This window comes from Methyloceanibacter sp. wino2 (assembly GCF_003071365.1).
Classification (GTDB): Bacteria; Pseudomonadota; Alphaproteobacteria; order Rhizobiales; family Methyloligellaceae; genus Methyloceanibacter.
In genome coordinates this window covers 2,207,033-2,658,282 of record NZ_CP028960.1, presented here as the reverse complement: position 1 = coordinate 2,658,282, position 451,250 = coordinate 2,207,033, and the positions used below count along the sequence as shown (strand labels likewise).

Annotated in this window: 440 protein-coding genes, 3 tRNA genes, 1 other RNA gene, 9 pseudogenes and 1 riboswitch (1 of these 454 cut by a window edge); of the genes and pseudogenes, 206 read left to right on the top strand and 247 right to left on the bottom strand. The window is 63.2% G+C overall.

Going from position 1 to position 451,250, the window contains the following annotated elements; genetic code table 11:
• Window positions 1-146: 146 nt before the first annotated feature.
• The gene (locus tag DCY11_RS12575) at window positions 147-632 is read left to right on the top strand and encodes a hypothetical protein (protein WP_159079998.1); all 486 of its coding nucleotides are present in this window, start codon (window positions 147-149) and stop codon (window positions 630-632) included.
• Between the two features lie 119 nt (window positions 633-751).
• Here the strand turns inward: DCY11_RS12575 and DCY11_RS12570 are convergent, their stop codons facing one another.
• From DCY11_RS12570 to DCY11_RS12530, 9 genes are all read right to left on the bottom strand, one after another.
• Window positions 752-964 (bottom strand): hypothetical protein, encoded by a 213-nt coding sequence (locus DCY11_RS12570; RefSeq protein ID WP_083241165.1) that lies wholly within the window; start codon window positions 962-964, stop codon window positions 752-754.
• Window positions 965-997: 33 nt separating this feature from the next.
• Complete coding sequence (locus tag DCY11_RS12565) at window positions 998-2,350, bottom strand: ammonium transporter (RefSeq protein WP_108683168.1); 1,353 nt, start codon at window positions 2,348-2,350, stop codon at window positions 998-1,000.
• A gap of 462 nt (window positions 2,351-2,812) precedes the next feature.
• Complete coding sequence (locus DCY11_RS12560) at window positions 2,813-4,420, bottom strand: APC family permease (protein WP_108683167.1); 1,608 nt, start codon at window positions 4,418-4,420, stop codon at window positions 2,813-2,815.
• 166 nt (window positions 4,421-4,586) lie between these two features.
• Window positions 4,587-4,985, bottom strand: a complete 399-nt coding sequence (locus tag DCY11_RS12555) for a hypothetical protein (RefSeq protein ID WP_108683834.1) — start codon at window positions 4,983-4,985, stop codon at window positions 4,587-4,589.
• 8 nt (window positions 4,986-4,993) lie between these two features.
• Window positions 4,994-6,373 carry an FMN-binding glutamate synthase family protein gene (locus tag DCY11_RS12550; RefSeq protein WP_069443360.1) on the bottom strand — a complete coding sequence of 460 codons (1,380 nt, stop codon included), beginning with the start codon at window positions 6,371-6,373 and terminating at the stop codon, window positions 4,994-4,996.
• Between the two features lie 15 nt (window positions 6,374-6,388).
• Window positions 6,389-7,261: a GXGXG motif-containing protein gene (locus tag DCY11_RS12545; RefSeq protein ID WP_108683166.1), complete on the bottom strand. Its 873-nt coding sequence runs from the start codon at window positions 7,259-7,261 to the stop codon at window positions 6,389-6,391.
• Entirely contained in the window at window positions 7,249-8,184 is a 936-nt protein-coding gene (locus DCY11_RS12540) for a glutamine amidotransferase (protein WP_108683165.1), read from the bottom strand. Before DCY11_RS12540 ends, DCY11_RS12545 begins: the two co-directional genes overlap by 13 nt.
• A 71-nt stretch (window positions 8,185-8,255) precedes the next feature.
• Window positions 8,256-9,728 carry a glutamine synthetase family protein gene (locus DCY11_RS12535; RefSeq protein ID WP_108683164.1) on the bottom strand — a complete coding sequence of 491 codons (1,473 nt, stop codon included), beginning with the start codon at window positions 9,726-9,728 and terminating at the stop codon, window positions 8,256-8,258.
• Between the two features lie 16 nt (window positions 9,729-9,744).
• Complete coding sequence (locus tag DCY11_RS12530) at window positions 9,745-11,091, bottom strand: FAD-binding oxidoreductase (protein ID WP_108683163.1); 1,347 nt, start codon at window positions 11,089-11,091, stop codon at window positions 9,745-9,747.
• A gap of 365 nt (window positions 11,092-11,456) precedes the next feature.
• Here DCY11_RS12530 and ribA point away from each other — a divergent pair, with 365 nt between their 5' ends.
• Together ribA and DCY11_RS12520 are read left to right on the top strand one after the other, a co-directional pair.
• Window positions 11,457-12,734, top strand: coding sequence for a GTP cyclohydrolase II (ribA, locus tag DCY11_RS12525; protein ID WP_245409367.1), 1,278 nt, complete (start codon window positions 11,457-11,459; stop codon window positions 12,732-12,734).
• Window positions 12,735-12,823: 89 nt separating this feature from the next.
• Complete coding sequence (locus DCY11_RS12520) at window positions 12,824-13,615, top strand: universal stress protein (RefSeq protein WP_108683162.1); 792 nt, start codon at window positions 12,824-12,826, stop codon at window positions 13,613-13,615.
• Between the two features lie 66 nt (window positions 13,616-13,681).
• On the opposite strand, the gene DCY11_RS12515 is transcribed toward DCY11_RS12520, so the two are convergent.
• Window positions 13,682-14,332, bottom strand: coding sequence for an XRE family transcriptional regulator (locus DCY11_RS12515; protein ID WP_108683161.1), 651 nt, complete (start codon window positions 14,330-14,332; stop codon window positions 13,682-13,684).
• A gap of 254 nt (window positions 14,333-14,586) precedes the next feature.
• Here DCY11_RS12515 and DCY11_RS12510 point away from each other — a divergent pair, with 254 nt between their 5' ends.
• The 3 genes from DCY11_RS12510 (at window position 14,587) to DCY11_RS12500 (ending at window position 18,217) form a co-directional block, all read left to right on the top strand.
• Window positions 14,587-15,780, top strand: a complete 1,194-nt coding sequence (locus DCY11_RS12510; protein WP_108683160.1) for a histidine kinase — start codon at window positions 14,587-14,589, stop codon at window positions 15,778-15,780.
• A gap of 12 nt (window positions 15,781-15,792) precedes the next feature.
• On the top strand, window positions 15,793-16,428 hold the full coding sequence (narL, locus tag DCY11_RS12505; RefSeq protein WP_108683159.1) for a two-component system response regulator NarL: 636 nt from the start codon (window positions 15,793-15,795) through the stop codon (window positions 16,426-16,428).
• Between the two features lie 406 nt (window positions 16,429-16,834).
• The gene (locus tag DCY11_RS12500; protein WP_108683158.1) at window positions 16,835-18,217 is read left to right on the top strand and encodes a PAS domain-containing protein; all 1,383 of its coding nucleotides are present in this window, start codon (window positions 16,835-16,837) and stop codon (window positions 18,215-18,217) included.
• 39 nt (window positions 18,218-18,256) lie between these two features.
• Here DCY11_RS12500 and DCY11_RS12495 read toward each other — a convergent pair whose 3' ends face one another.
• The 5 genes from DCY11_RS12495 to DCY11_RS12475 all read right to left on the bottom strand — a co-directional run bounded on the left by DCY11_RS12495 (window position 18,257) and on the right by DCY11_RS12475 (window position 25,938).
• Complete coding sequence (locus tag DCY11_RS12495) at window positions 18,257-19,219, bottom strand: electron transfer flavoprotein subunit alpha/FixB family protein (protein WP_108683157.1); 963 nt, start codon at window positions 19,217-19,219, stop codon at window positions 18,257-18,259.
• Window positions 19,219-20,010, bottom strand: a complete 792-nt coding sequence (locus tag DCY11_RS12490; protein ID WP_108683156.1) for an electron transfer flavoprotein subunit beta/FixA family protein — start codon at window positions 20,008-20,010, stop codon at window positions 19,219-19,221. Before DCY11_RS12490 ends, DCY11_RS12495 begins: the two co-directional genes overlap by 1 nt.
• Before the next feature lie 40 nt (window positions 20,011-20,050).
• Window positions 20,051-21,394, bottom strand: a complete 1,344-nt coding sequence (locus DCY11_RS12485) for a hypothetical protein (protein ID WP_159079997.1) — start codon at window positions 21,392-21,394, stop codon at window positions 20,051-20,053.
• A 7-nt stretch (window positions 21,395-21,401) separates the two neighbouring features.
• On the bottom strand, window positions 21,402-23,576 hold the full coding sequence (locus DCY11_RS12480) for a (Fe-S)-binding protein (protein WP_245409366.1): 2,175 nt from the start codon (window positions 23,574-23,576) through the stop codon (window positions 21,402-21,404).
• A 166-nt stretch (window positions 23,577-23,742) separates the two neighbouring features.
• Window positions 23,743-25,938, bottom strand: coding sequence for an FAD-dependent oxidoreductase (locus DCY11_RS12475; protein ID WP_108683831.1), 2,196 nt, complete (start codon window positions 25,936-25,938; stop codon window positions 23,743-23,745).
• A gap of 373 nt (window positions 25,939-26,311) precedes the next feature.
• Between DCY11_RS12475 and DCY11_RS12470 the strand changes: the two genes are divergently transcribed.
• Window positions 26,312-27,400 carry an aminomethyltransferase family protein gene (locus DCY11_RS12470; RefSeq protein WP_371515009.1) on the top strand — a complete coding sequence of 363 codons (1,089 nt, stop codon included), beginning with the start codon at window positions 26,312-26,314 and terminating at the stop codon, window positions 27,398-27,400.
• A gap of 116 nt (window positions 27,401-27,516) precedes the next feature.
• On the opposite strand, the gene DCY11_RS12465 is transcribed toward DCY11_RS12470, so the two are convergent.
• Window positions 27,517-29,133 (bottom strand): APC family permease, encoded by a 1,617-nt coding sequence (locus DCY11_RS12465; RefSeq protein ID WP_108683153.1) that lies wholly within the window; start codon window positions 29,131-29,133, stop codon window positions 27,517-27,519.
• 208 nt (window positions 29,134-29,341) lie between these two features.
• Here DCY11_RS12465 and DCY11_RS12460 point away from each other — a divergent pair, with 208 nt between their 5' ends.
• Genes DCY11_RS12460 through DCY11_RS12450 form a run of 3 tightly spaced genes read left to right on the top strand, consistent with a single transcriptional unit; the run spans window position 29,342 to window position 31,407 of the window.
• On the top strand, window positions 29,342-30,124 hold the full coding sequence (locus DCY11_RS12460) for an ABC transporter ATP-binding protein (RefSeq protein WP_245409365.1): 783 nt from the start codon (window positions 29,342-29,344) through the stop codon (window positions 30,122-30,124).
• On the top strand, window positions 30,117-30,821 hold the full coding sequence (locus tag DCY11_RS12455) for an ABC transporter ATP-binding protein (protein ID WP_245409525.1): 705 nt from the start codon (window positions 30,117-30,119) through the stop codon (window positions 30,819-30,821). The genes DCY11_RS12460 and DCY11_RS12455 overlap by 8 nt, the downstream gene beginning before the upstream one ends.
• Window positions 30,787-31,407, top strand: coding sequence for a hypothetical protein (locus tag DCY11_RS12450; protein WP_108683151.1), 621 nt, complete (start codon window positions 30,787-30,789; stop codon window positions 31,405-31,407). The genes DCY11_RS12455 and DCY11_RS12450 overlap by 35 nt, the downstream gene beginning before the upstream one ends.
• 105 nt (window positions 31,408-31,512) lie before the next feature.
• Here the strand turns inward: DCY11_RS12450 and DCY11_RS12445 are convergent, their stop codons facing one another.
• From DCY11_RS12445 to DCY11_RS12435, 3 genes are all read right to left on the bottom strand, one after another.
• A complete protein-coding gene (locus DCY11_RS12445; RefSeq protein WP_208430467.1) occupies window positions 31,513-32,535 on the bottom strand; it encodes a branched-chain amino acid ABC transporter permease in 1,023 nt (340 codons plus the stop codon).
• Window positions 32,528-33,400, bottom strand: a complete 873-nt coding sequence (locus DCY11_RS12440; protein ID WP_069443344.1) for a branched-chain amino acid ABC transporter permease — start codon at window positions 33,398-33,400, stop codon at window positions 32,528-32,530. The genes DCY11_RS12445 and DCY11_RS12440 overlap by 8 nt, the downstream gene beginning before the upstream one ends.
• A gap of 159 nt (window positions 33,401-33,559) precedes the next feature.
• Complete coding sequence (locus DCY11_RS12435) at window positions 33,560-34,852, bottom strand: ABC transporter substrate-binding protein (protein WP_108683149.1); 1,293 nt, start codon at window positions 34,850-34,852, stop codon at window positions 33,560-33,562.
• 350 nt (window positions 34,853-35,202) lie between these two features.
• Here DCY11_RS12435 and DCY11_RS15980 point away from each other — a divergent pair, with 350 nt between their 5' ends.
• Genes DCY11_RS15980 through DCY11_RS12420 form a run of 3 tightly spaced genes read left to right on the top strand, consistent with a single transcriptional unit; the run spans window position 35,203 to window position 37,435 of the window.
• Complete coding sequence (locus DCY11_RS15980) at window positions 35,203-36,207, top strand: molybdopterin-dependent oxidoreductase (RefSeq protein WP_108683148.1); 1,005 nt, start codon at window positions 35,203-35,205, stop codon at window positions 36,205-36,207.
• On the top strand, window positions 36,105-37,232 hold the full coding sequence (locus DCY11_RS16065; protein ID WP_256385637.1) for a molybdopterin-dependent oxidoreductase: 1,128 nt from the start codon (window positions 36,105-36,107) through the stop codon (window positions 37,230-37,232). The genes DCY11_RS15980 and DCY11_RS16065 overlap by 103 nt, the downstream gene beginning before the upstream one ends.
• Before the next feature lie 35 nt (window positions 37,233-37,267).
• Complete coding sequence (locus DCY11_RS12420; protein ID WP_069443340.1) at window positions 37,268-37,435, top strand: twin-arginine translocase TatA/TatE family subunit; 168 nt, start codon at window positions 37,268-37,270, stop codon at window positions 37,433-37,435.
• Window positions 37,436-37,520: 85 nt separating this feature from the next.
• Here DCY11_RS12420 and DCY11_RS12415 read toward each other — a convergent pair whose 3' ends face one another.
• From DCY11_RS12415 to DCY11_RS12410, 3 genes are all read right to left on the bottom strand, one after another.
• On the bottom strand, window positions 37,521-38,159 hold the full coding sequence (locus DCY11_RS12415; RefSeq protein WP_108683146.1) for a class I SAM-dependent methyltransferase: 639 nt from the start codon (window positions 38,157-38,159) through the stop codon (window positions 37,521-37,523).
• Between the two features lie 184 nt (window positions 38,160-38,343).
• Window positions 38,344-38,544: a hypothetical protein gene (locus tag DCY11_RS15610; protein ID WP_159079995.1), complete on the bottom strand. Its 201-nt coding sequence runs from the start codon at window positions 38,542-38,544 to the stop codon at window positions 38,344-38,346.
• Entirely contained in the window at window positions 38,484-39,107 is a 624-nt protein-coding gene (locus DCY11_RS12410) for a TorF family putative porin (RefSeq protein WP_108683145.1), read from the bottom strand. The genes DCY11_RS15610 and DCY11_RS12410 overlap by 61 nt, the downstream gene beginning before the upstream one ends.
• A 463-nt stretch (window positions 39,108-39,570) precedes the next feature.
• Here DCY11_RS12410 and DCY11_RS12405 point away from each other — a divergent pair, with 463 nt between their 5' ends.
• The 5 genes from DCY11_RS12405 to moaE all read left to right on the top strand — a co-directional run bounded on the left by DCY11_RS12405 (window position 39,571) and on the right by moaE (window position 43,822).
• Window positions 39,571-40,326: an SDR family oxidoreductase gene (locus DCY11_RS12405; RefSeq protein ID WP_108683144.1), complete on the top strand. Its 756-nt coding sequence runs from the start codon at window positions 39,571-39,573 to the stop codon at window positions 40,324-40,326.
• 120 nt (window positions 40,327-40,446) lie between these two features.
• Window positions 40,447-42,363, top strand: coding sequence for an excinuclease ABC subunit UvrC (gene uvrC, locus DCY11_RS12400; RefSeq protein WP_108683143.1), 1,917 nt, complete (start codon window positions 40,447-40,449; stop codon window positions 42,361-42,363).
• A gap of 57 nt (window positions 42,364-42,420) precedes the next feature.
• Complete coding sequence (pgsA, locus tag DCY11_RS12395) at window positions 42,421-43,065, top strand: CDP-diacylglycerol--glycerol-3-phosphate 3-phosphatidyltransferase (protein WP_108683829.1); 645 nt, start codon at window positions 42,421-42,423, stop codon at window positions 43,063-43,065.
• Window positions 43,066-43,078: 13 nt separating this feature from the next.
• Entirely contained in the window at window positions 43,079-43,333 is a 255-nt protein-coding gene (gene moaD / locus DCY11_RS12390) for a molybdopterin converting factor subunit 1 (RefSeq protein WP_108683142.1), read from the top strand.
• 18 nt (window positions 43,334-43,351) lie between these two features.
• Window positions 43,352-43,822: a molybdopterin synthase catalytic subunit MoaE gene (gene moaE, locus DCY11_RS12385; protein WP_108683141.1), complete on the top strand. Its 471-nt coding sequence runs from the start codon at window positions 43,352-43,354 to the stop codon at window positions 43,820-43,822.
• 66 nt (window positions 43,823-43,888) lie between these two features.
• Here moaE and DCY11_RS12380 read toward each other — a convergent pair whose 3' ends face one another.
• The 5 genes from DCY11_RS12380 to gcvA form a co-directional block, all read right to left on the bottom strand.
• On the bottom strand, window positions 43,889-44,386 hold the full coding sequence (locus DCY11_RS12380) for a hypothetical protein (RefSeq protein ID WP_108683140.1): 498 nt from the start codon (window positions 44,384-44,386) through the stop codon (window positions 43,889-43,891).
• Window positions 44,387-44,570: 184 nt separating this feature from the next.
• The gene (locus tag DCY11_RS12375; protein WP_208430466.1) at window positions 44,571-45,026 is read right to left on the bottom strand and encodes a transcriptional regulator; all 456 of its coding nucleotides are present in this window, start codon (window positions 45,024-45,026) and stop codon (window positions 44,571-44,573) included.
• Window positions 45,023-45,328 carry a DUF6516 family protein gene (locus DCY11_RS15970; protein WP_245409523.1) on the bottom strand — a complete coding sequence of 102 codons (306 nt, stop codon included), beginning with the start codon at window positions 45,326-45,328 and terminating at the stop codon, window positions 45,023-45,025. Before DCY11_RS15970 ends, DCY11_RS12375 begins: the two co-directional genes overlap by 4 nt.
• A 191-nt stretch (window positions 45,329-45,519) precedes the next feature.
• Window positions 45,520-45,837, bottom strand: a complete 318-nt coding sequence (locus DCY11_RS12365; protein ID WP_108683139.1) for a hypothetical protein — start codon at window positions 45,835-45,837, stop codon at window positions 45,520-45,522.
• A gap of 48 nt (window positions 45,838-45,885) precedes the next feature.
• Window positions 45,886-46,782, bottom strand: a complete 897-nt coding sequence (gene gcvA / locus DCY11_RS12360) for a transcriptional regulator GcvA (RefSeq protein WP_108683138.1) — start codon at window positions 46,780-46,782, stop codon at window positions 45,886-45,888.
• Window positions 46,783-46,883: 101 nt separating this feature from the next.
• Between gcvA and DCY11_RS12355 the strand changes: the two genes are divergently transcribed.
• Entirely contained in the window at window positions 46,884-47,621 is a 738-nt protein-coding gene (locus DCY11_RS12355; RefSeq protein WP_108683137.1) for a type 1 glutamine amidotransferase, read from the top strand.
• 7 nt (window positions 47,622-47,628) lie between these two features.
• On the opposite strand, the gene bluB is transcribed toward DCY11_RS12355, so the two are convergent.
• The gene (bluB, locus tag DCY11_RS12350) at window positions 47,629-48,261 is read right to left on the bottom strand and encodes a 5,6-dimethylbenzimidazole synthase (RefSeq protein ID WP_208430538.1); all 633 of its coding nucleotides are present in this window, start codon (window positions 48,259-48,261) and stop codon (window positions 47,629-47,631) included.
• A 464-nt stretch (window positions 48,262-48,725) separates the two neighbouring features.
• The gene (locus DCY11_RS12345) at window positions 48,726-49,616 is read right to left on the bottom strand and encodes a branched-chain amino acid aminotransferase (RefSeq protein ID WP_108683135.1); all 891 of its coding nucleotides are present in this window, start codon (window positions 49,614-49,616) and stop codon (window positions 48,726-48,728) included.
• Window positions 49,617-49,901: 285 nt separating this feature from the next.
• Between DCY11_RS12345 and DCY11_RS12340 the strand changes: the two genes are divergently transcribed.
• From DCY11_RS12340 to DCY11_RS12320, 5 genes are all read left to right on the top strand, one after another.
• Window positions 49,902-50,495 (top strand): MarR family winged helix-turn-helix transcriptional regulator, encoded by a 594-nt coding sequence (locus tag DCY11_RS12340; RefSeq protein WP_245409364.1) that lies wholly within the window; start codon window positions 49,902-49,904, stop codon window positions 50,493-50,495.
• Window positions 50,492-51,223, top strand: a complete 732-nt coding sequence (locus DCY11_RS12335) for a response regulator (protein ID WP_108683134.1) — start codon at window positions 50,492-50,494, stop codon at window positions 51,221-51,223. The genes DCY11_RS12340 and DCY11_RS12335 overlap by 4 nt, the downstream gene beginning before the upstream one ends.
• A complete protein-coding gene (locus DCY11_RS12330; protein ID WP_108683133.1) occupies window positions 51,223-52,638 on the top strand; it encodes an ATP-binding protein in 1,416 nt (471 codons plus the stop codon). Before DCY11_RS12335 ends, DCY11_RS12330 begins: the two co-directional genes overlap by 1 nt.
• A 22-nt stretch (window positions 52,639-52,660) precedes the next feature.
• Entirely contained in the window at window positions 52,661-53,047 is a 387-nt protein-coding gene (locus DCY11_RS12325) for a hypothetical protein (RefSeq protein ID WP_108683132.1), read from the top strand.
• Between the two features lie 67 nt (window positions 53,048-53,114).
• On the top strand, window positions 53,115-53,597 hold the full coding sequence (locus DCY11_RS12320; RefSeq protein WP_108683131.1) for a four-helix bundle copper-binding protein: 483 nt from the start codon (window positions 53,115-53,117) through the stop codon (window positions 53,595-53,597).
• A gap of 12 nt (window positions 53,598-53,609) precedes the next feature.
• Here the strand turns inward: DCY11_RS12320 and DCY11_RS12315 are convergent, their stop codons facing one another.
• From DCY11_RS12315 to DCY11_RS12300, 4 genes are all read right to left on the bottom strand, one after another.
• Window positions 53,610-54,293 carry a TetR/AcrR family transcriptional regulator gene (locus DCY11_RS12315; protein WP_108683130.1) on the bottom strand — a complete coding sequence of 228 codons (684 nt, stop codon included), beginning with the start codon at window positions 54,291-54,293 and terminating at the stop codon, window positions 53,610-53,612.
• A 116-nt stretch (window positions 54,294-54,409) separates the two neighbouring features.
• A complete protein-coding gene (gene proC, locus DCY11_RS12310; RefSeq protein ID WP_108683129.1) occupies window positions 54,410-55,231 on the bottom strand; it encodes a pyrroline-5-carboxylate reductase in 822 nt (273 codons plus the stop codon).
• 101 nt (window positions 55,232-55,332) lie between these two features.
• On the bottom strand, window positions 55,333-55,830 hold the full coding sequence (locus DCY11_RS12305) for a YbjN domain-containing protein (RefSeq protein WP_108683128.1): 498 nt from the start codon (window positions 55,828-55,830) through the stop codon (window positions 55,333-55,335).
• A gap of 192 nt (window positions 55,831-56,022) precedes the next feature.
• Window positions 56,023-56,286 (bottom strand): accessory factor UbiK family protein, encoded by a 264-nt coding sequence (locus DCY11_RS12300; RefSeq protein ID WP_069443324.1) that lies wholly within the window; start codon window positions 56,284-56,286, stop codon window positions 56,023-56,025.
• A 229-nt stretch (window positions 56,287-56,515) separates the two neighbouring features.
• Between DCY11_RS12300 and lgt the strand changes: the two genes are divergently transcribed.
• The 5 genes from lgt (at window position 56,516) to DCY11_RS12275 (ending at window position 61,595) form a co-directional block, all read left to right on the top strand.
• A complete protein-coding gene (gene lgt, locus DCY11_RS12295; RefSeq protein WP_108683127.1) occupies window positions 56,516-57,343 on the top strand; it encodes a prolipoprotein diacylglyceryl transferase in 828 nt (275 codons plus the stop codon).
• Between the two features lie 20 nt (window positions 57,344-57,363).
• Window positions 57,364-58,482, top strand: coding sequence for a class I SAM-dependent methyltransferase (locus DCY11_RS12290; RefSeq protein ID WP_245409363.1), 1,119 nt, complete (start codon window positions 57,364-57,366; stop codon window positions 58,480-58,482).
• Between the two features lie 18 nt (window positions 58,483-58,500).
• Window positions 58,501-59,286 (top strand): peptidoglycan editing factor PgeF, encoded by a 786-nt coding sequence (gene pgeF, locus DCY11_RS12285; RefSeq protein ID WP_108683126.1) that lies wholly within the window; start codon window positions 58,501-58,503, stop codon window positions 59,284-59,286.
• A 208-nt stretch (window positions 59,287-59,494) separates the two neighbouring features.
• Window positions 59,495-60,496 carry a hypothetical protein gene (locus tag DCY11_RS12280; RefSeq protein WP_159079994.1) on the top strand — a complete coding sequence of 334 codons (1,002 nt, stop codon included), beginning with the start codon at window positions 59,495-59,497 and terminating at the stop codon, window positions 60,494-60,496.
• A 166-nt stretch (window positions 60,497-60,662) separates the two neighbouring features.
• Window positions 60,663-61,595, top strand: a complete 933-nt coding sequence (locus DCY11_RS12275; protein ID WP_108683124.1) for a ribose-phosphate pyrophosphokinase — start codon at window positions 60,663-60,665, stop codon at window positions 61,593-61,595.
• Between the two features lie 18 nt (window positions 61,596-61,613).
• Here the strand turns inward: DCY11_RS12275 and DCY11_RS12270 are convergent, their stop codons facing one another.
• Complete coding sequence (locus DCY11_RS12270; RefSeq protein ID WP_245409362.1) at window positions 61,614-62,798, bottom strand: glutaredoxin family protein; 1,185 nt, start codon at window positions 62,796-62,798, stop codon at window positions 61,614-61,616.
• 213 nt (window positions 62,799-63,011) lie between these two features.
• Between DCY11_RS12270 and DCY11_RS12265 the strand changes: the two genes are divergently transcribed.
• Window positions 63,012-63,446 carry a heme-binding protein gene (locus DCY11_RS12265; RefSeq protein WP_108683123.1) on the top strand — a complete coding sequence of 145 codons (435 nt, stop codon included), beginning with the start codon at window positions 63,012-63,014 and terminating at the stop codon, window positions 63,444-63,446.
• Window positions 63,447-63,450: 4 nt separating this feature from the next.
• Here DCY11_RS12265 and DCY11_RS12260 read toward each other — a convergent pair whose 3' ends face one another.
• Complete coding sequence (locus DCY11_RS12260; RefSeq protein ID WP_208430465.1) at window positions 63,451-64,749, bottom strand: alpha-hydroxy acid oxidase; 1,299 nt, start codon at window positions 64,747-64,749, stop codon at window positions 63,451-63,453.
• A gap of 128 nt (window positions 64,750-64,877) precedes the next feature.
• Here DCY11_RS12260 and DCY11_RS12255 point away from each other — a divergent pair, with 128 nt between their 5' ends.
• The 4 genes from DCY11_RS12255 (at window position 64,878) to ychF (ending at window position 68,508) form a co-directional block, all read left to right on the top strand.
• Window positions 64,878-65,906 (top strand): 2-dehydropantoate 2-reductase, encoded by a 1,029-nt coding sequence (locus DCY11_RS12255; RefSeq protein WP_108683122.1) that lies wholly within the window; start codon window positions 64,878-64,880, stop codon window positions 65,904-65,906.
• Window positions 65,907-66,061: 155 nt separating this feature from the next.
• Complete coding sequence (locus tag DCY11_RS12250; RefSeq protein WP_108683121.1) at window positions 66,062-66,700, top strand: 50S ribosomal protein L25/general stress protein Ctc; 639 nt, start codon at window positions 66,062-66,064, stop codon at window positions 66,698-66,700.
• A 50-nt stretch (window positions 66,701-66,750) separates the two neighbouring features.
• Entirely contained in the window at window positions 66,751-67,365 is a 615-nt protein-coding gene (pth, locus tag DCY11_RS12245; RefSeq protein ID WP_108683120.1) for an aminoacyl-tRNA hydrolase, read from the top strand.
• A gap of 45 nt (window positions 67,366-67,410) precedes the next feature.
• Complete coding sequence (gene ychF / locus DCY11_RS12240) at window positions 67,411-68,508, top strand: redox-regulated ATPase YchF (protein ID WP_108683119.1); 1,098 nt, start codon at window positions 67,411-67,413, stop codon at window positions 68,506-68,508.
• Here the strand turns inward: ychF and DCY11_RS12235 are convergent.
• The 3 genes from DCY11_RS12235 to DCY11_RS12225 form a co-directional block, all read right to left on the bottom strand.
• On the bottom strand, window positions 68,505-69,245 hold the full coding sequence (locus DCY11_RS12235) for a DUF502 domain-containing protein (protein WP_108683118.1): 741 nt from the start codon (window positions 69,243-69,245) through the stop codon (window positions 68,505-68,507). The genes ychF and DCY11_RS12235 overlap by 4 nt on opposite strands.
• A 131-nt stretch (window positions 69,246-69,376) precedes the next feature.
• Entirely contained in the window at window positions 69,377-70,618 is a 1,242-nt protein-coding gene (locus tag DCY11_RS12230) for a methyl-accepting chemotaxis protein (protein WP_108683117.1), read from the bottom strand.
• A 147-nt stretch (window positions 70,619-70,765) separates the two neighbouring features.
• Window positions 70,766-72,811, bottom strand: coding sequence for a bifunctional aldolase/short-chain dehydrogenase (locus DCY11_RS12225; protein ID WP_108683116.1), 2,046 nt, complete (start codon window positions 72,809-72,811; stop codon window positions 70,766-70,768).
• A 198-nt stretch (window positions 72,812-73,009) separates the two neighbouring features.
• On the opposite strand from DCY11_RS12225, the gene DCY11_RS12220 reads away from it, so the two are divergent.
• Both DCY11_RS12220 and DCY11_RS15780 read left to right on the top strand, forming a co-directional pair.
• The gene (locus DCY11_RS12220) at window positions 73,010-73,246 is read left to right on the top strand and encodes a hypothetical protein (RefSeq protein ID WP_069443310.1); all 237 of its coding nucleotides are present in this window, start codon (window positions 73,010-73,012) and stop codon (window positions 73,244-73,246) included.
• 196 nt (window positions 73,247-73,442) lie between these two features.
• Window positions 73,443-73,763, top strand: coding sequence for a hypothetical protein (locus DCY11_RS15780; RefSeq protein WP_108683114.1), 321 nt, complete (start codon window positions 73,443-73,445; stop codon window positions 73,761-73,763).
• An 82-nt stretch (window positions 73,764-73,845) separates the two neighbouring features.
• On the opposite strand, the gene DCY11_RS12210 is transcribed toward DCY11_RS15780, so the two are convergent.
• The 8 genes from DCY11_RS12210 to petA all read right to left on the bottom strand — a co-directional run bounded on the left by DCY11_RS12210 (window position 73,846) and on the right by petA (window position 81,215).
• Window positions 73,846-75,126, bottom strand: a complete 1,281-nt coding sequence (locus DCY11_RS12210; RefSeq protein ID WP_108683113.1) for a DUF4010 domain-containing protein — start codon at window positions 75,124-75,126, stop codon at window positions 73,846-73,848.
• A gap of 63 nt (window positions 75,127-75,189) precedes the next feature.
• A complete protein-coding gene (mtnA, locus tag DCY11_RS12205; protein WP_108683112.1) occupies window positions 75,190-76,269 on the bottom strand; it encodes an S-methyl-5-thioribose-1-phosphate isomerase in 1,080 nt (359 codons plus the stop codon).
• Window positions 76,270-76,340: 71 nt separating this feature from the next.
• Complete coding sequence (locus DCY11_RS12200; protein WP_108683111.1) at window positions 76,341-76,880, bottom strand: adenine phosphoribosyltransferase; 540 nt, start codon at window positions 76,878-76,880, stop codon at window positions 76,341-76,343.
• Between the two features lie 120 nt (window positions 76,881-77,000).
• Complete coding sequence (locus DCY11_RS12195; RefSeq protein WP_108683110.1) at window positions 77,001-77,876, bottom strand: S-methyl-5'-thioadenosine phosphorylase; 876 nt, start codon at window positions 77,874-77,876, stop codon at window positions 77,001-77,003.
• A 73-nt stretch (window positions 77,877-77,949) separates the two neighbouring features.
• Window positions 77,950-78,507, bottom strand: a complete 558-nt coding sequence (locus tag DCY11_RS12190) for a hypothetical protein (protein WP_108683109.1) — start codon at window positions 78,505-78,507, stop codon at window positions 77,950-77,952.
• Window positions 78,508-78,517: 10 nt separating this feature from the next.
• Window positions 78,518-79,330, bottom strand: a complete 813-nt coding sequence (locus tag DCY11_RS12185) for a cytochrome c1 (protein ID WP_245409361.1) — start codon at window positions 79,328-79,330, stop codon at window positions 78,518-78,520.
• Between the two features lie 11 nt (window positions 79,331-79,341).
• Window positions 79,342-80,604, bottom strand: coding sequence for a cytochrome b N-terminal domain-containing protein (locus DCY11_RS12180; protein WP_108683108.1), 1,263 nt, complete (start codon window positions 80,602-80,604; stop codon window positions 79,342-79,344).
• Between the two features lie 8 nt (window positions 80,605-80,612).
• Window positions 80,613-81,215, bottom strand: a complete 603-nt coding sequence (gene petA / locus DCY11_RS12175) for a ubiquinol-cytochrome c reductase iron-sulfur subunit (RefSeq protein ID WP_108683107.1) — start codon at window positions 81,213-81,215, stop codon at window positions 80,613-80,615.
• Window positions 81,216-81,575: 360 nt separating this feature from the next.
• Here petA and hemF point away from each other — a divergent pair, with 360 nt between their 5' ends.
• Window positions 81,576-82,478 carry an oxygen-dependent coproporphyrinogen oxidase gene (hemF, locus tag DCY11_RS12170; protein ID WP_245409522.1) on the top strand — a complete coding sequence of 301 codons (903 nt, stop codon included), beginning with the start codon at window positions 81,576-81,578 and terminating at the stop codon, window positions 82,476-82,478.
• Window positions 82,479-82,485: 7 nt separating this feature from the next.
• On the opposite strand, the gene DCY11_RS15600 is transcribed toward hemF, so the two are convergent.
• Window positions 82,486-82,653: a hypothetical protein gene (locus tag DCY11_RS15600; protein WP_159079993.1), complete on the bottom strand. Its 168-nt coding sequence runs from the start codon at window positions 82,651-82,653 to the stop codon at window positions 82,486-82,488.
• Window positions 82,654-83,060: 407 nt separating this feature from the next.
• Here DCY11_RS15600 and DCY11_RS12165 point away from each other — a divergent pair, with 407 nt between their 5' ends.
• The 3 genes from DCY11_RS12165 to DCY11_RS12155 all read left to right on the top strand — a co-directional run bounded on the left by DCY11_RS12165 (window position 83,061) and on the right by DCY11_RS12155 (window position 85,293).
• Window positions 83,061-83,279 (top strand): cold-shock protein, encoded by a 219-nt coding sequence (locus tag DCY11_RS12165; RefSeq protein ID WP_045368201.1) that lies wholly within the window; start codon window positions 83,061-83,063, stop codon window positions 83,277-83,279.
• A gap of 260 nt (window positions 83,280-83,539) precedes the next feature.
• Window positions 83,540-83,947 (top strand): BA14K family protein, encoded by a 408-nt coding sequence (locus DCY11_RS12160; protein WP_245409360.1) that lies wholly within the window; start codon window positions 83,540-83,542, stop codon window positions 83,945-83,947.
• Window positions 83,948-84,336: 389 nt separating this feature from the next.
• A complete protein-coding gene (locus DCY11_RS12155) occupies window positions 84,337-85,293 on the top strand; it encodes a fatty acid desaturase (RefSeq protein WP_108683105.1) in 957 nt (318 codons plus the stop codon).
• Between the two features lie 90 nt (window positions 85,294-85,383).
• Here DCY11_RS12155 and DCY11_RS12150 read toward each other — a convergent pair whose 3' ends face one another.
• The gene (locus tag DCY11_RS12150; RefSeq protein WP_108683821.1) at window positions 85,384-86,025 is read right to left on the bottom strand and encodes a class I SAM-dependent methyltransferase; all 642 of its coding nucleotides are present in this window, start codon (window positions 86,023-86,025) and stop codon (window positions 85,384-85,386) included.
• A gap of 86 nt (window positions 86,026-86,111) precedes the next feature.
• Here DCY11_RS12150 and DCY11_RS12145 point away from each other — a divergent pair, with 86 nt between their 5' ends.
• A complete protein-coding gene (locus DCY11_RS12145; protein ID WP_069443299.1) occupies window positions 86,112-87,014 on the top strand; it encodes a LysR family transcriptional regulator in 903 nt (300 codons plus the stop codon).
• 174 nt (window positions 87,015-87,188) lie between these two features.
• A complete protein-coding gene (locus tag DCY11_RS12140; protein ID WP_108683104.1) occupies window positions 87,189-87,611 on the top strand; it encodes a cyclic nucleotide-binding/CBS domain-containing protein in 423 nt (140 codons plus the stop codon).
• 91 nt (window positions 87,612-87,702) lie between these two features.
• Here DCY11_RS12140 and DCY11_RS12135 read toward each other — a convergent pair whose 3' ends face one another.
• From DCY11_RS12135 to DCY11_RS12125, 3 genes are all read right to left on the bottom strand, one after another.
• A complete protein-coding gene (locus DCY11_RS12135; protein ID WP_108683103.1) occupies window positions 87,703-88,668 on the bottom strand; it encodes a diguanylate cyclase in 966 nt (321 codons plus the stop codon).
• A gap of 107 nt (window positions 88,669-88,775) precedes the next feature.
• Window positions 88,776-89,267 (bottom strand): DM13 domain-containing protein, encoded by a 492-nt coding sequence (locus DCY11_RS12130; protein ID WP_108683102.1) that lies wholly within the window; start codon window positions 89,265-89,267, stop codon window positions 88,776-88,778.
• Between the two features lie 96 nt (window positions 89,268-89,363).
• Window positions 89,364-89,630, bottom strand: a complete 267-nt coding sequence (locus DCY11_RS12125; RefSeq protein WP_108683101.1) for an usg protein — start codon at window positions 89,628-89,630, stop codon at window positions 89,364-89,366.
• A gap of 254 nt (window positions 89,631-89,884) precedes the next feature.
• Here DCY11_RS12125 and groES point away from each other — a divergent pair, with 254 nt between their 5' ends.
• Window positions 89,885-90,202, top strand: a complete 318-nt coding sequence (groES, locus tag DCY11_RS12120; protein WP_108683100.1) for a co-chaperone GroES — start codon at window positions 89,885-89,887, stop codon at window positions 90,200-90,202.
• Window positions 90,203-90,302: 100 nt separating this feature from the next.
• Complete coding sequence (gene groL, locus DCY11_RS12115; RefSeq protein ID WP_108683099.1) at window positions 90,303-91,952, top strand: chaperonin GroEL; 1,650 nt, start codon at window positions 90,303-90,305, stop codon at window positions 91,950-91,952.
• Window positions 91,953-92,036: 84 nt separating this feature from the next.
• On the opposite strand, the gene DCY11_RS12110 is transcribed toward groL, so the two are convergent.
• The 3 genes from DCY11_RS12110 to DCY11_RS12100 form a co-directional block, all read right to left on the bottom strand.
• Window positions 92,037-93,314, bottom strand: coding sequence for a CCA tRNA nucleotidyltransferase (locus tag DCY11_RS12110; protein WP_108683098.1), 1,278 nt, complete (start codon window positions 93,312-93,314; stop codon window positions 92,037-92,039).
• A gap of 45 nt (window positions 93,315-93,359) precedes the next feature.
• A complete protein-coding gene (locus tag DCY11_RS12105) occupies window positions 93,360-93,620 on the bottom strand; it encodes a DUF6111 family protein (protein ID WP_108683097.1) in 261 nt (86 codons plus the stop codon).
• Window positions 93,621-93,733: 113 nt separating this feature from the next.
• Window positions 93,734-94,207, bottom strand: coding sequence for a DUF1285 domain-containing protein (locus tag DCY11_RS12100; protein WP_245409359.1), 474 nt, complete (start codon window positions 94,205-94,207; stop codon window positions 93,734-93,736).
• Between the two features lie 239 nt (window positions 94,208-94,446).
• Between DCY11_RS12100 and DCY11_RS12095 the strand changes: the two are divergent.
• The 4 genes and pseudogenes from DCY11_RS12095 (at window position 94,447) to DCY11_RS12080 (ending at window position 101,367) form a co-directional block, all read left to right on the top strand.
• Window positions 94,447-95,441: pseudogene (locus DCY11_RS12095) on the top strand (AAA family ATPase).
• 8 nt (window positions 95,442-95,449) lie between these two features.
• Entirely contained in the window at window positions 95,450-96,403 is a 954-nt protein-coding gene (locus DCY11_RS12090; protein WP_245409358.1) for a DUF58 domain-containing protein, read from the top strand.
• Window positions 96,400-99,267: a DUF4159 domain-containing protein gene (locus DCY11_RS12085; protein ID WP_245409357.1), complete on the top strand. Its 2,868-nt coding sequence runs from the start codon at window positions 96,400-96,402 to the stop codon at window positions 99,265-99,267. The genes DCY11_RS12090 and DCY11_RS12085 overlap by 4 nt, the downstream gene beginning before the upstream one ends.
• A 3-nt stretch (window positions 99,268-99,270) precedes the next feature.
• Window positions 99,271-101,367: a hypothetical protein gene (locus tag DCY11_RS12080; RefSeq protein ID WP_108683095.1), complete on the top strand. Its 2,097-nt coding sequence runs from the start codon at window positions 99,271-99,273 to the stop codon at window positions 101,365-101,367.
• Between the two features lie 15 nt (window positions 101,368-101,382).
• Here the strand turns inward: DCY11_RS12080 and DCY11_RS12075 are convergent, their stop codons facing one another.
• Window positions 101,383-101,883, bottom strand: a complete 501-nt coding sequence (locus DCY11_RS12075) for a GNAT family N-acetyltransferase (RefSeq protein WP_108683094.1) — start codon at window positions 101,881-101,883, stop codon at window positions 101,383-101,385.
• A 370-nt stretch (window positions 101,884-102,253) separates the two neighbouring features.
• On the opposite strand from DCY11_RS12075, the gene wrbA reads away from it, so the two are divergent.
• A complete protein-coding gene (gene wrbA / locus DCY11_RS12070; protein WP_069443135.1) occupies window positions 102,254-102,871 on the top strand; it encodes an NAD(P)H:quinone oxidoreductase in 618 nt (205 codons plus the stop codon).
• Window positions 102,872-102,883: 12 nt separating this feature from the next.
• Here the strand turns inward: wrbA and DCY11_RS12065 are convergent, their stop codons facing one another.
• A complete protein-coding gene (locus DCY11_RS12065; RefSeq protein WP_108683093.1) occupies window positions 102,884-103,420 on the bottom strand; it encodes an NUDIX domain-containing protein in 537 nt (178 codons plus the stop codon).
• 101 nt (window positions 103,421-103,521) lie between these two features.
• Between DCY11_RS12065 and DCY11_RS12060 the strand changes: the two genes are divergently transcribed.
• Window positions 103,522-104,364, top strand: a complete 843-nt coding sequence (locus DCY11_RS12060; protein WP_245409356.1) for a metallophosphoesterase — start codon at window positions 103,522-103,524, stop codon at window positions 104,362-104,364.
• Window positions 104,365-104,486: 122 nt separating this feature from the next.
• On the opposite strand, the gene DCY11_RS12055 is transcribed toward DCY11_RS12060, so the two are convergent.
• The 4 genes from DCY11_RS12055 to otsB form a co-directional block, all read right to left on the bottom strand.
• A complete protein-coding gene (locus DCY11_RS12055; protein WP_108683092.1) occupies window positions 104,487-104,981 on the bottom strand; it encodes a hypothetical protein in 495 nt (164 codons plus the stop codon).
• Between the two features lie 48 nt (window positions 104,982-105,029).
• Window positions 105,030-106,442 carry a hypothetical protein gene (locus tag DCY11_RS12050; protein WP_108683091.1) on the bottom strand — a complete coding sequence of 471 codons (1,413 nt, stop codon included), beginning with the start codon at window positions 106,440-106,442 and terminating at the stop codon, window positions 105,030-105,032.
• A 127-nt stretch (window positions 106,443-106,569) separates the two neighbouring features.
• Window positions 106,570-106,725 carry a hypothetical protein gene (locus DCY11_RS12045; protein ID WP_108683090.1) on the bottom strand — a complete coding sequence of 52 codons (156 nt, stop codon included), beginning with the start codon at window positions 106,723-106,725 and terminating at the stop codon, window positions 106,570-106,572.
• Window positions 106,683-107,300 carry a trehalose-phosphatase gene (otsB, locus tag DCY11_RS12040; RefSeq protein WP_108683089.1) on the bottom strand — a complete coding sequence of 206 codons (618 nt, stop codon included), beginning with the start codon at window positions 107,298-107,300 and terminating at the stop codon, window positions 106,683-106,685. The genes DCY11_RS12045 and otsB overlap by 43 nt, the downstream gene beginning before the upstream one ends.
• A gap of 327 nt (window positions 107,301-107,627) precedes the next feature.
• Here otsB and DCY11_RS12035 point away from each other — a divergent pair, with 327 nt between their 5' ends.
• The 6 genes from DCY11_RS12035 to malQ all read left to right on the top strand — a co-directional run bounded on the left by DCY11_RS12035 (window position 107,628) and on the right by malQ (window position 118,292).
• Window positions 107,628-109,058, top strand: coding sequence for a trehalose-6-phosphate synthase (locus DCY11_RS12035; protein WP_108683088.1), 1,431 nt, complete (start codon window positions 107,628-107,630; stop codon window positions 109,056-109,058).
• A gap of 185 nt (window positions 109,059-109,243) precedes the next feature.
• On the top strand, window positions 109,244-112,537 hold the full coding sequence (gene treS, locus DCY11_RS12030; RefSeq protein WP_108683087.1) for a maltose alpha-D-glucosyltransferase: 3,294 nt from the start codon (window positions 109,244-109,246) through the stop codon (window positions 112,535-112,537).
• Window positions 112,538-112,577: 40 nt separating this feature from the next.
• Window positions 112,578-114,653 carry a glycogen debranching protein GlgX gene (gene glgX, locus DCY11_RS12025; protein ID WP_108683086.1) on the top strand — a complete coding sequence of 692 codons (2,076 nt, stop codon included), beginning with the start codon at window positions 112,578-112,580 and terminating at the stop codon, window positions 114,651-114,653.
• Entirely contained in the window at window positions 114,650-115,903 is a 1,254-nt protein-coding gene (locus tag DCY11_RS12020; protein ID WP_208430464.1) for an alpha-amylase family glycosyl hydrolase, read from the top strand. Before glgX ends, DCY11_RS12020 begins: the two co-directional genes overlap by 4 nt.
• Entirely contained in the window at window positions 115,888-116,439 is a 552-nt protein-coding gene (locus tag DCY11_RS15775) for a DUF3459 domain-containing protein (RefSeq protein ID WP_208430463.1), read from the top strand. Before DCY11_RS12020 ends, DCY11_RS15775 begins: the two co-directional genes overlap by 16 nt.
• An 8-nt stretch (window positions 116,440-116,447) precedes the next feature.
• Entirely contained in the window at window positions 116,448-118,292 is a 1,845-nt protein-coding gene (gene malQ / locus DCY11_RS12015) for a 4-alpha-glucanotransferase (RefSeq protein ID WP_108683085.1), read from the top strand.
• A 34-nt stretch (window positions 118,293-118,326) separates the two neighbouring features.
• Here malQ and DCY11_RS12010 read toward each other — a convergent pair whose 3' ends face one another.
• Complete coding sequence (locus tag DCY11_RS12010) at window positions 118,327-118,635, bottom strand: SelT/SelW/SelH family protein (protein WP_108683084.1); 309 nt, start codon at window positions 118,633-118,635, stop codon at window positions 118,327-118,329.
• A 302-nt stretch (window positions 118,636-118,937) separates the two neighbouring features.
• On the opposite strand from DCY11_RS12010, the gene DCY11_RS12005 reads away from it, so the two are divergent.
• From DCY11_RS12005 to DCY11_RS11985, 5 genes are all read left to right on the top strand, one after another.
• Complete coding sequence (locus DCY11_RS12005) at window positions 118,938-119,429, top strand: hypothetical protein (RefSeq protein WP_108683083.1); 492 nt, start codon at window positions 118,938-118,940, stop codon at window positions 119,427-119,429.
• 116 nt (window positions 119,430-119,545) lie between these two features.
• On the top strand, window positions 119,546-120,694 hold the full coding sequence (locus DCY11_RS12000) for an MlaE family lipid ABC transporter permease subunit (protein ID WP_108683082.1): 1,149 nt from the start codon (window positions 119,546-119,548) through the stop codon (window positions 120,692-120,694).
• 7 nt (window positions 120,695-120,701) lie between these two features.
• Window positions 120,702-121,481, top strand: a complete 780-nt coding sequence (locus DCY11_RS11995; protein ID WP_108683081.1) for an ABC transporter ATP-binding protein — start codon at window positions 120,702-120,704, stop codon at window positions 121,479-121,481.
• A 31-nt stretch (window positions 121,482-121,512) separates the two neighbouring features.
• Window positions 121,513-122,781 carry an ABC-type transport auxiliary lipoprotein family protein gene (locus DCY11_RS11990; protein WP_108683080.1) on the top strand — a complete coding sequence of 423 codons (1,269 nt, stop codon included), beginning with the start codon at window positions 121,513-121,515 and terminating at the stop codon, window positions 122,779-122,781.
• Between the two features lie 170 nt (window positions 122,782-122,951).
• Window positions 122,952-125,723, top strand: a complete 2,772-nt coding sequence (locus tag DCY11_RS11985; RefSeq protein WP_245409355.1) for an HAD-IC family P-type ATPase — start codon at window positions 122,952-122,954, stop codon at window positions 125,721-125,723.
• 60 nt (window positions 125,724-125,783) lie between these two features.
• Here the strand turns inward: DCY11_RS11985 and DCY11_RS11980 are convergent, their stop codons facing one another.
• The 5 genes from DCY11_RS11980 to DCY11_RS11960 form a co-directional block, all read right to left on the bottom strand.
• The gene (locus DCY11_RS11980) at window positions 125,784-126,809 is read right to left on the bottom strand and encodes a class I fructose-bisphosphate aldolase (RefSeq protein WP_108683078.1); all 1,026 of its coding nucleotides are present in this window, start codon (window positions 126,807-126,809) and stop codon (window positions 125,784-125,786) included.
• 130 nt (window positions 126,810-126,939) lie between these two features.
• The gene (locus tag DCY11_RS11975) at window positions 126,940-128,157 is read right to left on the bottom strand and encodes a patatin-like phospholipase family protein (RefSeq protein WP_159079992.1); all 1,218 of its coding nucleotides are present in this window, start codon (window positions 128,155-128,157) and stop codon (window positions 126,940-126,942) included.
• Between the two features lie 116 nt (window positions 128,158-128,273).
• The gene (locus tag DCY11_RS11970) at window positions 128,274-128,666 is read right to left on the bottom strand and encodes a hypothetical protein (protein WP_108683076.1); all 393 of its coding nucleotides are present in this window, start codon (window positions 128,664-128,666) and stop codon (window positions 128,274-128,276) included.
• Window positions 128,667-128,691: 25 nt separating this feature from the next.
• Window positions 128,692-129,735, bottom strand: coding sequence for an HAD family phosphatase (locus DCY11_RS11965; protein ID WP_108683075.1), 1,044 nt, complete (start codon window positions 129,733-129,735; stop codon window positions 128,692-128,694).
• A 109-nt stretch (window positions 129,736-129,844) separates the two neighbouring features.
• Window positions 129,845-131,515: an arylsulfatase gene (locus DCY11_RS11960; RefSeq protein ID WP_108683074.1), complete on the bottom strand. Its 1,671-nt coding sequence runs from the start codon at window positions 131,513-131,515 to the stop codon at window positions 129,845-129,847.
• Between the two features lie 181 nt (window positions 131,516-131,696).
• Between DCY11_RS11960 and DCY11_RS11955 the strand changes: the two genes are divergently transcribed.
• From DCY11_RS11955 to DCY11_RS11920, 8 genes are all read left to right on the top strand, one after another.
• Entirely contained in the window at window positions 131,697-132,389 is a 693-nt protein-coding gene (locus tag DCY11_RS11955; RefSeq protein ID WP_108683073.1) for a Crp/Fnr family transcriptional regulator, read from the top strand.
• A 164-nt stretch (window positions 132,390-132,553) separates the two neighbouring features.
• The gene (locus DCY11_RS11950; RefSeq protein ID WP_159079991.1) at window positions 132,554-133,522 is read left to right on the top strand and encodes a transporter; all 969 of its coding nucleotides are present in this window, start codon (window positions 132,554-132,556) and stop codon (window positions 133,520-133,522) included.
• A 103-nt stretch (window positions 133,523-133,625) separates the two neighbouring features.
• A complete protein-coding gene (locus DCY11_RS11945; protein ID WP_108683071.1) occupies window positions 133,626-134,579 on the top strand; it encodes an NAD-dependent epimerase/dehydratase family protein in 954 nt (317 codons plus the stop codon).
• 228 nt (window positions 134,580-134,807) lie between these two features.
• Complete coding sequence (locus DCY11_RS11940) at window positions 134,808-135,020, top strand: hypothetical protein (protein WP_108683818.1); 213 nt, start codon at window positions 134,808-134,810, stop codon at window positions 135,018-135,020.
• Window positions 135,021-135,286: 266 nt separating this feature from the next.
• On the top strand, window positions 135,287-136,324 hold the full coding sequence (locus DCY11_RS11935; RefSeq protein ID WP_108683070.1) for an agmatine deiminase family protein: 1,038 nt from the start codon (window positions 135,287-135,289) through the stop codon (window positions 136,322-136,324).
• A gap of 60 nt (window positions 136,325-136,384) precedes the next feature.
• The gene (gene aguB / locus DCY11_RS11930) at window positions 136,385-137,242 is read left to right on the top strand and encodes an N-carbamoylputrescine amidase (RefSeq protein WP_108683069.1); all 858 of its coding nucleotides are present in this window, start codon (window positions 136,385-136,387) and stop codon (window positions 137,240-137,242) included.
• Window positions 137,239-138,150, top strand: a complete 912-nt coding sequence (locus DCY11_RS11925) for a PhzF family phenazine biosynthesis protein (protein WP_108683068.1) — start codon at window positions 137,239-137,241, stop codon at window positions 138,148-138,150. Before aguB ends, DCY11_RS11925 begins: the two co-directional genes overlap by 4 nt.
• Window positions 138,151-138,175: 25 nt before the next feature.
• Window positions 138,176-139,096 carry an aldose 1-epimerase gene (locus DCY11_RS11920; protein ID WP_108683067.1) on the top strand — a complete coding sequence of 307 codons (921 nt, stop codon included), beginning with the start codon at window positions 138,176-138,178 and terminating at the stop codon, window positions 139,094-139,096.
• Between the two features lie 26 nt (window positions 139,097-139,122).
• Here DCY11_RS11920 and DCY11_RS11915 read toward each other — a convergent pair whose 3' ends face one another.
• Complete coding sequence (locus tag DCY11_RS11915) at window positions 139,123-139,326, bottom strand: molybdopterin-binding protein (protein ID WP_108683066.1); 204 nt, start codon at window positions 139,324-139,326, stop codon at window positions 139,123-139,125.
• A gap of 32 nt (window positions 139,327-139,358) precedes the next feature.
• Between DCY11_RS11915 and DCY11_RS11910 the strand changes: the two genes are divergently transcribed.
• The gene (locus tag DCY11_RS11910) at window positions 139,359-139,868 is read left to right on the top strand and encodes a TOBE domain-containing protein (protein WP_108683065.1); all 510 of its coding nucleotides are present in this window, start codon (window positions 139,359-139,361) and stop codon (window positions 139,866-139,868) included.
• Here DCY11_RS11910 and DCY11_RS11905 read toward each other — a convergent pair.
• From DCY11_RS11905 to DCY11_RS11885, 5 genes are all read right to left on the bottom strand, one after another.
• Window positions 139,768-140,202: a winged helix-turn-helix domain-containing protein gene (locus DCY11_RS11905; protein ID WP_108683064.1), complete on the bottom strand. Its 435-nt coding sequence runs from the start codon at window positions 140,200-140,202 to the stop codon at window positions 139,768-139,770. The two genes, DCY11_RS11910 and DCY11_RS11905, sit on opposite strands and share 101 nt — an antisense overlap.
• Window positions 140,202-140,756: a DUF2478 domain-containing protein gene (locus tag DCY11_RS11900; protein WP_108683063.1), complete on the bottom strand. Its 555-nt coding sequence runs from the start codon at window positions 140,754-140,756 to the stop codon at window positions 140,202-140,204. Before DCY11_RS11900 ends, DCY11_RS11905 begins: the two co-directional genes overlap by 1 nt.
• Entirely contained in the window at window positions 140,756-140,965 is a 210-nt protein-coding gene (locus DCY11_RS15770) for a hypothetical protein (protein WP_108683062.1), read from the bottom strand. Before DCY11_RS15770 ends, DCY11_RS11900 begins: the two co-directional genes overlap by 1 nt.
• Window positions 140,958-141,830, bottom strand: coding sequence for a xanthine dehydrogenase (locus DCY11_RS11890; RefSeq protein WP_108683061.1), 873 nt, complete (start codon window positions 141,828-141,830; stop codon window positions 140,958-140,960). The genes DCY11_RS15770 and DCY11_RS11890 overlap by 8 nt, the downstream gene beginning before the upstream one ends.
• A gap of 325 nt (window positions 141,831-142,155) precedes the next feature.
• Window positions 142,156-142,560, bottom strand: a complete 405-nt coding sequence (locus DCY11_RS11885; protein WP_108683060.1) for an ArsC/Spx/MgsR family protein — start codon at window positions 142,558-142,560, stop codon at window positions 142,156-142,158.
• A gap of 221 nt (window positions 142,561-142,781) precedes the next feature.
• Between DCY11_RS11885 and lpxB the strand changes: the two genes are divergently transcribed.
• Window positions 142,782-143,948 carry a lipid-A-disaccharide synthase gene (gene lpxB, locus DCY11_RS11880; protein ID WP_108683059.1) on the top strand — a complete coding sequence of 389 codons (1,167 nt, stop codon included), beginning with the start codon at window positions 142,782-142,784 and terminating at the stop codon, window positions 143,946-143,948.
• A gap of 11 nt (window positions 143,949-143,959) precedes the next feature.
• On the opposite strand, the gene DCY11_RS11875 is transcribed toward lpxB, so the two are convergent.
• Entirely contained in the window at window positions 143,960-144,961 is a 1,002-nt protein-coding gene (locus tag DCY11_RS11875) for a Gfo/Idh/MocA family protein (RefSeq protein WP_108683058.1), read from the bottom strand.
• A gap of 338 nt (window positions 144,962-145,299) precedes the next feature.
• Between DCY11_RS11875 and DCY11_RS11870 the strand changes: the two genes are divergently transcribed.
• Entirely contained in the window at window positions 145,300-146,457 is a 1,158-nt protein-coding gene (locus DCY11_RS11870; protein WP_108683057.1) for an exo-beta-N-acetylmuramidase NamZ domain-containing protein, read from the top strand.
• A gap of 7 nt (window positions 146,458-146,464) precedes the next feature.
• On the opposite strand, the gene DCY11_RS11865 is transcribed toward DCY11_RS11870, so the two are convergent.
• The 4 genes from DCY11_RS11865 to DCY11_RS11850 form a co-directional block, all read right to left on the bottom strand.
• Window positions 146,465-147,187 carry a VWA domain-containing protein gene (locus DCY11_RS11865; RefSeq protein WP_208430462.1) on the bottom strand — a complete coding sequence of 241 codons (723 nt, stop codon included), beginning with the start codon at window positions 147,185-147,187 and terminating at the stop codon, window positions 146,465-146,467.
• Window positions 147,188-147,261: 74 nt separating this feature from the next.
• Window positions 147,262-148,011 (bottom strand): VWA domain-containing protein, encoded by a 750-nt coding sequence (locus DCY11_RS11860; RefSeq protein ID WP_108683056.1) that lies wholly within the window; start codon window positions 148,009-148,011, stop codon window positions 147,262-147,264.
• 39 nt (window positions 148,012-148,050) lie between these two features.
• Window positions 148,051-148,818, bottom strand: coding sequence for a VWA domain-containing protein (locus DCY11_RS11855; protein ID WP_208430461.1), 768 nt, complete (start codon window positions 148,816-148,818; stop codon window positions 148,051-148,053).
• Between the two features lie 86 nt (window positions 148,819-148,904).
• Window positions 148,905-149,429, bottom strand: coding sequence for an HdeD family acid-resistance protein (locus tag DCY11_RS11850; RefSeq protein WP_159079989.1), 525 nt, complete (start codon window positions 149,427-149,429; stop codon window positions 148,905-148,907).
• Between the two features lie 239 nt (window positions 149,430-149,668).
• Here DCY11_RS11850 and fdhD point away from each other — a divergent pair, with 239 nt between their 5' ends.
• A complete protein-coding gene (gene fdhD / locus DCY11_RS11845) occupies window positions 149,669-150,499 on the top strand; it encodes a formate dehydrogenase accessory sulfurtransferase FdhD (RefSeq protein ID WP_108683053.1) in 831 nt (276 codons plus the stop codon).
• Here the strand turns inward: fdhD and mobA are convergent.
• Window positions 150,496-151,137, bottom strand: a complete 642-nt coding sequence (gene mobA, locus DCY11_RS11840; protein ID WP_108683052.1) for a molybdenum cofactor guanylyltransferase MobA — start codon at window positions 151,135-151,137, stop codon at window positions 150,496-150,498. The genes fdhD and mobA overlap by 4 nt on opposite strands.
• Window positions 151,138-151,312: 175 nt before the next feature.
• On the opposite strand from mobA, the gene DCY11_RS11835 reads away from it, so the two are divergent.
• The 3 genes from DCY11_RS11835 to DCY11_RS11825 all read left to right on the top strand — a co-directional run bounded on the left by DCY11_RS11835 (window position 151,313) and on the right by DCY11_RS11825 (window position 154,028).
• Window positions 151,313-151,867, top strand: coding sequence for a YSC84-related protein (locus tag DCY11_RS11835; RefSeq protein ID WP_108683051.1), 555 nt, complete (start codon window positions 151,313-151,315; stop codon window positions 151,865-151,867).
• A 124-nt stretch (window positions 151,868-151,991) separates the two neighbouring features.
• Window positions 151,992-152,315: a DUF2853 family protein gene (locus tag DCY11_RS11830; RefSeq protein WP_045368278.1), complete on the top strand. Its 324-nt coding sequence runs from the start codon at window positions 151,992-151,994 to the stop codon at window positions 152,313-152,315.
• A gap of 228 nt (window positions 152,316-152,543) precedes the next feature.
• Window positions 152,544-154,028, top strand: a complete 1,485-nt coding sequence (locus DCY11_RS11825; protein WP_108683050.1) for a glutamine synthetase family protein — start codon at window positions 152,544-152,546, stop codon at window positions 154,026-154,028.
• Window positions 154,029-154,046: 18 nt separating this feature from the next.
• On the opposite strand, the gene DCY11_RS11820 is transcribed toward DCY11_RS11825, so the two are convergent.
• The 3 genes from DCY11_RS11820 to aroQ form a co-directional block, all read right to left on the bottom strand.
• Window positions 154,047-154,583, bottom strand: coding sequence for an Lrp/AsnC family transcriptional regulator (locus tag DCY11_RS11820; protein WP_108683049.1), 537 nt, complete (start codon window positions 154,581-154,583; stop codon window positions 154,047-154,049).
• A gap of 119 nt (window positions 154,584-154,702) precedes the next feature.
• Window positions 154,703-154,867: a hypothetical protein gene (locus DCY11_RS11815; RefSeq protein ID WP_159079988.1), complete on the bottom strand. Its 165-nt coding sequence runs from the start codon at window positions 154,865-154,867 to the stop codon at window positions 154,703-154,705.
• A gap of 147 nt (window positions 154,868-155,014) precedes the next feature.
• Window positions 155,015-155,581: a gamma subclass chorismate mutase AroQ gene (gene aroQ, locus DCY11_RS11810; RefSeq protein WP_159079987.1), complete on the bottom strand. Its 567-nt coding sequence runs from the start codon at window positions 155,579-155,581 to the stop codon at window positions 155,015-155,017.
• Between the two features lie 97 nt (window positions 155,582-155,678).
• On the opposite strand from aroQ, the gene ampH reads away from it, so the two are divergent.
• From ampH to DCY11_RS11795, 3 genes are all read left to right on the top strand, one after another.
• Entirely contained in the window at window positions 155,679-156,890 is a 1,212-nt protein-coding gene (gene ampH, locus DCY11_RS11805) for a D-alanyl-D-alanine-carboxypeptidase/endopeptidase AmpH (RefSeq protein WP_108683046.1), read from the top strand.
• Between the two features lie 55 nt (window positions 156,891-156,945).
• Window positions 156,946-157,116 carry a Flp family type IVb pilin gene (locus tag DCY11_RS11800; RefSeq protein WP_108683045.1) on the top strand — a complete coding sequence of 57 codons (171 nt, stop codon included), beginning with the start codon at window positions 156,946-156,948 and terminating at the stop codon, window positions 157,114-157,116.
• A 135-nt stretch (window positions 157,117-157,251) separates the two neighbouring features.
• Entirely contained in the window at window positions 157,252-158,238 is a 987-nt protein-coding gene (locus DCY11_RS11795) for a glutathione S-transferase family protein (RefSeq protein WP_108683044.1), read from the top strand.
• Between the two features lie 34 nt (window positions 158,239-158,272).
• On the opposite strand, the gene DCY11_RS11790 is transcribed toward DCY11_RS11795, so the two are convergent.
• Window positions 158,273-159,025, bottom strand: coding sequence for a DUF1826 domain-containing protein (locus tag DCY11_RS11790; RefSeq protein WP_208430460.1), 753 nt, complete (start codon window positions 159,023-159,025; stop codon window positions 158,273-158,275).
• 300 nt (window positions 159,026-159,325) lie between these two features.
• The gene (locus DCY11_RS11785) at window positions 159,326-159,592 is read right to left on the bottom strand and encodes a GlsB/YeaQ/YmgE family stress response membrane protein (RefSeq protein WP_045368290.1); all 267 of its coding nucleotides are present in this window, start codon (window positions 159,590-159,592) and stop codon (window positions 159,326-159,328) included.
• A 911-nt stretch (window positions 159,593-160,503) separates the two neighbouring features.
• On the opposite strand from DCY11_RS11785, the gene DCY11_RS11780 reads away from it, so the two are divergent.
• From DCY11_RS11780 to DCY11_RS16190, 4 genes and pseudogenes are all read left to right on the top strand, one after another.
• A complete protein-coding gene (locus tag DCY11_RS11780) occupies window positions 160,504-161,400 on the top strand; it encodes a radical SAM protein (RefSeq protein WP_108683042.1) in 897 nt (298 codons plus the stop codon).
• 41 nt (window positions 161,401-161,441) lie between these two features.
• A pseudogene (locus tag DCY11_RS11775) lies at window positions 161,442-162,259 on the top strand (cobalamin-binding protein).
• Window positions 162,260-162,817: a precorrin-6A synthase (deacetylating) gene (gene cobF, locus DCY11_RS11770; RefSeq protein ID WP_371515007.1), complete on the top strand. Its 558-nt coding sequence runs from the start codon at window positions 162,260-162,262 to the stop codon at window positions 162,815-162,817.
• The gene (locus tag DCY11_RS16190) at window positions 162,814-163,023 is read left to right on the top strand and encodes a hypothetical protein (RefSeq protein ID WP_371515006.1); all 210 of its coding nucleotides are present in this window, start codon (window positions 162,814-162,816) and stop codon (window positions 163,021-163,023) included. Before cobF ends, DCY11_RS16190 begins: the two co-directional genes overlap by 4 nt.
• Before the next feature lie 435 nt (window positions 163,024-163,458).
• Here the strand turns inward: DCY11_RS16190 and DCY11_RS11765 are convergent.
• From DCY11_RS11765 to mnmA, 3 genes are all read right to left on the bottom strand, one after another.
• A tRNA-Met gene (locus DCY11_RS11765) sits at window positions 163,459-163,535 on the bottom strand.
• 148 nt (window positions 163,536-163,683) lie between these two features.
• Window positions 163,684-164,487: a class I SAM-dependent methyltransferase gene (locus tag DCY11_RS11760; RefSeq protein WP_245409353.1), complete on the bottom strand. Its 804-nt coding sequence runs from the start codon at window positions 164,485-164,487 to the stop codon at window positions 163,684-163,686.
• Window positions 164,488-164,531: 44 nt separating this feature from the next.
• On the bottom strand, window positions 164,532-165,737 hold the full coding sequence (mnmA, locus tag DCY11_RS11755; protein ID WP_108683040.1) for a tRNA 2-thiouridine(34) synthase MnmA: 1,206 nt from the start codon (window positions 165,735-165,737) through the stop codon (window positions 164,532-164,534).
• 411 nt (window positions 165,738-166,148) lie between these two features.
• Between mnmA and DCY11_RS11750 the strand changes: the two genes are divergently transcribed.
• The gene (locus DCY11_RS11750) at window positions 166,149-166,427 is read left to right on the top strand and encodes a DUF1153 domain-containing protein (protein ID WP_045368324.1); all 279 of its coding nucleotides are present in this window, start codon (window positions 166,149-166,151) and stop codon (window positions 166,425-166,427) included.
• A gap of 103 nt (window positions 166,428-166,530) precedes the next feature.
• On the opposite strand, the gene DCY11_RS11745 is transcribed toward DCY11_RS11750, so the two are convergent.
• From DCY11_RS11745 to DCY11_RS11730, 4 genes are all read right to left on the bottom strand, one after another.
• Window positions 166,531-166,734: a hypothetical protein gene (locus tag DCY11_RS11745; protein WP_108683039.1), complete on the bottom strand. Its 204-nt coding sequence runs from the start codon at window positions 166,732-166,734 to the stop codon at window positions 166,531-166,533.
• Window positions 166,731-167,651: a hypothetical protein gene (locus DCY11_RS11740; RefSeq protein WP_108683038.1), complete on the bottom strand. Its 921-nt coding sequence runs from the start codon at window positions 167,649-167,651 to the stop codon at window positions 166,731-166,733. Before DCY11_RS11740 ends, DCY11_RS11745 begins: the two co-directional genes overlap by 4 nt.
• A gap of 131 nt (window positions 167,652-167,782) precedes the next feature.
• Window positions 167,783-168,268 carry a YajQ family cyclic di-GMP-binding protein gene (locus DCY11_RS11735; RefSeq protein WP_108683037.1) on the bottom strand — a complete coding sequence of 162 codons (486 nt, stop codon included), beginning with the start codon at window positions 168,266-168,268 and terminating at the stop codon, window positions 167,783-167,785.
• A gap of 119 nt (window positions 168,269-168,387) precedes the next feature.
• Window positions 168,388-168,786 (bottom strand): flagellar export protein FliJ, encoded by a 399-nt coding sequence (locus DCY11_RS11730; protein WP_069443192.1) that lies wholly within the window; start codon window positions 168,784-168,786, stop codon window positions 168,388-168,390.
• Window positions 168,787-169,180: 394 nt separating this feature from the next.
• Between DCY11_RS11730 and ctrA the strand changes: the two genes are divergently transcribed.
• Window positions 169,181-169,888 carry a response regulator transcription factor CtrA gene (gene ctrA / locus DCY11_RS11725; protein ID WP_045368334.1) on the top strand — a complete coding sequence of 236 codons (708 nt, stop codon included), beginning with the start codon at window positions 169,181-169,183 and terminating at the stop codon, window positions 169,886-169,888.
• A 91-nt stretch (window positions 169,889-169,979) separates the two neighbouring features.
• Here the strand turns inward: ctrA and DCY11_RS11720 are convergent, their stop codons facing one another.
• The 6 genes from DCY11_RS11720 to chpT form a co-directional block, all read right to left on the bottom strand.
• Window positions 169,980-171,005, bottom strand: coding sequence for a protein-glutamate O-methyltransferase CheR (locus DCY11_RS11720; RefSeq protein WP_108683036.1), 1,026 nt, complete (start codon window positions 171,003-171,005; stop codon window positions 169,980-169,982).
• Entirely contained in the window at window positions 171,002-172,057 is a 1,056-nt protein-coding gene (locus DCY11_RS11715; protein ID WP_245409521.1) for a chemotaxis response regulator protein-glutamate methylesterase, read from the bottom strand. Before DCY11_RS11715 ends, DCY11_RS11720 begins: the two co-directional genes overlap by 4 nt.
• Window positions 172,058-172,166: 109 nt before the next feature.
• Complete coding sequence (locus tag DCY11_RS11710; protein WP_108683034.1) at window positions 172,167-172,532, bottom strand: response regulator; 366 nt, start codon at window positions 172,530-172,532, stop codon at window positions 172,167-172,169.
• A gap of 37 nt (window positions 172,533-172,569) precedes the next feature.
• Window positions 172,570-173,037 (bottom strand): chemotaxis protein CheW, encoded by a 468-nt coding sequence (locus DCY11_RS11705; protein WP_108683033.1) that lies wholly within the window; start codon window positions 173,035-173,037, stop codon window positions 172,570-172,572.
• Window positions 173,034-175,655 carry a chemotaxis protein CheW gene (locus tag DCY11_RS11700; RefSeq protein WP_108683032.1) on the bottom strand — a complete coding sequence of 874 codons (2,622 nt, stop codon included), beginning with the start codon at window positions 175,653-175,655 and terminating at the stop codon, window positions 173,034-173,036. Before DCY11_RS11700 ends, DCY11_RS11705 begins: the two co-directional genes overlap by 4 nt.
• Window positions 175,656-175,813: 158 nt before the next feature.
• Window positions 175,814-176,452 carry a histidine phosphotransferase ChpT gene (chpT, locus tag DCY11_RS11695; protein ID WP_108683816.1) on the bottom strand — a complete coding sequence of 213 codons (639 nt, stop codon included), beginning with the start codon at window positions 176,450-176,452 and terminating at the stop codon, window positions 175,814-175,816.
• A gap of 134 nt (window positions 176,453-176,586) precedes the next feature.
• On the opposite strand from chpT, the gene cysQ reads away from it, so the two are divergent.
• From cysQ to DCY11_RS11680, 3 genes are all read left to right on the top strand, one after another.
• A complete protein-coding gene (gene cysQ, locus DCY11_RS11690; protein WP_159079986.1) occupies window positions 176,587-177,447 on the top strand; it encodes a 3'(2'),5'-bisphosphate nucleotidase CysQ in 861 nt (286 codons plus the stop codon).
• A 104-nt stretch (window positions 177,448-177,551) separates the two neighbouring features.
• Window positions 177,552-178,370 carry a DUF1134 domain-containing protein gene (locus DCY11_RS11685; RefSeq protein ID WP_245409352.1) on the top strand — a complete coding sequence of 273 codons (819 nt, stop codon included), beginning with the start codon at window positions 177,552-177,554 and terminating at the stop codon, window positions 178,368-178,370.
• Window positions 178,371-178,578: 208 nt separating this feature from the next.
• Complete coding sequence (locus tag DCY11_RS11680; RefSeq protein ID WP_108683030.1) at window positions 178,579-179,985, top strand: hypothetical protein; 1,407 nt, start codon at window positions 178,579-178,581, stop codon at window positions 179,983-179,985.
• A 21-nt stretch (window positions 179,986-180,006) separates the two neighbouring features.
• Here DCY11_RS11680 and DCY11_RS11675 read toward each other — a convergent pair whose 3' ends face one another.
• The 4 genes from DCY11_RS11675 to DCY11_RS11660 form a co-directional block, all read right to left on the bottom strand.
• A complete protein-coding gene (locus DCY11_RS11675; RefSeq protein WP_108683029.1) occupies window positions 180,007-180,732 on the bottom strand; it encodes a metallophosphoesterase family protein in 726 nt (241 codons plus the stop codon).
• A 4-nt stretch (window positions 180,733-180,736) separates the two neighbouring features.
• Window positions 180,737-181,174: a hypothetical protein gene (locus DCY11_RS11670; RefSeq protein WP_108683028.1), complete on the bottom strand. Its 438-nt coding sequence runs from the start codon at window positions 181,172-181,174 to the stop codon at window positions 180,737-180,739.
• Window positions 181,175-181,260: 86 nt separating this feature from the next.
• Window positions 181,261-181,665 carry a hypothetical protein gene (locus DCY11_RS11665; RefSeq protein ID WP_108683027.1) on the bottom strand — a complete coding sequence of 135 codons (405 nt, stop codon included), beginning with the start codon at window positions 181,663-181,665 and terminating at the stop codon, window positions 181,261-181,263.
• Window positions 181,666-181,668: 3 nt separating this feature from the next.
• Window positions 181,669-182,046, bottom strand: coding sequence for a hypothetical protein (locus DCY11_RS11660; RefSeq protein ID WP_108683026.1), 378 nt, complete (start codon window positions 182,044-182,046; stop codon window positions 181,669-181,671).
• A gap of 558 nt (window positions 182,047-182,604) precedes the next feature.
• Here DCY11_RS11660 and DCY11_RS11655 point away from each other — a divergent pair.
• Both DCY11_RS11655 and DCY11_RS15765 read left to right on the top strand, forming a co-directional pair.
• Window positions 182,605-183,471: a DUF4396 domain-containing protein gene (locus tag DCY11_RS11655; protein ID WP_208430459.1), complete on the top strand. Its 867-nt coding sequence runs from the start codon at window positions 182,605-182,607 to the stop codon at window positions 183,469-183,471.
• Between the two features lie 120 nt (window positions 183,472-183,591).
• Window positions 183,592-183,969: a DUF6477 family protein gene (locus DCY11_RS15765; protein ID WP_208430458.1), complete on the top strand. Its 378-nt coding sequence runs from the start codon at window positions 183,592-183,594 to the stop codon at window positions 183,967-183,969.
• Here the strand turns inward: DCY11_RS15765 and DCY11_RS11645 are convergent.
• Entirely contained in the window at window positions 183,959-184,354 is a 396-nt protein-coding gene (locus DCY11_RS11645; protein ID WP_108683025.1) for a hypothetical protein, read from the bottom strand. The two genes, DCY11_RS15765 and DCY11_RS11645, sit on opposite strands and share 11 nt — an antisense overlap.
• A 144-nt stretch (window positions 184,355-184,498) precedes the next feature.
• Window positions 184,499-185,257 carry a phosphatase PAP2 family protein gene (locus DCY11_RS11640; protein WP_159079985.1) on the bottom strand — a complete coding sequence of 253 codons (759 nt, stop codon included), beginning with the start codon at window positions 185,255-185,257 and terminating at the stop codon, window positions 184,499-184,501.
• A 738-nt stretch (window positions 185,258-185,995) separates the two neighbouring features.
• Here DCY11_RS11640 and DCY11_RS16060 point away from each other — a divergent pair.
• Both DCY11_RS16060 and DCY11_RS11635 read left to right on the top strand, forming a co-directional pair.
• On the top strand, window positions 185,996-186,130 hold the full coding sequence (locus DCY11_RS16060; protein ID WP_256385621.1) for a hypothetical protein: 135 nt from the start codon (window positions 185,996-185,998) through the stop codon (window positions 186,128-186,130).
• A gap of 227 nt (window positions 186,131-186,357) precedes the next feature.
• Window positions 186,358-187,908 (top strand): bifunctional aminoglycoside phosphotransferase/ATP-binding protein, encoded by a 1,551-nt coding sequence (locus DCY11_RS11635; RefSeq protein WP_159079984.1) that lies wholly within the window; start codon window positions 186,358-186,360, stop codon window positions 187,906-187,908.
• On the opposite strand, the gene DCY11_RS11630 is transcribed toward DCY11_RS11635, so the two are convergent.
• Both DCY11_RS11630 and DCY11_RS11625 read right to left on the bottom strand, forming a co-directional pair.
• Window positions 187,896-187,971 (bottom strand) — tRNA-Glu (locus tag DCY11_RS11630). The two genes, DCY11_RS11635 and DCY11_RS11630, sit on opposite strands and share 13 nt — an antisense overlap.
• A 49-nt stretch (window positions 187,972-188,020) precedes the next feature.
• Window positions 188,021-188,470 (bottom strand): hypothetical protein, encoded by a 450-nt coding sequence (locus DCY11_RS11625; protein WP_108683022.1) that lies wholly within the window; start codon window positions 188,468-188,470, stop codon window positions 188,021-188,023.
• A 20-nt stretch (window positions 188,471-188,490) separates the two neighbouring features.
• Between DCY11_RS11625 and DCY11_RS15595 the strand changes: the two genes are divergently transcribed.
• The 4 genes from DCY11_RS15595 (at window position 188,491) to DCY11_RS11610 (ending at window position 191,515) form a co-directional block, all read left to right on the top strand.
• Window positions 188,491-188,643, top strand: a complete 153-nt coding sequence (locus DCY11_RS15595; RefSeq protein WP_208430457.1) for a hypothetical protein — start codon at window positions 188,491-188,493, stop codon at window positions 188,641-188,643.
• Window positions 188,610-189,587, top strand: coding sequence for an RluA family pseudouridine synthase (locus tag DCY11_RS11620; RefSeq protein ID WP_108683021.1), 978 nt, complete (start codon window positions 188,610-188,612; stop codon window positions 189,585-189,587). Before DCY11_RS15595 ends, DCY11_RS11620 begins: the two co-directional genes overlap by 34 nt.
• 123 nt (window positions 189,588-189,710) lie before the next feature.
• A complete protein-coding gene (rpoH, locus tag DCY11_RS11615; RefSeq protein WP_108683020.1) occupies window positions 189,711-190,610 on the top strand; it encodes an RNA polymerase sigma factor RpoH in 900 nt (299 codons plus the stop codon).
• Between the two features lie 95 nt (window positions 190,611-190,705).
• Window positions 190,706-191,515: an alpha/beta fold hydrolase gene (locus DCY11_RS11610; RefSeq protein WP_159079982.1), complete on the top strand. Its 810-nt coding sequence runs from the start codon at window positions 190,706-190,708 to the stop codon at window positions 191,513-191,515.
• Here DCY11_RS11610 and DCY11_RS11605 read toward each other — a convergent pair.
• Window positions 191,475-193,304, bottom strand: coding sequence for a monovalent cation:proton antiporter-2 (CPA2) family protein (locus tag DCY11_RS11605; protein ID WP_108683018.1), 1,830 nt, complete (start codon window positions 193,302-193,304; stop codon window positions 191,475-191,477). The genes DCY11_RS11610 and DCY11_RS11605 overlap by 41 nt on opposite strands.
• Window positions 193,305-193,422: 118 nt before the next feature.
• Between DCY11_RS11605 and chrA the strand changes: the two genes are divergently transcribed.
• Window positions 193,423-194,757, top strand: coding sequence for a chromate efflux transporter (gene chrA / locus DCY11_RS11600; RefSeq protein ID WP_108683017.1), 1,335 nt, complete (start codon window positions 193,423-193,425; stop codon window positions 194,755-194,757).
• A gap of 138 nt (window positions 194,758-194,895) precedes the next feature.
• Here chrA and DCY11_RS11595 read toward each other — a convergent pair whose 3' ends face one another.
• Window positions 194,896-195,192 (bottom strand): hypothetical protein, encoded by a 297-nt coding sequence (locus tag DCY11_RS11595; protein ID WP_069443212.1) that lies wholly within the window; start codon window positions 195,190-195,192, stop codon window positions 194,896-194,898.
• Between the two features lie 138 nt (window positions 195,193-195,330).
• Window positions 195,331-196,302, bottom strand: a complete 972-nt coding sequence (locus tag DCY11_RS11590; RefSeq protein WP_108683016.1) for a magnesium transporter CorA family protein — start codon at window positions 196,300-196,302, stop codon at window positions 195,331-195,333.
• 155 nt (window positions 196,303-196,457) lie between these two features.
• On the opposite strand from DCY11_RS11590, the gene DCY11_RS11585 reads away from it, so the two are divergent.
• Together DCY11_RS11585 and DCY11_RS11580 are read left to right on the top strand one after the other, a co-directional pair.
• On the top strand, window positions 196,458-196,871 hold the full coding sequence (locus tag DCY11_RS11585) for a hypothetical protein (protein WP_159079981.1): 414 nt from the start codon (window positions 196,458-196,460) through the stop codon (window positions 196,869-196,871).
• Between the two features lie 142 nt (window positions 196,872-197,013).
• Window positions 197,014-198,180 (top strand): transporter, encoded by a 1,167-nt coding sequence (locus tag DCY11_RS11580; RefSeq protein ID WP_108683014.1) that lies wholly within the window; start codon window positions 197,014-197,016, stop codon window positions 198,178-198,180.
• A gap of 6 nt (window positions 198,181-198,186) precedes the next feature.
• Here the strand turns inward: DCY11_RS11580 and DCY11_RS11575 are convergent, their stop codons facing one another.
• Window positions 198,187-199,101 (bottom strand): lytic transglycosylase domain-containing protein, encoded by a 915-nt coding sequence (locus DCY11_RS11575; RefSeq protein WP_108683013.1) that lies wholly within the window; start codon window positions 199,099-199,101, stop codon window positions 198,187-198,189.
• Window positions 199,102-199,183: 82 nt separating this feature from the next.
• The gene (locus DCY11_RS11570; protein ID WP_108683012.1) at window positions 199,184-199,771 is read right to left on the bottom strand and encodes a TetR/AcrR family transcriptional regulator; all 588 of its coding nucleotides are present in this window, start codon (window positions 199,769-199,771) and stop codon (window positions 199,184-199,186) included.
• A 135-nt stretch (window positions 199,772-199,906) separates the two neighbouring features.
• On the opposite strand from DCY11_RS11570, the gene DCY11_RS11565 reads away from it, so the two are divergent.
• Both DCY11_RS11565 and DCY11_RS11560 read left to right on the top strand, forming a co-directional pair.
• Window positions 199,907-200,656: an SDR family NAD(P)-dependent oxidoreductase gene (locus DCY11_RS11565; RefSeq protein WP_108683011.1), complete on the top strand. Its 750-nt coding sequence runs from the start codon at window positions 199,907-199,909 to the stop codon at window positions 200,654-200,656.
• Between the two features lie 28 nt (window positions 200,657-200,684).
• Window positions 200,685-201,383: a pirin family protein gene (locus DCY11_RS11560; protein ID WP_108683010.1), complete on the top strand. Its 699-nt coding sequence runs from the start codon at window positions 200,685-200,687 to the stop codon at window positions 201,381-201,383.
• Between the two features lie 78 nt (window positions 201,384-201,461).
• Here DCY11_RS11560 and DCY11_RS11555 read toward each other — a convergent pair whose 3' ends face one another.
• Entirely contained in the window at window positions 201,462-202,733 is a 1,272-nt protein-coding gene (locus DCY11_RS11555; RefSeq protein WP_108683009.1) for an Nramp family divalent metal transporter, read from the bottom strand.
• Between the two features lie 120 nt (window positions 202,734-202,853).
• On the opposite strand from DCY11_RS11555, the gene DCY11_RS11550 reads away from it, so the two are divergent.
• The gene (locus DCY11_RS11550; RefSeq protein WP_108683008.1) at window positions 202,854-204,488 is read left to right on the top strand and encodes an NAD(P)/FAD-dependent oxidoreductase; all 1,635 of its coding nucleotides are present in this window, start codon (window positions 202,854-202,856) and stop codon (window positions 204,486-204,488) included.
• Here DCY11_RS11550 and DCY11_RS11545 read toward each other — a convergent pair.
• On the bottom strand, window positions 204,460-204,936 hold the full coding sequence (locus tag DCY11_RS11545; protein ID WP_108683813.1) for an SET domain-containing protein: 477 nt from the start codon (window positions 204,934-204,936) through the stop codon (window positions 204,460-204,462). The genes DCY11_RS11550 and DCY11_RS11545 overlap by 29 nt on opposite strands.
• A gap of 270 nt (window positions 204,937-205,206) precedes the next feature.
• On the opposite strand from DCY11_RS11545, the gene DCY11_RS11540 reads away from it, so the two are divergent.
• From DCY11_RS11540 to DCY11_RS11520, 5 genes are all read left to right on the top strand, one after another.
• The gene (locus tag DCY11_RS11540; RefSeq protein WP_108683007.1) at window positions 205,207-206,490 is read left to right on the top strand and encodes a hypothetical protein; all 1,284 of its coding nucleotides are present in this window, start codon (window positions 205,207-205,209) and stop codon (window positions 206,488-206,490) included.
• A 105-nt stretch (window positions 206,491-206,595) separates the two neighbouring features.
• Window positions 206,596-207,648, top strand: coding sequence for an AraC family transcriptional regulator (locus tag DCY11_RS11535; protein WP_108683006.1), 1,053 nt, complete (start codon window positions 206,596-206,598; stop codon window positions 207,646-207,648).
• A 140-nt stretch (window positions 207,649-207,788) separates the two neighbouring features.
• Entirely contained in the window at window positions 207,789-208,805 is a 1,017-nt protein-coding gene (locus DCY11_RS11530; protein ID WP_108683005.1) for an AraC family transcriptional regulator, read from the top strand.
• Between the two features lie 206 nt (window positions 208,806-209,011).
• Window positions 209,012-210,037 carry an AraC family transcriptional regulator gene (locus DCY11_RS11525; RefSeq protein WP_108683004.1) on the top strand — a complete coding sequence of 342 codons (1,026 nt, stop codon included), beginning with the start codon at window positions 209,012-209,014 and terminating at the stop codon, window positions 210,035-210,037.
• A 107-nt stretch (window positions 210,038-210,144) separates the two neighbouring features.
• Window positions 210,145-210,693, top strand: a complete 549-nt coding sequence (locus DCY11_RS11520; protein WP_108683003.1) for a hypothetical protein — start codon at window positions 210,145-210,147, stop codon at window positions 210,691-210,693.
• Window positions 210,694-210,720: 27 nt separating this feature from the next.
• Here DCY11_RS11520 and DCY11_RS11515 read toward each other — a convergent pair whose 3' ends face one another.
• Window positions 210,721-211,764 carry a lyase gene (locus DCY11_RS11515; protein ID WP_159079979.1) on the bottom strand — a complete coding sequence of 348 codons (1,044 nt, stop codon included), beginning with the start codon at window positions 211,762-211,764 and terminating at the stop codon, window positions 210,721-210,723.
• A 181-nt stretch (window positions 211,765-211,945) separates the two neighbouring features.
• On the opposite strand from DCY11_RS11515, the gene DCY11_RS11510 reads away from it, so the two are divergent.
• A complete protein-coding gene (locus DCY11_RS11510) occupies window positions 211,946-212,707 on the top strand; it encodes a VWA domain-containing protein (protein ID WP_108683001.1) in 762 nt (253 codons plus the stop codon).
• 78 nt (window positions 212,708-212,785) lie between these two features.
• Here the strand turns inward: DCY11_RS11510 and DCY11_RS11505 are convergent, their stop codons facing one another.
• Window positions 212,786-213,403: a TetR/AcrR family transcriptional regulator gene (locus tag DCY11_RS11505; protein WP_108683000.1), complete on the bottom strand. Its 618-nt coding sequence runs from the start codon at window positions 213,401-213,403 to the stop codon at window positions 212,786-212,788.
• Window positions 213,404-213,613: 210 nt separating this feature from the next.
• Here DCY11_RS11505 and DCY11_RS11500 point away from each other — a divergent pair, with 210 nt between their 5' ends.
• A complete protein-coding gene (locus DCY11_RS11500; RefSeq protein WP_108682999.1) occupies window positions 213,614-214,561 on the top strand; it encodes a homocysteine S-methyltransferase family protein in 948 nt (315 codons plus the stop codon).
• A 10-nt stretch (window positions 214,562-214,571) separates the two neighbouring features.
• Here DCY11_RS11500 and DCY11_RS11495 read toward each other — a convergent pair whose 3' ends face one another.
• Both DCY11_RS11495 and DCY11_RS11490 read right to left on the bottom strand, forming a co-directional pair.
• Window positions 214,572-215,198, bottom strand: a complete 627-nt coding sequence (locus DCY11_RS11495) for a glutathione S-transferase (protein WP_108683812.1) — start codon at window positions 215,196-215,198, stop codon at window positions 214,572-214,574.
• Between the two features lie 47 nt (window positions 215,199-215,245).
• Window positions 215,246-216,220, bottom strand: coding sequence for an MDR family oxidoreductase (locus tag DCY11_RS11490; RefSeq protein WP_108682998.1), 975 nt, complete (start codon window positions 216,218-216,220; stop codon window positions 215,246-215,248).
• Window positions 216,221-216,504: 284 nt separating this feature from the next.
• On the opposite strand from DCY11_RS11490, the gene DCY11_RS11485 reads away from it, so the two are divergent.
• Window positions 216,505-216,843: an EF-hand domain-containing protein gene (locus DCY11_RS11485; RefSeq protein WP_108682997.1), complete on the top strand. Its 339-nt coding sequence runs from the start codon at window positions 216,505-216,507 to the stop codon at window positions 216,841-216,843.
• A 208-nt stretch (window positions 216,844-217,051) separates the two neighbouring features.
• On the top strand, window positions 217,052-217,666 hold the full coding sequence (locus DCY11_RS11480; protein ID WP_108682996.1) for a TMEM175 family protein: 615 nt from the start codon (window positions 217,052-217,054) through the stop codon (window positions 217,664-217,666).
• 171 nt (window positions 217,667-217,837) lie between these two features.
• Here the strand turns inward: DCY11_RS11480 and DCY11_RS11475 are convergent, their stop codons facing one another.
• Window positions 217,838-218,320: a cupin domain-containing protein gene (locus DCY11_RS11475; protein ID WP_108683811.1), complete on the bottom strand. Its 483-nt coding sequence runs from the start codon at window positions 218,318-218,320 to the stop codon at window positions 217,838-217,840.
• Between the two features lie 55 nt (window positions 218,321-218,375).
• Window positions 218,376-218,690, bottom strand: a complete 315-nt coding sequence (locus tag DCY11_RS11470; RefSeq protein WP_159079978.1) for a nuclear transport factor 2 family protein — start codon at window positions 218,688-218,690, stop codon at window positions 218,376-218,378.
• Window positions 218,691-218,791: 101 nt separating this feature from the next.
• Between DCY11_RS11470 and DCY11_RS11465 the strand changes: the two genes are divergently transcribed.
• Entirely contained in the window at window positions 218,792-219,127 is a 336-nt protein-coding gene (locus DCY11_RS11465; RefSeq protein WP_108682994.1) for a helix-turn-helix domain-containing protein, read from the top strand.
• A 141-nt stretch (window positions 219,128-219,268) separates the two neighbouring features.
• Here DCY11_RS11465 and DCY11_RS11460 read toward each other — a convergent pair whose 3' ends face one another.
• Window positions 219,269-219,550 (bottom strand): hypothetical protein, encoded by a 282-nt coding sequence (locus DCY11_RS11460; RefSeq protein ID WP_108682993.1) that lies wholly within the window; start codon window positions 219,548-219,550, stop codon window positions 219,269-219,271.
• 150 nt (window positions 219,551-219,700) lie between these two features.
• On the opposite strand from DCY11_RS11460, the gene DCY11_RS11455 reads away from it, so the two are divergent.
• Complete coding sequence (locus tag DCY11_RS11455; protein ID WP_108682992.1) at window positions 219,701-220,615, top strand: diguanylate cyclase; 915 nt, start codon at window positions 219,701-219,703, stop codon at window positions 220,613-220,615.
• A 23-nt stretch (window positions 220,616-220,638) separates the two neighbouring features.
• On the opposite strand, the gene thiC is transcribed toward DCY11_RS11455, so the two are convergent.
• Together thiC and DCY11_RS11445 are read right to left on the bottom strand one after the other, a co-directional pair.
• Window positions 220,639-222,477: a phosphomethylpyrimidine synthase ThiC gene (gene thiC / locus DCY11_RS11450; protein WP_108682991.1), complete on the bottom strand. Its 1,839-nt coding sequence runs from the start codon at window positions 222,475-222,477 to the stop codon at window positions 220,639-220,641.
• Between the two features lie 9 nt (window positions 222,478-222,486).
• Window positions 222,487-222,873, bottom strand: coding sequence for a hypothetical protein (locus DCY11_RS11445; protein WP_108683810.1), 387 nt, complete (start codon window positions 222,871-222,873; stop codon window positions 222,487-222,489).
• A riboswitch (TPP riboswitch) is annotated at window positions 222,870-222,978 on the bottom strand. Its footprint overlaps the gene before it by 4 nt.
• A 256-nt stretch (window positions 222,979-223,234) precedes the next feature.
• Between DCY11_RS11445 and DCY11_RS11440 the strand changes: the two genes are divergently transcribed.
• Entirely contained in the window at window positions 223,235-224,389 is a 1,155-nt protein-coding gene (locus DCY11_RS11440; protein ID WP_159079977.1) for an HlyD family secretion protein, read from the top strand.
• Between the two features lie 281 nt (window positions 224,390-224,670).
• Window positions 224,671-226,158 (top strand): DHA2 family efflux MFS transporter permease subunit, encoded by a 1,488-nt coding sequence (locus DCY11_RS11435; protein ID WP_208430456.1) that lies wholly within the window; start codon window positions 224,671-224,673, stop codon window positions 226,156-226,158.
• Window positions 226,159-226,202: 44 nt separating this feature from the next.
• On the opposite strand, the gene DCY11_RS11430 is transcribed toward DCY11_RS11435, so the two are convergent.
• Both DCY11_RS11430 and DCY11_RS11425 read right to left on the bottom strand, forming a co-directional pair.
• Window positions 226,203-226,517, bottom strand: a complete 315-nt coding sequence (locus tag DCY11_RS11430; RefSeq protein WP_159079976.1) for a hypothetical protein — start codon at window positions 226,515-226,517, stop codon at window positions 226,203-226,205.
• Window positions 226,518-226,598: 81 nt separating this feature from the next.
• Complete coding sequence (locus DCY11_RS11425; RefSeq protein ID WP_159079975.1) at window positions 226,599-226,967, bottom strand: hypothetical protein; 369 nt, start codon at window positions 226,965-226,967, stop codon at window positions 226,599-226,601.
• A gap of 187 nt (window positions 226,968-227,154) precedes the next feature.
• Between DCY11_RS11425 and DCY11_RS11420 the strand changes: the two genes are divergently transcribed.
• Window positions 227,155-227,958 carry an SDR family oxidoreductase gene (locus DCY11_RS11420; RefSeq protein ID WP_108682986.1) on the top strand — a complete coding sequence of 268 codons (804 nt, stop codon included), beginning with the start codon at window positions 227,155-227,157 and terminating at the stop codon, window positions 227,956-227,958.
• Here DCY11_RS11420 and DCY11_RS11415 read toward each other — a convergent pair.
• Together DCY11_RS11415 and DCY11_RS11410 are read right to left on the bottom strand one after the other, a co-directional pair.
• Window positions 227,955-229,016, bottom strand: coding sequence for a CorA family divalent cation transporter (locus DCY11_RS11415; RefSeq protein ID WP_108682985.1), 1,062 nt, complete (start codon window positions 229,014-229,016; stop codon window positions 227,955-227,957). The two genes, DCY11_RS11420 and DCY11_RS11415, sit on opposite strands and share 4 nt — an antisense overlap.
• An 88-nt stretch (window positions 229,017-229,104) precedes the next feature.
• The gene (locus DCY11_RS11410; RefSeq protein WP_108682984.1) at window positions 229,105-229,548 is read right to left on the bottom strand and encodes an Rrf2 family transcriptional regulator; all 444 of its coding nucleotides are present in this window, start codon (window positions 229,546-229,548) and stop codon (window positions 229,105-229,107) included.
• Between the two features lie 110 nt (window positions 229,549-229,658).
• On the opposite strand from DCY11_RS11410, the gene DCY11_RS11405 reads away from it, so the two are divergent.
• Entirely contained in the window at window positions 229,659-230,114 is a 456-nt protein-coding gene (locus tag DCY11_RS11405; protein WP_174202150.1) for a group III truncated hemoglobin, read from the top strand.
• Here DCY11_RS11405 and DCY11_RS11400 read toward each other — a convergent pair.
• Window positions 230,111-231,742 (bottom strand): chloride channel protein, encoded by a 1,632-nt coding sequence (locus DCY11_RS11400; RefSeq protein WP_108682983.1) that lies wholly within the window; start codon window positions 231,740-231,742, stop codon window positions 230,111-230,113. The genes DCY11_RS11405 and DCY11_RS11400 overlap by 4 nt on opposite strands.
• 257 nt (window positions 231,743-231,999) lie before the next feature.
• Between DCY11_RS11400 and DCY11_RS11395 the strand changes: the two genes are divergently transcribed.
• Window positions 232,000-232,371, top strand: coding sequence for a phasin family protein (locus tag DCY11_RS11395; RefSeq protein ID WP_245409351.1), 372 nt, complete (start codon window positions 232,000-232,002; stop codon window positions 232,369-232,371).
• Window positions 232,372-232,455: 84 nt separating this feature from the next.
• Here the strand turns inward: DCY11_RS11395 and DCY11_RS11390 are convergent, their stop codons facing one another.
• Complete coding sequence (locus DCY11_RS11390; RefSeq protein WP_159079974.1) at window positions 232,456-233,832, bottom strand: NAD(P)/FAD-dependent oxidoreductase; 1,377 nt, start codon at window positions 233,830-233,832, stop codon at window positions 232,456-232,458.
• 252 nt (window positions 233,833-234,084) lie between these two features.
• On the opposite strand from DCY11_RS11390, the gene DCY11_RS11385 reads away from it, so the two are divergent.
• Both DCY11_RS11385 and DCY11_RS11380 read left to right on the top strand, forming a co-directional pair.
• Window positions 234,085-235,446 (top strand): FAD-binding protein, encoded by a 1,362-nt coding sequence (locus DCY11_RS11385; protein WP_108682981.1) that lies wholly within the window; start codon window positions 234,085-234,087, stop codon window positions 235,444-235,446.
• 38 nt (window positions 235,447-235,484) lie between these two features.
• Window positions 235,485-236,471 carry an aldo/keto reductase gene (locus tag DCY11_RS11380; protein WP_108682980.1) on the top strand — a complete coding sequence of 329 codons (987 nt, stop codon included), beginning with the start codon at window positions 235,485-235,487 and terminating at the stop codon, window positions 236,469-236,471.
• A 3-nt stretch (window positions 236,472-236,474) separates the two neighbouring features.
• Here DCY11_RS11380 and DCY11_RS11375 read toward each other — a convergent pair whose 3' ends face one another.
• From DCY11_RS11375 to DCY11_RS11330, 10 genes are all read right to left on the bottom strand, one after another.
• A complete protein-coding gene (locus DCY11_RS11375) occupies window positions 236,475-237,248 on the bottom strand; it encodes an SDR family oxidoreductase (protein WP_108682979.1) in 774 nt (257 codons plus the stop codon).
• 98 nt (window positions 237,249-237,346) lie between these two features.
• On the bottom strand, window positions 237,347-239,494 hold the full coding sequence (locus DCY11_RS11370) for an adenylate/guanylate cyclase domain-containing protein (protein WP_159079973.1): 2,148 nt from the start codon (window positions 239,492-239,494) through the stop codon (window positions 237,347-237,349).
• A 125-nt stretch (window positions 239,495-239,619) separates the two neighbouring features.
• Entirely contained in the window at window positions 239,620-240,918 is a 1,299-nt protein-coding gene (locus DCY11_RS11365) for an adenylosuccinate synthase (RefSeq protein WP_069443253.1), read from the bottom strand.
• Window positions 240,919-241,028: 110 nt separating this feature from the next.
• Window positions 241,029-242,204 (bottom strand): phosphoserine transaminase, encoded by a 1,176-nt coding sequence (locus DCY11_RS11360; protein WP_108682977.1) that lies wholly within the window; start codon window positions 242,202-242,204, stop codon window positions 241,029-241,031.
• Between the two features lie 196 nt (window positions 242,205-242,400).
• Window positions 242,401-243,255, bottom strand: coding sequence for an outer membrane protein (locus DCY11_RS11355; RefSeq protein WP_108682976.1), 855 nt, complete (start codon window positions 243,253-243,255; stop codon window positions 242,401-242,403).
• 204 nt (window positions 243,256-243,459) lie between these two features.
• Window positions 243,460-244,809, bottom strand: a complete 1,350-nt coding sequence (glmM, locus tag DCY11_RS11350) for a phosphoglucosamine mutase (RefSeq protein WP_069443256.1) — start codon at window positions 244,807-244,809, stop codon at window positions 243,460-243,462.
• Between the two features lie 208 nt (window positions 244,810-245,017).
• On the bottom strand, window positions 245,018-246,085 hold the full coding sequence (folP, locus tag DCY11_RS11345) for a dihydropteroate synthase (RefSeq protein ID WP_108682975.1): 1,068 nt from the start codon (window positions 246,083-246,085) through the stop codon (window positions 245,018-245,020).
• A gap of 103 nt (window positions 246,086-246,188) precedes the next feature.
• Complete coding sequence (gene ftsH, locus DCY11_RS11340) at window positions 246,189-248,117, bottom strand: ATP-dependent zinc metalloprotease FtsH (RefSeq protein ID WP_108682974.1); 1,929 nt, start codon at window positions 248,115-248,117, stop codon at window positions 246,189-246,191.
• A gap of 222 nt (window positions 248,118-248,339) precedes the next feature.
• Window positions 248,340-249,644 (bottom strand): tRNA lysidine(34) synthetase TilS, encoded by a 1,305-nt coding sequence (tilS, locus tag DCY11_RS11335; RefSeq protein WP_108682973.1) that lies wholly within the window; start codon window positions 249,642-249,644, stop codon window positions 248,340-248,342.
• A 62-nt stretch (window positions 249,645-249,706) separates the two neighbouring features.
• On the bottom strand, window positions 249,707-250,264 hold the full coding sequence (locus DCY11_RS11330) for an OmpA family protein (RefSeq protein ID WP_108682972.1): 558 nt from the start codon (window positions 250,262-250,264) through the stop codon (window positions 249,707-249,709).
• 141 nt (window positions 250,265-250,405) lie between these two features.
• Here DCY11_RS11330 and DCY11_RS15590 point away from each other — a divergent pair, with 141 nt between their 5' ends.
• Complete coding sequence (locus tag DCY11_RS15590; RefSeq protein ID WP_159079972.1) at window positions 250,406-250,720, top strand: hypothetical protein; 315 nt, start codon at window positions 250,406-250,408, stop codon at window positions 250,718-250,720.
• A gap of 449 nt (window positions 250,721-251,169) precedes the next feature.
• On the opposite strand, the gene DCY11_RS11325 is transcribed toward DCY11_RS15590, so the two are convergent.
• From DCY11_RS11325 to ruvC, 5 genes are all read right to left on the bottom strand, one after another.
• A complete protein-coding gene (locus tag DCY11_RS11325; RefSeq protein ID WP_108682971.1) occupies window positions 251,170-251,895 on the bottom strand; it encodes a MotA/TolQ/ExbB proton channel family protein in 726 nt (241 codons plus the stop codon).
• A 153-nt stretch (window positions 251,896-252,048) separates the two neighbouring features.
• On the bottom strand, window positions 252,049-252,522 hold the full coding sequence (locus tag DCY11_RS11320; protein WP_108682970.1) for a YbgC/FadM family acyl-CoA thioesterase: 474 nt from the start codon (window positions 252,520-252,522) through the stop codon (window positions 252,049-252,051).
• The gene (gene ruvB / locus DCY11_RS11315) at window positions 252,519-253,556 is read right to left on the bottom strand and encodes a Holliday junction branch migration DNA helicase RuvB (RefSeq protein ID WP_108682969.1); all 1,038 of its coding nucleotides are present in this window, start codon (window positions 253,554-253,556) and stop codon (window positions 252,519-252,521) included. The genes DCY11_RS11320 and ruvB overlap by 4 nt, the downstream gene beginning before the upstream one ends.
• Complete coding sequence (gene ruvA / locus DCY11_RS11310) at window positions 253,553-254,170, bottom strand: Holliday junction branch migration protein RuvA (protein ID WP_108682968.1); 618 nt, start codon at window positions 254,168-254,170, stop codon at window positions 253,553-253,555. Before ruvA ends, ruvB begins: the two co-directional genes overlap by 4 nt.
• Window positions 254,167-254,721 carry a crossover junction endodeoxyribonuclease RuvC gene (ruvC, locus tag DCY11_RS11305; protein WP_108682967.1) on the bottom strand — a complete coding sequence of 185 codons (555 nt, stop codon included), beginning with the start codon at window positions 254,719-254,721 and terminating at the stop codon, window positions 254,167-254,169. The genes ruvA and ruvC overlap by 4 nt, the downstream gene beginning before the upstream one ends.
• A 173-nt stretch (window positions 254,722-254,894) precedes the next feature.
• Between ruvC and DCY11_RS11300 the strand changes: the two genes are divergently transcribed.
• Complete coding sequence (locus DCY11_RS11300) at window positions 254,895-255,944, top strand: hypothetical protein (protein ID WP_159079971.1); 1,050 nt, start codon at window positions 254,895-254,897, stop codon at window positions 255,942-255,944.
• Window positions 255,945-255,965: 21 nt separating this feature from the next.
• Here DCY11_RS11300 and DCY11_RS11295 read toward each other — a convergent pair whose 3' ends face one another.
• The 3 genes from DCY11_RS11295 to DCY11_RS11285 all read right to left on the bottom strand — a co-directional run bounded on the left by DCY11_RS11295 (window position 255,966) and on the right by DCY11_RS11285 (window position 258,422).
• A complete protein-coding gene (locus DCY11_RS11295; RefSeq protein WP_108682965.1) occupies window positions 255,966-256,370 on the bottom strand; it encodes a lysozyme inhibitor LprI family protein in 405 nt (134 codons plus the stop codon).
• A gap of 61 nt (window positions 256,371-256,431) precedes the next feature.
• On the bottom strand, window positions 256,432-257,706 hold the full coding sequence (locus DCY11_RS11290) for an ATP-binding protein (protein ID WP_108682964.1): 1,275 nt from the start codon (window positions 257,704-257,706) through the stop codon (window positions 256,432-256,434).
• A complete protein-coding gene (locus tag DCY11_RS11285) occupies window positions 257,703-258,422 on the bottom strand; it encodes a response regulator (protein WP_108682963.1) in 720 nt (239 codons plus the stop codon). Before DCY11_RS11285 ends, DCY11_RS11290 begins: the two co-directional genes overlap by 4 nt.
• Before the next feature lie 194 nt (window positions 258,423-258,616).
• Between DCY11_RS11285 and DCY11_RS11280 the strand changes: the two genes are divergently transcribed.
• Complete coding sequence (locus DCY11_RS11280) at window positions 258,617-259,273, top strand: Spy/CpxP family protein refolding chaperone (RefSeq protein ID WP_108682962.1); 657 nt, start codon at window positions 258,617-258,619, stop codon at window positions 259,271-259,273.
• A gap of 178 nt (window positions 259,274-259,451) precedes the next feature.
• Here the strand turns inward: DCY11_RS11280 and DCY11_RS11275 are convergent, their stop codons facing one another.
• The 4 genes from DCY11_RS11275 to DCY11_RS11260 form a co-directional block, all read right to left on the bottom strand.
• Window positions 259,452-260,303, bottom strand: coding sequence for a glycosyltransferase family 2 protein (locus DCY11_RS11275; RefSeq protein WP_108682961.1), 852 nt, complete (start codon window positions 260,301-260,303; stop codon window positions 259,452-259,454).
• Between the two features lie 39 nt (window positions 260,304-260,342).
• Window positions 260,343-260,774 carry a diacylglycerol kinase gene (locus tag DCY11_RS11270; protein WP_245409350.1) on the bottom strand — a complete coding sequence of 144 codons (432 nt, stop codon included), beginning with the start codon at window positions 260,772-260,774 and terminating at the stop codon, window positions 260,343-260,345.
• Window positions 260,775-260,790: 16 nt separating this feature from the next.
• Complete coding sequence (locus DCY11_RS11265) at window positions 260,791-261,540, bottom strand: YebC/PmpR family DNA-binding transcriptional regulator (protein ID WP_108682960.1); 750 nt, start codon at window positions 261,538-261,540, stop codon at window positions 260,791-260,793.
• A 168-nt stretch (window positions 261,541-261,708) separates the two neighbouring features.
• Window positions 261,709-263,199, bottom strand: coding sequence for a porin (locus tag DCY11_RS11260; protein ID WP_108682845.1), 1,491 nt, complete (start codon window positions 263,197-263,199; stop codon window positions 261,709-261,711).
• Between the two features lie 329 nt (window positions 263,200-263,528).
• On the opposite strand from DCY11_RS11260, the gene DCY11_RS11255 reads away from it, so the two are divergent.
• Window positions 263,529-263,774, top strand: a complete 246-nt coding sequence (locus DCY11_RS11255; RefSeq protein ID WP_159079970.1) for a hypothetical protein — start codon at window positions 263,529-263,531, stop codon at window positions 263,772-263,774.
• Here DCY11_RS11255 and DCY11_RS11250 read toward each other — a convergent pair.
• The 4 genes from DCY11_RS11250 to DCY11_RS15585 form a co-directional block, all read right to left on the bottom strand.
• The gene (locus DCY11_RS11250; RefSeq protein ID WP_108682958.1) at window positions 263,771-264,601 is read right to left on the bottom strand and encodes a TIGR00282 family metallophosphoesterase; all 831 of its coding nucleotides are present in this window, start codon (window positions 264,599-264,601) and stop codon (window positions 263,771-263,773) included. The two genes, DCY11_RS11255 and DCY11_RS11250, sit on opposite strands and share 4 nt — an antisense overlap.
• Window positions 264,602-264,745: 144 nt before the next feature.
• A non-coding RNA gene (gene ssrS, locus DCY11_RS11245) (6S RNA) lies at window positions 264,746-264,903 on the bottom strand.
• Window positions 264,904-264,974: 71 nt separating this feature from the next.
• Complete coding sequence (locus tag DCY11_RS11240) at window positions 264,975-265,349, bottom strand: cell division protein ZapA (RefSeq protein ID WP_108682957.1); 375 nt, start codon at window positions 265,347-265,349, stop codon at window positions 264,975-264,977.
• 36 nt (window positions 265,350-265,385) lie between these two features.
• Window positions 265,386-265,682: a DUF4164 family protein gene (locus DCY11_RS15585; RefSeq protein WP_158007346.1), complete on the bottom strand. Its 297-nt coding sequence runs from the start codon at window positions 265,680-265,682 to the stop codon at window positions 265,386-265,388.
• A gap of 266 nt (window positions 265,683-265,948) precedes the next feature.
• On the opposite strand from DCY11_RS15585, the gene DCY11_RS11230 reads away from it, so the two are divergent.
• The 6 genes and pseudogenes from DCY11_RS11230 (at window position 265,949) to DCY11_RS11210 (ending at window position 271,384) form a co-directional block, all read left to right on the top strand.
• Window positions 265,949-266,572, top strand: a complete 624-nt coding sequence (locus tag DCY11_RS11230) for a thiamine phosphate synthase (RefSeq protein WP_108682955.1) — start codon at window positions 265,949-265,951, stop codon at window positions 266,570-266,572.
• Window positions 266,569-267,369 (top strand): annotated as a pseudogene (locus DCY11_RS15965) (tetratricopeptide repeat protein); the annotation flags it as partial. The gene DCY11_RS11230 and the pseudogene DCY11_RS15965, both read left to right, overlap by 4 nt.
• 300 nt (window positions 267,370-267,669) lie before the next feature.
• The gene (efp, locus tag DCY11_RS15960; RefSeq protein WP_245409519.1) at window positions 267,670-268,236 is read left to right on the top strand and encodes an elongation factor P; all 567 of its coding nucleotides are present in this window, start codon (window positions 267,670-267,672) and stop codon (window positions 268,234-268,236) included.
• 65 nt (window positions 268,237-268,301) lie between these two features.
• On the top strand, window positions 268,302-269,123 hold the full coding sequence (locus DCY11_RS11220) for an inositol monophosphatase family protein (protein ID WP_108682953.1): 822 nt from the start codon (window positions 268,302-268,304) through the stop codon (window positions 269,121-269,123).
• A 189-nt stretch (window positions 269,124-269,312) separates the two neighbouring features.
• A complete protein-coding gene (locus DCY11_RS11215; protein ID WP_108682952.1) occupies window positions 269,313-270,317 on the top strand; it encodes a flagellar motor protein MotA in 1,005 nt (334 codons plus the stop codon).
• A 38-nt stretch (window positions 270,318-270,355) separates the two neighbouring features.
• Window positions 270,356-271,384, top strand: coding sequence for a peptidoglycan -binding protein (locus DCY11_RS11210; protein WP_108682951.1), 1,029 nt, complete (start codon window positions 270,356-270,358; stop codon window positions 271,382-271,384).
• 3 nt (window positions 271,385-271,387) lie between these two features.
• On the opposite strand, the gene DCY11_RS11205 is transcribed toward DCY11_RS11210, so the two are convergent.
• Both DCY11_RS11205 and DCY11_RS11200 read right to left on the bottom strand, forming a co-directional pair.
• Window positions 271,388-273,169 (bottom strand): ABC transporter transmembrane domain-containing protein, encoded by a 1,782-nt coding sequence (locus DCY11_RS11205; protein ID WP_108683806.1) that lies wholly within the window; start codon window positions 273,167-273,169, stop codon window positions 271,388-271,390.
• A gap of 247 nt (window positions 273,170-273,416) precedes the next feature.
• On the bottom strand, window positions 273,417-274,355 hold the full coding sequence (locus DCY11_RS11200; RefSeq protein ID WP_108682950.1) for a TQO small subunit DoxD: 939 nt from the start codon (window positions 274,353-274,355) through the stop codon (window positions 273,417-273,419).
• 218 nt (window positions 274,356-274,573) lie between these two features.
• Here DCY11_RS11200 and rpmE point away from each other — a divergent pair, with 218 nt between their 5' ends.
• Complete coding sequence (rpmE, locus tag DCY11_RS11195) at window positions 274,574-274,795, top strand: 50S ribosomal protein L31 (RefSeq protein ID WP_069443549.1); 222 nt, start codon at window positions 274,574-274,576, stop codon at window positions 274,793-274,795.
• Between the two features lie 517 nt (window positions 274,796-275,312).
• On the opposite strand, the gene DCY11_RS11190 is transcribed toward rpmE, so the two are convergent.
• Complete coding sequence (locus tag DCY11_RS11190; protein ID WP_245409518.1) at window positions 275,313-276,341, bottom strand: DUF1214 domain-containing protein; 1,029 nt, start codon at window positions 276,339-276,341, stop codon at window positions 275,313-275,315.
• Between the two features lie 237 nt (window positions 276,342-276,578).
• On the opposite strand from DCY11_RS11190, the gene DCY11_RS11185 reads away from it, so the two are divergent.
• Window positions 276,579-277,661 carry a metallophosphoesterase gene (locus DCY11_RS11185; protein ID WP_108682948.1) on the top strand — a complete coding sequence of 361 codons (1,083 nt, stop codon included), beginning with the start codon at window positions 276,579-276,581 and terminating at the stop codon, window positions 277,659-277,661.
• Window positions 277,662-277,880: 219 nt separating this feature from the next.
• On the opposite strand, the gene DCY11_RS11180 is transcribed toward DCY11_RS11185, so the two are convergent.
• The 4 genes from DCY11_RS11180 to DCY11_RS11165 are packed head-to-tail and all read right to left on the bottom strand — an operon-like array spanning window position 277,881 to window position 281,242.
• Window positions 277,881-279,683: an amidohydrolase gene (locus tag DCY11_RS11180; RefSeq protein WP_208430454.1), complete on the bottom strand. Its 1,803-nt coding sequence runs from the start codon at window positions 279,681-279,683 to the stop codon at window positions 277,881-277,883.
• Window positions 279,680-279,889: a hypothetical protein gene (locus tag DCY11_RS11175; RefSeq protein ID WP_208430453.1), complete on the bottom strand. Its 210-nt coding sequence runs from the start codon at window positions 279,887-279,889 to the stop codon at window positions 279,680-279,682. The genes DCY11_RS11180 and DCY11_RS11175 overlap by 4 nt, the downstream gene beginning before the upstream one ends.
• An 18-nt stretch (window positions 279,890-279,907) precedes the next feature.
• Complete coding sequence (locus DCY11_RS11170) at window positions 279,908-280,915, bottom strand: linear amide C-N hydrolase (RefSeq protein WP_108682947.1); 1,008 nt, start codon at window positions 280,913-280,915, stop codon at window positions 279,908-279,910.
• A gap of 18 nt (window positions 280,916-280,933) precedes the next feature.
• Window positions 280,934-281,242, bottom strand: coding sequence for a hypothetical protein (locus tag DCY11_RS11165; RefSeq protein WP_159079969.1), 309 nt, complete (start codon window positions 281,240-281,242; stop codon window positions 280,934-280,936).
• Between the two features lie 359 nt (window positions 281,243-281,601).
• Between DCY11_RS11165 and DCY11_RS11160 the strand changes: the two genes are divergently transcribed.
• The 7 genes from DCY11_RS11160 to DCY11_RS11130 all read left to right on the top strand — a co-directional run bounded on the left by DCY11_RS11160 (window position 281,602) and on the right by DCY11_RS11130 (window position 289,130).
• Window positions 281,602-283,953, top strand: a complete 2,352-nt coding sequence (locus tag DCY11_RS11160) for a TonB-dependent receptor (RefSeq protein WP_159079968.1) — start codon at window positions 281,602-281,604, stop codon at window positions 283,951-283,953.
• Window positions 283,954-283,983: 30 nt separating this feature from the next.
• Window positions 283,984-284,298 (top strand): hypothetical protein, encoded by a 315-nt coding sequence (locus DCY11_RS11155; RefSeq protein ID WP_108682944.1) that lies wholly within the window; start codon window positions 283,984-283,986, stop codon window positions 284,296-284,298.
• A gap of 177 nt (window positions 284,299-284,475) precedes the next feature.
• Entirely contained in the window at window positions 284,476-285,141 is a 666-nt protein-coding gene (locus DCY11_RS11150; protein ID WP_108682943.1) for a potassium channel family protein, read from the top strand.
• 275 nt (window positions 285,142-285,416) lie between these two features.
• Window positions 285,417-285,626 (top strand): cold-shock protein, encoded by a 210-nt coding sequence (locus DCY11_RS11145; protein WP_108682942.1) that lies wholly within the window; start codon window positions 285,417-285,419, stop codon window positions 285,624-285,626.
• A 382-nt stretch (window positions 285,627-286,008) separates the two neighbouring features.
• On the top strand, window positions 286,009-286,179 hold the full coding sequence (locus DCY11_RS15705) for a hypothetical protein (RefSeq protein ID WP_174202149.1): 171 nt from the start codon (window positions 286,009-286,011) through the stop codon (window positions 286,177-286,179).
• A 77-nt stretch (window positions 286,180-286,256) separates the two neighbouring features.
• Window positions 286,257-287,357, top strand: coding sequence for a UDP-3-O-(3-hydroxymyristoyl)glucosamine N-acyltransferase (lpxD, locus tag DCY11_RS11135; protein ID WP_371515005.1), 1,101 nt, complete (start codon window positions 286,257-286,259; stop codon window positions 287,355-287,357).
• A gap of 249 nt (window positions 287,358-287,606) precedes the next feature.
• Window positions 287,607-289,130, top strand: coding sequence for an inorganic phosphate transporter (locus DCY11_RS11130; protein ID WP_108682939.1), 1,524 nt, complete (start codon window positions 287,607-287,609; stop codon window positions 289,128-289,130).
• Between the two features lie 53 nt (window positions 289,131-289,183).
• Here DCY11_RS11130 and DCY11_RS11125 read toward each other — a convergent pair whose 3' ends face one another.
• On the bottom strand, window positions 289,184-289,714 hold the full coding sequence (locus tag DCY11_RS11125; protein ID WP_108682938.1) for a DUF1465 family protein: 531 nt from the start codon (window positions 289,712-289,714) through the stop codon (window positions 289,184-289,186).
• Between the two features lie 289 nt (window positions 289,715-290,003).
• Window positions 290,004-290,192, bottom strand: a complete 189-nt coding sequence (locus DCY11_RS11120) for a DUF1192 domain-containing protein (protein ID WP_108682937.1) — start codon at window positions 290,190-290,192, stop codon at window positions 290,004-290,006.
• Between the two features lie 114 nt (window positions 290,193-290,306).
• Between DCY11_RS11120 and DCY11_RS11115 the strand changes: the two genes are divergently transcribed.
• Window positions 290,307-291,302, top strand: coding sequence for an NAD(P)H-quinone oxidoreductase (locus DCY11_RS11115; RefSeq protein WP_245409349.1), 996 nt, complete (start codon window positions 290,307-290,309; stop codon window positions 291,300-291,302).
• Here DCY11_RS11115 and DCY11_RS11110 read toward each other — a convergent pair.
• Both DCY11_RS11110 and DCY11_RS11105 read right to left on the bottom strand, forming a co-directional pair.
• Entirely contained in the window at window positions 291,299-291,793 is a 495-nt protein-coding gene (locus DCY11_RS11110; protein ID WP_108682936.1) for a hypothetical protein, read from the bottom strand. The genes DCY11_RS11115 and DCY11_RS11110 overlap by 4 nt on opposite strands.
• Window positions 291,794-291,825: 32 nt before the next feature.
• A complete protein-coding gene (locus tag DCY11_RS11105) occupies window positions 291,826-292,395 on the bottom strand; it encodes a hypothetical protein (protein ID WP_159079967.1) in 570 nt (189 codons plus the stop codon).
• A gap of 210 nt (window positions 292,396-292,605) precedes the next feature.
• Here DCY11_RS11105 and DCY11_RS16085 point away from each other — a divergent pair, with 210 nt between their 5' ends.
• The 9 genes and pseudogenes from DCY11_RS16085 (at window position 292,606) to DCY11_RS11055 (ending at window position 300,937) form a co-directional block, all read left to right on the top strand.
• On the top strand, window positions 292,606-293,004 hold the full coding sequence (locus tag DCY11_RS16085; protein WP_108682934.1) for a collagen-like protein: 399 nt from the start codon (window positions 292,606-292,608) through the stop codon (window positions 293,002-293,004).
• A 213-nt stretch (window positions 293,005-293,217) separates the two neighbouring features.
• Complete coding sequence (locus tag DCY11_RS11095) at window positions 293,218-294,114, top strand: DUF1013 domain-containing protein (RefSeq protein ID WP_108682933.1); 897 nt, start codon at window positions 293,218-293,220, stop codon at window positions 294,112-294,114.
• A gap of 392 nt (window positions 294,115-294,506) precedes the next feature.
• Window positions 294,507-296,132 (top strand): acyl-CoA synthetase, encoded by a 1,626-nt coding sequence (locus tag DCY11_RS11090; protein WP_108683803.1) that lies wholly within the window; start codon window positions 294,507-294,509, stop codon window positions 296,130-296,132.
• A gap of 4 nt (window positions 296,133-296,136) precedes the next feature.
• Entirely contained in the window at window positions 296,137-296,526 is a 390-nt protein-coding gene (locus DCY11_RS11085) for a tautomerase family protein (RefSeq protein WP_108682932.1), read from the top strand.
• A gap of 58 nt (window positions 296,527-296,584) precedes the next feature.
• Window positions 296,585-297,007: a DUF1622 domain-containing protein gene (locus DCY11_RS11080; protein WP_208430452.1), complete on the top strand. Its 423-nt coding sequence runs from the start codon at window positions 296,585-296,587 to the stop codon at window positions 297,005-297,007.
• A 207-nt stretch (window positions 297,008-297,214) separates the two neighbouring features.
• Window positions 297,215-299,140, top strand: coding sequence for a radical SAM protein (locus DCY11_RS11075; RefSeq protein ID WP_108682931.1), 1,926 nt, complete (start codon window positions 297,215-297,217; stop codon window positions 299,138-299,140).
• 18 nt (window positions 299,141-299,158) lie between these two features.
• Window positions 299,159-299,557: a TfoX/Sxy family protein gene (locus DCY11_RS11070; protein WP_108682930.1), complete on the top strand. Its 399-nt coding sequence runs from the start codon at window positions 299,159-299,161 to the stop codon at window positions 299,555-299,557.
• Between the two features lie 229 nt (window positions 299,558-299,786).
• Window positions 299,787-300,365 (top strand): annotated as a pseudogene (locus DCY11_RS15580) (glutaminyl-peptide cyclotransferase); the annotation flags it as partial.
• Window positions 300,335-300,937 (top strand): cupin domain-containing protein, encoded by a 603-nt coding sequence (locus DCY11_RS11055; protein ID WP_208430451.1) that lies wholly within the window; start codon window positions 300,335-300,337, stop codon window positions 300,935-300,937. The pseudogene DCY11_RS15580 and the gene DCY11_RS11055, both read left to right, overlap by 31 nt.
• 1 nt (window position 300,938) lies before the next feature.
• Here the strand turns inward: DCY11_RS11055 and DCY11_RS11050 are convergent, their stop codons facing one another.
• Window positions 300,939-302,216, bottom strand: coding sequence for an SH3 domain-containing protein (locus tag DCY11_RS11050; RefSeq protein ID WP_159079966.1), 1,278 nt, complete (start codon window positions 302,214-302,216; stop codon window positions 300,939-300,941).
• A 273-nt stretch (window positions 302,217-302,489) separates the two neighbouring features.
• On the opposite strand from DCY11_RS11050, the gene DCY11_RS11045 reads away from it, so the two are divergent.
• Window positions 302,490-302,867: an STAS/SEC14 domain-containing protein gene (locus DCY11_RS11045; RefSeq protein ID WP_108682925.1), complete on the top strand. Its 378-nt coding sequence runs from the start codon at window positions 302,490-302,492 to the stop codon at window positions 302,865-302,867.
• 44 nt (window positions 302,868-302,911) lie between these two features.
• Here the strand turns inward: DCY11_RS11045 and DCY11_RS11040 are convergent, their stop codons facing one another.
• Window positions 302,912-303,298 (bottom strand): cytochrome c, encoded by a 387-nt coding sequence (locus tag DCY11_RS11040; protein WP_245409348.1) that lies wholly within the window; start codon window positions 303,296-303,298, stop codon window positions 302,912-302,914.
• Window positions 303,299-303,598: 300 nt separating this feature from the next.
• On the bottom strand, window positions 303,599-303,766 hold the full coding sequence (locus DCY11_RS11035) for a YdcH family protein (RefSeq protein ID WP_083241206.1): 168 nt from the start codon (window positions 303,764-303,766) through the stop codon (window positions 303,599-303,601).
• Between the two features lie 198 nt (window positions 303,767-303,964).
• Here DCY11_RS11035 and DCY11_RS11030 point away from each other — a divergent pair, with 198 nt between their 5' ends.
• Window positions 303,965-304,171, top strand: coding sequence for a YdcH family protein (locus DCY11_RS11030; RefSeq protein ID WP_069443571.1), 207 nt, complete (start codon window positions 303,965-303,967; stop codon window positions 304,169-304,171).
• Here DCY11_RS11030 and DCY11_RS11025 read toward each other — a convergent pair.
• Complete coding sequence (locus tag DCY11_RS11025) at window positions 304,161-304,583, bottom strand: DUF4345 domain-containing protein (RefSeq protein WP_159079965.1); 423 nt, start codon at window positions 304,581-304,583, stop codon at window positions 304,161-304,163. The two genes, DCY11_RS11030 and DCY11_RS11025, sit on opposite strands and share 11 nt — an antisense overlap.
• Window positions 304,584-304,803: 220 nt before the next feature.
• Between DCY11_RS11025 and purE the strand changes: the two genes are divergently transcribed.
• The 4 genes from purE (at window position 304,804) to DCY11_RS11005 (ending at window position 307,573) form a co-directional block, all read left to right on the top strand.
• A complete protein-coding gene (gene purE, locus DCY11_RS11020) occupies window positions 304,804-305,301 on the top strand; it encodes a 5-(carboxyamino)imidazole ribonucleotide mutase (protein WP_108683800.1) in 498 nt (165 codons plus the stop codon).
• Window positions 305,294-306,379 (top strand): 5-(carboxyamino)imidazole ribonucleotide synthase, encoded by a 1,086-nt coding sequence (locus tag DCY11_RS11015; protein ID WP_108682923.1) that lies wholly within the window; start codon window positions 305,294-305,296, stop codon window positions 306,377-306,379. The genes purE and DCY11_RS11015 overlap by 8 nt, the downstream gene beginning before the upstream one ends.
• Before the next feature lie 146 nt (window positions 306,380-306,525).
• Complete coding sequence (rpsU, locus tag DCY11_RS11010; protein WP_045368671.1) at window positions 306,526-306,756, top strand: 30S ribosomal protein S21; 231 nt, start codon at window positions 306,526-306,528, stop codon at window positions 306,754-306,756.
• A 226-nt stretch (window positions 306,757-306,982) separates the two neighbouring features.
• Window positions 306,983-307,573, top strand: a complete 591-nt coding sequence (locus DCY11_RS11005; protein ID WP_108682922.1) for a hypothetical protein — start codon at window positions 306,983-306,985, stop codon at window positions 307,571-307,573.
• 25 nt (window positions 307,574-307,598) lie between these two features.
• Here DCY11_RS11005 and DCY11_RS11000 read toward each other — a convergent pair whose 3' ends face one another.
• Both DCY11_RS11000 and DCY11_RS10995 read right to left on the bottom strand, forming a co-directional pair.
• A complete protein-coding gene (locus tag DCY11_RS11000; RefSeq protein WP_245409347.1) occupies window positions 307,599-308,078 on the bottom strand; it encodes a Rieske 2Fe-2S domain-containing protein in 480 nt (159 codons plus the stop codon).
• 135 nt (window positions 308,079-308,213) lie between these two features.
• Window positions 308,214-309,095 (bottom strand): alpha/beta hydrolase, encoded by an 882-nt coding sequence (locus DCY11_RS10995; protein WP_159079964.1) that lies wholly within the window; start codon window positions 309,093-309,095, stop codon window positions 308,214-308,216.
• Window positions 309,096-309,574: 479 nt separating this feature from the next.
• On the opposite strand from DCY11_RS10995, the gene DCY11_RS15575 reads away from it, so the two are divergent.
• On the top strand, window positions 309,575-309,730 hold the full coding sequence (locus tag DCY11_RS15575) for a hypothetical protein (RefSeq protein ID WP_159079963.1): 156 nt from the start codon (window positions 309,575-309,577) through the stop codon (window positions 309,728-309,730).
• 156 nt (window positions 309,731-309,886) lie between these two features.
• Window positions 309,887-310,585, top strand: a complete 699-nt coding sequence (locus DCY11_RS10990) for a Crp/Fnr family transcriptional regulator (RefSeq protein ID WP_108682920.1) — start codon at window positions 309,887-309,889, stop codon at window positions 310,583-310,585.
• 40 nt (window positions 310,586-310,625) lie between these two features.
• Here DCY11_RS10990 and DCY11_RS10985 read toward each other — a convergent pair whose 3' ends face one another.
• From DCY11_RS10985 to DCY11_RS10950, 8 genes are all read right to left on the bottom strand, one after another.
• Window positions 310,626-312,020, bottom strand: coding sequence for an NAD(P)(+) transhydrogenase (Re/Si-specific) subunit beta (locus DCY11_RS10985; RefSeq protein WP_108682919.1), 1,395 nt, complete (start codon window positions 312,018-312,020; stop codon window positions 310,626-310,628).
• A gap of 15 nt (window positions 312,021-312,035) precedes the next feature.
• Entirely contained in the window at window positions 312,036-312,452 is a 417-nt protein-coding gene (locus DCY11_RS10980) for a proton-translocating transhydrogenase family protein (RefSeq protein WP_108682918.1), read from the bottom strand.
• Window positions 312,449-313,591 (bottom strand): Re/Si-specific NAD(P)(+) transhydrogenase subunit alpha, encoded by a 1,143-nt coding sequence (locus tag DCY11_RS10975; protein ID WP_108683798.1) that lies wholly within the window; start codon window positions 313,589-313,591, stop codon window positions 312,449-312,451. Before DCY11_RS10975 ends, DCY11_RS10980 begins: the two co-directional genes overlap by 4 nt.
• 113 nt (window positions 313,592-313,704) lie before the next feature.
• The gene (locus DCY11_RS10970; protein ID WP_245409346.1) at window positions 313,705-313,848 is read right to left on the bottom strand and encodes an aa3-type cytochrome c oxidase subunit IV; all 144 of its coding nucleotides are present in this window, start codon (window positions 313,846-313,848) and stop codon (window positions 313,705-313,707) included.
• Window positions 313,849-313,984: 136 nt separating this feature from the next.
• Window positions 313,985-314,902 (bottom strand): VOC family protein, encoded by a 918-nt coding sequence (locus tag DCY11_RS10965; RefSeq protein WP_108682917.1) that lies wholly within the window; start codon window positions 314,900-314,902, stop codon window positions 313,985-313,987.
• Window positions 314,903-314,914: 12 nt separating this feature from the next.
• Window positions 314,915-315,361 carry a cupin gene (locus tag DCY11_RS10960; RefSeq protein ID WP_108682916.1) on the bottom strand — a complete coding sequence of 149 codons (447 nt, stop codon included), beginning with the start codon at window positions 315,359-315,361 and terminating at the stop codon, window positions 314,915-314,917.
• A 4-nt stretch (window positions 315,362-315,365) separates the two neighbouring features.
• Complete coding sequence (locus DCY11_RS10955) at window positions 315,366-315,845, bottom strand: DoxX family protein (protein WP_108682915.1); 480 nt, start codon at window positions 315,843-315,845, stop codon at window positions 315,366-315,368.
• Window positions 315,846-315,947: 102 nt separating this feature from the next.
• The gene (locus DCY11_RS10950; protein ID WP_108682914.1) at window positions 315,948-317,387 is read right to left on the bottom strand and encodes an AarF/ABC1/UbiB kinase family protein; all 1,440 of its coding nucleotides are present in this window, start codon (window positions 317,385-317,387) and stop codon (window positions 315,948-315,950) included.
• Between the two features lie 107 nt (window positions 317,388-317,494).
• Between DCY11_RS10950 and DCY11_RS10945 the strand changes: the two genes are divergently transcribed.
• Together DCY11_RS10945 and DCY11_RS10940 are read left to right on the top strand one after the other, a co-directional pair.
• The gene (locus tag DCY11_RS10945) at window positions 317,495-318,436 is read left to right on the top strand and encodes an endonuclease/exonuclease/phosphatase family protein (RefSeq protein ID WP_108682913.1); all 942 of its coding nucleotides are present in this window, start codon (window positions 317,495-317,497) and stop codon (window positions 318,434-318,436) included.
• A 42-nt stretch (window positions 318,437-318,478) separates the two neighbouring features.
• Window positions 318,479-318,949 (top strand): DUF411 domain-containing protein, encoded by a 471-nt coding sequence (locus DCY11_RS10940; protein WP_108683796.1) that lies wholly within the window; start codon window positions 318,479-318,481, stop codon window positions 318,947-318,949.
• A gap of 26 nt (window positions 318,950-318,975) precedes the next feature.
• On the opposite strand, the gene DCY11_RS10935 is transcribed toward DCY11_RS10940, so the two are convergent.
• The gene (locus tag DCY11_RS10935) at window positions 318,976-319,569 is read right to left on the bottom strand and encodes a DUF6790 family protein (RefSeq protein ID WP_208430450.1); all 594 of its coding nucleotides are present in this window, start codon (window positions 319,567-319,569) and stop codon (window positions 318,976-318,978) included.
• Window positions 319,570-319,574: 5 nt separating this feature from the next.
• A complete protein-coding gene (locus tag DCY11_RS10930; protein WP_108682912.1) occupies window positions 319,575-321,476 on the bottom strand; it encodes a M3 family oligoendopeptidase in 1,902 nt (633 codons plus the stop codon).
• Window positions 321,477-321,785: 309 nt separating this feature from the next.
• Between DCY11_RS10930 and DCY11_RS10925 the strand changes: the two genes are divergently transcribed.
• The 3 genes from DCY11_RS10925 (at window position 321,786) to DCY11_RS10915 (ending at window position 326,877) form a co-directional block, all read left to right on the top strand.
• Window positions 321,786-323,294, top strand: coding sequence for a sigma-54 dependent transcriptional regulator (locus DCY11_RS10925; RefSeq protein ID WP_108682911.1), 1,509 nt, complete (start codon window positions 321,786-321,788; stop codon window positions 323,292-323,294).
• A 22-nt stretch (window positions 323,295-323,316) separates the two neighbouring features.
• Window positions 323,317-325,218, top strand: coding sequence for a murein L,D-transpeptidase (locus DCY11_RS10920; protein WP_108682910.1), 1,902 nt, complete (start codon window positions 323,317-323,319; stop codon window positions 325,216-325,218).
• Window positions 325,219-325,527: 309 nt separating this feature from the next.
• A complete protein-coding gene (locus DCY11_RS10915) occupies window positions 325,528-326,877 on the top strand; it encodes a DUF882 domain-containing protein (protein ID WP_108682909.1) in 1,350 nt (449 codons plus the stop codon).
• A 50-nt stretch (window positions 326,878-326,927) separates the two neighbouring features.
• Here the strand turns inward: DCY11_RS10915 and DCY11_RS10910 are convergent, their stop codons facing one another.
• From DCY11_RS10910 to DCY11_RS10900, 3 genes are all read right to left on the bottom strand, one after another.
• Window positions 326,928-327,191, bottom strand: coding sequence for a DUF2312 domain-containing protein (locus tag DCY11_RS10910; protein ID WP_108682908.1), 264 nt, complete (start codon window positions 327,189-327,191; stop codon window positions 326,928-326,930).
• A 171-nt stretch (window positions 327,192-327,362) separates the two neighbouring features.
• Window positions 327,363-327,608, bottom strand: coding sequence for a DUF1244 domain-containing protein (locus DCY11_RS10905; protein ID WP_069443507.1), 246 nt, complete (start codon window positions 327,606-327,608; stop codon window positions 327,363-327,365).
• Window positions 327,609-327,622: 14 nt separating this feature from the next.
• Window positions 327,623-328,324: an N-formylglutamate amidohydrolase gene (locus DCY11_RS10900; protein ID WP_245409345.1), complete on the bottom strand. Its 702-nt coding sequence runs from the start codon at window positions 328,322-328,324 to the stop codon at window positions 327,623-327,625.
• A gap of 371 nt (window positions 328,325-328,695) precedes the next feature.
• Between DCY11_RS10900 and DCY11_RS10895 the strand changes: the two are divergent.
• Together DCY11_RS10895 and pyk are read left to right on the top strand one after the other, a co-directional pair.
• Window positions 328,696-329,115, top strand: a pseudogene (locus DCY11_RS10895) (DUF1036 domain-containing protein); the annotation flags it as partial.
• A complete protein-coding gene (gene pyk / locus DCY11_RS10890; RefSeq protein ID WP_108682907.1) occupies window positions 329,115-330,554 on the top strand; it encodes a pyruvate kinase in 1,440 nt (479 codons plus the stop codon). The pseudogene DCY11_RS10895 and the gene pyk, both read left to right, overlap by 1 nt.
• A 51-nt stretch (window positions 330,555-330,605) precedes the next feature.
• Here the strand turns inward: pyk and DCY11_RS10885 are convergent, their stop codons facing one another.
• The 17 genes from DCY11_RS10885 to DCY11_RS10805 form a co-directional block, all read right to left on the bottom strand.
• Window positions 330,606-331,334 carry a tetratricopeptide repeat protein gene (locus tag DCY11_RS10885; RefSeq protein ID WP_159079962.1) on the bottom strand — a complete coding sequence of 243 codons (729 nt, stop codon included), beginning with the start codon at window positions 331,332-331,334 and terminating at the stop codon, window positions 330,606-330,608.
• A 171-nt stretch (window positions 331,335-331,505) separates the two neighbouring features.
• Window positions 331,506-331,631: a type B 50S ribosomal protein L36 gene (gene ykgO / locus DCY11_RS10880; RefSeq protein ID WP_045368701.1), complete on the bottom strand. Its 126-nt coding sequence runs from the start codon at window positions 331,629-331,631 to the stop codon at window positions 331,506-331,508.
• A gap of 185 nt (window positions 331,632-331,816) precedes the next feature.
• A complete protein-coding gene (locus DCY11_RS10875) occupies window positions 331,817-332,074 on the bottom strand; it encodes a PepSY domain-containing protein (protein ID WP_108682905.1) in 258 nt (85 codons plus the stop codon).
• Between the two features lie 210 nt (window positions 332,075-332,284).
• Window positions 332,285-335,080 (bottom strand): AsmA family protein, encoded by a 2,796-nt coding sequence (locus DCY11_RS10870; RefSeq protein ID WP_108682904.1) that lies wholly within the window; start codon window positions 335,078-335,080, stop codon window positions 332,285-332,287.
• Window positions 335,081-335,686: 606 nt separating this feature from the next.
• Window positions 335,687-337,147 carry a DASS family sodium-coupled anion symporter gene (locus DCY11_RS10865; RefSeq protein ID WP_108682903.1) on the bottom strand — a complete coding sequence of 487 codons (1,461 nt, stop codon included), beginning with the start codon at window positions 337,145-337,147 and terminating at the stop codon, window positions 335,687-335,689.
• Between the two features lie 120 nt (window positions 337,148-337,267).
• Window positions 337,268-337,960, bottom strand: a complete 693-nt coding sequence (locus DCY11_RS10860; protein WP_108682902.1) for a pyridoxamine 5'-phosphate oxidase family protein — start codon at window positions 337,958-337,960, stop codon at window positions 337,268-337,270.
• Window positions 337,961-338,187: 227 nt separating this feature from the next.
• On the bottom strand, window positions 338,188-338,820 hold the full coding sequence (locus DCY11_RS10855; RefSeq protein WP_108682901.1) for a hypothetical protein: 633 nt from the start codon (window positions 338,818-338,820) through the stop codon (window positions 338,188-338,190).
• Window positions 338,821-338,853: 33 nt separating this feature from the next.
• A complete protein-coding gene (locus DCY11_RS10850) occupies window positions 338,854-340,305 on the bottom strand; it encodes an OmpA family protein (protein WP_159079961.1) in 1,452 nt (483 codons plus the stop codon).
• A gap of 94 nt (window positions 340,306-340,399) precedes the next feature.
• Window positions 340,400-343,564 (bottom strand): efflux RND transporter permease subunit, encoded by a 3,165-nt coding sequence (locus tag DCY11_RS10845; RefSeq protein ID WP_108682899.1) that lies wholly within the window; start codon window positions 343,562-343,564, stop codon window positions 340,400-340,402.
• A complete protein-coding gene (locus DCY11_RS10840) occupies window positions 343,561-344,817 on the bottom strand; it encodes an efflux RND transporter periplasmic adaptor subunit (RefSeq protein WP_159079960.1) in 1,257 nt (418 codons plus the stop codon). Before DCY11_RS10840 ends, DCY11_RS10845 begins: the two co-directional genes overlap by 4 nt.
• 124 nt (window positions 344,818-344,941) lie before the next feature.
• Window positions 344,942-345,349, bottom strand: coding sequence for a hypothetical protein (locus DCY11_RS10835; protein WP_108682897.1), 408 nt, complete (start codon window positions 345,347-345,349; stop codon window positions 344,942-344,944).
• A 111-nt stretch (window positions 345,350-345,460) separates the two neighbouring features.
• Window positions 345,461-346,000 (bottom strand): isopentenyl-diphosphate Delta-isomerase, encoded by a 540-nt coding sequence (idi, locus tag DCY11_RS10830; RefSeq protein ID WP_108682896.1) that lies wholly within the window; start codon window positions 345,998-346,000, stop codon window positions 345,461-345,463.
• 73 nt (window positions 346,001-346,073) lie between these two features.
• The gene (locus DCY11_RS10825; RefSeq protein WP_159079959.1) at window positions 346,074-347,105 is read right to left on the bottom strand and encodes a phytoene/squalene synthase family protein; all 1,032 of its coding nucleotides are present in this window, start codon (window positions 347,103-347,105) and stop codon (window positions 346,074-346,076) included.
• Between the two features lie 309 nt (window positions 347,106-347,414).
• On the bottom strand, window positions 347,415-347,804 hold the full coding sequence (locus DCY11_RS10820; RefSeq protein WP_108682894.1) for a hypothetical protein: 390 nt from the start codon (window positions 347,802-347,804) through the stop codon (window positions 347,415-347,417).
• 145 nt (window positions 347,805-347,949) lie between these two features.
• Entirely contained in the window at window positions 347,950-350,130 is a 2,181-nt protein-coding gene (locus tag DCY11_RS10815; protein WP_108682893.1) for an RND family transporter, read from the bottom strand.
• Window positions 350,127-352,115, bottom strand: coding sequence for a terpene cyclase/mutase family protein (locus DCY11_RS10810; protein WP_108682892.1), 1,989 nt, complete (start codon window positions 352,113-352,115; stop codon window positions 350,127-350,129). Before DCY11_RS10810 ends, DCY11_RS10815 begins: the two co-directional genes overlap by 4 nt.
• On the bottom strand, window positions 352,112-353,434 hold the full coding sequence (locus tag DCY11_RS10805; RefSeq protein WP_159079958.1) for an NAD(P)/FAD-dependent oxidoreductase: 1,323 nt from the start codon (window positions 353,432-353,434) through the stop codon (window positions 352,112-352,114). Before DCY11_RS10805 ends, DCY11_RS10810 begins: the two co-directional genes overlap by 4 nt.
• 248 nt (window positions 353,435-353,682) lie before the next feature.
• Between DCY11_RS10805 and DCY11_RS10800 the strand changes: the two genes are divergently transcribed.
• On the top strand, window positions 353,683-353,970 hold the full coding sequence (locus tag DCY11_RS10800) for an SH3 domain-containing protein (protein ID WP_108683793.1): 288 nt from the start codon (window positions 353,683-353,685) through the stop codon (window positions 353,968-353,970).
• A gap of 91 nt (window positions 353,971-354,061) precedes the next feature.
• On the opposite strand, the gene DCY11_RS10795 is transcribed toward DCY11_RS10800, so the two are convergent.
• Together DCY11_RS10795 and cpdR are read right to left on the bottom strand one after the other, a co-directional pair.
• A tRNA-Val gene (locus DCY11_RS10795) sits at window positions 354,062-354,136 on the bottom strand.
• A 73-nt stretch (window positions 354,137-354,209) separates the two neighbouring features.
• Window positions 354,210-354,599, bottom strand: coding sequence for a cell cycle two-component system response regulator CpdR (gene cpdR, locus DCY11_RS10790; protein ID WP_069443487.1), 390 nt, complete (start codon window positions 354,597-354,599; stop codon window positions 354,210-354,212).
• A gap of 244 nt (window positions 354,600-354,843) precedes the next feature.
• Between cpdR and DCY11_RS10785 the strand changes: the two genes are divergently transcribed.
• Entirely contained in the window at window positions 354,844-355,743 is a 900-nt protein-coding gene (locus DCY11_RS10785; protein ID WP_108682890.1) for an N-formylglutamate amidohydrolase, read from the top strand.
• A gap of 352 nt (window positions 355,744-356,095) precedes the next feature.
• Window positions 356,096-356,856: pseudogene (hisN, locus tag DCY11_RS10780) on the top strand (histidinol-phosphatase).
• Between the two features lie 12 nt (window positions 356,857-356,868).
• On the opposite strand, the gene DCY11_RS16055 reads toward hisN, so the two are convergent.
• Both DCY11_RS16055 and DCY11_RS16050 read right to left on the bottom strand, forming a co-directional pair.
• Window positions 356,869-357,120: an alpha/beta hydrolase gene (locus DCY11_RS16055; RefSeq protein ID WP_256385620.1), complete on the bottom strand. Its 252-nt coding sequence runs from the start codon at window positions 357,118-357,120 to the stop codon at window positions 356,869-356,871.
• 269 nt (window positions 357,121-357,389) lie between these two features.
• Window positions 357,390-357,824: pseudogene (locus DCY11_RS16050) on the bottom strand (alpha/beta hydrolase); the annotation flags it as partial.
• A gap of 300 nt (window positions 357,825-358,124) precedes the next feature.
• Between DCY11_RS16050 and DCY11_RS10770 the strand changes: the two are divergent.
• Window positions 358,125-358,601 carry an Hsp20 family protein gene (locus tag DCY11_RS10770; protein ID WP_108682889.1) on the top strand — a complete coding sequence of 159 codons (477 nt, stop codon included), beginning with the start codon at window positions 358,125-358,127 and terminating at the stop codon, window positions 358,599-358,601.
• A 173-nt stretch (window positions 358,602-358,774) separates the two neighbouring features.
• Here DCY11_RS10770 and DCY11_RS10765 read toward each other — a convergent pair whose 3' ends face one another.
• Genes DCY11_RS10765 through DCY11_RS10755 form a run of 3 tightly spaced genes read right to left on the bottom strand, consistent with a single transcriptional unit; the run spans window position 358,775 to window position 360,739 of the window.
• Window positions 358,775-359,539 carry a DUF2063 domain-containing protein gene (locus DCY11_RS10765; RefSeq protein WP_108682888.1) on the bottom strand — a complete coding sequence of 255 codons (765 nt, stop codon included), beginning with the start codon at window positions 359,537-359,539 and terminating at the stop codon, window positions 358,775-358,777.
• Complete coding sequence (locus tag DCY11_RS10760) at window positions 359,536-360,426, bottom strand: DUF692 family multinuclear iron-containing protein (RefSeq protein WP_108682887.1); 891 nt, start codon at window positions 360,424-360,426, stop codon at window positions 359,536-359,538. The genes DCY11_RS10765 and DCY11_RS10760 overlap by 4 nt, the downstream gene beginning before the upstream one ends.
• A gap of 4 nt (window positions 360,427-360,430) precedes the next feature.
• Complete coding sequence (locus DCY11_RS10755) at window positions 360,431-360,739, bottom strand: DUF2282 domain-containing protein (protein ID WP_108682886.1); 309 nt, start codon at window positions 360,737-360,739, stop codon at window positions 360,431-360,433.
• A 517-nt stretch (window positions 360,740-361,256) separates the two neighbouring features.
• Between DCY11_RS10755 and gltB the strand changes: the two genes are divergently transcribed.
• A complete protein-coding gene (gltB, locus tag DCY11_RS10745) occupies window positions 361,257-365,966 on the top strand; it encodes a glutamate synthase large subunit (RefSeq protein WP_108683792.1) in 4,710 nt (1,569 codons plus the stop codon).
• A gap of 86 nt (window positions 365,967-366,052) precedes the next feature.
• Window positions 366,053-367,468: a glutamate synthase subunit beta gene (locus DCY11_RS10740; protein WP_108682884.1), complete on the top strand. Its 1,416-nt coding sequence runs from the start codon at window positions 366,053-366,055 to the stop codon at window positions 367,466-367,468.
• 28 nt (window positions 367,469-367,496) lie between these two features.
• Here DCY11_RS10740 and DCY11_RS10735 read toward each other — a convergent pair whose 3' ends face one another.
• The 4 genes from DCY11_RS10735 to galE all read right to left on the bottom strand — a co-directional run bounded on the left by DCY11_RS10735 (window position 367,497) and on the right by galE (window position 372,915).
• Complete coding sequence (locus DCY11_RS10735; RefSeq protein WP_159079957.1) at window positions 367,497-368,681, bottom strand: DUF459 domain-containing protein; 1,185 nt, start codon at window positions 368,679-368,681, stop codon at window positions 367,497-367,499.
• A gap of 48 nt (window positions 368,682-368,729) precedes the next feature.
• Window positions 368,730-370,430, bottom strand: a complete 1,701-nt coding sequence (locus DCY11_RS10730; protein WP_159079956.1) for a lytic murein transglycosylase — start codon at window positions 370,428-370,430, stop codon at window positions 368,730-368,732.
• 84 nt (window positions 370,431-370,514) lie between these two features.
• Complete coding sequence (locus DCY11_RS10725) at window positions 370,515-371,822, bottom strand: lytic transglycosylase domain-containing protein (RefSeq protein WP_159079955.1); 1,308 nt, start codon at window positions 371,820-371,822, stop codon at window positions 370,515-370,517.
• A 100-nt stretch (window positions 371,823-371,922) separates the two neighbouring features.
• Entirely contained in the window at window positions 371,923-372,915 is a 993-nt protein-coding gene (gene galE, locus DCY11_RS10720) for a UDP-glucose 4-epimerase GalE (protein WP_108682880.1), read from the bottom strand.
• A gap of 158 nt (window positions 372,916-373,073) precedes the next feature.
• Between galE and galU the strand changes: the two genes are divergently transcribed.
• Window positions 373,074-373,946: a UTP--glucose-1-phosphate uridylyltransferase GalU gene (gene galU, locus DCY11_RS10715; RefSeq protein ID WP_108682879.1), complete on the top strand. Its 873-nt coding sequence runs from the start codon at window positions 373,074-373,076 to the stop codon at window positions 373,944-373,946.
• Between the two features lie 37 nt (window positions 373,947-373,983).
• On the opposite strand, the gene DCY11_RS10710 is transcribed toward galU, so the two are convergent.
• Window positions 373,984-375,666 carry an outer membrane beta-barrel protein gene (locus DCY11_RS10710; RefSeq protein ID WP_159079954.1) on the bottom strand — a complete coding sequence of 561 codons (1,683 nt, stop codon included), beginning with the start codon at window positions 375,664-375,666 and terminating at the stop codon, window positions 373,984-373,986.
• 259 nt (window positions 375,667-375,925) lie between these two features.
• Here DCY11_RS10710 and DCY11_RS10705 point away from each other — a divergent pair, with 259 nt between their 5' ends.
• A complete protein-coding gene (locus tag DCY11_RS10705; protein ID WP_108683791.1) occupies window positions 375,926-376,933 on the top strand; it encodes an SIS domain-containing protein in 1,008 nt (335 codons plus the stop codon).
• A gap of 44 nt (window positions 376,934-376,977) precedes the next feature.
• Here DCY11_RS10705 and DCY11_RS10700 read toward each other — a convergent pair whose 3' ends face one another.
• A complete protein-coding gene (locus DCY11_RS10700; protein ID WP_108682877.1) occupies window positions 376,978-378,627 on the bottom strand; it encodes a B12-binding domain-containing radical SAM protein in 1,650 nt (549 codons plus the stop codon).
• Between the two features lie 146 nt (window positions 378,628-378,773).
• Between DCY11_RS10700 and glpD the strand changes: the two genes are divergently transcribed.
• The 3 genes from glpD (at window position 378,774) to DCY11_RS10685 (ending at window position 380,882) form a co-directional block, all read left to right on the top strand.
• Window positions 378,774-380,273 (top strand): glycerol-3-phosphate dehydrogenase, encoded by a 1,500-nt coding sequence (gene glpD, locus DCY11_RS10695; RefSeq protein ID WP_108682876.1) that lies wholly within the window; start codon window positions 378,774-378,776, stop codon window positions 380,271-380,273.
• Window positions 380,274-380,311: 38 nt separating this feature from the next.
• Entirely contained in the window at window positions 380,312-380,542 is a 231-nt protein-coding gene (locus DCY11_RS10690; RefSeq protein ID WP_108682875.1) for a hypothetical protein, read from the top strand.
• A gap of 106 nt (window positions 380,543-380,648) precedes the next feature.
• Window positions 380,649-380,882: a hypothetical protein gene (locus DCY11_RS10685; protein WP_108682874.1), complete on the top strand. Its 234-nt coding sequence runs from the start codon at window positions 380,649-380,651 to the stop codon at window positions 380,880-380,882.
• Between the two features lie 11 nt (window positions 380,883-380,893).
• Here DCY11_RS10685 and DCY11_RS10680 read toward each other — a convergent pair whose 3' ends face one another.
• The 11 genes and pseudogenes from DCY11_RS10680 to DCY11_RS10635 all read right to left on the bottom strand — a co-directional run bounded on the left by DCY11_RS10680 (window position 380,894) and on the right by DCY11_RS10635 (window position 388,302).
• A complete protein-coding gene (locus DCY11_RS10680; protein ID WP_108682873.1) occupies window positions 380,894-381,349 on the bottom strand; it encodes an NfeD family protein in 456 nt (151 codons plus the stop codon).
• 26 nt (window positions 381,350-381,375) lie between these two features.
• Window positions 381,376-382,358: pseudogene (locus tag DCY11_RS10675) on the bottom strand (SPFH domain-containing protein).
• 167 nt (window positions 382,359-382,525) lie between these two features.
• Window positions 382,526-382,954, bottom strand: a complete 429-nt coding sequence (locus DCY11_RS10670; protein WP_108682872.1) for a hypothetical protein — start codon at window positions 382,952-382,954, stop codon at window positions 382,526-382,528.
• 17 nt (window positions 382,955-382,971) lie between these two features.
• Window positions 382,972-384,020 (bottom strand): annotated as a pseudogene (gene hemH, locus DCY11_RS10665) (ferrochelatase).
• 73 nt (window positions 384,021-384,093) lie between these two features.
• A complete protein-coding gene (locus tag DCY11_RS15760; RefSeq protein WP_208430449.1) occupies window positions 384,094-384,255 on the bottom strand; it encodes a hypothetical protein in 162 nt (53 codons plus the stop codon).
• A complete protein-coding gene (locus DCY11_RS15755; RefSeq protein WP_208430448.1) occupies window positions 384,252-384,509 on the bottom strand; it encodes an NUDIX hydrolase in 258 nt (85 codons plus the stop codon). The genes DCY11_RS15760 and DCY11_RS15755 overlap by 4 nt, the downstream gene beginning before the upstream one ends.
• 62 nt (window positions 384,510-384,571) lie before the next feature.
• Window positions 384,572-385,696 (bottom strand): nickel/cobalt transporter, encoded by a 1,125-nt coding sequence (locus DCY11_RS10655; RefSeq protein WP_159079953.1) that lies wholly within the window; start codon window positions 385,694-385,696, stop codon window positions 384,572-384,574.
• Between the two features lie 20 nt (window positions 385,697-385,716).
• Window positions 385,717-386,376: a DUF1007 family protein gene (locus DCY11_RS10650; protein WP_108682870.1), complete on the bottom strand. Its 660-nt coding sequence runs from the start codon at window positions 386,374-386,376 to the stop codon at window positions 385,717-385,719.
• Between the two features lie 215 nt (window positions 386,377-386,591).
• A complete protein-coding gene (locus DCY11_RS10645; RefSeq protein WP_108682869.1) occupies window positions 386,592-386,774 on the bottom strand; it encodes a Flp family type IVb pilin in 183 nt (60 codons plus the stop codon).
• A gap of 235 nt (window positions 386,775-387,009) precedes the next feature.
• Window positions 387,010-387,576, bottom strand: coding sequence for a L,D-transpeptidase (locus DCY11_RS10640; protein ID WP_108682868.1), 567 nt, complete (start codon window positions 387,574-387,576; stop codon window positions 387,010-387,012).
• Between the two features lie 96 nt (window positions 387,577-387,672).
• Window positions 387,673-388,302 carry a class I SAM-dependent methyltransferase gene (locus DCY11_RS10635; protein WP_245409344.1) on the bottom strand — a complete coding sequence of 210 codons (630 nt, stop codon included), beginning with the start codon at window positions 388,300-388,302 and terminating at the stop codon, window positions 387,673-387,675.
• A 679-nt stretch (window positions 388,303-388,981) separates the two neighbouring features.
• On the opposite strand from DCY11_RS10635, the gene DCY11_RS15570 reads away from it, so the two are divergent.
• The 10 genes from DCY11_RS15570 to DCY11_RS10590 all read left to right on the top strand — a co-directional run bounded on the left by DCY11_RS15570 (window position 388,982) and on the right by DCY11_RS10590 (window position 400,691).
• The gene (locus tag DCY11_RS15570) at window positions 388,982-389,803 is read left to right on the top strand and encodes a hypothetical protein (RefSeq protein WP_159079952.1); all 822 of its coding nucleotides are present in this window, start codon (window positions 388,982-388,984) and stop codon (window positions 389,801-389,803) included.
• Window positions 389,697-391,286, top strand: coding sequence for a DNA polymerase Y family protein (locus DCY11_RS10630; RefSeq protein WP_159079951.1), 1,590 nt, complete (start codon window positions 389,697-389,699; stop codon window positions 391,284-391,286). Before DCY11_RS15570 ends, DCY11_RS10630 begins: the two co-directional genes overlap by 107 nt.
• Entirely contained in the window at window positions 391,283-394,735 is a 3,453-nt protein-coding gene (locus tag DCY11_RS10625) for an error-prone DNA polymerase (RefSeq protein ID WP_305791431.1), read from the top strand. Before DCY11_RS10630 ends, DCY11_RS10625 begins: the two co-directional genes overlap by 4 nt.
• 47 nt (window positions 394,736-394,782) lie before the next feature.
• Entirely contained in the window at window positions 394,783-396,543 is a 1,761-nt protein-coding gene (gene ggt / locus DCY11_RS10620) for a gamma-glutamyltransferase (protein WP_245409343.1), read from the top strand.
• A 68-nt stretch (window positions 396,544-396,611) separates the two neighbouring features.
• On the top strand, window positions 396,612-397,634 hold the full coding sequence (locus DCY11_RS10615; protein WP_108682866.1) for an FAD-dependent oxidoreductase: 1,023 nt from the start codon (window positions 396,612-396,614) through the stop codon (window positions 397,632-397,634).
• Entirely contained in the window at window positions 397,612-397,809 is a 198-nt protein-coding gene (thiS, locus tag DCY11_RS10610; RefSeq protein ID WP_245409342.1) for a sulfur carrier protein ThiS, read from the top strand. The genes DCY11_RS10615 and thiS overlap by 23 nt, the downstream gene beginning before the upstream one ends.
• Before the next feature lie 41 nt (window positions 397,810-397,850).
• Window positions 397,851-398,639 carry a thiazole synthase gene (locus DCY11_RS10605; protein WP_108682864.1) on the top strand — a complete coding sequence of 263 codons (789 nt, stop codon included), beginning with the start codon at window positions 397,851-397,853 and terminating at the stop codon, window positions 398,637-398,639.
• A gap of 10 nt (window positions 398,640-398,649) precedes the next feature.
• On the top strand, window positions 398,650-399,288 hold the full coding sequence (locus DCY11_RS10600) for a thiamine phosphate synthase (protein WP_108683788.1): 639 nt from the start codon (window positions 398,650-398,652) through the stop codon (window positions 399,286-399,288).
• 64 nt (window positions 399,289-399,352) lie between these two features.
• Window positions 399,353-400,351, top strand: coding sequence for a CHAD domain-containing protein (locus DCY11_RS10595; RefSeq protein ID WP_108682863.1), 999 nt, complete (start codon window positions 399,353-399,355; stop codon window positions 400,349-400,351).
• 73 nt (window positions 400,352-400,424) lie between these two features.
• On the top strand, window positions 400,425-400,691 hold the full coding sequence (locus DCY11_RS10590; RefSeq protein ID WP_108682862.1) for a hypothetical protein: 267 nt from the start codon (window positions 400,425-400,427) through the stop codon (window positions 400,689-400,691).
• A gap of 37 nt (window positions 400,692-400,728) precedes the next feature.
• On the opposite strand, the gene pqqB is transcribed toward DCY11_RS10590, so the two are convergent.
• The 5 genes from pqqB to DCY11_RS10565 form a co-directional block, all read right to left on the bottom strand.
• Complete coding sequence (pqqB, locus tag DCY11_RS10585) at window positions 400,729-401,667, bottom strand: pyrroloquinoline quinone biosynthesis protein PqqB (protein WP_108682861.1); 939 nt, start codon at window positions 401,665-401,667, stop codon at window positions 400,729-400,731.
• Between the two features lie 224 nt (window positions 401,668-401,891).
• Window positions 401,892-402,134, bottom strand: coding sequence for a hypothetical protein (locus DCY11_RS10580; RefSeq protein WP_244505468.1), 243 nt, complete (start codon window positions 402,132-402,134; stop codon window positions 401,892-401,894).
• Window positions 402,135-402,399: 265 nt separating this feature from the next.
• Window positions 402,400-402,888 (bottom strand): hypothetical protein, encoded by a 489-nt coding sequence (locus DCY11_RS10575; protein WP_108682860.1) that lies wholly within the window; start codon window positions 402,886-402,888, stop codon window positions 402,400-402,402.
• A 251-nt stretch (window positions 402,889-403,139) separates the two neighbouring features.
• Window positions 403,140-405,857 carry a TonB-dependent receptor domain-containing protein gene (locus tag DCY11_RS10570; protein ID WP_159079950.1) on the bottom strand — a complete coding sequence of 906 codons (2,718 nt, stop codon included), beginning with the start codon at window positions 405,855-405,857 and terminating at the stop codon, window positions 403,140-403,142.
• 553 nt (window positions 405,858-406,410) lie between these two features.
• Window positions 406,411-408,918: a TonB-dependent receptor plug domain-containing protein gene (locus DCY11_RS10565; RefSeq protein ID WP_159079949.1), complete on the bottom strand. Its 2,508-nt coding sequence runs from the start codon at window positions 408,916-408,918 to the stop codon at window positions 406,411-406,413.
• 698 nt (window positions 408,919-409,616) lie between these two features.
• On the opposite strand from DCY11_RS10565, the gene DCY11_RS10560 reads away from it, so the two are divergent.
• The 4 genes from DCY11_RS10560 (at window position 409,617) to DCY11_RS10545 (ending at window position 412,138) form a co-directional block, all read left to right on the top strand.
• Complete coding sequence (locus DCY11_RS10560; protein ID WP_245409341.1) at window positions 409,617-410,117, top strand: hypothetical protein; 501 nt, start codon at window positions 409,617-409,619, stop codon at window positions 410,115-410,117.
• Between the two features lie 76 nt (window positions 410,118-410,193).
• Window positions 410,194-410,844: a MotA/TolQ/ExbB proton channel family protein gene (locus tag DCY11_RS10555; protein WP_108682857.1), complete on the top strand. Its 651-nt coding sequence runs from the start codon at window positions 410,194-410,196 to the stop codon at window positions 410,842-410,844.
• Window positions 410,844-411,290: a biopolymer transporter ExbD gene (locus DCY11_RS10550; RefSeq protein WP_108682856.1), complete on the top strand. Its 447-nt coding sequence runs from the start codon at window positions 410,844-410,846 to the stop codon at window positions 411,288-411,290. The genes DCY11_RS10555 and DCY11_RS10550 overlap by 1 nt, the downstream gene beginning before the upstream one ends.
• A 20-nt stretch (window positions 411,291-411,310) precedes the next feature.
• On the top strand, window positions 411,311-412,138 hold the full coding sequence (locus DCY11_RS10545) for an energy transducer TonB (protein ID WP_108682855.1): 828 nt from the start codon (window positions 411,311-411,313) through the stop codon (window positions 412,136-412,138).
• 18 nt (window positions 412,139-412,156) lie between these two features.
• On the opposite strand, the gene DCY11_RS10540 is transcribed toward DCY11_RS10545, so the two are convergent.
• Window positions 412,157-413,005, bottom strand: a complete 849-nt coding sequence (locus DCY11_RS10540) for a hypothetical protein (protein ID WP_108682854.1) — start codon at window positions 413,003-413,005, stop codon at window positions 412,157-412,159.
• Complete coding sequence (locus tag DCY11_RS10535; protein ID WP_159079948.1) at window positions 413,005-413,820, bottom strand: hypothetical protein; 816 nt, start codon at window positions 413,818-413,820, stop codon at window positions 413,005-413,007. Before DCY11_RS10535 ends, DCY11_RS10540 begins: the two co-directional genes overlap by 1 nt.
• Before the next feature lie 319 nt (window positions 413,821-414,139).
• Between DCY11_RS10535 and DCY11_RS10530 the strand changes: the two genes are divergently transcribed.
• The 5 genes from DCY11_RS10530 to DCY11_RS10510 all read left to right on the top strand — a co-directional run bounded on the left by DCY11_RS10530 (window position 414,140) and on the right by DCY11_RS10510 (window position 419,218).
• Window positions 414,140-415,735, top strand: a complete 1,596-nt coding sequence (locus DCY11_RS10530) for a cell wall metabolism sensor histidine kinase WalK (protein WP_108682852.1) — start codon at window positions 414,140-414,142, stop codon at window positions 415,733-415,735.
• Complete coding sequence (locus DCY11_RS10525) at window positions 415,732-416,418, top strand: response regulator transcription factor (RefSeq protein WP_108682851.1); 687 nt, start codon at window positions 415,732-415,734, stop codon at window positions 416,416-416,418. The genes DCY11_RS10530 and DCY11_RS10525 overlap by 4 nt, the downstream gene beginning before the upstream one ends.
• 424 nt (window positions 416,419-416,842) lie before the next feature.
• Window positions 416,843-417,712 (top strand): ABC transporter substrate-binding protein, encoded by an 870-nt coding sequence (locus DCY11_RS10520; RefSeq protein WP_108682850.1) that lies wholly within the window; start codon window positions 416,843-416,845, stop codon window positions 417,710-417,712.
• A gap of 59 nt (window positions 417,713-417,771) precedes the next feature.
• Entirely contained in the window at window positions 417,772-418,506 is a 735-nt protein-coding gene (locus tag DCY11_RS10515) for an ABC transporter permease (protein ID WP_108682849.1), read from the top strand.
• Window positions 418,466-419,218, top strand: coding sequence for an ABC transporter ATP-binding protein (locus tag DCY11_RS10510; RefSeq protein ID WP_108682848.1), 753 nt, complete (start codon window positions 418,466-418,468; stop codon window positions 419,216-419,218). The genes DCY11_RS10515 and DCY11_RS10510 overlap by 41 nt, the downstream gene beginning before the upstream one ends.
• Window positions 419,219-419,256: 38 nt before the next feature.
• On the opposite strand, the gene DCY11_RS10505 is transcribed toward DCY11_RS10510, so the two are convergent.
• The 3 genes from DCY11_RS10505 to DCY11_RS10495 form a co-directional block, all read right to left on the bottom strand.
• Window positions 419,257-420,072, bottom strand: coding sequence for an ABC transporter permease (locus DCY11_RS10505; RefSeq protein WP_108682847.1), 816 nt, complete (start codon window positions 420,070-420,072; stop codon window positions 419,257-419,259).
• Entirely contained in the window at window positions 420,069-420,848 is a 780-nt protein-coding gene (locus tag DCY11_RS10500) for an ABC transporter ATP-binding protein (RefSeq protein WP_108682846.1), read from the bottom strand. Before DCY11_RS10500 ends, DCY11_RS10505 begins: the two co-directional genes overlap by 4 nt.
• Window positions 420,849-421,113: 265 nt before the next feature.
• Window positions 421,114-422,604 (bottom strand): porin, encoded by a 1,491-nt coding sequence (locus tag DCY11_RS10495; protein ID WP_108682845.1) that lies wholly within the window; start codon window positions 422,602-422,604, stop codon window positions 421,114-421,116.
• A 719-nt stretch (window positions 422,605-423,323) separates the two neighbouring features.
• Between DCY11_RS10495 and DCY11_RS10490 the strand changes: the two genes are divergently transcribed.
• The 3 genes from DCY11_RS10490 (at window position 423,324) to DCY11_RS10480 (ending at window position 425,507) form a co-directional block, all read left to right on the top strand.
• Window positions 423,324-423,680, top strand: coding sequence for a response regulator (locus DCY11_RS10490; RefSeq protein ID WP_245409340.1), 357 nt, complete (start codon window positions 423,324-423,326; stop codon window positions 423,678-423,680).
• Window positions 423,681-423,981: 301 nt separating this feature from the next.
• On the top strand, window positions 423,982-425,214 hold the full coding sequence (hemA, locus tag DCY11_RS10485; RefSeq protein ID WP_108682843.1) for a 5-aminolevulinate synthase: 1,233 nt from the start codon (window positions 423,982-423,984) through the stop codon (window positions 425,212-425,214).
• A gap of 14 nt (window positions 425,215-425,228) precedes the next feature.
• The gene (locus tag DCY11_RS10480; RefSeq protein ID WP_108682842.1) at window positions 425,229-425,507 is read left to right on the top strand and encodes a hypothetical protein; all 279 of its coding nucleotides are present in this window, start codon (window positions 425,229-425,231) and stop codon (window positions 425,505-425,507) included.
• Window positions 425,508-425,534: 27 nt separating this feature from the next.
• Here the strand turns inward: DCY11_RS10480 and DCY11_RS15700 are convergent, their stop codons facing one another.
• From DCY11_RS15700 to DCY11_RS10465, 4 genes are all read right to left on the bottom strand, one after another.
• A complete protein-coding gene (locus tag DCY11_RS15700; protein WP_174202147.1) occupies window positions 425,535-425,696 on the bottom strand; it encodes a hypothetical protein in 162 nt (53 codons plus the stop codon).
• 64 nt (window positions 425,697-425,760) lie between these two features.
• On the bottom strand, window positions 425,761-426,714 hold the full coding sequence (locus tag DCY11_RS10475) for a DUF4339 domain-containing protein (protein ID WP_108682841.1): 954 nt from the start codon (window positions 426,712-426,714) through the stop codon (window positions 425,761-425,763).
• A 133-nt stretch (window positions 426,715-426,847) separates the two neighbouring features.
• Window positions 426,848-427,171 (bottom strand): GMC family oxidoreductase, encoded by a 324-nt coding sequence (locus DCY11_RS10470; protein ID WP_108682840.1) that lies wholly within the window; start codon window positions 427,169-427,171, stop codon window positions 426,848-426,850.
• Window positions 427,135-428,271 carry an FAD-dependent oxidoreductase gene (locus DCY11_RS10465; RefSeq protein ID WP_108682839.1) on the bottom strand — a complete coding sequence of 379 codons (1,137 nt, stop codon included), beginning with the start codon at window positions 428,269-428,271 and terminating at the stop codon, window positions 427,135-427,137. The genes DCY11_RS10470 and DCY11_RS10465 overlap by 37 nt, the downstream gene beginning before the upstream one ends.
• A 197-nt stretch (window positions 428,272-428,468) precedes the next feature.
• Between DCY11_RS10465 and DCY11_RS10460 the strand changes: the two genes are divergently transcribed.
• From DCY11_RS10460 to DCY11_RS10450, 3 genes are all read left to right on the top strand, one after another.
• The gene (locus DCY11_RS10460; protein ID WP_108682838.1) at window positions 428,469-429,236 is read left to right on the top strand and encodes an SDR family NAD(P)-dependent oxidoreductase; all 768 of its coding nucleotides are present in this window, start codon (window positions 428,469-428,471) and stop codon (window positions 429,234-429,236) included.
• A 12-nt stretch (window positions 429,237-429,248) separates the two neighbouring features.
• Window positions 429,249-431,093, top strand: a complete 1,845-nt coding sequence (locus DCY11_RS10455) for a glycoside hydrolase family 15 protein (protein ID WP_108682837.1) — start codon at window positions 429,249-429,251, stop codon at window positions 431,091-431,093.
• A 65-nt stretch (window positions 431,094-431,158) separates the two neighbouring features.
• Window positions 431,159-433,519, top strand: a complete 2,361-nt coding sequence (locus tag DCY11_RS10450) for a fatty acid cis/trans isomerase (protein WP_159079947.1) — start codon at window positions 431,159-431,161, stop codon at window positions 433,517-433,519.
• A gap of 539 nt (window positions 433,520-434,058) precedes the next feature.
• Here the strand turns inward: DCY11_RS10450 and DCY11_RS10445 are convergent.
• Window positions 434,059-434,628: a TetR/AcrR family transcriptional regulator gene (locus DCY11_RS10445; RefSeq protein WP_108682835.1), complete on the bottom strand. Its 570-nt coding sequence runs from the start codon at window positions 434,626-434,628 to the stop codon at window positions 434,059-434,061.
• A 166-nt stretch (window positions 434,629-434,794) separates the two neighbouring features.
• Here DCY11_RS10445 and DCY11_RS10440 point away from each other — a divergent pair, with 166 nt between their 5' ends.
• The 3 genes from DCY11_RS10440 (at window position 434,795) to DCY11_RS10430 (ending at window position 439,384) form a co-directional block, all read left to right on the top strand.
• Window positions 434,795-435,361: a cytochrome P460 family protein gene (locus DCY11_RS10440; RefSeq protein WP_108682834.1), complete on the top strand. Its 567-nt coding sequence runs from the start codon at window positions 434,795-434,797 to the stop codon at window positions 435,359-435,361.
• Between the two features lie 151 nt (window positions 435,362-435,512).
• Complete coding sequence (locus DCY11_RS10435) at window positions 435,513-437,861, top strand: glycoside hydrolase family 15 protein (RefSeq protein WP_108682833.1); 2,349 nt, start codon at window positions 435,513-435,515, stop codon at window positions 437,859-437,861.
• 158 nt (window positions 437,862-438,019) lie between these two features.
• Window positions 438,020-439,384, top strand: coding sequence for an alpha/beta fold hydrolase (locus tag DCY11_RS10430; RefSeq protein WP_108682832.1), 1,365 nt, complete (start codon window positions 438,020-438,022; stop codon window positions 439,382-439,384).
• On the opposite strand, the gene DCY11_RS10425 is transcribed toward DCY11_RS10430, so the two are convergent.
• The 7 genes from DCY11_RS10425 to DCY11_RS16185 form a co-directional block, all read right to left on the bottom strand.
• Window positions 439,379-439,768: a YidH family protein gene (locus DCY11_RS10425; protein ID WP_108682831.1), complete on the bottom strand. Its 390-nt coding sequence runs from the start codon at window positions 439,766-439,768 to the stop codon at window positions 439,379-439,381. The two genes, DCY11_RS10430 and DCY11_RS10425, sit on opposite strands and share 6 nt — an antisense overlap.
• Window positions 439,769-439,810: 42 nt before the next feature.
• Window positions 439,811-440,272, bottom strand: coding sequence for a MarR family winged helix-turn-helix transcriptional regulator (locus DCY11_RS10420; RefSeq protein WP_159079946.1), 462 nt, complete (start codon window positions 440,270-440,272; stop codon window positions 439,811-439,813).
• Window positions 440,273-440,361: 89 nt separating this feature from the next.
• Window positions 440,362-441,246, bottom strand: coding sequence for a transglutaminase family protein (locus tag DCY11_RS10415; RefSeq protein WP_108682829.1), 885 nt, complete (start codon window positions 441,244-441,246; stop codon window positions 440,362-440,364).
• Complete coding sequence (locus DCY11_RS10410) at window positions 441,243-443,735, bottom strand: circularly permuted type 2 ATP-grasp protein (protein WP_108682828.1); 2,493 nt, start codon at window positions 443,733-443,735, stop codon at window positions 441,243-441,245. The genes DCY11_RS10415 and DCY11_RS10410 overlap by 4 nt, the downstream gene beginning before the upstream one ends.
• 6 nt (window positions 443,736-443,741) lie before the next feature.
• Window positions 443,742-447,053, bottom strand: a complete 3,312-nt coding sequence (locus tag DCY11_RS10405) for a DUF2126 domain-containing protein (RefSeq protein ID WP_108682827.1) — start codon at window positions 447,051-447,053, stop codon at window positions 443,742-443,744.
• Window positions 447,054-447,295: 242 nt separating this feature from the next.
• A complete protein-coding gene (locus DCY11_RS10400) occupies window positions 447,296-447,658 on the bottom strand; it encodes a DUF1428 domain-containing protein (RefSeq protein ID WP_108682826.1) in 363 nt (120 codons plus the stop codon).
• Window positions 447,659-447,669: 11 nt separating this feature from the next.
• Window positions 447,670-448,647: a VOC family protein gene (locus DCY11_RS16185; protein WP_371515004.1), complete on the bottom strand. Its 978-nt coding sequence runs from the start codon at window positions 448,645-448,647 to the stop codon at window positions 447,670-447,672.
• A 105-nt stretch (window positions 448,648-448,752) separates the two neighbouring features.
• Between DCY11_RS16185 and DCY11_RS10385 the strand changes: the two genes are divergently transcribed.
• The 3 genes from DCY11_RS10385 to DCY11_RS10375 all read left to right on the top strand — a co-directional run bounded on the left by DCY11_RS10385 (window position 448,753) and on the right by DCY11_RS10375 (window position 450,570).
• Window positions 448,753-449,064, top strand: a complete 312-nt coding sequence (locus DCY11_RS10385) for a helix-turn-helix transcriptional regulator (protein ID WP_108682825.1) — start codon at window positions 448,753-448,755, stop codon at window positions 449,062-449,064.
• Window positions 449,061-449,525 (top strand): SRPBCC domain-containing protein, encoded by a 465-nt coding sequence (locus tag DCY11_RS10380; protein WP_108682824.1) that lies wholly within the window; start codon window positions 449,061-449,063, stop codon window positions 449,523-449,525. Before DCY11_RS10385 ends, DCY11_RS10380 begins: the two co-directional genes overlap by 4 nt.
• Window positions 449,526-449,640: 115 nt before the next feature.
• The gene (locus tag DCY11_RS10375) at window positions 449,641-450,570 is read left to right on the top strand and encodes a hypothetical protein (RefSeq protein ID WP_159079945.1); all 930 of its coding nucleotides are present in this window, start codon (window positions 449,641-449,643) and stop codon (window positions 450,568-450,570) included.
• Between the two features lie 9 nt (window positions 450,571-450,579).
• On the opposite strand, the gene DCY11_RS10370 is transcribed toward DCY11_RS10375, so the two are convergent.
• Both DCY11_RS10370 and DCY11_RS10365 read right to left on the bottom strand, forming a co-directional pair.
• Window positions 450,580-450,996, bottom strand: a complete 417-nt coding sequence (locus DCY11_RS10370) for an HMA2 domain-containing protein (RefSeq protein WP_108682822.1) — start codon at window positions 450,994-450,996, stop codon at window positions 450,580-450,582.
• 82 nt (window positions 450,997-451,078) lie between these two features.
• Window positions 451,079-451,250, bottom strand: partial view of a heavy metal translocating P-type ATPase gene (locus DCY11_RS10365; RefSeq protein ID WP_108682821.1) — the 3' portion only. It continues 2,081 nt past the right edge of the window; the window shows 172 of its 2,253 coding nt (coding positions 2,082-2,253); the start codon falls outside the window, past its right edge — the gene reads right to left on this strand; the stop codon is at window positions 451,079-451,081.

Sequence of the window (451,250 nt, the reverse complement as noted above, 5' to 3'; positions counted from 1 at the left end):
CGGGACTGATGGTGCGGCCAAGACGCGCTATGGTGACCGCACAACAGTTAGATAAATCAAGGCAGTACATCATCGTGGGCAAGAGCGGGTCGCGAAAGCTGAGAGACCGTTTCCTGGAATGGCAGTGCCAGTTGAGGAAGACGGCAATGCGGGAACAAGGGGGACGGCCGTCAAGCGGCATGTGTCCCCGCGTGTTGAGCGAGTCCGGGGAGGAGCAGCTCTCCGCCCTCACCGTCTTGCTGGCGCCTGAAGAGCCGGAGGAAAGCACCGCCTTCTTCCGCTTTCAGGTTCAGAAATCGGCGGACCCGCGCGAGACCTATGAGAAGGCGCTGCGCTTTCTCCAGTCGGAGTACTATCAAGAGACGAAGCAATTCACCGACCGACTATTGGCGGTACTACCGCCCGACGCGCCGCTCACCGGCACGCTCATCGAGGACGGCCGGTGCATCCTCGATTTTTCTCAAGGACGGCACGCCTTCCGCATCCCCTGCAAGGTCAAGGCTGTGAAGGAAGGCAACGCCAACCACGAGGCGGCGATCTGGCACAACCGCGTGTTCAACCCCGCCCTGCCCGACGGCATGCAGGTGCTGGCATTCAAGCCCGATTGGAAGTCGGTCGAAACGAACTTCTGACTGCGCGGCGCGGAAGCCGGCGCCGGTCTCACGCAATCTCTCACCTAACCCTACCGTGAACGTAGAAGGGCGCCCGCGAACGGCGGGCGCCCCCCTCTGCTGCCGGTCTAAGTGAGGGCTTAGACCGAGTGATCGTCGAGAGCCTTACGGATGGCTTCCTTGCTGCCGTACTTAGCCACATCCTCTTGGAACTCCTCCTTCTCCTCACGGAGTTGGATGATGTGCCAGAGGATCCACGCCGCGACACCGGCGATCACCATGATCAGTTCACTGCCTTGCCAAGGATAGATCGCGCTCACGTTGGCAAGATCGACTGCCCAAGTGCTACCCATAATGGTTTTCCTTTCTATGTCTTGCCGTCATCGTTACACGAGCGCCTTTTCGGCTGCGCGCACGTCTTCCCGTGCCTGCTCTTCGTCGGCCAGGGTCTTGAAGTCCAGACCCATGAGTTCGACTTCGCGCGGCACCCGAAGGAGCCCCATCCCGTTCAGGATCTTGGAAACGATCCAGGCGGGAACAAAGCCGAGAACGAAGAACATGATGACCGCACCGATCGTGTTACCGAGCGGATTGATCGCCGCGTAGCCTTCATAGGGCGAGGACGGGTAACCCCAGAGCATGAACCCTGCGATCACAAGACCGACAAAGCCGGCGTAGCCGTGAACGGCCACCGCACCGACCGCGTCGTCGATCTTGAATGTCCGCTCCACCCAATAGTGCATCTTGTAGGCAATGAACGTACCGATGCCTGCGATGAACATCGCCTGGATCGGATGATACAGATCGTTGCCCGCCGAGGCCGTGATGATGCCCGCAAGGCCACCCGAATACGTCCAGAACGGATCGCCTTTCGAGATGAGGTAGGCCACCATCAGACCGCCCGACAAAGACATCAGGAAGTTGAAGGTGATCGCACCAAGCGTAGTCGGTGTGAGATAGATGGTCGTCGCCGTCCACGTCTCACCGGTGATCAGGCCGCCGATACCTTCCGGCGAGATGATCGGAACGTTACAAGCGGCATAGAAGCCCCAGAAGCCCGTGTAGATCAGGAACAGACCCACCGTCACCAGCCAGGGATTATGCGGTACGAAGTCCCGCGCCGTGCCATCCGCCCGGAAGCGGCCGAGTCTCGGCCCGAGTACGACGAGAACGCCGAGCGCGGTACCGCCGGCAATGGCGTGGATGACGCCGGACGCATACGCATCGTGATAGCCGAGAAGCTTGACCATCCAGCCATTGGCGCTCCAGCCCCAGGCCGCATCGATGATCCAGGTTACGGAACCGATCATGACCGCGATGATCCAGAACGCACCGGAACGGATGCGTTCAATCACCGACCCGGAAACGATCGAGGCCGCTGTCCAAGAGAACAGGAGGAAAGCTGCCCAAAACACGCCGGTAATACGATCGGAAAGGTCGGTCGCCATCGTCGGAGAGGTGGGCAAATTCGCGGCCGCCGTCTCCGTGTCGAGTCCGCCGGTGATGAACGGCCCGTTGGGGAACGCCCAATAAATCCACCAGCCGAAGAAGAAGAACGTGATGGTCACCAACGGGATCAGCATCGTGTTCTTCATGAGGGTATGCATATGATTGCGCCGCCGGCTGACGCCGACCTCGTACATGCAAAACCCAACGTGAATAAGAAACATGAAGACAACCGTTACCCAGTAATAGAACTCGGTAAAGACGGTTGTCAGCGCGTCTAAGTTATTGCCCATATTTGTAACCCCCCTAGGGTTCAGTGGCGGGACTTATATTTAGATCTGTCCCTTTGCCATGTTGGTTGGACGTTATGTTGGTAAGTTGGTCGCTAGCACACCTCCTTCGAAATCCATCGGACCTGCCCCAGGTTATACTTGGGGAACACACCGATTAATCTGGCATGCTAAGCGCCGCCAACGGCTCCGTCAATTATGTGCAAATTTTTTTACCAACAGGAAACATTGCCGCGTCGTGGCGCTGCTCCCAGGGACAATTTGGCCCTGGGAAAACACCTAGTTTCCTGATGTGAAAAGCCCGGATCTGCGCCAGAAATTAGGTCCACGTCCCGGGTCGCACAGCGGGCAAGACACCCTTCATTGCAGCAGAATCAAAAGTGGCCGAGACCCATATCTCAGGATCTCGGCCATCGCTTGAGAAAGGCGCCGCGACGGCGCCTTCCTGTGTTGTCTAGGTACGCGTTACGTCCAGAAAATCACGTAACCGATACCGGCCGACAGGACGCCGCCAACCAAGGCGATGTAGGGCAATGCCCCTGCCTTCGCCTGCGAGATCGTCTTTCCGTCTACTGACAAATCCGACAGCATCTGAGGCGGAAACTGTCCCTTGTCTTGGATGTAGTGCCGGAAAATAAAGACCGGGATGACGAGGCCGATGGCGATTGCGCCGGCGACCAAGGTGCCCGATCCCCAAACCTCCGCGCCCGCGCCCAAGAGGAACGCGTTGACGAAGGCCAGCACCACGCCGATGCCCATGAGGAAGGTCGGCGCCTTCCACGGGCGCTTAACATGCGCATTGTCGATCCGGTGGATCCAGCCTGCGTTCAGGTTCAAGAAGTTGAACACGATGTAGCAGACGTTCGAGACCGCCAGCACGAACAGATAATCGGACATGAGGAGCAGGATTAGATTGAAGGCGAGATCCGTTCCCATACCGCTCGTTGGCGCACCGTGCTTGTTAACGCGGCTGAGGTAGCGCGGAAGCCATCCGTCCACGGAGCCTTGGTAGAGCGTCCGCGAGCTGCCGGCCATGGCCGTCGTAATGGCGAGCATCAAAGCCAGCAACAGCATCACCACGAGCAGATTCGTGATGAAGGCACCGCCACCGACCATGCCGGCCATGGCCTGGGCAACGCCCGAACCATCGACGATGCCCGGAGCGATAACCCCGGCAAGACCGAGCGCGCCCTGGAACGACAGCGGCACCAGCACGTACACGGCAATACACAGAAGCCCCGAATAGAGGATCGCCTTGTAGGTGTCCGTAGCCGGATCGCGAAACTCGCTCGTATAGCAGATAGCCGTTTCGAACGCATAGGCGGACCAGGCGGCGATGAAGAGTCCGCCGAAGAACAATGTCCAGCCTGCCTTGTCCCAAGCCGCCGTTGCCGGGTCCGTGCCGGGCGCGAACGGCTTGAACGCCTCCATCGCCACATCGCCCGTGATCAGCGGCACGATACCGATGATCAGAAGCGGGATCAGGACAGATGCACCCACGATGGTCTGCACCTTGGCGGTCGACAGAATGCCCCGATGCTGAATCGCAAACGAGATCAACATCAGGAGCGCCCCGATGAAGAACGTCGCATCGACGCGAAGGCTGAGCCCCTCCTTGAAGAAGGACAGATCCATGAACTGAATCTCCCAGGCCCGGATCGCCGAGTCCGCGGGGAACAGTGCCGTCAGAATGTAACCGGCCGCGATGCCGCAACCGATCGCCAGCACCGGAGTCCAAGCCAACCAGTTGCACCAGACCGAAAGCGGCGCAATCAACCGGCTGTATCGAACCCAAGCGGCAGCACCATAGACCGACGCCCCACCCGACTTGGTCGGGAAGAGGCCTGCAATTTCCGCATAGGTGAAAGCCTGAATGAATCCGAACAGAACCGAAACCGTCCAAACAAGAACGGACGGTGTTCCGACAGTGGCGGCGATGCCGCCGATTGAAAAGAGCACAAGCGCCGGGACGCCACTAGCGACCCAGAATGCATCCTTCCAACCAATCACACGATGGAGCGTAGACTCCGTGCCCGGGCTTCCGGCAGCGGAAGCCGTGGTTGCATCTGACATTTTGTTCCTCCCTCAAGGAATCGGCCGCACGAGGCGGCTCTGATGTCGCCCTCGCTGTTTTTTTTGTGCTCGGGCGTTTTGCGTTTGCATTGTTCAGTCGTAACTGCGGACACACCTCCTCTGTTGATTGACTCTGGTTTCTTCGACGCGGCGAACCGCAAGTTCGTTAGAACTTGCGGTAAGCCTTGTTCAGGTCGTGAAGCGGATGGTTCGGCGAAGTCTGGAAGCGGATCAGCAGTTCGCGGGCGATCATGTCCCGGTCCTGCTGATTGTTCGGAAGCGCCATTGACTTCGGAATACGGACCCAGCCATTGATGTTGCGATCGAAGATCGCGGGCTGGCCTTCCTCGTAGCCCATGTGGACGTCCTCCAACCAGTTGAGGTCGTCCCAACCCATGAACTCCATGTACTCTTTGAGGAACGGCGTGATCCTGTCGTAGTCGGGCAACAGGTTCACGTCGTAGCGGTAGCCGATGTGCTGACCGATGACCTTCTCGCGCTCGGTGTCGAGACCGGCGGAGTCCTTCAAGTACTTATCGACGTCGTTCTGATCTTTCTTGGACATCGTCTTCCTCACCCCAGCTTGTGATAGTTCTCGACACCGACAGTCATGTCGGTACCCGCCAGCGGCACCTGGGCCATGGCGGAGGCTTCCATTGTCAGCGCCGCAAGGTCTTCCGGCTCCAGGCTGTGGATGTCGGTCTTGCCGCACGCGCGGGCCAGAAGCTGCGCTTCCAAGGTCAGCGTGTGCAGGAAGTTGTAGACCCGCTCCGCCGCCTCTTCCGGATCGAGCCGCTTACGCAGCTCCGGATCCTGCGTCGCCACGCCCACCGGGCAGCGGCCCGTGTGGCAGTGGTAGCAACGGCCGGCAGGTACGCCCATCTCGGCCTCGAAATCCGATTCCGGAATTTCCTTGTTGCAGTTGAGCGCCATCATGACCGAGTGGCCGATGGCAATCGCGTCCGCACCAAGTGCAAGCGCCTTGGCGACGTCGCCGCCGTTACGGATGCCGCCCGCATAGACAAGGCTGACCTTGCCACGCATGCCGAGCTCATCGATGGCCCGGCGTGCCTGACGGATCGCGGCGATACCGGGCACGCCCGTGTCTTCCGTCGCGATGTGCGGACCGGCACCCGTCGAGCCTTCCATGCCGTCGATATAGATGGAGTCCGGACCGCACTTCACGGCCATGCGCACGTCGTCGTAGACACGCGCGGCGCCGAGCTTCAGCTGAATCGGAATTTCCCAGTTGGTCGCTTCACGAATTTCCTCGATCTTCAGCGCCAGATCGTCCGGACCCAGCCAATCGGGATGCCGTGCCGGCGACCGCTGATCGATACCGGCGGGCAAGGAGCGCATCTCGGCGACCTGGTCGGTCACCTTCTGGCCCATCAAGTGGCCGCCGAGGCCGACCTTACAGCCCTGTCCGATAAAGAACTCGCAGCAGTCGGCCAGCCGCAGATGATGCGGATTGAAGCCGTAGCGCGACTGGATGCACTGGTAGAGCCACTTGGACGAATAGCGGCGCTCGTCGGGGATCATACCGCCCTCGCCCGAGCATGTTGCCGTACCCGCCATCGTGGCGCCGCGCGCCAGCGCGATCTTCGCCTCGTAGGACAGCGCACCAAAGCTCATGCCCGTCACGTAGACCGGAATATCCAACTGCAGCGGGCGTTTCGCCTGCGGCCCGATCACCGTCTTGGTATCGCACTTCTCACGATACCCTTCGATGACGAAACGCGTCAGCGTACCCGGCAGGAAGGTGAGGTCATCCCAGTGCGGGATCTTCTTGAAGAGCGAGAAGCCGCGCATACGGTAGCGGCCCAACTCTGCCTTCACGTGGATGTCGTTCATGACCTCCGGTGTGAAGATCTGACTCTTACCCAGCAGAAACCGGCTTTGCTCGGCGGGCTCTTTCGCGCCGTTCGCCTTCTGCTTCTTATCCTTTGCCATCTCAGCAAGCTCCCCTTACAGAACCAGTTTCTTCTCGGTCGGCTCTAGATTGTCGTAGTTCCAGAGCTGCTTACCGGCGACGATTTTGCGGAACGATCCGATGCCGCCTTTCGGCATCACGTCGTACTTCGTGAGTTTTCTTTCGAGCCACTCCCGATCGAGATCGGTCATGTCGCTCCAGACGGCGTCAACGCCAAGGCTTCTCGGTTCCCCACCCAGGAAGATGGTTCCGTCGTACATGGAGTCGCCGAGGTTCTTGCCGGCATTGCCACAGATCACCATGCGGCCGCGCTGCATCATGAAGCCGGTGAACGAACCGGTGTCGCCACCGACGATGATGTTGCCGCCCTTCATGTCGATGCCCGTGCGCGAACCGACATCGCCTTTGCAGACGAGGTCGCCACCGCGCAGCGCGGCGCCGAACTGCGAACCCGCGTTCTTCTCGATGAGAATGGTGCCGCTCATCATGTTTTCGCCGCAGGACCAGCCAACGCGGCCGTTGATGCGGATATTCGGTCCGTCCACCAGGCCGCAGCCGAAATAGCCGAGCGAGCCTTCGATGATGAGATTGAGACGGTTGAGAATACCGACCGCCAAGGAATGCTTGGCAGCGGGATTCTTCAGAACGATCGTCCCGTAGCCCTCGCTCATCATCTCACGGATACGGGCGTTGACATGCTTCGCATCCATATTGGACGCATCGATCTCACCGCGCTTGTTGAAGTCCACGTCGAACGCATCGGGCAGACTGAAGCCGTGATGGGCCTCGTTGAGATCAATATCGAAGAAAACCTGCTGCGAACGACCGGTGAGCTGCTCTGTGTGCATGCCCATTTCATGGGACTTGCGTTCCTGCTCAGACGGCGCAGCTTGGGTTAGCGTTGCCATACCCGCACCTCCTCATCATAGGGATCAGACGTATCGATTTCCCGGGGAACGATGGCGCGGATGGCCACTTCCTCCGAGGCGAGCGCAACGATGTCGTCGCTTTCGTAGAGAACCATCGGCTTCGCGGCCATCGTGTCCTTGGCCATGCCAAGCTCTTTGTCCGTGGCGACGATGTAGGTGAAGACGCCGTCGATCTCCTTGATCGACGCCTTCAGGGAGTCCTCGAGCGTCGCGCCCTGCTCCAGATTGTTGGCCGTGTAAACCGCCAGCAGTTCAGAGTCGCAGTTCGACATGAAGCGATGACCAAGCCGCTCCATTTCACGGCGCATGATCCAGTAGTTCGTGATCTGACCGTTATGTACGACACTGATGTCGTTGTAGGGATAGGCCCAGTAGGGATGCGCCGAACGGATATCGACGTCCGATTCCGTGGCCATACGCGTATGCCCGATGCCGTGCGTACCCTGGAAATCAGCAAGGCCGTACTGCTGGGACACGACCGTGGCGTCACCCAGATCCTTGATCAGCTCAAGGGAGTTACCGAAAGACAGGACTTCGCCGCCGTCGATATGCTCCAGGTCCGAGGCCAGCTGCTTCGTGTCGCCCGAAAAGCGCAGGCGATAACGAAACGCATAAGGCGTCGGCTGCTCGACTTCGATCGTCTGCGCACCGAGTTCGGCCAGCCGATTGTCGACAAGGGCCTGACGGTCGCGGATCTTGTCACGGATGTTGTAATCCGTCTCGAAGTCCTCAGCTTCGGCGAGCTTTAAGCGCATGACGTACTCGTCAGGCTTCGTCACGCCGTAAACGGCAAACCCAGTCGAGTCGGGCCCACGATGCTTCAGACTTTGGAGCATCGCGGTCATCTCTTGACCGACGCCCACCGCTTTACCGCGATGAATGACACCAGCAATCCCGCACATTGTTTTTGTTCCTCCGTTTCACCAAGCGCGCCGCGCAAAGTGCGCGACGCGTTCAACTCGTTGTTCAGCTGCTATGGCAGGCAGTTGAGGTAGGTCTCCACATCCCATTCGGTGACGGTGTGGTTGAAACGCTCCCACTCGTCCCGTTTGTATTCGCTGTAGAGACGGTACATTTCGCCGGGCATGCCACGCTGCACGACCTCGTCGTCCTCCAAAGCCTGGAGCGCCTCGCCGAGATTCATCGGCAGCCGCTTCACGTCCTTGCCGGCCGCGATGGCTTCGTAGATGTTCCGCTCCTCGGGCTGACCCGGATCGAGATTGTTGTCGATGCCGTCGTCGGCGGCCGCCAGGATCGTGGACCCCATCAGATAAGGGTTCACCATCGAGTCCACGGAGCGGTATTCGAACCGGCCAGGCGCCGAAACGCGCAGGCCCGTGGTGCGGTTCTGGAAGCCCCAGTCGGCGAAGATCGGCGCCCAGAAGCCGGTGTCCCAGAGACGGCGATAAGAGTTCACCGTCGAGGAGCCGACCGCGGTCAACGCGCGCAGGTGATGCACGATGCCGCCGATAGCCGCGAGCCCCGCCTTGCCAGGCATTTGCGGGTCGTCGCCGTCGGGCATGAACGTGTTGTCGCCGCCCGAGACGTACATGTAGTTCTCACGCATGCCCGGCAGGTCGTCGGGGTCGTTTCCGGTCCGACGGAACACATCCTCACCGCCGCGCCACAGCGACATGTTGTGGTGACAGCCGCTCGCCGACACGCCCATGAAGGGCTTGGTCATGAAGCAGGCGATGATGTTGAACTCGCGCGCGACCTGCGCACAGATCTGACGGTAGGTGGTCAGTCGGTCTGCGTTCCGCAGCACATCGTCGTACATCCAGTTCAGCTCGAGCTGACCTGGCGCGTCTTCGTGGTCGCCCTGGATCATGTCGAGACCCATCCTGCGGGAATACTCCATCACCTTCATGTAGACGGGACGGAGGCTCTCGAACTGATCAATGTGATAGCAGTAGGGCTCGGAGTAGCCGCCGTTCGGCTTGCCGTCCTCGTCCTTCTTCAGCCACATCATCTCCGGCTCGGTACCGACGCGGAGCTGCAGGCCGTTGTGCTTCTTCTGGAAGTCCTGATGGAGACGGCGAAGGTTGCCGCGGCAATCTGCGGTCAGGAAGCCGCCCGGATTCTCTTTTTCCTCGCGGTTCCGGAACAGCGTGCAGTACATGCGCGCAACGCGTTTGTCCCACGGCAGCTGCATGAAGGTTTCCGGGTCGGGGATGCCGACGAGCTCGGCGGCCTCGGGACCGTAGCCGAAATATTCGCCATGCCTGTTGAGGAACAGATTGACCGTCGCGCCGTAAACGAGCTGGAAGCCCTTCTTCGCAACGCTCTCCCAGTGATCGGCCGGGATGCCCTTGCCCATGATGCGGCCCGTGATCGACACGAACTGCAGGTACAGATACTCAATTCCAAGTTCGTCGATCTTCTTCCGAACTTCTTTGACCAGCTCCTGGCGTTGCGGGTCATCTACATAGGTTTCGATATCCATTGACGTCTCCCTAACATCAACTCCACGGAAATGGGCTGTGGGAGACCGGATGCAGCTCACCCTTCGCAAAGCGCCCGAAGCGGAACGGCTCCAGTAGCTTGCTCTTCTCCCCAACCAGCTCTTGCGCGACGAGCTTACCAACCCCGATCATTTTGTAACCATGGTTGGAGTCGGCAATGACGTAGACATTTTCCCGGAAGGTATCGAACACCGGGAAGTTGTCCGGCGTGAAGCAGCCAAGGCCGCCGGACTTCTCTTTGTGTTTGTAGGCGGAGATTTTGCCTTCGAAACGCTTCTGGCAATGGGCCAGCATCGAACACCACATGTGGATGAAGTCGTCGCCGACGATGAAGTCCGGCGAGTCCGGCCCGTAAGGATCGAGGGCGACCTTGTCGGGGTCTTCGTCCACCTTGTACGGAGAAGCGCCGCCCTGAATGCCACCGAAGTTGAAGTCGGGCTTGTAATAGAGGCCCCACAGCTTGTCGGTGATCAACGACCCGTCGACGTCCGAATAGAGCGGCGCGTCGGTATCCACGTGAATGACCGGCGGCATGCTGCCGTTATTGGTCTTGTGCATGTCGGGATCGACGCCGAGCGTCCCCTCCTCCAGGCACCAGAATTTCCACATCGGCACGTCGTCGTGCATCGCGCCGTCGGGCCCTTTGATGGAGATGGCTTTCGGCAGCTCCAGCATGTCCCAGAACTTCAGCACCCAAGGACCTGCGCCAACGACCACCGCATCACAAGCGATCGTGCCGCGGTTCGTCACGACGCCCGTGACGGCACCGGAGTTGTTGCCGTATTCGAAGCCGAGAACCTCGACACCGGTCGCAATCCGCACGCCCTCTGCCTCGGCCTTGCCGGCCAGACCATAGAGCGAGGCCGTATTGTTGGCGTAGCCGCCGCGTTTCTCGTGCAGGACCGAGGTGATGCCTTGGGCCTGCCAATCGTCGAAGATGCCCAGCATGTATTTGCGGCAGTCGTCGGTCCCCTCGATGAAGGTGGACTCGTAATCGATGGCCTGCTGCTGTTCGTAGATCGTCGCCACATCCGAATGCATGCATTCGGCGCTGATCTGCATGTACCCGACAGGGTGATAGCTGTAGGCCTTGGGATCGCTCTCCCACACCCCGACCGAGTGCGCCATCAACTCGCGCATGGCCGGCTGGAAGTAGTTGTTGCGCACCACGCCGCAGGCAATTCCCGATGCACCGCCGCCGATTGACGCCTTGTCAATGACGAGAATATCCTCGCCGGACCCCTTGCCCGTCGCCTTGAGCTGAAGGGCAAGGTGATACGCTGTACTCAGGCCGTGGATTCCGGCCCCGATAATCACGTATTTCGAGCTGGCTGACTGTTCCATGAGTCCGTCTTCTCGCCTAAACTGCTGATATCGAACAACAAATCCTGTTGTTTCGTGTCAGTCTTCGTATGTTGAACCTGGTTCAACTTACCCATTCACTTCCGTGCAATTCCATACCCATTGGAGGGTAGGTGTCGGAATTGTGTCCGAGCGCCGGCGAGAATTGTCGCACCCATAAATCCTGATCATACGCCAAAAATGCCCCCAAACTCAACGTTTGCGGGGCCGGCTCGAGCCGGCGATCGCGCGGCCTCACTCTGAGGACATACGCCGAATGCCAGATGGCGGCCGGAACGGCCTTCCTCCTGGGGACTATCTCTTCGGGTGTAGTTTCATCAGTTGAAAGCTCAGCTATCGTAATTCACATGATGAAGGATCACTTTTGCTCGGTAGCCGACGCCGTCGACGATTTGCAACAGGGCCGTATGGTCGTCCTGATCGACGACCCGGACCGGGAGAACGAGGGCGACCTCGTGATGCTCGCCGAGCACGCGACGCCCGAAGCCATCAGTTTCATGGCCACGCAAGCACGCGGACTCATTTGTCTTCCGCTCCGGGAGGACGATTGCGATCGGCTCGGGCTAGAGCTGCAGCCGAAACGCCACAGCAACGCCTTCGGCACCGGCTTCACGATTCCCATCGATGCTGCCGACGCCCCGGGGCCCGGCATCAGTGCCCAGGCCCGGGCCCACACGGTCAGGCGTGCCGCGGATCCCGAGGCATCCTCGGTGGATTTCAACCGGCCCGGCCACATCTTTCCCTTACGGGCGAAGAGCGGCGGGGTCTTGGTGCGCCCGGGTCATACGGAAGCCATCGTCGATTTCGCCAAACTCGCCGGTGCGCGGCCTGCGGGCGTGATCTGCGAGATCATGAACGACAATGGCACCATGGCGCGGACACCCGACCTGCACAGATTTGCGCGGAGGTTCGACCTCAAGGTCTGCACGATCGAGAGCCTCGTGGCCTACCGTCAGCAGACCGAGCGGCTGTTCGAACCCGTCGAACTCAACCTCCCGATGCCGACGCGGTATGGGACCTTCATGCTGCATCTCTTCCGCAGCATCCTGGATGGCTCCGAGCATCTTGCCCTGACCCGCGGGATCACCGGGCCAACCGTGATGGGCACCCCACCGGTTCAGAAACCCGTCTTGGTGCGCCTGCACTCGGAGTGCATGACGGGCGACGTCTTCCACTCGCTGCGCTGCGACTGTGGCGAACAACGCGATGCCGCCCTTGAGCGCATCGCGGCGGCGGATTGCGGCGTCCTGCTCTATATGCGCCAGGAAGGACGCGGGATCGGGCTCGCCAACAAGTTGGCCGCCTACAGGCTGCAGGACGAAGGGCTCGATACGGTCGAGGCGAATCTTCATCTCGGCTTCCCGGCCGATAAGCGCGACTACACGATCAGCGCACAAATTCTGAAGTTTCTCGGCCTCCAGCGCATCCGTCTCCTGACGAACAATCCTCGCAAGGTCCACGCGCTCAAGGCAGATGGGCTGCAGGTCGTCGAAAAGGTGCCGCTCCGCATCGAACCCAATGCCGCCAACCAGCGCTATCTGGAAACGAAGCGCGACAAGCTGGGCCATCAATTGCCTCATCTGAACGCGATGAGCGGTGAAATGGATGGAACACAATCGACCTGATAGCGCCTCACCGGCGCGCGTGATCCGGCCATTACGGCTGCCGGAGATGAAGCGCGAAATCCCCTCCAACTCTCTGACTTGAGGACCCCATGGCCATCAAGGACCTGATCATCAGTTTTGACTCCCTCACGGCCCCTGACGCTCAACTGCCCTACGCTATTGAGGTGACCGAGGCGCTGGGTGCGCACGCGATCGGCGTCGCCCATGTGCCGGCGGGCGAGACGGCGCCGCGCGCGGAAACTCAACGGGCGATGGATCGTTTCGCGAGCGCCGGCGACCAGCGCGGCATCAGCTGGGAGACCCGTCTTGCGACATGCGCCACGGGCAAATTCGCAGAACAGCTGTCCGTTCAGGCCCGCCACGTGGACTTAAGCATCATTGGCCAACCGTACCCCGAGGGCGCCAATGGCAAACATCAGACGGCGCTCTACGAGGAACTGCTGTTCCACAGCGGCCGCCCTGTCCTTGTTGTGCCGTGGGCGGGACATCCCAAGCCCACGCCACGCACAGCCATCGTCGCTTGGGATGCGAGCAGCACGGCCGCACGCGCGTTGGCCGATGCCGTGCCCCTTCTGAGCCTCGCCGAAAAGGTGATTGTCCTCGTCGCCACGGACGACAAACAGTCAGACCTCGGCACGGATCCGGGAATCGACATCGCGCACCACCTGGCCCGGCACGACCTCAACGTCGAAGTCCGGCGCATTCCACTTGATTCCGAGACGCCGACCGCGGATCTCCTCTTGTCGCAGAGTGCGGTCCTCGGCGCGGACCTCATGGTCATGGGCGGCTACCACCACAGCCGCATGCGCGAGCTTCTTCTCGGCGGCGTCACCCGCACCGTCATCAAGACCATGACGGTCCCGGTCCTCATGTCTCATTGATCGGATTGCCGGGCGCGGTATCGGCGCCGCGGCAGACGACGCGAGGGGTCGGCCCCAGGGGCCGGCCTAAGATCCGTCCTTGGGACCGGGCTCGACGATGATCGAGAGAAACCGGATCGGCAGCTGTATCAGCTCCACAGGCCCGTGCGCCGTCGTCCCTTCGAAGAAGAGAGAGTCTCCTGGAGACAGCCGGTAGGGCTTGCCTCCATGCTCGTAGACCATTTCCCCGCCGAGCATATGGATGAACTCTACACCCGGGTGTTGAAACAGGGGAAACACTTCCGACGTATCGTTGAGTTCGATCATGTACGGCGACACGGACAGCTCCTTGCCGACGCCATGTCCCAACAGCTGATATTGGTGGCCTACCTTCGACCCCCGGCTCTCGATGAAGAGACCGCCGTCCTTCTTGACGTAGCAGCAGCCCTGCGTCTCCTGGTGCGTCTCGAAGAAGAAGGTCATCGGTACCTGGAAAACTCGGGACAAGGCGTGAAGCGTCGTGAGCGAGGGGAACGCATTGCCGTTCTCGACCTTCGACAGCATTCCTGAAGATAATCCAGTCAGTTGGGCCACTCTGGCCACGGTCATGCCGTGCCGGTTGCGCGCAGCCCGGACCTGAACCCCAATCGATAGAGCCACTTCCCGGCCCAGGCCTTCATCGTAGGTTTCTTCAGTATCGGCCGTCTGGCCGGGGGCGTCAGTCTTATCGAGGGCCATTGCTTAGTGTCCGTTGGTCGCCGCTGTGCTGCAGCGCAACACGCTATGCGAATACCAGCATAGCCGATTACTATTACCCCTGGCCATGAATATTATTCAATGATATTGAACAATGCTGCTGTGCTTGATCAAGGTCAAATGAGGAGGTCCGCCGCACCGAAGAGAGGGCGGCTTTTTTCCTAGGGATCTCCGCGCTGAGATGTCGCGATGGGCAAGGTGACACCAGACACGAAAAATGCCGAGAGGAATGCGGCATGACGGAAGCGCGAGGGACAAAGCTGGCCCCGCGTTCCGCATGGTTCGCCCCCTGCCTGGTCGGCAGCGAGCGAGAGCAAAGCCCGAGCACGACAATAAACCTGCTCAACAAGATTCTGACGCGCCTCCTCTCCGACCCGGACTCCGTAGAGCCCTTCGAGCTCGTTCTTTCTCACATCATGGATATGACCGATGCCCGGTCCGGTGCGATCTTCGTCAGCACCGAAAGCGGCCGGCAGTTGGTTCAGCTCGCGGTTGTCGGAGATGACGATCGGTCCCGCTGGCTCCACATTATCCGGCAGAGCCGTCTGTTTTCCTCCTTGGACACGCCCGAGGGCCCCAAGATCGTCGGCGATGTGACAGACCCGCATTCCTCCGTCGTCGTGCAGAGTTTCTCCCAAGGCATTTCGGGCATCGGCCTTCTCCTCTTACGCGTCGAGAGCAGCGAAATCCCTGTGTCCAGGACAACGCTGGAATCGTTCACCGAGTATCTCTCAGGCGTCATCGAGAGTGCACGATGCGCTCGCATGAAGCTGCGCAGCGCGCAGAGCGAGGAACGTGCCGCGATTGCGCGCGAACTGCACGACTCGCTCGCGCAGTCCATATCGTATCTGAAAGTGAAGGTAAGCCTGCTGCAGGACACGCTGCGCAAGCGTACCGACAGTGTTCCCGATATCGAAAAGACGCTTCAGGAAGTGCGAAGCACGCTCAGCACCGCGGACCTGCAACTGCGCGAGTTGATCACGACCTTCCGTTTGACGATGCGCGGCAGGACGTTTTCGCAAGCACTGGAAGATTCGATCGAAGAGTTCGAGCGCCGTAGCTCCATCGCCTTCGACTTGGACAACCGCTTGAAGGCGGGACGGCTGACGGTCTCCGACGAGATGCAGCTACTGCTTATTCTTCGCGAAGCGCTTTGCAACGTCGTACGCCACTCGCACGCGAGTCTTTGCTGGGTCAGCGTCCGCGTCCGCGACGATGGCGCCATTCTAATGCGGGTCGAGGACAACGGGGTCGGCATGCAACTCGCCCTGCAAGACGGCGAGCACCATCACGGCCTCATCATCATGCAGGAGCGCGCCCGCGCGCTCGGCGGAACGTTCCGCATCGAGGACCGTACGGGTGGTGGCACGCGTCTCAACGTGTATTGCCCCGGCACGGACGATCTGGGCGTCAATGCGATTGTCGACTGAGAAGGTGTTGGTATGGCTGAGTGCTGCAAAGTCTTGTTGGTAGATGATCATCCCCTATTCCGCTCGGGCGTCGCACAGTTGATCTCGTCTCAACCGGACTTCGAGGTCGTCGGCGAAGCCGCCACCTGCGACGACGGCGTGGCCCTTGCTGAATCGCTCGGTCCAGATCTCGTCATCATGGATATGCACATGGGCGAAGGGAGCGGACTCGAAGCGCTCCGGCGCATCAAGGAGGCCGAACTCAGCACCGAAGTCATCATGCTGACGGTGTCGGACGCCGAGACGGATTTTCTTCGCGCCGTACGGGCCGGGGCCAAGGGCTATCTGCTGAAGGGATCCGAGCCGGAAGAGATCCTGAACAAGCTGCGGCTTGCCGCGCGCGGCGAGTCGGTCTTTACCGAGCCACTGATGAATCTTCTGCTGGGCGCCATGCGCGATGGAGCACCGAAGCCCGCGCCCGACGCCGAATGCCTCACAACCCGAGAGAAGCAGATCCTGCAACTGATCGCTGCCGGCAAGAGCAACAAGCACATCGCGCGGGACCTCAACATCAGCGACGGAACCGTCAAGGTTCACGTGAAGAACCTTCTGCGAAAGCTGAATCTGCAGTCGCGGCTTGAGGCGGCTGTCTGGGCATTAACGCCCTGATACAACGTCGTGCCCCCTGGCGCCGATCCGCACCACGCAGAGGCTACTCTTGTTGGTCCGGCAGCCTTCCATAGGCAGATGTCCGAGTATCAACCCGACCCGACCCGACCGTACCTTTGGACTTAGACACCACAAAGCATCCCCGCGCTGAATGGTCCGCCTATTCCTCCAACGAGACAGTTGCGTTTGTCCCATCAGAAACTCTCGCGCTACACCTCGCGCTACACATAGACACTTGGCGAGTTGATCCACGCTCTGTTCGATACCACCAATGTAGTACCCATTAAGATCATCAACACTTTTGCTTGTTGACTAACCGATCTGCCGAGCGAGACTATCTTCAGTACGCCAAGGGCGAAGACCTGAGGATCGGACGCGCCGCACAGTCCAGAAGAGCTTTCGCGAAATGGGAAATACCACAATCAAACAACTGTCGGAGATCCTTGCGCGCGCAGGCTCCTTGTTTGAGACCGGGCCCTCCGGGCTCGTGCCGACCCAACCGCACCTCTTCGAACTGCTTCTGGATGCCGTTGAGACGATCGTGTTCGTGGCCGACACGGACGGTCGGCTCCGCTATGCGAATGCAGCTTGGGAGCGCCTCACAGGATTTAGCCCGGCAGACACGCGCGGGCTTCCGAACGCCTACTACCTCCACCCGCGGGATCAGGACCGCTGGGTGCGCTTCTTGGATGCATCCAAGCGCGACCCTGAAGGACATCCTGTTCTCGTTCTTCGCTTCCTGACGCGTTCGGGCGAAACCGTTTACCTGGAAGCCAGTGCGCAAGGGTTGATTTCCAAAGACAATGTCTGCCGCGGCTTCGTGGGCACGCTGTCGGAAGTCGGCAACCGCGTGCAGCAGGAGAATATCAGGGAAGCCACCCACCGGACCCTCGATATCCTGATCAACAACCTGCCCGGCCTCGTCTACCGTTGCCGCAACAATCGTCAGTGGACGATGGAATATATGAGTAAGGGCTGTGAGGCGTTGACCGGCTACCCGGCGGAGGCCCTGGTCAACAACAAGCAACTTACTTATGCCGACCTCATCCTGCCTCAAGACCGCGAACAAGTCTGGGAACACGTTCAGGCCGCCGTACGCGAGAACCGTCCGTTCGAGCTGATGTATCGTATTCAGACCGCGAGCGGCGATGTGAAGTGGGTCCTCGAGCGGGGACACGGCAACTTCTATACCAGCGGCGAACTTCTCGGCGTCGAGGGCTTCATCACCGACATCACGCGGGAGCGGCACGAACAGCTGAGACTGAGGGGCGACAGCCTCTACGATTCTGCCAGCGAACTTCCGACGCCGGCACTCTTCCTCGATCGCATCAAAATGGCATTGCTGAACGCCACGCCCGGCGAGCACCCAGCCATTCTGGTCGTCCATTTGAACCAGCTACAGAACTGGCATGAGTCGCTCGCACCCGAAGACAGAGAGCGGGCCCTGCTCAACATCGGGCGCCGCATCGAAGGTGCCCTGGACCGGTCGGACTCGTTGTGCCGCTGGACGCGCAATGAATTTGCCATCCTGCGCACGAGGACGCAGTCGGTCGACGACGCCATCAAGCTCGCCGAAAAGGTCCAAAAGGCTCTGCGCGCGCCTATCGGCGACGGCGATGATGCCTTCTTCCTCACGACGAGCATCGGCCTTGCAACCGGCTTCGAGGCCGCCACGACGGACAGCGCCGAAGACGTCCTTGGGATCGCCTCCGGCGCAGCGGCACGTGCGAGCAATCTCGGACTTGGCCGTATCGAGATTGCAAATCTGGACGATGCGCCTGCGGCCTAGCGCACATTCATAGCGAGACAGACGCGTCGCCCCAGTTCGTTAGGAGTCCTGGTCGCGCAATTCCTCGGCGATTTCGAACATGTCTCCAACGATGCCGTACTTCGCGATCGTGAAGATGGATGCTTCAGCGTCCTTGTTGACCGCGATGATGTTCGGCACGTGTTTCATGCCGGCCATGTGCTGGACGGAACCGGAGATACCCAGCGCCAGATAGATCTTGCACTTGGCGACGGTCTTCCCCGACTGACCGACTTGGCGCGACTTCGGCAGCCAGCCATTGTCGGCGATCGGTCGGGAACAGCCCAAGGTGAACCCGAACGCATCGGCGAGTTCCTTGAACTCCTCGACATTGTCTTCCTCGCCGACACCACGCCCGATCGACAGCATGTACTCTGCTTGCGTGATATCGACGTCGCCGGTTTGCTCCGGTTCGACAAAGGTCAGGTGTTCCGTGTGTGCTTCCGCCGAGGGCGCCTCGAACGAGGTCACGGCTGGGCTTCCGTCGTCTTCCAAGGGTTTGAAGACATTCGTCCGGACAGTCAGCAGTACGGTTTCCTTGCCCGGGAAGTCGACTTCCATATGCAGTTTTTCCGCGTAGGCGGCACGGACGGCAACAAGGCCTTCGGCCTCGAAGCGCATCTCGAAGACATCCGTCGCACAGCCGAACTGACCGCGTGCCGCGACTGCCGGTGCATAGCCCCAGGCATCCACGGTGTGCGCGCACATGATGACGGCCGGTTTCCGCGCCTCGGCGAGCGCCAAGACAGCAGCCTCATAGGTATCGCTCTGAAACGAGGCCACCGGGACGGGCACCTTCACGACTTCGTCGACACCGGCCTTCGCTACGAGGCCCGCGAAGTCATCCGGCGATTCCGCGATGACCGCGACGGTCACCTTGTGGCCGGACTCTTCCTTCAACGCGACAGCCGCGGCGATGACTTCCAGCGAGGCCGGGTTGAGTTGCCCCTGGCGATGCTCCGCGATCACAAGGATCTCTCCCATTATGCCGCTCCCTTGAGTTCTTTAATGATTTCCGCAAGGCGCGCGGCCTGCTCGGCCGGCGTACCTTCAATGAGTTCGGCCTGACCCGTCTCCGGCTTGTACATACGCCGAACGCGAAACGAAGCTAGTTCGGCGAGGCTGTCGCCGGATAGACCGAGATGGTCCAGAGACAGTTCCTCGACGGGCTTCTCTTTCGCCTGTTTCAGGCCGCGCAGCGATGCGTAGCGCGGCGTGTTGATGCCAAGCTGGATCGTCAGGACAGCGGGACACTCCACCGAGAGCTTCTCCACAAGTCCGCCCTCGAGCTCGCGAAGGAGCGTGGCCTTCGGGTCGCCCGGCGTCCACTCAATCCCTGTGACGACCGCCACATGCGGCCAGCCGAGAGCGGCCGCAAGGGCGACGCCGGTTTGGGCATAAGACCGGTCGGAAGACAGTGTCCCGGTCAGGATCATGTCCGGCTTTTCGCGCGCTGCGACTCCGGCGAGGACTTGCGCAACGACCGCGGGGTTTGCGTCTTCCAGCGCGTCGTCCCACACCCGAATGCCTCTATCGCCCCCCTTGGCGAGGCAACGGCGCAGAACATCCTCGGCATCGTCCGGACCGACGGTCACAGGAACGACTTCGACACCGTCCGACGCTTCCATAATGTTCAGCGCGGCTTCGTAGGAATAGTCGTCCCACTCATTCGCTTCGAAGTTCAGATAGTCGGGATCGACGTCCTTGCCGTCATCACGAAGCTCGAAGTCCTCGTCCACGACGGCGATCTGCTTGACGGGAACTAGGATTTTCATGGTCTTACCCTCACACCAATATTCCTTTCCGATGTTGTCCTCAGGTCGAATTCGCTCTGTTGATCAACGCGCTTGCAGCCGAGAAGCGCACTTGTGGTTCGGGATCGCTCAGCATCGCGACGAGGTCGGCCTCCGACAGGTTCCGATGCCGGGCCAGAAATGCGCGATTGAGCGGGTACGGATCTTCAAGCAGCAGCACCAGAGCCTCGCGGGGCGCGCCTGAATTGAGGATGACCGACCGGCGGACATCGGCGTCGGCGCTCCCAACGATACGGACGAGAAGATCGAGCTGCGCGCGCGGGTTCCGCCCCAAGGCCGACAGGACATCGGCATCGTCATCCAGTCCGAGCACGCCGATCACGTCGTCCGGAACATCGGCGCGAAGCGCGACCCCTGCCCGCACCCAAGCCACGCTATCCCGCGACAACTGTCGCAGCAGGCCGAGTGGGGTCGACCGATTGCGGCTCACGCTGCGCCGTACATCGGCCTCCTCATCGGCGGCAAGGCGAACGAGGACATCTTCGGGCACCGTCGGATTTCGCGCCAGCCAGCGCCGAACCCACGCGTCGGGATCGTCTGCAAGCTGCCGCGCGACATCTGCGGCCAGCCCGTCTCGACGGGCTTCCGCACGCCGAACCCGTAGACACGGATCCCCGGCGACGGCATCGGGTAGCGCCTCGTCCGGGGCGAACCCACGAATGGCCGCTGCGCGAACCGTTCCGTCCGAGTCTCCCAACAATCTTTCGAGCGATGCGATTCCGGCCGACGGATTGGACGCAAGCTTGCGCCGGACGAGAACCTCTGAATCCGTCAGGGCCGCATCCACGACGTCCTGCGGTGCAGAGGGATGCGCCGCGACCTCGGCGCGCGTGTAGGCATCGCCTCCTTTCCACAGGAGGCCGAGAATCTCCGCCGGCGCGTTCGGGTTTCCGGCCAAAGCCTTCTTGTCCGCGGGCCCTGCCACAGGATAGAGCGCGCGCAGCGTCGCCGCCGGCGTGTTCGGATTGCCGCAAAGTGCATGACGAACCGCAGGCGATGCGGACTGCACAAGCCCTGCCAGCGTGTCAGGGGACACATTCGCGTGCGCGGCGACGGCGACGGCCATCTCTTCGACGGGGCTGCCCTCGACAAGTTTGGCCAAGGCTTGTGGCGAAGCAGCGGGATTTCGCGCCACCCGCAAGCGCACCTTGCCGTCATCGTCTGTTGCCAGACTGTCCAACAGCGAACGCGGAACGTATGGCGCAGCGCCGAACTGACGCCTTGTCTTCGCCGTCCGGAACAGCAGCGCTTCGAGCTTCTGCCGCTGCGGGCGCGGCGCGGCACCGTGGACGGCAGCTGCCAGGTACACGTCTCCGGAGACTAGTGCGCGATCCACGAGGCTCATGATGGTCCTACTGGACACCTTGGACCGCTGCATCGGCCGCGCGCTGTTCCTCAGCCGCAACGACGCCTGCGTCCTCACCGAAATCCATGCATTCCTCGACGAGCTCTATGAGCTCCATGACACGGAAATTATCTTCGTTGCCGGTAGATTTGCGCGCGTCTTCGAACATGTTCATGCATTTGGGGCAGTTTACGACGAGCACATCGAGACCGTCGATCTTGGCCGCTTCGCGGACGCGATTCTCCGACGGCTTCTCCTTGTCGGTTGGATCGGCAATCCAGATGCGTCCCCCGCCAGCACCGCAACAGAAGGAGTTGTCCCGCGACCGCTCCATCTCGACCAGCTCCGCGCCGAGCATCCGGATGGACTCCCGCGGCGGCTCGAACCCCTTGTTCAGACGCCCGAGATGACAGGGGTCGTGATAGGTCACGCGCGCATCGAAGGTCTTCGACGGCTTGAGCTGCCCCGATGCCAGCATCTGCTGAATCATGGCGCTGGCATGCTCGATCTCGTACACGCCTTCGAAGTCCGGGTACTCGTTGCGGATCGTGTTGTAGGAATGCGGATCGGTCGTCACGATGCGGTTGAAGTCGCACCCCTCCAGCGTCTCGATGTTCGATTCCGCGACATGCTGGAAGAGTCCCTCCTCACCGACGCGGCGAACGTCGTTGCCCGCGTTCATCTCCGCTTCGTACAGAATGCCGAAATCGACGCCCGCATGATGCAGCAGGCGCGCGAAGGCCTGCGAGACCCGCTGATAGCGCGGATCGAACGATGCGAAATCGCCGACGAACCAAAGAACGTCGACCGGCTCCTTCCGCGCATCCTTGATCTCGAAGTCGAGCTTCTTGGTCCAGCCGGGCCGCTTGCGCTTGTTCTCGCCAAGCGAGTTGCCCTTGTTGTGGATGTTCTGCAGCGCTTTCTGGAGCGTGGGCTCCATCTCGCTGGCATCCACCAGCGCACGGCGCATCTCGACGATGATCGGCACATGCTGGACGCCCACCGGGCAAATCTCGACACAGGCCGCGCAAGTCCGGCACGACCACAACGTCTCCGGCCGCACCTGATTGACGCCATCGCCGATCGCTGCCAGACGATCCTGCGGTGGAAGGCTGAACCCTTCGAGGGTCGCGTTCGACAATTCGCGCAGTGTCAGGACAAGATCACGCGGCGACAGCGGAAAGCCCGTCGCGTTGGCGGGACACGCCTCGTGGCAACGGCCACATTTCGTACAGGCGTCAAGATTGAGAAGCTGCTCCCATGTGAAGTCAGTGATGGAATCCGCGCCGACCTTCTTCGCGGTGAGGTCGGCTTCCGGAAGATGCGCGGCAGGCTTCGCATCGCGCACCGCGAGCGAGGCCATCGCCGTGAAGATGTGCTTCGCCTTCGTGTAAGGAATGGCCGCGATGAAGGTGAGCGCCAGAAGGCCGTGGAACCACCATAGCCCGATGCGCAGGTCCCCTGCCCCGGCCGGCGTCAGGCCGAGCGCCTTGTAGCCGTAAGCGACAATCGCCCCTACCGGCGACCACCAGCGGTAGTCCCAGACGGTGGGGTCGGCCTGTAGCCAAACCAAGCGCGCGGCCTCGAGCATGAAGCCGGTGATGCCGAGCAGCACCAGGGCCCACAGAAACAGCCAGTCCTCGATCCGGTACCAGTCGCGGCCGTAGTCAGGATCGGAGGGAACACGATCAGGACGCCGGTAATTCAGCTTCGGAAGCGCCAGCCACTTCCGCCGGTACATCATGTACAGGAGGCCGACGACGAAGCCCGCGCCCGCAATGTCGAGTACCAGCGAGAACCAAAGATAGAAAGAGCCGTACCAGAACTTGATGCCGGCGATCGGCTCGAGAATGTCGTACTCGAGCGTAATGGTCGCCGTGCCGATGAAGAGCAAGGCGAAGCCGAAGAAGATCAGCGCATGATTGCGGCCGGCAGCGGCATCGCGGCGGCGGATCGTGCGATGCGTCAGCATCGCCTCGATCATGCCTTTGACGCCGGACCACAGGCCTTCTCCGGTCTGCGCGCGGCCGCGGGCGTATTTCCGGACCTGTGCGTAGCAGCCGTAGACAAAGACGGCGATCGCAAGGATCGCGACGACGTAGAATGACACCAGCATCCACGTCGGGAAATCTTGGAACAGAATTCGGGTGACCTGCTCCGGGTTCTGTCCCGCTTCGATCAACGTCGTCTCCTGACGGGTTGAGGGCGTTTCTTGGAACCCGCGCTCCCTGATCGCGAATCGTGTCGCTCAGGTCGGACCGTTCGGATTCCCTTGTGCCAAAGCCCCAAAGTTCGCTGTTGAAGGATCGTCCCGGGCGGGGGAGAGCACCGCCCGGGACAAAGTCGTTCTACTCTTGGTATTCGATTTCGACCGCACCGCCCGGCATATGCGACGTGCCCCAGACCGCCACTTCGCGGCGGTAAGGCTTCGGATGCTGCGGATCGTCCTCTTCGATCTCGCGGGCGATCCGGTGTCCATCAAAGGTCGCGTCGGCGATGAGCTTGGGAGCCCAGGCATCGCCGATAACATACACACCCTTGATGCCCTTCTCGGCCCACTCGCTCTTCCGCTCCTTCAGACCACGATAGATCTCGTCGTCCGAGGAACGGCCGGTCACGAGTACCAGCGTGTCGAAATCAACCCAGCGCTGGGTCTTGTTCTCATCGCGCGGCAGCTGACCGGGGCCCTTGTACTGCCGCTTCCAGCCGTCGCCGTAGATGTCGTAGATCTCGATACGCCCCTCTTCGGCGCGCGAGGCCCAGACACCATCGATCATCTCGACATGGTTGTTGTGCAGCCAGCGGTGCAGGTTGGGGAGTTCGAGCGTGAACTCCATGTACCGGCCCATCTGCACGCCATTGATGATCGTGACGTCGTGGCCCGCTTCCTTGAGCCGCTGCGCGAGGCTCGGCCCCATGAAATACCAATCGCAGTTGAGCACCACGACCTTCTTGCCGATCTTCTTCTTGCCTTCGAAGATCTGCTCGGGCGTGACGCACCAGTCCTGGCTCGTTGCATCGATACCGGGGATCGGCTCGTGGGTCAGACCGCTCGTGCCGTCCGTGTTCCAATGGGAGCCCGTGGCCACGATGATCTTGTCGGCGCCGTAGTCGAGACAGTCGTCGACCGTCATCGGCTTCACGCCGAGCGCAACTTGCGAGTCCTTGTTCTTCTTCAGAAGCTTGTTGAGCTGGGTCTCGCGGTAGTCGCGGTGATAGCTCCACTCGCCGAGGCCGGGCAGCGTCGCGATCGTGTTGACGCAACCGCCGACCTTGTCAGCCTTGTCGACCAGGTGAACGGTGTAGCCCCGCTCCATGAGGATGCGCGCGGCCTCCGAACCGGACGGGCCGGCGCCGAGCACGAGGATCGAGTCGTCGGACTCGGCCTTCGGGAATTTCTCGGGATGCCATCCGCGGCGATACTCTTCACCAGCCGTCGCGTTCTGCGTGCAGATGAAGGGCGGCCCGCCGATCTCCCACCGGGAGATGCAGACATTGCAGCCGATGCAGGTCCGAATGTCGTCGAACCGGCCTTCCTTGATCTTCTCGGGCAGGAACGGATCGGCGATGCTCGGGCGGGCTGCGCCGATGATGTCGAGTTCACCGGCACGGATGACTTGAACCATCTTCTCGGCATCGGTGAAACGGCCGACGCCAAGCACCGGCTTCTTCGAAACCGCCTTGATGTGCTTCTGCCAGGGGATCTGATGGCCCATGCGATACCAGCGCGAGGGGCCGGCGTCCTCGCCCCATTCGGCGATGTCGCCCACATTGACGTCCCAGACGTCAACCAGCGGATCCGCCAGCTCGACGAACTTGATGCCGTCTTCCTCGACCTCGACGCCGCCATCACCGTAAAGCGTGTCGACAGCGAAACGAGTCGCGATCGCGCAATCCTTGCCGACCGCATTGCGGACCTTCTCCAGCGTCTCAAGCCAGAACCGCGCACGGTTCTCGAGCGAGCCGCCATATTTGTCGGTGCGGCGGTTGTAGTAGGGCGACAGGAACTGAAGCGGCAGATAGGAGTGCGCGCCGTAGACATAGACAATGTCGAAGCCCGCGTCGCGCGCACGAATACCGGCATCCACGTAGTATTGCTGCAGCCGGTTGATGTCGTCCTGATCGGCCTCGTGGCAATAGGTCAGGTTTTCGTATTCCGAGTTGAACTGGCTCGGCCCGTAGGACGTGCAGCGCGTCTCCATGCACGGAGCGTGCGCGGCGCCGTACCACATCTCGACACCGGCCAGCGCGCCGTTGGCGTGAATGTGATCGGTCATCGCGCGCAAGTTACGGATGTCGCCATCATCCCAGATTCGGGCGGACACACGATGGCAATCGTCCGACTCCGGATGAATCGAGCAGTATTCCGTGTTGATGCCAGCCCAGCCACCTTCGGCCTTCAACGAACGGTGCGCAGCCTGGAAACCCGGCTTGTCCGATCCGGCGCCGATACAATGGGGCACCTGATAGAAGCGGTTGCGGAGGGTTTTGGGCCCGATCTTGATGGGCTCGAATAGGATGTCGTATTTCGAGTCACTCGCCATGGAGTGCATCTCCCTTTCTCTGGCGGTGGGGAGATCAGCTCCGCTCAACCGCTATTCTCGACCAGCCAGAGCTCGGAAAAAGTTTCGTCCGGCTTATTGTTATGTGCCGAACCGGCCGCCCAACCCGAGACATCTTGGCCATGCAAGTCTCGGCCAATTCAGCCCAATTCCAATTCCCTTGGATGGATACCCACTTGGGGTTAGCCGCCGCCCGGTGCGCGGCAGGAACCAGGCGCTTATTCAGAATGGGCTACCTCCACGAGAGTAATTGTCATTCGGCGTATTCACTTCGACACTACGGAGAGCCGCCACGATGCGGTTTTGATCGAAATCACGCACACGTTGGGGCGACATGAGCACGCGAAACTCCGCATTGAACAGTCGACACGAAGCTCTGGGATCGAAACTCGACGGCGAGACATGGTGCGATATGCGCGTGCCATGGAGCTATGCCACCGATCCGAACGACGAAGTCGTCTCGGTACGGACCTGCGCCGGGCTCTACGACGTTTCGGCGCTGAATATCGTGCGCGTGACGGGCCCCGACGCCGTTGCCACGCTCAATGGCCTCGTGGCCATCGACGTATCCACGATCGCTCCGGGCACGGCACGGCTGGGCGCGGAAGTCAACGAGAACGGCGCCCTCGTCGACGACATCATGATTATTTGCGATGGACCGGACGAATACCGCGTAACCCACGGCAGCGGCGCCACGCCGGAACATCTCAAGAAGGTCTCCGCGGGCAAGAACGTTTCCGTCGAGTGGGACCGGGATACCCACGTTCTGTCGCTGCAGGGTCCGGCTTCTCTGAAAACGCTGAACCCCCATACGCCCATGGCGCTGGAGACGCTCCCCTTCTTCAATCACGCCAAGACGACCCTGTTCGGCAAGGACGTCATTATCGGCCGCTGCGGATATTCGGGAGAGCGTGGATACGAGGTCTATTGCTCGTCAGCCGATGCCGGTGAGATGTGGGATAACATTCTGGCCGCCGGCAAAGAGTTCGGCGTGGTCCCGGCCTCTTGGACATCGCTCGATCTCATCCGGGTCGAGTCCACGCTTCTGTTCTTCCCCTACGACATGCCCGAAGGCGACACGACTCCGTGGGAAGTCAACATGGGCTGGGGCATCGATGAGGACAAGCAAGCGGACTACATCGGCAAGCAGGCGGTCCTTTCCCTTCGCGGTCGGGAGCGAGTCAAACAAGCCGGCATCGTGTGTGACACCGACGACGCGGTCGAACCCGGCACGCGCATCTTCAAGGACGGCAAAGATATCGGTGTCGTCACCAGTTCGAGTTTCAGCCGGTACCTCATGAAGTCCTTGGCTATGGTTCATCTCCTCCCGGACTATACCGGACTTGGCACGCAGGTGACGTTGGGCGGCGAACCGGGCATTTGCACCGGTACGGTGGTGCGGACCCCGTTCTACGACCCAATGCGCCTGCGTGTTGAGGAATAGTAGCCCCGAGTGCCGCCTGCTACTGGCCGCGGGTGGTACCAAGAGCCGGTTGTGTGCACGTCACGCGGCCGGCTCTTTCCCTTTGCACATTCGGCGGAAACCGTACGCAGAAGCGATCAAGCCGATGCCCAGAGATGGCAGGCTAGCGTGACGGCCACCGCGGCGGCGAGTGCCAGATAAGGCAGCACCCCCCCACGCGTCGCCACGCCAGCCTCCGGGCCGAGATGCATGTCCTCGGCCATGTTCTCCGGATAGACGCCTTTGTCCTGCACATAGTGCCGGTAGATGAAGAACGGCACGGCCAGGAACACGATGACGAAGCCGGTCAGCAAGGTGCCCTGCCCCCATATGTTCGCACCGATCCCGGCCACGGCCATGTTGACGAACGACATCAGGACGCCGGCGATCAGAAGGACCCGCGGGACCCGATAAGGCCGGACCCAGTCGGGGCGATCGAGCCGGTGTATCCAGCCCGCGTTCACGTAGAGAAACGTGAAGACCATGTAGGAGACATTGGTCGCGGCCAGGACGAAGATGTAGTCGGACATCAGCAGAAGGCCGAGATTGAGAACCAGGTCCGTCCACATGGCGTGTGTGGGGGCGCCTGACTTGTTCACGTGGGAGAGGTAGCGCGGCAGCCATCCCTCGACCGAACCCTGATAGGACGTCCGCGCGGCGCCGGACATCGCCGTCATGATGCAGAGCAGGATCGCGAGGATCAGCAGCACCGCGACGATGGTTTCCAGCACCAAGCCGCCGCCGAGAATGTCGGCCAGAACATGACCCACATCCATGCCGCTGCGGATACCCGGCGCGATCATGCCTTCGATCCCGAGCGAGCCTTGAAAGGCTAGCGGCACGAGCGTGAAGACCCCGACGCACAACAGCCCCGACGACATCAGCGCCAGAAACGTATCCCGGGCCGGGTCCTTGAATTCGCGCGTATAGCAGGCGGCCGTCTCGAACCCGTTGGCGGACCACAAGGCAACGAACAAGGCGCCGCTGACAGCGATCCAACCCGCCTTGTCCCAGGTGCCGTCGACCGCTTGACCGGCCGCGTTGTAGGCCAGCGGGACCAGCGGCAAGAAATTCTCGCGCGGCATGTCGCCGGTGAACAGCGGAACGATGCCGATTAGAATGAGCGGCACGAGCGCCGCAATCCCAAGCAGCATGGTCACGCGCGCAGACTGAAGGATGCCGCCCCGCTGGATCGCGAAGCAGCCAAGGAGCAGCGTGGCCGCGACGATGAACGTCGCGTTGATGCGTAAGGTGAGCCCCTCCTTCAGCCATCCGAGATCGGCCAGCACGATTTGCCAACTCGTGATGGCGGCGTCCGGGGCGAAAAACAGGTTGAGAACGTAACCGGCGCCGAGCCCGGCACCGATCGACAGCACCACCGACCACGCCGACCAATTGCACCACACCGCGATCGGGGCGAACAGCTTGCCGTATCGTGACCAGGCGATCGCGCTGTGGATGGCCGCACCACCGGACTTGCCCGGAAAGAGTCCCGCGATTTCCGCGTAGGTGAAGGCCTGGATAAAGGCCACCGTGATGGCCGCGACCCAGACGAGCCAGGAGGCCTTGCCTGAGGTGGCGGCGACACCGCCCATGGTAAAAAGAACCAGGGCCGGGACGCCACTGGCGACCCAGAATGCATCCCGCCAACCAATCTGCCTCTGCAGCGACCGCGGGCTTTCGCCGGCGTCTTGTCCCACGTCTTCTACGGCCACCGGCTTTCGATCGTTCCCCGACTGGGACGGTTCCTAGGCCCCGTCCTGTTGTTTTGTTGTCCGCACGAAGGTCCCGCATCCGCTACGAGCCAGCAATGCTCTGATCGAAGTAACTCCTAAGAGGTACGATCTTGTAAGAATGCAGTGCTCTGTGAAGCTGTGCTAAATCTCGACAAGAATTGATTTTCCGGGGACCACGCACACGCCGATGATGCAGACACAAACGCCCATTCTTGAGGTTCGCGATCTTGGCCGCATCTTTGGCGGCATCGTCGCCATCAACGATCTCAGCCTGACTGTTCGTGAGGGCACAATCCACGGCCTGATCGGTCCCAACGGCGCCGGCAAGACAACGACCTTCAACGTCATCAGCGGCTTCTATCCGCCGTCACGGGGCAAGATTTTGTATTGCGGTGAGGACGTTTCGGGCCGGCCGACCAGCGCGCTTGCCGAGCGCGGCCTGATCCGCACGTTTCAAGGCACCACGCTGTTCCACGAATTCACCGTGATCGAGAACGTTCTGCTGGGATGCCATCGCAGTGCGAAGGCAGGCGTGCTCAGCCGAATCCTCGGAACGGACCGCAACATCGAGGCGGCCGCAAGGGTCAAGGCTTACGAGATCCTCGAGTTCCTCAATCTTGCGCATCTGGCGGACGAGTTGACGGCGAACCTGTCGCACGGCCACCAGCGCGCCCTTGGACTGGCGGTCTCACTTGCCGCCGAACCGCGGCTGCTGCTTCTCGATGAGCCCTTTACCGGGATGAACCCCGAAGAAACACGGCAGATGATCAAACTCGTCCGGCGCATCCGCGAGGAGCAGAGTGTGACCATCATGCTGATCGAACACGACATGCAGGCGGTCATGGGCCTCTGCGATATCATCACGGTACTGAACTTCGGAACGCTCTTGACCGAAGGCACGCCGGAAGAAGTTCGCACCAACCCCGCCGTTATCGAAGCCTATCTGGGAACCGCAATCGATGCTGCTTGAGATCAAGAACGTCAAAGTTCACTACAACAAGGTCGCCGCCCTGAAGGGCGTCAGCATGGCTGTTCCCGACAAGGGCATCGTCACCATCGTCGGCGCAAACGGCGCCGGCAAGAGCACGACCTTGCGCGCAATCTCAGGCCTTGTCCGGATCAGTGACGGCGAGATCATTTTCGACGGCCAGCGCATCGATCGGCTGGCGCCTGAAAAGATTGTCGCACTCGGGATCGCGCATGTGCCCGAAGGCCGGCGTGTTTTCCCGGACCTCACGGTCGAAGAGAATCTCAGAACCGGTGCGTTCCTGCGATCCGACAAGGATGGGATCGAAGCGGACCTACGCGACGTCTTCAAACGCTTCCCGCGCATGGAAGAGCGCCGGGGTCAGTGGGCCCGGTCTCTCTCGGGCGGCGAACAGCAAATGCTGGCAATCGGCCGCGCCCTGATGTCCAGGCCGCGCATGCTGATCCTCGACGAGCCCTCCATGGGCTTGTCGCCGGTCATGGTTCAGGAGATGGCGCGTGCCATTCGCGACATCGTGGATCGCGGCGTTCCCGTCGTTCTCGTCGAACAGAACGCCGAGCTCGCCCTGAAGCTTGCGAATTTCGCCTATGTCCTCGAGACCGGAACAATCGCGCTGGAAGGACCAGCACGGGAGCTGCACGACAATGACCATGTTCGAAAAGCCTACCTCGGCGCCTGAGATCTGGAGTCTGCAGGAACTCGTCAACGCCGGCTGGAGCGAGGACGATCTGGCGTGGGAAGCCACCAGCGAGGAAACGGTCTCGGCCGCATGTGCAGGAGACTTCGAGCGGGCAAAGGACGAGGCGGGCAGCGCCTTGCGGCTCGCGCGTGAGACCTTCGAACCAATTGACCCGCGGCTGGGCACAAGCCTCGCCAATTTCGGAATATGCCTTGCGCTGACCGGCGACAAGAACGACCTCCCCGCTCTGACCACAAAGGCCCTTGAGACCTGGCGCAGTGCCCATCCCTGGATCGCACGCATGCAGGCGCCCAGAGTGGCGCGCAGTTCGATGTTCCACCTCCGCATGGAGGCTCTTCACCGCGATACCTACCGCGCCCTGTGGCAGAAGCGGTGGAACGAAATCGCCCAGGACGCGGCAACGCGCCTTGAGGCTTTGCGGGACGATCCGGGCACGCTTAGCGCGCCCGATGCGGCCGTTTTCACGGCTTGGCGGCGCGAACGGCCGGCCATGTTGAATGACACCCGCAAGCTGCTGGCGGCCGGTCAGCTCTTACTTGCGCCGGCTGCAAATCCTAGCGCCTAGAGTCGCTCTTCCATTCTGCTTGAGAACTTAGTGGCCGTTATTGCGCGCTGCGTGCGGCTGCCGCGCGGGCCCGGCTAAGCGCCGGCCCCGCCGATCCGCCGATCCTCACTCTGCGACTTGAGGTGACGCGAGAGATCCGTTCCCCTCTTTGTCCCGTCCCCGGAACAGTCGCTTGATCTTCGGAACCAGGCTCTCCAGCCCGTTGGGCAGGAACAGGATCGCGATGATCAGGAGCGCGCCGTAGAACATCGGCCGCATCTCCTCAACACCGAGCGACCGCAGCACGATTTCGTTCACGATGGTCAGCACCACGACGCCGATGATGGGTCCGTAGAAGGTCGCTGTCCCGCCGACGATCGCCCAAATCAGAATGTAGACCATCTCCTCCACACTGAACCTGTTGGGCGCGATCGCCCCCACATAGTGGGCGTAGAGCGCACCGGCGAGACCGGCAAAGAACGCGGAGAACACGAAGGCGAGCGTCCGGTAGCGGAACGTGTTGACGCCGACGGATTCGGCCAGCTTGTCCTGCCAGTGAATCGCATGGAACGTCAGTCCGATGCGCGACTTCTCAATGCGATACAGAATGAGAAGGGATATCGCGACGACGACGAGGCAGAGATAGTAGTAGTTCACCGGCTCATAGAAATCGATCGTCAGGAAGTCCGGGAAGGCGGGAATACGCTTGATGCCCTTCGGGCCGCCGAACAGAAACGTCAGGTCGCTCCACTTCCACGAAAGACGAATGACCTCGCCGGCCGCGAAGGACGCAATGAGAAAGTAGAACCCCTTCATCCGGAACAACGGAAAGCTGAGAAGAAACGCGATAAAGCCCGCCATCGAGGCGCCGGCCAGCATGGCAAGCGGGACCGGGACCGATAGCTTCTTTGCCACCAGGGCCGATGTATAGGCCCCCACGCCCATAATGACCGCATGGGCCAGAGACCACTCGCCTGTCAGCGTCAGCAGCCGATAGCTGCAAACAAGCAGTACGTTGATCACGAGCAGAACCAAGACCTCCTGCTGCGAGAACGACAGGAGATGAGGGAGCACGACGAGCACGCCTGCCAGAAGTACGAACCCAAACGCCGCAGCGAGGTTCACGGAATGACTGTCAGGCTTATGCACGTTCTTTCGCTCCAAATAGTCCTGTTGGCCGCACGATGAGGACGCCGAGCATCAGGAGGAGACCAACAATATTCGCCAGGGTGCCGTCGTAGAGCGTCGTCACGAAGGTGTGGACGAACGCGTAGAGGATCGAGACCAGAACAGCCCCTTCCAAAGAACCGAGGCCGCCAACGATAATGATGATGAAGGCGGAAACGACGACCGGGTGCCCCATATAGGGTGTCGGCGAAACCAACGGCGCCGTCAGGGCGCCAGCGACACCGGCAAGCGCCGCGCCAATGAACATCGCCAAACGTGCCGTGTTGTTGATCGACATGCCTTGAAGCACGGCCGCTTCCCGATCTTGGGCACAGGCCCGCAACGCCCAGCCAAACTTGCTCTTGCGCAAGAATACCCAAAGCGCGCCCAGCAGGGCGACGGCAGCCACGATGACGTAGAGTCTCTGGTAGGTCAGAACGACCCCGTCCATGAAGACAATTTTGTCCTGCGTCGAGGGCGGCACGTTCTTCATCCGCACGCCGAATCCGAGAACCGCAATGGTCTGCAGAATGAGGAGAAAACCGATCGAGGCGATCAGGCCGCCCAATGGATTATCGCGTAAGGGCCGGAATAGAGCCAACTCCATCAGAAGTCCGAGCACCCCGACAAAGGCGAGACCAGCCGCGACTGAAAGAAAGAATGGCAATCCTTGGTCGGCATATAGGGCGACGACTGTATAAGCCCCTGCCATATAGAGCTCACCGTGGGCAAAATTGACCACGCCCATCACGCCGAAGATGAGGACGAATCCAACCGCGATGAGCGCCATGTAGCTCGCGGCGTAGGTCGCGTTGACGACTGTCTGAAAGAAAAGTTCTGCTGTCATTCCATATCGCTCCGCCGCGCGCCCGGCCCAGTATGGGGCCGGGTGCCAGCAGTCGTTTGCACAGAAAGAATGGCTCTGGCGGGTCCGCGCCGTTCACGGCACGCGTTGCCGATGTCAATGTTCGCTCCGCGTTTGCGAACCAGCCTGCGCCCAGTCTGTTTAGCCGCGCTGATAGTACATCTGATTGAGCGCCTTCATGTGCTTGATCATCAGGTCGCTATGCTTTTCCCACCAGGCAGGGATGGACTTGAAGTCCTGGATCTTCGCCTTGCCATCCTTGATAGCCACGACGGGCCACTCGCCGACGAGCGCGTTGTCGATGCCAAAGAGCTCCTTGCCCCACCACTTGGCTTCGCCAAACGCCTGGCGCCCGGTACCGCCGACCTTCATGGCCTCGAGCACCTTGACCGGTTCGGTCGTTCCGGCGCGTCCCGCGGCGTCAGCCCACAGATCCATGATCGAGGCGTACTCCCAGGACACGGCGCTCCATTCGCCCTTGCCGTACCGCTTCACGTACTCGGCGTAGAAATCGTTCGGCTTGTTGAAGTTCACGTGCTCGGCATTCATCGCCGGGTCGTCGAAGTCGGGGAACTGGAAGATGAAGCCTTCCATGAACTCCTTGGACGTCTTCTCGACCAGCTTCTCGTAGAAGTCGGCCGTGCAAGAGATCATCTGGCCCTTGAAGCCCTGCTGGAACGCCTGCTCCACCAACGGATGCACATAATCCGCGTAGCACGTGTCCAGGCAAATGATGTCTGGCTTCAGCGCCAGCATCTTGGACATGAGGGGCGCGAAGTCGGTCGTCGCCGGATCGAAGAAGATGGGTTCGTCAAGGACCTCGATGCCCGCGGCCTCGAAGGCGGCGAGGTAGGTCGCCACAGACGGCTTGCCAAGGGAGTCATCCTGCGCGCAGACGACGGCCGTCTTGAGTTCCGGCTTGTTCTCGGCAAGCCACTCGACGCCCGTCACATTGTAAATCGGATGCACCTCACACGGCGCAACCAGGAGCTCCGTCTCGGGGCTCAGGTCGCTCGGCAGGAGGGTCGAGAACAACATGTTCTCTTTCTCTGCGATCGGAGCCGCACCCGGCCACGGATCGCCGCCCAGCATCATGACGAACTTGACGTCGTCTTCCTTGACAAGCTTCACCGCGCCGGTCCGTGCCTTGCTCGGATCGTACTCGTCGTCATAGGCGACAAACTCGACCTTGTACGCCTCATCGCCGATCTTGACGCCGCCATCCGCGTTGACCCAGTCCGCCCAGATCTTGCAGCCGTCCAGACCTGGCTTGCCCCAGGCGGAGACTTCGCCGGTCAAGGGGGCGAGGAAGCCGATCTTGACCACGTTGTCCTTGCCGAAGGCGAATTTCGGCATCGACACGCCGGCCATGGCCGTTACCGCCGCCGTGGTTGCGAGAAAGTCGCGGCGACTAATCGTGAATTTGCTTGTCATTTAGTCCCTCCACGTCAAAAGACGGCACGACCGCGAGTGCGAACGGCCTGCCTGTTACACGCATTTCTGATGGGTGATGAATGGGTGGCGCGGCGCAGTGGACTGTATGAAGCTCAGTTCGGTTATTCATGATGCCCAAGCTTCCAACCGCGAGTTGCGCCACCAGTTTTCCGGCCTCGAAATCGGGCCGATATCGTTCTGATGCTCGGTAGTTTCGGTGTTGAAACGACGGCGGGGCAATCCTCTTGAGTGAGTAACTCCTAGGGGGTACGGGAATACATTAGACTTCCAAAAGATCACTTGGCAGGATTGAGCGATGAAACCTTGAGCAAGTCCTTCGAGGATTCATCGTGCCAAGTGAGACCATCATCAAAACGACATGCGCGCGCGACTGTTACGACGCGTGCGGAATAGCCGTGCATACGCGGGACGGGTCGATCACCAAGGTCATTGGCGATCCGGACCACCCTGTTTCGCGCGGAAAACTCTGCGGTAAATGCGCGATTGCCTACAACGGTGCATGGCGCGACCCGGCACTTCGGCTTTCCTCTCCCTTGCGGCGTGCGGGACCGAAAGGCGAAGGCAAGTTCGTTGCGATCTCCTGGGACGAAGCGCTCGCGGAAATCTCCGAACGCTTCCGGCAACTTGTCGCGCAAGACAACGCACACACTATTCTGCATACGCACTATACGGGCACGGTCGGACTCCTAAACATCGCCTTCCCATTGCGCTTCTTCCACCGTCTGGGCGCGACCGAGGTCGACCCCGACACGGTTTGCAACAAGGCCGGCCATGCCGCTTTGGACCTCACGTTCGGCACATCGGTTGTCGGCTTCGATCCGCGCACGGCGCGGGATTCAAATTGCATTCTCGTCTGGGGCGCCAATCCATCTCACTCGGCCCCCCACCAGGACCAGCGCTTCATAGCTGACGCCGCTGCGGCTGGCACAACGATCATCGTCGTGGATCCGATCGAGCATACTACGGCTTCCGCATCGGACATGTTCCTCAAGCTGCGCCCGGGGACCGACGCCGCCCTGGGATTTGCATTTCTCAACGTGATGCAGTCGAACGGCTTGATCGATTGGGAGTTCGTCGATGCGCATGTTCTCGGTGCCAAGTCGCTCATGGAGACGATCGACCGCACGACCCCGGCCGTGGCGGAAAAGCTATGCGGTGTGCCGGCCGAATTGATCGAGAAAGCGGCCCGCGCCTACGCGGAAGGCCCTCGTTGCTCTGGCTTGGACAGGGTGTGCAGCGCCAAACCTATGGCGGCAACGTCTTTCGGGTTCTCTCGGCGCTGGTCGCCTTCAGCGGAAATGTCGGGAAGCCCGGCGCGGGCTTCCTCTACTTGAACGGTCCCGACCGGCGCGGCATCGACATGGACACGGTCGCGATGCCCGAACTCGCGCACGGCGAGACACCGTCCATTAGTCACATGGACCTGGCGGCGACACTCGAACAGCCTGAGCTGGCGAAGGCACTCGTCACCTGGAACAGCAATCCGGCAGCGTCCTCGCCGGAGCAAAGGCGTCTGCGCAAAGCCTTGACGCGCGACGACCTTTTCCATGTTGCGGTAGAGCTCTTTCATACGGACACGACCTCCTATGCGGATATCGTTCTGCCTGCAGCGAGTTTTCTCGAGTGCAACGATCTGGTCCTGTCCTATTTCGACCTGACGCTGTCGGCCCAGGCGAAGGCTGTCGATCCTCCCGGCGACGCGCTGCCAAACCATGAGATATTCCGGCGATTGGCAGGCGCGATGCGCTATGAGGAGCCTGCTCTGTTCGAGAGCGAAGCCGATCTCATCGAGCGACTGCTCGAGCAAACGCCTTACGCCGGCAGCTTCTCGGACTTGGCGGCGGCCGGGACAGTCACGCTCTACGACGAGCCCCAAATACAGTTCCCGGACCTTTCGTTTCCGACAGAGTCGAAACGCATACAGCTCGCGAACGACGCTGCGGTCGAACTCGGACTTCCGCGCGCGCCCTCGGCCCATGCGGACGAGCGGGCTCAACCCGGTTTTCTGCGGATCGTTTCGCCCGCATCGGCCTGGCTCATGAACTCGAGCTACGGCAACGATTCCGTTATCCAGAAGAAGCTCGGCGCGCCATCGATCATTCTTCACCCCGAAGATGCGGCCGAGTACGGCATATCGGACGGAGATCCGATCGTTCTGGTGAACGACATCGGACGGTTGACGCTAACCGTGACGGTCTCCGAGATCGCACAGCCTGGCATGGGCATTGTCTACAAAGGCCGCTGGCCGGGGACGACGGATGCCGATGCCAATATCAACGCACTGGTCTCTGGCCGCAAAAGCGACCTTGCGGAAAACACGACCGTTCATAGCACCGAGGTTCGGCTCGAGAGGGTCTGACCCCACATGTTCAAAGACGAGAAAGAGGACAATCCATGGGACCGAGTTGGTGGCAAATCGCAGTCGTTATTGCCTTGTTCGTGCTTCTCTTCGGCCGCGGCAAGATATCCGACGTCATGGGAGACGTGGCCAAAGGCATAAAGAGCTTCAAGGAAGGAATTGCCGACGAGGACGTCGACAAGGTCGATCGCCACACCGGTTAGGTCTCCGAACCACTGGAATGCAGTGGGCGACGCCGGCCGGCGTCCGCATAGACCTGTGCTCGCTCCAGGGCCGGGGGCCCCGCCCCTAGCGCGCAGCGAACAACGCGACAAGGCCGCGCTGTTCGACCTTCACACGGGCAAAATGGCGATTCAGACCATCCGTCAACGCGGCTAGGCTGTCCTCGGTATTATTGAAGACGCCCCGCTCGTTGTAGACTTTGAACAATGCTCGGGCGGGCCCGTTGGGCCGCACGCCGTCGCCGAGAATCGTGGCACCGAACAGGCACGCGTCTTGTGCCATGAGAGGCTTGAGGTGATCGAGCACCACGAGCTTCTCCGCCATGGAGCCCGGCAGACAGTGAAGCACGTAGGTCAGCGACACCGACGAGAACGGCGCGAGATCCAATTTCAGCGGCTCCAAGAGATTGGCCTCCCGGCACTCCGGCTCGAACCGCGCCAGCCGCCGCGCCGACACTCTCAGGCAATGCGTGTTGATGTCGAGCAAGACCAGGCGGTCAAACGCCGTGCCGGCACGGTCGAGGAATAGACCCGTGCCGACCGCGGCTTCCAGGTGGTTCGCCGACAGATGACGCTGATAGAGATCCGTGATCGTCGAGGTCGGACAGCGCCACGCGAACCGATTGGAGAGACCGTGAACCGCCAGGTCGTAGAACGACAACGAGGCGGGCGTATAGATGGCGTGAGCCTTTGCGACAGCGTCCATCGTGGCGACGGAATCTGCCCCGGCGCGCGCGACACCGCCCCGCGCTGATTTTGGACAGGGCGTCGGAGCCCCCTCTTCCGATTTCGTCATCGCTTGAACATAAGGGGTGGCTGAAAACGCGCACCAACAAAGAAAAAGGGGCGCCGAAACGGCGCCCCTTTGGAAGGTAGTGTTTGGGTAAGTTTTAGAACGATGCGCTGATCGTACCGACAACGCGGCCGTCGCAGTTGTCGCCGGCACCAGGGGCGCCACCGCAACCAATATCGCTCAGATCGGTATCCCAGTAGCGGATATCGGCGGCCCAGTTGTCCAGGAAGCCGAGGGTCAGACCCGCGTTCCAGTACGTGTAGTCCGTACCGGCATCGGCCCACTGGAAGCCGACCACACCGCTGACGCTGGGGTGAAGAAGTTGAACCACTCATTGGCGAAGGCGTACTCGCCGCCGACTTCAAGAACGTCGTAGTCGGAGTCGGTACCCCAGTAGTTGGTCACGCCGAGAGTGAAGGCATCACCGAAGGTGTACGAACCGCCCGTCTTGATTTCGACGATGTCGATGCCGTTGGCACCCGGGTAGGTGTACCACAGGACGCCGATATCGAGGTCGAAACCGCCAATCGTCGGAGCGATACCACCGTAGTAGTCGATCTCGAGGCTGTCAGCGAAGTCGACGTTCGAGCCCCACATGCCCACATAGAACATGCCGTAGGAAGCATCGAGCGAACCCTGAACGGCCGGGTTCTGGTTGGTCTGAGAAATACCACGGAACACGTAGTCCGTGGTGAAAGCTGTCGTAGCGCTGAGCTCAAGCTGGTTACCAGAGCCACCGCCGAAGGGGCCAAATGCCTGGTCCCCAGGATCTTGCGCCTGTGCTGCAAGGGCGGAACCCGCAACGAGCGCCGCTCCCAAAACTGTAGATTTGAAGATCCCCGCAATATCACGCCGAGCCATTATCCAGTCTCCTGCTTTTCGCCTGTCCCTGACGACTTGATTTCGTTGTTTAGGATGCTGCTGACACGCTGTGTTCGCGGTGCAACGTCCCCCGTGGCTTTGACAATAGTCAGGGCTTTTGGGGAAGCAACGAAAAAGCAAGCTTGGTTCGAAATCTAAGAACCCAGTGTGTCTTATCTGCAATGATTTGCAGTTTTTGATACCGCATTGGGCTTGGGGGTAGCTTTGGTCAGCCTACCTATTCGGCCAAATGCACAGATGATAGGCGTTTTGGGCGCGGAGCCAGGGGACCTTGCCAGAATGACGCAGGTCAACCCGGACGACTCAGTGCGGAATCGCGACCCCGCACCACGTCTTGTTCGGTAGATTTCGCTCCCATAGAGTGCCGATCCCACTTGGTTGGGGCCCGCTTGGCGGGTTTTTTCCGATATTTCCGGCAGCAGCCTACGACTCGAAGGACACTATGGCCGCCAACCCCTTGGAAGCCTGTGCATTGGTGACAGGCGCCGCCCGCCGCTTGGGCCGGGCCATCGCGGAAGACCTGGCGCGCGACGGGTGGCGAGTCGCGGTCCACTTTCAGACCTCCGAGGCGGACGCGCGCAGCCTCGTGGCGGAAATCGAGGCTTTCGGCGGCCGCGCGGCGGCCATCCAGGCCGACCTGTCGGAGATCCAGGCCTTGCCGGGCCTGATCGAGGACAGCGCCAAGGCCCTCGGCCCCGTGACCTGCCTCGTCAACAACGCGGCCTGTTTCTCCTGGGACTGGCCGGACGACTTCGACGAGACCGGCTGGACGCAGCATCACGAGGTGAACCTCCGTGCGCCGGTTTTCCTGACCAAAGCCTTTGCCAAGGCCCTGCCGGACGGGGTCGAGGGCAATGTCATCAATCTGATCGATCAGAAGGTTCATGCGCTGAACCCCCATCACTTTACTTACACAGTCGCCAAATCAGGCCTTTGGACCGCGACTCGCACCCTCGCCCAGGCCCTGGCGCCCCAAATCCGGGTCAACGCCATCGCACCCGGTCCGGTGCTGCCCTTCGCGGGCCAGTCGGACGAGGACTTCGCACGCGAGTGCCGTGACACTTTGCTGAAACGCCCGGTCCCCATGAGTGACATCACGGCGACGGTGCGCTTTCTGCTAGAGACAGGGTCGATCACGGGCCAGATGATCGCGCTGGACGGCGGGCGGCACCTCAATTGGCGCGCCGACGCCGGCTAAGGCGAATACTTGTACTATAAGCCCCGTCGAGGGGCGCCCTTGAAGGTGGCCGGAGCCACCCCCTAGTTTGAATGACAGGTGCGCCCCGCGGAGACGTGGGCGCCAACACAATACGATTCCATGACACCGGAAAGCTCTGATAGCGAAAGCGCAAACCCGCCGCTGCAGCGGGAACAGGACGCGATTCCCGAGACGGGCGCCGCTGTCATCGCGCGCCACGCGAAGCTCGCCCCGCCCGGCCCCGGCGTCTATCGCATGTTCGATTCCGAAGGCCAGGTTCTCTATGTCGGCAAGGCCCGGCACCTGAAGAAGCGCGTCCAGAGCTACGCGCGCGGCACCGGCCACAACAATCGTATCGCCCGCATGATCGCCGACACGGCGGCCATGGAGTTCGTGACCACCAACACCGAGATGGAGGCGCTTCTCCTCGAGGCGAACCTCATCAAGCGGCTGAAGCCCCGCTACAACGTGGTGCTGCGCGACGACAAATCGTTTCCCTTCATTCTGATTGCGCGCGACCACCCGGTGCCGCAGATCCTGAAGCACCGCGGGGCACGCAACCGCAAAGGCGACTATTTCGGCCCCTTCGCATCGGCCGGTGCGGTAGGCCGGACCATCAATACTTTGCAGCGCGCCTTTCTATTGCGCTCGTGCTCCGACGGTTACTACGAGGCCCGTACCCGCCCCTGCCTGCTCTATCAAATCAAGAGATGCAGCGCACCCTGCACCGGCGAGATCTCCGAGGAAGCCTATGGCGAGCTTCTCGACGAAGCCCTCGGTTTCCTGCGCGGCGAGAGCGATGAGGTGAAGCACCGCCTGCGCGCGCTCATGGAAGAGGCGAGCGAGGCCCAGGACTACGAGCGCGCGGCAGGCTTCCGCGACCGGCTGACGGCGCTGAGCCATATCCAGTCGCATCAGGGGATCAACCCGCACACGGTGAAGGACGCCGACGTGTTCGCCGCCCACCAGGAGGCGGGGCAGACCTGCATCCAGGTCTTCTTCTTTAGGGCGGGCAACAATTGGGGCAACCGGGCCTATTTCCCGCGCGCGGACAAGGCCCTCCCCGCGGAGGAGGTCCTCGAAGCCTTTATCGCCCAGTTTTACGACGACAAGCCCCCGCCCCGGCACATCCTTTTGAGCCACGAAATCGCGGGCCAAAGCCTGCTGTCGGCCGCCCTGGAACTGAAGGCCGGACACAAGGTCGAGGTGCTGACGCCCCAACGCGGCGAGAAGCGCGATCTTGTCGAGCACGTGCGGACGAACGCGCAGGAAGCCCTAGGAAGACGCCTCGCCGAACACGCCTCACAGCGCGACATATATAGAAGACTGGCCGAGGCACTCGATCTGGAGGAGCCGCCGGAGCGCGTCGAGGTCTACGACAACAGCCATATTTCAGGGACGAACCCCGTCGGCGCCATGATCGTGGCGGGGCCTGAAGGCTTCCAAAAGGCCCAATACCGCAAGTTCAACATGAAGGGCGACGACCTCACCCCCGGCGACGACTACGCCATGATGCGGCAAATGCTGACCCGCCGCTTCAGCCGTCTTCTGAAAGAGCGCGAGAACGACGAGGAGGACAAATGGTCCATGCCCGACCTCGTGCTGATCGACGGCGGGCCCGGCCAGCTCTCCGCGGCCCACGAGGTCCTGGAGGAGCTCGGCCTGACCGACATCAACCTCGCTGCGGTCGCCAAAGGCCCGGACAGGAACGCCGGGCGCGAGCGCATCTACCGCAAAGGCAAGGAGACTTTGATGCTCGAGCCGCGCGATCCGGTGCTCTATTGCATCCAGACCCTGCGCGACGAGGCCCACCGCTTCGCCATCGGCGCGCATCGTACGAGGCGGAAAAAAGGCATCACCGCCTCGCCCCTCGACGAGGTGCCCGGCATCGGCCCCACCCGCAAGCGGGCCCTGCTCCAGCATTTCGGCTCGGCCAAGGCCGTCAGCCGGGCCGGAATCGCCGATTTGGAGAGCGTTGGCGGCATCAGCGCCCACATGGCGAAAACGATCTACGATTTTTTCCATGAACGCGGTTAGCAGCGCCGCCCATTGCGTTATGTTGGGAGGCACGAACTTCAGTTGAGCGATTACGACATGTCGGAACAAGGATTGGCGGGACGGGGCGTGCCAGGCAGGCACGATGCGGACCGCGGGCACAACGCGGATCGGCGGCATTACAGCAGCCTGCCGAATATCCTGACCTATGGGCGCATCGTCGCCGTTCCGGCCATGGTCGCCTGCTTCTTCATCGAGGCCGATTGGGGCCGCTGGCTCGCCATGTGGATCTTCATCGCCGCGGGCGTCAGCGATTTCCTCGACGGCTATCTCGCCCGCGCCTGGCAGCAGCAAAGCAAGCTCGGCCAGATGCTGGACCCCATCGCCGACAAGCTGATCGTCGCCGCAGCCCTCCTGATGCTGGCCGCGAACGGGACGATCGCCGGCTGGTCGCTCTGGGCCGGCGTCATCATCCTCTCCCGCGAGATCCTGGTCTCGGGCCTGCGCGAATTCCTCGGGGGCCTCAGCGTCAGCGTCCCCGTCACCAATCTCGCCAAGTGGAAAACCGTGGTGCAGATGGTCGCGATCGGCTTCCTGCTGGCCGGCCCCGCCGGCGACAAGGTCTGGTCCTACACGACCAATTTCGGCCTGACGCTTCTTTGGATCGCCGCGATCCTCACGCTTTACACGGGCTACGACTATTTGCGCGCCACGCTGCGCCATCTCATGCCCGACGAGAAATAGGCACAACTGAACAATGACACGCCTCCTCTACTTTGCCTGGGTGAAGGAAAAGACCGGCATCGCGTCCGAAGACGTGGAGTTGCCGGGCGGCATCGGCACGGTCGCCGACGTCATCGCCTGGCTGAAGACGCGCGGTCCCGAATTCGAGAACGCCTTCGCACAAGAAGAGACGATCCGCGCCGCCGTCGACCAGACCCATGCGCGCGCCGATGCCTCCATCGCCGGGGCACGCGAGATCGCCTTCTTCCCGCCCGTCACGGGTGGCTAGGCGGCAAGGAGGCGTGCCGTGATCCGCGTCCAAGAGGGCGACTTCAATATCGGTGAAGAGATCGACGCTTTACGTGCCGGTCGCACCGACATCGGCGCCATCGTCACCTTCACCGGCACCGTGCGCGACGCGCTTCGCGAGTCTGATGGCGACAACGCCAGCGAAGTCACGTCCATGACGCTGGAACACTATCCGGGCATGACCGAGAAGGAACTCGCGCGCATCGAGGAAGAAACGAGATCGCGCTGGCCGCTGCAGGCATCGCTGATCGTACACCGCGTCGGCACGCTCCTCCCCGGCGACAATATCGTGCTCGTCATCACCGCCTCGGCCCATCGCGAAGCCGCCTTCGAAGCGGCGCGCTTCCTCATGGACTATCTCAAGACCTCCGCCCCGTTCTGGAAACGCGAGACGGGCCCGGAAGGCGAGCGCTGGGTGGAGGCGAAAGCGACGGACGACCAAGCCGCCGCGAAGTGGCGCGAGGAGTAGAGCGCCCTCGCATGTCACCCCGCCTTCCCGGGAGCGGTATTCCTAGTTCAGTTGGGCTGAATAAGACTACTGCGGACTCCATTCAGGCTTCATCTCAATGATTACCTCTCGCAACATACGAGGTAGCTCAGTGAGAAAGAATTTGCTGTTGGCATTCTCAGGATCAAACGAATAGCGCAATTCCTCAAATCCGCGAGCGCCTGCAGTGAGCGCCCAATCCAGATCCGCTGGTATGCGCTCACCAAATTGTTTCTCAATCAATTCGCGGGCTCCGGCATTCCGGTCTATGTCCGCGTCCCATTTTTCCTTGATCCGTTTTCGTGTTGCTGGCGAAAGACTGCGGAACAGATTTTTGAGGTTGTGGCCCTTGTCGTACCTGCCACGTTCAATGCACTGAAGACACTTGAAATAGAGTTCCGACGCGAATGCTGAGAGCACAAGCGATGGCCCTGCGAACACCTTGATGTGTGCAGGTGGCATATCGTTGCCGCGCAAGCGAACGTTGGCGAAGTAGAATGCATTCGCTTGAACGAAAATCTTTGCCGGTTCTGCTGAAGACTTCATAGGCAATGCAAGGATTAATACGAGGTCGGAAACGAAGGCTTGGAAGACGCGAAACCAAGCTCTAAACGCACCCTCAGCGCCGGGGCCATACTACACCGACCTGGCCGCGTGGAGGAGGCGTTGCCGAACTACCAACCAAACAGAGACGAGAAGATGCGTCGTCGACAGTAACTTGAAAACCCGGCTAAAACGCCGGGTTTTCGGTGAGTTTTTCCTGTCTACGTCGCGCGTTTTGCGCTGCTTGAAAGGATATAGGAATAGCCGAATTGCTGGCCCCTAGTTCCTGCTCCAGAACTAGCCTGTCATATGGCACTTTCGGCACAACAGCCCGCGCTAGCGTTTCAAGCTGGACTAATTTGTATCGCTGCATTGTCTTAAGCGTTCTGGATAGATTGCTTTCTTTGCGACCGGACAGCTGCGCCAACTCTCTAATAGAGGCGGGACTAGCGCGACGGATTAATTCTAAAAGAAGTGTATTCTTAGAAGAGAGAACCTGAGCCAAGGACTCCATGGATGTAAACCATACCTTAGGCTCGTTCGGCCCTGGTTTATGTTCGCCGCGTGCAATGGCAATCGTTCGCGCCTTCATCTGCTCGCGTGATGCAATCCCAATCCGTAGAATCTTTGCGCGTTTGCTCATGGTGAAATACCTTCGTCTTTCAAAACCCTGTCTACCTCTGCCCAAAAGTCCTCCACGAGCGTTCCTGCGTCAGTGTATGCGTATGGCTTTACGTTTCCCCTTTCGTCGTGCCTGTGATCGTTCGTAGGGCTTTTCTTCTTAGAGGGAGATCGCCCGGTTTTGACTGGATGCGCGTTGTCAAAGCACACTAAGCGATTTCCCTTGGGATCCAACAGACAAAGGCCGTAGTCGATGCCATGTGGCTTAGCCTCGGTCGGCCCCACAATCTTTGCGTGAATCTCCACCCAATAACCGCGCCCCATTTCCATGATCTCTCCATCCAAATCAAGGAGACGATCAAGGGTATGGTCCTTGTCTGCGGACTTAGACTTATCAACAGCTGATAGTTTTGTCAAGGCTAAAGCCAATTTTTCGCTTTAAAATCAATGGAATGAAAGAATGATGCGGGATGATATACGGCTTAAGTGCCCAGAACAAGGCCCACAGGCCTTCGTCACCGTACCCTAACGACCCGCGCGCCTTTGGGCAGCGACGGGAGCGCGGGGCCCCAGCCGCAGACGGTGCGGTAGATGCAGACGCCGTGGGTGCAGATGGGCCGCTTGCGGCAGACCTGGCAGCGATAGACCGGGCGGCAGCCGGCGCAACGCACGATCCTCTGGCAGACCGGCGCAGCCTTCGCGGCTTTGACGGGGACGACCATCGACGTCGGCATCGGCGTGAACTTGGAGACGTCCGCCGTGCTTGCCGGCGCGAGGGTCCCCACCGAAAGCAGAAGCCCTACAATTCCGAGTGCGATGCGCGCATAAGCCATGATCGCTCCTCTCGCAGTATCGGCGACGATGCTACCCGATCGGTCTCTTTAGTTCAGCCCCGCCTCGGCCAGTAGCCATTTGCGAAAGGTCGCGACGCGCGGATCGTCCAGCGCGCGCGGCGGACAGACCAGCCAGTAGCGGATGCCCACCTCATGCGTGATGTCGAACGGCGCGACGAGGCTGCCGGCCTCGAGCTCCGCCTTCACCAGGTGCTGCCGCGCGACGGCGACGCCGAGGCCTTCCGAAGCGGCGCGCAGCAGAAGCTCCGAATAGCCGAAGCTCGGACCGCGATCGATATCGATCCCCTTGAGCCGCGCGGCCTTCAGCCAAAGCGGCCAGTCTTCCGGATGGGCGTCGTTGCGCAACAGAACATGATGGGCGAGATCGGCCGGCTCTTTCAGCGGGCGTGGCCCCTCCAACAGCGCGGGGCTGCAAACCGGAATCAAGCGCTCGGCGATCAGCGGTTCGCAATGAAGCCCCGGCCAATTCCCCTGCCCGTAACGAATGGCCAAATCCACGTCCGATCCCGTGAAGCTCGCCGCCTCCATGCTCGCGTCGAGCCGCACCTCGATCTCGGGATGCTTGCGTTTGAGATCGGCGACGCGCGGGATCATCCATCGCACCGCGAATGTCGGCAGCATACTGATCGTCAGCGGCGCGTTGGGCTTGCGCTCATGCAGATCGGCAATGGCGAGCGAGAGCCGGTCCATCGCCGCCTGAACCTCCGGCAGAAATCGCTGCCCGGCGCCGGTGACCGTCACGCCATGGGACCCGCGCTCGAACAGCCGAATGCGCAACGCCTCTTCCAGGCCGCGGACCTGATGGCTCACCGCCGACGTGGTCACCGACAGCTCCGCCGCCGCCTTGCGGAAGCTCCTGAGGCGCGCCACGGCTTCGAAGGCTCGAAGGCCCGCCATGGTCGGGATCGGAACGTGCGCGGTCATGATGAATTCTTCTCAACACCTGATGAAAACATATCGCTTTTCAGCCGCTTTTCCGATTGTAAGTTCATGAGAAGATTTCACCAACCGCCAAGGCGCGCCCCATGAAGCCCATCCGCATTTTCCGCCACGAGGACTGGATCAATCCCGGCCGTCTCACGCAGTTTCTCGAGGCCCAGACGATTCCCTGGGAATTGGTGCGGATCGACCAGGGCGATCCCGTGCCACAAACGGTCGACGACGTGGCGGGACTCGCTTTTCTCGGCGGCACCATGAGCGTCAACGACGAATTCCCCTGGCAGCTCGACGAGATGGCGCTGATCCGCAAGGCCGCGGCCCAGGACGTGCCCATGCTGGGCCATTGCATGGGCAGCCAGCTCATCGCCAAGGCGCTGGGCGGCGCCGTGGCGCCCATGCCGGACAAGGAGATCGGCTGGTGGCAGGTGACGAAGTGCGACAACCCCGTGGCGCGGGAGTGGCTCGCCGAGACGCCCGATCCGGTCGAGATTCTCATCTGGCACCACGAGGCCTTCACCCTGCCGGCCGGTGCGGCGCCGCTCTATTCGAGCCCGTTCTGTGCCGAGCAGGCCTATGCGTTCGGCAATACGGTGGCGACGGTCGCCCATCCGGAGGTGACGGAGGAACTGCTCGAATGCTGGCTGGACGTTTACGGCTACGACATCGAGCCCACGGCGCCGAGCATCCAGCCGATCGAGAAAATCCGCGAGGACCTGGCCGAACGCTGCGTGGCGATGCATGCGGCCTTCACGGACCGGGTCTACGAGAAATGGCTGGCGCGGATCGTGGCCTATGCGCAGGCCCAAGAACACTCCGCCGCGTGAGGGCGGACTAACGGCGCACGATCACGTCGTCGGTCCCGTGGCGATGCTCCCAGCCCGAGCGCTGCAGCGTCGGCGTGTCGTCTTCCGCCTCCGGATAGCCCACGCAGAGATAGCCGATGAAGATCCACTCCTCCGGCACGTCGAGCGCCGCCGTGACGCCGGCCGGATCGATGATCGACACCCAGCCGACGGCAATGCCTTCGGCGCGCGCGGCGAGCCACAGCGTGTGCACCGCCGTCACCACCGAATAGTCGATGGTCTCGGGCATGGTCATGCGGCCGAGCCCATAGCCCTGCACCGTCTCGCGATCCGCATAGACCGCGATGTGCACCGGCGCCTCGTCCATGCCTTGCAGCTTCAGCCGCGCATAGAGCGCCGCCCTGTCCGGCGATTGCATGGAGAGCGCTTCGGCGTTGCAGGCCTCGAAATTCGCGCGGATCGCGGCGCGGCGTGCAGGATCCTCCACCAGCACGAAGCGCCAGGGTTCGCTCAAGCCCACGGACGGTGCGAGGCAGGCCAGCCCCAGCAGCCGGTCGATCATGCCTTCGGGCAGCGGATCGCGCTTGAAGTGCCGCACGTCCCGCCGCCAGCGCAACAGATCGTAGAGCTTCGCGCGGAACGAGCCGTCGAACTGGGGCACGGGCTCACGCGTGTCGGCGTCGCCCTTTTCGGGCTCACGCGAGCTGCGCTGCTGAAATTGATCGCCAAACGCTTTCATCGCCGCAAATCCTACCATGCTCGCGCGCGAGGCTTGCTCGTTCTTTCGGGCAGCGCTGACGGTACGGTCGGTACGATCGAGCTTTTCGGTCCTTGAGCAAAATGCATCTATTTCCCTGAAAACAACTCACTTCATGCAAGGATAGGAAACCGCTAGAACCTACTCATGACGTTCGGCCGCCCAGCCCGAATGTCAGAAGCGTCCCTGCCCGAGCCTGGGCGCTTCCTCATCTCAGCCTTGCGGCGGTCTCTCGGTTTCGGCCGGAGATCGCCGCATTCTTTTTATGGGCTGCTGATATGCGGCCGGCGCGCGAAGCCGGCCGGCGAAGCAGGGTTCACCGACAAAGCAAGCGTGATCGCTATTTGGGGAGCCTTTGCGGGCGGCCGTTAGCCTGCCGCGGCAATGCTCTTCGCGGGGTGCACGAGCGCGGCGTAATCGGCCATCAGCGTGCGCGTGATCTCGCCGGGCACGAAGTTGTACTCGCCGATGGAACCGACCGGCATGACCTCGGCGGCCGTGCCCGTCACGAAGCATTCGGTGAAATCCGCAAGCTCTTCGGGAAGGATGTGCTTCTCGACCACGTCCCAGCCGCGCTGCTTGGCGAGGCCCATGACGGTGCGCCGCGTGATGCCGTTGAGGAAGCAATCGGCGGTGGGCGTGTAGATCACGCCGTCCTTCACGAAGAAGATGTTGGCGCCCGTGCACTCGGCCACGTAACCACGCCAGTCGAGCATGACCGCGTCGGCGAAGCCTTCGCGCTCGGCGCGGTGCTTCTCAATGGTGCAGATCATGTACAGACCCGCCGCCTTGCTGTGGACCGGCGCCGTCGCCGGATCCGGCCGGCGGTATTTGGCGAATTTGAGCTTCATGCCCTTCTCGATCGCGGCGGGATCGAAATAGGAGCCCCATTCCCACGCGGCGATGGCCACGTTGATCTTCGTCTTCTGGGCCGAGATGCCCATCTGCTCGCTGCCGCGCCAAGCCAGCGGGCGCACATAGGCGTTGGAGAGTTTGTTGGCGGCGATGACCTCGCGCGCGGCCTTGTCGAGCTCTGCGACGGAATACGGCACTTCGAAATCAAGCATCTCGGCGGATTCGCGTAGGCGCTGATTGTGCCCGGTCAGGTCGAAGATCTCACCGTCATAGGCGCGCATGCCTTCGAACACGGCGCTGCCGTAATGCAGGGCATGGGTCAGCAGATGCACCCGCGCATCATCCCACGGGATCATCTCGCCATTGAACCAAATCAAGCCGTCACGCTGATCAAAGCCCGGCATCGGTCTCCTCCAAGAATAGGGGCGCGCCGGTTTTTCCGGATGCGTCTAACCCCTGGGCAATTTCCACCCCAAGTCCAGCCATACGATACCGTGTCAGAGCAATTGCGCACACGTGCGGCGGGGCGTATCAAGGGGTATTAAGTCAACATGGCTGACATAATCCAAGCCAAAATATATGTCAACATGACTGACCTAAATACACCTCTCTCCCGTGGCCGCAAAACTGCGGGAAACAAGCGCGCGGGCACCCGCGCGGACGGAGCGGTTGTGGCCAGCAGCGAGACCATGAGCGAAACACCAGAGGCCCTGACCAAGGCCCCGATGGAGGATGTGGCGGCGGCACCGGCGGAACGTCCGGCCGAGGGGCCGACCGAGGACAATCTCCACTCCTTCGCGGAACTCCTGTTCTTCGCCTATCGCGACTTCACGGGCGATCCGGATGCGATTCTCAAGGATTTCGGCTTTGGCCGCGCCCATCACCGGGTCTTGCACTTCGTCAAACGCCACTCGGGCCTGCGCGTCGCTGACCTCCTGGATATCCTGAACATCACCAAGCAGAGCCTGTCGCGCGTGCTGAAACAGCTGATCGATCAGGGCTACATCACCCAGAAGGCGGGCGCCTCGGACCGCCGGGAGCGGCTGCTCTACCCGACCGAAAGCGGCAAAGCCCTCGCGGCGCGCTTGGCCGCGCCGCAGATGGTGCGGCTTCGCGCGGCGCTGGAGGCTGCGGGCCCCGAGGGGGAGCCAGCAATTCGCCGTTTTCTGGAAACAATGATCAATGCCGAAGATCGGCCCAAAGTGTCGGCCATAACGAATCCCAGTCGGACGCATTCCAATCCGCCCACGGCGGACCGCAAGGACGAAGGCAAACCGAGTTGACCCAAGCGATCCACACCAAACCTCAACAGGGGGCCGGTCCGGAAGACAACGCACAGCACATCCTCATCGTGGATGACGACAGCCGGATTCGGGATCTGCTGGGGCGCTACCTCCAAGACCGCGGCTTCCGGGTGACCATGGCCGTCGATGCGGAGAGCGCCCGTGCCCAGATGCGCAGTCTCGCCTTCGATCTGATCGTGCTCGATGTCATGATGCCGAAGGAATCGGGCATCGACTTCGCCAAGTCGCTGAGGACCGACAACCAGGTGCCCATCCTGATGCTGACGGCGCGCGCCGAGCCCGAGGATCGCATCCAAGGTCTGGAGACGGGCGTCGACGACTATCTCGCAAAACCCTTCGACCCGCGTGAACTGCTCCTGCGCATCGGCAACATCCTGAAGCGTGGCGCCCAGGCCGCCCCGTCGGGTGAGATCCGCATGGGCAACTTTATTTTCCATATCAGCCGCGGCGAGCTGCAGCGCGACGGCGAGACCGTGCGCCTGACCGAACGCGAGCGCGAACTCCTGCGCTACTTCGCGCAGCGGCCGGGAACGCCGGTGTCCCGCCACGAACTCGCCAAGGGGTCCGACAAGGACGCCGACATCGGCGGCGAACGCGCAGTGGACGTGCAGATCAACCGACTAAGACGCAAGATCGAAAACGACCCTGCCAATCCGGTCTATCTTCAGACCGTGCGCGGCAAGGGCTACATACTCTATTCCGAGTGATGAGCGCCGTCTCCGATACCGCCCGCCCGCTCCCCGAGGAGCACGCCAAAGCCGAACGGCAAGGCCCGCTCAAATGGCTGCTGGCGCGTTTCGGCGAGCAAATGCCGAAGGGCCTCTATGCGCGCGCCCTCATCATCATCATCGCCCCGATGGTGCTGCTTCAGTCGGTCCTGACCTTCGTGTTCCTGGAACGTCACTGGCAAACCGTCACCCATCGCCTGTCGACGGGCACGGTGCAGAACATCGCCATGCTGATCGACATGTACGAGGAGCTTCCAAAGAAGCACAACGTGGCGACGCTGACGGGCCTGGCAGCGAAGAACCTGGGCTTGCGCGTGCGGTTCGCCCCCGGCGAGGATCTGCCGCAAGTCCGCTCGAAGCCGTTCTTCGACCTGCTGGACACGACCCTGTCCGATGAGTTGGAGCGGCGGATCGGCCGCCCCTTCTGGATCGACACCGTTGGCCGGTCGGACTTCGTCGACATCCGCATCAAGCTCGATGACGCCGTCATGCATGTGCTGGCGCGGCGCAGCCAGACCTACGCGTCCAACTCCCACATCTTCATCGTCTGGATGCTGGGAACGTCCGTCGTCCTGCTCACCGTGGCCATTCTGTTCTTGCGCAATCAGATCCGGCCGATCCTACGCTTGGCCTATGCGGCCGAAAGTTTCGGCAAGGGACGTCCCATGCCGCAGGACTTCAAACCGCGCGGCGCGCGTGAGGTCCGACAGGCCGCCCACGCCTTTGTCGAAATGCGCGACCGCATCGAACGTCACGTGGAGCAACGCACGCTCATGCTCGCCGGTGTCAGCCACGACCTACGCACCATCCTGACGCGCTTCCGGCTGCAGCTCGCCGTGATGGAAGAAGGATCAGAACTCGACGCCATGCGCGCCGACATCGACGAGATGCAGGCCATGCTCGAGGACTACATGGCCTTTGCGAAGGGCGACTCTGGCGAAGCCATCAGTTACGTGGACATCGGCGAGGTTTTGAACGAGGTCAGCTCGCAAGCTCATGGCGGCAAGGCCGATCTCGAAGGTAAGACCGTGGAAGTCCGCATGAAGAGCGAGCCACTCATCGTGCGCGCCCGCCGCCACGCTTTCAAGCGCGCGGTCTCGAATCTCGTCAACAACGCCGCGCGCTTTGCGGACACCGTGCGCATCACGGCCGCGAAGGCGGATGGTGTCTTGACCATCGAGGTCGAGGACGACGGCCCCGGCATCCCTGAAGACGAACGCGAGCTCGTGTTCCGGCCGTTCTACCGGATCGACCACGCGCGCAACCAGGATTCGGGATCGACGGGCCTGGGGCTCGCCATCGCCCGCGACATCACCCGCATACACGGTGGCGACATCACCCTCGATCAATCTTCTCTCGGCGGACTGAAAGCCGTGCTAAAAGTCCCGGTCTAATTTCTCACTTGGAGGTGCTTCCATGAAACGTGCGTCTATCGGGCTTGCCGCCATCGCGGCCCTGGCGTTGACCGGCCCGGCCTTTGCCCAGAACGAGGCGGAGCCGGACGGCTTCCAGCAAGACGAGATGCCGGGCTCGGAGATTCAGATCGATATCGGCGAAGGTGGTGCGGACGTCCACCGCCAAGACGGCAACAAGATCTTCCCCGCTAACGAAGCGGCCGCCGAGGCCAAAGCGGCCACAAACGCACAAGACGACGCAGAACTGGAGAAAGAATTCCAGGAAGGAGAGGCGCTGGGCGACGACCGGGAAGAGCCCTTAGGCCCGAATGCGATCGATGAAGAACTCCCTGGCGAAGGTCCTGAGAGCCTCTCCGGTCCGGATGACGACGATCCACTCCCGTACTAGCCACGTATCGTAGGAACCGCAAACACCGCCACGGTTCAAGGGACCGACGACATGAGTGAGGCCTGTGATGAAAAAGTCGAGAGCTGAAAACGACAACGACGTCGATGCACCCATCGCAAACCGCCGCGAACTTCTCGCCGGAGCCGCTCTTGCGGGTCTTGCCATGCCGCTTGCCGGAAGCGCCCTGGCGGAATCCGGTCATGAACATCACGGCAGCCACCACAAGGATCTGACAAAGCTAGCTCTGGACTGCGTAGGGTATGGCGAAGCCTGTGTTGCGCACTGCATCAAGGTGCTGGGCACGGGCGACACCTCGCTCACGGACTGCCTCGTCAGCGTCAATGCGATGCTGCCGATGTGTGCAACGCTCGCCCGCTACGCTGTAACCGACGCCAAGCGCCTCAAGGAGCTTGCCCGCGTCTGCATCGATGTGTGCGACGACTGCGCGAAGGAATGCGACAAGCACGCGGCCAAGCACGAAGAGTGCAAGGCCTGCGGTGACGCCTGCAATGCGTGCATCAAAGCCTGCAGGAAGCTGATCGCCGCCTAGCGCATGGAGCCTTTAAGCAGAGGACGGAACCGGTCCGGAATCGGGTGATGGCTTGCCGTCGGGCGTGCCCTTACCTCCGAAGTTCCGCTTCAAGCCGCGCACGAGCCCGCACACGGTCTCGCAGGCCTTCTCGAGGCTTTGCATGCCGCGCTCCCCGTTCGTCAGACCGCGATCGAGCGTCGCCATGGTCTTGTCCAGCGACGGCGAGTCGTCGTCGAGCCAAGTGCTGAACGCCTTGCCGTAGACGGCGGACAGGCCGGCGATGCGCACCAAGGCCGTCGGACCATCGAGCTTCGCGCCAGCATTCGCAAGCGTCCAATACTGCGTCACCATCCGCGAGCACGCGAACATCGAGGCCTCGCCCGGCCGGCAGCGCAGATAGGCCGCAATGCGCTTCAGCGCCTCTTTGTGCGGCGCCATCACCTCGAAGCGCGTCATCAAAGCCTCGAACACCTGATCGCGAACGGTGTCGTCGGGTCCGGCGGGTTTGGTCCGAGCCAGAACCTGAGCATCGACCTCGGTTTGGAACGCGCGCAGGATCTCGTTCTTGCAGACGAACTCCCGGCGCAGGTCCGCGATGGTCAGATTTGCTTCCTTGGCGATATCGTTGAGGCCGACGTCACCCCAATCGCGCTTGGCCGCGAGCGACATGGCCGCCATCACCGCCCGGTTCCGTCTGGAGAATTCCTCGAACATGGCCGTACTCCTCTATGGGACACTCGTTTCGGCGTCTTGTTGAAAGAGACGATAGGCCGATTTCGTGGCCATCGAAAGACGGGAGGCCCGACGTTTCACCACGCGCGGGAGACGCCTCAGGACGACAACTCCCGCGACCGTTTCGCAGCCTGCGCCACCGCGCGCGCCAAAAGCTTCTTCAGCGCGTCCTCTTCCATGAGCACTTCGAGCGCCGCCGCCGTCGTGCCATTGGGCGAGGTCACGTTGGTCCGCAGCGTCGTGGCGTCGTGTTCGGACTGCTTCAGCAGCGCACCGGCGCCCGCCACAGTCGCGCGCGCCAACCGCGCGGCGAGCTCCGGCGGCAGCCCCGCTTCCAGCCCTGCCTGCTCCATGGACTCGACGAGGTGGAAGACATAGGCCGGACCGCTGCCCGAGACGGCCGTCACGGCATCCATCAGCGCTTCCTCGTCGACCCACACCACATCGCCGACGGCTGCGAGCAGCGTCTCGCACATCTGTCTCTGGGGTTCGCTCACATGGGCATTGGCGACGCACACCGTGATCCCCTCGCCGACGGCCGCCGGCGTATTGGGCATGGCGCGCACCACGGCGCAGGTCTCCGGCAGGGGATCGGCAAGACTTTCGAGCGTCCGCCCCGCCGCAATAGACAGGACAACCGTCTCGGCACCGACCGACGGCGCGATGACGCTCAAAACCTCACCGGCAAGGGCAGGCTTCACGGCGAGGACGATGACGGCGGGCGGTTGCGGCAGACGCGGCGCCGCGCCTGCGACGATCCCATGGCCGGCCACCAATTCGCCGATGCTCTCCGGCAGCGCCGGGTCCTGGATAAAGACGGTCTTGGGGTCGAGGCCGCGGGCCAGCCAGCCCTCGAGCAACGCCCCGCCCATCTTGCCCGCGCCCACCAGGAGCAAAGGGCCGTTCAAGGCAATCGTCATGCTTGGTCCTGCCTCATCGGAACACCTGTCGTTCCCGGCCATCTAAGCAGCCGCCCGGTGTCCGGTCACGCCCAAAGCCGATAGTGGCTGACTGTTTCCTGCTAAGCGGTGCCTTGCGTCTCGAGCATCGTGGCCGCGAGCGCCTCTTCGGCGCTCTTCCCAGCCCACAGCACGAACTGGAAACTCTGGTAGTAGCGCTCGCAGGCTTCGAGCGCCGCGGTCAGCAGACCCTCGCATTGCCCGACATGGGTCTTGGCCCCCGCCAGCAACAATCCGTTGCGGTACAGCAGCATGCCGTCCTGCCGCCACAGATCGAAGTGCCCCAGCCAAAGCTGCTCATTGATATTGGCCATGAGCCGGTAGACCTCCGGGATCCTCGCGTGCGTCGCCCGGAAGTCGAAGGCGCATGCAAGATGCAGCGCTTCCAGATCTTCTCGCCAATTCAACGAGACATGGTAGTCGCACCAGGACCCGGCGACTGTCAGGGACAGCTCGTCGGGGGTGCTGCGTTCGAAACTCCAGTCGCGGATGGTGGCAATCTGCTCCACCATGTCCACGGGATTTGTGAAGTGGTCGTAAGTCGCTTCGATCGAAGCCATGCGTATCCTCTCGGCCCGCGTTGAGGGGGTCCGCGCACAAGAAACAGCAACCGCGAATCAGTAGATGAATCAGTTATATCCCGGCGAGTCCGCGCACAAAACGGCACCTGAGTCGCCGAGCGTCGAATTGCTGTGGATGAGCCGAGAAATCTGTGGATTAATCGGAGACTCGACTCGACTCTCCGCCAAGCGTTATCCCGGGTTATCCACAGCTAGCTTGGACTCAAGCACGGCGATACGGGCTTTCAGGGTCTCGTTTTCTTCGCGGGCCTTCTGCGCCATGGCTTTGACGGCCTCGAACTCCTCACGCTGCACCACATCGAGTTCATTCAAGATTCGCTCGGCCTGACCGCGCATCACACCCTCAACCTCCTGCCGCACGCCGTCGGCCGCGCCGACCGCGTCGGTCAGAAGCTTACCCAACTCGTCAAACAAGCGCCCGCTGGTCTGCGTCATGGCACGCAACCTCCGAAAATGTGATGCGAGACCCGCACTTAAGCCGGATCCCCGCTTAGCGAAACTGTCATTTGCGCGGACTATTGCGTAGCGCGCCAACAGAGGCAAGCGGACGAGAGCGCTCCGTCGGCGGCATATCGTCGGGGGCACATCGTTGAGGGCAAAGGGCGCGCTTGACAGGGGTGGACCTGCAGCCGAGGGTCGCCACGACTAATCTACCTGAGGCACCATGCAGCTTTTCGTCATCCCCTTCCCCGTCGTCGATCCCGTGGCCTTCTCGGTCGGACCCGTCTCGGTCCGATGGTACGGCTTGGCCTATCTCGCGGGCATCCTCGCGGGCTGGCTCTACGGGCGCCGGATCGTCTCCCGCGCCGATCTGTGGAACGGCAACCCACCCATGACGGTGCGCCAGGCGGACGACTTCCTGCTCTGGATCACGCTCGGCATCGTGGTGGGCGGACGCCTCGGCTTTGTGTTGTTCTACGAGCCCAGCTTCTTTTGGCAGAACCCGGCGCAAATTCCGGCCATCTGGAACGGCGGTATGTCCTTCCATGGTGGGCTGCTCGGCGTCGTGACCGCCGTCTATCTCTTCGCCAGGGCCCAAGGGATCAACCCGCTCTCGCTCGGCGACATTGCCTCGGCGGCCACGCCCTTCGGCCTGTTCTTCGGGCGCATCGCGAACTTCATCAATTCGGAAGTCTATGGCCGTCCCACCGACGTGCCCTGGGCCATGGTCTTTCCCGGTGTGGACGATCTGCCCCGGCACCCGAGCCAGCTCTACGAGGCCGCACTCGAGGGCGTCGTCCTGTTCATCATCCTGCGGATCGCCACACACTATTATAAGGAACTGAACCGGCCCGGCACCGTGTTCGGCCTTTTTCTCATCTTCTATGGGATATTCCGCTCCGTCATCGAGGAGGTCGCGCGCGAACCGCATCCCGGACATCCTCTCGACATCGGAATTCTCACACCGGGCATGGCCTATTCGATTCCGATGTTTCTCATCGGGGTCTGGCTCATCTGGCGCGCCCGGCGGAAGGCGGCCCTCGCGGCCTGACGGACGGCACCATGGCGCCGATGCGGACACCGACCAGCATGGAGAGCACGCTGCTCAGCGTGCGCCTGAAAGCGCAGATCGCGCGGATCGGTCCGATCAGCGTGGAGCGCTACATGGATGTGTGCCTCGCCGACGCGACGGCCGGCTACTATCCCTCGAAGCAACCGATCGGGGCTGCCGGCGACTTCATCACCGCCCCCGAAGTCAGCCAGCTGTTCGGCGAACTGCTCGGACTGTGGGCCTACGCCGTCTGGCAATCGATGGGCTCGCCTCACCCCGTAGTCCTCGCCGAACTCGGACCGGGACGCGGCACGCTGATGGCCGACGCGTTACGCGCCCTGCGGCGCCTGCCCGGCTTCATGGACACCGTGCATGTCGCCCTCGTCGAGACCAGCCAACCGCTCCGCCGCGCGCAGGAAGAAGCCCTCGCCGGCTCCGGCGTCGAGATCTCGTGGCACGACACCATCGAGACCGTACCGGCGGGCCCGCTCATCGCGCTCGCCAACGAGTTCATCGATGCCCTGCCCATCCGGCAGCTCATCTGGCGGGATGGCGAGTGGCGCGAACGCTGTATACGCATCGCCGCCAATGGCGGGTTCGAGTTTTGCGACGGCCCCACCCTCCCCGTCGAGAGCCTGCGCCGCAACGCCGAGCTGCAGCAGCTACCGGATGGGTCGATCCTCGAAGTGAGGCCCGCGGCCAACGCAGTGGTCGCCGCCCTTGCGGCCAAGGCCGAGGTTGCCCCGCTCGCGGCGCTGATCGTCGACTACGGCCACGAGGCGACCGAATGCGGCGATACGCTCCAGGCCATCTCCCGGCACAAATTCGTCGATCCCCTCGAAGCGCCGGGCGCTGTGGACCTCACGGCCCATGTGGATTTCGGCGCATTGAAGGATGCGGTGCGCGGCGCAGGGCTCGCCGCCTATGGTCCCAAACTGCAACGCGCACTCCTGTTGGAGCTTGGCCTGGAGGCTCGGCTCGAACGCCTGTGCCGGGATGCAACCCCGGAGCAGCGTGAAGCGCTCCTGGCGGGGGCGGAGCGTCTGGTCGACCCTGCGGCTATGGGCGTGCTTTTCAAAGCGCTCGCGATCACGAGTAATGACCTCCCGGCGCCCCCTGCTTTCGAAAACAGTGCATGAGACGTTGAGCACATTCCAATGATCACCGACGACAAACTCAGAATTCAGGCCCGCACTCTCGCCGAGATCGACGGCATCGACCACGGGTTCTTCACGCGGCTCGGAGGGGTCTCGGAAGGTCTCTATGAATCTCTGAACTGCGGCGTGGGCTCGAAAGACGCACCCGACGCCGTCACGGAGAACCGGACACGCGTCGCAAGGCTGCTGGGCGCGACGCCAGACAAGCTCGCGACCGTGTATCAAAAGCATACCAACATCGCCGCCGTGGCCGACGAGACCTGGGCGACCGACACGCGCCCCGAAGCCGACGCGGTGGTCACCGCCACACCGGGCATCGTCGTCGGGATCGTCACGGCGGACTGCGCCCCGGTGCTTCTATGCGACCCAGAAGCGCGTGTTGTCGGCGCGGCCCATGCGGGCTGGCGCGGCGCCTTCACCGGGATCGTCGAGGCCACGGTCCAGGCCATGACGGGGCTCGGCGCCGCACCGGACCGGATCGTCGCCGCGATTGGCCCCGCCATCAGCCAGGGAGCCTATGAGGTGGGCGAGGACTACAAGGCCCGCTTCCTCGAAACCGAGCCCGATGCCGAGGCCTTCTTCGCCAATGACGAAGGCACCGGGGAACCGCATTTCGACCTGCCCGCCTATGTCGCCGACCGGCTGGACCGGGCCGGCGTAAGCAATATCTACGATCTCGGGATTTGCACCTATTACGACGAAACCCGCCTTTACAGCTATCGCCGGTCGCAACATCACGGCGAGGCAGATTATGGCCGCCAAATTTCCGCCATCGTGCTTACCTGATTAGGATTCACCATAGACTGATCCGTCGGCTCCGGGACGGGCGGGGCGTCTGGACGCCCTCGGGGCCTGCCAAGTATGGTTGGCCGGAATTATCAATCTGGCCGGCTTGAGACGTTGGCCCCGCCAAAAGAACACTGGTTGGAAACGACGTTGGGAGCGCACGCGCGCAGCGCGCAAAACCGTGTGCAGCCAACGAGGGAGCGAGCGGTTGGCCGCTAAGCGATACAGAACGACACACGCCCTGGGCTTCGTCCTGACGGCAGCCGCGCTACTCGCGGCCGCGCTGTCTCTGACAGGCTGCGGCGGCGGTTCGGGCATGGGCAACATCATGCAGGGCGCCGGCGGCTTGTTCGCCAGTTCCCCGAAGATCGCCATGGGCCCCGTTGTCGGTCCGCCCAAGAACGTGACAAGCCAGCTGACCCAGGCGCTTCAAACTGCCGGGGCCGATCGCAATCTCACCATCCTCCCCAGCGGTTCCGCCGAGGCGGAATACACGCTTCGGGGCTACCTCCTGACGGCCGCCGAAGGCAGCCGCTCCAGGATCTCTTATGTGTGGGACGTGGACGACGCGGCGGGCAAGCGCGTCACCCGGGTCTCAGGCGAGGAGGTCGTGTCCGGGGGATCCAGCGCCAATCCCTGGCGCGGGTTGAACTCCACGGCCATGGCCAACATCGCCAACAGCACGGCCTCGCAATTGGCTGCGAACCTGCCGGGCGGACGTGGGGGCGGTGCTGCGAAGCCCACCGCCAGCTCCTCCTCTTCGCCGTCTTCCTCCTCCTTTACGGGCCGCACCGCGGCGGCGACCGGAGCCGCAGCCGCCACGGGGGCAGCGGCCGCGTCGAACTCCCGCACGGCTTCCGGCCCGAAACCCTCGGGCGTCAAAATCGGGTCCGTCTCGGGCGCCCCGGGCGATGGCAGCCGCAGTCTGGCCTCGGCCCTTCAGAAGAAGCTCCGCAGCTCCGGGGTCAAAGTCGTGACCCGGGGCTCGAACGTCTACACGGTCAACGGCACGGTGAAGCTGACCACCGCTGGGCTTTCGAAGGAAAAAATCCGCATCGATTGGCGCGTTCTGGAGCCGAGCGGCAAGGTCAAAGGCACCGTGACCCAGGAGAACGTCATCCCGAAAGGCTCGCTGAACGGTCCGTGGGGCTCGATTGCCGACGCCGCGGCCGGCGCCGCCGTGCCCGGCATCAAGAAGCTGGTTCAATGACGCCCAAGGGTCTCCGGCGCCCCTGCCGCCCGGCCCGCGACCATAACAACTGGGCATGGATAACTTCGAACGTTTACAGAGGTGCCACACGCTTGTTAAAAGCGGCCCGGGTGTGTCGGAGGCCCTCGGCTGACGTCACATTGGCTGGGTTTCGGGGAACAAGAGCATGAAACTGGTTGCAGGCAACAGCAACCGCCCTCTCGCTGAGGCAATCTCCAACTATCTCGATACGCCACTTGCGCGCTGCGTTGTCCGACGGTTTGCGGACAAGGAGATATTCGTCGAAGTCCAGGAGAACGTCCGGGGCGAGGATGTCTTCATCATCCAGTCGACCTCGGCGCCGGCCAACGATCACCTCATGGAACTCCTGATCCTGTGCGATGCGCTGAAGCGGGCGTCCGCGCGGCGCATCACGGCGGTCATCCCCTATTTCGGCTACGCGCGGCAGGACCGGAAACCGGGGCCCCGGACGCCCATCTCCGCGAAGCTCGTCGCGAACATGATCGTTCGCGCCGGCGCCGATCGCGTTCTGACGCTCGACCTTCACGCGGGCCAGATCCAGGGCTTCTTCGACATTCCGACCGACAATTTGTTCGCCGCGCCCGTGCTGGTCGGTGACATCAAGGAGGTCATGGGGAACGATGACCTCATGGTGGTCTCGCCGGATGTCGGCGGCGTGGTTCGCGCCCGCGGCCTTGCGAAGCGCATCGATGCGCCGCTCGCCATTGTCGACAAGCGCCGCGAGCGGCCTGGCGAGTCCGAGGTGATGAATGTCATCGGCGACGTATCCGGACGCAGCTGCATCCTGATGGACGACATCGTCGATTCGGGTGGCACGCTGGTGAACGCGGCCGAAGCGCTTCTGAAACAGGGCGCCAAGCAGGTCACCGGCTACATCACCCACGGCGTCCTGTCCGGCGGCGCCATCGCCCGCGTCATGGCCTCGCAGTTGAAGGAGCTGGTGATCACCGATTCGATCATGCCCAGCGACTCGGTGATCAACGCGCACAACATCCGCGTCCTGTCGATCGCCCCGCTGCTCGGCGAAGCCATTGCGCGCACGGCGGAAGAGAAGTCGGTCTCCAGCCTCTTCTACTAGGCGTCTCTGACAGGCGCCCTAGCGCATCAGCATCCAGAAACCGAGGCCGATCAGAACCAGGCCGCCGGCGAACCGGCTGAACACCGCATAGCGCGTGTCGACGAAGCTCTGTACGGCGAAGGCCGCCAAGCCGAAGATGATCAAATCATCCAGCATGAAGAAGACGACGTAGAGCGCGATATAGGCGTAGTAGCCGAACGTGGAGACGTCGCTTAGCGCCAGCACGTGCGTGAAGATGGCCGGCAGCGCGGCCGAGCAGACGAACTCGATGGCGTTCACCGCGAAAGCCAGCCCGACGATCAGCACCAGACTGACGATACCGACAGGGGCCGCCACCACATCGCGGATGCGCGACATGGTCCGCTGCCGCTGCGCGACGTCACCGACCTCGCATTCGATCACGCCGCGCGTCCATGCCAGCTCATAGAGATGGCTGATGCCGAACCCGATGGCGAGGAGCGCGACGAACTCGGTGAGCGGCCGCACATATCCGACCACGAGGAACACGTTGAGCCAGGCGGTCATCAGCAGGAAATAAAGAATGCCCGAGGTGAGCACGAAGGTCCCTACCAGCCACCAGATCTTCGCGCGGTCCTTCAGTCCCGCGATCAGCGAGATCAAATAGATCAACACCCACATGGCGCACGGGTTGAAGCCGTCGGCCAGCCCCATGATCACCGCCAAGCCGGCCAATGAATACCGGTCTGGATCGATCGTGCCGATGATCGGCAAATCGATATGGCCTGCTGACTGCGTGTTCTCCTGCACGTCGCCGCGCACCATCGCCAACAGCTCCACGCCCGTCGTTTCAGGACGGTCGAAGCCGAGCATGTGCTGGTCGCCGAAAATGAAAAGCGGGACGCCGAGGTCCCGTTCGGAAAGGCCATAGTCTCGTGCCACCGCACGGAACAACCGTTCGTTCGCCGGTGTTGAAACGTCATGAATGTCGAAGTCGATCTCAGGATGATCCCGGAGGAACGCGCGCGCGTCATGGCAATGCGGGCAGTCCGGATGCACGAAGACGTGGAGCCGCCCATCGTCCCGCCAAGCCAGGACGTCACCGGATGCGGGCTCCTCCCCCAGCCGCAGCTGCATCAGCACGAAGACGCCGAGCAGCAAAATCGCGAGCGCGATGCGTACCCGTGCGGGCGTCGCGCTTTGGCTGATCTTTGAGGGAAAGGGTTGAGGCGAGTCGTTCGTCATACGGGAGTTTGAACTTCAATAAAGGCCAGAAGTAGAAACGCTACGTGCCGCAAGGACGTAGCGTGCTGCGTCTTGAGCATCTGGTACCCTGGTCAATCGCGTGACATGCTAACCGCCTACCGTCAGGTGCCAAACACTTCACAAGAACGGCTGACACAAAATCCCCAGGCTTGCCGATGGACGCGGCCTGACCCACCGAGGAGGAGATGAGGAATGCACGTCAATCTCGAGAATGCCGAACAAGTCATCGAAGCAGCCCGCAAGAAGGCCGTCGAACTGGACACGCAGATGTGCATCGCCGTGGTCGACTCCGGTGCCAATCTGAAGGCCTTCATGCGCATGGACGACGCTTGGGTCGGCTCCATCGACATCGCCATCAAGAAAGCGACGACCGCCTGCTTCTTCGGCATGGCGACCGGCGCGCTCGGCCAGCTCTCACAACCCGGCAAACCGCTCTACGGGATCGAGCACTCCAACGACGGCCTGATTACGTTTCCGGGCGGCCTGCCGATCGTCGACGAGGACGGCGTCCTGGTCGGCGCAATCGGCGTGAGCGGCAGCACGGTCGACAACGATCATGAAGTCGCGGCCGCCGGTGTCGCCGTTCTCGGCGTGTCCGAGATGCCGGCGCATCCCTGGCGCACCTAACCCCTCAAGGGCCGAAAACCAGATTCTCGGGCAAGGCGTTGACGTCGGCCGTTCCGGTCAGCGTCATCGCCTCGTCGAGTTCCTGCGCAACCAGGTACAGCGCGGCCGCCACGCCGCGCTCGCCATAGGGCGCGAGACCGTAGATGTAGGCCCGTCCCAAGAGGCAGCCATCCGCGCCGCGCCCGAGCGACTTCAACACGTCGAAGCCGGAACGGACGCCACTGTCGAGGACCAGCTCCACCGAATCTCCGACAGCATCGCGTATGCGCGGCAGCATCTCTATCGAGCTCGCGGCACTGTCGAGCTGCCGCCCGCCGTGGTTCGACACCACGACGCTGTCCGCGCCGAGATCGGCGGCAATCTTCGCATCCTCGGGGTCGAGAACCCCTTTCACGATCAGCTTGCCGGACCAGTTGTTCCGGAGCCATTCGAGATCGTCCCGGGTGACCGCGCCTTTGAACCGCGGCTCGGCCCAGGCGGAGACCGAAGGAAGGTCCCGCCCATCCGGGCAATAGGCTGCGAGGTTGCCGAGCGAAGGCTTGTTGCGCAGATAGCGCCAGACCCATCTCGGCCGGCGCACGATGTCCAACAACTGCCAGATCCGCAAATTCAACGGAATGCTCACACCGTTGTCGAGATCGCGGTTGCGGCGTCCCTGCACGGCCGTGTCGACATTGACCATCAGCGCGGGGCACTTGGCTTGCTCCGCCCGCTGCAGGAGCGATGCATTGATGTCGCGATCTTTCATCAAATAGAGCTGGAACACGAATGGCGTCTCGACGGCGGCGGCGACCTCCTCGATCGAGCACGAGGCCAACGAACTCAGGCAATAGGGCACGCCGAAGGCCGAGGCCGCGCGCGCGGCATGAATTTCCCCGTGCGGATGAAATGCGCCCCCCATGCCGATGGGGGCCAAAGCGACGGGCATCGACGCGACCTGCCCGAAAAGCGTGGTGCGCGTGGTCCGGATGACGGGATGGTCGAACACGCGCTGGCGAAGGCGCACGGCATCGAAGTCCGCCCGGTTCCGCCGCATGGTGATTTCGTCGTGGGAACCGCCTTCGAGAAAATCGAAGACGATTGCGGGGAGATGCCGCTTGGCCTTGTCGCGAAGGTCGTGCGGATGATTGGCCAAGGTCGATGGCCGGATCATTGCGCCGCCGCGCGGGTTCTCCCTGTCGGCACCGGTCACCCCTTTCGCGGGCACGCCGGATATAAGGCCGTCGAACTCTTCATACATGACGTGCGCAGTCCCCGTTTTGCGCAGATCGGCAGCCTTCGGCTGCGCCCATTCGTGCAACACCCATCCCAAGCCAGATAGATTACTATAGCCTGCCCGAGGCCGTACCGTCGAATTCTGGGCCCATCCATAAAGCGGCCATCACACCACGATATGGGCTCATTTCCTTCCATCGGGCCGGGCCGGCTTTCATGACCGAAACGAACGACCTTCCCATCACGGTTGCCGGTGCCGGCAGCGTGGGCTGCTATGTCGGCGCGCGTCTCGCCGCAGCCGGGCGCAGCGTCACGTTGCTGACCCGGCCCGCGCTCGCCGCCGAGATTTCCCGGCACGGTCTCCATTGCTCCGACTTGGAGGGGCACGACATCGACCTCGGCCCGGATCGGTTGAAGCTCAGCTCGGCCCCGTCCGAGGCCCTCGCCGGTGCAAAGCTCATCCTCGTCGCCGTCAAGTCCCACGATACCGACGCAATGGCCGCCCTGATCGCGGAGCACGCCGGCCACGATGCCGTCGCCGTGAGCCTGCAGAACGGCGTCTCCAACGCGGGCATTCTGCGGGAGCACCTCGGACCCGAGCGCGTGGTCGACGCGATGGTCCCGTTCAATGTGGTTCAGAACCGCCCGGCCGATGCCCCGCCGCGCTTTCACCGCGCGAGCGGCGGTGTGATCCAGGTCGAGACGACGACGACCGGGCTGCGGTCCGTGCTCGACGTTCAACACATGCCGGTCGCCGAGCGAGACGACATCGAAGCGGTGTTGTGGGGCAAACTGCTGGTCAATCTGAACAATGGGCTCAATGCCCTGTCCGGCCTGCCGATCGTCGAGCAGTTCGGCGACCGGCGCTGGCGGGCGCTCGTGGCCCGGCAGCTCGGCGAGGGTTTGGCGGTCCTGAATGCCGCCGGGATCCGGTACGCACCCTATGAAGGCGTGCCGCAGCGGGTCTTGGCGCTGGCCCTGCGACTCCCTGACGCCCTGTTCCGGGTCGCCGCCAAGCGGATGCTCTCCATGGACAAGAACGCCCGCTCGTCCATGTGGGAGGACCTGCAGGCCGGCCGGCACACCGAAATCGACTATCTCCAAGGGGAAATCATCCGGCTGGCGGATCAGGTCGGGCATCCCACCCCGCTGAACCGGCGGGTCCTGGCGCTCGTCAAAGAGGCCGAAACGGCCAAGAAGGGGTCGCCGGGCCTCTCACCGGAGGCGGTCTCGGGCGCGCTTTAGGGCCGAAAAACAGCGCCGATAGGCGATTGTCTTCTTAGGTGTCCTTAGGCTATAAGCCTCTCAAATTCCGTCGCGGCGACCACGATCAGAGCGCCGCGCCCGATTCTGGGGGCCGGTTTCCGGCCCCTCACTATTTCAGACGTTCGGAGGATCAAATGGCTGAGGCGATCGAGCTCAAGGCGTGGTCGCGAGGGCGCACCGGAACCGGTGGCGCGCGCGCAATTCGCCGTGAAGGGCGCATTCCCGGCATCGTTTACGGCGGCAGCGACGAGCCGCTCAACATCGCTCTGGAGACGAAGGAAGTTTCCAAGCAGATTCAAACCGGTCACTTCCAGAGCACGGTTTACATGCTCGACATGGACGGCACGAAGATCCGGGCCATCCCGCGCGACGTGCAGGTCGACCCGGTGCGCGACTTCCCGATCCATGTGGATTTCCTGCGGCTCGCGAAGAACGCCGAGATCGACGTGGACGTGCCGGTGCACTTCCTCAACGAAGGCGCCTCCCCGGGCCTGAAGCGTGGCGGCGTACTCAACGTGGTCCGCCACGAGATTTCCCTGCGCTGCCCGGCCGACAAAATTCCCGAAGCGATCGAGATCGATCTGGCGGGAATGGAGATCGGCGACTCCATCCACATCTCGGCCGTGACGCTGCCTGAGGGCGCTGTCCCCACGATCACCGACCGCGACTTCACCGTCGCGACCATCGCCGGCCGTGGTGGCGACGATGCGGGCGAGGAGGAAGAAGGCGCCGAAGAGGAAGCGACCGAAGAAGCCGAGGAGACGAAGGAGTAGTCTTCTCCTTCGTCTGACGGGCCGTTCGGGCCGCGAGACGGGACGACGCGATGAAGCTCTTTGTCGGCCTCGGCAATCCGGGGGCGCAATACGCCTTCAACCGTCACAATGTCGGCTTCATGGCTGTGGACGTCATGGCCGCCGCACATGGATTCGCCGCTTGGCGCAAGCGCTTCCAGGGGTTGACCTGCGAAGGGCGGCTGGGCGGCGAACAGGTGCTTCTCCTCAAGCCACAGACCTTCATGAACGAGTCGGGGCGCTCGGTGGGAGAAGCCGCGCGCTTCTACAAGATTCCCGTCAGCGATGTGGTCGCCTTCCACGACGAGTTGGATCTTGCGCCCGGCAAGGTGCGCGTGAAGATCGGCGGCGGCGTCGCCGGTCACAACGGGCTCAAGTCGCTCACGGCACATCTGGGCAACGAGTATATGCGCGTGCGGATCGGTATCGGTCACCCCGGCCACCGCGAACGTGTCATCGGTCACGTCATGCGCGACTTCGCCAAGGCGGACATGGAGTGGCTCGAGCCGGTGCTTGCGGCGATGTCGGACGCGGCCCCCATCCTTGCCAAAGGCGAGAAGGACAAGTTTCAGACCCAGGTCGCCCATGAGACGCGGGACCTCATGCGGGCCGACACCGGAAACGAAACGCAAGGCGAAACGGACTAGCCCGGACAAGACGACGGGGCGGCGCGACAGGAGCCAAAGCAGGATATGGGATTCAAATGCGGCATCGTGGGACTGCCGAATGTCGGCAAGTCCACCCTCTTCAACGCTCTTACCGAGAGCGCCGCGGCGCAGGCCGCGAACTACCCCTTCTGTACGATCGAGCCGAACGTGGGGGACGTGCCGGTCCCCGACCCGCGCCTCGCCAAGCTTTCGGAGATCGCAGGTTCCGCGCAGACCATCCCGACCCGCCTGACCTTCGTCGACATCGCCGGTCTCGTCCGCGGTGCCTCCCAAGGCGAAGGCTTGGGGAACCAGTTCCTCGCCCATATTCGCGAGGTCGACGCCATCGCTTACGTGCTGCGCTGCTTCGAGGATTCCGATGTGGTCCACGTCGACGGCAAGGTCGACCCCCTCGCCGATGCGGAGACCATCGAAACGGAATTGATGCTGGCCGATCTCGAGAGCCTCGAGCGGCGCGTGCCCGCGCTCGAAAAGAAGATTCGCGGCCAGGACAAGGAAGCCAAGGAGACCTTGGCGCTGTTGGAACGGGCGCTGGTCGTGCTGCGCGAAGGCAGGCCCGCGCGCTACGCCGCCGTGGATCACGAAGACCGCAAAGCATTCCATTCACTCGGCCTCTTGACCTCGAAGCCCGTTCTTTATGTCTGCAACGTGGACGAGGCCTCGGCCGGAACTGGCAATGCGCTCTCGGAAGCGGTTCTGGCGCGCGCCACCAAGGAAGATGTCGGCTGCGTCGTGATCTCGGCCAAGATCGAATCCGAGCTGGTGGAGCTCGACACCGAAGAGCGACGGTCCTATCTCGCCGATCTGGGCCTCGAGGAGCCGGGCCTCAACCGGCTGATCCAGGAAGGCTACAAGTTGCTCGACCTCCTCACCTATTTCACGGTGGGGCCTAAGGAAGCGCGCGCCTGGACCATCGAGCGCGGCACCCGCGCACCGCAAGCGGCCGGCGTGATCCACACCGATTTCGAGAAAGGCTTCATCCGGGCCGAGACGATCGCCTTCAACGACTATGTCGATCTAGGTGGCGAGGCCGGCGCGCGCGATGCGGGCAAGCTACGCCTCGAAGGCAAGGAGTATGTGGTTAAGGACGGCGACGTCCTGCACTTCCGCTTCGCGAACTAGGCCTTGCTCTCGTCCTGCGCCTTGGTCTTCGCGGGGCGCTTGGGCTGAGCGGCCTTTGCGGCCCCGGCAGCCGCTTCCGCAGTCTCGCCGTCCAAGATCACACCTTCCGGCGGGATGCCCTTGGGCGGGGTCACGCCCATGGACAGGTAGACATTCACAAGCCTCTCGACGCCGCCATCGGCCGGCTTGACCCACTCTTCGGGCACATAGACGAGCGCCCCGCCGAAGGGCACCGGCGCAAACGGCACCAGCACGGGCACATAGGTCCGCTCCCCGATGACCACCGGTTCGTGCGAGGGCATGAGCGCCAGGGTCGCCGCGCTCCCCTCGCCGCCATAGAAGCACCAGACGGGGCTCATGCCTTTCAGGCTGTCCTCGTCGTCGCCGCGATCCATCATCGCAACGAAGCGCTTCGAGATGTCGTAGACATTCGACACCAGCGGAATGCGCATCATGAACCAGTCGAAACTGTTGGAGATCCAGTTTCGCAGGCCCGATTCCACCGCAAGGCCCAGCAGGAAGATCAGCCCCAGAATGATGCCGAGCCCTATGAAATAGGCCACGTGCGACGAGCCCGACAGGTTCAGCCCGAGATGGGTGATGAGATTGCCGAGGAAACTTCCAGGCCCCGCATAGGTGGCCACCAGCGACCCCAGCCACGCGGTGACCAGGATCGTGACCATGATCGGCAGCAGCGCGAGGGCGCCGGACAGGAAAACTCGGAAGATGCGGCCCACGGGGAAACCTCCACTTTGAAACCGGACGCTAGCCCATCCAGGACATCAGGGCCAAACGCAAAAGCCGCCGGGACAAAAAGCCCCGGCGGCTCTACGCGGTACTGGAAACTGTGTGCTGCGCCGCGCGGGCGTCAGCTGGCGTTTTTCAGCGCATCGGCGGCCGCAACGCGGCGCAGGAAGTTTTCGACCGTGTGACGGAGCTGCTCGCCATGGCGCGAGAGATCCTTACTGACCTGCAGCATCTGCGCCGCGGACTGGTTCGTCTCATCCACGGCCTTGGTGACGTCCGGCATATGCGAGGCCACGTCCTCGGTGCCGCGCGCCGCCTGACGGACGCTGTGGGAAATCTCGGAGGTCGCCGCCGATTGCTGCTGAACGGCCCCGGCGATCTCTTGCGTGTTCTGGTTCACGTCGCCCATCGTGGTCACGATGGATTGCATGGCCTCGACCGCGCTGTGCGTTGAAGAGCGGATCGCATCGATCTGTTTCTTGATGTCGTCGGTCGCCTTGGCCGTCTGATCGGCCAGCGTCTTGACCTCGCCCGCGACGACGGCAAACCCGCGTCCGGCCTCACCGGCACGCGCGGCCTCGATCGTGGCGTTCAGCGCCAGGAGATTGGACTGAGCGGCAACATCCTGGATGAGATCGACCACGTCACCGATCCGCTCCGCCGCTTCGGTGAGGCTTTGAACCTTGTGGTTGGCCATGCGCGCGTTTTCGGTCACCTGGTCGACGATCTTGCTGGCGGTGGAAACACGTGTGCCGATATCGCTGAAGGAGACGGCCAGTTCCTCGGCCGTCGCCGCCACGGACTGGACATTCGCCGAGGCCTCGTCGGACGCCGAAGCCACGACGGTGACGCGGTCGTTCGTGTCGATGGCAACGCTCGACAGGAGCCGTGCGGTATCGTCCATCTGCCGTGCGCTGTCGGCGAACGCGCCGAGCAAGCCGGCGATGGAGCCGCGAAACTGGTGGATGAGTTCTTCGGTCCGCCGCTGCGAGGCAAGCCGCCCCTCGATCTGGCTGTCCTGCTCGCTCTGGTGGGATTCGCTCCAACTCGTGGCATCGGCCTGAAATGTCTTGAGCGCATTGGCCATGACGCCGATCTCGTCGCGGCGCGCCGTATGGGGCACATCTCCGGCCGTGTCCCACTTGGTCAGACGCTCGATCACGGTATGGAGATCCCGAAGCGCACGGGAAAGCGATCGCCCGCACAAATAACCGGCGCCGGCGCCCAGTAGCGTGGCAACACACAGCGCGAGCAGTATGGCTCCGCCGACACCGGGGACGACCATCTGCAAGGTGATCGTCACGATAACAGCGACCAAGGCCGTGGCGCCGAAGTAAAGAGAAAATTTCTTGCTGAGATCCATTTGAAAGCTCAAATCCACTACCGCCAAATAAGCCGATCGCGTGCGACCGGGACCCACCCGCGCAGGATTGCCCCGACACACCCCGTGGTGATCGCAGCTTCGACTGTTGTGGTTAATAGTCCCTTTAGGGGGTACAGAGATTTTTGGCTAACGCAGCGCCGCCGCGATGTTGCCGCCATCCACGGTCTCCACATGGCCGGTCGTCTTGCGCGCTTTGGCAAGGGCCAGGAACGCCTGGGCGACATCGTCGGCCGTCACCTCGGCGTGGAGCAGATTGCCGGCCATATAGTCCGTCTCCGTGACGCCTCTCGCCTTCGACCGCGTGGCAATCATCTCGTCCGTCAGAAGCCCGCTTCTGATCCGGTCCGCGTTGACGCCGTTCGAGCGAATACCTTCCGCGCCATAGTCCAGCGCATACTGGCGCATCAGCAGCATGGTGGCCGCCTTGGGGAGGCCGTAGGGACCGAAATTCTGTCCCGGATTGACGGCCTGCTTGGAGATGTTGAACAGAAGCGCACCGCCCGTGCCCTGCTTCTGCATGATGGCCACCGCCTCGCGCGCCACGGTCTGGTGCGCGAAGAAGTTCAACTCGAAGCTCTTGCGCAGGACCTCGTCGGGAACATCGCCGATGCGTCCCTGCCAGGCTGCACCCGCATTCGACACGAGGATATCGACCCCGCCAAAGCGCGCGCAGACAGCCTCGAAGGCGCGGGCCACATCGTCCGGCTTTGTCACGTCGCAAGCGATGCCGATGCCCTTGACCGCCCGCGCGGCCTCGGCGGCAGCGTCGCCATCCACATCGAGGACGGCAACCGCGGCCCCATCGCCGGCAAGCGCCTTGGCCGTCGCCGTGCCGATGGCACCGGCGCCCGTCACCACGGCCACCTGGCCCGTGAGGGGCTTGACCACTTGTTTGGCAAGCTTGGCCTGCTCCAGGCTCCAATATTCGAGGGCGAACAGATCGCTCTCGGGCAGCGGCTCGTAACGGCCGATGGCCTCGGCGTCGGTGATGACGCGAACCGTGTTCTCGGCGAGATCCCCGGCGATAGCCGCGTCTTTCGCCGAGCGGCCGAGCCCGAACAGACCGACCCCCGGCACGAGGATGACGCGTGGCATGGGATCAAGCTTGGTCTTGGTGCCGCCGACGGCCTCGTTCTCCCGCGCGAAGTACAGGTCGTACTCCGCCACATAAGTCTCGACGGCGGCTTCAACGAACTGGGTAAACGCGTCGAGTTTTCCGGACTCGGGCGCCGGCACGACAAGCGGCTTGTTCTTGGTCCGAATGATGTGGTCGGGCGTCACCACGCCGCGCTGACTGTAGGAGGTGAGTTCGGCTCCGTTCACGTAGTCGAGGATGGCAGGGCTCGACCGGAACTCGGCGATGAAGCGCGTCGGCTCTTGCCCCGGACGGTGGATGGCGCAGGCCCCGCGCAGGATCGGCGCGATCTCCGCGGCGCTCGCCGGCGCCTCTGGAATATGGGCGCCCTGGAAGACGACGGGCCGGCCCTGGCGCAGGCGGCTCTCCGCGAGCGAGACCATCTCGATCATGCGCTCATAAGCGTCCTGCGCCGTGTCGCCGAACGTGAAGATCCCGTGCTTGTGCAGGATCATCCCTTCCACATCGGGCTTCTCGTCGAAGACATCGGCCGCCGCTTTGGCGAGGTCGAAGCCGGGCGCGATGTAGGGGACGATCCCCATGCGCCCGTTATAGACCTCGCGGGCCAAAGCCACGCCGTCGGGCTGGTCGACGAGCGACAGGACCGCCGCCGCATGGGCGTGGTCTACGAATTTGTGCGGCAGAAAAGCGTGCAGCAGCGTTTCGACGGACGGGTTGGGCGCGGAGGCATTGAGAAGGTTGAGCCGCTGGGTGTTGACCATGGCCTCGTCGGAGAGCGCATCGAGCGCGCGCATCTCCCGCAAGGGACCGAGCTTCACGGTAGGAAGCCCCCAAGGCTCGATTTCCGCCATGTCGGCGCCGGAGCCCTTTACCGCGATGACGTCGTGCTCCTGGCCGAGATCGTCGACCGCGCGGGTCTTCACGGACGTGTTGCCGCCGCCATGCAGAACCAGCAGCGGGTCGCGGCCGATTAGGCGGGTGGTGTAGACGCGAAGGGCGATGTCCTCATTGACGCCGTCGGCGCCATAGACCTCGACTGCGCGCTTCGCTTCGTCGTCATTCCATTGGCTCTTCATGGCGCGGGTTGTGGCAAGTTTCCGCCATCCCGGCAAGACGAGAACTCAAATTTCCCGACCCCCGGCCGATGCCCTGGCCGAAATGGACCGGCTGGACGCGAGAATCCTCATTTTCGCCCCAGGACGATACGGATTCGAAACAAATTCGGCTGGATAATCAGACCATAAGGGGCGCTTAGGGATGAGGGAGACATCGTCGTGGGGAGATTCCTGGACGCATACAAGCCGGAGCGGCACTACATGCGCGGGCCTGGGCCGAAATGGCACGCCAAGCATTCTGCCTCGCTCTTGACGGCCGCCAGTGCTCAGCCCGCCGGAAACCATGGTGCGGCGCTGAAAGAGCTTCGGGCGGCAGAGTTTCAATTGCTGGGCTGGATGGCGCCGATGGCCGCCGCGGTCACGCTTGGCTTCATGGCCGTAATGGTGCTGGCATAGCCTGAAACCGGCCTGAGCCGACGCAGGTTTTGCGATGGGTTTCCACGCGCGCGGACTCGCGCCCAGACGCGTCTGAGACAGCCCCGCAATTTCAAAAGATTCGTAAAATTCAACGCTTTGGGCTTCCCTTTTGGGTCATGGAGGCCCACGTTAGAGGTCTACGAGGAAGGGTCACCAAGATCGCGAGGTATATCTCATGCGTTCCGTTCTCTTCACGACCCTAGCGGGGCTTCTTGCCATATTCGTTGTGGCTAGCCCCAAACCCGCATCGGCTACGCCGGCCGCTGCGGTACTGAAATACAGCCCAGCGACTGCATCGGAAGTCGTGCCGGTCCGGCGGTGGTATAAGCGGCGGTACTATTACCGGCGTCCCCACTACCGGCCTTACCGATATTCCCGGCGCCCCTACTATCGGCCTTATCGCTATTATGGCCGTCCCTATTACGGACCCCGCTACCCCTACTATGGCCGGCGCTACTGGCGCGGGCCCCGTGTCGGAGTCTATGTGGGTATCTAGAAGGACCGCCGCATAGGAGTGTGGTTTCGAAGAAGCGCGGTGCCTTTTGAGGCGCCGCGTTTTTTGTTGCCCACGCCGCCGGTCAGATCAGCAGCACGCTTGCAAGACCGGCGACCAGCATCGCGCCGATGGCCAAGAGAAGCGGCTTGCCGAGCGCGACGCCGCCGAGCACGAAGGCGATCCCGCATTTGACCGCCGTGTTGACCAACGACGCGATGACGATGGCGATCACGGCAACATGCGCACTTCCCGTCTTGGCAAGCTCGGCCATGGAGAGGGTGATGGCATCCACATCGGTCAGCCCCGCGAGCGCCGCCACGGCGTAAACGCCGCTGTCGGAGAAGTTCTCCTGCGCGATCTTGACCGCGACCAGCACCACCGCAAAGAACGCCGCAAACTTTGCCGCCGACGTGACACTGAAGGGGTTGGTCACGCGCAAGTCTTCCCGGGCGCTAACGTCCTTTCCATTCCGATGCCGGCGCAGATAGATCAGGCCTGCGCTCCCCGCCGCCACCAAGGCCATCGCCGCGAACGGTACGAAGATCGGTCCGAGGAGCGCGCGGTTGACGACCGCCACGACCACGAGAACGCGCACGAACATGACCGCCCACGCCACCAAGATCCCGCTGGCGAAGGCCATTGTATTGGCGGGGTTGGTCCGCGCCTCGCGGGCGAACGATACGGTCACCGCGGTGGACGCTACGAGACCGCCGGCAAACCCGGTCAGCAGCGCGCCCTTTCCGGGACCAAGCCAGCGCGTCATCGCGTAGCCGACCAGCGACAGGCCGGAGATCAGGATGACCAGGAGCCAGAGCTCGTACGGGTTGAGCGCGCCCCAAGGATCGATCGGCTTATCGGGGAGGAGCGGCAAGGCGATAAAGGTCGCGATCAGCAGCTGCAGTCCGGAATAGACATCGTCCCAGCCGAGCTGCTTCACGAACCCATGCATCGGATCCTTGTAGGCAAGGACCGCCGTGGTGATGACGGCCAACGCGATGGCGATTTCGGTGCCGCCCAGCATGTCGATCGCGCCCAGCACGAAGACGATGACGGCAGCTACCTCGGTGGTAAGGCCCACGGCCTCCTGCTGCCCGCGCGTCGTCGCGATGTAGCCTGCCACCACAAAAGCGCCCGTGATCAGAAGACCCGCCGCCACGATCCAATAAGAGTCGAAGAGCCGGGCCAGCCACGCCGTGCAGGCGCCGAGGAGCGCGAACAGGATGAAGGTCCGCAAGCCCGCCGTCTGCTCGGTCTTCGATTTGCGCTCGCGGCGATGCTTCTCGCGCTCGATACCGACAAGGGCACCAAGCAGTACGGCGATCCCGAAATGGATCGCGTCGGCCATGAGATCGTGCGGCTCCATCTGCGCCCTCCTCGCGGCGGACTACCGGCCCTCAACGGGCCACGACGACGGCGCCTCCTGCCTCTACGAATATAATAGAGACAGCCCCTCACGCGAGGCCGGCGTCACGCCGCGCTCGGTGATGAAGCCCGTGACGAGCCGCGCCGGTGTGACATCGAAGGCGTAGTTGGCGGCGGCCGATCCTGGCGGAGCGATCGCGACAGTCGCGACCTGACCGTCGGGCAATTGCCCGGTCATGTGGGTGACCTCGCTGGCATCGCGCTGCTCGATGGGAATCTCGCGTCCGTCGTCGAGCGTCCAGTCGATCGTCGAGTGCGGCAGGGCGACGAAGAACTGAACCCCGTTGTCCTTGGCGGCGAGTGCCTTCAGGTAAGTTCCGATCTTGTTGGCCACGTCGCCATTGGCCGTGGTGCGGTCCGTGCCCACGATGCACAGATCCACGAGACCCGCCTGCATCAGGTGGCCGCCGGTGTTGTCGGCGACGATCGTGTGCGGCACGCCATGCGCGCCCAGCTCGAACGCCGTCAGGGACGCGCCTTGATTGCGCGGCCGGGTCTCGTCCACCCAGACATGGACGGAAATCCCCTTGTCGAACGCTTGGTAGATCGGCGCGAGCGCCGTTCCCCAATCCACGGTGGCGAGCCAGCCGGCGTTGCAATGGGTGAGGATGTTGACCGTCTTGCCCTTCTTCCGCTCGGCGTGCGCCTCGATCAGCCCCATCCCATGCTCGCCGATCTTACGGCAGGTCTCGACGTCCTGATCGCAGATCTCCGCCGCCCGCGCGAACGCACCGGCAACGCGGGCACCTTCGGGCAATGGCTGAAGCTCTGCCACCATTTCATCGAGCGCCCAGCGCAGATTGACGGCCGTCGGCCTCGTGGCGGCCAGCACGTCGCAGGCCTTCGCAAGGCCCGCATCGGAGGCATCCTCCCGCATGGCCAGCGCCACACCATAGGCTGCCGTCGCACCGATCAGCGGCGCGCCCCGCACCTGCATGCTGGAGATGGCGTGGGCAGCCTCCTCGAGCGTGCGCAGCGTGACGATCTCGAGCGCGAAAGGAAGTTTGGTCTGGTCGATGATCTCCGCGGAGATGCCATCGCTCCCGAGCCAGATGGTGCGATACGGTTTGCCTTCGATATTCATGGAACCGCCTTAGCACACCTGCCGAGGTCCGTAGAGCCCCAAGTGGTCCTTGGCCCCGGTCGTCCGTAGCGTTAGTCGCCCTCGAACGCCATCAGCGTGTGGCATGGCACGCCGAGTTCGGTGAGACGTGCACTGCCGCCGAGATCCGGCAGATCGATGACGAACGCGGCGCCAACGACTTCGGCCTTGAGCTGACGCAGCAGCTCCACGGCCGCGACGGCCGTTCCGCCCGTGGCGATCAGGTCATCCACCAGCAGCACCGGTTCGCCGGGGCTCAGCGCGTCTTCATGGATCTCGATGACATCGACACCGTATTCGAGTTCGTATTCCTGACCGATCGCCTTGGCCGGCAGCTTGCCCTTCTTACGGATGGGCACGAAGCCGCAATGCATACGGTCCGCCGCGGCCCCGCCCAGAATGAACCCGCGTGCCTCGATGCCCGCAACGGACTCGACCCGCTGATCCTGGAACGGCGCCACCAACTGTTCGACGGAGGCCCGGAAACCGGACGGATGACCGAACAGCGTGGTCACGTCGCGAAACATGATGCCGGGCTTCGGGTAATCCGGGATCGTCCGCACAAGGGACTTGATGTCGATTTCGGTGGTCATCGGGCAACGGTCTCCAATTCAGGAAGGCCAACGGTCGGGAAAGCCAACAGGCAGGCGAAACGCCTTGATAGCGGAAGGTGCACCGGCTGACTAGAACGAGCCTGGCCAGGACAGGGGCATCTAGCCGTTCAGCACGCGCCCCGCGACGGCATCGAGCTTCTTCAGCAGCTCGGGGTCGCGCGCTTCAGGCGCCGTGATGATGGCGGTGTCGAGCGCACGGTCGGAGCCGGCGGGACAAGACTCGTGCTCGCGCGGGAAGTCGCGGGCGAGCCGACCCACGAGGCGCGCGGCCTTCTCCGCATTGGCCGTGAGCACGCGGATGATGTCCTGCACCGTCACCGCGTCGTGGTCCGGATGCCAGCAATCGAAATCGGTGACCATGGCCACGGTCGCGTAGCAGAGCTCCGCCTCGCGGGCGAGCTTCGCCTCAGGCAGATTGGTCATGCCGACTACAGAATACCCCAGCCCCTTGTAGGTGAGGCTCTCGGCCAGCGTGGAGAACTGGGGACCCTCCATGCACACATAGGTGCCGTCGCGCACGAACGGGATGGACTCGGCCTCCGCCGCCTCCGCGATGCGCATGCGTAAGCGCGGTGAGGTGGGATGGGCCATGGACACATGGGCGACGCAGCCCGTGCCGAAGAACGATGTGGCGCGGTTGTGGGTGCGGTCCACGAACTGGTCGACGATGACGAACGTGCCCGGCGGCAGATCCTCCTTGTAGGAGCCGCAGGCCGACAGCGAAATGAGGTCGGTGACCCCTGCCCGCTTCATGACGTCGATATTCGCACGATAGTTGATGTCGGTGGGCGACAGGCGATGCCCCTTGTCGTGGCGCGGCAGGAAGACGATCGGCAGCCCGGCGATATCGCCGAACCGAAGCGCGCCCGACGGATCGCCCCAAGGGCTCTCGATGCGCTCCTCACGCACGTTCTCAAGTCCCGGCAGGTCATAGAGACCCGACCCGCCGATAATGCCGAGCACTGCTTTTGTCATACGTTCCTCTCGGTGAATGAAGATGCGGCGGCGTCTTGCCCTGCCCCTTGCCCTGCCCTAGGTCCGGCCAAACTCAGTCGCCTACATGCATGTAGACCAAGGCCCAGACATGGCTGCCACGGTTGTCTTCTCCGACTGTTTCGCCCTCTTGGCGCGTGTTCATGAGCCAGAGCGGCCCCTGGCTGTTCAGGCCGAGGGGCTTCCCGTCGGCCTCGAGCGCGAGAATATAGTCCGATCCGTCTATGTCCTCAGGCAAGAGATAGCCGCTGTAGCCGTCCGTCGCCACGAAACGTGTCTTGACCTTGGCCGCCTCGATCGCGACCAGCACGTCCTGCAGAAACGGTCCCTTGAAGACCGCCTCGCTCCCAAGCTCCGGGGTGACGGCCGTGACCGTCCCTTGCGGCAGGGCGAGCAGCATCTCCCGGTCGAAGGCATACGCGTTCTTGAAATCGACCTTCAGCTTGGCGAGCGCGCTGTCTCGGTTCTTATCGAACCCCCCGCGATTGGTCTTGCCCACCAGTCCGCCGACGGTGAGCAGCACCATGCCGTCGGGCGCGGGCTCACCATCTTCTTGAGCGACGGCCGCGAAGCTGACGAGCGCGATCCAGATAAAGACGAGCGCTCGCAGCATCGATCGCGTCCTACGTATCGGTCTTGGCTGCGTGCTGGGCCGCGTGGTCGCGTCTGTGGATCGGAGCCCAGACCGCCCTCTTTGCGAGGAACATGATCACCGCGAAGACGATCAGGAAGATCATGATCCGCGCGCCGGTCTTGTAGCGCTGCTCCAGCGTGGGCTCCGCCGCCCACATCAGGAAAGCGGACACGTCCTTCGCGTAGTTTTTGACGGTGGGCTCGGTGCCGTCCGTGTACTCCACGACGCCGTCCGACAGCGGCTTCGGCATGGCGATCTGATGTCCGGGGAAGGCAGCGTTGTAGTGCATGCCCTTGGACATCTTCATGTCGTGCGGCGCCTCTTCGTAGCCGGTCATCAGCGCATAGAGATAGTCCGGGCCGCCCGGACGCGCCTTGGCCATCACGGAGAGGTCCGGCGGATAGGCCCCGCCATTGGCGTTGCGAGCGGCCTGCTCGTTGGCGTACGGCGCCTTGAAGCGGTCGGACGGCTTGGCCGGACGCAGGAACATCTCGCCCTTGTCGTTGGGGCCATCCGAAATCTGGGCCTGGGCCGCGAGCGCCTTGACCGCCGCTTCCGAGAACTGAGGACCGCCCGGCTGCCCGAGATTGCGGTAGGAGAGGAGGTCCATCGAGTGGCAGTTCGCGCAGACGAACTGGTAGACCTTGTAGCCGCGCTGCAGCTGCGCGCGGTCGAAGTGACCGAAGGGCGGCCCGAATGACCACTCCTGCGCTTCGATCGCCGTGCCATGGCCGTCATCCGCGGCATGGGTGATGCCGGGAAGCGCGATGGCGAGAGCCGCAACGGCGGCAAACAGTTTCATGACGTTCCGCATCACGCAGTCCCCCCGCTGGCGCTCGTATCCTTCTTTCCGAGCACCGACTCGGTGATGCTGCCCGGCAGCCTCTTCGGTTTCTCGATCAGTCCCACGACGGGCATGATGATCAGGAAGAAGGCGAAGTAGTAGAAGGTGCAGATGCGCCCCCAAAGAAGCTTCCAGCCTTCCGGTGCCTGGGAGCCGAAATAACCCAGCGCCAGGCAGCAGATCACGAACAGCCAGAAGAACCACTTGAAGATGGGCCGGTAGCTGACGGAGCGGATACGCGACGTATCGAGCCACGGAATGAAGAACAGCACCACGATGGCGCCGATCAGACCCATGACGCCGAGCAGCTTGTCGGGAATGGCCCGCAGGATCGCGTAGAACGGCAGGAAGTACCATTCGGGCACGATGTGCGGCGGCGTCTGCAGCGGGTTGGCCGGGATGTAGTTGTCCGTGTGGCCGAGATAGTTCGGCGCGTAGAACAGGAACACGCCGAACAGAAGGCAGAACAGCACGACTGCGAAGCCATCCTTGATGGTGAAATAAGGATGGAAAGGCAGCGTGTCGGACTTCGTCTTGACGTCCACGCCCGTGGGATTGTTGCTGCCCGGAATATGCAGCGCCCAAATGTGCAGAACCACGACGCCCGCGATGATGAACGGGAACAGATAGTGGAGCGCGAAGAGCCGGTTCAGCGTGGGCTCGCCCACCGAGAACCCGCCCCAGATCCACTGCACCAGCGTCGTGCCGAGCCCCGGGATCAGGGTGTCGAGCGAGGTGAACAGGTTGGTGATCACCGTCACCGCCCAGAAGCTCATCTGGCCCCAGACCAGCGAGTAGCCCATGAAGGCCGTCGCGATCATCAGGAACAGGATCAGCACGCCGAGCATCCACAGGATCTCGCGCGGCGCCTTGTAGGACCCGTAATAGAGCCCGCGGAACGTATGGACGAAGGCCGCGAAGAAGAACATGGAGGCGCCGACGGCGTGGGTGTAGCGCAGCAGCCAGCCCCAGTTCACGTCGCGCATGATTTTCTCGACGGACTCGAAGGCACCGTCCGTGGTCGGCACATAATGCATGGCGAGCACGATGCCCGTCACGATCTGCACCGCCAGCATGAAGCTCAGGATCGCGCCGAACGTCCACCAGTAGTTGACGTTGCGCGGCATCGGGAAGACCCCGAACTGGTCGTACATCATCCGCGGAACGGGCAGACGCGTGTCGAGCCAGCGCTCAATGCCGGTCGAGGGCTTGTAAGTCGATTCGTGCGCCATGATCCGCCCTATCCGATCTTGATTTTGGTGTCAGAGGTGAAGGCGTAAGGCGGGATATACATGTTCTCCGGCGCCGGACCTTTGCGAATACGGCCCGCCGTGTCGTACTGCGAACCATGGCAGGGGCAGTACCAGCCGCCATACTCGCCCTTGTACGAGCCGACCGACTGGCCCTGCGGGATGCAGCCGAGATGGGTGCAGATGCCGATCATGACGAGCCAGGGCTCTTTGTCGGTCGCGGCCCGGTTCGTGTCGGTCGCGAGCGCCGTGTCCGCCAGATTGGCGTTGCGCGCCAGCTGATCGGGCAAGTCGCTCAGCTTCACGTCCTTGGCCGCCTCGACTTCCTCGGCCGTGCGATGGCGGATGAAGATCGGCTTGCCGCGCCACATGACCGTGATGGCCTGGCCTTCTTCGACAGGCGCAAGGTCCACGTCGATCGAGGCAAGCGACAGGGTCGAGGCATCGGGGTTCATCTGATCGAGCAAGGGCCACAATACGGCCGCGCCGCCAATGGCCGCAAAGGCCCCGGCGCCGATCAGGATCACGTCGCGCCGGGACGGATCGTCGTCATCTACAAAGGAAGGATCGGTGGAACTGTCTGAATTGGCCATGAAGCCAAACGCTCCTAATTTGATGGAGCCGAAGAGAGCAAAAGCCCAGCCTCTCGGCTCTCTTAGTTAAGGCACGGTGCGTGCCGAAACTCTGTTGTTGCCCAACAAAAGGGCACCCAGCGTGCCGCGGATTTGTTATTGCCCAGCCGCGCGCTGCGGTGCAACGCGATTCATGGCGGTTTTCTGTCATTGCGGTGGGATGTTGTCCAGCAGACACAGTGGTCAAATTGGCGCAGGTAATTACTGATGAAGATCAAGGGGGCGCCAATGGTGGCAACGACATGATGCATCCATGTGACGGATACGAGCCGGTAAGGTAGATGGATCATGCAAGAAGAAAACGTCATCGAACGGGAAGTCATGGACGCGCAAGGATCGGAAAACCCTAAGTCGAAGAACAACTTCGAAGCCAATAAGGACCGGGCGAGCCGCTGGTTCGAGGAGCTGCGCGACCGCATGCTGGCTGCGCTCGAAGCCGTCGAGGATGCCGCCGAAGGGGCACCCGGCTGCGAGGGCAAGCAAGCCGGCCGCTTCACCCGCACCCCGTGGGACCGCGAGGAAGGCGGCGGCGGGGTCATGTCCCTGATGTCGGGCCGCGTGTTCGAGAAGGTCGGCTGCCACACATCCACCGTCTACGGAGAGTTCCCGAAGGAGTTCGCGGGCCAGATCCCAGGTGCGGCCGAGGACCCCCGCTTCTGGGCGAGCGGCATGTCCTTCATTGCCCATCCGACCAACCCCAGCGCCCCCACGGGCCACATGAACACCCGCATGGTGGTCACCTCGAAGGGCTGGTTCGGCGGCGGCGGCGACCTCACCCCCGTGCTCAACCGGCGGCGCGTCCAGGAGGACGCTGACTCGCAGGATTTCCACGCGGCCATGAAGGCCTCTTGCGAGGGCCAGCCGTCGGCTGACTATCCGCGCTTCAAGGACTGGTGCGACGAGTATTTCTACCTCAAGCACCGGAAGGAGCCGCGCGGCATCGGCGGCATTTTCTACGACTATCTGGATACGGGCGACTGGGAGGCGGACTTCGCCTTCACTCAGGAAGTCGGCAAGGCCTTCGTCGGCATTTATCCGGAGCTGGTGGCCCGCAATATCGGTACGCCCTGGACCGAGGAAGACCGCACCGAGCAGCTTATCCGGCGCGGACGCTATGTGGAGTACAACCTGCTCTACGACCGGGGCACGATCTTCGGCCTGAAGACCGGCGGCAATGTGGACGCGATCCTGTCCTCCATGCCACCCCTGGTCATGTGGCCTTAGCGGCGCCCTACCCCCGGATACCGGCGTACATCAGCGGGGTGTTGTCGGCGAACTGGCTGGCGGTCTGGGCGTCGGCGAGGATGCCGGCGGCGATCGCGAGGGCTGCGAGAGCGACAAACGCCAGCGCGAAACCTGCGATCTTCTTCCCCGTGATGTTCCCCGCGATCTTCCCCATGACCTGTTCCCTTCCTTGGCACCGGCGCGCGTCCTTCCCGCGCGTCGTAGGAACAGGTTTAGTGAGGGGCGGCTGAACCCAATCTGAGAGGGCCGTTCATCTGCCGTACAGGTTTTGGTTAACGCCCCGGAAACCCTTTGCCCGCAAGGGTCAGCGGCCTGGGAGCGGCTCAAAAACGCTTGCCAAAAGTGCCAGAATGCCGCATGTTTAGGGGCACCGGGCGCCCGCTGTTGGGCGTGGACGAAGACGACGGTAAGCGACGAACGTAGCCAAGAGCACGACCCTTTCCTGACATCTGAAGACGCCATGGGCTTCTTCCTTGGGGGACTCCTTAGAGAACGCCTCAAGCGAAGGGGTCATGTGGCCCGTTATTTTAAAACTAGCGAACGGGAAAGGACTCCCCCGAAATGTCTCGTGTCAATGGCACCGTCAAATTCTTCAACCACACTCGCGGCTTCGGCTTCATCGAGCCGGAAGACGGCGGCAAGGACGTGTTCGTTCATGCTTCCGCTGTGGAGCGCGCTGGCATGCCGCCCCTGAACGAAGGCGACAAAGTCTCCTTCGAGATCGAGGACGACCGCCGCGGCCGCGGCAAGCAGGCAGCGAACATCCAGGCTGCGCAATAGCGCCTAGGACTGCCCAACTGTATATCGCCGCGCGCTTCCAAGAAGCGCCAGCAGGCTTTAGAGAACCGCCGGCCCCACACGGGGTCCGGCGGTTTTTTCATGATCGCAGGGGAACTTAGCCGACGCGCCAACGTTCAGGACAGGTTCATGTGGCCGCCCCTAGAGTGCCATGAACGGGGGGCAGATTGCCCCACGGATCTGGGGGGTCTTTCAACCTTCACGGCGCCCGGAGGCAACGGCGCCACATCCGAGGAACAGACATGATGGGTCGGAAATCGTATTTTGCATTTGTCGCTGCGCTCGTCGCAGTCTTCGCTCTCGTGGCGGCGGCTCCGGCGGAAGCCGGACGCGGCCATGGCAAGGGCAAGGGCTGGCGGGGCGGCCCGGGCGGTCCCTACGTCCAGAACAACTATTACGGCCGCCGTGGCGGCGGCAGCAATATCAATGCGCTCGGCGCCGGTCTTGTCGGCCTTGCCGCCGGCGCGGTGATCGGCAGCGCGCTTACCCCCAAGGAGGTCTACGTGACCCCGCCGGCGCGGCCCGTGGGCTACCGTCCGGAGCCCTGGACGCAGGATTGGTATGCCTACTGCTCGTCCCGCTACCGGAGCTTCAACCCGCGGTCGGGAACCTTTGTCGGCTACGACGGCTACGAGCATTTCTGCCGCTAGACCCGTCGATTGAACCGATGTCGTTCAATGCAGCACAGCCCGCCGGTCCACAGCCGGCGGGCTGTTGCATGCACGCCACATAGGTTTCATGCGGGTTTACACGCGGCACGGCACGCGGCCGCCGGCATCGCACTAACCGGCTGATTTCCGCTGCTGGCTGCTTTTCATCAATGCTTAATTACACCGACATTCATTGCGTCTTGAACGCGATGCCGACACAGCCCAAAATTGCGAGCGTTTTCGAACGCGTTTAGCGTGGCTTGCCATATTTTGTTGCCAGCCGCCGTGTTTTGTTGTCTTGACGCAAAGTCGTAGCGCAACGCCGCGACTACCGTCTTGACGGTGTTAGAAAAAATCGAAGCTCAAGAATCCGAGGACTGTTGCAGCCCATGTCCGTTTCCGTTGTCGCCGAACCCGCGATCACTGAAATCTCCCGCGACCAGCCAAACGCCCCAGCAGACCGAGAAGCCCTGAAGAAGATCCGGCCCTATCAGGGCATGGTGGCTTGGCCGACCGTGTTCCTGGCGATCGGCATCGTGACGTCTTTCGTGACCGTGTGCACGCTGGGAACGCTCGGGATCATCCCCCTCTGGCTCGGACTGATCCTCAACAGCCTCATTCTCTACGCGGATCAGACGCCGCTGCACGAGGCCTGCCACGGCAATATCGCCGGCAAGCACTCTCGCTATCTATGGCTGAACCATCTCGTCGGCTATGTGTGCGGCACGATCCTGCTGCACGAATACAAAGCCTTCCGCTACATGCATCTGGCGCATCACCGGGAGACCAACGACCCGGAGCTCGATCCAGACCATTGGGTCGCGGTGAACAACCCGTTCCTGCTTGTTTGGCGTTGTCTGACGATCGTGTTCGTCTACCACAACTATTTCTGGCGCCACATCGCCTTTCATCCGCATGTCCCGGGCATGCGCAGTCTCTCGATCCAGATCGCCCTGATGAACGGCCTCTACTACGCGGTCATCATCGGGCTCTGCGTGATCGGCTATTGGCGCGAAGTTCTGATGCTGTGGGTCCTGCCGCACATTTTCGCGTCGGCGCTCATCATCTACTTCTTCGCCTATCTGCCCCACAAGCCGCACAAGGTGCGCGAACGCTATCGCGACACGAACGTCTTCTGGGTGCACGGCAAGATCATCGAGCCGGTCGTGGACTGGCTCTACCTGTTCCAGAACTTCCACCTGATCCACCACCTGTTCCCGCGCATCCCCTTCTACAAATACAAGGATGCGTTCGCGGATCTGCGGCCGGTCCTGGAGAAGGAACACGCCCACATCTACGAATACGATTTCGGCCCGCACCGCGAAGCCGCAACCGAAGCGCGCTAGCGGCGCACATGCCTCATCGCGAATATGAAAATAGCCGGGCCTCAAGCCCGGCTATTTTTTTTGCCGTAACGAGACTGGGCTCAGTCGGGATCAGGCGATCTTGCGCGCGACGATGAAGGGCACGGAGACATCGGTCACGAAGTGCCGCGTCTCGAGGATCTCGAACCCGTGCGCCTCTATCTGCTCCCTGAGTTCCGCCTCGCGTTGGAATCGGACATAGGGAGCCTTTCCCAGAGCCTGCAGGATCGGAAGGGCGATCTTCATCAGCCGCCACTTCAGCGGCGCCTTGGGGCCGAGACCGCAAAAGGTCTTGGAGATGAATAGGCCACCGGGCTTCAGCACGGATGCGATCCGTTTCAAGTCCTCGTCGAGCGTCGGCAGCAGGTGCAAGAGGTTGAAGCCGAGAACCGCGTCGAACGGCGTGTTCTTGTCGGCGATCTCACCGACGGCCGCGGTCTTGAAGGCGACATTGCGCGCGCCCTTTTCGAAGGCCTTCTCGCTCGCAATGCGGATCATGCCGCTGGAGAAATCGCTGCCCACATATTCGCGGACGTTGTCGCACAGACGCAGCGCGGTGGTACCGGTGCCGCACCCCACTTCCAAGACACGCTGACCCTCGTCCAGGTAATACCGCGTGCGGTCGAGTGTGGCGTCATAGGCCGCCTCGTTCGCGATCGGCTGCTTGGCATATTTCTCCGCTTGGGCGTCCCAAAACTGTGCTGCGTGAACCATGAATGGGCTCCTTTCGTGGATGTAGAGTGCCATGCATATTTAAAATGTGAATTGTCAAAATTCGCAGTTTGTGTATGCAAATTTGCATGAACTGGCAGGCCATCTCCTTCGACTGGAATCAGGTCCGAGCCTTTCTCGCGACGGCCGAGGAAGGCTCGTTTTCGGGCGCGGCCCGGGTCCTGGGGCTGACGCAGCCGACACTTGGGCGCCAGGTCGCGGCGCTCGAAGAGGATCTCGGCGTCATGCTGTTCCAGCGGATCGGCCGCACGCTCGAACTGACCCCGTCGGGCCTCGAGCTTCTCGATCATGTCCGGGTCATGGGAGACGCGGCGCACCGCGTATCGTTGGCGGCTTCGGGGCACAGCCAGGCCATCGACGGCGTGGTGCGGGTCACCGCGACGAACATGTACGCCGTGTACTTTCTGCCGCCCGTCATCGAGCGCCTGCACGAACTCGCGCCCAACCTGGAAATCGACATCGTTGCGTCGAACGAGCTGCGCGACTTGAGGCGGCGCGAGGCCGACATTGCGATCCGTCACGTGCGCCCGCATGAGCCGGACCTTGTCGGACGGCTGGTCAACGAGAGCGACGGCAGCCTCTACGCGTCGAAGCGCTATCTCAGCAAGTATGGTCGCCCCCGCTCGCCTGCGGACCTCGAGGGTCACTACTTCATCGGCAGCAACAATCAGCAGGAGATGGTCAACTATCTCGGCCGGTTCGGCATCTCGCCCGCGCGGGAGAACTTCCGGTTCGGCACGGACTGCGCCCTCGTCATGTGGGAGATGGCGCGCCAAGGCTTCGGCATGTGCCTCATGGCCGCCGCCGTCGCCGCCAGGACACCGGGCATGGAACCCGTCTTTCCCGACATGGCGCCCATGAGGTTTCCGACCTGGCTCGTCGCGCACCGGGAACTCTACACAAGCCGCCGCATCCGCCTCGTCTACGACACGCTGGCCGAGTTTCTCTCGAACCAGAGTGAGCATCCCTGAGAGCGCGGAGGCCGTCGCGTTTGGCCCATCGTCGGCGTGGGCACGGCCGACTGGCTGGCTGGGGCTGCTTTCGCCGGCTGCGGCTTCAGGCAGCGCTCGTACCTTGTTCCGCATCAATGTGTCGCAGCCGCAAAACGTGCTAGCCTTCTTGGTTCCTGAAGATTGGAGGGCAGCATGACCAACAGAAGGCTCGCCGACATCTTGGGGGACCAGAGGCTCCTGGCACTCAGGGAGCATGCACCAGTCCGGGAAGCCTGCCAGTGCATGTGGGAGCGTCGTAAGGGGTCGGTCCTCGTGATCGATCAAGACAGCCGGCTCATCGGCATTTTCACGGGCCGCGATGCCGTACGCGTGCTTGCCGAAGGCAAGAGCGCCGACGCCACGCCCCTACTGGACGCGATGACACCCAATCCGGTGACGGCCCTGCCCGCAGCCAGCGCCGTCGACGCACTGCGCACCATGAGCGACCGGGGCATCCGCCATCTTCCGGTGGTGGAGAACCACACGATCTTCGGCGTCGTCTCGCGTGGCGACTTCAAGGGCGTCGAGATCGATCGCCTCGACGAAGACGATCATCTGTCGGAATGTCTCCGCTGAGCCCCAGGCTCCCGCCTGCTGTACGCCGGGGTGTCGCAGGCGCCTTTACGCGCCGGCCCTAGGAAGCTTCGGCCCGGCAGCGCTTCACCCCTCACGCGCTCCGCGAGGACGCAGGCTGGTGGCCGTCCATGGCTGGATCCCAGACGAGCGCTCGGTTTCGCCCCGCGGCTTTCGCGGCATAAAGCGCCTCGTCGGCGCGGGCGATGGATGTCTCCACCAAAACTCCCGGCTCGAGGGGCGTGACGCCAAACGAGGCCGTCACGTGAACAGGCTCGTCTGACCCGAGCTCTTGGGGAACGCCCGCAAGCTCACCACGGAGCCGATCGATGATGGCCAGTCCCTCTTCGATCGTGGTCTCAGGCATCACGACCACGAACTCTTCACCGCCATACCGGAACAGCTGATCGTAGGGCCGCAAACCGCGCGCCATGTGGTGCGTACACGCCTTCAGGACATGGTCGCCCGCGGCATGTCCGAACGCGTCGTTGACGGCTTTGAAGTGGTCCAGATCCATCATCGCGACACAGCAGGATTGCGCGCAGCGCTCCACGAGGGCTTGCTGCTCGCGCAGTCTCGACAGGAGGCCAAACCGGCCGGGCACGCCCGTCAACGGATCGACCGCCTGAAGCGCATCTTCCATGACTTGTCTCAGCGCGGCGATTTCCAGCCGCATGTTCTTGAGCGCAGCGATGAAGCGCTGGTACTGCTGAATCGTGACCCGCTCGCCGGCGGCGGTGGAACGCAGCATGTCCGCCGCATAGCAGTGCATCCGCTCATGCGCCGTTCCGAGTTCCGCAAAGCCCGGACGGTTCGAGAGGGCAAGAGGCTGCTTCGTCTCCGAGTAATACCACTGGCCGAGGCGGCACTTGCGATGGGGATTGTCGTCGATATCACGCTGGTCCGGCGGCAGAGCACAAATGAGTGTGCCCATCAGCGACTCCAGCCACTGATCGTGGTTGTAGCTGCAGCGGTCGAGTTCGGCGATTGCCGCACAGAGTTCGTCAGACGAAAGTGTATCGATAGCCATCATCGCCTCTGGGTAGAAGAGGTTGAACACGCTTGATACAGGAGCGCCCTATCCAGAAAGTTAAGGGCCATTAACGAAATTTTGCCCTCGCGCCCCATTCGACAGTTTGAGCGGCACCTCCGAGCCGCTCGCCATGATTACGTGCCGGTCTCGAACGTGAGGTCCGCCGGCGAGATCAGCACACCGAATTGCTGGCACCAGATGACCACGGACGGAAAGTCCTTGAGATTGACGCCCGCCGGGATCGCGTAGTTCTGGCTGCCCTTGAAGGCCCGCAGGCGTCCGAGGTCCACATACATCGTATCCTTCACGTCGTCCGACGACCGGATGTCGGCCTTGGGCACGAGATAGACGTGGTAGTCGGGCCCCGGCCCGACCTCGAAGTCTTGGCCGAGAAATACCGTCTTCGGATAAACGCTGACCTCGCCCTTGCCGTAATGGACGGGGTCTGACGGATTGGCGTGAATGAACGTGCCTTTGGCGACGAGCGCGCCCGCCTCATTACGGTTGAGCGTCTCCATCGCATCCGGCGGCGGGAACAGGTACGGGAAGAAAAAGATGCCGAGGCCGAGGCCCAGCACCAGCCCGATCAGAATGCCGGAAAAGAATCCTTTGATGAATCGCCACATGTCGCCCCTCCCAATGCCCCACGACCGCACCTAGCGTCGTTGGGAGCTTGCCATGGCGTGGGCATGAAGGCGAGCGGCGGATGCCGGACGAGAGCCCTAGTGAACCTGCAATTCGCCCGCCACGAAGCTGAACTCCGTGGGCGAGATCAGCGCCTTGTGCGCCACGCGCACCCGGTAGAGCGGGCCCTCCAGACTGGTGCGCCAGAAATCCAGAAACTCGGACAGCCGCGGGAAGCGCGGCGCGAGATCGAAATCCTGCCAGACGTAGCTCTGCAGAAGCTCCCGGTGATCGGGCAAGCGGTAGAGAATTTCGGCCGTGGTGAGAGAATACCCAGCCATTTGATCGGCGAAGGCCTGATCCATCGGTTCTCGTCCCCCATTTTTCGTCGCGTTTTTGACTCGTCGATGCTAGGACCGACCCCCGAGCCCGTCCAGACGATTTGTTGAGCAATATCAGCGCATTGGCAGCACACGACAGGGAGTGCTGATTTTTTGGCACTCCCACCTTGAAAGTGCCAAGAAGCCCATCTACATAGCGTGCGAGAGGGACCCGGTTCTCGGGTAACGCCCTCGATTCACGACAATTTTTGGACAATCTGTCTGGAGGAGTAAGCAAGATGAAGTTTCGTCCATTGCATGATCGCGTCGTTGTGCGCCGGATCGATGAGGACGAACGGACCGCTGGCGGCATCATCATTCCCGACACGGCCAAGGAAAAGCCGCAGCAGGGTGAAGTCGTTGCCGTGGGCCCGGGCGTCGCCGACGACAAGGGTCAGGTTCAGCCGCTCGACGTCCAGGTGGGCGATCGTGTGCTGTTCGGCAAGTGGTCGGGCACCGAGGTGAAGATCGACGGCGACGACGTTCTCATCATGAAGGAGAGCGACATTCTCGGCGTCCTCGAAGGAGCCACCGCCTCGAAGAAGAAGGCAGCGTAGCGAAAGCCTACCGCCTCAACCGCAATTCGTTTCGCCGCCTGGGCACTGCCGCAATCGCGGGGTGTGACACGCGGCAAGGTTCGAAGGAGTTAAACGCAACATGTCTGCGAAAGATGTGAAATTTTCCCAGGACGCCCGCGAGAAGATGCTCCGCGGCGTCGACATCTTGGCCAATGCGGTCAAGGTGACCCTCGGCCCCAAGGGCCGCAATGTCGTCCTCGAGAAGTCGTTCGGCGCCCCCCGCATCACCAAGGACGGTGTGACGGTCGCCAAGGACATCGAGCTCGAGGATAAGTTCGAGAACATGGGCGCCCAGATGGTGCGCGAGGTTGCTTCCAAGACGGCCGACGAGGCCGGCGACGGCACCACCTCCGCCACGGTCCTCGCCCAGGCTATCGTCAAGGAAGGCGCGAAGTCCGTCGCCGCCGGCTCCAACCCGATGGATCTGAAGCGCGGCATCGACCTCGCCGTCGGCAAGGTCGTCGAGGCGCTGAAGGAGAAGGCCAAGAAGGTCACCTCCAACGACGAGATCGCGCAAGTCGGCACCATTTCGGCCAATGGCGACGCGGATATCGGCCGTTTCATCGCCGAAGCCATGCAGAAGGTCGGCAATGACGGCGTGATTACCGTCGAGGAAGCCAAGAGCCTCGACACCGAGCTCGAGGTCGTCGAAGGCATGCAGTTCGACCGCGGCTACCTCTCCCCCTACTTCATCACCGATGCCGACAAGATGCGCGTCGAGTTGGAGAACCCCTACATCCTCATCAACGAGGCGAAGCTCTCCAATCTTCAGTCCATCCTGCCGCTGCTCGAGGCGGTTGTGCAGTCGGGCCGTCCGCTCCTCATCGTCGCTGAAGACGTCGAGGGCGAGGCTCTGGCCACGCTCGTGGTCAACAAGCTGCGCGGCGGCCTGAAGGTCGCGGCCGTCAAGGCCCCGGGCTTCGGCGATCGCCGCAAGGCCATGCTGCAGGACATCGCTGTCCTGACCGGCGGTCAGGTCATCTCCGAGGATCTCGGCATCAAGCTCGACAACGTCACGCTCGACATGCTTGGCCAGTCCAAGAAGGTCGTCATCACCAAGGACGACACCACGATCGTCGACGGCGTCGGCAAGAAGAAGGACATCGAAGCCCGCGTGTCTCAGATCCGTCAGCAGATCGAGGACACGACGTCCGACTACGACCGTGAGAAGCTGCAGGAGCGTCTGGCGAAGCTCGCCGGCGGCGTTGCGGTGATCAAGGTCGGCGGCGCCACCGAGGTCGAGGTGAAGGAGAAGAAGGACCGTGTCGACGACGCGCTGAACGCAACGCGCGCAGCCGTCGAAGAAGGCATCGTGCCGGGCGGCGGCGTTGCGCTGCTGCGTGCGCTCGACGCCATCGAGTCCCTCCGTGTCAGCAATGACGACCAGAAGGTCGGCATCAACATCGTCCGCCGTGCCCTTCAGGCGCCGCTGCGTCAGATCGCCGAGAATGCCGGCGAAGACGGTGCCGTTGTCGTGGGCAAGATCCTCGACAAGAAGGAGTACAACTTCGGCTACAACGCCGCGACCGGCGAGTACGGCAACCTGGTCAAGGAAGGCGTGATCGACCCGGCGAAGGTCGTGCGCACCGCCCTTCAGGATGCCGCGTCCGTGGCCGGCCTGCTCATCACCACCGAGGCGATGGTGGCCGAGATCCCGAAGAAGTCCGCGCCTGCCATGCCTGGCGGCGACATGGGCGGCATGGGCGGTATGGGTGGCATGGGCTTCTAAGCCAGGACCCTTTCCGTCGCGTTCTTTCGGAACGCATCGACAAACGCGAAAGCCGCGCCTTCGGGCGCGGCTTTTTTCTTGGCGCTACGCGTCGCGGGCCGCGGCCAGCTTCCCGGCGATCGCCAGTAGCCCATCTCGATCTTCCTTGAAGCCACCATCGATCCAGCACTGCTCGGCCGCGCGCAGCATCTCGCCGATCGCGGGGCCGGAGAACGGGCCTAGCGCCGTGATGTCGGGTCCGCGCAACGGAAAGACCGGGGGTTCCCAGCGCTCGGCCAGCGTCGCCGCACGGCGCCAATCGGGATCGGTGGCGGGCGCATCGCTGGTCGCCCAGGCCAGCAGCATCCGCGAAGCATAGTTTTCAGGGCCCAGCCGGTAGAGCTTGCGCTTGGCCGCGGCCTCGCTCGGCAACGCCTCGTCGAACGGCACACCGGCCAGCGCGAGCAGAGCCCGCTCCGCATTGGAGAGCTTGAAACGGCGCGCAAGCCGCTTGGCGTCCTCGGGAATGAAGATCGCAAGGGCCGCGAGCCGCAAAATGGCGTTGGGCTCGCGATCGAGCGCCGCCTCGATCTCGATGAGACGCGCGAAACGGGATAGGCGCGGCACGGCCCCAAGGATGTCGCAGAGCAGCCCGAAGGCGAACAAGACATACACCGCTTCATACGCGCGCGGCGCGACAAGCAGACGCTTCAGCTCGCTCGCCACGCGTTCCGCCGATAGCTGGCGCAGGCCAGCACGTTCGCGCACGCAGGCCGACAAGCCTTCCGCATCGAACGCGCCCCAGCCAAAGGACGCGTTGAAACGGAAGAAGCGCAGAATGCGCAGATAGTCTTCCTTGATGCGCAAAACAGCGTCGCCGATGAAGCGCACGCGCCCGGCAACGAGATCCGGATAGCCGCCGAGCGGGTCGAACAGCGTCCCGTCCGCGCCTGCGTAGAGCGCGTTGATCGTGAAGTCCCGTCGCGCCGCATCTTCCGCCCAATCCTCGGTGAACGCGACCGTGGCATGGCGTCCGAACGTCTCCACGTCGCGGCGCAGCGTCGTGACCTCGAAGGAGACGCCGTCGGCGACCACCGTCACCGTCCCATGGGGAAGTCCCGTCGGGATAGCCTTGAGGCCGGCCTTGCGCGCCCGCGCGATGACAGCCTCAGGATGGATCGTCGTGGCGAAGTCCACATCCGCGACCGGCAACCCGAGCAGCGCATTGCGCACGGCCCCGCCCACGGCACGGGTGGCGCCCGTCTCGCCCGAAAGCGCCGCGAACACGCGGACCGTCTCAGGGCGTGCGAGCCACGCGGCCCCGTCGAGCGAAGGCGGCGGCAGGTCCTGGGGCACGTCTTGCGGTGTGTCGTGTTCGGCCATGGCGGTTGATCCGAATGGCGGTTGGTCCGACAGGACGGGCAAAAGTCAATCGATCCCGCCCGGTTTGATGACGCCGTCTTCAAGAACCGACGGCTGGTAACTGCCTTCGCGATCACCGCCGGTGAACTCCACCAGCGTGAGCAGCCCGATGAACAGGACGACAAGGCCGGCAAGGATGAGCCAGAGGAACGGCGCACCGGCCATGGCACGATTGGGCGCGACGCCCTTCACCCATACCACATAGGCCGCGTAGATCAGGAAAGGCAGCAGAAACAACAGGATGTTGATGAGAACAATGCGCAACATCGCGTTCGGCAGTCTCCCCTGGTCGGCTGTTGGTGGCTTTCTACGCGCGCCGTTGTGCGCAAGCTTAACGGCGGCTCACGCACATTGCGAGCGCGCTTTCCCCGCGGCTAGCCTCACTCGTCCATGGGAAAGGGAAAGAACGCGCCGCAACTCCAAACGCCCGGCCCCTCATCAGTCTCCACGGTCAACTCGGCGAGCTCGTAATAGACCGCGCGCGAGAGCTGGGCCCGCAGCCCGTTCCGCACCTCCACGTAGGGTGCCTGCCCGCCCTCCGGCTCGGCGCGAAATCCGATCGGGTGTTCGGGGCCCGCGGTGACTTCATCATCCACATTGGTGGTGAAGGTGAGACGCTGGTCGGGCCCTTCTCCGTCCCGCGTCATGGAGATCGCGATGAACGGCTCGCCCTCGACTTCGATCGGCACTTTCTCCACGGGCGTGACGAGGTAGAACCCGTCGTCCTCGCGCCTCAGCACGGTCGAAAACAGCTTCACGAGAGGCTTCCGCCCGATCGGCGAGCCCTCGTAGAACCAGGTGCCGTCGCGGGTGATTTTTAGGCCGATATCCCCGCAAACATTAAGCTTTGGCAATGATGGCTTGGCCTGTTTGCCGCCATCACTGGCAGATGCTACGAGTCCTTGGGAGTACTTTTTAGGCATTGTCGTATTCAGCCCAAAACGACCTTGTGTTCGCAAGAAAGAACTTAAGAGACACAAACAAGGGATTGTGATCCGATTGCCGGCCAAAGTGTTCTGCTTCCATACGACTTTAGCCCTATTTTTCCTCCACCTTGTGGATTCACCCCAACGGAAATGTAGATAAGACAGTCATGACCACACTTGAATCGGAGCCCCAGCTCGTCGACCGCCTCGACGAAATCGGAAGCAAAATCCAGGATGTACGCGAGGCGACCTCGTCCGTCATCTTCGGTCAGGAGCGGGTCATTGACTTGGCGCTGGTGACGTTGCTCTCGGGCGGGCACGCCCTCCTTATCGGTGTGCCGGGTCTTGCGAAGACGAGCCTCGTCGAAACGCTGGGCGCCGTGCTCGGTCTCGAGAACAAGCGCATTCAGTTCACGCCGGACCTGATGCCCTCCGACATCGTGGGTTCCGAAGTCCTTGAAGAAGATGCGAGCGGCAAGCGCGAGTTCCGCTTCGTCAAAGGACCGATCTTCACCCAGCTTCTGATGGCCGACGAAATCAACCGCGCGAGCCCCAAGACGCAGTCGGCTCTGCTGCAGGCCATGCAGGAGCATCACGTGACCATGGCCGGCGTCCGTCATGACGTACCGTTGCCCTTCCACGTGCTCGCGACCCAGAACCCGCTGGAGCAGGAAGGCACCTATCCGCTGCCCGAGGCGCAGCTCGACCGCTTCCTGCTGCAGATCGACGTGTCCTACCCTGATGCCGAGTCCGAGCGGCGCATGCTCTTCGCCACCACCGGCACCGAGGAGCGCAAGCTCAAGACGATCCTGTCCGCGAGGAACTGATGGTCGCGCAGCGCCTGGTGCGCCAGTTGCCCGTGGGCGATCAAGTCGTGGACGCGATTCTGAAGCTCGTCCGCTCCGCCCGTCCCGGCACGGGCATCGACCAGACCTTGGACGAGATGATCGCCTGGGGCCCGGGCCCGCGCGCGAGCCAAGCGCTGATGCTGGCCGTCCGCGCCAAGGCCATGATGGAAGGCCGCCTGGCCCCGTCCGTGGACGACGTGATCGACCTCGCCGAACCTGTCTTGAAGCACCGCATGTCGCTGACCTTCGCCGCCCGCGCCGAAGGGATCGAGATGAGCGACATGATGGCAAGGCTCATCGAGCCGCTGAAGTAGGCCTTGCGGTGGCAAACGCACGCGCAGCGCTTCAACCGTTTCTGACGGAAGAGGCCGAAGCCCACGGGCTTGCGGCGCGCATGCCTGCGCTTCTCGTCGAGGCGCGCCGTGTCGCTCACACCGTGACGCACGGCACTCATGGCCGCCGCCGGCCTGGACCCGGCGAGACCTTCTGGCAATTCCGGCATTTCGACGTGAACGACGCCGAGGCTGCGATCGACTGGCGCCGCTCGGCAAGCTCCGACCGGCTGTTTGTCCGCGAACGCGAATGGGAAGCGGCGCACACGGTGTGGCTCTGGCTTGACCTGTCGCCGTCCATGCGGTTCCGGTCGTTTTTGTCGAAGACCTCGAAGGAGAGCCGCGCTGTCGTGCTGGCGCTCGGGCTGACAGAACTGCTGGCGCGCGCCGGAGAACGCATCGGCCTCATGGGCCGCGCGCCGTCCTCGGGCCGGTTTGCAAGCCGCAAGGTCGCCGAAGTTCTTCTCAGCGAAACGGCGGACGACAGCCTGCCGCCGCCCGCGCGCCTTAACCGCTTTTCCGAGTGCGTTCTGTTTTCCGATTTCCTCGAGCCGATCGACGAGATGGTCGAACGCTTCCACCAGATCGCCAGCCAAGGCGTGCGCGGTCATCTGGTTCAGATTCTCGATCCCGCCGAAGAGACCCTGCCCTATTCGGGGCGGACGGAGTTCGAAGCCTCCGAAGGCGGTGCGACCATGATCGCGGGCCGCGCCGAAGACCTTCGCGAAAAATATCAGAAGCGGATCGAGCGCCATCGTCTCGACCTGCAGGAGGTCGCCCGTCAACTCGGCTGGTCCTTCGTCGTGCACCATACCGATCGGCCCGCCGAAGAAGTGTTGCTCGCCATCCATGGTCAGCTCGCCGGCCAGGAGCGCGACTACCGCTATCGCGCGGCGCGCGCCACGGCTGAAACGGCGCCGGCCGCAAAGGGAGCCGGCTCATGATGACGCTCGGCCCCATCGGCTTCATGCAGCCTTGGATTTTATTGGCCCTGGCGGCACTGCCCGCCATCTGGTGGCTGCTGCGCTTCACCCCGCCGAGCCCGAAGGTGGTCGAGTTTCCGCCGACCCGCCTGCTCGCCGAGCTAAAGCCCACCGAAGAGACGCCGGCCCGCAGCCCCTGGTGGTTGACCCTGATGCGGATGCTGCTGGCCGCATTGTTGATCCTCGCCCTCGCGCGGCCCGTCATCAATCCCGACGAGGGCCGTTTCACCGGCGAGGGCACCATGCTCCTCGTGGTCGACAATGGCTGGGCCTCGGCGGCGTATTGGAACGCACGGCGCGAAGCCATCGAGGCCGCGATCGACCGCGCCGACCGGGGCGACCGCAACGTGCTGATCGTGCCGACGGCCGCCACCGACGAGATCGGCGAGGCACTGCCTGCCGACGCCGTCCGCGAGCGCATCGCCGGGCTCGTGCCCCAGCCCTTCGCGCCGGATCGGGAAGCCGTCACCGCGACGATGAAGGAAGCCCTGAAGGAAACCTCCGGCTACAGCGTGATTTGGCTGAGCGACGGCCTGGACTACGGCCATGCCGAGGACTTCGCGTCCTGGCTCGGCACGCTCGCCGACGGCGGCGGCCTGACGGTGCTGAAGCCCGGCCCGCTGGAGACGCCGCTGGGCGTCGGACATGCCCGCGCCGAAGGTGGCACGCTCGCCGGCCGGGTCGTCGCCGGAGCCGAGGGACCGATTTCGGGAACCATTCGGGCCGTAACGGCACGGGGCGAACCGCTGGGTGAAGCGCCCTTCACGATCAAGCGCGGCGAGACCGAAGCCATCGCCCCCTTCGACCTGCCGCTCGAAATCCGCAATCAGGTCGCGCGCCTGCAGATCAAGGGGCAGCGCTCCGCGAGCGCCGTGCATCTCTTGGACGCGCAATCCCAATGGCATCGCGTCGGCATCGTCTCCGGCGAATCGCAAGAGGAAGCCCAGCCGCTCCTGTCGCCGCTCTATTATGTGGAGCGGGCCCTGTCGCCCTACGCGGACGTGCTCATTCCGACCGAAGCCAACGTCGCCACCGCCATCAACGACCTGATCGACAAGCAGCGCGTCTCCACCATCGTGCTGGCCGATATCGGGCGGCTCACGCCGGCGACCCAGGAGGAGCTGGAAGCCTGGCTCGACAAGGGCGGTGTCCTGATCCGTTTTGCCGGCCCACGTCTCGAGCAAGGCGGCGACGAACTCTTGCCCGTCGCGCTGCGTCGCGGCGGCCGGTCGCTCGGCGGCGCCCTCTCTTGGGGCACGCCGCAACCGCTCTCGCCCTTCGAGGACAAAAGCCCGTTCTACGGTCTCGACGTGCCCGAAGACATCCGAGTGAATCGCCAAGTCCTCGCCGACCCCGCCGTCACCATGGACGCGGAGATTTGGGCGACGCTGACCGACGGCACGCCGCTCGTCACCGCAAAGCGCCAAGGCGACGGCTGGGTCGTCCTGTTCCACGTCACCGCGAACTCCGACTGGTCGAACCTGCCGCTATCAGGCCTGTTCGTGCAGATGCTGCGCCAGACGATGGCCCTCGGCCCGAGCCAGATCCTTTCCTCGACCGATGAGGGCGACGGGACGGCCGATGCCGCCGCGGATACGCCGCGCCGTGCCGCGACGACGGCGCTCGCGCCGGTTCAGACCCTCGACGGGTTCGGCCAGCTCGTGCCGCCGCCTCTGAACGCCGCTCCCATCGCGCCCGATCAATTCGCCAAGACGGTCGCCGGTCCTGATCACCCGCCGGGCTATTACGGTCCTTCCGGTCAGGCCCGCGCGCTGAACATCGTCAAGACCGACACGAAATTCGTACCCCTTCCGGATGTGGCAGGCGCGAGTACGGTCGGCTTCTACACATTGAAGAAGCCGTTCGCGCTTGAGCCCTGGCTTTATCTGGCGGCACTCGGCCTCTTCGCACTCGATATTCTTGCCGTGCTCGCGCTGAGCACCGGCCTCGGCTTCCGCAGGCCGCACCGGGCGACGGCTGCAATGGTGTTTGCGATGCTGCTCGCCGCGGCCGGCGCGGCGCCTCATGCCGCACAAGCGCAGGACACCGACACCGTCGAAACAGCGGCCAAGTCCGACGCGGACGCGGAGGAGTTTGCCCTCAACGCAACGCTCAAGACGCGCCTCGCCTATGTCCTGACCGGCGACAGCCGGATCGACCGCACCAGCCAGGACGGCCTCTTGGGTCTCAGCAAAGTGCTTGGCGCCCGTACCGCGCTTGAGCCGGGCGCGCCGATGGGCGTCGACATCGAAACCGACGATCTGTCGTTCTTCCCGGTGCTGTACTGGCCGGTGCGCGAAGATGCCGAATCGTTGTCGGACGAGACACTCGCCAAGGTCGACGCCTATATGAAGCAAGGCGGCATGATCGTGTTCGACACGCGCGACCAGGAGCGCGTGGCCTATGGTGGCAGCCAGGGCAAGGCGCTGACCCGCCTGATCGGCCGGCTCGACCTTCCCGCGCTCGAGCCCGTGCCCGGCAATCACGTGCTGACGCGGTCGTTCTATCTGATGAACAGCTTCCCGGGCCGCTGGGACGGCGGATCGCTGTGGGTCGAGGCGGAACCGGCCAACGAGGCGGAACGCAATGCACGTGCGCGGCGTACGGACGGTGTGAGTTCCGTCGTGGTCACGTCCAACGATTTTGCCAGCGCCTGGGCGCTGGATGACAGCAACCGCCCGCTCTACCCGGTGGTGCCCGGCGGTGAGCTCCAGCGCGAGATGTCGTTCCGCGCAGGTGTCAATCTCGTCATGTATGCCCTCACCGGCAACTACAAGGCGGACCAGGTCCACGTGCCTGCGCTGCTGGAAAGGTTGGGGCAGTAGACGATGAACTGGTCCATTACCTTCGTCCCCTTCGTGCCGTGGCCGGTCCTTTGGATCATTGCCGGTATTGGCGCCGTGCTGTTGGCGCTGCTGTTCTGGCGCGCGCGGCGGGGCGCCGTGCTCCGGCTTCTTACGTTCGCCGCGCTGCTGCTGGCGCTCGCCAATCCGCACCTGAAGCGCGAAGACCGCGAGCCGCTGAACGATATCGTCACCGTGGTGGTCGACGACAGCCAGAGCCAGACGCTGGCCGGCCGCACGGCCCGCACCGCCGAGCTTCGTAACGCGCTGGAGGAACGGCTCAAGGAAGTGCCGGATCTCGAGACCCGCGTCGTGCGCTCCGGCTCGTCCACCGACGAACCCGACCGCGACGGGACGATGCTGTTCACCGATCTTGGTCAGGCACTGGCCGACGTGCCACCGGATCGGCTGGCGGGCGTCATCATGATCACGGACGGTCAGGTTCACGACGTGCCCGAAAAGGTCGCCGCGCTCGGCTTCGATGCGCCCGTGCATGCACTTCTGACCGGCAAGGACGACGAGTTCGACCGCCGTCTTGAAGTCATTGCAGCGCCCCGCTTCGGCATCGTCGGGAGCACGCAGACCATCGAGGTCAAGGTGAGCGAGTCCAAGCCCCGCGAGGACGACATCACCACGCTGACGATCACCCAGCAGGGCAAAGAGCCCGAGAAGGAGATCGTGCGTATCGGCACCCCGGTCGAAATCCCGGTCGATATCAAGCATGCCGGTCCCAACATTGTGGAGATCAAGGTCGACGGGGCCGACGGCGAACTGACCGAAATCAACAACCGCGTCCTTCTGCCCATCGAGGGCGTGCGCGAAAACCTCCGTGTGCTGCTGGTCTCCGGCGAACCTCATGCGGGCGAGCGCACCTGGCGCAACATGTTGAAGTCCGATGCGTCGGTCGATCTCGTCCATTTCACGATCCTGCGGCCGCCGGAAAAGCAGGACGGCACGCCGATCAATCAGCTCTCGCTGATCGCTTTCCCGACGCGTGAGCTGTTCCAAGAAAAACTCGATCAGTTCGATCTCATCATCTTCGACCGCTATCAGCGGCGCGGTGTGCTGCCGTTGCTCTATCTCGAGAACGTGGCCCGCTATGTGGAGCGCGGCGGCGCGGTCCTGGTCTCCTCCGGCGACGACTACGCCTCGCCCTTGAGCCTCTACCGCACGCCGCTGGGATCGATCCTGCCCGCAGCCCCGTCGGGACGCGTGGTGGAGCGGCCCTACCGTCCGGCCCTGTCCGAATTTGGCGCCAAGCACCCGGTCACCGGCGACCTTGCCGGCGCGCGCGGTGGCGGCGCGGACGGCAGCGAGCCGACTTGGGGCCGCTGGTTCCGCGTGGTCGACGTCTCGCCACGCGACGCGGAAGTCCTGATGACGGGCGCCGACGATCGTCCGCTTCTGGTGATCGGCGAGCGCGGCAAGGGCCGCGTCGCGGTGCTCCTGTCCGACCAGGCCTGGCTCTGGGCGCGCGGCTATGACGGCGGCGGTCCCTATTCGGATCTGCTGCGGCGGCTTGCGCACTGGCTGATGAAGGAGCCGGAACTCGAGGAGGAGACCCTTCGGGCTTCCTCCAAGGGGCAAAGCCTCATCATCGAACGCCGCTCGATCGAAGACGAAATCGATCCGGTTACCGTGACCACGCCGTCCGGCGAAGAGATGACCGTGACCCTCGACAAGGGCGAACGCGGCATCTGGCGCAAGGTGATCCAGGTCGACGAGCACGGCGTCTATCGCATCGCATCGGGCGAACTTGCGAGCCTCGCCACGGTCGGCAAGGCCAATACGCGCGAGTTCGCGGCCGTGACGGCCTCGACCGAACCTCTCACGCCGGTCCTCGAAGGCACGGGCGGCGGCGCGTTCTGGATGGGCCGCGAAGAAGGCGCCGAAGAGACCTTGCCGCGCCTTGCGATGATCCGCAGCGGCCGTGTGATGCACGGCGCCGACTGGCTCGGCCTGCACAAGCGGGACGCCTACCACGTCAAGGGCGTGCGCCTGTTCCCGCTGTTCAGCGGGTTCCTCGCGCTGGCCCTCCTGCTCGGCCTCTTGGCCGCCGCCTGGTATCGCGAAGGCCGTTAGAGGCAGGGCAAAGGCTTAAGCCGCGTAGGCGCGGACTTGCCCCCCTACTCCTTCCAGCGCACCCTCGGCCAGCTCGACGCCCAGAAGCCGTGCCGGATCGACGGGCCCCGGCAGCGTGATCGCACCGTGTGCGGACGGCTTGAACCCAAAGCGGCCGTAATAGGGCATGTCCCCGACCAGCAGCACGAAGCCGAAACCCGCCGCGCGCGACCGGTTCAGCCCGTCCTCCAGAAGCGCCCTGCCGCAGCCCTTCCCCGCCAAGCTCGGATCGACCACGAGCGGGCCGAGCAACAGCCCGCCGTCCTGCTCCCCGACACGGATGGCCGTGAACCGGACGCCGCCGACGATCCGTCCCTCATGCCTGGCCGTCAGGCTGAGCTCGGACACCGGCGGGACGCCCTCACGCACGCGATAGGCGCTACGGGCGAAGCGGCCCGGACCGAAGGCTGTCGCGGAAAGAGCGTTGATCGCCGGGATGTCGGCGGGTGTTTCGGGGCGAATTTCAAAGGTCATCATAGAGTCGGCACCAAAGGAAAGAGGCGAAGGGACACTCCCTACCGGGCGCCAGACGTGACCAACTGATTGTGTGTGGGTACGGACGAGGCGGCGGCGAGGATCAGGCGTTCCGCGGAAAGCGGGCGCGTGCTCGTCGTCGCTGAAGTGACTTTATGGTGTCGGTCGTCCAGATCATGGGCGCTGCCAATATCATGGACGGGCGCCCCAGGTCCAGCGCCCATTGCGGGCTCGGGGCACAAGGGCAAGTTTACGAAGCCCTACAAGTTCACTAAGTGTTATCGCCTCACATTTTAGTGTTGGAATTGCTAGACTTCGGTTCTGGCAATGCCGGGGCGCCGAGGCTCGCCCCGAGGGTTCAGCGGGGTTATTCATGGCAGACAAGGCGAAGCTGCTCGTTCTCTATCATTCCTCCTATGGGCACGTGGAGACGCTTGCCTACGCGATGGCGCATGGCGTTCGCGCGGTGGAGGACATCCGGGTCACGGTCAAACGCGTGCCCGAGCTGATGCCGGACGACGTGATGTCCGCCGCCGGCATGAAGGTCGAACAGCCGGCCCCGATTGCCGAGCCGGGCGAACTCGCCGAATACGACGGCATCATCATCGGAACGCCGACCCGCTTCGGCAACATGTCGTCGCAGATGCGCTACTTCCTCGATCAGACCGGACCGCTCTGGGCGGCCGGGGCGCTGATCGGCAAGGTGGGCAGCGTCTTCACGTCCACGTCCACGGGCGGCGGCAATGAAACGACGATCGTGTCCGTGTACAACACCCTGATCCACCACGGCATGGTGGTCGTGGGTCTGCCCTATTCCGCGCCCGACCTGACGGATATCAGCGAGGTTCGGGGCGGCTCTCCGTACGGCGCAAGCACGATCGCAGCACCCGACGGCTCCCGCACGCCCTCGCAGAAGGAGCTGAACCTGGCGAGCTTCCAGGGTCACCACGTCGCCAAGATCACCAAGAAACTGATGACGGGCGACGAATAGCGAACGCTTCGCCTAGCCGGACCATTTGGGGCTGACCGGCGCGCCGTCGAATATCTCCGCAAGCCGGCGGCTCGTGCCCGGGTCCAAAGGCTCGGGCAAATCGTCCAGTGCGAACATCCCTGTTTGCGAGATTTCCCCCTTCTGCCGGTAGTCCCCGTCTCGCGTCCACTGCCGCACCAGATAAAGGGCGATGTGGTCGCCGGCAAAGTTCGCGTTGTTCGAGAACATGCCATGCAGCACCGGAGGACCGGTCAGGGTGACGCCGACCTCCTCTTCGAGCTCGCGCGCCAGCGCCTCCTCCAGAGTCTCACCCCATTCGACCCCGCCGCCGGGAAAGAACCAACCCGCCCGATAGCTGTGCCGCACGAGAAGAATGCGCCCCGCCTCGTCGATCACGGCGCCCTGGGATCCGAGCGTCATGCCCGGCGCATACGCCAGATAGGCCGGATTGCAGCCGTCACGATCCGGGACAGCCGGTTGCTGCGTGGTCCGTTCTTGTCTCTCAACAGAAAGTCTCCGGCTCAGCGTGCTGAAATAGAGCCGCACCATGACGACACAAGGCGCCCGTTGTCCAGGCGACCGCCCCGCGACTTGGCTGCTGCGCGCTTTTGCACTACCCAAGGCCCTGGAACGCCAACGAGGCTCAACACGTGTTCACGCTCGCCCACATGTCCGACATCCATCTCGGCCCCTTGCCGAAGGTGAAGGGTCGCCAGCTCTTGTCCAAGCGTCTGCTTGGCTACGTGAACTGGCACCGTGGGCGGAAGTTCATGCACCGGCGCGACATCCTGGACCTGCTCACGAACGATCTGAAGGCGCGCAGCCCCGACCACATCGCCGTCACCGGCGACCTCACCAATCTCGGGCTGCCCCAGGAGTTCCCGCTAACAGCTGAGTGGCTGCGCAATCTCGGGTCCCCGGAGGCCGTCACCGTCATTCCAGGCAATCACGATGCCTATGTGCGCGTGGATCCCGAGAAGGCCACGGCTCATTGGCAACCCTACATGGAAGGGAACGAACCGGGCCAAGCGCTTTACGAACAGATCCCCGGCGAGTTTCCCTTCGTACGCCGGTTCGGCGACATCGCGCTCATCGGCCTCTCGTCCGCCATTCCGACCGCGCCTTTCATTGCGGCCGGACGCTTGGGCACCGAGCAGCGCCGTGCGTTGGGCGAGATACTCGACAGGCTGGGACGCGACGGGCTGTTCCGCGTCGTGCTAATCCACCACCCACCTTTGCCGGGCCAGGCGGGTTGGCGGCGCGGCTTGCGGGACGCCGCCGAAGTCCGGGATATTCTGCGGATCATGGCGCGGAACTCGTCCTGCACGGACACAACCACGAACAGAGCCTCATCGAATTCGAAACAGTCAGCGGTCCGGCGATCGTCGTCGGCGCCCCGTCGGCATCTGAAGCCGTCGATGGCCGTATCCCCGCCGCCCGCTACAACGAATATGCCATCGAGCAGGCCGGAAACGGCTGGCGGGTGGAGATGACGGGCCGTGCCGCCACGCGCGAAGGTGAGGTTCGGGAGTCCGAAAAGCGGGTGATCAGGTCACGCTGAGCCAAACCGCGGCGAACAGACCAACGGCGCCTGTCAGCAGGCCGACGATGAAGCTCATGACCACCATGCGCGTGTTGACGCGAGGACGTTCCTCTTCGGCACGAACCGAGACCGGCCACCGGCGTGGGTCAAGCCCGCCTCCGTGCGTTCCCGTTGCACGATCTGAGCCGCCACATAGTCCGTGATGCGGTCAGCCGTCTCGGCGACATTAGTCGAACGGAACAAGGTCCGCCGCCCGTTCTCGCTATTTCGCATGAAGAGATACGCGTTCGCGCCATCTTCAACTGTCACGTAGGTGAACAGATCGATCCAAAGCCGCGCCGGACGGCTCGGCACCAGCGCCAGGTTGAACCGGTCGTCGTGATTGGGGATCTCGGCGAAGACCGCTTCCAACTCCGCCTTCAGCAGATCCAACCGGGCAAGCTCGCCGTCGCGTTGGTCGGCGGCTTCGTCGAGCCGTTCGGCCTCCTCGAGCCTTGCCTTGCGGATGGCGTCACGCAAAGACCGGCTTCCTGCCGGATGCTTGATCGCTTTGGCGCTATGGTCCATCGCCTGGAAGTCCTTCAGTTCCTTCGTGTCGCTTGGCCTAGCGCGCCCCTACTTGTTTGCGAGGACAACCGACGCTCTCGCATCATCGAACCATCTGTCGATGGCATCGTCGACGCTCTTGTCGAGGCCCAACTGCCAAGCGGCGATCGTGGCGTCCAGCGCCTCTTCGTTGGCGGCGACAAAGCTCTCGCGATTGATCGCCTCGCTCGCCTCGTTGACGAAGTAGTCGATGGCGATGCCGATCGCGACGCCGAGCGCCGCGCCGATCACCTGACCGCCCACGGGCTCGACAACCGTTCCGACCGCCGCGCCCTGGAGCGCGGGGCCCGCACGCGTGGCAAGCGACGTCGCCATCCGCGTCGACATTTGCCCGAAACTACGCGCCGCAATGGCGTTGATCGCGCGGCCGAGCGTCAGCGCCCCAACCGTACCGCCCGCCGCCGCCGCACCGACGCCCACGACGCCGTCATAGGCGCGGTCTTCCATCAGATAGGTCGGCGCTTTCCACTTCTGCGCATCCCAGTCGAGCTTGACGTTCGTCATGGAGGTCGTCTTGGGGATGTCCTCCATGTTGCTCGTGTTCTTCGCGAGAAAGAGCTGCAGCCGCATATCGGCGTTGGCGATCACGCGCCGGTAGCTGTCGTGCGCATGCCGGACGGCCTGCTCCACGCCTTTGGTGATGACTTGGTCGCGCATCTCGGGCTTCAAGACCTGGTCCGTGTAGTTCTCGAGGAAGTACTCCTCGACATCGGCTTCGATCGCCTCACTCAAGGACTCGTATTTGCCGGTCTCGAAAAACCGGCTGACCGCCGACGCCACCGTCTCCTTCAAGACGATGTAGGAGCGCTTCCACGCGAAGAACCAGTCGGCATAATCCTCGATGGCCTCGTCGCGGTCCTGGAAAGCAAGGGCGAAGCTGCGCGAGAGATCCTCGTGGGCCGCCCGCTTGATCCGCGCGCGTTCCTCGTCGAGCATCAGGATCGTGTCGTTGACGAACTTGTCGGCTTCCGACTGACCCACAACCAGCTTATGCAGATTGCCGTCGACGTCCTTCACCACCAGATCGACCGCGTCGGGCGGCAGGGTCTTCGCCGGCTTGAAGATATCGAACAGGCTCCCGTCCGGATGGACGGCGGCTGTGTGGTCCAGATGGCGGTAGTAACTGCGGTAGAACGTGGTCCCCAAGGACAGCACCGCATAGGCGATCAGGATCAGACCGATCGCAATGCCGATGGGCTTCAGGAACATGCCGAGCGGACCCGGCTTCACCACCTTCTGCTTGATGGGGCGCAGCTTGGTCGAAGTCTCGCGCTCCTCTGTGGGAGCCGACCTGCGGCGCGTGACGCGCGACAGCCAGGACTCCTCCTTTGCAGGGGAGTCGATAGACACATCATCCATGTCGTGCGCGCCGCCGTCGTAGGTTTCCACGAGGGCGGTACCGCGCTGTCCGTCGTCAAGCATGCCCTATGACACCTCTCCTATGACAACCCGGAGCTGACTGAAGGCAGAGCCCCCGGCCCTTCACACACCGGCTTTATATATAGGAATAGCGACTGCTGGATGTAAGTCAGCCGGCGCGGCAGAAGCTCTAACGGGCGCCGACGAGCCGAAAAAGCCAATCGAACAGACCCTTACGGTCCGTCCTGTAGTTGGCTATCGTCTCCCCGTCGTCGATCTTGATGGAGAGCCCGCCCAGCGCGTTCACGACCTCGAAGGCGTGCTCGTCGGTGACGTCGTCGCCCATGAAGACAGGCGTCCGGCCCTGGAAAGGCGCCTCCCGAGAAAGGCCCGCACGGCCTCGCCCTTGTCGACACCCTTGGGCTTCAGCTCGAACACCATCTTACCCGGCAGGATGACGAGGGCGGGATTCTGCGCCACCGCCTCCTGGACCAGGCCTTCGCAAGGACCCGCAAGGTCCGGCCGCTGCCGGTAGTGTATGGCGATGGATGACCGCTTCCGCTCGAGAATCATGCCGTCATTCGCTTCCGCGAACGGCCGCAGAATGCCGTAGGCCGCCTCGACGGCCTCCGCGTTCCCCTCGTCGACATGCAAGGCGCCCGTGGCATCACGGCGGATGGAGCCGTGCTCCGCCGCCGTCGCCAACTGGATTGGCGCCAGGAAACCGTCCACGGCGTCCAAGGGGCGGCCGGTGACAATGGCGACCGCACCGTCGTATTTCACGGCAAGCCCTTCCAGCACCTCGCGAACCTTGGGCTCCACGGCAACCAACTCCGGACGCGGAGCAATTTCGACCAGCGTCCCGTCAAAATCGAAGAAGAAGGCGCTCTCGGGCGGAATATCTGGCAAATTATCGGTCATTGATTTCCATCGGCACGATGTTGAGCAGGAAGCCGATGGGCCAATCGGCAAAAAATTTGGTAAACTCGCACTAGCCCCCGAACAGGGCGAAAATTATTCTATATGTTCCGAACCCTTGGTGACGATTCCGGTTTAGGATCATATGCCCGGCTGCGAAGCACCGCACCGCCGGCACATTGTTTGTGAACGACCGAACGCCAATCTTCAGGGGGACATGGCCGCGTCATCCACAAGCGATATGACGCACGCAAGTCAACCGACGACTGATTCGGCCACACTCCCATTCGCGATGGTGCACCAAGCCGATCAGGGTGAACTCGAGAGCTGATGTCTGAGAAGACGGAAAATAAGCGCCGCCTTGTCGTTGTTTCCAACCGGGTGGCCGATTTCAAAGCCAAGTTCCAAACCGGCGGCTTGGCCGTCGCCCTTGGGGATGCGCTCAAGGCTTCCAAAGGGCTCTGGTTCGGCTGGAGCGGCGACACGCGTGACGACGCTCTCTCGGTACCGCCCCATGTCGAGCATGTTGCAGGGCTGACCGTCGCCACCATCGACCTCACGGACAAAGAGGCCGAGGGCTACTATTTCGGCTATGCCAATCGCTGCCTGTGGCCCGCCCTGCACTACCGACTCGATCTGGCCCAGTCCAATGAAGAGCAGAGCGAGATCTACTTCCAGGTGAATGCCCGCTTCGCGGACGCGCTGATGCCGCTGATCACGCCGGACGACATCATCTGGGTCAACGACTACCACCTGATTCCCCTGGCGGAGGAGTTGCGCGGCCGCGGCTGCGAGGCACGCATCGGGTTCTTTCTGCATACGCCGTTTCCCTCGCCGGAAATCTTCGCGGCGGTCCCCAGCCAGAAACGTCTCGGCAACGCGCTGATGGTCTATGACGTGGTGGGCTTCCAGACCACGTCGGACCGGGACAATTTCCGCCGCTACGTCACCGCTTCGCTCGACGGCGAGCAGCTTCAGGGCGACCGGGTGACCGCTCAGGGCGAGACAACGCTGGCGTCCGTCTTCCCCATCGGCATCGATGTCGAGCACTTCAAGAAACTCGCCGACGAGGAAGACGCCAAGGGTCCGCTCCTTCCCGACGTGGGCAGCGACATCAAGACCATCATCGGCGTGGACCGCCTCGATTACACCAAGGGACTGCCCGAGCGCCTGCGGGCTTTCGAGGTTCTGCTCGAGCAGTTTCCCGAGCATCACGGCAAGGTCCGCATGGTGCAGATTGCCCCGCCGACGCGCGAGGGGTTACCCGTCTACCAGGAAATCCGCGAGAACGTGGAACGTCTGGTGGGCCGCATCAACGGTCGCTTTGGCGACCTGAGCTGGCAGCCCGTGATCTACATGCATCGCGGTGTCGCCCAGCACATCCTGGTCCGACTGTTCCGGCGGAGTGACGTGGGTCTCGTGACCCCCTTGCACGACGGCATGAACCTCGTGGCCAAGGAATACATCGCCGCACAGGCCGCGCAGGATCCCGGCGTGCTGGTGCTCTCTCGCTTCGCAGGAGCGGCGGAGCAGCTGCGCGAGGCGCTGCTCATCAACCCGCACGATATTCAGGAGACGGCTCGGGCCCTGGACCGGGCTCTGACCATGCCCCGCCAGGAGCGCTGGGCCCGGCACAACCGGCTGTGGCAGCGCATCGAGACCTACGACCTGTTCAACTGGCGCGACAGCTTCATCCAATCCTTCGCCGAGTCCGACACGAACCCGGTAAACCTCTTCCCCAAAGAGGCTGGCGCTGCCTAAGAACAACGCCCCTTTGGCACACGCCGCCGCCAGGCTCGTCCAGGTGGGACGAAACGACCGATGGGCGGCGCGTTTTTGGCCCTAGTCCCGGCTGTTGAACCCTCTTACTTTCACCGGCACGATGGCCTATCAGGGCACGCTCCGGAGCTCTCTATCACCAACCCTCACCACATCGCCCACGCCTCATGATCGACCGCAACGACCGGCACTGGTACAAAAACGCCGTCATCTACGAACTGCACATCAAGGCGTTCTTCGATGCGAACAATGATGGCATTGGCGATTTCAGCGGTCTCGTCAAAAAACTCGATTATCTCCAAGACCTTGGCGTCACCGCCGTCTGGCTGCTGCCGTTTTACCCGTCTCCGCTGCGCGACGACGGCTACGACATCGCCGACTACACGTCGATCAATCCGACCTACGGCACCATGCGTGATTTCCGCCAGTTCGTGGCGGCCGCGCACGATCGCGGCATTCGCGTCATTACCGAGCTGGTGGTCAATCACACCTCGGACCAGCACCCCTGGTTCCAGCGGGCACGCAAAGCCAAGCCCGGCTCCGTCTGGCGCGACTACTATGTCTGGAGCGACACGGACCAGAAGTTCCCCGACACGCGGATCATCTTCCTCGACACGGAAACGTCGAACTGGACCTGGGACCCGGTGGCCAAGGCTTATTTCTGGCACCGCTTCTACTCTCACCAACCCGACCTCAACTACGACAACCCGCGCGTGCTGTCGGACATCCTGCGGGTCTTGCGCTTCTGGCTCGACATGGGCGTCGACGGCCTGCGGCTCGACGCGGTGCCCTATCTCATCGAGCGCGACGGCACCAACAACGAGAACCTTCCGGAGACGCACGAAATTCTGAAGCGCTTCCGCGAGGAAATCGACGAGCGCTATCCGGACCGCATGCTGCTGGCGGAGGCCAATCAGTGGCCGGAGGACACGCGTCCCTATTTCGGCGAGGGCGACGAATGCCACATGGCGTTCCACTTCCCGCTCATGCCGCGCATCTTCATGGGGCTGGCCCGCGAGGACCGCTACCCGATCACCGACATCATCAGCCAGACCCCGCCGATTCCGGACGATTGCCAATGGGCCATCTTCCTGCGCAATCACGACGAGCTCACGCTCGAGATGGTCACCGACTCGGAGCGCGACTATCTGTGGGAGACCTACGCCACCGACCAGCGCGCCCGGCTCAATCTCGGCATCCGCAGGCGGCTCGCCCCGCTGCTCGACAACGACCGCCGCAAGATCGAACTCCTCACCGGTCTGCTCCTGTCCATGCCCGGCACGCCGGTTTTGTATTACGGCGACGAGCTGGGCATGGGTGACAATTTCTATCTCGGCGACCGCGACGGCGTGCGGACGCCGATGCAATGGTCCGCCGACCGCAACGGCGGTTTCTCGCGCGCCGATCCGCAGCGCCTCTACCTGCCGCCGATCATGGATCCGATCTACGGCTACGAGACAGTGAACGTCGAAGCCCAGCAGACCCACGCGAGCTCGCTGTTCAACTGGACGAAGCGCATGATCGCGGTCCGCCAGACCCATACGGCCTTCGGCAACGGCAGCATGACGTTCCTGCGGCCGGGGAACCGCAAGGTTCTCGCGTATCTACGTGAGCACGACGGCGAAGTCATTCTGTGCGTCTTCAATCTCGCCCGCTCGGCGCAAGCCGTGGAGCTGGACCTGGCGAGCCAGCGCGGCAGGGTCCCTGTCGAGTTGACCGGCGCGTCGGCCTTCCCGCCGATCGGCACGCTTCCCTATCTGCTGACCCTGCCGGCCTACGGTTTCTACTGGTTCATGCTCGCCGATCCGGCGCAGCTCGCTTCGCATCCCGAGCAAGAGCCAGAATCCCTGCCGGAGCTCGAGACCTTCGTGCTCGGCAAAGGCTGGATGCTCGTCGAAAGCCAGCGGCGCGACACCGCGCGCACCGACCGCATCGTGCAGGAGATGCTGCCGACCTATATCGCGCGGCAACGCTGGTTCGGTCCGGCAGACGCCCGCATCACGCATGTGACGCCGGAACGTCTGGGCGAGATCCCGCAAGAGGGGCGCGAGAGCTTCCTCCTCCTGTTCGGGCGCGTGGCTTTGGACGGCGGGGACACGCAGCGCTACCTCATTCCCCTTGAGCTGGCGTGGGGCGAAGAGGTCCTGCGCCAGGATAGCCCGCTCCTGCCTTACGTGGTCGGCAAGATCCGCCGGGGTGCAAAGTCCGGCATCGTCTTCGACGCGGCCCATGGCGACACTTTCCCGCGCGCGTTGCTCAATGCCATGCGCACGCACGCGACCCTGCCGGCGGTTGGCGGCACGTTCCGGTTCGGCGCGACCGAGAAGCTCCGTCAACTGGACATGTCGAAGCCGCTCGATGTGCGGCGCGTGGCGACAGGCGAGCACGCACACACGGTGCGTACGCTTGGCGACGCGGTTCTCCTGAAGATGGCGCGGCGCCTGCGCTCGGGCATCGATCCCGGCATCGAGATGGGCCACTTCCTGTCGCGGTCCGGATTCACCAACAGTCCCGCGCTGCTGGGAACCCTGGAACATGTCGACGAGACCGGCACCCCTACGGCGCTCGCCATCGCCTCCGAGTATGTAGGCAACCAAGGCGACGGCTGGTCGGTTGTCGTCGATGCGCTCGACCGCGAGCTGGAGGACGAGTCCCTGTCCGGGAACGGAGAGGATCGTGGCCTCCCCTATTCCCTGACCCTAATCGAGACCATCGGACGGCGGACGGGCGAACTGCACCGCGCGCTTGCCGCGGCCGATCCGGAAGACGCCGCTTTCGTGCCGGAACCCGTCACGCAGGAAGACCTCGATGCCTGGCTCAAGCGGGCGATCGCACGGGCGAACGAGGCCTTCGAGTCTCTCGAGGCTCTCCCGGACACGACGGATGCGGAAACGCGCGAGCTCGCGGAAAAACTGCTGACCATGCGCGAAGCCATGCTCCGGCGCATCGAAACGCTGGTGCCGACAATTGCGCGTGGCAATAAGCTCCGGCTGCACAACGACTACCACCTCGCCAAGATTCTCGTCGCGGCGAACGATGTCTACATCATCGACTTCGAAGGTGAGCCCGACCGGCCGGTCGAGGAGCGGCGGCAGAAGGCGCCGGCCTCGCGCGACATCGCCACGATGCTGCGGTCTTTCGACTACGCCGCACGCACGGCCATGGACCGCCAGCGTCAGCGCGGCGCGACGCATCTGGAAGAAATCGAGACGCGCGGCCTGAATTGGCGCTCTCTCGCCGAGCGGCGCTTCCTGCGCGCCTACGGCATGGCGCGGGACGACGCTTCGGGCGGCTCGCATCTCGCAGGCGGCGAACTCCTGCCGCTCTTCCTTGCGGACAAGCTGTTCGAGGAAATCATCTACGAAGCGGCGAACCGGCCGGTCTACCTCGGCACGCCGTTGCGCGCCGCGCTGGAGCTCGTCGCACCGCTCGATACCGCGACGGACGGGGATGGCGCGTGATTGGCTCTTGCCCGTCTATAACGACCTGGGGTAGCCGCCGATGCCGATAAAGCTCGATCCCGGCGCACCCCATCCGCTTGGGGCGACCTTCGACGGCCAGGGTGTCAACTTCGCGCTGTTCTCCGCCCACGCCACGCGGGTCGATCTGTGTCTGTTCGACGAGAGCGGCACGGAGACGGACCGCATCACCTTGCCCGAGTACACGGACGAGATCTGGCACGGCTATGTCCGGGGCCTAGGACCTGGCCAGCACTACGGCTATCGCGTGCACGGTCCTTACGTTCCCCGTCACGGGCATCGCTTCAACCGAAACAAGCTGCTCCTCGATCCCTATGCAAAGGCCTATGCCGGGCAATTGCATTGGGACGACAGCCTGTTCGGATACCAGATCGGCGCCAAGCGCGGCGATCTCGTCAAAAGCCGGACCGATAGCGCGCCCTTCATGCCCAAATGCGTGGTCACGGGCACCGAGGATGCGCCGCTGAACAACCGGCCCAACCGGCCCTGGCATGAGACCGTCATCTACGAAGCGCATGTGAAGGGCATGACCGCGCTGCATCCGGATATTCCGGAAGCGCTCCGCGGCACGTTTGGCGGCCTCTCGCACCCGGCCGTCATCGACCATCTCGTGAAGCTGGGCGTGACGGCCATCGAGCTCCTGCCCGTCCATGCGATCGTCAACGACCGGCATCTGGTCGAGCATGGACTGAGCAACTATTGGGGCTACAACAGCGTCGGCTTTTTCGCGCCGGCCGAGCGTTACGTCTCACCGGGCGCCGGCATCGCCGAGTTCCGCACCACCGTGGACAGGCTGCACGAGGCAGGCATCGAGGTTCTGCTCGACGTGGTCTACAACCACACGGCCGAAGGCAACGAACTCGGACCGACGCTTTCGTTCCGCGGCATCGACAACGCGACCTACTACAAGCTGGCCGAAAACAAGCGGCATTATCACGACACCACCGGCTGCGGGAACACGATGAACGTGGCCCATCCCCGTGTGCTGCAGCTCGTGATGGATTCCTTGCGCTATTGGGTCGAGCAATGCGGTGTCGACGGCTTCCGCTTCGATCTGGCGCCAGCGCTTGCCCGTGACGGCGCCGATTTCGATCCGAGCGCGGCCTTTCTCGATGCCATCGGCCAGGACCCGGTTCTATCGCGCACCAAGCTGATTGCCGAACCCTGGGACGTCGGCATGGACGGCTATCAGCTCGGCATGTTTCCGCCGGGGTGGGCCGAATGGAACGATCAGTGGCGCGATGGGTTACGTGCCTATTGGAAGGGCGACATGGGCCGGCTTCCCGAACTCGGCCGGCGCATCTCCGGATCGGCGGAGATCTTCGACCGCCGCGGCCGCAAGCCCTGGGCCAGTATCAACTTCGTCGCCGCGCATGACGGCTTCACGCTGAACGATGTCGTCTCCTATAACGAGAAGCACAACGAGGCCAATCTGGAGGACAACCAGGACGGCCACTCGCATAACTGCAGCTACAATTGGGGTGTCGAGGGACCGACCGACGATCCGGACATCCTGGACCAGCGCGACCGGGTCCGCCGCGCCCTGGCCGCCAGCCTGCTGTTCTGCCACGGCACGCCGATGTGGAATATGGGCGATGAGATCGGCCGCACCCAACTCGGCAACAACAACGCGTTCTGCCAGGACAACATGATCTCCTGGATGGATTGGCAGAACATCTCCGAGCGTGACCGCGCCTTCCACCACTACGTGCAAGGGCTCGCGGCTCTACGGCAGCAATTGCCGCTGCTGCGGTCGCCGAAATTTCTCCACGGCGAACCCGTCGCGCCCCGCATCAAAAACGTGTCCTGGTTCAAGCCGGACGGTGAGGAACAGCAGCCGGAACATTGGGAGGACCCGGTCGCGAAGTGCATCGGCGCCTCCTTCGCCGGCGGCGGGAACATCCTGCTCATGCTCTTCAACGCCGACATCGACGAGATCGATTTCATCTTCCCCTATTTCGGCAAGCGCCATCTGCACTGGAAACTTCTGTGCGACACCGCGAACGGCCTCATCCGTCCCGAGCATGTGCCGATCGCCACGGGTAAGACGACCCTTCCGGGCAGCGGGCTTCTCCTGTTCGAAAGGACGGAACGATGAGCGCGCGCTTCGCCCATACGCTCCCCTGGGGCACGGAGATCATCGAAGACGGCGCCCGCTTCCGGCTTTGGGCGCCCGCGCAAAAATCCGTATCGTTGATCACCGAAACCGGCGCCACCGTCCCGATGACGCAATCCGGAGAAGGCTGGTTCGAGGCTCTGACGGATGCCGTCCCGATTGGCGGCGGCTATCAGTTCGCCCTCCAAGACGGGATGCGTGTCCCGGACCCGGCTGCCCGCGCCCAGATGTCCGATGTCCATGGCTTCAGCCGCCTCGTGGACCCGAAGGCCTACGATTGGCAGACACCGGACTGGAAAGGCCGCCCCTGGCAGGAAGCCGTCATCTACGAGCTTCACACGGGAACGTTCTCGCCGGACGGCACGTTCGACGGCATCGCCCGCGATCTCGACAGGCTCGTGAACACGGGCGTGACTGCGATCGAGCTACTGCCGGTGGCGCAGTTCGGCGGCAATCGCGGCTGGGGCTATGACGGCGTTCTGCTCTATACGCCCCATACTGCCTATGGCGGCCCGGAAGGCCTGAAGCGGCTTGTCGATGCCTGTCACGAACGCGGCCTGATGGTGCTGATGGACGTGGTCTACAATCATTTCGGGCCGGACGGGAATTATCTCAGTCACTACGCGCCCAACTTTTTCGATCCCAGACGGAACACACCCTGGGGCGCGGCCATTGCCTTCGATCGTTTGCCGGTCAGGGAGTTCTTCGTGCACAACGCGCTCTATTGGCTCGAGGAGTTCCGCTGCGACGGGCTGCGCTTCGACGCGGTCGACCACATCAAGGACACCGCCGAGGAAGAGGTTCTCGCCGAGATCGCGCGGGAGATCCGCACCCGGATTCCGGATCGGCATGTCCACCTCACCATCGAGGACGACGAGAATTCGATACGGCTGTTCCAATTCGACGAAACGGGCGCGCCGCGTCTCTACGACGCCGAGTGGAACGACGACTGGCATCACGCGGTCCATGTGATCCTGACCGGCGAGAAGACCGGCTATTACAAAGACCACATCGACGATCCCGTCGGGCGTCTCGCGCGGACGATGGCGGAAGGCTACGACTACCAGGGCGAGGATTCGGCGTTCCGCGGCAAGATGCGCGGGAGCCATCAGCGCATCTGCCGCCGACGGTTTTCATCAACTACGTTCAGAACCATGACCAAACCGGCAATCGCGCGCATGGCGACCGGCTCGTATCGCTGGCACCGGCCGAGGCCGTGGATGCGGCCCTGACGCTGCTGCTGCTCGCGCCCCACATTCCGATGCTGTTCATGGGCGACGAATACGGCGAGACGAAACCGTTTCTGTTCTTCACCGATTTCCAGGGCGATCTGGCCAAGGCCGTCGTCAAGGGCCGGCGTGCCGATTTCGGCAGCCACGAATCCTACGCCAATGCCGCGGCCGGGAAAGAAATCCCGAACCCGAATGCGCTGGAGACTTTCGAGCGCAGCGTTCTTGCGCCGGCGGACACGCCGCGCCTGGACCTGGTCAAGCGGCTGCTGTCCGCCCGCAAGGCACACGTCATTCCGCACATGACATCCATCGGCGGGCATGCAGGCACGGTCGCCGCACGTCAGGGCCCCGCCTTCACGGTCAGTTGGGACCTGGAAGGCAGCGGCACGCTGGCCTTAACCGCCAATCTGTCGGATGCCCCCGTCACGCTCCCTTCGAACGCCGGTGGCAAACCGTTTTTCACGACGCCTCCTGGCGTAAACCCCGGTGACGGCCCGCTGCCCCCGTGGTCTGTCGTTGCCAGCTTGAGCCTTTAGGAGTCCCGATGACGGATCGGATCGAAGAACTGGCGAAACGCTTCGGCATTGCCGAGGGCTATATCAGCGAACAGGGCGACTGGGTCACGACGCCGGACGAGACCAAGGCCAAGGTTCTGGAGGCGATGGGCGTGCCGCTGGACGGCGACGGCGTCCTGCCGAAGCCTGCGCGCATGGAAGACATTGCCGGCCTGTCGGACTCCGCCTTCTGGCCGCCCTTCCTGGTCGAGCAGCGTGCCTGGGGTTTTTCCGTGCAGGCCTATGCGCTGCGCTCGGCGCGCAATTGGGGGATCGGCGATTTCGAGGATCTGGCGCGGCTCGCCGAATATGCCGCAACGCTCGGGGCGGACTTCGTCGGCGTCAGCCCACTCCACGCACTGTTTCTCGCCGAGCCTGAACGCATCAGCCCCTACAGCCCCTCGTCGCGCAATTTCCTCAATCCGCTCCTGATCGCACCGGACCAGGTGCCGGGGTTCGCCGATGTCGCCACGCCCGACGTCGCGGCCAAGTGCGCCATGCTCCGTGAGACGGAACTGATCGACTACGCGGGCGTCGCCGCCGTCAAGATTCCGGTCCTCGAAGAACTGTTCGCACTGTTCCTCAAGACTGCCCCGACCGAAACCAAGGACATCTTCGAGCATTATTGCTACGAGCAGGGCAAGGCGCTGGAGATCCACGCGCTCTACGAGGCCTTGTCCGAACACATGGTCGCACAAGGGTACAACGCGGCCTGGACGACCTGGCCGGAAGTCTATCGAGACCCAAACAATATCGCCGTGCGCGACTTTGCCCGGGCCGCCAAGACCCGCCTCGCCTTCCACGCCTGGCTGCAATGGACGGCGGAGAAACAACTCGCGGACGCGCAGGCGCGGTCCCGTGCCGCGGGCATGCGCATCGGCCTATATCTCGATCTGGCGGTGGGCATCTCGCCGGACGGTTCCGCCTGCTGGCAGGGCGGGCCTGCGATTGCGCGCGCTGCGCGGATCGGCTGCCCTCCGGACCCCTTCAGCACGCAAGGTCAGGACTGGGGTCTTGTCCCTTTCTCGCCCGTCGGCCTTGCGGTCGAGCGCCTGGAGCCCTTCAAGGCGGTGCTCCGCGCGAACATGCGCCATGCGGGCGCGCTGCGCATCGACCATGCCATGGGCCTGCAGCGGCTCTACTGGATTCCGGATGGCAACACGGCGGTGGACGGGGCCTATGTCGCCTATCCCTTCCGCGAGTTGCTGGAGGGCGTGGCGGCTGAGTCCTGGATCTCGCAAACGATCGTCATCGGCGAAGACCTCGGCACGGTCCCGCCTGGGTTCACCGACACCATGGTCCGGGCGGGTCTGCTGAGCTACCAGGTCTTCTATTTCAGCGACGAGGACGGTGTCTGGCGCGCACCGCACGCCTATCGGCGCGAAGCGATGGTGTGCGCGTCCACCCACGACCTCCCCACACTTCGTGGTTGGTGGATCTGCAATGACGTCGATTGGCGCGTCAAAAGCGCCCGCGCCACGGAAACCGAAGCCGTGATTCAACGCCAGGACCGCAAACATGACCGCAAGCGCCTTCTGGATGCACTGATGGGCGCTCAGGCCCTCAAGCCCGATCCGTCCTACATCGAGGCGAGCGAAATGCCGGATGACGTGATTGTCGCGGTCCACCGCTTCCTGGCGGCGACACCATGTCGCCTGCTCGCGGTCCAGTTAGACGATGCACTGGGTACGGTCGAACAGGCCAACCTTCCCGGCACCATCGACGAGCATCCCAATTGGCGGCGCAAGATCGCCGCTCCCATCGAGGATTTGAACGATCGGCCTCTGTTCCGGGCGGTGGCGGCCGCCGTGGCGACCGAGCGCCCCAAGACCTGAGCCGGCGCTCAACGAAACCAACGATTACAGACGGTTAGCTGTCTCCGGCATCCTCGTCTCGACGGTCCGCATGGCCGAGATCGTGGGCGGGCGCAATACGGTCCCGCACGAGCTGCTTGAGCTCGGTGATCTCCGGAAACCGGCCCTGCTGCCCCCGCGACCACACGAGGTCGCCATCGACCCGCACCTCGAACACGCCGCCGGTATCGTCGGGAATCAGCGTGAGCGAGCCAACCTCTCCTGCGAAGGTCGACAGGAGCTCCTGCCCCATCCAAGCGGCCCGTAGCATCCAATTGCACATGCGGCAGTACGTGATAACGATATGTGGTTTCGGCGGTGCCATTCTCGGGCCCTTCCAATGTCTCCGACTATTGTCTTCGAGAGGATGCGCAGAACTTCAAGAGACTGTAGACTGGGCCCCGAGACCGATTCCAGCCTCATTCCTGGTAAACCATGCCGGCGAATGGCTTAGCGTTTTGAGGGCGAAATCGAGGGGGTGTCACCTGCGCGCAACAACACTGTTCCAAGAAGCGCGTTTGCCGACCGCAACAGCCTTGTTCATGCAGCAACACTTTTGCCCCATCATCACCTGACACTACCATCCTGACTTGCTTCAGACGTCAAAACTGCGGGAATATCGACCACATGAAACCTTTGATTCGCAAAGCTGCCCCCGTTCTGCTCGCCACCGCGGCGCTTGCGGGCGTCTTCATGTCCACGCCGTCGAAACTGGCCTCTGCCAGCGCGGTCGACGGACTTCTCGGGTCATGGCGTGGCGGCGGCACGGCTAGGTACACTTCCGGATCCGAACGCCTTAGCTGCAATGCCTATTACCGGGGCGGCGGGTCCAGTCTCGGCCTCTCCGTGATCTGCAACTCACCGACGTCCAAGGTTCACATCCGGAGCAATCTTCGCGTGAGCGGCAATTCGGTTTCCGGCAGCTGGGAGGAGCGCACCTACAACGCTGCAGGAAGCGCCTCCGGCTCGCTGACTCCGGGTCGGCTGAATATTCGGATTTCGGGTACGGTCAACGGCAGCATGACTGTCAACTTTACGCAGTCCCGGCAAAACGTCTCGATCTCCACGACGGGCACGTCGCTGCGGGGTGTTTCCATGTCGCTGAGCCGCAGCGGCTAATTCCCGGCCCCGCCTTCCGAGTTTCCCTATAGTGTACGGCGTTCAGGGGCCCCTTTTCGGGGCCTCTCGGGCGACAGGTTGGACGGCGCGAACCGGGGAACAAGGAGCAGACGGCCATGGCCGAGGCGTTACTGACCCAAAAGCTGGTAGGCGATCGGCTGGAGCTGACCGCGAGAGGCTCATGGACCGCTCCGCACGCGGGCGAGCTTGAGACCGAGATCGACCGGCTCGCCGGCGGCCCAACCGGCACGGCGTCGGCCAAGACCACGGACGTATCTATCGACATGGCCGGTGTCCGCGAACTCGATACGTTCGGCGCCTGGCTTCTCGAGCGCCTGACCCGCCAATGGACAAGCGCGGGGCGCGACGCGATGGTCGTCGGCCTGCCCGCACACGGCGCCGACCTCGTCGAGGAGATGCACGCGGTCAACCGCGAAGCCCCCGCGCCGCGGGAACGCCAAAACCCTATTGTCTCGTTCTTTGCCGCCGTCGGGCGTGGCACCGCCGGCTTTGCCGGTAGCTTCCAGACCTTCGCACAGATGCTGGGCGAGACCGGCATGGCCGCCGCCCGGGTCCTGTTCCGCCCGAGTGAGTACCGGCTTACTTCTACGGTTCATCAGTTCGATCGGGTCGCGCTGCAGGCCGTGCCCATCATCGCGCTCATCACTTTTCTGATCGGCGCCATCGTCGCCCAGCAGGGCATCTTCCATTTCCGCAAGTTCGGCGCCGAACTCTACGCCGTAGACCTCGTGGGCATCCTCGTCTTGCGCGAGATTGGCGTGCTGATCGTCGCCATCATGGTCGCGGGACGCTCGGGCAGTTCCTACACCGCCGAGCTCGGATCGATGAAGATGCGCGAGGAACTCGATGCGCTCCGCACCATGGGGTTCGACCCCGTGGAGGTGCTCGTCCTGCCGCGCATCATCGTGCTCGTACTCGCGCTCCCGGCGCTGACATTCATCGGTTGCATGGCAGCGCTCTATGGCGGTGCTCTCGTCGCTTGGCTCTATGGCGGCATGAGCCTCGACATCTATATCGCGCGGCTGACCGACGCGATCTCGCTGACGCATTTCAAGGTCGGCATGATCAAGGCGCCGTTCATGGGCCTCGTCATCGGACTGGTTGCCTGCGCCGAGGGACTGCGGGTGAAGGGAAGCGCCGAATCGCTCGGCATCCAAACGACGAAGTCCGTCGTGGAGTCGATCTTCCTGGTGATCGTACTGGATGGCCTGTTCGCAATCTTCTTCGCCTCGATTGGGATGTGATCCGCTTATGAGTGAGAAAACGCCGGTCATCAAAGTGCGCGACCTCGTCGTGGGGTTTGGCACACAGACCGTCCTCAATCATTTGGATATGGACGTGCGTCCTGCGGAGATCCTGGGCGTTGTCGGCGCGTCCGGCGCCGGAAAATCCGTCCTGTTGCGGACCATCATCGGACTCATCCCGCGGCGCCACGGCACGATCGACGTGCTGGGCAAGGACCTGGATAAGATCGACGAGAATGAACGGCGCGCCATGGAGCGCCGCTGGGGCGTCCTCTTCCAGCAAGGCGCCCTGTTCTCTTCGCTCACCGTGAAGCAAAATGTTCAGTTCCCCATGCGCGAGAACCTCGAGATTTCGCAGCGCCTGATGGACGAGATGGCCTACGCCAAACTGGAGATGGTCGGGCTATCGCCACGGGACGGGGACAAATATCCATCCGAGCTGTCGGGCGGCATGACCAAGCGCGTGGCGCTCGCGCGCGCTCTGGCCCTCGACCCGGAGATCGTGTTTCTTGACGAACCGACGTCGGGGCTGGACCCGATTTCGGCCGGTGATTTCGACGAGTTGATCCGGACGCTGCAGCAGACCCTGGAGATCACCGTCTTCATGGTGACCCACGATTTGGAGAGCCTCTACACGGCGTGCGACAGAATCGCCGTCCTCGCCGACGGCAAGCTCGCCGCGGAAGGACCGATCTCCGCCATGCTGGAATCCGATCACCCCTGGGTGAAGACCTATTTCCAAGGAAAGCGGGGCAGCAGCCTCGCCGACCGTGAACTGACACACTAACCGCGTGACCGAACGAGAAGGACGCTGATCGATGGAAACCCGTGCCCGCTACGCCCTGATCGGATTTTTCATCCTCGCCGTGTTCGGCGCGGCCTTCGGCTTTGTGTACTGGCTGGAGAACAAGGGCGGCTTCGGCGAGCGCGAGACCTATCGCATTCAGTTCGAGAGCGCGGTGCCGGGCCTCTATATCGGGTCCGCCGTCCTCTTCAACGGCATCCGCGTCGGCGAGGTGGCGAGCGTCAGCCTCAATCCGGCGCAGCCGCAGCAAGTGCTGGCGACGATCTCGGTGATGAAGGATACGCCCATCCGCGAGGACACGGTGGTGAACGTGGAGCAGCAGGGACTGACCGGCGGCGTGGCCGTGACGCTCACCGGCGGGACGTCCACCCAACCGCTGGCAAAAAGTGACGGCCTCGCGACACTGGTCGCACCGCCGGATGTGGGGCGCGACTGGACGCAAAGTGCGCGCGATGCGTTTCAGGAGGTCGAGCAAATCCTGGACGAGAACCGGGTTCCGGTCCAAGAGGCCATCAAGAATATCGAGGTCTTCACCGACGCCTTGGCCCGCAACTCCGACAAGGTTGACGGAATTCTCGCGGGCATTGAACGGATGACGGGGGGCGGCAAGGAAGCCTCCTTGCTCTATTCGCTGAAGCCTGCGACCGATCTGCCGCCGGCGCCCGAGGCGCCGCCGAGCTGGAAGCTCACGATCCCCGAGCCGACCACGCTGCTCGCTTACAACACCGACAAGATCATGACCCGGCCCTCCCCCGACGAGAGCCGCGCCTTGGAAGGACCGCGCTGGAACGACAGCCTGCCCATCCTGGTGCAGGCCAAGCTGATCGAGACCTTCGAGAACGCCGGCTACACCGACGACGTCACCCGCACGCTGGGCGACTTTCCCAACAGCGATCAGCTCTCGATCGACATCCGGCGCTTCGACGTTTCCACCGGCGACGATCCGACGGCCACGATCGTCATCCTGGCGAAACTTCAGGATCCTGCCGGCGGCGTGATCGGATCCAAGAAGTTCAACGTGGCGGAGCCCGCCACCGGGAACGAGCCGCGCGACTATGTCGACGCGCTGCGCGCGGCCTTTGAGAAGGTCGCACTCGATATTCTCGACTGGAGCACGACGACGCTGGCTTCAGCGCCACCACCGCCTCCCCCGGCAGACAATGCCGGAGCAGCCAACATGCCGGCCGAAGACATGCCGGCCGAAGACATGGCGCCTGAAGACACCCCTGCCGATTTCGACGGCCTTCCGATGCCGCCGGAGCCGGATGAGGCCCCGCAGTAGCGGCAGAGACTGTGTCGAATGGACCGCGCATGATCTGCGTCAACGCGGCCGGGCGGCGATAGACTTGACTGTGCCCAGCACGGCGGGCGTTCTGCGGCACAAGACGATCTTGACGACATCGGCCTGCTGAACCGCGGGCAGGACTTCGGGCACGACTCTTGGCAACACCGTTGGCACGACCTTCAGCAAAACGCGATGCGCAACCATCGGCCGATGCGCCCCTTCCCTTTGCGCAAACGGCGGCCGAGGTCATGGCCGCCCAGCAGGTCGCGCTCGATAGCGGCCTGAGCGCAACCGAAGCCGCATCACGCCGCGAGCGCTATGGTCCGAACCGGCTCCCCGATGTCGAACATCGCGGCGCCATCATGCGCTTCCTGCTGCAATTCCATAACCTTCTGATCTATGTCCTGATCGGCGCGGCCGTGCTGGCTGCGGCCATTGGCAACGTGATCGACGCCGCCGTCATCGTCGCGGTGGTCGTCCTCAACGCGATCGTCGGCTTCATCCAGGAAGGACGCGCCGAACGGGCGCTCGAGGCCATCCGCGGCATGATCGACCCCCACGCGGCCGTCATTCGCGATGGGCAACGCGTGGACGTGGCCGCCGAGGATATCGTCCCCGGCGATTTGGTGCTCCTGGAGCCGGGGACGCGCGTACCGGCTGACTTGCGTCTGGCCCGGGCCCGCAATCTACGGATCGACGAGGCGGCACTGACCGGCGAGTCGCTTCCCGTCGACAAGGCCATCCGCCCTGTCCCGCAGGAAACTGTCCTCGCGGACCGCACCTCCATGGCGTTCTCCGGTACGTTTGTCGCCAACGGCACGGCGACCGGCATCGCGGTCGCCACCGGACCGGAAAGCGAGCTCGGCCGCATCAGTGCACTCGTCGGAACGGTCCAAAAACTCACCACTCCGCTGATCAGGCGGATGGATCAGTTCGCCCGCCTGCTCACCGTCTTCATCCTCGCCGCCTGCGCGGCCGTGTTCCTGTTCGCGGTCTATGTGCGCGCCTATCCCTGGCAGGAAGCCTTCATGGTCGTGATCGGGCTTGCCGTCTCGGCCATCCCCGAAGGCCTGCCCGCGGTGATGACAATTGCACTCGCCGTCGGCGTCCAGCGCATGGCCGACCGGAACGCCATCATCCGCCGCCTGCCGGCCGTGGAGACGCTCGGCTCGGTCTCGGTCATCTGCTCGGACAAGACGGGCACACTCACGCGCAACGAGATGACCGTCCGGAGCGTCGTGACCCCGGAGAGCGTGCTTGACGTTTCCGGCGTCGGATACCGTCCACAAGGCGGCTTCACGAACAACGGCGCGCCGGTCGAACCCGGCAGCCACCAGGCCCTGACCGAGGCTGCCCGTGCGGCCATCCTCTGCAACGACGCGGAGTTGCGGCACTGCGACGACGACTGGTCGGCACACGGCGATCCGATGGAAGGGGCGCTCGTCTGCTTCGGCATGAAAGCCGGGTTCGATCCCGATCTCTTACGCAAACAACTGCCGCGAACCGACGAGATTCCTTTCGACACCGAGCACCGCTTCATGGCGACGCTGCATCACGGCCACGAAGACGGGAGCGCCATCGCCTATATCAAAGGCGCGCCCGAGCAGATTCTCAGCATGTGCGACCGGCAACTCGATCAGGACCAGGTGGCACCGTTGGACGCTGAAGACTGGCACGAGAAAACCGCGTTCACCGCCCGGCACGGCCAGCGCATGCTGGCGCTTGCCATGAAGCGCCTTCCGAAGGGCACGCAGGACCTAAGCGTCTCTGACGTCTCGCAAGGTGCCGTCCTCATCGGTCTCGTGGGCTTCATCGACCCGCCGCGCGAGGAGGTCCTCTCCGCGATCGGCGAATGCCGGACGGCCGGCATCGACGTTAAAATGATCACCGGCGACCATGCCGCCACGGCGACCGCCATCGCACGTGAGCTGGCGCTGGCGCCGGAACCGCAGACCCTGACCGGGGATCAGCTCGACGACATAGACGACGCCGACCTCCCCGACATCGTGCGCTCGATGACGGTCTTCGCGCGGACGACCCCAGCACACAAGCTGCGCCTCGTCCGCGCCCTGCAGATCGACCAGGACGTGACCGCCATGACCGGCGACGGCGTCAACGACGCCCCTGCCCTCAAGCAGGCCGATGTCGGTGTGGCCATGGGAAGAAAAGGCACGGACGCCGCCAAGGAGGCTGCGGAAATTGTGCTCGCGGACGACAACTTCGCGTCGATCGTCGCGGCGATACGGGAAGGCCGCACGGTCTACGACAATATCCGCAAGGTCATCGCCTGGACGCTGCCCACCAATGGCGGCGAAGGCGCCACCCTGATCGGCGCCATCGCCTTTGGCCTCACCCTGCCCATGACCGCCATCCAGATTCTTTGGATCAACATGGTCACCGCCGTGGCGCTCGGTCTCACCCTCGCCTTCGAACCGACCGAACCCGGGACAATGACAAGACCGCCCCGCAAGGCGACCGAGTCGCTACTCTCGGGCACGCTTCTGTGGCGCATCTGTTTCGTTTCGCTTCTATTCGCGGCCGGCGCGTTCGGCGTCTTCTTCTACGCGATCGAACGCGGCCAAAGCGTCGACATGGCGCGAACCATGGTCGTCAACACGCTCGTCGTGATGGAGATCGCTTATCTGTTCAGCGTGCGCTTCGTGTATAGCGGCTCGCTCACATGGCGCGGCATGCTCGGCACGCCGGCTGTCCTGATCGGTGTCGGCATTACCGTTCTTGCGCAGCTTGCCTTCACCTATCTGCCGGCGCTGCAGTCAATCTTCGCGACCGAGCCGGTCGCCTGGCAGGACGGTCTATTGATAGTCGGGATCGGCGCGGCGCTCTTGATCCTGGTCGAACTGGAAAAGGCGATCTTCGGCTTCTTCGCACGGCGCAGAACAGCGGCCCCAAAAACAGCAGCATCGGAAACAGCGGCATAAGAAAAAGGCGGGAGACATGCTCCCGCCTTTCGCGTTTCCAAGCAGTACCGGAAGGCTATTTTACGCGGCCTTCTTCTCGATCGCTTCGGTCCATTCGCCGAGCGTCGCGAGCCCGTTCATCTCCGCACGATGCGAGAACGCGGCCTGCGCCGCCGGCACGTTGTCCTTCTTACCCGACCAGGCAACCTGCGGCGCATGCTGCAGCGCGCGGCCATAGGAGAAGGTCAGGTGCCAAGGGAACCCGCCAATGCGGTTCATGGCGTCGAGGCGCGCGGTAGCCTCTACATCATCCTGACCGCCCGACAGGAAGGCGATGCCCGGCACGGCGGAGGGTACGCAGTCCTTCAAGACTCGGATGGTCCGGTCAGCGATCTCCTCGTCGGAAGCCTGCGTCGCGCATTTCTTGCCAGGCACGATCATGTTGGGCTTCAGCACCATGCCCTCGAGCTGCACCTTCGCGTAGTACAGCTCCATGAACACGGTCTTCAGCGTCCACGTCGTCACGGCCTCGCAGCGCTCGATCGTGTGGTCACCGTCCATCAGGACCTCGGGCTCCACAATCGGCACGAGCTGCTGCTCCTGGCACAGCGCCGCATAGCGGGCGAGCGCGTGGGCATTGGAGTTGATGGCGTCGTGGCTCGGAATACCATCGCCGATATTGATCACGGCGCGCCATTTGCAGAACTTGGCGCCGAGTTCGCGGTATTCGATCAGCCGGTCGCGCAGGCCGTCGAGGCCCTCGGTGATGGTCTCACCGGGGCAGAAGGCGAGCGGCTTGGCGCCGGCGTCCACCTTAATGCCGGGAATGGAGCCTGCGGCCTCGATGATCTTGACCAGCGGCGTGCCGTCGGCCGCCTTCTGGCGGATGGTCTCGTCGTACAGAATGACACCCGAAATCCGGTCCTTCATGGCCGGCTCGGTGCGGAACAGGAATTCGCGGTAGTCGCGCCGGTTTTCTTCCGTCGATTCAACGCCGATCGCGTCGAACCGCTTCTTGATCGTCCCGCTTGATTCGTCCGCCGCAAGAAGCCCCTTGCCCGGCTGGGTCATGGCGGTGGCGACTTTGTTCAAGGCCTCAAGATCCATGTCGTTCCTCCGTGTCACTCTGAACGTCAGCGCGTATTGCAGCCCATAAGCCATGCCGGGGCGCCTGTTACAAGCCACGATTCCGGGCTTTCGCCGGGGATTGTCAGCAAGGGCAAAATGCGCCGCTGGCCTAAAGCCCCGGAGGCTGGTGCTGCCAGGGATAGCCCCGCCGGGCCATCTCGAAACCCGCATCGTAGAGCGCGGTCATATACACCGGATCGAAGAGCTGGGTGCTCGTGTCCTGGATGCCCTCAGGGATGTAAGCCAGATTATAGGCGATCCCGTTACGCTGGCAGAACTCATACAGCCGGTAAAGATCTCCGACCCCCTGGTTCGTGAGCAGCGTCGACATCGCGCGGCCGGCGATGTCCATCGTGTACGGTTTCACCGCTTTCGGGTGCGGCATCACATAGCCGTTCAGAATGACGTAGAAGCGCCGGATGGGCTTAACGCCGAGATCCTTGTTCACGCTCCCCACCGTGAGCTGCGTCGGCGCGAGGAAGACCTCGCGCGTCGTCCCGCCGTCCACGTGCATCTCCTCGAAGCTATAGCCGTCCGCGGTGACCTTGATGAAGCTCGGCGGGAAGGCCGCGGGGATGGCGGCAGAGGCAAGCAGGACGCTCCGGAAGAGCTCGACGGATTCGGGGCGACCGCTCGCTGCGATTTCGCCCATATCCCAAATGACCGGGCGCCCCGCATCGAGATTGGTCGTTCCGATCAGCAGCCGGCGCCCCTTGCGATGCTCGGCCGCGACTTCAGCGAGAAACGACGGCGTCACATAATGGGCGATCAGCTTCGCGAGCGGCGCATTGCTCGACATCGAACTCCCGCCGAGAAGCCCCTTCACGGGCCGCAGGAGCGCGATGTCTTTCGTCTGGGACTGCGTGAAGACGTGCCGCAGCGCAGGGTCGTATTTCGGTCCGAGGAAGGCGAACGGCGCGCTCAACGCCCCCGTGGACACACCCGTGACCACGTCGAAGCTTGGCCGCGTGCCGGCCGCCGTCCAGCCGGCCAAGACGCCCGCGCCATAGGCGCCATACGGGCCGCCGCCGGACAGCGCCAACGAGTTCATGACAGGCCGTCCCCCCTGACGCAATTTCGGGTTGTTTTGTCTCAGCTGCGCGGCGCGCTTGGCGCGATAGGCGGCCACGTTCGGCGGCAGTTCATCGCCCCAAAAGCGGATCGTCTCCGATCCCATGCCGGACACCTTCGCGCTGTCCTGGAGCCCAACCGGAACGGCATTGCGGGCGCCGGCGACGGCGCACCCTCCGAGCAACGCTCCGATGGTCAGAAGAGCAAGGGCCCGCGCAAGATTACGGCAGGCGAACACAGTACAAAGCTTCCCCAAGACTTTCCCCCAGGGAAGCACCGCTCAGATACGCGTTTTCCCTTATCGGGCAAGAACCTACAGCAAACCTGCCAGGTCTTGCTAGTAGGCATGTTTTCGCAAGGCAGCGGGGTTCGTCAGCGGCGCGCCACGAGCGCGTAGACGAACAGCAGCGCGATGACGCCGTGGAGCGCGCCGCCTCCCCATAGCCCGCTGCTGCCGGTGGCCATGGCTCCGAGAAGCAGCACAGGCGCCGCGACGATGTTGTAGATCGCCAGGGAGACGGCCGCGTACGAGCCAAGGCCGTACGCCCGTTCGGGATCGGGCGACCGCGCCGCCCAGGTCCGGCCCAGCAAAGCGCCGGCCCCGACGGCCAACGTCGCCACACCCAGAAGGCGTATGAGCGCCATGGCCGGACCGTCCAGATCGGTCCCGCCGACACCGGCCACGACCAGGGCCGGAGCGAGTATGGCCGAAGCACCAAACAGAACTTCGATACAGCCCGATATCAGGACAAGCCAAGCGGTCATCGCTACCCCCCCCCTCGATTGTCGCTCAGTCCTGCGGTGCCTGCGCGGGCACCGCCGCCTCAGGCGCGCCCCAGGCGAAAATCCGATTCCAATCGTCCTTCATGCTGACGACATTCCAGCCGTTCGCCAAGGCATCTTCCATCAACTCGACGGGAAAGCGCCCAACATCTGAATCAGGCCCGTAGGCGTATTCGCGTTTCGCATCGTCGTGATGAACAAGCCCCATGAAGCAAAGGCCTTTGCAGTTCGCCGTCCATTCCAGCATCTCCTTGTCGCCGATGGAGTTGCCGAAGGCGAAGATCGGCTGCCGGCCGATATAGTGATTGATGCCTTCCGCCTTGCCGGGCCCATCGTCGAAGAACAAGAGGTCCGGCAGCTTCACGAGGGTCGGGCTCGAGTCCCAGTAGCGGAATTCAGTCTCCCCGGACGAGCCCACGACCTGCCAGGGCGGGATGCCGTAGCACTGCTCGGTATAGGCGCGCATGAAGGCCGTGCCGCCCCCGGATACGATAAAGGTCGTGAAGCCGTTGGCGCGTAGATACTCCAGCAGCTCGATCATCGGCGCATAGGTGAGGTCGGTATAGAGGCGCTTGTACCTCGGATGCTTCGCCGTCTTGAGCCAGGTGGACACGATGTCGTTGAACTCCACCGTAGTCATGCCGCTATGGGTCGCGGTCACGAGCGCCATGGCGCCCTTCTCGCCGTAGGTGAGAAGCTTCTCGGTGTTCCCGTCGAGCACGGACTTGAACGGTTCCTTCGTCTTCCAGTCCGGATGCTGGTTCGCCACCGCCTTCACTCGATCGATGACGAAAACGAACTGCGTATAGACAGGCTTCTCGACCCACAGCGTCCCGTCATTATCGAACGTGGCGATGCGTTCGGGCTTCGGCACGAAGTCGGGGCTGCCCTCGGTCGTCACGCGCGCGACATAGTCGAGGATGTTGGACTTGAGCGAACCCTCGTTCCAGGACGGTAGCGGGTCGGGCGCATCGTCCCCCGGAGCCGGGGACGCTCCCATCCACACGCCTATCAGGGCAGCAACAGCCATGAGGCGAACTGTCGTGATCATGTTGTCACTCCCGTCACGCGCAAAACGAAAAGAGGCGGCCCGTCGCCGGGCCGCCTCTCTTATAGCCTATTGGTCGAAGCCTCGTTAGACGAAGCCTCGCGCGTCGGAACTAGTTGCCCGTGGGCAACCCGATGCTGAAGCCATCCTTTGCCAATTGCTCTTGGACAGACTTGAGCAACTGGTATCTGGAGATGGTGATCGGACCGGTATAGGTCTCGCTCTGAAGTTTCCGCGGCGGATACTTCACGTACGACTTCATGAGCTTCGCCACCGACTCATTGGCCGGAACCACCGCCCAGGTGCTTTCCTTAAAGGTGGTCATGAAGATGTCGTAGCGCTCCTGCGGATCGGCCAAGAGGTCGAACACCTGAGGGACCGTCGCCACATACTTGCTTGCACCCTTCCAGCCAAGGTTCGTATCGACCGCGAGCCCCCCCGTGTGGGCACCGTCATCGCCGCGCAGGTTGAACACGTACTTGAACTGGTTCACGCGAACCGCACCGGGCGAAAGCTCGTCCTCGGTGAAGTAGAACCACTCCTTGCGGTCGGATTTGCCCTTGCCGGTCCAGACTGGGGTCATGTCGTAGCTGTCGAAGATAATCGGCTTGCCGTCACGGTCCTCCGTCGGCAACTCAATGCCCGCGACCGAAGCGAACGTCGCCATCAGATCAAGACCGCCCAGGATGGCGTCGCTCTTCGAGCCGCCGTCCACCTTACCGGGCCAGCGCACCATGGACGGCACGCGGTTGCCGCCTTCGCGCACCGTACCCTTGGTGCCACGGAACGGCGTGTAGCCGGCGTCCGGATAGACGTCCTGCCAGGCACCATTGTCGACCGTGTAGAAGACCACGGTGTTGTCGGCGAGGCCGAGTTCGTCCAGCTTCTTCAAGAGATTGCCAACACGGGTATCGAGCTCGACGACCGCATCGGCGTACTTGGACTTCGAGATCGACTTATGCTCGAACTCCGGTGCCGGCATGTTGGGCTGATGGTTCTTCATGAAGTTCACGTTGATGAAGAACGGCTTGTCCGACTTGGCGGCTTCTTCGAGAAATTCGGTCGCGGCCTTCTCGACATACTCGTCGAGATAGGGGATGCCGACCACGCCCTTCTCAGGCGTGTTCACATACTCGCCATTGACTTCCCAGTCCTGAACCGGCTTCTCGCCGGCCTTGCCGGAAAGCGAGCCCTTGGTCACCTTCTTGAACATCTCCCGCAGCTCAGGGCTCATATCCGGGAACCACTTGGGGTCGGGATAGGTGTAGGCGTTGAGGTGATAGAGGAAGGTGTACTTCATCACGTCGTAGCCTTGGGCGTTCGGCAGCGCATAGTCCGACTCGCCCAAATGCCATTTGCCGGTGAAGTAGGTGTTGTAGTCGGCCTTCTTCAGGACCGACGCCAGCGTCCATTCGGCAGCCGGCAGACCGCCGCCCTGACCCTGGAAGGCCACGGTGGTCATGCCGCTGCGGTTCGGAATACGTCCGGTCTGAATCGCGGCACGGCCGGGCGTGCAGCTCGGCTGGCCATAGAAATTGGTGAAGACCATGCCTTCTTTGGCGAGCTTATCGAAATTCGGGGTTTGCATGCCCCGCCCCTCGCCGCCGAGATAAGGGCCGAGATCGCCCCACCCGGTGTCGTCTGAAACGATCAAAAGAATATTGGGCTTCTTGGCCTCGCCTTCGGAACTGCTCTTCGTGTCCTGCGCATGGGCAACCCCACCGCAGGCCAACAGCGCAGCAACCGACAGGCCGCATAACTGCTTGTACAAGCCGAAACTCATCCTAGCACTCCTTGTTTGTTCAACATTCTCTGCGCAAGTTTGGGAACGCGATGAAGTTGATCTGCGTGCTACGGTTCTGACCTCCCAGTGAACCGTGCGGACTTCATTGTCGCGTAAAGGAAAGTACCGGATCATACTCTCCCCAGCTAATCAAAACCTGCTCACCTGACGAGATTCCCGTATGAAGAAACAGTCTTGGGACCTGGACGGCGCCCTTCGGGTCCTGCAATCGCATGGGTGGTTCTCGGAGCGCAGCAAGGAGACGCAAAAGCGCTTGGCCGCGATCGCGAGGCTCAGGACCTTCGAGGCCCATGAGCCGATCTATCTCGCGGGGCAAAACCCAAACGGCGTCTTCGGCATGGTGGATGGATCCATCAAGATCGCTTATCCGCGGAACGACGGCGAAGATTACATCGCGCACCACGCCGGTTCCGGCTTTTGGATCGGCGACCTCGCGCTTTTTGCCGATGCCCCCCGCCTCGTCTCGGTTCATGCCACCGGGACGACAACAATGGTTCAGCTCAGTCCTCAGGGTATTACCCGTCTCGTGCGCGAGGATCCCCGGCTGCACACGGACTTCTACACGCTCGCCTATGAGAACGTCAGGATCGCCCTCAACGTTCTCGCGAACCTGGCCATCGTCTCCATCGACAAGCGGGTGGCCGACCGGCTGCTCCTCGAAACAGACGCTCATCCGAAGGCCGACGGTTGGGTTCGAATCTCTCAGCCCGACCTCGCGCAGCTATTGGCTGTCTCCTTGCCGACGCTGCGGCGCACAATCGCCCGCTTCGTGCGCGACGGCCTTGTGGAGCAAGGGTATGGCCGGATCAAAGTCGTCGACCCCAAAGGCCTACAGAAAGTCATCAGGGGTTAGCCGGGCGGCGGGTCCACACAACCGCGAGAACACAGCCTGTTGCAAATATGCACGGCGCCCCGTGATCCGCGGGCGCTGACGCAAAATGCCATGGCGATACGAGCCATGCCCGGGATAGACTCCCCTCAAGAATGCCAAAAGGCAGCAAACGGGGGGCAAAATCGATGGCCAGAAAGAGTCTCGTTGCCGGCGGCTTGGCACTGCTTGCCGCCGTATCGGCACCAGGTGCCGCGCAAAGCGCCGAGTTCGGTGCCAGTCCTTGGCTCAAGGGCTACACGGACATCTTTGGCGGGGTCATCCCCTCCGTGCCCGGATTTTATCTCCGCACCGACGTCTACGATTACAGCGGCAGTGCCGACACCACGATCTTGAATGGCCGTGTCGACCTTGGCGTCGACCAGAACTTCACCGCAACGGTGGGCTCTCTGACCTATGTGACACCGTGGAAGCCTCTCGGCGGCACGTTTGCGGTGAACGTCACGCCGACCGTGGTCGCCATGGACGTCGATGTCGGACTAGGGATCCCCACCTTCACGGGACCGCTCGGAAACACGGTCGGCGGGTTCACCGTCAACCGGGGCGATAACAATTTTGCCCTCGGCGACATGGTCTTCGCACCGGCGATCCTCGGCTGGAACGAGGGCAATTGGCACTGGAACGTCGCCATGTTCGTCCTGGCGCCGACGGGCGACTACAGCACCGATCAACTCGCGAACACGAGCCTCAATCATTGGGCTTTCATGCCCCGTTTCGCGGCCACCTATTTCGATCCGCAGACGGGCTGGCAGGCGACCGGCGCCGTGCTCTACACATGGAACACCGAGAACACGGCAACGAACTACCTCACCGGCGACATCGTCAATCTGGAAGGCACGATCACCAAGAATTTCGGACCCTTGGGCGTGGGCGTGGCGAGCTACGGCATGATCCAGGTGACCGGCGACAGTGGCGCGGGCGCGCGCTTGGGAGCGTTCGAGTCCGAAGTCTATGGCGTCGGCCCCATCGTCACCTTCACCACCAGCCCCGATCCGACCAAGGCTCTGACGGTGATCGTGAAGTACTACAAGGAGTTCAACGCCAAGAATACGTTCGAAGGGGAGACCTTCGACGCGGCGGTCAGCTTCAAATTCTGAGACTTCGAGACAGGCCGGCGAAGGGCTTGCTCTAGCCCAATTGTGATTGTGAACTCCGTGTTCTGAAGGACGGGCCAGCGCCCGTCGTGAAGCGTGGAGCAGCATGCCGGGCGCAAAGGCTCAAGAACCGGACCGCAAACCGCTGGTGGCCCTCACCGGCGCGACGGGTTTCATCGGCCAGCATCTTCTGAAAGGCCTCACGGACCGCGGCTACCGTGTCCGCGTTTTGTTGCGGCGGCCCACCCAGATGCCGGAGTCCTGCGCCAGCGTCCTCATCGGCGACATCGCCAAGCCCTACAACATGTCCGAGGCGCTCGCGGAGGTCGATGCCGTGATCCACACCGCCGGCATTCCCCGCGCCATGACCGGCCTGCCCGAGGACGACTACCGCCTGTTCAATACCGACGCGACGGTGCGGTTCGCCAAGGCGGCCAAACGCGCCCGGGTGAAGCGCTTCCTGTTCCTGTCGTCCATTCGCGCCCAATCGGGCCCGGCGGCATCTTGCGTGCTGACCGAGGATCAGGAGGCCCGGCCTACCGACGCCTACGGCCGGTCGAAACTCGAAGCGGAACTGGGCGTGGCCGAGACGGGCCTCGATTGGGCCGCCTTGCGCCTCGCCCTCGTCTACGGTCCGGGAGCCGGCGGCAATATCGCCAAGCTCATGAAGCTCGCCCGCGCGCCCTACCCGCTGCCGCTGGCCGGCCTGAAGGCGCGGCACTCGCTCCTCGCGCTCGACAATCTGGTCGAGGCCGTGGACCGGATCCTGACGGCGCCGCAGCCGCTGAACCGGCCCTTTATCGTGGCCGACCCTGCCCCTGTCACCGTGGCCGAGATTGTTCGCGCCTTGCGCCAGGGGCTCGGCCGCAGGGCCGGGCTGTTCTACGTGCCGCCATCCCTGCTCAAGGCTGCCTTGGCCGCCGTCGGTCCACAGATCGAAACCGGGCCGCTGTTCAGCTCCCTCGTGGCCGATCCGGCCGCATTACGCGCGCTGAACTGGGCGCCGCCTGTTGCGACGCAACAGGGCTTGGCCGCGCTCGCGCGGCAAATGCCCAGCTGACCAACGATTCGGAAATTGCTGCACCGCATCGATGCTGCAGCGCGCAACACTCGGAATTTTAAGTACTTTTCGGATCACACGTCTTATCAATGTCGCATTCTCCGCCTATAGTGTTTTCAGGCTGACGTGGGGGTCGCTGTTGTAAAATCGCTGTCTGCGATGATGAAATCGTCTCCGACGCTTTAACGAGCGGGGCGCATCTCGAGGATGGCGCAGTTGGAGGCGGGTATGGCACTCCCCAAGATTGTCGTTCGCGGCAAGAAGGTCATTCTTCTGAGCGGCTACTGCAAGGACGACTTCAAGGGTATTCGTGAAGCGCAACGGCTCGGCGACTATCGGCTCAAGGTCGATGCCGAAGAGCAGCTGTTGGCGGCCGCGCGGAAGAACCCTGACGCCGTGGCATTCGGCTACGTCGCCGGTGTGTGGGTGGCTTCGGCCTAGATTTGGCAACTGCAAATACGAACGGGCGCGTGGCGCGCTTCCTTTGCGCCTGCGCGATGGCTCGAGGCACTTCGGCTCGGCCGCACACCCTGTCGGGCAATCCAACCTGATCGCTGCCGCCTAAGCAACGAGGCCCTTGCGGGGCCAAATTCCGCGCCCTAAACATCGCGCCGGCATTCATGGACCCCGGCGCGCCCCGAACACGGCCCTGCCGCTCCCACCTATAATTCACAGGCTCGGTCGCCTTTGCACCCCTCGACGACAGATTGGCCCTCGGCCGATATCCACCTCCTCCCGAATGGGCGCCGCAGAAGGCGATCTGGACCGCGTGGCCGGCCGCGGCCGAAGAATGGAACGGCGACCTCGATTCCCCCCGACGAGACGTGGCGGCGCTGGTACGCGCACTCGCGCCGGACAACCATGTCCGCCTCCTCGTCGACGGCGCGGAAGCGCAGCAGTCGGCCGAGAGTGCGGTCGGAGACGTCGCGGACATTGTCCCCGCAAAGTACGGAGACATCTGGCTGCGCGACACCGGCCCCCTTTTTGCCACGGCGCGCGGCGAGCCTCTCGCTCTGCGTTTCCGCACCAATGGCTGGGGCGGCAAATTCTCGCTCCCGGGCGACGAGACCGTCGGCGACGACATCGCAAGGCTGGCCGGCGTCGCCACGCAGGACTTCGATTTCGTGCTCGAAGGCGGCGCCATCGACCATGACGGGGCGGGCACGATCCTCACCACCAGGCAAACGCTCCTGAACCCAAACCGGAACGGCTGGTCGCAAGGCGATGCCGAAGCGGCACTGCGTAGCGCACTCGGTGCGCGCAAAGTCCTCTGGATCGACGAAGGGCTCAAAGGCGACCACACCGACGGTCACATCGACAACATTGCCCGATTTGTCGGCCCGGCCCGCATCGTCATCCAAGAACCGGCAGGCCCGGACGACCCGAACGCCGCGGTGTTCGAGGCGATCGCGCGCAACCTTCAGGGCGCGACCGATGCCGACGGGCGCACCATCGAGGTCATACCAATTCCGGGCCCAGGCCGCATTCTCAACGCGCTCGGCGAGGTGGCGCCCGCATCCCACCTTAACTTTGCCATCGCGAACGGCATTGTGGTCGTGCCGGTCTTCGACACAAATACGCAAGCGGACGCTCTCGAGCGCTTGCAAGCCTTGTTTGCGGACCGCAAGGTTGTCGGGCTTCCCGCCGCGGGGCTCCTCGGAGCAGGAGACGCCGGCGGCGGCGCCTTCCATTGCATCACCCGCGAGGAACCGGACTTCACCCGCGGGCGTCTCTTATCTCAGTAAGGGACCGATCAGGTCGGACAGTCGGAACGGGCCTTGGGGATAGGCCAGTAGGAACAGGTCATGGCGCGCCAGGTGACAGTTGCTGCGGTTCAAACCACCTTGGGTCATGACATGACCGCCAACATCGCACGGGTCGAAGCCCTGATCCGCGAGGCGGCTGCCCAGGGCGCTGAGGTCGTTCTGCCGCCCGAACTGTTTCAGGGCATCTATTTCCCCACCCGCCAGGATCCGAAATGGTTCGAAACGGCCTATGCCGTGGACGAGCACCCGTGCGTGCGGACGTTCGCTGCACTCGCAAACGCCCTCAACGTCGTCATTCCCATCTCCTTCTTCGAGAAGGACGGGCCCCATTTCTACAACAGCGTCGCCATCGCCGATGCGGACGGGACAATCCTCGGCGTCTACCGCAAGAGCCATATTCCCGACGGCCCGGGCTATCAGGAGAAGTACTACTTCCGCCCCGGCAACACGGGGTTCAAGGCTTGGCGCACGCGGCACGGCACGATCGGCGTCGGCATTTGCTGGGATCAATGGTACCCGGAGGCGGCGCGGGCGATGGTGCTTCAGGGCGCGGAACTCCTGCTCTACCCCACCGCCATCGGCTCGGAGCCCTATGACGAGGGCTTGAACACGAGCGGACGCTGGCGCCGGGTCATGCAGGGTCACGCCGTTGCCAACGCCGTCCCCGTCATCGCCGCGAACCGCGTGGGCGAGGAAGACAATGACGGGGTGCGCCAACGCTATTACGGGCACTCCTTCGCCGCCGATCACACAGGCGAGATCGTCGCCGGCATGGAAGACGACGCCGAAGGCGTGATCTTGGCAACGTTCGATCTCGACGAGATCGCCGCCTATCGCGCGAACTGGGGGTTCTTCCGGGACCGCCGCACGGATCTCTATGGGACTGCGCTGACATGACGCTTTATCGCTTCAACACCGTCGATGTCTTCGCCGAGCACCAGTTCGGCGGCAACCCGCTGGCCGTCGTCCATGGCGCCGATGCGCTCACGACGGAGCAAATGCAGGCGGTGGCAGCCGAGTTCAATCTGTCCGAGACCACGTTCGTGCTGCGCCCGCAGGATCCGGCCCACACGGCGCGTATCCGCATCTTCACGCCGCGCGCGGAACTGCCCTTCGCGGGCCATCCGAATGTAGGCACGGCCTATGTCCTGGCCTCCGAGGCGGAACGCCGGGGAAAGGCTTACGCCGACGACAAGCTCACGTTCGAGGAACTCGGCGGCCTAGTTACGATCAATGTGCTGCGCAACGGCGCCGGTATCGTCGGGGCCCATGTGGCGGCCCCGCAGCCGCTCAAGATTGGCTCGGGCGTGGCGCCGGGCGTTGTCGCGGCACTGTGCGGACTGCCCACCCATGCCATCGAGCAGAGCCGGCACCTACCCCTGATCGCGAGCGCGGGCAACCCGTTCGTGTTCACACAGCTCCGGGACCGCGCCGCCTTGCGGGCAGCCAAGCCCAACGAGGCCGCGTTCGAGGCACAGCTCCCGCGCGAGATGGCGGACGGCCTGTTTCTGTATGTTCGCGAACCCTCGAACGATCCGCCTATCCAGGCCCGCATGTTTGCGCCGCTCCACGGCATTCCCGAGGACCCGGCGACGGGCTCGGCGAATGTGGCCTTAATCGGTCTTTTGGCGCATCTTAACAGCAAGCCGGATCTCGTCCTCAAAGCACGGATCGGCCAAGGCGTCGATATGGGGCGTCCGAGCTTGGTGGAAGCGATGGCCGCGAAGCGCGGCGGCGTTGTCACGGCGACAAAGGTCGGTGGACGGTGTATCTCTGTGATGAGCGGCACACTGACGGTTCGATGATCGCGTCACGCGGAAGGAAACGCTTGTGACTGAGACGCACATCCCCAACCTTCTCGGCGACCCCAATGCCACCCGCATCGCAGCCGGCGACACCGAGGCCGTCTTTCTCCCCAGCTACGGAATGATCGGCATTTCGCTGAAGAGAGATGGCCTGGAAGCCTTGCGGCGCGTCGACAACCTCATCGTCGCCGCAGCCGCCAATCGCACCGTAGGCATTCCGTTCCTGTTTCCCTTCGCCAACCGCCTCGCCGACTTTCAATACGAGGTTGCAGGGCGCGGTGTGACACTGCCGCCGCATTCGCTCGTGTTGCGCTACGACGAGAACGGGCTGCCCATGCATGGTCTGATGTGGCCGCACCTCAAATGGGCCGTCGCCGATGTTTCAGGCACCGCCCTGACGGCACGGCTCGACTGGTCCCATCCCCAAGGCCTCGCCGTGTTTCCCTATCCCTGTCAGTTGACGCTGAGTGCCACCGTCGAGTCCGGCAGCTTGACGATCAAGACCGCGCTGACGGCGACAGGCGATATCGATGTGCCGGTGAGTTTCGGCTTTCACCCCTATTTCGGCTTCGAACAAGATCGCGCGAACTGGCATATCCGTCTGCCGGAAATGCGCCACCTCACGCTGGATGCCCGCCAAATTCCGACAGGCGCCTCGGAGCAATACCCGGGCCTCGATGCGTTGCTCGGCATGCAGAGCTTCGACGACGGGTTCGCGCTGCTCGAACCTCAAGCAACGCTCTCCATCGCGTACGGCGGGCATCAGATCGCCGTGGACCTGCTCGACGGTTACACGCACACGCAGGTCTACGCGCCGCACGATCAGAACTACATCGCGTTCGAGCCGATGACGGCGCCCGCCAACGCGCTCATCAGCGAAGACGGGCTGCGGCTCGTCTCCCCCGGCGACACGTTCAGCGCGACATTCCGTATCCGCGTCGAGTGAGACCCGGCATCAGGCTGGGCTCTCCTCTACTTCGCAACCATCACGTCGGACGCCTTGATAATGGCGCGCACCTCGTCGCCGACGGCCAACCCGAGATCCTCGACCGCTTCGTTGGTGATAGCAGCGGTGACGACGGTGCCGCCGACATCAATGCGCACATGCGCGGTCGTGACGCCCATCTTGACCTCTTCGACCTTGCCGGGGATAGCGTTGCGTGCGGATATCTTCATGCTGATTGCTCCTTAGTGGTATTAAACAAGTCATGACTGACGTCACCGAGACACAAGGCACGGCGAACGTTTCGGCGGCGGGTACACCGCCGGCATTGTCGACGACCCTTGTCGCGCGCGTTCTGCGCCACGACACGCGGTACGGCCTGTCGACGCTTTTCTTCGGTGACGGAGAACTGCGGGTTCCCCTCGTCGACGCCCCGGCCGGTTCGGGGGTGCAGGTGACAATCTTCGCCCGCGACGTCTCCATCGCTTTGTCACGTCCTATGGACGTCTCCATCACCAATCGTTTGCCCGGCACGATCGTCGGCGTAGAGGCGCTGGAACTTCCCTTCGTCCAGATCACGTTTAATCTCGGTTCGACATCGCTGACGGCGTTGGTCACCAGCGAATCCGTCGAGCGGCTTGGTCTCGAGCCGCATCTCAATGCCTGGGCCATGATCAAGACTGTTGCCATCGGGAAGGACGCGGTTGAGCCACACGACCTGCCGCAGCCCCGGACGTGGCGCGGGGCTGATAGTCCGGATCGAGAGCCGCGGTGAGCTCTGCAAGAGACGGCGCCGCGGCGTTTCCGGCGCGCCTCTCGACGGAGCGGTAGAGCGCCACGAGCCGCGCGCCGAAATCCGTGAGCGCAGCGCCGCCACCGCGCCGTCCTGGAAACGTCTCGAACACGGGCGTCTCGAAGCAGCGGTTGAGCGCATCGACGGTCAACCAGCATTTCCGGTAGGACACGCCCGTCGCCTTGCTGGCCCCGAGGATCGACCGCGCGCGGCGGACGGCCTCGATAAGATCGATATCCTCCGCCGTGACGGTCCCGCCATTGGCAAACCGGATCGTGATCTCCATGTGCGCCGAGCCTGGTGCTGCGCGTCCCATTAGCTCATGCCTCCATCGCCGGCCAGGGCTTCGGCTGGCTCATCTAGCGCACGCAAATCTTTTACCGTTCCCCACCACTCATCGAGGTCTGCCGCATTTGCCGGCACGAAGTCGGCGAACGGACCGGCAAAGTCCTGCCAGGCCGCAATCGCCTCGGCCGCAATCGACGTGGCGACGGGCGTTCCCGCCAGCATCGCCGCACGAAACGCATCGACGAGGCCATGGCGCACGACTTCGAGTTTACCGAACTTGCTCAGGATCATGAGATCCGCACCGCCGACAATCGCCCGCTCCGCGCGGGCGCAGGCATCGGCCAGCGTCGCCGAGTCGAGCTTGCACGCAGTCGATCCCGGACCGAGATCTTGCGAGATCGGGAGGACGTCGCCGGTCGAGAGGTCCTGCAAGGCGAGACCCTCGCACCCGCTCGAACACGGCTGGGCGATCTGCACCAGACCCGCCACGCGATAGCCGGCATCGCGGACATTTTGTGCGAACGTGGCGAGCAGTGCCTGATGGGCCGACGAAGACCCGCGCAACGCAGCAATTCTGGCCATCACGCCCTCCCCCGCTGAAGAAGGGGCGCCTCGTTCCGACAGGCATCGCTGACGGGCCGGTATCCGAAGAACGGACGCAAACGCTCAGGCGTCCAGGACTTCGCCAGGTGGTCGCGCACTCCGAGCGCGTGGCCCGACGAGACGAGCAGCGGCTTTTTCCGCGCATTCCCCGCGCAACCGGGTTTTTCGTAGAAGACCACCCTAGCCATCGACGACCTCCTTGGATCCGTTCCCACGGCTCGCCCGCTGCGCAGTGCGCAACCGAATCGCCTTCATGGTGGCGCGGGCGATGGTGCGGCCGCGGCCGTCCATGCCCGTCCAAACCGCATTCCGCCCGCGCGGATCGATCTCGAGCAGCTTGCCGCCCGCCTCGACGGTGAGCGAATCGCGGACGATGCCCCGCACGTGTCCGTCGATCGGCGCGCGAACGGCGACGCTCCCCAGCGTTCCAACGATGACGTTCTTATAGACACGCATGCCGATCTCGATGGGCGTATGCCAAAGCCCGTCGGTCGTCGCATAGGCAAACCGCTCCTTGCCCACGCCTCCGAGAGCCGGCGGCACCCCGTCCGGTTCGTCGGTACGCCCCCGAACGACGATGTCGCCAGCCTTCTTGGGGCGCGTTTCGATGGCCACGTCGCAATTGCGGCCGACCGCGAAATTGGGTCCGAGGCCGACCGTCAGGCGTGCGATGCCGCGCAAATCCGGCGTCACGCGATTCTTCTGAAGCCGCGCGTCGATGAGGACTTGCGGCATGCGCCAAGCGAGAAGGTCGTTGAGGAGAAGCGGCGATACGGCAACGCAATCTGGTCTGGCCGAAACCACGGAAAGCTCGGGCCCCGTCTCCGCAAGCTGACCATGAAGGAGCGCCAGCACCGCCGGGTCGCCATACAGCGCGTCGTGAAAGGCCATCGCGCGCCGGATCACCGGCGGAAACGGATCATGGCTCAGCACGACAGCGTAGCCGCCGCGCTTGAGATGGACGGCCACGGCCGAGGCGATCTCGTTGGTGCCGAGCACCATGGCAACGGGCTGCCGCGCTGGCGGGACGGGTGATTGAAGACTGCGGTTCATGGGTGTTGCGTCGTTTGCTCGGCTTTTGTCGTAGCAAGCCGCAGGCCAACTCCGAGGTAAGGAGAAATCACCGCAATTTCAATCTGTTGGGAAACAGTCCCCATTCCAGCCCACGTCCTTGCACACTCGCCAATGCTATATTGTCGAGGATATAACAAATCGGACTCTTGCGGGAGTTCCTATATTGTCGCGAATATAACAAATCCGGGCCGCGAACCGCGCTGCGCCCCGTCTCTCCCGGCGATAAGCACAGCACGAAGTTCAGTATCCACGTCGAGTGAGCAGCCCCGGCACGCCAAATCCCGTGCCTGGCCGCTGCTGAGGCCTAGACACCTGCTTTCGCTTTCAGGCAGGTTTCATCCACCGGCTCGCGCGTCTTCGATAGACCGATCCAGATATCCACCTGATCCTGCTCGAAACCGGTTTCGCGGCGCGTGCCGACTTGAATCAGTGGCCGGCGAATCAACAGCGGATCCTCGATCATCATCGCGAGCGCCTTGCTCGCCCCAATCATGTCCGGGTTGATTTCCCCGGATTTGATTCGCGGCGCGGACGGGTTGAACCAAGAGCTCACCGGGCGCGTGCCGAAGAAGGGCCGCAACGTTTCGGGCGTCCAGGCCTCGCTCAGGAGGTCGCGCACCTCCAATTCGTGGCCCGACGCTTTCAGCAGGGCCTTCTGCCGTGCATTTCCGCCGCATCCGGGCTTTTCATAGAAGATTACTTTCGCCATTCGTCCTGACGTCCTTCTCGCTACAAGAGTTTCCGCCCTGGGGAGCAAGGTTTGCGCCAGCAGAAAATCTCACCAACATTTCAGAGGCTTGTGGGACCGCCACAGCATGCCGACGACATGGGTTGTCGGGGATACGACACGCGTCGTGGCCAATTTTTCTGGAACAACGGCCCCCGCCTGCCCTAAGTCCTAGGGCTGACGAATACAAATCGGAGCGTAGCATGAATCGGCAGGAGCCGCTGGTCTTTATCATCGCGGGCGAACCGTCCGGCGACAATCTCGCCGGACGGCTGATCGCCGCTCTGAGGGAGATGACCGGCGGCCGCATCCAAATCGCCGGCATCGGCGGCCCGCAAAGCGAGGCGCAAGGGCTGAAGAGCCTGTTTCCCATGCGCGAGCTGGCACTGATCGGCATTGCCGAGGTCGTGCCGCATCTTCCGCGCCTCCTTCGGCGGATGAGTGAGACCGCGGCGACGATCCGCAAGATGAAGCCCGATATCGTGGTGACGGTCGATGCGCCGAGCTTCACCTTGCGCGTCGCGGACAAGCTGCGCGGGTCGGGCATTCCGATCGTGCACTACGTGGCGCCGCAAGCCTGGGCCTGGCGCGCGGGCCGAGCCAAGACACTGGGCAAGCGCGTGGATCATCTCATGGCACTACTGCCTTTCGAGGTACCGTTCTTCGCCGAACACGGACTGCCGACGAGCTATGTGGGCCACCCCGCGATCGAATCCGCTCTGGCCGGCGACGGCAAGGCCTTCCGCAAGGCGCATGGCATTGCGGATGCGGCAACCGTGCTGTGCGTGGTGCCGGGAAGCCGGAACAGCGAAGTGCGGCGCATGCTCCCGGTCTTCGCCGAGGCCGTGGCGCTCTTGGCCGAGCGCTATCCGGACCTTCAGATCGTGATCCCCGTCGCGCCCAATGTTGCGGAACAAGTCGAAGAGCAAACGAAGGACTGGCCGCTGCCAGTCCTGCATGTGAAGAATCCTGCAGAACGTTTCGATGCGTTTGCGGCAAGCGACGTCGCCATGGCGAAATCCGGCACGGTGACTTTGGAGCTAGGTCTCGCGCGCGTTCCCATGGCCGTGGCCTACCGCGTGAGTGCCCTCACCGTGTTCATCGTGCGCCGCATGCCCATCGCTGTGAAATACGCCTCGCTTGTGAACCTGCTCACCGATCGCGAGGTGGTCCCCGAACTCATACAGGAAGACTGCACGCCGGAGGCCGTCGCGGAGAAAGTCGGAACTCTGCTAGGATCTCCCGAGGCGCGCGCCGCGCAGCAGGAGGGCTTCTCCGAGGTCTTGCACGTTCTCGGCGACGCCGATCCGCCGCCGAGCAAACGCGCCGCAAAAGTCGTGCTCGATCTTATCGCGAACCGCGAAACCTGAGCGCGAACCGCCTAGCTTTTAGCAGAGACGGAGACAGGCGAGCCCGGTGTGAGCCAGGCCTGCACCTTCTTGAGCTGTGCGTCGATGCTCTCGTTGATCATCACGGCAACGCGCAAAGCCTCCGACCCCGCATAGCCGTCCACGAACGGCTTCTTCCCGGTCCGTACGCAGTCCAGGAACGAGGCGATCTCGTTGCCGAGGCTGTCCTCCTGGGGGATGTCCACCGTGTCGGTGGCGATAGCTGCGAGCCCTTCGGTCATGGGATCGCCGCGCAGGCTGTAGCCGAAGATCTTCCGCTCGCCGAGATCGCAGTTCAAATATTGGCTGTGCGAGAAGACCCGCAAGCGCCGCTCGGTCTTGTAGCTGATCCGGCTCGTGGTGACATTCGCCACGCAGCCGGATTCGAAATTGATCCGCGCATTGGCGATGTCGACCTTGCGGCCCATGACGCCGGTGCCGACCGCATCGACGCTGGAGACGGGCGAGCCGACCAGACCGATGATCATGTCGATGTCGTGGATCATCAGATCGAGAATGACGTCCACGTCCACGCCGCGCGCCTTCCAGGGCGCAATCCGGTAGCTCTCAAGATAAAGCGGGCGGTCGATCTTCTCAGAGATGACACGGTAGGCGGCGGAGTAGCGTTCGATATGGCCGACCTGCAGCACGGTGCCGCGCTCCTCGGCCAGCTTGGTTAGAACCTGCGCCTGCTCGACCGTCTCGGTGATCGGCTTCTCGATATTGACGTGAAGCCCTGCATCGATCAGGTCGCGCGCCACGTCGAAATGGAACGGCGTGGGTACGGCCACGCTCACCGCATCGACCTTGTCGTAGATCTCGCGGTGATCCATCACCGCTTCGGCGCCGAACTCATCGGCCATCGCCTTGGCCCGCTCGGGATTGGAATCGACGACGGCAACCAGCTTCGCATCGGGGTTCTTCGTGTAGTGATTTGCGTGGAACCGTCCGAAATACCCGGTGCCCACGACCGCCGTCCGAATCTGATCCGCCATTCCGATAATCCTCTCAACGCTGTCCCGCCTGCTTAAGCGGTGAATTGCCCTGCCGGGCCCCGAGTTGCTTTGCTTGCCCCTCTTCAAGAGGGTGTTCCTTGCCCGGCTTTTTGTCGCAAAATTGGCCCCATCGCCAGCCCCAAGGACGGGAATGGCGGGGAGGCTTGCGAAATTGGGGCGTGGAAAGATCGGGCGACTCCGGTTAAGTCCTTGGCGGCGCTTGGCGATAGACGCCGCTCGGCCGCCAGCAACGGTCTGCGCATGGGGAGAACAGAATGCCGCACCACCCGATTTTCGATGCGCAACCGCCCCGCGGCTCGCTAGGAGGGCTCTAGGCCATGCTGCTCGGTTCCGAACGCCTTCTCGCCTCAGGCCGGCTCAATGGGCTGAAAGTGGGGATTCTCGCCAATCCCGCCTCGGTCGATCACGACTACCGCCACATCGTCGACCAGCTTGCAGCCTCGGATACGTTCGACCTTGCGGCGATCTTCGGTCCGCAGCACGGCTTCAACTCCGATCTGCAGGACAACATGATCGAGACGCCGCACGCGACCGACCCCAAGCGGGGCGTTCCGATCTTCTCGCTCTACAGCGAGACCCGCGAGCCGACCAAGGAGATGCTCGATCTTATCGATGTGCTCGTGATCGACCTGCAGGACGTGGGCGCACGCATCTACACCTTCATCTACACGATGGCGAACTGCCTGCGCGCGGCCGCCAAGACGGGGACGCCCGTGATCGTGTGCGACCGCCCCAACCCGATCGGCGGCGTTGCGGTGGCGGGGCCCATGCTGGAGCCGGGCTACGAATCCTTTGTCGGTCAGTTTCCCATTCCCATGCGCCACGGCATGACCGTCGCCGAGCTCGCCAAACTCTTCAACGAGCATTTCGAGATCGATGCGCCGCTCGAGACCGTGACCATGGAAGGCTGGTCCCGGACGGACTATTTCGACGACACGGACGTGCCGTGGATCATGCCCTCCCCCAACATGCCGACGCTGGAGACGGCGATCGTCTATCCCGGCACGGTGCTATTCGAGGGCACGATGGTTTCGGAAGGGCGCGGGACCACGCGCCCCTTCGAGCTGATCGGCGCGCCCTACCTGGATGCGGAAGCGCTGGCAGCACGCATGAACGCGCACGGTCTGGGCGGTGTCTACTTCCGTCCGGTCGTGTTCGAACCCACGTTCCAGAAGCACGCCAAGACGCCCTGCGGCGGATGTCAGCTCCACATCACGGAGCGCGAAGCCTTCGAGCCCGTGATCGCCGGCGCCGCGCTAATCCGCGAGTGCTATGGACTTGCGCCGGAACAGTTCGCATGGCGCGAAGGGCCGTACGAGTACGAGCACGACAAAATGCCGATCGATATTCTGGCCGGCTCGCCGGAACTCCGGGAACAGGTCGAAGCGCAAGTCGCCGTCATGGACATTGCGGAGAGTTGGACGACAGGCGTCGCGGAATTCTCGGCGCTGCGACTTCCCTACCTGCTCTACTGAGCCCGTTCTAACGAACCGTACCCGGTTCCCACATGGACATCATGGGGCAACCCAGCGTCTGCTCGAACGCTTTGACGAGGTCGTCCTCGCCATGGACGTTCAGATAGGTTCCGCCTGTCTCTTCGGCGAGACACTTGGCGTCGAGATAACTCTGCGCGCCCAGCCACGAGTCGGACTGCAAGCGAAAGCCAATGACGTTGACGGTCAGATTGGGCGCCTCTGCGCCTAAGCGCTTGCCCAGCTCGCAAGGGTGCCCGTCGCACGTCTCCTGGCCATCGGTCAGGACGACGATCACACCGGGCTGGTTGCGGTAGTCCAACACCTCGGCGGCCTGTTCGATCGCCTGCGTCAGCGGTGTCTTGCCGGCCGGACGCAGGGCGTCGACGATGCGCATGATCGGCGCCGCCGCCTGCGGTGTCGGACGGAGTTCCAGCTGCACGTTGCATTGATTGTATGCGCCGGCACCGTAGGTCACCAAACCGATCTTCCGGTTCAGCTGCGCCCGAGGCAAGACGCGCCGCAGCGCCTTGCGGACTTCGTCGATGCGCAACTGCACCACCGTCGAAAACGGATCCAGATTTCCAGACATGGACCCCGACGCATCGAAGACGATCATCGCGTCCTCGGTGCACGGCGTTGGCTGCTCGGCAGCATGGGCAGGCATCGCCCCGGTTAGGGCGCCTGACAGCAGCAGCACGGCGCACGCGAGATAATCGAAAAGGTGCTTCATACGACAGCTCGCAACGTTTCCGATGGCAGACCCATGGCGAACCCAGGGGCCGGTCACTTATCGCCGATTTTGCCCTAAGGGTGCAAACGTAGGCTTGCGGAAGCGTGCTGCTCGAGGTCCGACGGATCCACGGCCGACATCATGGGGCAGCCGAGCGTCTTTTCGAACGCCTTGACGAGTTCTTCCTGGCTGTTCGTAGCGATATAGAGCCCGCCCGTCTCCTTCGCCAAACATTGCACGTCGAGCGCGCTCTGCGCCGCCGTCCAGAAAGCCGTCATGCGGAAGCCGATAACGTGCACCGTCAGCCGCGCGCCCTCGTTCTTGAGCTTCTTGCCAAGGTCGCAGGGTGCGCCGCCACAAGTCTCCTCACCGTCGGTCAGAACCACGATGATTCCGGGCTTGGCTTTGTAGTCGAGCACATCGGCCGCTTGCTCGACCGCCTCCGTCATGGGCGTCTTGCCCGCCGGGTTGAGTCCATCGACCGCGTGCAGAATGGGCTCCGCGGCGTCGGCGATCGGCTTCAGGTCCAGATTGACGTTGCATTGCTGATAGGGACCGGGACCGTAGGTGATGAGCCCGATCTTCCGAAAATGGGTCACGCGGGGAAGCGCCTGGGCCAAAGCTTTCCGCACCTCGTCGATGCGCCGGATCTTCGCGCCGATACCCTCGGCAAGACTGCCCGCCATCGAACCTGACGCGTCAAAGACGATCATGGCGTCTTCGGTGCAGGGTACCACCTCGTCGGCGGCACGGCCCTCGACCGGCAAAAGGCAGACCGCCATGAGAACAAGGCAGCATCGCCCGATAAAACCCATCCCAGTCATGAAATTCCCTCGCCCAGAAACTCGCGAGCCCGTGGCTGTCTATGGACCGACAGCGAACCCGGAAGACTTATCGGCCAAAACGCGGCGCGAGTCCAAGGCCGACGTCGTCTCCAAGCCCGACATGATGGGGCAGCCGAGGGTTTGCTGGAAGGCTTTGACGAGGTCTTCCTCGTTCTGCGCCGAGATGTAGAGGCCTCCGGTCTCCTTCGCGAGGCATTTGACGTCCAGAACGCTCGTCTCGCCGGTCCAGGTGAAGTTCTTCATTTGAAAGCCGATGACGTGCACGGTCAGATTGCTGCTCGTCGCCGTGAGCTTCTTTCCCAAGGCGCAAGGATCGCGGTTACAGGTCTCCTCGCCATCCGTGAGCAGCACCACGACACCGGGCTTCCTCCGGTGGTCGAGCACGTTCGCCGCCTGCTCCACCGCTTCAGTCAAGGGCGTCTTGCCGGCCGGGTTCAGTCTTGAGACCACAGTCATGATGGGCTCGGCAGCATCGGCGATCGGCTTCAGGTCGAGGTGGACATTGCACTGCCGGTAGGGACCCGGACCGTAGGTGATCAAACCCACTTTGCGATATTGGGTGATACTGGGCAGAACGCGCGCGAGCGCGCGGCGCACTTCGAAGATCCGCGGCTTCTCGGTCATGATGCCCTGACCGAGATTCCCCGCCATCGAGCCCGAGGCGTCGAAGACGATCATCGCATCTTCCGTGCACGGTGTTTTCTGGTCCTGCGCCGCGCCGCGATCCGCGGGCGCGGCAATTAGAACCACAAGAAGGAGACTTGCGAGGAGGGTTCTACGCTGCAACTGCACTCTCACACCCTCCTCCCCGCAAGAAGCTTCTCATTCCGCCCTATGGGCGGCCGCGAGAAGGCGCTCTGTCAGGAGACGCGCTATTCGCGGATATTGAAGGCGTATACGATCAGGATCACGCCCTGGATCAGTAGGAGCGCTCCGAAAACGATCGGAACGGCCACGGCCGCGGGAATTGGCGCACCGAGCAGGATAACGCCGATGATCAAATTCACCACGCCGAATATGAAGGAGCCGATCCCGCCGCCGGTGAAGGACCCGATGATCCCGATGACACCGATCACGACGCCCAGAATGCCAAGCCACAGGACGATGGCCGTCGGCAGGATGATCGCGGAGAAGAGCGGGTGCCTGAGGACGATGATACCGGCCAGGATGCCCAAGATGCCGATGATGAGCGACCAGTACCAGGGCACGGTGTCGTCCACGAACACGCGCACCAGCTCAAGCACGCCGATGAACAACCAATACAGACCAAGGAAGATCACAAGAGCGACCAGCGTTTCCGCGGGCCGGGTAATCAGCAAGAATCCGAACAGGATCGATGCGATCCCTTCGAGCAAGAACACCCACCAGATATCGGACTGACTCTTTGAGGCGGTCATACCAGCCATCTTCATTTCCTCCCTGAAGACATGTTGTTGCCGCAGGCCCCCGCCCGCGGAAAGTGCATAGAATTATAGCAACTCGGCCGTGTCGACGCCGGACGATAAGTGAATCCCCTTGAATTCCACCGCTTTATTCGCCTCCCGCACCCGGTGGTGAAGGCTGATATGTTCCAGTATCTAAGAGAAGTGATTCTCTAGCGGCCGCCTTCGATCACGGGCCGGCCCGGGAGTGCCTTATGATCAAGCCCATCGTCCGCGTCCCCTGCTCGATCTGGCGCTCGGATTCCGCCTCGCAAACGATGACCGCTGGCACGCGCGCGATCCCGGAAGAGACCGCGATCGCCTTTACGTTCAATACGGCGTCCTACGCGGTGATGATGGCGACCCCTCAGGATCTCGAGGACTTTGCGGTCGGCTTTGCCCTCACCGAAGGGATCGTGACGTCGCCGGACGCCATCGACACTGTCGAGATCATCGAGGAAGAGCCCGGCATCGAGCTGCGTGTGTGGCTGAAGGCTAAGGACGCGGCCGAGTTCTTGGGGCGCCGCCGCAAGATCGCGGGTCCCACCGGCTGCGGCCTCTGTGGCGTCGAGAGCCTGAACGAAGCCATGCGCCCCCCGCCCGAGGTGGGCCAGGGTCAGGTGCTGACACCGGACGAGATCATGACGGCCGTGGCATCGCTTGCCACCCATCAAGAGCTCAATCGGGAGACGCGCGCGGTCCACGCCGCGGGCTTTTGGGAGCCTGCACGCGGCCTCGTTGCCGTGCGCGAGGACGTGGGTCGTCACAATGCGCTCGATAAGCTTGCTGGCGCCTGCGTGCGCAAGGGCGGCAACGCGTCCCAAGGCATCGTCGTTCTGACGAGCCGGGTCTCAATCGAGATGATCCAGAAATCAGCCATGATCGGCGCACCCCTGGTTGTCGCCGTGTCGGCGCCGACGGCGCTTGCCGTGCGCATGGCCGAGGCGTGCGGCATGACACTGGCCGCCGTCGCCCGGAAAGACGGGTTCGAAGTCTTCACCCACCCGCACCGCATCGCCGGCGCCTCGAAAAGCGACGTGGCCTAGCGCGAGTCGTTTGCCGATGGCGAAGCGCGCGCCGTCAGCTCCCGGGCGTAGTCGATATCCTCGGGCGTATTGATATTGAAGAACGGATCGACCTCGGTCCCGGCGATCGAGACAGGCGCGAAGAAAACTTCCGCCGCGCCTTGCGTCCGGACGAATTGGCTTGCCCTGCGGTCCCCGCGCGCCAAGGCGTCCGCAAGAGCATCCGCCATCCCCACGGGCCAGAGCCCGACCACGGGATGAAGGCCCACCGCCGAAACAGCGACCGCCATCGAGGCCTCGCCCTTCCCTTCAACGAGACGCGCCACCAGGTCCGCAGGGATGAAGGGCGTATCGCCGGGCACGGTCACGGCGAAAGCAACACCGGGACATTGGGCCCGCACCCAGGACAGCCCGGCCTCGATACCGGCAAGCGGCCCGTGAGACCCCTCGAGCGTGTCCGGCACGACGGGCAAGCTGAAGGCGGCGAAGCGGCCGGGGTCGCCGTTTGCGCTCAGGGCCAGGGGCCCGACTTGCGGGACAAGACGATCGACGACCTCCGCCAGGACAGGCCTGTCACGCAGTGGAAGCAGGCTCTTGTCGCCTCCGCCCATGCGTCGCGACTGTCCTCCGGCGAGGATGATTCCAGCGATCTTTTTCATCCGGGGACTTTAGGGCGCCGGAGGGGGCGCCGTCACCGTCCGCTTCGATGCGCCGTCCGGAACAGACGGGAGAAACATTCAGCAATAGATCCGCCGATTGTTGTCCCAGGCAGGGCGAAGCTCTGCCACAATGCGGCCCTATAGGGCGGATCGGGGGACCTTAAGGAGCTGCGTCATGAAATTCCTGACTACGAGTCTGTTTGCTGCCTTCCTTGCGCTTGCGCCGTCCTTGTCCGCGTCGTCGTCCGCGGAGGCGGCCTCGGCCCAGGAGATCGAGGACGACGTCAACGACACGCTGCATCGCTTCGTCGATCGGATCGGCGGGGCCAAGCCGCTTGCCAACAAGGCCGTGGGCATTCTGGTGTTCCCGTCGGTCGTCAAGGCCGGCTTCGGCATTGGCGGCGAATACGGCGAAGGCATGCTGATCGTCGATCAGAAACCCGCCGGCTACTACAATCTCGTCGGCGCCTCGTTCGGGTTTCAGCTCGGCGTGCAGGAGCGTTCGGTCATCATCATGTTCATGACCCAAGATGCGCTCGATCAGTTCTACAGCCTCTCAGGCTTCAAGATCGGCGTGGACGCCTCGGTGGCGATCATCACGTTGGGTGCAGGCGGATCCATCGACACCGATAAAATCACCCAGCCCGTCATCGGTTTCGTGCTCGACCCGAAGGGCCTCATGTACAATCTGACGCTCGAAGGCTCGAAGATCACCAAGATCGACCGTTAAGTCCGCGCGACAGCTGGTACATTCTGGCGCACGCATGCAATTGTCTTGTCACAAGCGGACCCTACACACGTAGGATGCTGTCACAACGCGCTTGCAGACTTCAAAAACGTTACGGGAGGAATTGATGGCTGACACAGATTGGAGCGAAGACGTCAAAAAATACGTGCCGGATGCCGACGACAACGCAATCGCCGGGATCGTTCGTCACTGCGGCATTGCGCTGCAAAGCCGGGACGCATCGCTCGTGTCCTTCACCGACAAGTCGGAGCTCGAGCGCGTGCGCGAGAAGTTCCTGAAGAAGAAGCTCGGCCTCAGCATGTCCGACGCGGAACTCGATGGCGCCATCGCGACGATCGGCGACAAGTTGAAGGACGTCCGCAACAAGAACCGGGTGACGGTCTACTACCTGCTGGCCGACCACTTCGGAAAGCTGTCCGACTTCGCCTGATAGTCCGCCCTCGGGCACCTGCCCTGACGCCGGGGCATCTCCAATCCAAGACTTCGACAAACGGCTGGAGCGCTCCCGCGCGCTCCGGTCGTTTTGCATGTGCGTCCACTCGCCACAGGAAACCGCATGCCGCACCATTTTCTTTGACTGATACGCATTGCGTATCTAGATTGGCATATAAATACGCGCTGCGTATTTGATGCGAAGCAGAGGCAACGAGGGGATGCCATGCTCGGCGACACAGACATCCCAAGCGAGACCGATCAATACGGACCGGGCGACACGTCCCCGACACCGCCGTTCCACGAGCGGTTCGAGGACGCGCTCCCCTCACCCGAGAAGATCGCAGCCGTGCGGGAGCGCCTCGAAGAGGCAGGCGTCAAATATGTCATGTCGTGCTGGATCGACCTGTTCGGCATCCCGAAGACCAAGCCGGTCCCCATGAGCGACTTCGATGCGCTCTGCATGGGCAAAGGTCCGCAATTCGCCGTTCACTCGATCTCATACGTGCCGGAGCTGACGCCTGCGGACTCCGACCAGGTCATGGTTCCGGATCTCGACGCCGTTTACATCTGCCCCTGGGATCCGAGCACGGCCTTCATCTTCGCCGACCTCTATTGGGAGGGCGCGCCCTACAACGTTTGCCCGCGACAGGCCCTGCGCCGCGCCGTCAAAGACGCACGCGAGGCGGGCTATGTCGGCTTCGCCGGCGTCGAGCCCGAATTCATCGTGATGCGCTGGGAAGAAGACGGCCAACCGGTCAAAGCCTTCGACGACGATCCGGCCCCCGGTCACGGCCTCCGGCCGCGCCGCCAGGCCTTCGGCTACGACGCAGAGTACTCGTGCGACTCCATGCCGTTTCTGAAAGAGCTGATGGACATCCTCAACGGACTGGGCTGGCAGCTTCACGATGTGGTCGCCGAAGGCGCCTACTCGCAATTCGAGCTGGACTTCCACTACACCCATCTCCTTGAGATGGCGGACCGGCTCGTGTTCCTGCGCATCCTCTTGAAGGAAGTGGCGAAGGAACACGGGCTGTTCGTGACCTTCATGCCGAAGCCCACCGTGGGCGACTGGCGGTCCGGCGCGCATATCAACTTCTCGCTGCGCAGCGTTGCGGACCTCGATGGCAATCTCTTCAAGGGGCCGGCGGGCGAATGGACCGAAGCGTCGCGCCACGCAGTGGGCGGCCTCTTGGCGCACTCCGAGGCGCTGACCGCAATCGCGTGTTCGACGGTCAATTCCTACAACGGGCTGGTCCCGCGCGTGGGCGGCTTCGAAGGCGGCACCGTGACCTGGGCCCCGACCAACATCACATACGGGCACAACAACCGGTCCGCACAGTTCCGGCTGCCGCAAAGCCGCTACTGCATCGAGAACAGAGCCGCCGACATGTGCATGAACCCGTACCTGTCGCTGGCGCTGACGCTGTCCGCGGCGGTCGAGGGCGTGACCGAGGAAATCGACCCAGGCGCGCCGACCGATCAGGATCTCTACGCCATGAGCCAGCAGGAGATCGACGCCGCCGGGATCCGCCGCCTTCCGAGGACGCTCTTCGACGCGATTCAATGCCTCGCCAAGGACCCGCTTGCAGAGAAGGTGCTGGGCCCGACCATGCTCAATTCGTACCTGGCCTATAAGACCGACGAGTGGGAGCGTTATCACCAAGCGGTGACGGACTGGGAAGTGGCGGAGTATTTGCGGCTCTATTAGGAGACGCGGCCTGCGCCTCTATTCGGCGGCATCGCGGGCCGTGTGGCCTTCCGGCAGATCGCGCTTCAACAGGAACTGGTTCTTGAACATCTTGATGCCGGTCATGATCTCGGCCGAGGCGATTCCGGCGTCGCTGTAGCACATGCCGTTCATGAAGCCTGCGAGGCCGTCCTCGTCGTCGAAGATGACCTCGACCAGAAGATCGTAACGGCCGCTGACCCACATGACATAGACCACGCTCGGCGATGCACCGAGACGAGCTGCCACGGCCTCCGGCGTATGCCCCGGCGCGACCTTGATGCCGAGCATGGCATCGGCCCGGTAGGAGATGGATGTCGGGTCCACGATGGCGACAATCGCCAGGTGACCTGCTTCCTTCATCCACGCGACCCGGTTGCGCACCGTGCCCTCGGAGATCTCCAGCATCTCGGCGATGGTGCGGAACGAGGTTCGCCCGTCCTCCTGGAGGATAGCCACGATACGACGGTTCAATTCGTCGTAAGGCGACGCGAAGTTCTTGTCGGGAGTTGGCGTTGTGCGCGTCGGAAGCGACATCGGCGATTATCGGACTTTCGAGCTTGGGCCGGAGGGAGCCGGACGGAAGCCAAGTCTAGCCGATTGCCAGCGACAATCCCAGGCGCGCCGGCATGGAGCGGATCGCGTTGGATAGGGCTCTAGCGGACGGGAGGCTGGTCGCGCTCAGGCTGAGACGCCGGCGCAGGGGCCTTCTCGGCCTCGAGCGGCCCCAGTTGGAAGGCCGACATCGGCACCTCGACCGCGCAGCCCGCAACAGACAGCGAGACAAAAGCAGCGGTGGCGAATAGGGCAATCTGTTTCATGATCGCAACGTACAAATTTGAGGTTTCGGAATGGCTTCCACTATAGGTAAGCGCGAATTGTCATAAAACCAGGGCAATAATCGGGTGAAACCGGCGTCTCGGTTAGAAAAGTATGAACGGCGCCTCGACGCGATCGGCACTCCCGAGCTACGGGCAGTCCCTGCGCTCCCCCAACACACCGTCGACGGCAATGTTCCATGCCCGGGGCACATTCAACAATTCCTGCGGGACCGGCCGCAGGACCGACGTGGACGAACAATCCGCCAGCTGGCTGCCACCCTCCGCCATGGCGGCGATCAGGTCCACCGACAGCGCGCCAATCCTGGGACGTAATTCAGTAACGAGGTCCGACACCCCAGTCACCTGGGCGACCCCCTGTTGCCGCCACAGATCGAAATAGTAGCGCTGCACGGTCTTGGCAGACTCCATCTGCGCCACGATGAAGCGCTGCGCGATCTTTGGATCGAGCCCCGCAGCACGCGACCGCGCCATGGTGGCCTTGAGGACATTCGCTTCGCGAACCGGATCATCGATCGAAAGCTTGTTGTTCCACTTGTAGGCGGCGACCTGCTCCATCAGGTCCAACCGCTCGATCATGAGCCTTCGGAGCACCAGCACCTCATTTGCCGTGTCGGCGCAGCCGGCGAGAGGTGGCAACGCCAAGAAGATGAGTAAGGCCAAAACCGCATGGCGCAAGTGATCTGTCTCCGTCATATGTGTCAGGGCTCCGAAGCGGCTATAAAGACCTGCCAAGAGCCTTGGACCACAGAACCTCCAACCGACACTAGCAGCACCGAAGGCCCCGAAGGATATGCCCACTTCCATACAATTCGCACCGTCCCGCTTTCGCAGCGCCATCCTTGGTTTCCTCGGATGCGCTCTCGCAGCCGGAAGCCTATCGGCACCCGCGGCCGCCGATCCCCTGCTCGACGAGACGGTTGAGTTCACCGGCACGGTCCTGTTCCTGCAGACCAAAGTCCCTGGTCTGGTGATCGGTGCGGTCCGGAACGGCGCGACATCCATTCACGGCTACGGCGAGCGCATCGACGGCGGCAAGGAACCCGACGGCGACACGGTGCTGCGGATCGGATCGATCACCAAGGCCTTCACGGGTCAGGTCCTGGCCTCACTCGCGGCCGATGGGACGGTATCACTGACTCAGCGGCTGGGGTCGCTCGCCCCCGATCTCGGCGCGGGCAAGGACCCCAACACATCGAAGATCCGGCTCATTGACATCGCGACCCAGTCCGCAGGTCTGCCGCGCGAAGTCCCGCGCAAACCGGGTCCCGTGGGCGATCCGTTCAGCACGATCACCCGCAAGGCCTTCGCCGGCTGGCTCGACCAGAACGAGTTGCTCTACCCACCCGGCACGGGCATCCTCTATTCGAATTTCGCTTTCGACCTTCTCGCCATCGGCCTGTCGGAGGCGGCCAAGACGCCCTACCCGGAAATCCTCGCCAAACACATCACCGGCCCGCTCGGCATGACCGACACGGTCTTCGAACTGTCGGACGACCAGCGCAAGCGGCTGATGGAGGGACACGGCTTCGACGGCAAAGCGCTGCGTGACGTGCCGACAGGAGACGTCATTGTCGGCTCCGGCGGCCTGTATTCCACGCCCAAAGACCTGCTGCGCTGGATGCAGTGGCACTTGGATCGGCTCAGCGAAGAGGACGCTGAAGTCAGGATGCTCGATCACGCGGCCTATCTTGTCCGCGACAATCTCAATCCCGTGTCCGGCATGGACGAGTCCGGCCACATGGACGCCATGAGTCTGGGCTGGGTCGTGATGATGCCCGACGGCGACCGTCCGCTGATCCTGCAAAAGGCCGGCGGCCTGCAAGGCACGTTTTCCTACATCGCCTTTGCACCGACGCGCGGCGTCGCCGCCTTCGTCGCCATCAACCAATTCGACTTCGGCGCCGCTATGCTCATGGCCGAAGTGGTGAACGAGATGATCACCTCGCTCGCCCGCGCTAAGCTGTTCCGTATGCCTCATTTTTTGGCTGCATTCGCGCAATGAAACATTAAGGGAATGGCTGTGTAATCGGAGCGCTTCAACTTGGAGATACGAGGCGATGGGTCCGCAGTTCGCGACGTTCCTTAAGGACGTATCCGGCGCCACAGCCATCGAATATGGCATGCTCGCTGCCGGGATCGCCGTCGCGATCATGACGTCCGTCTCGACGCTGGGCTGTTCGCTCGCCGACGTTTTCAACTCGATCGATACGAGCCTGAAATCGATGTAAGCGCGGTCCGCGCCGGCGTCGACGCTCACTCCGGCGCCTTGAATTCATACCAGCCCCTCCCACATTGGGTTCTGTAACGAACGCTACAATAAATGTGCCGCTCGCCTGGGCGGTCATAGCCCCGCGAGAGGTCCTATGGGTTTGCTGGTTGACGGCGTCTGGCACGACGCCTGGTACGACACGAAGGAACACGGCGGACGCTTCGTCCGCTCCAAGTCGCAATTCCGCAATTGGGTCACGCCCGACGGTGCGCCGGGTCCCACCGGTCAAGGCGGCTTCAAGGCCGAGCCGGACCGCTATCACCTTTACGTCTCTTACGCCTGCCCGTGGGCCCATCGGACGCTGATCTATCGCGCCTTAAAAGGCCTCGACGAGATGATCGACGTGTCCTTCGTCCATTGGTTCATGGGTGACAAGGGCTGGACCTTCCAGCCGGACGATGCGGGCATCGTCGGCGATCGCCTCTTCCAATCGCAGTACTATTACGAGGTCTACCTGAGGGCGGATCCCAACTACTCGGGCCGCGTCACGGTGCCCGTTCTCTGGGACAAGGAAACCGGCACGATCGTCTCGAACGAGTCCTCCGAGATCATCCGCATGTTCAACAGCGCCTTCGACAACGTCGGCGCCAAGCCGGGCGACTATTATCCGGAAGAACTGCGCGGCGAGATCGATGCCTTGAACAGCCGCATCTACGACACGGTGAACAACGGCGTATACAGAGCCGGCTTCGCCACGTCTCAGGAAGCCTACGAAGAGGCCGTCTATCCGCTGTTCGAGACCCTGGACTGGCTCGAGCAGCGCCTGCGGACGCAGCGCTACCTCACGGGAGACCGGATCACCGAAGCCGACTGGCGCTTGTTCACGACCTTGATGCGTTTCGACGCCATCTATCACGGACACTTCAAATGCAACCTGAAGCGCCTCGCCGACTACGAGGCGCTGCCGGCCTATGCGCGCGACCTCTATCAGCAACCCGGCGTGGCCGGCACGCTGAACTTCGAGCACAATCGCCGGCACTATTACGAGAGCCACGGCACCATCAATCCGTCCGGTGTCGTCGCCATCGGGCCTAAGCTCGATTTCGATGCACCACACGGCCGCACAAGGCTCGTAGCCTGACTCTCGCGGCCTGACGCTCGCAGCCCGAGGCTTGTCAGGAAACGTCCGAGACCGGATCGATGACGAGCAGGAGCCGGGTCTCTCCCGACCCGGAGATCGGCGGCGACCGATGGACGATGCCGGTCTCTTCCATGGAGGGCCAGAGCGCTCCGCGGAACAGACCGACGGCGCCTGCCGGGAGTTCGTGGATGACACTCGGATCGCCGCCCGAGCGGACACGCCCGTATTGGGTGCCGCGCCCCCGATAGGTACAAAGCAAGCGCGCGGCGACATTGTCGACATGGAATTTGCGGCAGGCATTGTCGCCGATCACGTCGAGGCGAAGCCGCACCGTGTTTGCGTTCATGATCCGGGCGAAAGTACTCGCAAGCTCGGCGGCATCGCGCGCAAGCGTCGCTCGGCCTTCGCTGGCAGGCACGCCCTGTTCGTCGAAGAGCGCGCACAACGCGTCGTGCACACCATTCGAGGGCACGACAATTCGAACGTCCGGCAGCGAGTCCGGCTCAAGCGTATCGATCCAGGCTTGGAAGTGCGAAGGCAACTCACGCCGCCAGATCGCGGCGGCGCAACCCGGAGACCAAATCTCGTCCAGGACGCCCGCCCTGGCCTGATCGACGACGCGGCACGCAACTGCCGGTGCTCCCTTGCCGCCCGTGCCGCCGCGCGCGTCCACCATTTTTGCCGGACCTGAGGCTTCGGATCGATCCTGGCGCGGATTGGACCGCGCCTCCTGTCCTGGGCGCCCTTCCCTCAGCACGCCAACCGCATCGGCAGCTTGTCCATCCATGACTACTCCTCGGCTATAATGTTATAACATAACTTCCATAGGTGAACGGATCTCCGGCTGTCAAGCAGCCGAGGGCCTCTCGCTGCTCGAAGCCTCAGTCGTTTGGGGGACTTCAGAGAATGTTATGGAGCCATGTGCTCCCGCTCGTCCGCGAACGCCACTTGGGGGGAATCCGGACGCAAAGAAACGCCGCCGTCCAATGCCCGCGCCGGGCGCCGAATGACGATCCCAGATTTCGATCTACGCACGAGACAGCAGGGCGCGCGGCCAGCGCGGCCGCGTCCCCTCAATAACATCGGATCAGCCGATGAGCCGCTGGATCAGATTGACCACGACCAGCAGGATGATCGCACCGAGCGCGGCCGAAACGATTGCGCCGATAACACCGCCGGCGATAGCCAACCGAAGGCCCAGTCTCGGAAACAGCCAGCCCGCGATGAACGCGCCCGCGATACCGATGATGATGTTCCACAACAGGCCGAAGCCTGCGCCCTCGACGATGACGCCGGCCAGCCAGCCAGCGATTGCGCCGATAATCAGGGTTACGAGAATGCCGACGAGATCCATGAGTTTCCTCCCCGTATTGGTGCAGGATCGTTGCCCAGCACGTTCTAAAATAGCAGGGCCGCGGGCCTCCGGCACGCGTAAACGAAAACGGCGAACAGCCTATCGAAACAGATCGCGCGGAGCTGCAGACGATAGAAGATTGCTATCAGGATCGCTTCCCGCCGCCCCTTGAACTATGCCTCGTGCCCCTTAGGTCTATCAGTGAACGCAATCGTTGAGCCCCATGGTCAACGCGCGGAGCAGCTAAAGCTGCTTCGAACGCGCGTTTCAGCGATCCAGGCCGCGTCAAGTAACTCCGGCGGCGTGGGTTGAATTGCCCGAACGGACCATAGTCTCGTTGGGCGTCTCAGAGCCGCGGGCCTGTTCCGGCCCCTCCTGGTGCTCAGGTCGAAATCGCATTGCGACCGAAACTTCGAAGCCGACCGGGCGTTGTCGCGGCTCGCACTCTCGTATGCGCGGAAACGGCCGCATCGCCCGCGAGGTCACAACCGAAAGGAGGACGATATGCATAGAGACAAGAAAACAGGGACTCCGGTCTTGAGCTCGACAGAAGCGCGACAGGCTGAGCGCGTCGGATTGATCTGGGTGCTTGTCGCCTCGTTGGCCTTCCTGGCAATTATCGCCGTCGCCGTTGGAGCCTTCATGCAATAATGCCCCGACCTGATTGCGACGCTATGACCAGCGCCATCCAAACGCGGGGGCCTACGTCGAGCCCGCCAGCGGACGACATAGGCCCGCGAGGCCGAACAGTCAGGCCCGCTAGGTCGAACAGTCAGGTGAAGCGGCCGTTGGCGCCGGTGCCGCCCCGCCGCGACCGACAATCGGCCGCCAATAGTTTTCGGGTGAGGCGTGTGTTGCGCTAAACTCTGGCCGTGTCCCTTCGGCCGTTCCGGAAAACCAGTCGCTCAGCCATGACCATCGTTCCCATCCGTTACGTCGAACCCGTGTACCGCCCGCCGAGCGAAGCGGATTCGTTGATCCTGCCTGTGACGGACGGCTGTTCCTGGAACCGGTGCACATTCTGCGAAATGTACACCGCCCCGCAGAAGCGCTTCCGTCCCCGCAGCGAGGAGGAGGTGCTCGAAAACATCCGGCGCTGCGGCGAAGAACTTGGCGGCGGCATCGAGCGTGTTTTCCTGGCCGACGGCGATGCGTTGACGCTTTCAACCCGCCGCCTCGTGACCATCCTCGAGGCGATCCGCCGCGACATGCCTGGCGTACGCCGCGTGTCGAGCTATTGCCTGCCGCGCAATTTGCGCAAGAAGTCGGCGGCGGAGCTGCGGGAGCTGGCGGAGCTTGGCCTGTCGCTCGTCTATGTCGGGGCGGAATCCGGAGACGACGAAGTGCTGGCGCGGGTCAACAAGGGGGAAACCTTCGCGACGACGCGCGAGGCGCTCGACAAGTTGCAGGAGGCGGGGATCAAACGCTCGGTGATGATCCTCAACGGGCTCGGTGGCGAAGCGCTGTCACGTCAGCATGCGCTGAACTCGGCGGCGTTGATGAACGCAGTACAGCCCGAGTATCTCGCCACGCTTGTCGTGAGCTTCCCGCAAGGCGAGACGCGGCTGCGCGAAAATTTCCCCGACTTCGAGCCGCTCAGCGTGCCGGGCCTGATGCAGGAAATGGAGCTGTTGCTCTCCGAGCTGGAGCTGAGACAGACCATATTCCGCAGCGACCACGCCTCGAATTGGCTGATCCTGAAAGGGACGCTGGGAGCGGACAAGCCGCGGCTGCTGCAGGAATTGCGGGCGGCCATAGCTGCGCCTGAAGCGGCGCCCTTAAGGCCAGCCTGGGCGCGCGGCCTATAGTGCCATAGAAATTTCAGCCCATGCTGGAGCGACGGCCTGACATGCGCCAATTCCCGCCAGAGCGGATTGTCTGCCTGACCGAGGAGACGGTCGAAACGCTTTACCTTCTTGGTGAGCAGGATCGGATCGTGGGCGTGTCCGGCTACGCGGTCAGGCCCCCACAAGTGCGCCGCGAGAAACCGCGCGTCTCGGCCTTCACCTCGGCCGATATTCCGAAGATCCTTGCGCTCGATCCAGATCTGGTTTTGACATTCTCCGATCTTCAGGCGGAGATCGCCGCAGCGTTGATCAAGGCTGGAGTAGCGGTGCATGCCTTCAACCACCGGGATGTCGCCGGCATCCTAGCGATGATCCGGACGCTCGGCGCTCTGGTCGGCGCGACCGACAAGGCGGATCGGCTTGCCCGGCAATACGAGCATCGCCTCAACGAGGTCGCGAACAACGCTCGAGCTGCGGTCAAAGCGAAGGTGTATTTCGAGGAGTGGGACGATCCATGATCAGCGGCATTGGCTGGGTATCTGAACTGATCGAGATCGCCGGCGGACAGGATGTCTTTCCGGAACTCAGGACAAGACAAGCCGCCAAGGATCGAATCGTCGCGCCGCAAGACGTTATCGGCTCGGCGCCGGACGTCATCCTCGCCTCTTGGTGCGGCAAGAAAGTCGTGCCGGATAAAATCAAGCAACGTGCGGGCTGGAGCACGATCCCGGCCGTGCGGAACAACCGCATCGTTGAAATAAAATCGCCGCTCATTCTGCAGCCGGGCCCCGCGGCGCTGACGGACGGCCTCGATGCCATACTCGCAGCGCTGGGAAACGGCAACAGCGTCACTGCGCCGGTAGCGAGGCCAGGTCTATAAATGAAGCGAAAGGTTCTCGTCATCGGGATCGGCGCGGGGAACCCCGACCACCTGACCGTGCAGGCCATCGACGCGCTGAATCGGGCCAGCGTTTTTTTCATCCCCGACAAGGGCGCCGAGAAGAGCGACCTCGCGCAGCTGAGACGCGAGATCATCGAACGCTTCGTGACACGTACGAACTATGAGGTCGTCGGCTTCGACAACCCGGTTCGCGACAGCGCGACCCCAAGCTACCGCCAACGCGTCAGCGACTGGCATGACGCGGTGGAAGACGTCTACAAAACCTTGTTGGCGGAGAGACTGAACGACGGCGAGTGCGGCGCCTTTCTCGCTTGGGGGGACCCCGGCCTCTACGACAGCATCCTGCGCATCTTGGAGAAGATTCGAGCGCGGGGTGATATCGAGCTCGAATACGAGGTCGTTCCCGGGATCACCAGCGTCCAGGCCTTGGCCGCAGCCCATAGGATTCCCATGAACCGCATTGGCGAATCCATCATGATCACCACCGGGCGCAAACTCAAAGAAGGCTTTCCGAGGGTGCAGACAGCGTCATCGTGATGCTCGATGGACAAGCTGCCTTCAAAAACGTCGACGGCGATATGGAAATCTTCTGGGGCGCCTATGTCGGCACCGCCGACGAGATTCTCGTTTCCGGCAAGCTGAGCGACGTGCTCGACGAGATTGAACGTGTCAGACACGAAGCCCGGTCGAAGAAGGGCTGGATCATGGACACGTATCTCTTGCGAAAGCCGCAAACGCGTTGATTGGGACCGGCGATTCATCCCCGCCGGCCCCTCATTCTTCGTAACCTACTCGGCAGCGGCGGTCTGTTGCGGGAGCAGTTCCGGCATTGCGCTTGGCGCACCGGAGTCCCTCTTCGCTTTGGCACCTAGCGGGGGCGCCAAAGAACCACGACGCGGCGGCGTACGGGGATGCTTCGCCAGGCCGTCAATTATTCGAAAACGAGGGAGCGTGAACCAGGAAGCCTTTATGTCGGCTTCTGGCACAAAGCGGAGCGTGCAAGGGGGCTCGAACGAGGTCCGCTATCGGAGCGAAGCAGACCTTCTTCTCCATCGGTTCGACCGACGCCCATTTGTGAGGACACGGCCCGGCATAGACCACGGCAATTTGCTTTCGCTGCGTCGCAGTCTGATCCTGCCAACGCGACACGCGGCATAGGCCTATCTGATTGATCCAAGTGGTAGCGGAGGAGGGACTCGAACCCCCGACACGCGGATTATGATTCCGCTGCTCTAACCGGCTGAGCTACTCCGCCCCAATGCGGCGTGGGTTGAGGCCCACGCATTCCAGATCGTCGGCCTCTTAGACCCCAACTTGGTCTCGCGCTCAAGTAGCGCAGAGAGCGGTAGCGCGAAAAATATGCGCTGAGGTAGGCTGCTAAGCCGATAGCGCAAACAAATAACCTAGCGCTCGGCCAATTGATTCTGAAGGCGGCGATATAGGGACCGCCAGTAATTCAAGTCAAGCATTCTCCGTACCGACACGGCCTTGCGCTGCGGCGCGTCCGGCGCCTCCGCCTTGCCGCCGTTCGCCAGGAACGTCCGCGCGGCCTGCGGGCCAATGGCGAAGCCCGGCTCCTTGACGAAGCGGAGCATGGTGAAAAGCCCGACCGGAAAGAGCGGCTTGCGCTCCACCAGGCGCAGATCCTCGCACGTGAGGACGCGCTCGGGCTCGAACACCGCGTGCCAGCCGATGAGATCGGCGAAATGCGCCAATTTGCGCTCGAGGAACCCGCGCACCCCATGCTCCTGGCTGAAATGGTTGACCAGGATCACCTCGCCGCCGGGCGCGCAGACGCGCTCCAGCTCGCGCATGACTTTGACCGGGTCCGGGACCACGGTCATCACATACATGGCGACAACGGTGTCGAAGCTCTCGTCCGCGAAGCCGAGCGCGCTCGCGTCCATCTCGTGCAGCCCGTCCACGTTGTCGAGCTTCTTCTTGGAGACCTTCCCCATCGCCTTCTCCAGCATCTCGGGAGACAGGTCGATGCCGGTGATGGTCAAGTGCTTGCCGTAAGCCGGCAGCGAAAGCCCCGTGCCCACGCCGACCTCGAGCACGCGGCCCTTGCGCTTATTGATCATCCGCACCGCGTGCTTGCGGCCCGCATCGGCGACTTGGCCGAAGGTGTAATCGTAAACCGGCGCCCAGCGGCGGTAAGCGTGACGGACCGACTCCGTATCCATCGTCGGATGATTGGAAGACAACGCTGAACCCTCCCCGAGGCTATGCCGCTTGCCCGTGCCGCGGCCTAACGCGATTGTACCAAAAACGCCTCGGCCGGCAGCGGCGCCGCCTGAGCCGGGATTGCATCCTTGGTCATAAAAGCTCCCGCGGCGGACTTGATCCAGCCGCCGCCAAGAAGCCGCTCACCGCCGCCATCGGCGGCGTAAAACACACAAGCCTGTCCGGGCGACACGCCCTCCTCGCCGTCCGCGAGCTCCACGAACACGGACCCGTTTTCCGACACGACCGTCGCCGCCTGCAGCGGGCCCGTGGAGCGGATCCGCGCCAGAACCTCGAGGCCGCCGGCAACCGCCGTCTCGAAGGGCTCATCGCCCAGCCAATTAACATCGCGCAGTTCCACGCTCCGCGCCAGCAGCGCTTCCCGCGGCCCCACCACCACCTCGTGACGCGAGGCATCCAGCTTGACCACATAAAGCGGCTCGGCTGCGGCAATCCCAAGGCCGCGGCGCTGGCCGATCGTATAATTGATGATGCCCGTGTGCCGGCCCAGCACCCGCCCGTCCACATGGACGATATTGCCGGCCTCGGCCGCGCCCGGCCGAAGCCGTTCGATCACCTGGGTGTAGCGGCCGGACGGCACGAAGCAAATGTCCTGGCTGTCGGACTTGTCGGCGACGTCGAGGCCGAACTCGCGCGCGAGCGCCCGTGTCTCATCCTTCGGCAGACCGCCTAGGGGAAAGCGCAGGAAGGCGAGCTGCTCCGGCGTGGTGTTGAACAGGAAATAGCTCTGATCGCGATCCTTGTCGGCGGCGCGGTGCAGCTCCCAGGCCTTCTCGCCCGGGAAGCTCTTGATGTAATGGCCCGTGGCAAGCGCGTCGGCGCCCAGCCCACGCGCCGTCTCGAGCAGATCCCGGAACTTGACCGTCTGATTGCAGGAAACGCACGGGACCGGGGTCTCGCCGGACAGATAGCTGTCGGCGAAGGCGCCCATGACCGCCTTCTCGAACTCCCGCTCGTAGTCGAGCACGTAATGCGGAATATCGAGCGCAGCCGCCACGCGGCGGGCGTCCTTGATGTCCTGGCCGGCGCAGCAGGCACCCTTCTTGGCTACGGCCTCGCCATGGTCATACAGCTGCAAGGTGATGCCGACGACGTCGTACCCCTCGCGCTTCAACAGGCCGGCCACGACCGACGAGTCGACGCCGCCCGACATGGCGACGACCACCCGCGTCTCGGACGGACGCCCTGGAAGATGCAAACTGTTAACCATAATTGCTGTTAGGCGCTCTTTCGGATCGATGCGCTTCCGGCTCTCGCCCGTCGGAGCCTGCCGCGCGGGCACCGCAACCTGTAAACTCAGGCGGACGGTCATGCAACGACACCCGGCCTATTGGTGTCTCACAGCCGTCGCCTCGCAGACGCTGCCCTGTCCCCTAATCCCTTGTGACAGTTTGGATAAGTCCAGAAACATAGGCAGCAGGCCCGGCCCGCGCAAGCCAAACGGACAGCAAACGCGGCCAAGTCGCGATTCAAGAAGCTAAGAAACTTTAGACAATTCAGAGAGTTTTGGGGATTTGCTTGCGGGTAATTTTACTGCCCGGCTTAGGCAATTCTTAAATGGGGCGGAGGTAAGGTCCCCCTTGATTGTTGCTCATCGAGTGTTTTGTGAGTGTTGCGTACGATGACTGAACATTACAGGCCGCGTGTCCGATATGTAATCGGGCCGGACGGCAGTCCGCTGACTGTCGCCGACCTACCCCCGAAGAACACCCGCCGCTGGGTCATCCGGCGTAAAGCGGAAGTCGTGGCCGCCGTCCGCGGTGGCCTCTTGAGCCTCGAAGAGGCCTGCGACCGCTATACGCTGACCGTGGATGAATTCCTCAGCTGGCAGCGCTCCATCGACAAGCATGGCCTCGCCGGCCTGCGCGCGACCCGCATTCAGGAATATCGCGGCGGGTAACCCGCTTTTTCCACCCTAGTTCTGAGCATTCTATGGCCGGGCCCGCCCCGGCCATTTTGTTTGGCGACTTCGTCGCTTGACCGCTTCGCGGCGGGGCGATCTGCTAGGGCTGTTGGCCGACCGCCGCTCCGTTCTGCGGCACGCCCAGAACAGGCGGGAACCCCACGTAGAAGATTCGGCACGGCACGGATTCGGCCAAGCTCTCCTTGAACCAGCTCGGCTCGGCGCCCGGCTGATTGACGCCTATCTGATAGTCCTTGTCGAAGAAGCCGACGAAGGACGACAAGTCCGGGTGCAGCCTTTTCATCCCGAGAGATTGGGAAAGTCGTTGCTCTTGTATCGTGTTTTGACATGGAGATCGTACGGGCCCTCATAGGGCTTGATCGTGCCTGAGATGATGTCCGTGTAGATCTTGTCGGACGCGGCCGGGCCTTGCAGCGTGAACGCGGTCGCGCCTTGCGGGTTCTCGAGGGGTATGAAGAGGAACAACGAGGCCTTCCCGCCCAGCTTGGCGGCCTCCTCCTTGCAGATGACCATGTCATTCTTGATCCGGTTCACGGCGCTGATCCGGTTCGAGACCGTGGCCTCGTCGATCTTGTGAAGGATGCCGATGGACTCGATGTTCTGGATCTTGTCGTGCTGGTGCCAATCGATCCGCCCGACTTCGGGGGAGAGCAGCAGCTTCAGATCGTCCTGAACGAAACTGTCGCCCTTCAGCACCGATTTGGTCTCACCGACCCAGGTGACGCCATCCTTCTCGAGTGTCCCGTCGATGCGGACTTTGTATTCGATGTCGCCGCTCTTGTAGATCTCGAGCACCTTGTCCTTCTTGGCCGGATCGACCCGCAGGACATACGCCTTTTCGCCGAGCACCTGCCCTCCGTTCTGGACGGAGCGGATCAGCCCCGCATAGACCCCTTCGATCTTCCGGTCGTCGCGGCTGACATTCTTTTTGACGGCGACCGCCTTCTTGTCGGGCACCGGCACCGCGGGCGGCGCTTCGGCCTTCTTGCCGAAGAGAGTCTCGTAAATCTGGGTATCCAGGTAGCCGAGGAAATTGTCCGTATCGACCTTGGGGAAGGACGTGACGATGACAGCCGCCGCGACCGAGCCCGCGATGCCCAGGATCACTTCGATGAGGATCGCGTCCCGGTTCTTGCTGCTGCGCCTTGCGATAAGGAGCAGAAGAAGCACGAGGACGACGAAAACGATGATCGAAATCATGGGCTAGATATAGACGAAACGGGCTTTCCGGGCAGCCGAACGGCGATGGGGCGCATCGCCGCTTAAATGGGCCCCCGGGCCCAAAAATGCAATTCGGCGGGGGCGCGCTCCTCGGACGGCTTCCCCAGAGGTCAGTCCCGGAAGTTCTCGAACTGGAGCGGCTGCTCGATATCGAGGCCCTTCACGAACTGGATGACCTCCTGCAGGTCGTCGCGCTTCTTGCCGGTGACGCGCAGCTCGTCGCCCTGAATGGCGACCTGGACCTTGATCTTGGAGCCCTTCACTTCCTTGACGATGCGTTTGGCCAGTTCCTTGTCGATGCCTTGGCGCAGTAGCACGTTCTGCCGGACCGACTGACCGGCCGCCTTCTCCACGGCCTGGTAATCGACCACGCCCGGCTCGATCCCCCGCTTGGCGAGATGGCCCTGCAGCAGTTCGTGCATCTGCTTGAGCTTGAGGTCGTCGTCCGCGTGGATGACGATGACGCCCTCGTTCCGCTCGATCTTGGAATTTGAGCCCTTGAAGTCGTACCTCTGGGTCATCTCGCGGGTCATGTTGGCGAGGGCGTTGTCGACGTCGGGCATCTCCGTCTTGGAGACGATATCGAATGAGGGCATGGCGAGACCTCCGCGCGGGGCAAAATTTCTTGTTCGCGCACATCTAACGAAAACCGGCGGTGGAGGTCCACCGCCGGTTCATGTTCTTCAAACTACAGAGTGGCCTCTAGAGGTCACTATCAGCCCGCAGCGCGGGCCACGCCGATCATGCCGAAGCCGGTTTCCGGCTCGACCTCGCGCCCACGATCGGTCTCGCGCCCTTGCAGGGCCTCGATCTTCCGAAGCTCTTCTTCGGCCTCTTCGAGTTCCCCTTTGGCCGCGCTGAGCTTGGCCTCGAGGCCGGCCACCGACACCGCCAGATTGTCCCGGCGCTGCATGGCCGCCTTCGCAAAGGTCGGATAGGCGTAATGATTGACGTCCGAAACGCCGGCGCGCTCTTGCTCGACGGCGATCTGCCGGTCGAGATCCACCGCCATATCGTTGAATTCGGCGATCATGGACTCGATGTCGGCCACCTTGCGGCGCTTCTCGTCGACCTCGAAGCGCTTCAAACGAATGACTCCGTCGCGTGACTTCATACTCAATACCCTCAAGCCTGTTCGGGTCCGCGCATTTTACACGGACGTTACTGTACTGCCACGAGCCGACTGACGGGCGCCCGGCATTCCCCAAGCCAGGTCCCTAAACGGCTTCCAACAAGTCTCAAGGACCGGTTCCCCCCGCCCTTCACGCAAGATCATCGCCGACAGGACTTAAGCGGCGGTAAACCATATGAATTGCATCTAATCGAACATACCGGTCGGAAAAGTCTGCAATCGGGGGGGCTGGGTTAGCGGATTTGGTTAGCACTATCCTGTTGATTAGTTTTTGTTAACTATTGGCCGTTAATTTTTTGATTCGAAATTAACCAATCAGCGTCCGACGTATTGGGTCAGGGGACAGCCAGGATTATGAGAATACGGGGGATTTAAGATGCGGGTTCTTCTGATCGAGGACGACAGCGCCACGGCGCAGAGCATTGAACTAATGCTGCAGTCCGAAGGTTTTAACGTCTACAAGACTGATCTCGGCGAAGAGGGTGTCGATCTCGGCAAGATTTACGACTACGACATCATTCTTCTCGACTTGAACTTGCCAGATATGAGCGGCTACGAGGTCCTGAAGTCCTTGCGGGTCAGCAAGGTAGCGACCCCGATCCTTATCCTTTCGGGCCTCGCAGGCATTGAGGATAAGGTTCGTGGCCTCGGCTTCGGCGCCGACGACTACATGACCAAGCCCTTCCACAAGGATGAGCTGGTGGCGCGGATCCACGCCATCGTGCGCCGCTCCAAGGGCCATGCGCAGTCGGTTATCCAAACCGGCGGCCTCAAGGTTAACCTCGACACTAAAACAGTCGACGTTAACGGCCAGCGGGTCCATCTGACCGGCAAAGAATACCAGATGCTCGAACTGCTCTCCCTCAGGAAGGGCACGACGCTGACCAAGGAGATGTTCCTGAACCATCTCTACGGCGGCATGGACGAGCCGGAACTCAAGATCATCGACGTCTTCATCTGCAAGCTGCGCAAAAAGCTCGCGGCGGCGACAGGCGGAAAGCATTACATCGAGACGGTCTGGGGCCGCGGCTACGTGCTGCGCAACCCCGACGACGAGACGGACACCGGCGAAGCCGCCGCGTAAGTCTTTCGAAGTCTCGATTGTTGGATACGAAGGTGGCCGGGCTTGTCCCGGCCATTTTTGTGCCTGCACGCAGACAGAACGGGACCGGCGCCTAGTCCTTCTTGGGCCCCGAAGCCCTCTCAGTGCGCAAGCCCAAATCCGCGAACTCGGCCAGGAACGCGGACAAGGTCATGCCGCACGCGCGCGCCTTGGCTTCCAGACGGTCGGCCGTCACAGGGTCGAGCCTGACGCTCCGGAACGCGCCGGCCGGTGCACGATCCATGTCAGCAAGTCTGTCCGCTTTGACGCCCTCGGCGCCGTACCCGGCCCCAAGGCGATAGACACCCCCGAGTTGTCCCGAGACCCGCTGGAACTCCGTCGATACCCCCAACGTCGTCTCCGCAGCCCCGAGGACAAGATAGCCGTCGGGAGCGAGCGAACGCGCAAGCTGGCCCAAGACGGAGGTGCGCTGGTCGGCGCCCAAATAGATCAGGACGTTGCGGCACAGGATGATGTCGAAACGGCCGAGCTGCGCGTAGCTGTGCAGCAGATTCTGCGCGCGAAAGTCGACGCGCTCGCGAATTTCGGATTTGACCTGCCAGAGCGGCCCGAACTTCTCGAAGTATTTGATCAGCAGCTTGACGGGCAGGCCCCGCTGAACCTCGAACTGCGAATACTGCCCGGCCTGCGCTTTGCCCAGAACCGCCTGGGAAAAGTCGGTGGCGACGATCTCCACGGACCAGCCGTCCAGCGCCCGGCCCTTTTCGGCCAACAGCATCGCCAGCGAATACGGCTCCTGCCCTGTCGAACACGCGGCGCTCCAGATGCGAAGCCGGCGCACCCCGGCGCGCCGCTCCATGAGCTGCGGCAGCATCACGTCGCCGATATAGGCGAAGCAATCCTTGTTTCTGAAGAAATAGGATTCCGGGACGGCGACGGCCTCGGCCACGCGCTGGCGCAGACGCCCGCTGTCCGGTTGGGACAGAGCCATGGTCAGATGGGTCATCGATGGAAAGTCGAATTCCGTGAGCACGGGGCCGAGCTTCACGGCCACCGCGGCCATGGTGTTTTCTCCGAGCACGGCCCCGGAATGGTCCCGCAGGACCTCGCCGATACGCTGGAACTCGTGCGCTCTCATGCCTGACCTCGCGGCTGCTGTCCCGCGATCAGTTGCCCCACCGCCCTGGCGATTTCGTCCAGAGGAAGGATCGCCGCGCAGGCGCCGGACTTGGCCGCTGCGCTCGGCATGCCCCAAACAATACTCGTGCCGAAATCCTGCGCGATCACGCTGCCGCCCGCATCGGCAATCTGCTTGGCGCCCGTTGCGCCGTCCGTTCCCATCCCGGTGAGCACGATGCCAAGCGTTCGGGTGGCGAAGACCCGGGCCGCACTCTCGAACAGGAGGTTCACCGAGGGACGGTGGAAATTGACCGCAGGTCCCTGCCCGACAGCAATCCGTGGCGGCGCGCCCTGCGCGATCGTCATGTGCCCATCGCCAGGCGCCACATAGATGCGCCCACCGACAATCTCCTGACCGTCGCGCGCTTCTGTGGCCTCGATGCCTGAGACCCGGCCGAGCCGTTCGGCCAGCGCGGCGGTGAACAGCGGCGGCATGTGCTGAGCAACCAGCACGGGGGTTCGACCAAGCGACGGCGCCAGAGCCTTCAACAGGCGGCTGAGCGCCTCCGGCCCGCCGGTGGAACTGCCGATCACGATGGCTTCCGGCGGCCGCGATGAGTAGGCATGCCGCGCGAACTGCTGCGCCGGGCCACCCTCCCGTGGATGGCCTGTGAACCGCGACCGCCATCGCACGAGGCCTCTGACCTTACGCAGCAGCTCTCCGTGGAACTCGGGTAGACCGACGATGTCTCGCTGCGCCTCGGGCTTCGCCAGGAAGTCCACCGCCCCCAGCTCGAGCGCTTTGAGGCTGATTTCGGCATTGCGCCGGGTCTGCGTCGAAATCATCAGCACACGGGCGTCCGGGCAGGCTCGTTTGAGAAGCGGCAACGCTTCCAACCCATCCATCACCGGCATGTCGATATCGAGGATGATCACGTCGGGCGCACAGTGCGCCGCGGCGTCTATGGCCTGCTTCCCGTTAGCGTGGCGGCCGACAACCTCCAAGTCCGCTTCGGATTCAATCCATCGCGCGACAACGCCGCGAAGGACGCCCGAGTCATCCACGATCATGACACGACCGGGATTGGCCACAGGCTGGTATACGCGCCTGCCGCCGGGAGGAGGAGGCGCCTGGTAATTTGGCATATGCGAAACCCTGCCCAAGGCTGCCATGGGCGTCCTAGAGCAATCCGACTTCCTGAAACTTCTCTTCGATGATCTCTCGGTCGAAGGGCTTCATGATGTATTCGTTGGCGCCGGCCGAGATCGCCCGGGTGATGTGCTCCACATCGTTTTCGGTCGTGCAGAAAATGACCTTTGGCTCTTGCCCGCCCGCTTCTTTGCGAAGCGCGACCAGAAACGCGATGCCGTCCATTTCCGGCATGTTCCAGTCGAGCAGGACGGCATCGGGCATCGATGTGCGGCACTGGTCCAGCGCATCCCGCCCATTCTCGGCTTCGGATGTACTGAAACTGAGCGAGTCCAAGATTCGTCTGGCCACTTTGCGAATGACGGCGCTGTCATCCACGACCAAGCAATGTTTCATTGTCTTTCCCCTCAAAGGCATGTCGGGCCCAGCGCCCTCACGCAGCAACTCCGCAGTGGTTGAGATCGAGAACCCGATCCACGTCGAGCACCGTCAGGAGCCCGCCGTCCAACCGGTACACGCCGGCACACAGGCGAGCCCAGCGCGCATCGAGATTCGCCGGCGCGGGCTCAATGCCGGACTCGGCGGTCCACATCGCCTCTCCGGCCTTGTCCCCGATCAGTCCGAACATCTCACCGCCCTTTTCGACGCCGAGCGCGACCATGGGATCGCCGGGCACACGCAAGGGCAGCCCGAGTCTCGTGCGCAGATCCAGCGCGGTGACGATCCGGCCACGCAAATTCAGAAGTCCCATGACCTCGGCGGGCGCCAGCGGCACCGGCGATACGCGGTCGGGGACAAAGACATGTTTGACCCGCGGCAGCGGCACACCGAAAAACTGACCGGCAACGGCGACCGTGACCAATCCATTCGTGAGCGCGTCGGCTTGGTATTCGGATGTCACGCGGCCTCCTCCCTGAACTCGCGCCAGTTCGCGAGCACTTGCATCAGCGACCGTCTGTCGAACTTGCCGACCAGCACATCGAAGCCCGCCAGGCGGCCGGCCTCGGAAAGCCGGGGGCTTTGCTGAGACGACAATCCGATCAGTGGAACCGAATTCCAGGCGGGATCCGTTCTGATAGCGCGCGCAAGCTCGAGCCCATCCATGCCCGGCATCTCGATATCGCTCACGACAATGTCGAAGCGGATGCCTGCCTCCTTGAGGTCGAGCGCCTCCTGGCCCGACGAAGCCGTCGTGACCGCATAGCCGCTGCCGCGAAGCAAAGGCGCAAGCATGTCGCGGAAGAACTGACCGTCATCGACAAGCAACACACGCGGCGGACTATCCGTGCCCGGTGCGAGGCCGGCCCCCTGTTGGCGGAGGATCGAACCGAGATAGTGCGAGACATCGACGATCTCGACAGCCTGGTCGCGCACCACGGCGCTTCCGGCGATACCTTCGCCATCAGACTGCAAGGCAATCGACAATGGCTCTTCGACGATGTCGACGATCTCGTCGACCACGAGACCCGCGACGCGTGAGCCTTCGGAGAAAACAAGCACCGGCAAGATGTCCGCCTGATGCGGCGCTTCGGCCTTGTCGAGGCGCACGAGCGGAAGAAGCCCCCCGCGATACTGAATGACCTGTTGCGCGTCGCATGTCTCGATCGACTTGGCGGGAATCTCTTCGAGCCGGGTGATGAGCGACAGAGGCAAGGCCTTGAGGCCCGGCGAACCGGCCCGGAATAGAAGCATGGCCGTGCGATTGTCGGCCTGCGCCACCGGTGCCGCCGCGATCGTGTCGTCTTCGATCCCCTCCATCGGCCCGATCATCTCGGACAGAGCTCGCGGATCCACGATCATGATGACGCTGCCATCGCCCAGGATCGTCCCGCCGGAATACATCCCGATCGGCCGCAGCAGTTTGCACACCGGCTTCACCACGATCTCCTCCGTCCGGGAGGCGGCGTCGACCAAGATGCCGAAGCGCTGCGTTCCGACGTGCAAGATCACTGCGGTTCCCCCAGCGGCGTTGATGTCGCGCCAGTCCTGCCGGCGCAGATCGAGCTCCGCCGCAAAGTCCAGCAGCGGGATCAGCCTATCGCGCAGGTGAAGAACGGCCGCCCCGTTGATCGTTTCGACGGGGTGCGCCGCGGCGTCGCCAACCCGCACCAGTTCGGCGATGCTGAACTGCGGGATCGCGAACCGCATACCGGCCACATCCACGATAAGCGCCGACATGATCGCAAGCGTCAGCGGAATCCTGATGACAAACGTCGTACCCTTCGGTGACGTTGACGCGAGCGCCACGGTACCACCGATCGATTCGATATTGCTGCGAACCACATCCATGCCGACGCCCCGGCCCGAGATTTCGCTTACGGTCTCCGCGGTCGAGAAGCCCGGCTGAAAAATGAGGTCGTAAATTTCTTCGTCTTGAAGCGCGTCAAGCTCAGCGGTTGTCGCCAATCCGTTGGCAACCGCCTTGCGCCTCACGGCCCCGACATCCAGCCCGCGCCCATCGTCGGAGACTTCGACGACGATGTTGCCCCGCTGCTGCGACGCCTTGAGGGTGATGCGGCCCAACGCCGGCTTTCCGGCTTCGATACGTTCCTCCGGGCTTTCGAGACCATGATCCGCGGCATTGCGCACCATGTGCGTAAGCGGATCCTTGATCGCCTCAAGAACCTGCCGGTCGAGCTCGGTATCGCCGCCCGACATCGTGATCTCCATCGGCTTGCCGAGCTCGGTGGAGAGCGTGCGGACAATCACCGGCAGCTTCTGCCATGCGTTGGCGATGGGCTGCAGGCGCGCCTTCATGATCGCGTCCTGGAGTTCGACGGTGACAGAGGACAAACGCTGCAGCGGCGCCGCGAAGGCCGGCTCATCCGCATGCGTCGCGACATCCATCAGCTGATTGCGGGCGAGCACGAGCTCGCTCACCGTCGTCATCAGGGTTTCCAGCGTATCGACGGCGACCCGAACGGTCTGAACGCGCAGCGCCCTCGGCTGAACCTCGGCACTCGGCCGATCTTCGGAAATCACCTCGGCAGCCATGTCCACGGCAGGGGACGCATCGAGAGGCTGCGCCGGATCCGCAGCCTGGACCAAGTCCTCCTGCCAGGCGCGTTCCAATGCATCGAGGTGATTGTGGACAGGCGACGCAGGCGAGGTGTCCGGACCAGCGTCCGCATTGATGGTCCCGATATCACCCTCGGCCAGCGCCGTGAGCGCTTGGATCAGGTCGTCGTCGTTCCCCTCGGGCTCGGTCCCGTCGCGGCCGAGTACGGCGAGAATCTGTTTGAGCCGCTCGAGACTGGCGAGAACGATCGTGACACCGGCCGACGAGACGGGCGCACCGTCCCGATACCCGCTCATGAGCGCTTCGACCGCGTGCGCGAGCTTGGCTATCCGTGGCAGATCGAAGAAACCGCACGTGCCCTTGATCGTGTGGGCCACGCGGAAGATCGTTTTGAGCATCTCCGCGTCGTTCGGGTCCGCTTCAAAGCGCACGAGACACGCGTCCAGCTCTTCAAGCTGCTCGCCTGTCTCGACCAGAAACTCGCCTAGGAGATCGTCCATGACTCAACCCCAGCGCGAATCGCCGGTGATTCACGCTGCCCAAACCCCAAGAAATACTGGGCGGATTGTCTGTGATTCCTGGTTTACGGTCCGTTGACGGCCTAATGACCGCCCGCACGCCGAGATAGACGGCAGTGCGAAAACCCGTCCTGGAGATCCTAGCGCGCCTGAAAGACGACTTCGTCCTCGCCGGACGTCGTGGTGACGGTCATCCCGGCTGCCTGCGCCACCCGCGCGGCATAATAGGGCTGGATCGAATGGGCATCGACCTCTCCCGCGGCATCGCCGGTGAGCAGCGCGGCGACCTGGTCGCTAAGACGCGCGGCCTTACCCGTCGATGTCACCGTGAAGGACACATCTGGACCATCGCCGGAGATGACAGCTCGGATTTGGCCACCGCGGGGCAGCGCCACGACCCCGAGCCCGACCAGGTTGAGCAACAGCTTGACCTTGTTCTTAGGCAGAATAAGCGCGGGCCCGTCCCAAACGAGTTGATGCTTCTCGCTCGTCTGAACGAACGCCTGCGCCACTTTCTCCGCATCGCGGGTGTCGATCTCGGCGCCCGCCGATCCTGCCGCGCCGAACGCGATCCGGGCAAACTGAAGCTTGGCGGAGGCTTGGGTTGCGCTCTTCAGGATCAGATCCATCGCCGCCGCGCGCATCTCGTCGTCCGGCTCCTCGGCCAACATCTCCAAACCGTTGGAAATGGCGGAAACCGGATTGATGATGTCGTGGCAGATACGGCTGGAAACCAGCGCCGTAAGGTCGAGATCGCCGAGCGCGATCGGCTCCGACATGGCTTTCTCCTTGTCGCGTCCGCAGTGGCGCTGCGGAGTTATCATGGCCAGGCCACGAATTTCTGTTACACGAAGGGCGCAATCATCTCGAACGCACACGCAGACCGAATCACAGCCCTTTGGAGCATCTTGCCTTGTCAGCACCAAGACACACAACAGCGGCTCTTGCCGAGCCGGCGACCGTCTTCGATCTTCGCGCCGCCGCACAAGTTCTAACCGACGCGGCAGCGAAGGCCGGGGCCGCGATCATGGCCCACTACGGTGCAACGGACGAGATCGACTACAAGGAAGACAACTCTCCGGTGACGCAGGCGGACCGGGACGCCAACGACATTCTCGAGGCTGCGCTCCGCGACTTCGCGCCGTCCATCCCGGTCGTATCCGAGGAAACGGCGACGGACCGCAAGGCGCCACTGGGCCGTACCTTCTTCCTCGTGGACCCTCTGGACGGCACCAAGGAATTCATCAAGAAGCGCTCCGACTTCACCGTCAATGTCGGCCTGATCGAGGACGGGTTTCCGTGCTTCGGCATTGTGTACGCGCCCGCGCGCGGCCTTCTCGCCGTCACAGTCGCCGACGGCGTTGCCATCGAGGCGTCGATGCCGCCGAGCGCGGCCGGCGCCGACCTGGACGTGCTGACCCAGAAGCGCCTGCACGCAAGGGCCGCGGATCCCGCGGCCGTTACGGCCCTCGTCAGCCTGTCTCACCTGGACGCAAAGACCGAGGAGTTCCTGGAAGGGTTCTCCGTCGCGGAGCGCTCCGGCGCCGGATCGTCCGTGAAGTTCCTGGAAATCGCCCGCGGCAATGCGGACGTTTATCCGCGCCTCGCGCCCACGATGGAATGGGATACGGCGGCGGGCCAGGCCGTGCTGGAAGCGGCCGGCGGCCATGTCGTGGACATGAAGGGCGCGCGCTTCGCCTACGGCAAATCGGATGCCGGGCTGAAAAACGGCAGCTTCGTCGCCTGGGGACGCACCGTCTTAACGCCCCGGTAAGCCTTCCACCGTTTGGTAACGCTTTCGGTCAACAATTGCGGTTGAGGCATTTGCCTCTTCGTGTCCGGCGGCAACGCCGGCGCCCGCGTCCGGGGGCATTAGTCATGCGTATTACCAGCATCGCGATCGCCGCTCTTTCGGCGATCCTTGCAAACTTTGTTCTGGCACCGGAATCACAGGCGCAAAATGCCGCCTACGGCGCATCGGCCGGCTCGATGCCGGTTCCGAACGCGCCCGTGAACGGTGCCTACCAGCCGACGAAATCCTATGTGCCGGAGCCGGGATCGAACACCGCGGCCACCCCGGCCGTTGGGGGCTATGATCCCAACGCCGTCCCGCCGCCGACCTATCAGCAGCAGCCCGCCCAGACCGGCCAGACCCAAACCGGCCAGACCTATGTCGCGGCCAGCGGCTATGCCTCCGAGAGACTGGATGGCGCCGACGGATTCTCGGCCGAGGAGATCAAGGGGGCGGGTCACCGCTTCTTCGGCAAGGTCTCGTCGGGCTTCGCAAGCGCCGTCGAATACACATTCCAGAAGTCAGGCCGGCCCAACGGCTATATCACCGGTGAAGAGGCAGGCGGCGCGTTCGTCGCGGGCCTGCGCTACGGCGAAGGCACGCTTCACACGCCGGATGGCGGTCAGTACCGCGTGTTCTGGCAGGGCCCGTCGCTAGGCTATGATTTCGGCGCCGAAGGCTCCAAGACCATGGTTTTGGTCTACAATCTTCACAATCCTAATGAGATCTACAACAGATTCGCCGGGATCGACGGCTCCGCCTATCTGGTGGGCGGCGTGGGCGTCACCTATCTGGCCCGGGACGACGTCGTCGTCGCCCCCATACGCTCCGGCGTCGGCCTTAGACTTGGCGCAAATGTCGGCTACTTGAAGTATACTCGCCAGCCGACCTGGAATCCGTTCTAATTTGGCGCTAATGAAGCTGTAGCGTTGGTCTTGCGGGTCTCGGATCATCGGGCGCGTAAAGGCTGTGCCGTGGGCGAATTGCTCGTGGCTAACGCGAAAGGCTCGGCGCAACACGCCGGCGGCGGCACGAGGGGCAGATAGGGCATTGCACCGCAACGCCCGTTCGGAGCGCTTACGCGGCTCCAATTTCAAGGAACAAAAGGCCTTGATGATCGAGTGGTTCATGTTCGGGGCGTTGGGCTTCTTCTTGGGATGCCTGCTCGGCCTCATGCTTGCGCCCCCATTGTGGAACCGCGCCGTCAAGCTCACCACGCGCCGGCTCGAAGCCACCATGCCCATGACGCTCGCCGAGATTCAGGCCGACAAGGACCAGATCCGCGCCGACTTCGCCATCCAGCTGCGCAAGGTGGAGGTGGCCCTCGAAAAGTCGAAGGAGAAAGCCGCACGCGAACTGATCGAGGCCAACAAGCGCCGGGTCGAGATCCAGAAGCTGAACGGGAATCTGGAGGCCGCCCAGGGCGAACTGCACGAGGCCGAGAACGCCAACCGCGTCCTGCAGCAGACCATCAAGCGGCGCCTGCCCGATCTCGACGCCCGGCTCAAGGCCGCGAAGAAGGCGCTGTCCGATCTGGAAACTGTGAATGCGGAGCTTCGCACGACCGTCGCCTCCCAGTCAGACGCGTTGAAGATCGCCCGCGGGACCGTCCACAACCAACGTGCCGATATCGACCAGCTGCGCATGTCGCTCGAGAGCGGCAGTGCGGCCGGGCGCGGCTCCGCCAAGAACGACGCCCGCGCCGTGGCTGAGAGCCAGCGCCTCGCAGCGGAACTGTCCCGGGCCAAAGAGGAACTGGAGCGTGTGCGCACCAGCAGCGACGAGATCGCCTTCCTGCGCCGTGAGCTCAACCACCTCGCCTCGCAAATTCTCAGCGCCGCACGGACACAGCCCCCGGCCTGGCAGAGCGCGGCGGCCGCGCAGGCTGCGGTCCAGAACGAGCCCGAGCAAGAGTCCGAACTCGACGTGGCTGTCGAAGACGAGACCCCCGCGATGCCCGAACCCGTGGCCTATGCCGGCAACGGCGCAGCCGAACCCGCCACACAGTTCGAAGGAACGGCCTACGCCGAAAGTCCGGAGCAACAGGCTCCCTACGTGGACGAACAGGCCGAGGAGACCTACGCGTCCGAAGAGAATTATGCGGCCGAGCTCGGCCAATACGTCGAAGCCGGCCATGAGGCCCAAGAAGCCGAGGCCGAGACCGCCTATCAGGCCGAGGAAGCCCAGCCGGCCGAGCCCATTCAGGAGGAACGGGACTACGCCGGCGAGCTCTTCAACGGCGAGGACGAGTACGAGGTCGAAGAGGACTACGAAACCTACGAGATCCAAGGACACTACGCTTCCCAGGGCGACGACGAAGGAGAAGCGGAAGAGGACGCCGGCGAAGACGAGCACGGAGAGGCCGTGGAAGAGACGGCCGGCGAGCACGAAGACGAGGCACAAGGCCTCTCCAGGCGCTTTGCCGCACGGCGCGCCAAGCGCCAATCTCAGAAGTCAGGCGGGAGCCTCACCAGCCGGCTTCGCGGCCTTGTAGCGGACAGCCCCGAGAAGCGCGGCTAGCGCGTGCGCCTGTCGCGCCGACTAGGGCGCCGTACGCAAGAACGCACGCGTCCCGTTCTCGAGACGCAGCGCCGTCAGAGAGCCCGAAAAGACCGCGCCCGTATCGATCCCGATCCTGTTCGGCCGAACCACCGGTGTACGCTCCGGCGTGTGCCCGTGCACCACGATCTTCCCGAACGGCTCCTCGCTATCCAGGAACTCGTGCCTAATCCATAGGAGATCCTGCGGCACCTGTCGGTCGAGAGGCACGCCGGGGCGCAGCCCCGCATGCACGAACACATAATCTCCGACGACGCATTTGAGTTCGAGGGTCGTGAGGAAGCGCAAGTGAGCCTCCGGCAGCGCTTCCAGGAAGGCCTCCCGCCACGCCATCGGCGGCGCGTGGCGGTCTTGGAGGCCGTCGATGTCCACACCGTAGGACCGCAAGGTCTGCTCGCCGCCATTGCGAAGCCACCCATCGAGCGACGATGGATCGTCGAGAAAATCCAGCAGAAACTGTTCGTGGTTGCCCTTGAGAAAGTGCGTGTCGAAGCCGGGAGGAAGGTCCGCGCTCAAGAGCTCGATCACACCACGGCTGTCCGGCCCCCGGTCCACATAGTCGCCGAGAAAGACCAGCGTCTTCGCGGCCGTCCCCGCAGCCGCGGCATCGCTCTCGATCAGCGCCAGCAATTCGGTCAGGAGATCGGAGCGGCCATGGATGTCGCCGATCGCGTAGACGACTTGCCCGTCGGGAATTGTCGTGGTCACGAGATCAGACGCCGCCGCCGTGGCCTGCCGCCAGTTCCTGGTAGAGCCGTGCCGGGAAGCTGAACACCGTGCTCACGCAGTCGGCTTTCAGTCCGATGAACAGAACGGTCCCCCCGTCCCGCATCTGATCGTCCTCGGTGATGACATAGAGTGTATCGATGCGCAGCGGAGGCAGCCCCTTTTCGAGCGCGGCTCGCTTCTCGAACGCCTCTAGGCTCGGGCCTCCGTATTGGTCGAAGGTCGCGTGAACCCGCGCGATGGCCGTGCGAATGTCGCTTTCGGTCTTGCACGGGACAGTCGCAATTTTCGGTCCGTCCCCGCCGTAATAGGTCGTGCCGTGCGATTGCACGAGCGGACCGAACTTGTCGGACGTGGCCTTGAAGGCCGCAAATCCCAGCAAGATCAGTGCAAGCACCAGTCCCGCAGAGATTTTCGCCCACATTGGCATCGCCTGGATCCTCCCACGCCTCGGCCGCCCTCCCGCTGGAGGGCGCGCTTTGACGATCGTGAGATCGAGGCTGGTCCGCGTTATATCGCGGTGTCGACCTCGCAAATCACAGTATCACGATGCCCGCATTCCGGCATCTTCCAGGCGATCACTTCGCCCGTCCGAGTGTCGACGATCGGCACCGGGCAGGCGACGCGCCAGAAGCGGTAGCTGGAGCTCCTATGGGCTTGATCCCATTCAACGCCCAGCATGAGGCTCGCTCTCTGGCAGCGCTGCTGGTTGAAGGGCTGGGCCGCCGCGCCCATGGCTTCGGACTGGTCGTACAGTTGGACCTCCTGACGCCGGCACTGCATCATCGAGTTTTCGATGGCCCAGGTACGGTTTTCGTAGCCGGTCCACTTGGAGTTGATGTCATGTTGCTCGGCTGGGAGCATGACGGTTTTGCAGACGATCAGAACGACTGCGGATGGCATCGGTACGGGCATGGCTCAGGCTCCCCTTTCCAGATTTGCGCCATCGAAGGGCGTTACCCAGCTCGCGGTCCAAGCGAGCACCGAGTCTTCGGCGAACCGCAGCCCCGCGAGCATGAACAGGCTGCCCCGCACATTGGCGGTCTTCTCGACCTCCACTGCGGCCACGCCGATGTAACGGCCGCACACTTCGGCGCCGGCGGCTTTGTTCACCTGATTGACGGCAATCGTTTCCGTGTGGCCGGCGGCGATAGACCGGGCAAGCGCCACCGCCTGGGATTCGGATTGGCATAGGACGGCGTTGAGCTTCGCTGGCGCCGCCGTCGGTGACTGGGCTAGAGCCTGAACGGGTAGAATCAGGCTCGCCAGTACGGCAAGGGTCAGTGTCTTAGGCATTGGGCCCCCTCTCAAGGTTGCACGAACGCCACTCCTCAGGGTCCGTTTGGACCTGCACCTCCCGAAACTCAACTCGACCGGTTGGAACTCTTCTGTCCGCATGGCCTACCGATGTTGCATCGCACCATCGGCCCGCTTGACTTCACAAGCTTGCAAGGGTCTTCGCAAGACCCGTGCTAGTTTCGACCATGTAGGGCACCCTGCGTCAGAATGCCCAAAATCAGCGGTTTTACATGCATTTCGAAGTCCCTGCGACCCGGTTGGAAGTGCCGGATTTTCAAGGCTTTCGCCTCTCCACCGACCTTCCGGATAAATGCTGCACCGCAAAAAACTGATTCGCAAGAGTGTCATAAGCCTAGCGCGATCGAGGACCAAACCCTAGAGCACGGAAGCAACAGCCATAGGAAAAATGGCAAAGCCTACGCCAGCTGCGCGCCAGCACTGCCTAATTTTTACTCACTTGCCGCAAGTTTCCAGTGGGTCCCTGACGGGCATCAAACGACCCAGCTAGAACCGTGGTGCACGGAGTAATAGGGTGGAGCTGGCAAAGGGGGACGTATGCTGATCGATGGGGTCGTGCTGTTATGGTTCATTCTGACAGCGCTTTCGCTGATTTTCGTGGCGGTCGACATCCGGTCGACGCCTGAAAACCCCGTCATGAAATGGGCTTTCGTCCTCTTCACCGCCTATTCGGGGCCGTTCGGCGCGTTCCTCTATGTCTTGGGCTGCCGCGAGCCCTTGCCCGGGCTCCATGAGCGCTACGTGACGGCACGCTGGCGCCAAGCACTCGGCTCGACCATGCATTGCGCCGCCGGCGACGGCGTCGGTATCCTGGTGGGTGCGGTGATCGGCGCCCTCGTCGCGCTTCCTCTGATGGTGGATTTCGCGCTGGAATACGTGCTCGGTTTCGCCTTCGGCTGGACCATCTTCCAGGCGCTCTTCATGGGCGAGATGTTCGGCACCTATTGGAAGGCGCTCAAGGGCACGTTCACCTCCGAGTTCCTGTCCATGAACTGCCTGATGGGCGGCATGCTGCCGGTCTCCGCCCTCGCCTTCCAAGGCAACCCGAACGCCCACGACCCGACGCAAGCGCTGTTCTGGTTCCGCATGTCCCTGGCGCTCATGGTCGGGGCACTGGCCGCCTACCCCATGAACTACTGGCTCGTGGCCCATCATCTGAAGCACGGCATGCTGACCGTACGGCCGGCCGGATCCAGCGCGGGTTCCGGTGGCATGGAGGGTATGGACATGCCCAAAGATGCGGGTACGGACAGCAAGATGGCCAGCATGAGCATGGCCGACAAGATGAAGGCGGCCGAGAGCGGTTCGGCCCTTCACAAGCCCTCCCCGCCGGTGTGGGTCATGGGCGCCGTGTCGCTCGCGGTCCTCGCGCTCGGCATCGTCATTACACTGATCTTCGCATAGCAGCGCTGCCGCTTGGCGGCCCGCGCTTATCCGCGCCCAATCCACCTGCCCGCACACGCGCCTATCCTATCGGCAGGCGCCGGAGGGCTGGGAGGGGCGAAATGCGGTGCGGAGTGTCCAATGCCAACACGCGGTCCCGGACCCGACCGTCTCGCGGCCTGCGAGCGTGGCGGCACGCGCTACCGCGACCGAGCGATTGCCAACGCCACGGCGCGGTACGATCGCATACGGCATCTGCCGAAGCTCCTCGGCACGACACCGCAAGAGCTGGCCGATTTCTCCATCGAGGGGAGGCGCATCCTGATCGCCCGGCTCACCCGCCTTGCCCGCAATTCGGCCCGCGCCGGCAGAGCCGGCCATTGGACCTACGACCCGAACCGCCACATCACGATCCTCGCGGCCTTGCAGGCGGAGCGCTTAGCCCTTGCCGCGCAGCCGGACAGCGCGCGCGGCGAGCCTACCGGTCCCGCCGGAGCGCCATTCGGGATCAGCACATAATCTGCTGTTTCACGATGGCCGTCTGCTCGGCGACGATCTTGTCGTACTCGCGAAGCTGCGCCGGGGTGAGAATCTCGGCGAGACGCGAACGCGTATCGGCGTTGATCCGGTTCATGTCCTTGTTGAGCCGGATCAGGCCGAGTGCGCCGGGCCGGTCGCAAGTCTCGAAATCGACGCCGTACTTGTTGAACGTCGTACTGCGGGCCGACATCGAGTCTTCCAGAATCGGAGAAATCGCGGCGCGCTGCTCCGGCGTCAGGCTCAGCCGAGCCTCCAGCTTGGCAATGTCTTCCGGGGTCAGCAATTGTGCCGCGGCCACTGCCGGCACCAGCATCGCGCCGATAACGGCAAAGATGGCGAGTGTACGCGTCAGACTGTTGATCATGCCGTATCTCTACTCCCTATTGCTTCGTCGAACCCTCAAGCCCCTATTGGGGGCGAGGGCTGCGCCTTCCGGCAAAGCATGCAGATAGGAACGGTGGACGGAGGGATCAACAGCAGCGCTGCGGCGCACAACGGCCCGCCGGTATCACTGCTGCTTGGCAGATTGATCCTGCACCGCCTGATCCGCGGGGGCGTGAGAGCCGCGCAGGCCCGCCGGCCAGCCGAGCCAGGCCTGGGTGCGCAGGCCCCTGAGGCGGTAGCCGCCGTCCGGGGCGTATTCGAACAGCCAGCGCCGGGCCGCGAACCGGTCGCGGACGATGTACGGAAAAACCGTCCCGAGAATCGCGCCGAGCACCGCGTCGGTGAAATAGTGCACCCCGATCAGCACCCGGCTGAACGCGACCCAGACCGCGATCGTGTAGACGAACACGCGGGCCCGCGGGATGAGGATCGCCACCACAGTCGCGAACGCAAAAATCGACGTCGAGTGGCCCGAGGGCAGCGACGCGTGATCGGCGTCGAAGGCGAAGAAGTTGAAATGGAAATGGCCCAGCTCTTCGTAGAACTTGGGCCGGGCGCGGCCGAGGATGTTCTTGCACAACGTCGCAATGAGTCCTGCCCCGCCAATACTGACGAAGGCGAAGCTCGCCGCCTGAATGATGAGCCCGTACGCGGCCGTGTTGCGGAACCCGATGTGATTGCGCCGGAGCAGGACCGCGAACCCGATAATGGTCGCGGTCGGAATTAGCATCCAATTGGAGCGCCCGATATCGGTGATCGCGCGGAAGAAGTCGCGCGCCGCCGGCGACATGGCCTCGGCCCGTTCCAGCATGAACGGGTCGATCAGCAGAAATCCCACGGCCAGGACGGAGAAAGCGATGAGCGCCTGCTCCCAGAGCTTCATTGAGGTATCCGGCAACGTGTCTGCCCGTTCCTTCGGTTGATCGGAGCCCCGGCGAACGCCCCGGGCCACGCCGATATGCCTATTGCGAACCGCGTAAGCATGCAAACCAGAAACGGAACTTGGGTTACGGCGCCTCAAGGGCGCCATAGTTTCGCTCACCCAGCCGTGAAGCAATGTGTGCGAATTGTAATCCAAAACGGCTTCTCGCGCGTTTAGTCTACAAGGTGTCGATTCCCGACACCCCTCAATGTTGGCAAGAGAAGGATACCCCCCATGTATTTGCCCTCTCGCATGACAATGAGACTCATCGCAGCCGGGGCCTTCGTGCTGATCGCCGCGGCGATGCACTCGCCTCTGGGCCCGAAACTGGCGGCCCTGCACGCGAGCATGGTCGGTTTGGTCTAGGACGGGAACGTCCTTCGGGAAGGAGCCTTGAGGACCCCCCCTCCTCCGGTTCCACCAGTCCCCCGCGATGGGTGACGTTGCGTCATGAACCGGTCCCGCCTTTGTGCTCCGCACGAAGGCGGGGGCGGCACCCAACACAAACCACCAGTCCCGGCCGCTCCGATCGCCACGCGTCCCGCCTCGGTCCGGCCTTAGAATTTTTTTCTCGCGACAACCAAATTCCAACCGCAAAGCGCCGCGCGTTGGACGCCATTGCGTCGCGCGTTTGCCACCGAGGCGACCTACGAGTCACCTCGGCCGGTTTCCGGCGCACCTAGTCTAGGATAGACAGAAATGAAGACAGTCTTTGCGGTTCTCATTGCACTCGGCATGTCGTTGCCGCTCGCTTCTGCAGCGTTCGCAGGCCCCGACGATTGCGCGGACGGCCAGACCTGGGACGAAGACACCCAGTCCTGCGTGGACAACTAGACGGCCGCAGTCTCATTAGCTTGAGCAGTGGGGCACTGACTTCGGTCAGTGCCCTTTGTGTTTGGCAGACGGCGCCTCGCCCCGTACGTTGAGGGCGACGTGCATTGTTGCGATGACCGCGTTGGCTCGGAGAAAGACGTGGCAGCCCCCGCACGTCCCCGGTGCGGTCACCGACACGGGCTATCGCAATTGCAGCAGGAGGCGGGCCGCGTGACGGCCGGTTCTCATTGGAACAGGCCAAGATAATCGAGTTCTTGTCCCGGACGGGGGCATACGACCCTGCGCCCGCAGCCGTCGACCACATCGAGACGCACGCCTCGTTCGTGTTCCTCGCGGGCGCCTTTGCCTACAAGATCAAGCGCGAAGTCAAATTGCCGTTCCTCGATTTCTCGACCCTCGAGAAACGGCACGAGGCTTGTCTCAACGAACTCCGATTGAACCGCCGGACGGCGCCCGACATCTATCGGGAGGTTGTCCCCGTGACAGTCGACGCCGGAGGCAGGCTGACGCTGCGCGGACAGGGCGATCCCGTCGAATGGGTCTTGGTCATGCGCCGCTTCGGTCAAGAGAATCTCTTCGACCGGATGGCGCGCGAGGGCCGCCTTTCCCTGGACGCCATGCATCGGACGGCACTGGCCGTTGCCGCCCTTCACGACGCAGCCGACCGCATCCTCACGGCCGATCAGGCCGTCGTGCCGCTCGAGAAGATCATCTCCGAGCATGAGGACGTTTTGCGCGAGGCGGATCGGGCCGTCATCCCGCAGGATATCGCCGATGCCCTGGCGCAGCGGACGCGCACGGCCTTCGAGGGCCTGAAGCCGCTCCTGATGCGGCGCGCCGCGACCGGCTTCGTCCGGCATTGTCACGGAGACCTGCACCTTCGGAACATTGTCGAGATCGAGGGCGACCCTGTCCTGTTCGATGCGCTCGAGTTCGACGACAGCCTGGCGACCATCGACGTGCTGTACGATCTGGCTTTCCTGCTCATGGATCTCGGCAAGCACGGTCTCGGCGCCTACGCCAATGCCGTCCTGAACGGCTATCTCGACAACAGCGACACGGGAAACCTCCTCGGCCTTGCCGCCCTGCCGCTGTTCCTTTCCTTGCGCGCCGTGATCAGAGGCAAGGTCGAACTCCTGCGTTCCCAATTGGCGGAACCTTCGCAAGCCAAAGCGGCCCGCGACGAGGCGCAGGACTATTTCGATCTGGCCTTGCAGTTCCTCGAACCTGAGGCGCCACGGCTGATTGCCGTCGGCGGTCTTTCCGGCAGCGGGAAATCGACCATCGCCCGCGCGATGGCGCCGTGGATCGGCGCGTTCCCCGGCGCTGTCATCGTGCGCAGCGATTTGGAGCGCAAGCGCTTGTTCGGCGTGGCGCCCACCGACCGGTTGCCTGCAACGGCCTACACACAAGAGAGCTCGGACCTTGTTTACGCGCTGTGCCGCAAGCGCGCGGCGCTCGTTCTCGAAGCCGGCAAATCGGTGATCGTGGATGCGGTCCATGCGCGGCCGCGCGAGCGCGAAGCCATTGCCGCGGTCGCCGCAGAGCACGGCGTTCCCTTCACGGGGCTCTGGTTCGACGCGCCGGGCGACGTGCTCGAGGAGCGTGTCGCGGACCGTGTCGGCGATGTGTCCGACGCCACGCCCGAGGTTGTCCGGGAGCAGCTTCGCTACGATCTTGGAGAAATCGGATTTGCGCGCATCGATGCCGGCGGTTCGGTCGAGCAAGTCGCCGAACGCTGCTTGAACCGCCTGAAAGCTGAAAGTGGCAGCCCGTAGGGGAGTCGAACCCCTGTTTCCGCCGTGAGAGGGCGGCGTCCTAGGCCACTAGACGAACGGGCCGTGCGCGCGAACGAGAAGCTATAGTTCTCGCGTCTGTTACGATCAAGAACTATCGCGCGGGCGGCGCGCCTTTGTCGATGTTGAGGCGGGACACGACCTTGCCCGTCCTCATATCCACGACCACGATCTCGGCATCGTCCCGCCACCGCACGTGGAGCGCCAGAAAATGACCATCGAGGGACATGGAGACGACCTGCGCGTCTCCGGGGATGCTCAGGGCTTCCAGCGCGCCGGATGCGACCGGCTCCATGGCGACCGGGTCGGGCGCGGCGGCTGCGGCGGGCGCTTCGGCGGCGGACTTCTTCCCGACCTTGGAGGCCTGAAAGATCATGCCGGCGATAACGGCCGCAAGCCCGGCGAGCAGCATGACGCCCATCACCACCACGGCGACCTTGAGCATGCCCACCTGGCGCGGCGTGAACACCGTGCCTTCGATACGCTCATCTGCCGGGCGCGTGGTGTTGGCTTGCGATTTCTCTGGGTCGACCGTCGTTGTCATCCTATGACAGACTCCGAAACATGCCGCGCACGACAATGATTGAGACAGAACCCTCGACCAACCTTGACGCCACCCTGGACCTCGATGCCATCGAGGAGGCCACGGAGACGGAGACCGTCCGTTTGGCCGCCGTGGACGAATCCAGATCGGCCAGCGGCTCGACCGGTTTCTGAGCGAGGCGCTGCCCGATGTCAGCCGCACGCGCATCCAGGCGTTGATCCGTGAAGGTCATGTGCGGATGGCGGGCGCCCCCTCGGGCGGCGCGACCATAGAGGACGTCAAATATCGGGTCAAACAGGGCGATTGCTTCGAGCTCATCGTACCGCCAGCCGCCGAACCGGAGCTGAAGCCGGAAGCGATCCCCCTCGACGTCGTCTACGAGGATGAGGACGTGATCGTCATCGACAAGGCTGCCGGGCTCGTGGTGCATCCGGGCGCCGGGCAGCCGGACGGCACGCTCGTGAACGCGCTGCTCGCCCATTGTGGCAAGAGCCTCTCAGGGATAGGCGGCGTGGCCCGGCCCGGCATCGTCCACCGGCTCGACAAGGACACGAGCGGGCTCATGGTCGCGGCCAAGAACGACCGGGCCCATCGCGCGCTCGCCGAGCAATTCGCCGACCACGGACGAACCGGGGAGATGGCGCGCGGTTATCTCGCGCTTGTGTGGGGCGCGCCCTCGCGGCCCCACGGACGCATCGAAGCTCCGATCGGGCGCCACCCCACGAGCCGGACGCGGATGGCCGTCGTGCCGAAAGACAAAGGCCGCTTTGCCGCGACCGAGTGGCGTCTCGTGGAGAGTTATGGCGGCACCGGCAAGGACGCCGTCGCCTCGCTGATCGAATGCACGCTCGAAACCGGGCGGACCCATCAGGTGCGCGTCCATCTGGCCCACTATGGGCACCCGCTTGTGGGCGATCCGCTCTACGGTGCCGGCTTCAAGTCGAAGCTCAAGACGCTGCCCGAAGATTTGGCCGGCGCGATTGCGGCGCTCGACCGGCAGGCACTTCATGCCGCGCACCTGGCCTTCGTCCATCCGGGTACAGGGACCTTACTGGAATTTAACAGTGACCTCCCTGACGATCTCGCCGAGATTGTGCGACAATTCAAGCAACTGTGATGATACGCCCCTCTTTCATGCACGCGTGAAACGTCCTATAGACGGACGGGCCGGGGGACGTACATGAGGAAAGACGCGGGGGCTGTTACGTCCCTGCAGGAGACGGGTTCCGGGAAGACAGCCATGGCCTCGAAGAGTTTACCGAGCGTCAGCGCGCATGGCGGACTGACGCGCTATCTCGAAGAAATCAGACAGTTCCCGATGCTGGAGCCGCAGCAGGAGTACATGCTCGCCAAGAGTTGGCGCGAGCATGGCGATCGCGATGCGGCGCACGAACTGGTGACGTCCCATTTGCGTCTCGTGGCGCGGATCGCCATGGGCTATCGCGGCTACGGCCTGCCCATCGGCGAAGTGATCTCCGAAGGCAATGTGGGCCTGATGCAGGCCGTGAAGCGCTTTGATCCGGAAAAGGGCTTCCGCTTGGCGACCTACGCCATGTGGTGGATCCGCGCGGCGATCCAGGAATACATCCTGCGTTCGTGGAGCCTCGTGAAGATGGGCACCACGGCGGCGCAGAAGAAGCTGTTCTTCAATCTCCGCAAGATCAAGGGACAGCTCAAGGCGCTCGAGGATGGCGATCTGCGTCCCGATCAGGTGAAGCAGATCGCGACACGGCTCGGCGTCAGTGAAGACGACGTGGTGTCCATGAACCGCAGACTCGGCGGCGACTCCTCGCTCAATGCGCCCGTGCGCAACGACGCGGAAAGCGGCGAGTGGATGGATTGGCTCGTGGACGACACCGCGGTCGATCAGGAAACCGCCCTGGCAGAGTCCGAAGAGCAAGACCAGCGCCGGGGCATGCTGTACGACGCGCTGAAGGACTTGAACGAGCGGGAGCGCCGCGTATTCGAGGCGCGCCGCCTGTCCGAAGACCCGCTGACCTTGGAGCAACTCTCCACGGAATTCGGTGTCAGCCGCGAGCGCATCCGCCAGATCGAGGTCCGCGCCTTCGAAAAGGTGCAGAAGGCCGTCCAGAAGGCCGCCGCGGCCGCCGGGGAGCCGGAGCTCGAGCCCGCCGACTAGCGCGGCGCGCCCTATATGGCGGCACCGGTCCCTGCGGCGGTAGACGCGAATCGCCCTGCCCGCTAATGATCGGGGCGGCAGATGAGGGGCGGCGCGTGAACATTCTGGAATCCGGCAATGTGGAGATTGCCTATCTCGACGAGGGCGAAGGGCCGACGGTGCTGCTCGGCCATTGCTCCGCGGCGTCCCACAGGGAATGGGCCCCGCTGATCGAAGCGCTGGTGGAGGACTGGCATGTCCTCGCGCCCGATTTCATCGGTTACGGGCAGTCCGGACCGTGGCCAGCGGAAGAGCCCTTCTCGATCGAAGCCGATGTCGAAGCGTTGCTTGCCGTTGCCGAAACGGCCGAAGCGCCGCTGCATCTCGTCGGCCATTCCTACGGCGCGGCGCTGGCGCTCGAAGCGGCGCGCACGCTGAAAGACAAGGTCAAATCCCTGACCCTAGTAGAGCCCGTCTCGTTCCACCTGCTTCGCCTGGAGGACCTGCCCGAATGGCAGGATGTGGAGAAACTCGGCGTCGCCGTTCTCGATCCGGTCGCGAAGGGGGACGACAAGAAGGCCGCCGGGGCTTTCATGAGTTACTGGCTCGGACGATGGCGCTGGTGGCTTGCGCCCGATCGCTTCAAGAGCGCCATTGCTGCGACAATCCCGAAGGTCGCGCTCGAATTCTCCATCGCGCTCGATGCGAACAGCACGACGATGGACTATGCGGAGATCACCGCCCCGACTCTCCTGATCATGGGATCGAAAACGCCGCCGCCGACGCGCGCGGTGACCGAGCTCTTGAGCAAGACGCTCCCCAACGCGACAATCGAGACGCTCAAGGGCGCGGGCCATATGAGCCCCTTCACCCATCCGGCCAAGCTCAACCAGATGATCCTCGATCATCTGAACGCCCATCGCTAGCGCCGCCGTTCTCCAGCGCCTCCATGTCTTTCGCGAACAGGTCTTCCAACTCGACGGCTGCCGACAGGGCATTAGCGCGCATCTTCTCCCGGTCCGTATAGTCCTGGTATTCATTGAAGAGCCGCGCCTCGTCGTGGGTCTTGAAGGTCTCGATAAGGCGTTTGGCTTCGTTGGGCTTCAGCCCGAGCCCGCGCAGAAGCTCGGATGTGAGTGTCAACGCAGCCAAGAAGGTCTCGCGTTCGATGATGGTCACACCGAGATCCATGAGCTTGTGGACGTGGATACGGTCGCGCGCGCGGGCATAGATGGGAAGGCCGGGAAAATTCTCCCGCACGATCTCCGCCACACGAAGCGATGCATCCACATCGTCGATCGCCAGCACGAAGGCACTGGCCTTGCCGGCGCCTGACGCGCGCAGGATGTCGATGCGGCCGGCATCGCCATAGTAGATATTGGCACCGAAGCGCTTCACGAAGTCGACTTGAGCGATCGATTTGTCGAGCGCCGTAAAGGGAATGTGCCGAGCCCTAAGCACGCGCGCCACGATCTGCCCAAAACGGCCGAAGCCGGCGATGATGACATGCTTCTCATCGTCTGGCGGCATCTCGTAGTCCGGCGCCGCGCTCTTTCGGGCCCGCAGGAACATGTCGTCCGCGACCAGCAGCAGCGGCGTCGCCGCCATGGAGAGCGTGACCGCCAAGGTCAGGAGCCCCGCCGTCTCGCGGTCGACCACCCCTTCGACGAGACCGACCGAAAACAGAACGAACGCGAACTCGCCGCCCTGGCTCAGGACAATCCCGAGCCGCCGCGCCGGCGCGTTCGTCAGGCCCCACCAGCGGCCAAGCCCAAACAGAACCGCAAACTTCACGGCGATCAGCACCGCCACGATGAGAAGCAGCGCGCCGGGCCGGGCCACGAGAACCGACAGGTCGATGGACATGCCCACGGCCATGAAGAAGACGGCCAGCAGCAGGCCCTCGAACGGCGCGATATCCGCCTCGATCTGATGGCGATACTCGGAGTCGGCGAGGAGCGCGCCGGCGATGAACGAGCCCAGCGCCGCAGACAGTCCCACCTCTTCCATTAGCAGCGCCACGCCGACCACGGTCAGGAGCGCGGTCGCCGTCATGGCCTCGCGCACCCCCACCTTGGCGACAAGCCGATAGAGCCGGCTCAGCAGAAACCGGCCGACGACGATAACGCCAGCGATGGTGAGGATGGCCAAGCCCGCGCTGCCGAGATCCATCGTGGGTTCTTCCCCACTGCCGAGTGCGAACAGCGGCACGAGAGCGATCAGCGGAATCGCGGCGAGGTCCTGGAACAGCAGGATCGAGAAGGCGAGCCGTCCATGGCGGGTCGTGAGCTCGCCTTTTTCCTCCAGAACCTGCAACGCGAAGGCGGTGGACGAGAGCGACAAGGCCAGGCCGATGAAGAGCGCCTGCCCGGTCGCAAGCCCGAACGCGAGGCCGATGGCGGCCAGGACAAAGCCGGTCACGACGAGCTGCGCCGCGCCGAGCCCGAAGATGGCCGAGCGCATCGCCCACAGACGCATGGGGCGCAACTCAAGGCCGATCACGAACAACAGCAGGACGACACCGAATTCGCCGAACTCGAGGACCTTCTCCACATGGTCGAGGGCGTAGAGCGGCCCCAGCACATAGGGTCCGATGACGACCCCGGCGGCGAGATAGCCGAGCACAGCGCCGATGCCGAGATAGCGTCCCAGCGGCGCGGCAATCGCGGCAGCGGCCAAAAACACCGTTACCTGAATAAGCTGCGCCTCTGTCATATCCCTCGCGTACCGTCTGCCCTCACCGAATCTGCCTATCACGCCGATGCGCGCCTGGCTAACGCCGCTTATGGCGAGGGCCCCCGTCCCCTGCTAGGAGAGGCCAAAGGACGACCGAATGGACACCAGCCCTGCAGACATGCCCGAGGCCACGCCCAGTCGCGCACCCTCACCGACATTGGGCGAGGCGCTGCCCGTGTGGACCAAGATCGGCGTCACGTCGTTCGGCGGCCCAGCCGGACAGATCGCGCTCATGCACCGCGAACTCGTCGAAGAGCGCGGCTGGATCGGCCACGAACGATTCCTCCATGCGCTGAACTTCTGCATGCTACTGCCGGGACCCGAGGCCATGCAGCTCGCGACCTATGTGGGCTGGCGGCTGAACGGCACGCTGGGCGGCCTCGTTGCCGGGCTGCTCTTTGTCCTGCCGGGCGCCGCCGTCGTCCTGGCCCTCTCCATCGCCTATGCCTGGTACGGCCAAGCACCGGTGGTGGAAGCGGCCTTTGTCGGCATCAAGGCGGCCGTGCTCGTGATCGTCGTCGACGCCTTGCTGAAAGTGGCCAAGCGCGCCCTCCACGGCGCGCATGCCTGGGCGATCGCCGCGCTCGCGTTCATCGCCATCTTCTTCTTCGCGGTGCCGTTCCCCATCATTGTCGCAGTGGCAGCACTGGCCGGCTATCTCCTCGCGCGCTTTGCGCCTGAGAGCATCCCACCCGCCGATACGACAGCACTCGACACCGAACCCGTCACCCTCGCGCAAACACTGCGAACGGCCAGCCTCTGGCTCGCTGTCTGGATCGTGCCGCTCGTCGCCGTGAGCCTCGCCTTTCCGCAGGTCTTCACGGACCTCTCGGTGTTCTTCTCGAAGCTCGCCGTGGTGACGTTCGGGGGGGCCTACGCGGTGCTCGCCTACATGGCGCAACGGGCCGTCGAGACCTATGGCTGGCTGAGCGCGCCCGAAATGGTGGACGGGCTCGGCCTTGCGGAAACGACGCCCGGCCCCTTGATTCTCGTCACCGAGTTCGTCGGCTTTCTCGGCGCCTATCGCCATGGCGGTCAGCCGGCGCTTGCCTACGGGCTCCTCGGCGCGGCCGTGACTCTTTGGGCCACTTTCGCCCCGTGCTTCTTGTGGATCTTCACCGGCGCACCCTACGTCGAGCAACTGCGCGCGAACCCGAAACTCGCGGGCGCGCTGCGAGGCGTCACCGCGGCCGTGGTCGGCGTGATCTTGAACCTGAGCCTGTGGTTCGCGCTACACGTCATCTTCAAGACGGTGACGGCGACGGATGCCGGTCCCTTGCGGCTGTGGACGCCCGAGCTTGCGAGCTTCCAGTGGGACGCCGCGGCTTTGGCGGTCCTCGCCGCCCTGCTGATCTTCGGAGCGCGGCTCGGCATTCTCACGACGCTGGCGATTTGCGCGGGCGCGAGCCTTACCCTCTCGGCGGTGCTTTAGCGCTCAAGTAGCGCGAAGCGCCACAGCGCATACAAACACGCCCTCAAGCAGCGGCTAGGCGATAGGGCAGACAAAACAAAAACGCGGGAGGAAAACCTCCCGCGTTCTCGAAAATCGTTGACGTCTGTTGTGCGACGCTTACTTCGGCACGAACAGATTGACGAACGGCGCGCGCACCCAAGTGCCACGGCGGCTTGTCTTCACATCCGTGAACGGTGCGCGGACATCGGTCTCGGCATCGCTCGTGCGAACGGACGTTGTCGGGGCATCGACCACCGTCTCGCGATTGCGGCGGCGCCAGCCGACCTCCTGCACCATACCGTTCTTGGCCGTCGGGACTGTCAGCCCGGCGGGACCAGCGCTTGCGGTCGCAGGCGCAAAGACGGCGGCGGCGCAAAACGCCGTGAGAAATCCGGAAACGATCAGACGAGTCATCCTTCCTCCTATCCAGGGGTTCGGGTGTCTGGACTTGCGGGCACTATCTGTGCACGAGCACTTCAAAGAAATTATGACCACAAACATCCGCTTAGCCCCGAATGTGGCGATAGCGATGCCGCAGTGCAACCCCAATCTCTAAAGCCAGCCCTTATGCTTGAAATAAAGATAAGGGAGTATCGCAAATAGGACCATCATGCCGAGGGCAACCGGGTAGCCAAGTACCCAGCCAAGTTCCGGCATATCGTGGAAATTCATCCCGTATATCGATGCAATCAATGTCGGCGGCAGGAACACGACGGCTGCAACCGAGAAGATTTTAATGATGTCGTTCTGCTGGATCTGGATCATGCCCAGCGTCGCATCGAGCAGAAACACGATCTTGCCCGACAAGAATGTGGCGTGGTCCGTCAGGGAGTTGACGTCACGCACGGCCGCGCGCACCCGCGAGGAGACGATCTTGCCTTCTTTGCGCTCGTTGACCGCGTAGGCGAGATAGGTCAGGAGGCGGCCGAGGGAGTAGCAGCTCTCCCGCACCTTCGAGACGACCTCCCCCTCGTGGCCGATGTCCTGCAGCACGACATCGTAGCGGTGCTGACGCTTGAGGGCCGGATCCCGTTTCTTGAAGACCGACCGCGACAAATGCTCCACCTGACCTTGGATCTGCTCGATGAAGTCGGCCAGGCGATCGACCACCGCCTCCAACAGGCCGATCAGGACCATGCAGCCTCTGTTTAGGTCCAGTTCCTGCCGGTTGCAGCGGGTGAGAAAGAACGCGAAAGCGCCGGGCTCGGCGTAGCGCACGGTCAGGAGCCGGTTGCCGACCAAAATGAACGTCGCCGGCGTGATCTGGGCCTCGCTGCCGCCGCCTTTGAACACGAGCGTCGCCGTCATGAAGAAGGCGCCGTCTTCCTGGTAGAGGCGGCTGCTGGCCTCGATTTCCTGCAGTTCCTCCCGGGTCGGGACGTCAATCCCGAGAGCCTGTTCGATGATGTGTTCCTCTTCCGTGGTCGGGTTGAGGAGGTCGATCCATACGGCCTCATCGGTCGCCCGTGGCAGACCGGTCTGGGGCGTAAGTTTCCCCTCACGGGCCTCGTAGATCGTGATCATCGCAAATGGGCCTCCCCAGCGGATTCGACGCATCCTCAAGAAAGTGGACGGGTGGTCAAATATTGCGTTAAATCAACACCTCAAACTTGGCGAATAGCCATACTCCATTCGCGTTGTCTTTGTTGACGGGAATGGCGAGAAACTCAAGGACTCCGATGCGCTGGCTCCGTAAGGAACGGGACTTAATTGGACTCATCATGATCTGGGGCTTGCTGCTCCAGTCGCTGGTGATTCCGATGTCGTCGACCGCCCATGCGGCCATGCTGGCCACGGGATCCGACACTGCCGGCATCATCTGCACCACGCGTACGGCGAGTGCGGTTCCGCCCGGAACCTTCGCGCCGGACGAGCAGAAGCAGAGCCAGAACAGCGCCGATTGCCAATGCTGCCACATGAGCTGCCGCCAAGGCTGCGGCGGGATGTGTGGTGGTACGGGGCTCGGCGCGTTTGCCTATCTGCTGACGCCGCATACTGCGGTCCTGTCCGCAGTCGAAACGGCCAGTGGCCCTGCGTTTTATGACGCCGGCTTACTGACCGAAAGTCAGCCGCGCGCCCCACCCCTCGCGTAAGTCCGGAATTCTTCCATTGCTGTGACGACCGTCTTCGCGCGCCCTTCGCCAGGCTCACGAAGTTTGGACGTCGCACCCGACTACGCAGACAACGCAAAACCAGAGATGTCCGGCACCAACCGGCGCTCTGTGGGGGGTATCAATGAAAATCTCTTTCTCACGCCGGCAGGTTCCGGCGCTCAGTCTCTGCTTCGCCTTGGGGGTCGCCTTGGCGCCGGGCCTCGCACGCGCCGATTCCGATCATGGCCCCGGCACAGGCCCGCTCCCGGATACGCACGCACCGGCCGGCGTCATGTTCGACCACATGCACAAGGCCGGCCAGTGGATGGTCGGTTTCCGCTACGCGTATTCGAGCGAAAGCGGCGACATCCTGCACGGCGGCAGCAAAGCCGGCGATCAGATGGTCATCGATCACGGCTGCGGCGACCATAAGTGCTCGATGGCGCCCGGCAGCATGTCCATGAACATGTATATGCTGGACATCATGTATGCGCCCACCGACTGGATGACCCTGATGGTGATGCCGATGTACATGACCCACGACATGACCATGCGGCCGCTGAAATCAACCGCCAGCCCGATGGGCCACAGCATGGGTCATAGCGGCATGAGCCATGGCGGCATGGACATGAGCATGGACGACGACATGAGCGAGATGATGGACCACGGTACCCACGCTCACAGCGGCGCCCACACGCACGGCACGGACGGATGGGGCGACACGATCTTCGGTCCCGAGCTCCGCATCGCCGAGGGCCCCGGCTACCATCTGATGTTCTCGCCGATGTTCAGCGCGCCGACCGGCTCGGTGGACAAGAAGACGAACGGAGTCTTCACCCACTACATGATGCAGCCGGGCTCCGGCACCTGGGACTTCCTGCCCAGCATCACCTACACGGGCCGTGCCGATCGCTTCGCTTGGGGCGCCCAGGTTCTCGGCGTCGTGCGCATGGAGGAGGAGAACGATTCCGGTTACCGGCTCGGCAACGTCTTCCAAGCCACGGGCTGGGGCAGCTATCGCTTCGCCGACTGGATCTCGGCCTCCGTTCGCGGTCTCTATACCGACGAGGGTCAGATCGAGGGCCATTACAACGGCCCGCATAACCATTCGAGCCCGCCCGACCTTCAGTACAACTACGGCGGCACCTATTGGGACATCGGCTTCGGCATCAACACGGTGGTGCCGAGCGGAGCCCTCAAGGGCCTGCGGTTCTCGGCCGAGTGGCTGCAGCCGGTGGACGAAGACGTGAATGGCTACCAGCTCGAGCGCAACGGAACGCTTTGGGCCAATACGTCCATCTCGTTCTAAGAGCCGCTAGTTCTTCGTGACGATGCAAGCGCCGCCTTCCCGCCGGAGGGCGGCGCAAACGTCTTGGGCCTCGCTGCGGCTGCTCGCGCCGACTTGTACCATATAGAGCGGCCGCCGGCCCCGGCTGCGATTGCGCTTGGGAAATACGTAAGGATCCGCCTCTCCCAACGCGCTCCCATAGGTCCGCTTCAACCGGGCATATTTCGAGAGAGCTTTCGACTTGGAGAACGCCACCGAGACTTGCGCGCCCCAGGGACGCCAGCGCGCACTCGCTGTCAGCGGGCTGGTGTCGGCGAACGCACGCACCACCAGCGGCGCGAGCTTCTTGCACGAGTCCTGGACCACATCGCCCTCGATGCTGAGCGCCGCAGGCAACACGGCCCCCTCCTCTTTCCAGTCTTCGGCCAAGCGGCCCGTGACGAACCGCACGTAAGCTTGAGTCTCGCCGGGCAGCGTCCGGGTGCCGTCGAGCCACCCTTGCACGCGCTCTTCGCCTGCATTGTATGCCGCGGCCGCCAGGCCGAAATTGCCGAACAGCCGGCTAAGGTCGGACAGAAGGCTCGCCGAATGCTTGATGGCCGCGATCGGCTCGAACGGATCGTCGAGCCCGCGCCGCGCCGCCGTGGACGGCATGAACTGAGCGATGCCTTGCGCACCTTTGGGGCTGACCGCATTGGGATTGAAATGGCTCTCGCGCCAGATGAGGCGCACGAACGGCATCGGCGGCAAACCGCGCTGCTCGGCCTGCTCCTGCATATAGGGGCACACGATTTCGACGAAGGGACGCGGCCCCGCCGTAACGACGGCAGCGGCCTTGATGCCGGCAGCCACCGCAGCCGCTGGGTCGCCGGCCGCTTGGGCCGGGAGCGCGCTGCACCCCAGAACGACCGCTATGACGACACTTGTCCGAATGCGGCCCATGATCCGATCCCGCGTCTAAGGCCCTCTGCGACACTCAAGAATACAAGCTCGATGGGGCAGGACGGCGACCGGCGTCCCGCTGTCAGGCAGGCCATGCTCCGAGAGCCATGTCGGCCACGCGCTCCAAGTCCTTGCGGGTTGCGCCGGCTGCGGCCTGCACCGACATGCCTTGCACCACCGTCGTGAGGTAGCGCACCAATCCCTCGGTATCGGCGTCCGCCGGCAACTCGCCTTCGGCCTTGGCCCGCTCGAGCCGCTCGAGAATTTGCCGCTCGCCTTGCTCGACTTTCGTCTTCAGCATGTCGCGGAGGCACGCGGCATGCTCACCTGCCCCGGCGATAGCCTGAACGTAGAGACATCCGATGGGGCTCGATTTGTCGGTAAGGTTCCGGGCCGCCTCCCGAAGAAGCGTTTCGATAGCTTCGCGTGCCGTCGGCGCGGCGAGCAACGCGGTGCGCCGCTCGGCGTGAACCTCGGCATAGCGATCCAGCGCCTGGCGGAACAGCTGCTCCTTGTTCCCGAAGGCGGCATAGAGGCTCGGGGGATTGATTCCCATGGCCTCCGTCAGGTCGCAGATGCTCGCGCCCTCGAAGCCCTGTCGCCAGAAAACCTCGAGCGCACGGTCTAACGCCTGGTTTTTGCAAAAGGTTCTCGGACGGCCTGCGGCCACGATTCGTGCTCCTTCCAAAGTACCGATCCCTAGCACCTCCACAATTTATAGTGCACGTTATATAATTCCCTTGACGCCGCTGGTCCAGACACTTATGTAGCGATCACTACATTATTTCAGCGGAGTGTTTGGACCATGTCGAAAATGCTTGAGGGGAAGGTCGCCCTCGTCACCGGCGGTTCGCGCGGCATCGGCGCTGCGATCGCCCGGGCGCTGGCCAAGGACGGCGCCGACGTTGCCATCAGCTATGCGGCGTCTAAGGACCTCGCGGAAGCGGTGGTCGCGGAACTCAAGGGTTTCGGCGTGCGCGCCAAGGCGTTCCAGGCCGACCAGGCGAACACCGATGAGGTGAGCGGCTTGGTGGCGGCCGTGGTCTCCCATTTCGGGCGGGTGGATATTCTCGTGAACAATGCCGGCGTGTTCGTCATGGGTCAGGTCCATGATCGCGCCAACAACGTTGGCGAGCTCGACCGCATGTTCGACGTCAATGTTCACGGCGTGGCTACGGCCGTGCGGGCCGTGGCGCCGCTCATGGCCGACGGCGGACGTATCATCTCGATCGGCTCGATCGCCGGTGAGATGTCTCCTTGGGCCGGCATGGCGGACTACTCGGCGACCAAGGGCGCCGTCTCCGCCTACACCCGCGGCTGGGCCCGCGATCTCGGTCCGCGCGGCATCACGGTCAACACCGTGCAGCCGGGGCCCATCGATACGGACATGAGTCCGAAGGACAACGAGCTGGCGGAGACTCTCAGCGCGAGCACAGCCCTGGGCCGCTACGGCACAGCAGACGAGGTTGCCGCTGCAGTCGCGTTTCTGGCAGGCCCGCAGGCCTCGTACATCACCGGGGCGACATTAAACGTGGATGGCGGGATCGCCGCCTAGAACTGAACGGACAGAACAGGAGGTTCCGATGATTGAAATCAGGCCCTTCGAGACACTGGGGCGCGCGGATCACGGTTGGCTCAAAGCCAACCATCACTTTTCCTTCGCGCGCTATTTCGACCCGGAGCGCGTGAACCACGGCGCTTTGCGCGTCTGGAACGACGACGAGATCGCTCCGAACACGGGCTTTCCGCCGCATCCGCATCGGGAGATGGAGATCATCACCTATGTGCGGCACGGCGCGATCACCCACGAGGACAATCTCGGCAATCGCGGGCGCACGGAAGCCGGCGACGTGCAGGTCATGAGCGCGGGCCGCGGCATTCGCCATGCGGAGTACAACTTCGAGGACGAGCCGACGACCCTGTTTCAGATCTGGATCGAGCCGGGCGTCGAAGGCGGCACCCCGTCCTGGGGCACCAAGCCCTTCCCTCGGACGCAGCGCGCGGGCGAGTTCGTCCCGCTCGCCTCGGGCTTCGAGGGCGACACGGAAGCACTGCCGATCCGCGCCGAGGCGCGCGTGCTCGGCGCGGCGCTCAAGGCCGGCGAGACCGTGGAGTACCGCATGGGCACACGGCGGCACGCCTATCTGGTGGCGGCCGTGGGCAAGATCGAAGTCAACGGCATCGTCGCGAATAGCCGCGACGGCGTCGCGATTACGAACGAGACCGTGGTGACGGTCAAAGCGATCGACGACTCGGAAGTCGTTCTGGTCGATTCCCCTTAAGTCCAGGGATCTCCCCATCCCCCTGGCAACGGGGCGGCGTCTAGCCCACGAGACGCCGCCCCATTTTTTTGCGCGAGTTCAGCCCAAATACGGCCTGAGGCCCAAATAGCTGAAGAAGGCGAGTACGACGCAGAGCGCCACGACGGTCACAGGCCTGTTCGCGAACTGCGCACCGACCCAGCCGCGGCGCCCGTTGAAGATCAGCAGGGTGAGCGCCAGGACCGGGAACAGCCAGGCGCCGATCACCGCATAGAACATCTGCACATCGCGAAAGCGCCAGAACAATCCGACCATCGGCACGATGGTGATCGCCACGAGAAAGGCGCGATAGGGCCTCGAGTCCGTATCGATCTTCGTGCTCTCGCCGCGCGTGCCGGTCAGAAGCGCCCAACTGTCGGCAAACAGATAAGGCACGCATTGCCAGACGCCGAGAAGGCTGGAGAAGACCGCGCCGAACGTGCCGGCGAGGAACAGCCATTTGCCAGCCGGCCCCATGACATCGTCGAGGCGCTCGGACAGCGTGACCAGCAATTGCGCGCCGCTTCCCTCGATGGTGACACTCGATCCAATGATCACCATCGCGATCCCGAAGATCGCGGTCATCGCATAGCCGGTGAGCAGGTCCATCCGGCACAGGGCCAAGTCCTCAGGCGTGTCCCGTCCCTCCTCGCGTAGCCAGTAGCCGTAGCAAAGCACGGTCAGCGTACCGCCCACGCCCCCGATCAACGCAAGCGTCCAGGTCACGCCCTCGCCGCCCACGTCCGGAATGCGCGGCACGAACAGGCCTTCAAGCACGGCGCCCGTTCCCGGCCACAACAGGATGGCCGTGAGGATGACCGTCGAGAACATCACGCCGATGCAGACGCGCATCACGTTCTCGAACAGGCGGTAGCCGCCGAACCAGACCAGCACCAGTCCGACCAGGCTCGCGATGGCCCCGAACATAATCTTGCCGGTTCTAGCTTCGGCGAAGACGGGCACCATCGCATGGAGGGTGGCGCCGGTCGCGCTCATCAGCGCGGAGCCGACGAAGAACGACCACAGCAGCAGATAGGGCAAGAACAGCCATAGCGCCCAGCGCCCGACCCGCGCCGCCACGCCTTCGATCAACGTCTCTCCGGTCGCGATTTGCCATCGCGCCAGCCCCTCGGTCACCACGAATTTCATCGCGGCGCCGACCACCACGGCCCACAACACCGCCGTGCCGAGCAAGCCGCCGACGAAACTCCCCGTGGCGAGATCCCCCGCCCCTACACCGGTTGCCGCCAACAGCAATCCGGGCCCGATCATACCCGCCAGCGAGCGGCGTCGCGCAGGTCTGTCGGCTGGCTTTTCGTCCCGTTCCGGCATCTGTTCCCTCTGCGGCCCGAACTTGCGAATGTCCCTGCGGGCAGCCCTCGTGCAGTAAGCTAGATAGCGCGCGGAGGCCAAGCCTGTCTCGCCCCGCCGAAGAAGGACCGGACCGTTCGGATGCCATCCACAGCGAACAGCAGCTCAGACAGTTTCGATGCGGTGATCGCGGGCGGCGGCCACAACGGGCTGGTTTGTGCCGCCTATCTCGCGCGCGCAGGTCTCCGCGTCAAAGTCCTGGAACGCCGGCATCGTTTGGGTGGAGCGGCCGTCACCGAAGAGTTCCACCCCGGCTTCCGCAACTCGGTCTGCTCCTACACGGTGAGCCTGCTGAATCCCAAAGTGATCGCCGATCTCGATCTTCACGGGCATGGGTTGCGCATCGTCGAGCGCCCGGCGATGAATTTCCTGCCGCTGTCAAACGGCGACTATCTCCTGACTGGCAACGGCCGCACCAAAGAGCAGATCGCCAAATTCAGCACGCGCGATGCCGAGCGCTACGACGACTACAGCGCCCATCTCGAGCGCATCGCCGACGCACTTCGCGCGCTGGTTCTCGAACCGCCCCCGAATGTCAGTGCCGGGTTGAACCTCACCACCTTGCGCGAACTCGCCCGGACCGCCGCCCTCGGCAGGCAGCTCAGCCGGCTGGGGCGCGGCGGCCAGCAAGACCTGTTGGACCTCTTCACCCTGTCGGCTGCGGACTTCCTCGATCGCTGGTTCGAGAGCGAACCCATCAAGGCGCTGCTCGGCTTCGACTCCATCGTCGGCACCTATGCGAGCCCCTTCGACCCCGGCACGGCCTATGTGCTGCTGCATCACGCCTTCGGCGAGGTGAATGGGAAGAAGGGCCTGTGGGGACATGCCATCGGCGGGATGGGTGCGATCTCCGAAGCCATCGCCAAGGCCGCGCGCGCCCATGGTGCGGACATCGAGACCGGCGCGGAGATCAGCGAGGTGCTGATCAAGGACGGACGGGCCGCGGGCGTCGTGATCAAAGGCAGCCGGGTCATCAAGGGCCGCGCGGTTGCCGCGAACATGACCCTCAAGCGCCTCTACACCGAACTCCTGCCCAAGACCGCCGTGCCCTCAGATTTCTTGGCGCGCATGGAGCACTTCAAGTACGGCTCCGGCACGTTCCGCATGAATGTCGCCCTGTCGCGGCTGCCGGACTTCAAATGCCTACCAGGCGCAGGCGATCATCTCGGGGCCGGAATCGTCATCGCTCCCAGTCTCGACTACATGCATCGCGCCTACACCGATGCGCGCGAGCAGGGCTGGAGCCGCGAACCCATCGTCGAGATGCTGATCCCATCCACCATCGATCCGACCTTGGCGCCGGAAGGAGCCCATGTGGCCAGCCTATTCTGCCAGCACGTCGCGCCCTCCCTGCCCAGCGGCCGTTCCTGGGATGAGGCGCGCGACGAAGTCGCCGACCTGATGATCGCGACGGTCGATCGCCATGCGCCGGGCTTTGCGCAACGTGTCGTGGGACGTCAGGTTCTGAGCCCGCTTGACCTTGAGCGCGAATTCGGGCTCACGGGCGGTGATATCTTTCACGGTCAGCTGTCCCTGAATCAGCTGTTCTCCGCGCGGCCGGCTCTCGGCTACGCAGCCTATCGCGGTCCCGTAGATGGGCTCTATCACTGCGGATCGGGCGCCCATCCCGGGGGCGGCGTCACGGGTGCGCCGGGCCACAATGCGGCCCGCGCCATGCTGCGCGATCTCAGGCCTTTTTCTTCTTTTCTTTCTTAGGCCTCTTCTTCGCTTCTTTGGCCTCGACCTTCGCCCATTGCTTCTCGGACATGCACTTCATGCACCGGCAGCCGATGGGCTTCAGAAACGCATCGAAATAGGATTTGCCGTAATCGTAGCCGAGCTCCTCGCCGGCTTTGATCTTGCGCTTTGAAAAGACCCAGACGCGCTTCTTATAGACTTCGACTTCGCAGTTCGGCTTACAGGAATGGTTGATGTAGCGCGCGACATTGCCTTTGTACCAACCGTCGATCGTCTTCTTCTTCGTGACCTCGAACAGGTAGCGGCTGCGGCTCGTATACTCTTCCTTCTGAGTGAGCGTGCGGCCGAAATATTCGGTGACGCACGCACCCTTCGGGATGTCTTCCTTCGCGAACAGCCCCTTGCCGGCACGCGCCTTCTTGACGGCGAGATCGAACCCGCCGGGCTTGTATCTGGATTTCGTCATCGCCTCGCCGCTTGCCCGGCGTTTGATCCCGCCGGTCCGGATGCCCCCAAACTCGCCTCTTCGATTCAGCCGCGCTGTCGAATCGGCGCTTCCGAATCTCCAGCGCACAGACTGTAGACCGTTTCCTAGCCGCTTGCTGCAAGACACTGCAAGCACGCATGTGACCGGACGAACCACCGGGCGCCGGGCTTGTCTTGTAATGTTCGCAAGCCTCCTCCAGGCTGCCGGTCACCCCGCGAACAAGCACACACAGCCTGACCCATACGGACTATGGCGGAACCAACGAGCGAAACCGACGCCAAGACCATCAGACACAACGAGGCCGTACTCTTTGGCCAAGGCGTCTCGGCCGGGGTGGCGAACGAACTGACCAGTGTCGGGCTCGTCCTGCCGTTTCTCTACACGACCATCGGCGCGCCCATCTTCTTTGCGGGACTTCTCGTGCCGCTCAATACGCTTGCAAAACGCATCTCGCAGATTTTCGCGGCGCGTTTCGTCGGAACCGCAGGCGCCAATGCGCGGATCATCGCGCTCGCCACGCTGACGATGGCGGCTTCCATCGTGCTGATCGGCATGACCTTCAGCGCCATCTCACCCTGGTGGGCCGTACCGATCTTCCTGGCCGTCGCGGCGGTTCTGGGCGCCGCCGCCGGCGTCAACGGGCTGGCCTTTCAAGACCTGATCGGCCGCGCGCTGCCCAAGGAGCGCCGCAGCCGCCTTCTCTTCATCCAGTCGAGCATCGCGGGCATCATCGTCGTGCTCGTAGCGTACGGCGCGCAACAAGTGCTGCAGCCCAGCACCTCCCTTGCGGCTCACCAGGAACTGATCTGGCTCGGTGTCGGGCTCTACGTCCTGGCGGCCGTCGTTGTCCTTGCCGTCCGCGAGCCGCCCAAAACAAGCATGGCCGTGGACACCGGGAGCGGCGGCATGGTCTCGGAACTCGCCGGGAACTTCCGGATCGCCTTCGCGCTGCCCTGGTTCGGCAAGTTCCTCGTAGCGCGGGCGCTCTACCTGTCGATCGAGCTCGCCATTCCGTTCTTCTCCATCCATGCCGCAACCTTTCACGGGGACAGTATCAGCGGGCTGAACACGCTGGTGATCGCGGCCAATGTCGGGATCTTTCTGGGCGGCTTCCTCTGGGCCCGCATCGGCCGCCACTCGGTGGAACGCATCATGGTGCTTGCGTCGTTCCTCGCTTGCGGCGCGGGGCTGATGGCGCTGGGCATCGAGTTCGGCGCGGTGCCGCCGACGCTGTTCTGCTACGCGCTCGTGTTCGTCGCGATCGCTCTCGGTGCTCAGGGCGTGAAAAACGGCCGGACGCTGTATCTACTCGGCCGGGCCAAGGAGCACGAGCGGCCCTACTGCATCGCGGTCGCGAATGTCACCACGGGCGTGGTGGCAGTGGCGCTTGGTGCATTGCTCGGCGCGCTTGCCGGACTCAAAGGTGTGGCCTGGCCCATCGGAGCGCTAATCGTTCTCAACATCGCCGCGGCCGTCTACACACTGCGACTTCCGAAAGAGACCGATACCGAAACCTCGGGACGAGCAATCTAGCGAAGGCTCGGGAAAACAAGGCCTATTGCGCCCGGATCGAGCAGACCTTAGAAATCCGTCTTTATCTCTGCGTGTCCTATTGCGTCAGCAGGGGGAGCTCATCCGGTGTCGATAGCGCCACAACATTCAGTCGTTCCGATAACGCGGGCTGCCGGATTCGGCCCCCTGCCCCATCTCATTACCGAATGGGAAAGCGAGCGAGCCCTTCACAAGGCCTTCCACGCGCAAGGACTTCCCCTCTCGGCTATCGACGACCCGTACCTGTATGTCCCTCAGCCGGCCATGGTCGGCGTGTTCGAACATGCGGCTAGAAGCGCTGGCCGCAGGGACTTTGGTCTCCATGTCGGCCAGAGGATGCGGTTCCACACCTTCGGTCTGTGGGTGCAGTACTGTACGCAGGCGCCGACGCTAAGCGAGGCCATGTCGCGGGCGCGCAAGACCCTACAGTTTCACCAGAACTCCGCCCGCTTCTCGTTGGAGCGGGAAGGCAACTTTGCCGTCTGGCGTTACCGCCCAACAGTCCGGTACGAAAACAACATGCAGCATACGGATCATATTATCTATCCGATGCTGCAATCCGTTCAGGCTTTTCTTGGGTTCTCATGGCGTCCGGCCTGGTTCGAGCTGAACTATCCGCGCGATGCGGAGGCCCATGTCATCGAGAATGCGCTTTCGGCACCGGTGCGCTTCCGCCAGAACGCCATCGGAGTCGCGTTGCCGCTAGCTTGCCTATACCAAAAAGGGCCCGGTGCGCTGCGCAATCCGATTACGTTTCAGGACGTCCAGGCAACCGAGACTCTCCCCTACCTCCAAGATCCGCTGCGCACGATCATGGCGATGGCCACCCTGCGCCTCCGGGACGGGAGGACCGATATCGATGGGATTGCCCACATGGCCGGTGTCGGCGTGCGCACCCTGCAGCGCTATCTCGGGGCAGACGGGATGAACTATCGCGACCTCCTAGCGCTCGTACGGTCGAGACGCGCAACTGAACTCCTGCGCGACACGGACATGACCATCACCGAGATCGCCCTGTCGCTGGGCTACTCCGAGCATGCGAACTTCACCCGTGCGTTCACACGCTGGACCGGGCGGCCACCCTTGAGCTATCGCCGCGAGGTCCGGCGAAGCACGCAGGCTTCGGTGATTCAGGCCTAGCCGTCACCTTGTTCGACCGCACCAGCAGACTCTTTCGTATGCAGCAAAGGCGTCGCATCGCCGTAGCGAGACGGCGCGCATAACGTTACAAGTAACGATTGCGCCATGCGCATCGCCGCGCGATGCACTGAGGGAGAACCATGGCACGACGTCGACTCGTACCCGTGACCCGGAGCACCGGGCTCGGGCCCCTGCCACAGATGGTCGTAGAGACCGCTGGCGAGCACGCGCTGCATCGCGCTTTCAACAAACATGGCCTAGGGCCTGCCGCGGCGGAGCAGGACGATCTCTATCTGCCGCACACGGCAATGGTCGGCATCTTCGAACATGCCGCCAAACATATTGGCGCGCGCGACTTCGGACTGAACGTGGGACGTCGCATGCCCTATCCCAGCTATGGGCTATGGACGAAATACGTCGTCACCGGCGCGACTCTCATCGACGCCTTGAACCGATTATGTGATTCCGTACGCTTTCAACACACAGGCGCCATCGTCCGTTTGGAGCGCGAGGGAACCCATGTGGTTTTGCGCCATTACCCGCACAGTCTGGCCTATCCCAACACCCAGCATTCCGATCATTTGCTCTACCCGTTGCTGTATTTCCTGCAGCTCTATCTCGGTTCTCAGTGGTGGCCGGCTTGGTTCGAGCTCTGCTATCCGCGAGACGCCAATGCGAACGAGATCGAACGCCACTTTCCGTCGCCGATTCGCTTCGGCACGGGCAGAGTTGGCGTCGCCATGCCTGCAAGCTGCCTGACTGCGCGGCGAATTATTTCTCAAGAGTCCGTGTCACTCACCGACCTCGAGATCGAGGACCCCATCCAGCATTTCCAGGAACCGCTTCGTTCGATCATCGCCTTGGCGACGTTGCGGCTCATGGAAGGCAAGACCGATCTCGACGGAACCGCCCAGCTTGCCGGTGTGAGCACCAGGACTCTCCAGCGCAGTCTCAACGACGAAGGGATCAGCTATCGCGGGCTTTTGGATCGCGTCTGCGAACGGCGCGCCAAGCAACTGCTCACACAGTCGAACCTGACGATCACGCAGATCGCATTGGCTCTTGGCTACTCCGAGCATGCGAACTTCACCCGCGCGTTCACGCGCTGGACGGGGCAGCCGCCTCTTCAATACCGGCTGAGAATACGGGGCCGGTAGCAGAGCACATTCATCGGAGACAGCGTGGCTGCGTCCTCACGCTTGATACATCGGACACGCTTGCTGCCGGCACAAGGAACAGTGAGCAGGATCGTTTGCACCACTTCTCCGTTGCTGCAAGCGCAACACGAACATAGAGTTGTTGTCTCTTGTCATTTCACGCCGAGGTCAAATACGCCTCCGTGCTGAAGCTTTCACGTCCGCCCATGGCACCGCTGACACGCCCGACGAGTTTTGCACCTTTACGAAAGCTGCTTGTCGCGTGGGAGAGCGAACAGGCCCTGCAAAAGGCCTTTCAAGAAGAGAGCCTGCCACTCGTTACAACGGAACGCAGCGACTTGTTCGTGCCTACGACCGCTCTGGTTGGCGTTTTCGAGCGGGCGGCGCGAGCCACCGGCCGCCGGGATTTCGGATTTCGCGTCGGTGAGCAGCTGCAGCATCAGTCCTTCGGTTTATGGTCACAGTACTGCGCACAGGGCGCAACACTCGCCGATGCCCTGCGACGCCTTGGCGACACGCTAGCCTTCCATCAAAGCGGTGCGCGCTTCTCTATTGAGCGCAACGGCTCCATGGCGGTTTGGCGCTATCGGCGAAGTCAGTCGCCCAATGTCCACAAGCAACATTCCGACTATACCATTCCTCCCCTATTGAGCTTGCTCCGGTTTTATCTGGGGGCAGATTGGCTACCGTCCAGGATCGAACTCGACTACCCGCGCGATGCGGATGCCCGAGTCATCGAAACTCTGATGGCCGTGCCGGTCCAGTTTGCCCAGCCCACTCTCGGGATCGCCATTCCCCTTGAGCTACTCTCCAGGAAACGGCCATACTGGATTGGCAAGCCAATCACCGACATCGATGTAGCGGTCGCGGACGCCTTGCAGATCACCCACGAGCCCCTACGGTCCATCCTTGCGATCAGCATCCTACGGCTCATGGACGGCAAGACCGACATCGAAGGTACAGCGGCCATGGCGGAGATCAGCGTCCGTACCCTTCAGCGCTATCTGAACCGGGAAGGCCTCAGCTATCGTGACCTCTTGGAGCGGGTGCGCCTAAGGCGGGCCCGAGCTCTGCTTGAGCAAACGGATGTCTCTATTACCGAGATCGCCCTGTCGCTCGGCTATTCCGAACATGCCAACTTCACGCGTGCCTTTCGCCGGAGCACCGGACTGACGCCCGCCGAATTCCGGCACCACATGGGCCGGATCGGTCTGCGCAAGAACTCGTCTTGAAATCGACGCCCAGCTTGCTCACGCCGGTCATGTGTCCGGTCACTTGGGCGTCGTACCGCTCTGCGATAGAGTTCCGCATACGGAAACCAGAGCCGGGAATCGTGACCATGAGGGCCATCGGCATCGCCAAGCGCATCTCCGCCGCATGTTTCTGCGCAGCTGTACTGTTACCTCTGCCTGCGTCGGCCGAGGTGGAAGGAGCATGCGGCAAGGCCGCGGGCACCTTTCTCACCACCAATGAACTGGACAATAACGGCCGCACCGGCACGAGCCGCAGCTTGCTCGTGCTGACAAACGGCGGTCATGCCCTGCGGTTCGATTCCGACGAGGAGTCGGCAGCGATGGACACCCGCCCCTTCGGCAATAGCGCCGGCTCGTGGCGCTGCGACGGCGTTGACGACGACGGCACCGTGCGCCTCACCGTCACCACCCTGGACTTCACCTATGCAAACGCCGAAGGCGACACGGGACAGATTGCGCGGATCGATGCCACCGGCACCTATGCGCCGGAGACGGAGACCATGACCCTCAATGCGGCCCTGGCGTTCTTGCCCCTGAACGCCGAGGCCCAAAGTGCCGACGCTTTCTCGACGGCGCCGAGCAAGATCCTCATCACCCTGACCGGCAAGAGGATCGACCTGCCAAACGCGCCTTAGGCAAACCGCTGCGTCCGGCCCGGCAGGTCACTCACCGGCCGCCTCCTCATTTGGCTTCGCGGCCTGCACCTTGCCGATCGTGCCGCTGTCGGCGCCGAACCAGATCACGTCCGTCTTGGGCTCATACATCATGTGGCGCACCGTGCCGCCGCCGGAAGGAACGGGCGTGACCGATACGATCTCTTCCGCCTCCGTATCGAACTCCACGATCTGATTAGGCTGCGGCCCCGTTTCGGCGATCCAAACACGACCCGCGCTGTCGAGGGCCGTGCCATAGGGCAGGCTCTTGTCGCCGGCGGGAAGATCCCATTCCGCGAACGCCTTGGTCTTGGGATCGAAGCGGCCGAGTTTCCCGCGCACATAGTCGGAGTACCAAACCCGGCCATCGTCCGTGATCTCGAGACGGCGCGGCTGCGCGGCTGCGTCCGGAATGTCGTATTCGGTCAGGCTCAGCGACTCCGGGTCGATCGACGCCAGCTTGTTGGTCCCGAAAAGCGCGATCCAAGGCGTGCCATCGGGCGCGATCTTGATGCCGTAGGGACGCGCGCCCACAGTCGGAACCGGGATCAGATCCACCGTCCGGTCGGCGAGCCGCACGCGGCCAACAAAATTTCCATGCTGAACCGTGAACCAGATATGGCTCCCGTCCGCATCGAACACCAGCGTGTGCGGATCCTTGGCCTTCGGATCGGGCATTTCGATCCGCTCGATCGTGTCGGTCTTCGGATCGTACCGGCCGATATAGGCGTTGCGATTGCCCGCGAACCAAACGATGCCGCCGGCATCAACGATCAGATTGTGTGGACCGGCCCCTTCGCCGAGATCGCGCCGGAAGAACTTGCCGCTCGAAGGCGTGAGACGCCCCAAATAACCGTTCGCCTGCCCGACGAACCAGATCTCGTCGTCACCGGCGGCAAAGGGATCGCGCGGGCGCCCCTCGTAAGGCACCTTCCATTCCTGGATCTCAGCGGCGCCGCCGAAAGCGAACGAACTTTCCGGGTGTGCAACCGTGAGCGCCGCAGCCAAGGCGACGGCGGGGGCGATACCAAACCGCAAATCAGGACGAAACATCAGGACCTCCTCAGACACAGCTTCACATCAGGCAGGTTCAACCCATAACGAACAGTCCGGGTCCTGGTGTGACCAAACATGCCCTCCGTGATCAGGTTTCCGTGATCGCCGCTGCGTAGCTGCCACCCGTTCGCGGCTTCCGCTATACTGACGCACTCAGGCTGATGCTTCCGGAGCAACGATGCCGTCACGACGCCTATGCCATGCGGCCCTCGCGCTGCTGACCGTTCTAGCCACACACCTGGCGGTGACCGGCAGTTCCCTGGCACAAGAGGTGCCGTTCGACGACCAAGACCGTCCCTATTGCACCGAGGACGCGATGATCGTCTTTGATGCGTCGGGCTCCATGGCCGGCAACACGGTCCAGGGGCTGTTCAGCGACAAGTCCCGCATTGGCGAGGTCCGCGCCGCGCTGGCGCAAGTTCTTCCGGACGTCACACGGTTTCGGAGGGTGGGCCTTATCACTTACGGCCCCGGGCCCTATCAGCATTGCAATGTGCGGCTGAATTTTCCGCCAGAGCCGAATGCCAGCCAGCACATTCTCGGCATCGTCAACGAGATCAACCCCGCCGGTAAAACGCCGCTCGTCAATGCGGTGGTCGCTGCAGCGAGGATTTTCGAACATGTATCGGCGCCAGGGACGATTGTCCTGCTCACCGATGGTGAGGAGACGTGTGGCGGCGATCCTTGCGAACTCGGCAAGCTGCTCAAGCAGAAAAGCGAACATCTCACAGTTCACGTTATCGGCTATCAGCTCAGGAGCTTCCGCTGGACCGGCGCGCAGAGCTACCTCCAAACCAAGTGTCTCGCCGAGGAAACCGGCGGTTACTACATCACGGCCGACAACCGCGAGGACCTCATCGAGGCTTTCCGGAAGACGCTTGGCTGTCCCATGATGTCCGCCGTGCCCCACTCCGCCGTGCCCTACGGCGTATTGCGCTAGCCTGCGGCGTGCTCAGCTTTCTCTTTGTGGCGGGCCTGCTGGTCTGGGCCATGCCCCGCCTGAACCGGGCCGAGTCCTCTACTTTAGCCGGGGCGAAAACAGCAGCTTCACGTATGACCGCAGCAGCATGATCTGCCGCACCGTGATCGATGGCTCGGAAACAGCGCGCGACATGACGATGCCCCCCTCGATTACGGAGCTGACCATGTCGGCAAGATCGTCCGGTTCGACATCGTCGTGCGGCGGGTAGACCGCAATGATCGCATCGAACATCTTCCGGAACCTGCTGCGCCAGCCGAGGACCGCGCGGCGGTTGGCGTCCCGGACATCCGCGTTGAAAAGCCTGTCTTGATAGACGGCCGTCGCCACGATGCATCCGGGATGCCCGTTCGGCATGTCTTCGATCAGCTCGGCCAGCAATTTGAGGGCAATCAAAGCCACCTGCAGCGGATCGTCGGCAAGATCCTTTGCGCGCGCGAACACATCGTCGAAAAGCTGGTCTTCGACCTCGATGTGCCGCTCGATCAAGGCAGACGCCAGCGCGTTCTTGTCCCGGAAGTGATAGAAGAAGCCGCTCTTGGTCAGCTCAGCACTGGCTACGATCTCGTCGATCGACGTGGCATCGAACCCTTTCGTCAGGATGGCGTCCTGCGCGACATCAAGAATCTTCTTCCGTGTGTCTTCCCCGCGCGCCACGTATAGCTCCTCCAAAACCTAACCGGCGGTACAGTACCACCGGTACGGTTTTTCCGTACGTCATTGGCGGCATCTGCCCGGATGAATCCTCACAGCATTGAAATTGCGGCGTAAAATTGAAACTTCTTTCTGCACCGCAAGTCGCCTTGTGCCACCGCCACCAAGGTCTAAATACCGTGTCTCACCTTCGACACGACGAGGAGATGCACGATGGCCGATGTTGAGGCGCTGCTTAGGACCGACCGACCTTTCCTCACCGATGGCGGGTTCGAGACGTGGCTGTTTTTTCAGAAGGGCTTCGAAGCGCCGGAGTTCGCGGCCATTGTCCTGATGGACGACGAAGCCGCGCGCACCGCGATGCGCAGCTACTTCGACGAGTTCTTGTCGATGGCGGAACGCGCCGGCACCGGTTTCGTCCTCGACACCAATACCTGGCGCGGCGGCGGGCACTGGGGACCGGCTCTCGGCAAGTCCGAGTCCGATATGTTGCGGCTGACCGGCGACGCCGTCTCCTTCGCCAAGGGCCTCCGCGAGGCCTGGCAGTCACGGGTTGCGCCGATCCTGCTCAACGGCGTCATCGGCCCCGCCGGCGACGGCTATGCCGCCGATACGCAGCTGTCTCCGGAGGCGGCGCGCGACATGCACCGGCCGCAAATCGAATGTCTGGCTCGAGCCGGCGTCGACATGATCTCGGCCGTCACCATGCCCCATACGAGCGAGGCCATCGGCATTACGCGATGTGGGGCCGAGTTCGGACTCCCCGCGGTGATATCCTTTACGGTCGAGACCGACGGACATCTGCCCTCAGGCGAGTCGTTGGGCGAAGCCATCGCCAAGGTCGACACGGCGACCGGCAACGGGCCCCTCTACTACATGGTGAACTGCGCCCACCCGGATCATTTTGCCGAGGCCGTCTCCACCGGTGCGTCCTGGGTCGGGCGCATCGGCGGCGTCCGGGCCAACGCATCGCGCCGGAGCCATGCCGAAATCGACGAGGCCGAGACGCTCGACGACGGCGATCCCGAAGAGTTCGGCCTGCTCCATGTGGAGCTCGCCAAACGCCTACCGGGCCTGCGCGTGGTCGGCGGCTGTTGCGGCACGGATCATCGCCACGTGGCTTGCGTGTCGAAGCACCTGCACGAGAAGGCGGCGGCCTAGACCCGGCCGATCAAACTTCCACGCCCTTCTTCGCGTAGTAGGCCTTGATCGATGGGTCTTTCATGACCCGCTGGAAGTGCTCGACAAGTCCGGGCGCGATCTTCTCAACTAGGTCGGTCGGAACGTGGTCCATGATGCCCGACGTCATTTGCCGGATCAGCATCGCCACTTTGAGATCGGCGATGGTGAGGCGGTCGTCTGCGAAATACCGCCCCCCATGGTCGGCCAGGTTCTTGTTCAGCCGCTTGAGATAGAGCGGGAACATGCCCTCGACGAGCTCCTCGCGCCGCGCCTTCTTCTCGTCGTCCGGCATGAACATCGTCGGGACGATCACATTAAGCATGTCCTCCACGGCATCCATAGTCTCGTCGCACAACGCCGCTTGCCAGAAGTCCGACGGATAAAGTCCCGTCAGCTTGCCCACATAGCGGTTGATCGCATTCGACTGCGTCAGGACCTTGCCGTCGGCCACCAGCACCGGCAACGCACCGAAGGGCGTCCCGGCCTTCCGCTCGGGCCAGTCCGCCATCGGCACGCGGTCATCGTCGAAGGGAACCCCGCCCATTGCGAGTGCGAGCCGCGCGGGCTCGCCGCGCCCCCCGTGAAAATCGAAATAGGTCAGCTTCAAGTCGCTCATCTGCGTTTCCTCGCTCGTTCCCGGAGCCTCGTTCGTCCGGACTCCGATCAAATCTCGACGACCAAGCGGCCGCGGACCTTGCCAGCCAGGATATCGTGAGCCGCCGGAATAACCTCATCACAAGCGATTGTTCGGGTCATCGACGCGAGCTTGTCGAGATCGAGGTCCTTTGCCAGCCGGGCCCAGGCCTCGATCCGCCGCTCCTTCGGCGCATAAACCGAGTCGATGCCGAGCAGCGACACGCCCCGCAGGATGAAGGGCATGACAGTAGCCGGCAGGTCCATGCCGCCGGCTAGCCCGCAAGCAGCGACGGCACCGCCATAGCGCGTCATGGCGAGAGCATTGGCCAGCGTGGTCGAGCCAACGGTGTCGACGCCAACGGCCCAGCGCTCCTTCGCGAGCGGCCTGGCGCGCCCGCCAAGCTCGGCGCGATCGATGATCTCGCTTGCTCCGAGTGAGGTCAGGTAGTCGGCCTCCTCGACGCGCCCCGTCGAGGCGATCACCCGCCAGCCACGTCCCGCCAGAAGCGAGATCGCCACCGATCCAACCCCGCCGGCCGCGCCCGTGACGAGGGCATCTCCCTGGTCCGGCGTTATGCCGTGCCGTTCGAGGGCCAGCACACACAGCATCGCCGTGTAGCCGGCAGTGCCGATCGCCATCGCTTGGGCCCGCGAAAGACCTTGCGGCAGAGGCACGAGCCAATCGCCGTTCACCCGCGCTAGTTCCGCGTAGCCGCCAAGGTGGGTTTCCCCGAGCCCCCAACCGTTCAAGACGACCTCGTCGCCGGGGTTGAAGTCCGGATGGCCGGAGACTTCCACGATGCCGGAGAAATCTATCCCGCCGATCATGGGAAAACGCCGCACGACTGGCGCCTTGCCGGTGATCGCCAACCCGTCCTTGTAGTTGACCGTGGAATGGGTCACCCGGACCGTGACGTCGCCGTCCATGAGCGCGTCTTCCGGGAGTTCCCCCAACTTGGCGAGTATCCCGCTCTCAGATTTGTCGATGACGATTGCGCGCATTTAGAACCTCGAAGCACCGTTCGATCAGTGTGCAGCATAGTGTGCGGCGCGAAAAATACGCCAGGGTCGCGGCCCGGCATTGCACGTCGCCGAAGCCGCCGGATCAATCCCATATCCGGTTCGGATAGTGTCCCACGGCGTATTTGGAAGTCTTGCCCTTGATAAAGCATCCAAACAGGGCCCCCGTTATAAGGCCGCAAAAAAATCGCGGCGGGGCCAAGGCGCGCTTCTGCTGTGGCCTGAATGAGAAGTGCTAAGTCACGCATCACTAGGGAGAATTTGCAATGTCTAAATTCTGGGCCGCTCTCGTCGCGGTCATCATGCTTGCGGGAACGCCCGCCGTCGCCGCCGACTGGTCCGCCGGTTTCAAAACCTGTGATACCGACGGCAGCGGCACGGTGAGCCGCGCCGAGTGGAACTCGTGCGAGTCGAAGGTCGGCGACCCGACCATGAACCCGACCTTCCGCACGATGGACAAGGACACGAACAACAGCATCGACGAGGCAGAGTGGGCCGGCGGCGAAAAGCAGAAAATGGCCATCGGCAACAACTGTCAGAAGGCCGAAGGATCCTGGTGCCCGTGCCAGAACAATCCGGACGATCCGGCCTGCCAGAAGAACTAGCACCCCACACCCGTAGGGCGGCTTCAAAGGCGTTTGGCGGCAAGCCAAGCGCCTTTGTCGTATCTGGAGCGCGCCTTGATCTAGCGCGCAGGGTCCGGCAAACGCCGCCGCCGTACCGGCTCTTGCGGCCGGACAGTTGACCGAATCGCAGCTTCGGCCCGAGGATGACGAACGCCGCTCCGTCGCGGCGGTCTGAACGGGGGCCAAATTGCCGAACGCGGCACGGAAGGATGGGGCAAAGGGAACGGCAGGTTTCGTCCCCACGGCCCGGCTCGACGCGCTGACCGACGCGGTGTTCGCGTTCGCGATGACGCTGCTCGTCATCAATATCGAGCTGCCCGACGACTTCGACCCCAAGACGACGCACGCATTCCTGCAAGGGCTCGCGGGCCTGTCGGACACGTTCATCGCCTATCTCATCACCTTCGTCGTGCTCGTCGCCTTCTGGTCCGGCCGCGCGCAAGCCACATACGACCCGGAGATGGCGAGCCCGGCCTACGCGCGGGCGACGCTGTTCCATCTCCTGTGGGTGACGGTGCTGCCTTTCTCTATGCTGGCGGTGAGCCGCTACAACGTGGCCGGCGCCGTCTGGCTCTACGGCGCCAACATGATCCTGCTGGCCGTGACCGGCATACTCATTGCCCGTGCCGCCAAGCGCGACAGCGGCCACGCGGACGCGCATGACGGCCGCATCGAGTTTGCCCTCCTGATCGCCTCGGCGATCCTCTCTATGCTGATCAGCCTGGTCTCGACCGACTACGCCATGCTGGCCTATCTGCTCAACGTCGCCGCGCCTTATCTGCGGCGTCGTGTGGGTGGGTAGTCCTGGCGATGGATCCCTCACCCCGAACGACAGACGGCCTGCAGCTCGCGTCGCTTTGGCCGAGAGGTACGGTCAGTGTACGGCAGGTTTTGAGGCGTGGAAATACGTTGGTCGGCATATGTCCGCCTCATAGGGAAAGCAGACCATACTGGAACGTTGCACGTGCTCCGCTTACGGCGCCTTGCGCGGATCGTCACCAGGATCGACATAGGCGATGTCCCAGGGACCGGTCGCAATCAACAAAACGACAGACTCTTCATCATTCCACAGATAGTGCGGATGGTCCGCCGGCAACATGAAGCTCGAACCTACGTCGAGCAGCTCGCCCTTCTCTCGATCAAGCCGGCTCCCAAATCCGTTCCCGACCTTACCCTTCAGCACGGTCACTACCTCGGTGAAGGGATGAGTGTGGGCCGGAATGACGTAGTTGGCGGGAAACTTGAGATACGCGATGAAGACGCCTGCTTTGCTGGGGTCGCCCACCACCAAAGCACTCTTGGCTCCCTTGGGAAGGATCGGTTCGTCTTTCCAATCAATCGTACCTTCTTCGAATACCTTGTGCGCATCCGCAACCATGCGTTCGATTTGCTGATCGTCCGCAAACAGCGGACTTGCGAACATGCTCAACATTGCGGCCATTACCAACGTCTTCATTGGGCTCTCCTGATCCTGGTCGGGTTCGACGTTGCCACGCGTCGGTGGACGTCCATCAAGCAATTGTCAGTCGGGCAATCTTGTCGCCCACCAGTTCGAAGGTGTGATCGAGTTCGACCGGGCTGCCTGGGAAATCGCCCGAGACACGGCACGTAACCACGGCCAGATCCCCACGGCTTCCCAGCGCGAGCACATCTTGCCGAAAGCTGATTTGTCCCACCTCTTCACGCCAACGCAATATGTCTCGTCGGCCTCGATAAGTGCGTCGCTCGTCGGTAACGACACCCTCGTCGGTGAAACAATCAGCGATCTGCGAGGGTGTCGTGGCGGAAAAATAGCGAGCGATCGGCGTCGGCAGTTCGTCGGTCATCGTGCGCGTCCGTGTCATTGCTGTTCCGGCTATCTGTGAGTAATCTCGACAGAAGACAAGTACGCACGAAAAAGTTGGGTACTCACCACTAGGTAAGTAGGATGACCCTCGCCAACAAATACACTCGCTTCACGGCCGCCGAGGGGGTCGAGAACGCTCTGAAGATGCTGGAAGGGCGCTGGAAGCTGGTAATCCTGTTCCACCTTTTCGGCGGCCGCATCATGCGCTTCTCCGAGCTTGAGCGCGCGATTCCGGAAGTGTCACAGAAGATGCTAATCCAGCAGCTGCGCCAGATGGAGACCGACGGCATCGTCTATCGAACCGTTTATCCGGAAGTACCGCCGAAGGTCGAGTACGGCCTGACGGACTGGGGCCAAGCTCTATGTCCGGCGTTGGACGCGTTGCTCACTTGGGCTGAAGAACGCCCGGCAAATTGAATGAAGCACCCCCCCCCTTCCCCGCCGGCCGCGTGTCACTGAAGCGCCGCCTCGTGACATTTCACGTGAGCGTGCGGCCCAGCGATCAAGACGACCGGCGCAGCAAGGCGAAGGACCCGCACCCTCGGGCCTGCCACCCGATCAGTCTTCGCGCTCGAGCACGTGCAGGCGGCGGACCGTCAGCTCGTCGATCTCCACTTCGCCGAGTTTGAGCTTGTCCACGTCCGCTTTGCGGATTTTCAACCGGCCGATGGCAAGCACGCCGATGGCCAGAGCGCCGATCGCCAGCGCCCCGACGGCAAGCGCGCCCAGCGCGGCCGAGCCCGAGGCTACGGCACCCGTCGAGACGGCGCCCGCGGCAACACGCGGCACGCGGACCGGCGGCACTTCCAGGTCGCGGGTCTCGTCGCTGCGGCTTGTCATTGCCGTTCACCCTTGCTGTCGCGCGCGGCTAGGCTACGCAATTGCGGCTTTCAGCGCCACAATCCGTTAGCGTTTGCCTGTTAGTCTCGTCCGGACCATGGATGTCCTCCTGGCACGAAAAGGGAGGATCCCTGAGAACTGGAGAGCCTCATGGATCTGAGCACGCGCTATCTGGGATTTGAGCTAAAACATCCCATCGTGGCCTCGCCATCGCCGCTGACCCGCACGGCCGACGGCATCCGCTCGCTGATGGACGCGGGCGCGGCGGCCATCGTCATGGCATCGGTCTTCGAGGAGCAGATCATCGGGCGCGATGCCATCATGGATGAGCGTCTGGAAACGCTGCGCCAAGCCTCCAACCACAGCGACGTGCCCGTCATCGCCAGTCTGAACGGCGCAACGCCCGGCGCCTGGGTGAACTTCGCCGGCGATCTCGAAGCGGCCGGCGCGCGCGCCATCGAGCTCGATCTCTATCGCGTGCCGTCCGACCCCGGCGAGACGGGCCGCTCGCTGGAGCAGAGCTATGTGGACATTCTGCGCGCCGTCAAAGCGCAGGTTAAGGTGCCCGTGTCCGCCAAGCTCAGCCCCTATTTCAGCGCACCGGCGAACATGGCGAAGCAGCTCGCCGAGGCCGGTGCCGACGGGCTGGTCCTGTTCAACAGATTCTACGAAGGCGATTTCGATCTCGACACGATGCTCATGAAGCCGAACTTCTCCTTGAGCACGCCCGACGACATCCGCCTTCCCCTGATGTGGATCTCGCTTCTCTCCGGCCGGGTGAACGCCTCGCTGGCCGCGACCTCCGGCGTGTGGACCTATGCGGAGGTGGCGAAATATCTGCTGGTGGGGGCCGATGCCGTCATGACCACGTCGTCACTGCTGAAAGACGGCCCGCAGCATATCGGCGCGCTGGTGAGCGGCCTCCGCGACTGGATGGAGAGCCGAGGCTATGAGTCCGTGAGCGCCTTCCAGGGACGCTTCGCGGCCGCGCATCTCGAATACCCCTCGGCTTTCATGCGGGCGCATTACGGCGACATTCTCACGTCCGACCCCAAGGAGCACTAAGGACCATTCGTCCTGACGCCGGTTCAGTCTTCCTCGATATAGACTTCCGAGCCCATCTCGCGGAACTTCTCGCTCATCTCCGCCATGCCTTGCTCCTTGTCGTTGAGCTTTGCGGCGTAGTCGCGCACCTGCTGGGTGATCTCCATGGAGCAGAATTTCGGCCCGCACATGGAGCAGAAATGCGCGAGCTTGTGCGCCTCCTTCGGCAGGGTCGCGTCGTGGAACTGCCGCGCCGTGTCGGGATCGAGCGAGAGATTGAACTGGTCCTCCCAGCGAAATTCGAAGCGCGCCGTCGAAATGGCGTCGTCGCGGGCTTGCGCCGCCGGATGACCCTTGGCGAGGTCGGCCGCATGGGCGGCGATCTTGTAGGCCATCACGCCGTCCTTCACGTCGTCGCGGTCCGGGAGGCCCAGATGCTCCTTGGGCGTCACGTAGCAAAGCATGGCCGTGCCGAACCAGCCGATCATGCCGGCGCCAATGGCCGAAGTGATGTGGTCGTAGGCGGGCGCGATATCGGTCACGAGGGGGCCGAGCGTGTAGAACGGCGCCTCGCCGCATTCGCGCAGCTGCTTCTCCACGTTCACCTTGATTTTGTGCATGGGCACATGCCCCGGTCCTTCGATCATGACCTGGCAGCCCCGATCCCAAGCGATTTTCGTCAGCTCACCGAGTGTTTCCAGCTCAGCGAACTGCGCCCGGTCGTTGGCGTCCGCAATGGACCCCGGGCGCAAGCCGTCGCCGAGACTGAAGGACACGTCGTATTTGCGCATGATCTCGCAAATGTCCTCGAATCGCTCGTAGAGGAAGCTCTCCTTGTGATGAGCGAGACACCACTTGGCCATGATCGAACCGCCGCGCGACACGATGCCGGTGATGCGATCCGCCGTCAGATGGATGTAGCCGAGCCGCACGCCCGCATGGATGGTGAAATAGTCCACCCCCTGCTCGCACTGCTCGATCAGCGTGTCCTTGTAGACCTCCCAGTCGAGCTTGACGGGATCGCCATCCACTTTCTCGAGCGCCTGATAGATCGGCACGGTGCCGATCGGCACCGGCGCGTTGCGGATGATCCATTCGCGGGTGGTATGGATGTTGCGGCCCGTGGACAGATCCATGACCGTGTCGGCGCCCCAGCGGATCGCCCACACCATCTTCTCCACCTCTTCCTCGACCGACGACGTCACGGCGGAGTTGCCGATATTGGCGTTGATCTTAGTGAGGAAGTTGCGGCCGATGATCATCGGCTCCGATTCCGGGTGATTGATATTTGCCGGGATGATGGCTCGCCCCCGGGCCACCTCGTCGCGCACAAATTCGGGCGTGACAAATGCCGGCACGGCGGCGCCGAAGCTCTCGCCGTCGTCCAGCCGCGCTTGCGCTTCCTCGGCGGCGCGTTGGCGGCCGATATTCTCGCGATGGGCGATATAGACCATCTCCTCGGTCACGATCCCCGCGCGCGCCAGCTCCAGCTGTGTCACCGGCGCTCCGGGGAGGCCGCGCAAGGGTGAGCGTGTCACCTTGAAGGCTTCGGCGAGGTGTTTGTCGCCCACGCCGCCATTGTCCTCGGGCTTGATGTCGCGGCCCTCATAGGCCTCCACGCCGCCGCGGCCTTCGATCCATTCGGCACGCACCGGCGTCAGTCCCCGCTTCACGTCGATCTTCACGGCATCGTCCGTATACGGCCCCGAAGGATCGTAAACGCGAAAAGCCTCACCGTTGCTCAGCGCGATTTCGCGCAAGGGAACCTGGACATGCGCATGGCCCTCCGGGGCCGAATGCACCTTGCGGCTTCCGATCAGCGGACCGGTGGTCACTTGCGGGGACTTGATGAGGCGATGGCGAATAGAGTCGGGACGGTTCATAGGTTCATCTCAAGCAAAATATCCAAAGTAGCAAAGCACGGCGCCGATGATCAGCCAGACCACACCGCCGATAATCGCGGCACGTGGCTTGTCCAGCATGGCACGGCCGATTCTCTTGACCGCACTGAAGCAGAGCATGCGGATGGCGCCACCGATGACGGCCATCCAGCCGAACAGCGTGATGATGAGGCGCCAGTCGAAGACCCACACATTGTGGTTGAGCACAATGGCGAGACCCGCGGTCATCACCATAAAGCCGGTCACGTAAATCAGCGGAGGACTATCGAGAAACTGCCGCGCCATGTCCCGCTGCGCCTCCGGATTGACCAGAAGGCCGATCGCGGCCACGAGCATCACGGGGCCCATGAACTGCGCCAGAAAGACCGATGTATTCACGGCAAAATCTCCTGTCCCTTCGCCGGTACAAGCCGGATCAGGTTCTAAGGGTCTCCGCAGGTTCGCGGACTCTCAGCCCCACATGGGGCTCCCCTCGGACAAGAGTCACCTTACGCCGACCGCCCGCACTTCGAAAGGGGGCAGCGCGATCGTGATCGAACCGCACTGCCCTTCGCGCTCGCCGCACGCCGGCGGCGGCTCATAGGCCGAACACAGACCAAAGGGTCCGGCGCACGACTTGCGGCCTTAGGCCGCTGGGTCTAAGGCTGGCCATGAATATGCCTTGCTTCCTTACCAATAACGGGCGCCAGACGGGGCAGGGTTTCATTGGCCGCCGCGCAATAGAAGAGTGGACGAGAACGTGAGTCAGACCGCCAAGAGTTCCGGAAAAGCGCAAGATACTTCCGAGGATGCCGACGACACCTCGAAGAGCGGTAGCGCAAAGCTTCGCTGGATCGCGCTTGGTGTCCTGTTCGCGATCACGGTCATCGGTGTATTCGGCTATTGGCGCTACGCGGAGATCTATCCCTCGACCGACAATGCCTATACCGGCGCCGATATTGTGCGGATCGCGCCGCTTGTGGCCGGCCAGGTGATCGAAGTCTATGTCGAGGATGACCAGAAAGTCTCCAAGGGCGACCCCCTGTTCGACATCGACCCCGTGCCGTATGACGCTGCCCTGCGCGGCGCCCGCGCCCAGTTCGACGCAGCCGCCGATGCGGCCGGAACCGAAGGCGAACCGCTGAAGGAAGCGGCGGCCGAGATGGAAGCCAAGCGCGTCGCCCTGGTCGACGCCATCGGCAAATACCGCGCGGCCGAAAAAGCCCAGCGCGCGAACGGCGCCTCAAACGCAGCGGCCAGCCCCGCCGTGAAGAAAGCCCTCGTCGCAGTTCGTAAGGCAGAAGCCGCCTTTCAAACGGCTCATCAGGCCTTCAGCGAGGCGCAGGACATGAGCATGGTCGTCACCGTTCCCACGGCAAAACTTCGTGGGGCCGCCGCGCAGCTCGACAAGGCAACCGAGGATCGCGTGAAGACCCACGTGCTCTCGCCGGGTGACGGCTGGGTCTCCGATGTGCGCATCCGGCCCGGCGCGGTCATGAATGCCGGCATGCCGGCATTCCCGCTCGTGGAGTCGGGCCCCTGGTGGGTCAATGCGAATTTCAAGGAAACCGATCTTCAGCGCATCCGGAAAGGGCAGCCGGCGACCATCAAGCTGGACATGTATCCCGGCTACGCCATCGAGGGCACGGTTGAGAGCATCAGCACCGGCTCCGGCGCCCTCTTCTCGGTTCTGCCGCCGGAGAACGCCACCGGCAACTGGGTGAAGGTGACGCAACGCTTCCCGGTGCGGATCAGGATCGACGGCAAGCCGGATCCGAAGCGGCCCTTGCGCGTCGGCGCCACCGCCACGGTGACGGTCGATACGACGGGCGACGACAAGACGGCGGCACAGGCGAAGACCGGCGCGCAGGTGGATGACGCCCCGCAGAATACCGCGAGCGCGGGCACACAATGACCGATCGGCCGCGCGGGGGGACCGGCGGCCGAAGCGCCGGAGGGCAGCGTCGGTCGGGCCGCACGCCGAAAAAGTCGGCGGCAAAGACGGAAGCTCTCAAGTCTCAAAGTTCAACGTCTCAGACCAAAGAGGCCGCGCAAGCGTCCGCACCGGTCGAGACTCCTGCAAAAAAGCCGCGCAGTAGTACGCGCGCCGCGAAGCCTGCCGGCGGGGACACCCCTCCCCCGGCGGGAAAACAGACTCCGCCTCCACCGCCGCCCAAGAATCCGGACGCGCCTCCCGTGGCGCTTGTGGTCGCCGTGGTGCTCACGGCCATTCTGGAAGTGCTGGACATCACGATCGTCAATGTCGCCGTGCCCCATATGCTCGGCGCGTTCGCGGCCACGCCCGATCAGATCACCTGGATCCTGACCTCGTACATCGTTGCGGCGGCCGTCGTCGTGCCGCTCACCGGCTTCCTGTCCAACTGGCTCGGCCGCAGGCGGCTGCTGCTCGGATCGATCACCGGTTTCGTCATCTCCTCGGTCCTGTGCGGACTGTCCTGGAATCTGGAGAGCATGGTCGTGTTCCGGCTGGCGCAAGGCGTGTTCGGCGCGCCGCTCGTACCGCTCAGCCAAGCCATTCTGATGGACGCCTTCCCGCGCGATAAGCAAGGCCAGGCGCTGGCCATCTTCGGCCTCGGCATCATGGTCGCCCCGGTGATCGGGCCCTCCCTGGGCGGCTGGCTCACCGAGACCTATTCGTGGCGCATGGTGTTCTACATCAACATCCCGGTCGGGGTGTTGGCGCTCCTGCTCTCCGTCGGCTATCTGCCGAAGCGAGCCATCAAGGACATTACGACCGACTGGATGGGGCTCGCCCTCCTCATCGCCGCCGTAGGAACGCTGCAGCTGGTGCTGGATCAGGGGCATATGCGCGACTGGTTCGATTCGAAGCTCATCGTCGCCCTCACAATCATCTGCATCTTCACGACGGTCGCCTTCTTCATGCGCGGCTGGAACAAGACGAACAACATCATCGATCTGTCGCTCCTGAAGGATCGCAGCTTCGTCGCGGGCACACTGGCGATCACGCTGTTCGGCATCAGCCTGTTCGGCTGGATGGCGCTCATGCCGCTCCTCACGCAACGCCTTCTCGGCTATCCGGCCGACCTCGCCGGCATGCTGTTTATCCCACGCGGCCTTGTGAGCGCCGCCATGCTCGCCATCACGGGCGGCCTGTTGATGCGCTTCGTCGACCCGCGCTGGCTCATCGGCGGAGGGCTGATCCTGACAGCGGCCGGCACACTACCAATGGCGTTTTTCAACCTTCAGGTGGATCCCTGGGCCATCATTGCACCGACTCTTCTGGCTGGAGCGGGAACCGGCCTCTTTTTCGTGCCGCTCACGGCCGTTGCCTTCGCGGACGTGCCGAATTCAAAATACGATGAGGCAGCGGGAATCTATGCCTTGATGCGTGGAATCGGCGGATCGGCCGGCATCGCCATCGTGAGCTGGCTGTTTGTGCGCCAGGCGCATGTTCACTTCGCCGAACTCACTGCTCACATCACGCCCTATAACCGCGATCTCCTGCCCTACCTGACGGAGCGCGGGCTGACGCCGCAGGATCCGCAAGCAGGCGCAGCCGTGATGCAGGAGATCGCGCGGCAGGCGCAAATGCTCGCATTCGACGATATCTTCTGGTTCATCGGGATCTGCACCTTGGCCATCGTGCCGGTGGTCTTCTTCATGTCCCGGCCGAAGTCGACAGGCGTGGTGGTCGCGCACTAGCCGCGGCGCCCAGCCCTAATCGATCCGTCAGTGTTCGGCTGTGGCTACCAGCAGACTTTCGCGCCCGACGTGCAAACCGATGGCGACACTACGCCTCTCCAGCATGTCGTGTGGGCGGTCGATGTGATGATATCGGGCTTCTGGTAGAGGTCCGGCGTCACCTCCCCCCGCCAATACGGATTAGGCTTTGGCCGCGCCGGCGAGAGCGTGACCTGGCTCACGCGCCACTTCGCCTTCACGGCCTCGATCTCGTTTTTCAGAGCGGTCAGAGACGCTTGGACGGCGAATGACTTGAACGGTCCGTCATCGGTGGCAAACACGGTCGCACACCGAGCCTGAGCGCCTCCACTCTGTGCCATGACGAATCCAATCGCCGCGATTGTCAGTGCAAAGGCACGCCGATACGACACCATCGAAGCCTCCTTAGGATACGTTGACCGCTACCAGCAGACCTTGGCGCCGGACGTGCACACCGTTGGCGAGACCACGCCCGACCAGCAGATCGTGTGCCCCTGCGACGTGACCACATCGGGCTTCTGATAAAGGCTCGGGGACACGGAATCGCGCCAGTAAGGCTGCGGCTTCGCGCGCATGGGCGAGATGGAAACGCTGCGGAGGCGCTTCGAGGCCTTGAATTCCGCAATAGCTTCTTTGAGGGCGTTCTGAGACCGGGCGACCGCCGTCCTCTTGTCGACACCATCGGCTGTCCCGGACAACCCAACGCAGCCTGCTTGCGCGGTCGCGCCAAGAGACAGGCAGAACCCAGCCGCCACGAATGCCAGTGCAACGGCGCGCCAATACGACCTCATCGAAGCCTCCTTAGGACGTGTAGGATGGGAAAGTTGTACGAGCCGCAATCACCCGATTCCAGCCGCTTGCGCCCACCGCAAATGGGTTCTCCACTTCCTGTTACCCATCTGCCACAGTCTAAGGCCATTTTTAGAGCGAATTGGTCGTCAGCGCACGTCCTGCGCAGGAATATGAAGGTAGGTCGACATGTCCTCCAAGCTCGTTGTTGTGACCGGCGCCTCCAGCGGCATCGGAGAGGCCACGGCGCGGCGCTTCGGCCAGGCCGGTGCGCATGTGGTGCTGCTGGCCCGCGATGCCGAACGGCTGGAGCGCACGGCGCGCGAGGTGCGCGATGCGGGCGGCACGGCGACGGCGCTCGCCGTCGATCTGCAAAACAGAGCCGAAACGCTGGGCGCGGCGGCACGCATCTCGGGCGACATCGGGACGCCCGATCTTCTCGTCAACAATGCGGGCGTCGGCCGCTGGCGCCCCCTCGTCGAAACCGGTCCCGACGAAGCCGCCGCGATGATCGGCGTTCCCTACCTTGCCGCCTTCAATCTCACACGCGCCTTCGCGCCTGCCATGATCGAACGCCGCTCGGGGGGCATCGCCTTCGTGACGTCGCCCGCCTCCTATCTCGCATGGCCCAACGCGAGCGCCTATATCGCCGCACGCCGGGCGATCGCCGGATTCGCCGAGTCGCTGCAAAGCGAGCTGAAGCCGGCGGGAATTTTCGTCACCATCGTCGTGCTGGGGACCGTCGAAACTCCCTATTTCGAGAACAATCCCGGAAGCCGTGAAAACATCCCGGAACTCGACCCCCGGCTCGCGCCTGTGTTGACGGCAGAGCAGGCGGCGGAGGCCTTGTTCGAAGGCACAGAGCAAAAGAAGCGGTTTGTCGTGAAGCCGGCGATCTACCGGGCGCTGTTCGTCATGAACGCGCTGTTTCCGAAAACGGTCGCCAGCCAAATTCGACGCGCCGCCAAGAAGGCCCGTAAGGCCGGCGCCTAGCGCCGCAGCATGCCGAGCCGCTTCAGAATGTAGAAGACGAGGCCCGACGCGCCGATCAGCAGCAGCATGGTCACGATGAAGCCCGAGCGGTCGTGCTCCAGCGGCAAGCCGCCGACATTCATGCCGAAGATCGACGAGATCACGCCGGCAGGCAGAAACACCGTCGTCACGATCGTCAGCAGTTGAAGGTTGCGGTTGGTCTGGTCGGTCATCCGCAGCGAAACCTCTTCCTGCAGCAGGTGCGCGCGATCCCGCAAGGCGACCATCTCATGATCGAGCCAGTCGAGCCGCTGCGCGATATGGCTCGTTTTGAGCACGTGGGCTTTGCCCGTGGTTTGCCAGGCATTCTGCTCGAACCGTCCGATCACGGACCGTTGCGTCGACAACAGCCGGTGCAGCCGCACGGCAAGACGCCGGCATTTGGCCAGCCGTTTGGGGATATCGTCCTCGAGATCAACGATCAGGCGTTCCTCGATGAAGTCCAGCTCGTCGCTGATGGCCTCCGACTTCTCCTCGACGCCTGTCGTGACTTGCATGAAGATCGACTCGAGCAAGGCCGTATGGTTCTTGGGGTTTTGGCCGGACCGAAGCGACTTCCGCACGGCTTCGATCGAATGCAGGCCGTCCCGGCGCCCGGTAATCAGAAGTTTTTCCGTGGCCACGAAGTGTAGCAGTCCGAGTTCGTCCGAAAGGCCTTCGAGCCGATAGACCAAATCCGCGAAGACCCCGTAGACACAGGCATCGTCCGCGTGCAGCTGCTGGCGATCGCCGACGGACAACAGTAGATCTAGGGCTGCCTTGGGCAGGTCGGGGACATGGGCGCGCAGATAGGGCGCGACGCGGGCGTCGGCCAGGTTGACGTGTACCCAAAGCCAGCCATCGTCGCCGCTGTGGCCGAGCGCACCGGGCGGCAACATGCACTCGGAAAGCTCCTGCGATGCCCCGTCGGCGCTGAAGCGGAACGCCCAGACAAGTCCCGGGCAACAGTCCGAGGATGGCGCCGCAGCCGGGGGCGGCACCGAAACGGTTGAGGGCTTAGCGGCCTGAGTTTGCGACATGTTCTCCTCTCGACGTGTGAGGAGAGACTCCAAACATTGCACTCTTGTGACAGTCGTTTGGGCGCCCGGCCCGCACGCGTGGACGGCGCTAGGGGGTTGCCGGAATGGCGAGCAACGACTTGATGGCCGAACGAGGCCTGGCAAGGTCGGCCAGGGTGTAGCCGTCCAGAACGTTTAGGAAGGCCTCGCCCGCTCGGTGCAGGGCCTTACGCAGCACGCAGCACCGCTCGATGGCGCAGCCTTCATCGAGCGGCGGGAAGCACGGCACCAGCGCCATGTCCGGTTCCGTATGGCGCACTACGTCGCCCAAAGAGATGCGCTCCGGCCGGCGGGCAAGGCGGAGGCCGCCGCCCCTGCCCCGGACCGTCTCCACATAACCGGCAACGCCGAGCTCGTACGCGACCTTTGTCAGATGGTTCTTCGAGATCCCATATGCGTTGGCGACTTCGGCGATGGTCGCCAGATCGCCATCCTTGACCGCGACATACATCAGCAGCCGCAGCGCATAGTCGCTATAGACGGTGAGACGCATGGCGATCTCCTCTCGGCTAAAACATATATTTTCAATATTGCTTTATATCAAGCCGCGCGATAAAAGTCGCATCTACGGTACATCTTTCTGGTCCTGCGATGGAGCTGAACATGACGGACTACCCCGGCGTGGATTGTGTCACTCAAAATTCCAGCGAAACGCCGCTGACGGACGACGGCATCCGGCTTCTGGTCGACCGCTTCTACGTCAAGGTACGTCAAGACGCTTTGCTCGGTCCGGTCTTCACCCGCGCCATCGCCGACGATGCGTGGCCCCAGCACCTCGCCACCATGCGCGATTTCTGGTCGTCGGTGATGCTGACCTCGGGGCGCTATCACGGCAACCCCGTCGCCACCCACCGGCGCCTCGACGGTATCAAGCCGGCGCATTTCGAGCGCTGGCTCGCCCTGTTCGGCGAAACCTGCCGGGAGCTGTTCGGCGACCAGACAGCGGCGACCTTCATGGACAAAGCCACCCGGATCGCCACGAGCCTCCAGCTCGCGATGTTCTATCGGCCCGAGAATGATGCGCCGGCGCCGCGGCGGACGCGCGCCGCCGGCGCCTAGCGGTGCTCCTCGACGCTTGTGGCAATGAGTTCCTTGTTGAAAGCGCGTAGCGCGTGAGCCTGTGACAGCCTGCCGACGATCCGGCTGCGATCGTGCGGATCCACGACAGGCAAGATTTCGGCGCCCAGCGTGTCGAAGGCGCGCAACGCCGTTTCCAGCGTCTCGTTGGACGGAATCGCGTGCTCGCGATCGCCTTCGGGAAGCTCGGTCGCTTCGTCCTCGGTCAAGGGGCGCATGATGTCCGCCACGTGCAGATCCCGCATGATGGTGCGATGGGGCCCCTCGTGGAGGACGATGCCGCGGGATTCCAGTTGGGCCTGGAACAGAGAGCGGCCGAGGATGGCTTGATTGATGCCATTGGCCACGGCGACCGTCAAAAGCAGCGCAAGGCTCAATTCGAAACCGCCGGTCAGCTCGAACACCATCACCGTCGTCGAAATCGGTGCGCCAAGCACGGCTGCCGCCACGGCCCCCATGCCGAGAATGGCGTAAAGCCCCTCGCTCGAGCCGACCTCCGGCACCGCCGCGGCCGCGATGAGACCGAAGGCGCCGCCGGTCATGGCACCGAGATAGAGGGCCGGTGAAAACACCCCGCCACCGAAGCGCGAGCTCAGCGTGATGGCCGTCGCCACGGTCTTGAGCCCGATCAGCAGCAGCATCATGCCGATGGTCAGCTGATCCTTCAGCGCCGCATCCGTGGTGTCGTAGCCCACGCCCAGCACCTCGGGAAACCAGATGGCGATGATACCCACCATCAGGCCACCGATCACCGGCCGCATGACGAGCGGAATGTTGACGTTGCGCGCCGCCCAGTCGGTGCTGAGGATGGTCAGTTGAAAGACGACTGCGACGGCGGCGGCGACAATGCCGAGCAGAATGAAGGCCGGCACTTCGAGATAGGAGGCAATGCTGTAGCTCGGCACGATGAACGCCGCGACATTCCCGAACCAGGCCTGCGACACGATCGTGGCCACAACGGAGGAGAGCACCAGCGGCACGAACGTCCGGATCGAGAAGTGACCCAGGATGACCTCCTGCGCGAACAGCACGCCCGCGATCGGCGCGTTGAACGAGGCCGCGACCGCACCAGCCGCGCCCGAGGCCAACAGCGTCCGCCGTGCCGCATTGGGCAGATTGAGGTTTTCGGAAAAGGCCACGGCAATGCTGGCGCCGAGATGGACGATCGGCCCCTCACGGCCGGCGCTGCCGCCGCACCCCAGCGAGAGCGCGCTCGTCACGGCGCTGATCAGGCCCTGGCCAAGATGAAGGCCGCGCCCGCCGTTGATACGCGCCTCCATGACATCCGGCACCGCCACGGTCCGTTTGGCCGTCAGCGCATAGCGCAGCAGCAGCCCGACGAACAGACCGCCCACGGCGGGCGCCAGCATGACGACCCACCAGGGCTGGTGCCGCGCCGCTGCCGCCACGTGTTCCGACATGGTGTGGAGCCAAGGCCACTGGAAGACGCCGATAGCAAGACGGAACAGGATTGCCGCGATCCCCGTGGCCAGCCCGATCAGCGGCGCCAGGAGCCAGACGGTCGTCTGCCGTGTCTCCTGGAAATGCTTGAGATTAGGGATCGTCCAGCGTCGGGCCGTATCCAGGAGTTGGGCGCGTCTCAAAGCCATAGAATGGGTTTAAGGTTGCGCGCCTCCCCACTCAAGCAATTGTGGCGCTCAATGCACCGGTTGGACGGCGCTCCGGACGGCCCCGGCCCTCGCCAGCAGGAATCCGCCCGGGCCGGTAAGTTTGGGCCCAAAGGGCCGAATTGGGCCCTATTCGACCTTCGTATTGTGCACTGCACAATACCCTTGAAGTTCATTGTGCAGTGCAATATATACAGGCCGTGGTTCACCGGCGCTCACATCAGGAAAGGAGCACTGACATGATGGAATTTGACAAGACTGCCTTCGACAAGGCCACCAAAGACTTCCAGAAACTGGGCAAGGACAACTACGAAGCCGTGGTCAAGTCCTATGGCCAGATGAACAAGGGTTTCCAGGACATCGGCACCAGCTTCACCGACTACACGAAGCAGGCCTTCGCCGATGCGACCGCGACTTTCGAGAAGCTCGTCGGCGCCAAGTCGCTCGAGCATGCCATTGAGATCCAGTCCCAGTATGCCAAGACGGCATATGAGACCTGGATGGCCGAGATGACGAAGATCGGCGAGATGTATGCCTCTGTCGCGCGCGACGCGTACAAGCCGGTTGAAAAGGCCGTGGAGAAGACCACCGCCACTGTTACCGCGTCTTAATCGGCGGCTACCGCACGCAGCAGAAAAGGCCTGGAGGCTCCGCCTCCGGGCCTTTTTCTTTGCCGAATTTCCCTGGCCTTCCCGCTAGGACGCGAGCTTCAGGGACTCGTCCTTGGGCGGCGACGGCGGGGTGCTCTCGCCCATCGTGCGCATCTCGCCCGCCGGTAGCGCGCATGCGCCGAACTTCTTCAGCAAGCGCTTCATGTAACGGCGGAAGCGCAAGTGATGGATCTCGAACCGGTGCCACGGCGTGTCCTGGCGCTTGATGCCATGGCCGATATCGGGCGCCCCCTGGCGCTTCAGCTCCCGGAACCAAGCGGCACGCTCAGGATCCTTCTCCTGGGCGGTGATGAAAGCCGCGATCAGACGCGCCTGCTGGTCCGCCACCTGCCAAACCCCGCCCTCGGCCGGATCGAACAGGCCGACCGCGAAAAAGTCGTCCCAGTCGCGGTGGAAGGTGTGAATGAACAGCTTCGACCAGCCCTGCTCATCGAGCACGTAGGAGTCGTCCATGAACGGGAAATGGACTTGGAAACCCGTGGCCCAGATGACCATGTCGACTTCCGCGGACGTCTCGTCGGTGAAATAGACACGACGCCCTTCCAGGCGCTCGACGCCCGGCTTGGCCACGACACGCCCATGGACGAGATGGTCGAGGTAGGTATTGGAAGCGGTGGGGTGGGCCTCGAACAGATCGTGGTCGGGCTTCGGCAGACCGTAACGGTCATGAGGACCGATCAAGATACGCATGCCGAGCTTGTAGAGCTTGTACATGACCTTGCGCGGGATCGGCGCCCGGCTGATCCTGTCGATCACCGTATCGGTCGGCTTGCCTAACAGCATCTTCGGGAAGAAATAATAGGTGCGGCGCATGGAATGGATCGCCGCCTTACCGTCATGGGCGGCATCGTCCAGGATGTCGACGGCCGAATTGCCGGCACCGACCACCAGGACCCGCTTGTCCTTGAGCTGCGCCTTCGACTTCACGTCATGGGAGTGCAGCACCTCCCCTTCGAACGTGCCGGGATACTCCGGTACGAACGGGTGCCAGTGATGGCCCGTGGCCATGACGACGCCGTCATAACGGCGGGGCTCGGTTTCCCCTTCGAGCGTGACCAGCCATCCGTCGTCGTCGCGTTCGATATGGTTGACCCGCGTGTTGAAGGTGATGTGGTCGTACAGGCCGAACTCTTCCGCATAGGCCCGAAAATACGCCTGCGCCTGCGCCGCGCTCGCATAGACCGGCCAGTCTTCGGCGAAGTCGAAGTCGAGATAGCGCGTGAGTTTCGCTGAGGAATTGAGGTGGGTCGAGCCGTACACCGCATGGGGACTATCGAGGTTCCAAATGCCCCCGACATCGCTCTCCGCCTCGAAACAGTCGAAGTCGATGCCGCTCTCCGCGAACCGCTTGACCACGGGTAAACCGCAGGCGCCGGCGCCAATAATGCAGTATCGCTTCACGTCACCTCCAAGAGCACAGGTGCGACATAAGCACCTCAGACTAGCTCCATATTACGGCAGACCAAAGCACTCCAGGCCCTGTGCATCAACCCATAGGAATTTGGCCTGGGCTCATTGATTTGGCTCAAGTCGCAGCCTGTCCAGGGAAGCTCTCTAGGGACTGGGCGGCATTTCGCTTGTGCCTGAATTCGATGGAAGTTACCCGTATGGTCACCGGCCGCAATACCCAGCATCGCGAGTTGAGGGAATTTCATGGACAGTGAGCAGGACATCACTATCAAGAACTGGGACGGCACCTGGACCTACCACCCACGCGTGAAGGCCAGGCCCGAAAGCGTCGAGGATCTCGTCGAGATCGTCACCGACCCTGTGCGCTTTCCCTCGCCCGTTCGTCCGGCCGGCTCCATGCACTCCACCGCGCGCATGAACGGCGACGACGAGGGCGGCACCATGGTCGAAATGACGGCCATGAACCGCATCCTCCATTTCACGGACGACACGGTCACCGTCGAGGCCGGCGTGACCCACGGCGACCTCGCCAAGGCCCTCAAGGCGCGCGGCCTCCAGCCCTACATCACCACGGAAATCGGCAATACGACGCTTGCCGCGTTTGCCTGCGCGGCCACCAAGGACAGTTCCTTTCCCGGCGAATACGGGCAGGTGAGCTCCTATGTGGTGGGTATCCGCTACGTGGACGCGAACGGTCAGATCAAGGAGATCACGGAGGCAAACGATCCTCAGGAGATGCAGCTCTTCCGGACGAGCTACGGCATGTTCGGTCTCATCTTCGAGGTCACCATCAAGGTGCGCCCCACACAAGCGCTCGAAGTACGGCACTACGGGCTCAGCATCGACGAGTTCCGCAAGTTCCTGCCGGTGTACAAGGCGCGCGGCCACGCGGTCATGTACTACATCTACCCGTATGCGCGGCGGGTCGTGGTCGAGCTGCGAAAACAGCATCCCGACCGGAAGCCCAACTCGCGGCTCCGCTGGCAGTACCGCAACAAGTTCTGGAAACAGTGGGCCCCGGCTGTCGCGACCTGGATCGACACCAACATCAAGAGCAAGAAGTGGCGGGCCAAGGCCCACGACGCCTTCTTCTATGTGCAGCGGCAGCTGATGGTGCGGCTCATGCGCTATAATCACAGCTGGCCCCATGCACAGATCATCACCTACCCCCGCAAGCCGAAGGTGTTCTACCTGTTCAGCATGTGGTCGTTCCGCGAGACCGATTTCTTCGACATCCTCGAGCGCTATTGCGATTTCTGCATTGCCTACGAGAAGGGCACCGGTTTCCGCTGCAACCTGCCGTCCGTCGGCTACGTGATCAGCCGGGATTGCGAGGCCTTGTTCTCCTACACCTGGGAAGGCCCGGGCATGAGCATCGATCCCGCCTCGACCGGCGGGCGGGAGTGGGAAGAGTTTCTCCACGCCTATAACGATTTCTGCAGCGAGCATGGCGGGACGCCGCTCTTCAATCAGACGCCGTTCCTCACCCGCGAGATGGTGCGCCACTCCTTTGGAGCGCGTCTGCAGAAATTCGCCGCCGCGCGGGCCGAGCGCGATCCCAAAGAGCGGTTTCTCGACCAGCACTTCCGCAATCTTCTATCGTAGCGGCCGCACGAAACTCCACGACCACGAGGCCTGCACCCATGGAGCAGATCAGCATTCCCGGACTTCCCTTTGCCGCGTCGCGCGTCGCGCTTGGCACCTGGGCGATTGGCGGCTGGATGTGGGGCGGCGCCGACGATGACAACGCGGTCGCCACGATCCACCGCGCGCTCGAGCTCGGCATCAATCTGGTCGACACCGCGCCGGTCTACGGCTTTGGCCACTCCGAGGAGATCGTCGGGCGCGCGCTCGAAGGGCGCCGGGAGACCGTGCTGATCGCAACGAAGGTGGGGCTCGATTGGACCAGCGGGCGCCCGCGCCGGAACTCGACGCCGGAACGCCTGCGGCAGGAGCTCGAGGATTCGCTGCGGCGGCTCCGGACCGACGTGATCGACATTTATCAGGTCCACTGGCCCGACGACGCGACGGCGTTCGAGGTCACAGCCGAAACCCTCGACATGTTCCGGCGCGAAGGGAAAATTCGCGCCATCGGCGTCAGTAATTTCGACGTTGCGCAGATGGACCGTTTCCGGACGATGGCGCCGATCGCCACGGTCCAGCCGCCCTACAATCTCTTCGAACGGGGCGCCGAGGACGCGGTGCTGCCCTATGCCAAGACGCATGGCATCGTGGCGCTCACTTATGGCGCGCTCTGCCGTGGGCTCTTGTCCGGGCGGATGACCGAGGACACCACGTTCGAGGGCGACGATCTGCGCAAGATGGACCCGAAGTTCCAGGCCGCGCGGCGCGGACAATACCTCGCCGCCGTAGCCGCGCTCGACGCGCTCGCCCGCAAGAAATTCGGCAAGTCCGTTCTGGCGCTCGCGGTGCGTTGGATCCTCGATCAGGGCGATACGATCGCGCTCTGGGGCGCCCGGCGCCCTGCGCAGCTCGACGCCGTGCCCGACATCATGGGCTGGCACATCGATGCCGAGACGATGGCGGAGATCGACCGCATCCTGGACGAGACGATCACCGACCCAGTCGGGCCCGAATTCATGGCCCCGCCGCGCACAAAGGCCGCTTGAGCCTTAAGCCCCTGTCGCCTTGATGAACCACCGCACGACGGGGAACGACGCCACGCGCGGCAGATTGCGCACCGTCTTGAGGAACAGTTCCACCTGGGGCGGAAAGGCGATCTCGTAAGGCCGCGTCGGCAGCTTCTCCAGAATCTTCCGCGCGCAGCGTTCCTTCGATATCACAAAGAGCTTCTTCTTCGGGTCGTAGGAGGCATTGAGCGGCGTATCGACGAAGCCCGGATTGACGAGCGTGAGGTCGACGCCCGTGCCCCGCAGCTCCAGCTTCAGGCTCTCCGCGAGATTGATGACCGCGGCCTTGCTGGCCCCGTAGCCGCCATTGCCCGGCCAGCCGGCATAGCCGAACAGCGAGCCCATGATGGCGAGATGGCCCCCGCGCCGCTCCAGCATGGCCGGCAGCACGGCAGCGACGCCGTTCAGCACGCCGTCCACATTGAGCGCCATGGTCTGACGAAAGCCTTCCACGTCGATATTGCGGATGTCGAACGGCACATACATGCCGGCCCCCAGCAGCGCCAGATCGATCGGCCCGAGTTCGGCCTCGACCTTGGCCGCACAGGCCTTGAGCGCCTCGACGTCCAGAACGTCCGCCGGAAAGGCCGTGATGTTGGGGCTGGACGCCGCCAGTGCATCAAGCTTTTCGCTCGGCCGCGCGGTGGCTGCGACTTTCACCCCCGCATCGGCCAGGCGCCGCGCGATCTCACCGCAAATCGCGCCTGATGCGCCCGTGATCCAGGCGGTTTTCCAAGGATAGGTCTTTTCGGCCATATGCTCCCCGTTTGGCTAAGTGTGGCGCGCCCCGGGATCGATAATGCCCGGCCGCACGGCGCGCAAGGCGGGTTTAGGCCGCAGTACGCGGCCCTGCCCTACCGCTTCTCCGTTTGCGAAAGGCCGTCCCAGTCCGCCGGCGGCGGCGATTGGGCGAAGGCCTCGCAGCGGTCGCGCATGATCTTGGCCGGCTCGTCGTCCGGCTTCTGCTTCAGGATGGCCGCAAACGCGGCCGCCGCGGCTTCCCACTCCTGGCTGAAATACAGGTCCATCGCCTCGGTGCAGGCTTGCGCCAGGGCGATCTCGTCTTTGGACAAGGCATCGCGCTCGCCGATCAGCGCATAGATCACAAGGCCTTCCTGACGCCCCTTGACCGCGACCTTGTCGATCGGCCGGGTGACGATGACGTCGTCCACGGCACGCCGGGTCACGTCGCTGATGAGAATGTCCGTCCCGTAGATGTGGTTCAGGCCTTCGAGCCGGCTCGCGACATTGACCGTGTCGCCGATGGCCGTGTAGTCGAGCCGGTTCGGACTGCCGAAATTGCCGACCATCGCGGACCCGGTGTGGATGCCCGTGCGGGTACGAAGCAAGGGCAGACCCTCTTTCGCCCAGATGTCGCGGAGCTTCGCAAGCCGCCCACGATTCGCGAGCGCCGCGCGGCAGGCGCCGAGCGCATCCTGGCCGTGAGAACGCGGCGCGCCCCAAAGGGCCATGATGCCGTCGCCGATGAACTTGTCGACCGTTCCGCCATGATCGAGGATCTCGCCCGTCATCTCGTCGAGATAGCGCGCAAGGAGATCGACCAGCGTATCGGGCGGGAGCGTCTCGGATATCGAGGTGAATCCCTCGAGGTCGGAGAAGTAGACGGTAATCTCGGTGCGCGCACCGCCGAGCTTCGCCTCTTCACCGGATTCCAACAGTAGACGGACTAAATCCGCCGGCACGTATTTTTGGAACGAGCGAAGGCCGGTTTTCATTTCCTCGACCGCCGTCGCAAGCGTGCTGATTTCGCGGATGCGGCTCTGCACGGGCGGCTTCGGATCAAGGCGGAACTGCCCGATCCTGCGGGTTTCATCCGCGATGGCGCGGAGATAGCCGGCGATACGCTTCGACAGCAGGACCGACAATGCCGCGGCGACCAGCACGCCGCCGAGGCCGAGATAGACCATGAGCTGGGCCATGCGTTGAACGTCGCCGAAGATCTCGTCTTCGGGCAACGCCATGCCGATGATCCAGTTGGGTCCGCCCTCCCGGCCGAGGTGTCTGTAGCTGCCGAGATAGGTGCGGCCGTCCGCTTCGAACGTGATCTCCTGCAAGGACGCGGGAACCCCGCTCAGATCGGTGCCGAGCGGCTCGAGGAAGTTGGCGACGCGCGGATCCGCGATGTCCTCGGCCCGGATCGTGACACGACCGCCATCGTCCGGCGCGGGTTGGGTCAAATCGATCCGCTTCGCAGCGTCCGGGTCAGCCGCCGCGGGATGGGCGATGACGCGCCTGGCGCCATCGTCCGTCACCTCCAACAGGAACGAGATGCCGGCGGAGCCCAGCTTCACGTCGCGCAGGAACCGGCTCAGCGCGTAGAGGTCGAAATCCGCCGTCAGGACGCCGACAAACTCCCCATCGGGCCCCACGGCCGGCACCGCCCGGCTCACGCCCGGAACGTCGAGGGATTCGCCGGAGCCGAGAAAGACGTAGGACTCGGTCCAGATCGGCGTCTCCGCGTTCTTTGCCGAAAGGTAGTAGGGCCGCTCATACGGAGGCGTCCGCTTGGAATTCGGAATGTCCCGAAGCACCTGCCAGTCCTCTCCGGGCAGCACGGTGAATTCCCGGAGATAGCGGCTGCCGTCATCCTCCGGCGTCAGCCACAGCACGGTCAGAACGCCGTCCCGGTCTCTGAAGGCGTGGAAGTACTTGCCGCTCGGCATGCCGAAGGACATGTAGGACAGGCTCGGACGGGCCTCCAGCGATGCCGCGAAGTAGGTGCTGAGCCGCTTCTCGTCATCCGGATCGATCCAGCCCTCGGTGATGAGCCTGGCGACGGTGTCCGCCTCGTCCTCGGCCACGTCCAGCGCGTGCTGCACATGCTGCTCGACCCGCTCGGAGGCCTGCGTGAGGACCTGCGCGCCGAGATCCTGGACGGCGAAACGCGCATAGAGATACGCCGCCGTCCCGAGCAGCGCCACCGCCGTCAGCAGCACGGCCAGCATCAGTGTGAGAAGTGTGGCCCGAAAGCTTATGCGCACGATTTGAGGACCTTGCACTGTCACCGCCGTCACGGCAATTGCGATAAAGAACCTCTATTGGGTACCGCGCTAACTCCTTAGGACGCAACACGGAGCAGTTGCGTGGCCCGGCAGGGTCTCTCTCCCTAACCGGCGAACGGATCGCGCACGAGGATCGTGTCGTCGCGCTCGGGACTCGTGGACAGAAGCGCGACAGGCACGCCGGTCAACTCCTCGAGGCGGCGGACATATTTGATGCATTGCGCCGGCAGCTCCGCCCAGGAGCGCGCGCCTTGCGTCGACTCGGTCCAGCCGTCCATTTCTTCGTAGATGGGCTCCACACGCGCCTGCGCCCCTTGCGCCGCCGGCAGGTAGTCGATCTCCGCACCGTCGAGCTTGTAGCCGACGCAAATCTTCAGCTTGCCGCCCGGGATGTCATCCAAAACGTCGAGCTTGGTGAGAGCGATCCCGTTGATCCCGGCGACCTTGCAGGTCTGACGCACGAGGCACGCATCGAACCAGCCGCAGCGCCGCGCCCGGCCCGTCACCGTGCCGAACTCCGCGCCGCGCTCCCCGATCAGCTTGCCTGTCTCGTCGAAGAGCTCGGTCGGAAAAGGCCCCTCGCCCACGCGCGTGGTGTAGGCCTTGGTGATGCCAAGCACGAAGCTGATCGCGCTCGGCCCGATCCCCGAGCCGGTCGCCGCTTGCGCCGCCACCGTGTTGGAGGAGGTCACGAACGGATACGTGCCGTGGTCGATATCGAGCAGCGCCCCTTGCGCGCCCTCGAACAGAATCCGCTTACGGTCGGTCTTGGCCTTGTCGAGCAGCGACCAAACCGAATCCATATAGGGAAGAATCTTGTCGGCGACCTCGGTGATCTGACTGCACAGCTCATCCGCCGAAATCTCAGGCTCGCCGAGACCGCGCCGCAGCGGGTTGTGATGGGCGAGGATGCGTTCCACCTTCGGCTTCAACACGGACAGGTCCGCCAGGTCCATGACCCGGATCGCCCGGCGCCCGACCTTGTCCTCGTAGGCCGGACCGATTCCACGCTTCGTCGTGCCGATCTTGCCTGCGCCAGCCGCGGCCTCGCGCAGCGCGTCCAGTTCACGGTGCAGCGGCAGGATCAGCGTGGCGTTCTCGGCGATGCGCAGATTGTCGCGGGAGATGGTGACCCCGAGTTCCTCGACACGCGCAATTTCCTCGGCCAAGGCCCAGGGGTCGACCACGACGCCATTGCCGATCACCGAGAGCTTGTTCTGGCGCACCACGCCCGAGGGAAGCAGGGAAAGCTTGTAGGTCTTTCCGTCGACCACCAGCGTATGACCGGCATTGTGTCCGCCTTGAAAACGCACCACCACATCGGCGCGCTCGGACAGCCAGTCCACGATCTTGCCCTTGCCCTCGTCGCCCCATTGGGAGCCGACGACCACGACGTTGGCCACGATGAAATCCCCTAAATCCTGGATAGAACACAGAAACGGCCCCGCGAGAGCGCAGGGCCGTATGCCGTTATAGCCCGGCTCGCGGGCCGATGCGAGCCTTGCAACAAACCTTAGGCGCCCCCGCCAAGCGCCTCCTTCTCGCACCCGAAGGCCCAGTCGAGCCAGGGCAGCAAGGCTTCCACATCCGACCGCTCCACCGTGGACCCGGTCCAGATCCGTAAGCCCGGCGGCGCGGAGCGGTAAGAGGCGATATCGAAGGCGACGCCTTCTTTTTCGAGCCGCTTGGCAATGCGTTTGGCGAAGGCGGCCTGCTCGTCCGCCGAGAGCGCCGTCACGTCCGGATCGACCACTTTCAGGCAGATCGACGTGTTCGAGCGCGTCGCGGGATCGATAGCGAGAAAATCCACCCAGGGGGTCTCGGCAACCCAGTTCGAGATGGTCTCGGCATTGGCGTCGGCGCGCGCGATCGTGCCTTCAAGACCGCCGACGCGCTCAGCGAACGCAAGAGCCGCCAGGTAATCCTCGATGCACAACATAGACGGGGTGTTGATCGTCGAGCCCTCGAAGACGGACTCCATCAGCTTGCCGTCGTCGGCGAGACGGAAGAGCTTCGGCATCGGCCACGGCGGCGTGTAGCTTTCCAGCCGCTCGACCGCGCGCGGCGACAGAATCAACATGCCGTGCTGCGCTTCACCGCCGAGCACCTTCTGCCAGGAGTAGGTGGTGACGTCGAGTTTGCGCCAGTCGATATCCTGTGCGAACACGGCCGACGTGGCGTCGCAAATCGTCAGGCCTTCGCGTGTGCCTGAGATCCAGTCCGCGTTCGGCACCCGCACACCCGACGTGGTCCCGTTCCAGGCGAAGACGACGTCGCGCGCGAAATCCACTTGGCCAAGATCGGGAAGCTCTCCGTAAGGCGCCGTGAGCACGCGAACGTCGCTCAGCTTGAGTTCGTCGACGATGTCCGTGACCCAGTCCGCGCTGAAGGCTTCCCACGCCAGCACATCGACGCCGCGCGGGCCGAGCAGGTTCCACAGCGCCATCTCGACCGCGCCCGTGTCGGAGGCCGGCACCAGCGCAACGCGATAGTCGTCCGGAAGTTTGAGCAGCGCGCGCGTGCGGTCCAGCGCCTCCGCGATCCGCCCCAACGTGTCCGTCTGCCGATGGTTGCGCCCCAGCAGCGCGCCGCTGAGCACCTCGAGCGACCAGCCCTTGTACTTGGTGCACGGGCCGGATGAGAAACGCGGGTTCTCGGGACGATGGTTAGGTTTGTTCGACGATGTCACGGGAAGGCTCCAACAGGGTCATCACCGAGCGGGCGTTGTTTCGCGCCGCTTGGAGGCAAGCGGAGCACTTATCGCGCAGCCATTCCGCCCGTCAAGCCGACCTTTTGGTGGGGCACTCCGCCGGAATAGACGGCCAAAAGAAAACCGCCCGTCGCGGACGACGGGCGGTCAGGCTGTCAGTCGGCTGGACGATGGGCTATTTGAACGCGACCGGCATCGGGGCGGGAACGACCGGTGCGTGGCCCAGTTTCCAGCGCATGCCGAGCATGAGGTCATGCGAGGTCACACTGCCGAGATCCACGCCAGCGTAGGAGCTGGTGCCGTCGAAGGCCGTCACGGTCCCGCTCTTCGCTTCGCCGAGGTCGGTGTAGCGGTAGGACAGGTCGAGCGTCACGGACTCGTTCACGTCGTAGGCGATACCGCCATAGACGGCCCAAGCGAAGTTCGTCTCCGTGTTGTCGGCGCCGTAGGCAACACCGCCGTTCGGGACGTTGACGTCCTTGAGGCCAAGCACGGACACCGAGGCGATGCCGATACCGGCACCGACATAGGGCGTGAAGCACCAATATGTGCCGAGATCCGCATAGGCGTTCCACAGACCAACCCAGCTCTCGATGTCGGCCGTGTATTCGTTGGTGCCGGGCAGGAACGTCCCGTCGGCGTCATTGCTGGCCCGGCTGAAGCTGCCGTTGCCGCCCGGATATTTGTCCTGGGCGATGAAGAGCGACTTGCCGCGATATTCAGCCGTCATGTCGAAGCGCAGCCAGTTGTTGAACTGGTAGCCGACGCCGAGGCCGAACAGCGGCGAACTCTTGATGTCTTCGTGCACGACAGTGAAGTCGTTGTACTGGAACAGCTCGGAGCTGATGCCATCCACGACGGGATTGGCGGCGCCGATGAAGCCCCTCAAATAGATCGGTCCCGTGCAACCAACGCACGGCGCCTCGATCACGGGCGGCGGCGGCGGAAGGCCGAGATCGGCGGCATGCGTGGCCGTGATTGGCGCCAAGGCCAATACACTGGCGAGAAGTAGAGAACGTGTCTGTCCCATCTGATTACCCCTTTTCGACTGCAGCCCTGGCGAAGCTCGGCCAGCCGGGCCGATTCGCGTTGGCTGTCTCGTTTGGGGACTATCGAGGGGTTTGGTTAATGGACCCCTAATGGGCGGCTCAGACTGACACAACCTGAGCGCACCCGCGCGGGCGCGCGGCGAAAAACGCTTGTTTTAGAGGGTATTTCAGGACGCGGAGTGCCCTTAAGCGGCGGCGGCGTCCGAGAGGGCATGGACGATGTCGGAGACCACCGTTTTGACCAGGCCTTCGTCGTCGCCTTCGGCCATTACGCGAATCACGGGCTCCGTGCCCGACGGGCGGATGACGAGACGGCCGGCGTTGCCGAGCCTCGACTTTCCGTCATTGATCGCGCGCTGCACGCCGACATTGTCGAGCGGCTGACTGTCCTTGTAGCGCACGTTCTCGAGGACCTGAGGAAGTGGTTCGAAGCGCTTGCAGACCTCGCTCACCGGACGGCCGCTCTGGACCACCACGGCCAGGATCTGCAGCGCCGTGACGAGGCCATCGCCCGTCGTCGAGAAGTCGGACAATACGATGTGTCCGGACTGTTCGCCGCCCACATTGTAGCCGTGCTGGCGCATATGTTCGGTCACGTAGCGGTCGCCCACGGGCGTGCGGGCCATGCCGAGCCCGAGGTCTTCCATGTAGCGCTCGAGACCGAGATTGGACATGACGGTGGCGACGATGCCGCCCCCCGCCAGCCGTCCGCGCCGGAGCCAGAATTCGCCGATGACCGCCATGAGCTGGTCGCCATCGATGATGCGGCCCTTCTCGTCGACGATCACGACCCGGTCCGCATCGCCGTCGAGCGCAATGCCGATATCGGCGCGGACCTCCTGAACCTTGCGGATCAGGTTTTGCGGCGATGTCGACCCGCAATCCTTGTTGATGTTGAGACCATTGGGCTCGACGCCGATCTTGATGACCTCCGTTCCAAGCTCCCAAAGAGCCTCGGGGGCGACCTTGTAGGCAGCGCCGTTCGCGCAGTCGATGACCGCCCGGATTCCGTCGAAGCGCAGATTGCGCGGCAAGGTGCGCTTCGCAAATTCGATATAGCGCTCGCGGGCGCTCTCGATACGGGTCGCACGGCCGATGCGTTCGGCCGATGCGAGCAGGCCCGCTGAATCGCCCTCGATCAACGCCTCGATCTCGCCCTCTTGCTCATCGGAGAGCTTGTAGCCTTCCGGGCCGAACAGCTTGATGCCGTTGTCGAGATAAGGATTGTGAGAGGCCGAGATCATCACGCCGAGATCGGCGCGCAGCGAGCGCGTCAGCATCGCAACGGCAGGCGTCGGCATCGGCCCGAGCTGGAACACGTCCATTCCGGCCGCGGTGAAGCCGGACACCAGCGCGGACTCGATCATGTAGCCCGAAAGCCTTGTGTCCTTGCCGATCACGACGCGATGGCGATAGGAGCCATTGGTGAAAAGCTTGCCGGCGGCCATGCCGACCTTGAGCGCCACTTCCGAGGTCATCGGATGCGAGTTGGCGCTGCCACGGATACCATCCGTGCCAAAGTAATTTCTGGCCATCCCGGTTATTCCCCCATCGTTGCCGCCTGGCATGCGCTCCCCGCCGCCCAGCTCATTCTTTGGAACTTTACCACTCGCCCTACGCGAGACATATCTCGGCGGTGCCCTCAAGCGAGAGGGCGGATTATGCGCCTGCCGATGGCCAAAATGGGTTCAAAAAATGTAAGCAAAAGTTACATTCCGAAGCGCCCAAAATGGCCGTTTTCTCTTAGTTTTCCGCGCCAAACATTGCGGCGCGCCAGACGCCAAGGGCCTGGCTGGTTCCCGCTACGTCGTGCACCCGGAAGAGTTGAGCCCCTTGCGACGCCGTAGCGATGGCGGCGGCGTGGCTCCCCGGCTCCCGCGACTTCGGCTCGGCCGCCTGACCGAACCCGCGAATGAACTGCTTGCGCGAAGCCCCGATCAGAAGCGGTACGCCCAATCCGTGGAAGAGGCTGACATTGGCGAAGAGCGCAAGATTGTGCTCGAGCGTCTTGCCGAAGCCGAGGCCGGGATCGGCGGCGATGCGCGCCTTGGGGATACCGGCGGCAACGCAGGCCTCGATGCGGGCCTCGAGGTAGTCGAACACTTCCAGCACCACGTCGTCGTAGGTGGGGTTGTCCTGCATGGTCTTCGGCTCGCCTTGCGCATGCATCAACACCACGTCGAGGCCCGTCTCCGCAGCCGCCTGCAACGAGTCCGGATCGTAAGTGAAAGCCGAAACGTCGTTGAAGATCTTGGCGCCCGCCTTCGCCGCCGCGCGGGCGACGTCGGCCTTGCGGGTGTCGATGGAGATGACCGCTCCCGAGCCCTTGAGTCCCTCCAGAACCGGCAGGACACGCTCTAGCTCGTCGTCCACGGCCACGGTGTCGGACCCTGGACGCGTGGACTCCCCGCCAATGTCGACGATCGCCGCCCCGTCCTTCTTCAGCTCAGCCGCATGGGCCACCGCGCCCTCGGTCTTGTCGTAGAGGCCGCCGTCGGAGAACGAGTCCGGCGTCACATTCACGATGCCCATGAGGGTTGGCCGCGACAGGTCCAGCCCCGCGAATGGCGGGCGCGGCTGGATCACTTGGTCGAGCCGCGCGCGCAGGTCCGGGTCCCCGGCCTCGCTCAGCGCCGGGACCGAAAACATGTAGGCTTTCGACTTCTTCGGCTCGCCCTCGATCAGCTCGACGCTCGTGAAGGCAATGGCGCCGCCGGCAAGCGGCAGCGCAAGCCCATCCTCGATGGCGGCATAGGCCTGGGGTCCGTAAACGAATCCGAGCGGCCGGAGATAGATTTTTCTGTCTGACATGGGTGAGCCCTAACACATCGAACTGGCGCTGCCACAAAGCATCATGCCCGGCTTGGGGGCCGGGCATGACTGAAACGATTGCCTATGAACGCTTGGAGCCGGCTTAGGTCGGCTGAGGCTCCATGCCACCGGTATCGGGCGTCGGCGGCTTCTTGCCCCGCCCCGCGACCGGCACGGCCGACTGCGGCCCGCCTTGATCGGCATCCTCGGCCGGGAAGTCCCGAACCGGCGGCTTGCCGTTCAGCAGATCCTTGATCTCCTGACCGGAGAGCGTCTCGTACTCCAGAAGGCCGCGGGCGATCGTGTGCAGATCGTCCAGGTTCTCGGAGATGACCTTCCGCGCCGTCTCGAAGCCTTCATCCACAATGCGATGAATTTCCTCATCCACCATGGACTGGGTCTCGTCGGACAGGTGCTGCTGCCGGCCGATGGAATGCCCGAGGAAGACTTCCTCTTCATTCTCACCGTAAGCCAGCGGCCCGAGCTTATCGGACATTCCGAACTGCGTGACCATGGCGCGGGCCAGCTGGGTCGCCATCTTGATGTCGGAGGACGCGCCCGAGGTGACCTTGTCGTAGCCGAACACAACCTCCTCGGCGACGCGGCCACCCATGGCCACCGCGACGTCCGCCTTGAGCTTGGCACGCGTATGCGAAAGCAGATCGCGCTCCGGCAGACGCATGACCATGCCCAGCGCGCGGCCGCGCGGGATGATCGTCGCCTTGTGGACCGGATCGGACGCAGGCTGATGAATGGCCACAAGGGCGTGACCGCCTTCGTGATAGGCCGTCAGCGTCTTTTCTTCCTCGCTCATGGCCATGGAGCGGCGCTCGGCGCCCATCATGACCTTGTCCTTGGCATCCTCGAACTCGTGCTGCGTGACGAGGCGCTTGGACCGGCGCGCGGCCAGCAGCGCGGCCTCGTTGACGAGGTTCGCAAGATCGGCGCCCGAGAAGCCCGGCGTACCGCGCGCGATGACGCGCAGGTCGACGTCCGGCGCCAGAGGCACCTTGCGCACATGGACCTTGAGGATCTTCTCGCGGCCGATGATGTCGGGACGCGGCACCACGACCTGGCGGTCGAAGCGGCCCGGACGCAACAGCGCGGGATCGAGCACGTCGGGACGGTTGGTCGCGGCGACAAGGATGATGCCCTCGTTCGCCTCGAAGCCGTCCATCTCGACCAGCAACTGGTTCAAGGTCTGCTCGCGCTCGTCGTTGCCGCCGCCGAGACCGGCGCCACGATGCCGGCCGACCGCGTCGATCTCATCGATGAAGATGATGCAGGGCGCATTCTTCTTCGCCTGCTCGAACATGTCGCGGACACGGCTCGCGCCCACGCCGACGAACATCTCGACGAAGTCGGAACCGGAGATCGTGAAGAACGGCACGTTGGCCTCGCCTGCGATCGCGCGCGCCAGAAGCGTCTTACCGGTGCCCGGAGGTCCGACCAGCAGCGCACCGTGCGGGATGCGGCCGCCGAGCTTCTGGAACTTCTGCGGATCGCGCAGGAATTCCACGATCTCCTGCAGATCTTCCTTCGCCTCGTTGACGCCGGCCACATCGTCGAAGGTCACGCGGCCATGGCGCTCAGTGAGAAGCTTCGCCTTGGACTTGCCGAAGCCCATGGCCCGGCCGCCGCCGGACTGCATCTGGCGCATGAAGAAGATCCACACGGCGATGAGGAGCAGCATCGGGAACCAGGAAATCAGTACACCGAACAAGGAGGGCACGTCCTCTTCGGACGGCTTGGCCGTGATCTTCACGCCCTTCTCGTGCAGTGTTTGGACGAGACCGGGATCGTTCGGCGCATAAGTCTGGAAATTGCGGCCGTCGGAGAAATGTCCGGTGATCTTGTTTCCGGCGATGGTCACATCTTGAACGCGACCGCCGTCGACCTCGGAAAGAAGCTGAGAGAAGCTGATCTCGTTGCCGCGGACTTGGACGCTGTCGCTCTGGAACAGATTGAAAAGGGCGACCAGCAACAGGCCGATGAAGACCCAGACGATGAAGTTACGGAAGTTCGAGTTCATACACTGACCTGATGGATTGATTCTCGCGGCACACGGGGATGAGGGACGATCCAGTCCCCGCACGGGACGGCATAGTTAAGCCCGTTTAACATAGGAACGGGCAGCACTTTTGCCAAGTAAAGCTAACGGCAAGTCATGGACGCTTTCTGAACGATTCCAGCCGGAAACGCCTGAAATTTAGCCAATTGGAACCGCCTCGCACCTCGGCACGCTAGCCGGAGCCTAAGACGTCCCCCAAAGGAATGTCGCCCGGCAGTCAAACCCTGCTTCATGGCGTGACAATGGCGTGGGCAGCAGCGCCCAACCTTGAGCGAAATCAGGAAGGAACAAGCGCCCATCGCCGCGCCGGCAAACCGGGAGCGTACACGCCGCCAGACGGGGCACGCTGAGAGCCCCGTCCTCGCCTTTCAGGAGCGCCTCGATCCCGCCCTCGCCCAGCGCCTCGACAGTTACGGCCTCCGCTTCTCCCGCTCCAAGCTCGAGGCGAAAGCGGTTGTCCCAGAGCAGGCGTTCGCCTGGCCGAAGCGCGCCGTGCGGCAAGCCGGTCTTGCGGACCTCACGGTAGATAGCGAGGGACGCGCGGCCCGGAAGGATCTGGCAGCGCCCCAAAGTCTGTGCCTTGTCCGGCTCCGCACGAAGCCCTTCAAGCAGCGCTTCGAGCTTGGCGAGCCGCAACGGCTCGCTCGAACCACCCACCGCCGAGATAAGCCGCGCAAGCGCCCGCAGGCCCACCTCCTCAGGGGCGTCCAACAGCGCGGAACGAGAGATCGACGCATAGCCCGCAGGGCTGCGCTCGCAATGCGCCTCGATAAACCCATCGACCGCTGCTTCGATTGCTAGCCGGGCCCGGCGCAGGCGCCGCGCCGACAGCGCGATCGCCTCCGGTTCGAGGCCGATCTCCGACAGCACCACCATCGCCTCCCGCAAGCGTACGCGCTCGAAGCGGGCGTCCTCGTTGCTCGGATCGGAACTGTAGGGCAGACCGGCCGCCTCGGCGGTCGTGACCAGCCGTGCCTTGGGGACCTCCAACAGCGGCCTCAGGAGCGTGAGGCCCGCCCAGTTGCCCTCCTCCGGGATCGCCGCAAGCCCGTCGAGCCCGCTTCCCCGCTTGAGCCGCATCAGGAACGTCTCCGCCTGATCGTCCAGATGATGGGCTGTCACGAGCGCCGGAATGTCATGGGCCGTACAATAGGCCGCCATGAGGCCGTAGCGGGCCGCCCGGGCGCGTTCCTGAACGCTCGCGTCGACGGGTCCATGCCGCCAGGTCAGGATCGCGTGGCGCACGCCCAATTCGTCCGCGATCTCGGCCACTGTCTCCGCCTCGGCCCGGGAGCCCGAGCGCAGGTCGTGATCCACGGTCAGCGCCACGGGCGCTGGCAATGCATGCCGGCGCGCGAAGTCCACGCTGAGATGCAGCAAGGCAATGCTGTCCGGCCCGCCGGAGACGGCCAGCGCATAGCGGCCACGACGGGCCAACGGCGCCAGGAACCGGTCGGTCTCGGCCTCGGTGAGTGGAGCGGCTGTCATAGCCCCCCAGCATTGGCGCAAGGCGCCCTGTCCGGCAAGTCCGGGTGGTCGCGTCGGACGTGCTAGCGAAAGTTCGGCGGCAGGCTCACGACCGTTCGCGCCCGGCGGTTGCGCGCCCGGCACGAGAGCGCTTCGCAGTTCGCGGCCAGGCGCTCCCGGCCGTAGGAAACGGTGGGGATCGACGCGGCGTGCACGCCGTTGCTCTCCAGATAGGTCTTCACGGCCACGGCCCGCTCGGCACCGAGCATCAGATTGTGCTGGGAGTCGCCCCATTCGTCCGCATGGCCTTCGACGAGGATCCGGTGGTCGGGATGGGCGCGCAGCCAGCGGATCTGACGGCGCAAGATCGCCTTGGCGGCCGGGGACAGTTCGGAACTGTCGCTGTCGAAGTAGACCACATCGCCGGCGGCGGCGAATTGCGTGGAGCCGGCAGGACGCGACGCGCTGTCGACCCTCGCGGATGCCTCGGCGACGAGCCCTCCAGCGTCGCCCGAGCCGGCGGCGCCGAGCGTGTACTCCTGCGGCTGGGTCGTGGGACCCAAACAAGCGGATAGACCGGAAGACAGGAAAAACGCGCCCACAAGGGCGCCGGCGCGGCCGAAGCCACCGCACAGACGCATAACCGGATACTCCCAAACACGGTTGGTTATGGGAGAAGCCTAGGGGCCAAGCCGTTAATGCGGTGTTAGCCGTTTAAGGATCGGGAAAGCAAAACGGCGTCCCGCTCGTCGCGGTGCCGTGGGCCGGGATCAGGGCCCGGCATGAGTACAGAACTCATGGGGTACCCAGCTTACAAAACGCTGGGCCCAGAAAAGGAAAAGGATGCCCAAGGCGCCGAAATCTCTAGCGCGCTGGACATCCCAAATCCCGTAGTGAAACCCGAGAGTTTCCGCAAATCCGAGCGCCGAAGGCGCTCAGGATCTGCCATACCGGTGTTAGCCGAGCTTCAGCGGCTCAACAACAACGGCCTTCTCGTGGTGGCCGAAGCAACCGCCGAGCGAAACGGCAGCTGCAACGAGCATGACAGCGGCGATAACGCCCTTCAAACCCTGCATGGTCTTCTCTCCTTTGGTTAATACGGCAAGTGCCGTCTTTGCGTGTACCGGTGCAGCGCATTCAGATCAAGATCGGACTGAGGTCTCCTGACGGATTTGCCAGCCCATGATGCGAAAATGCCACGCCGAATCTTGTCGTTCGTCCTTGGGAAGCTATCCCCCGATGAAACGCTGAGCAAGGCGCGGTTAACCACGTTGGGTGGTTCGCGTTAAGGAAAGGTAACCATGTGTTGCAGCAGCGACACAGACGGCCTTCAAGCGCCGAAAAACGAAGCAAAAATGCGGAAAAAGTCACCGTCGAATCGCGGGTTGTCCGTGACCAAATCGCACCATCGGAACTCACACCCGGCAGGCGGCACGACCTGTAGCCCACATGGCCGGATTCGATGCCCGGCCTGCTAACGGACGAGGGCCGGCAGAGGTACGACAGCGCCCGAAGCCGCCCCATGCCGCGGCGCAACAAACAGGCGCTAGACGGCCCTCTCGATCTGCCGCGATAGGATCGCGGAAAACTCGTCGGCGAAGCCGCGCAGCCGCGCTGCATAGCGCGTCCGCTCCACCTCGAACTTCAAGGCGAAGATCTTGGCCGGGATCGCGACGAACCACCCCAGCGCCGCCGCCAGAAGGCCCTGTGCGACCCCTGGAGCGACCGTGGCCAGGCTGGCGAGATCGCTGCCCGCCGCTCCCTGAAAGGCCGACATGAGGCCCCAGCCGAGACCAAAGAGCCCAATGAGCGGCGCGGCGGCCGCAATCGCGGGCAAAAGCGTCAGCCCGCGCCCCAGCCCCTCGGCGTCCCGTAACAGAGCGACGTTGGTCACCGTGTCGATGCGGTCCTGGACGCCGGTCATGGGCCGCGCCGCCGGTTGGCCGTTCTCGGTCTCGGTGGAGCGCTTCCATTCGCGCATGGCCACCACGAACAGCGAGGCCATGCCGCCGTTCCGGCGCTGCGCGAGTGCCTGATAGAGCTCGTCCAGCGCCTGGCCCGACCAGAACACCTTTTCGAACTTGTCCGCCTCTTTCCGCGCCCGGGCGAACTGGATCAGCTTCCGGACGATCACGGTGACGCTCCAGACCAGGGCGATCAGAAGCGCGGCGATGGCCAGTTGCACGCCCAAGGGTGCATCGAGGATCAACCCCAGCACCGACGGGGCGGCAAACGATGGGTCGCCAACGGCGAGCGCGGCATCCGGATTCATCGCAATCCTCTCAAGCGCAGCCCCCGAGACCTAGACTCTCGGACGACTCAAATTCCAGAAATCCCAGTCTCGCGGGACATCAAAATGGCTGCAAAAACCGGTAGTTAAAAGCCCCCAAGCCCGTACCAAGTTCCAGTGCGGCGGCCCATAGGTTCAATCGCGCACCTTAACGAAACGTTCAAGCGCATCCCGCACGAGCCGCCCCAGCCGCTGCGGCTTGCCGGCCTTCGACACCAGCACCACGGACACTTTCAGGCGCGCCAGCACTACATCGTCGCGGCGCACCTCCTGGGACAGGATCAGCGTGGCGCCCCCGATCTCCGCGCAGTGCGTCACGACTTCGAGCACCTCGTCGATATGAGCGGGCTTCAGATAGTCCACCTCGATACGCCGCACGACGAACACGGCCGGGTCCCCCTCAACCGGGTTCTCGAGACTGCGGTGATCGATGCCGAGATTACGGATGAAGTCGGACCGGCCCCGCTCAGCGAACTTCAGGAAGTTCGCGTGATAAACGAGACCGGTGAAATCGGTGTCTTCGAAATAGACGCGCACGGGGAGGATGTGGCGGTCCCCCTCGATCCGTCCGGCAAGATCGGGCCAATTGCTGGGCGGGGCTTCGCTCACTCCTCCTCTCCTCCTCGGAAGAGGACACCTTGCGCGGCCTCGGGTGGCGCGGTCGCGCCCAAATGCTCGAAGGCCTGCCCCGTCAGCACCCGGCCGCGCGGCGTGCGCGCGATGAAGCCCTGCTGCAGCAGATACGGCTCGATGATCTCCTCGATGGCGTCGCGCGGCTCCGACAGGCCAGCGGCGATCGTCTCGATCCCGACGGGGCCGCCGCCGTAGTTCACGGCGATCAGGCGCAAGTAGCGGTGATCCAGCGCATCGAGCCCGCGCCCGTCCACTTCCAGCTGTGACAGGGCGCTGTCGGCCAGCGCCGCATCCACGGCCCCGTCGCCTTGCACGGCCGCGAAGTCGCGCACCCGGCGTAACAGGCGCGCCGCCACGCGCGGCGTCCCCCGGGATCGCTTCGCCACCTCCATGGCGCCGTCCTCCGTGAGCGGCAGCCCCAAGAGCCGGGCGCCCCGCCGCACGATCTCCTGCAACTCAGCCACCTCGTAGAACATGAGCCGGATCGGAATGCCGAAGCGCTCGCGCAGCGGCGTCGTCAGAAGACCCGTGCGCGTGGTGGCGGCGACAAGCGTGAACCGGGCAAGATCGATCCGCACGGACCGCGCCGCCGGTCCTTCGCCGATAATGAGATCGAGCTGGAAGTCCTCCATGGCGGGGTAGAGGATCTCCTCCACCGCCGGGCTCAGGCGATGAATCTCGTCGATGAAAAGCACGTCCCGCTCTTCGAGATTGGTGAGGAGCGCCGCGAGGTCACCCGCCTTGGCGATCACCGGGCCCGACGTCGCGCGGAAATTGACCCCGAGCTCGCGCGCCACGATCTGTGCCAACGTCGTCTTGCCGAGACCAGGTGGCCCCGCGAAGAGCACGTGATCGAGCGCCTCTCCCCGCGACCGGGCCGCATCGATAAAGACCTTGAGATTGGCGCGGACCTTGGCTTGGCCGATGAACTCGTCCAGCGTCTGCGGCCGGAGCGCGGCTTCCGGCTGGTCGTCGTCGCGCTTCGCGGAAGCCAAGACGCGCTCGGTCATTGCGACAGCTCCTTGAGGCCGAGCCGGATCAGTTCGGCAGCACCGGCCTCATTGCCGGCCATACGGATGGCGGCACTGACGGCAGCGGCGGCTTCCCCATGACCGTAGCCGAGATTAGTGAGCGCGGAGACCGCGTCGCGCGCGGCCAGCCCTTCCGGGAGTTCCGCCACCGGAGCCGGCGCGCCGCCGGGCACGGAGATGGCCGGTGCGAGCGCCGGCATCTTGTCCTTCAGTTCGGCGACGATCCGCGCGGCGACCTTCGGGCCGACGCCTTGGGCCCGGGACACGTGCGCCTTGTCCTGCAGCGCCACCGCGTTGGCGAGATCCGCCACGGTGAGCGACCCCAGCACCGCCAGCGCCACCTTGGCGCCCACGCCCTGCACGGTCTGCAGCGCCCGGAACCACGCGCGCTCATGCTCGTTCGCGAACCCATAGAGCCGCACGTTGTCTTCGCGCATATGCGTGTCGATAGCGAGCGACACCGGCTCCCCCACGGGCGGCAAGGCACCGAGCTGGCGTGCGCCCATGGTCACCTCGTAGCCGACGCCGCCCACGTCGATGATGGCGGTCGAGACCGAGACCGAATCCACAAGCCCCGTCAGCTTCCCGATCATGACGCCGTCCTCTGAGCCCGCGAGCTTTTCGCCTGCAAGTCCGCCCGGGCCACAGCCGCTTCGAGCTTGGACCAGCTTCGCGAATGGGCATGGGTGATGGCGATGGCGAGCGCATCGGCCGCGTCGGCGCTGCCGGGGTCGGCCTTGGGCAGCAGGTATTTCACCATGGCCCGGATCTGATCCTTGTCCCCATGGCCAGCCCCGATCACCGTCTTCTTGACGGCGTTGGGCGCGTATTCGGCGATTGTCAGCCCCGCCATCGCCGGGACCAGCATGGCGATACCGCGCGCCTGGCCAAGCTTGAGCGTTGCCGCCCCGTCCCGGTTCACGAAGGTCTGCTCGATGGCCGCTTCGGCCGGGGCCATTTCCGCCAGCACGCCCGACAGCCCATCGAAGATCTGCCGCAGGCGCACGCCGAGGCTCTCGGCGGCGTCGGACGACACCGACCCGCAGGCGATGAAGCCGAGCTTCACCCCATCCGTATCGATGACACCCCACCCCGTGTTTCGTAAACCAGGATCGATGCCCATAATGCGAATCGCGCCCCTCATGGCCGAATCGTAGCACAGCGCGGAACGATGGCAGGCGGCTCAGAGCATCGAAATTGACGCTCTCCGGGAACGGACGGCCGGATGCGGCGTTGGACCTTCTGGCATGGGTGGCTTCCCTTGTGCGCGCGACCAGTCGCCAAGGCCTGCGGCCATGCCGAAGGGGGAGCACCGCCATGGCCGGCGCAAAACGCGAAATCACCGACCCTGTCGAAGCGGCCAAGCATGGCATTGGCAGCTCAAAGCGCCTGATCGAGGCCACGCTGGACGACCTCAGCGCGCACCATAGCTGGCTCGAGACCTATCACCGCGAAGAGCGAATACGGGCGGAACGCCTGCGCCGCCGGGAGCTACGCGAACGCCTGGAACGCGGCGTCCGACACGCCATGACCAGGACCAAACGCGCCGCGCGACTATCCTATGTCGGCGGGCGCCGCGTGGCGCGCTTCTCCAAACGGCATGCTCTTATCTTCGCGCGCTGGGCAGGTCCGAGACTGCGCACGCTGGCACGGCACGCCACAGACGCCACATCGCAAACCTGGGCATGGACCCGGCGGCGCGCGCCCGAGTTCGCCCATGTCGGAACGGAGGCCGTGGTTCACGGCTTTCACTGGTCGGTCCGAACCTCGGACGAAGCCGGACGAGATATCCGGCGCCTAGTGTCCGCAGCCTCGGCCGAGGTAGCCGCCGCCCTCCTGCGAGACACCCGCCCCATACGCCGCAGAGGCCTCTGCGGATCGGTCAGAGCGTGGCTTAGAAGAAGGCGGGTGCAGGCGCACCTCGACAAGCTTCTAGCTGAACTTGCACGGCATACTGCCCCGCTGCACCGTCAGGGCGCATCAGGCTGGGCGAGGACGCGGCTGCGCGCGAGACGGATCCGCGCCGAGGCCGAGAGGCGCCTCACCGATGCGATCACCACGTCGCAGACGCTCGCCCAAGCCCGAAAGAGGCTCTATCGCTGGACCATCCGTGGGCTTCGGATCAGTAAGCCGGCGGCGCAGCGCGCGCACGGCGCGGCGCTCCGCATCGAGGCCGACCTGTCCAACCGCGTTATTCGGATCGCACCGGAATTCCGCCGGCTCGTTCAGGCCCATATGCCGGCAACCACCGTGCCGGCGGAGGCTCCCGTCTCGAAAGGAAGCCGCGCTCTGATACGAAGGCCAAACACCGCCCTCGCCTGTGTTGCGCCGACCGAGCACAAATTACCCGCGCCGTATCACGCCTAAGGCCTCTCGCCCGCCCTGTCGCTACCGCTCGAGGAAGCGGGCCTTCAGATCCTTGGTCCGGGCGGTCGTGTGGTGGAGAAGGCAAAAGACAACGGCATTGGAGCGGCCCGTACCGCCGAACCACTCGTAGCCAACGGCCTCGCAGTCTTCTTCCTTGAACTTGATCCAGTCGCGCTGTGAGGCCAGAAGCGTGTCCTTCCAGGCCTTCAGATCCTCGGCGGGCATGTAGTCGTTGTTCTTGAAGGTCGCCATGACCTCCTTCCACACCGCATTCAGCTCCGCATCGGCCTTCTTGTATTCCTTGCCGACGCACTCGCCGATCTCGATCGTGGTTTGCGCGTTGTCGCAGATGGACTTCTCTTCCGCGAACGCCGGGCCGGCGGCCAGCAAGCTCGTCCCTAGAGCCATCGGTATCAAAACGCGCATCGGGTTCCTCCGCTAAAGATCGGCGATCACGGGGTACTATCTCCCGTGCCTGTGACGATACTCAAGCGCTGTCCGTGTCCGCCGTTTCCGGCTCCCGCAGCTCGGGCAGGAAGACGGTCTGCAGCAGGCCGCCGCCGGGCCGATTGACGATCTGGATGCTGCCGCCCGCCCGCGTCACGATCTCATGGGCAATGGTCAGCCCGAGCCCGGCGCCGGGGATGTTCTGGCGCCGCGCGGGATCGGCCCGGAAGAACGGCTCGAAGACCTGACCGAGAACCTCTTCAGGAATGCCGGGGCCATCGTCTTCGATGGTGACCATGGCGTTGGTGCCGTCGCCGCCGACACCGACCCGGGCGCGAACGCCGTGCGTGGCCGCATTGATGATGAGATTGCGCAAGGCGCGGTTCAGCTTGAGGCGCCCCGCCAGAACGGTGACCGGATGGGTGGCCGCCAAGGTGACGTCGAAGTCCTGCTGTTTGAGCTCCGTGCAGATGCTCCCGACGAGATCGTCGAGATCGACCCGCTCCGGCGCCTCCGCGCCGGTCTCCTCGCGCACAAGCAGGATCGCGCTATCGGCAATGCGCTCCAGCTCGTCGATGTCGTTGAGCCATTTCTCCCGGTCCTCCTCGTCCGGCACAAACTCGGCGCGCAGCCGCATGCGGGTGATGGGCGTGCGCATGTCGTGACCGGCAGCGGCCACGAGCCGCATCCGGCTTTCCATCGCGCGCTTCAGACGAGCCGATAGCGAGTTGAGCGCGCGCGCCGTAGCGCGAACCTCCGCCGGCCCCTTTTCGGGCAATTCGGACATCATGCCGTCCGGTCCCACGGACTCCACGGCGTTCTCCAGAAACACCAGCGGACGCACCATGCGGCTCGAGGCAAAAACGGCGACCGCCGTCGCGCCCACGGTGATGAGGAACAGCCAGCGCAGAAGCGCCCACCACGGCACGCCCTGGGGCGGCAGCCGCGTGATGGGCATCGGCAACCAGCCTTTGTCTTGAATGGGAATCCAGACGGCAAGCGACCCGGGGCGCCAGCGGCGCGAGTGCGTCACGACTACGTCGATGTTGTAGCCACGCTCTTTGAGCTTCTCCCGCAGCGCATCGGTCGTGCGGCTATAGGGATGGCCGCGCGTCTCCGGGCGCAGCCGAAGGGTTTCGGGCGACTTGGCGGCCAATTCCGCAACCATGGCGACTTGTTTCGCCGCGATATCGAGAGCGTGGCCCGACCGGGGCGGTGGCCCGAGCAGCAGAAACAGCACGAAGGTCATGAGCGCCATGACCGAGACGATCGCGATCACGAGCAGAACCGAAATTTTCACACGGAGGGTGTTCATGCGGGGCCGTCCTCGGAATCGACCTTCACGGCGAGCTGGTAGCCGCCGTTGCGAACCGTCTTGATGAGCTGCGTGCCCCGGCCGCCGAGCTTCCGCCGCAACCGGCTGATGAGGACGTCGATGGACCGGTCGAACCCGTCGCCCTCACGTCCCCGCGTCAGATCGAGAAGTTGGTCGCGCGACAGCACGCGCCCGGGGCGCTCCAGAAATGTCTTGAGAAGATCAAACTCGGCGCCCGTCAGATCGACGTCGCCTTTCGGGCCGGTGACGGAGCGCGTCTGCGGGTCCGCCGTGTACTCCTCGAAGCGGTAAACCTTCTCGATCGGCGCCTCGGCGGGCGCATCCCCGCGGCGTCGCAAGACGGCCCGCACACGGGCGATCAGCTCGCGCGGGTTGAACGGCTTGCCGAGATAGTCGTCGGCGCCGATCTCAAGCCCGATGATGCGATCCACGTCCTCCTTGAGGGCCGTCAGGAGAATGATGGGGACATTGGACCGGGAAGCTCTGAGATCGCGGCAAGCGTCCAGGCCCGATCCGTCGGGAAGCATGACGTCGAGGACGACGAGGTCCACGTGATGGGTCGCCAATTGCTCATGCAATTCGCGGCAACTGGCGGCCAGCAGCACGCGGAAGCCCTGGCTCTCCACATAGCGCGCGAGGAGCTTCCGGATTTCGGGGTCGTCATCGACGACGAGGATTCGTGGCGGCGTAGTCATGGAAGCGTCTTCTAGCGCCTCTCGGCGCCGCCCACGAGACCCATGTTGTTACGAAAGTGCATGGATGCCGCCCCAGCAATGTTTCGACACAAATTTGCAGGGCCCGGAAACGTTCCGATACGCGGGAGAACTAGGCCCGCAACGTATGAGCGCTAAATCTCAGTTCAGCAGCAACAGACAAGGATGCACGTCAAATGAAGCTGACCAAGACACTTGCGACCGTCGCGGTCGCCGGCGCTCTCAGCGTCGCCGGCCTCACGGCAGTCACCCTGGCAACCGGCACCGAGAAGGCCTGGGCCTATCCCGGATCCCGCGGCGACGGCCCGAAAGGCAAAATGTGCGAGCGCGGCAAGCACGGTAAATATGGCAAGCACGGAGCGCACAGGGGCCCCAAGGGTCCTGACCGTCTGGCCTCGCGCCTGAGCGCGATGGAGACGCAGATCGGCATCCGCGCCGAACAGCTCGACGACTGGCGCGATTTCACCGACGCCCTGCAGGCGACCATGAAGCCGCCGTTCATGCGTCCGGGCGGCCCCGCCAAGATGGCGCCGGGTGACACGCCCGCCCCGTTCTCGATGGCCGAGGGTCTCGCCGACCGCGCGATCGAGCGCGGCGAAGACGCCGAGAAGCTGAAGGCCGCCGTCGCCAAGCTCAGGACGACCCTGACGCCGGAACAGCTCGAGAAGGTTTCGCAGATCGAGCAGCAGCTCCGTGACCGCATGGCACGGCATCATGGCTGGAAGCACGGCAAGCGCGGCCCTGGCGGCCCCAAGCCGCCGGCAGCCGCACCCGGCAGCGCCCCGGCCCCAGATGCACCCGACGGACCGGACGACGATGAGGACAACACCTAAAGGCCTCGTACTCTCCTAGGCCTGAGCCTCCCGGCCACGCGCTTCCCCACAGTACTGGCCGAGAGAGCGAAAGGCGGGAGCCCTCCCGGGGGCTTCCGCCTTTTTATTTGCGCGACCGTTGCGCGCTACCCGTTTGTCGCGGCCCGCTTTTGCGGCGGGACTTACTCGTCGCCGCCGCTCACTTGGCGCCCGGCATCGGCACCGCGTTGGCGAACAGCCCCTCGCCCCATTCATGCAGCGGGTTGCCGAAGTCAGACTCCGCGTGGATGGCCTTCCCCTTCCGGGCCTCCCATTTCGCGCCATAGGTCTCATAGGGAAAGTGCTGCAGATAGTAGTCGCAGGTCTCTTCCCAATGATCGACCGACAACGATTTGCCGTAGTGCTGGCAATACAGATCCGTCTTGACGGCGGTCATGCCCCGGGGCGTGCGCCCGTCTCCCTCCGCAAAGCCGATTGTCTCGCGGTTACGCCAGAACATGAGAATGTCGCGCTGCTCGGGACCGTAGAAGCGCCGGAAATCCATCAACGCGCGGTCGGACGTGTAGGGATCCTGGTCCTCGGCCGTCAGATAGGCGTCGAACAGACGGACCCGCAGCGCATCGACATCCGGGCCGAGCCCGCCCAGATAGGCGCGCACATCGCCTGTCACGCGCTCGTCCGGATCGAAACAGAACATCCAGTCATGAGGCAATTGCGCCCGCGCCATCTCCAGCAACAACCCGCGATGGCGCCCCTCGGCGCGCTTGCGCGCATCGATGTCCCGCTCCCAAGCCTGGTTGGCGACGATCAGCGCGACCTTCGGATGCGCGCGTAGAAGATCGACCGTCTCGTCCGTGCTGGCGTCGTCATACGCGATGATCGCGTCCACATGATCTGCGAGATAGTCCAGCGTGTCGGGGAGGATCAGCGCTTCGTTGCGCATCCGCGTCATGGCGACGACTTGGTGGGAATGCCCCAGCAGCGCCTCGTTGCCCACGATGACGCTCTCGGTCTCTCGAACGTGCCAAGTGCTGGTGTCCGCTGCCGTCATTCGCCAATCACCGTCTAAAGAGACTGCGGTTCTACAGACTCAAAGAAAAAACCGGTCGACGATCGCCACGATCCAGACCATGGCCGTGATGGCGATCACACAGAATACGCCCGCGGACGCGAGGTCCTTGGTGACCTTGATGGCTTCGTGCCGCTCGGGGTGCACATGGTTGCAGAGACGCTCGATGGCCGTGTTGAGGAATTCCATGGCGAGCATCAGGGCGATGCTCCCCATCAGCACCGCCCAGACCCACAGATTGTCGGCGATGAAGATCGAGACCGGCAGCGCGAGGACACCCAGCGCCACCTCCTGCTTGATGGCCGCCTCGGTCGCGAGACCCTCGCGAAAACCGCCCATCGTGTTCCGGAAGGCACGGCCGATGCGGATCAAGCCGCCCTTTCCCGGCAAGGCAGCCTGTCCGTGCACGGGCCGGGAGGCGGCGCCTTCACGTGGCGGAATTGCGTCCATCATCTTGCCTTTCGCAGCCTCAGGCTGCCGTCAGCTTCTGCAGAACCTCGTCGGACAAATCGAAATTCGCGTAGACCTGCTGCACGTCGTCGGAATCTTCCAACGCATCGATCATGCGCAAAAGCGTGCTGCCGGCGTCCTCGTCGATCGGTACTTCGAGCTTCGGGCGCCATAGGATCTGCATGGTGCTCGCTTCGCCGAAGCGATCCTCCAGCTCCTTGCCGACCTGATGCAGCTCGTCCGGCGTGCAGTAGATCGTGTGACCTTCCTCGGTCGTCTCCACATCGTCGCCGCCGGCCTCGATGGCCGCTTCCAGCATGTCGTCGGCCGACCCCTTGTCCAGATCGTACTGGATCGCGCCCATCCGGTCGAAATTGAACGACACGGAGCCGGTTTCGCCGAGATTGCCCCCGTGCTTGGAGAAGATCGAACGCACTTCGCTGGCGGTGCGATTGCGGTTGTCGGTCAGCGCCTCGACGATCACGCCGACGCCGCCCACGCCAAAGCCCTCGTAGCGGACCTCTTCGTAGTTGTCGCCGCCCGCTTCCTGGCTCTTCTTGATGGCGCGGTCGATATTGTCGTTGGGCATGTTCTGAGCCCGCGCGGCCTGGATCGCAGTCCGGAGGCGCGGATTCATCGCCGGGTCCGGCATGCCCAGCTTTGCCGACGTGGTGATCTCTCGCGCGAGCTTCGAAAACAGCTTCGAGCGCTTTTTATCCTGAGCTCCTTTTCGGAACTGGATATTTTTGAATTTTGAATGGCCTGCCATGGCCTGTTCCCTAGTCGCTTCGCCCCGTTTCGGTCAAGCCCTTGGGGCTAGAGACTGTGGGTGGTGCGGGCCTGTAGACCGCCTGGCCGAGGGTGTCGGGGATCGTGTCGGGCAAAAAAGAAGCCGCCCCGAGGGGCGGCTTCCGTAAGTGTCGTCTGGATTGGAGGATTAGAAGAAGATGATCCCACCAACCTGGAACAGATCGTAGTCTTCGAAGCCTTGGCTCACAGCCTGCGTGTTGCCGGCTGCGTTGACGCCGATGAAGTCGATATCGGCTGCCTGGTGCTGCCAGCGAGCGAACACGTGCATCGCTGCCGCGTCGATCTCCTGGACCGCGCCAAGACCCCAGCGCTCGATTTCCGAACCCGTCACGTACAGGCCGTTCGCAGCGTTGTTTCCGCAGAAGTTGGAGGCAGTGCCGCCGACCCCGACGAAGTTGGCACAGGTGTTCGTGCCCGCAAGGCCGTTGAAGCCGTCGTTATACTGGCCGTACTCGCCGTACAGGACCGTCGCGCCGAGCGGGTTCCACGTCCGCTTCAGGAAGCCCTTCAAGTACCAGGAGTCCCAGCTCGGGATGCCCTGCTGCACGCCGTTGTAGTTCACGTAGTTCGCGTCGATCTCTTCGTAGTTGTAGTAACCATAGAGACCAAGACCGGTCGGAGCGTGCATGACCGTACCACCGAACTGGTGGATCGAGGTCGACCCCGTCTGGTTCACGCTGAACAGGTTGCCGTTCGACTGCGTGTACGAATAAGCCGCCGAAATCTTAAAGTCGGCCCAGTCGCCCGTGTAGAACACGGCCAGGTCCCAGATCTCAGGAGCGTCGTTCACCGGCGCAAGACGGAAGCTGTTCGAGTAGTCGTCCGTGTAGGACGCCTCGATCCGGAAGCCGCCGAACGTCGGCGAGTCGTACCGGATGCCGCTCTGCGGAGCGCCGTAGCAGTCGCCGCCGATCGGGCCGACGAGCGAACAGTTCAGGAAGTTGCCCCAGGTCATGCCGGACAGGCCGTTGAACCCGGAGGCAGCGTTCTTCGGACGAAGCAGGAAGCCGCCGCCTTCGAAGAACACCGCGTTCGATTCGATCACCGTGCCGGAGATGTCGGCCAGAACAGCCGCGTTATCCGACGCAGGGCTCAGATAGCCCAGGTTGATCGTGCCGTAGTCGTCGCTCTTGATGTACATGTACGAGTACAGCGTCTGGATGCTGCCGAGGCTGAGCGAGTCCTGGGCAAACTGGTTCGAAAAGATACCGAAGTTGTTGCCGTTCAGGAGGTTGCCGGCCCAAGCGCCAGGCGTCGTAACCGTCAAGTTGTAACCGCCGGACCAGCCCGGAGCGATCGTCGCAGAACCCGTGATCGCAAAACGAGACCCAAGGTCGGCGTCCTTCGTGCCAACCCAGCTGTCCGTCAGAGCGCCGTCATCCCACCAGTTCATCGATTCGATGACCCAGCCGGATACCGTCACGGATACCTTCTTGTTCCCCTTCTGCACTGCAGACGCTTCAAGCTCGGCTACCCGCTCTTCAAGATCCGCGCAGCAATTGCCGCCGTAGCCCTGCGCACTCGCAGGCGCAGCGCTCAGAGCGTAAACCCCAAGCCCAAGCGCGGCTGCAATGGCAATGCGGCTGGATGTTTTTGTCAGTCCCCCAAACATCTCCATGTCCTTCCCCCGTTTCTTGCTCGTTCCGCATGACACGTGAAAATAGCGAGTCGCGGAAATCTCCCCGCCTTTATACGTCGTGGGGCCGCGACGATAAATCGCGAAACAGCCCGTTCCCGCCGATTTTGAATCTCTTGTGACATTTTAGTCCCGGTCTTACCAAGTCACGGCCCGGGCGGGGCCCTCACCTATCGGCCGCTTAGGAAAACCTTAACCCTAATACCCTGAAAAATAACGGCTTGGGCGCTCGAAAGCCCGTGGTGGATTGGGGGGATGATATGGCAATCAAGCTATCCGAAATTGGCAGATCGCAGGGAGAACAGGCAAATTTGCCTGCCAAGGAGCCCGGTGTCGCCAATGTCTGCGGGCACGCCGCCGAGCACATGGCCAAGGCCCGGATTGCCCTGGACGGCGAGTCGCTCGACACGGGCCGCGCCCTCGAACATCTCGACGAAGCCATTTCCTGTCTGCAGGGCCTCTCGCGCCGCGGCAAGGCGCCAAAAGCCAAGGACGGCAACACCGTCGTGGCTTTCCAGCCCGCCAAGAATCGGGATTCGGACCGGCGCTCGGCTTAAGCCTCTTCGCCCCAGAATGCCGGCTCGGCCTGCGACAGCCGGCCGCCTAGGCGAACCGGCGCGATGGCCCGGGCAAGCCCTGTCGTGTCATCCACGTCGATCGCGACGCCGCAGACCGTGGCGTCGCCCTTGGACGGCGCAAAACGGCGCGACGGTATCTTGCTCACGAAGCGGCTGATCGGCTCGTCCTTGTCCATACCGAGCACCGAGTCGAAATCCCCACACATACCGGCATCACTCATATAGGCGGTCCCGCCCGACAGAATCTGATGATCCGCCGTCGGCACGTGAGTATGCGTTCCCACGACGGCCGTGGCCCGGCCGTCCACGAAATGGCCGAGCGCTTCCTTCTCGGAGGTCGCCTCCGCGTGGAAATCGATGAAGATCACATCGGCGCCCGTCTTGAGCGGGCAGGCCGCGAGCTGGTCGTCGATAGCGCGGAACGGGTCGTCCAGGTCGCCCATGAACACCCGGCCCATGGCGTTGACCACCAGGACATCGGCGCCGTTGGCGGCCTTGAAGAGGCCCGCGCCCTTTCCGGGCGTGCCGGCCGGGAAGTTGAGTGGGCGCAGCAGGCGATCGTACCGCTCGATGAAGACGAGCGCCTCGCGCTGGTCCCAGACATGGTTGCCGGTGGTGACCACGTCGGCCCCGGCATCCAGCAACTCATTGAGGATCGTCTCCGAAATACCGAACCCACCGGCCGAGTTCTCGCCGTTGACGACGACGAAGTCCGCACCGTAGCGCTCGCGCAATTTCGGCAGGGTCTCGAGGACCGCTACGCGCCCGGCACGGCCGACGACATCGCCTAGAAAGAGAAAACGCATGAAGACGGGCGCATCCGAGCTGATTTCATCCTGCGGGGGTCAATACAGAATTGTCGCGCGGCCCGCCACCCCGTGGAAGCAAGACCCTCCCGGTCGAGGGAGGGTCGCGCCAGCGGAAAGTCCCGCGGGCGGGGCGATGGCGAAATGGGGGCCGCGGTGGCCGTCGGAGCGAAGATCCCGGGTGTCCCTACTTAAGTAGGTGGGCGCCGAGTGACAGAGACCACGATCTCCGTCAGGGTCAACTCCCATGGAATCTTATAGGGCCCTGGAATAAATGCTCCTAACGCACCCCGCAGCCCGGACCCATTATAATAGGGAGTGCAACGGCCTGGGAACAGGTGTCGGATAGACGCGACCTGACGATCGACCAAACTTAGTGTCCGCCGCCGGGATTTTCCGTGAGCCGTGAATTGAGGCCCTCGAGCCGCACGGCCGCTTCGCCGATCTTCGCGAAGAGCTGGGATTCGATCGACCGGGCGTTCTCATCCGATTCCGATTTGTCGCGCCGCGCCTCGGCGAGCTGCGCGCGTAAGTTCTCCACATCGGCCCGCAGCGCCCACAACTCGTCCGTGACGACGAGGGCAGCCATGAGAATGAGACGGTCGTCGCCCACTTGGCCGAAATTCCGCCGCATCTCCTCCACATGTGTACCGATATACTCGGCAAGTTCCGCAAGGTGGCCTTCTTCGCCCTCGTTGCATTCCAGCCGGTAGGTCCGGCTGTTCAACGTCACAACGACTTGCCCCATATGCTGCTCCTAGCCTCTTGCCAGCCCGTCGCGGACCTACCCCTGCATCGCAGGGGCCATGTCCTTCAAAGCGCCCACGACGGCGTCGAGCCGGTCGGACACTTCCTGGTTCGCCGCCTTGAGGCGCCGCACGCGGGTGCGCTCGACCTCCAGATCGGCCAGAAGCTGGTCGCGCTCGTCGGTCAGAAACTTGACCTGTTCGCGCAGTTCCAGGATCTCCGCCGACTGGACCTGGCCCTGGTCGTCCGCAAGAACGCGAGCCAGATTTCCTTCAAGCGCGTCCAGCGCAGCATCAAAACGCGCGAGAGGGTCGCTTGGGTCCAATTTCATCATGGTTTGCGCCATCACGTTCGCCCTCCCAGCCATGCGCCGTCGATTCTCGCGAAAGCCAGCTGTCTTAAAAGCCATGTTCTGCATATGGAACAGTCGGCTGGCGAAATAAGTGGTGACGCCATGTTCAATCGTAAACGGCGCGCCGACAAGCCTCTTCTCACGCAACCCTGTGCAAAGTTTGACAGTCCGGCGAGGCCTATGATTTGAGACAAGCCCTCGCGACCCTTCTCCCCGCAACAATCGACACCCCTGCGCAGACGCCGACCATGTCCAAATTGAAGCCCCGATGCCGCCTCTACCTTCAGGTTGCAGCTCCGTTCACAGCCAGGCAGAGCGAGCAACTTTCCCAGGCTTTATCGGAGCTTTCCCCCGCTTGCGTTCTCATCTGCGGCGACGGCGCAGCGCTTGATCCGGCCATCCTCGACGGGCTGATCGACAAGATCCAAGGCGCGGGCGCCGCCTGCCTGATCGAGGACAGCATCACCGCGGCAGAGGACCTTGGAGCAGACGGCGTCCACATTGCCGCAGACGAAGAAATTTATGCCGAAGCCCGCAAGACCCTGGGTGAAAGCGCCAATATCGGCGTCGCCTGCGGCCTTGGCCGGCACGACGCCATGGCCCTGGCCGAATCGGGTGCGGACTATGTGGCCTTCGCCGCCCCGGACGCGGACGACTTCGAGACGCTGTCGGACACGGTCGCATGGTGGTCGGAAATATTCGTGGTGCCGTGCGTCGCCTGGGACATTGCGGATGTGCGTGAGGCCGTGGCTCTGACCGAGCGCGGCGTGGACTTTATCGCGCCTCCGTCCTCGATCTGGGACGGCGACGATCCCCTCGCGGTCTTGCGCGAGATCGACACAGCCATCGGCAGTATTCGGAGAGAGGCATGAGGAAATTCCGCACCGGACTTGTCGCGCTGATGCTCGCTGCCCTGGCCCATACCGGCCTGGCGGTCACGGCCCACGCCGAAGAGAGCGCGGCCTATGTGGCCTTCGCCGCCGGCAAGTATCAGAAGGCCCTCGAGCTTGCGAAAAAGGAGGCCGAGGCAGGGTCCAAGGAAGCCTACACGCTGATGGGCGAGATGTACGCCGGCGGCCTCGGCGTCACGCAAGACTACACTGAGGCCGCAAACGCCTATGCCCAGGGCGCCGATCTTGGCGACACCAACGCACAGCTTTCCCTCGGCCTCCTGACGGCCAAGGGGCTCGGCACACCGAAAAACGCCCGTATCGCGGCCAACCTGTTCGAACAAGCGGCCAACAGCGGCAACCCCGCCGCCCAGTACAATCTCGCGCTGATGTACCTGCAAGGCGAGGGCCGCGAGGCCAGCGAGGCCAAGGCCGCGGAGTGGATGGAGAAGGCGGCCGAGAGCGGCAACGCTCAAGCCCAGTACGATCTCGGCGCCTTCTACCAGTTCGGTCGCGGAGTTCCGCTCGACGAGAAGAAGGCCGCCGAATGGACCGGCAAGGCCGCCGATGCCGGCCTGTCCCCGGCCCAGGTGGAATACGCCACGATGCTGTTCAAAGGGCGTGGCGTGGAGAAGGACGAGGAAAAGGGAGCCGCCCTCTTCTCTCTCGCGGCCAAACAGGGCAACCCCGTCGCCCAGAACCGCCTGGCGCGCCTTTACGCCAACGGCCTCGTCTTCCCGCTTGACTTGGTGGAGGCGGCCAAGTGGCATCTGATCGCACGCGACGCCGGCGTCAGTGACTTCACCCTCGACATCATGCTGACCAAGCTGACCCCGGAGCAGCGGGCCCAGGCCGCCCGTTTCGTCGACGCCTATGAGGGCGCAACGGTGAGCGAAGTGAAACCGCTCGGCGAACCGCAGCCTGCCACCGCCCTTGACAGCGGCCAGGAGCAAAGTCTTAAACCCAATCCAAGTTCACCAACGGCAAGTCCGCAGAACGCAGCCCCGAGGGCGCGGCCGGCACGACGCAGCCCAAATCGCAGACCACGACACACCCGAAAGGGGCCCAATAGGCACACCATGAAGATCAACGGTAACGAGATCAGGCCCGGCAACGTCATCACGCACAAGAACGGCCTTTGGGTCGCTGTGAAGACCCAGGCTGTCAAACCCGGCAAGGGTCCCGCCTACGCGCAGGTCGAGTTGAAGAACCTGATCGACGGCTCCAAGCTCAACGAACGCTTCCGCGCCTCCGAAACGGTCGAGCGGGTCCGCCTTGAGCAGAAGGACCACCAGTTCCTCTTTGCCGAGGGCGACATGCTGACCTTCATGGACCTTGAGTCCTACGATCAGATTCAGATCCCCCGGGACCTTCTCGAGGACCGCGCCGCCTTTTTGCAGGACGGCATGACGGTGATGGTGGAAAGCCATGAAGGGCGCCCCATCGGCGTCGCGCTTCCCGATCAGGTCACGCTTGAAATCGTCGAGGCGGATCCGGTGGTGAAGGGGCAGACCGCGGCCTCGTCCTACAAGCCGGCCATGCTCGAGAACGGCGTCCGCGTGATGGTGCCGCCATTCATCGAGGCGGGCGAGAAGATCGTGGTCGATACGAACGAAGTCGCCTACGTCCGCCGCGCCGACGCCTAAGCATACAGGCCCCGCCCGGCAATCGGGCCAACACCGCACGCTCAATAAGAGGCTTAAGGAGCCCCATGCCCGCATCCGCGTTGATGAACGTCATGACCGGCGCTGCCCGCAAGGCAGGCCGCAGCCTCGCCCGTGACTTCGGAGAGGTGGAGCATTTGCAGGTGTCCGTTAAGGGACCGGCGAATTTCGTGACCGCCGCGGATCTGCGCGCCGAGGAGATCATCTTCGCCGAACTCTCCCGCGCCCGGCCGGGCTACGGTTTCCTGATGGAAGAGCGCGGCGAGATCAAAGGGCCCGACGGCACCCATCGCTGGATCGTCGATCCGCTCGACGGCACCACCAACTTTCTGCATTCCATCCCGATCTTCGCTATTTCCATCGCCCTCGAACGCGACGGCGAACTCGTGGCCGGGCTGATCTACAACCCGGTCATGAACGAGACCTTCACCGCCGAAAAGGGCCAAGGCGCCTTTCTCAACGACAAGCGCATTCGCGTGGCCGCACGTTCCGAACTCGCAACCTCGGTGATCGGCACGGGCATTCCGCATAGCGGACGCCCCGGGCACGAGCGCTTCCTTGGCGAAGTCGAGACGGTCATGGGAACAAGCGCCGGCGTCCGCCGCACGGGCTCGGCAGCCCTCGACCTCGCCTGGACCGCCGCAGGAAGGTTCGACGGCTTCTGGGAGAACAACCTGCACGCCTGGGACATGGCGGCCGGCATCGTCATGGTGAAAGAGGCGGGCGGCTACGTGACCGACACGAACGGCAAGGACAAGATCTTCGAAACCGGCGGCGTCGTCGCGGGCAATGAGACGATCCACTTGAAGCTCCTGAAGCTGCTGAAGGCCGCAAATGCCAAGGCCGCCTCGCCCGCGAAAGCCGGCTAGCGGGGCCCCGAGCCTCCCGGCATGTAGAATTGCCAGGTCTGCCGGGCGGAACTCCGCCTTTAGCTTGCCGTTTTGCCTGTCAAACTAATCGGGTACTCTCGGTTTTGAGTGAAACTTGCGCGAATCGCGCGAGCTCTTCGAGCATAGGATGCATGGCTGGACGCCATACAAGGACCCCAGCAAAGACCAATGGCACGCAAGACCTATCGGACTAAGCTCTCGCGCCCGCAGATCTTTCTATGGCGTATGTCGCTGTTTCTGGTTCTCGCCGTCCTGCTCGCGATCATCCTCGATGGTCAGACCGGCCAGCTCCGGACCAGCTTCATGGCCAATCCGGGCCTGAACGGACTCATCATCGGCGTGCTGATCGTCGGCTGCGTCTATGCCTTCCGCCAGGTGCTGCGGCTCTACCGGGAGATCAACTGGGTCAATAATTTCAGCATCACGGATGCGAGCACGACCAAGACCAATCCGCCCGTGCTGCTCCTGCCCATGGCGACCATGCTGCGCGACACGACGGGGAATTTGAGCCTCGAAACCGGATCGGCGCGGACATTGCTGGATTCGGTCGCGTCGCGCCTGGACGAACAGCGCGAGACCACGCGCTACCTCGTCGGGCTCCTCGTGTTTCTCGGCCTGCTCGGCACGTTCTGGGGCCTTCTGACCACCGTCAGTTCCGTGGGCAATACGATCGGCGCGCTGGACACCAGCGGCGGCGAAAGCGTGATGCTGTTCGATCAGTTGAAAGAGGGCCTCGCCGGACCGCTCTCCGGCATGGGCATCGCCTTCTCGTCCTCGCTGTTCGGCCTCGCCGGCTCGCTCATTCTCGGCTTCCTCGACCTGCAGGCCGGCCATGCCCAGAGCCGCTTCTACAACGAACTCGAAGACTGGCTCGCCAACGTCACCGAGCTGCAGACCACCGATCCGGGCGACAGTGTGCCCCCGCAGTTGCGCTACGCTCTCATGGATATGCAGCGCTCGATTTCCGACCTCGGCGACCGCGTCGGCCAGGGCGGCCAGACAGAAGCCGCCGTGCACGACCTCGCGCAAGGGGTCGACAAGCTGATCCGCCAGATGCGCGCCGAGCAGAAGGTGGTGCGGGAATGGGCCGACGAGCAGGCCCAGCAGCAGCAGGAGATCGCCACCGTCCTGCGCCAGGTCGCGGCCAAGCCCAAGGCGCCGACCGGCCAATGAGCAGGGCGGGGCAAATCATGCACGCGAGGAAACGATAGATGGCTCTCGCCCGCGGCCGCCGCAGCCAGTATCAGACCAATCTCTGGCCGGGCTTCGTGGACATGCTCTCCACGCTGCTGCTCGTGGTGATCTTCCTGATGTCGCTCTTCATGGTGACGAACTACATCATCACCCAGGCGTCGAGCGGCAAGGACACCATGCTGTCGCGTCTCAACCGTCAGCTTGCCGAATTGACCGAGCTTCTCGCGCTCGAGCGATCCCAAAAGGATTCCGCCGAGGACAATCTCGCCGCGCTGCAGGCGACGCTGCTCGACACCCAGGCCCAGAACAAGCGCCTGACCGGCCTTCTCGGCGATGCCAGCGGCGCCTCGGACGATGCGGAAGGGCGCATCGCCGCGCTCGGCACCCAGCTCGACGAGCAGCGCAACATCACCAATGACGCGCTCGCCAAGGTGGAACTGCTCAATCAGCAACTGGCCGCCTTGCGCCTCCAGCTCGCCGCGCTGAACGAGGCGCTCGAAGCCTCCGAGGCCAAGGACAAGGAGAGCCAGGAGACGATCGCCAATCTCGGCGAACGCCTCAACGTGGCGCTCGCCAGAAAGGCGCGCGAACTGGCGCAATACCGTTCAAACTTCTTCGGCGAGTTGCGCAAGACGCTGGGACAGCGCAAGGACTTCAGGATCGTTGGCGACCGCTTCGTGTTCCCCTCGGACGTGTTGTTCGATCCGGGCTCGGCGACGCTGAAGACGAGCGCCTATGGCCAGCTCGATAATCTCGCCACGGCACTGAAAGAGATCCAGGGCAACATCCCCGCCAACATCCCCTGGGTCATGCGGGTGGACGGACATACGGACATCACGCCCATCTCCTCGTCCACCTTCCCTTCGAACTGGGAGCTGTCGGCGGCGCGCGCCATCTCCGTGGTGCGTTACCTCATGGCGCGCGGTATCGCGCCCGAGCATCTCGTGGCGGCCGGCTTCGGCGAATTTCAGCCGATCGATAGCGGCAACAGCCCGACGGCCTTGGCCCGCAACCGCCGCATCGAACTCAAGCTGACGGAACGGTAGGCCCTACTCGGCCGCGTCGGGCGCGAATTGCAGCGAGGCGAGCCGCGCATACAGACCGCTCTTCGCGATCAGTTGCTGATGCGTGCCCTCTTCCACGAGTTCACCCCGGTCGAAGACCAGAATGCGGTCCGCATTCACCACCGTGGAAAGCCGGTGGGCAATGACGAGCGTCGTGCGTCCGTCCATCACCTTGTCCAGCGCCTTCTGCACCAGGGTTTCGTTGGTGGTGTCGAGCGCGCTCGTGGCCTCGTCCAGCAGGAGGATCGGCGCATCGCGCAGCACCGCCCGGGCGATGGCAATGCGCTGACGCTGGCCGCCTGACAACGTGACACCGCCCTCCCCCAGCTGCGTCTCGTAGCCTTCCGGCAATTCGGTGATGAAGTCGTGCGCGAACGCGGCTTTCGCGGCCGCTTCGATCTGCGCCGGCGTCGCCGTCTCCGCGCCGTAGGCGATATTGGCGGCGACCGTGTCGGCGAAGAGCGCCGTCTCCTGCGGCACCATGGCGAAGCGCGACCGCAGGTCGTGCAGGTCCGCCATGTCCACCGGCACGTCGTCCACGCGGACCGTGCCCGATTTCGGATCGTAGAAGCGCAAGAGCAGCGCGAAGATCGTGGTCTTGCCCGCGCCGGAGGGGCCAACGAGAGCGACACGCTCGCCTGGCTTTACCGTGAAGCTCACCCCGTCCAAGGCCGCGATGTCGGGCCGCAGCGGATAGGCGAAAGACACGTCGTCAAAGGCGATCTCGCCGCGCCCAGGCTCGGGCATCGGCGTCGGATGGGGTGGCGATTGGATCTCGGATTCGGCCTCGAGCAACTCACCGAGCCGTTCGGCGGCGCCCGCGGCCTGGGCGACTTCGCCCCAGACGTCGCTGAGCCCGCCGACGGCGGCGGCCGCGAAGACGGCGTAGAGCACGAACTGGCCGAGCGTGCCCCCGGTCATCGAACCGGACAGCACGTCCTGCGCGCCGTACCAAAGCACGCCGACAACGGACAAAAAGACCAGGAACATGGCGATCGCCGTCAGCCCGGCCCGCGCCTTGGCCCGGTCGTTGGCCGCCTCGAAGGCCCGGTCCATGGCGCGGCGGAAGCGGCTCGTGGCGGCGCGCTCATTGGTGAAGGCCTGCAGCACTTTCACCTGGCTCAGGCTTTCGCTGGCATAGGCTGACGCTTCGGCCAGCGTATCCTGGGCGTAGCGCGAGCGGGCGCGCACGGAGCGGCCATAGGCGACCAGTGGCAGAACGATCAGCGGAATGGCGATGAGAACCGCCAGCGACAGTTTGGGGCTCGTCACGATCATCATCACGACGGATCCGACGACCAGCAGCAGGTTGCGCATCGCCTGGGACACGGCGGTCCCGGCGGCAGCCTTCACCTGGGTCGTGTCCGCGGTCAGCCGCGACATCACTTCGCCGGAGTGGGACACTTCATAGAAGGCGGGGCTGAGGCCCGTGAGATGCTTGAAGACATCGGTGCGAATATCCGCCACTACGCGCTCGCCGAGCCAGTTCACGCAGTAGAACCGGGCCGCGCTTGCGATCGCGAGCAGCGCGCCGACGCCGACAAGCGTGCCGAAATAGACGTCCACCAGTTCGGGCTCGATGCCCGAAAAGCCGAGGTCGATCATCCGGCGCAGCGCGAGCGGCAGCGCCAGCATCGCCCCCGCCGCCACGACCAGGGAGACGAGCGCGGCCAAGAGCATCCATTTGTGGCGCAGGAGATAAGGTTTGAGGCGCCCCAGGGGCCGCAGGGACACGCGCTTGGGTTTCCCGGTCTGTTCGGGCTCCAAGGCGGCTTCCACGGACGTCGGGGCGGAGGATGGCGCGGGCGTCCCCGCAGGTTTCAACGGAACAGGTTGCAACAGAAATACCCAGCAGAACTTTGGTCCGGCGTCCGAAATGGCGCCAGTTCGGGGCGACTTTAAGCGGCTTGTCACCGCGCGCAAAGCCCCAGATACACCCCAAATCCTCGGGACATAAGCGCAAAGTTAAGCCGCGTGCATCGCTATGGCCGCCAAAACGGCCGCGAAACCGCTCCTACTCGGCCGCTGGCGCTGCAAAAACCACGTCCTGATCGGCATTATCGATCAGGTCGATCGTCGCGGACGCGGCCCCGTTCGGCAGTCGGATCTCCGTCTTGGACCCGAGCCGCAGCCGCAGCACGCCGTCGGTCAGGACGCCGGACCGGGACCAGGGCTCGAAATAGCTCTTGAGGACGTCGATCTCCTCCGCGTTCTGCGTGACCGTCTCCCCGCTGTCGAGCTTGAAGGTGATGCTGCGCACATAGGCCCCGTTGGTCGAGGCGCCCGCGTTCACATAGAGGACGGCCGCGTCCGGCTGCGGCGCCGGCTCGGCCACGATCCGGTAGGCCTCGACGCCGGTGCGCCGCTCCAGATGAGCGATCCCGAAATAGTAGTCGTAGAACCCGACCGTGAAGATCACGGACGCCACCGTCAGCGCGATGGCCACGGGCTTGGTGAAGACGCCCCGCAGCGGATCGATGCCGACCACGTTGTCGAGGGAGTAGAGGCCGGGCCCGTAGAGCATGACGCTGACCGAGATCGCGAAGCCCAGCGCCGCCATGGTCCACTCGTCGAGGCATTCAAAGCCCTGCCAGCCGAAGATGAGCATGAGGGCGATATTGAGAAGGGCCGCGCCGATCGCCGACAGGCGCGTGAGGAACCCGAAAATGAGCCCCAGTCCCGCGAGCGCCTCGCCGATCGTCATGGCGTAAGTGGCGAACTCGGCCAGACCCGGCCGCGCCAGCACGAAATGGACCAAACTCTCGATGGGCGAGCCGGGCGCCGCCGCCACGAGCTTGTTCGCCACGTCCTTGGCGCTGTCGATGTCGAGCTTGGCAGGGACGTTGTAGAGGCGCCGCCAGGCGGCGGAAAGGAAGACAAACCCCATGGAAATCGCGGAGGCCCGCAAGGCGAGCTGCTTCACGTCCGCGAAGCGATCATCCGTCTGATTCATCTTTTTCCCTCTGGTTCTTAAGTGTACCCCTACAATTCGGTCCTAGAGGCCGCGATTTTCAAATACCAGTCACGAACGCGCGATCTTCGAAGATGCCGCAGATGCTTGCTCTACCGGCGGTTCCGCGCTATAGGCTGCGGCCAATTCCGCTAGATCAACGACGCGACGCGGAGCCGCCCGGCAAGCCGGGGCGGCCCGAGCAAACAAGGTTTTGAGCCATGAAGAAGGATATTCACCCCGATTACCACCAGATCAAGGTGGTCATGACGGACGGCACGGAGTTCCTCACCTATTCGACCTACGGCGCCGAGGGTGACACGTTGAAGCTGGACATCGATCCCAAGACCCACCCGGCCTGGACCGGCGGCGGTCAGCACCTGATCGACCGTGGCGGGCGCCTCTCGCGCTTCAAGAAGAAGTACGAAGGCTTCATCAAGTAGAATTCGGGACTTAACGTCTCACGAGAAAAAGCCGGCTCTTCGGGAGCCGGCTTTTTTGTTGTCCGAGCCCGCAGGATCAGCGCACGAAGAGAATCTGCTTTTGATCCAAACCAGACTCAAGCGCACGATTCAAAGCCACGCGCCGGGGCTATCCTGCTACCGCATTCCATCGCCCTGCATCAAAGCCATGCTGTTAATGCGCTACCAGCGCCAGGGGCGCACTACACGGCGGACAGGGCGCGTCACCCTACGGACAGGACGTGTAATAGCGCGCGCTGTGCGGCGCACTGGACGAAACACCGGGCGCGGGCGCCAACGAGCCTCTTCGACAAGCGATTGATGCTCTAGCTTCGGCATAGGCGTGACTGCTTCGGCGCGCTGCGAAGCAAGCCCCGAACCCAAGAGCACCACGACAGCAATTAGTCCCGTTGTGAGTTTGCGCATCGTTCTTCCTCCCTAAAACTGCCAGCTTTGCAAAACTTAGACCCCGCAAGGCGAAACAGCCCGGCGTCGCCGTCTACTTTTCAACGGGCTGCGGCGAAGGAAACGTCCACGTTCCGTCGAGGATTTCCGGGCGTGCCTCGTACAGGCGTACTGCATAGTTCCAACCCTCTGTCAGAGGAATGCAGTTTATCCGCCCATCGTCACACCCGCCGAGATGCACGGTAAGCGAACCGTCTTCGTTCGGCTTCCCGGAGATATTGTTCACACTGTAAACGTCGAGATCGTTCTTCTCGAAATAGCCGTCCTTGTTGTAGACGCTGATCGACCAGAAGGCGTCGACGGGCACATCCTTCGCGGTGATCTGGTACGCTCCGACAGGAAGATTGGGATTGACGTTCAAATAGTAGGCCTCTTCGGCCGGCAAGCCGCCCCAACCAAAGGCCGATCCAATTAGGAAACGCACCGGATCCACGTCTGCCTTACTTCCAAACGTCCGCTTTGTATCTGGAACGCCCTTGGCCAGCTGGAGAAGCGGATCGTACGTAGCTTTGTAGCTCTTCATGTCATAGTTGGGCATAGCGAATGGCTTTGCCGAAACGGCGTCGATCTTCATTTCATCCTGTAGCGCATTCGCGGCTTTGATGTCCGCCTCATCCGCAGAATTCACCAGCATGCGCGCCGACAGGATTACATGGGGCGTATCGAACTCTTCCATTGTGAGTTCGTGCGTGCCGCCTCCATGGAACACTTTGTTGATATACCCATCGTTGTTGACGACCATGAGCGATAGGTAGCGGTCGCCAACATCAGGAAGCGTGACGGTGGCCCCTTCTGAGATATCGACAAGCGCGAAGCTGTAGAGCGTGTCACGGTTCATCCGAATGACGTTTTGTTTGTCGAGAGGCGTCGGCAGCCGATTGTGGCTCCACTTGTTCACACCGTTTGTGGCCTCAAGCATCCGTCCTATCTGCATGTCTGTTTCGGCGCGTGCGAAGTTGTCGACATTGACCGTGATCGGATCGTTTTCGGCGCAAACGTTCTGGGTCCCTAAAAGCAGTATTGCACAGAGCATACAACTCAGACGCATGGATGGTCGTGTCATTGGACGCACCTCCTCTTTTTGTCTTTCTTGCTCAGCCTACTATCCGGTCGGCGAGGGCGCCTGATCCAGATCAAAGGACGACTACTGATGACCCAAAAAGGACATGATAGTCCGTTGACAGATAATGCCTTGACCTAAATCATTCCGTCTAAGGAGCGTGCAGCTAGGGTGGTCTCCGGCTAACATTCCAGGAAGCCACCACAGATGTGACGGAGAGTTCAAAAGTCGGAGGTCTCCATGTCCAAGGAACTTCTCTCGTATTGTCGGCTGCTCGGTGTTGCGGCGTTGCTTGGCCTTTGCCTTGGGGGGCTGTGCACCCCAGTTCATGCCGCTGAGTTCAGTTACGACAAGGAAGCCCTCTCCGAAGCAAAGCCGTGGACCTCTGAGAAGTTCACGGATGATCCTGCCAATTTCCAGTTCGTGGTTATTGGCGATCGCACCGGAGGCGCCAACGTTCAGGGCACCTTCAAATTAGCGATGGATCAGATCAACTTGCTGCAGCCGGAGTTCGTCATCAATGTTGGCGATACGATCGAGGGCTACAGCGACGACGCGGCAAAGCTCAACGCTGAATGGGATGAATCCGACGGTGTGCTGAAGACGCTGGAGATGCCGTTTTTCCCAACACCTGGCAATCACGACATCGCGAATAAGACAGCACAACAGGTGTACCGTGACCGCCACGGCGCGACCTATTACTACTTCGTCTATAAGGACGTGTTGTTCCTAGTTCTCGACAGCGAAAATCCGCCCCGCCAAGCCCCCGAGGGCATGGAGGAAAAACTCGAAACCTACAACCGGCTGCAGACGGAAGACCCCGAGAAGGCGAAGGCCATGTTGGCCGAGTTCATGTCCGATGAAGCTGTCGTCGCCGCGCTTGGGAAGCCCGTGGAGTTCAATGACGCTCAAACGACCTTTGTAAAGAACACGCTCGCAAAATATCCTGACGTGCGCTGGACCTTTCTGTTCCTGCACGAACCCGCGTGGGAGAATCCGTCAGAGAGCTTCAACAAAATTGAGCAGCTTCTGAAGGACAGAAAGCACACCTTCTTTGCAGGGCACCTGCATTATTATGACTACGACAAAATCAATGGCGTTGAACACATCACGATGGGACCCGCGGGAGCCTCGTTTCACCAAGAGGGTCCGGGCAATGTGGATCACATCATGTGGGTGACCATGACGGACGATGGTCCTCAGATGGCCAACATCGCCCTAAAAGGCGTTTTCGATCGCAAGGGCCTCGATCCCTCGTTGTTCGGTGCCTACGACCGCAAAGGGGCCGAGACCGAAGCGCCCGAAAGCGAGGCAGAGAAATAGGTCCATGTCCGCTAGTGGCACGAAGCAGACGCGCCGGCCCCTCAGACGTCATGTCTGCTGCTGACCCCAAGCCGACATCACGTCAGAGCGTGTTCTTGTAGATCTTCCCGGTCTTGATAGTGATGGCGAATCTATTCTTGCAATCAAGAATGCGCGTTCTCGCGCCCTGCCATCTTCAACGCCTCATGGACGTGAGCCACCTGGCAAGTCTGATTTGCTTTACCTGTTCGCCTTGTGCAGCTTGCCCGACAGCACCGTGCCCCAGACCGGGATGTCCTTAATCTTCGTCGGATCGACGGCGTAGGGGTCGCCCTCGAGCACGGCGAAGTCGGCGAACTTGCCCGGTATCAGGCTGCCGACCTTGTCTTCCATACCGATGACGTAGGCGGCATCGATCGTGATCGCGCGCAGCGCCCGATCGACCCCGATGCGCTCACCCGGCGCCACCACCGTCTTGCCGTCTTCGGCGATGCGAGCGACCGCAATGCCGACGGCTTCCAGCGGATTCATCGGCACGATCACCTGCGGATAGTCTGAATGCAGCCCGAAGATCACGCCTTCGCGTTCCAGCGATCCCAGCCGAGCAAAGGCTTCGGAGCGATCCGGACCATAGGCGTGGTTGCTGTGCAGCAGGCTGCGATAGCCGGCGAAATAGATATTGACGCTGGCAACCCCGCCCAGCTTCGCCGTCCGGCGCACCTGCATCGGCGTGCTCATGGTGTAATGCTCGAGGTTAAAGCGATGGTCGAAGCGCGGCTTGCTGTCCTGCAATTCGGCCAGCGAATGGAGGCATGCGTCGAGCGACAGGTCGCCGTTGACGTGGCAGTGGATCTGGATTCCTGCCTTCCACCAGGGGAGCATTCGGGCCGTTAGCTGATCCCATGGAATATTGTTCACGCTGCCGTTCGAGCCATCGAGAAAGCCCGGGAACCGAACCATGCTCGACATGAGCGGCAGCGACCCGTCGGTCCAGAACTTGATGCCGTCGACGAACAGCTTGTCATTGCCCTTTGCTGCCATCTTCCGCCAGGCATCGACAGCGCCATCCCCGTATTTGGCGTGCATCACGGCTTCCATCGGCACCAGCCGCATCCGGACCGCGAAGTTCGGATCGGACTCCGCCTCGGTGGTGTCTTTCCACTCCGTATCGAGATCGATGGCGCCGTACGCCATGTCGGAGGTGGTGGTGATGCCGACACTGGTGGCAATGTCGCCCATGAACTTCAGGCCCTTGACGCCCCCGAGCGCGATGATCTTCGGAAAGACCGGCTTCAGTGCCGCCTGAACGGCCAGCGTCTCATTGAAAACACCGCTCAGCGTGCCGTCGGGATTCTTGAAGACGCCATGGATGGTGGTGTCATCCTTGATCCCGGCTACCTTGATCGCGGGGCTGTTGAGGTAGACGAAATGCGGTGCGAAGGCGATCACCGTGATCGACCGCGTTTTGCTGATCGCATCGAGCCCCTTGCGATCGAGCGAACCACCCTGGTTTGCGGGATCGAAGCCGTAGGCGATGATCGGCTCGTTCGGATCGCTCAGATTCCGGTCGATCTCGGTGAGCTTCGCGATCACGTCGTCATGCGTGGGCACCGGCTCGTACATGCCGCCCGCCGGGTTCGGCAGTTCGATCGGCCCGATATAGCTGAGCGCCATGAAGCCCGCTGACATATAGAAATGCGTATGGGGCTCGATGAAGCCCGGCATGACGATCTTGTCTTTAAGGGTGTCGTCGACGGTGTAGTTGTAGCGCGACAGCCACGGCTTCATCGATTCCAAGGTGCCGGTGGACAGAACCCTGCCGTCCAGAACGGCAATGGCAGTGGCCTCGGGCCGGCCCGGATCCATCGTGTAGATCTTTTTGGCCGTGTACACCGTGATCGGTGTCCCCGCGGCCTTGAGTGCGGCTGCCCATTCCGGGTGATCGGGCGACGGCGCGGATTGGGCGTTTGCCGTCATCACCGTCGCGCAGGCGATCAGCAGGCAGGCGAATGGCAGACGAAAGGCTTTCAGAAGGTGTTTCATCCTACGTTCCTTATAGGCTCAACCGAGACCTGCTTGATCAGATTGCCATCGACCAGAACGTTGGCATTCTCGATGAGCTCCTCGTTCTTGCCGTCGAAGACGTTGACGTTGGTGAACAGCGTTTGCGGCTTCGTGCCCGCGTCTTGTGCGAGCGTCGGGATTGACGCGGCAATGAAGGCCAAAAGCAGCAGGACAAAGCGATACATCTGACGTTCCTCCCAAGGTCAGGCCGCGGGCTTCCAGGTGACGGACGTGGCGGCCTTTTGGAAAGCGAACGGGTCTGCCGGCTTGAACTTTCCCGATACTTCGCCCGATGCTTCGATGTCGGTAGCGAGGTCGAACATTTGGGCCGGAGCGCCTTCTTCGAGATTCAACTTCGCCAGGTCGATCCACACCACATTGGGCATGTCGCAGAACTCGAAATAGTAGCGCTTGTTCGTGCAGTCACTGATCGTCCGCCAGATGGTCGCCGCGATGTTGGGTCGGACGGGATCGTTGGCGCCGAAGGGCGTGGCCATGTTGCGGATCACACTCAGCACGCCGGCGACTGCCGCCTGATACGAACCGGGATTGTCCGGCAGCTTCGTCAGGTAGAACGCGCCGCGCGCGAAGCGATCCTCGGCCTCCATGGTGCCGGGGATCGGTTTTTTGCCGCCGAGCCCCTCATACTGCTTCAACAGCACAAGCTGATCGTCGTAAGGCGGCGAGTTCGTCATCACCGTGTGCTGCGGCCCGTGGTGAATGTGCGGTTCGCCATCGAGGATCTCGATGACGGCGGAATCGCCGCTCCCATCCGAAAGAGACAGATGCAGCGGTGCGTCCACTTTCTCGCCCTGGTGAACGAGCTCGAAAGGCCGGACCTGAAACGCCTTGGCCACGTCTACCGCCTCGGCAACCGTCGCACAGGTATCGAGGAAGCACTGAACCCATAGCGCGATCGAAATGCCGGGGCGGGATGGATCGCGCTCGCCGTACTTGGCCTCCGCCAGGTAGAGAAGATCGATGTTCAGCCCGGCTTCATTCAGGCCATCGGCGGTCGCGCAATCCCAGACGCTTGATATCACGCTGCCGTACTTCGACGTCCACTCGAGCGGATTTTCCTCGACCAGCCCTTCGCGTGCGATGCCCTTTGGCATCGCCCAGAGCTTGGTTCCCATCCTCGCGGTCCAGTCCATGTTCCGTCCGACGAGCACGGGCTGTCCGTCCGCCTTCCATTGAATGCGTGAGCACATTTCTGGACCACCTTTCGTTCAATCCTCGTCATTATCGGCTCCGTGGTGCTTCTCGCTGAGGATAAAAGCCAACTCATCGCGCATGATGCGATTCAACTCGTCGATATGCTTGGCCGCCCTGGCGAGAACCTCGCGAGCCTCCTCGTTGGACGGAACGGAACCCGGCGACGACAATAGCTCTGTATACCGCCTATGGAGCGCGCTGTTCACCATCATCATTTTGCCCAGCAGTGTGGCCTGCAAGGTCACAAGCTCTTCGAAGCTCAGCATGTCGGGAGAGGAATGTGCGAGACGTTCGTCTCGAAGCAAATGTGTCCACCAATTCAACTGGAGTCTCCTTCGGAAGGCTGCCATCGCGCATTTCGACGCGATGTGGATATGCGGGACGCGTTTGAGCCGCCTGCCGACACTCTATCAAGTGTGGAGCGTGAAGGCCCGGTTCCTCTGTAGACGGGGCTTTCCGCTACCGTCAGCGCCATCCCCCCTCGCCCATTCCAGCCTCGAGCCGCGGGAAGCGTCCGAACCGAAAACGGCCCGCGGGACGCTTGGCAGGACAGGTCTTATGTTATAACGTTATGCTCTCTTGTTATGATATAACATAAAAATGCTTGGGGGCAGTTATGGTTCAGGGGCCAAACAGGGGCATCGCGCTCCTGTGCGTATTTCCGTGTGGCTTGGCAGTCGGTATGGGCGCGGCCGCCGCGCAAGAAGCCGGGGAGGTTCAAGAAGTCTATGAACTCCCCGCGATCGAAATCACGACGGCGAGCCCGGTAGAGAAGCCGAAAAAAGCCTCGAGCGGCGCCTCGGGAGGCGCTTCGCGTGCCCCAAGTCCTGCACGCAGAAGCACGCGGCCCGCCAGCCCTTCGAGACCCAGCACGCAAACGTCGAGCCGTTCACGCGCACCGGCACAGCCCGCGCCCGCTCAGACCGATCAAGTCCTCGATATCGATATTCCGGCCGGCATTTCGATCGTGAGCGGGGCGGACAGCTTCGTGCCCGTAACGGTCGCGACCGAGCGGGAGATCCTTGCGAACCCGGGCGCGACGATCACCGACAGCTTGCAGAACAAGCCCGGCATCTCCGGCACGACCTTCGCGCCCGGTGCCAACCGGCCCATCATCCGCGGCCTCGACAGCTACCGCGTGCGCATCCAGGAAAACGGCATCGGAAGCCACGACGTATCGGCGATCTCCGAAGATCACGCGATCCCCATCGACCCCTCGGACGCCGACAAGATCGAAGTCGTCCGCGGTCCCTCGACCTTGCGCTACGGCTCCCAGGCGATCGGCGGCGTAGTGTCCGTCGAAAACCAACGCATCCCGACCTATCTCCCCGAGCACGGCTTCTCGGGCATGATCAAAGGCGGCGGCAACACCGTCGACGAGGGCGGCGACGGCGCCTTCAGCGTGACCGGCGGCTCACATGGCATCGTGCTTCATGCCGACGGCTTCATTCGCGACTACGAAGACTACGAGACACCGCTCGGCGAAGAGCTGAACAGTTTCGTCGACAGCAAGGGCGGCTCGGCGGGTATCTCCCACGTCTGGGACAACGGCTTCATCGGCGTGTCCTACGCGCGCTTCGAGAGCCTGTACGGCATTCCCGGCGAAGAGGCGGAGGAAGGCTTCTTGCCGCGAATCGATCTCGTGCAGGACAAGGTTCTCGTGAAAGGCGAGTGGCGGCCGGAATCGTCCGGCATCGAGGCCGTCCGCTTCTGGTTCGGTGCCTCCGACTACGCGCATGACGAGCTTGAGCGGCATAGCGCGGCCGGTCACGACCACGAGGAGGAAGAGCACGGCCACGACGAACACGAAGAGCATGAGCACGAGGACGAAGAGGCCGGCGATTTCGAGATCGGCTCGGTCTTCACCAACGAGCAGCAGGAAGCCCGCATGGAAATCCAGCATTCGCCTGTCATGAGCCGCTACGGCGAGGTGCGCGGTGCCGTAGGTGTCCACTGGGACCACGCCGATACGGCAGGCTTGAGCTACGAAGGCGACTCGCTCCTCGAGCCTGCGGACACCGAGAGCATCGCCGGGTTCTGGTTCGAGGAACTCGAAGCGTCCGACCGGTGGCGCTTCCAAACCGCGCTGCGGGTCGAGAGTGCCAGCGTCGACGGCTTCGGCTATTCCAGCATCGCCGATCCCGAAGCACCCGTTGTCTACAGAGGCGATCGCACGTTCGTACCCGTGAGCGGCGGACTTGGCGCGCTGTACGACCTAGGCAACAACACGGTCTTGCGGCTGAACGGTCAAGCCGTCGAGCGCGCACCTGCAGCGGCGGAGCTCTTTTCGAAAGGCGCACACCACGCAAGCAACACGTTCGAGATCGGCAATCCCTTTCTCAACGAGGAAAAGGCCCAAACGATCGAGCTGGGCCTGAAGCGTCCGGTCGGCAAGTTCCGTTACGACGCCAGCGGCTACTACACGAACTACGACGGCTTCATCTACCGGGAGCTCACGGGCCTTACCTGTGGCGTCGATCTCGATTCATGCGAACCGGAAGGTCACGACGACCACCACGAAGAGGGTCATGAGGAGGAAGGCCACAGCCACAGCTTCGACCAGGTGCTGTTCAAGCAGCGCAATGCCGTGTTCTACGGCGTCGAGCTGCTTGGCGAGTACGACGTCGGATCGGTCTGGCGCGGTGTCTGGGGCATCGACGGTCAATACGACTTCGTTCACGCCCGGTTCGACGACGGCGAATATGTGCCGCGTATGCCGCCGCACCGCCTCGGTGGCGGCGTCTACTATCGGGACAGCAACTGGTTCGCCCGCGTCGGCCTCTTGCACGCCTTCGAACAGAACCAAGTCGCACCGGAAGAGCCGACGACCCCCGGCTACACGCTGCTCAACGCCGAACTGAGCTATGTGGTCGCGAGCGCGGGGCCGGGTGTTCTTGCACCGACGATGCGGATCGGCGTGAAAGGCGATAACCTCCTGGACGAGAAGGTGCTGAACTCTGCCTCCTTCAAGCGGCGTGAGAACGTGCTGGAACCAGGCGCGAATGTCCGCTTCTTTGGAAGTATGCGGTTCTGACACTTTGGGAGGATCAGGAGGAACAATGTCATGACCGAGACCAATGTCGAAGCGCACAAGGACCATCTGCGCTACGAGCAGGACCATCTGAAATGGTCGGCGGACCACATGCGTGCGCTGGCAATTCTCAAGCGCGTGGAGGCTCACATCTTCACCCATGAAGCCGAAATCGCCGCGCACCGTGCGGAAATCGTCCGCCACGAAGAGACCATCGAGCACGGCGACGCACACGCGCCGACACCCTCGGAAGGGCAGCACAAGAAGATGGGCCATACCCACACGGCGTCCGGTCAGAACCACGACCGTCTCCTGAGCGCCATCTGCGACCTCGAAAAGTTTCTTTGAGGGCGCGAAGACTTCATCGCGTAGAATTCGGGACAACTCCCACGCAAGAAGGCCGGCTCATAAGGAGCCGGCTTTTTTGTTGGTGGCAACGCCAACGACTATGCTTGCCATGATCCCACCGAAGGATGATTCGACTCGGCGGCTCATCGCCGCCCTCACAATGAGAGGAGGCCTCCGATGCGCGTGAAGAGAGTGCCGAACTTCGGCGTGCTTCTACTTGTTCTGTGCCTTTTGATCGTCGTCGCGCCGATCGCCACGAGTCCCGCCACGCACTACGCCATCGAACTCCTTTTCAATGTCGTCTTCATTGCCGGCGCCTATTGGTTGGCACGGGGAGACAGCACGCGGTGGGTCTATCTCTGCTTGACGCTGGCCGCTCTCATCACGCGCTGGGGAGCCCTTCTGGCAGGGACCCAGTGGCTGCAAGTGACCTCGGCCACGGTCACCCTGGCCTGGTTCGCGCTCAGCATCGCGCTGATCTTCGGCGAGTTGGCCCGGCGGCGCGACGTCGACGCCAACACGATCATGGGCGCCGTTGTTGCGTATCTGCTCCTCGCCGTCGCGTTCGCGTATCTCTACGGCATCATCGAACACATCCAGCCTGGGTCGTTCGCAGGGCTTCCAGCCAACACCGATCGCGCGCACTTGGGCGACGCGCTGATCTACTTCAGCCTCGTGACCCTGACCACCGTGGGATATGGGGACATCGTTGCCGCATCGGGCCCTGCCCGGCCGCTGGCGGGATTGGAAGCAGCCTGCGGGACGCTCTATGTCGCCGTCATGATCGCCCGGCTCGTCGCGATCGAGGTTGCCGCCAGGATTCGTGGCGAAGACGGACGCTGAACAGGCGTTACTGCGCCTAGACGAAACCGGAATCCGCGCATGCTTACAGGTCTGTGTCTGCGTGACGCAGCCGTCGCGGGAGGCAGCCATGCGCACGACATCTTGTGGTTTTCGCCAAATGCGCCTATATAGAGCGATCGACATTTGGCCGGACAATTGGCCGTAGCGCTCAAGCGCACGTTTCAGACCCTCCCAAACATCGACAATCTCGCTTCGAGACGCGCCATCGCGCGTCTTCAGGCACGACTGCATACATTTGGACGAAAGGAACCCCGATGAATACGGGAACCGTTAAGTTTTACAACGCCACTCGTGGCTTCGGCTTTATCGCGCCCGCCGATGGCGGCAATGACGTGTTCGTACACGCCACTGCTCTGGAGCGCGCCGGCATCACGCACCTGGCCGAAGGTCAGAGCGTCAAGTTCGACACCGAGATCGATCGCCGCAGCGGCAAGACCGCTGTGAGCACCATTGAGGCCGCGTAGTCTTTCCGGACTGACGCCTCAGTGAATTAGAGCCGTCCCTTCGGGGCGGCTCGTTAGCTTTGCCCGAACCTGTCCATTGGACTCCGAACCGACACAAAGGTCCGATATGAGAACCTCACTGACCACGCGCATGACAGCTGCCAAGCGTAGTGCCGAGTTCGTTCGCAGCCAAAGCCAACAGCGCCATGAAAACTTGATGCGCGATCAAGAACGGGAACGCGAAGCGACCGCCAATAAGACCGCCCGCCTACGCGAACTTCGACTAGCTAAGGAAGCCTCCGAGAAGGAAGAGGCGGCTCTCAAGCCTGAACCGGCCAAGCGCCCCAGACCGCGCCGATCGAAGCAAACGTGATCGACATTCAATAAAGACGCCGAGGTGCAGATGGCTAAACCGAACTACAATTTTCAGAAAGCCGAGCGAGAGCGGGCGAAGACTCGGAAGAAGCAGGAAAAGCTCAAGCGGCTTGAGGAAGAGACGGCCAAGCGCCAAGCGGAGCGTGTCGGTGAGACCGATCCGGATGCCCCTACCTCTACAGATGCAGGTGAAGCCTAACCCGAAACGGCAGGCCATCGCGTTTGTCCCAGCCTGAAAGGCGCCCAACGCTTCCTTTCGCCCTGGCAGCACAGTCCGTGAATGGCCGTTGCAGTTTCGATTCCAGTCTTGGAGGAACCGTGGAACACCCTGGCTTTTTTGACCGCGGGAACCCCGTCTCACTCAGATGCGTTGCCGACGCGGTCGGCGCTGAGTTGAATAGTGCCGACGATGGCCTAGCTGAAGTCGATGACTTGCGCGCCTTGAACGACGCGTCCGCCACGCATCTCACATTTTGTACTGGACCCAAATACGCCAAGGATCTCTTCGCCACCAAGGCGCGGGCCTGTCTCATCAAACCCTCCGACGTCAGCCTCGTTCCCGCAGATGTCGTCCCGATCATCACCGACGCTCCCCATCGCGCCTTTGCCATGGCGATAGGGCTTCTCTATCCCTCTTCGGTCCACCCCGAGGAGCACTCGCCGCACGCGACCATCGGCGGCCCGCTGGTGCACCCGACCGCCAAGATTGGCGAAGGTGTCACGATCGGGCCCGGCGCCGTTGTCGGGCGCGAGGCGAAGATCGGCGCCGGCACCACGATTGCAGCGGGGGCCGTGGTTGGCTACCGCGTGTTCATTGGAGCCGACTGCTTTGTGGGCCCCGGTGCGTCCGTAACACATGCCTTGGTAGGCAATAGAGTCACGCTTCATGCCGGTTCTCGCGTCGGGCAGGACGGTTTCGGCTACGTCATGAGCGCGGAAGGGCATTTCAAGATCCCGCAAATTGGACGGGTCGTCATTGGAGATGGCGTCGACCTTGGCGCCAACTCGACGGTCGACCGGGGCTTCCTCACGGACACGAAGATCGGTGAAGGAACCAAGATCGATAACCTCGTTCAGATCGCCCACAACGTGGTGATAGGCCGCCACTGCATCATCATCTCCCAAACGGGAATTGCGGGATCGGCCCAACTGGGCGACTTCGTGATCCTGGGAGCCCAGTCCGGCGTGGTCGAACACGTGAGGATCGGCGATGGCGCGCTGATTGCCGGCATGGCCCATGTGAAGGACGATGTTCCGAGTGGGGCCCGGATGGGTGGAACGCCGGCCCGTCCGTTCAACGAATGGGCACGCGAGATTGCCGCCGTGAGACGGCTGGGAAAGAAGCGCCAACAGTTCGACGGATCGAGCCACCTTTAGAGTGCGAGCGCGCTCACAGGTGGGTTAGGTTTTGCAGGTGCCCGTCCGGCCAAAATCTCACAGATCCGCCGCGACGTCTCCAAGCGCACGGTCCCAAAAGGTTGGGTCGGCAGCAAGCACCCTCTCCCCCTGACAACTCAAGCTGGCATCCTCGGCAGAGCCGATCCGTGTCATGTCACTGTCATAAGCTTGTGAGTCCGGCCGAAACTTCATATGACCTCGCTTAGGACAGCGGGGGGCACGCACCTTATGCCAGTGCAGAACGGCGATGAATCAGCGGTTGGCTTGGGCAGCACCAAGAAGCCGTCTCTCGACAAAGACCTCCAGAAAATCGAGCAATTGGAAGAAGCGACCCGCGCGGTATCCCGCGCGTGGCCTTCCGTTGGAATTGCTGTCCTTTTTCTCGGTATTGCTGGCATTTTTGCCAGTTTCCAGGCCGGGGCGGCGCATAGCAGCCTACTGATTATCGCCGCCGCCATCATCGGTGGTTATATGGCGCTGACGATTGGCGCCAACGATGTCGCCAACAATGTCGGCCCGGCAGTGGGGGCACGCGCGCTCACGATGACCGGAGCGCTTGTCATCGCTGCGATCTTCGAATTTGCGGGCGCCATGATCGCCGGCGGCAGCGTTGTCCAGACCATTTCCAAAGGCATCATCGACCCGAATCTCGTTCCGAGCGGCGAAGTCTTCGTCTGGATCATGATGTCCGCCCTGTTGGCGTCGGCCCTATGGGTCCACCTCGCCACCTATCTCGGCGCGCCGGTATCGACGACGCACTCGATCGTCGGCGGTGTGCTCGGCGCGGGGTTGGCAGCCGTGGGCGCCGAGGCGGTCGACTGGTTCGTGATGGGGTCCATCGCCCTGAGCTGGCTCACGTCGCCCTTGATCGGCGGCGTGATCGCCGCTGCGTTCCTCGCCTTCATCAAAATCAATTTGATCTACCAAGAGGACAAAATCACTGCTGCGCGGCGATGGGTGCCGGTCCTGGTCGGGATCATGTCAGCGGTGTTTGGGGCCTATCTGGTCGTCAAGGGTCTGAAGCACGTCTGGAAACCGGGCCTGCCGGCGATCACGGCAATCGCGATCCTCATCTACGCTGCGGCCTATCTCGCGGCCAGGCCCTGGGTCCGCAGACAGTCGGAGGGCATGGAGAACCGCAACCAGAGCCTGCGGAAACTCTTTCACCTGCCGCTGATCTGCTCCGCGGCGCTTCTGTCATTCGCACACGGCTCCAACGACGTCGCCAACGCGGTCGGCCCCTTGGCGGCGATTGTCAGCAGCGCCACAACGGGAACGCTGGTGAGCGCCGTCGGCGTCCCCATATGGGTCATGGTGATCGGCGGCGCCGGCATCAGTCTCGGCCTGTTCCTGTTCGGCCCCCGCATCGTCCGCATTGTGGGCGATCAGATCACCAAGATGAACCCGATGCGCGCGTTCTGCGTCGCGCTCTCGGCGGCCCTCACGGTGCTGGTCGCCTCGCAACTCGGCCTGCCGGTCTCGACCACGCACATCGTTGTCGGTGCGGTCTTCGGCGTCGGGTTCTTTCGCGAGCAGTACACCGCGCGCAGCCGGCGGCGGCGGAACTATGTCAGGACGCATCGAAGGCATGCCAAGGGCCGGAGCCGCGCCTTGCTGCCGGATGAATTGAAGCACCGAAAGCTCGTGCGGCGGTCCCACTTCTTTGGCATCGTCGCCGCCTGGGTCATTACCGTTCCGTCGGCGGCGGCACTTGCCGCCGTAACCTTCCTCTGCGCCGATTGGCTGCGCTAGGCGACGGACGCGCCTAGAGGCAAGGAGACACTTGATAGGTGTTGGCGACGGCCCTATTCGCCGTCCCGGCCGAAAGCGGCCTGGAGCCGCGAGAAATGCGCGCCGACTGGATGATGGGCATCGGCGTCCGGCTCCTTGAAATCCATCATCTGGTCGAGCCGGACCACCTGTTCCTGCAGCTTCACGCTCTCTTCGATGAGGCCGCGCAGCCGCTGCGGCAGCGCTTCGAGGTCGCGCATGGGCTTTGAATCTTCCACGGGGAGCTTAATTTTGCGCTGTTCCTCGAGCGCCTGCTCGGGGGTCAACTCGCCCTCGGTCACGGCCCGGCGGATCAGGAGCCAGGACGCGAGCTGCATCAGCCGCGTGGTGAGACGCATGCTCTCCGTGGCATAGGCTAAGGAGTGCGGCGGCTTAAGCTGGCGCGCCTCTTTGCGGCCGTCGCCGTCGAGATAGGCCGCGGCCGCCTCGACCAGCGCCATGCCCTCCCGAAAGACCGTTTTGAATTGGTCGGAACGCGCGAATTTCGCGCCAAATGAGACGGTTACGCCGTCACCATAGCTCGTATTTTCGGTCTTCCCCGCCATGTCCCCCGGTACTCCATCGCCCCTCTTATTGCGGGGCATACTAGGCCATGGGCCAGCGCTGTCGTTACCTTCCGGTAAGAAAGGTTAAAACGCAAGCTGTGGCGATCGGAGGGCAAAAAAAAGGAGCCGCCGAAACGGCGGCTCAGGAAGTTAACAGGGAGGCGTCAAACAGAGTGGAACAGGCCACTCAGATCCAGAGGACTGGATAACGATGACTTTACGGGTGAGTCCCTAACAACCGGTTAAGACTAAGGCCCTCTTTACCTAAAGAAACTCTGTCCGGGCCGGCCTAGCTCTTGAACGCGGCCTCCGCGGCGCTGCGCGAGGATTGCTTCTCGCCGAGCACGGCCTCGACGCGCGCGATCTCGCCTTGCAGCGTTTCGATCAGCGCCAGCAATTCGCCCTCGGACAGTGTGGACAGGTCCTGGCCGATCTCGTGGCCCTTCGGCTTTTTCGGTGTGAGGTCGTTGAGGTCCATGGTCGAAATCTCCGCATCTCGCGCCGGTCATCCCACTTATGCGACAGCGCTCATCCTAGCATCGCGCAGCCGTCTTCTCTAAGAGTGAAGAAGCAACGCAGAATGGGGACGAGAATGCTGCCAGAGACCATGACCGTGATCGAAGTCCGCGAGCCGGGCGGCCCGGAACAATTGACGCCGGGAACGCGGCCCGTGCCGAAGCCTGCCGCGGACGAAGTTCTCATCGCTGTTGCGGCCGCCGGCATCAACCGGCCGGACGTCCTGCAGCGCCAAGGTCTCTATCCCGCGCCCAAAGGCGCCTCCGATCTCTTGGGGCTCGAAGTCTCGGGGCCGGTCGTCGCCATCGGCGAGAACGTAACCCGCTTCAAGCCCGGCGATTTCGTCTGCGCGCTGGTCAATGGCGGGGGTTATGCGGAATACGCCATCGCGCCGGAAGCGACCACCCTGCCCGCTCCGCACGGCCTCAGCACCGTGGAGACGGCCGCGCTGCCCGAGACCATCTTCACGGTCTGGCACAACGTGTTCGAACGGGGCTGCCTCAAAGAAGGCGACTGGCTGCTGGTCCATGGCGGGGCAAGCGGCATCGGCACCACGGCCATCCAGCTCGCAACGGCGTTCGGCGCTAAGGTGATCGTCACGGTGGGTGACGATGCCAAGGCCAAGGCCTGCGAAGAGCTGGGCGCCGTGCGCGCCATCAACTATCGCAAGGAAAACTTCGTCGACGTCATCAAAGAGGTCACGAACAAGCATGGCGCCGACGTGATCCTCGACATGGTCGGCGGTGACTATGTCGAGAAGAACATCTACGCCGCCGCTCTCGAAGGTCACATCGTGCAGATCGCCTTCCTGAAGGGATCGAAGGTCGAAGTGGATCTCATGCGGCTGATGATGCGCCGGCTGACATTGACCGGCTCGACCTTGCGGGCGCAGAGCGATGCGGCCAAGGCAAAGATGGCGCAAGTGATTGAAGAGAAGATCTGGCCCTTGATCGCCGAAGGCAAATACAAGCCGGTGATCGACACCGTGTTTCACTTGTCCGAGGCGGTGGGCGCCCACAAGCGCATCGACGACCCATCCCACGTGGGCAAGATCGTCATGATCACTGCCTAGCGGCCGGACCCCGTGCCAAGGTCGCGAATGAACGCATCGATCATGCGGTCGTGCCAGGGCTCGCGTTCGCCGCTCTCGTGAAAGCCGAGATGCCCGCCGCTCCGGGCGAGAACAATATCGACATTCGCATTGCCGTGTTCCCCAGCACGGACATAGGGCTCGGACGGGATCCACGGATCGTTCGCCGCGTGGATCATCAGCGTCGGAATGGTGATCGCTGGTACGAACTGCGCGCCGGCCGTGCGCGTATAGTAATCCTCCGCGCCCGCGAACCCGTTGCGGGGCGCCACCCAGCGGTCGTCGAATTCGAAGACCGTATGGGTCTCCGCGATGGTTCGGCGTTCTTCGGGCGATAGCGCGCACGAGGCCAGCACATCGCGCTTCATCCGCTGAATCAGGAAGTGATGATAGAGCGCGTTGCGGGGCTGCAGGATCCGTTCGCAGGCTTGCGCCGGCTCGATGGGCGCCGAAACGGTGGCGGCACCGATCACGAAGGGCGGGCCGTCCCCGCGCCCGAGCCAGTTCAGCAGGACGTTCCCCCGAGCGAATAGCCGATCAGGACAACGCCGTTTCCGGTCAGTGACGGATCGAGCCCCTCGAGCACGCTCTGAACGTCCGGCGCGCAACCCGCATGGTAGAAGTTATTGGAGATCGCCTGTCCGGGGCCGGCCCCGCGCAGGTTGAGCCGCAGAACGATGCGCCCGCGGGTCAGATGGAACCGCGCGGAGGCCCGCATGTAGTCGCTGTCTTCGCACCCCGTGAGACCGTGGATGAGCACGACGAGTGGACTTTGCGCGTCCGGCGCCTCGGGCTCGGAAAGCTTGCCCTTGAGCCGGTCACCGCTTCCGTCCGCCGTGTCGAATTCGAGGGACGATGCACGGCCCGGGAGGGGCTCCATGCGCCGCATGACAATGTTGCGCAGCGTCTGAAGATCGCCGCCCCACCAGGGGGCACGGTCCGCGAATGCGCCGCCTCGCGCGGCAGGTCTGATTGGTTCATCCAGCACAACACAGCAGGTCGTGACCAGCGCGCCCGATTCAAGTCCCGCAATCGGCGCGCCGTCCGCGATGGGGTGCACAGTATTCAAAGGCAAAAAGGCTTAGTCTTCCAGGACGGCTCGTAAATATTTCCTAGTAAGTATTGGCAGGAAACTCCCCTCAGAGCCGTGCTATAGGTTGCAACAATCGGCTGAGACCAAGTCTTTTCGTTCCGGCAGCCAATAAACTCATAAGTATAATTCGCCAGCAGATTAGCCCAGTGATCAGGCTGTCTGTGTTGGCACACCATACCGTGGGGGGAACGTATGCCAAGAATTACGACTGTCTTTGTCTGTGCCGCTGCATTGCTGCTGTTTGGCTGCGACGGCAAGGAAGGCCCAAAGGGCGAAGCGGGTCCTGCAGGACCGCAAGGCGAACAAGGCGCTGCCGGACCGAAGGGCGAGCCGGGCGCGAAGGGCGAGCCGGGACCGGCGGGTCCAAAGGGTGAGCCAGGGCCTAAGGGCGACGCCGGGGAAGCCAACATTCGCGTGGTCGTGGCCGACGGCCCAGGCCAATTCGCCAAATGCGGCGCCGAAGAAGTCCTCATCGCGGCTTGGTGCCAGGGCGGCAGCGAGCCGAGCGCGGCGCTGGTCAGCGGGTCGAGCCAGGCCTGGTGCAGCACCGCTGCCGGTGGAAGCGCGGCCGTGTCTTGCCTCGCGAAGTGAGCACGCCGTAAACGCAAGCTAGCGGACACGAACCCGAAATTCCGCGCGCTCCGGCCTCCGGGGCGCCCGCGCGCTGTCGTTTGGAACCGATTGCCTATTTGGGCCCGTGCGCCTATATAGAGTGCATTCCCCTCACATTGGGACGTTTGGCTCCTTCGCTGAAAAACGCGAGGGACGCGACGAAACCCCTTTAAGCAAGGTTTGAATGTCACTATGAACCGCACCCCATTGATGCCGAAGGCGACGGCCGTCTGGCTTGTCGACAACACGTCGCTGACCTTCGAGCAGATCGCCGAGTTCTGCCAGCTGCACGTGCTGGAAGTGAAGGGCATCGCCGACGGCGACGTGGCGCAGGGCATCAAGGGCATGGACCCGATCTCGTCCAGCCAGCTCTCCCGCGAAGAGATCCACATCGCCGAGGAGGATCCCAAGCATCGCCTGAAGCTCTTGGAGCCCAAAGTCGAGGTGCCCGAAGTCAAGACGAAGCGCGGACCCCGCTACACGCCGGTGTCGCGCCGTCAGGATCGGCCCAACGCCATTCTGTGGCTCCTGAAAAGCCACCCGGAGTTGAAGGACAGCCAGATCATGCGTCTCGTAGGCACCACGAAGCCGACGATCCAGGCCATCAAGGAACGGACCCACTGGAATTCGCCGAACCTCGTGGCGCAGGACCCGGTCACGCTGGGCCTGTGCTCGCAGATCGATCTCGACGCCGCCGTGAAGCGGGCCGCGGCGCGGCTTGAGCGCGAGCAGAAGAAGGCCGGAAAGGCGCCCGAGAAGGCCGGCTCCCTAATCCCGACCGAGGAGACGATCGGCCTGACGGACACCCAAGGCGCCGAGACCGGCGGAAGCGAGGGCCCCAACCCGTTCGCTCCGCCGCAGCCGTCGGAGGACGACATGGCCTCTTCGCTGGCACAAGAGGCCCGCGACGCCATGGCGGCACCCGAGCAGGTCGAGGAGACGCCGGACGCGGAATCGGTCTTCGCCAAGCTCAAGGACCTGAAGGTCGAGGGCGAGAGCACCGAAACCGAAAGCACGGAAGCCGAGAGCACCGAGGGTGAGACCCCGGAAGCTGAGGGCACCGAAGACAAGGACTCGTCCGACGGCTGATTGCAATGATCCGGGCGGGCGGCGCGAACGCACAAGCCCGTCCGCCGTCTGACCGTCTGCGCGCTCCCGATCCAGGCTTGATCTCCCTCAAGGCCGCGATACCACTCTGACGCGAGCATGCCCTTCGTCGCTCTTGATGAAAGGGAGGTTGTCATGAGCCCGACCGAAATGGGCGTTCTGGCCCTGATCATCGTTGCGTTCTGCGCATTCGGGATCACGCTGGCCTACTACTCGCATCGCTCCAGCTAGCGCTGAGGCTACCGGGCTGCACCGCGTGGACCTCGCCGTCCACGGAGCGCATTTTTTTGCCCGGCCGCCCATAAGAAGAATTGATTCATCCGGTCCCCCGTGGCTAGGGTGCGGCAACCAAACGCACCCAATCCACGATGACCATGACAAATCCGTATGACGCCGGGCTCGGCAAGACGCCCGCGAACTATCAGCCGCTGACGCCGCTCGTATTCCTGGAGCGGGCCGCCGCCGTTTATCCTGACCATACCGCCATCATTCATGGCGACGCGCACATCTCCTACGAGACCTTTTATGCCCGCGCGCGCCAGCTCGCCTCTGTCCTCGCAACACGCGGCATCGGCGTCGGCGACACCGTTTCGGTGATGCTGTCCAATACGCCCTCGATGCTCGAAGCGCATTACGGTGTGCCGATGACGGGCGCGGTCCTACACTCCGTCAACACACGGCTGGATGCGGCCAACATCGCCTTCATGCTCGATCACGCCGAGGCCAAGGTCGTCATCTGCGACACGGAGTTTGGGGACGTGATGAAGGAGGCCCTCAGCCTCGCAAAGGTGAAGCCGCTCCTGATCGACTACGAGGACAAGGAACTCGGCGAACCGGGAACGCGGCTCGGCGATCTCGACTACGAGGACTTCGTCTCGGAGGGCGATGCTCACTACGCTTGGGCCATGCCGTCGGACGAGTGGAACGCCATCTCGCTGAACTACACGAGCGGCACCACCGGCAACCCGAAAGGCGTCGTCTATCATCATCGCGGCGCGGCCATGATGTGCTACGGCAACACCATCGCCACGGGCATGGGTCAGCACCCGGTCTATCTGTGGACCCTGCCGATGTTCCATTGCAACGGCTGGTGCTTCCCCTGGTCGCTCAGCATGGTGGCGGGCACCCATGTGTGCCTGCGCGCGGTCCGCGCCAAGCCCATGTACGACGCCATCGCCGACCACAAGGTCACCCATCTGTCGGGTGCGCCCTTTGTCATGTCAGTGCTGCTGAATGCGACCGACGAAGAGAGACGCGACTTCGACCACCAGGTCGCGTTCAACCACGCCGCCGCACCGCCGCCGGCCGCCGTCATGGCCGCCATGGAAGAGGCGGGCTTCGCTCTCACCCATCTCTACGGTCTGACGGAGACCTACGGTCCGGCCACGCTCAATGCCTGGCGCCTGGCCTGGGATGACCTGTCCTTCGACGACCGCTCCAAGAAGCGCATCCGCCAGGGCGTGCGGTATCACACGCTCGAGGATCTCACGGTCATGGACCCGGACACGATGGAGAAGACGCCGGCGGACGCCGAGACCATCGGCGAGGTCATGTTCCGCGGCAATATCGTCATGAAGGGCTACCTCAAGAACGAGCAGGCCACCAAGGAGGCCTTCGCCGGCGGCTGGTTCCATTCCGGCGACCTCGGCGTGATGCACCCGGACGGATACATCCAGCTGAAGGACCGCTCCAAGGACATCATCATCTCGGGCGGCGAGAACATCTCGTCCATCGAGGTCGAGGACACGCTCTACAAGCACCCGGACGTGGCAAGCGCCGCCGTGGTGGCCAAGCCCGACCCGAAATGGGGCGAGACGCCCTGCGCCTTCGTGGAGCTCCGCGAGGGCTCGAAGGCGGAAGCCAAGGACATCGTCGACTGGTGCCGCGAGCATCTGGCCCACTTCAAATGCCCGCGCTACGTCGTCTTCGTGGACCTGCCCAAGACCTCCACCGGCAAGATCCAGAAATTCAAGCTGCGCGAACTCGCGAAGGACGTTTGACCTAATGCCCCTACTCCGATTTGACCTCATCGAAGGCCGCACCGACGACGAAATCCAGACGCTGCTCGACGCGGCGCATCGCGCCATGCTGGCCGCCTTCAAGGTGCCGGAGCGCGACCGCTATCAGATCGTCCAGGAGCACAAGCGCGGCCGCATGATCGTCGAGGACACGGGCCTCGATATCGAGCGCACCGACAAGGTGGTGGTGGTGCAGGTCATCTCGCGGCCCCGGACTCGCGAGAAGAAGGAAGACTTCTACCGGCTCCTGTGCGAGGAGCTGGAACGTGCCTGCGGCATCGCTCCCTCCGACGTCATGGTCTCGATCGTCGAGAACACGGACGACGACTGGTCGTTCGGGCTTGGACGCGCCCAGTTCCTGACTGGAGAGCTTTAGTCTCCCTCGTTGCTCCCCGCGCTATAAGACGCCCCCCGAATCGGCTTAGTCTTCGCCCGTGACGGACCGGGAGGGCGCCATCATTCCGCTCGAGGAAAGCTTCAACGTAATCGCGAACTATGTGGCGCTCGGCGTCGAGTTCGGCGCGGTGTTCGTCGTGGCATTCGGATCGGCGCAAGCGGTCATCGGCCTGTTCAGGGCGATCGTCTCCGGCACGGCGGATAGCCTTCGCGGCCGGGAAATCTGGCTGAAATTTGCCACTTGGATCCTGCTGGCGCTTGAATTCGCCCTTGCCGCGGACATCGTCCGCACGGCCGTCGCCCCCACCTGGGACGATATTTGGAAGCTCGCGGTGATCGCCGTGGTCCGGACCATGCTGAACTACTTCCTGGCCAAGGATATCGCCGCCTTCACCAAGCTGGAACAGGACCCGGAAGGCAATTCGCCTCAGAATCAGACTTCTGGTACCTCTTCCCCCTAATCCGTTGGACCACCGGGCCAATTTATGTTTGAGTGGCAGGGATTTTATCGCACCGCACGATGATTGCGGGTGCGGCTGCCCGATTGGCCAAATTTCGGGCGGAATTGGGGGATAGATGCGGTCCAGGGCCAGGTCGCTAATTTCTGACGTTTCGCAAAGACTTGAGCTCCCCCACCGCGCGGGGACGGTGCTTCACGGGATTGAGGGATGACAGAGTCAACACGGACGAACAACGGCCGGCGTTTCCAATTCATCCTGATCAAGCCGTCCCACTACGACGCGCAGGGTTACGTCGTGCAGTGGGTGAAATCCACCATGCCGTCGAACTCGCTCGCCGCCGTTTACGGCCTGGCGGTCGACGCCGCCGAACGCGGTGTGCTCGGCCCCCATCTCCCCATTGACGTCACCGCGATCGACGAGACCAACAAGCGCGTCCGGTTCGACGAACTCATCAAGCTGATCAAGGACAATGGCGGCCAAGGCCTTGTGGGTATCGTCGGCGTCCAGTCGAACGAATTTCCGCGCGCTGTCGACATCGCCCGGCCGTTCCTGGCCGAAGGCATTCAAGTCATGATTGGCGGCTTCCATGTTTCGGGCTGCCTTTCCATGCTTCCCGAGTTGCCCGACGACATCAAAGCCGCCCAGGAACTCGGCGTCTCCATCTTCGCCGGCGAGGCCGAAGAGCACATGGACACGGTGATCCGTGACGCGGCCGCGCATAACATGCAGCCCATTTACAACCACATGACTGAGGAGCTGCCCTGCCTCGCCGATGTGCCGGCGCCGCCCTTCCTGCCGAGAGACTTCGTCGATCGGACCGTCGGCAACGTCACCAGCTTCGATGCCGGGCGCGGCTGCCCGTTCCAGTGCTCGTTCTGCACGATCATCAACGTACAGGGCCGCAAGTCGCGTTACCGCACGCCCGACTCCATCGAGAAGATCCTGCGCTCCAACTACGAGCAGGGCGTGAACCGCTTCTTTATCACCGACGACAATTTCGCGCGGAACAAGGATTGGGAAGCGATCTACGATCGCATCATCAAGCTGCGCGAAGAAGATGGCCTGGACGTCCGCTTCATGATCCAGGTCGACACGCTGTGCCACAAGATCCCGAACTTCATCGAGAAGTCGAAGCGCGCCGGCGTCACCCGCGTCTTCCTCGGGCTTGAGAACATCAATCCGGCGAACTTGATCGCGGCTAAGAAACGCCAGAACAAGATCACCGAGTACCGGAAGATGCTGCTCGAATGGAAGGCCGTCGGCATCATGACGTTCGCCGGCTACATTCTCGGCTTCCCGAACGACACGCCTGAATCCATCGAGCAGGACCTCGAGATCATCAAGAGAGAGCTACCGCTCGACATGCTCGAGTTCTTCATCCTCACGCCGCTGCCCGGCTCCGAGGATCACCAAGTGCTCTCGAAGAAGGGGGTCTGGATGGACCCCGACATGAACAAGTACGAGCTGGAGCACGTGGTCACGGGCCACGAGAAGATGACCAAGGACGAGTGGCAGGGCGCCTATCAGTCGGCCTGGAAGATCTTCTACACCCGGGAACACCTGGAGACGGTCCTGCGCCGCGCCTATGCCAGCGGGGTCAATATCCGTTCGCTGATGCCCGTGCTGTTCTGGTTCAAGAACGCCGTGCCGGTCGAGGGGCTGCACCCGCTGCAATGGGGCATCTTCCGCATCAAGCACCGCAAGGACCGGCGCTCGGGCCTGCCCATCGAGAACCCGATCACGTTCTACGCCAAATACGCCGCGGAGATCGCGCGCAAAGCCACCCTGCTCGGCAGGAGCTGGTGGGAGCTTAAGCGCATCGTCAAGATGATCGAGGCGGACCCGCATGCCGCCGACTACAAGGACCAGGCGCTGACCGCGGTGGCCGAGGAAGATTCCGAGCATATGGGCCTCTACAATCAGAACGAGGCCGCCCGGGTCGCCGTGCAGCGTGAGTTGCGCGTTGCGAACAAGGCCACCATTCAGGCCAACGGCGCCGCCAAGGCCAACGGCGCCGCGAAGAGCAACGGCAAGGGTCAGCCGAAACTGACCATGAAGCCGAGCAAGACCTTCACCGCGCCGGACGCAGCCAATGAGAGCAGCTCCGCAGGCGAGAAAGCGCCGGCGGCCTAAAGAACGCCGGATGATCGGATGAGCGCGTCCGAAGGCTTCCAGGAATTTCTCAAGGATCAGCTGGCGGGCTTCGGACCCGTCGCCATTCGCCGCATGTTCGGCGGGGCCGGCGTGTATGCGGACAACGTGATGTTCGGGCTCATCGCCGACGACACGCTCTATCTGAAAGCCGACGGCACGACCGCGCCCGCCTTCGAGGCCGAGGGCATGCAAGCCTTCACCTACACGGCCAAGGGCGGAAAACCGATCTCCATGTCCTATTGGGAGGTGCCGCCGCGCCTGCTGGAAGACCCGGACGAACTCACCACGTGGGCCCGCGCGGCCTTTTCGATTGCCTGCGCGGCGAAGAAGCCGGCACGCAAGAAGGCGACGGGCAAGAAACCGTCGCGAAAAGCAGCGAAAGTTCGAACGTCATGACACACGTAGAGACCCTCGACAGCGCGGCAGCGATCGAGAAATCCCTGGCCGCACTGCCCAGTGGCCAAGCGCCCGACGTAAGCCACGCGCGCGTCTACGATCAAACGGCTGTGCCCGTTGAAACCTATGAGATCGTCGAGACCCATCCGCACGGTACGGACGACTACACGAGGGCCTCTTTTTTCATAAGGGCTTTCTCTACGAAGCCACAGGAGAGTTCGGCCGCTCGAAGATAAAGAAGTTCGATCGCCGGAGCCGCGAGTGCCTGTGCGAAAGCCAGCTCGACAAGCGCTATTTCGGCGAGGGCGCCGTCGCCTTCGAGGACCGGATCTACCGCCTCACCTATCTATCGACGCTCGGCTTCATCCATGATGACGACACGCTGGAATTCACCGGGACGTTTCGCTACCCGTGCCAGGGCTGGGGGCTGACGACCGACGGCAGCAGTCTCATCATGAGCAACGGATCGGCGGCCGTACTGTTCGTGCATCCCAAGACGCTCGCCGTCGAACGCTACATCGTCGTCACCGATGGCTTCAGCGAAGTCGGCTTTCTGAACGAGATCGAATATGTCGACGGTGAGATCTACGCCAATGTCTGGAAGACGAACTATATCGTTCGCTTCTCGGCGAAGACCGGCAAGGTGACGGGATGGCTCGACTGCAACGGGCTCGATCCCGACCCGCAGAGGCTCACCTATCCGTACGTTCTGAATGGCATCGCGTACGACAAGGAGCGGGGCAACCTGGCCATAACCGGCAAGACCTGGCCGAGCCTGTGGCACATCAAGCGCAAACCGGCACGCTGACCATGGCCGATCCGAAAAATGCCGCCCCGCAATCGCCTGCATCGGTCAGGCGCATCGTGACGGGAGACGGGAACGACGGAAGCCCCGTGGTCGCGAGCGACGGCGATGTTGCCGCGATCGAGACGCCGCTGATGCCGGGCGCGAAGTTTTTCAGCTTGTGGGGCGCGGATGTGCTCCCCGCGCTGCCCAACAACGGAGGCGAGCCGCCCTTCCGCACCTGGTTTCCGCCTGCGGGCGGCTTCCGCTTCGAGCTCATCGAGCTACCGCCGGAAAATGAGAACGCAGCGCCGCCACAGGACATGAAGCAGGCATTGAGAGAGACTGAAGCCCGGCTGCCCGGCCTCATCCAAACCATGGACCCGCAGAAACCCGGCATGCACCGGACCGACACGATCGATCTGATCTATGTGACGGAAGGGGCCTGCCTGCTCACCCTCGATGGGGGCGAACCCGTCGCGGTTGGCACCGGCGACGCCGTGGTGCTGAACGGGCAGCGCCACGCATGGCGCAACCCGCATGAATCCCCATGCCGGTTGCTGACCGTCTCACTCGGCGTGAAGCGCGAAGCCTAGATCAGTTGCCGAAGGCGCGGTTGATGATGTCCGCAAAGCCGCCGCGGCCGAGGGGACGGCGCGTCTGTTGCTGCGGTTGCTCCTCGTAGTAGCCGCCCGCCTGACCATATTGCTGCGGACCGGCAGACGGGCCCAGCGCGTAGGCCTGGATCCAGCCCTTGGCGTTGCTGTTGGGATCGGTCACCTCGACCCATTCCCCGTTGCGGGAAACAACCTTCAAGTCACGCCCATAGGGAAAAGCGAACAGCACGGGCGAGTCCTCGGACGCCGTCAGGCGCATGCCCGAACCGGACACGATGATCTTCGCCCACTCCTCTTGCGGCTGAGCGTAGGGGTCCGCGCCATAGCCGGGCTGCTGACCCTGTTGCGGGTTCTGGCCTTGAGGATACTGACCCTGAGCAGACTGGCCTTGGGGATACTGACCTTGAGGATACTGGCCCTGCTGGTACTGCCCCGGCGGGATCTGACCTTGAGGGTACTGTCCTTGCGGGTACTGTCCCTGTTGCTGCGGGTACTGACCCTGCGGAGGCTGACCCTGTTGCGGATACTGGCCCTGAGGATATTGGGCCTGGGGATACTGGCCTTGGGCGCCCGGCTGAGCCTGCCCCGGATAGGCCGGATAAGCCTGCTGCTGGCCGCCGTAGCCGCCGGATCCGTACGGGTCTTGCCCGCCATTCATATTCGGATTGACCGACGCGGTCCGGTCATAGGGCTGCCCCTGACCATAGGGCTGCTGTTGCTGCCCGTAGGGCTCGCTCTGACCATAAGGCTGGTTCTGGCCGTAAGCCTGGCCCTGAGCATTGGGATCTTGTTGCGGCGCGTTGAAGAAATCCTGCGGCGGACCGTTGGGCCCGGCTCCGGGTCCCGGTGCCTCGACGACGCTCTCGCCTTGCTCGTTCAGCCAGGGCAATTGCTGCGGCGCCTGCTGGTCCTGACCCGGCTGCGGCACGGCCGCGGCCTGCTGGTCAGGCGCCGGCTGCGCCGGCGCATTTCCGCCCGTGTCCTTGGGCGCAGCCGCCTTCTCGGCGCCCCCGTCGGACTTGGCTGCGTCTTTGGCCTTGGGCTGCGACTTGGTCTTGGAGGCCTCGGCCTCCTCTTCGATCTTGGCCGCGAGCGCCTGCTCATAGGCCAGCGCCCGCTTCTTGGGCGGGGGCGCCTTCGTCATCGTGTCGGCGATCGGCTCGTTGAACAGCATCATCCAAACCGCGCCCAGCGCGATGATGCTCATGCTAGCCGTGAAGAACAGTAGCTTCTTGATGGTCGTAACTCCCCTCTTCAACCGCATTTGGCTGAGAAAAGGCGGCAATTGCGTGTCTTAGGCCAGTATTCTGCCTTCGTTAACCCTAAAATTCCGTGAAGCGGCACGGAGCCGCAGCACCTACTTCTGGATGGTGTCCGAGCGGTTCTTGCATCGAAAACACACCCGCCGGCGCTATAGTCTTATTTGCGATGACGTCCATGCCCGTTCCAACGCCCCTCACGCTCACACGATCCATGACAGGCGACCGTTCCGTCTTGGCAACTGCCGCCAATCAAGAGGTACACTCCGTAGATGTTGTCATATGTCGAACATGACAATGCCCAGGCCGTCGAAATCCACATAGGCGGCAAGGTGTCGACCGAGGAGTTCGACCGCGTCGCGGACAAGCTGGAAGCCTTCATTGCGCGCCATGGTCAGGTCCGCGTCTTGGAACAGATCTCCGACTTCGAGGGCATGGATGCCGCCGCTCTGTGGCACGACGTGAAGTTCAGCCTCCGTCACCTCAAGGATTTCAACCGCATCGCCATCGTCTGCGACCCGCATATCCGCAATCTGTGGTCCAGCTTCGTGGCGCCCTTCATCACCTGCGAGGTCGAGCATTTCGCCCCGGACCAGATCGCCGAAGCCCGCGACTGGCTGATGTGGCCGGAAGGCGCCGCCGACGTCTGAGGAACAGGCACAGCGCCTACCCTTTGACGCCTGTTCCTTCGCATCTACCCTTGGGCGTCCGCCGGCTCCGGCGTGACCTGGATGGACTGCAGATAGGCGATGATCGCATCCACCTCGTCGGGCTGGAAGACGAAGACGGGCATGTCCGGATGCCCGGACATGATGCCTTCGGCCAGCGACTCTGCCAGATCGTCGACGGGATAGTTTTCGGAAAGAACGCGGAACGGCGGCGCTTCCTTGTTCGGGCTCTCGCCGGCCACCCCGATCGCATGGCAGCGGCCGCAATGCTCGCTCACGATCGCCTCGCCCTTGGCCATCGCCTCGCCCTTGGCCGTCGGGTCTTCGTCAGCGCCGAGCGCTGGCAGGGTTGTGAAAACCAGCAGCGCCGTCAGCACGCCGCGTTCGAAAAAGCCGCCCAGTCCCAGCCGCATGGCCTCCGCCTCAAGTTTGATTCGAGCCCGGCATAGCTATAGCGCAGATTGCGCGGGCACCACTGAGATACGTCAAGACGGGCCCGCGGTTCCACACGCCAGACAATAAATAGGCCCGGACAATAAAAAGCCACGCCGTAGCGCGGGGCTAAAAGGGCGTGGCAACAACAACTCCGGTCCGCGCGGAGCACTGCGAGTTTTCCACAGGCCGGGCACGGCAATAATGCAATTCTCTCGATCAGGCCTCCGGGGACGGAGGCCGATGGCCTTGGGGCTGAAAAGCCTCGAGACCTCGTGAGGCTAACTGTGTCTCAGGCGTTCCATCTCGTCTTTGAGGTAGAGCTTCCGGCGCTTCAGTTCGGCGATTTTGAAGGCGTCCGCCGTGGGCCTTCCTTGTTCTTCATCGATCTTCCGATCCAAAGCGCGGTGTTTCTCTGCCAATTCATCGAGATGCGCTTCTAACGCCATACCGGACCTCCGAATTGAATTGTCGATGTAACTATTCTGACAAAGAGACCGGGCCTTGTCTAATCACGGCTGATTGGGCGGTCGTTTCGACGCAACCTTTAAGAATTGGACCGTCGGGACCGGCGATCCGGCGGACGGCCTCTTGCGCCAATTGAGGTTCGGAAAGATACTCCCGGCCACATGAACAAGGAGCGCCCGATGGAGAGCGAGGAGATCCGCGAGCTTCGGGCTGTACTGGGGAAGCTCAAACAAGAGCACCGCGACCTGGACAGTGCGATCAACGCGCTGGAGGAGTCGGGCCGCGCGGACGCATTGCAGCTCAAGCGACTAAAAAAGAAGAAGCTCTTTCTGAAAGACGAGATCATCCGGATCGAAGACGAACTGCTTCCCGATATTATCGCTTAAGCTTCCGGTCGGCCGCCGCCAGGACGGCAAGGCCCAGCAGCCCCGCGAAAATCTCGATACCCAGATAGATCAGCAGCAGCAGGCTCGGTCGTCCATCGACCACGAGGCTGATCAGCCGCCCGGCCGCGATGGACCAGGCGAAGCCGATCACCGTGATCATGGCGACGCGCTGCCATTCGGGCCTGAAGGCCGAGACGGCCCAAAACAGCCCCACGCCAAGATAGAGGCACATGACGCCCCGGTAGATATGGGTCTGGTCCGTCCCGAGCTCCGGCATGGTCAGAAACATCGGCAGCGTCTTCGCCGGCGCGAGCCCGTAATTGAGCGCGATCGGCACGATCAGAAGCGCCGACCCCAGCAGGAACAGCCGCATCAGCTTGTCGACTTTGGGCACAACGACGGCGTCGGACATTCGGCTCTCTCGCTCCGGATTGGAATCGCAGATCCCAATCATGCCGCCTTTTCCGGCGCTTGGCTTGCTTGTTTCTGCTCCGGCCAATGTTGCCGGCGCGAAGGCCTTTAAGCCTGATGCCAGAACCAGCCGAAACCCGCCTTGCCAACCCCCCTGGCCCGCCTATAATCGCGCGCTTTCCGCGATCCGCCTTCGGGCGGTTTTTTTGATGGGCGAAAGCATGAGCGAGGCAACCCCCTCCGTCGGCATCATCATGGGAAGCCGGTCGGACTGGCCCACCCTGAAAGCAGCCGCAAAAATCCTGGACGCGCTCATGGTGCCGTACGAGACGAAGGTCGTCTCGGCCCACCGCACCCCGCAGCGCCTCTACGATTACGCCACGGGCGCGCGCGGGCGGGGCCTGAAGGTCATCATCGCCGGCGCCGGCGGGGCCGCGCATCTGCCCGGCATGGCCGCCTCCATGACGACCCTGCCTGTGCTCGGCGTGCCGGTCGAAAGCAAATCCCTGAAAGGGCTCGACAGCCTCCTGTCCATCGCCCAAATGCCGGGCGGCGTCCCGGTCGGCACGCTTGCCATCGGCAAGGCGGGCGCCACCAATGCGGGGCTTCTCGCGGCCAGCATTCTGGCCGTGTCGGACGCCGGCTTGGCGTCGCGTCTGGAGGCCTGGCGCAGCGCCCAGTCCGACGCGGTCGCCGAGACCGTCGAGGATAATGACTGACGCGCCGCTGCCACCCGGCAGCACGATCGGCATTCTGGGCGGCGGCCAGCTCGGCCGCATGCTGTCCGCTGCCGCCAGCCGGCTCGGCCTCAAGACACATATCTACAACGACACCCCGGACGCCCCGGCCTTCCACGTCGCGGCCAAGGGAAGCGTTGGGGACTATGACGACCTGGACGCGGTCGCCCGCTTCGCCAAGCAAGTGGATGTGGTGACGTGCGAATTCGAGAACGTGCCCGCGGCAGCCCTGGAGGCGGCCAGCGCGCAGGCCCAGGTCTTCCCGCCCGTGAAATCGTTCGAAGTCGCCCAAGACCGGCTGGTCGAGAAGGACTTTGTGAGCGGTCTCGGCATCGCCGTCGCGCCTTACGCCGCCATCGACACGCTGGCTGACCTGAAAGAGTCGATCCTGCGGATCCCGCCGCGGGCCCTGCTCAAGACCCGCCGCTTCGGCTATGACGGCAAGGGCCAGGCCTGGATCCATACGCCTCGCGAGGCCGAGAGCGCCTGGGAGTCCATCGGCGAGGCGCCGGCGATCCTGGAGGGCATGGTCCCGTTCGAGCGCGAGCTCTCGGTCGTGACGGTGCGTGGGCGGGATGGAGCCTTGCGCTTCTACGATGTGGTCGAGAACGTCCACAAGGACGGCATCCTCGACACCAGCACGGTCCCGGCGAACATCCCGGCTGCGCTCGAGAGGGAGGCGCAAGCAATCGCCGGCAAGATCGCCGAGGCGCTCGGCCATGTGGGCGTCCTCACCGTGGAGATGTTCCAGACCGGCGGTGAGAGCCCTGCCCTTGCCGTGAACGAGATCGCCCCCCGCGTCCATAATTCGGGGCACTGGACCCAAGATGCCTGCCTCGTCAGCCAGTTCGAGAACCACGTCCGGGCCATTTGCGGCTGGCCTCTTGGCGACGTGGCCCGCCACAGCGACGCCGTGATGACCAATCTGATCGGCAGCGACGCGGACAGCTGGCGCCAATACGCCGCCGAACCCGGCACCGCAGTGCATCTCTACGGTAAGGCGGAAGCCCGGCCGGGGCGCAAGATGGGCCATATCAACCGAATTTCCCCTAAAACATAGACGCCGATGACACTCTCGCGGTCTGGACAACCCGCCGCAGGTTTGCTAGAGCACCCCCTGGATGCGTGATTCAGGTGATCCGCAAATGGGTTGCTGTGGCTTCGCTCCAATCCCAAAACCAACGCTAATTCGGAGATTAGAGACGCGTGCAAGTCGTCGTTCGCGATAACAATGTCGATCAGGCCCTCCGGGCGCTGAAGAAGAAAATGCAGCGCGAAGGCATCTTCCGCGAGATGAAGCTCCGTAACTATTACGAGAAGCCCTCCGAGAAGCGTGCCCGCGAGAAGGCCGAGGCCATCCGCCGGGCGCGGAAGCTGGCCCGTAAGAAGGCCCAGCGTGAGTCTGGCGTTGGCGGACGCCCCCGCGGCCGCCGCTAAGACCACTCTTCAGAACTACAGCGCTGCCAAGAGCCGGGAAGATCCTTCCCGGCTTTGTCGTATCTGCGCGCCTTGAGTTGCACGATACCGCCGAAGAACACGCGCTCAAGTAGCGCGAAGCGCGGTAGCGCCAAGATAATGTGCCGGCCCCAAACCGGCAGGGCATTTGCATCTGTCCCGCCTGGGCGCTTTTTGCGTCGGAAAACCAACAAACCGGGACACCACCATGACGACGATTGATCAGACGCCTTACGGCCGTTTGGAGAACGAAGGCCGCCTCTTCAATGCGGTCTTGAAAGCCCCCACCACCGACGGGGACCGCTTCGCCTATCGCGGCGATTTCGCTCTGAAGTTCCAGGAAAAACTCGCCGACGAGGCGCGGCCGCCGGAGTTCTGCATGGAGCAGATCCTGACCCTCTCCAGCAAGGGCGATGACCACATACCGGTCATGGCGGGTTACCTCCACAACTTCGAATATCTGCAGGACGTGGTCGACGTCATGGGCGACCTCCTAGGCCCCGACGGCAAGTACTTCATGTTCTGCAACAACGTGGACCTCAGCAAGACGTTCTCGGTCACCGTGGACGGCAAGAGCTTCTACGTCTTCCCGTGCGATGAATCGTCGGTTTGGAAGGAAATGCTCGAACTGCTCAGGATCGAAAAGAACGACGTCAAGAAGATGAGCACCGTGGACAAGACGGCCTATGTCTTGGACGCCGCCCTCAAATTCGACGACACGTTCGAGGAAATCAGCTTCGAAAAGGGCGTCGAGGAGATGGAGCCGGTCAAGAACCGCAACGAGAACCGCCCCGTCTAGCCCCAGGCGGTCTCTGCCCGGTCCTCTAGACGCCCGCGTCCTCACAGAGTGACACCTCGTCGTCTTCGTCGATGTCGTCGCCGGCCAGTTCGACGCCGACGATGCACACATCGTCATCGAGAACGACGAGGTTCACCGGCTTCAACGACAGCCCAACACAAGGACCGTCAATGCACTCGCCAGTGCCGGGGTTGAACAACGCGCCGTGCTTGCCGCACATCAGGAGGCTGCCGTTGTCGTTGACGAAGCGCTCGCCGCCGAAATCGAGGCCGACGCCCTCATGGGGGCACTGGTTTTCGTAGCCGTAGACCTGCTGGCCCAGGCGGTAGATGACGACCGACCAGTGCTTCACCTCGCCGTTTTCGATACGTCCCAGCCGAAAGTCCTTGGCGCGTTTGCTCGGGATCTCGTTGAGCCCGCATACGACATAGGGAACGAGCGGTTGGGTCGGCGCTATCTCGGTCATCGCGAAATCCTCATCTCTGACGGCTGTTGCGTGCTTCATCGATGAGCCTTGCAAATTGGACGCCAGACGTCCCTCAGGCGCCGCAGTCCTCGGCCGGAAACCCGCGCACAAAAATGGCCGGCGCGGAGGTCCGTGCCGGCCATGGAGCCCACGAGGGGTGATGAGAAACGAGCGCTAGCGCTCTGCCGCGGCTGCGGCCGGGATCTCCACAGGCCGTCCGGCGCGGGCCGCGTTCTGCGTTTCGACCGCGGGCACGGCTTCGGTACCGAGACCGGCCAGGAAGTCGCGCACCCGGGCCCAGGCACCCTGCTCGAACAGATCGTTGTGTCCGGCGCGCGGCACGACCGTGAGGGTCTTCGGATCGCTGGCCGCATGAAAAACGCGGCGCGCCATATCGAGAGGGATGACCGCATCACGGCCGCCATGGACGATGAAGAGCGGCACGTCCACGGAGCCGATGCGGTCGATGGTGCGATACTGATCGACCATGATCTGCTGCAGCGGCAGAAGCGGCCAGGCCAGCTTGCCCACGTCCACGACCGACGTGAATGGCGATTCCAGCACCACGGCCTCGGCCTCGCGCTGCTGACAAACCTGGGTCGCGACGCCGGTGCCGAGCGACTCGCCATAGAGCACGATGTCACGAGGCGGCACGCCGAGCCCGCGCAAGGCGTCGTAGGCGCTCACCGCGTCCCGCACGATACGTTTCTCGGAAGGACGGCCGGACGATCCGCCGAAACCGCGATAGTTGACGATGAAGACGCCGTAGCCGTCTGCGGCGATGGCTTGGATCTTGCCTGCCCGGGCGGCGACATTGCCGCTGTTGCCGGGGAAGTACAGGAGGGTGCGCTTGCCCTGCGCAGCCGGGCGGTACCAGGCGATCAGCTTCTTGCCGTCGGCCGCTTTGAAGACGATCTCCTCGACGCCCGTCAGACCGGCTTCGCGCGGGTTGATGCGCGTGCGGTCCGGCACATAGAGGAAATAGCGATGAAGCAGCCGCGCGACGATGCAAAACAGCGCGAAAATCACGAAAAGAGCTAGAATAAGGTTCAACATGACCCTGTCTGCGCCTCTCTTATCTTTATTATTGGTCGGCCCGCAAAATACGGACCATGTATGAATGGCGCCTGAACGGGTCATTCATCCGATCGAACTCTGTACCGAGTTCCCAATACCAGAGTTTATGCTTGCCTAATGGCGTCTTTCGATCTCTGGAGCTCCCTTTAACCTTTGGATAAGGGGCGCCTCGATCTCATGCTAGATGGTCCGGACGGTGGGGGAATCAATGGACAAAAGTCACACGCCGCACCGCACAGCCGCCAAGGCGCAGGTGGGTAAGGGACGATTGAAGCCGCAAAATGGGCGAATCCCGGCCGCACCTTGGCAGTTCTTCGTTGAATTCGAGACGGTTAACCGTATCGCGGCGGTCGAGACGAGACGGTGGCGAGGCGATGGTCTGCCGCGCTGTGACGGAATGCACAGCGCTTTCGCGGGCAAGCCCCTATCTTAGGATCATGGAACACGGGAGACGAAAGATGATCGCACTCAAGAGCCACCTGATCCTCGGCGCGCTGTTCGCTGCGCTGATCTGCGCGACAATCACCGTTTCCCCAACGAAGGCAAATGCCGGCCCGAAATTCGGCGGTGGCATCTTGGGCGTCTCCGGCCTCGACTTGGGCAGCGGCCGCTAAAGACATTCGAACGGCCTCGCGCTTCGCCCCCCGTAGCGCAAAAGCCGTTTCACCAGCAAAGGTCCGGAGTTCCCCCCTCCGGGCCTTTGTCATGTCTGGTGTCACGTCCCGCCTCTGGAGTGGACCGGGACGGGACCCCTGGTATCATCCGAATTCATGGGCGAGATCGGCGACATAGAACTCTTCGCCTCGCTCGGCGAGGAAAATGCCAAGCGCTTCGCCCCGGCGGTCACTTGGCGCACCTACCCGGCGAACGAGCTGGTCATCGATATGGACGACGCGTCGAACGACGTGCTTTTCGTCGTCAACGGCTCGGTGCGCGTCATCCACCGCGCCGACGATGGGAAGCAGGTCATCCTCGGCGAACTGGGACCCGGCTCCATGTTCGGGGAAATGGCGGCCATCGACGGGATCCCCCGCTCTGCAAGCGTCACCACGATGCAGACATCCCTCATCGGCTCCATGAAGGCGGCGGCATTCATGGACGTTTTGGCGCACGAACCGGAGGTGTGCCGCACAGTGCTCAACATGCTGGTGGGGCGCATCCGCTCCCTCAACCTGCAGCTTTACGAGCACGCCTACCTGACGGCTTCCGAGCGGCTCTACGCCGAACTCTTGCGCCTGTCGCGCCCGCGCCCGGGCCATGACGGCCAGCGGAGCATCTCGCCCCCGCCCAACCAGCAGGACCTCGCCGAACGTATCGGCTCGCGCCGTGAGGTGGTCTCCCGCGCCCTGCGCGCGCTGGAGAAAGACGCGCTCGTCGAAAAGACGCGCGGAGCGCTGGTATTGACCGACCCCGGCGCGCTCAACCGGCGCATTTCCCTCGAAGGCCTCTGGGTCAAACTCGACCAATAAGGCGCCGATGGCCGCGCGGCCATCGGCCTAGATCGCCTTGTTATATCGCTTTGGCGATCTCTTCGGTCATCTTCTTGGCGTCGCCCAGCACCATCATCGTGTTGTCTTTGTAGAACACCGGGTTGTCGATGCCGGCATAGCCGGATGCGAGCGAGCGCTTGTTGAAGAGCACAGTCCCGGACTTCCACACCTGCAGCACGGGCATGCCGTAGATCGGGGATGTGGGATCGTCTTCTGCGGCCGGATTGACCACGTCGTTGGCGCCGATGATGTAGACCACGTCCGTCTGCGCGAATTCCGAGTTGATGTCCTCGAGTTCGAACACCTCGTCGTAGGGCACGTTGGCCTCGGCCAACAGCACGTTCATGTGCCCCGGCATGCGGCCCGCGACCGGGTGGATGGCGAACTTGACCTCGACCCCGGCCTCTTTGAGTTCGTCGGTCATTTCCCGCAGCGCATGCTGCGCCTGAGCGACGGCCATGCCGTAACCGGGGACGATGATGACTTTCTCCGCGTTCTTCATCAGGAAGGCCGCATCCTCGGCCGAGCCGAGCTTGACCGGCTTCTGCTCGCCGTCGCCGGCGGGGCCTGCGGTCTCGCCGCCGAAGCCACCGAGAATGACGCTGATGAAGGAGCGGTTCATGCCCTTACACATGATGTAGGACAGGATCGCGCCCGAGGAGCCGACCAGCGCGCCGGTGACGATCAGCGCCGTATTACCCAGCGTGAAGCCGATACCGGCGGCCGCCCAACCCGAGTACGAGTTCAGCATCGAGATCACGACCGGCATGTCCGCGCCGCCGATGGGCACGATGATGAGAATGCCGAGGAGCAGCGACAGCGCCACGATCGCCCAGAAGAGGAGCGGCGTCTGCTGCTGGCAGAACAGCACGATGCAGGCGATCAGCGCGATTCCGAGCGCAATGTTGATGAAATGCCGCGCCGGCAGAATGATCGGCGCACCCGACATGCGGCCCGAGAGCTTCGCAAAGGCGATGACCGACCCGGTGAAGGTGACCGCACCGATGGCCGCGCCCAAGGACATTTCCACGAGGCTCGCCACGCGGATGTTGCCGGGCGACCCAATACCGAACGCTTCGGGCGCATAGTAGGCCGCGGCCGCCACGAGCACGGCCGCCATACCCACCAGCGAGTGGAAGGCGGCGACGAGTTCGGGCATCGCCGTCATGGGAATACGGCGCGCGATGACGGCGCCGATGGTCCCGCCGATGGCGATACCGGCAATGATCATGCCCCAGGACAGACCGGAGTCCGGGCGCGCCACGGCGAGCGTGGTGGCCACGGCGATGGCCATACCGGCCATGCCCATGTAGTTGCCCTGGCGCGAGGTCTCCGGCGACGACAGTCCCCGCAGCGCGAGGATGAAGAGGACGCCCGAAACGAGATAGAGCAGTGCGACGAGTTCGGAGGACATGTTCTTTAGATCCCCCTAGCGGTCTTTACGCCGGTACATGGCGAGCATGCGTTGCGTCACGAGAAACCCGCCGAAGATATTGACCGAGGCCAGGATCAGGGCGGCGAAGCCCAGGATCTTCGCCAGCCAATGACCGGAGGACGCGACCGCGTCTCCCGCCTCGACGGCGACCGCGAGCAGCGCGCCCACGACGATCACGGAGGACACCGCGTTGGTCACCGACATCAGCGGCGTATGCAGCGCCGGCGTGACGCTCCAAACCACGTAGTAGCCGACGAACACCGCCAGCACGAAGATCGAGAATTGCGACATGAAATCGTGGCCACCGCCTTCCGCGGCCTCTGCCGCAAGAGCCGCGCCCGCCAGAAACGCATCGGAGGCAAGCGCTACGAGAGCAACGATGATCCCCGTTAGAAGGGTCCTTTTCGTCATGATGTCTTCCCTCCGGCAACCCGCTCGTTGACGATCGCACCGTCACGGGCAATCGCCGTGCCGATAGCCAATTCGTCTTCCCAATCGATGGCGAGCTCTTTGGTTTCCTTGTCGATGAACGGCTCGATGAACGCCTGAAGGTTCCGCGCATAGAGGCTGGAGGCGTTGACCGGCACCTGACCGGGCAGGTTCAGCTGGCCGAAAATGCGCACACCCTTGTGCTCGGCGGTCTCGCCGGGCTTGGTCAGTTCCGCGTTCCCGCCGCGCTCCGCCGCAAGATCCACGATGATGGAGCCCGGCTTCATGCTTTCGATCATCGCGGTCGAGATCAGCTTCGGCGCCGGACGCCCCGGGATGAGCGCGGTCGTGATGACGATGTCCTGGTTCTTGACGTGCTCGGCGACGAGCTCGGCCTGCTTCTTCTTGTACTCGTCAGACATTTCCTTGGCGTAGCCGCCGGACGTCTCGGCCTGCTTGAATTCCTCGTCCTCGACCGCGATGAACTTCGCGCCGAGCGAAGCCACCTGCTCCTTCACGGCAGGCCGCACATCGGTCGCGGTCACGATAGCGCCGAGGCGGCGCGCGGTGGCGATCGCCTGGAGCCCAGCCACGCCGACACCCATGACGAAGACGCGTGCGGCCGGGACCGTACCCGCCGCGGTCATCATCATCGGCAAGGCCCGCTCGAACGCGGCGGCTGCATTGACCACCGCCTTGTAGCCCGCGAGGTTCGATTGCGAGGACAGGACGTCCATACTTTGGGCGCGCGTGATGCGCGGCATGAACTCCATGGCGAACAGCGACACGCCGGTCTTGGCAAGGGCCTCGAGACCGGCCTTGTCCGAGAACGGATCCAGCATGCCGATCAGGGAAGCGCCCTTCTTCATCGCCTTGGCAAGGTCGACGGACGGACGCCGGACGGTGAAAACCACATCCGCACCGGATACCGCGTCCTCGTCGGACTTGGCGATCGACGCGCCGGCCTCTTTGTAATCCTCGTCGCTGAAATGGGATCGAAGCCCCGCGCCAGACCGCACCGTGACCTTGGCGCCGGCTTTCACCAGCTTCTTGACGGTCTCGGGGGTAAGGCCGATCCGAGGCTCCTCGGAGCCTTCCGCGGGTACGCCAATTGCAATCATCTTGGCTCCCTTTGCTGCGGGCGCACCCATCCACTATTGACGGTGCGCCGAGCGCTGTCGGGTTCTAGAAGAGCGGGAGGTCAGGCACCTCCCATCCGTGGTAGGCCTTCAGCCTAGGTGAGGAAGAAGCCCATGCCCGCGACAATCGCCACGCAGGCAAGCGTGCCCCAAAGGAACAGGCCGCAGAAGAGCTTGTACGTGCCGAGATGCTCGGCGTAATCCATTTCCGGGTGGCCCTCTTTGGGATCAATGTGCATCCGGTTATCCCCCTAGATCTTTGTCTTTGCTTGGCGACTGTTTCGCGCCCACGTCGCGACATCGTCGCATCATCCGGAAATAGCAGACTAAGGGGCCTGCCGCAATAATCCTCAGGTGAGCAGGAAGCGTCCGGAGCTAGTCCAATAGTACGATCATGTGCCCATCCGGGTCCCGGACGGTGGCCCCGTTTCCACCATCCGCGAGCCTGACGAGACCGTCCGAAAGGAAGGTCACACCGGCTGATTTCAGGGCCTGTACGAGCGCGTCCAGCCCCTCCACCCGGTGGACCTGCCGGATCGAAGCCACGTCGTTCGCTTGCGGCGGCGGCAGAGGTGCGGGTCCCGGCGGCTCCCGGTAGTGCAGCAGCTCCACATGGGGCGTCGGCTGATCTTGGGGCTGGAGCGCCACCACGTCGACGAGGCAACCGGGAAGTCCGTCGAGGAGATCCTGACAGGGCCCCTGATTGAGGGAACGCCCGCCGATCTTCATCCCGAACAGCCCGGTGTAGAATGCGAGGCTGCGGTCGAGGTCGGTCACGACGATCGCGGTGTGGTCAAAGCCGCGAATGCCGGCGCCGCCCGTCTGCCAGCGGGGATCACCGACCCCTTGCGGAAACGAGATCAACTCAAGCGGATGTCCCTCCGGATCGCGGAACTTGAACGCGGTCACGCTGCCGGTATTCGGCGGCAACAGCACGGGCGCCCCCGCTGTGACGGCTTCCGGCTTCTGTTCCTCGAGCCGGGTCCACACGGCCTCAATATTGCCGGCGACCAAGGCCACGTGCTCGAACCATGGATCATTCGAGGCGCGCGGGGTCGGATACGGCACCCCGGACGGATCGAACGCCGTGAGCCTCAGCGTTTCGCGGTCGAAGCAAATATCGGCTGTCCGCATGTGCGTTCCGGGCTCAAGTCCCAGAAGCGCATTCCACTGCATGTCCTGAGAGCTCTGGACCGGACCCGGTTCCAGCCCGAGCCCGTCACGGAAGAAGCCTACCGCCCGGTCGAGATCGGCGACCGTGATGTCGACATGGACAAGCTGCGTGACAGGCATGCGGCAACGTCCTTATCCAAAAATTCCCGGACGGGCAGCCACGAAACGGGGATCGTCCAGCTGCACGAGCATGAGCGTCGCGGGCTCCTTGCCTACGGTGCCCGACTTGTGACCGAAATGCCCGTCCGCATCGGGCTTCGTATGCTGATCGGCGCCGAAGGAAATCTCGCCCGGCCCCATCTCGACGCGCGTGCCATCCATGGTTTCCACGTACCACGTCCCCGACAGCGGAATGATCCATTGCGGTTTGGGGTTCTCGTGCCAATCGCCCACCCATCCGACCGGCAGTACGCACACCATCACGTTGGCCTTCGACTCGCAGATCTCCGCGTTCCATTGCGGCGCGGCGTTCCCGCCCATGCTCTGCATAGCGAAATTCGTGAGCGCGCATCGAGTCTGACGGGTACCCCCATCGTCGCCCGTCCAAACGTGCCAATAGGAGAGTGTCGGCGCCTTCATGGAGTCAACGGGCCTCCGGCGCCCCAGCAACGGTTGAAATCTCCGGTGTCAGCATCGTGACCTCCTCGATTTCCTTTTCCGCACCCTGGAAGAACCCGCTCGCGAGCATCACGAAGATCAGTCCGCCGACGAGACCGAAATTCTTGAAGAAGTCCCAGACATGGGGATAGCCCTCGCTGTCCGACGACCAGAAGCGCGGGTAGCTCCAGAAGTTGTGGAACAGGAGCGCGGTGATGGCGCAGTAACCGGCCAGAACAAACGCGGCGATGCCGTCGTAGAAGCCGAACACGATCATCGGCGGCGTCAGCAGCTCGACAGCCATGGCCGGATAGAGCAGCGCCGCCCCGCCCGGAAGCCAGCTCGAGGACGCCTGCTTCACCGCCGCCTCGTGATTGATGATCTTATCGATGAAACTGAATGGAAAAATCCAGACAATGAAGATGCGCGCCAGCACCGGCAGCGCATCGTTGATCAGCCACTCCATCGCCAGCCCCTCCTTCCGATGAACATCGGTTCCGGTGAATGTCGGGTCGTTGGCGAATCCTCGGGCATGTGGCGTGCAATCACAACCCTTGTCGCGTATTTGTCAGGAAACTGTCTCAGACGCATCGGCGCCGGGAAGCGGCACGCCCGCCAACGAGAAGGCCTCCGACTGGCGCTGCGTAACGGTACCCACATCGACGCCCGCAATGGCTTCGTCGAAGAGGTCGTGGAAATTCAGCGCCGCATTCAGATGCAGGAACACGCCGCCGAGTCCGATCGCGGCGCGATCCATGAACACGAACTCGCGGGGAATGGTGACGGGCCCCTTGTCGCGTAGCGCCTGATGCACCTGAAAGGCTTCTCTCCGCCCGTACATGCCCGGATCTACGTCGTCCGCGATCGTGCGCACACGATCGTCCAGCATCGGGCCGTAGATGAACCGGGCCCAGATGTTCAAAATATCGATGAGCTCGTTCGACAGGCCGGCGAAACCCCATGTCTCGTAGGCATGCACGACCAAGGTCCGGTCGTCGCGTAGCAGCCCGTTGTAGAGATCGATCACACCCTGGATGAACTTGGGCGCGAAAGTCCGCATACAGCCATAGTCGAGCAGGTTGATCCCGGCAGCCCGGCCCGCACCGTCCTCGAACACCGTGTAATTGCCGAGATGCGGATCGCCGTGAATGACACCGTAATGGCTGAACGGATACCACCAAGCGCGGAACATGGCCTGTGCGATGGCATTGCGGTCTTCGAGCGAGCTGTCTTTGTAGTCGAGGAGCTTTCTCCCCTCGAGCCACGTCATCGTCAGCACACGGTCCGTTGATAGCGCCGGCAATACCTCCGGCACCCGCACGCGGGCGTCGCTCGAGAAAATCTCGCCATAGAGGCGGGTCATCCCGGCCTCGCGCCGATAATCGAGTTCCTCGCGCAAACGCTCCGACAGTTCCTTCAGCACTTCGGACGTCTCGACCGCGGGCCGCATGCGCCGGTGCACGGAGAACAGCATGCCGAGCTGCACCAGGTCCGCTTCGACGGCGGAGCGCATGTCCGGGTACTGCAGCTTGACCGCGAGGTCCCGTCCGTCGTGAGCAACCGCCCGATGAACCTGGCCGAGAGAGGCCGACGCCGCGGCCTCATACTCGAAGCTGGCGAACTTGCTTTCCCATCCCGGGCCGAGCTCGGCGGCCATCCGCCGCTTGACGAACCCGCGGCCCATGGGCGGTGCGTGGCTCTGCAGCTTGCCGAGGGCCTCGGCGTATTCTGGCGGCAGCGCATCGGGAATGGTCGCGAGGAGCTGCGCCACCTTCATGATGGGGCCCTTGAGCCCGCCCAGCGCCATCGCGAGCGCCGCGGCTTCCTTCTCGGTCTCCGAGTCGAGCCCGAACAAGCGCCGCCCTGCCATGCGCGCGGCAACGCCACCCACATTCGCGCCGACCCGGCCGTAGCGCAGGGCCCGCGCGCTGAAGCGGTTCTTTTCGCGATCCGTGGCCTCCGGATCGTCCTTCGGCGCACCACCCGAACGGTCGGACAAATCGTTCATGAATTCCGTAACCCTTCCCCTATCAATGGGATACACCACATATAGGATCGCGAATCCGGCCACACGATAGCCGATCCTCACATCGTCACGTCCAGAACAAACTTTTCATGCCGTACTCGAAAATGCTCAAAGCCGCCATCATTGCCGGCTGCCTGTTCGCGGCAGCGGCCCTCGTTATCGGCGGGCTGGCGGAGACCTATCCGGCGCTCGACATCGTGAACAACGGCCTGCTTCTGCTTGCGGTCGGCCTCGCCGTGCTCCTTCTCCTGAGCCTCGCCTTGCGCAGCCGCATGCTGATTGTCACGACCGGCGCGCTTCTGGCGATCGCACTCGCCACGTTGATCCCGAACCTTTCCGGGGCGGCTGCAAACGCGCCGGAGAATGCCGAACGGTTCTTGCGCGTGGCGACGTTCAACATGTGGGGCAAGGGTGATCTTCACCTGCAAAAGGTCGAAGCGTTTCTGGCCGAGACTGAGCCGGACGTCGTGGTGCTGGAAGAAATCCGCTGGAAGCACGAGGGCTTCCTTCGGGACATGCAAGAGACCTACCCCCACCAGGCGGGCAAGCACGGCCTTGTGATCCTGTCCAAATATCCCATCGTGGAAAAGAGCCGCCTGGATCGTCCGGACCAACCCTATTGGCAATCGCTGATCGTGGCCTGGGCGAAGCTCGACGTGGAAGGCCGCGAGGTCAACATCGTCGGCGCACACATGTCGCGGCCGTTCTATGCGTCGCAGCAGAAGAACGATTACGAGCACCTGACCAAGTTCGTGCAGAGCCTTACCGGCCCCGTCATCGTCGCAGGCGACTTCAACGCCGCGCCGTGGACACACAAGGCCCACAAGTTCTCCGCCGCGACGGGATTGGGCAGGTTCAACACGTTCGTGCCCACATGGCCCGCGCGTTGGAAGGCGCTGCCCCTCGTGCCGGTGCTGCCCATCGACAATGTCTTCGTCTCCCCGCAACTGTCGAAGATCGATCTGACGGTTGCGAACCGGCTCGAATCCGACCACCTGCCCGTGGTCGCCGATATCGCTTTCGTGGACTAGGATGCGGGCCGCTTGGCCCCGTTTCTGCTCAAGGAGCCCGTGATGATTTTGACACGTCCTCTCATCATTGCCGCCACACTGTTCGTAAGCGCGCTTGCCGCCGCCCTGCCCGCCCATGCGTCATCGGAAGCGAGCCCCGCGATCGAGGTCTGGAAATCGCCGACCTGCGGCTGTTGTCAGAAATGGGCCGACTATCTCACCGAGAACGGGTTCACGGTTTCGACGAAGAACACGACCCAGGGCATGCTCAATCGCATCAAAGCCCAGGCCGGCATCGGACCGAAACTCGCCTCATGCCACACGGCGCAAATCGACGGCTATACGATCGAAGGTCACGTCCCCGCCGGCGATATCAAGCGGCTTCTCGAGGAGCGCCCCGACGCCATCGGCCTCGCCGTGCCCGACATGCCGCTCGGTTCCCCCGGCATGGAGCAGCCGGACGGCAAGACGGATCCCTATGAGGTTCTTCTCGTGAAGAAGGACGGCAGCACGGAAGTCTTCGCGCAGCACTGATCGCCTGCTGCGCTCGGCCTTAGGCCCTAGCTTTTGACGAATCTGTCGAGCGCTTCGCGATAGGAGCGCATGGCGTCGCGCGCCACTTCTATCTCGGCTTCCAGCGCCGCGGAGTCCGGCGAACGAGGCCGCTGCTTCGGCCGCCGCGCGGACGCGATCAACAGGGCCAGCACCGCCATCGGCGTCAGAAAATCCGTTACGAGGATCGGCCCCGCGTTGCCCGGTGTTAGGTTGTTGTACGCCATGATGTCGTGCACATGGCCGATGCCCGCGCCGACCAGGAAGCAGGAAGCGGCAATCGCCACGGCGACCCGCGCATAGAACGTCGTGAAGGCCGCATAGAGGCTCGCAAGGCCGAGCCCGAGATTCGCGTAGCCCACCTCGAACTGGAACGGGCTCGGCGGCCAGCCGATTGCGGCGGCGGACTGGGCGGGAAACATGACGTGACCAATGAACGCCCAAATCCCGAGCAGCCCGAGCGGAAAGATGAAGACGTAGCGCAGAGCCCGGTCCAGTACGAACCAGCGCAGCAGGGGCCGGGGAGCGCGCCACAACGCGATACCCCAACAGGCTAACGCGGCAACCCAAGCAAGAAGGGGAACCAGCGCAACCTGACTCATGTCTTCTAGGCCTCCGCGACCACCGCCCGGTCCATCTCTTCGAGCTCGTCGATAAAGCCCTCAATCACCTTGAGACCCATGGACCAGAAATGGGGCTCCGATGCATCAAGACCGAAAGGCTTCAAAAGTTCCCTGTGATGCTTCGTGCCGCCCGCGGAAAGCATCTCGAGATACCGCTCCGCGAAGCCCGCATCGGCTTTTTCGTACACGGCGTAGAGCGAATTCACTAAGCAATCGCCGAACGCATAGGCGTAGACGTAGAACGGCGCGTGAATGAAGTGCGGGATGTAGGACCAGAAGGTCTCGTATTCCGGCTTGAGCTCGATAGCCGGGCCCAGGCTCTCGCGCTGCACGTCCATCCAGATCTCGCCGAGGCGGTCGCTCGTCAGTTCGCCCTCGCGGCGCTCCGTATGGACCTGCCGCTCGAAGCTGTAGAACGCGATCTGCCGCACGACCGTGTTGAGCATGTCCTCGACCTTCGCGGCGAGCAGTGCCTTGCGCTCGCGGGGGCTCGGCGCCTGGTCGAGCAGCTTCCGGAAGGTCAGCATTTCGCCGAACACGCTTGCGGTTTCCGCGAGCGTCAGCGGCGTCGGCGCCATCAGCGCGCCCTGCTTGCCCGCCAGCACCTGGTGCACGCCATGGCCCAGCTCGTGGGCCAGCGTCATCACGTCCCGCGGCTTGCCCTGGTAGTTGAGCAGAACGTAAGGATGCGCGCTCGGCACGGTCGGATGCGAGAAGGCACCCTGCTGCTTGCCCTCGCGGACCGGCGCGTCGATCCAGCCATCGGCGAAGAAGCGCCCGGCGATCTCCGCCATGCGCGGCGAGAAATCGCCATAGGCTGTGAGCACCGTCTCCCGTGCATCGTTCCAGCCGATGATCTGCTTGGGCTCTTCGGGCAGCGGCGCGTTGCGGTCCCAGTATTTCAGGGTGTCCATGCCGAGCCACTTGGCTTTCATGGCGTAGTAGCGATGCGACAGCTTCGGGTACGCATCGCGTACGGCGGCCACCAGCGCATCGACCACGTCGCGCTCCACGCGGTTGGACAGGTGGCGGCTGTCGGCCACGTCCTCGAAGCCGCGCCAGCGATCCGAGATCTCCTTGTCCTTGGCGAGTGTGTTGGTGATCAGCGTGAACAGCCGGATGTTGTCCTTGAACACCTTCGCGAGCGCCTTGGCGGCGTGCTTGCGGTTCTTCTCTTTCGGATCGAGAAGCAGGTTGAGGGTCGGCTCCAGGCTCAGGTCCTGACCGTCCACGTCGAAGCGCAGATTAGCCATGGTCTCGTTGAAAAGCCGGTCCCACGCCCCGCGCCCGCTCACCGCCTTTTCGTGGAACAGCTGCTCCAGCTTGTCCTCGAGCTGGTAGGGCTTTTCTTTCCGCAAGTCCTCCACCCAGGGCCGGTAGTGGCCGAAAGACGGCGTGGCGAGCGCCTTTTCGATCGCCGCATCGTCGAGGCGGTTCAGCTCCAAGGGGAAGAACAGAAGCTGCGAGGAGATCGCCGTGATCGTTTCCTGAATGTCGCCGTAGAACTTCTGGCGCCGCGGATCGGTGGTGTCGGCGGCGTAGAGCAGGCTCGCATAGGAGGCCACCCGTCCAAGCACGTCGTTCAGAGCCTCGAAGCTGCGCACGGCCTCGGCAAGCGCCTCACCGCCCGCGCCGCCGTCGAGGAGCCCTTCGAGCTTGCCCGCATAGCGCTCGTGCATGGCCTCGGCGTCGTGCCGGGCCTTTTCCAGATCGGCCTTGAGCGCGGGGGCCTCGGGGGCATCGTAGAGATCGCCGAGGTTCCATTCCGGCAGGTCGCCGAGCGCGGCGCCCTCGCCCGGCTTGGCGCCGGCTTTTTCGAGCGCCTTGGGCGAGAACGTTGCTGAGAAATGGGGAAACAGGCCAGGGGCAAAGCAGGGGGGCAGCATCAGTCTTGAAAATCCTCTTTGGCGGGGTGCGAGTGGTGCCGGAGGCGATTCGCTATCACCCGAATGCGTCGATTCCTTACGCCTAGTTTGGGTAGCGTCCGCGCCGCCCGCAAGGGCTTAAGAACGCTTTGTTGTGGGACGCAAACTTACGCATTCGCAACAGTTTCCCCAAAATCGAACTGCGATAAAGAACATGTTTACCCTTCGAGTGCACTGTTTTGGCACAGCAGGGGTCACGTTGCCTCAAGTGTATCGGCCTCATTGGCGCCTGCTCCAGTAGTTGTTTGCGTAACCAGTGAGTTTTGCGTCATGCCCAAGTGCGTCTTGGTCGTCGATGACGACCCTACCCATCGTCGTATTCTTGAAGAGATTACGAGGCGGTTCGGCTACGAGGTTCAATCCGCCGATGGCGGCGAGGCCGCACTCGCTGCACTGCAGGCCGGCAATGCCGGCGATATCTCCCTGGTCCTTCTCGACCTGGTCATGCCCGGAACGGACGGTATGGCCGTCCTGAGCGCCATGCGCTCCCTCCCGAAAAAACCGCCGGTCATCGTGCAGACGGCCAATGGCAGCATCGACGCCGCGATCGCGGCCATGCGCGCCGGCGCGGTCGACTTCGTCGTCAAGCCCGTGAGCCCGGAGCGGCTCGAAGTTTCCATCAAGAACGCGCTCAAGATCGAGGCTCTGGCCGGCGAGATCAATCGCATGAAGGCCTCCGCCGACGGCAAGCTCGGTTTTTCCGATCTGATCGCCGGAAGCGAGACCATGGAGCGTGTCATCGAGATCGGACAGCGCGCCGCCTCATCGAACATCCCGGTCCTGATCGAAGGCGAGTCGGGCGTCGGCAAGGAACTGATCGCCCGTGCGATCCAGGGCGAAAGCGCCCGGAAGACAAAGCCGTTCGTCACCGTGAACTGCGGCGCCATTCCGGAGAACCTCGTCGAAAGCATCCTCTTCGGCCACGAGCGCGGGGCGTTCACCGGCGCCACCGACAAGCGGGTCGGCAAATTCGTCGAGGCGGACGGCGGCACCCTGTTCCTCGACGAGATCGGCGAACTGCCCCTCGATGCGCAGGTGAAACTGCTGCGCGCCCTTCAGGACGGCGAGATCGATCCCGTCGGCGGCAAGCAATCCGTGAAAGTCGACATCCGGCTGATCTCGGCCACCAATCAGAACCTGATCAAGCTGGTGCAAGAGGGCCGCTTCCGCGAGGACCTCTATTACCGCCTGAACGTCTTTCCCATCTGGGTGCCGCCCTTGCGCGAGCGGCTGGATGACGTCCCCGAGCTCATTCGTCACTTCACGGCGCGATTCGCCGCCGAGGAAGGAAAACGCATCGACGGACCTGATGCCGAGGCCGAAGCCATGCTCCAGCGCTACAGCTGGCCCGGCAATATCCGCCAGCTCGAGAACGCGGTGTTCCGCGCCGTGGTGCTCGCGGACTCGCCCACGCTGACGGTCAGCGAATTCCCTCAGATCGCCGCGCACGTGGAAGGCTATGCGGTGACCGTGCCGCCGGCGCCGGCCCCGAAGGACCTGACGCCTCACATCGACGGGCCGGTCGTGCTCGGCCAGTCCGCCGACACGCCGAAGACGATCCATGTCCCGACGCGCAACGGCAAGGACTCGGTCGGCATCCCGGCCCTCAGCGCCAACGGCGACATCCGATCGCTCGAGGACGTGGAGGCGGACATGATCCGGCTGGCCTTCGGACGCTATCGCGGCCGCATGACGGAGATCGCCAAGAGGCTCGGCATCGGACGGTCCACGCTCTACCGCAAGATGCGGGAGATCGGACTCGAAGCGCGGCCGAACTAGGACGGAAAGGGGGACAAGCGCCATGAAGGCTACTTACGCAACCGCACTGACGCTTCTTTGCGCGACTCTGCCGGGTCTGCCCGCAGCTGCCGCGGAAGACGGGACGACCAGCACTGCGATGCTGGGCGCCGATCCGCGCAGCACCGAGTTCCTCCGTATACAGATGTTCGACTCGAGCGAGAGCACCGTCACGCCCGACACCGTGATGGACGCGCCTGCCGTCGATACGGTCCAGCGCGCCGAACCGACCAAGCCCGCCGATCCTCTTCGCAAGGCGGTACAGGCACAGCTGTCAGAAGGCGGTGCGGCCACGGACAACCTCAGAGCCGACGAGAAGACCGCGCTCGTGGACTACTACGCCGATCCGGACCTTCCGCTGCTGTGGGTCAACGGACGCGGGCTGACCGCTCGCGGCAAGTCCGCGATGGCCGAGATCCAACGCGCGGACGACTACGGCCTGGACGCGGTGGACTACAAGCTGCCGCGCCTGAGCGAACTCGATAAGACCTCACCGGACGCACTCGCGGTGGCGGAAATTCAGATCAGCCATGCCGTGCTCGCTTACGCGCGCGACGCACGCGGCGGCCGCGTCGACCCCCGGCGTATCTCGCGCAATCTCGATCCGACCCTTGCGTTGCCGAAGCCCGCCGAGGTCATCCAGTCGATCGCCTACCGGTCGGATGCAGGCGCGTATTTGCGTAGCTTCCAGCCGCAGCATCCGCAATTCGAAGCCTTGCGCCGGAAGCTCATCGACCTGCGCGGCGGCAATACCGATACGGCTGCCAAGGAACCCGAAATTCAGATCCCGAGCGGGCCGCTGCTCCGGTTCGGCGACGCCGACCCTCAAGTCGCTCTGCTGCGGACGCGGCTCGGCGTGCCCCAAGGAAGCGACCCCGAGCTCTATGACGAGACGGTCGGCGAGGCGGTGAAGCGCTTCCAGACGGCGCACAACACCGCGGCCGACGGCGTGGTCGGCCCGGGCACGCGGCTGCTCTTGAACAAGCCGCATCTGCGCAACGCCGGCAACCCGGCGGACATCGAGAAGATCCTTCTGAACATGGAGCGCTGGCGCTGGCTGCCCCAGGACCAGGGCCGGTTCTACGTCACCGTAAACGTGCCGGAGTTCATGCTGCGCGTGGTGAAGGACGACGAGGCCGTCTACACGACCCGCGTCGTGGTCGGCAAAACCAAGACGCCGACGCCGGTCTTCTCCAACGACATGAAGTCGGTGGTGTTCGGTCCCTATTGGAATGTGCCGAACTCCATCAAGACCGGCGAGATCCGTCCCTATATCCGCCCCTATGGCGGAGGCTGGTATGGGCGCCGCTGGGACACCCGCGTGCTGGCGCAGCACGAACTGCGCATCAAGTACAACGGTCAGGAAATCGACCCGCAGACCATCGACTGGAGTCGCGTGGACATCCGCAAGCTGCACTTCTACCAGCCGCCGAGCCCCAAGAACGTGCTGGGTCGCGTGAAGTTCGTGTTCCCCAACAAGCATGACGTCTACATGCACGACACGCAGGAGAAGCACTTCTTCAACAAGACCGTCCGCGCCGAGAGCCATGGCTGCATGCGCGTGCAGAACCCGGACGAGTTCGCCGCCGTGCTCTTGAAGTACGACCGCAACTGGAGCGCCGAGAAGACGAGAGACGCCTTCAACACCGGCTACGACAAGCACGTGCCGCTGAACAACGCGATCCCCGTCTACATCACCTACTTCACGCTGTGGGTGAACGAGGATGGGTCTATCAAGACCTATGGCGACCTGTATGGGCACGACCGCCGCATGCGCACGGCCCTGCTCAAGAACGGCCGGGACTACGCCGCGGTGAAGCGCCCTGCCGCAGCGGCCAAGAAAGAGCAGCAGGCGGAGATGGCGCCGAGACGCGCCGGCACGCGCTTCGCGCGGACCGGCTTCTGACCAATCGCGCCTGACCTTTAAGACTCTCTTCGCCCATCGGGGCGGAGCACGCCTGGCCGCCAGCACCGGCGGCCACGCAACCTTCCGAAAAACCGCGCTATTTGGCCGATCAGAAATCGTTAACTACGCTCGGAAGTGCGTGTTTACGGTTAAGGGCTTTGCCTTGTTTTTCGCTCATTTTATTTGTTTACTGTTGCTTATAGGTCGCAGTGGGGCACACGCGACCCTGGCACAGGATGGCCTTAAGGGCTTGGTGTCACTGGGGAAAGTCGGCTGACAACGCCGGCGAGGGTATACGGAAAGACGGGGATGCGTTTTCGGGGGAGTCTTGTACGCCGCGCCATGCTGCGCGCTGCAATCGCGACGATGGGCGCCGCAGGCCTCATCGGTCACGCGACGGTTGCCTCCGCCGAAGACCGTACTCTTTCCATGTATGAGATCCATACCCACGAGACGATCACCGTCACGTACAAGCGCGATGGCGTGTGGGACGAAGAAGCGCTCAAGAAGCTCAACTGGTTCATGCGCGATTGGCGCGCCAAAGAGCCCACGACGATGGACCGGGAACTGATCGATCTGATCTGGACCCTGCACACGAGACTAGGCTCCAAAGAGCCCATCCACCTGATTTCGGCCTATCGCAGCTCGAAGACCAACGAAAAGCTCCGCCGCGCCGGTGGCGGCCAGGCACGGCGCAGCCAGCACACGCTCGGCAAGGCCTCCGACATTCATTTCCCGGATATTCCGGTGGCGAAGCTTCGGGCTTCCGCCCTCATCCAAGAGATCGGTGGCGTGGGCTATTACCCGAAGTCCGGCATTCCATTCGTCCATGTGGACGTCGGCAACGTCCGCATGTGGCCGCGCATGCCGCGCCTCGAACTCGCAGCTCTGTTTCCGGACGGCAAGACCGATTACGTGCCGTCCGACGGACGGCGGATCACCAAGGCAGACTATGACCGCGCCGAGTCCAAGGGCATGGTCGACCACGTCCTGATCGCGCAGGCGCAAGGGCTGACCGGCACGGCGGTCGCCTCCTTCACGCCACCGCCCACACCGAACCCGGTCCGGGTCATGGCGCAGCTTTCCGAACCGCCGGCGGCCATGCCGGTGGTCGCCTCCGCGTCGGACACCCAATTCAAGCCGATGGCGCTCGCACCGGCGGATGCGGAGATTCCCGATCAAGACAAGCCGTCTAACGGCGTCGTGCTGGCAAGCCTTGGCGGCACCCTGCCCTGGGCTCGCGAGACCTCCCGTTCGGCCGAAGCCAGCCGGCCCATCCCGCCTCAGAGCCAGCAGCCGGACGCCGCCTCCACCACGGCCCGGGCAAAGGTGCCGAGCTATCAGGAAGCCAAGCCCGTCGATGCCCCCGCGTTCGACGACGACCATCCGGACGAGCTGACCTATGTCGCGGTCGAGACCGCGCGACTGATGGCCGTCCCCTCGATGGCGCACGACCGCGAGGTCGCCCCGATGTCCCATCCGGAACAGGGCGATATCAACTACATGTTCCGCGACATGGAAGGCTCCAGCCGCTTCGGGCTGCGCCCCAGCTCAGGCTATCTCGGCCTCGCCAGCATTCGGACTCTGACGGGACCGGCCGTGCCGCGCCTCTATGCCGCCGCCCCGAAGGAAGGCCCCACGCGCCTCGCCTCCCGCTAGTCGAAGGCCGCATGAAGGGCTGACGCACGCCAGCCCGTTACGTGCGGGATTTAAGCCGCCTCGGACTCCTCGTCATCCATGCCGAGCGCATGGAGATAGGTCGTAAGGATCATTTCCTCTTCGCGGCGCTTATTATCATCCTGCTTCCTGATGCTGATGAGCTTGCGCAACGCCTTGACGTCGAATCCATTGCCCTTGGCCTCCGCGTAGACCTCTTTCAGATCCGCGGACAGCGCCGCCTTTTCTTCCTCCAGCCGCTCGATACGGGATACGAAGGCACGAAGCTGATCTTTGGCCGATGTCTGAAGCTGCACGGTTTGTTCCTCAAGGCTTTTATGATGGTTCGATGAAGTCGCGAGCTTGGGGCCGAATCGGAATGAGCGGCAAGGCAGAAGACGCGGCTTTTCCCGCTTATCCAAAGCCGTGCGCGACGCGGCGGGCTAAGCCATTAATCTTGCTGTTGATTCCGGCGCAGACGGGAGGCGCTAGGTCTGGTATTTCGCCTTCCACTCGTCATACGGCATGCCGTAGACCATCTCCCGGGCTTCGTCCTTACTGACCGGCACACCCCGCTCGTCAGCCGCCTCCAGATACCAGCCGGACACGCAGTTCCGGCAAAAGCCCGCAAGGTTCATCAGATCGATGTTCTGGACATCGGTCCGCTCCTGCAGGTGCTCCACCAGCCGCCGGAAGGCTGCGGCCTCGATTTCTGTTTTCGTCTTCTCGTCCATCGCGCACCTGCCTCTCAGTCGCCTGTGTGGGAGCCGTGGGTTTCGATCCGATGCAGCCCCTCCGCGGACTGGAGCACGTCCGAAACCGCGCGCGCAAGATGCGCCGCCCACTCCGCCTGCCCCTCTTCGCCGAGGATCAGGTCCTGGCGAACTTCGATCAGTGCATGAGCAAGCCCCCGGGAGGTGGCATGCCGGTAGAGCGTGTCGCCCTTGAGCTGTCCGGAATACGGCTCGTTGTCGCCGATGACCGCGTCGGGGATGGTCCCCAGCTTCTCGAGCAGCGGCAGCGGTACCCGCGGATCCTTGTCCCACAGCACGGAGGCGTGCCAGGGCCTCGGGTGCCCTTTCCAGGCCTGGGTGAAACTATGGATCGACAGGATGACCGGCGGCTTGCCCGCCTCGATCCCGGCGTCGACGGCCCGCCCGATGGCGGCGTCGTAGGGGCGGTAGAAGCGGTCGAGCCGCTCTTCGCGCGCCTCCGCGCTCAGCCTCACATTGCCGGGCACCACGAGCCCGTCGGCGACCTCCATGATGAGCGTCGGATCGTCGAGACCACGGTTCGGATCTATGAGGAGCCGGGAGAACTGGCTGATGACCGCAGGGGCCCCCAGCATCTCGGCCAGGAAGCGGGTGACGCCCTCCGCGCCAAGGTCGAAGGCGATATGCCGGTGGAGGTCCTCGGGCTTTAGTCCAAGGGTGTGTAAGTCCTCGGGCACGCGATTCTGGGCATGATCACAAAGGAGCAAAAGACCAAGCTTTACATCCCCTTCGATGGTCCGGTATGGCTTCTCGCTCAAATCTTCTTGTATCAAAGTATCCAGACTGAACTCCTGAAAGCGGTAGGGCCCAACCACACGACGACAGGGCCGCGACACATTTACCTCAAAGTTGGGCGGTGTTTTATGGGCGAGGCCTCAGCTTTATAATCGAGCCCTGCCAGTCAGAGAAATGCAACCTATTCGACGCTACTGTCCGGCGTTGGTCAAACGCCACTTCAGACCCCGAGATTTTGATGTTTACCTCTAACGTGATCCGAAACGCCATGCCCGTTTGGGCCACCCTACGCCGCTGGTCCGCCGCGGCCACGATGGCGGCCGGCCTCACGGCGCTCGGCATCTTGACGGGGACCGGCGTTTCGCCCGCGAACGCGGACCTGAAGTTGTGCAACACGACCGCCAGCCGTGTCGGCGTCGCGATCGGTTACAAGGATACCGAGGGCTGGGCCAGCGAGGGCTGGTGGAACATCGCCTCCCATACCTGCGAGACTTTGCTCAAGGGTGTGCTGATAGGCCGCTACTACTACATCCACGCGGTGGACTATGACCGGGGCGGTGAATGGGCGGGCGGCCTCTACATGTGCACGGACGACAAGTCCTTCACCATCCGCAATACAACGGACTGCGAAAAGCGCGGGCATAAGCGCACCGGCTTCTTCGAGGTCGACACGGGCGAAGAGAGGGATTGGACAGTGCGTCTGACGGACCCAGAAGGCGAAGCAAAGAACCAATGAGGCGCAACCGACGAGTCAAGATCGTCGCCACGCTCGGTCCTGCATCCACCAACGAAGATACGATGCGGCGCCTGTTCGAAGCGGGCGCCGATGTCTTTCGCGTGAACATGAGCCACGCGACCCACGACGGCTTGCGCGAAGTCCACGGGATTGTCCGCAAGCTGGAATCGGAGTTCTCGCGTCCTATCGGCATTCTCGTCGATCTTCAGGGTCCGAAGCTTCGCATCGGCAAGATCGAATCCGGGACGATGCGCCTGACCAAAGGCGATGTCGTGAGCTTCGTCCGCCGCGAGGATGTTGGCGGTCTGGGCCGCATTCATCTGCCCCATCCGGAGATCTTCGAATCCGTCGAAGCCGGCCACACGATGCTGCTCGACGACGGCAAGCTCAGGCTGCGCGTGGTGGAAGCGTCCGACGTCCGCATCGACGCCGAGGTCTTGAACTCGGGTCTTCTCGGTAGCCGCAAGGGCATCAGCATGCCCGATACGGTCCTGCCGTTCGGCGCGCTGACCGACAAGGACCGGTCCGACATCGAATGCGCCAATTCCATTGGCGTCTCCTGGCTCGCACTTTCGTTCGTGCAGCGCCCCGCCGACATCGAAGAAGCGCGCACGCTGAGCCGCGGACGTACCGCCATCATGGCGAAGATCGAGAAGCCCACGGCGATCCACTACCTGAAGGAAATCGTCGATCTGGCCGACGGGATCATGGTGGCGCGCGGCGATCTCGGTGTTGAGATGCCCGTCGAGAAGGTCCCCGGTCTCCAGAAGCAGATCAGCCGGGCCGCGCGCAACGCGGGCAAGCCGGTGGTGGTCGCAACGCAAATGCTGGAATCGATGATCTACGCCCCCGTTCCGACGCGGGCCGAAGTCTCCGATGTCGCGACCGCTGTGTTCGAAGGCGCCGACGCCGTGATGCTGTCGGCGGAATCGGCTGTCGGCAAATACCCGGTCGATGCCGTGGCCACCATGAACAGGATCGCCATCGAGGTGGAACACGATCCGCTTCATGCAGCGATCATCCATGCGCAACGTATCGACCCGAAAGCGACGGGCGCGGACGCGATTTCAGCGGCCGCCCGGACCGTCGCCGAGACCCTCAATCTCGCGGCCATCGTTTGTTACACCGCCACGGGCGCCACGGCGCTACGCGCCGCGCGCGAGCGGCCGCAACAGCCGATCCTGGCCTTGACGCCGATCCCTCGGACAGCGCGGAAGCTGACCATTGTGTGGGGCCAGCACTGCGTTCTCGCCGACGACCCGATCAGTCTCGACGACATGGTCGCCAAGGCCTGCCGCATTGCGTATCAGGAAGGCTTCGCCAAAGCCGGCGAGCAAGTGATCGTCACCGCTGGCGTCCCGCTTGGGAAGTCGGGCGCGACGAATCTCTTGCGCATCGCCGAGGTCGATCCCACCGACGATATCGAGATCCCGTAGGACCGCTTGCTGGCTAGAGAGCTCGTCTAGTGGACGTGGCTGGACATCTCGTCAGATATCCTGGCCTTCGACTTCGCGGGAGAGCGCGTCGACCCCGGCCTGGGCGTCGTCCATATAGGGATTGACCGCTAGCGCCTGTCGGTAGGCCTTCAGCGCTTCCTTCTTCGCCCCGAGCTGCTCCAAGACCAACCCGAGATCCGTGATCGCCCGGTAGTGCTTGTCGTCCAGATTCAGGGCCTGCCGCAGATCGGCCAGCGCCCGCTCCGGCTTGCCCGCGAGGACGTTGACCTTGGCGCGCAGATACCAGGCTTCCGCCTCCTCCGGCGCGATGTCCACGACGGCGTCCAGAACCGCGAGCGATAGATCCACATCCGACTCGTTGGCGAATAGTGTGGCGCGGCTCATCAGAAGATCGACCGTGTCGCTGCCGCTCATGGACCACAGCTCCTCGATCGCCTCGGTGATCGGCGCGGCCTCCGTCGGGCTCTTGGCCTGCGCGAGGCGCTCATAAAGGCCTTCCAGCAATACCGGCCGCTCGGCGGGATCGAACGCGGGCGGGACGGCGCCCGCGAGGGCTCCTTCGCCGTCACCCGGCGCTTCACCCGACGCCCAGCCCGGGACGCGTTCCGGCCCGGCGCCGAGGTCGTTCTCCTCCATGTCCTCGAAATCAAGGCCCCCGAGCCCCGGATCCTCCGCGGGCGGAACCCCCGCCTCGTCGTCGAATTCCTCGAAGAACTGCGCGAGCACGGTGGGCGGACCGGCGAGAACCGGCGCCGGCACGAGCAACGCCACGCCCAGCAAACATAGACCTAGTTTTTGGCCCGGAAGTCTCATAGGCAAAAAATTACGGGGCCCGATAGGGCCCCGTCAAAGCTTTTCCGCATCGGCGCCCCCAAACCGTCAGGAAAGGGCGCAAATCCATGGAGGACGCAGCCTGGGGTTAGCCGAAGGCTAGCCTTGGCGCGCCTTGAAGCGGCGGTTGGTCTTGTTGATAACATAGAGCCGGCCACGGCGGCGAACCACCCGGTTGTCCCGGTGGCGCTTGACCAGGGCCTTCAAAGAATTCTTGATTTTCATCTCACGCCATCCATTTCGGCTGAAAAAACAGTCCGGGCGGCCCTTGGATAAGAGCCGCCCGAAATTTGAGCCGGACCATAAGAAGACACCGTCCTGCTGTCAACTTGCCGGCGCGCTTGGACCGAGACACAGAAAACCCCGGCGCACGTGTCGCCGGGGCATCTGCTTCAAAACGGGTCCGGATATTACTCCGCGACCTTCTTCGTGACCTTGAAGTCCTTGTCGAGGTAGACGTCGAACTGCTTGTCGTCCTCGCAGATGACATCGTCGGCCTCGTAGCCATCGTTCTCCATCTCGATATTCGTATCTTCGACGGTACATCCCATCGCCTTGATCGCCATCTCGACGCCCTCGATCTGTTCCTCAGTGAGCGCCTCGTCGGCAGCGAACGATGTCGTCGTCATGGCAAACATCAAAGCAAATGCCGTAATCAAAATTCGCATAGGTCGTTCCTCCTTTTGGCCAGTCCCCAATATGGGGTTTGCACCTCAGTTGTAGAAGTCTTTCCTAAAACAACGCTGAATATTTCCCGAACAACATGTCTGCATTAACGTAATTGGCAGCGCTGTGTTCCGGCATAGCGCGAATACTTTTTGGTACGGCGCTGGAGAGTATCGAGGTCATGACGGCGCACTACCGCCGCAGGAATTGATCTAGCGCCTCTCTCGGCCGAAGAGACCCTCGCGGGCGGGAGGCCGTTCGCGGCTCTCTTCGCGCGCACGCCCCGCCTCCCCTTCGCGTCCGAATATTCCCAGTCCTAGCGGGCCGCGGGCGCCTTCGCGCTGCTCCCTCCCGCGCTCTTCGGGCATCGCCGTATGAATCACCTGGCAAGGCCGGTGGCGCACCTCCCCGAGCTTCGGCTGGATGATGTGGTCGAGTGCATTAAACGGAAAGGCGAGCGATCCGGCCAGCGCGTTCAGCACCGGCGCGCCTTCGAGATGGAGCGTGGGATGATAGAGGTTGCCCTGGATGGCGAAAGGCTGGGTGACCTTGATGAGTTCCTGCCGCAAGGGCTGGGGCTTGAAACGCAGATCGATGGTCTCGCGCCGGAGGTTCACGTAACCGACGCCGGCGATCTGAACCTCGCGCGTTTCGAAGACAAGGCCGCGGGTGGTGCCGCGCCCCTCGTTGAAGGCAAAGGGAGCCACAACGCAAACGAGCTCGGCACCGCCGCCGTCGTGCCCCCGCGACAGAAGCCAGGCCGGAATGCTCATCCCCGTCAGATTGATCAGGTCCGTTCCCACCCAGCCGTCGCGCAGGGACGAACTCACCGATCCGCCGAGTGTGCGGGGAATCTCGGCGACGCTATCGCCCGCGCCTGTTAGGTCGTAGTCGACGAAGAGCGTGCCGCGGACCGGGAAGTTCACCTTCATCTCTTTCAGGATCGTGCCGATCGCCAAGCTGTCCACGTTGCCCTTCAGCGCAAAGCTGGTCGGCTTCTTGGCCGTGTCGATCTTGCCCGACGCCGTCGCCCGGCCGCCAAGATAGGTGAGAGCCAGCGGGTCGAGCCCCACGACACCCGCAAGATACGTCACTTGGCCCTTGATGTTGCTCGCATCGGTTCCGCCGCCCGCGATCTTGGCGACATCGATCTCGACGTCGACCGGCAGGTCGTTCCACATGTCGCTGTAGTCGACGACGTCGAGGTCCTTGTCGTCGACCTTCTGCAGATAGGTCGTGCCGACCGCATGAAGCTTCTCCATGTCCGCCAGGTGCAGCAGCGGCGAGGACAGACTGCCTGACAGCGACGGCTTTCCATCCGTGACGACGCCGCTGAGCACGCCTTTGATCGTGGTGTCGCCTGCCAGCGCCGTCCCGGTGAGATCGAGTCGGTTCTTGCCGCCCGACACGGTACCGTCGAACTTGACCTGGCCCACATCGGCCACCGTCGAGCCGAGCGCGGCCGCCAAGGCTTCAAAGCTCGGGATGTCGAGTTGCGTGGCGAGCTTGAAGTCGTCGCCCGCCTTCACGTCGTCGAACGAAAGGTTGAGCGACAATGCCAGCAGCTTGCTGTCCGTCACTTTTGCCGTAAGGGCCTCGAGCCCGAGCGATCCATCAGCATCGGACACCGCAAAGTCTCCGCTGAAGTGGCCGAGCCCGGCCACCTCCTTCTTCACAGCGAGATCCAAGAACTCTGTGGTCGGAATATCGATCACGCCCTTCAAGTCCACGCCTTTGAAGTCGATGACGTCCTTCACGTCCCCGGTGATGCGCAGACCCGGATGCTCCGCGTCACCCGCCAAGACAACGAGGTCGTAGATGCCGAGACGGCCCTCCTTGTCCTTGTACAAGCGTTCTGCCGTGATCGGACCGAGCGTGCTCAGAGTAGTATCGATAGCCGTGGTGTCGATGCTGAGGTCGCGCACCACAACCCGGTCGTGCGAGCCTTTGAGCTTGCCGGAGAAGCCGGCAATACCGACCCTCAGAAACGGCCAGACCTGGTCGTCAGGGGTCTCACGCGGCTTGATCTTGCCGTCTAGGCCGAGGTTGAGCCCCGTCCCGGCCGTGAGATCATCGATGCCGCCGGACAGCGTATAGACATCGCCCGATACGAACGACAGCTTGAACATGAGATCGGACAGTTTCAGCGCTTCCAGCGGCCCGGAGATCTGAGCGGAGAGATCGCCCGTGCCGTCCAGCTCTCCCTTGATCTCGTAGATCGTGAGGATCTTCTCCAAGGACGGAGAACTGGCCGTCAGCTTGAAATCAACCACATCCCCGACAGAACCGAACGCATAGTCTCCAGCGAACGCCGCCGATACGCCCGCATGTTCGATCGTGAAATCGAACGTTCGTTTGTTGTCGGCGTCGCGCGGTTTCACATCGCCGGCGAACTGCCAAGGTTCGTCATTGAGATCCCCCTTGGCGTCCACCCGGATCGACCCGTCGGCCTTGGCCTTGCTGACCACGGCGTCGAAGCCGTAGCGCAGCGTGAAGCCGCTTTCCTGATCCGTGAGATTGAAGCTCGTGTTCTCAAGCTCGAAATTGCTCGAGACGGCCGAGTGCACCACATTGCCGACGAAACCGGCAATGGCTGCGACGCCCTCGTATTCGGTATCCCGGCCGGGCGGAATATTGATCGCAACCTCGAGCCCGTCGATCTTCAAGCCATTGAGATCCAAATGGCCCGTCAGCAGCGGCAGCAATGGAATTTCCACAGCGACGGACTTGACCGACAAATCCGTCATGTCGGACGGGAGTCGGCTTTCCACCGCCACGATGTCTTGCATGGTGACTTCGGGTTCGAGGCTAAAGCCGATCTCGACGGGCCCTTTGATCTCGACCGGCACGTCGATGGCCTCGCTGAGGAAATGCTCGGCCGCCTTCCGCCGCACCTCTTCGAACGGTCCAGCTGAAATCAGCAAAAGTCCCGCCACCGGAACAGCGAGGATCAGAAGCAAAACGAAGCCGACTTGGAGGATCGTCCGAAGAAACGATTGAAGGCTCATGGGGAAACAAGCTGCCACGGTTGAAGTGCCGCGAGCCTAACCCAATGCCACACACGCGCAAAACCGAAGGCCAGCATCAGCGGGGTAGCCCGCCGGCAATTTACCGTCCGGACGAATGCCGTGGACGAACGCTCGGCGTTAACACCTCGTTAAGAATTGGGAGGCTAGCGTTTTAGGGCTCAAAACCGAACGGGAAGTTAACAAATAAAGGCGTTTCGGCCCGGACAGGAATGGGCTCCTGGCCGGGCCACTTAACGCCTGAAACAAGAGTGCGATGATCAGAAGCGCGCTCTAGTGGCAGTGATATGGGACCGAACCGTTGTGGCAACCGTTGCGGTCCAGACCGCCACTGTGTGACGGCGCTCCCTGCGTCGTGTCGTTGATATGTGTGTGGCCTGCATAGAAGACGACGGGTTCACGCTCACCGGCTATGTAGGCTGAAGCCGCGCTGGCCAGCAGCACGGTAACTCCCAAAGCTATCAAAAATGATTTTCGCACAATTGATCTCCCCATTCTTTGCTGGGAGATCGGACGCTATTGACGTTTCAACCATGAGTCGAGTCACTTTTCTTAGCTCGTATTTGGTGTGATGCTACACTCGCGCGACTACAAGAAACGCGCGGCCAGCGTCACGGCGACCGCGATGATGGCCGTTCCAAACAAATTCAGCAGCGCACCTGCGCGCATCATCTGCGGCAGGGTCACGTAGCCCGTGCCGAAGACAAGCGTGTTCGGCGGCGTGGCGACCGGCAGCATGAAGGCCGACGATGCCGCGAGCGCGATCGGCATCACGAACAGAAGCGGCGCCACGTCCGTCCCGAGCGCAAGACTGCCGGCGATGGGAAGAAAGGCGGCGACCGTGGCCGTATTGCTCATCAACTCCGTCAGCAGGACCACGAGCAGCGTCACGCCGAAGATCACCACAAGCAACGGCATTGCATTCAAGAACGACAGGCCGTTGCCGATCCAGACGGCGAGACCGGTTATGTCGATCGCCTTGGCGAGGCTCAACCCGCCACCGAACAGGATCAGAACCTCCCAGGGAATCCGGCGTACCGCCGTCACATCCAACAGGAAGGTGCGGTCCGGCCAGTGCGCCGGAATGGCGAAGAGGGCGATGGCGCCGATGAGCGCGATGCCGGTGTCGGAGATGTCGAAGCCGAGACGGTCTTCCACCAACGGCGAAAAGATCCAGCACAGCGCAACCGCGGTGAACACGGCGCAGACGCGCTTTTCAGGGCCCGTCATCGGACCCATCTCACGCAGCATCCCTTCGACAAGGCCCGGGTCGACCTTGCCGAGCTTGTTGGACACGGGAAATGCGATCCGGGTCAGGATGAGATAGGCGCAGCCCAGCAGCATGGCGGAGATCGGCAGGGCGAACAGCATCCAGTCGAGGAACGTCATCTCGATGCCGAAGACTTCTTCCAGATAGCTCGCCGCCAGCAAGTTTGTCGGCGACCCGACGAGCGAGGCCATCCCGCCGATAGAGGCCGCATAGGCGATGCCGAGCATCATGGCCGTGCCGAAATTAGCCGCTTCGCCATGACCGCGCTTCCTGTCCGGCGTGACGACGGCAATGAGCGACATCGCGATCGGGAGCACCATGATGGTCGTCGCCGTGTTCGTGATCCACATGCTCAGGAACGCGGTCGCCAGCATCTTGCCCGCGATGAGACTGAGTGGACGGCTGCCGACGGCCAGGATGATGTGGAAGGCGATCCGCCGGTGGAGATTCCATTTTTCGAGCGCGAGCCCGATGAGAAACCCGCCCAGCAGCAGGAACACGACGGGATGGGCGAACGGCGCGGCGGCGCCGTCAATGCCCTCGACGCCGAGAAGCGGCAAGACCGCGAGCGGCAGCAGAGCCGTGACGAAGAGCGGGACCGCCTCCGTCGCCCACCATATGGCCATCCATATTGCGAGAGCCGCTACGGACCAGCCCGTGGCCGACAAACCTTCCGGCGCCGAGCTGAGGACACACGCAGCAGAAGCCGCCGGTCCGAGAACAAGGCCCACCAGTTGGTGCAGCTTGCGTCCGGCCCCGCCTTCGTCGGGCTCAAGCATGTTGCGCGACCGCCTTTCGCTCAAGTGCCGCGAAGCGTTTTCGGGCCACCGCAGAAATCGTCCGCACCCGGTTTGGGCATGGATCGTGGCCGCAAGTCAATTTGGGGTGAGGAGACAGGCCTAGGACGTCCCGTCCATCACCTTTCGCTTGTACTCGTCCTCGGTGATCGTGCCGCCACTCTCGGCGACCCGGCCGGCATCGGCGTCAGGGAGGGCCTCCTGAATCATGTCGATCCGCTTCCAAGCCGGCAGCGGCGCCTCGCCGTTCGCATCCGGCACGTATCGGTTCGTGGTCTCGACCCGCTCATGCTTGTGGATGTAGCGGGCGCAATTGATGAAGGCCTTGTCGACCGTGACCTCGATCACGAACTCGGCGCCGGGGAAGAGCTTCATGTGTTCTTCGTTCTGAGACAGGGCCGCGGTGCCTTGCACCCGAACACGATGGGGCGTGCACATGTCGATGAACAGCATACCGACCTTCCCCGTGGCGGAGATATTGCCCGCCGAGAAATACATGCCGTTGCCGTTGTAGCTCGGGAACACGATGGTCTTGTTGTCCGCCACATGCGCGACGCCCACATTGCCGCCCTTGTAGGACACCGTGGGCTCGCCCTCGTCGTTCACCGTGGACAGAAAGAAGTAGTCGCGGCTGGCGATGAAACCCGCCATCTCGGGGTCGAGCTCGTCGCGAACCACCGCAAAGACCACGGCGTTGGCGAGCGGCCGCGTCTGCAGCTCGTCTTGCAACGCGCGCTGTTGCGGCGAGTAGAACTCGTCCGGATTGGGTATCGATTGGTCTTCTTCCGTCGCCATGGTTTCCCTCCCGTGTGCCGTTCTTTGTCCCGGTCTCCGCGCCAGCCTTTGCCGGCGTTTTTTTCGGCGCGGCACGAATCTTTAGCAGAGCGGGGCGACGGTCAACTTGAAGTTTCGTGCTGCAGGAGGAAACGGCGGAGGAGTTGCGTGCAACGCGCGGATCGAAACATAAACGGCGGCGGAGAAGTTCTCCGCCGCCGAATAATCCTCGGTGATGCGGCTGGCGCCTAGTCTTTGTCCTTTTCGTAGACTTCGCCGGCCTCGACACGCTTGGAAAACTCGGTCGTGCGGCCTTCCGCCAACAGCTTGGCCTGCGCCACCCAGTCGTCGCGCGTGACCCGTCCCTTGAAGCCTTCGAGATTGGCGTCGACCCAGGCCACCTCGGCATCGGACCAATTGGCGATCTGGTCGAAATGCCAAAAGCCCAGCCGGTTGCAGAGCTGCTCGAGTTTCGGCCCGACACCTTTGATTTTCTTGAGGTTGTCGGGCTTTCCCTCGAGAGGCGCATCGAGCGTCTTGGGTTTGATGCCCTCGTTGGCGCTCTCGACAACCGGTGCGCTCACGGCGGCAAGATTGGCAGGCGCCGCGGCTGTCGCCGGCGTCGCGGGCCGGGCCTCCTTGGCTTCCCCGCGGCCTTCGAGCCGACCCTCGAGGCGCCCGATTAAATCGTCCTTTTCCCTGCAGCTTGCCCGGCAGTCTTCGAGCTGCGTGCGCAATGTCCCGAGCTCTTCGCCCGACGTCTTGTAGACGGTCTTGCGGCGGCCGCCCCAAATGAGCCATCCCACGAACAGTCCCAGAAGCGCAGCGAGCAGGATCAGGAACCAGATTTCTCCGAGCAGGAAGCCCCAATTCTTGAACATCGAACAATCCCCTTTGTGTGCCGTCTGGGCCAGTTACTGAGTGAACGCCAAGGTCACGCGTCGGTTCGCCGCCCGGCCCTCTTCCGTGTCGTTGTCGGCCAGCGGTTCCGTGTCGCCGTAGCCCGCCGCCGTGATCGCATCCGCCGGGATACCGCGCTTCTTGAGGGCGTCGACCACCGCATCGGCCCGCTTCTGGCTCAGGTCCATGTTGAAGCCGCTGTCGCCCTGGCTGTCCGTATGGCCGCCAACCTCCACGCGTAGATCGCCGGACTGGACACATTTCATAACAAGCGCCGTCATCGCGTTGATGACCTGCAAGGAGCGCGCATCGAGCCGCGCCGAGCCGGTCACAAAATTCACGTCCCGCTTGGACAGGAGAGCGTTGGCCTTGTCGCTGCACTGATCGCGGCTCGCCACGAAGTCCATCTGCGGCAGCCAATATCCGGCCGTCATCACCTCGGTCTCGCCCGTCGCCACGTTCTTGCGGCTGGTGCCGTCGGGCGGCAACTCCGTCGCCGCCTCGACGCTCACGGCGACCGTGTCGCCGAGATCATTGGACAGCCCCGTCTCCAGAAGCTCAATATCCGCCCCCGGGGAGGCGTTGCCGTTCAGCTCGAAATCGTTGTCGCCGCCGAACGCCAGTTTCAGCGTCTCGAATTCCGGCAGCCAGGAGCCAAGCTTCCTAATGATGCCGAGCGAAGGGCCGGAGTCTCCCGACACTGAATTGGCGGGTTCACCGGAGACCCAGTCGAGGCCGAGCGCGCTGGCGATTTCGTGGGTCGTCATTCCAGCCGGAAGCTTGCCGCTCGCCGAAGCGCCATCTGAAGCGGAATAGACGAGCTCGAATGCAGCTGGCTTGCCGTCGTCGAGATAAGTGAGCGACGTGTCCACCATGTAGCCTGGCGGCACGTCCTTGAGTTCGGCCAGCGCCGCCTCCCCGGCGGTCGGCGTCGTCGCCTCACCCGAAAGGGTCAGCGACTTGTCCGACATGGTGAGTTTGCCCTTGTTGAGCTTGGCGAGAGCGCTGAGGCCGTCCTGAGCGACCATCGTCCAGCCCCCCGGTGCGCCCGACGCCAGCTTAAGCGAGGACGCATCGTGGTCGAGAATGACGGCGATACCTGCGCGCGCGGCCTCGGTCGGCACGTGGCCGGAAACCGTGATGCCTTTGTCGGTTTTCACCGCCGAGAATGTGTAGGGAGCAACCGACTCCAACACCTTCATCTTGTCGCGAACGACGCGACGCCCTTGAACAATATCGAGCGTCTCGAGAATGTGTTTGCGTTCCGCGTTGCTATCGGCGAGACCGCTCACCTCGATGTCGCGGCCCCCGACGGACGTCTTGAGGCCATGCACTGCAGCGGCGACGGCGCCGTTGGCACCATCCGCTACGGTCTGCTCGATTCGCTTGGCATGATGCTTAGCGCCAAACCAACACAGCGCCGCAACGCCCAAGACGAGCGCCAAGATTCCCAAGACCTTCCGCACCGGCATACTCCCTCGTTGGCCCCAAATCGCTGCGAGGGGAACAATGCGCCAATAGGCTTGGCGGGACCTCACACAACGCCCGACACCATGCCGCCTACACCCCGTGCGGTGCAACCTCGGAATGGTGTGACTTTGTGCGCATTACCGTTCGTCGCAACTCGAAGCTCTTGACCAGGCTGTAGATGGCCGGAATCACCACCAAGGTGAGAAGCGTCGACGAGGCCATGCCGCCGATCATCGGCACGGCAATGCGCTGCATGACTTCGCTGCCGGCACCATGCGCCCAGAGTATGGGGAGCAGACCGGCCATGATCGCAGCCACGGTCATGATCTTGGGACGCACGCGGCCCGCCGCACCGGAAACAATCGCCGCATGAAGATCGCTGGGCTTCAGCGTGCGGCCTTCTTGCGCGGACGCCGCGATTCGCTCCTTCAACGCGTTGTCGAGATAGATGAGCATCACGACACCCGTCTCGGCGGCGACGCCCGCCAGAGCAATGAAGCCCGTGACGGCTGCCACCGAGAAATTGAAATCGAGCCACCACATGAACCAAACGCCGCCGACCAGGGCGAACGGTACGGACAACATCACGATAAGTGTCTCGGTCAGACGCCCGAAATTGAGATAGAGCAGCACGAAGATGACGAGCGCGGTGAGCGGCACGACGATTTGCAGGCGCATCTCGGCGCGCTGCAGATACTCGAACTGACCGCTCCAGGTGACGTAATAACCCGGCGGGAAGTCCACGCTCTCAGCCACGGCCTTCTGCGCGTCCGCGACATAGCTGCCGATATCGCGGTCGCGAAAGTCAACGAAGATGTACAGCGCAAGCTGCGCGTTCTCCGTGCGGATCATCGAGGGGCCTTGCGCGACCGTAACCGTCGCCACCTCGCTCAAGGGTACCGTGCCGCCTGCCGGTGTCGGGATCAGCACCTCGTTCGCAATGGCTTGCGGATCGTTGCGATAGTCGCGCGGATAGCGGACAGCGACCTTGTAGCGCTCGCGCCCCTCCACCGTGGTGGTGACCGCGTTCGCGCCGAGCGCCGTCGCGATCACCGCCTGCACGTCGCCGACCATGAGTCCGTAGCGCGCAAGACGCGCACGGTCGGGGTCAATGTTGATGTAGTAGCCACCAGTCGCGCGTTCCGCATAGGCGCTCGTCGTGCCCGGTACGTCCCGCACTGCCGCCTCGATCTTGCGAGCGAGGTTCTCCATCTCGCCGAGATCGCGCCCGATTACCTTAATGCCGACCGGCGTGCGGATGCCGGTCGAGAGCATGTCGGTGCGCGCCTTGATCGGCATGGTCCACGAATTCGAGACGCCCGGAAACTGCAGAGCCTTGTCCATCTCCGCCGTCAGCGCATCGATGGTCATGCCGTCCCGCCATTCGCTTTCCGGCTTCAGATTGATGACCGTCTCGAACATGCTCATCGGCGCGGGGTCGGTGGCCGTTGCGGCGCGCCCTGCCTTGCCCCACACGGACTCCACTTCCGGAAAGCTCTTGATGATCTTGTTCTGGGTCTGCAGCAACTTGCTCGCCTCCGTGACGGACACGCCCGGCAACGTCGTCGGCATGTAGAACAACGTGCCCTCGTTGAGGGCCGGCATGAACTCGCTGCCGATCTTCGACGCGGGCCAAAGCGTGGCGCCGAACACCGCGACAGCAACCAGGACCGTAGAGACCCGGAAGCGCAGGACGAACTCGATGACAGGCCGATAGATCCAAGTCAGCGCTCGGTTCAGCGGGTTCTTGTGCTCGGGCAGAATCCGGCCGCGCACGAACAAGATCATCAGCGCCGGTACCACGAAGATGGACAGAAGTGCGGCCGCCGCCATGGAGAACGTCTTCGTATAGGCCAGCGGCTTGAACAAGCGCCCTTCTTGCGCCTCCAGCGCGAAGATCGGCAGAAACGACACGGTTATGATCAGTAGACTGAAGAACAGCGCAGGCCCGACCTCGACCGCCGCCTCGACGATGGTCTCAGTGCGAGACTTTCCGGGCGGCGCGTGCTCGAGCCGCTTGTGCGCGTTCTCGATCATGACGATCGAGGCGTCCACCATGGCGCCGATGGCGATGGCGATGCCGCCAAGGCTCATGATGTTCGACGACAGACCCAAGGCCCACATGCAGATATAGGCGATGAGCACGCCCAGCGGCAGCGTGATGATCGCGACGAGCGCGCTCCGCGCATGCATGAGGAAGATCACGCAGACCACGGCCACGATGAGGCTCTCCTCGATGAGCGTGCGCTTCAGCGTATCGATGGCCCGATAGATCAGCGCCGACCGGTCATAAACGGTCTCGACGGTCACACCTTCCGGCAGGCTGGGGGCGATCTCCGCAAGGCGTTCCTTCACACTGTCGATAACGGAGAGTGCGTTCTCGCCGTAGCGCTGCAGAACAATCCCCGAGACGGCTTCCCCGTTGCCGTTCACTTCCGAGAGTCCCCGGCGTTCGTCCGGAACCAGTTCGACGCGGGCGACGTCCTTGAGCAGGACGGGCACGCCCGTATCGTTCTTGAGCACGATGGATTCGATATCCTCGAGGTTCGTGATGTAGCCGCGGCCGCGCACCATGTATTCGCGCTCGGACAGTTCGAGCGTGCGCCCACCGACATCCGTGTTGCTGTCGCGGATGGCGCTCGTGACCTTGGACAGCGGAATACCGAGGGCCTGCAGCCGGCGCGGGTCGACCACGACGCTGTATTGCTTCACGAAGCCGCCGACGCTCGCAACCTCGGCGACGCCGGGCGCCTGAGACAGGCCATAGCGCACATACCAATCCTGCAGCGTGCGCAGGTCGGCGAGACTTTGATCGCCGCCTTTCAAGACATATTGGTATACCCAGCCGACGCCCGTCGCGTCGGGCCCCAGTTCCGGCGTCACCTCGGTGGGGAGATCGCCGGCGGCCGCGCTCAACGATTCCATTACGCGCGAGCGCGCCCAATAGACGTCCGTGCCGTCGTCGAAGATCACATAGACGAACGACACGCCGAAGAACGAGAAGCCGCGCACGGTGCGCGCCTTTGGCACGGTCAACATGGCGGTGGTCAGCGGATAGGTGACTTGATCCTCGACGACCTGCGGCGCCTGTCCCGGATACTCGGTGTAGACGATGACCTGCACGTCGGACAGGTCGGGGATCGCATCCAGCGGCACCTTCTGAACCGCGTAGAGTCCCAGCAGCGTCACGAACACCGTGGCGATGCTCACCAGGACGACGTTCCGCGCCGACCAGCGGATGATGCGCGCGATCATTGTCCCGCCTCCTGAGGTTCGAGGTTCCGGAGCGCGGCTTTGAGATTGCTCTCGGAGTCGATCAGGAAGGTCGCGGACGTAACCACTTCGTCGCCGTCGGCGACGCCGTCGAGCACCTCCACATAGCCGTCACCGCGGCGCCCGAGCTTCACTGCGCGCGGCTCGAATTTCCCGTCGCCCTTGGCAATGAGGACCGTCTTTCTGGTGCCGCTGTCGATGACGGCGCTTGTGGGAACGGCCGTGACGGGACCCGTCTTCTCGCCGGGGTGAAACACCACGTCGGCGTACATGCCGGGCCTGATGCGGCCGTCTTCGTTGGGCAAGACGATGCGAACGGGAATCGTGCGGGTCTCGAGCTTCCGCATCTCCGGATAGATGAAGCCCACTTCCGCCTCGATGGGCTCGTTGGGAAAGGCGCGCAAGGTGACGGTGACCGGAGTCCCGACCGCGATGTCGCCGATATCTGCTTCCGCGACCTCCGCGATCACCCACATGCGTGTGTGATCGGCGATGCGGAACAACTCCTCACCCGCCTCGACGAACTGGCCGTTGATGGCGCTCTTGGAGGTCACGTCGCCGGTCGTAGGCGAGGGCCAATCCAGGGTGCGCGGATTTTCCTTCGTCTGTTGCACCTCGTCGATGCGGCTCTGGGGCACGCCGAGATTGCGCATTTTCTGGATCGCGCCGTCGAGATCGCGGCGGCCACGTCCTTGCGCACGCAAGGCTACGAGAAGGTCCGCCTGGGCGAGCTGAATTTGCGAGCTGTAGAAGCGGAAGAGAGGTTCGCCCTTCGTCACCTCTTGGCCCGTCTTGTCGACGAAAAGATCTTCGATGTAGCCGTCCGACCGGACGGTCACGATGGTGAGCAGAGACTCGTCATGCTCCACGGTTCCGGCGGAGCGAACGTCGCGCGAGACGACGCGCTTTTCCGCTCTTGCCGTGCGCACGCCGCTTCGCTGGACCTTTCCCGGGCTGATCGAGACGGTGCCGTCGTCGGCGTCTTCATCCGCATAGACCGGAATGTAGTCCATGCCCATGGAGTCCTTCTTCGGCACCGGCGAGGTGTCGGGAAGACCCATCGGGTTGCGGTAGTAGAGCACTTTGCGCTCGGCGCTCTTGCCCGCGTCGGCGGACATCGCCATCTCGCCCGGCGCGGCGTGCTCTCCGACCGTTGCGTGGAAGTACCAATAGGCGCTCCCGGCTCCCGCCAAAAGTCCCGCCGCAAGCATCGCGGCGCTCGTCAGACGCGTCATGATGCGCCTCTCCAATGATCGTTGCGTCGTCCCCGCGGTTCAATCGCGAGAGACCTCAGTGCACGGGCTCACGCGCAAGCGGATTCCGAGCGCGGAGCGGGTGTGCAGTTAGTTCTGTGGAGAGTTAGACGCGTGGAGGCGGAGACGGCAGCCGAATGGACGGCGCCTGCAGGCTCGGCGTTGCCCAGCCTGTGGGGATGGCCGTAAAGACAAAAGTCGGCGTGGCGGGCCCCATGGCCAGCACGCCCGTCACGGCAAGCCCCATGCACGGGCATTTGCCGCAACTGCCGCCGTGACATGGCCCATGATCGCGGGAGGACGGCGCGGATGCGGTATCCTTTTCGGCGGCTGCCATCGTCGCATGGTTCTCGCAGTCGCCATGCATCGAAACCGGCTCGCCCCCGCCATGTTCGGCGGAAACCGCCGAGCCCATTGTGCCTGCCATATGCATGGCCGCGCTGGCGCTTGCCGCCGGCAATACCGCGAGCGCGCAAACGATGAGAGCCGTAACGATGGTTCTGAGCTTGGCCATATGCACCTGAATTTCGTCCCGGGCGCCCTTTGCGTCAAGTGACGAGGCCGTGAGCTTGGTTAAGGACACTCTGTTCAAGCGCCGGTCCCGTCCGATGCCGGACGGCGCCGCTCAGCCGGAATTCTCCGGCACGGCGCGCCTGACGGGCCATTCCGCCTTCAGATATTTGCGGAACCAGGCGGTGTATCGCTCGGGCGCTTCCAGCGCATCGGCCTGGACATCTTCCACGGCCGCCCAGCGATAGGCCTGCGCCTCGTCTGGGTTCGGCACAATCGCGCCGTCATGAACGCCGTGAAAAACGTGGACAATCTCGTGCTCGATCATGTCGTGGTCGAGTTCCGCCCGGTAGCGGATCGTACCCAGCCCGTCCAACGGGCAGACAAAGCCCATTTCCTGCTGCAACCGGCGCCGCGCCGCCGCATCGCACGCCTCCCCCGGGCGCGGGTGCCCACAACAGGCATTCGTCCAAAGACCGCCGGAATGGTACTTCCCGGAACTCCGCTGCTGCAGCAGCATCCGGTCCGCATCGTCCCAGATGATCACCGAGAATGCGCGATGCAGAGAGCCCTGTCTGTGCACCTCGTGCTTCTCGCCGGTGCCGATCTCGCGATCGCAATCGTCGACGAGAATGACTTTCTCCAAAGTCTGCATGGCGCAAAACTCTTGATTTGCTCTAGCACTGTCAAGGGCCCGAGACATCGACGGCGCGGCCGCCTCCGATCCGTCAGGGCTGACGAATGGCGTTGGCCTCGCAAAGACTCGCCATGCCGGACATGGTCCAGCGCGTCAGCGAATCGCTTCGGCAGATCACCGGTGCCGCGAGCATCACGCTCTTGACCGTCGAGCGTGAGATTTTCGGCCGATAGTCCGAGGAGAACTGCGACACCTGCACGACCCGATTGAGGGTGGCGTAGGCCATGCCGATCGCGAGCAAGCAGAATTGCCGAATGCCGGTGTGCCGGCGCGGGATCGTCAGCGTGTACTCGACGGCATTGCCCAAATGACCCAACGCAATCCGTGCGAGCCGGTGGATCGTCGGACGGAAAGCGGGCTCCTGGGCGGCGCCGTCGAGATCGCGCAGATCGAGGCTCGCGGAACAGAAGAGACTTTGCGGCAGGTAGCAGCGCCCTTGCCGCCGGTCGTCCCAGATATCCTTCAGAATGTTCGTCATCTGCAGGCCCTGGCCGAAACTTGCCGAAAGCTTCTCGAGCTTTTCTCGGTGCTCGTCGATATCCGCGGCATGGTCGCAGAAAAGCTCGGTGAGCATCTCGCCGACGACGCCCGCCACCACGTAGCAATAGTTGTCGAGCTCGGCCATGTCGGCCAATCCCGTCGGACGGTTGACGAAGGACTTCATGCCCGATGCCATTTTCTTGAGACAGGTGCGGACCGCCTCCTGCTGTCTTACAGGACGGGTATTCAAGATATCGATCAGGCCCGGCAAACTATCGATGAGCTCGAGCTCCTCCGGGCCGATTTCTCCCGACAGCTCGGCCGCAAGACGCCTGGAAACCTCATCCCAAGACTCCGTCCGGTCGACCCCGGCAAGGAACATGTCGAGTTGAGCGATCTTCCTGTCGCGATCCGGGAGTTGCGAATCCTCGATCGTGTCCGCGGCGCGGCACAGCAGGTAGGCCGTACCCACCGTTGACCGCAGGTCGGACGGCAGCCTTGGAATGGTCAGCGCGAAGGTGCGCGACAGCTGGGGCACCAGCAGTAGCGGAAGCTCTTCGTTGCCGACGGTCCTATCCAACACGATCTTGCTCTTAGCCCCCACAGTTTTGGCGCGTTTGGCGCGCAACACAGAAGATCGGTCATCCGATCTGCTCGACCCAGGATCGCCACCCTAAGTCTTAGGCGCCAAACGAGGAATCACGCGGCGCCATCGACAGCATAGCCGCCAATCCCTGGCCGATTATGGCTGCTGCCCGATTTCATGCACAGAAAGCCCGCGCAAAACGCCTGGAAGCAGCCGATAGCGGGTCTGAAATCCCTCAGATCACGTCCACAAAGCCACGAGCTTCCGGACGCCGCCTCATCCTAACACACAGGCCACCCAGCCGGTTCACGACTTTGTCAGGGTAACGCTCCCATTGGCCCGGGAACTCTTGAACGACATGGTTTGGACGTCTCCGTCGATCACGACCCGCACCCGTCCGGAGATGTCGTAGGACGCGACGTGAAATTCCCCGACATACACCCCTGGATTGACTTTCAGGAGCTGCCCCGTCTGGTTGATGGCGGTCGAGATGGTCACGCATTTCGCGGCGAGTTTGAACACCTTCTCGGTCTCGCGCTTGTACTTGATGCGGCAGGTCAGCTTTTGGGGCGGGTTGTCCATGGCCTGCATCGTGCCGCTGCCGTTCCACGTCCCTTCAAGCGCTAGTGGTTCCGCCTGAAGCGGCGAGATCATCGCCACGAACAGGACGGCGCATAGCGAAATCAGGCTTCTCATAGAGATCCTCCCTGGCAGCGCCTTGCCTAGCTGCCTTTGACCGGTGGCCGCGGCACGTCCGTCCGCCAGGCCCGCCCTTCAACAAACGCGATCAACGCCGGCAGCACCAAAAGGTTCGCCAGCAGCGCCGTTGCCAAGAGCATTATCACGACTTCTCCAAACAGACGCAGGCTGGGAAGCTCGCTGAGTATTGTGCCCCGAACCCGACGATCAGCACCAGACACCCGACGGCGAGCGCCGGGCCGATGGTGGCGATCGTCTCCTCGAGGGCCGGCTTTACAGCTTCGCCGTTGGACCGCATCAAACGATAGTAGTTCAGGATGTGAATAGCATTGTCCACCGCGATGCCAAACCCGATGGTGAAGGCAACCACGCAGGTGAATTGCAGTCCTGCGCCCGTAAGATGGAGGATCGCGCCCGCCACGGCGATCGGCAGAACGTTGGTCACCATGCTGTAGAGCCCGGCTCTCAACGACCAGAAGACCAGGCCGATCAGCAGAATGTTGAGCCCGATTGCGATCAACAGGCTGCGGTTGAGCTCGATGATCATGTCGTAACTCGCCCGGGCGGAATGGGGCGCGATTCCGGTCGCGATGAAACGCACACCCGGATGCGCCGCGCGCAGGGCTTCGATGTCCGTTTCGAGCGCGTCCAGCACGGGCACCAACTCGGAGGCGTCCACCGCGGGGAAGTAGCCGGACACGAGCGCCGAATGATCGTCCACCGACATCATGCGCTCGAGGAAAGGCGACTTGGACTCCTCCAGGAAGTCCAAGACTTGCGCCTGCTTGAGCCCGCCCTCCAGCATCCAGGTCTCGATGCTGTGCAGGGACACCGCGCGCGTCACGAGCGGCAGCGTCTCCAGGGTCTTGTGCGCGTCCCCGACCACGGTGAGGACCTCGGCAGAATCGAGCGGCTTGTCTTTCGGCCATTGGATATGGAGGAGGATAGCCTCGGTGCCGCCGAACTCCTTGTCGACCACGTCCATGACCCGTGAGGACTGACTGTTCGCCGGCAGATAGTCCCTATACTGATAGCTTGGGCTGATCGTGGCGTAGAGAATGCCGGCACCGATCGCGACGATGAGCCCGGCGGCAAGAAAAGCCGTGGGATTGCCGAGGATGGCGCGGCCCAGCCGCCGGCAGGCAGTGCTCGTGGCGGTGAAGATGCGGTCGAGGGTGTGGTCCGCGTTTTCCTTTCGGCCACGCCGCCCCAGCAGCAGCGTCCCCAGCGCCGGCAGAACCGTGATCGTCGCCAGAAAGGCGACAGCCGTGCCGATGGCAGCTGTGAGTCCGAACCCGGACACAAGCGTGTGAGGCACGAGCGTGAGCGACAGCAGCGCGATCGCGGTCGTCATGGCCGCGAGCACGCAAGCGGGGCCGATGTCCCGCACCGACGACACGACCGCCTCGCGCGCGCCCTCCCCCGCGACCACTTTGCGCTTGATGCCGAACATCAGATGCAGCGAGCTTGCGAACACCAGCACCGTGACCAGCCCCGGCACCACGCCGGTGAGGACGGTGATCTCCTGCCCGCGCAACTCTGTGATCCCTAAGGTCCACAGCACCGCAATCCCCGCCGGCACACCGGCAAGCAGGGCGTAAATAGGGCTGCGGAAGAACAGCAGGCAGATGATCAGCGATACTGTGAAGCCCGCCCCGATCAGGAGGCGCTGATCGCGGATCAAGGCGCCGACGATCTCGAGCCGGAAGAACGCCACGCCGCTGAGTTCGGCTTGCATGTCCGTGCCCGCCAGCGCTTCGTCCGTCACCTGCCGCAAATCATCCGCGACGACGCGAAGATCGTCGATCTTCGGCCGCGGCTCGATCGCGACGACGAACAGCGCGGTCGTGGCGTCCGCCGACAAGAGTTTTTCTGAGACAAAGGGGTGCGCCAGCATGGTGTCGCGCAAGCCGGGAATATCCACACCCTCGAGTTCCATCGGGAACACGGCCTCAGCATTGCCGGAGGCATCCGGCGCGTCGTGGGCCGAGAACATCGACGTGACGTGCTTCACGCCCTCGACGAAATGGAGGTTCAGATGCAGATCGCGTAAGTGTTCGAGATTTTCGCGGCTGAAGAGATCCGGCGCCTGCACCAGCAACAGCACGTCCTCGCCGGTCTGCGGGTACTGCTTCTCCACCATTTGGAGATTGCGGAAGTCCTCCGTCCCGGAGCGGAAAATCTCACGAATGTCGCTGGAGAACTCGACTTTCGCCGCGGCAAACGCCAGCGGAATGGTCAGTGCTGCGATGATCAGCAGGGTGATCCGCGGGAAACGCTGCGCCAGCAGTCCCAGCTTTTCGAGGCCGAACCCCGCCGTCATTGCGCCAATCCTTGGACATCTGCATCCGCGTCGAGGCCCGCCTCCGCCGCCGCCAGCGCCCACAGTCCGAAAATCTTGCGGTAATTGTCGTAGGTGATCGCGCAGGTCCGGTTGAACACGCCGGCGATGGTTTCCTCGGGCCAGCTGCCATCCGCGCGTTGCCGGTCCTGCAGGAAGCGCAGCCCGGCACGTACCGGCTCGCTGTCGGCCATGTCGCTCTGAAGCAGGCTGAGCACGGCCCAGGACGTCATCACCACCTGGCCCTCCGGGGTGCTCGCATAGGTCCCGCGCCGGCAGCTCTCGATGGTTTCGCCCCAGCCGCCATCGGGAAGTTGATGGGAGACGAGAAACGCAGCCGCGCGGCGAACGGGGGCGCTGTCGGCGGAAAGCCCAGCGGCCCGGAGGGCCGAGACCGCGAACCAAGTCCCGTAGGTGAAGCAGATACCCCAGGCGCCCATCCAGGCGCCGTCGGCGCGTTGCCGAGCCAACAGAAAATCGCGGCCGCCCTCGATCGCCTTGTCGATGCGCCGGACCCGCGCCGGATCGACGCCCTGCGCACGATAGCGGATCAGCGCCTGGACGCAGGCCGATGTGCATTCCACATAAGAGTGGTCCACCATGATGTCGGCGAACACGAGCGACGGATTAAGGGCCTCCATCCAGGCCGGCGTCCGCGCCTTCTCGTAAGTTGGCCAGCCGCCGTCGGCGTTCTGCCAACCGAGGATCAGTTCGGCCGCGTCGTCGAGACGCTCGTCGGAAATGGGCTCGTCGACAACGGCGCGCAACGCGATCGCGCTTTTCAAACCCTCCGCGGTGCAGTCCGAAATCGGCCAGCCGTGCTTCCTGTTCGAGAACGGCCAACCGCCTTTGGAGGGGTCGCGGAAATAGCGCTCCCGCTCCGGCGTGTCTTCGAGCACCTGGTTGGCTTCGATATAGGCGTGGGCCGACTCCAACATCGGCTTTGCTTTTCCTGCACGGCCGGACGCGGCAATCGCCTGGACGGCGAACGCCGTGTCCCAAAGCCGCGAGGAATTGTAGCCCTGCATATGCGTGCCGTGCTCGCCCTTCCACAGATACTCAGGCAACTGCCGCCGATGCGCGGCGACGCGTTCTCCGTCAGGTTCGGCATAGTGCCAGCACAGCATGTTGAGCACCTTGTTGATGGGCCCGATGCAGATGTTGTTCGTGTTCTCGTCCTCCCGGCGCACTTGATCCAACACGAACGCGGTCGCGCGGGCACGCAAGCTCTTGCCGGCAATGGATTCGTAGCCGTTCAGAAGACCGTTCAGGAACCGGTAGCCCCGCGACAGCGGCGCGTAGATATCATCGGGCGCGCACTGCATCTGGCTGGCGCGGAAGTCCAACGCTTCATAGGGCTCGCAGAAGATCTCGTCGCGCAACGCGCGCACGACCGGCGTCAACGGCGCCTGCGCCCTGATCCCATAGAGATAACTCATGGGCAGGAAGATCATGCGGCTGTGGCACCAGAAGCGGGACGGATGGGCCGGTAGCGACGTCGGGAGTAGCCAGAGTTCCGGCGGGACAGGCATGACGCCGTCGTAGTCGTACAAATTGAGGAGTGCGAGCAGAAACTTGCCCCACGGCGGCAGATTGGCTGCACCTCCGCGTTCGAGCAGCCAAGCCCGCCCCCGCTGCAGATCGGGATCGTCCGCCGGCACTCCCAGCAGCCGCTGAGCCACGTAGCAAAGCGCCGTGGCATAGGCGTAGCTCTCGCCTTGGATATGGAGCGGCCAGCCGCCATCTTCGTTCTGGTGATGCTTGAAGAAGCGAATGAAGTCCTGCTCGGTCTCGGAATCGAAGGGCGCACCGACAATGTGCGTCGCGACGATCAGGGTCGGCAGCAGAAAAACGGGACCGCCGTAGTCGCCGTGCCAGCTTCCGTCAGGCGCCTGCGTGTCCCGCACGTGCCGCAGCGCCAGATCGACAGCCTGCGACAGGTCCTTCTGCGCTGCCCAATGGTTCAATGTCCCGCGGCCTTGAGATGGGCCGGTATCTTCCGGTAGCCGGGAAGAAGACCGGCGATCGGCCAGGTGCTCCACGACGCGAACCGCGCCAACGTTTGCCGCGTCCGGCTCCAGTGTCCCTCGCGCATTTCCGCGCCGACGGTCTTTCGCGCGGCACGGAATCCGATGCGGAAGAACGACGTCGCGAACGTGCTCCCGCGCACGTCCGTCGCGGCGAGCAGCGCCATCGTGCGGCGCCGCTCCGCGGCACTCGTACGCCACGTATCGAACATCGACTGCCGGATGGCGCGGGCATCGTAGCGGGGATCGGAAAAGACCTGATAGAGCGCGTTCGAAAGCATCTCGGGCACCCGCGCGCGCGCCTTCTGCCGGCGTGCGTAGTCCGCAGCGTCGGTAATGTCGAGCAGGGCCTCCACGTCCTTCAGTCCCAGCGAGATGCCGACAGCCGTAAGCGGATGCGTGCAGCCGACCGCATCGCCCACCAAGGCGACGTTGCCGCGCCCGTAGGCGGTTCGGGTCTGGAACCGCGTCTCCATCCAGGCGGGCTTGCGGGTCTTCAAGGAGACAGCAAGCGCCTTCGCCATCGGTGCCGGTAGAGCCGGGGCGACCGCCGCGTAGAGGGCATCCGTGTCTCGCCGCAGCTCCGTGGCCGACGCGGGCACGTCGAGACACAGGCGCACCTGGTCGGCACCGATCCGGTACGACAGGATGGGGCCGGCCAGACCGCTCAACACATGGCCGTAGCCTTCAACGGGCAGTTCCACGTCGGCGAGGACAATGCCGGCCATGAAGGAGATACCGACCGAGCCGTCAGGCAGACCGAGAAGACGGCGCGTTCCCGACCGGCGCCCATCGGCCGCCACGATCCGCTTCGCGTTGATCGCGACCTCGGCGCCCGTATCTCCATCCATATAGACCGGCACCGGCTCGAGCTTGCTCAGCTTCGCCGGCGCGACATAGTCGATCTCGGGCATTGAGACGGCCCGGCGGCGCAGCTCGTCGACGAGCTTGTGATGCTCGAAGCTGACGCCCGTCATGCCGTCCGGATAGGACAAGACGATCGGGTCGGCGCCGTCGCCGGGATGGGCGACGAAACCCCGCCGCGGGCCGTTCTCCGTAAACGCCGCAAGGCCGCCCAATCCAAGCTTCTCGAGGATCTTGACACCGGACGGGTGAATCCACTCGCCCGCGAACCGCTCAGCGGCGCGCGGATTGGCCTCGAGCAGCAGGACGGTCTCCCCGCGCTGGGCAAACGCGATCGCCGCGGCACATCCGATCGGACCCGCACCAATCACCGCAACGTCATGATCCGTTCGCACCAAGGTCCCACCGGCTGTCAGAAGCGCGCAAACACGGGCGGAAGGGCGCCCTGTCCCGTCCGGTGCCGGCGTGATCGCCGATCCGGACTCTCGTTTGAATCGTAACGGGTTGGGGCGGATTTGACCATCCCGCGAACCCGGCCCAGAGCCGCTTGGCCCGCCATCGGACAAACCGCCCGCGATGTAGGAAGTTCCAGCTTTGACGCGTATCAATGAGGCTATGGGCGGCAGCGCCTATGGACACGTGCATGCAAGTCCGAACACCCCTCACAGCCGCAATCATTCTCCTCGCCATGACGGGCGCGGCGGCGGCGCAAATGAAATGTACGGTCAATGACCCGACCGGCACGCCTCTGAATGTGCGCAGTAAGCCGAACGGGCGCATCGTGGGCACGCTAAAGAACGGCACGCCGGTGAATGCGTGGGCAATCCACAGTGTGCAGGGCAAGCTCTGGGCGCGGATCACGCCACCGGGCTCGGCGAAGAACCGCTGGGTATTCCGCCAATATTTGAGCTGTCAGGAACTCTACGACTAGGCCCCAAGGCGAGCCCGTTCGCACGCGGGAGCCTGCCCCAAAAGGCGATTCGTTAGGTCCCGGACCCCGGGTACATTCAAGTCGCTTGGAATGGTGGGCGGCACTGGGATCGAACCAGTGACCCCTACGATGTCAACGTAGTGCTCTACCGCTGAGCTAGCCGCCCGGTCTGTGTGGCAAGGCGCCTTCTATATGGGTGGCGGCGCCAGAAGGCAAGCGGCGGATTCCGGTGCTTTTCCTCAAGCCGCCAGCATGCGCTCCACCTGATCGACCAAATCGCGCAGGTGGAAGGGCTTCGACAGAATCTTGGCATCTTTCGGCGCGTTGTTGTCCGGATTGAGCGCCACGGCCGCGAAACCGGTGATGAACATGATCCGGAGGTCCGGATCGAGTTCGGCGGCTTTGCGCGCCAGTTCGATTCCGTCCATCTCGGGCATCACAATATCGGTCAGGAGCAGCATGAAGGGCTCTTCCTGAAGCCGTTCATAAGCCTCCATGCCGTTGCCGAACGAAACCACGTCGTAACCGGCCTTCTCCAGCGCCTTCACCAGGAAACGGCGCATATCGTCATCGTCTTCGGCAAGAAGAATACGCTGAACGCTGCGCACGCGCGGGTCGTTCGCCTCCATAATCCTCGTCCCCCTCAACACTCACCCTGTATCGCCTACACGAATATGGTAAACGACCGCTTGCCTTATTCTTGAACGTTTGGCGCGGCCCCATCGGGTAGGCCCTGCAATCATTGCCGCTATTGAGCCACGGCACAAGCCGGAACACGCCTGGACAGTGCCTCCGGTCGTTGGCAGAGTTAACGCCGGTGCGCCGCCGCCCGGCAGGCGCCGCTCCCGGAACCGCAGAACCCAGGTTTGGCGTATGAAGCAACAAGAGGCTGAGGCGATCGAGCGGGAACTGTCACCGCCCTTCACCGTGGTGCGGCCCGCGAAACTGGCGCTTCCCCTCGTCTTCAACTCGCCCCACTCGGGCCGGGTCTATCCCAGCACATTCCTGGCCGCCTCGAAGCTCGACGCGCTCACCTTGCGGCGGTCGGAAGATGCCTATGTGGATGAGCTTTTCAGCTTCGCCGCCGCGCTCGGGGCCCCGCTGCTTCATGCCCACTTCCCGCGCGCCTATCTCGACGTGAACCGCGAGCCCTATGAGCTGGACCCGATCCTGTTTCGCGACGGGCTACCCCATTATGCCAACACCCAATCGGTCAGGGTCGTCGGCGGCCTCGGAACGATCGCGCGGATCGTGTCGGAGTCCGAGGAGATCTACCGGGAGCCTCTTTCGGTCGAGACGGCGCTGGAACGGATCAACCGCCTCTACATTCCCTACCACGAGACCCTCGCGGCTCTGCTGATGGAAGCGAAGAGGGAATTCGGCTTCGCCGTGCTGATCGACTGCCATTCCATGCCCTCGAGCCCGAGTGCCGACAAACAGTCAACCCGCGCCGACTTCGTGCTGGGCGACCGCTTCGGAACCTCCTGCAGCAGCGAGCTGACGCGCATGGCCGCGAGATCCCTCGAGGCGCTGGGCTTTGGCGTCGCGCTCAACAAGCCTTATGCGGGCGGTTACATCACCGAGCATTATGGACGCCCGCACAAGGCACAGCATGTCCTGCAGATGGAGATCAACCGGGCGCTGTATATGGACGAGACGACGTTCGAACGAACCGAGCGTTTCGACATCTTGAGGGAAAAGCTGGAGACGGTGATCCGGGGACTGATGCCCGGCATTTCCGATCTCATCGTCCCCCGCGCCGCGGCCGAATAGGCCCCGCCGATCCAAAAAAAGGGGCCGTCCGATTGAACGAACGGCCCAAGTCTAGGGAGGAAACGCCCAAGGAGGGCAGCGATATGGCCTGGAGAGCCATATCGCATTGCAACAATATGTCATTGCAATGCACAAAAATCAAGGTGTAGCCGGAAATTGACGACAGAACTGAAACAGTGGTGCCGCAAAGTCACGCTACCGGGCGTTGTCCGCCATACCCGCATACGCCGGACAGGCCCGGGACCAGGGAGTAACCCTCGTCCTTAAGGCTCGGAAGCCTTGACTCTCAACGGCAAACACCGCCAAGCCTTGTACCGTGACCAAAACCGTTCAACTCGATTTCCAGAGCTATATAGCGACAGCGCACGCTCTCGCCGAGAGGGCTGGCGAGGTCATATTGCCGCATTTCCGTAACGTCTTGGCCGTCGACGACAAGGGCGGCTCCGGCTTCGATCCCGTCACCGCGGCGGACCGGGACGCGGAAGCCGCCATTCGCAAGATCTTGTCGCAGACCCATCCCGGGCACGGCATCGTGGGCGAGGAATTCGACGACACCCAACCCGACGCCGACATTTGCTGGATCATCGACCCGATCGACGGCACACGCGCCTTCATCATGGGCCAGCCTCTCTGGGGCACGCTCATCGGCCTGACCGCACACGGCGCACCCGTGCTCGCATGATGAACCAGCCTTATACCGGCGAACGCTTCTGGTGCGGCGAAACGGAAAGCTATTTCACACGCGCCGGCGAGACGCGGCCCATCCGCGTTCGGCCATGCCCCGTGCTCGACAACGCAATTTTGGCAAGCACCGCGCCGGAACTTTTCGACGCGTCCGAAATCATCCGGTTCGAGGCCTTGTCACGCGCGGTGCGCCTGCGGCGCTTCGGCGGCGATTGCTACAACTATTGCCTGCTCGCGATGGGTCAGATCGACCTCGTGGTTGAGGCGGGGCTCAAGCCGTTCGACATCATGCCGCTCGTGCCGATCATCGAACGCGCCGGCGGCGTCGTGACGACGTGGGAGGGCGGCGACCCGAGCCAAGGCGGACGCATCGTGGCCGCCGGCGATCGCGCCGTACACGCCGCCGCTTTGGAGATCCTCTCCGCTTAGGGTGTCTTGCCGTTAAGCCGTCTTGCGCACCGCAACGCCGGGCGCGAAGGCATCGAACGCCGCCCAGAACTGCTCGCGGATCGAATCCCGTTCTTGCAGGATTTCGTGCCGCGCACCGCGCAGCACGATCTGCGTGCCCGCGCGCAACCGCGACGACAACGCCTCGATCGCCTTGTTGGAGACGATCTTGTCGTCGCCGGCAACGACCAGCAGCGAGGGCACGCGAATCTTCGGCGCGTATTTCTCGCCTTCCAAGCGCGACATGGCGTCGAAGGCCGCATGCAGCCAGCCGATGGTCGGGGGCCCGCCGCAAGGCCCGGCGCGGCGTTCAGCACTTCGACGTTCCGGTAGAAGCGTTCCCGGTCCGAGGTGAGCGGATTGCCCTCGAAGACATCGCTCGACCACACGGACTGATCACCGGGCACGGCCTGCTTGCCGAGCCCCATCCAAGACAGTCCGGTCGCGAGCCCGGCGCAAACGTCCTGTGGCACCGGCAGCCCGGCGAGCGCAACCATCGGCGAGGTCGTGATCAGGCGGTGGAACCAACACCCGCGCTTAGTCGCGGCATTGAAGAGGATCGGCGCGGACATGGAATGGGCCAGCGCGTAATACGGCATGGGGCAGTCGGGAAGCACCACGCCCTTCATGAAATGATAGATGTCCTGCTCGTAGTCGATGAAGCTGCGGATGTGTCCGCGCGAGGAGCCGCGCACCAACCGTGTCGACCCGCCCTGCCCGCGCCAATCGATAATCGCGACGGCGAAACCGCGGCGGCGTAATTCGCCGACCACCTCGAAGTATTTCTCGATGTACTCGTTCCGGCCCGGAAAGATGCAGACGGTGCCGCCGCGCTGCTGCAAGGCCGACTGCCAGCTCGCATAGCGGACTTTGACCCCCTTACGCACATCGAGATAGCCCGCGTTGGCGCCGAGAGGGACAGGGTTCTTGGGTGTCGAAACGAGAGTCATCGAGATTCAGGATATTCCGCAATCCCGCAACGCGGGAGGATTGGTCCGCCGCTCTTTCTTACAGCCGCTATGGCGCCGCCGACAACAGAACATGCAACTTCGCGGGCGCCGCAAGAGGGACGCAGCCCTGACAGGTTACTGAATTTACTGTTTGAATTCAGCGCCCTACAGCTCTTGAAGCGCCCCGGAGCCAATCCTATATGCGATTTTGCGCAAAGGCCTTCGGGCTTTGCGTCTCAGAGCCCGGCTCCGCATGAGGAGCGGGTCACCCACCATATCGCTTCATCAGGAGGATGTGACATGAGGCATTTCGATTTGACCCCCCTTTATCGCTCCACTGTCGGTTTCGACCGGCTCGGCTCGTTGCTCGATACGTTGAACACGTACGAAGGCGACGCCCCGGCCTACCCGCCCTACAACATCGAGCGGGTGAGCGAGAACGACTATCGCATCAGCATGGCCGTCGCCGGCTTCAGCGACGCCGATCTCGAGATCGAGGTCAAGGAGCACACGCTGTCCGTTCGCGGTGAGAAGCGCGTCGAGCAGGAGAACTCGACCTACCTGCATCGCGGCATCGCCGCCCGCAGCTTCGAGCGCCGCTTCCAGCTCGCCGACCACGTAGTCGTGAAGGGTGCGAGCCTCGAGAACGGCCTTCTGCATGTGGATCTCGAGCGTGTGCTGCCCGAGGCCATGAAGCCGCGCACCATCGAGATCACGACCAAGTCGGACGCCCCGAAGACGATCGACGACAAGACGATCGACAGCCAGGCGGCGTAAGCCCGACACGGGGCCGCTATCGGTCCCGCTAGAGCAGACGAAAGCAAAGAAGGGCGCTCCTTTTATGAGGGGCGCCCTTCCCTGTTTCGCACTCGATCACGCCGGTTGGGAGAGTCGTGGCGCGGGAGCCTTGCGAAGTGCGTAGTCTACACCAATAACAACTTAAAGTAGGTTTACCGCGTTCCGACAAATGCGCCGCTTCGCATGAGGCCCCCGAGGTTGGCCGCAAGGTCGAAAGCTGGTTCCAGGTCCGACGCGATGCCTGCCGCAGCTGGTAACTTCTCCCCCGCCATGAGCGCCTCGGCGAAGGCTGCGCCTCCAGCCGGCAATCGGCGAACAGTCACTTGAAGCGCGGGACGCAGCACGAGCGCATCCTCCCCGCCGGCAGGCAGGCGTCCCGGTTCGTCTTCGCCGTCCCGCAGCGTGAGCTCCCAGATGGTGATCACCGGATATTCGGATCGGACGACACTCGCCGAGGGATGGAACACGAAGCCGATATCCTCGGCGCGTTCACCGAGCGCCGTCAGCGCCTCTTGCGACAACGGCTCGGCATCGGCGGCGTGATAGGCCTGGTGCCAGGCCCATTCGAGCCGCGCCACGTCGGCGAGATACGGAACCGCCGAGGCGGGCGGAAATGCGCCGATGAAATCGGGGAAGTCACCGCCATACTGCAGCAGAACGGCCGACCGCGGTGGCGCCTTCTCCACGTAGTCCCGCGCCATCGCCCGGAAGAACTCTTCTCCCACGAGCTTCGCCGTTGCCGGGAAGCGGCCTGCAAGCGCGTCGATGAGGCTGGCGTAAACATTGTTCCGGTAGACTGCAAAGCGCCGCGCGGGGCCGCTGCCGTCGCGCCCCTTCACCGCATCCGGGACACCCGCGTCCTGATCCAGAAGCGCCTTCGCAAAGGCTCCCTGGCGCTGGGCCGCGTCCGTCGTCATGTGACGGCCGCGAGCTCGGGAGCGGCGGACACCGTGCACGACGCCAGCAGATCATCGGCTCGCTTGGCCTCGGCAAACAGCACGGGCCAGTCGGGAACGTCGTTGTCCCATTCGATCAGCGTCGGCACCGGCCCCGTGCGCGCGAGCGCCCGCGCGTAAAGCGTCCAGACGGGGTCGGCCACCTCGCGGCCGTGATCGTCGATGAGCAGAAGCGAACCGTCCTCGTCCGCATCCTCCGCGTGCCCGCCGAGATGAATCTCGCCTACATGCTCCATCGGAAAAATGTCGAGATAGTCGGCGGGCTTAAAGCCGTGATTGGCCGCCTGCACAAAGACGTTGTTCACATCGAGCAAGAGCCCGCAGCCGGTCCGCCGTACAACTTCGCGCAGGAAGTCGACCTCGCGCATCGTCGTCTCGGCATAGGCGACATAGGTGGACGGGTTCTCGAGCAGCATCTGCCGGTTCATGGCGTTTTGCACTTGATCGATGTGGTCGCAGACCCGCGCAAGCGTTTCCTGCGTATACGGCAACGGCAGGAGATCGTTCAGATAGACCGTGTCGTGGCTGGACCAAGCCAGATGCTCGGAAAACAGAGCGGGCTGGTAACGGTCGGCAAGTGCGCGCAGGCGCGCAAGATGATCCGCATCGAGCGGCCCCGCGCCGCCAATGGAAAGCCCCACACCGTGCAGCGACAGGGGATAGCGCTCCCGGATCGCCGTCAAATAGGCATGAGGCGGCCCGCCCGCGCCCATGTAGTTCTCGGCGTGGATTTCGAACCAGCCGATCTTGGGAGCGCCGTCGAGAATGTCGCGATAATGCTCAGGCTTGAGCCCGACCCCGCCTTTTCGCGGAATCGGGCTTGTGCCAAAATTCGCCGGATGCGCCATCGCCTTACGCAGGCGGCATGTCGCGCTCGAGCGCCGTAAGGCTGCCCTCGCGGTCGCCCGGCAGTTTCATGGTGGTGCAAGTCCCCTTGGGTACGAGCTTCCAGGCATTCCCCTGATAATCGATCGTCGCCGTGCCGGCGCAGGTCGTGCCGGCGCCCGCGGCACAGTCGTTCTCGCCGGCCTTGGCGACGCCGAAACATTTCTCTTGCTCATCCTCGGCGGCAGCCGGCGTGGTGGTTGCGGCCATGCCAAGCGCGGCAGCAAAGGCGCTGGCCACGGCGACGCCGGAGAGTGACTTGGAGTGATGGGTCATATTGGGTCCTTCTAAGGGCTCAAGTGGATCAGGGGTTCAAGTGGTTCCTGGTCGTGACGGCCGGCGAAACGCTCACCCGCCGCCGGATTTGCGGCGCCAAGTGGGCCGCGATTTTCCGCTCCGGTCAAATCACGCCTCCGCCAGCCTTTTGTGATCCGGCGACCGCCTATCGGAAGGCCTGTATCCACTGCAACAACCCCCGGATGCACGCCCTGTGGCGGCGCGCCGGACCGTGAATCTTGCGCTTGTGTACGCCTCGGAAATCTGGCATTTTGGGGCGAAATAGGACAGGCTTGCTGACCTTTGTACTAGAGTCTGCGGCGCGGAGCTCTTCACACCGCCTTACTTGAGGTGGTCTGCTGCCATAAATCGCCGCGTACGCTAGCGTAGAGGCACGCTAGCCTACCAGGGCCCGATCTTCACTATTGCCTTAACGGTCACATTGGTGAGGTAGAGGGCTTTTGGCCCAACCCCAACATGCTCGCCCAGGCGGCGAGGCCGAGAATTCATGCAGAAGATGGCACCCCGTGCGCTCATACCTGGACCTTTCAACGCGGCTGCGACTGGCATGCCGCGCGCGGAAGGACTCTACGATCCGGCCAACGAACACGATGCCTGTGGCGTCGGCTTTATCGCGGACCTGAAAGGCAACAAGAGCCACAAGATCATTGAGCATGGCCTCGAGATCTTGGTGAACCTGACCCATCGCGGCGCGGCGGGTGCGGACCCGCGCGACGGCGACGGCGCGGGCATGCTCATTCAGATTCCGCACGACTTCTTCGTAGAGGTCTGCGCCCCGCTCGGGTTCACGCTGCCGGAGCCGGGCGAGTATGCCGTCGGCCAGATTTTCATGCCCTCCAATCAGGCGCAGCGCATCTATTGCGAATCCGCGATCGAGCGCGTGGTCGAATCCGAAGGCCTGACGCTGCTGGGCTGGCGCACCGTGCCGACCGACAATTCGACGCTGTCGCCGGAGGTCATCGAGACCGAGCCGGTTCACAGGCAAGTCTTCATCGGACGCGGTCCCGGCATCAAGGACGAGACCGACTTCGAGCGTAAGCTCTATCTCCTGCGCAAAGTGATCTCCAACACGATCAACGGCGAGACCGGCGGCCACGACATCGGCTTCTACATCGTGTCCATGTCCTGCCGCACGGTGATCTACAAAGGCATGTTCCTGGCCTATCAGCTGGGCGCCTACTACCAGGATCTCCACCACCCGAAATTCAGCTCGGCGTTGGCGCTCGTCCATCAGAGGTTTTCGACGAACACCTTCCCGTCTTGGAAGCTGTCGCATCCCTTCCGCATGGTTGCGCATAACGGCGAGATCAACACGCTGCGGGGCAATGTGAACTGGATGGCCGCACGCCAGGCGAGCGTGTCGTCGCCCCTGTTCGGCGACAACATTTCGAAGCTGTGGCCAATTTCGTACGAGGGACAGTCCGACACGGCCTGCTTCGACAACGCCCTCGAGTTCCTGGTGCAAGGCGGCTACAGCCTCGCCCATGCGGCGATGATGCTCATTCCCGAAGCGTGGGCGGGCAACCCGCTTATGGATGCCAAGCGCCGCGCCTTCTACGAATATCATGCGTGCCTGATGGAGCCGTGGGACGGCCCGGCCGCCATGGCCTTCACCGATGGACGGCAGATCGGCGCGACGCTCGACCGGAACGGATTGCGTCCGGCCCGGTACTTCGTCACGGACGACGGCCTCGTCGTGATGGCGTCGGAGACCGGCGTCCTGCCCTTCCCGGAAGACAAGATCGTCGAGAAGTGGCGGCTCCAGCCCGGCAGGATGCTGCTCATCGATCTCGAAAAGGGCTGCATCATCTCCGACGAAGAGGTCAAAGCGGAGATGACCGACTCGCATCCTTATCAGGAGTGGCTCGACCGGACGCAGATCCAGGTGCATGAGCTGCCGGGCGCGAACGTGGCGCCGACGCGCCCCAATGTCAGCCTGTTGGATCGCCAGCAAGCCTTCGGCTATTCGCAAGAGAGCCTGAAGTTCCTGATGCTGCCCATGGCCCAGACCGGCCAGGAGGCCATCGGGTCCATGGGAACCGACACGCCCATCTCGGCTCTGTCGAACCGGCCGAAGCTGCTGCACACCTATTTCAAGCAGAACTTCGCGCAAGTGACGAACCCGCCGATCGATCCGATCCGCGAGGAACTCGTGATGTCACTGGTGACGTTCATCGGCCCGCGGCCGAACCTGCTCGACCTCGAAGGCACGTCGAAGGACAAGCGCCTGGAAGCGGCCCAACCCATTCTCTCAAATGAGAATCTGGAGCGCATCCGGGCCATCGGCGCGGTCGCCGACAATCAGTTCCTGACGGTCACGCTCGACATGACCTATCCCGCCAAGGACGGCGAAAAGGGCATGGCGGGCGCGCTCGACCAGCTCTGCAAAAAGGCGGAAGCCGCTGTCCTGGAAGGCGACAACATCATCATCCTGTCGGACCGGGCGACGGACAGCGACCGCATTCCTCTGCCCTCGCTTCTGGCGACGAGCGCGGTGCATCATCACCTGATCCGGTGCGGGCTGCGCACGTCCGTGGGTCTCGTGGTCGAGACTGGCGAAGCCTGCGAAGTGAACCAGTTCTGCACGCTGGCAGGCTATGGCGCGGAAGCCATCAACCCCTATCTCGCTTTCGAGACGCTCGAGACCCTGCTGCCGGACCTCGACGAGGACATCACTCTCGACGAGGCGATCACCCGCTACATCAAGGCCGTCAGCAAGGGCATGCTGAAGGTCATGTCCAAGATGGGCATCTCGACCTATCAGTCCTATTGCGGCGCGCAGATTTTCGACGCGGTCGGTCTGAAGTCCGACTTCGTGGCCAAGTACTTCACCGGCACCAACAGCCAGGTCGAAGGCGTGGGCCTTGCAGAGATCGCAAAGGAGACCGTCGAACGGCATAAGGCCGCTTTCGGCGACGCTCCTGTCTTGCGGAACGCGCTCGACGTCGGCGGCGAGTATGCCTTCCGGGTGCGCGGCGAGGCTCATTCGTGGCGGCCGCAGGTCGTGGCGGATCTCCAGCATGCGGTCCGTGGCAACTTGCCCGAGAAGTACCGCAGCTATGCCGAGGCCATAAACCAGCAGGACAAGGAACTCCTGACCCTGCGCGGCATGTTCCGCATCAAGGATGCCGACGAACTCGGCCAGAAGCCGGTCCCGCTCGACGAGGTGGAGCCGGCCAGCGAGATCGTGAAGCGCTTCGCGACGGGCGCCATGTCGTTCGGCTCGATCAGCCGCGAGGCTCACACGACCCTGGCGATTGCCATGAACCGCATCGGCGGCAAGTCGAACACGGGCGAAGGCGGCGAGGAAGTCGATCGCTTCACGCCGCTGCCCAATGGCGATTCCATGCGGTCGGCGATCAAGCAGGTTGCCTCGGGCCGTTTTGGTGTAACCACGGAGTATCTCTCCAACGCGGACATGATCCAGATTAAGGTCGCGCAGGGTGCGAAGCCCGGCGAAGGCGGCCAGCTGCCGGGCCACAAGGTCGATGGGACGATCGCCAAGGTCCGGCACTCGACGCCGGGCGTCGGCCTCATCTCCCCGCCCCCGCACCATGACATCTACTCGATCGAGGATCTCAAGCAGCTGATCTACGATCTCAAGAACGTCAATCCGAAGGCCGACATCTCCGTGAAGCTCGTGTCGGAAGTGGGCGTCGGCACGGTCGCCGCGGGCGTGGCCAAGGCCATGTCCGATCACGTGACGATCTCGGGCTTCGAGGGCGGCACGGGCGCCTCGCCCCTGACCTCGCTCAAGCATGCCGGATCGCCCTGGGAAATCGGACTTGCGGAAACGCAGCAGACTCTGGTGCTGAACCGGCTGCGCGGACGCATCGCCGTGCAGGTCGATGGCGGCTTGCGCACCGGCCGCGACGTGATCGTCGGCGCGCTGCTCGGGGCGGACGAGTTTGGTTTTTCGACGGCTCCGTTGATCGCGGCTGGCTGCATCATGATGCGCAAATGCCATCTGAATACCTGCCCCGTGGGCATCGCCACCCAGGACCCGGTCCTGAGAGCGCGGTTCACCGGCGCGCCGGAACACGTGATCAACTTCTTCTTCTATGTCGCCGAGGAAGTGCGCGAGTACATGGCCGCGCTCGGCTTCCGGAAGTTCGAAGAGATGATCGGCCGCACCGAGGTGTTGGACAAGGAAGTCGCCATTGACCACTGGAAGGCGCGCGGGCTCGACTTCACCAAGCTGTTCCATAAGCCCGACAACGCCGACACGCACCCGATCCGGCATACCGAGCTGCAGGACCATGGACTGGAGACCGTTCTCGACACCAAGCTGATCGAACTTGCCCGCGCGGCCATCGATGAGAAGGCGCCGGTCAAGATCGACCTGCCGATCAAGAATGTCGACCGTTCGACCGGCGCAATGCTGTCCGGCGAGATCGCCAAGCGCTACGGCCATGCCGGTCTTCTGGACGACACGATCTGGGTCCGCTTTAACGGATCCGCCGGCCAAAGCTTCGGCGCCTGGCTGGCCCACGGCGTGACCTTCGACCTCGTCGGCGAAGGCAACGACTATGTTGGCAAGGGCCTGTCAGGCGGCCGCATCATCGTCCGTCCGCCGGAGGAATCGAAGATCATCCCCGAGAAGTCGATCATCGTCGGCAACACGGTCCTGTACGGCGCCATTTCCGGCGAGTGCTACTTCCACGGCGTCGGCGGCGAACGCTTCGGCGTGCGCAACTCCGGCGCCACGGCGGTGATTGAAGGCACCGGCGATCACGGCTGCGAGTACATGACCGGCGGCGTGGTCGTCGTGATCGGCCCCACGGGCCGCAACTTCGCGGCGGGCATGTCGGGCGGCATCGCCTATGTGCTCGACGAGTCCGGCGATTTCGAGCAACGCTGCAACATGGCCATGGTTGAGCTCGAGCCGATCCCGAGCGAGGACCAAGCCATGGAGAAATATCTCCATGAGGGCGGCGACCTGGAGACCCACGGCCTCGTGGATCTCACGGACATGACGCGCCACGACGCGTTGCGCCTGCGCAAGCTGATCGAAAACCATCTGCACTATACCGGCTCGGCCCGCGCCCGAGAGATCTTGGACAATTGGGCCACCTACCTGCCGAAATTCGTCAAGGTCATGCCGGTGGAGTATCGCCGCGCGCTGCAGGAAATGGCGCGTCAACAGGCTGCCGATCCGGATGGGCTCGGCACGATCGAAATCGGCCTGCGCGAGACGGGCAAATAAGCCACAATGCGGGCATGAGAGCCGGGCTTCGGTACTGCCGAGGCACTGGCACGGATGAGATGAGTTAGGGCGGAGATCCTAATCGAATGGGCAAAGTTACAGGGTTTCTGGAAATCGAGCGGGAAGACCGGTCCTATCAGCCGGCCGCCGACCGCGTGCGCCATTTCAAGGAGTTCGTGATCGATCCGAGTGAAGCGGACATCACGAAACAGGCTGCGCGCTGCATGGATTGCGGCATCCCCTATTGTCACACGGGCTGCCCAATCAACAACCAGATCCCCGACTGGAACGACCTCGTCTATCACGACGATTGGCAGGACGCCGCGCTGAACCTGCACTCCACGAACAACTTCCCGGAAGTGACGGGTCGCATCTGTCCGGCGCCCTGCGAGGCGGCGTGTACGCTGAACATCATCGACGAGCCGGTGACGATCAAATCCATCGAGCGCGCCATCGCGGACCGCGCCTTTGACCAAGGCTGGATCGTGCCGCAGCCGCCCGAGAAGAAGACCGGCAAGAGCGTCGCCGTTGTCGGATCGGGGCCCGCGGGGCTTGCGGCCGCCCAGCAACTGGCCCGCGCCGGCCACGACGTGCATGTGTACGAAAAGCACGCCCATCCCGGCGGGCTGCTCCGCTACGGCATTCCCGACTTCAAGATGGAGAAGTTCATCATCGAGCGTCGCGTGACGCAGATGGAGGCCGAGGGCGTCACGTTCCACTGCAATGTGGAAGTGGGCAAGGATGTCGACATCCGTGACCTGGAGCGCAAGCACGACGCCGTTCTGCTGGCCGGCGGATCGGAGCATCCGCGCGACCTCGCCGTGCCGGGGCGCGATCTCGACGGCGTTCACTTCGCGATGACCTTCTTGCCGCAGCAGAACCGCCGTGTGTCGGGAGAGCCGTTGGGCGATGTCGACTCCATCACGGCCGAAGGCAAGCGCGTGGTCGTGATCGGTGGCGGCGATACGGGCTCGGACTGCATCGGCACGTCGTTCCGGCAGGGCGCGACCGCCGTGACGCAGCTTGAGATCATGCCGGAGCCGCCCGAGCAGGAGAACAAGGCGCTGACCTGGCCGCACTGGCCGCTCAAGTTCCGCACCTCATCGAGCCAGGCCGAAGGCGCCGTCCGCGACTTCAGTGTGGCCACGAACCGATTCCTCGGCGACGGCAAGGTCGAGAAGCTGGAGTGCGTGCGCCTCGACGAGCAGATGAAGCCGATCGAGGGGAGCGAATTCACGATCCCGGCTGATCTCGTCTTCCTCGCCATGGGCTTCCTGCACCCGGTGCACGAGGGCATGATCGCGGACCTCAAGGTCGAGCTCGACCAGCGCGGCAACGTCAAAGCGAACGACGTCGACTACCAGACCTCGCGGAGCAAGATCTTCGTCGCGGGCGACATGCGCCGTGGCCAGTCGCTCGTGGTCTGGGCCATCCGCGAAGGACGGCAAGCCGCCCACTCAATCGACAAATTCCTGATGGGATCGACCACGCTGCCGCGCTAAGCGGCGGGGTTCTTAGCTCAAGCCGCTCTTAGCTGGGCGGCCAGGCGAAGTCGTCGGCGCGCCCGGATTTCGGCTCGAGCTGCTCGCCACGTACTAGCACCCGGTAGTAGGGCCGTTGCGCGAGCGGGAGCTGCGGCCGCGACGAGGACAGCGTCACGTCGGACACCGCCGAAATCGAAGAAATCGCCGTATAGCCGCCGGGCAGATTGGACGTGATGACCTGCGGATCGGGCGCCCCGCCGGACCCCGTGTCTCCATCGGGATCGTTGATCGGCGCAGCCGCGCCGCGATTCGGGCGCACCACGCTGACATCTCCGACCTGATCCTCCCGCAGGGCATCGCCTCCCTCGCCGTCCGCCGTATCGCCCGCGACAGCTGTCCGGGTGGCAGGCTCAGGCGATGTCAGTCCCGTCGCCACCTTTTCCTGCTCCTCGGGATCGCCGGCGAGCGGAATGTCGCGTTCCTTCTTCGCAAGTTCGATGTCCTGGCGCAGTTCCTTGTTCACGAGCTGGGCCAGTTTCAGATCGCCGCGCGACGTGAAACCGTCGCCACTGCGCATGTGTTGCTTCCGCCCGTCCTCGTCGGTACCCACCAGCGTGTATTGGCCGTTCTCGTCGGCGAACTCGCTCCATGTATCGATGAACTTGGCGCCGTTCACGAAGGCTTTCTCGCGAAACACGTCGTTGAGACGTTCGGCGGCGGCCCGTTGGCCGGCCGAGCGCATCACCGGCAGCCCGACCCAGTAAACGCCGAGCCCCGCGGCTCGCAATTTCCGAATGAACGTCTCGACGCGGGCACCATAGGCCTGGCGCCATTCTTCGGTGCCTACATTGAGCACCTTGCCGTTCTCCCGGATCGCCTTGTGCTCGCCAAGGCCGAACTGAACGACGGCGACGTGATAGGTCCCATCGTTCAGGATCTGGTCGATCTTGCCGTTCCAGTCGTAGCGCGTGGGATCCGTGAAGCCGGTCCACTTCTTGGACTGGTTCAGGACGTCTACGGTGAGATCTTCTTCGAAAGTGCGGTAGAGCCCACTCCAGAGCCCGTCCGCATCCCCGTCGCCGAGCACCACCACGCGGTAGCGGTCGCCATTGGGGAACGGTGTGATGTAGCTGCGGTGCGCGAGCGCATCTTGCGCGGCCACGGGCGTCGAGGCCGTGGACACGAGAAGCGCTGCCAGCAGCAGCACGATCGAGCCGATCAAACGAGGCATGCGGGTGCAAATATTCCTTAGGCGGGACATCTGGCACCCATCATAGCACTAATTCGCCTGTGCAGGAGGCACGTCGGAAGCGCTGCGCGAATAGGACGACGCACCTGCCTGCCCGGACTGCCAGGGCAAAGCCTGGGCCGGCTGCGCCTGTTGCGCAGGCTGCGGGTGGATTGGAATGATCGCGTAAGCATTCATCTGGCCCGGCGGCGAATATTCGGCGGCTACCTGCTGCTGCTGAGCGGCTTGCGGCTGCACAGGCTGAGACGGCACGGCTTGAGGCTGAGCCGCTTGCGGCTGAGCCATCGGGGGCTGCGCCGGAGCTAGAAGCTGCTGGCTGTTGGCTTGTGGGACTGCCCCTTGAGGATGGATGTATTGCGGCTGCACGCTATTCGCCGCGCCGGGCTGAGCCGGGGCGACCGCTTGCTGCGGCACATATTGAGGCTGCATGCCGTTCTGAGGCTGCGCCGCCTGTCCCGGAGCCGGTTGGGCCCCCGGAATGGACGCCGTCGATTCGGGCACTGCCGGCGGCAGCGCAGGCGCCTCTGCTCTCAGCTTCTTCAAAATCGTCTGCGTCGGGTAGCCGTCGACGGCCATACCCTTGGCGCGTTGATAGGACCGCACGCCCTCGAGCGTGCCGCTGCCGATGATGCCGTCCACCTCGCCTTCCAGATGCCCAAGCGCAATCAGATGGCGCTGCAGCTCCATGCGCTGATCCATGGACAGCCGGTTCTCGCTCGTGGGCCAGGACTGGATGAAGGGTCCGTAGCCTGCGAGCCGGTCCGCCAGATGTCCGACGGCAAGCGCGTAGGAATCGGCGTTGTTGTAGCGCAGGATCGAGCGGAAATTGTTCAGGACCAGAAAGGACGGCCCATTGCGTCCGTCAGGCGACAAAAGCTGCGCCTTGTCGCCGGGCCGCGGGAAAGGCTTACCGTTGGCGCGGGTGATGCCCGCGGCCTGCCAGCTCGCAAGCGTCCGGTAGGTCCCGCGCTTGTAGCTCTTGGCGGTGTAACTCGAGGGCAGTTTGACCTCGTAACCCCAGGTCTGCCCCGGAATCCATTTCGACTTCCTCAAATAGGCAGCCGTCGAGCCAAGAGCATCGGGGATCGTGTCCCAAATATCGCGGCGCCCATCACCGTCGAAATCGACCGCATAGGCCGAATAGGTGGTGGGAATGAACTGCGTGTGGCCCATGGCGCCGGCCCAGGACCCGTTGAAATGCGCCGGGTCCGTATCGCCGTGCTGCAGGATCTTCAGTGCCGAAACGATCTGCCCGCGGGCGAACTTGGATTTGACCCCCGAACAGGCCAAGGTCATGAGCGACTGGATGACCTGCTTGTCGCCCTTGTTGGTGCCGTAGTTCGATTCCACGCCCCAGATGGCCAGAACGATGTGTTTGTCGACGCCGTACTTGGCCTCGACCTGCTGGAGCAGCGGCCCATACTCGATGAGCATCTGCTGCCCCATCGTCAGCCGCTTCGGTGAGATCGCACGTTCCACGTACTCGCCCATCGGCTTCTTGTATTCGGGTTGGTACTTGGCGGACTCGATCACTTCTTGGTCGTGCGAGATGCCAGCGGTCGCCCTCTCGAACGTCTCCCAGCTGACGCCGCTACGCTTCGCGGCGGGCCAGAAGCTCTTGACGCAGGTCTGAAACTTGTCCGCGTACGCCACGCTTGGAATGGCCGCGACGGAGACGCAGGCCAGACCAGCCGAAAAGGCAGACGATATCAATATCTTAGGACAGTTCATGGATCTCATCCCGGGAAAATAACAAATGGGGCGGGCAAAACCGTGGCAAACCCGCCGTTACCCATTTGCCTAGAATGACAGACCCTACTTTAGCACCTGGTTAATCAACGCGTGGCTCGGGTAGCAGGTCAGAGGCAGCCCCCGCGCCTTTTCCTCCTTGCCGATCGTCTGCCGGGTCTTGAAGCCGACCAGCCCGTCGACCTTCCCGACGTCATGGCCTTGGGAAACAAGCACTTCCTGGAACTTCAGAATGCGGTCGCGGGTGAAGCGCTCCACCGGCTGCCATGTGCCGACAAACTGGACGGGCGTGTTGTAGGCGATCATGTCGGCCACGTGTCCGACGAAAATCGCGTAGACGTCCGAGTTGTTGTAGAGCTTCAGGACCGAGAAATTGGTCGTGGCGAGGAAGGCCGGCCCCTTCATCCCGGCGGGGAGCACGAGGAAGGTCCAGTCTCCGAGCCGGTCTTGCGGGAATTCGCGGCCGTTGACGCGCCGGACCCCGAGATCGATCCATTCCTTGATGGGCAGCGATTGATCCGGCCCCTGCAGTGTGCAGTCGAAATTCTTGGGGAGCGTCACCTCGTAGGCCCAGGGCTGGTTCCCGTCCCATCCCTGGCTTCGCAGCGCGTTGCCGGCACTGGCCAGGGCGTCCGGAACCGACGCCCAGATGTCACGCCGCCCGTCGCCGTCGAAATCCACGGCATGTTCCTCGAAGTCGCCCGGTAGAAATTGAACATGCCCCATCGCGCCGGCCCAGGAGCTCTTCATCATCTGACGGGTCGCATGACCGAGTTCGATGATCTGAAGCGCACCGATCAATTGCGGACGGAATTCGTCGGCACGCCGGCCCATGAAGGCCTGCGATGCGATCGCCGTGACCGCATCGTAAGGCAGCGCCGCGCGGCCAAATCCGGTTTCGCGCCCCCAGATGGCGAGCACGATGCTGGCCGGGACGCCGTACTGCTCCTCGATAGCCTTCAGGGTCGGGGCGAGTTGCCGGTACTTGGCCCTGCCGCTGCCGGCGAGTGCATTCAGGCTGCTGGCTTTGAAATAGTTCTGGGGCACGCCGAACTCGGCCTGCGGCTTGGGCTTCGGCTTCATGGAGGCGGGCAAGGCCGGGCCGCCGGGATAGGCGGGGTCGGGCGGCGTCAGTTGCGGCAGCGACCAATCGAGCTTGAGCCCTTTAAGCTGCTTATCGAAGGTCGCGCGCGAAACGCCGGCAGCTTCCGCCTCCGGCCACAAGCCTTCGAGCCACTGCGCGAAACTGGTTTCGACTGCCCGCTTGTAGTCGGACGCGGGGTCGGCAACGCCGGCTCCGGGCCGTGAAGTGAGCGCGAGTGCGAACAACAATGCGAACGCCAAGCACGTCCGAGTGAGCTGTGCGGCCGCCATAGACGATCCTTCAAGCTTCCAAACGAATCCCGACGCAGAGTGTGGCGGGCCTCTATGACCTTGAAAAGGCGTGATGGACATCGCGCTGCCAGAACGGACGCTAGGCCGGTCCGCCCTGGTCCTTGAGATGCCGTTCCCAGGCAAGGGCATGACCGACGATGGCATCGAGATCGTTGAGCTGCGGTTCCCAGCCGAGCACCTTGTGGATGCGGTCTGCGCCTGCGACGAGCGCGGGCGGGTCACCGGGACGGCGATCGGCCATTTGGACAGGAAAGTCGACGCCCGAAAGCCGTTTGACGGTCTCCACGACGTCCAGGACCGAGAAGCCCCGGCCGTAGCCACAATTCAGGACCACACTCTCGCCGCCGGCCCGCAGGTAACGCAGAGCGTCGAGATGTGCCCGAACCAAATCACTGACGTGGATGTAGTCGCGCACGCATGTTCCATCCGGAGTCGGATAATCCGTTCCGTACACGTCGATCTTAGGCCGGACTCCCATCGCCGCCTCGCACGCGACCTTGATGAGATGCGTGGCCCGAGGCGTGGATTGTCCGATCCTGCATTGAGGATCCGCCCCGGCCACGTTGAAGTACCGCAAGGCCACGTAACGCAGCGGATGCGCCCGCGCCGTGTCGGCGAGCATTGTCTCCGTCATGAGCTTCGAGCTGCCGTACGGCGAAATGGGGTGCAGCGGTGCATCCTCGTCGACCGGCGAGTGCTCGGGTTCACCGTAAACGGCTGCCGAGGACGAAAAGACGAAATGCGGCACACCGGCATCAACCGCGCACGCCAACAGATTTCGGGAATTAGAGGTGTTGTTGCCGTAATAGCCCAACGGATCGACGACCGAGTCCGGCACAACGACCCACGCGGCGAAATGCATGATCGTGTCGATGGGGTAATCGCGCAGAAGCTGTCCGACCAGCTCCATGTCGCCGACATTGCCCTCCACGAACCGGGCTGCTTCCGGCACGGCAGATCGGAATCCCGTCGACAGATCGTCGAGAACGATGACGTCGTTGCCGGCGGCCAACAGCTCCAAGACCATATGGCTGCCGATATAACCGGCCCCACCCGTGACAAGTACACTCATTGGATCGTTTCCCGAAAATCCGCACGTCAAGCGCTGTATTTGTGCTATCGCAGAGGTGGTTTAGAGACTGCTAAACGCCATCGTTTGGTCTGTCTGGCTCGTTATCCCTGTGCCCGTTTCGCCTCCGGGCCCAGCCCGCAGCTCTGAGAGAGGATTTGATGCCTGCCCGCATTCGCAAAGCCGTATTTCCCGTCGCAGGACTCGGCACACGATTTCTACCCGCTACCAAAGCAATGCCCAAAGAAATGCTCACCGTGGTGGATCGGCCGTTGATCCAACACGTTGTAGACGAGGCGCGCGAAGCCGGCATCGAGCATTTGATCTTCGTCACCGGACGCAACAAGGGCGCCATCGAAGACCATTTCGACCGACAGCCGGAACTCGAGGAGACGCTAGCCGCGCGCGGCAAGACCGAAGCGCTCGAGATCCTCGCCGATTGCCTGCCCGACGCCGGCGAGGCGAGCTTCGTCCGCCAGCAGGCGCCCTTGGGACTGGGCCACGCGGTCTGGTGCGCCCGTGAGATCGTCGGCCACGAGCCCTTCGCCGTGATCCTGCCGGACGTTCTGGTGCAGGCGCCGGGCAAGGGATGCCTTGCGCAGATGCTCGACGTCTACAACAAGCATGGCGGCAATATTCTCGCGGTCGAACCTGTCCCCGATGACCAAACGAAGAACTACGGCGTGGTCGCGACAGGCGATGCGGAAGGAAATGTCTTTCCCGTCACTGGCATGGTCGAGAAGCCCGCGCCCGGCACCGCGCCCTCCAATCTAACCATCCTCGGCCGCTACATCCTGCAGCCCGAAATCTTCGATCTCTTGTCCGAACAGGGGGCCGGCTCGGGCGGCGAGATCCAGCTTACGGATTCCATGCTGAAGCTCCTGACCACGCAGCCCTTCTATGCGGTCGAATATGAAGGCCGCGCCTTCGATTGCGGATCGAAGTCCGGCTTCCTCGCGGCCAATGTCGCCTACGCGCTCGAACGGCCCGACTTGCGTGACGATGTCGTTGTCGAGATCAAGAAGCTGCTCTGATCGCCAACGCAGATCGACGGGGCGCGTCCGCGACCGCCTAGTTGCGGATACGGAGGCCGACGCGGATCTCGTTTTCGGCATATTCGTTGAAACGATCCGTCGACATGAAGTCCGTATGCTCATATTGGGTGTACACGGACATGTTCGGGTTGAAGAAGTACTCCATGGTGAGGCCCTCGCGCAGCCGCTCGTCGACGAGCGGATTGTCCGCATAGTCCGCCGTTTCGTAGCTCAGATAGCCGCCCACCACGAGATAGCGCCAAAACGCGTGCTGCAGCGACAGGCGGTAGCTCCGCGAGACGGCGCCGAGCGAATCAACCGTATTGGCGGTCGCGATCTGCGAGTTGGCGAGGAACTCGACAAGCGTCATTGGGGTCGGCATCCAAACGACGTCCGCGTTCAACAAGAACCCTTCGACCGGTGCGGTATCGTCGGCGATCGAGCTTTGCTCGCCCCAGCCGAGACTAATGTCGCCATAGAAGGCGTTGCTGACTGAGAACGTCATGCCGGCGAGCGTCGCGAACCCGTTCGAATCCCGCGTGAGGCCCGAGACCGTGACCGGCTGCTTGTACACGTCCTCGCTGATCTCCCCTTCCAGATAGAGGGACAGACCCGGGTTGAACTCGTAGGTACCGCGCAGGGTGAGTTCGTTCTCGCGATAGTCCCGGACATCGACGAGCGGGATGAACTGTCCCGTGACGGTCTCCGCCAGCGCCTGCTGCACGCCGGTCAGGTCTTGGTAGTCGAACGTCGAGATGCTGCCCTCGACCTCGACCGTCAGCCGATTGAAATTGTGCTCGGCCGACAGTGAGATCTGCTCCTCCTGCACATTCGTCTGGAACCCGGCGATGTTGGTGATGTCGACCGCGTTGCGGCCGTCCTGAGTTTGGGCCTTGCCCAGTTCGAGCTGCACATTGGTCCGCGCGCCGACGTCGAGCCGGCCGCGCAGCAGCGCCGCGTAGATCTTGTCGTCCTCCACGGAGAACCGGTTGAACCAGCTTCGGTCGGCAGTAAACTCGGCCTCGAAGGCGTGCCGCTCCCAATCCGATTCAAGGCGGACTTCCGGTGCGAACTCGAAGGCGTAGGCCGAGTTTCCGTTCGGCGTGCCCAGCACGTTGTCCGTGAAGATCATGCCGACATCAGCCTCGGCGAAGAGCAAAAAGCTGCCGAGGCGGGTGCCGAGCGGTTCGTAGGGATCGAGCTGGCGCACGCGCAGTCCAAGCGGATCGTCGGCCGGGTCGATATCCACGATGTCATCCCGCAGCGGCGTTTCCACGGGATCGCCGAAGGGATCGACTTCGCCCGGCGCTTCCGCCCTGCCCTCGTCGATGCCGAAGCCCGGAACCGCCTCGTCCGCCACGACCGTACCCCGAAGGCCGGGATCCACCGTCGAGGGTCTGAGCTGACGGCTGACGGTGACATCGGGGGCTTGCGCCGTCCCGCCCGAAGTGGCGTCGTCACCGAGTCCGCCGAGAGGGTCGGTGTCCTCAGCATCTGTGCCGAGACCGGTCGTTGAGCCGTCGTCGCCCAAACCGTCCCCGGCCGAATCCTCGACGAGGCCGCCCCTCAGCGGAAGCCCGAGCGAGCGAGCCGTCGGCGCGGCCGTCCCTGTACCGGTGGAAATGCCCGACGAAGGCGTGCCGATGCTGCCGCGCAAGCCTGGCGTGTCCTGCGCCACAGCCGGCGCAAGAGAGGCGGCAAGCATAGTGGCAGCGAGCACGCCCGCTGCGCTGGACGTTTGGCGACGCGGCAAGGACGCACCTCGATCGGACTTGGGCTTGTGCAAAGAGCTCTCGGCAGCGAGAGTTCCGCACCTGGACCCGTTGACCTATCGAGCCTAGGGGAAACAGGGTTAACGAGGCGTTTATCGGCGTCCCAAAACGGTCCTGGGCACTGGGTTTGGGAAAGAGGCTTGGCTTGACGTTTCAATGCCTTATTCCATGCTAGAATTGCGCGCCGCAGAGGGGGAATACGAGCCGATGTCCGTTGGTTTGAAACAGGATCTAGTTACAGCCGAAGACCACAGCGAGGCCGTCGCCTCGGCCACGCGAACGCTGCAGCTCGAAGCCCAAGGTCTGAGCGCCCTTCAGGAAGCGCTCTCCGGCGAACTTTCGGCGAACTTTGCCGCCGCGCTCGGCATTTTGCGGGGCTGCCGCGGCCGCGTCATCGTGACCGGCATGGGCAAGAGCGGCCATGTGGGCCTGAAGGTCTCCGCCACCCTGGCCTCTACGGGGACACCCGCCTATTTCGTGCACCCGAGCGAGGCGAGCCATGGCGACCTCGGCATGATCACCCCGGATGATGCGATTTTGGCATTTTCCTGGTCGGGAGAGACGGTCGAACTCGAGAATATCCTCTCCTATTCGCGCCGTTTCGCCGTACCGCTGGTGGCGATTACGTCCAACGCCGAATCCACGCTCGCAAAAGCTGCGGAAGTGGTTCTGGCTCTCCCTCGCACGAAGGAGGCCTGTCCGCACGGGCTCGCCCCGACCACGTCCACCATGATGCAGCTCGCTCTGGGCGACTGCATCGCCATCGCGCTGCTGGAAAGCAAGGGCTTCACGGCGCTCGACTTCGGCGTACTGCATCCCGGCGGCCAGCTCGGGGCCCGGCTGAAGTTCGTGGCCGATCTGATGCACGGGGAGACCGATCTTCCGCTGACCGACGCCGACACGGTGATGTCCGAAGCCATCGTTGTCATGACCGAAAAGGCGCTTGGCTGCCTTGGCGTCGTCAATCAAAACGGCGAACTGCAGGGCATCATCACCGACGGCGATCTGCGCCGGCATATGGGCAACGGCCTGCTGGATCGGCGTGCGGTAGAAATCATGACGCCTGCGCCGAAGACCGTGACGCGCGACATCATGGCGAGCGCGGCGCTGGAGATCATCAATGCCTCGGCCATCACGGCGCTGTTCGTCGTGGAGGACGGACGGCCCGTCGGCATCGTCCACATCCATGATCTTCTGCGCGCGGGCGTGGCCTAGGACGAGCGTCGCCTCACAAAAGCGAAGGGCAGGACAAGAACCGCCTAAGCAGCGATCGCTTCCTTGTCCTTTTTGTCCGCCACCGCTTCGTCCTTACGCACACGCGAGAACGAGCGGCCGGCATTCGACATCGCACCTGTCTCGGGATCGACATCGGCGATGGAGCGAACGAGCTCCGCATAGTGATAGTGCGTCGCCACCTTCAAGGCGTAGATGAACAGGATATGGGGCTCGCGCCAGCGCTTCTTCACCACCTGCGTTAATTGCTGACGGTAGCGGGCACGAAGATCCGGATCCTTCACGGCGCTCAGGAGACGCGAAGCGATCACACCAAAGCGCACATAATTGTAGGAGGCGCGCTTGGCCCACGCCCAGCGCCAGTCGTCCCAGTACGGGAGTTGGTGCACCGTGAACTTGAAGTCTTGATCGAAGAACTGTGAATCGAGGCGGCTGAAATAGGCGTCCGCTGAATAGGTCTCCTGCATCACCTCGATGAAGCCGTCCCGCAGTTCCGTCGACGACATGCCCAGCGGCACGACATTCGTGCCGTATAGGTCGGCGTCCTCGTCGTTGTTCAGGCGTCCTTCCTCCTTAAGACGCTTGAAGAGCGGCGTGGTCGGGATTGCGTGCAGCATCCCCACGAGAGCGGTCGAAATTCGGGCACGGGACAGAAACTCCGGCACGGCGGGAAAAATGGTCGTGTCGTCGTGATCGAAGCCGACGATCATGCCGCACCACACATCGATGCCATTGTCCTGGATGCGATGTACGCGGTCGATCAACGAACCCGCGTTGGGCCGCACGTTTTGCAGCTTCTTCGTCTCCTTGAGCGACTCCTCGTTCGGCGTCTCGATACCGATAAAGACGTTCTGGAAGCCCGCAAGGCCCATGAGCTCCATGAGCTCGTCGTCCTCGGCGAGATCGAGCGAGGCCTCCGTGAAGAGCGTCAACGGATAGGCGCGCGCCTGCTGCCACTCGATGATGTCGCGCAGAATGGGCTTGATGGCCTTCTTGTTGCCGATGAGGTTGTCATCCACCACGAAGACGATCTTCAAGCCGACCTCAAGAAACGATTCAAGCTCGGCGATGACTTGCTCGCTCGTCTTAAGACGCGGGCGGCGGCCGAAGGTCACGATGATGTCGCAGAATTCACACGTAAACGGACAGCCCCGCGAGATCTGCATGCTGCCGAACATATAGCGCTCCGCTTTGAGTAGATCGGCGCGCGGCAAGGGCAGCGTTTCGAGTTTGGTTTTTTCGGGCTGTTCGTAGCGGGACTTGTGCTCGCCTTTTTCCCACGCCTCAAGGAACGCCGGCCAAGTCTCGTCCGCTTCGCCCAAAAAGATCACATCCGTCAGTCCTTCCAGGGCTTCGGGCTCGACCGTGGCCATGGGGCCGCCGACGACCGTCATCACGCCGCGAGCGCGAACTTCTTCGAGAATCTCGAGGAGCCGGGTCCCTTGGATGCTCATGCCGGTCAAACAGACGAGGTCGGCACGCGCCAGACGGTCGAAGTCGATGTCCTCGACATTCTCGTCCACCAGCGTCACGTCATGGTGGTCGGGCACAAGAGCGGCCAGCAGTGCCAGGCAGGCGACCGGCAAATTGGCCTTCTTGCCAAAGAGCGGCATACAGTGCTCGAACCCCCAGAAAGAGATGTCGAAGCGCGGATTGACGATGACGATATCGGCCATGATGTCCTTCTAATGCGAGCGATTCTCTCTTCTACTTGATACTGGTCTAGTGATACGGGGAAACAACAGTCGCCCCCCTAGACTGTTCCGGGCGACCATAACCGATTTTCGGCCGGCGCGCTGACCCAAATCAAGGCTCAGGGATAATGCCCTCAAGTTCCGTCGATATTGTGATTGTTGGTGGCGGAATTCATGGCGCTGCGATCGCGCGCGACGCAGCAGGCCGCGGCCTCAAGGTCATGCTGGCGGAACGCGAGGATTATGCCAGTTTCACGTCCTCGGCCTCCTCGAAGCTGGCGCATGGCGGCTTGCGCTACCTGGAGCACATGGAGTTCGGACTCGTGCGCGAGTCCTTAAGCGAACGCGCCGGCCTATTGAAGACCGCGCCGCATTTGGTCTCGCCCCTGAAGTTCCTCCTGCCCATTTTCGACTGGCAGAAGCGCAGCGCCTGGTTCGTCCATACGGGCCTGGCGCTCTACGACCTGCTCTCGCTCGGCGGCGAAATGCCGGGAAGTGGCCGTCTATCGCAAAGCGACGTCGAGGCCCTGCCGCATTTGCGCCAGGACCATCTCAAGGCCGTGCTGCATTATCACGATGCCCATGCGGATGACGCGAGGCTGACCCTGAGCGCGGCCCTCGACGCGCGGGCGCGCGGCGCCGACGTCGCCAATCGCCGCGCGGTGACGGCGATCGCGCCCCGCGAGAGCGGCTACGGGGTCACGATCAGCGAGGGTGGGCAGACCAAAGAGATCGACGCCCGCTTCATCGTCAACACGGCGGGGCCCTTCGTCGGCGAGGTGGATGCCATGATCACCGACGGCCCCTCACCTCAGGACGTCCGTTTCGTGCGGGGCAGCCATGTCGTGCTGCCCATGCCGGACCCGCCGGAGACGTGCGCCTACACACTCCAGGACGAGGGCGAACGCATCATCTTCTCCATTCCCTGGCTCGCGGGGAAGTTCCTCATGATCGGCACCACCGACATTCCCCAGGGCGGCGCGCCCGGCCATGCCGCCTGCTCCCCCGACGAGAAGAAATACCTGCTTGACGCGTACAACCGCTATTTCGCCCGGACCGGTGGGCCGGCAACCGAAAGCGATATCGTTTTCGATTGGGCAGGCTTGCGAACGCTGCACGGGCGCCCGGACGAAGATCCCAGCCGCATAACCCGGGAGGTAACGCTGGAGACGGCGCCCCAAGGGAACGGAGGGTTTCTGTCGCTGGTGGGCGGCAAGCTCACCACCCACCGCGCCACGGCCGAGCGGGTGCTGGCCAAGCTTCAATCGATGGGGTTGGACATGGGGCCGCCCTGGACCAAGGGCGTGCCTCAATATGGCGGGACGCTGGATCGAGACGCGCTGCGTACCCGCGCGGAAGAAGGTCCGGCGGCGATTGCACCGCAAACGCGTCAGCGCTGGGCCTTCACCTATGGCGATAAGATCGACGATCTGTACGCGGCGCTTGAAAAGGACCCGGCCGTTGCCGAAGAAATCGCTCCGGGCGTCCCGCGGGTGGAGTTGGAGCATGTTGCGACAGTTGAGGACGCAAGCACGGCCGAAGACTTCCTCTGGCGCCGCACCAAGCTGGAGCTGTCTCTGGACCAGCCATCACACGATAAGGTTGAAGAATGGTTCTTGTACAACTAAAGTGAGGTGTCGCACCACACTCTAGCGCCGGGGGGACCATGCCCAACTTCAGGCTGGAACAGGGCAAACGCTACAGGGCCGAGATCAAGCTCAAGTTCTTCGAAAAATGGGCCTCCAACGACCGGGTCGCGACCGAAGTCGAGAAGGTCGGCTTCTCGGATGTGGAGGTCACGGGCTCGGGCGGAACACGGATCGGCAAGGCGACGTGGTCGAACGATACAATGACCGTCCCGTTGCCGAGCAGGATCCAGAACCCAATCGAAATCTAAGCGTTTCGTGCCCTCGCCCCACCCCAGGCAGTTGATGCCCGCGTCGCCACGAACTAGGACATGACCTGGAATCTGGCCATGCGTGCCATGCAGCTTCGGGGGATTGATGTCTGAGTTTACGGTCGAGAAGGGCAAGCGCTACCGCGCGACGATTACACTTGGATTGCTCCAGAGCTTCGCCTCCAACGAGATGGTCGCGGGCCATCTGATCGAGGCTGGCTTCAGCGATGTGCATGTCACCGGTTCGGGCAGCACCCGGATCGCTACCGCGCTCTGGGACAAAGACACCGTCACAGGTCCGATCCCGGACGAAATTTCAGAGATTTCGGCGCTGGCCTAGACGCTTGCGGCTTAGGCGCCGGTTTTCGCCGGCTCCACTTTCAATATGGACCCGTCCGCGCCGACCACCGTGACCTGCGCGCCCTTGGGCAAGGCAGGTCCCTCGACGCGCCAGATCGTGTCGCCCACGCGCACGCTGCCGCGGCCGTTTGCGATCGGGTCCACCAGTTCGTGGGTCTCACCGATGAGTTGCGCCGCACGCTGATTGAGAAGGGGCGCATCCGTCTCGGTCGGGTTCTTCCGTAAGTATCGGTTGACCAGAATCACTGTGACGAGAGACAGGCCGCAAAACCAGATGAGCTGCCACTGCCACGCCACCTCGTAGCGCAAGGCAATGACCCCGGTCACGAGCGCGGCGAGCCCGAACCACATGAAGAAAATTCCTGGCGCGAGCATTTCGAACACAAGCAGCGCAGCCGCCAGGATCAACCAAATCCAAGGACCGAGAGTGACAATTGTTTCCATCATCGTGGAGCGTCCCTAGCGCCTTGTCCCTAGACCCTGGGCACCGAACCGCCGCGCGGCGGCCGCGGGCTGTTGGGTGACGGCGTGGCTTCGGACGAGTCTCTGGCGAAAGCTTCCCGCGCAATCTCGGCGACGCCCGCTACCGAACCGATCACGGAGGAGGCTTCGAGCGGCATAAGCATGACCTTCTGATTTGGCGCCGCGGCCAACGCCTTCAGCGCGTCCACATAGTTGTTGGCGACGAAGTAATTGATCGCCTGGACGTTTCCCGACGCGATCGCCTCGCTCACCATCGCCGTCGCCCGCGCTTCGGCCTCGGCTTCGCGTTCACGCGCCTCGGCATCGCGGTAGGCTGCTTCGCGCCGGCCCTCGGCCGCCAGAATCTGTGCTTGCTTTGTGCCCTCGGCCTCCAGGATGGCCGCCTGCCGCTCGCCTTCCGCGGTCAGGATCGCCGCGCGCTTGTCTCGCTCGGCCTTCATCTGGCGCGCCATGGCGTCGACCAGATCGCGCGGCGGCTCGATATCCTTTATTTCGATACGGGTGACCTTGACGCCCCAGGAGTGCGTCGCGTCATCGACCACCGTCAGCAAACGGTGATTGATCTCGTCGCGCTCGGACAAGAGCTTGTCCAAATCCATCGAGCCCATCACCGTACGGATATTCGTCATGGTGAGATTGAGAATGGCGCTTTCGAGGTCGGTCACCTCGTAGCTGGCCCGAGGCGCATCGAGCACCTGGAAGAAGGCCACGCCGTCGACCCGCACCATGGCATTGTCCCGGTAATCACCTCCTGGCTCGGCACGTTGACCACCTGCTCCATCATGTTGAGCTTGCGGCCGATGCGGTCGATGAAGGGAATGATCAGGCCGAGGCCCGGCGTCAGGGTGCGCGTGTACCGTCCGAAACGTTCGACGGTGTAATTGTAGCCTTGCGGCACGATCTTGACCGCCGACATCACGGTCACGACGAACAGGACCAGCAGCGCAATCGCAAAAATATCGAAACCGAACATTCGGCATCCTCCCCAAAGCGTCCGGGCGTCGCCCAGCCGGCGCCAAATCAGCGTGACCGGCCACGATCCGAGCCCACGATCTTTCCATAGATGGGGTGGCCAGGGCGGTATTTAAGGGGTTTTGCGGGAAGATAGCCACCGGTGACGGTGCGCAACCGGCGGCCTGGTTACTGGGCGATATACTGCATGATGTCTTGCGCCGCCGCTGATGCCGCCGCCTCGGCTGCATCGCCCCAGCGCCGGTCGAGCGATCCTTTCGGAATCACATTGGTCTGCGTCACATTCCCGAGGCGCAAGCCTTCGGGGCCGAACACCGTCCAATCGATCCGGATCGTTTGTTCGCCGCGGCCTGCCGGGAACAAGCGCACCATGCCTTGAATCTCATAGGCTTGCGCGGCGGGCGTGCCCGTGACGGTGAACCCGCGATTGAGGAGTTGGTTCGACAGCGCGTTCTCGAGCGCCTCTTTCCCGTCGCCCGGCGCACCGACGACATCGATGAAGGCCCACCGCTCCTCGTCCGCACCCGCGGATTGGGCCATCGCGGCCGCGCTTGCAAGCAGCGCGAAGGCGATCCCCAAGAACGCAAAACGAAACATCGACTTCCGACCCCTCTCTAGTCGACCCAACCCTTCAGCTCGCGCTCAACGAGATGAAGCAAGACGCGGATACCGCCCTCGGAGTCATTCAGGCAAGGGACAAAGCTGAACTTTTCGCCGCCGTGCTCGAGAAAGATCTCACGGGCCTCGCCGTTGATCTCTTCCAAGGTCTCGACGCAATCCGCGGCGAAGCCCGGCGTGAGGATGGCCATCCGCTTGACGCCCTCGCGGGCGAGCGCCTCAACCGTCTTGTCCGTATAGGGCTGCAGCCACTCCGCCCGGCCGAAGCGGGATTGAAACGTCGTCATCAACTTGTCTCCGAGCGGCCCGAGTGCCCGCCGCAGCGCGTCGCTCGTGTCCATGCACTGGCACTGATACGGGTCGCCCTTCTCCACGTACTCCTTGGGGAGGCCGTGATAGGAGGCGAGGATCACCTCAGGCTCGAACTCGAGTGTCGCCAGATGGTCCCGGATCGAATCCGCAAGCGCCTCGATGTAGATGGGATCGGACGGATAAGGCGGCACCGTGCGCAGAGCCGGCTGCCAACGCATCGACTTGAGCTTGTCGAAGACCATATCGTTGACCGTCGCCGTCGTGGCCGCGGCATATTGCGGGTAGAGCGGAAACACAAGCAGTCTGGCGCAGCCTTGTTCGACGAGCGCCTGCACCCGGTCAACGATAGCCGGATTGCCGTAGCGCATGGCCCAGTCGACGATCACCTCTTCCCGATGACCGAGCCCGTCGGCAATCTTCTCGGCCTGGGACCGGGTGATGGTCCGCAAGGGCGACTCATTCAGTTCCTCGTTCCAGATCGAGCGATACGCTTCGCCGCTCTTGGACGGGCGCGTGGTCAACACGATGCCGTTGAGGATCGGCCACCAGATCAGCGGATTGACCTCGATCACCCGGCGATCGGATAGAAACTCCTTGAGATAGCGCCGCATCGACCAGTAGTCGGTGTCGTCGGCGTGCCCAAATTGACCAAAAGCACGCCGATCTTGCCGAAAGGCTGGGAACGGCAATCGAAGGGCTCGGAAAAGGCGTTCGCTGGCGGGCTCTCATTCATCGGCGCACTCCTCGTGCTGGCCTCTCAAGGCATGCCCGTAGATAGAATATCGTACCGGCCAAGCCTAGTCTCGTCAGACTGCAGCGCGAAATTTCTCCGCATCTTCGAGGATTTGCGCGTGGTCGAAGGCGAGACGCTCGGCCCGCCAGTCATCGACCCACTCGGCGGCCGCGGCATCGTCGCCGGCGACCGGAATCGCCGACACCGGCAAGCGCGCGAGGAAAACGGTGCTCACCGTATGGCCTCGGGATCGCGTTCCGGGTCCGAATACACGCCGACGAGCAGGAGATCGCCGACCGTGAGCCCGGTCTCTTCACGCAGCTCCCGGCGGCACCCGTCCTCGACCGTCTCGCCGACATCCAAAAAGCCCCCCGGCAGCGCGTAGCAACCCTTGAAGGGCTCATGCCCCCGGCGAATAAGGAGGACCCGCCCGCGCGGATCGAAGACCACGCAATCGACGGTGAGTGCTGGTGTTTTCGGAAAGCCCATCAGATCAAGTCCGCCACAACCGTGAGACACGCCACCACTGGAACTAGGACCTCGGCGAACCGCTAGAACGGCCGCGCCGGTCCGAGCGAGGCGAGGAATAGCAGAAGCCCGATCGTCATCACAAACAGGGCGCCGCCGATCGCGCAAACCGTCCACACTGCCTCCGCCCACCGCGTATTCTCACCGCCGATCGCAAGGGCGAGATTGCGCGAGCCGATCGCCAAGGAGGCGAGAACCGCGACCGTGATCGCCGTGCCGAGCGCCATGGCGAAGGTCGAGGCGACTCCCGCCCAGAACAGCCCTTGCGCCAGCGCGAAGACGAGAACGAGGACTGCGCCGGAACACGGCCGAATGCCGACCGATAGAACCACAGCCCAAATCTTGCGCCACGTCATCGGCTGGGCAATCTCACGCACGTCGACGATATGACCGCAAACCTCGCACGACTCATGGTCGTGATCGTGATGATGGTGACCGTGCTCATGATCATGGGCGTGGGCGTGATCGCCATCGTCGTGGTGATGACTGTGATCGTGGTGATCATGCCCCTCGCCGGCTTCCGCTGCACCCCGGCGGCGCCAGACTCTCCAGAGCGTCGATACGAGGAGCGAAAGACCGACCAGGAAAACCAGCGCGTAGCTGGCGCTCTCCAATTGCTTGACCCAGCTGTTGACCTCGATGCCCGTGCCCTTAAGCGCAACGATCAGAACACCGACCAACGCGACCGCCATCAAGCCTTGAACCGCCGCCGCGAGGAACGAGATGAGGATGCCGCGGCGCACCGTTTCTCTGTTGGCAAGCACATAGGACGAGATGATCGCCTTGCCATGGCCCGGCCCCGCTGCATGGACGATGCCGTAGACGAAGCTGAGCCCCGCAAGCCAAAGCCCGGCGCGCCAGGCATTCCCCTCCTTGAGTTTTTTGATCGTCGCCGCGAGCGGCCGCAGCAGTTTTTGCTGTGTCTGAATAATCCACGTCTGCAACCTGCCGAACGTCCCCTGCGCGGTGAGGGGCGCAGATTGGACAGGTGCGGCCTGCGGCCCGGGCGCACTGTTCGGTGCACCGAACGCCGACGGTGGCGCTTGAGGCTTGGCCGGCGCCCCGAACGCCGAGGGCGGCGATTGCGGCGCCTGCGCCTGCGCCTGCGCCTGCCCGAACGGCATGATCGCCAGAACAAGCAGAGCCAAACATCCCAGAACGGTTCTTGCTATTGCCCGCCGCATGTCACCGTCACGGTCTGCGCGAACTGCGACCCGTAATTGGAGTCCGGCCCGAGCTGGCTGAAGAAAGATTCGGTCAGTGCCTTGGCGTCTTCGGCCGCCTCCGGATCGGATGCCACGACCTTGACCACGCAACCGGGCGCAGATCCGTCAATCTTGACGGGATCCTTGTCGGCGAAACCGAACGCAACGAAGAACGATGGATCGTAGACATCCAGCGTGACGCCCTTGGGGCCCGGAGCGAGAGGCGACTCCAGCGGCAGTGTGAAATGGAGCGTCAGCGCCGTGCCGTCATACTCGACCCAATAGTCCTGCGGTCCTTTCAGCGGCAGAAACTGCTCTTCGCCTTCCTGCCGGATGAACGTGAAATAGTCGAAGTCCTTCAGGGATTCGACGTTCACCTTGGCAAGCGGTTCGAGTTCGTCCCGCGCGTAAGTGCCATCGCCATTGGTATCGAGCCCCTGCACCGCCATGGCGCTGTAGAACTCGTCGAAGGTCCAGGCTTGTTTTACGCCGGTGATTTCCTTGTCCGGACCGAAGACGACTTCGGAGCGCACGGTCGCCCAGACATGGGGGTGAGCCTCCACGGAGGCCGCGAAGCCGGTAACAGTCGCTCCCAAAAGCGCCACGCATAGGGCCGCGCGCATCGCGCGCCCGCTCCAATATGGCAAGGCTCCGCTCCTTTGATTCGAAGCGCGTGGATTAGGCCTGAATTATGGAGGATTGGGGGCTGGAACGAAATGACATCCTCTGAGGCTTTAGGGAAGCGCTCCGAAAGAGGATGTGTCCAGGATCGTGAAAGAAAGAAGAAAAGAAAATGGCGGGCCCGGAGACCGGGCCCGCCGAAACTTGCGTTCGGTTCTTACGAACCGCCGCCCGGAAGCTTCTGCAGCTCCGTGTTCACGTTCGTGAAGATACCCGTCAGGGTGCCACCGACCGCGCTCACGATGGTGATGATGGCAACGGCGATGCCAGCAGCAATCAGGCCATACTCAATAGCGGTTGCGCCGGACTCGTCTTTTACAAAACGCTTGATAGAAGTCATCTGGACTCTCCCATTACACTTAGAACTCTCAACATCGGCCCCGTACGCACTCCGTTTGGCCCGTGGAACCTGATGTGGAAGCTAGCAGCCAGCCGTTAGACATAGGTTAAATCGATCCGCTAAAGTCGGGAGCGCTAAGGTAAAAAATCCCTTAACGCAAAATCCGCAAAATCACGCAAATCTGCGGTTTTGTTCTGGCCGTTAACCTGGGACTTACTTCCTATTTACTTGGGATTTACCATGTGACGCTGACGGCCGTTCCTATCGAAACCCGCTGATAGAGATCGGCCACATCTTGATTGAACATGCGGATGCAGCCATGAGACACCGACTGGCCAATGGACCAGGGCGCATCGGTGCCGTGAATGCGGTAAAGGCTCTTGCCGAGATACATCGCCCGGACCCCCAGCGGATTGCGCGGATGCCCGCCCGGCACATAGGCCGGTAGATCGGGGTTCTCCCGCCGCATTTCAGCCGTCGGCGTCCATCCGGGGTTCACGCGCTTCTCGCTGACATAGGTTTCGCCGGACCATCGCGCTTCGCCCTTGGGAGCCGCGATCGGGTAGCTGATGGCTCTCCCGCCCGGCAGGATGTAATAGAGCCGGGCCCGCCCAAATTGGACGAAGATCGTGCCGGGCTTATAGCCGGGCGGCACGGACACCAGATGACGTCCCACCACTTGGGGCCGTTGTGGCTGAGAAGATAAGGCCGAATCGAACAGACCCGCCGAGACTTGGGGTGCCGGCAACGCGGCGAGCGCCGCCGCAAGCCCTGCGGCGGCCGGAAATCCGAGGATACGCATGACAAAACCTCGTTACGCTTCTTTGCATGAAACGTGCGGTGATTCTGGTTAGCGAAATCCAAACGGGCGTCCTGGGGCGGGAAAGTGCTCGGACGGTCAGGCTGGGCGGACGCCGGTGACGATGTGAACGTGGGCGTCCATGTGGACGGCCCCGTCGCGTTCGTGCTGGGCGTAGCGCTGGGTCAGGCGTTGGCGGACGTCGGCATTGACGGCCGCGTCGGCCTCGGCAAGCAAATCGCCGAGAGAGAAGGCCGACAGCGCGAAATCCACGGCCGCCTCCGGCGGGACCCCGCCTCCAAGAGGGATCGTGCCGCGCCAATCGCGGACCTCGAGATCGCCGAGCCCGGCGGCCTTCAGAATGCCCAACAGCTTTTCGCCGCCTGCGTAGCGAAACGGTCCCGGCGCGTCGGGATCGGGCTTCGGCACATCCATGACTTCGGCGACCGCATCGCGAAGGCTGGTCATCCAGGGGTTTTGGCGCGGCGGGCCCCAGACGGCGAAGGCGATCCGGCCGCCGGGTGCGAGCCAGGACGCGAGGTTGGAAAAGGCGGCCTCAGGGTCGTCGAAGAACATGATGCCGAAGCGCGAGAACAGCCGGTCATAGGAGCCGGCGGGCGCGGCTGCGTTCTGCGCATTGGCGATATGAATGGCGATGTCGCCCGTTTCGGCCGCGGCGCGTGTCCGCGCCTTGTCGACAAGGGCGGGTGAAATATCCAGCCCGTGCACGCTGCTCCCCGCAGGCGCCTGGCGAAGAACTTTGAGCGTGGTGCCCCGCCGCCGCAGCCGATCTCCGCAATCCGGAGCGGACCGTCCAGCTGAAGCGCATCGATCAGCGGCGCATCGACCGGATCGAGCGTGGCTTCCATGGCGGTGAGCTGATCGCACCATTTTTGCCCGCGTTCATGGGCCCAATCATCCGCCGAAACATTCTGTGCCAGGGGCTGGGGATGGTTCTGGCTCTGAGACTGGGTCATGGGCAAATTCTTCCTTCTCTTATCGATGCGGTACTTAGATGACCGCCCGGACACGGGGACGCAAGCGCGGCATTTGCGCCGCCTGGACCCAAATTGGAGGGCCCTGCCGGACGTCCTTTCTTGACTCATCCCCGACTCGGGAGTAAGAACAAAACAGGAACGAGAGTGGAGTGTCAGTAATGCGTAACAACGTTCCAGACGGCGATCTTAGTGCCCTCGTTCCGCCGGCTGACGTTGAAGAAAGAGCAGGCGGTCTCACGGGGAGGGTCTTGATCGAGCGGCTACGGGCATCCATCCGGGCGCTCGAGCAGGTTCCCGTCTCCCTAGCCATCCCCCCCGCGCCGGGTGCGGCCCCTTCCCGTCCCGCCTGCTCTTTGACGCCTTCCTCTCCCACCCCGGGCACCGCGAACGCCCCCTCCTCGCACAATCCTTTGAGCACGCTGCACCAAGCGGGGCTGCACGAGATCAAACCGCATGCCTATCGCGACACGCCGGCGGGGCTTGGCCTTGCCCTGTCCGTGATCGCCGACATCCAACGCCAAGGCCCGGGAGCGGTACTGTGGTGCATGACGCAGCGGCACGCCCAGGAATGGGGACGCCCCTACGGCCCCGGCCTCTTCAAAGCGGGGCTCGACCCGGCGCGCGTCCTCATCGTCGAAACGCGCACCGCGGACGAAGCCGCCTGGGCCCTGGAAGAAGGGCTGAAGAGCGCCGCGCTGATCGCAGGCCTGGCCCAAACCGAGATCAAGACGCAGCTCATAGCCCGGCGCTTGGGGCTCGCCGCCCGCGCCGCCGGCACGCCGTGCTTCCTCCTCACCGGTCATGGCGAGGCGAAGATCCCCGGCACGCTCACACGCTGGCGGATCGCCACGGAGGCCAGCGCCCATATCCCTTTCGACACGGGCGCCGGCTTCGGCGAGGGCGCCCATTTCGGCGAAGGGACACCCGGCCCCGCCTGCTGGCGCCTCTCCCTCGAACGCAGCCGGGTTGGGGCGGCAAGCCCTCAAGTAGGCTGTGCTCAAGTAGCGCAAAGCGCGGTAGCACAAGAAGAGAGGCCGGTAGCGCAAACATCAAGCCCTCAAGCAGCGCAAGGCGCGGTAGGGCAGACAATAAGAGAAGGCGCACGCTTTCATGTGCAGGCCGGTCATGACGGCCCGCCTGAGACGGATGGTCTGCGTGTGGTTCCCGCATCTTCCGATCGAGCGGCTGACGCAGGAGCGCTTGCGCGCGGGCCACGCACCGCCACCGGCTAAAGCACCCTTCGCGCTTGTGGGCAGCGATACGCACGGGCTCACTCTCACGGCCCTCAACATCCCCTGCCGGCAGGAGGGGCTGAGCCCCGGCATGCGGCTGGCCGATGCCCGCGCAATCTGCCCCGCGCTCCTCACCGAGCCCAACGCGCCCAGGAAGGACGCGGCCTTTCTGGAATCCCTCGCCCGCTGGACCTCGCGCTACAGCCCGTCCCTCAATGTGGACGGCGCGGATGGCCTCTGGCTCGACGTGACCGGGGTCGCGCATCTTTTCGGCGGCGAGCCCGAACTGCTGGCTGATCTCAAAGACCGTCTTGCCAGGCTCGGTTTCCGCGCTCGGCTTGGCTGCGCCGGTACGCTCGGGGGCGCCTCGGCGTTGGCGCATTTCGCACGGCGCAGTCCTGCCATCGCTGCGCCCGACACTCTGCCGGACACGCTCGCACCTTACCCCATCGAGGCCCTGCGCCTCGAGCCTAATACAATTCTCCTCTTGCGGCGGCTGGGGCTGAAACGCATCGGCCAGCTTTACGGCCTGCCGCGCGCCAGCCTCGAACGGCGCTTTCATTCAAGGGACGCCGCCGAAAGCGTCCTGCGCCGCCTCGACGAAGCGCTGGGACGAAGGAACGAAACACATGCGCCGCTTCTGCCCGCGCCGGATTTCGTGGCACGCCTCTCTTTTACCGAACCACTCATCTCCCACGACGGAGTGCTTGCCGGTCTTGAACATCTCGCCGGCGAGCTTTGCGGCATGCTCGCGCGCGCACGCGCCGGCGCCCGGCGTGTGGTGCTGTGGGCCGCGCGCGCGGACGGCTCCTCCGTCGCACTCGAAGCCGGCTTGAGCGCGCCATCGGCGACGGCGGCCCATCTGGTGCGCCTTCTCAAGGAGAAGCTCGACACGATCGACATGGGGTTCGGCGTCGACCTCATGACCTTCGCGGCGCTCGCCGTCGATGATCTGTCCCCGGAGCAAACCGCCCTCAGCGCGGCGGCCCGCAAGCCGGGCCCGGAAAAACTCATCGACGCGCTTGCCAGTCGCTTGGGCGCGCGAACCGTGCGCCGCCTGTTTCCGCAACAGAGCCACATCCCCGAGCTTGCGCAAACGACGCGTAGCGCCTTTGCGAAACTGCCGGCCTGGAACGACGAGGCCACCAACACTCCTTTGGAGAAACCGCCGCGACCGCCCCTTCTGCTCGCGACACCGGAAAGCGTGACCGTGATGGCGGAGATCCCCGAAGGGCCGCCGCTCCGCTTCACCTGGCGGCGCGTCAACCGCCGCGTCGTCAAGGCGGAAGGGCCTGAGCGCATCGCGCCCGAATGGTGGCGCGTCTTTGACGGCAGCCCTCCGCAGCGCACGCGCGATTACTACCGCATCGAGGACGAGGACGGGTGCCGCTACTGGGTCTTCCGCGAGGGGCTCTATCAGGAACGGGACGAGGTGCGCGATGGCGATCCCCCGCGCTGGTTCCTGCATGGGGTATTCCCATGACTAGTCATTCCATGATGACTCCCGCCGAACCCCGCTATGCCGAACTCGACGTCACCACGAACTTTACGTTTCTGCGTGGCGGCTCCCATGGCGAGGAACTCGTGAAGCAAGCCGCCGCGCTCGGCCATGCGGCCATCGCGGTCGCGGACGCCAATACGCTCGCCGGCGTCGTGCGGGCGCATATCGCGGCGAAGGAGGCCGGCATCCAATTCATCGTCGGGGCGCGATTGATCTTGCGGGATGCTCCGTCGCTTCTCGCCTATCCCACGTCCCGCGCGGCCTATGGCAGGCTATGCCGCCTGCTGACACGCGGGCAGCGCCGCGCCGAGAAGGGCGCGTGCCGTCTCATGCTCGACGACGTGGCGGAACACGCGGACGGACTGATCTTCATCGCACTGCGGGAAGCCGCGGACACGGACGATGAGCGTTTTGAAAAAGAACTCTTGCGCCTCAAAAAAGCGCTGGCGGCCCCGCTCTATCTCGCCGCCCATCACGGCTACCGCGGTGATGACCGTATACGGATCGAAAGAGCTGCAAGCCTGGCCCGCCGCACGCGCATCCCGCTCATCGCCACCGGAGCCGTGCTGTATCACGCGCCGGAGCGCCGACCGCTCCAGGACGTGCTCACCTGCATTCGAGAAAAATGTTCGCTTGGCGAAGCAGGCTTCCATCTCGAAGCAAACGCGGAGCGGCATTTGAAAGCGCCCGCCGAGATGGCGCGGCTGTTCAAAGGCTACGAAAAAGCGCTGGAGCGCACGGTCGAGATCGCACAAGCGTGCCGCTTCTCCCTCGACGAATTGAAATACGAATATCCGGACGAACCGGTTCCCGAAGGCAAGACCCCGCAAGGACACCTGGAGGAACTCGCCTGGGAGGGCGCCGCCTGGCGCTTCCCGGACGGCATCCCGGACAAAGTCCGCGACACGATCGAGAAGGAGCTCGTGCTCATCGAGGAACTCAACTACGCGCCTTATTTTCTGACCGTCTACGACATCGTGCATCACGCGCGCAGCCTCGGCATTCTGTGCCAAGGACGCGGCTCGGCCGCCAATTCCGCCGTGTGCTATTGCCTGGCCATCACCAATGTCGACCCCACCGAGATCGACCTTCTGTTCGAACGCTTCGTCTCGCCCGAACGCCGCGAGCCGCCCGACATCGACGTGGACTTCGAGCACGAGCGCCGCGAGGAGGTGATTCAATATATCTATGCCCGCTACGGCCGCGACCGCGCGGGCCTTGCGGCGACCGTCATTTCTTATAGAGGCCGCTCGGCCGTGCGCGAGGTGGGCAAGGTGCTCGGGCTTTCCGAGGACACCGTCGCCGCACTTGCCGGCACGATCTGGGGTCTCAGCAATAAGGGGCTGCCGGAGAAATATGTGCGCGAAGCGGGGCTCGACCCGTCCGACCCGCGCCTTGCGCGCTGTCTGACCCTGGCCCATGAGCTGATCGGCTTCCCCCGGCATCTGTCGCAGCATGTGGGCGGCTTCGTGCTGACGCGCGGGCCTCTGTCCGAGCTTGTGCCCATCGGCAATGCGGCCATGGAAGACCGCACCGTCATCGAATGGGACAAGGACGATCTCGACGCGCTCGGACTTCTAAAGGTCGATGTGCTCGGCCTCGGCATGCTCACCTGCATCCGCAAGGCCTTCGCGCTTCTGCAGGAGCACTACGACATAGATCTCACGCTCGGCACCGTGCCGCGCGAAGACCCAGCCGTGTACGACATGCTCTGCCGCGCCGATTCCATCGGCGTGTTCCAGGTAGAGAGCCGCGCGCAGATGAACATGCTGCCGCGCCTGAAGCCGCTCTGTTTCTATGATCTCGTTATCGAAGTCGCCATCGTGCGGCCCGGCCCGATCCAGGGAGACATGGTGCATCCTTATCTGCGCCGTCGCTCCGGCGAGGAGAAGGTCGCGTTTCCTTCGCCCCATTCCGATCACGGACCGCCGGACGAGCTGCATCAAGTGCTCGGCAAGACCATGGGCGTGCCGTTGTTCCAGGAACAGGCCATGCGCCTTGCCATGGTGGCCGCGAAATTCACCGGCGACGAAGCGAATGAGCTGCGCCGCGCCATGGCGACGTTCCGGCGGCGCGGCACGATCGGCACGCTTCAGGACAAGATGGTCGGCCGCATGACCGCGCGCGGCTATCCGCAAGATTTCGCCGAACGCTGTTTCAACCAGATCAAGGGGTTTGGCGATTACGGCTTTCCTGAAAGCCACGCGGCGAGCTTTGCCCATCTCGTCTATGTGTCGTCCTGGCTCAAATGCCATTACCCGGACGTGTTCGCCTGCGCGCTGCTGAATTCCCAACCCATGGGCTTCTATGCGCCGGCCCAGATCGTGCGCTGTGCCCGCGAACATGGTGTCGAGGCGCGCGCGCCCGACATCAATCACAGCCATTGGGACTGCACGCTGGAGAAGCTGCCCACAGTCCCTCAAATAGGCGAAGAGCCAGTAGGAAAAGGAACAAGCCCTCAAGTAGCGCGAAGCGCGGTAGGGCAAATAAAATGCGCTCTGCGGCTGGGCCTGAGGCAGATCGATGGCTTTCGCGAGGCCGACGCCGATCAGGCCGTAACCCGGCGCGACCGCCCCTATGCCGACATTCAGGACCTATGGCGCCGCAGCGGTCTCGGCCGCGCCGGCATCGAGCGGCTCGCATCCGCCGATGCGTTCCGCTCGCTCGGGCTCGACCGGCGGCAGGCGCTTTGGGCCGTGCGCGGGCTCCCCAAAGAGATTGCCCTGCCGCTGTTCGAACATGCGCAGGCCACGGAAATGGGCCGCGAGCCGGATGTGGCGCTCCCGGCCATGAAGCTGCCCGAGCATGTGGTGAACGACTACCGGACGCTCCGGCTCTCGCTCAAAGCCCACCCGATGTCGTTCCTGCGCGCGCAAGTCAGCGCCGCCCGCATCGTCTCATGCGGCGCGGTCAAAGGAATGAGGGACGGCGCACGGGTCAGCGTCGGCGGCGTGATCCTGGTGCGCCAGCGTCCCGGCTCCGCCTCCGGCGTAGTGTTCATGACCATCGAGGACGAGACCGGCGTCGCCAACGCGGTGATTTGGCCCTCGGTGCTGGAGCGCATGCGCAAAGTGGTCATGGGCGCGCGGCTCGTAGTGATCCATGGCCGTATCCAGCGGCACGAAGACATTATTCATGTCGTCGCGGAGCGGCTCGAAGACAAAAACGACTGGCTGGATAGCCTGTCCGAAGACGACGAGCTTGAAGCCGCGTTGGCCAACGCGGACGAAGTGCGCCGCCCCGATCCGGGCTCCTGGCGCTCATCGCAGCCCAAGCCCGGCCTCATGCCGCCGCTCGCCGCCGCCGATCACGTCAAACGCCCCGAGACCAGCGAGCCGCGCCGCAAGGGCGAAGACCGGCACCCGCGTTGGCATCCGCGCTGTCACCCCCGTGATGCCCGTATCATTCCCAAATCCCGCGACTTTCACTGAGAAGGAGGCTAACGGACGCGTGACTAGCGAGCGCCGCGAAAGTCGATATGCTGCGCCCCATGCTGCACCCGAAAAGACTCTCGTATCGCGTACTCGCCGTCCTCGCGGTCTTCTCCCTCCTCACATTTCCGGCCCACGCCCTCGACCTGCCCGAGGGCGCGAGCGGTCTGGCGCAGAAGCCGGTCGTCAAAACCAAGAAACACATGATCGTCGCGGCGCATCCCCTCGCCGCAGAGGCCGGGCTCGAGATGCTGCGCAAAGGCGGCGCGGCCATCGACGCCGGCATCGCGACGCAAATGGTGCTGACTCTGGTCGAACCGCAATCATCCGGTATCGGCGGCGGCGCCTTCATCCTCTATTGGGATGCCGCCCAGGAAACGCTGACGAGCTTCGACGGCCGCGAGACGGCGCCCGCCGGGGCCACGCCGGAGCTGTTTCTTGATGCGGTCGGCCAGCCCCTGCCGCGCCGCGTCGCCATGCATAGCGGGCGTTCCGTCGGCGTTCCCGGTGCGCTGGCGGTCCTCAAGCTCGTGCACGACGAATACGGCAAGCTGCCTTGGGCCGAATTATTCCAGCCCGCCATCAAGCTTGCCCGCGACGGCTTCCCGGTCTCCGCGCGGCTCTCGACGCTGCTTGGCGGTGCCGACCTCAACACGTTCGATGCGGCCGCGCGCGCCTATTTCTTCGACAAGAACGGCAAACCTCACCCGCCCGGAACCATCCTCAAGAACGAAGCGCTGGCTCAGACCCTCGAGACCATCGCCAATGAGGGGATCGACGCGTTCTACAAAGGCCCGATCGCGGCGGATATCGCCAAGACCGTGCAAAACGACCGGCGCGGCGCGGGGACCTTGAGCGAAAGCGACTTCGCGAGCTATCGGCCCAAGAAGCGCGAGCCCGTCTGTGTGCCCTATCGCGGCTCGTCCGTCTGCGGCATGGGTCCGCCGTCCTCGGGCGCCGTCGCGGTGGGGCAAACGCTTCAACTGATCGAGCCCTTCGATCTAGGCGCCACTCCCATGGAAGCGAACGCCACTCATGCGATCCTGGAAGCGGAACGGCTCGCCTTCGCCGACCGGGCGCGCTACCTGGCAGATCCCGGCTTTGTGGACGTGCCTGTCGAGGGGCTGCTCGACAAGGAATACTTGGCGGAGCGGCGCAAGCTGATCGACCCCGAACGCGCCGCTGAAAGCGTCACCCATGGAACCCCGCCGAATCTCTCCAGCGCTTTCGGACGCGACGCTACCAAGGAGAAAGGCGGCACGAGCCATGTGTCCGTGGTCGACGACAGCGGCGATGCGTTTTCCATGACCACGACGATCGAGACCGCCTTCGGTGCCCGCAGCATGGTGCACGGCTTTCTATTGAACAATCAGCTGACGGACTTTTCTTTTCTGCCGAAGGACGAGGACGGCAACGACATCGCCAACCGCGTGGAACCCGAAAAGCGGCCGCGCAGTTCCATGGACCCGACCATGATCTTCGGTCCAGACGGTGATCTCGATTATGTGCTGGGATCGCCCGGCGGTCCGGGCATCATTCTATTCAACCTGAAGGCGATCATCGCCATGATGGATTGGGGGCTGGATCCGGCTGAAGCGGCCGCGCTCGTCAACTTCGGCGGGACGCCACGAGGCGTTCTCCTCGAGACCGGCGCCGAGTGGGACGACCTCGCCAGCGCGCTCACCGCAAAGGGCCACTCGGTGAAGCGTATTCCCATGACCAGCGGACTGCACATCATCGCGGTCAGACCCGACGGCCTAGAAGGCGGCGCCGATCCGCGCCGCGATGGTGTCGCACTCGGCGATTGAACACTTGGTATCGGCGTGCGTGACGGCTATGGCTCTGTCCGCACGCAAGAGCAGGCAATTCGAAGACAATGACTGGTCCTTACAAAATCGCGATCCGCGGCGCCGGAGTCACTGGACTTTGGCAAGCGCTGACGCTTGCGCGACGGGGACACAGCATCATCGTGGTGGAACAGTCCGCCGAACCGTTCACCGATGCCTGCAGTCCGTGGGCCGGCGCGATGCTGGCGCCGCGCTGCGAAGAGGAGAGCGCCGAGCCCGTGATCCGCGAACTGGGCATGCGGGGCCTGCAACTGTGGCAGGCCACCTATCCTGACCTCACATCCGCCGGCAGTCTCGTGCTGGCGCCGGCACGCGACCGCACGCTTCTCGATCGTTTCGAGCGCATGACCGAAGGGGGGAACCGTCTCGACGCTGCACAACTGGAAGAACTGGAGCCGGACCTCGTTCCCCGATTCGACACGGCCTTGTTCTATTCGGACGAGGCCCATCTCAATCCTGGCGCCGCATTGGACTTCCTTCTGGATGAGGTTCGGAGCGCGGGCGCGGTCGTTCAGTTCGACACGAGCGAAACTCCGGAAGGGGCGGACTTTATCGTCGACTGCCGGGGCCTCGGCGCGCAGGACATGCTGCCGACCCTCCGGGGGGTGCGCGGTGAGCGGATCGTGGTGCGTTCTCCCGACATCGCCTTCGAGCGGTCCATCCGCCTGCTTCACCCTCGTTTTCCGCTCTACCTCGTGCCCTGGGGCGAAGACGAGACCGGCGCGAACAGGTTCATGCTCGGCGCGACGTCGATCGAACGCGAAGACGGCGGGCCCGTGACCCTGCGGTCGGCCTTGGAGCTTCTCAGCGCCGCCTATGTGCTCGATCCGGCCTTCGGGGAGGCCGAGATTCTCAGCCTCGGCGCAGGCGTGCGGCCCGCATTTCCGGACAACCGGCCTAGGATTATCACCAGTTCGGGCTATATCTTTGTGAATGGGCTGTACCGGCACGGCTTTTTGCTCGCGCCGGTCATGGCCGAAATGGTGGCGCACTATTTGGAAACCGGCGTCACCCACCCGGAGGTCTTCATTGCAGATTTTGGTCAACGGTGAGCATTTCACGACCGACGCAAACAGCCTCGACGAACTTTGCAAGACGCTCGGTTTCGCCGACGCGAAAATAGCGACCGCGGTCAACGGCAGCTTCGTCGCCGCCACCGCCCGTGCGCGCACCCGGCTCACCGAGGCCGACGAGATCGAGATCGTCGCGCCGAGGCAGGGTGGGTGAGACAGGGCGACCAAGAGAGCTCGCTAAAGGCATAATCGCTGATGCTTGAACTTTACGGCACAGAGTTTTCCTCGCGCATGCTGCTCGGCACGGCGGGCTATGCCTCGCCCGATCTGTTGCGCCAGGCGGTCGAAGCTTCGGGCGCCGAGATCGTCACCGTCTCTCTGCGCCGGGAGTCCGCGCGCGCGAAGACCGGCAAAGGCTTCTGGGGGCTGATCGAAGAACTGGGGCGCCAAGTCCTTCCCAACACGGCCGGCTGCCGCACGGCAAAGGAGGCGATCACCACCGCGCAGATGGCGCGCGAGTTGTTCGGAACGAACTGGATCAAGCTCGAAGTCATCGCCAACGACGACACGCTGCAGCCGGAGGTCTTCGGTCTCGTGGAGGCGGCCGCAGAACTCAACGCCGACGGCTTCGACGTGCTGCCCTACACCACCGAGGACTTAAGCGTTGCCGAACGCCTGGCCGCGGCGGGCTGCGAGGTGCTGATGCCGTGGGGCTCGCCCATCGGGTCGGCCCGCGGGCTCGCCAACAAGACCGCGCTCAAGACACTACGCGCGTATTTTCCCGACACGCCTTTGATCGTCGACGCGGGCCTCGGCGCGCCGTCCCATGCCGCCGAAGTCATGGAAATGGGCTACGACGGCGTTCTCCTGAACACCGCCGTCGCGAAGGCCGGCGACCCGGTGACCATGGCGCGCGGCTTCGCTAGCGCGATCGAAGGCGGACGCCTTGCCTACGAGGCGGGGATCGTGGAGCCGCGCGACATGGCGACGCCGTCGACGCCCATCGCCGGAACGCCTTTTTTCAAGATCGACAACGCGTCCTGATCGCAGCGTGATCCAACTCGACCCTTTCTATCCGATCGTGCCGGACACAGCCTGGCTCAAGCGGCTGCTGCCTGCGGGGCTGAAGCTGGTCCAGCTCCGCATCAAGGACGCGCCGGCCAAAATCGTGCGGGCCGAGATCGGCGAGTCGCTCAGGCTTTGCGCAGACGCGGGCTGCCAGCTCGTCGTGAACGACTATTGGCGCGAGGCCATCGAGGCCGGTGCCGACTTCGTCCATCTCGGCCAGGAAGACCTTGCGGGCGCCGATCTCGGCGCGATCCGGGACGCGGGGCTCAAGCTCGGCATCAGCACCCATAGCGACGAGGAACTCGGAATCGCGCTCGACGCCAATCCGGACTACGTGGCGCTCGGGCCCGTCTACCCAACGCTCCTGAAGAAAATGCCCTGGGCGCCGCAAGGGCTCGAACGCGTGACCGCCTGGAAGGCGCAAGTCCCCTGTCCGCTCGTGGCCATCGGCGGCCTCACCCCCGATCGCGCGGCCGGGGTCTTCGAGGCAGGCGCGGACACTCTGGCGGTGATCACCGATATCGTGACGCACGAGCAGCCCGAGGAGCGGGCGCAGACCTGGGTCGCGATCACGGACCCCTGGAGGCGGCGCCTATCGCCGCACACACGGACAGGTAGGCAATAAGCCTTGACCTTTGGTGAGGTCACCGGAAAAATTGTCACCGAAGTTTCATACGTGCGGGGAATCGATGAGTTACGAGCTTGATCCTGCCTTGCCCATCAGCGAGGCCCTGCGTTCCGTTGCGCTCGGCGAGCTCGACCTTGCTCACACATCGCTCGCGGCGCCGCCGGATCGCCACAAAGGGGTTCATAGCGCCCGGAAGTGCTTCAAACGGCTGCGGTCGCTGCTTGTCCTCGCCCGCCCCGGCCTGCCCGATCCTCTCTTCGCCAGTCTGAATTCACGTGTCGCCCGCATCGGCAAAGGGCTGGCGGCCGCGCGCGACGCGCACGCCCTCTTCGATGCTCTGAATGCGCTGGAGCGCAATACCGAGCCGGGGCTCGGCGATGGTCCGATCGAGGCGATGCGCAGCTGGCTGCGGGAACGCCGCAAGGCGGCGGAGAAAAATTTGGAGCAAAGCTCGGCTTCTCAGTCGCTGGAGATGCTGCTGGAGCTCCGGCCCCGCTTCGCCAGCCTCGTCGTCTACCCCGACGATTTCACGCCCATCTCGAAGGGGCTGCAGCTCAGCTATTACCGCGCCCGGGAGCAGTTCAAGTCGGCTTTCCGATCGAAAGACCCGGAAATCCTCCACGATTGGCGCAAGAGCGTTCAGCGCCACTGGCGTCACATGCAACTGCTCACCCCGTGCTGGCCGTCCGAACTCGGCGCGCGGACCGAGGCCGCTCGCGGCCTGTCGCAGACGCTGGGTGACGACCACGACATCGCCAATCTGATGCATCTGGCGACGACGCCGGCCATGGCGTTCGGAAGTCCCGAGGACATTTCGGGCTTCCTGAAACGGTGCAAAATCCGTCTGAAGGAGCTGCGCAAGGACGCAAAGATCCGGGGCGAACGGCTCTTCGTCGAGAAGCCGGCGCCCTTTGCCGGCCGCATCCATGCCTATTGGACCACAGCCGCAGTCGGGGCCCTGAAGCCGGTTGCGCCAGCCCACCAGGACGATAACGTCATCGCGATCAACGACGCGAGGCCGGACCTGAAGAACCAGACGAAATTCGGCGGACAGAGCTAGCGCCCGGACTTATCGGCGTGTCGCAAGTTCGCGATACACTGCTTCCGTCGAGTTCGCGCAAGGAGACGGATCCATGAGAGTCCTACTGACGGCCGCGCTTGTCATCGTGGCGGAACCCGCCCTCGCCTGCACCTTCGATGCGGAGTGTCCCCTGTCGGAGCGATGCATGAAACAACCGGGCCAGAAGGCAGGGCAGTGCGGGAACTACGACAGCGGTCTCCGCGAGCCGTTGAGCCTCGACGCACCCGAAAAGAACCTCTGTTCCGAAGACAGCGATTGCGGGATCGGCGGGACGTGCCTGGCCGTCGGCGGCCTCTACGGAACATGCGTCGGGATGTGACCCGCCAAGCCGACGCGTTTCGCGCCATACAACCGGCCTAGAGCGAGACTTCCATACCGTCATAGGAGACGGTCCAGCCCGCCGCTTCCACGGCAGCACGCTCGGGCGAATCCTCCCGGAGGACCGGGTTGGAATTGTTCACGTGGATGAAGATCTTGCGGTCGATCCCCAGGGGCTCCATCAACGCCAGCGTTCCGTTCGGACCCGACATATTCATATGTCCGATGCGGTCGCCCGTCTTCTGCATGAGACCTTGGTCGATCATCTCGTTGTTCGTGTAGAGCGTCCCGTCGAAGAACAGCAGTGCCGCGCCCTGAAGCCGCGACCGCAACGTATCGTCGATACCCGAGCAGCCCGGGATAAAAAAGAACGACTTGCCGCTCGCATTCTCGGTCACCTTGAGGCCGAGCGTGTCGCCCTCCTCCGTGCCGAAGCTGCCGCCCGTGCCCTTCTCCTCGTCCTCGAGATAGAGCGGGATCTTTCCCGGTACCGTAAAGGCTTCGACCGTCAGCCCCACGGGGCCGTCCGGCCCTTCGACCGCGAACGATGAGCCCAGTTCCATGGTCTTCCGCGCGACGAGATCAGGATTGAGAACATCGAAGATGCTGTTGCTGGCCAGCACATCGAGTACGCGCGCGCTGCCGTAAACCGTCAGCGGCTGGCTCTCGCGCAGACACAACAGACCCGCGACCGCGTCCACGTCTCCATTCGTCAACACGACAGCCTTGATGGGGCTGTTGCGCGGCGGACCGTTCGGATCGGGCTGAAGTTCGGGCGTCTCGTTGATCTGCTGGCGCAAATCCGGCGCCGCGTTCAACAGGACCCATTGCTTACCGTCCGCACTGACGGCCACGGAGGCCTGCGTGCGGGGTTTGACCGTCGGAAGACCCGACCGCGCATCGGCCGAATTCCGGCCGTTGCAGTTCCATTGCGGCAGGCCGCCGCCTGCACCAGCGCCGATAACTTTGATGAGCATAGCAGCGCATGCATGGCGTCTGCGGGTGTCGCCCGTCAAGTCCATTCTTGATCTTCATCTGTAACGACGAAGAACTTCCGCAGCGCTAATGGAAAACGCGGCGTTCGCCTCGATTAGGACAGCAAAAAGGGGCGCGGCCCGAAGTCCACGCCCCTTTCATGTCCCTGATAACCGCGCCGGGCCTTAGCATTTTTTTGCCCATCCGCGCCACGAGGGGACCAGTGTTAGTCCACCGTGATCGCAAAGACCTTGAAGTCCTTGTCCATGCGGAAGTCGTACTGACCGCCCTTGCACTTCACGTCCTCGGCCTCGAACACACCAGTGGCCTCGGTTTCCTTCTCGTAGGAGCCGCCTTCACAGCCCCAAGCCGCGATGACTTCCTTGATCTTCGCAACTTCTTCGTCGGTCGGATCGTCGTCGGCGAAAGCGGGCGTTGCCACAAAAGCGAGAGCAGCGGCAGCGATCATGAACTTCTTCATATGAGTCAGCCTTTCATACTAGCTTGCGTTTGGTCCGCGACATCTGTCGCGTCGTTTTGCCTGTCTCGGCGTTTCCTGCGTTGGAAGTTACAAGGTCCAACTTGCCAACGTGAGGCAAAACAGACGGGAAGATTTGGCAAAGCCGCCTAGGAAATAGTGCTGCCATCGCCTGCGCGGATGTACGATGACTGGCCTGTCGAGATGTCGCAGGCGCCGACGACCGGCGTCCGAACAAGAGAGCTTATCCGGACGACTAGCGCCGGCCGAACAGGCCGCGCCGCGTCTCGACGGTCCCTTCGAGACGACCGACAGGACCGCGATAACCGGGAACGCCGTATTTGGTATAGTTGCCGGAGCGATCGTAGTGACGTCGGCCACCAAAGCCCCAAAATCCCGGGGTGTAGCCGTAGTTCGGCGGCGGCAACGGCGCATTGTAGTCGTAGGCGCTCTCATATCCTTCACGCTCCTGGAAGAAGCGTAAGGAACTCGCCTGCACATAGCCGGGTCCCACGCGGCACCACCCGCTCTTGCAGGATTTGGCGTCGACGACTTGCGAGATGCCGATCAGGCCGAGCACCTTCGAACTGGTGTTCGGCGCGGCGTAGATGCTTGCGGGCCGCTTCGCGGCAGCGCTCGCCGCAGTTGCCTCGCTCGGCGCATAGATCAACACAGCGAGTGCAAACGCCATCACAGAAGACAGCAGTTTTAGGATCTGAGGCAGAGGCGTCTCGAAAGCCACCATATCGACGTCTTCCAGCGGGTCCGCCCGAAAGCAAGAAAGGGTCGCGGCCGCAGGTTCGAGTTTCGCATGGGCCGGATCGATTATCCAACCGTTCGCCGATGCCCTGCGCCTAATTTCGCGGCCACAAGCGTGTCACCGCTATTTGAGATCGCCGCTGGGACCGTTCAAGAGGTGACGAGACTCCAAAGAAAATGGCGGCCCGCGGAATTTCCGCGAGCCGCCATTCATCGATTGCGCTTATCGCCGTGCGGTTACCACTTCAACCGTGCGCCAGCCATGAGCGTACGGCCGATGCCGGGTTTGACGCCGTCCTCGCGGTCGGTGATGTACAGTTCGTCCGTAAGGTTCTGACCCGACACGAACACCGCCATATTGGTTTTCGGGATCGTGTAGTTCGCACGGGCTGAGAGCAGCCAGACGCTGGGAACTTCGCCGTTCTCACCCTCGGGATCCCCGCCGAACGGCGTGTTGTTCTCATCGGTGTAGAACGAGCCGCGATAGGTCCAGCTGACGCTCGCATTCCAGCCTTTGAGGCTTTCGATACCGACCGTCAGGTACGCGAACTCGCGAGGCACTTCCGGCACGTAATTGCCCGCAACCGACTCGCCGTCCTCGTTGTATCCATCCTGGATCTTGTTGTCGGCGAGCGTGAAGCTGCCTTCCAGATAAGGATTCAACGTCCAGCCGGTGTAAGGCCGCGTGTCGAGCCGTCCATAAGCTTCGAAGCCGTTAACGTGCACCTCGTTGATGAGCGAGTAGACGTTGTTGCCGGCCACGTCGGTCGTGGAACCCTTGATTTGATAATCCTGGATGTTCTGATGGAACCCGGCGACGTCGAAGGTGATGCCCTTCACCGCCGTCGACCGCACACCAAGCTGGAAGTTGTTGCCGATCTCGTCCCCTGGCGGGAACGCGGCTTCGCGCAGCACGCCCATGGTCAGACCGCGATGGTAGCCACCATACAGAGTGTTGGCGAATGTCGGCTTCTCCATCGTGACGGGACCGAGCGACTTCGAACCGAGAGTCATCGGAGCGTCCTGCCGGCCAAACCCGTAGGCGAAGGCGATGCCGGGAAGGACATGGGTCTTGTCGAACGACTCGGTGTACTGGTTGCCGCTGAAGTCCTCGATGACGACGCATTCCTCGCCACCGAACGCGCCACCCGGACACTCGTCGAACTCCTCGTCGTCCTCGCCTGGCAGCGCAAGGGTCTTACGCGTGATGCGATAATGATCGAGCCGTGCACCCGGAACGATGTTCAGATTGTCGTTCACGGAAATATCGGTCTGAACGAAGGCCGACACCGCGTTGGCTTCGTGCTTCCGATGGAAGAACGTCAGGCCGTTCGTATCGAAACCATCCAGAATGCGCCCCTGCTGACCGAGAATGTTCTGGTCGGTGAAGCTATTGTATTCGTACCGGACACCCATCTGCAGGTTTTGCGCCATGCCGAATAGGAACGGCCGGTTTGCGAGTTCGGTACGCAGCTCGGTGCCGAAATTGTCGTACTCGCGCAGACGTCCCTCCATCACCCCTTCGGGAATGAAGACTTCGTCTCCATCGATGAAGGGATTGAAGCTGGTCTCCGCTGCAAGCGGGTTCTCGCCCTCAACGTTGAAATAGCGATACCGCTTGAGGAGCTGCCCGTAGGCGCGTGCCGAAATGGTCGTGTCCTGGTCCAGATAGTAATTGTAGATACCCTGGAACAGCCACAGGTCGGCATTGTACTCGTTGAGCCCGGAGGCTGGATTAAAGCACGTCTTACAGTGCTTGTAGTTATTCAGGAGGAGGCTCTCCACCTGTCCGGGCGGATCCTCGTCCTCTCCTTCCAGGTTCGACTCGTCGTACTGGTCGCGCTGGGCGAAGTAGACGGTCGAGAACGTGAAGTCGGAATTCTCACCCTTCCAGCCGATTGCACCATAGAAGTCGTTGTAGCTCAGCCGCTCGGTGTTCCATGCACCCTGACCGCTGGCACCGGTGTAGGACAGCACGATGCCCCAATCGTCGGTCGAGTGCCGGGTATGCGCATGCCACTTGCTCGCATCGCCATTGTCGACGCCGGGACCTTCCACCGACACCCCGCCGGTTTGGAACGAAACCTGGGACTCGTTCGCGCCGAAGGGCTGAAGGTTGCGGAAGTTCACCACGCCCGAGTTGTTGTTCGGGCCGTAGGTGAGGACCGTGCCGCGCAACACCTCGACGGATTCGAGACGTTCCGTGGGCGGCGTGTAATGCGTCGAAGGATCGAGCCAAAGGCTCTGATTGATCGACCGTCCGTCTTCCATGACCAGCACTTTGCGCGAACGGCGTGCGGGGGTGCCGCGAATGCTGATGCCGCCATGCCGGCCCATGCCGTCATCGTTGATGATCGCCACGCCGGGAACGGTCGACAGGATCTCGTTAGTCGTCAGCGGATCCTGCTCGTTGATCTTCTCGCGGGTCACACGGCTGGCAGCGCTCGAGAAATCCTGCAGATTGCCCGGGATGATGCCTTGCGTCGGCACGATCGGCGATTGCGCGGAGTTCACGGAACGCTCAAAGCTCCCCAGCCCTCCAGGCGGTCCGTAGTATTCCGGTGCGGGTTGCGTAACCAGGTTCGGCAGAACGGCCTCGGGCTCGATGGGCTGGAACGCAGGCTCCGGGGGCGGCTCATACGCCACCGGCTCCGGCGCGGTCACCACCGGCTGCGGCGCCGGACGTGAAACGGGACGGGGCCGTGGCGCCGGCTCGCGTTCGGCCTGCACGGGAGGCTGCTCGGGTTCGGCCTGGGGCTGAATGACCTCGACGGCCGGCACGTCACCCTCGGTCTCTTGGCCCGTTGGGGGCTCCCCACCAGCCGACGGCGTCGTTGCGGACGGCGCGGCCTGTTCCGAAACGGGCTCGTTTTCAGCAGTCTGACCTACTGCCTCGTATGGCAGGAAGGCCGCACTGCCCACTGCAAGTGCACCCCAAAACACGCGTGAAGGCATTCTTTCCCCCAGTCCTCTATCGTGAGTCTCCGCGAGGCGAAGACTGCATTCTCCCTGACGGGGCATTTTGTGTTTGGACTGTGGGAAGCTACGGATGCCACGAAACCTCGACCCCATCGTGGAAACGTGGCGGTCGATCGTCCAGAAGTCCCCGTGCGAATCCCCCATGCCCTGATTTCGCCCCGTCAAAACTGTGTAAGAGGACGCTTAACGGGGCTATCCAAAAACAGGCGGGAAGTTCTTCCCGGGCGCCAGACGGCAGTGCGGGCAATCAACGGGGCCGCCCCGCGCGATATTGGCGCGCTTCTGCAAAATTCAGGGACTTAGCCCCTCAACAGTTGCCAATACGTATTGGATTTCTTCCTGGCCTTCTGGGAAGTAATCCCAAATAGGCCTGGATGTTAGGCATTTGAGCGACTCCCGACTGCGCCTCATATTTGTGCGCTTGTGGCGAAAATCACACATGCGCCGCGCCGTACCTGCAAGAAGAAAGGCGGCGCACTTGGCGCCGCCTTGTTCCTACTGAGGCTTTTGGGTTTGTCGCTCGGGCGACCTACCACTTCAGCCTTGCGCCCGCCATGAGCGAGCGCCCGAGACCGGGTTTGATGCCGTCCTCACGGTCGGTGATGTACAACTCGTTCGTCAGGTTCTCACCGGAGACGAACAGCACCATATCGGCGTTCGGCATCACGTTCTGCGGGACCGTGTAGTTGGCCCGCGCGCTGAGCAGCCAGACACTCGGCACCAAGCCGTCCTCGCCGCTCGGATCGCCGCCATAGGGCGTGTTTTGCTCGTCGGTATAGAACTCGCCCCGATAGATGAAGCTGACGCTTGCGTTCCACCCGGCCGTGCTCTCGATGCCCGTCGTCAGATAGGCGACCTCACGCGGCGCGAAAGGAATGCGGTTGCCGACGATGCTCTCACCGTCCGGCAGAATGCCTTCGGTGATCTCACCGTGCGAATAAGTGAACGTCGCTTCGGCGTACGGATTGAGGTTCCATCCCGTGAAGGGCCGCGAGTCGAGGCGGCCATACATCTCGAAACCGCTGATCTCGACCTGGTCGATATTCGTATAGACGTTGAGTCCGGACGTGGTCGTCGCGGAGCCGCGGACCTGGAAGTTCTCGATGGACTTGAAGAACCCGGCCATGTCGAGCGTCACGCCCTTGACGCCCGTGGAACGGACACCGAGCTGGAAGTTGTCACCGAGCTCGTCCTTCGGCGGGAAGGGTCCCTCGCGCTGAACGGGGATCGTCACGCCGCGGTTGTAACCGCCATACATGGTGGTGTGATAGACGGTCTCCAGTTCCTGAAGAGACTTGTCGGCGGATGCCGGGACGACTTGTTTTCCGAACAGCCCCCAGGAGAAGGAGATGCCGGGCAGCCAGTACGTCTTGTCGTAGCTGAAGTTCTGCGTGTCCCGATTGAGCGCGAAGATCACGCACTCCTCGCCGTCGAAGAACTCGCGGCCCGCGTATTCGCATTCATCGAGCTCGCCTTCGCCCTCGCCTTCCTCTTCACTGGAGGCGGTCTGATGCACTTTCGACGAGATATGCTCGAAGCGAATGCCCGGGACGATGTCGATGGCCGGCGTCGCGTGGATCACCGTCTGGAGGTAGGCCGACACCGCATCGGCCTCGTGCTCGCTATCGAAGACCGTGAGGCCCTTCTTGTCGCCATCGGTGAGGATCTCGCCCTGGTCGCCGAAGAAGTTGCGGTTAGCGAAGGTGTGGTGCTCGAAGCGCGCGCCCATCTGCAGATCTTGGCTGAGCCCGGAAATGAACTCGCGGTTGGCCAGTTCGAAGCGCTGCTCGCCGCCGACATGCTGATATGTCCGCAAGCGGCCAAGCATCACGCCTTCGGGAATGATCGCCTCGTCGCCGAAGAAGAGCGGGCTGAAATCGTCCTCGGCCCGCGAGGGATCGGCGCCCTCGAAGTTCTGATACCGGTCACGCCGATGGTGGTAGTAATAGACTCGCGTGTTTGAGCTCGTATCGTCGTCGAAATAGTAATTCAGCGTGCCCTGAAGCCGGAACGGGTCGGCATTGTAGGTACTGAAGCGCGAGCCGGGGTTGAAGCAGGTCTTGCAGTGCTTGATCTCCCGGAAGAAGGCTTGCTCGACCGTGTCGGACCGGAACACGGTCTCCTCTTCTTCCTCGAGTTCCTCGTCCTCCGCCAGATCGCCTTCTTCCTCGCCGTCCTCTTCTTCTTCAAATTCCAGATTCGCTTCGTCGTACTTATCGCGCTGGCGCATGTAGGAACCGGAGAACACGAAGTCCGCGTTGGTGTCCTTCCAGCCCACGGCGGCATAGAAGTCGTTGTAGCTTAGACGCTCCGTATCCCAGGAGCCTTGAACATCGGCGCCCGTATAGGACACAACCGTTCCCCAGTTCCCCCAGGTCTTTCGGTTGTGTACGTGCCACTTGCCCGCGCCACCATCGCCGCCGGCTCCTTCCAACGCGACCGCGCCGCCTTCACCCGACAGGACGAACTCATCCGGCCCGAAGGGCTGCAAATTGCGGAAGTTGACGGCGCCGAAGTTGTTGTTCGGGGCGTAGATGATCGAGCCTTTGATCACTTCGACGGCCTCGATGCGATCCGGCGGCGGCACGTAGTGCACGGACGGATCGATGTAGAGGCTCATGTTGATGGACTGGCCATCCTCCATGACGAGGACCTTACGTGACCGCCGCGGATTGGACCCGCGGATGCCAATACCGCCTTGGTTACCGATACCGTCATCGTTGACGATCGTAAGACCAGGCACGCGCTGCAGGATGTCGTTGGTGCTGAGCGGATCCTGCTCGTTGATCTGCTGGCGCGTCACACGGCTGCCGGCTTCCGAAAAGTCCTGCAGGTTCCCGGGCGCGATCCCATTGTTCGGATTGATCGGCGACTGAACCCCGTTCCAAGAGCGCTCGAAGCTGGCCTCGCCGCCGACCGGTCCGTAATAGCCCGGCTGCTGCTGCGTGATCAGCGATGGGAAGAACAGTTCCGGCTCGATGGGCTCGAAGGCTTCGGCAGGCGGCGGCTCGTACGCGACCGGCTCTGGCGCGGTCACAACCGGCTGAGGTGCCGGACGAGAAACCGGACGGGGCCGTGGTTCGGGCTCGGCTTCGGCCTGCACCGGTTCCGGCGGCTGCGCGGGTTCCGCCGCTGGTTGAATGATCTCGACGGCCGGGACGTCACCCTCAATCCCATCCGGCGCCGGGGGCTCTCCACCAGCGGCCGGCGTCGTTACCGACGGCGCGGCTTGTTCGGAAACAGCTTCATTTTCAGCGGTTTGACTAATTGCTTCAGCTGGCGCAACTACACAGATTCCAAGCGCCAGTGCGCCCCCGCACACCCTCGTCCTCATATTCAAAGCCCCCCACAGGCGTTCCTAGTTGCCTAGGTTCCATTTTCCATTAAGGAAAATTTAGCATTGAGGGCTAGGCCGATCTACCCGAAAGCCTTTAAGCATGTTGGCATCAAGGTATGGAAAACCTGGCAATGCACTTGCCAAATCCTCCGCAGGTAACACGCTTGAATGCCCTGGGCCGCCACGGTAAATAAATTCTGGTACTCTCGGAGGACCTACTAACTAGTCTTTGGTTTGGATGTCGGTCCAAGTGTCGGAACGCCCCAGAACTTGCTGGCGGCCTCGCGCGTACCCTCAGCCAAAATCGAGGAACATAAAAGGGAGCGGCGAACGCCGTCGGAACGCCTTTAGGCGACCGAAACCTGATCCTTATAGCAGGCTCGGTATGGGAGGTATTTGTGCTTTTTTCGAATCGCGAGAGCCGGCACGGCGCCGGTTTCATCCAAAGAGTCTTCGTGGCGGCCTTGGCTGTCGCCGCCGTCGTGCTCGTACGGCCGCCCGTCGTTGCGGCTGAGGAAGACGCCGTCGCTGCGGCCGAGCAAGGCGACGGAGGCAGCGTCGCCATCGAGCTGAACAAGCTCGAGCCGAAAGGCTCCGATTGCCGCGCCTATTTCGTCATCGACAACAAGGGCGACAAGACCTACGAGGCGCTCAAACTCGATCTCATCCTCTTCCGTCCAGACGGCATCATCGACCAGCGTTTCGCAGTCGAACTCGCCCCGCTCAAGGGGAAGAAGCGGACCGTGAAGCTCTTCGACGTGGCCAATACGTCCTGCGACGACGTTGGAAGTTTCTTGATCAACGATGTGATGGAGTGCAAAGCCGGATCGGAAGATGTGGCCGACTGCCTCGAGGATCTTGCCGTTTCGAGCAGGACCGACAACGCACTTAACAAATAGGACCGGGCACCGTGGAAGTGGAACAGGAAATCGTAACTGCTGCTGCCAGTCACGACTACAGTGTCTGGGGCTGCTCATGCAGGCGGACCCGGTGGTCAAGGGCGTGATCCTGCTTCTCGTCCTCGCTTCCGTGGCGTGCTGGGCAATCATCTTCGAGAAGATCGTACGGGTGAACTGGCTTAAAGGCGGCATCCGCCGCCTTGCCAAGAGCCGGTCGAGCGCCGATCGCGGCGGGTTCTCCCGCAAGGTGCTCGAGGCCGGTGAAGCCGAACTTGCGGCGGATTTCGACGATACGCCGATTGAACGCCGGTTTCGGGTGGAGAACGCCCTTCGGCACGCTCTCAAATCGGAAATTCAGAAGGTGGAAGTCGGCCTGCCGTTCTTGGCGACCGTAGGCTCGGCCGCACCGTTCGTCGGCCTGTTCGGCACCGTTTGGGGCATCGTCAACAGCTTCACCGCCATCGCCACGCAGAAGGACACCAGCCTCGCGGTGGTGGCGCCCGGCATCGCCGAAGCCCTCATCGTGACGGCGATCGGTCTCGCCGCCGCCATTCCCGCGGTCGTCGCCTACAACCAGATCTCCGTCGCACTCGGCCGCGCGTTCGCCAAGGGCAACGACGCGATCATCGAGATTGCCCGCGACTTGACCGAGGATGAAGGCGAAGCTCAGGCGCAACGCGCGCGCGGTGATAACGTTGAACCGCTCCGCGCAGGGAAGCCTTCGTAATGGGTATGTCCGTCGGCAATGGTGGGGGAGCCGAGGAAGGCGGGTACCGCCCGATCTCGGAAATCAACATCACGCCCATGGTCGACGTGATGCTGGTGCTCCTGATCATCTTCATGATCACCGCGCCGCTGCTGGTCGCCGGGGTGCCGGTTGAGCTGCCGAAGACATCCGCCGCGAAGGTCAGCCAGCCGAAGAAGCCGATGATCGTCTCCCTGGATGCGGATGGTCTTGTCTACATCCGCGAGGACCAGGTCACCGTCGACACGCTGGTGCCACGGCTCGAGGCGCTTCGGGCGACCGAGGGCGACACCGTGGTTTACGTGCGCGGTGACAAGAACCGTCCCTATGGCGAGGTGATGGAAATCCTCGGCCGCGTCGGCTCAAGTGGTTATTCGCGCGTCTCGCTGCTGTCCCAGCCGAAGGCCGCCGAAACAGCGGGCCATTAGGGCACCAAGCGGAGCAGTTCATGCCGCTCAATGTCATTGCATGGTTGGTGTCTATCGGCGTTCACGCCGCCTTTCTGCTCGCCATCCTGCTTCCCGAATCCGGGGGCGCCGCCTTCGAAGAAGGCACCGGCGGCGACGTCATGGTCGTCGAGCAGGGCATTGCGATCGAGGGCTTCGCCAAGCTCGGTGAAGATGCGGTTTCGGTTCAGGCCGTCGAGGCGCCGCCCGTGATGAGCGCCGCGGCACAGCCGTTGGAGCAGGTGGAAGCTGTCGAGCAACAGGAAGAACTGCCCGTAGAGGACATTCCGGAAGTTCAGCCCGTTCAGCATGCCTTGCTCGCCTCGCCGACGGGCCCCGAAAGCGAACTGCTCGAGCCGACCGAGGAACTCCTACAGGAAGAGCCCGAGGTAACGGAACGCGAGCCGGTCGAAAAGATTCTGGAGCCGGTGAAGGAGCCCGAGCCGGAAGTCCAGGAACAGCCCCTGCCCCAGCAGGTGGCCACCGTCGTGCAGCAGACCGTCATTGCGATGCGTGAAAGCTCAGGCGAGGAAAAGACCGGCGGTAGCGCCACCGCGCACAGAGTCTATCTCGGCAAACTTCGGGTGCATCTGGAACATGCGAAAATCAACCCGCGTACGACGCGTGTCGGGACGGCCGTCGTACGCCTCACCGTCAAATCCGATGGCGAGCTCGTGACGCATAAGATCGTCAAGAGCTCCGGCTACAAGGAACTCGACAACGCGGCGCTTGAGTCGATCGCAAGCGCAGCGCCGTTCCCGGCAATTCCCTCGGATGTCGGCGAGGAGACAATCTCGGTGTCGGTACCGTTCCGCTTCACCGTCCGCTGACGTCGTCCAGACCCGCGCTCAGTCGAACTCGTATCCGATGAAGACTTTCACGGCGACATCGGATGTTGCGTCGGTAAGCCCGAACTGCGCGCCGAGGCTCACCGTGAACTCCTTGCTTTTGCGGTCGACGTCGTAGAGGTCGTCGTCGCCGACGAAGTCATCCTCCTTGCCGAACGTATAGTAGAAGGCCGGCCCAATGCTGTGCTGCTGCTCATTGAACGGCCCCGCATTCGACATGTCCTCGATCTCCCCGAACATCTCGACCGCAAGCCATAGGCGCTCACCGAACAGCTCCTTGCGCGCTTGCCAGCCATATTCGAACCCGAAACCTTCCTGATCGTTCTTGTCACCGATTAGGCGGAAGAACAGCGGGTTCAGCACAAGCGTATAGTTCGACTTCGAAAGCTCGACGATCGGACCGAAAGCGATCTCCGGATCGTTTTCATCGCGCGCCTCGAACACGGGTTGCTCTGTCCCGCCCTGGATTGACAGACCAAGCCCATCGCCTTCACGCGTAATGAGTTCGAACTGGGTTTCGAACTCGATTGCATTGAGATCAGCGCCATTGTCATCAATCGGCTCATCGAGGACCTGAGTTAGCGCCACCAGCCAATACGTAGTCGGGCTGTATTGAATCTCGAAGTCGTGGCTTTGGCGCAGAGGTGCTTCTTCGGTATCCGGCAAGATGCTGATGTCCTCGACATCACCGGCCGGCGGCAGACCAGTGTGCCACGCACCACGATATTGGAGCTGGGTCTCGCCGGGATCGATGGTGGACTCTTGGATCTCGAACTCTGCCAGCGCAGGCCCGACCGACCCGACAAGGATCGCCGCGATAGCGACGTGGCGCGTGGGGAAGGAGACCATTAGAACTCCACCGCGAGGGTTATGCGCACGGCGGATTTGGCCGATGCTTCAGTGAGGCCGAACAGCATGCCGGCGCCGCGGAGCCACTCCCTTTCCGCGTCGGGCGCGGAAAACACGTAGAGGCTCGGACCAAGCACGTGCGTCTGCGACTCGAACGGGCCTGTGTGAGCGAGCTCCTCGATCTCTCCGAAGCCGAGCACCGCAGCACCCAGACGCTCCGTGAATTGATAGCGAAGCTGCGCTGCGTATTCGAAACCAAGCCCGTCGTGCTCTGCATCTTTACCGACGTCCGTCGTGAGCCGGGGGTTGAGGGTGAGAAGCCAAGGTCCGGGAGCAACCTCCATCACCGGACCGAACTCGAATTCGTCGGGCGTATTGTCTTCGACGAAGAGCGAGTACGGGCCGTAGCCGGCCATCACCGCCAAGCCGAAGAAACCATCGTTGCGCGGCGCCAACACGAACTGTGTCTCGACACCCAGGGACGAGAACTCGGCGGACTTGCCGGGCACGCGCTCGACATTCGGGGTGAGACGCAGCATCCACCAGTCCGTCAGCCCGTATTGGAGTTCGATCTCATGGCTCTGACGGAGCGCTTCGCGGTCGTCGTCATCATCGCTCGGCGGCAAGCCCCAATGTTTGGCACCGCGATACTCGGCCTCGAAGGCCCCCTTCTCGGCATCCACTTCCGGAATTTCGAATTCGGCGAAGGCAACGGCGGCGGGGAGCAAGATGCTCGCCGCGATGCCACCGCAGACGACGGCAAAAGCCGACCCACCCCGGCTGGACGGGTTCACTGCAAATCCCGACGTCGACACGTGCTACCCCCCAACACATCCCTCTGACGGTTTGCCCGCCCTTTTGCTTAATATCCACGAAAGATGTGCCACATGGCAATGCTAGAGGTGCATTTTTGCCAATAGATACGGGAAGGTATGGCAATCGCGCCAAAATCTACCGCAGGGGCGGCATGAACGCGGACGCGTCGCAGACGACGGTCGAACTGCCCGTCAATCATGCGAAAATGCAGTATAGGTAACAGGCTGCCCCGTTCGGCGGAGGGAGTTGACCGCGACCCAGACGAAAAGTGCGCCCGGAAGCGCCTCGACGCGGCTACCAAGGAGCGCTTTGCATCTGATGCGTTATCGCACCAAGCTTCTCATCGCAGCCTGTCTCTTGCTGGCCATGTCGCTATCGGCAGCGGCGTTCTCCTATTGGGGGGTGACGCAGTCGCATCGCTACCTGATCCGGTCGCGCATCGCGCATGAGCAACTGGAAAGGCAGCTCCAGCTTTCGCGTCACAGCCAGCAACTCTTCAAGGCCTGGACCGATACACTCCTCACCGGTCTGTCCGACCGCCCCCTAGGCGAGGCGTATCTCAAAAAGGTCATCGAATCCGACCTGTCGGCCCTCGAAGACCTGTCGCGCCGCGAACTGGCGATCGTGCAAGACGAAGAACACCGGGCCGAGCTTGCCGAAGTCCGCCGGCTGGAGGCGATCCGTAAAGAGTACCGGCGCGTGTTGGACCAGCTTTCCAAGGTCGAGCAACTGAGAAGCCGGGGACGACCCGACATCGCTTGGCAAAATCTGGTCGATCTCCTGCGGGGCGGTATCGATCGCGAACTCAACGAGCTGATCGAGGTCGCTTTGGCCGACGAAACGGCCGAGGTCCTCAGAATCGACGCAGCCGCGACGCAGCTCCTGACCCGGCTGGAACGGATCAGCACGATCCACGCCATCCTTGCCGTTCTCATCACGCTGGCCCTTGCTTTCGTACTGATCCGCGGTCTGCGCGCGCCTCTGGCCGCCCTCCTGGACGGAACGCGAAAACTAGCCGAGGGTGACCTCTCCTACCGCATCGCCGTCCGGGGGAAGGACGAGTTCGCCGAGCTCGGGCGTAGCTTCAACAGCATGGCCGCCGATCTCCAAGACCATCAGAAGGCGCTGCAGGATGCACGCGACAATCTGGAATCGATCGTCGAGGAGCGGACCGAAGAACTGCGCTTTGCGAACGACTCGCTGCGGAAAATCGACGAGACGCGCCGCGCCTTTTTCGCCGACATCAGCCATGAACTGCGCACCCCGCTGACGGTCATTCGCGGTGAGGGCGAGATTGCCTTGCGCGGCCGCAACAAGCGCATTCCGGAATACAAGCATTCCATCGAGCGTATCGTGGAGCAGGCGAAGCATCTGTCCGTCCTGGTGGGCGACCTCCTGTTCATCGCCCGGCAAGGCGCCGGCGCGGCCAAGCTGAAGATCAAACCCGTCGACCTCACGGAGCTTGTCGAAAGCGTTGTGGGAGACGCCAAGATCATCGCCATGAACAAGGACGTGGGGATCGAGTTCGCAAACGATACCCCTCACGAGGTGATCGACGGCGATCCGGCGCGGCTGCGGCAGCTGCTGCTGATCGTCCTCGACAACGCCGTCCGCTACTCCAATGCCAAGGGAAAGGTGGACGTCGGACTGTCGCGTGAGAACGGCACCGTCACTATCAAGGTCGCCGACCAAGGCGTCGGCATTCCACAAGAAGACATGGAGAATATCTTCGAGCGCTTCCGGCGGGCGGGAAACGCCGCCGAGGCCAACGAAGAAGGCTTGGGGCTCGGTCTGCCCGTGGCCCGCGCCATTGTGCAAGCCCATGGCGGAACGATCGAGGTCCAAAGTAAGGTCGGGGAAGGAACGATTATTCTGGTAAGCTTGCCGGAAAAGGTGGGAGGGAGCCAAGCGTGAACGTGCTCTTGGTGGAAGACGAACCGCGCGTCGCCGATTTCATCGACCGGGGCCTGCGCGCGGAGAACCATGGCGTGACCGTCGCAGAGAACGGCGGCGACGGCATCGACCTTGCGAAGACCGGCGACTTCGATGTGATCGTGCTCGATCTCATGCTCCCTGATATGCACGGTTACGACGTGTGCCAGCGACTGCGCCAGGAAGGTCAGCACACACCCATCCTGATGCTGACTGCGATGGACGCCATCGAGGACAAGATCAAAGGCATCAAGCTCGGTGCCGACGACTATCTCACCAAGCCCTTCGACTTCGATGAGCTGCTGGTCCGGATGGAAGCGCTGGTGCGGCGCTCCCACGCCTTTAAACCGAGTTCCAACGTGCTGACGGTTGGCGATTTGGAACTCGACCGCGAATTGCTGGAGGTGAAGCGCGGCGGCGAACCGATCAAGCTCACCGCCAAGGAACTGGCGATCCTCGAACTACTGATGAGTTCACCGGGGCGCGTGTTCTCGCGGACGCGCATCCTCAACCAGGTGTGGGGGTACAGCGAGGACCCCTTGACCAATGTGGTGGACGTGTACATCGCCCGGCTCCGGCGCAAGATCGACACCAAGGGCCGGGACCCCCTGATCGAAACCGTGCGGGGCCACGGCTACCGCTTGAAGCCGCCGGCGGCGGGCTGACGGACCCGGTTCGTGAGGGACCGGGCACCCACCGTCTGATTGGCAACATCTATAAGACTTTTGGCAATTCCCTAGGCATTACTGGCGGCCTGACAATGGAACCTTGCACGGGGCGGCGCATCTTGTAGATTAAGCCGCGCCACTCGCCGACGACGCGCCATAACGATTCCAGGCCTTACCAGCAGGTCTCGGCTCCGCGTACCTGTCCGCGACTGTTGCCCAGGGTGCGCAACGCCTGGCCTCCTCTCAAGAGAACCTGGAACAGACCGACGCTTGGAGGAGACCCACACTTGGAGGAGACCCGTTGCGCCTACGCCTGCTAGCCTTATTGTGCCTCGCCTTCGTGAGCTGCCTCCCAGCTCGAGCGGAGAACGCCGCCCCGATCAAAGTCGGTGTCCTGAAATTCGGCACCGTTAATTGGGTCATGGATACGATCCAAGCCAACGGCTTCGACAAGGCCGAAGGGATCAAGCTCGAAGTCGTCCCGCTCGCCAGCACACAGGCGACCGCCGTCGGCCTTCAGGGCGGCTCGCTCGATGTCGTCGTGACTGATTGGCTCTGGGTTTCCCGGGAGCGCACCAGTGGCGGTGACTTCACCCTGGTCCCGTTCTCGACGGCGCTCGGCGCGATCATGGTCCCGCCGGACTCGCCCATCAAGACGCTGGCCGACCTCAAGGGCAAGACGCTGGGTGTCGCGGGCGGCCCGCTCGACAAGAGCTGGCTCCTGATCGTCGCCTACGCACTGCGGACGGCCAATATCGACCTTCGGACCGAAACCACGCAGGAATTCGGCGCGCCGCCGCTTCTGGCCGCGCGGGCGAAACAGGGTCAGATCGACGCCGTGCTGAACTTCTGGCCCTATGCCGCCCGCCTGGAAGCGGTCGGCTTCACCCAACTCATCGGTCTCGAGGACGTGGTCCGGGAACTCGGCGCCAAAGGCGAGGTAGCCATGCTCGGCTATGTGTTCAACGCCGATTGGGCCGAACAGAACCCGTTGGCGATTGATGGATTCATTCGCGCCGCGGAGAAAGCCAACGAGCTACTCGCGACCTCGGATGCGGAATGGGAGCGTCTGAAGCCGGTCATGAGCGCGAATGACCCCAGTTTCGACGAGGCCACTTTCGAAGCGCTGCGGCGCCGTTTCCGTGAAGGGATCCCCGAGCGGGAACTCACCTCGGAAGAGGCCGACGCGAAGATCCTGTATCAGTTCCTGCGCGAGCTGGGCGGCACTAAATTGGTCGGCAAGGGGACGGAACTGGCTCCCGGAACCTTCTGGCACGGATCCACGCAGTGACCACGGTGGAGCTACAGCCCGGGGTGCGCCAAGCCTCCTGGTATATGCGCGGGCCATGGATGTCGATCCTATCCGTGGCCGCCTTCGTACTGGTGTGGTTCATCGCCGCCCATGTGGCCCAGAGCCGGCTGCTGCCGGGACCGGTCGAGGTCCTGAACTATGTGATCGAGGAGTCGCTGCACGGCGACCTCATCTTCCAGCTCGGCATCACGCTTTGGCGCGTGATCGCGGCCTTCGTCGTGGCCATGGTCATTGGTAGCATCATCGGCCTGCTCATGGGCGAACTGCCCGCCGTAAACCGGGTGCTCGATCCGTGGCTGATCGTGCTTCTCAATTTGCCGGCCCTTGTGATCATCATCTTGGCCTATGTCTGGTTCGGCCTGAACGAAGCGGCCGCCATTGGCGCGGTCGCGCTGAACAAGATCCCGAACGTCATCGTGACGCTGCGCGAAGGCGCGCGGGCCCTTGACCCCGGTCTCGATGAAATGGCCCGGGCCTACCGTCTGACGCCATGGAGCAAGTTCCGGAACGTGACCCTGCCGCAGCTGCAGCCCTATTTCGCCACCGCCTCCCGGACGGGCCTCTCGCTCATTTGGAAGATCGTTCTCGTGGTCGAACTGCTGGGACGCCCCAACGGCGTCGGCTTCGAGCTGCATCTGAACTTTCAGCTTTTCAACGTGACGGCCATCCTCGGCTACACGCTTGCCTTCGTGGCCGTCATGCTCGCGATCGAATATCTACTGGTACAGCCCCTTGAAAGATACACGACACGCTGGCGGAACAAGCCAGTTTAAGATCCGCATCGAGGAAAAGACCCATATCGGGGCTGACGGCACGCGGCTGACGGCGATCAGCGACTTGTCGCTCGATCTGGAGCCCGAGAGCATGACCGTGCTCATGGGCCCCTCGGGCTGCGGCAAGACCACGTTGCTGCGCATTGTGGCCGGGCTCGACGATGCGTTCATAGGCGAAATCGACATGCCACCGCACGCGCGGCTGGGCTTCATGTTTCAGGAGCCGCGCCTGCTGCCGTGGCGAACCGTGCGGCAGAACATCGAGCTCGTCGCCGCGCCCGGTTTCACCACGAAGGATCTCGAGAATCTGGCCGAGGCCGTGGGCGTCGCGGAGATGCTGTCCCGCTATCCGCAGGAACTCTCGCTTGGCCTCGCCCGCCGTGCGGCCCTCGCCCGGGCTTTTTCGACCGAGCCGGACCTGCTCTTGCTGGACGAACCGTTCGTCTCACTCGATGAGCGGACCGCTGACCGGCTCCGCCGCCTGATGCTGGAGGTTTGGTCCGCCCGGCCCACGACGGCCGTGATGGTCACCCACAACCCGCGCGAGGCTTTGCAGCTTGCCGACAAGCTCGTGGTCATGGCGCCGCGGCCCACTCATGTGCTCGCGGTCGAGACAATTGACGTGCCGCGGGACGAGCGCGACCCGGCCATGATCGAGGCTCTGCTCGCCGATCTTTCCAAACGCTTCCCGGCCAATTTCTCCGAAATGTAGATCTCGCCGGGATGGTGATACTTGCGTCGAGCCGGCAGCTAGCCTCCGGCCGGCGCCGTCGCTTTGCGCTGTTGTATCCCGCGCGAGGGGTCGTAGGCCCACACCGACAGCCCCAGGAACACGATCGTGCAGACTGCCACCACCGCCAGGGCCTCCCAGTTCATCTTCTGATAGAACGCGAACCGGATCAGTTCCACGGCCCAGGTGAAGGGGTTGTAGTAGCAGATCTCGTAGAGGATCCAGCTGCCCTCCTGCATCTTCCAGAGCGGATAGAGCGCCGAGGAGGCGAAGAACATCGGGAAGATGACGAAGTTCATGATCCCGGCGAAGTTCTCAAGCTGCTTGATGGTCGAAGACAAGAGCATGCCAAGCGCACCGAACATCATGCCAGTGAGGATCAAGGCCGGGAGTGCCAACAGATACCCTAACGGCGGCAACTCCACGCCGAACAGATAGGCGACAGCCAAGAACGTGTAGACCTGGAACAGGGACACCAGGACGCCGGCGAACAGCCGCGCGATAAGCAGGAACCAGCGCGGCAAGGGCGTGGTCAACAGCACACGCATCGAGCCCATCTCGCGGTCGTACACCATCGACAGGGAACTCTGCATCCCCTGGAAGAGCTGGATCATCGCCAGAAGACCGGGCGTGATGTACACGTCGTACGTGATGTAGGTCTCATAAGGCGGAATGATCGAAATTCCGAGCGCCGCCCGGAAGCCCGCCGCAAAGATGATCAGCCAGATGAGGGGCCGGACGAGCGCTGCGAGAAACCGCTCCCGCTGCTGTAGGAACCGCAGGAGCTCACGCCAAACGATGCCGCCGAAGGCACGGGTGTAGTGCATCAGTGTCATACGGCGACCTCCTCCACCCGATCCCCGGTGAGGCGCCGGAAAGCCTCCGCCAGGCTCGTGGATCCCGTCTCTTTCTCGATGCCATCCACGTCCCCGAGTGCCACCACGCGCCCCTTGTTGATGACGACGAGAGCATCGTCGCTCTCCACCTCGTCGAACAAATGCGTGGCCCACAAAACGCCGATATTGTCCGACACGGCGAGCTTATGGATATGGCGCACGATGGCGTCACGCGTCGGGTCGTCGAGTCCGATCGTAGGCTCGTCGAGCAGAAGCAGTTTCGGACTGTGAAGCAGCGCTCGCGCGATCTCGACGCGGCGCCGGTGGCCACCGTTCAGCGCCCGCACCTTTTCCCCAATGCGTTCAGCCATGTCGAGCGAGGCCAGGGCCCGCTCCATGCGCTCATCGGCTTCCTTGCGGCCCAATCCCCGCAGAGAGGCGAAGTAGCGAAGGTTCTGACGCACGGACAAATCCAGATCAAGGGTCGGTTGCTGGAAGACGACCCCCAGCGGCGCCAAGATCTTGAAGCCCCACTCGGCGGCCGCCCGCCCGTCGATTTCGATTCGGCCGGTTGGCGCGTCGAACAAACGCGTGATGAGCGAGAAGAGCGTGGACTTGCCGGCGCCGTTCGGCCCCAAGAGAGCCGTCACCCGTCCCGGATAGACGTCGAAACTGACGTCATCCAACGCCTGCTTTGCGCCGTACCAGTAGGACACGTTCTGAACCGATAGCACCGGCTCCGGAGTTCCGGCAGCGCCGGAGACTGATTCTGCCATGCTCCTCCATCCCCTCGGAACTCTTGCGGTTCCTGTTCGGGCTTCGCTCCTCGTTCGTTTCCTCATATGAGAAATAGCCTCTGGCCCGGCCTTTCACAAGCATCCCGCCGGATACGAGCGTATGCCTGTGCGTCTCCTACGCACAGACGGCAAAGGCTTCTCGTCGGCGTGATCTCACGGCTGGGGATAACGGGCGGGATCGTGTCGGGCAAAAAAGAAGCCGCCCCGAGGGGCGGCTTCCGTAAGTGTCGTCTGGATTGGTGGATTAGAAGAAGATGATCCCACCAACCTGGAACAGATCGTAGTCTTCGAAGCCTTGGCTCACAGCCTGCGTGTTGCCGGCTGCGTTGACGCCGATGAAGTCGATATCGGCCGCCTGGTGCTGCCAGCGAGCGAACACGTGCATCGCTGCCGCGTCGATCTCCTGGACCGCGCCAAGACCCCAGCGCTCGATTTCCGAACCCGTCACGTACAGGCCGTTCGCAGCGTTGTTTCCGCAGAAGTTGGAGGCAGTGCCGCCGACCCCGACGAAGTTGGCACAGGTGTTCGTGCCCGCAAGGCCGTTGAAGCCGTCGTTATACTGGCCGTACTCGCCGTAAAGGACCGTCGCGCCGAGCGGGTTCCACGTCCGCTTCAGGAAGCCCTTCAAGTACCAGGAGTCCCAGCTCGGGATACCCTGCTGCACGCCGTTGTAGTTCACGTAGTTCGCGTCGATCTCTTCGTAGTTGTAGTAACCATAGAGACCAAGACCGGTCGGAGCGTGCATGACCGTACCACCGAACTGGTGGATCGAGGTCGACCCCGTCTGGTTCACGCTGAACAGGTTGCCGTTCGACTGCGTGTACGAATAAGCTGCCGAAATCTTAAAGTCGGCCCAGTCGCCCGTGTAGAACACGGCCAGGTCCCAGATCTCAGGAGCATCGTTCACCGGCGCAAGACGGAAGCTGTTCGAGTAGTCGTCCGTGTAAGACGCCTCGATCCGGAAGCCGCCAAACGTCGGCGAGTCGTACCGGATACCGCTCTGCGGAGCGCCGTAGCAGTCGCCGCCGATCGGGCCGACGAGCGAACAGTTCAGGAAGTTGCCCCAGGTCATGCCGGACAGGCCGTTGAACCCGGAGGCAGCGTTCTTCGGACGAAGCAGGAAGCCGCCGCCTTCGAAGAACACCGCGTTCGATTCGATCACCGTGCCGGAGATGTCGGCCAGAACAGCCGCGTTATCCGACGCAGGGCTCAGATAGCCCAGGTTGATCGTGCCGTAGTCGTCACTCTTGATGTACATGTACGAGTACAGCGTCTGGATGCTGCCGAGGCTGAGCGAGTCCTGGGCAAACTGGTTCGAAAAGATACCGAAGTTGTTGCCGTTCAGGAGGTTGCCGGCCCAAGCGCCAGGCGTCGTAACCGTCAAGTTGTAACCGCCGGACCAGCCCGGAGCGATCGTCGCAGAACCCGTGATCGCAAAACGGGACCCAAGGTCGGCGTCCTTCGTGCCAACCCAGCTGTCCGTCAGAGCGCCGTCATCCCACCAGTTCATCGACTCGATGACCCAGCCGGATACCGTCACGGATACCTTCTTGTTCCCCTTCTGCACTGCAGATGCTTCAAGCTCGGCTACCCGCTCTTCAAGATCCGCGCAGCAATTGCCGCCATAACCCTGCGCACTCGCAGGCGCAGCGCTCAGAGCGTAAACCCCAAGCCCAAGCGCGGCTGCAATGGCAATGCGGCTGGATGTTTTTGTCAGTCCCCCAAACATCTCCATGTCCACCTTCCCTGGCCAAAATTGACTAATCCAAAACTCTCGTTCTGCGGCGGTTCAGCGCCTTACCGGCTTTGCTGTCGCCAAAAATATGGACGAGTTTCCGCCAGCAGAGAGTTCTAATATTGCTTATACGCGATCCCCTCCGAAGGTAAATTGCTAACAAAGCGTGCGGGGCCCTTTTCGGCCCAGTTGTGACATTTAGGCCACGAGATATTCGCTCTGTCTCCGAGGGTCCGAGATGTCCATGCACACACGAATCCGGAAAGAAAATCAGCATGTTACCTGGGACGCGCCCGGTCTGCGCAGCTGCTGCCGGACGAGCGGACTTGGCGCTGCAGCTCAGCGGCCTGTCAGCCGGCTGTGCACAATTCGTGTCCAGATCCGGATACATTTCAGGGCACTCCGGATTCGCCTCTATGGGTCAAGCTGTTACCTCTTCCGGGTGGCGCATTTTGGGTCGCGATGGGGTGCCGTTTGGGTTAGAAATCATGCCTCGGCTCGGGCAACCGAGGCGGGACGTGCGTGGCCCGGCCCCGTCGCGGTTGGAGGCCCCATTCGGGGCTTGGTTTCATTGCGTTGTCTTGGTCGGGCTGGCTGTATTGAGTCGCCTATGTTCCGTCGCCTTGGCGTTCGGACGGCCAGGGCCCAAAAATCAATCAATTCATTCCAAGGATGAAATCAGGGCGGCGCAGACTATGTCTTCTCAAAAAACAGAGCCCTTGAAAGGACTTCGCGTACTGGTCGTCGAGGATCAGGCCCCGATCGCACTCCAGTTGGAGGACATGCTGGTCGAATCCGAGTGCGAGGTCGTCGGCCCCGCGAGCCGGGTGGGACAGGCGCTGAGGCTGCTGAGCGACAATACCGTCGACGCCGCGGTCCTCGACCTCAACGTTGCGGGCGAATTGGTCTACCCGGTCGCCGATGCCCTGGAAGCGCGCGGGCTGCCTTACGTTTTCGCTACCGGCTACGACCCGAGCGACGTCGCGGGCCGTTACGGGCACCACCGTGTGCTTCAGAAGCCATTCTCGCGCCGCGTGTTTCTTCAGGCCATTCGCGACACGATCCGGCAAGACTGACCCGGCCAGCCCCTCCATCGGCGCGGACTCCAGCGCCGCCCCGGCCGGGCTTCGCGGAAATTGAGATGCCTCAAACACAATTGTGAAAGCCATGCGACATTGGGTCGACACCTGAGCGGCCTGTTGTCCTTGTGATGACGCTGGGATTGGGCTAGTTAGCAGGAAGGCTTCAGTACCGGTTAGGACTTTACGCAAGCCCTACAAGAACTTGTGCCAACCGTGCTGCTCAGGCTCTCCATTCCGTTCGACCAATTGCTGGGTGGCGTTGGCGAACGCCAAGGGTCTAGGGAAACGGAGACACATGGACTACGAGAATCAGTTCCGCCAGCATCTTGAGTCTTTGCATCAAGAAGGCCGGTATCGCGTATTTGCAGATTTGAAGCGGCGCTGCGGTGCCTATCCCGTCGCCGACCACTACACCGAGAGCGGCACGCGGGATGTGACGGTCTGGTGCTCCAACGATTATCTGGGCATGAGCCAGCATCCGGCCGTGCGCGACGCGATGCACGAGGCGATCGATCAGGTCGGCGCCGGCTCAGGCGGCACGCGCAACATTTCCGGCACGACCCATTATCACGTGGAACTGGAAAGCGAGCTGGCTGACCTTCACAACAAGGAAGCGGCGCTTCTCTTCACCTCCGCCTACATCGCCAACGACGCGACCCTCTCGACGCTGACGCGCCTCATACCGGGCCTGCAGATCTTTTCCGACGCGAAGAACCACGCCTCGATGATCGAAGGCATCCGGCACGGCGGCGGCCCCAAACATATCTTCCGGCATAATGACCTCGATCATCTCGAGGACTTGCTCAAGTCGGTCCCGCTGGACACGCCAAAGCTGATCGCCTTCGAGAGCGTCTACTCCATGGACGGTCATATCGCGCCGATCGGCACGGTGTGCGACCTGGCGGACAAGTACAACGCCCTGACCTATCTCGATGAAGTTCACGCCGTGGGCCTGTATGGCCCGCGCGGCGGCGGCATCGCCGAGCTAGAAGGCGTGATGGACCGTGTCGACATCATCAACGGGACCCTCGCCAAGGGCTTCGGCGTCATGGGCGGCTACATCGCCGCCAGCAAGGCCTGCTGCGATGCGATCCGCTCCTACGCACCGGGCTTCATCTTCACGACCTCCCTGGCGCCCGCCGTGGCGGCCGGCGCCCTCGCCTCGATCCGCCACCTGAAGCGGTCGGAGTTGGAGCGTGCTCGCCACCGCGAACGCGTGCAGACGCTGAAAACCATGCTGGCGGATGTGGGGGTGCCCGTGATGGACAACCAGAGCCATATCGTACCCGTGATGGTCGGCGATCCTGTCCACTGCAAGGCGGTCACCGATACGCTGCTCACCCAGTACGGAATCTACGTGCAGCCGATCAACTACCCGACGGTTCCGCGTGGTACCGAGCGCATGCGCCTCACGCCCTCGCCCGTGCACACCGATGCCCAGATGGCGTATCTCGTCGACTCGCTTCGTGAGCTATGGGCCGCCTGCCCGGTGGCCAACGGACAGTATGTGAGGCTCGCGGCCGAGTAGCCGCGAAGGTGCCCATGAAGGTACCTGTGCGCGCCGGAGCGTTTGCCGCCATCGTCCTTCTTGCAAGCGCAAGTGCCGGTCACCTAGCGCCGGCCTTGGCATCCGCCGCCGACGGCGAGCTTTGCCTCGCCGCCGCGGAAAAGGTCGACGACGGGCAGACACTGACTCCAGAGGAGATCGAGGAAGCGCGAGGCGCCTGCGGCCGCGCCATCACCGCCACGGCAAGCATCTTCCAGAAATACCAATTCGAAGAGGCCTACTTCGCGGTCACCGGGACCCGGTACAAATACTAGGCGCGGGCGATCGACGCGAACGGACCGCTACCGCCGCATGATCCACGCGGCGGTAAAGGATATGGCGAGAAGAACGAGCAGGCACAGCAGCACGACCACCCCGATCGCGCCTAGAATGCCTTTGAGCGTGCCCCAAAACCCGAATGTCGCCACCATGGCGGCAAGCAGCAGAAGAACAATTATCGGCATGCGTCGTTCCTTTTCCGGGTTCTATCACCCGTAGAGTCTTGTTCAGGCCAACCCGGTCGCCGACCTACATCCGCCCCAACAGGAGCTTGCGCATCATGTCCGCGCCGACCGCGGCCTCGACTTCGCGGAAGGCGAAATACGGGAACAGGGCCACGGAGAAAATGAGCCACCAGGCGAGCATGCCGCCCAACCCGCCGCCGAGGCTCAGGAAGCCCTCCCCGATGCCGGCAAAGCCCAAGACCCCCATCTCCACCGCATAGGCCAGGACCAAGGCCGTGACGAAGACGAGCGTCTTGTAGGCGATCGAATAGACCAGCGGCTTGAGCGCGAGGTTCTGGAAAAAGCTGTGGCGCTCCGCCAGCGGCATCAATCGCATCAGCACGAATGCGTTGATGGTGGTGAGCACGAAGAAGCTCAGCCCAACACCGTATTCGGCGCTCCCGACCACGGCATGCACCGTCAGCACGACGAACACGGCCCAGAGATAAGCGCAGAAGCCGCCGAAGGTCTTGAGGTCGGCGACGAGTTGCTCCTGAAACGACAGTTTGGGAGCCTCGGCCTCTCCCCGCAGGGCCTTGGCCAGCTCTCCAACATGGTCGTCGAGCGGATCGTCAAAGAGGGAATCGTCGTCGAAGCCGTCATAGCGCGGCGCGGCCGGGCTTGCTTCAGCGCCGGACTCAGTCGCCGCGGCATCCGCTGCCGCAGGCGCTTCGGAGGCAACGAGTGAATCGGGCGAGATGTCGTGTTCGTCGTCTGGGAGGAACTCGGTGTCCTCGACGGCAGTCTCGGATACCGGCGCCTCGTCGTCGGTCGGGGCGAGCCCGAAGATCGCGTCGGCAGGCTTCCATTCGTCGAGACCGGCCGTCCACAGAAGGTCGCCGGGCTGAAAATTGCCGCCCTCGGCGAACAAGGACAACTCACGGTCCGAAAGCGGTCCATGCTGCTGGCCGTCCCGGCTCAAATACCAGCTCGGTTCCGTCGGCTCCGCGTCGTGCTCGTTCACCCCTGCGTCCTGCATCGGCCTCCCCCCAAGCCCAACTCAAAGCCCTCAATCGTAGTTCCGTGCCTTAGCATCCCCCACGATCAGCCGTCGAGGCCTGAAATTAGCGTCACGAGACCTGCGGCTGGAAGTAGCAATTTGCGCGCGGCGCCTATTTCGCGGCCAGGTGGGCGCCAAGGCGAAGACCCCACGCGTAGATAGTCAAAGACGGGTTCACTCGGCTTGCGCGAGGCAGCGGGCTCCCATCGCCGACATATAGATTCTCCATCCCGTGCACCTTGCCGTGCGGATCGACCACCGAATGCGCCGGGTCATTGCCAGTCACCATGCTGCCCAACGCATGGGCCGTGCCGGCCATGCCCATATACTTGTTGAAGCCGACGAGCCCAGCCGCCAGGAGCCGCTCGATCCAGGCATCGACCAACGCGTGGTGCTCTTTCACGGAATGCGGGATGCGGTCGAGGCTGTAGTCCATGATGGACCGACCGCCGGGGCCTCCTGAAATGATCCGGTTCTCCGGGCTCGACGAATCCTCGGTTGTGGCCCAGAAGCCGATCGCCCTCTTGCCGAGCAGCTTGTCCACGAAACTCGGAACCTCGGAGGAACCTGGGCCGCGAGCAGCTCGGCATCGATCCAGCCGAGACACTGCATCGAAGAGTGAGGAAAGCGGTCGTTATAGAGAACGGCCGTCTTGCGCAGCATGTCGTGATCCACGAACGGCGAAAAGCCGAGCAGCGCGGAGTTGATGTGCATCTTGAAGTTCGCGCCGACGAGATCGCCGCACTCGAGCGAGAAGCCGTTGGCATGCAAATGGTCCTGGAGGATCCGTGGCGAGCTCATCGCGCCTGCTGCAAGCACGACGGTGTTGGCCTCGTAGGTCGACCCGTCCGCACACTGAACACCGATGATCTTGCGGGCATCGCCCGGCGCAGACACGAGCGCCGACACGGGATCGCCCGCGATCAGTTTGAGGTTCGGCTTGTCGCGAATGTGGTCGATCAGGTTGCGTTCCGAATCCGACTTCAATCCCGAAGGCGATGCGAAACCGTCGAAGTGTTTTTCTTCTTCCGGGTGATTGACGATGTCGTGCGACAGACCGAGCGGAAGCTGATGCAATTCCCATCCAGGATCCGCCGTCGTGATCTTGTCGAGCAGAGCTTGAAGCTGCGGCTCGTTCTTGAACGTGGTGATCCGCAGGAACTCGGTCGCTTCGTCGTAATAGGGTTCCAACTCCTCGTAGCCGAACGGCCAGCCGAGCAAGTCGAAATCCGGCTCCGCCTCGAACTCCACCGGGCGAAAGCGAAACAGCGCCGCGCCATACCATTTCGTCTTACCGCCCACATTGTAGAACTCGCCCGGGACGAATTCGCGCCCCTTGCTGTCGAGCCACGGCACGTGGTTCTTGAACACACCGTCGATGAAGACTCTGCGCACGTCCAGGGTCGAGGAATTGCGCGGAAGATACGGCCCCTTTTCCAGCAGGAGCACCCGCTTGCCCGCGAGCGTGAGCTTGTAGGCGACGCTCGCTCCCCCGGCACCACTCCCCACTACGATCACGTCATATTGGGCGGACATGATGCACTCCTTTAACGTGTGAGTCGGATAGTCCGGTGGTGGACTTGTTGATTCGCGCGGTTTTTACGCGTCAGCACCGTTGCCGATGCGATCCGCGATGTCTAGTTTGGATGCCGACCATTTGACCTCGCGTTCATATCGTTCCGGTTACAGCGTTAGTGGAATGTGAAAAACCTTCCCTGAATTGGAGACTGTAAATGCCCCTGAAGAACAAGGTCGCGATCGTTACTGGCGGAAATACGGGCATCGGCAAGGCGATCGTTCTCGAGCTCGCCAAGCATGGCGTGAACATCGTGATCGACTACGTCGCCCACCCCGAAGCCACGGACGCGCTCGAACAGAAGGTCGCGGCGCTCGGTGACCAGTGCATCGGTATCGACGCCGATGTCAGCAAGGTCCCCGACTTGGAGAAATTGATCGGGGGCGCGGTCGCCAAATTCGGCAAGCTCGACATATTCGTGAACAACGCCGGCATCGAGACCCGGACGTCGGTACTGGACACCACCGAAGACCAATACGACGCCGTCATGAACATCAATCTCAAGAGTGCGTTCTTCGCAACGCAACTCGCCGCCAAACAGATGATCAGCCAGGGCAACGGCGGACGGATCATCAACATCACCTCGGTCCATGAGGACTGGCCGATGCCGGGCAATACGGCCTACTGCCTTTCCAAGGGCGGCATGCGGATGCTCACGCGAACCGCGGGCGTCGAGCTCGCACCGCACGATATCCTGATCGTCGGGGTCGGACCCGGCGCGATCGAGACACCGATCAACACGAGCACGATGGACGATCCCGCGAAGCTCAAGAAGCTGGACGCGGCGATCCCGCTCGGCCGCATGGCGAAGCCGGAGGAGATCGCCTCCGTCGTTTCCTTCCTGGCCGGCGACGGCGCGAGCTATATGACCGCCACCTCTGTGATCGTCGATGGCGGCTTGATGCAGTCGAGTCCCGGGCTTTAGAGTCGCACCGCCATGGCTCTTCCCATCGAAGACTACGCCCTGATCGGGGATTGCGAGACGGCCGCGCTCGTCGGCAGGAACGGGTCCATCGACTGGCTGTGCCTGCCGCGTTTTGATTCCGAAGCTTGCTTCGCGAGCCTGCTCGGCGACGAAAACAACGGGCGCTGGCAGATCGCGGCAACCGATCCGAATGCGAAGGTCACACGCCGCTACCGTCCCGACACGCTGATTCTCGAGACGCGCTTCGAGACGAAGACCGGCGCCGCGACGCTCATCGACTTCATGTATCCGTGCGAGAAGCACCCCAACGTCATCCGGCTTGTGGTCGGCGAGAAAGGCACGATCGAACTCGATAGCGAACTCATCGTGCGTTTCGGCTATGGCGAGTCCGTGCCCTGGGTCACCACGATGCCCGACGGCCGTTTGCGGATGATCGCGGGTCCAAGCCGGATCGTGTTGCAGTCGTCCGTCGAACTGCGCGGTGAGAACTTCAAGACCAAAGGCACGTTCAAGGTGAAGCAGGGCCAGACGGAGTCGTTCGCCTTGACTTACACGGAGTCGTGGACCCCCGAGCCGGTGGAGTTCGACGCCGAGTCCTTGATCCATGGCACGGAGGCGTTCTGGAAGAATTGGACCTCCAAGTGCACGACGAAGGGCCCCTACGCCGACATCGTCAAACGCTCGCTCATCACCCTCAAGGCAATGACTTATGAGCCGACTGGCGGCGTCGTGGCGGCGGCGACCACGTCGCTGCCCGAGCACTTCGGCGGCCCGCGCAATTGGGACTACCGTTACTGCTGGGTTCGCGATGCGACCCTGACGCTGCTCGCCCTCATGAACACCGGCTACTACGACGAGGCGCGCTCGTGGCGCGAATGGCTTCTGCGCGCCGTCGCGGGCAGTCCGAAGCAGATGCAGATCATGTACGGCATCGCGGGCGAGCGGAGGCTGTACGAGGTCGAGCTGCCTTGGCTCAAGGGCTACGAGAACTCGACGCCCGTGCGGATCGGCAACGCCGCGCACGATCAGGTGCAACTCGACGTGTACGGCGAAATGCTCGATGCCGTGCATCAGGCCCGAAAGGGTGGACTGGCGCCTCTTCAATCCGGGTGGGACCTCCAGCTTGCGATCATCGAGCAGGTGGAGGACGTCTGGCACAAACCCGATGAAGGCATTTGGGAAGTCCGCAGCGGCCCCGAGCAATTCGTCTATTCGAAAGTCATGGCGTGGGTCGCCTTCGATCGCACCATCCGCAGCGCCGAGCGCTTCAAGCTGGACGGCCCCATCGAGCGCTGGCGCAAGACTCGCGAGGCGATCCACAAGCAGGTTTGCGAAGAGGGCTACAACGCGGACCTAAACAGCTTCGTGCGCTCCTACGGCTCCACAGAGGTGGATGCCAGCCTGCTGCTCATTCCCGCCATGGGTTTTCTGCCGGCGACGGACCCGCGCATAGTCGGAACGGTCGAGCAGATCGAGAAGACGCTGATGAAGGACGGCCTCGTTCAGCGCTACGACACCTCGAAAGCCAATGACGGGCTCCCGCCCGGCGAAGGCATGTTCCTTGCCTGCAGTTTCTGGCTTGTTGACGCCTATCTGATGATGGGGCGCGAGAAGGACGCGATTGCGCTGTTCGAGCGGCTCATCGGCCTCGCCAACGATCTCGGGCTCTTGAGCGAGGAATACGACACGGACGCCAAACGGCTATGCGGGAACTTCCCTCAAGCCTTCTCGCATCTCGCGCTCGTCAACAGCGCCTGTAATCTCGGACGTAACGGCAGGCCGGTCGAGCAGCGCACCAATTCCGAAAATAAAGCGGCGTCGAAGAAGACCGCGACCAAGGCAGGGGCAACGCACTAGACGGAGCGAGCATGAAGGGGTCGGCGCGAATCTCATCGAGCAATCTATCGGGCGGGAGACTCACCATGCGCGAAGTCGGACGCTTGATCGCCTTAAGCCTGGCATTGCTGTTCGCCACGGCAAGCGCCGCGGAGGAGGCCACTCCTACCACGGCCGACGCCGAAGCCAACGTTCCAAGCTACATCCACGACATCCAGCCCCTCTTCAACAAGAGGTGCGTGGCCTGCCATGGCTGTCTCGGCTCCCCGTGCAATCTGAAACTCTCGTCGTTTCGCGGACTCGAGCGCGGTGGGTTCGGCAAGAACCCCTATTCCAACCATCTCAACGCGTATGCACGTACCGACATGGACGTGGTCAAGACCACGGAAGAGTGGCGCAAGCGCGGCTTTTTTCCTGTGCTGTCCCGGGGCGGCTCCCGCGAAGAGAACCTGTCCCGGTCTATGCTGACTCAGGTGATCGAGGCGGGCGCCAAACACAACACGCCGGGGTTTTCCCGGAAGGCCCTGATGCCGCTTTACGCCAAGCGCTACGAGCATCGGTGCCCCGCGACGCCGGAGGCACTGTCGCAGCAAATCGACACGAACCCCGCGATCGGCATGCCGTTCGGACTGACGGCGCTTGCCGGCAAAGACATTGAGACGCTGCGGGACTGGGTCGCCGCGAACGCGCCCGGCCCGACGGATGCCGAGAAGCGCAAAGAAGACATGGTCGCCGACCCGAAAGCGGTGCGCGCCTGGGAGGACTTCTTCAACGCGGACGATAAACGGTCTCAGCTTGTCTCCCGCTACATATTCGACCATTTGTACCTGTCGATGATCGTCCTGGAAGAAAGTCCCGGCGACTACTTCCGGCTTGTACGGTCAACGACCCCGCCGGGGGACGCGAGCCAGAACCCGCCGGCGCACGTCGACGTCATCGACACGCCCTTTCCCTACACGAACCCTTACAAGTACGCGGGCGTGGATCGCTTCTACTATCGCCTACAGAAAGTCACGACCCCGCGTGTTCAGAAGAACCACTTCGTCTGGAAGCTGAGCAACGCGGATATCGAACGCCTTCAGAAGCTGTTCCTCGCTCACGACTGGGGCAAGCATATCCATCTCGACGGGAAGCACGACGCGCCCTGGGATCTCGGCAATCCCTTCAAGGTCTACGAAGCGATCCCCGTCGAAGCGCGCTATCGCTTTCTGCTGGAGAATTCGGAGCTGATCGTATCGGGCATCACCTACGGCCCCGTGTGCCTCGGGCAAACCGCGACCTATGCCGTGAAAGACCAGTTTTGGGTCTTCTTCGTCGATCCCAAATACGACGTATCCGTCCGCGACCCAAAGCTTGGGCTTCAGACCTGGGACACCTTCATGGACCGGTCCCTGTTCGGAAACGACGCGTATGAGCAGGCCTATGGGGCCGCGCTCGAAAAGCTTCGGCCCAAGGGATACACGATCGACGCGGTTTGGAACGGCGACAAGACCAACGACAACGCCTGGCTCACCGTCCTGCGTCACGAATCGAACGTCTCGGTCATGAAGGGCCGGCAGGGCGGCATTCCGCGCACGCTGTGGCTGATGGACTACAGCGGCTTCGAGCGCATCTATTACGACACGGTCGCCAACTTCGAATATTGGTCGGGAGACATTCCCAAGCTGGAGACGCTCATCTTCTTCAACTATTTGCGCCAGGAGTTCGAGGACAACTTCCTTTTGCTGCTTCCGGAAGGAGAACGCCAAAAGTACCGCGATGAGTGGACGCAAGGCCTCGGCCAAGTGGCGCTCGCCCTCGAGCCTTTCGCCGGCGAGGAGCAGCCGACGCAAGTCAAGACATCCGCCCGCGATCCCATAGTCAGCCTCGTCGAGGATCTTCAGGAGCATATGGGTGAGACGGTCAGCGGTCCGCCGGACCTCTTGAATCCGCACGTGAAGCCGAAGGTCTCGCTGGACGATCCGATCACGAGCTATGACGAGTGGGTTGCCGCCGCATCGCTGCTCACGCAAACGCGCACCTACAAGTTCCCGCGTTTCCTGCCGAGCGTGATCATCCTGCGGCTCAACGATCCGGAAGGACATGCGCGGGTCTATTCGCTCATCGCTAATCGAGTCTATGAAACCCAGGACACGATCCTGTTTCAGAACGGCGAGAAGCTGCCGCACCTCTATACGATGAGCATCTACCCGACCATCGTGGGCGGCTTCCCGAATTATTTTCTTGAAATGGATCTCGCCCAGTCCGGCGACTTCCTGCGCCGCTTGCGCGACGTTCAGACTCTGAGGGACTGGAATCGCCTGCGCGACCGCTACGGGATCTTGCGCAACAGCCCGCGATTCTGGGAGACATACGACTGGTTCACGAACTGGAACGAGAAGCACCGGGGCATTTACGCCGGCTATCTCGACCTCTCCTATTACGACCTCTTCGACTCGGTCTATTAGGCCTGCGGACACCCACGGGCGCCCGGCGCAAAAGGAAAGAGGGTAATCGCCGGGAGGGAATAGCGATCACCCTCTCTGTCCTGCCTACCGGTCAACGTTGGTCTGGTAGGGGTTCGGGAAGCCCTCGGCCGCGACAGGCGCAACGCCGGCAGTGACCAAAGCCAGGGAAATCAGGATCGTCTTCAACATTGTCATTCTCCTTTGAGATGTAGTTTGACGGTCTGCCTTGGGAGGAGCGGCAGTGTCGGGTTTGTCCTAGCGGTCGAAATTCGTCTGGTAGGGGTTCGGGAAGCCTTCGGCCGCAACAGGCGCAACACCCGCAGTGACCAGGGCCAGGGAAATCAGAATCGTCTTCAGCATTGTCATTCTCCTTCGCGTGAGTTGGTTCCGAGCCGTTGGTGTCTCGGTACGTCCAGTCATATTGGGTTTGGGACCGTTCGTTCAATTAACAACAACTCACATACGCGTGTTTATAGACCAATTGGTCTATAACTAATCCGTGATCGCCCCGTGAGCGCAAGATGCAGCCCTACGTGCAGCTAGATCGCGTCGAGTGTCTTGTCGATGATGGCTTGCAGGGCTTTAGCGGAATATCCGGCGCGGGCCAGAACGCGGAGCCCCATATACGCATTCAGGACGGATGCCGCCGTGGCCGTCCGCCGCGTTTCCGACCAGCGCGAACCGCGCCGGCTCTGCTTGAGCGCCGTAGCGATTGCCTCCTGCAACCGATGAAGCATGGCGCTGACTTTGGTCTCGACGTCGGTGTCGAGACTCGCACGATCGATAGCCGCGTTACACATGAAGCAACCACGGCGCGCCTTGTCGGACTTCACGCCCTCGAGCATGGTCCGGATCTTGGCCAGCCCGTCACCCGCGGCCGGATCGCTCAAGAACGTGATCCCGGTCTCCACTTCCGTCTTGTCGTAGTGGTCGAGCGTCGCGAGATAGATGCTGTGCTTGTCGTCGAAGGCCTTGTACAGGCTGCCGCGGGCAATCTTCATCGCTCTCAGCAGATCCTGCAGCGATGCGCCTTCGTAGCCCTTCTGCCAGAACACCCCCATGGCGCGATCGAGCGCCTTGTCGATGTCGAATTCTCTTGGCCGTCCCATCGCTTCCCCCGGAGCGATTATCTTTTTTTATAGACTGATTGGTCCATATATCCTCGCGCGTTTCAACCTTTTGTTGATCGATCGGTGCTGAACTCGAACTCTGGGACCAGAAGGCTTTCAGGGCCGCAGCGGCTGGGACTCCCTCCAAGGTAAGAGGAACAGGCCAATGAAACGGTTACTCATCGCAGCGTTGTTCGTGACGCCGATTCTGTCCGCTTCGCTGTTCCCAACCGGCCCCGTTACTGCCGAACCCCTGACCGCGGCATCGCTCGAGCGCCTGTTGCGCGTGCCCGAAGTCGACTACAGGCTCGAATGGGTCTTCCTGGGGGCCTTCTCGCTGCGGGCGGACGATCCCGACGATGGCGCCAAGGGCCTTCACGACGTCTATGCGCCGAGGGAGGCCGTCGAGGCCTACCGGAAGACCGGGACCTTCCCCGACGGTACGGTCCTGGTGAAGGACTCCTTCCTGACAAAGACCGAAGAAATGACCACAGGCACAGTGAGCTACGCGGACCACCTCAAAGGACGCTTCGTGCTGGTCAGGGACTCGACCAACCGGAACGCCAAGAACTCGCCGCTATGGGGCGATGGCTGGGGCTGGGCCTTCTTCGAGGGCGAGGAGACCGAAAAGACCGTGACGACGGACTACCGCAAGGACTGCCTCGGCTGCCACGAGCCGGTCCGGAGCCAGGACTTCCTCCACACCCAAGCCTACCCGATCCTCCGCCGTTAACCCGCGCAAGGCGGCGCATGCCCGATTTCGTGTCATCTTATCGAAGGACTTGATTGCCAGTATCGCCGCCTTCGATCACCATGCGTTTTTTCAGAATGCGCGCCGGCACCATGCAGCCACGGGACATTCCCCCAAGAAGCGGTAGACCCCAATGAAAGCACCAAACGGCCCTTGCCGTCCCACCTGGGCCCCGGCCCGCAAGGACATCGTCGGCAGGAGCCTCGGCTCGTCCCGGCTCTGGTACACCCTCGCGCAAGGCATCGTGACGGAGCTCTACTACCCGCGCATCGACATTCCCCAGATCAAGGACCTCGGCTTCATCGTCGCCGACGGCAGCGGCTTCTGGGTCGAGCTTCGCCGCAACGGCGATTACACGGTCGAGCTCGCGGCGCCGGGCGTGCCCTCGGCGACCGTGACCCACCGCCACCCGCGCTTCACCTTCACGATGGAGGTGTCCCCCTCGCAGCAGCGCGATGTGCTGCTGATCCGCTATAAGCTCGAAGGCGACCCGACCCTGAAGCCTTACGTGCTCTTGGCGGCGCGGCTCGGCGACAACGCAGAGAACAACGTGGCATATGCGGGCCACCATGACGGCCACGACGTGCTTTGGGCGGAGCAGGACCGGTTCGCGCTTGCGCTGACGGCTGTCCGCGACGACGGCTCCGATGCCTTTGGCAAGCGCTCCGTCGGCTGCCTCGGCGTGAGCGACGGCTGGCAGGATTTCAATCACAACGGCCAGATGGGCTGGCTCTACGACGAGGCCGGACCCGGCGCCGTGTCGCTGATGGGCGAACTGACGCGCACTGGCAGGCTCTCGCTTGGCTTCGGTGCATCGAAAGAAGCCGCCGCCACGCTCTCCGCGTCGGCCATCATGGACAATTTCGACGAAGAGGTCCGGGAGAACACGCTCGCCTGGCAGGACTGGCTGCGCCAACGGCGGCCGGCGACCTTCGGCGGCAAGATCGACGAGCGGCTCGCGCTCTGTGCGACAGTCATCAAGGTCCACCAGGACCAGACCTTCCGCGGCGCGGCCATCGCCTCGCTCTCAATTCCGTGGGGCGACACGAGCACCAGCCGGGGCGGCTACCACCTCGTCTGGCCCCGCGACCTCGTGGAGACCGCCGGCGCGCTTGTCGCCATGGGCTCGTTCCGCGACGCGCGCGAGGTCCTGCGCTATTTGATGGCGACGCAGCATACGGACGGGCACTGGTTCCAGAACCAATGGCTCGGCGGCCACCCCTTCTGGCAAGGCATTCAGCTCGACGAGGCCGCCTTCCCCATCCTGCTGGCGGCGGCGCTCGAAAGTCACGGCGCCCTCGACGATATCCCAGTGCGCACCATGATCGCCCGTGCTGCGGGCTTCATCTGCCGCGCCGGCCCCACCACGGACCAGGACCGCTGGGAGGAGGACTCCGGCCTCAACATGTTCACCATCGCGGTGGCCATCTCCGCGCTTGTGGAGGCCTCCCGCTATCTCGATGGCGCTGCGAAGGCGCATGTGCTCCGGGTCGCGGACTTTTGGAACGCCAAGCTCGAGGACTGGGCCTTCGTGCGCGGGACCCCGCTGGCCGACCAGCTCGGCATCAAGGGCTACTTCATTCGGACCGTCCCGCTGGATGTCCTCGGCACGCCGGGCGCGGCCAACGCGCCGGTGGTCATCAAGAACCTGTCGCGGGATCCGAACCTGCCGGCCAGCGGCCAGGTGTCGACCGACTGCCTGCAGCTCGTGCGCTATGGGCTGCGCGAAGCGGACAATCCTTTCATCCTCGATACGATCAAGGCGATGGACCATCTCCTGAAGACCGATACGCCCGAGGGGCCGGTCTGGCATCGCTACAACAATGACGGCTATGGCGAACACACGGACGGCACAGGCTTCGACGGCACCGGGCATGGTCGCGGCTGGCCGCTTCTGACCGGTGAGCGCGGTCATTATGCGGTCTGCGCCGGCGAGGACGTCATGCCGTACGTGCAGGCGATGATGGCCATGTCGAACGACGTCGGCCTCATGCCCGAGCAGGTCTGGGACACGGACCCGATTCCCGAATACGACCTCTATCCGGGGAAGCCGAGCGGCTCGGCCATGCCGCTCGTTTGGACCCACGCGGAGTTCGCCAAGCTGTGCCACAGCCTGGCCGCGGGGCGTCCAGTCGACCGGCCGCAGGCCGCCTGGGCGCGGTATCAGGGCGTCCGCCCCCGCATCGACTATGAGATCTGGGGGCCGCGCTACAAGCCGACCCGGATCGGCTCGGGTCGGTCACTCTACATCGCCGTGACCGCGCCGGCCCTGGTCCATTACGGCACCAACGGGTGGCACAATATCCACGACGTCGAGACGGAAGACACCCTGCTCGGCGTCCATGTGGCGAAGCTGCCGACCGAGGCGCTGAACCCCGGCGACACGGTCGAATTCACCCTCTACTGGCCCGAAAGCGGCAACTGGGAGGGACAGGACTTCCAGATCACGGTCGAAGGGGAACCCGCCCTGGTCCCGGCTTAAGGCGCCGACCTTGGGGCTGAGTCATTGGCGGCGTGCGGCGGAGCAAATCCGGCCCCGATGCGCGGACACCGGTGCACGTTTACAATTCGGTGATGATTCGCCATTGATCTTCCAAACTGAATCCTTGTCTGGCCCGCACCGGCGGGCCAAAGGGCGCTATGACCTACCTGAAGAAAGTCTGGCTGATCGCTGCCTTGGTGCTGCTTCCCTTCACGGCGGCCTATGGGATCGACAGGCTCGTGCTGGCGCCGTCTTGCCCCGACTGTCACGCCGCGATGACCGAGGCCCTCCCCCTCTTCGACGGGGACGAGAACGGTCTCGTGCGCATCCGCGCCAACAACATGACGTTCCGGGCCCGTGTCGCCGGCAGCGGCAATCGCGACGGCGAAGGCGTGATCCTGCTGCACGGCTTTCCCGAAACCTCGATCATGTGGGAGCCGCTGCTCGAGGCGCTCCAGAAGGCCGGTTACCGCGCCATCGCCTTCGACCAGCGCGGCTACAGTCCCGGCGCACGTCCGCGGCTGGAGAACGACTACACCAAGGGCAAGCTCGCCAACGACGTCCTGGCCGTCGCGGACGCGGCGGGCTTCGAGAAGTTCCACGTTATCGGCCACGACTTCGGCGGAGCCATCGCCTGGACGCTGGCCGATCGCTATCCCGAACGCGTGCTGAGCCTCACCTCGCTGGCCATGCCGCATCCGCTGGCGCTCTCCGAGGCGCTGTCGAATCCGAGCCCGCAATGGCCGGCCAGCAGCTACGTCCTGTTCTATCGCCTGCCGGTGCTTCCCGAACTCGCCATGAGCTTCGACCAAGCCGCGCTGCTCACGCGTTGGAAGTGGTCGCGGCATCCCAAAGACCAAGTGGCCGAATATCGCCGCGTATTCGGCGAGCCCGGCGCGATCCACGCGGCGCTGGATTGGTACCGCGCCTTCGAGTTCCGCTCGTTGGATCCTGCCGGCAAGGTGCGCCCCCCGACCTTGTTCCTGTGGGGCGAGGAAGACGGCGCCTTCAGCCGCGCTTCTGCGGTGGCGACGGCAAATTACATGGACGGTCCGTATCGCCTGCGCACGCTCAACGCGGGCCACAATCTGATGCTCGACGCCCCAAATATCGTCGTCCCGGAAGTGCTTGAGCATCTGGCCAGTGCAGCCAAGGCCCGCAAACAGTGGACGGCGGCCCTGGCATCGAGTTCCGACAGTACGGACGAGACCGAGGCGTCTTGCGAGCAAGTGCCCCCGCATTGCCTGCGGATCCAGCTTTCGCCGGAAGGCAAGACCTTCCGCATCCGCAACCAGTGCAACGACACTTACAAAGGCGTCGTGCGGGTCACGTGTTCTGCGTGGGCGCCCAATACCGGCATCGAGTACCGCTTCAACCTCGGCGCCAAGTCCGAATTGGCTCAGGAGGGCGTCGGCGCCCGCACGGGCCAATCGAACGGCACCTGCTATTTCCAGCCTCGGCTCTGCGCGAAGGTCACGGCGCCGGTGAAGCCAAAGGCCGCATCGTTCTGGCCCTTCCTATAGGGCGCTGACGAGAAGCGGGATGCTGGCGACCACAATCAGCACCGCGAGAACGATCGCTAGCGCAAACTCCATCGCGAAACCCGTCGTGTGGATCTGCTCGTCCTTCAGCAGCGACCGCGTGCGTACGAAGCGGATCGTTGCCGCCACGATGAAAGCCACGCCCACGAGGATGAACCAAACGCCCGTGCTGAGACCGAAGGCCCCGGACATCTTGTCGAGTTGTGCGTGATGCTCGGGGTTGATGCCCACCGCATCCGCCATGGTCATGACGAAAAGGTCGAACCGGTCGATCAAGAACCCGAACGCAATGATCGCGACGCCGGTCCGCATCCAAGCGAGAAAGGTCCGCTCGTTGGCGGCGTGGTCCGTATAGGATTTGATCATGACGTCCCCTCTTGGCCTGGCATCAGATCCCTGCGGTCATCCTCATGTCGCCTGGATCGTGCTGCGCCGGCTGGGCGCACACCGGGGCTTCGAGAGCTCTGCCTGCAAGGACGCAAGCCTGTCCAACGACACGCCCTTCATCGGGATCGCATCGAGCCCGTCGGCCACGACCTGCTCCGCATCGCTCAACAGCTCCAAGCCCGCAGGTGTGAGCTTCGCGAGGCTGCAGCGCGCGTCCCGCTCGTGCTTCTCCGTGGCGACAACGCCGATCTTCTCCAAAGGCCGCAACGCGCGCGTCACCGCCGACGCCGTGAGCCCCACGGCCTCTGCCAGGTCGACGCGCATGACACCGCGCCCCTCCGCGCCGGCAAGCGCCTTGAGAATTCTGTATTCGCTGAACGAAATCCCCCGTGCCATCGACAACGCATTATCCAGCCGCCGTTCGATACGGGCGGCGACATCCAACAGGACCAGCACGGCATCCTCTCTTTCGCTCTCATTCATATACGAAATATACCGTATTATTCCTTGAGTAGTCAAGTATTGTGTTAGCATCTGAGCATGTGGCTCGTCGTTGGCGCCGGCGGCACACCCTACCCGTTCCCCTGGACGGGTACGACGTCGACCTCGACGCGAAGCTGATGCGCGCCGGACCCCACGAACACCCCATGCACGGGCGAGACGTCGGAGAAGTCCCTTCCGACCGCCAAATCCACGTGATCGGTCGAAGCGTGGATCGCATTCGTGGGATCGAACCCGATCCAGCCGCCCACCTCCCCGGTCCAGACGGACACCCAGGCATGGGTCGCGTCGGCGCCCTGCAGCCGCTCCTCACCGGGCGGCGGAATGGTCCGCAGATATCCGCTCACATAGGCTGCCGGCAGCCCCAGACCGCGCAGGCCTGAAATCATGATCTGCGCGAAGTCCTGGCACACGCCGCTTCGCTGCGCGAAAGCTTGCGCGACCGTCGTCGAAATCTCGGTCGTGGTCGGCTCGTACTCGAAATCGTTCCGGATGCGCGTCATCAAGTCCGTGCACGCATCAAATATGCCCCGCCCCTCGGGAAAGCTTTCCTGCGCGTACGCCGCCACGTCACGTTCAAGCGAGATCAGCGGGCTCGGAAACAGGAAATTGGCGAGGCCGCTGCCGGACAGATCACGCCGGGAGAGCGCCTCTTGCGCTATCCGCTCCCAGGCAAGGTTCTCTTCGATAAGAGCCGGCCGGTCGAGGCACTCCACGCGCGCCGACGATTTGATGATGAGCTCGGTATGCTTTGTATCGATGGTGACCACATCGACGGCGTTGCCGAAGAAGTCGTCATGCACGCCGATTTGGTCGGGCGGCGGATCGACCCGAACCGTATGTCCCAGCTTTCGTTGAAGCGGGCTGTTTCGCGGCGTCAAACGAAGCGCGAGCGTCGCCGACATGACGGGCTCGTCGTAGGCATAGGCCGTGAGATGATCGATGTCGTAGATCACGACAGGCTGCTCGTCTCTGCCGAGACCGAAACTCGCTGGCGCCGCGGGAAATAGCGGACGGCGATCGCTTCGGCGAGTTGCAGGATTCTTTGTTCGAACGCGAGGATGGCCTGCTTGTCGATCTCGTTGGCCTTGGCCATCTCCAATTCGGTGGCCAAGATCGAGGCAATGCCTTGCGGTTCTTCGGGAACGCCGTCGTTCCGCAGCGTCGGCAGAAGCGCCAAATGCTCGCTGATCGCCGAGAGCTGGAAGCTGACGGAGCGCGTATTGTAGGGATCGAGCATCACCATGTCGCGCACCGGCGCCAGCGCCACGCCCGTCATATAGCGCGACCGGTAGGTGATCTGCGAATCCACGAGATCGAGCATGACTTCCAGATCCTCGGCCGTGGCTTCATCGTCGATGAAGGTGCGCGCGATGCGGCAAGTGAGAATGGCCCGCTCGATCCGCCGGCCGATGTCGAGGAAGCGCCAGCCCGCATCGCGGTTCATGTTCTCCTGGGTCAGGCCGGAAAGTGCGGCAAGCCCATCGAGCGCCTTGTCCGCGGCGTCGAGCACATCCGCTTCGCTCGGCAGCGCATCGAGACTGGGGAAATGCGTGTCGATCTGACGGGACAGTCGCGTGGCGTCGATTGAGATCCGCTCGCGGATGACGGAACTCGCATTCCGGGCAAGGCGGATGCCGGAAAGTCCGGACCCGTACGCACTGTCGTCGGCGAGCGCGTGCCGCACAACCTCAAGAGGCGAACTGTCCTCCTGCTCCGGGGCTATCGCGCCCCAGGCCACGAGCAGGTGGGTGAGCTTCTCGATCGTCTCCGGCACGTTGCCCGACAGAACGTCCATATCGATGCTGCGAACGCACAGGCACCGGACGACACGGAGCGTCGCTTCCGCACGCTCGAGATAGCGGCCGTACCAATACAGATTGTCCGCCGCGCGGCTCGGGATATTGCTGAAAACCCGCTGGATGTGGACGTCGTCGCCCACCGACAGCAAGGACTCCGGCGCCACCGGCTTGGATGACAGCACCCACACATCGGCAGACTGCACGCCGACGCCCATGCTGATGGCCCGCGCGTCCGTATCGGCGGAGATGCGGCAGAACCCGCCCGGCATGATCTCCCATCCGGTTTCGGTCGCCGCGGCAAAGACACGAAGCACGAAGGGACGTGGGACCAGCTTGTCGCCCTCCCATACGGGCGTAGTCGACAACTGGACGACTTCCTGACCGACATAGTCCATGCCTCGCCGCTCGACGGCTTCGCGCAGCTCGGCACGATCTGCGTCGTCGAGCATGCCCGGCACCGTCGACAGCTCGCCCTGCAGCAGCGACATCTGGCCGAACAAGGCGCCGGAGATGGCCATGTCGTCGAAATTATCGAGCACGTGACGTTTGCTGCGAGGATCGCCGCACCACCACGTGGCGATGTTCGGAAGCGTTAGCTCCTGACCGATGAGTTTGGAGGCAAGCGACGGCATGATGCTCATCATGGCGCGCGACTCCGCGATACCGCAGCCCGGCATATTGGCCACGAGCGTGCCGCCGTGGCGCAGCGCCGACATCAAGCCCGGAACGCCGAGCCGCGATTGCCCGTTCAGCTCGATCGGATCCACATAGTTCGAGTCGACGAAGCGCCAGATGGCGTCGGCGCGCTTGGGCCCCGCGATCGTGCGCACATGGGTCATCGCGTCGTGGACCACGAGGTCGTCGCCTTCGACGAGCAGGAAGCCTAGATAGCGCGCGAGATAGGCCTGCTCGAAATAGGTCTGGCTGTAGGGGCCCGGCGTCAGCAGGCAGATGCGCGGCTCAGCCCCCTCGACGGCGTCGACGAGCGACGAACGAAAGTCGCTGAAGAACGGCGCCAAACGGCACACATTCATACGGCGATACCCTGTCGGCAGCGCGCGCGACATGACGAGACGGTTCTCCAACGCGTAACCGAGGCCCGAAGGTGCCTGGGCACGGTCGCTCAGCACCCACCAGCGCCCGTCGGGTCCACGGCCGAGATCGGCGGCATAGAAGCGGAGCCAGCGCCCACCTGGTGGCGACACGCCCGCCAGCGGCCGCACGAACTCGCTCGAGCCGGCAATCAGCGCCGCGGGAACGACACCGTCGCGAACCAGCTCGGCCGGGCCGTAGACGTCCTCGAGCATGGTTTCGATCAGGCCCGCACGCTGGGTGATCCCGGCCGCAATCGCGGTCCACTCCTCTTCCTCGATGAGAAGCGGCAGCCGGCTCATGGGCCAGTTGCGTTCGCGCGCCTCACCATAGACGCGATACGAAACGCCGATGTCTTGGAGGTGCCGGTCCACGGCGGCAAGCGACCGCTCGTCCGCCGACAACTGTCGGATGAAGTTGAGCCAGGCCGCACGCGGCTGTCCGTCCGGGCCGATCAGCTCGTCCGGCACGCCGGGAAGCGGCGCGTAGTCGTCATACCAGGCTTGCTGGGGCGACTCGCCCTCCGCCGTCTTAGGTAAGGTCTGGTCCATCGGTCATTACGAACGCCGCGCACTCCGGCGCAGATCAAGCGTCAACGGAAACTCGCCCGCCGGCTCTTCCGCGGGCAAGTCCACAACGCCGGCAGTATGACCGTGATCCTGGAAGCGCGCCAGCCGCCGCGCTTCGGCTTCGTACGAATTCACAGGGAACGTATCGTGGCTGCGTCCACCCGGATGGGCGACGTGATAGACGCAACCGCCAAGGGACCGGCCATTCCACGAATCGACGATGTCGAAGGTCAGCGGCGCATGCACCGGAATGGTCGGGTGCAGCCCGGAAATGGGTTGCCACGCCTTGAAGCGGACCCCACCCACAGCCTCGCCCGTTTCTCCTGTCCCGGCCATGGGCACGCGCCGTCCGTTGCACGTAACCACGTGCCGTTCGGGCACAAAGTGGCTGGCCTGGACCTGAAGGCGCTCCACCGAGGAATCGACAAAGCGGCTTGTCCCGAAGGGCGTGCTCTCCTCGGCCAGAACGTGCCAAGGCTCGAGCGCTTGGCGGAGCTCGATACCGACCCCCGAATACTCGACACGGCCGTAAAACGGAAAGCGGAACTCCCACTGCGCCTTGAACCATTCCGGATCGAAATGGTAGCCCGCCTGCTCAAGGTCGCCCAGGACACCGAGAAAGTCCTGCCACACATAGTGCGGCAGCATGAAACGGTCATGAAGCGCCGTGCCCCACCGGACGAACTTGCCCCGCTGCGGCTCCTTCCAGAACATCGATATCAATGCGCGGATGAGGAGTTGCTGGGCGAGGCTCATGCGCGCATCGGGTGGCATCTCGAACGAGCGGAACTCCACGAGGCCGAGACGGCCCGTCGAGCTATCGGGCGAGTAGAGCTTGTCGATGCAGATTTCCGCACGATGGGTGTTGCCGGTGACATCTGCCAGGACGTTGCGGAACAGACGGTCGGTCAGCCATGGCTGGATATGCGCCTCGCCGTCGGGCATCAGCTCCAGCGCGATTTCGAGTTCGTAGAGCCCATCGTGACGCGCCTCGTCCATGCGCGGCGCCTGGCTGGTGGGGCCGATGAAGAGCCCCGAGAAAAGATAGGACAACGAAGGATGGCGCTGCCAATACAGCACTAGACTCCGCAGCAAATCGGGACGGCGCAAGAACGGCGAATCCTCCGTCGTCGCACCGCCGATCACCACATGGTTGCCGCCGCCGGTTCCCACATGACGGCCGTCGATCATGTACTTGTCCGTGCCGAGCCGGCTCTGGCGCGCATCTTCATAGAGGTTCGTCGTGATATCGACCGCCTCCCGCCAGCTTGAGGCCGGATGCACGTTCACCTCGATCACACCCGGGTCAGGCGTAACCTTGATGACGTTCAGGCGCGGATCGGACGGCGGCGGATAGCCTTCGATCTGGACCTTGGAGCCCGTGGCCTTGGCGCTCTCCTCGATCGCCACAAGCAGCTCCAGATAGTCCTCGAGACGTTCCACCGGCGGCATGAACACCCGGATGATGCCGTCGCGCGGTTCGATCGACAGAGCGGTGCGAACCACGCATTTCACCTGGAATTCCTTCGACTGCTCTTCCCGCGTGGGCTGTTCCGACTCGCTGGGCCCACTGGCCGGGAGGACCTCTGCCATCTGCGCCCGCGTCGGCAGCGGCCCGCGTGGAATGCTCGGGTCCTGAGGATAGATGTACGGATACTCGGGCTCCGGCACGTGCGGCAGCGAGCTCAGCGGCAGGCGGTAGCCAAGCGGGCTGTCCCCGGGCGTCAGAAACAGCTTGCCGCGGCGCAGCTTCCAGCGCTCGCTCCTCCACCGCGTGTCCTCGGCCTTACTCTGCCAGCGCTGAATGGGAAGCACGAACCCCGACGGCGCCGAGAGGCCGCGCTCGAAGGTCCGTACCATGCGGGAGCGGGTCTCGGGATCGTCGATCTTCGGATCGGAAGGGTCGACATTTTGCGGCAGCTCCGCTTCCTTGAGCGACCAGTAGACGGGATCCTCGTAGGCGGGCAGCGCATGATCCGCGCCCACGCCGATACGCTCGGCGAAATCCTCCGCCAAAGCCGCAGCCTGGTCGATCGTCGCGTGCGGCTCCTCTTCCTCGCCAGCAAGCAGGGAGACATCGCCCCAAATCGGTTCGCCGTCCTTCCGCCAATAGAGCGCGAAGGCCCAGCGGGGCAGACTCTCGCCCGGATACCACTTGCCCTGACCGAAATGCAGGAAGCCGGTCGGCGCAAAGCGCTGGCGCAGCTTGCGGACCAGCGTGTCCGCCAGCCCCCGCTTGGTCGGGCCGACGGCGGAGATGTTCCACTCCTCACTTTCGAAATCATCGACGGAGACGAAGGTCGGCTCGCCACCCATGGTCAGCCTGACATCGTTGGACACGAGATCCTGGTCGACCGCTTCGCCGAGTGCGTCGAGCTTCTCCCAGGACTCGTCGGAAAAGGGCTTCGTCACGCGCGGCGCTTCGTGGATGCGGTCCACCCGCATCTCGAAGGCAAAACCGGTGCTCGCCGCGTCGACCGTTCCGGTGATGGGCGCCGCCGACTGATAGTGAGGCGCCGCGGCAAGCGGGATATGCCCTTCCCCGCACAGCAGTCCCGACGTCGCGTCGAAACCGACCCAGCCCGCTCCCGGGATATAGATCTCGGCCCAGGCGTGGAGATCGCAGAAATCCTTGTCGGTGCCCATCGGCCCCTCGATCGGGTCCACGTCCGCTTTCAGCTGGATTAGATAGCCCGACACGAAGCGCGCCGCGAGCCCCAGATGGCGAGCGATGTTCACGAGCAGCCAGGCCGAATCCCGGCAGGACCCCGAGCCCAGGGCCAGCGTCTCTTCCGGCGTCTGCACGCCCGCTTCCATGCGGATGACGTAGCGGATGCGCCGCTGCAGTTCGTGGTTGAGGTCGACGAGGAAAAAGACGGTGCGCTCGGCCTCTTTCGGCAGATCCCGGAGGAAGGCCGCGACCCGGGGTCCCGGCTCCGCGTCGGACAGATAGGCCGCGAGGTCCATCCGCAACTCTTGCGGATAGGCAAACGGATACGCCTCCGCATAGGACTCCACGAAGAAGTCGAACGGATTGACGGTCGAGAGGTTCGCCGTGAGGTTGACCTCGACGCTGAACTCCGTGGTCTTTTCCGGAAAAACCAACCGGGCCAGCCAGTTACCGTGCGGATCCTGCTGCCAGTTGATGAAGTGCTGGCGCGGCGTCACGGACAGCGAATAGCTGCGAATCTGCGTCCGGCTGTGCGCCGCGGGCCTCAGGCGGATCACCTGGGGCCCAAGGCCTACCGGCCGGTCGTACTGATAGGAGGTAAGGTGATGGAGGGACGTGAGTATCGCCATTCAGCCCAGTTCCGTGGCGCCGCAACCGCGGGAGTTCGCTTCTTTTTTGGTTCGCCGGCGATCACCATAGCAAACTCGGGCGCCGCGCCATGCCTGTATTTGTCGCAGGGGCCGCATGGAAATTAGCCACGTGGACGGAGGGTGCAAGAGGCCAAGCGAAGCGCCCATACGATGCCGCCGGCAGCGGGGGCACTCCCCAGCAGCGACCGACCAAACAGGTGGCGCGGATTGCAGATCCAGGCCTACAGATCCATGAGCACGTCAAAGCCGCCGAAGATCATCCGTTTCCCGTCGAACGGCGGTTCGGCAAGACTGCCGGCCGTCATGCCGTCCCGCATTTCGTTCATCACCTTGGGCATTCCCTCATCGTGAGCGGGCTTGGACTCCCACTCGGCGAACCCAAAAACGACCGTTTCATCCGGCTCGCATTTCACGGCCAACGGAAAGGACGTCAGCTTCCCCGGAGGAATATCCGCGCCCCAGCATTCCACGCAGCGCACTGCGCCGTGCTTCTTGAAGATCCTCGTGGCTTCCTCGACATGGGTGGCATAGGCGTCCTTCTCCGTGGACGGAACGGCGGCAACATACGCAACAATATACGGCATCGGAGTTCTCCCTATTGTCCTGCCGCCGCTGCTTCGAGCCCGGCGACATCGATCTTGGTCATCTGCATCATGGCCGCTTGGGCACGTCCTGCCGCCTCGACATCCGGATGACCGAGCAGGCGTGGGAGCGCTTCGGGCACGATCTGCCAGGAAACGCCGAACCGGTCGACCAGCCAGCCGCATCTGCTTTCCGCGCCACCTCCTTCGATCAGTTTCGACCACAAACGGTCGGTTTCCCGCTGATCTTTCGTCAGAACACTGATTGATGCCGCGGGCGACAGCTTGTGATATGGGCCGGCGGTGAGGATCATCATCGGCGCGCCGGCGAGCGTGAACTCGACGACCATCGGATCGTCCGGCTGCCCGTGCGGATAGATGCCGTCGATCCCGCTGTCCGGCAGGAGCGACACGTAGAATTCAGCCGCCTCCTGCCCGCCGCTCTCGAACCAGAGACACGTGCGAACTTTAGATTTGAACGTCATCGGCGAAGACGTGGTACCGGCGCCGTTTGCGAGAGACCGCGCCAACTCTTCGAGTTGTGCCGCCGCCGCAGACCAGCCTTGCCGGAAGCCCATCTCGAGATGAGCCTCTTTGTCGGCGGCTTTGCCGTGCCGCGCGCCCCAGACCATTTTCGTCCGCTGGCCAGGCGCATCCGACAATTCCACATAGCCCGTCATGAAGGACGACTCGCGGGGCACGAATCCTTCGGAATAGGCATCGGTAAACGTAAGGCGCTTTCCGCTAACGACCTCCAACCAGATCCCCGTGTTGTCCATTCGCGTGCCGTCCGGTCCCACCATGACGGTGTTCATTCTGCCGCCGGGACGAAGGTCGAAGTCGGCCTCGGTAACCTGCCATGGCTTCGGGCAGAACCATTGCTTGAGCAGATCAGGCTCCGTCCAGCAGCACCAAACAGCGCTCCGCGGCGCATCGAGATCGCACTGAATTTCGAGCGTGAGCCCGTCTTCCCGGAATTTCGTGTCCGTCATTGACGGCCTCCCTCGATACTTGCGCGATCGGGCGGCCCCCGATCCGTTCTTGAATTCACCGAGCGCACGCTATAGAAATATAATCATATGAGCAATAGGTGATAAATGCTGGATGCAACATTTGCCGCTTTGTCGGATCCCACGAGACGCGCGATCGTCGGATATCTCCGGAATGAGGATATGTCCGTCGGACAAGTAGTCGAAAAATTCGAGCTGACCCAATCGGCGATTTCACGCCATTTGGACGTTCTGGAGAACGCGCGTCTCATCAAGCGCAAGCGTGTGGGACAGCGGCGGGTCTGCTCGTTGTCGGCCGCGCCGTTGCACGAACTCAGCGATTGGCTTGAGGCCTATCGCATCTTCTGGAATGACTCCTTGGAGCGCCTCGACCAAACGATTGCGGGAAAGAAACAATGACCGTTGCGGCTGAAGACGTGCTGGAAATCCGCCGCGTCATCAATGCCTCGCCCGATGCGGTGTTCGATGCCTGGACCACGCCGGCGCTTGTCGAAGCGTGGTGGGGACCGCACGGCTACCGGACCCGGGTGATCGAGCTCGACGCGGTCGTCGGCGGCCGGTTCCTTTTCCAGATGACGGCTCCGTCCGGCGCTTCATGTCCGATGAGTGGCACATACACAAAGGTCGAGCGGCCCCACCGTCTTGCCTTCGAGGTCGCCGAACACTGTGTCGCGGACATGCCCGACGACGTTCGCGAACCCTCAGGCCCCTCCCACGTCGACATCACGTTCGAAGGCGATGGCGAGACGACAGAGATCGTCCTGCGACAGCAAGGCCTTGCAGCCGACTATCGCATGCTCGCCAATGGCGGCTGGTCCCAGAGCTTGGAGCGGGCAGCCGAGATTCTACTGCGCGGCTGATCGCGAAAACGCGCCCTCCACGGACTATTCCCGGGCATGCTAGAGTGTCGCAGCTGGCTAGGGCACTGCCGCGCGGCGCCCTTTCGGCCCGAATATGATCCAGGGACTGCCTTCGATGCCTCTCCTAGACGATGCCACGTGCCAACTGCTTCACGTGGCCTTCGACGACCTGCCCCCAGAATACAAGGCGCGCGCCTATGGCGTCGACTATGCGCGTCTTTGCCTCCTTGGTGGCGGCGAACTATTCCTGACCCGCTACGGCTGGGGGCTTTCCAAGCGTGCCCTGCCCAAGGCCTGGTTCATCGATCAGCGTTATCAAGAGACGGGCCAGAAGCTCGATGGCACCGGAACCGTGTACCGCGTTCCGATCGTCGTTCCCGTGGGCGCCACGAAGGACGTCGTCGTCAAATTCTCGCGGGTCGCACAGGACGTTCCCATCTTCGTGGACAAACCCGTGGCGGAACTTGTCCCCCGTTCGGTCATCGACAATGCCTGTTTCAACGATCCGTTCGAGGAGTTCGGGTTGCTGACGGAACTGCGTCGCGGTCCTTTCTGCCCAGACCGCCCGCCTATCAAGACGAAGCGGCCGCTCGCCATCTACAGTCCGCCGCGCGAATACAAGGTCTGGCAGCTAGGCCGCAAAGAGGGTCTGTTCGCCCAGCACGTCGCAAGGCTAAAGGCGGACCAGGAAAAGCACGGCACCGACGTGCCCGTAACACTCCATCTGAAGCGCGACTACATCCTGTTCTTTCAGTGGGTCAAAGGGCTCGATGCGGTCCAGCTCTATACCGACGGCTTCCTGACGGCAGAGGACCTGCAGGCGCTCTACCATCGGTCCAACATGGATCTGCGCGCCCACGACCTTGTCGTCCTGGATCACAAGCCGCGCCATCTGATCCTGCGTCCGCGCCGAAGCGGGATCGAACTGGTCGCGCGGGACGGCACGTTCGACTATGCGCTCATCGATTTCGAGCTGTTGAAGCACGTTCCCACGGATCTGCCGGACAAGACACCCGCGAAGAAAATGGCCGAAGCCGTCGCTTGATGCGGCGCCTTAGCGCAGACCGGTCAGCAGCGACAGCAGGCTGCGCTCGAGCGTCCGCTGCACAAGCGTGGCGAACACGGCCTGGCCGACGATCTGGCCGACACCGCGCGATATGTCCTCGTGGGCCTTTTTGTCGATCGGCCCCGCGCCCGGCTTGGCGCTGAGCGGAATGACGCCCGGGTCACCGCCCGTCATGTCGATCGGCGGCTTGCCGCCATGCATGTGTGAAACCGCGTCACCCAATGGATTGACGACAATGTCGTAGTGCACGATCACCGAATGCGCCGAAGGATTGACCTCGACGCGATGAACGCCCTCAAGGCTCAGAATCTTGCTCTCGAGTTCCTCCGCGAAGGCACGATCTTGCTTGATCCGCGGAACCTTGAAGCGCGCACGCCCGGGGACGTGATGAACGCAATAGACCATGTGATCCTCCTCACCCGCCGCGGCTAGGTACGATCCTACCCACCGAGATTGACAGGTTCGTCACGACTTTGCACGCCCCGTCTTAGTGGATCGTCGGGGCGGCATTGTGATTGTCACCGGCGACGGCCTCGGAGGTCTCGTCCACCAGCACTTTGTCCTGCGGCGCTTCGTCCACCGGCGTTATGTCCCGAGGCTCTTCGCCCGCACTCTCAGGGAAACGGCTGGCCGACAGCGCACGCGCCAGCAGGCCCAGT

Bases quoted from the DNA above. Each gene is read 5' to 3' on its own strand.
- DCY11_RS12575 (WP_159079998.1), top strand. From the start codon at position 147: ATGCGGGAACAAGGGGGACGGCCGTCAAGCGGCATGTGTCCCCGCGTG.
- DCY11_RS12570 (WP_083241165.1), bottom strand. From the start codon at position 964: ATGGGTAGCACTTGGGCAGTCGATCTTGCCAACGTGAGCGCGATCTAT.
- DCY11_RS12565 (WP_108683168.1), bottom strand. From the start codon at position 2,350: ATGGGCAATAACTTAGACGCGCTGACAACCGTCTTTACCGAGTTCTAT.
- DCY11_RS12560 (WP_108683167.1), bottom strand. From the start codon at position 4,420: ATGTCAGATGCAACCACGGCTTCCGCTGCCGGAAGCCCGGGCACGGAG.
- DCY11_RS12555 (WP_108683834.1), bottom strand. From the start codon at position 4,985: ATGTCCAAGAAAGATCAGAACGACGTCGATAAGTACTTGAAGGACTCC.
- DCY11_RS12550 (WP_069443360.1), bottom strand. From the start codon at position 6,373: ATGGCAAAGGATAAGAAGCAGAAGGCGAACGGCGCGAAAGAGCCCGCC.
- DCY11_RS12545 (WP_108683166.1), bottom strand. From the start codon at position 7,261: ATGGCAACGCTAACCCAAGCTGCGCCGTCTGAGCAGGAACGCAAGTCC.
- DCY11_RS12540 (WP_108683165.1), bottom strand. From the start codon at position 8,184: ATGTGCGGGATTGCTGGTGTCATTCATCGCGGTAAAGCGGTGGGCGTC.
- DCY11_RS12535 (WP_108683164.1), bottom strand. From the start codon at position 9,728: ATGGATATCGAAACCTATGTAGATGACCCGCAACGCCAGGAGCTGGTC.
- DCY11_RS12530 (WP_108683163.1), bottom strand. From the start codon at position 11,091: ATGGAACAGTCAGCCAGCTCGAAATACGTGATTATCGGGGCCGGAATC.
- ribA (WP_245409367.1), top strand. From the start codon at position 11,457: ATGATGAAGGATCACTTTTGCTCGGTAGCCGACGCCGTCGACGATTTG.
- DCY11_RS12520 (WP_108683162.1), top strand. From the start codon at position 12,824: ATGGCCATCAAGGACCTGATCATCAGTTTTGACTCCCTCACGGCCCCT.
- DCY11_RS12515 (WP_108683161.1), bottom strand. From the start codon at position 14,332: ATGGCCCTCGATAAGACTGACGCCCCCGGCCAGACGGCCGATACTGAA.
- DCY11_RS12510 (WP_108683160.1), top strand. From the start codon at position 14,587: ATGACGGAAGCGCGAGGGACAAAGCTGGCCCCGCGTTCCGCATGGTTC.
- narL (WP_108683159.1), top strand. From the start codon at position 15,793: ATGGCTGAGTGCTGCAAAGTCTTGTTGGTAGATGATCATCCCCTATTC.
- DCY11_RS12500 (WP_108683158.1), top strand. From the start codon at position 16,835: ATGGGAAATACCACAATCAAACAACTGTCGGAGATCCTTGCGCGCGCA.
- DCY11_RS12495 (WP_108683157.1), bottom strand. From the start codon at position 19,219: ATGGGAGAGATCCTTGTGATCGCGGAGCATCGCCAGGGGCAACTCAAC.
- DCY11_RS12490 (WP_108683156.1), bottom strand. From the start codon at position 20,010: ATGAAAATCCTAGTTCCCGTCAAGCAGATCGCCGTCGTGGACGAGGAC.
- DCY11_RS12485 (WP_159079997.1), bottom strand. From the start codon at position 21,394: ATGAGCCTCGTGGATCGCGCACTAGTCTCCGGAGACGTGTACCTGGCA.
- DCY11_RS12475 (WP_108683831.1), bottom strand. From the start codon at position 25,938: ATGGCGAGTGACTCGAAATACGACATCCTATTCGAGCCCATCAAGATC.
- DCY11_RS12460 (WP_245409365.1), top strand. From the start codon at position 29,342: ATGATGCAGACACAAACGCCCATTCTTGAGGTTCGCGATCTTGGCCGC.
- DCY11_RS12450 (WP_108683151.1), top strand. From the start codon at position 30,787: ATGACCATGTTCGAAAAGCCTACCTCGGCGCCTGAGATCTGGAGTCTG.
- DCY11_RS12440 (WP_069443344.1), bottom strand. From the start codon at position 33,400: ATGACAGCAGAACTTTTCTTTCAGACAGTCGTCAACGCGACCTACGCC.
- DCY11_RS12435 (WP_108683149.1), bottom strand. From the start codon at position 34,852: ATGACAAGCAAATTCACGATTAGTCGCCGCGACTTTCTCGCAACCACG.
- DCY11_RS12420 (WP_069443340.1), top strand. From the start codon at position 37,268: ATGGGACCGAGTTGGTGGCAAATCGCAGTCGTTATTGCCTTGTTCGTG.
- DCY11_RS12415 (WP_108683146.1), bottom strand. From the start codon at position 38,159: ATGGACGCTGTCGCAAAGGCTCACGCCATCTATACGCCCGCCTCGTTG.
- DCY11_RS12410 (WP_108683145.1), bottom strand. From the start codon at position 39,107: ATGGCTCGGCGTGATATTGCGGGGATCTTCAAATCTACAGTTTTGGGA.
- DCY11_RS12405 (WP_108683144.1), top strand. From the start codon at position 39,571: ATGGCCGCCAACCCCTTGGAAGCCTGTGCATTGGTGACAGGCGCCGCC.
- uvrC (WP_108683143.1), top strand. From the start codon at position 40,447: ATGACACCGGAAAGCTCTGATAGCGAAAGCGCAAACCCGCCGCTGCAG.
- pgsA (WP_108683829.1), top strand. From the start codon at position 42,421: ATGTCGGAACAAGGATTGGCGGGACGGGGCGTGCCAGGCAGGCACGAT.
- moaD (WP_108683142.1), top strand. From the start codon at position 43,079: ATGACACGCCTCCTCTACTTTGCCTGGGTGAAGGAAAAGACCGGCATC.
- DCY11_RS12380 (WP_108683140.1), bottom strand. From the start codon at position 44,386: ATGAAGTCTTCAGCAGAACCGGCAAAGATTTTCGTTCAAGCGAATGCA.
- DCY11_RS12375 (WP_208430466.1), bottom strand. From the start codon at position 45,026: ATGAGCAAACGCGCAAAGATTCTACGGATTGGGATTGCATCACGCGAG.
- DCY11_RS15970 (WP_245409523.1), bottom strand. From the start codon at position 45,328: ATGGGGCGCGGTTATTGGGTGGAGATTCACGCAAAGATTGTGGGGCCG.
- DCY11_RS12365 (WP_108683139.1), bottom strand. From the start codon at position 45,837: ATGGCTTATGCGCGCATCGCACTCGGAATTGTAGGGCTTCTGCTTTCG.
- gcvA (WP_108683138.1), bottom strand. From the start codon at position 46,782: ATGACCGCGCACGTTCCGATCCCGACCATGGCGGGCCTTCGAGCCTTC.
- DCY11_RS12355 (WP_108683137.1), top strand. From the start codon at position 46,884: ATGAAGCCCATCCGCATTTTCCGCCACGAGGACTGGATCAATCCCGGC.
- DCY11_RS12345 (WP_108683135.1), bottom strand. From the start codon at position 49,616: ATGCCGGGCTTTGATCAGCGTGACGGCTTGATTTGGTTCAATGGCGAG.
- DCY11_RS12340 (WP_245409364.1), top strand. From the start codon at position 49,902: ATGAGCGAAACACCAGAGGCCCTGACCAAGGCCCCGATGGAGGATGTG.
- DCY11_RS12330 (WP_108683133.1), top strand. From the start codon at position 51,223: ATGAGCGCCGTCTCCGATACCGCCCGCCCGCTCCCCGAGGAGCACGCC.
- DCY11_RS12325 (WP_108683132.1), top strand. From the start codon at position 52,661: ATGAAACGTGCGTCTATCGGGCTTGCCGCCATCGCGGCCCTGGCGTTG.
- DCY11_RS12320 (WP_108683131.1), top strand. From the start codon at position 53,115: ATGAAAAAGTCGAGAGCTGAAAACGACAACGACGTCGATGCACCCATC.
- DCY11_RS12315 (WP_108683130.1), bottom strand. From the start codon at position 54,293: ATGTTCGAGGAATTCTCCAGACGGAACCGGGCGGTGATGGCGGCCATG.
- proC (WP_108683129.1), bottom strand. From the start codon at position 55,231: ATGACGATTGCCTTGAACGGCCCTTTGCTCCTGGTGGGCGCGGGCAAG.
- DCY11_RS12305 (WP_108683128.1), bottom strand. From the start codon at position 55,830: ATGGCTTCGATCGAAGCGACTTACGACCACTTCACAAATCCCGTGGAC.
- DCY11_RS12300 (WP_069443324.1), bottom strand. From the start codon at position 56,286: ATGACGCAGACCAGCGGGCGCTTGTTTGACGAGTTGGGTAAGCTTCTG.
- lgt (WP_108683127.1), top strand. From the start codon at position 56,516: ATGCAGCTTTTCGTCATCCCCTTCCCCGTCGTCGATCCCGTGGCCTTC.
- DCY11_RS12290 (WP_245409363.1), top strand. From the start codon at position 57,364: ATGCGGACACCGACCAGCATGGAGAGCACGCTGCTCAGCGTGCGCCTG.
- pgeF (WP_108683126.1), top strand. From the start codon at position 58,501: ATGATCACCGACGACAAACTCAGAATTCAGGCCCGCACTCTCGCCGAG.
- DCY11_RS12275 (WP_108683124.1), top strand. From the start codon at position 60,663: ATGAAACTGGTTGCAGGCAACAGCAACCGCCCTCTCGCTGAGGCAATC.
- DCY11_RS12270 (WP_245409362.1), bottom strand. From the start codon at position 62,798: ATGACGAACGACTCGCCTCAACCCTTTCCCTCAAAGATCAGCCAAAGC.
- DCY11_RS12265 (WP_108683123.1), top strand. From the start codon at position 63,012: ATGCACGTCAATCTCGAGAATGCCGAACAAGTCATCGAAGCAGCCCGC.
- DCY11_RS12255 (WP_108683122.1), top strand. From the start codon at position 64,878: ATGACCGAAACGAACGACCTTCCCATCACGGTTGCCGGTGCCGGCAGC.
- DCY11_RS12250 (WP_108683121.1), top strand. From the start codon at position 66,062: ATGGCTGAGGCGATCGAGCTCAAGGCGTGGTCGCGAGGGCGCACCGGA.
- pth (WP_108683120.1), top strand. From the start codon at position 66,751: ATGAAGCTCTTTGTCGGCCTCGGCAATCCGGGGGCGCAATACGCCTTC.
- ychF (WP_108683119.1), top strand. From the start codon at position 67,411: ATGGGATTCAAATGCGGCATCGTGGGACTGCCGAATGTCGGCAAGTCC.
- DCY11_RS12230 (WP_108683117.1), bottom strand. From the start codon at position 70,618: ATGGATCTCAGCAAGAAATTTTCTCTTTACTTCGGCGCCACGGCCTTG.
- DCY11_RS12225 (WP_108683116.1), bottom strand. From the start codon at position 72,811: ATGAAGAGCCAATGGAATGACGACGAAGCGAAGCGCGCAGTCGAGGTC.
- DCY11_RS15780 (WP_108683114.1), top strand. From the start codon at position 73,443: ATGCGTTCCGTTCTCTTCACGACCCTAGCGGGGCTTCTTGCCATATTC.
- DCY11_RS12210 (WP_108683113.1), bottom strand. From the start codon at position 75,126: ATGGAGCCGCACGATCTCATGGCCGACGCGATCCATTTCGGGATCGCC.
- mtnA (WP_108683112.1), bottom strand. From the start codon at position 76,269: ATGAATATCGAAGGCAAACCGTATCGCACCATCTGGCTCGGGAGCGAT.
- DCY11_RS12200 (WP_108683111.1), bottom strand. From the start codon at position 76,880: ATGACCACCGAAATCGACATCAAGTCCCTTGTGCGGACGATCCCGGAT.
- DCY11_RS12195 (WP_108683110.1), bottom strand. From the start codon at position 77,876: ATGACAAAAGCAGTGCTCGGCATTATCGGCGGGTCGGGTCTCTATGAC.
- DCY11_RS12190 (WP_108683109.1), bottom strand. From the start codon at position 78,507: ATGCTGCGAGCGCTCGTCTTTATCTGGATCGCGCTCGTCAGCTTCGCG.
- DCY11_RS12185 (WP_245409361.1), bottom strand. From the start codon at position 79,330: ATGAAACTGTTTGCCGCCGTTGCGGCTCTCGCCATCGCGCTTCCCGGC.
- DCY11_RS12180 (WP_108683108.1), bottom strand. From the start codon at position 80,604: ATGGCGCACGAATCGACTTACAAGCCCTCGACCGGCATTGAGCGCTGG.
- petA (WP_108683107.1), bottom strand. From the start codon at position 81,215: ATGGCCAATTCAGACAGTTCCACCGATCCTTCCTTTGTAGATGACGAC.
- hemF (WP_245409522.1), top strand. From the start codon at position 81,576: ATGGACGCGCAAGGATCGGAAAACCCTAAGTCGAAGAACAACTTCGAA.
- DCY11_RS15600 (WP_159079993.1), bottom strand. From the start codon at position 82,653: ATGGGGAAGATCGCGGGGAACATCACGGGGAAGAAGATCGCAGGTTTC.
- DCY11_RS12165 (WP_045368201.1), top strand. From the start codon at position 83,061: ATGTCTCGTGTCAATGGCACCGTCAAATTCTTCAACCACACTCGCGGC.
- DCY11_RS12160 (WP_245409360.1), top strand. From the start codon at position 83,540: ATGATGGGTCGGAAATCGTATTTTGCATTTGTCGCTGCGCTCGTCGCA.
- DCY11_RS12155 (WP_108683105.1), top strand. From the start codon at position 84,337: ATGTCCGTTTCCGTTGTCGCCGAACCCGCGATCACTGAAATCTCCCGC.
- DCY11_RS12150 (WP_108683821.1), bottom strand. From the start codon at position 86,025: ATGGTTCACGCAGCACAGTTTTGGGACGCCCAAGCGGAGAAATATGCC.
- DCY11_RS12145 (WP_069443299.1), top strand. From the start codon at position 86,112: ATGAACTGGCAGGCCATCTCCTTCGACTGGAATCAGGTCCGAGCCTTT.
- DCY11_RS12140 (WP_108683104.1), top strand. From the start codon at position 87,189: ATGACCAACAGAAGGCTCGCCGACATCTTGGGGGACCAGAGGCTCCTG.
- DCY11_RS12130 (WP_108683102.1), bottom strand. From the start codon at position 89,267: ATGTGGCGATTCATCAAAGGATTCTTTTCCGGCATTCTGATCGGGCTG.
- DCY11_RS12125 (WP_108683101.1), bottom strand. From the start codon at position 89,630: ATGGATCAGGCCTTCGCCGATCAAATGGCTGGGTATTCTCTCACCACG.
- groES (WP_108683100.1), top strand. From the start codon at position 89,885: ATGAAGTTTCGTCCATTGCATGATCGCGTCGTTGTGCGCCGGATCGAT.
- groL (WP_108683099.1), top strand. From the start codon at position 90,303: ATGTCTGCGAAAGATGTGAAATTTTCCCAGGACGCCCGCGAGAAGATG.
- DCY11_RS12110 (WP_108683098.1), bottom strand. From the start codon at position 93,314: ATGGCCGAACACGACACACCGCAAGACGTGCCCCAGGACCTGCCGCCG.
- DCY11_RS12105 (WP_108683097.1), bottom strand. From the start codon at position 93,620: ATGTTGCGCATTGTTCTCATCAACATCCTGTTGTTTCTGCTGCCTTTC.
- DCY11_RS12085 (WP_245409357.1), top strand. From the start codon at position 96,400: ATGATGACGCTCGGCCCCATCGGCTTCATGCAGCCTTGGATTTTATTG.
- DCY11_RS12080 (WP_108683095.1), top strand. From the start codon at position 99,271: ATGAACTGGTCCATTACCTTCGTCCCCTTCGTGCCGTGGCCGGTCCTT.
- DCY11_RS12075 (WP_108683094.1), bottom strand. From the start codon at position 101,883: ATGATGACCTTTGAAATTCGCCCCGAAACACCCGCCGACATCCCGGCG.
- wrbA (WP_069443135.1), top strand. From the start codon at position 102,254: ATGGCAGACAAGGCGAAGCTGCTCGTTCTCTATCATTCCTCCTATGGG.
- DCY11_RS12065 (WP_108683093.1), bottom strand. From the start codon at position 103,420: ATGGTGCGGCTCTATTTCAGCACGCTGAGCCGGAGACTTTCTGTTGAG.
- DCY11_RS12055 (WP_108683092.1), bottom strand. From the start codon at position 104,981: ATGGACCATAGCGCCAAAGCGATCAAGCATCCGGCAGGAAGCCGGTCT.
- DCY11_RS12050 (WP_108683091.1), bottom strand. From the start codon at position 106,442: ATGCTTGACGACGGACAGCGCGGTACCGCCCTCGTGGAAACCTACGAC.
- DCY11_RS12045 (WP_108683090.1), bottom strand. From the start codon at position 106,725: ATGGGCGACGACGTCACCGACGAGCACGCCTTCGAGGTCGTGAACGCG.
- otsB (WP_108683089.1), bottom strand. From the start codon at position 107,300: ATGACCGATAATTTGCCAGATATTCCGCCCGAGAGCGCCTTCTTCTTC.
- DCY11_RS12035 (WP_108683088.1), top strand. From the start codon at position 107,628: ATGTCTGAGAAGACGGAAAATAAGCGCCGCCTTGTCGTTGTTTCCAAC.
- treS (WP_108683087.1), top strand. From the start codon at position 109,244: ATGATCGACCGCAACGACCGGCACTGGTACAAAAACGCCGTCATCTAC.
- glgX (WP_108683086.1), top strand. From the start codon at position 112,578: ATGCCGATAAAGCTCGATCCCGGCGCACCCCATCCGCTTGGGGCGACC.
- DCY11_RS12020 (WP_208430464.1), top strand. From the start codon at position 114,650: ATGAGCGCGCGCTTCGCCCATACGCTCCCCTGGGGCACGGAGATCATC.
- malQ (WP_108683085.1), top strand. From the start codon at position 116,448: ATGACGGATCGGATCGAAGAACTGGCGAAACGCTTCGGCATTGCCGAG.
- DCY11_RS12010 (WP_108683084.1), bottom strand. From the start codon at position 118,635: ATGGCACCGCCGAAACCACATATCGTTATCACGTACTGCCGCATGTGC.
- DCY11_RS12005 (WP_108683083.1), top strand. From the start codon at position 118,938: ATGAAACCTTTGATTCGCAAAGCTGCCCCCGTTCTGCTCGCCACCGCG.
- DCY11_RS12000 (WP_108683082.1), top strand. From the start codon at position 119,546: ATGGCCGAGGCGTTACTGACCCAAAAGCTGGTAGGCGATCGGCTGGAG.
- DCY11_RS11995 (WP_108683081.1), top strand. From the start codon at position 120,702: ATGAGTGAGAAAACGCCGGTCATCAAAGTGCGCGACCTCGTCGTGGGG.
- DCY11_RS11990 (WP_108683080.1), top strand. From the start codon at position 121,513: ATGGAAACCCGTGCCCGCTACGCCCTGATCGGATTTTTCATCCTCGCC.
- DCY11_RS11980 (WP_108683078.1), bottom strand. From the start codon at position 126,809: ATGGATCTTGAGGCCTTGAACAAAGTCGCCACCGCCATGACCCAGCCG.
- DCY11_RS11970 (WP_108683076.1), bottom strand. From the start codon at position 128,666: ATGACCGCTTGGCTTGTCCTGATATCGGGCTGTATCGAAGTTCTGTTT.
- DCY11_RS11965 (WP_108683075.1), bottom strand. From the start codon at position 129,735: ATGATCACGACAGTTCGCCTCATGGCTGTTGCTGCCCTGATAGGCGTG.
- DCY11_RS11960 (WP_108683074.1), bottom strand. From the start codon at position 131,515: ATGAGTTTCGGCTTGTACAAGCAGTTATGCGGCCTGTCGGTTGCTGCG.
- DCY11_RS11955 (WP_108683073.1), top strand. From the start codon at position 131,697: ATGAAGAAACAGTCTTGGGACCTGGACGGCGCCCTTCGGGTCCTGCAA.
- DCY11_RS11950 (WP_159079991.1), top strand. From the start codon at position 132,554: ATGGCCAGAAAGAGTCTCGTTGCCGGCGGCTTGGCACTGCTTGCCGCC.
- DCY11_RS11945 (WP_108683071.1), top strand. From the start codon at position 133,626: ATGCCGGGCGCAAAGGCTCAAGAACCGGACCGCAAACCGCTGGTGGCC.
- DCY11_RS11940 (WP_108683818.1), top strand. From the start codon at position 134,808: ATGGCACTCCCCAAGATTGTCGTTCGCGGCAAGAAGGTCATTCTTCTG.
- aguB (WP_108683069.1), top strand. From the start codon at position 136,385: ATGGCGCGCCAGGTGACAGTTGCTGCGGTTCAAACCACCTTGGGTCAT.
- DCY11_RS11925 (WP_108683068.1), top strand. From the start codon at position 137,239: ATGACGCTTTATCGCTTCAACACCGTCGATGTCTTCGCCGAGCACCAG.
- DCY11_RS11915 (WP_108683066.1), bottom strand. From the start codon at position 139,326: ATGAAGATATCCGCACGCAACGCTATCCCCGGCAAGGTCGAAGAGGTC.
- DCY11_RS11910 (WP_108683065.1), top strand. From the start codon at position 139,359: ATGACTGACGTCACCGAGACACAAGGCACGGCGAACGTTTCGGCGGCG.
- DCY11_RS11905 (WP_108683064.1), bottom strand. From the start codon at position 140,202: ATGGGACGCGCAGCACCAGGCTCGGCGCACATGGAGATCACGATCCGG.
- DCY11_RS11900 (WP_108683063.1), bottom strand. From the start codon at position 140,756: ATGGCCAGAATTGCTGCGTTGCGCGGGTCTTCGTCGGCCCATCAGGCA.
- DCY11_RS15770 (WP_108683062.1), bottom strand. From the start codon at position 140,965: ATGGCTAGGGTGGTCTTCTACGAAAAACCCGGTTGCGCGGGGAATGCG.
- DCY11_RS11890 (WP_108683061.1), bottom strand. From the start codon at position 141,830: ATGAACCGCAGTCTTCAATCACCCGTCCCGCCAGCGCGGCAGCCCGTT.
- DCY11_RS11885 (WP_108683060.1), bottom strand. From the start codon at position 142,560: ATGGCGAAAGTAATCTTCTATGAAAAGCCCGGATGCGGCGGAAATGCA.
- lpxB (WP_108683059.1), top strand. From the start codon at position 142,782: ATGAATCGGCAGGAGCCGCTGGTCTTTATCATCGCGGGCGAACCGTCC.
- DCY11_RS11875 (WP_108683058.1), bottom strand. From the start codon at position 144,961: ATGGCGGATCAGATTCGGACGGCGGTCGTGGGCACCGGGTATTTCGGA.
- DCY11_RS11870 (WP_108683057.1), top strand. From the start codon at position 145,300: ATGCTGCTCGGTTCCGAACGCCTTCTCGCCTCAGGCCGGCTCAATGGG.
- DCY11_RS11865 (WP_208430462.1), bottom strand. From the start codon at position 147,187: ATGAAGCACCTTTTCGATTATCTCGCGTGCGCCGTGCTGCTGCTGTCA.
- DCY11_RS11860 (WP_108683056.1), bottom strand. From the start codon at position 148,011: ATGACTGGGATGGGTTTTATCGGGCGATGCTGCCTTGTTCTCATGGCG.
- DCY11_RS11850 (WP_159079989.1), bottom strand. From the start codon at position 149,429: ATGACCGCCTCAAAGAGTCAGTCCGATATCTGGTGGGTGTTCTTGCTC.
- fdhD (WP_108683053.1), top strand. From the start codon at position 149,669: ATGATCAAGCCCATCGTCCGCGTCCCCTGCTCGATCTGGCGCTCGGAT.
- mobA (WP_108683052.1), bottom strand. From the start codon at position 151,137: ATGAAAAAGATCGCTGGAATCATCCTCGCCGGAGGACAGTCGCGACGC.
- DCY11_RS11835 (WP_108683051.1), top strand. From the start codon at position 151,313: ATGAAATTCCTGACTACGAGTCTGTTTGCTGCCTTCCTTGCGCTTGCG.
- DCY11_RS11830 (WP_045368278.1), top strand. From the start codon at position 151,992: ATGGCTGACACAGATTGGAGCGAAGACGTCAAAAAATACGTGCCGGAT.
- DCY11_RS11825 (WP_108683050.1), top strand. From the start codon at position 152,544: ATGCTCGGCGACACAGACATCCCAAGCGAGACCGATCAATACGGACCG.
- DCY11_RS11820 (WP_108683049.1), bottom strand. From the start codon at position 154,583: ATGTCGCTTCCGACGCGCACAACGCCAACTCCCGACAAGAACTTCGCG.
- DCY11_RS11815 (WP_159079988.1), bottom strand. From the start codon at position 154,867: ATGAAACAGATTGCCCTATTCGCCACCGCTGCTTTTGTCTCGCTGTCT.
- aroQ (WP_159079987.1), bottom strand. From the start codon at position 155,581: ATGACGGAGACAGATCACTTGCGCCATGCGGTTTTGGCCTTACTCATC.
- ampH (WP_108683046.1), top strand. From the start codon at position 155,679: ATGCCCACTTCCATACAATTCGCACCGTCCCGCTTTCGCAGCGCCATC.
- DCY11_RS11800 (WP_108683045.1), top strand. From the start codon at position 156,946: ATGGGTCCGCAGTTCGCGACGTTCCTTAAGGACGTATCCGGCGCCACA.
- DCY11_RS11795 (WP_108683044.1), top strand. From the start codon at position 157,252: ATGGGTTTGCTGGTTGACGGCGTCTGGCACGACGCCTGGTACGACACG.
- DCY11_RS11790 (WP_208430460.1), bottom strand. From the start codon at position 159,025: ATGGATGGACAAGCTGCCGATGCGGTTGGCGTGCTGAGGGAAGGGCGC.
- DCY11_RS11785 (WP_045368290.1), bottom strand. From the start codon at position 159,592: ATGGATCTCGTCGGCATTCTCGTAACCCTGATTATCGGCGCAATCGCT.
- DCY11_RS11780 (WP_108683042.1), top strand. From the start codon at position 160,504: ATGACCATCGTTCCCATCCGTTACGTCGAACCCGTGTACCGCCCGCCG.
- cobF (WP_371515007.1), top strand. From the start codon at position 162,260: ATGAAGCGAAAGGTTCTCGTCATCGGGATCGGCGCGGGGAACCCCGAC.
- mnmA (WP_108683040.1), bottom strand. From the start codon at position 165,737: ATGGTTAACAGTTTGCATCTTCCAGGGCGTCCGTCCGAGACGCGGGTG.
- DCY11_RS11750 (WP_045368324.1), top strand. From the start codon at position 166,149: ATGACTGAACATTACAGGCCGCGTGTCCGATATGTAATCGGGCCGGAC.
- DCY11_RS11745 (WP_108683039.1), bottom strand. From the start codon at position 166,734: ATGAAAAGGCTGCACCCGGACTTGTCGTCCTTCGTCGGCTTCTTCGAC.
- DCY11_RS11740 (WP_108683038.1), bottom strand. From the start codon at position 167,651: ATGATTTCGATCATCGTTTTCGTCGTCCTCGTGCTTCTTCTGCTCCTT.
- DCY11_RS11735 (WP_108683037.1), bottom strand. From the start codon at position 168,268: ATGCCCTCATTCGATATCGTCTCCAAGACGGAGATGCCCGACGTCGAC.
- DCY11_RS11730 (WP_069443192.1), bottom strand. From the start codon at position 168,786: ATGAAGTCACGCGACGGAGTCATTCGTTTGAAGCGCTTCGAGGTCGAC.
- ctrA (WP_045368334.1), top strand. From the start codon at position 169,181: ATGCGGGTTCTTCTGATCGAGGACGACAGCGCCACGGCGCAGAGCATT.
- DCY11_RS11720 (WP_108683036.1), bottom strand. From the start codon at position 171,005: ATGAGAGCGCACGAGTTCCAGCGTATCGGCGAGGTCCTGCGGGACCAT.
- DCY11_RS11715 (WP_245409521.1), bottom strand. From the start codon at position 172,057: ATGATCGTGGATGACTCGGGCGTCCTTCGCGGCGTTGTCGCGCGATGG.
- DCY11_RS11710 (WP_108683034.1), bottom strand. From the start codon at position 172,532: ATGAAACATTGCTTGGTCGTGGATGACAGCGCCGTCATTCGCAAAGTG.
- DCY11_RS11700 (WP_108683032.1), bottom strand. From the start codon at position 175,655: ATGGACGATCTCCTAGGCGAGTTTCTGGTCGAGACAGGCGAGCAGCTT.
- chpT (WP_108683816.1), bottom strand. From the start codon at position 176,452: ATGTCGGAGCCGATCGCGCTCGGCGATCTCGACCTTACGGCGCTGGTT.
- DCY11_RS11685 (WP_245409352.1), top strand. From the start codon at position 177,552: ATGCGTATTACCAGCATCGCGATCGCCGCTCTTTCGGCGATCCTTGCA.
- DCY11_RS11680 (WP_108683030.1), top strand. From the start codon at position 178,579: ATGATCGAGTGGTTCATGTTCGGGGCGTTGGGCTTCTTCTTGGGATGC.
- DCY11_RS11670 (WP_108683028.1), bottom strand. From the start codon at position 181,174: ATGTGGGCGAAAATCTCTGCGGGACTGGTGCTTGCACTGATCTTGCTG.
- DCY11_RS11665 (WP_108683027.1), bottom strand. From the start codon at position 181,665: ATGCCCGTACCGATGCCATCCGCAGTCGTTCTGATCGTCTGCAAAACC.
- DCY11_RS11660 (WP_108683026.1), bottom strand. From the start codon at position 182,046: ATGCCTAAGACACTGACCCTTGCCGTACTGGCGAGCCTGATTCTACCC.
- DCY11_RS11655 (WP_208430459.1), top strand. From the start codon at position 182,605: ATGCTGATCGATGGGGTCGTGCTGTTATGGTTCATTCTGACAGCGCTT.
- DCY11_RS15765 (WP_208430458.1), top strand. From the start codon at position 183,592: ATGCCAACACGCGGTCCCGGACCCGACCGTCTCGCGGCCTGCGAGCGT.
- DCY11_RS11645 (WP_108683025.1), bottom strand. From the start codon at position 184,354: ATGATCAACAGTCTGACGCGTACACTCGCCATCTTTGCCGTTATCGGC.
- DCY11_RS11640 (WP_159079985.1), bottom strand. From the start codon at position 185,257: ATGAAGCTCTGGGAGCAGGCGCTCATCGCTTTCTCCGTCCTGGCCGTG.
- DCY11_RS16060 (WP_256385621.1), top strand. From the start codon at position 185,996: ATGAAGACAGTCTTTGCGGTTCTCATTGCACTCGGCATGTCGTTGCCG.
- DCY11_RS11625 (WP_108683022.1), bottom strand. From the start codon at position 188,470: ATGACAACGACGGTCGACCCAGAGAAATCGCAAGCCAACACCACGCGC.
- DCY11_RS15595 (WP_208430457.1), top strand. From the start codon at position 188,491: ATGCCGCGCACGACAATGATTGAGACAGAACCCTCGACCAACCTTGAC.
- rpoH (WP_108683020.1), top strand. From the start codon at position 189,711: ATGGCCTCGAAGAGTTTACCGAGCGTCAGCGCGCATGGCGGACTGACG.
- DCY11_RS11605 (WP_108683018.1), bottom strand. From the start codon at position 193,304: ATGACAGAGGCGCAGCTTATTCAGGTAACGGTGTTTTTGGCCGCTGCC.
- chrA (WP_108683017.1), top strand. From the start codon at position 193,423: ATGGACACCAGCCCTGCAGACATGCCCGAGGCCACGCCCAGTCGCGCA.
- DCY11_RS11595 (WP_069443212.1), bottom strand. From the start codon at position 195,192: ATGACTCGTCTGATCGTTTCCGGATTTCTCACGGCGTTTTGCGCCGCC.
- DCY11_RS11590 (WP_108683016.1), bottom strand. From the start codon at position 196,302: ATGATCACGATCTACGAGGCCCGTGAGGGGAAACTTACGCCCCAGACC.
- DCY11_RS11585 (WP_159079981.1), top strand. From the start codon at position 196,458: ATGCGCTGGCTCCGTAAGGAACGGGACTTAATTGGACTCATCATGATC.
- DCY11_RS11580 (WP_108683014.1), top strand. From the start codon at position 197,014: ATGAAAATCTCTTTCTCACGCCGGCAGGTTCCGGCGCTCAGTCTCTGC.
- DCY11_RS11575 (WP_108683013.1), bottom strand. From the start codon at position 199,101: ATGGGCCGCATTCGGACAAGTGTCGTCATAGCGGTCGTTCTGGGGTGC.
- DCY11_RS11565 (WP_108683011.1), top strand. From the start codon at position 199,907: ATGTCGAAAATGCTTGAGGGGAAGGTCGCCCTCGTCACCGGCGGTTCG.
- DCY11_RS11560 (WP_108683010.1), top strand. From the start codon at position 200,685: ATGATTGAAATCAGGCCCTTCGAGACACTGGGGCGCGCGGATCACGGT.
- DCY11_RS11555 (WP_108683009.1), bottom strand. From the start codon at position 202,733: ATGCCGGAACGGGACGAAAAGCCAGCCGACAGACCTGCGCGACGCCGC.
- DCY11_RS11550 (WP_108683008.1), top strand. From the start codon at position 202,854: ATGCCATCCACAGCGAACAGCAGCTCAGACAGTTTCGATGCGGTGATC.
- DCY11_RS11545 (WP_108683813.1), bottom strand. From the start codon at position 204,936: ATGACGAAATCCAGATACAAGCCCGGCGGGTTCGATCTCGCCGTCAAG.
- DCY11_RS11540 (WP_108683007.1), top strand. From the start codon at position 205,207: ATGGCGGAACCAACGAGCGAAACCGACGCCAAGACCATCAGACACAAC.
- DCY11_RS11530 (WP_108683005.1), top strand. From the start codon at position 207,789: ATGGCACGACGTCGACTCGTACCCGTGACCCGGAGCACCGGGCTCGGG.
- DCY11_RS11525 (WP_108683004.1), top strand. From the start codon at position 209,012: ATGGCACCGCTGACACGCCCGACGAGTTTTGCACCTTTACGAAAGCTG.
- DCY11_RS11520 (WP_108683003.1), top strand. From the start codon at position 210,145: ATGAGGGCCATCGGCATCGCCAAGCGCATCTCCGCCGCATGTTTCTGC.
- DCY11_RS11515 (WP_159079979.1), bottom strand. From the start codon at position 211,764: ATGTTTCGTCCTGATTTGCGGTTTGGTATCGCCCCCGCCGTCGCCTTG.
- DCY11_RS11510 (WP_108683001.1), top strand. From the start codon at position 211,946: ATGCCGTCACGACGCCTATGCCATGCGGCCCTCGCGCTGCTGACCGTT.
- DCY11_RS11500 (WP_108682999.1), top strand. From the start codon at position 213,614: ATGGCCGATGTTGAGGCGCTGCTTAGGACCGACCGACCTTTCCTCACC.
- DCY11_RS11495 (WP_108683812.1), bottom strand. From the start codon at position 215,198: ATGAGCGACTTGAAGCTGACCTATTTCGATTTTCACGGGGGGCGCGGC.
- DCY11_RS11490 (WP_108682998.1), bottom strand. From the start codon at position 216,220: ATGCGCGCAATCGTCATCGACAAATCTGAGAGCGGGATACTCGCCAAG.
- DCY11_RS11485 (WP_108682997.1), top strand. From the start codon at position 216,505: ATGTCTAAATTCTGGGCCGCTCTCGTCGCGGTCATCATGCTTGCGGGA.
- DCY11_RS11475 (WP_108683811.1), bottom strand. From the start codon at position 218,320: ATGAAGACGTTGGTAATGGCCGCAATGTTGAGCATGTTCGCAAGTCCG.
- DCY11_RS11470 (WP_159079978.1), bottom strand. From the start codon at position 218,690: ATGACCGACGAACTGCCGACGCCGATCGCTCGCTATTTTTCCGCCACG.
- DCY11_RS11465 (WP_108682994.1), top strand. From the start codon at position 218,792: ATGACCCTCGCCAACAAATACACTCGCTTCACGGCCGCCGAGGGGGTC.
- DCY11_RS11460 (WP_108682993.1), bottom strand. From the start codon at position 219,550: ATGACAAGCCGCAGCGACGAGACCCGCGACCTGGAAGTGCCGCCGGTC.
- DCY11_RS11455 (WP_108682992.1), top strand. From the start codon at position 219,701: ATGGATCTGAGCACGCGCTATCTGGGATTTGAGCTAAAACATCCCATC.
- thiC (WP_108682991.1), bottom strand. From the start codon at position 222,477: ATGAACCGTCCCGACTCTATTCGCCATCGCCTCATCAAGTCCCCGCAA.
- DCY11_RS11430 (WP_159079976.1), bottom strand. From the start codon at position 226,517: ATGGCACAGAGTGGAGGCGCTCAGGCTCGGTGTGCGACCGTGTTTGCC.
- DCY11_RS11425 (WP_159079975.1), bottom strand. From the start codon at position 226,967: ATGAGGTCGTATTGGCGCGCCGTTGCACTGGCATTCGTGGCGGCTGGG.
- DCY11_RS11420 (WP_108682986.1), top strand. From the start codon at position 227,155: ATGTCCTCCAAGCTCGTTGTTGTGACCGGCGCCTCCAGCGGCATCGGA.
- DCY11_RS11415 (WP_108682985.1), bottom strand. From the start codon at position 229,016: ATGTCGCAAACTCAGGCCGCTAAGCCCTCAACCGTTTCGGTGCCGCCC.
- DCY11_RS11410 (WP_108682984.1), bottom strand. From the start codon at position 229,548: ATGCGTCTCACCGTCTATAGCGACTATGCGCTGCGGCTGCTGATGTAT.
- DCY11_RS11405 (WP_174202150.1), top strand. From the start codon at position 229,659: ATGACGGACTACCCCGGCGTGGATTGTGTCACTCAAAATTCCAGCGAA.
- DCY11_RS11400 (WP_108682983.1), bottom strand. From the start codon at position 231,742: ATGGCTTTGAGACGCGCCCAACTCCTGGATACGGCCCGACGCTGGACG.
- DCY11_RS11395 (WP_245409351.1), top strand. From the start codon at position 232,000: ATGATGGAATTTGACAAGACTGCCTTCGACAAGGCCACCAAAGACTTC.
- DCY11_RS11385 (WP_108682981.1), top strand. From the start codon at position 234,085: ATGGACAGTGAGCAGGACATCACTATCAAGAACTGGGACGGCACCTGG.
- DCY11_RS11380 (WP_108682980.1), top strand. From the start codon at position 235,485: ATGGAGCAGATCAGCATTCCCGGACTTCCCTTTGCCGCGTCGCGCGTC.
- DCY11_RS11375 (WP_108682979.1), bottom strand. From the start codon at position 237,248: ATGGCCGAAAAGACCTATCCTTGGAAAACCGCCTGGATCACGGGCGCA.
- DCY11_RS11355 (WP_108682976.1), bottom strand. From the start codon at position 243,255: ATGGGACAGACACGTTCTCTACTTCTCGCCAGTGTATTGGCCTTGGCG.
- glmM (WP_069443256.1), bottom strand. From the start codon at position 244,809: ATGGCCAGAAATTACTTTGGCACGGATGGTATCCGTGGCAGCGCCAAC.
- folP (WP_108682975.1), bottom strand. From the start codon at position 246,085: ATGTCAGACAGAAAAATCTATCTCCGGCCGCTCGGATTCGTTTACGGA.
- ftsH (WP_108682974.1), bottom strand. From the start codon at position 248,117: ATGAACTCGAACTTCCGTAACTTCATCGTCTGGGTCTTCATCGGCCTG.
- tilS (WP_108682973.1), bottom strand. From the start codon at position 249,644: ATGACAGCCGCTCCACTCACCGAGGCCGAGACCGACCGGTTCCTGGCG.
- DCY11_RS11330 (WP_108682972.1), bottom strand. From the start codon at position 250,264: ATGCGTCTGTGCGGTGGCTTCGGCCGCGCCGGCGCCCTTGTGGGCGCG.
- DCY11_RS15590 (WP_159079972.1), top strand. From the start codon at position 250,406: ATGAGTACAGAACTCATGGGGTACCCAGCTTACAAAACGCTGGGCCCA.
- DCY11_RS11325 (WP_108682971.1), bottom strand. From the start codon at position 251,895: ATGAATCCGGATGCCGCGCTCGCCGTTGGCGACCCATCGTTTGCCGCC.
- ruvB (WP_108682969.1), bottom strand. From the start codon at position 253,556: ATGACCGAGCGCGTCTTGGCTTCCGCGAAGCGCGACGACGACCAGCCG.
- ruvA (WP_108682968.1), bottom strand. From the start codon at position 254,170: ATGATCGGGAAGCTGACGGGGCTTGTGGATTCGGTCTCGGTCTCGACC.
- ruvC (WP_108682967.1), bottom strand. From the start codon at position 254,721: ATGAGGGGCGCGATTCGCATTATGGGCATCGATCCTGGTTTACGAAAC.
- DCY11_RS11300 (WP_159079971.1), top strand. From the start codon at position 254,895: ATGGCCGGCGCAAAACGCGAAATCACCGACCCTGTCGAAGCGGCCAAG.
- DCY11_RS11295 (WP_108682965.1), bottom strand. From the start codon at position 256,370: ATGCGCGTTTTGATACCGATGGCTCTAGGGACGAGCTTGCTGGCCGCC.
- DCY11_RS11290 (WP_108682964.1), bottom strand. From the start codon at position 257,706: ATGAACACCCTCCGTGTGAAAATTTCGGTTCTGCTCGTGATCGCGATC.
- DCY11_RS11285 (WP_108682963.1), bottom strand. From the start codon at position 258,422: ATGACTACGCCGCCACGAATCCTCGTCGTCGATGACGACCCCGAAATC.
- DCY11_RS11280 (WP_108682962.1), top strand. From the start codon at position 258,617: ATGAAGCTGACCAAGACACTTGCGACCGTCGCGGTCGCCGGCGCTCTC.
- DCY11_RS11275 (WP_108682961.1), bottom strand. From the start codon at position 260,303: ATGACGGCAGCGGACACCAGCACTTGGCACGTTCGAGAGACCGAGAGC.
- DCY11_RS11270 (WP_245409350.1), bottom strand. From the start codon at position 260,774: ATGATGGACGCAATTCCGCCACGTGAAGGCGCCGCCTCCCGGCCCGTG.
- DCY11_RS11265 (WP_108682960.1), bottom strand. From the start codon at position 261,540: ATGGCAGGCCATTCAAAATTCAAAAATATCCAGTTCCGAAAAGGAGCT.
- DCY11_RS11260 (WP_108682845.1), bottom strand. From the start codon at position 263,199: ATGGAGATGTTTGGGGGACTGACAAAAACATCCAGCCGCATTGCCATT.
- DCY11_RS11250 (WP_108682958.1), bottom strand. From the start codon at position 264,601: ATGCGTTTTCTCTTTCTAGGCGATGTCGTCGGCCGTGCCGGGCGCGTA.
- DCY11_RS11240 (WP_108682957.1), bottom strand. From the start codon at position 265,349: ATGGGGCAAGTCGTTGTGACGTTGAACAGCCGGACCTACCGGCTGGAA.
- DCY11_RS15585 (WP_158007346.1), bottom strand. From the start codon at position 265,682: ATGATGAAATTGGACCCAAGCGACCCTCTCGCGCGTTTTGATGCTGCG.
- DCY11_RS11230 (WP_108682955.1), top strand. From the start codon at position 265,949: ATGTCCAAATTGAAGCCCCGATGCCGCCTCTACCTTCAGGTTGCAGCT.
- efp (WP_245409519.1), top strand. From the start codon at position 267,670: ATGAAGATCAACGGTAACGAGATCAGGCCCGGCAACGTCATCACGCAC.
- DCY11_RS11220 (WP_108682953.1), top strand. From the start codon at position 268,302: ATGCCCGCATCCGCGTTGATGAACGTCATGACCGGCGCTGCCCGCAAG.
- DCY11_RS11215 (WP_108682952.1), top strand. From the start codon at position 269,313: ATGGCACGCAAGACCTATCGGACTAAGCTCTCGCGCCCGCAGATCTTT.
- DCY11_RS11210 (WP_108682951.1), top strand. From the start codon at position 270,356: ATGGCTCTCGCCCGCGGCCGCCGCAGCCAGTATCAGACCAATCTCTGG.
- DCY11_RS11200 (WP_108682950.1), bottom strand. From the start codon at position 274,355: ATGAATCAGACGGATGATCGCTTCGCGGACGTGAAGCAGCTCGCCTTG.
- rpmE (WP_069443549.1), top strand. From the start codon at position 274,574: ATGAAGAAGGATATTCACCCCGATTACCACCAGATCAAGGTGGTCATG.
- DCY11_RS11190 (WP_245409518.1), bottom strand. From the start codon at position 276,341: ATGACACGACCATCCATGCGTCTGAGTTGTATGCTCTGTGCAATACTG.
- DCY11_RS11185 (WP_108682948.1), top strand. From the start codon at position 276,579: ATGTCCAAGGAACTTCTCTCGTATTGTCGGCTGCTCGGTGTTGCGGCG.
- DCY11_RS11180 (WP_208430454.1), bottom strand. From the start codon at position 279,683: ATGAAACACCTTCTGAAAGCCTTTCGTCTGCCATTCGCCTGCCTGCTG.
- DCY11_RS11175 (WP_208430453.1), bottom strand. From the start codon at position 279,889: ATGTATCGCTTTGTCCTGCTGCTTTTGGCCTTCATTGCCGCGTCAATC.
- DCY11_RS11170 (WP_108682947.1), bottom strand. From the start codon at position 280,915: ATGTGCTCACGCATTCAATGGAAGGCGGACGGACAGCCCGTGCTCGTC.
- DCY11_RS11160 (WP_159079968.1), top strand. From the start codon at position 281,602: ATGGGCGCGGCCGCCGCGCAAGAAGCCGGGGAGGTTCAAGAAGTCTAT.
- DCY11_RS11155 (WP_108682944.1), top strand. From the start codon at position 283,984: ATGACCGAGACCAATGTCGAAGCGCACAAGGACCATCTGCGCTACGAG.
- DCY11_RS11150 (WP_108682943.1), top strand. From the start codon at position 284,476: ATGCGCGTGAAGAGAGTGCCGAACTTCGGCGTGCTTCTACTTGTTCTG.
- DCY11_RS11145 (WP_108682942.1), top strand. From the start codon at position 285,417: ATGAATACGGGAACCGTTAAGTTTTACAACGCCACTCGTGGCTTCGGC.
- DCY11_RS15705 (WP_174202149.1), top strand. From the start codon at position 286,009: ATGGCTAAACCGAACTACAATTTTCAGAAAGCCGAGCGAGAGCGGGCG.
- DCY11_RS11130 (WP_108682939.1), top strand. From the start codon at position 287,607: ATGCCAGTGCAGAACGGCGATGAATCAGCGGTTGGCTTGGGCAGCACC.
- DCY11_RS11125 (WP_108682938.1), bottom strand. From the start codon at position 289,714: ATGGCGGGGAAGACCGAAAATACGAGCTATGGTGACGGCGTAACCGTC.
- DCY11_RS11120 (WP_108682937.1), bottom strand. From the start codon at position 290,192: ATGGACCTCAACGACCTCACACCGAAAAAGCCGAAGGGCCACGAGATC.
- DCY11_RS11115 (WP_245409349.1), top strand. From the start codon at position 290,307: ATGCTGCCAGAGACCATGACCGTGATCGAAGTCCGCGAGCCGGGCGGC.
- DCY11_RS16085 (WP_108682934.1), top strand. From the start codon at position 292,606: ATGCCAAGAATTACGACTGTCTTTGTCTGTGCCGCTGCATTGCTGCTG.
- DCY11_RS11095 (WP_108682933.1), top strand. From the start codon at position 293,218: ATGAACCGCACCCCATTGATGCCGAAGGCGACGGCCGTCTGGCTTGTC.
- DCY11_RS11090 (WP_108683803.1), top strand. From the start codon at position 294,507: ATGACAAATCCGTATGACGCCGGGCTCGGCAAGACGCCCGCGAACTAT.
- DCY11_RS11085 (WP_108682932.1), top strand. From the start codon at position 296,137: ATGCCCCTACTCCGATTTGACCTCATCGAAGGCCGCACCGACGACGAA.
- DCY11_RS11075 (WP_108682931.1), top strand. From the start codon at position 297,215: ATGACAGAGTCAACACGGACGAACAACGGCCGGCGTTTCCAATTCATC.
- DCY11_RS11070 (WP_108682930.1), top strand. From the start codon at position 299,159: ATGAGCGCGTCCGAAGGCTTCCAGGAATTTCTCAAGGATCAGCTGGCG.
- DCY11_RS11045 (WP_108682925.1), top strand. From the start codon at position 302,490: ATGTTGTCATATGTCGAACATGACAATGCCCAGGCCGTCGAAATCCAC.
- DCY11_RS11040 (WP_245409348.1), bottom strand. From the start codon at position 303,298: ATGCGGCTGGGACTGGGCGGCTTTTTCGAACGCGGCGTGCTGACGGCG.
- DCY11_RS11035 (WP_083241206.1), bottom strand. From the start codon at position 303,766: ATGGCGTTAGAAGCGCATCTCGATGAATTGGCAGAGAAACACCGCGCT.
- DCY11_RS11030 (WP_069443571.1), top strand. From the start codon at position 303,965: ATGGAGAGCGAGGAGATCCGCGAGCTTCGGGCTGTACTGGGGAAGCTC.
- DCY11_RS11025 (WP_159079965.1), bottom strand. From the start codon at position 304,583: ATGTCCGACGCCGTCGTTGTGCCCAAAGTCGACAAGCTGATGCGGCTG.
- purE (WP_108683800.1), top strand. From the start codon at position 304,804: ATGAGCGAGGCAACCCCCTCCGTCGGCATCATCATGGGAAGCCGGTCG.
- DCY11_RS11015 (WP_108682923.1), top strand. From the start codon at position 305,294: ATGACTGACGCGCCGCTGCCACCCGGCAGCACGATCGGCATTCTGGGC.
- DCY11_RS11005 (WP_108682922.1), top strand. From the start codon at position 306,983: ATGACGACGATTGATCAGACGCCTTACGGCCGTTTGGAGAACGAAGGC.
- DCY11_RS11000 (WP_245409347.1), bottom strand. From the start codon at position 308,078: ATGAAGCACGCAACAGCCGTCAGAGATGAGGATTTCGCGATGACCGAG.
- DCY11_RS10995 (WP_159079964.1), bottom strand. From the start codon at position 309,095: ATGTTGAACCTTATTCTAGCTCTTTTCGTGATTTTCGCGCTGTTTTGC.
- DCY11_RS15575 (WP_159079963.1), top strand. From the start codon at position 309,575: ATGATCGCACTCAAGAGCCACCTGATCCTCGGCGCGCTGTTCGCTGCG.
- DCY11_RS10990 (WP_108682920.1), top strand. From the start codon at position 309,887: ATGGGCGAGATCGGCGACATAGAACTCTTCGCCTCGCTCGGCGAGGAA.
- DCY11_RS10985 (WP_108682919.1), bottom strand. From the start codon at position 312,020: ATGTCCTCCGAACTCGTCGCACTGCTCTATCTCGTTTCGGGCGTCCTC.
- DCY11_RS10980 (WP_108682918.1), bottom strand. From the start codon at position 312,452: ATGACGAAAAGGACCCTTCTAACGGGGATCATCGTTGCTCTCGTAGCG.
- DCY11_RS10975 (WP_108683798.1), bottom strand. From the start codon at position 313,591: ATGATTGCAATTGGCGTACCCGCGGAAGGCTCCGAGGAGCCTCGGATC.
- DCY11_RS10970 (WP_245409346.1), bottom strand. From the start codon at position 313,848: ATGCACATTGATCCCAAAGAGGGCCACCCGGAAATGGATTACGCCGAG.
- DCY11_RS10965 (WP_108682917.1), bottom strand. From the start codon at position 314,902: ATGCCTGTCACGCAGCTTGTCCATGTCGACATCACGGTCGCCGATCTC.
- DCY11_RS10960 (WP_108682916.1), bottom strand. From the start codon at position 315,361: ATGAAGGCGCCGACACTCTCCTATTGGCACGTTTGGACGGGCGACGAT.
- DCY11_RS10955 (WP_108682915.1), bottom strand. From the start codon at position 315,845: ATGGAGTGGCTGATCAACGATGCGCTGCCGGTGCTGGCGCGCATCTTC.
- DCY11_RS10950 (WP_108682914.1), bottom strand. From the start codon at position 317,387: ATGAACGATTTGTCCGACCGTTCGGGTGGTGCGCCGAAGGACGATCCG.
- DCY11_RS10945 (WP_108682913.1), top strand. From the start codon at position 317,495: ATGCCGTACTCGAAAATGCTCAAAGCCGCCATCATTGCCGGCTGCCTG.
- DCY11_RS10940 (WP_108683796.1), top strand. From the start codon at position 318,479: ATGATTTTGACACGTCCTCTCATCATTGCCGCCACACTGTTCGTAAGC.
- DCY11_RS10935 (WP_208430450.1), bottom strand. From the start codon at position 319,569: ATGAGTCAGGTTGCGCTGGTTCCCCTTCTTGCTTGGGTTGCCGCGTTA.
- DCY11_RS10930 (WP_108682912.1), bottom strand. From the start codon at position 321,476: ATGCTGCCCCCCTGCTTTGCCCCTGGCCTGTTTCCCCATTTCTCAGCA.
- DCY11_RS10925 (WP_108682911.1), top strand. From the start codon at position 321,786: ATGCCCAAGTGCGTCTTGGTCGTCGATGACGACCCTACCCATCGTCGT.
- DCY11_RS10920 (WP_108682910.1), top strand. From the start codon at position 323,317: ATGAAGGCTACTTACGCAACCGCACTGACGCTTCTTTGCGCGACTCTG.
- DCY11_RS10915 (WP_108682909.1), top strand. From the start codon at position 325,528: ATGCGTTTTCGGGGGAGTCTTGTACGCCGCGCCATGCTGCGCGCTGCA.
- DCY11_RS10905 (WP_069443507.1), bottom strand. From the start codon at position 327,608: ATGGACGAGAAGACGAAAACAGAAATCGAGGCCGCAGCCTTCCGGCGG.
- pyk (WP_108682907.1), top strand. From the start codon at position 329,115: ATGAGGCGCAACCGACGAGTCAAGATCGTCGCCACGCTCGGTCCTGCA.
- ykgO (WP_045368701.1), bottom strand. From the start codon at position 331,631: ATGAAAATCAAGAATTCTTTGAAGGCCCTGGTCAAGCGCCACCGGGAC.
- DCY11_RS10875 (WP_108682905.1), bottom strand. From the start codon at position 332,074: ATGCGAATTTTGATTACGGCATTTGCTTTGATGTTTGCCATGACGACG.
- DCY11_RS10870 (WP_108682904.1), bottom strand. From the start codon at position 335,080: ATGAGCCTTCAATCGTTTCTTCGGACGATCCTCCAAGTCGGCTTCGTT.
- DCY11_RS10865 (WP_108682903.1), bottom strand. From the start codon at position 337,147: ATGCTTGAGCCCGACGAAGGCGGGGCCGGACGCAAGCTGCACCAACTG.
- DCY11_RS10860 (WP_108682902.1), bottom strand. From the start codon at position 337,960: ATGGCGACGGAAGAAGACCAATCGATACCCAATCCGGACGAGTTCTAC.
- DCY11_RS10855 (WP_108682901.1), bottom strand. From the start codon at position 338,820: ATGTTCAAGAATTGGGGCTTCCTGCTCGGAGAAATCTGGTTCCTGATC.
- DCY11_RS10845 (WP_108682899.1), bottom strand. From the start codon at position 343,564: ATGATCGCGCGCATCATCCGCTGGTCGGCGCGGAACGTCGTCCTGGTG.
- DCY11_RS10840 (WP_159079960.1), bottom strand. From the start codon at position 344,817: ATGACGCGTCTGACGAGCGCCGCGATGCTTGCGGCGGGACTTTTGGCG.
- DCY11_RS10835 (WP_108682897.1), bottom strand. From the start codon at position 345,349: ATGGCCAAGCTCAGAACCATCGTTACGGCTCTCATCGTTTGCGCGCTC.
- idi (WP_108682896.1), bottom strand. From the start codon at position 346,000: ATGCAGACTTTGGAGAAAGTCATTCTCGTCGACGATTGCGATCGCGAG.
- DCY11_RS10820 (WP_108682894.1), bottom strand. From the start codon at position 347,804: ATGAGAAGCCTGATTTCGCTATGCGCCGTCCTGTTCGTGGCGATGATC.
- DCY11_RS10815 (WP_108682893.1), bottom strand. From the start codon at position 350,130: ATGACGGCGGGGTTCGGCCTCGAAAAGCTGGGACTGCTGGCGCAGCGT.
- DCY11_RS10800 (WP_108683793.1), top strand. From the start codon at position 353,683: ATGCAAGTCCGAACACCCCTCACAGCCGCAATCATTCTCCTCGCCATG.
- cpdR (WP_069443487.1), bottom strand. From the start codon at position 354,599: ATGGAGGCGAACGACCCGCGCGTGCGCAGCGTTCAGCGTATTCTTCTT.
- DCY11_RS10785 (WP_108682890.1), top strand. From the start codon at position 354,844: ATGAAGCAACAAGAGGCTGAGGCGATCGAGCGGGAACTGTCACCGCCC.
- DCY11_RS16055 (WP_256385620.1), bottom strand. From the start codon at position 357,120: ATGTCGCGCTTGGAAGGCGAGAAATACGCGCCGAAGATTCGCGTGCCC.
- DCY11_RS10770 (WP_108682889.1), top strand. From the start codon at position 358,125: ATGAGGCATTTCGATTTGACCCCCCTTTATCGCTCCACTGTCGGTTTC.
- DCY11_RS10765 (WP_108682888.1), bottom strand. From the start codon at position 359,539: ATGACGACGGACGCGGCCCAGCGCCAGGGAGCCTTTGCGAAGGCGCTT.
- DCY11_RS10760 (WP_108682887.1), bottom strand. From the start codon at position 360,426: ATGGCGCATCCGGCGAATTTTGGCACAAGCCCGATTCCGCGAAAAGGC.
- DCY11_RS10755 (WP_108682886.1), bottom strand. From the start codon at position 360,739: ATGACCCATCACTCCAAGTCACTCTCCGGCGTCGCCGTGGCCAGCGCC.
- gltB (WP_108683792.1), top strand. From the start codon at position 361,257: ATGGCACCCCGTGCGCTCATACCTGGACCTTTCAACGCGGCTGCGACT.
- DCY11_RS10740 (WP_108682884.1), top strand. From the start codon at position 366,053: ATGGGCAAAGTTACAGGGTTTCTGGAAATCGAGCGGGAAGACCGGTCC.
- DCY11_RS10735 (WP_159079957.1), bottom strand. From the start codon at position 368,681: ATGCCTCGTTTGATCGGCTCGATCGTGCTGCTGCTGGCAGCGCTTCTC.
- DCY11_RS10730 (WP_159079956.1), bottom strand. From the start codon at position 370,430: ATGAACTGTCCTAAGATATTGATATCGTCTGCCTTTTCGGCTGGTCTG.
- DCY11_RS10725 (WP_159079955.1), bottom strand. From the start codon at position 371,822: ATGGCGGCCGCACAGCTCACTCGGACGTGCTTGGCGTTCGCATTGTTG.
- galE (WP_108682880.1), bottom strand. From the start codon at position 372,915: ATGAGTGTACTTGTCACGGGTGGGGCCGGTTATATCGGCAGCCATATG.
- galU (WP_108682879.1), top strand. From the start codon at position 373,074: ATGCCTGCCCGCATTCGCAAAGCCGTATTTCCCGTCGCAGGACTCGGC.
- DCY11_RS10705 (WP_108683791.1), top strand. From the start codon at position 375,926: ATGTCCGTTGGTTTGAAACAGGATCTAGTTACAGCCGAAGACCACAGC.
- DCY11_RS10700 (WP_108682877.1), bottom strand. From the start codon at position 378,627: ATGGCCGATATCGTCATCGTCAATCCGCGCTTCGACATCTCTTTCTGG.
- glpD (WP_108682876.1), top strand. From the start codon at position 378,774: ATGCCCTCAAGTTCCGTCGATATTGTGATTGTTGGTGGCGGAATTCAT.
- DCY11_RS10690 (WP_108682875.1), top strand. From the start codon at position 380,312: ATGCCCAACTTCAGGCTGGAACAGGGCAAACGCTACAGGGCCGAGATC.
- DCY11_RS10685 (WP_108682874.1), top strand. From the start codon at position 380,649: ATGTCTGAGTTTACGGTCGAGAAGGGCAAGCGCTACCGCGCGACGATT.
- DCY11_RS10680 (WP_108682873.1), bottom strand. From the start codon at position 381,349: ATGATGGAAACAATTGTCACTCTCGGTCCTTGGATTTGGTTGATCCTG.
- DCY11_RS10670 (WP_108682872.1), bottom strand. From the start codon at position 382,954: ATGTTTCGTTTTGCGTTCTTGGGGATCGCCTTCGCGCTGCTTGCAAGC.
- DCY11_RS15755 (WP_208430448.1), bottom strand. From the start codon at position 384,509: ATGGGCTTTCCGAAAACACCAGCACTCACCGTCGATTGCGTGGTCTTC.
- DCY11_RS10650 (WP_108682870.1), bottom strand. From the start codon at position 386,376: ATGCGCGCGGCCCTATGCGTGGCGCTTTTGGGAGCGACTGTTACCGGC.
- DCY11_RS10645 (WP_108682869.1), bottom strand. From the start codon at position 386,774: ATGACTTCTATCAAGCGTTTTGTAAAAGACGAGTCCGGCGCAACCGCT.
- DCY11_RS10640 (WP_108682868.1), bottom strand. From the start codon at position 387,576: ATGCGTATCCTCGGATTTCCGGCCGCCGCAGGGCTTGCGGCGGCGCTC.
- DCY11_RS10630 (WP_159079951.1), top strand. From the start codon at position 389,697: ATGACGGCCCGCCTGAGACGGATGGTCTGCGTGTGGTTCCCGCATCTT.
- DCY11_RS10625 (WP_305791431.1), top strand. From the start codon at position 391,283: ATGACTAGTCATTCCATGATGACTCCCGCCGAACCCCGCTATGCCGAA.
- ggt (WP_245409343.1), top strand. From the start codon at position 394,783: ATGCTGCGCCCCATGCTGCACCCGAAAAGACTCTCGTATCGCGTACTC.
- DCY11_RS10615 (WP_108682866.1), top strand. From the start codon at position 396,612: ATGACTGGTCCTTACAAAATCGCGATCCGCGGCGCCGGAGTCACTGGA.
- DCY11_RS10605 (WP_108682864.1), top strand. From the start codon at position 397,851: ATGCTTGAACTTTACGGCACAGAGTTTTCCTCGCGCATGCTGCTCGGC.
- DCY11_RS10595 (WP_108682863.1), top strand. From the start codon at position 399,353: ATGAGTTACGAGCTTGATCCTGCCTTGCCCATCAGCGAGGCCCTGCGT.
- DCY11_RS10590 (WP_108682862.1), top strand. From the start codon at position 400,425: ATGAGAGTCCTACTGACGGCCGCGCTTGTCATCGTGGCGGAACCCGCC.
- pqqB (WP_108682861.1), bottom strand. From the start codon at position 401,667: ATGCTCATCAAAGTTATCGGCGCTGGTGCAGGCGGCGGCCTGCCGCAA.
- DCY11_RS10580 (WP_244505468.1), bottom strand. From the start codon at position 402,134: ATGATCGCTGCCGCTGCTCTCGCTTTTGTGGCAACGCCCGCTTTCGCC.
- DCY11_RS10575 (WP_108682860.1), bottom strand. From the start codon at position 402,888: ATGGTGGCTTTCGAGACGCCTCTGCCTCAGATCCTAAAACTGCTGTCT.
- DCY11_RS10570 (WP_159079950.1), bottom strand. From the start codon at position 405,857: ATGCCTTCACGCGTGTTTTGGGGTGCACTTGCAGTGGGCAGTGCGGCC.
- DCY11_RS10555 (WP_108682857.1), top strand. From the start codon at position 410,194: ATGCAGGCGGACCCGGTGGTCAAGGGCGTGATCCTGCTTCTCGTCCTC.
- DCY11_RS10550 (WP_108682856.1), top strand. From the start codon at position 410,844: ATGGGTATGTCCGTCGGCAATGGTGGGGGAGCCGAGGAAGGCGGGTAC.
- DCY11_RS10545 (WP_108682855.1), top strand. From the start codon at position 411,311: ATGCCGCTCAATGTCATTGCATGGTTGGTGTCTATCGGCGTTCACGCC.
- DCY11_RS10540 (WP_108682854.1), bottom strand. From the start codon at position 413,005: ATGGTCTCCTTCCCCACGCGCCACGTCGCTATCGCGGCGATCCTTGTC.
- DCY11_RS10530 (WP_108682852.1), top strand. From the start codon at position 414,140: ATGCGTTATCGCACCAAGCTTCTCATCGCAGCCTGTCTCTTGCTGGCC.
- DCY11_RS10520 (WP_108682850.1), top strand. From the start codon at position 416,843: ATGGATACGATCCAAGCCAACGGCTTCGACAAGGCCGAAGGGATCAAG.
- DCY11_RS10515 (WP_108682849.1), top strand. From the start codon at position 417,772: ATGTCGATCCTATCCGTGGCCGCCTTCGTACTGGTGTGGTTCATCGCC.
- DCY11_RS10505 (WP_108682847.1), bottom strand. From the start codon at position 420,072: ATGACACTGATGCACTACACCCGTGCCTTCGGCGGCATCGTTTGGCGT.
- DCY11_RS10500 (WP_108682846.1), bottom strand. From the start codon at position 420,848: ATGGCAGAATCAGTCTCCGGCGCTGCCGGAACTCCGGAGCCGGTGCTA.
- DCY11_RS10495 (WP_108682845.1), bottom strand. From the start codon at position 422,604: ATGGAGATGTTTGGGGGACTGACAAAAACATCCAGCCGCATTGCCATT.
- hemA (WP_108682843.1), top strand. From the start codon at position 423,982: ATGGACTACGAGAATCAGTTCCGCCAGCATCTTGAGTCTTTGCATCAA.
- DCY11_RS10480 (WP_108682842.1), top strand. From the start codon at position 425,229: ATGAAGGTACCTGTGCGCGCCGGAGCGTTTGCCGCCATCGTCCTTCTT.
- DCY11_RS15700 (WP_174202147.1), bottom strand. From the start codon at position 425,696: ATGCCGATAATTGTTCTTCTGCTGCTTGCCGCCATGGTGGCGACATTC.
- DCY11_RS10475 (WP_108682841.1), bottom strand. From the start codon at position 426,714: ATGCAGGACGCAGGGGTGAACGAGCACGACGCGGAGCCGACGGAACCG.
- DCY11_RS10470 (WP_108682840.1), bottom strand. From the start codon at position 427,171: ATGGACTACAGCCTCGACCGCATCCCGCATTCCGTGAAAGAGCACCAC.
- DCY11_RS10465 (WP_108682839.1), bottom strand. From the start codon at position 428,271: ATGTCCGCCCAATATGACGTGATCGTAGTGGGGAGTGGTGCCGGGGGA.
- DCY11_RS10460 (WP_108682838.1), top strand. From the start codon at position 428,469: ATGCCCCTGAAGAACAAGGTCGCGATCGTTACTGGCGGAAATACGGGC.
- DCY11_RS10455 (WP_108682837.1), top strand. From the start codon at position 429,249: ATGGCTCTTCCCATCGAAGACTACGCCCTGATCGGGGATTGCGAGACG.
- DCY11_RS10450 (WP_159079947.1), top strand. From the start codon at position 431,159: ATGCGCGAAGTCGGACGCTTGATCGCCTTAAGCCTGGCATTGCTGTTC.
- DCY11_RS10445 (WP_108682835.1), bottom strand. From the start codon at position 434,628: ATGGGACGGCCAAGAGAATTCGACATCGACAAGGCGCTCGATCGCGCC.
- DCY11_RS10440 (WP_108682834.1), top strand. From the start codon at position 434,795: ATGAAACGGTTACTCATCGCAGCGTTGTTCGTGACGCCGATTCTGTCC.
- DCY11_RS10435 (WP_108682833.1), top strand. From the start codon at position 435,513: ATGAAAGCACCAAACGGCCCTTGCCGTCCCACCTGGGCCCCGGCCCGC.
- DCY11_RS10430 (WP_108682832.1), top strand. From the start codon at position 438,020: ATGACCTACCTGAAGAAAGTCTGGCTGATCGCTGCCTTGGTGCTGCTT.
- DCY11_RS10425 (WP_108682831.1), bottom strand. From the start codon at position 439,768: ATGATCAAATCCTATACGGACCACGCCGCCAACGAGCGGACCTTTCTC.
- DCY11_RS10420 (WP_159079946.1), bottom strand. From the start codon at position 440,272: ATGAATGAGAGCGAAAGAGAGGATGCCGTGCTGGTCCTGTTGGATGTC.
- DCY11_RS10410 (WP_108682828.1), bottom strand. From the start codon at position 443,735: ATGGACCAGACCTTACCTAAGACGGCGGAGGGCGAGTCGCCCCAGCAA.
- DCY11_RS10405 (WP_108682827.1), bottom strand. From the start codon at position 447,053: ATGGCGATACTCACGTCCCTCCATCACCTTACCTCCTATCAGTACGAC.
- DCY11_RS10400 (WP_108682826.1), bottom strand. From the start codon at position 447,658: ATGCCGTATATTGTTGCGTATGTTGCCGCCGTTCCGTCCACGGAGAAG.
- DCY11_RS16185 (WP_371515004.1), bottom strand. From the start codon at position 448,647: ATGACGGACACGAAATTCCGGGAAGACGGGCTCACGCTCGAAATTCAG.
- DCY11_RS10385 (WP_108682825.1), top strand. From the start codon at position 448,753: ATGCTGGATGCAACATTTGCCGCTTTGTCGGATCCCACGAGACGCGCG.
- DCY11_RS10380 (WP_108682824.1), top strand. From the start codon at position 449,061: ATGACCGTTGCGGCTGAAGACGTGCTGGAAATCCGCCGCGTCATCAAT.
- DCY11_RS10375 (WP_159079945.1), top strand. From the start codon at position 449,641: ATGCCTCTCCTAGACGATGCCACGTGCCAACTGCTTCACGTGGCCTTC.
- DCY11_RS10370 (WP_108682822.1), bottom strand. From the start codon at position 450,996: ATGGTCTATTGCGTTCATCACGTCCCCGGGCGTGCGCGCTTCAAGGTT.